Genomic DNA, 457,470 nt, shown 5'->3' on the forward strand with positions numbered 1-457,470 from the left:
CATGCGCGTCCGCCGGGTGCCGGCCGACGCGGTGGCGGCCAGCGCGCGCAGTGCCACGATGACGACGACCAGACCCTCCACACCGGCCGCGCCGAACTCCAGGACCCGTCCGAGCCGGGCGGCGACCATCCCGGCGACGGCGCCGGCCGGTGCCGCAAGGGCCACGGCGCCGACGCAGACGGCCGCACCGCCCCACAGAACGGTCCGTGCCGAGGGGCGGAGCCCGTTGCGGTAGCAGAAGTGCAGCCCGTCGGCAGTGACGACGAACCGGACCGCTCCCCAGGTCTCAGCGAGCATTCTTCTCCGCATGCCTGGCCGGTAGCTGGCCCGGCGCAAGCAGGCTCGCCACCGCCGCGACGACACACAGCACCGCCAGCGCGCAGTAGAGCATGCCTCCGGAAAGCTCCCTGGCAACCTGCCAGTTGAAGATCTGCACCACCCCGGCGAGGAACAGCAGAACGGCCAGCACCCCCGGAAACACCCCGGGGAACAGCAGGAAGAGCGTCGCCACCGCGCCGATGACCGTCGTCCCCACCGTCAACCCGTGGGCCAGCAGGGCCACTCCCTCGGCGTTGGACGTCTGGACCACGACCGGCTCACTCCAGGTCACCCAGCCCCATACCGCCGAGGCGAGCAGACCCAAGACGGCCGCCCACGCCGGCAGCAGCGCGAAGGCCATCGCGCCTGAACTGCGCTTGAAAGAAATCCCGTGGTGATTCCGCATAACTCCCTTACCGCCCCAGTGCGACGAGGACGCCTACCGACAGTGCGACGGCGACGGCCGCGCTCACAGCCTTGCCCGGCGCGGCAGAGGCCAACCACTTCTTCGCGTCGGGGAGATGAGCGATGACCGCGAACACCGGAACGCACCAGAAAGGAATGGCGCTGCCGAAGCGGTCCGAGTCTTCGGCGAACAGTACATAGGCCACGAGTGCGGCCATGACGGTCAGCCCCACCGACAGCCGGGCGGCGATCGCCGCACTGTCCTCTTCAGGTGCCCACAGGCGAGCGATCCGCCGGTCGGCGAAACGCGCCAGGAACTGGACCACGAGAAGGGCCACGGCGAAACCCAGGCAGATCACCACCAGCCCGGATGCCGTGGCCACCCCCTTGAATTCCGGGTCGACCGGGGGCCGCTGGGCATCGATCTGGGCGCGGACCAGGTCTCGACGCGACCATACCGTGACTGCGACGAGCAGCCAGTTGGCCAGCGCCAGCGTCAACAGGCCCCAATGCGGGCTTCGTTTACGGGGCCGTCCGGAGGCCGTCGGCGCAGGTTCGGGCGCGAGCGGGGCGGGCGCCCCGGCTCCGAGAACCGAAGTGGTCATCGTGGTATACCTCCCAATACTTCCAGCCCTGCCGCGAGGAGCAGGATCAGCGCGGCGAGAACCATCCAGCGCAGCGCTCGGCCGGCCGAATCCAGATACACCCGGAGCACCTCCCTGGCCGGCACCGGGCCGTCCCCGCTGTGCCGGCGCCACCAGGAGACACACGCGAGCAGCGGGCTGATCCCGCACACCGCGGACACTGTCAGCCCGATGAATTCGAGAATGAAGTACGTCGCGAGAATCTCCGAAGCGGCGTACATGCCGATGGAGTTGCTCGTCGCGCGGATGACCGTGCCGATGTACATCCCGAGTACGGGAACGGACGCCAGGGTGGCGATGCCTCCGGTGGCGACTCCGGCGAACAGGAGAAGCGCGGCCCCTGTGTTCTGGGCGAAGATCTGCCAGACCATTCCCCACGGCCGGTGAGTCTCCTGGCCCTGGCTTATGGGAAAGGTCGTATCGGCGGAGGCCAGCCAGCCGATCGTGACGAATCCGAGCATCGCAGCGGATGCGAGGATCCACGCACCGCGCGGCAATGAAGGCAGCAACGTGCGGGAAAGCCGAACGCTCGTTGTGCCGGTTTCCCGTCGTCGTACTGCCACGGGTGGAGCTCCTCCACTAAAGTCGGGCTGTGCCCGACGGGCCGACTCGATTGGCGCGAGTCGGCCCGTCGGTGTCCGCCGGGAAGACGGATCAGGCAACGGCCTTCTTCTTGCCGAAGAACTTGATCGCCCACGCGATGGAGCCGATCGCGGCGGTGCCCAGGCCGCCGCCGAGCAGCAGGCCCACGGCGGCCGCGGCCGACTGACCGGCGATGACCGCGTCCACGATCTTCGCGGCGATGGCGGCCGAGCCGATGCCCGCGGAGCTGAGGATGCCGGCGACGATGAAGGTGCTCAGGGCGCCCCCGGCCACACCCGCCACGCCGAGGCCGGAAGCGACCAGGCCGGTACGGGAAAGGCGTGCGGGCTTGCGGACTGCAATCTCCATGAGAGAGACCTTTCTCAATGTTTATGAGTTATTCATCGAGGGGACCAGGAGCCGGCATTCCGGCCCGCGTGCCCTTCACCCTGTAGACGTTTGGTCGGCGGTTCTCGTATGACACCGGGCGAAAGATATTTCGTCGCGCAGCCGACGCAACCCGCGGTCCCGGGCGCGCGAAACGGTGCCACGGTGCACCTCGAGGATTTCGGCGGCACGGTCGATGCTGTGCCCCTCGATGTCGACCAGCCGAACGGCGGCCGCCTGCCCCGGTGAGAGCAGCGACAGGAGCCGGGTGGCCTCCCAGTCGGCCTCGCGCAGTTCGATGGGGCTCTCGTCGGCCGGCGCGTCGGGCAACTCCGCGACCACCGTCTCGCGGGTCTGCCTGCGGTACTGGTCGTATACGGCCGTCGACACCGCGCGCAGCGCGTAGGCCCGCGGGTTGGGGTGTCGCATCAAGTCGGCGGAGCTCTTCAGGAGTTTCTCGCATGCCGCCTGCACCGCGTCCTCCGCCGTATGAACGGAGGTCATGTACAACGCGCGACGGTGAAGAGAGGGCAGGAGTTCACAGAGCAGGCCGCCGGCATGGTCGGACCCCTCACTCTCCGGGATTCCCCACATGCTCCCGGACAGGGTGATATCGGACATCAGAATCCTTGCTCGAATGCCGCATTGGTCAGATGCGGTAAACGGAATACTTGCGTGAAATGCGGAGTCTTTCGCGATCCGTAGCGTGCTTCGCCCGTCGCTGATGCCGGCCGCGATCTCTCTGCCAAATCCGGCATGACTCCACAAACCGCCGACCGGCGGTAATCTGATTTCGTGTTGCGGGCATACTTGCGGCGCACTCGACAAAGGGAGAGCCGGTCATCCCGCCTCAGGGCGATTCCCCTCACCCGAGGCATGGGCCTGGTCGTGCCGCGAAATGGACCGGCAGCACCTGCGAATGCCAAGGACCGCGCCTTGAGCACGATCTCGGCAGCACATCTCGCGCGGACGTTCATCACAGGGAACGTGACCGTGCTGCGCTCGACGGTCAACTACTCGGCGAAACTCCGAGTTGGGGGCCACCGGCGACCAGCACTGCCCCATCCACCGGGACGATGGGCCGCGCTGCTACCTCGCTCTTCCCGCCCGGGCGACAAGACGCCCCGGTCGGGCCTGCACCTCGGTGAGCCGACGCCGCAGCAAAGGAGAACTGACGACAGGAATTCGATTCATGCTTCCCCCTGAATTCAAGTACCACGGTGGGAAGTTTGAGCCGGTCAAGCTCGTCTACGCCCCCGCGAAAACCTTGATCGTTAGCAGGACGCTAACACACGCACCCACCTGAACCAATGGACGGTTGCAGCCGCCTGGAGGATTTGAGGAAGAACTGAGCAAGGCGCGTCCTTCGGCCTGTTGTCGGCCGCCGAGGCTGCTTTGGCATCCCATTTCGGGCGTGTCCGGCATGTGCACGATGGGCATGTCCTACCGGTGGAAGGCTCGGCCGAAGGCCGCCTCGCCCGGACAGGACCTGGGGGCTTCTGGGTCTCGCGGACGGCCGCGTCATCCCGGCCATCGCCGGGCTCGCTGAGGGGCTTGGCAGCCTCGACGTCGTCGAGGGCGACCCGGATGGGTCCGGTGGACGTGGTGGGAGCGCCGGTGGCGCTCCCGGAGTCCTGCGTCTTACGGTGGACGCGCTCCAGGCGCTCGGGCTCAAGCTTGGCGAGTTTGTTCTCGAAAACCCCAGGTCAGCGGCATGAGGTGGTCGTTCCCGTCCAGATCTGTGTCGACGGCCACAGAGAACGGGTTAGACCTGGGCTCATACTGAGGCATGACAAAGCCTTTTGTGCCGAAGCGTCATTTGCCTACGAGCCCCTTCAAGGCCCCGGTCACACCGGCTCCCAAGCACTTCGCCGTGGGCGACCAGGTCACACACGACACGTACGGCCTCGGCCGAGTCATCGGCATCGAGGACGGCATCGCGGCCCTCGTGGACTTCGGCTCGACGCAAATGCGGATCTTGAGCCCGTACGCCAAAATGACCAAGCTGTAGGACCGCTGTGCCCGGTCACGGCACACCCAGGCCCCTTGAGGGACCTGCAACGAAAGAGAGCCCTCCATCGAAATGACGTCGCTGTTCTCCGCCCTGGAAGGGCAACCCCGCCGCCCCGTGGCAGCATCGCCGCCTCCGGCGACCAACCCCTTCCAGGCCCCTGACCTCAGGGAAGACGAGATCTTGCCGCTCGAGGACGCACAGGAGCCCGCTCCGGGCATACGCGCGGCGCGACCCAAGGCAGCTTAGGTCCACGAATAGGCGGGTTGGGGCGACCCCTCACACGTTCGAACCTCGTATCCTCCGCCAGCTCAGAGAGCCGGACCGTATCGGTGGCCCGGCTCTCTGGCGTTCGCCCGGCGAGAGACCGTGTTCAACCCCGGCCGGGGTTCAGTTGTTGCAGCCGGGGCCCTCGCTCGGGTTGACGCAGGTGTTGATCCCGGTTCCGCCATGGTTGCGGTTCGTGCCTGATCCGCCGTCCAAGTGGTCGTCGTCGGCTTCCCCGAAGAGCTGGTCGTTGCCCGCGTTGCCGAAGAGCTCGTCGTTGCCCCGGCCACTGAGGAGGACGTCGTTGCCCCTCCCGCCGTAGAGAGCGTCATTGCCCAGGAAACCGGTGAGGTGATCGTTGCCCGAGCCGCCGGAAATCTCGTCGTTGCCGGTTTCACCGTCGAGCTGGTCGTTGCCCGATTCACCGTCGAGCTCGTCGTTGTCCGGGCCGCCGGAGAGCTGGTCGTCGCCCGGGCCACCGAAGAGCTGGTCGATGTCCTTGTCACCGCTGAGGGTGTCGTTGCCCGGGCCACCGCAGAGGAGGTCGTTCCCCCCAAGGCCAAAGACCGTGTCATTGCCTCCGAGCGCGAAGATCACGTCGTTGCCGAAGGTTCCGAAGATGAGGTCGTTCCTCTCGGTGCCGACCTTGGTGGGTCTGGCGTTCTCACACGTCGCGCTGGTCGACGGGTAAGAACTGGGCGAGGTGGTCGACGTGGTCGATCCCATGGCCTGCTTCGGTGTTTCTGGTACGGCGGCCGTTGTGGAAGTGGAAAAGACGAACAGTCCTCCGATGACGAGAGCGATGAGTGCAGGCAGCGATCGGGTACTGGCACGACGCCGGCCGGAGCGATCGGTTGGAGCCATCATCGGCCGGTCGTCGTCGAACAGGCGGGGCTTGAACATGGCTCGGCTGTCTCCTGGGCGAGGTGAGTATCCGTCCCTCACAGAAAGTCACACTCTCGCCCAGCCCGCTCCGGCGCCCAGCGGCGCCGGAGCCGCCCACGGGCCCTTTTCCCAGGTCACAGCGTCAGGCCGGGCGCCACAAGCACTCCTTCGGTGGCCACCCGCACGGCCCCTGCCCTCTCGGCCGCAGGCCCACCGTCGACAGCCGGGCCTGGCCATGGGCCGAGATGGTTTCGTGTATGGCGACCAAAAAGGTGACGGTGACGATCCCCGAGGATCTCCTGGACGAGATCCGCGCGGAGGCGTCTGAACGGGGCTTGTCGGCGTATGTCGCAGAAGCTCTGCGTTTCAAGCGTGACCGGGACCGGCTGCGGGAACTCGTCGACTGGCTTCAGGAGGAACATGGTCCTGTCACCGAAGACGAGCGTGCGGCTGCCTGGGAGAAACTGAGAGACCTCGATGCCGAGCACGAACGGCGCGGCGCCGCACAGCACGACGCCGGAGAGGGCGCGTGAAGAAGCGGGGCGGTGAGCACGGCCGGCGGCCGCTCCGTGTCTTCGTACTCGACTGCGAAGCCCTGTCCCTGACCGTGCGCGGGGACCGGAAGATGATCACCTTGCTCGACCTCGCGGCCCGAGGTGAGGCGGATGTGGTGACATCGCCGATGACGCTGGTCGAGGCGTACGACGGCAGAACCACCGAACAGCGGTGGGACTGGGTGCTCTCCCGGCTCACAGTCGCCGCCATCGGGAAGGACGAGGCCCGCCAGGCCCGCCGACTCCTCGCTGACTCCGAGTTGCACGGCCACAAGTACGCGATCGACGCGGTGCTCGCCGTCATCGCGCGACAGCAGAAGGGGCAGGTCACCGTCTTCGCTTCGGACGTGGACGACCTGGAGAGGTTGGTCCCGGACTCGATCGTCGTCAAGAAGGTATGACCCGTGGCGCGCGCAATCGAGGCTCGGCCGGCGATGTCGCCACTCGGCTCTCACGGATTCGCATCTCGGCTCCTCCGCCACTGCTGACCACCCGGACGCAGGCCCCGGCCGTACGGGCCGGGGTCTGCGTCGTTCCGTGGTCCCCCGTGGACCCCGTCTCGGTCACGGTGTGCCGCGAAGGCTCCGGTCAGGCGCCGACGTAGGTCGCGAGGTGCTCGCCGGTGAGGGTGGAGCGGGCGGCGACAAGATCGGCGGGGGTGCCCTCGAAGACGATCCGGCCGCCGTCGTGGCCGGCTCCGGGGCCGAGGTCGACGATCCAGTCGGCGTGCGCCATGACCGCCTGGTGGTGCTCGATGACGATCACCGACTTGCCGGAGTCGACGAGCCGGTCGAGCAGGCCGAGAAGGTGCTCGACGTCGGCGAGGTGGAGGCCGGTGGTCGGCTCGTCGAGGACGTAGACGCCGCCCTTCTCGGCCATGTGCGTGGCCAGCTTGAGCCGCTGCCGCTCGCCGCCGGACAGCGTGGTGAGCGGCTGACCGAGGGTGAGGTAGCCGAGCCCGACGTCGGCGAGCCGCTCGAGGATGCGGTGTGCGGCGGGGGTGCGCGCCTCACCGGCGCCGAAGAACTCCTCGGCCTCGGTCACCGACATCGCCAGCACCTCGCTGATGTCGCGGCCGCCGAGGTGGTACTCCAGCACCGAAGCCTGGAACCGCTTCCCCTCGCAGTCCTCGCAGGTGGTGGCGACACCGGCCAGCATCGCGAGGTCGGTGTAGATGACACCGGCGCCGTTGCAGGTGGGGCAGGCACCCTCCGAGTTGGCGCTGAACAGCGCGGGCTTCACGTCGTTGGCCTTGGCGAAGGCCTTGCGGATCGGGTCGAGCAGTCCGGTGTACGTCGCCGGATTGCTGCGCCTGGAGCCGCGGATCGGGCTCTGGTCCACGGCCACCACACCCTCGGCTCCCGCCTGCCGCGGCATCGCCCCGTGGACGAGCGAGCTCTTGCCCGAGCCCGCGACGCCCGTGACCACGCAGAGCACGCCCAGCGGGATGTCGACGTCGACGCCCTGAAGGTTGTTCGCCGTCGCGCCGCGGACCGGGAGCGCGCCGGTGGGCTTGCGCACCGACTCCTTCAGGGTGGCCCGGTCGTCGAGATGGCGGCCGGTGACGGTGTCACTCGCCCGCAGCCCCTCGATGGTGCCCTCGAAGCAGACGGTGCCGCCCTCCGTACCGGCGCCCGGGCCGAGGTCCACGACATGGTCGGCGATCGCGATCGCCTCCGGCTTGTGCTCCACGACGAGCACCGTGTTGCCCTTGTCCCGCAGCCGCAGCAGCAGGTCGTTCATCCGCTGGATGTCGTGCGGGTGCAGTCCGATGGTGGGCTCGTCGAAGACGTAGGTGACGTCGGTGAGCGAGGAGCCGAGGTGGCGGATCATCTTGACGCGCTGCGCCTCGCCGCCGGAGAGCGTGCCCGCCGGCCGGTCGAGCGAGAGATAGCCGAGGCCGATCTCCGTGAACGAGTCGAGGGTGCCCTGCAGTGCGGTGAGCAGCGGCGCCACCGAGGGCTCCTCGAGTCCTCGGACCCATTCGGCCAGGTCGCGGATCTCCATCGCGCACGCGTCGGCGATGCTGATCCCGTCGATCTTCGACGACCGGGCTCCCTCGCTGAGCCGGGTGCCGTCGCACTCGGGACAGGTGGTGAAGGTGACGGCACGCTCCACGAACGCCCGGATGTGCGGCTGCATCGCCTCCTTGTCCTTGGACAGGAACGACTTCTGGATCTTCGGGATCAGGCCCTCGTAGGTGAGGTTGACACCGTTGACCTTGACCTTGGTCGGCTCGCGGTAAAGGAAGTCGTGCATCTCCTTCTTGGTGAACTCGCGGATCGGCTTGTCCGGGTCGAGGAAGCCCGACTCGGCGTAGATCCCCACGGTCCAGACGTTGTCCGACTTCCAGCCGGGGATCGTGAAGGCCCCCTCGGAGATCGCCTTGGAGTCGTCGTAGAGCTGGGTGAGGTCGATGTCGGAGACCTTGCCCCGGCCCTCGCAGTGCGTGCACATGCCGCCGGTGCGGGTGAAGGTCGCCTTCTCTGCCTTGGTCCTGGCACCGCGCTCGACCGTGATCGCACCGCTCGCCCTGACCGTGGCCGTGTTGAAGGAGTACGCGCTGGGCGGGCCGATGTGCGGCTCCCCGAGCCGGCTGAACAGGATGCGCAGCATCGCGTTGGCGTCGGTGGCGGTGCCGACCGTGGAGCGCGGGTCGCCCCCCATCCGCTGCTGGTCGACGCTGATCGCCGTCGTCAGACCGTCGAGTACGTCGACCTCGGGCCGCGCCAGCGTCGGCATAAAGCCCTGCACGAAGGCGCTGTAGGTCTCGTTGATCAGCCGCTGGGACTCCGCGGCGATCGTGTCGAACACCAGCGAGCTCTTGCCCGAGCCGGAGACACCGGTGAACACCGTCAGCCGACGCTTCGGGATCTCGATGCTGACGTCCTTGAGATTGTTCTCGCGCGCGCCGTGCACGCGGATCAGATCGTGGCTGTCGGCAGCGTGCAGCGCGGGCGGCTGCGTCTCCGTGTTCTCGGGCTTGCTCATCGTGTCTCCATCTGTTGTGCGGGCTCGCTGCGGGCCGGGGTACTCCCGGGGCCGGTCGTCCGGCGCACCCGGTACACCCGGCCAAGTCCTCGGACCGACCGGCGACCGCCGCGCATCGGCTGACGGTCGGACAACGGCTCACGGTCGTCGTCCATGGGCCCCGAGCCGGGCGTCGGCTCAGGGCCGGACATGTCGTTCACCTCGCACCCGGTCTCGATGCGTCGCGGGGAGACGCGGAACCAGCGGTACGGCCTGGCCAGCGTACGCCGGGTCGAATCGGGCATGTGCGAAAAGCGGTCACCTCGCACGCGCGCGCGAGCGCATCGATCACGGGGGACCTCGGCTTCGTCCTCTCGCCCCTGGTCAGGGACGGGTCGCTACCGCCCAGGCACAGAGGTCGCGGCGCAGGGTCTGGCTTGCGTGAAGGGTGCTGTCCATGGGCGAAACGGTAGGCGCGTCCGAGCAGCGGGCGCTTCTCGATTCCTGATCGGTGTCTCCACCGGGTCCCCATGGCGGACGGCGGGTCAGATCAGGGGCGCGTAGGGTCACGCAGCCGATGACTGCGGAAGTTGTGAGAGCCCCGGAGGTTCAGGGGGCTGGGGCTGCTCCGGGAGCTGGGGCTGCTCGTCGTACTGCGGCTGCTCGTCGCGCTCCGGCTGCTGCGGTTGCTGCGGAGACTTCGGCTGCTCGTTGTCCTGCGGCTGCTGCGGGGACTTCGGCTCGTCCTGCTGCTTCGGCGGCTCCTGGGGCTGGTCTTCGTGCTGCTTCTTGTTCTCCTTGTTCTGCTCTTTCTGCTCCTTGTTCTCCTTGTTCTCCTTGTTCTGCTCCTTCTGCTCCTTCTGCTCCTTCTGCTCCTTCTGCTCCTTGGGCTCGTCCTGCTTCTTCTCCTCACCCGGGGACTGCTCGTCCTTGCCCTTCTCCTCCTTGTCCTTCTCCTTCTGCTCCTTGTCCTTCTGCTCCTTGTTCTCCTTGGGCTCGTCCTGCTTCTTCTCCTCACCCGGGGACTGCTCGTCCTTGCCCTTCTCCTCCTTGTCCTTCTCCTTCTGCTCCTTGTCCTTCTGCTCCTTGTTCTCCTTGGGCTCGTCCTGCTTCTTCTCCTCACCCGGAGACCGCTCGTCCTTGCCCTTCTCCTCCTTGTCCTTCTCCTTGCCCTTCTCCTCCTTGTCCTTCTGCTCCTTGTTCTCCTTGGGCTCGTCCTGCTTCTTCTCCTCGTCCGGAGACTGCTCGTCCGTGTCCTCCTTGGGCTGGTCCTTCTTCTCCTCGTCCGGAGACCGCTCGTCCTTACCCTTCTCCTCCTTCGGCTCCTTCGGCTCCTCGCTCGGCGACTGCTCGTCCTGCCATTCCTCCGGCACCTCGGCCGGGGGCGGCGGCAGCACCGGGAGCACCGCTCCCGGCCGCTGGCCCTTCGGGGTCGGGACTTCCCGGTCCCTGCCGGCCTTCGCGTCTCCGCTCGGGCGCTCGAGCCACGCCTTGCTCTCATGGTCGAAGAGCGTGACGGTCTTCATCGGCTTCGCCGCCGGCTTGACCACGACGAGCGTGGCGGGCCGGAACGACGCCCACTTCCGGCCGGTGTACGTGTGTGTGCCCTTGATCGCGGCGGGTGGAGTCAGCGGATTGCCGCAGGCGCAGCGGACTCGGGGCACGCCTCGGTTGTCGATCAGCACGGCCGTGCCGGCCTGGAGCATCGCCTGATAGCTCGTGGGGGCCTTGTCCTTGTAGCCGTGGTTGGTGACCCGGGTGTCCCAGCTCAGCCGCACGGGCGTCAACGACCGCAGGTAGGAGGGGACGTCGGACTGCCGGATGCCCAGGACCCCGGCGAACGCCCGTCCCTTTTCCCGGTCTTGTCCGAGGTACGTGATCTGCTTCTCGACGTCGCAGCTCGCGACGTTCTTCGTGCCTCCGTAGAGCCCCGGGTACGCGCCGTCGACCTCGCGGACGCCGCCGGCGTTCGTGTCTCCCCCCGTCACGCCGCGAGCCGTGGACGGGAGGTCGTCGCGTTCGATCTGTACGGCCGTCGACTGCGTGAACGGATCGGAGCCCGAGGCCGAGGTGGTCTCGAGGAAGATCTCCCCGCTGGGCTTGCGCCCGCCGCCCTGCAGGGTGAAGGCGAAGATCACCGCCATCACCAGGACCACGACGGCGCCCACGCTCACCAGGGCGTGACGCCCCCGCCACCAGGACGACCAGACACCATGGCCGCGCCCCGGCTCGTCCGGCTCGCCGGGTTCACCGACGAGAGCGGGCGGGCCGGGAGGCGCCGGTGGCGGCGGGGGCCCGGGTATCGCCGAAGGGGGCGGGGTGGCCGGGCGCTGCTGCTCGTCCGTGGGCCGACCGGACAGCGGACCGGACGGTGGGCCGGTCGGACGCTCGGACGAGGAGCCGCTGGGACGCTCGGGCGGAGGTCCGCTGGGACGCTCGGATGGGGGTGGTTGGGAACTCACGGCACTCTCCCCTGACGTAGAGGGCAAGGAGATGGATCTTGTTCTCATCTCCCTCGCGCACCGTCAGGTGTGTTCCGGATGATGCGGGTGGGGCTCACGGCTCCGGGTGATCCCACATCTCCATTAAGCGCCTGCCTCGGTATGGAGTCACGCCCCGGCATTTCGGGACTTGACAGACGAAACATCCTTCGCCCCTCCCGGCGTCATACACGGTCACGATCACGGCCCGAGGCGCCTCACACCGTGATGACGACCTTGCCCCGCGCCCTGCCCTGTTCCAGATGGCGGATGGCATCGGGGACCTCGCTCAGCGGATGCGTCCGGTCGATCACCGGGCGCACCTTCCCGGCCTCGATCAGCTCTCGCAGGGTCTCCAGGTCCTCCTGCCGCTCCACCGACATCAGTCCGAGCAGCCTGTGGCCGACGAAGAGTGACAGCGCCATCGCGCGCAGCGCGCGATCCGTCCCGCCGAGCCACCGCCCCCCGCCCTCGCTGCCGACGATGACCAGGGTCCCCCGCTCGGTGAGGGCTCGCCGCAGCCGGGACAGCCGTCGGTGGCCCGCGGTGTCGACGATCAGGTCGTAGCGCCGGCCCCTGTCGGCGAAGTCCTCCCGGGTGTAGTCGACGGCCTCGTCCGCGCCGATCGAGCGGACCAGTTCCGTCTTCGTGGTGCTGCACACTCCGGTGACGACCGCTCCGTACGCCTTCGCCAGCTGCACCGCGAACGTCCCCACGCCCCCCGCCGCGCCGATGACCAGGACCTTCTGTCCCGGCTTCACCCGTCCCGCGTCGCGAACGGCCTGGAGCGCCGTGACACCGGAGATGGGGACGGCCGCCGCCTCTTCGAATGTGAGGCCGGTGGGCTTCATGACGAACCGGTCCTCGGGCGCCCTCACATACTCGGCGAACGAGCCCTCGCAGAAACCGAAGACCTCGTCACCCGGGCGGAACCGGGTCACCTTCCCGCCGACCGCCTCGACCCGGCCCGCGACCTCCCTGCCCCTGACCGGCACCTTGGGCGTACGCAGCCCGTAGCCCATGAGGCGCAGCAGATAGGGCCGGCCCGTCATCAGATGCCAGGCCCCCGCGTCGACGGCGGCCGCGTGGACCCGTACGAGCACATCCCCCTCACCGGCCGCCGGCTTCTCCACATCCCTGAGCTCCAGCACGTCGCAGGAGCCGTACTCGTCCTGAACGATGGCCTTCATGTGCGTCTCCTGTCTCCTGTACTACTCGGGGTACTGGAACACCTCGTCGAGGGGCACGCCGAAAACCCGGGCGATCTGGAACGCCATCTCGAGCGAGGGCGAGTAGCGGCCCTTCTCGATGGCGATGACGGTCTGGCGGGTCACGCCGATCCGGTCCGCGAGGTCCGCCTGCGTCATCTCGCCGTGCGCGAACCGCAGGGCCCGGATCGAGTTGGTGACTCGGGTCGCTTTCACCACGGCTGGAAACCCCGCCGGTAGGCGGCGACCTTCGCCGCGGAGCCGAGGACCGCCGAGAGCACGAAGGCCAGATAGATCGTGTTGGCGATCCAGAAGTGGCCGACCTCGGCCATCGCCATACCGAGCGCCGCCACACTGCCGATGACCAGGAACGACTGGCCGATGTACTCGCCGAACCGGTGGATCTCCCGGTCGCGCTGGTCCTTGGTGCGGGCATCCCGTGGCGAGGTGGTCGCAGCCACGATGCTGAGCACGATCGACACCACGATCGACGCGCCGACCGTCCACAGCAGCGCGGACACATACGCCACCTCGGCGAGGGGCGTGTGCTCCGCCCGCCTGAGGACGAGGGCGAGATAGACGGCGTACGCCACGATCGCGACCACCCCCACGATCCAGGCGCGTTTCTCCTCGACAGCCATGGCCGCTTCCCCCTGCCTCACCGCTTGTTAAAGAAACTTGACACTAGGAAGGTAAGAGATCCCGGACATGAGGTCAAGAATTCTTTACACACTTGCCTCGCGCCCTCGCCCTCGCCCAGCCCTCGCCCAGCCCTCGCCCTGGCATCGCCCGGTCAGATCCGGACGTCCTCCACCGCCGCATGGACACGCTCGAGCCGGGCCGCGAGCGGCGGCCCTCCGGCAGGACCCTCCGACCGGTCGCCTTCCGACCCGTCGCCGTCCGACTCATCGCCGTCCGACACCAGGGACGCAGCGGCCGGCTTGCGGATCAGGAGCAGCGCCGCGTCATCGTGCAGCCTGCCGCCGACGTGCGCGAGGAGCTCGTCGTGCAGCGCCTCGAGCGTGCGGGCGGGATCGTCCGACAGATGCCGCGCCACCCCGTCCGCAAGCGGATAGAACGCACGGTGGTGGTCGCGGGCCTCCGTGACCCCGTCGGTGTAGAAGAGCAGCTGGTCACCGTCACCGAAGGGCACGACCTGGAGGTCCGAGGTCTCTCCCGTGAGGGAACGCAGTCCGAGCGGCGGGGCCGGACGGACCGGTTCGACCGCGGAGACCACGGACCGCCCGTCCACGGCGTGGACCACGAGCGGCGGGGCGTGCCCGCAGTTGACCACTTCCATCCGCCCGCACCCGGCGTAACCGGCGACCACGGCGGTGACGAAGTCGTCCCGGCCGAGATTGCGCGCGAGGCTCCGCTCGATCCTGCTCACCACGTCCCGCAGGTCGGGCTCGTCGTACGCGGCCTCCCGGAAGACGCCCACGACCAGGGCGGCGGTGCCCACGGCGGGCAGGCCCTTGCCGCGCACATCGCCCACGATCAGCCGGATGCCGTGCGGAGTCGGCAGCAGGGCGTAGAGGTCGCCGCCGATCCGGGCCTCCGCCGCGGCGGCGCTGTAGCGGACGGCCACCTGGAACGGGCCGACCGTCGCGGGCACCGGCTTGAGCAGGGCGTGCTGGGCCGCCTCGGCGACCGAGCGGACGGCCGCCAGGACCCGCTCGCGACGTACGCGCAGCGCTCCGGCCAGCCCGCCGGCCAGGATCACGGCGACCAGCGCGGTCATCTCGATCACCCTTCGGCCCGGTGACTCGCCACCCTGGACGCAGAGCGCGACGCCCAGGACCAGGGAGAGCAGACTGACCCGCAGCACGTTCCAGGGATCGCCGACGGCTGCCGCGAGCGCGGGCCCGACGGCGAGCAGCGGCACCCAGCTCGCCCCGGATCCACCGCTGAGGGCGGCCAGTGCGACACCGCAGACGATCGCCACCGGAACGGCGGCCGCGAGCAGCTCGGACGTGCGCCGACCGCCGCCCCGCCGGTACGCGGGGCGGCGCAGGGCGGTGCGACACGCCGCGGCACTGCGGCCCGCCACGCGGCGGACGCGGGCTCCGGTGCGGCGTACGGCCGGCCATGGCGTGAACCGCCGCTCGGGGCGACGGTGCTGCTGATCGTCTCGGTCTTGGCTCATGTAGGTGCGCGGCTCCCAGTCACTCAAGCGGATCGCTATGTCCGCTTTTCATGGCTTTATTACTGTTTCAACTAGGGAACACGCGCGCAGATGGTGCCCGCAAGCGCCAGAATTTCAAATGGTGAGCGAAAGGCCCCTGGTCACGCGGCTCGCGGCGGGGAGCAGCCGCGCCCTGACGTCCTCGATCACGGAGAGCCGGTCCGCACGGAGCGAGACCCCCAGCGACCCGAGAACGCCCCCGCTGTACACGGGCACCGCGACACAGACCGTGCCCAGGGCGTACTCCTCCCGGTCCATCGCCCCCGGGGCGCCGGGGGACGCGTCGAGCTGCCGGAGCAGCTCCACGCGGTGCGTGATGGTGCGGGGAGTGAGATCGGCGAGCACGTGCCGCGAGAGATAGTCGTTGCGGGACTCGGCGTCGAGCTCCCGCAGCACGCACTTGCCGAGGGCCGTGGCATGCCCGGCGTCCTCGAAGCCGACCCACAGGTCGACGCGCGGCGCCCGTGGTCCGTCGACGATCTCGGCGACCCGGATCTCGCCCTCCTCGTAGAACGTCAGATACGCGGCGGCCGAGATCTCGTCCCTGAGGGCGGCGAGCACGGGGCGGACCCGGGTGAGCAGCCCCTGTCCACGGCTGCCGGTGTGCAGGGTGCGCAACCTGTCGCCGATGACGAACACACCGTCGTCCAGCTTCCGCAGATACCCGTCGTGGACCAGGGTCCGCAGCAGGTGGTACGTGGTGGCCAGCGGCAGCTCGGCCTCGCGCGCCAGCTGCTTGGCCGGGGCGCCGGACTCGTGCGCCGCGGCGGCTTCCATCAGCCTGAAGGCGCGCTGCACCGAGGCGATCAGCGTGGGTCCGTCCTGAGCACCCATGCCACAAGCTTGCGCCCGACTGCGTTGCAGCAGCAATGTCTCGCGGCAGGAAGCCATCTCCGCCGCATTGCACGAAGACGCCGCGGAGACGCCGCGACGTCACCTTCGGTTCCCCTGTCCTCCCTCCACCTTCCGGCCGGACGCGTGACATCCCTCACGCCGTCACGCCGCACTAGGACGACCGGTAGTAGATGACGCCGAGCCGACATAAAGAGATTTGTCCGTCTTGACCCCCACCCTCCCGAGGTCACCTTCGACGGCATTCGACCTGCTCGGCACTTTCGCCCGCTTGTGGGGCACACAGGCGTTTCTGACGGAGCGACAGATTTTCCCGGGAGGCGCCCTCCACGGGTCAGCACGCCCGTACGCCCCTGGCAAGAGTCGTCGCACCCTACGAGGCGGGGTAGTACCGACGCTCGTTGCCCTGCGCTCGCGGCGCTTCTAAGAATGGCGACCGCAAAGGCGTCTCCGCAGCTCAGGCACAGATTTATGCCGGGGCCGACCGCTCACGGAGACGCTCCGCGCATACGAGTGAGGTCACACATGAGCAAGCACCGCAGGAAGACGCACTACCGGAAGATAACGATCACGGCCGTCGCACTGGCCGCAGTAGGTGTGCCCTCCGTCGCCATGGCGTGCATGGATCCGCAGCAGAGCCAGGACCCCCAGAGCCAGAGCCAGGCGCAGAACCAGCGCGACTGGCAGAACCGGTGGCAGGGCCACTGGAACGACGAACGTTCCGACAAGCGGTGGAACCGGGACGAATCCGGCAAGCGCTGGTGGGAGAAGAAGCAGAGCGAGCGGCCGAGCGCACCGTCCTCGCCGAAGCCCACCGCGCCCGCGAAGCCGGCCGAGCCCGGCAAGACCCCGAGCACGTCGAAGCCGGCCGCGCAGAAGCCCGCCGCCCCCAAGCCCGCGGCTTCCAAGCCCGCCGCCGCCAAGCCCGCCGCCCCGGCGGCGTCCGGCGACATCGCCCGCATCGTGGCCCTCGTCAACAGCGAGCGCAGCAAGGCCGGATGCTCGCCGGTGACGCTGAACGCGAAGCTGTCCAAGGCCGCCCAGGCGCACAGCCAGGACATGGCCTCTCACAACAACATGTCGCACACGGGCTCCGACGGTTCGGACCCGGGCACCCGGATCACCCGCGCCGGCTACAACTGGAGCACGTACGGCGAGAACGTCGCCTACGGCTACAGCTCCCCCGAGAGCGTCATGGCGGGCTGGATGTCCAGCCCCGGCCACAAGCGCAACATCCTCAACTGCGAGTTCAAGGAGATCGGCGTGGGCCTCGCCCAGCCCAACCACTTCTGGACGCAGGACTTCGGCACCGCGCGCTGACGCGCCACGGCCGGCCCTCACCCTGACGCGAGCGGCCCGGCCCGAGCGAAAGGCCCTTGGAAGCATCGCTTCCAGGGGCCTTCGCCATGCCCGCGTCACCGTCTTCGGCACCCACGGCATGTACGACTTGTGCGTCATGTCCGTCACGCTCCGGGCCCTAGCTCCGGAAGCTGGGCTCCGGAAGCAGGGCTCCGGAAGCAGGGCTCCGGCAGGACCGCCGTCGTTCTGGTCCCCTGAGGGCCGTCCCGCACCCGCTGCTCCAGGCCGGGCGTCAGTCCTCCGAGAGGGTCCCGTCGGACGAAGTCCGGGGAGACCCGAACGCCTCCAGAATGCCCTCCGCCGCGAGCGTGGCCGTCAGCTCGCCGTCACGCACCCGCTGCTCCAGGCCGGGCGCGAGGGAGCGTACGAGCGGGTGGGAGCGCAGTCGGCCGAGCAGCTCGTCCTGCACCATGCTCCAGGCCCATTCGACCTGCTGGTCCCGGCGCTTGGCGGCGAGCCTGCCGCCCGCGTCCAGGAGGGCGCGGTGCTGCTCCAGCCGGTCCCAGACGGTGTCGAGCCCGGTGGACTCGCGGGCGCTGCAGCTCAGCACCGGCGGGGTCCAGGCGGCGTCCGCCGGGTGCATCAGACGCAGCGCACCCGCGAGTTCGCGGGCAGCGGCACGGGCGTCGCGCTCATGCGGGCCGTCGGCCTTGTTGACCGCGATGACGTCGGCCAGTTCCAGGACTCCCTTCTTGATGCCCTGGAGCTGGTCGCCGGTGCGGGCGAGCGTGAGCAGCAGAAACGAGTCGACCATGCCCGCGACCGTGGTCTCGGACTGGCCGACGCCCACGGTCTCCACCAGCACCACGTCGTAGCCCGCCGCCTCCATCACCACCATGGATTCACGGGTCGCCTTGGCGACGCCGCCGAGCGTGCCCGCGCTGGGCGAAGGCCGGACGAAGGCCGCCGGGTCCACCGCGAGCCGTTCCATCCGGGTCTTGTCGCCGAGGATCGAGCCGCCGGTGCGGGTGGACGAGGGGTCGACGGCCAGCACCGCGACCCGGTGGCCGAGCCCCGTGAGCAGGGTGCCGAAGGCGTCGATGAAGGTCGACTTCCCGACTCCGGGCACCCCGCTGATGCCGATCCGCCGGGCGTGCCCGGTGTGCGGCAGCAGTTCGGTCAGCAGCCGCTGGGCCAGTGCCCGGTGGTCGGGACGGGTGGACTCGACGAGGGTGATCGCGCGCGCGATCCACGCCCGCTTCCCGTCGAGCACACCCTTCACATAGCTGTCGAGGTCGATGGGCATACGCCGGCCGCTACAGCTCGGTGTGGCCCAGCGCCGCGCCCAGCCGCTGCACCAGGTCGTAGGCGGCGTCCGGGATCACCGTGCCGGGCGGGAAGACCGCGGTCGCGCCCATCTCCAGGAGCGTGGGCACGTCCTGCGGCGGGATCACCCCGCCCACGACGATCATGATGTCGTCGCGGCCCTCCTCCGCGAGCTGCTCACGCAGCGCGGGGACGAGGGTCAGATGACCCGCCGCGAGCGAGGAGACGCCCACCACGTGCACATCCGCCTCGACCGCCTGCCGGGCCACCTCGGCGGGCGTCTGGAACAGCGGGCCGACGTCCACGTCGAAGCCCAGATCGGCGAAGGCGGTCGCGATCACCTTCTGGCCGCGGTCGTGCCCGTCCTGCCCCATCTTGGCGACGAGGATGCGCGGGCGGCGGCCCTCGGCCTCCTCGAAGCGGTCGACCAGGGCGCGTGTGCGGTCCACCGACGGAGACTCCCCTGCCTCGTTGCGGTACACGCCGGAGATCGTACGGATCTGGCTCGCGTGCCTTCCGTACACACTCTCCAGGGCGTCCGAGATCTCACCGACGGTGGCCTTCGCGCGGGCCGCGCGCACGGCCAGCTCCAGCAGATTGCGCTCCGGACCGGGTCCGGAGTCCCGCCCGGCGGCCTCCGTCAGGGCCCGCAGCGCGTCCTGGCAGACGGTCTCGTCGCGCTCCTCGCGCAGCCGCCGCAGCTTGGCGACCTGCTGGGCGCGCACCGAGGAGTTGTCGACCTTGAGGACCTCGATCGCCTCGTCGTTCTCGACCCGGTACTTGTTGACCCCGATCACCGGCTGGCGGCCGGAGTCGATCCGGGCCTGGGTACGGGCCGCGGCCTCCTCGACGCGCAGCTTCGGGATGCCCGCGTCGATGGCCTGGGCCATACCGCCGGCCGCCTCGACCTCCTGGATGTGCTGCCAGGCCTTGCGCGCCAGGTCGTACGTCAGCTTCTCGACGTACGCGCTGCCGCCCCACGGGTCGATGACCCGGCAGGTGCCCGACTCCTGCTGGAGCACCAGCTGGGTGTTGCGGGCGATACGGGCCGAGAAGTCGGTCGGCAGCGCCAGCGCCTCGTCGAGGGCGTTGGTGTGCAGCGACTGGGTGTGGCCCTGGGTGGCGGCCATGGCCTCCACACACGTCCGCGTGACGTTGTTGAAGACGTCCTGCGCGGTGAGCGACCAACCGGAGGTCTGCGAATGGGTGCGCAGCGACAGCGACTTGGCGTTCTTCGGGTCGAACTGCTTGACCAGCCTGGCCCACAGCAGCCGGGCCGCGCGCAGCTTGGCGATCTCCATGAAGAAGTTCATGCCGATCGCCCAGAAGAAGGAGAGCCGCGGCGCGAACGCGTCGACGTCCAGGCCCGCGTCCCGTCCCGCCCGCAGGTACTCCACACCGTCGGCGAGCGTGTACGCCAGCTCCAGGTCGGCCGTCGCACCGGCCTCCTGGATGTGGTAGCCGGAGATGGAGATGGAGTTGTAGCGCGGCATCTTCTGCGAGGTGTACGCGAAGATGTCCGAGATGATCCGCATCGACGGCCGGGGCGGATAGATATAGGTGTTGCGGACCATGAACTCCTTGAGGATGTCGTTCTGGATGGTCCCGGCCAGCTTCTCGGGCGGTACGCCCTGCTCCTCCGCCGCCACGATGTAGAGCGCGAGAACGGGCAGCACTGCGCCGTTCATCGTCATCGACACGGTCATCTTGTCCAGCGGGATGCCGTCGAAGAGCTGCCGCATGTCGTAGATGGAGTCGATGGCGACGCCCGCCATGCCGACGTCACCGGTCACCCGCGGGTGGTCGCTGTCGTAACCGCGGTGCGTGGGCAGGTCGAAGGCGACCGACAGGCCCTTCTGCCCGGCGGCGAGGTTGCGCCGGTAGAAGGCGTTGGACTCCTCGGCCGTGGAGAAACCGGCGTACTGGCGGATCGTCCACGGCTGGTTGACGTACATCGTCGGGTAGGGACCGCGCAGATACGGCGCCACACCCGGGTACGTGCCGAGGAAGTCCAGGCCCTCCACATCGCGGCCCGTGTACAGCGGTTTGACGCCGATACCCTCCGGGGTCTCCCAGAGCAGGTCGTCGGCGCTGCTGCCGGTCGACTCCTTCACGGCCGCGCGCCACTGCTCCTCGGTGGCTCCGGCAGGTGTGCCGGTTCCGAGGCCGACCTCCGAGAAGTCAGGAATCTGCATCACGCCGCAACTCCCATGCGGTCCAGGACGGAGGACAGGACGCTCACGGCGTCGCAGCCCGCGAAGATGTGGTCGTCGACCCCGGTGCGCTCACCGGGCCTGCCCGCGAGGAACACCCACTGGGCGCCTGCCGACTTGAGCGCCTTGGCGACCTCCTCGGCCTGCTCCTCGTACAGCGCGTCGCTGGAGCAGATGCAGGCGACGGTCGCACCGCTGCCGGCGAAGGCATCGGCCGCCGTGGCGGCGTCGACCGTCACGGGGTCGTGGACCGGCTCGACCCCGCCGGCCTGGAACAGGTTCGAGGCGAAGGTGACCCGGGCCGTGTGGGCCGATGCCGGGCCGAGTGCGGCGAGGAAGACCTTCGGCCGGGCGCCTGTGGCGGCCAGATGCGCGTCCGAACGGGCGCGCAGCGCCTCGTAGTCCTCGTCGCGGCGAACCCGCGGCAGACCGCCCCCGGACGAGGCCGCGACGGGCGCGGGCTCACGCTCGACGGGCTTCTCCGCCAGGTGCGGGAACTCGCTGACGCCGGTGATGGGTTCACGGCGGCGGGCGAGCCGCTTCCTGCGCTCCTGCCAGGTGGCCGCGAGGCGTTCGCCGACCAGGCCGGAGCGCAGCGCCGTCTCCTGGCCGCCGGCCCGCTCCAGCTCCTGGAAGAACGCCCAGGCGGCGTGAGCGAGTTCATCGGTGAGCCGCTCCACGTACCAGGAGCCGCCGGCCGGGTCGGCGACCCGGCCCAGGTGCGACTCCTCCAGCAGGATGGAGGAGGTGTTGCGTGCGATACGGCGTGCGAACGCGTCCGGCAGACCCAGTTCCTGGTCGAAGGGCAGCACGGTCACGGCGTCGGCCCCGCCGACACCCGCGCCGAGGGTCGCGATGGTGGTGCGCAGCATGTTCACCCACGGGTCGCGGCGGGTCATCATCACCGGAGAGGTGACGGCGTGCTGGCGCTGGGCCCCCGCGTCCCCGGCGGTGGTGACCCCGCACACCTCGGCCACCCTCGCCCACAGCCTGCGGGCCGCACGCAGCTTGGCGACGGTCAGGAACTGGTCGGCGGTCGCCGCGTAGCGGAACTCCAGCTGCCTGCAGGCCGCGTCCGCCGTCAGCCCCGCGTCCGTGAGCAGCCTCAGATAGGCGACACCGGTCGCCAGTGAGGCACCCAGCTCCTGGGCCGCGGAGGCACCGGCCTCGTGGTACGGCAGGGCGTCCACGGTCAGCGCCCGCAGTCCCGGGTGGTCCTGGTGGCAGCACTCCGCCAGCCGCACGGCTTCGGCGGTGTCACCGGGCCGGCCGGTGCGGGCCTCGAGCCCGAGCGGGTCCGCGCCGAGATTGCCGCGCGCGGCGTCGCGTGCGACGCCCTTCTCGTCGTAGAGGCGCAGCAACTCCGCGGCGGCGGCACCGGTTTCGGCACCGGCGTCGAGCACGACCGGGGCGAGGTCGAGGTAGACACCGTCCAGGGCCCGGGCCAGACCGCTGACGGGCAGCCCGGTGCCGCCGACGGGCAGCCACAGGGAGGTGACGCCGTTCTCCAGGTCGGCGAGGATCGCCTCGTTGGCCCGTGCGGGCTCGGGGCGCTCGTGCCGCTGGCGTACGTCCCAGCCGCCGGCCGGCCTGCTGCCCCGTACATACGGTGCGAATCCCGGGTATCCGGCGTCGGGTGCGGTGCTCTGCGCGGTGTCCCGTGCGGTGTAGAGGGGGTGGGCGACGAGCCCGTCCTCCAGCGCGGTCGCGAGTGCGTCCTCGGCCGCCGCGCCTGATACGTCCTTGCCCGATTTACGCAGCACGCCCTCCACGAGGAGCTGCCACTGCTCATGGGTGGCGTCCGGGAATTCGGCAGCGAGCGAAAGCCCGTCATCGGGAACAAGGGTCATGCCCGGATGCTAGGTCAGGCGTACGGATGAGCAGCAGAGGCGACGGATGTGACCTTCCCCTCTGTGACCTCCTTCTCTCTCAGCGGAGCCGACCGCACTGGCGGGAAAAGGCGTTGCTGCGGCGATTTCCTCCCCGTAGGTTCACTTTCGTGACTGCCGGGTCGGCCTTGAGCCATGAGCGAGTGAGGTACCCGGCCCTGACGTGAGGCCGGGGCGGGCAAGAGGCCCGCCGTGCTCCTTCTTCTCCCCCGATTCCTTCATCCGTGAGAAGAATGAGAGACACGTCCACATATGCGGAACGACTTCAACCAGCAGGTCATCGACGAGTTCAGGGCGAACGGCGGGGTGGTCGGCGGACCCTTCGAAGGCGGTCGGCTGCTCCTGCTGACCACCACCGGGGCCCGGACGGGCACCCGGCACACCACCCCTCTCGGCTATCTGCCCGACGGTGACGGCCGCGTCCTGGTCATCGCCTCGGCGGGCGGCGCTCCGCGCAACCCGGACTGGTACCGCAATCTGGTCGCCCATCCCCACGTGTCGGTCGAGGCCGGGGTGTTCCGGTACGAGGCGGAGGCCGTCGTCCTGTCGGGCGAGGAGCGGGACCGTGCCTTCGCCCGCGCGGTCGAGAGCGATCCCGGCTGGGCCGAGTACCAGGCCGGGACGGACCGCGTCATCCCGGTCGTCGCGCTCCAGGAGATCCCCGGGCCGCCGGACATTGCGGCGCCGTCGTTCGGTGCCGCCGTGAAGGCGGTGCACGACGGGTTCCGCAGGGAGCTGGCGCTGATACGCCAGGAGCTCACCAGGCCGGGGGCCGCGTCGCTCGGGGCCCAGCTCAGGGTGAACTGCCTGACGGCCTGCCAGGGGCTGCACAACCACCACACCGGCGAGGACGCCGGGCTGTTCCCCTTCCTCGCCGAGCGCCACCCGGACCTGGCGCCCGTGATGGAGCGCTTGGGCCAGGAGCATCTGAAGCTCGCCGAACTGCTCGAAGAGCTGCGCGCGGCCGTCACCGCCGATGACACCGGCCCGGAGCGGGTGCGCGTCGAGGTGGAGCGGCTCACGGCTGCGATCGAGGGCCACTTCCGTTACGAGGAGGAGCACCTGATCCCGGTGCTCGACGCGGCGGCGCCCTGAGCAAAGCCACCCGGCACCGGCGCCCTGAGCAACGCCACCGCCGGGAGCAACGCACGCCGGGAGCAACGCACGCCGGGAGGAGCGCCGGCCCTCCCACGGTCCTCGGCACGCAGGACGCGGCGCGGCACGTCGGCAGCGGGAAACGAGCCGGGCCCCGCGCCCCCACCTGGATCGGTGGGGGCGCGGGGCCCGGAGACGTACCGCCGAGGCCGGTCAGGCTATTCCTGGTCGGCCGTCCGACGACGCTTCCACCACATCAGTCCGCCGCCGAGAGCGGCAAGGGCCGCGGCGACCCCGGCGATCAGACCGATGGGGGTGTTGGAGCCGGTGCCGGCCAGGCCGCCTTGCGGGTCCTTCGGGCCCTGGCCGTCGTTGCCGCCGCTGGTGGCCGGAGGCGTGCCGGGGTCCGGGCCCGGGGTGGTCGGCTTGTCCGTCGGCTCACCCGGCTTCGTCGGCTTCGGATCCGGCTTGCCGCCGCCGCCGTCATCGCCACCGCCGGTGTCCGTGGCGGTGGTGTTGCCGCCCAGGAGCAGCAGCGACTTGTCGTCGTCCTTGGCGTTGTCGGTCAAGGTCTTGACCGACGTGCTGGTCTGGCGCGGAAGGTTGCGGTGCTCGGTCCTGAAGCGCACCTGGGTCATGTTCCGCTTGGGCTGCTTGGAGAAGTCGACACCGCCGACACCGTAGGCGTACTTGCCGCCGCCGGCGTCGTGCTCCCACTGCTCCTCGCCGGTCTTCAGGGACTTGATGTACTCCTTGTAGACCTTCTCCCGGGTCCAGTCCTTGTTCTCGCCGCGCAGCGGCACGGCGGAGACGTCGTTGCTGTTGATCAGCTTGCGGTAGTCGGTCGGCGCCTTCGCGTCCTGCTGCCGGACGAACTCGGCGGCGACGCGGGCGGTGTAGACGCGGCGCAGGTCGGCGTAGCGGGGTGAGGTGTTCACCTGCTTCTCGACCTCGGGAATGATCAGGGTGTTGACCTGCCGCTCGGCCCACTTCTTCTGCTGCGCGTCGAAGTCGCAGAGGTAGGTCTCGCCGGGCATGTTGTCGATCTTGAGGTACTCGGCCTTGACCTTCAGCGGCGCGTCCAGGATGTGGATGCCGCCGTTCTCCTCACGCACCACCGCGGTGTCCGGCTCGATCCAGTTGCGCACCTGGAACCAGCACGGAACGCCCTCGCTGTTGCGGGGCATGGACTTCCAGAACCGGTCGGCCTCGGGCCGCTTCGTCGGGTTCATCGCGCGGGCGTAATCGCGCTTCATCTCCAGGTCCGACTCCAGCAGGACCCGGCCGGCGTCCGTCTTCGCGAACCGTGCGTCCATGATCCTTTCGGGCTGGTCCGGGTTCAGGTTCACCCAGAACTTCTCCGGCGACAGAGCCATCCAGGTCAGGAACGCGTCCGAGATGAGCTGCGCCTTCTCCTGGCCGCCCCAGCCTGACTTCTCCTCCGGGTCTTCCTTCGCGGAGTAGGAGTAGTCCAGGCCCTTGCCCTTGACGGGCTTGCCGACGTAGCGCAGTTCCAGGGTCGAGAAGTCGATCCCGCCCGGCGTGCCCCTGCGCGGCTGGATGCCGTTCGGGTCGGCCGCGTTCCTGCGGTCGAGGAATTCCTTCATCGTCTTCGGGTTCGGGCGGGACTCGCGGACCATGTCGTTCGCGCCGCCGCCCACGACCGGGGCACTGCCCGGGGGCTGCATGCGCGTCGTCTTGGCGCGCACGCCGCCGCTGGGGGCCTTCTCGACCTTGTCGGAGCGGTAGTTGTACTCGGTGACCTTGCCCGGCGCGTTCTTCTTCAGCTCGTTCAGGTGGTCACGTGCCGCCTTCTCCTGCTTCTCGGCGAAGACGTACTTCAGGGACTTGTCCTTGTTGTGCTTCGGGTCGCGCGACCAGGCGATGTCGCCGTCGACCTGGGACTTGTCCGGGCGCCCGTTGGACTTGATCTCCAGCATCTGGCCGGTGGCCCGGTTGTAGGCGTCGATCTGCCGCCGGTGGGTCTTCTTGGTGATCGGATCGTAGAAGTCGAACTCCTTCTGACAGATCCAGTCGTCTCCCACGAGACCGTGGTCCTTGACGACCTTCTTCTCGAACGCCTTGCCGCGCGGATCGTTGCCGCCGTTCTTGATCAGACGGACGTCGCGCCAGTAGGACCAGTCGCCCCACGCGTTCGGGTTGCTCTCCTTCGCACGGATCCACTTCCAGTAGACCCGGTCGATCGGCTTCGACTTCGGCGGCTCCTTCGGAAGGTCCTTCAGCCGGTCGATGTCCTCCTGGGACGGCGGCCCGAGCCCGTCCCACTTCTTCGACGGGTTCTCGTACTCGTACGAGTCCCACCGCGACTTGTCCCGCGACGCATCGAACTCGGGAAGCTGGGTGATCGCTTCCAGGTCTTCGGCGAGATCGTAGTATTCGCGGCACGGAATGCCCGGCTTCGGCGGCTTCGGCGGCTTCGGCGCTGCCGAAGCCGCTGCCGGAAGGCCTCCTAAGGCCATCACGGAAGCGCAGGCCACCGCGACCGCAGTGCGCAGGGCAACCCAGCGCCGGTTACGTATCGGTGTCACGTAGTTCCCCGTGGGGGTCCCAGACGATGGGGGCTCGCGCGGCGCCAGGGGCCCCCGTGATGTGCGTGGCGCCGCAGAGCACCCTCACCCTAGGGGCCCGCCCGCGTCGGCGTCGCGCGGAATTGCGGCGTTCCGGGCCCCAACTCACCTCCCACGCACCATCGTTACGACTCCCTCACGACTCGGCACTAGGGTCGCCGCCATGGACATCGACGACGACGAGTACGAAGAACTGCGTCGGCTCGACCGGCTCAGGTCCGACAACCCGGTCCTGAACGCCTGGCTGACCGTCCAGCGCTCCGATTTCCCCACCTGGTCCGAACAGACGCCCGGCACCTGGGACTTCAGCCTCGACTCGCTCGTCCGCCTCGAGGACCTGATCCGAGACCGCTACGCCACTGCCGAGCAGGCGCATGAGGACGAAGCCGGCGACTTCCTCCAGACAGCCTCGTGGTACGTCGGGGAGGTCCACAACCGGCACTTCGGCACCGTCTGGCAGTACCACCCCGATTCCGCGGACGTCCCCGGTACGTGGCCGTTCGTCACCGTGCCCTTCGACCGGCTCTTCGAGTTCCCCGACGAGGACGGCATCGAGCCCGACAACCGTCCGCACTACAGGCCCGTGAACCGGCTGTGCGGCATCCTCACCCCCGGCAATGGACACCTCGCCACCGACCCTGGCATCTACGCCCCCACGGACACCTGAGCGGCCCCTCGTCTGGATCACCGCCGGGAAAGTCGCGGAAGATTCCTCCGGCGTGGTGTCGAGAAAGCGTCGACGGCTCCGACGTCCCCTGTGAGAGTTGCCCACAAGGGGCGGCACCACCCGAGGGAGCGCAATCATGAAGTATCTGGTGATGGTCCAGGGCACCCAGGCCGACTACGAGGCGATGCGGGGCAACGGCTCCGAGCACAGCCCGGTCTGGAGCGAGAAGGAGCTCCAGACGATGTTCTCCTTCATGCAGGCCGTCAACGACGACCTCGCGGAGAGCGGTGAGCTCGTGGACGCCCAGGGTCTGGTCGAGCCGGCACAGACCCGGTTCGTCCGGGCGGGCAAGGACGGCAGCCCGGTGATCTCGGACGGCCCGTACGGCGAGACGAAGGAACTGCTCGCCGGCTACTGGGTGCTGGACTGCGAGAGCCTGGAGCGGGTCACGGAGATCGCGGCGCGCGTCGCGCAGTGCCCGGCACCGGAGGGCGCGCCCGACTATCCGGTCGTCATCCGCCCCATCCAGGAAAGCGGCGGCGATCTGTGCCCGTGAACGGCCCGGGTGGTGTCGAGGACCTGCTGCGGCTGCATGCCCCGCAGGTCCTGGGCGCGCTCGTACGCCGCTACGGGCACTTCGGCGAGGCCGAGGACTCCGTACAGGAGGCACTGCTCGCCGCCGCACAGCAGTGGCCGTCGGCGGGAGTGCCGGACAATCCGCGCGGCTGGCTGATCAAGGTGGCGTCGCGGCGCCTGACCGACCAGCTGCGCAGCGACGAGGCCCGGCGCCGGCGCGAGGAGACCGCGGCGCAGCTCACCCCCCGGGACGCCGTCACGGCGCCGCCGCCCGGTGAGGGCCGCGCCCCGTCCGAGGACGACACGCTGACGCTGCTGTTCCTGTGCTGCCCCCCCGTGCTGACGCCGGCCGCGCAGATCGCGCTGACCCTGCGGGCCGTCGGCGGTCTGACGACGGCCGAGATCGCCCGTGCGCTGCTGCTGCCCGAGGCGACGGCGGCGCAGCGGATCAGCCGGGCCAAGGCGCGGATCAAGGACGTGCCGTTCCGGCAGCCGGGCCCCGCGGACCGCGACCAGCGGCTCTCGGCCGTACTCCAGGTGCTCTACCTGATCTTCAACGAGGGCCATACGGCCACCTCGGGAGCCGCGCTCCGGCGCGCGGACCTCGCGCACGAGGCCATCCGGCTGACCCGGGCGGTGCGCAGACTGCTGCCCCGGGAGGGAGCGGTCACCGGGCTGCTGGCACTCATGCTGCTCACCGAGGCACGGAGCGCCGCCCGTACCGGCGCGCACGGGGAGCTGGTCCCGCTCGACGAGCAGGACCGCACCCGGTGGGACCGTGACGCGATCGCCGAGGGGACAGCTCTGGTGGAGGAGGCGCTCACCGAAGTCCCGGCGGGCCCCTATCAGCTGCAGGCGGCCATCGCCGCACTCCACGACGAGGCACCGTGTGCGCAGGACACCGACTGGCCGCAGATCCTCGCCCTCTACGACGTGCTGGTGTCCCGCGCGCCCGGGCCCATGGCGGAACTGGGGCGGGCCGTGGCGGTCGCCATGGTCGAGGGCCCGGAGGCGGGGCTCGCCCGAGTGGCCGAGCTGGAGGACCGTCTGGCGGGCCATCACCGGCTGGACGCGGTGCGCGCCCATCTGCTGGAGAAGGCGGGTGACCGGGAGGGCGCCCGGGCGGCGTACCAGCGGGCCGCCCGGCAGACCCTCAGCATCCCCGAGACCCGCTATCTGCAGATGCGGGCGGCGCGACTGGGCGGGTAGGGCGCGCTCATCAGTGCTGTGGACCTGCGCGACTTCGTCGCGAAGGTGCCCTGCCGGCGGATCTCCGCGGCGGACAGGAAGTCCGGTCCGACATCTGGCCATGCGTCATGTCCGGCCAGTAACTTACCGACGGTAACTCCCCTGTCTCCTCCTGCCCCACGCCCGCACCAGGAGTCCTCTGTGAAGACAGCACTGCCCCCCGCTCTCGCCGCCCTCACCGCCGCGCTCGTGGTCGGCGCCGCCACCGCGCCCCCCGCCGCCGCGGCCCCGGAGGCCGCGAACCCGGCAACGGCGGCGACCCGGGTGCCGGTGCCCCAGTCGCACAAGGACGGGCTCCGTGAGGTCCTGTTCGTCGGCAACAACTGGGAGGGGACCGCGGACGTCCTCGAGTCCTCCGGAGCCCTGACGAAGATCGGGCGCGTCAATGTCGTCCCCGACAAGGACGAGCGGATGCTGGAGATCTACCTCAACCCCGTGAAGCTCGCGTACTTCCTCGGGATACGGCTGTCGGTGGGCGAGGGCCACGACCAGTTCGTGGACGACATGTACTCCACCCCGGACGGCTCGGCCGTCGTCGTGTCCCGTCCGAGCTTCGCCGACGTGGTCTCGATCGACGTCACGACCGGCAAGGTCAACTGGCGCTTCCCCGTGTCCGGCTTCCGCTCGGACCACATGGCGGTCTCCCCGGACGGACGGCGCGTCGCCGTGTCCGCCTCCACGTCGAACACGGTGCACGTCCTGGACATCGAGACCGGCCGCCAGACCGGCTCGTTCAAGACCGGCGACAAACCGCACGAGAACGTGTTCACGAAGGACGGCAAGCAGATCTGGAACTCGGCGATCGGCGAGGTCAACACCGCACTCGACGACCCGCTGTTCGACTGGACCAAGGGCGACCGCAAGATCACCGTCGTGGACGCGCAGACGTACCGGCCGGTGAAGGTCATCGACATGCGGCAGCGCCTCGACGCCTTCGGCCGCAAGGACCTCTCGGACGCGGTGCGGCCGGTGGCCTTCACTCCCGACGAGTCGAAGCTCTACTTCCAGGTGTCGTTCTTCAACGGCTTCCTCGAATACGACGTGGCCTCCGACCGGATCACCCGCCAGAAGGTCCTCCCCAAGAACCCGGCCACCAGCGAGGACCGCACCACCTGGGTCAACGACTCGCGCCACCACGGGATCTCGATGAGCCCGAAGGGCGACAAGCTCTGCGTCGCCGGGACGATGGACGACTACGCGACGGTCGTCGACCGCGAAACCCTCCAGGAGGGGCCGCTCGTGACGGCGTCGAAGCCGTACTGGGCCACGGTCAGCGGGGACGGGAAGTCCTGTGTGGTCTCGGAGAGCGGTGCGGACTCGGTCACGGCGATCGACTTCGCGACCGGCCGCAAGGTGGTGTCGGTGCCGGTGGGCGACCACCCCCAGCGGGTACGCCTCGGCCACGTCCCGTCCGGCTGGACGGGGCCCTCGTCCGGCGGGCGCTGAGGACGGCTCCCCGCGCATCCGCCCGCGGACCGGGCGCACCCGGCCGCCCGCCAGAGGTGCACGGCCCCCGTGCCGGAGGGATCATCGGGGCATGAGCCCCACGATTCACCTGGCACAGCAGCCTGAGGCCGACTCGCTCCTCTCGCGCAGCCCGCTGGCCCTGCTCATCGGCATGCTGCTGGACCAGCAGGTGCCGATGGAGTGGGCGTTCTCCGGTCCGTACACGATCGTCCAGCGCCTCGGGCGTGACGATCCGGACGCGCACGAGATCGCCGCCTACGACCCGGACGCCTTCGCCGCGCTGCTGTCCGAGAAGCCGGCGGTCCACCGCTATCCGGGTGCCATGGCCAAGCGGATCCAGCAGCTGTGCCGGTACCTCGTGGACGAGTACGACGGCGATCCGACCGCTCTGTGGCAAGACGCCGGCAACGGCCGGGAGCTGCTCGCGAGGCTGGAGGCGCTGCCCGGCTTCGGCAAGCAGAAGTCGCAGATCTTCCTGGCGCTGCTGGGCAAGCAGTCCGGAGTGCGGCCGAAAGGGTGGCGGGAGGCGGCGGGTCCGTACGGAGAAGAGGGGTCCTACCGCTCCGCCGCGGACATCACCGGCCCCGAAACGCTGGGCAAAGTCAGATCGTACAAACAAGAAGCGAAACGTGCGGCGAAGGCGGCCAAATGACGTACCAGTACGCCCTTAGACGTACAAGATGATGTCAACACTGCTAAATATCGCGTGAGTTGCGGCAGGGCTGTTCACAGAGCGCTCAGAGATCGCTAACTTCCCCTCAACCTCGTTCGTACCGGGAAGGACCTCTGTGAACGCATCCCATCGCAGAGCAGTGGCCACCGTGGCCGCAGCCGCACTCGCGACCCCGCTCATGCTGGCATCCGCCTCCCCCGCCTCCGCCGATCGGCACGACCCTGCCAAGGCGGCGGCGAAGGAAGCGGCCCAGCTCGCCAAGAAGCTGGTCCGCGAGTCGTCCGCGAAGGACGCCTACAAGCACCTGCAGAAGTTCCAGCAGATATCCGACAGCGCCGGCGGCAACCGTGCCGCGGGCACGCTGGGCCACGACGCCTCGGCGGCGTACGTCTACCAGCAGCTGAAGAAGGCCGGGTACGAGGTCGAGTACCAGACCTTCGACTTCATCTACACCCAGACCCAGGCGGAGAGACTCTCCGTGGTCTCGCCCGCGCCGCGCGACGTCAAGATCTCGGCGATGTCGTACACCAAGTCCACGCCGGTCGGCGGGGTGAAGGCGGAGCTCGTCGCCGCCCCCGTCGACGCCGACGGCACCAACGGCTGTGAGCCGTCGGACTTCGCGACCGGGACCTTCACCGGCAAGATCGCCCTGATCAAGCGCGGCGGCTGCACCTTCGCCGCCAAGCAGGAGAACGCCGCCGCCGCGGGCGCGATCGCCGCCGTGATCTACAACAACACGGAGGGCACGCTCTCCGGCACCCTGGGCGCCCCGGAGGCCGGCAAGATCCCGACGGGCGGCGTCACGCTCGCCGACGGCCAGAACCTCGCCGCGGACCTCGCCAAGGGCCCGGTGACACTCGACCTCGAGATACGCCAGCTCCAGCAGAAGCGTTCCACCAACAACGTCATCGCCGAGACCAAGCACGGCAACGCCGCCAACACGGTGATGCTGGGCTCCCACCTCGACGGCGTGACGGAGGGCCCGGGCATCAACGACAACGGCTCCGGCTCCGCCGGACTGCTCGAGGTCGCCCTGGAGCTCGCCAAGACCCACAAGCGGCCCGCCAACAAGGTGCGCTTCGCCTGGTGGTCCGCGGAGGAGTTCGGACTGCTCGGTTCCGAGCACTACGTCGCGAACCTCAGCGAGCTGGGCAAGAAGGAGATCAAGCTCTACCTGAACTTCGACATGATCGCCTCGCCGAACTACGGGCTGTTCGTCTACGACGGCGACGACTCCGACGGCGTCGGCGCCCCGGCGGGCCCGGCGGGCTCCGCGCAGCTGGAGCGCGACATCAACGCGTTCATGGACAAGCAGGGCATGCCGCGTGAGGGCACGGACTTCACCGGCCGCTCCGACTACGGACCGTTCGTCGAGGCGGGCATCGCGTCCGGCGGCACCTTCACCGGCGCCGAGGGGATCAAGACCGCGGCGCAGGCCGCGAAGTTCGGCGGCACGGCGGGCGTCGCGTACGACTCCTGCTACCACTCCAAGTGCGACGACCTCAAGAACATCGACATGAAGGCCTTCGACGCCAACATCGACGTCATCGCCAACGCGGTCGGCACCTACGCGATCGACCTGAGTTCGCTGCGCAAGCCGGTCACCACCGTCCCGACCCAGGGCGGCACGGGCAGCGGAGGCGGCCTCCACGACGGTCACGGAGTGACGCAGTAGCCCCTGCGCACCTCTCGCTCACGGGCCGCTCCGGGATCACCCGGTGCGGCCCGTTCCGCCGTCCGGCCCGTTCCGTAGCCGATAGTGACGACTCGGGCCCACTCCTGACAGGGCCTCTATCCACCCTTATTTCGGATTCGCCATTTTTTGACCGTCATGGCACCGGCGTCGCATGGCTGCGCTGATGCCCGCTTGCCCGGTAGGCTTTCCGTGTGATCTTCAAGCGCATCGGCAACGGGCGGCCGTATCCCGACCACGGCCGGGAAAGCACCCGGCAGTGGGCGGATGTCGCGCCGCGCCCGGTCCGCCTCGATCAGCTCGTTACCACCAAGGGCCAGCTGGACCTCGAGACGCTGCTCGCGGAGGACTCGACCTTCTACGGCGACCTCTTCGCGCACGTCGTGAAGTGGCGGGGCGATCTGTACCTCGAGGACGGGCTGCACCGCGCCGTACGCGCGGCGCTGCAACAGCGACAGGTGCTGCACGCCCGCGTGCTCGAGATGGACTGAGCCGGCCCGGGGGCGCAGGACGGGCCGGATACCCCGGCCAGCCCCCTCCCCGGGAGCCACCCGGGCGGCTTTCCGACCCGTACGGACGCAGTTTCCGACCCATACGGGCGCCGTCCGATGATCGTTTAGTAGCTCATGTCCCGGGACCGCACTACGCTGCGCTCATGAGCATGCTCACTCCCCCAGGCATGGGCGGAAAGTACCGCATCACAGGCAACGCCTACCCGCGTATGCGCCGCCCTCGTCGCCGCAGGTACGTGCTCGGCGGCATCGCCGCGGTCACCGTCGCCGGCCTCGGCGGCTGGGGGACGCTGCAGCTCATCGACGTGTTCACCGGCGACGGAAAGAAGCCCGCGGTCAGGGCCCAGACGGCCGCCTGCAAACCCCAGGCGTCCCCCGCGGCGGCCCCGCTGCTGCCGAAACCGGCCCAGGTCACGGTGAACGTCTACAACGCCACCCCGCGTTCCGGTCTCGCCAGGACCACGGCCGACGAGCTCAAGCGGCGCGGCTTCGCCATCGGCAAGGTGGGCAACGCCCCCGCCGTCTACGACAAGAAGGTCCCCGGCACCGGGATGGTGCTCGGCGCTTCGACGGCGCATGAAGGGGCACTCCGGGTGCTCGGCACCCAGCTGACGGGTGCCCAGCTCCGGGTCGACGCCCGCAAGACCGCGGACGTCGACCTGATCATCGGCACCGCCTTCAAGACGCTCGACGCCAAGGCGGTGTCGGACAAGGCGCTGGCGGCCCTGGCCGTCCCGCCGAAGCCCGCCGCGCGCTGCTGAGCAGGGGGCAGGGCACCGGGCGGGCACTCACCGACCGTGCCGTACCGCCCCACGGGGGCGCCGCCTGCGCGCCGCCCCCGGCCGGTACCTCTACTCCGCCGCTCCGTACATCCGGTCACCCGCGTCGCCGAGGCCCGGGACGATGTAGCCGTGCTCGTTGAGCCGCTCGTCCACCGACGCCGTGACGACGGTGACCGGCGTGCCGGCCAGCTCGCGCTCCATGAGCTCGACACCCTCCGGGGCCGCCAGCAGCACGACCGCGGTCACATCGTCCGCACCGCGCTTGATCAGCTCCCTGATCGCCGCGACCAGCGTGCCGCCGGTCGCCAGCATCGGGTCGAGCACATACACCTGGCGGCCGGAGAGGTCCTCCGGCATACGCGTCGCGTAGGTCGACGCCTCGAGGGTCTCCTCGTTGCGGATCATCCCGAGGAATCCCACCTCGGCGGTGGGCAGCAGCCGCACCATGCCGTCCAGCATGCCGAGCCCGGCCCGCAGGATCGGCACCACCAGCGGGCGCGGGCGCGAGAGCTTGACGCCCGTGGTCGGCGACACCGGGGTCACGATGTCGATCTGCTCGGTGCGCACGTCCCGGGTGGCCTCGTACGCGAGCAGGGTCACCAACTCGTCGGCGAGCCGCCGGAAGGTCGGGGAGTCGGTGCGCTGGTCGCGCAGGGTGGTGAGCTTGTGCGCCACCAGGGGGTGGTCGACGACGTGGATCCGCATGGCCCCCACAGTAGCCGGGACCGCACACGCCCTGGCATCAACGGGTGCCGTGGAGGGAAGGTGGGACGTACCCCCTTCCAGCGCTGAGGTGGTGTGGCCGATGCGGGACCGGGAACAGCAGGACGAACAACGGCAGGAGCAGTCCGAACCGGACAACGAGGTGGACCGCCGACGGCGGCGCGCCCAGTTCCTGCGCGAACTGAACGAGGCCAAGGCGCTGCGCGAGCGCGTGCAACCGCGCCGTGCCCGAGCGGCCCGAATGCGCCAGGCCATGCGGATGCGCAGCTTTCGCTGGTGAGTCCCGAGCACACCCTGGGCGGACTCTTTGACTGAACGCGTGCACGACGCAACGCCCGAAGACCTCTCGCGAAGGCGCTGTTTCTGTCACGATTCCGAAGGGCGGGGCCGTCAAGCGCACCGCCGGTCGTCACAACTCTGATCAGTGGGAGAGTCACGGTGTACTTCGCCGCACTGCTCGCGCGCACCGAAGACGGGTGGGAAGCGAGCGACACAGAGCTCGACGATGTGGAGACCTTGTCGGATCTGACCGACTTGGCTCACGAGGCTTCGGTGGACGAGGACACGGTGCTCGTCTTCATCGAGCAAGAGGACGCATGGTTCGGCCTCGTCCGTGTGGAGGGCGAGGACGACCCTCGCATCTTCGTCTCGGACGCGGCCGCGGCCGCCCGCTCCTCGTACGGGGAGATCCTCACCAGGGAACTGCTGGGCGGGGAACCGGACGACGATGCCGACGACCTGGACTCGCTCGACCTCGACGGCACGGAGGAGGGTGAGCCCGCCACCGAGGAGGACGAGGAGGAGACGTCGTCCACCGCGGAGACCGCGCCTGCCGGCCCGGCCGGCGACCGCGCGATCCTCGCCGACCTGGGCATGTCCGAGAAGGAGCTGCTGGCCCTTCAGAGCGACGCCCTGGGCGAGATCGCGGACTCGCTGGGCGCTGCCGAAGTGCTGGAGACCGTCCGCTAGTGACCGGGGACGTGCCTGATCCCGTCCTGCCGGACCCCCTGCCCGGTACGGAGCCCGTGCCCGATCCGGTGCGCGCACCGTGGGAGACGTACATGCGTCTCGCACTGGCGGAGGCGTCGCGTGCGGCGCAGGGCGGCGATGTGCCGGTCGGTGCCGTCGTCCTCGGTCCGGGCGGCGCCGTCCTCGCCACCGGTCACAACGAGCGCGAGCTGACCGGCGACCCGACGGCGCACGCGGAAGTGCTCGCGCTCCGCAGGGCCGCGGCCAAGCTCGGGGAGTGGCGCCTCACCGGCTGCACGCTCGTCGTGACGCTGGAGCCCTGCACGATGTGCGCGGGCGCGCTGGTGCTCTCCCGGGTGGACCGGGTGGTCTACGGCGCGCGGGACGAAAAGGCCGGCGCGGCGGGCTCCGTGTGGGATCTCGTACGGGACCGGCGGCTCAACCACCGGCCGGAGGTGATCCTCGGGGTCATGGAGGACGAGTGCTCCGAGCAGCTGTCGGCGTTCTTCCGGAACGGCCCGGGGAGCGCCCCCGGAGGCCGCTGATCGATATCGATTTCAGAGCACGGCCCACCTTGGGCTAAGCTCTCTCCCGGTAGCGTGTCCGAGCGGCCGAAGGAGCTCGCCTCGAAAGCGAGTGTGGCGCAAGTCACCGAGGGTTCAAATCCCTCCGCTACCGCTGACAGACGAAAGGCCCGGTCCACTGGACCGGGCCTTTCGCCGTTCTCACCCGGCCTTCGACGGGCCGTCAGGAAGCCCCGCGGGCGCCCGCGCAGGGGACGGCCGGACATGGCTGCCCACGAGGCGGGCCGGAGTGAGGGCCTGGCGTCGCGACGCCGCGGAGATCCGTCAGAAGCCCCCTAGAGCGCACCGCCGAGCCCGGGGCACCCTCCGGCGGAGCTGAGCACAGGCCCCCGCCGCGGCCGGCCGCCGTCCGTCCCCGGTCCTGCCGCACACGGCGCCCCGACTCCCCGCGGCGCCGAGCGCGCGCGGAAGGGCCCCGGCGCCATACGCCGGGGCCCTTCCTCACTTCAGTTGCCGTTCGCCCGCCTCTGGACTTCCGGGGAGGAGAGAGGAGAGGAGGCCGGAGGGAGCGGCCTCTCGGGGGGGACTGACCGCTCCCCCCGATGAGAACCGGTCCGCCCGGACCCGGGCCGCTCTCGGGGGGAAGCTCGCGGCGCGGGACCCCGCAATGGGGGACGGTTCCTCGCCCTTCGGATCCCGCCGGATCCTCGGGGTCTCCTCCCATGCTGCGCCCGTGGGCACCCCTGGCGGGCCGGACGAAGGGCCCTGATCTCCGGGACCTTCGTCCATAAGGGGCTCGGTTAGACTCACGCGACGTCACAGGGGACGCCGGGGAGGCAGGACCGATGGTGCAAACGAAGAAGATCGCGCTCTACATAGTCGTCGTCTTCGTGCTGTACACGATCATCAATTCCCCCCAGCGCGCCGCCGACCTCGTCCAGGTAGGATTCGAGGGGATTTCGAGCGCTGCTCAAGGTGTCGGCGACTTCATGACCGAGCTCGTCGACTAGGTCCTGTCCGGGCGATCCTTGAGGACCAGCCCGCGGCGTCAGATGCGGTGCATCGCAAGGCGGTGGGGGTACCCCCGGCCGGAGGCTGGGGGAGATCGTCCTCGTACTGGACGTACTCGGACGACTCCGACAACGCAGCGAAGGGCCGCAGCTGTCGTCGTGGGCCCGAGAAGATCGCCCGGACAGGACCTAGGCCCGGACGGGACCTGGGACCTTTCCCGGACTGGCATCACGAGCGCCATGAGCCGTCCGGGCCCCTCAGCAGCGGCGCCCCGAGCCGCTCGACCGGCCGGACCATCCGGCCGGCCACCGTCAGCTCGACGGTTCGACCCGAGGAGCACCCTTGATCCGCCATCTGGTCCTGTTCAAGCTCAACGAGGGCGTCAGCCGCGACGAGCCCCGCGTCGTCGCAGGTGTGCGGGCCTTCCGGGAGCTCGGCGGCGTCATTCCCGAGCTGGAGGTCTGGGAGTGCGCCTGGAACATCTCCGACCGGCCGATCGCCTATGACTTCGCGATCAACTCCGCGGTCGTGGACAAGGACGCCCTGAAGCGCTACGTCGAGCACCCGGCCCATCAGGCGGCAGCGGGCCAGTGGCGGGAGTTCGCCACGTGGGTGATCGCCGACTACGAGTTCTGACCGGCCTCCGGGACCCGGTCCCCGGCCCCCCACCGCCATGGTGGGGGGCTTCTCTGTGCTCCCACCCCAACTTGCCCCTCAACACGGAGTGATGAGGTGCTTGCACACAGTGGACATGTCTTGTGATGCTATGACCGCTTTTGACGGATGAGTTGACCGAGATCGATCCGCTGTTCGAACGATGAAGGGGTGGCGAGACCGTGTCGGCCAATACTGCGCCTCAAGTGCCGCCCCAGCACGAGAACAGCGAGAGCGAGAGCAACGGCAGCACAGGCAGCAGCACCAGCAGTGGCATCGGCGGCAACAGCGGCAACCCCGGCATCGGGGAGAACGGCCGGGGCGAACCCCGGGCCGCCAGACCACAGGGCCGGGGCGCGGACACCAGGGCGCTCACCCAGGTGCTGTTCGCCCAGCTGAAGGAGCTGGAACCGGGCACACCCGAGCACTCACGGGTGCGCGCGGCCCTGATCGAGGCGAATCTGCCACTGGTGCGGTACGCCGCCGCCCGCTTCCGCAGCCGCAACGAACCGATGGAGGACGTGGTCCAGGTCGGCACGATCGGCCTGATCAACGCGATCGACCGGTTCGACCCGGACCGCGGGGTGCAGTTCCCCACCTTCGCCATGCCGACGGTGGTCGGCGAGATCAAGCGGTACTTCCGGGACAACGTACGGACCGTCCATGTGCCGCGCCGGCTGCACGAACTGTGGGTGCAGGTCAACGGCGCCACCGAGGACCTCACCACGACGCACGGGCGCTCCCCCACGACCGCCGAGATCGCCGAGAGGCTGAAGATCTCCGAGGACGAGGTCCTCGCCTGCATCGAGGCGGGACGGTCGTACCACGCGACCTCGCTGGAGGCCGCGCAGGAGGGGGACGGACTGCCGGGGCTGCTGGACCGGCTCGGATACGAGGACCCGGCGCTGGCGGGCGTGGAGCACCGCGACCTCGTACGCCATCTGCTCGTACAACTGCCCGAGAGGGAGCAGCGGATCCTACTGCTGCGGTACTACAGCAATCTGACGCAGTCGCAGATCAGTGCGGAGCTCGGCGTTTCGCAGATGCATGTGTCCCGGCTGCTCGCCCGAAGCTTCGCCCGACTGAGATCCGCAAACAGGATCGAAGCGTAACCGAAACGGGTAGAACCCTTTCAGCCCACTTGCGGGGTGACAAAAGCCGCAGACCCCCTTTTTCCTGCACGGATTTGATGGCTCGTTGTCGACAAGTCACTACAGCGCGTTGCCGACATGTGACATTCTGCGGGAACCGCGTTTGCCGCGGCCCCGCCTCCGGTATTCAGGTGGAGGCTGCGTTCCACCGATGGTCGCGGCCCACGCGACCGTCCGCGACCTCCAGGGGGTGGCATGTCCGCAGAACAGGGCAGCTCGAAGGTGCTCACGCGCGAGGCGAGCGCTCCCTCGCCCGACGTGCTTCCGGTGCCGGCGCCGGCGTCCCCGGAAGCTCCCCCGGCCATCACGGCCCCGGAAGCTCTCGACACCCGCACACTCTCCCGCTCCCTCTTCCTGCGGCTGGCCACTCTGGACGAGGACAGCCCGGAGCGTACGTACGTACGCGACACCCTCATCGAGCTCAATCTGCCGCTGGTGCGGTACGCGGCGGCGCGCTTCCGCAGCCGCAACGAGCCCATGGAGGACATCGTCCAGGTCGGCACCATCGGGCTGATCAAGGCCATCGACAGATTCGACTGCGAACGGGGCGTGGAATTCCCCACGTTCGCGATGCCGACGGTGGTCGGCGAGATCAAGCGCTTCTTCCGGGACACGAGTTGGTCGGTCCGGGTTCCGCGCCGACTGCAGGAGCTGCGGCTCGCCCTGACGAAGGCGAGCGACGAGCTGTCCCAGAAGCTGGACCGCTCCCCGACCGTTCCCGAACTGGCCGCGGCGCTCGGAGTGTCGGAGGAGGACGTGGTCGACGGTCTCGCCGTCGGCAACGCGTACACGGCCTCCTCGCTGGACTCCCCCTCCCCCGAGGACGACGGCGGCGAAGGCTCCCTGGCGGACCGTCTGGGCTACGAGGACACCGCCCTGGAGGGCGTCGAGTACCGCGAGTCCCTGAAGCCCCTGCTCGCCAAACTCCCGCCCCGCGAGCGCCAGATCATCATGCTGCGCTTCTTCGCGAACATGACGCAGTCCCAGATCGGCGAGGAGGTCGGCATCTCGCAGATGCACGTCTCGCGGCTGCTGACACGCACCCTGGCGCAGCTCCGTGAGGGGCTCATCGGGGACTGAGGCAGGCCGGGTGGGAGCCGCCTCCCGGCTCCCACCGCCGTAGGTCTGCCTCCGAGCGGCAGCACGCCCTCACCACGCCTTCTGCTGCGGCCTAGTGCTGTGGCCGGATAGGTTTGCCGGGAAGCTCGCGGCGTCCTGTGCGGTGTATCGCCAGGCGGAGAATCGGCCTTGTACTGGATGTACTCGGGTGATTCGACAACGCAGCGAGACGCCGTGCAGGGCGCCGCGAGCCGGTGAACCTATCCGGTCACAGCACTAGGTCCTGTCCGGGCGATCTTTGAGGATCAGCCCGCGGCGTCAGATGCGGTGCATCGCAAGGCGGTGGGGGTACCCCCGGCCGGAGGCTGGGGGAGATCGCTCTCGTACTGGGCGTACTCGGGCGACTCCGACAACGTAGCGAGGTGCCGTAGCTGTCGTCGCAGGCCCGAGAAGATCGCCCGGACAGGACCTAGTGGACCGCGGGACGGCGCCCGGGTCGCCGGGAGGCGCGTACCGGCCGTTTCCGTGGGCACCGTTCACAATTGACGGACCGTCAGCGACACTGGCGCGATGCGACGGCGACAGGTCGGATACGGGCTCGCAGGGCTCGCGCTCTGCCTCGGCGGAGTGCTCGCCGCATGCGGGAACGGCGGCGAAGGCGACGGGTACGTGGCCGTCGGAGCCGCGGGGACCGGGCCCGAAACGGGGCCCGGGGGCGCGGTACCGCCGTCGGGGAAGGTCGCGCTGGTGCCGCTGGACGGGACGGCGTCCTCACCGGGTACGGGTACGGACAGAGGCAACGGCCCGGCCGCAACGGCACCCGGGAGCGGCGGCCCGGGTACGGATACGGCCACGGGCCCGGGAACGGAGCCGGCTCCGGGAGCAACGCCCCGACCTGGCACGAGCACCGGTACGCCCACCGGCGGCCGTCCGGGCGGACCGACGCGGCCCGGCCACTCCGGCACACCCTCACGCCCGCCGTCCCCGCCCGCCCCCGGCACCACGCCGCCCTCTCCGCCACCTCCCGGACCGGCGGTGCTGAGCGTCGGGGACCCGGTGCGCGGCGGCACGGACCAGCGCTGGTGCGAGACGGTGACGCTCGAGTTCCGGAACACCGGCGGCTCGCCCGTGCGCTCCGGGTCCGTGACCTTCGGGACGCACATCATCGGCGCGCTCGGGATCGACTGGGCGACGATCGAGTCCGCTCAGCCCCTGCCCGCGCCGATCGCCGCGAAGACGGTCAGGGCGCGGACGTACACCGTGTGCGTCGAATCGTGGCGGGTGCCGCTCGGGATGCACATCGAGACCCGGGACGTGCGCGCCGACCACTGAGCCGGGGACGCGGGTGACGCCGGACATGCCGATACGCGCACGCACACGTGTGCGCACGCTCCGGGCCCGCGCAAACGTCGGAAGCCGGTGATGCCCGGGCTCACCGGCGCCGTATGCGGGAAAGGATCAGCTCAGCGCGAGCCAGGCCACCGCGCCGAGGAGCGCGACGACCGCCAGGACGCCGACGATCAGACCGACCCGCGGTCCGGACGACGCGGGCTGCGCCGAGTGGCCGCGGCCCTGCGGAGCGCCGTCGTCGACGAAGGCGCGGAACATCTGGGTGCTGCCCGCCGGGTCGTAGTTGCCCTCGGGACCCTGGGGCGCTTGGGGGTTGTGTGCCATGGGGCAGGACCCTAGCGAACCCGGGTGACCCACCCAAGCCCCGGGCCTGCACCCTTGCGAGACACCCCCGGGATATCCGCACCACGGCCCCGTACCTCCACGCACGCTCCGGCTGGGGCTCCGCGCGTGTCGGGATGACCCCGCACAGACACATCCTTTGGTGTTCCTTTACCCCTTGAACCCCTTCATTCATTTGCCTGCAGCAACCAACAGCTTTTATGGTTGCCCTAAGCAACAAGATCTGGGGGTGGACCCATGGCCGAACGGAGCCAGTACGAAGAGCTGGCGCGGCAGATCAGCGCCATCGGCGCGGTCAAGCGCGGGCTCGCCCGCCATCTGCCCGCCGAATGCCCGGGCGGCTCGGCCACCGTACTGGCCCTCCTCGGCCGCTTCGGGGAGATGCGGATGAGCCGGCTCGCCGAGCTGCTCGCCGTCGACATGTCGGTCACCAGCCGGCATGTGTCCCATGTGGCGGACCGCGGCTGGATCGAACGCGCACCGGATCCGGACGACCGGCGCTCCCGCATCCTGCGGCTGACTCCCGCAGGCCGCGACATGCTCGACGAGCTCGGCCGCCGGACCGCCGACCTGTTCGCCCACTCCCTCAGGGACTGGTCCGACGAAGACGTCGGACGGCTGAACACCCTGCTGGCCCGGCTCCGCGAGTCCGTCGGGGACTGCCGGGGCACCCAGCCGGCCCGTGCCTGACCCGCACCCGACACCCGTACAACACACGCGAAAGACAAGGAAGCACATGGCTACGACCACACCCACCGGTGTGCGGGGCGGCCACGCCAGGACCCTGGACGACGGCGCGCCGATGACGCACCGGCAGATCATGGAGGCACTGTCCGGGCTGCTGCTCGGCATGTTCGTCGCGATCCTGTCGTCGACGATCGTCTCCAACGCCCTGCCCCAGATCATCACCGACCTCGACGGCGGCCAGTCCGCCTACACCTGGGTGGTCACCGCGGCACTGCTGTCGATGACCGCCACCACCCCGCTCTGGGGCAAGCTGGCCGACCTCTTCTCCAAGAAGCTGCTGGTCCAGATAGCCCTGGTGATCTATGTGGCGGGCTCGGTCGTGGCCGGCCTCTCCCAGAACACCGGCATGCTCATCGCCTGCCGTGTCGTCCAGGGCATCGGCGTGGGTGGTCTGACCGCCCTCGCGCAGGTCATCATCGCCGCGATGATCGCCCCGCGCGAGCGCGGGCGCTACAGCGGCTACCTCGGCGCGACCTTCGCCGTCGCAACGGTCGGCGGCCCGCTGCTGGGCGGCATCATCACCGACACCGAGTGGCTCGGCTGGCGCTGGTGCTTCTACGTCGGCGTGCCCTTCGCGCTGATCGCACTGGTCGTCCTCCAGAAGACCCTGAAGCTCCCGGTCGTGAAGCGCGAGGTCAAGGTCGACTGGGCGGGTGCCTTCTTCGTCAGCGCCGCCGTCTCGCTGCTGCTGATCTGGGTGACTTTCGCGGGAGACAAGTACGACTGGGTGTCGTGGCAGACATACGCCATGACCGGCGGTGCGCTGCTCCTCGGTGTGGTCTTCCTCGTCATCGAGGCCAAGGCGAGCGACCCGATCATCCCGCTGCGGCTCTTCCGCAACCGCACCATCGCGCTGGCCTCGCTGGCCTCGCTGTTCGTCGGTGTGGCGATGTTCGCGGGCACGGTCTTCTTCAGCCAGTACTTCCAGCTGGCGCGGGACGAGTCGCCGACGATGTCCGGCGTGCTGACGATCCCGATGATCGGCGGGCTCTTCCTCTCCTCCACCGTCAGCGGCATGATCATCACCAAGACCGGCCGCTGGAAGGCCTGGCTGGTCAGCGGTGGTGTGCTGTTGACCGGCGGCCTCGGACTCCTGGGCATGATCCAGTACGACACCGACTACTGGCGGATCGCCGTCTTCATGGCCGTCATGGGTCTCGGCCTCGGCATGATGATGCAGAACCTCGTGCTGGCCGCCCAGAACCAGGTGGCCCCGCAGGACCTCGGCGCGACCTCGTCCGTCGTCACCTTCTTCCGCTCGCTGGGCGGTGCCGTCGGCGTCTCGGCACTCGGCGCGGTACTCGCCAACCGGGTCACCCACTATGTGCAGGACGGGCTCGCCGAACTCGGCCCGCGTGCCGCGGCGCAGGGCCACGGCGGCGGGGGCATCCCCGATCTGGACACCCTCCCTGCGCCGATCCGCACCGTCATGGAGGACGCTTACGGGCACGGGGTGGCGGACGTCTTCCTGTGGTCGGCCCCCTTCGCGCTGCTCGCGTTCCTGGTGACGCTGTTCATCAAGGAGGTGGCGCTGAAGAGCTCCGCGGTGGCGCCCGACGCCGCGCCCGGCGAGAGCCCGCTCGACGAGCCGGCGGCGTCGGCACCGGCAGCCGTTGCTCCGGTCGCGATACCGGCGCAGGCAGGAGAGGCCGACGGCACCGGAACCGCGACCGGGATCACCGTGCACGGAACCGTACGGACTGGTGACGGCGCCCCGCTCACCGGCGCCGCCGTCACCCTGATCTCGCTGAACGGACGTCAGCTCGGCCGCTCGGTGAGCCACACCGACGGCTCGTACGCGCTTGACGCACCGGCCCCCGGCTCCTATGTGCTGATCGCGTCGGCGGACGGCTTCCAGCCGCAGGCCACCACCGTGGCCGTCGGCGACGGGCCGCTCACCAACGACATCGCCCTCAGCGGTACGAGCGGGCTGGCGGGCACCGTCGTCACCGCCGAGGACCGGGAGCCGGTCGAGGGCGCCACGGTGGTCGTCACCGATGTGCGCGGTGACGTCCTCGCCACCGGAACCTCGGCTGCCGACGGCGGCTTCACCTTCGCGGAGCTGGTCCCCGGCCCTGTGACGGTCGCCGTGAACGCGGCCGGATTCCGGCCGCTGGCCCACCCGGTCGACATCGGCGCCCAGGGCGTGACCCGTATCGAGGCGGCCCTCCGGTCCGGTGCCGTGGTCCAGGGCGTCGTCCGCGCCGGTGGCGAACCGGGCGCCGGCCGACCGCTGGTCGACGCGCGGGTGACCCTCGTCGACGACGCCGGGAACGTGGTCGGCACCGCGACGACCGGCGACGACGGGGCGTACGCCTTCGCCGACCTGGACGCGGGCGTCTACACGCTGATCGCGACGGGCTATCCGCCGGTGGCGGGCGCCCTCACGGTCACCGGCCGCGGGGTCGACGGCCACGACATCGCACTCGCCCACCCGGGCGAGTGAGCAGACCCCCGTGCGGCGCCTGAGCGGAGGCGCCGCACGGGGCCGGGGCGGCGGACAGGGACGGTCCGCCGCCCTGGGTGGTCTCAGGCAACCTCGCCGGTCTCCTCGTCGGCCTCGGCACCGGATTCTTCGTCGGCTTCGGCGTCGGCGTCCGCATCGGCCTCCGCGTGGCGGGCGACCATCGTCTCGATCCCGGCGATCATCAGATCGAGGGCGATCCCGAAGTCCCGTTCCAGCATTTCCTCTGCGGTGTCCGCGCCCCGGGCCGCAATGATCTTCTCCGCGTCCACGAGGACCTCGTCGAAGCCCGCCACCTCACGGGTCGCCCCCATGGCCTCGACGTAGTACTCCTCCAGGGTCATCCCCGCGTCCGCAGAGCGCTTCTTGAGGTGGCCCTCGACCGTGCCGAGGCCGTAGACGAACTGGAAGACAGCGCCCAGGGCCGCCGACTGCCACTTCAACGGCAGTCCCGTGCTGCGGACGATGCGCTGCGCGGTCCCCACGAACTGCAGGGAGTGCGGGCCGATGTTCAGATAGGTGCCGACGAGCGGGGACACCCAGGGATGGGTGACCAGCAGGGTGCGGTATCCACCCGCCAGTTCACGCAGCTGGTCGCGCCAGTCCGCGCCGCCACCGCCACCCGCATCCGCTGTATCCGCCGTACCTGCCGCATCCGCCGCATCCGCCGTATCCGCCGTATCCGGCAAGGTCAGCTCCCCGAACACCGCGTCGAGTGCGAGCTCCATCAGGTCGTCCTTGGTGTCGACGTACCAGTAGAGCGACATCGCCGTCACACCCAGCTCCCCGGCGAGCCGGCGCATGGAGAACTTGGCGAGACCTTCGGCGTCGAGCAGCCGCACGGTCACCTCGGTGATCCTGTCCCGGTCGAGGCCGGAGGGCTGGTCGGCCTTGCGGCCCCGGGGAGCCTTGCCCCCCAGCCATACGCTCATCCGCGCCGGGCCCTTCGAGCGGTCGGCTGCCGACACCATGGCGTTCCTCCAGCCTTCCGGCTCATACGGTCGATCGGTCCATCCGGTCCCGATGCTATGCCGCAGCTCCGGAGGCGTCCGCCGGGCGGCCGGGCCCGACCGGCGCGGTCGGCTCCGCACGCTCGGCCCTGCGCAGCAGCACCGCGGCCACCAGGCCACCCGCCAGCACGGCCACCGCACCCACCAGTTGGCTGGTCTGGAGACTGGTGGCGAAGGCATCGGCGATACGGGCCCGCTCCGCCGGTCCCCCGGCCGCGGCGAGTGCCGCGGGCAGCGAGGCCGCCGACACGGCGACGAGCGAGGCGAACCGCGAGTTCAGTACGGCACCGAGGACCGCGACGCCGAGGCCGTTGCCGAACTCGGCCAGGGTGCCGTTGACCCCCGCGCCCACACCGGCCTTCTCGGGCGGGATCGCACTCATGATCGCGACCGCCATCGCGGGCTGCGACAGCGCGACCCCGGCGCCCATCAGGACCAGACCGAGCAGCATTCCGCCGTAGCTGCCGTCCGTGCCGCCGCCCAGCACGGCGATGGCGGCGAGACCGCCCGACACCAGCGTCATCCCGGTCAGCACCGTCAGCGGGGTGCCCAGCTTCACCATGACCCGCGGGCCGAGTCCGGAGAGATTGAGCAGCACGACGGTGAGGGCGAACGGCGCCATGCGCAGACCCGCCTCCAGGGGCTCGTAGCCCAGCACGAACTGCAGGTGCTGGGTGAGCAGGAAGATCGAGCCGCCCATACCGAAGACGACGAGCAGCGCACCCGCCACCGCACCCGTGAACCGCTGGTCGCGGAAGAAGTGCATGTCCAGCATCGGATGCGGGATGCGCAGCTCCCAGAACGCGAACGCACCGAGCACGCCCAGCCCGAGCACCGCCGCGACCAGCACCCGGCCGGAAGTCCAGCCGTCCACCGGGCCGCTGATGATCGCGTACACGACCGCCGACATACCGACCGTGGAGAGCAGCGCGCCCAGCAGGTCGGGGCGGTCGGCCTGCGGATTCTTCGACTCGGGTACGAGCTTGACGACCGCGATCAGCCCGATCAGCGCGACCGGAAGGTTGATCAGGAAGACCATGCCCCACCAGTAGTGGTTGAGGATGACGCCGCCGATCAGCGGACCCGCGGCGAAGCCGAGCGCCCCGACGGTGCCCCAGAGCGCGATGGCCTTGACCCGCTCGTGCTCGTCGAAGATCTGGGTGACGACGGCGAGGGTCGTGGTCATCAGCAGAGCGCCGCCGATACCCATGCCCGCCCGCGCGGCGATCAGCTGGCCCGAGTCCTGCGCGAGCCCGGCCGCCAGCGAACCGAGTCCGAAGAGCGCGAGCCCGGCGATGAGCATCTTCTTGCGGCCGTAGCGGTCGGCCGAGCTGCCCGCGGTCAGCAGCAGTCCCGACTGGACCAGGGAGTAGGCGTTGATCATCCACTGGATGTCGGCGGTGGACGCGTCGAGTTCGGTGGTGAGGGAGGGGATCGCGACGCTGAGGACGGTGTTGTCCAGCAGCACGGTGAGCTGGGCGAGGCAGATGACGCCGAGGATCAGCCAGCGCTGCGGATGGCGCGGTCCGTTGGGAGCGATGGGTATGTCAGGTGCGGCGGAAGGGTTCCCGGGGTCGGCGGCCGTCGCCGTCATCACAGACTCCTATACGGTGTACGAGACTTGGACTCGTACACCGTATAGGAGCTACTCGTACGCTGTATAGCGCTATTTTTCGGCGGTCAGGTCGTAGAGCGTGGTGTCACCCACCGTGATCTGGGCGAAGTTCTCCTCGACCCAGGTGGAGATCTCGCTACTGCTGCCTCCGCCCCTGCCTCCGCCGGGCATACCGCCGCCGCCCGCGATGAAGTAGTGGATCTTCCCCGCCGCGACGTACTGCTTGAACTGCGCGAGGGTCGGAGACGGGTCGGTGCCGTTGAAGCCACCGATCGGCATGACCGCTTCCTCGGTCGCGAGCTGGTAACTGGCCGCGTTCTGGGCGCCGATGGTGGCGGCGACCCAGGTGTAGGAGGAGGCGTTCTCCTTCAGCCTGGCGGTGGTGGCGGCGTCCACGGTGGCGCCGTTGAGAAGACCGCCCATACCGCTGCGGCCTCCGCCGCGCTGCCCGCCGCCCTGGCTCTGGCCTTGGCCCTGGGCGCCCTGGCCCTGGCCCATTCCGGGCAACTGGCCCTGGTTCTGGCCCTGTCCACCCGTCGGGGGCTGCCCCATGCCGCCACCCGGCATCCCACCACCGGGGTTACCGCCACCGGGTACACCGGCGCCCTGACCTCCCTGGCCCTGACCCTGACCCGGACCACCCTGGCCGGGCATCTGCCCCTGCCCCTGACCTTGGCCTTGCCCCTGACCCTGACTCTGACCTTGGCCTTGGCCTTGGCCGCCGCCCATGCCCGGCGGCATCATCCCGCCACCACCAGGCCCACCGGGACCACCCATCTGACCGCCGGGCCCCCGGCCGCCGCCCGGACCGCGCTGCGCGGACGCCGGGCCCGCCGTCACGATCGAGCCCTGATGACCGGAGTCGACGGTGGAGAACGTGTACGCCAGCGGCCCCGCGAGCGCGGTCGCCAGGGCGAGCCCCGCCGCGACCAGCGTCAGCCGCCGGCCGGCGGTCCCGGCGAACAGCAGCCCGGCCGCCGCACCCAGCCCGCCGATCAGCACCAGCACGCCGAGCCAGGGCACGAAGTCGGGCGTCCGGCCGAGCAGGACGTACGCCCACACCGCCGTGACCACCGTCGTACCCGCCAGCGCCGCCCGCGCAGCGAACTGGTTCCGCTCCTCCCACAGCATCGTCGCGCCCATACCGACGAGTGCGGCGATGTACGGGGCGAGCGCGACCGTGTAGTACTCGTGGAAGATCCCCGCCATGAAGCTGAAGACCGCGACGGTCGTCAGCAGACAGCCGCCCCAGACCAGGAACGCGGACCGCACGGTGTCCGTACGGTGCACACGGCCGCGCCAGGTCAGCACGAGCCCGACGACCAGCAGGATCAGCGCGGCGGGCAGCAGCCAGGAGATCTGACCGCCGCTGCCGTCGCTGAACATCCGTCCGATGCCGCTCTCGCCCCACATCCCCGTACGGCCGCCCCCGCCCCCGCCGCCGGGCATCCCGGCACCGCCGACGGCCATACCGGCATCACCGGCGCCGGCGCCGCCCGGCATACCGCCACCGCGCATACCGCCGCCCACACTGCCGGTCTCGTTGCCGTTGATCCGGCCCAGGCCGTTGTAGCCGAAGGTGAGCTCCAGGAAGCTGTTGGACTGCGAGCCGCCGATGTACGGGCGCGAGGAGGTCGGCCACAGTTCGACGATCGCGACCCACCAGCCGCCCGACACGATCAACGCCCCGCCCGCGAGGGCGAGTTGCCCGAGCCGCCGCCGCAGAGTCGTGGGCGCGCACACCGCGTACACCAGCGCGAGCGCCGGGAGGATGAGGAAAGCCTGGAGGGTCTTGGTCAGAAACGCGAAGCCCAGCGCGGCACCCGCCCAGAGCAGCCACTTCGTCCGGGCGTCCTCGAGGGCGCGCAGCACGCAGTAGACCGCCACGGTCATCAGCAGTGCGAGCAGCGCGTCGGGGTTGTTGAAGCGGAACATCAGCGCTGCGACCGGGGTGAGGGCCAGCACGCCTCCCGCGATCAGTCCGGCCGCGGGGCTGAAACGCCTGCGCACGGCCGCGTACAGGACACCGACCGTCGCCACGCCCATCAGCACCTCGGGCATCAGGATCTGCCAGGACCCGAGCCCGAACAGCCGCACGGACAGGGCCATCGGCCACAGCGCGGCCGGGGGTTTGTCGACGGTGATGGAGTTCCCGGCGTCGGACGATCCGAAGAAGAACGCCTTCCAGCTCTCGCTGCCCGCCTGGGCCGCGGCGCTGTAGAAGGAGTTGGCGTAGCCCGAGGCACCGAGGTTGTAGAGGTAGAGCACGGCGGTGAGCAGCAGCAGCCCGATCAGTGCGGGCCGCACCCAGGCGGCGTCCTCGGGGCGGCCTCGCCGGAAGCGGGCTACCGCGCCCCCGATGGGTCCCCTGCCCGCCTCGGCCGTCGCGGGGGCAGGCCCGGGCAGAGCGTCGTTCCGGCCGAAGAGGGCGTTGCCCGGTGTCGTCGTCATCCGTGGGTCCTTGTCGTCATCGTGGGCTCGTCACCGGAGGGCACCGGGCGCAGGCGGGTGGTCTCGTCGTCGTACTCGCCGTACCGGCCCGTCCATGGGTCGCCGTGGTCGCGGTGCCCGCCGTACGGGCGCTTGGCCGACGCGGGTGCGGACGCCGGTCCGGATTGGACCGCGGGTGCGGACGCCGGTCCGGATTGGACCGCGGGTGCGGACGCCGGTCCGGATTGGACCGCGGGCGCGCTCTCACGGCGGTCCGGGAAGACCCAGGCCCGCAGCAGCACGAACCGGAGCACCGTCGCCGCGAGGTTGGCGACGACCAGGACCGCCAGTTCCGTACCGTGGGAAGCCGCGTCGGTGGCCGCGCCGAGCGCGGCGAGCGATCCGCTCGTGAGGGCGAGCCCGATGCCGAACACCACGAGCCCCTGGGCCTGGTGCCGCAGCGCCCGCTCACGTCCGCGTACGCCGAAGGTCAGCCGCCGGTTGGCCGCGGTGTTGGCGACGGCCGAAACCAGCAGCGCGGCGGCGTTCGCGGCCTGCGGCTCGAAGCCCGCCCGGAAGGCGGAATACAGCAGCAGGTAGAACAGCGTCGAGAGCGCACCCACCACACAGAAACCGACCAGCTGCCGGGCGAGCCCTCCCGGCACCCCGCTGAGGCTCCGGTCCCTCGGGTCGTCGCCGAAGGGCCGGGCGAGCCGGTCCAGCGGCAGTGCCCCGGACGCCAGCGCCCGACCCACCCGCCACACGCCCTTGAGGTCCTCGACCGCCGTGCTCACGATGTGCACCGTGGAGTCGGGATCGTCGACCCAGTCCACCGGTACCTCGTGGATCCGCAGTCCCGCCCGCTCGGCGAGCACCAGCAGTTCGGTGTCGAAGAACCAGCCGGTGTCCTCGACCATCGGCAGCAGTCGCTCGGCCACCTCGCGCCGTATCGCCTTGAATCCGCACTGGGCGTCCGAGAAGCGCGCCGCGAGCGAGCCCCGCAGGATCAGGTTGTAGGCCCGCGAGATGATCTCCCGTTTCGGCCCCCGCACCACCCGCGACGACCTCGCGAGCCGCGAGCCGATCGCCAGGTCCGAGTGACCGGAGATCAGCGGCGCGACCAGCGGCAGCAGCGCGTTGAGGTCGGTGGACAGATCGACGTCCATATACGCCAGCACGGGGGCGTCGGAGTCGCTCCAGACGGTCCGCAGGGCCCGCCCGCGCCCCTTCTGCTCGAGCCGGTACGCCCGCACTTCCGGAAGCGCGGCCTCGAGCGCCGCCGCCACTTCGGGCGTCCGGTCGGTGCTCGCGTTGTCGGCGACGGTGATCCGGAATCCGTACGGGAACGTCCGGGCCAGATGACCGTGGAGCCGCCGCACGCACGGCTCCAGGTCCTTCTCTTCGTTGTATACGGGGATCACCACGTCCAGAACGGGGATGTCTGCCGCCCCGACGGGCAGATGCTCCCGCGCCGGCAAGGTGCCCGGTGCACTATCGGTTCGCATGGCCCGACTCTCGCCAGGGCGGCTGTCACGGCTGTGTGGTGAGCCTGTGCCCTGCCTGTGAGTCGCGCGGCACGCCGGCCACGGCCGGTCCCTCCGACGCCGCCGGCACCAACGGCCCGGCCGCCAACGGCCGTTCCCGCAAGGAGTTGTTCGACGACCGCGGACCCGACGGCGGGGCCGACGGCTCGCCGGCCCCCAGCGGCAGCCGGACCGCGAACACCGTGTCCCCCGGCCGGCTCTCGACGGTGACCGAGCCACCGTGCGCGGCGACGACGGCCCGCACGATCGCCAGCCCCAGCCCGGTGGAGCCCGCCGCCCGCGAGCGGGACGCGTCTCCGCGTGCGAAGCGCTCGAAGACACGGGGCAGCAACTCGGGCGGAATGCCCGGCCCGTCGTCGTGGATCTCGACGGCGACCGTCCGGCCCCGGTCGAGCGGTCTCACGCGGGCGATGACCGTCGTCCCCGGCGGGGTGTGGGTGCGGGCGTTGGCCAGCAGATTGACCAGCACCTGGTGCAGCCGGGCGCCGTCGCCCCGTACCGTCACGGGTTCGTCGGGCAGCGCGAGGCGCCAGTTGTGCTCGCGGCCCGCGGCGCGGGCGTCGCTCACGGCGTCCACGACGAGCATCGTGAGATCGGTGTCCTCGTGCGACAGCGGGCGGCCCGCGTCGAGCCGCGCCAGCAGCAGCAGATCCTCCACCAGGCCGGTCATCCGCGTGGCCTCCGACTCGATCCGCCCCAGCGCGTGCCGGGTGTCGGGTCCCGTCTCCTCCCGGCTGCGGCGCGGGAGTTCGGCGTATCCGCGGATCGAGGCGAGCGGGGTACGCAGCTCATGGCTGGCGTCCGCGACGAACTGACGCACCCGGGTCTCGCTCTCCTGCCGCGCGTGCAGTGCGGAGTGGACATGGTCGAGCATCCGGTTGAGCGCCGCGCCGACCTGCCCGACCTCGGTACGCGGATCGGCCTCTGCCTCAGGCACCCGCTCGTGCAGCGCCACCTCCCCCTTGTGCAAGGGGAGTTCGGACACCCGGGTCGCGGTCGCGGCGACCCGGCGCAACGGCCTGAGCGCCACCCCGACCAGGGCGGCACCCGCCAGTGCGGCGGCGATCAGACCGGCGCCGGTCACACAGACCTCGACGAGGACGAGCGTGCCGACGGTGCTCTGCACTTCACCGAGCGGTACGCCGATCAGGAAGGTGCCCTTCTCGCCCGCCTTGTACTGGACGCGGTAGTCGCCGAGCCCCGGCAGCGCCACGGTGTGCGGTTCCTCGTCGCGCGGTACGTCCGCCAGCGCCCCGCGTTGCTGGGGCGACAGCGCACGTCCCGTGAGATCCGGTCTGCCGTCCGTGTCCTTCTGCAGCGAGACGACGCTCTCGGTGACGGATCCGTCGGCGGCCACCACCGCGCCGACCGTACCGATCGGAGCGGCTGCGCCGGTCACGAACTTCAGCGGGTCATCGGGCGGCGGCAGCATGCCCGGCGGAGGTAGGGCCGCCCGCCTCGCGATGTCGTGCAGCTGGTCGTCCTTCTGTCCGTACAGATGGCTGCGCAATGCGACCGTGGTGACCGTGCCGATCACCGCCGCGACGACCGCGATCAGTGACAGAGCGGAAACGACCAGGCGGGCCCTCAGCGACCACCTCCGGCCTCTGGCCCCGGCTCTGCCGCCGCCACCGCCACTGCCACGTGCATCGCCACTGCCATCGCCACCGCGCATCCGGCTACTCACCTGGCTTGATCAGATAGCCCGCGCCCCGCCGGGTGTGGATCATCGGCGAACGGCCCGCGTCGATCTTCCGCCGGAGATAGGAGATGTAGAGCTCCACCACATTGGCCTGACCGCCGAAGTCGTAGGACCACACCCGGTCGAGGATCTGCGCCTTGCTCAGCACGCGCCGCGGATTGCGCATCAGATAGCGCAGCAGCTCGAACTCGGTCGCGGTGAGGTGGATGCCCACCCCGCCCCTGTTCACCTCGTGGCTGTCCTCGTCGAGGGTGAGATCACCGACGACCAGCAGCGACTCGTTGCGTGCGGTCGCCGCCGCCCCCGAGCGCCGGATCAGTCCGCGCAGCCGCGCCACGACCTCCTCCAGGCTGAACGGCTTGGTGACGTAGTCGTCACCGCCCGCCGTCAGTCCCGCGATCCGGTCCTCCACGGCGTCCTTCGCGGTCAGGAACAGCACCGGCACATCGGGAAGCTCCCGTCGCAGCCTGCCGAGGACGGCCAGCCCGTCCATGTCGGGCAGCATCACGTCCAGGATGACGGCGTCGGGACGGAAGTCGCGTGCCGAGCGCACCGCGCCCGCACCGTCGCCGGCGCTGCGTACCTCCCACCCTTCGTAGCGCAGGGCCATGGAGAGCAGCTCGGTGAGCGAGGTCTCGTCGTCCACGACGAGCACCCGGACGGGGCCACCGTCCGGCCTGCGCAGTTCGGTACGTCCCAGAGGAGAGGTCGTCGTCATGGTCCCACCCTGGGCCCGCCCGGTGAGAGCCGCCTTTCCCCTTCCTGTGAATTCCCTGAGAATCCCCTGGCGCGGACGCGGTGCGCGAGTCGCGGTAAGGCCGTGCGGTCGTCGGCCGGTGATCAGTCGGCTGCGTGGACGCGCATGGCTATGGGGTAGTGGTCGGAGTAGCCGTCCTTGTCGATGGGTTTGCCCATCCCGCCGAACGGGACCGGTACGGGATAACGTCCGGTGCCGACCATGCCCGGTGGGTGCGTGACGATGTGCACGGAGGCCGCATCGGCGCGCAGCGGGGCGCCGGCGGTGAGCATGTTCTCGTTGACCAGGAACTGGTCGAGGACATTGGCCTGGTTCTCGAAGTAGAAGGTGCCGGCGGGCCGTACGGTGCCGTCGTTGCCGTTGGGGTCGGTGTGGTCGTCGGTTCCCAGGAGCGGCCACATGAGGTTCCACAGTGGGTGTGTGGTGGTGGCGTTGACGACCTTCTTGCGTTGCCGGGTGCTCAAGGCGTGCTGGATCAGCGACGTGTCGAAGGGTTCGTCGTTGAAGTCGCCCATGACCAGTACCGGGGTGTCGGGGCCGTGGACTTCGAGGGTGCGTTCGTGGAAATAGGCGAGCGTTTCACCGGCCACGGCGCGGTAGGCGGCGGATTCCATCCGGCCACCGCGGCGGGAGGGCCAGTGGTTGGCGAAGACGGTCCAAGTGCGGCCCTGGGCGGTCTGGAAATTGACCTGGAGGATCTCTCGGGTTCCGGTACGGCGCATGACCACGTGCTGGAAGCGCTGATCGGCCGGTGCGGTGAACAGGGCCGCGTCGAAGACGAACGCCACATCGACGCCCCGCTGATCGGAGGTGTCGGCGTGCGCCACCTCGTAGCTGCGCCCGGGCACGAGCGCGTTGACGGCCGCGGCCAGCTCCTGCATGACGAACTCGTTCTCGATCTCGCACACACCCAGCAGGTCCGGCCCCTTGCCCGTGTTCATCTGGGCGATCACCGACGCCAGCTGGGCGATCTTGCGGTCCCGCAGCTCCGGCGTCCACCCGCGCAGGTCGCTGCCCAGCACCCGGGTGAGCTTCTCACTGCGCCGTGGGGAGTGCTCCTCGTCGAAGAGGTTCTCCACGTTCCACCACGCGACATAGAGCGATCTCAACGCAGTCACCCCTCTGTTCGTCGTCCATGCCGGTGACAGCACCGGCCGTGTCCGTCGAGAACCGGTCCGGCTTGCGGTCCGACCGCAGTCGCTGCGGTCGATCTTCAAGGAGCGCGAGCCTGGAGTTCTCCAGCGGTGTCACACCCTCCCGCCACTGCCTCGATCGCGTCAGTCGTAGACGAGGAGGTGGTCACAGCTTCTGTGCCCTCTGGGGATGTGAACCGATTGTCGCTGTTCAGGACGTACCATCCGCCATTGATCCGTGCGGGATCAGGATCAATGTCTCGTCAGCCGTATCGGGCGGCTGCGGAACGGCGCCGGACTTCCCCCATGCGGGTCGGCATTTCTCGAATCGGGGACACCCGAGCCGCCCAGGATCACAGGACAGCCTCTTTCTTCCCGAGAGTCATACCGCCAACCGACACACCTCGCAATTCCTCCGAATGGACTAGTACGGCTGGCGATGGGGACTTCGGTAGGCGGATACTTCGTGGCTCCGCATGGAGCCTTCGCGTTTTGGGTCCCGAGTGGCAGGCAGTGCGGATCTCCCAGGGAATCCCTCCGGGAATCTCCCTGGGGATTCCCTGGTCGCGGACCCGCCCGGCGGCCGGAGTCAGAGGAAGAGCCGGGCGCCGTTCTCGTAGCAGACCGCTCGCAGCCAGTCGTCCCCGAGGCCGAGCCGCTCCAGCGCCTCCAGCTGGTGCAGATAGGGATACGGGATGTTGGGGAAGTCCGTGCCGAGCAGCACCCGCTCTCCGAGGTCCGCGAGCCGCGCCCGTTCGCCCACCGGGAACGGGCTGAACCTCTCGCTGAAGTCCGTGAACGCCATCGTCGTGTCGAGCCGCACCTCCCCGTAGCGCTCCGCCAGGTCCAGGAAGTCGGTGTACTCGGGCATCCCCATGTGCGCCACGATCAGCGGCAGCCTGGGATGCCGCGCGAGAAGGCGCCCGACCGGCTCGGGCCCCGTGTACTTCCCGGGCGCAGGACCCGAACCGCAGTGCACCACCACCGGGATCCCGGCCTCCGCGAGCAGGCCCCAGACCGGGTCGAGCAGCGGGTCGTTGGCGTCGTACGCGCCGACCTGGAGGTGGGACTTGAAGACACGCGCCCCGTTCTCGACCGCCCGCCGGACATAGCCCTCCACGCCCTCCTCGGGAAAGAAGGTCGCGGTGTGCAGGCAGTCGGGCGTGCGGGAGGCGAAGCCGGCGGCCCAGCCGTTGAGCCACTCCGCCATCCCCGCCTTGTGCGGATAGAGCATCGCGGTGAAGGCCCGGACCCCGAACTCCCGGAGCAGACCGACCCTGCGGTCCTCCTCCTCCCGGTAGGTGATGGGCCATTCCATCCCGGTCAGCGGACCCACCGCGTCGAAGTACGCCCACACCTTGTCGAGCACCCGCTCGGGCATGAAGTGGGTGTGGACGTCGACGAGTCCGGGCAGCCCGAGCCGCTGCCAGAACGCCCGCACCGCCGCGGCCTCGTCGACGCTCCCGCCGCCGGTGTCCCTACTCGCGCTCAAATCCGTAACTCCGCTCCACCCGGCCGACATGGACGCTGTACCGCTCGTACCACTCCGCACGGCCGCGCCGCTGGGCGCCCTGGTGCTCCACGCTCCTCCGCCACGCGGCGATGGAGTCCTCGTCCCGGAAGTATCCGACGGTGATCCCGAGACCTCCCGGCGTACGGGCGGACTCGTACCCGAGGAAGCCCGGCACCTGTGCGACGAGCTCCTGCATGCGCTGGGCGGTTTCGGCGTAACCGTCGGGGTCCGGTCTCAGATGGGAGGTGAACACGACCGTGTAGTAAGGCGGTTCGATCCCCGCCACAAGGTGATCGCTCATGTCGAACACCCTCCGACGTGCGTCGATGCGGTGTCCAGGCTCCCGGTCCAAAGGGATCGAAGTCTTTACCGTCGCCGGCCTCCGCACCATGCCTGCGCTCAGAAGAGGCCGTCCTGCACCCCGCGGGGCAGCTCGTCGACGGGCACGGTCACTCCGGCCCCGGCCTCCGCCGCCACAAGCTCCCACCCCGCCATCACCCGGGTGTCGACGACGACCGCCCGGCCGTCGGAGACGAGGAGATGCAGATCGGGCCCCGCCGCGGCGAGCATCCGGCCGGCGACGGTCCCGCCGGCCACCAGTTCCCGCACCACGCCCGACGCCGCCGGGATTCCGCTCAGCCCGAACGCCCCGACGTGGTCCACCACCTCGAACGCGACCCGCTCCAGCGCCTCCGGCCAGGCCTCCAGCGCCACGGCCCGTGCGTACAGCTCCGTGATCTCCACGGCACGGTCGCCCGGTGTCTCCGGCAGCATCGCGCGCACCGCCCGCTTCTGCGCGTACGGGATGCGGTCCGGTACACCCAGCGCGGCCCGCAGCAGTTCCTCGGTGCGCCGCGCCGCCATCAGCGGCCCGCGCCCCAGCCAGCCGAACGCCACCGCCCCCTGCTCCAGCAGCCGCGCCGCACCCCGCTCCTCCGCGGTGATCCCCACCTTCACCATCCCGGGTCCGAACCAGGCCAGGTACACGCGGTACGGCCGCGGATCGTCGGCGACGGTGTCGGCCGCAACGGAGTGGGCCCGTTCCAGCCGCGCGCATTCGGGGCAGCGGCCTCCCGTACTGCGCCCCGGCACGACGGCTCCGAGCGGGCATGCGTTCCCGCGTGCCCCGAGGCAGCCGCGCTCGCCGACGGCACGGAAGCCGATCCACTGCCCGGGCGAGAGCGTGCTGCGGCGGCGCTCCCCGCCACGCTCCCACCGCAGGGCCGGGCCGTCGCCCGGGGCCCACCCCATGCCCCGGCACTGCCAGCGGCCGCTGCTCATGGGCCGGCACCTCCACACGGTCGGGTCGATCACTCGGGCAACGCCCGGCGGAAGCGAGCGAGGCGGAACCCTCCCAGGCTCCCGCGGCGGACTCGGCCCGGTCCAATCCGACCACGATCCACCCGCTTCTCCGTCTCGGACTCCGTCTCCGGGCTCCGTCTCGGACTCCGTCTCCGGGCTCCGTCTCGGGCTCCGTCTCGCTGTCGAGGAGCGTGCTGCTCCATACAGGTGAAGCATCCGCGGCAAGCCCCTCCCACCCTCGTTGCCCCTTACGGATGAAGGGCTCGACGCGTCCACGGCAGAGACACGTTCCGGTGTGCTGATGTGGGTCCGTCTTCGCGCACTCCGCAGCCTTCCAGCCCGCTTCCGGCGGGCTGCTGCGCCCTGCGCGGAGCCGGAAGGAGACGGTCTTGTCCCAGCAGCAGGGCGAGCAGGCGGAGCACGGCGTCGGGGCGTTCACACTCGCCGGTCCACTGAGCTCCACGCCACCCGTAGAACTGCCCTATCCGGTCCCGGAGCCCGACGAGGAGTGGCCGCTTCCGGGCGGCTTCGCCCATGTCTTCTACGGCGAGGGCAACCAGGGCATCGTCCGGCCGGTGATCATGGCGGACGGCTTCAATCTCGGCCGCAGCGACCTGAAGTGGCTGTACGCCGGCCTCGACCGCGACTACCCCCTGCTGACCGAGCTGCGCCGCCGTGGCAGGGACGTCATCCTGCTGGGCTTCGACGAGCGCAGCGCCTCCATCCTGCACAACGCCGAGGCAGCGACCGCCGCCATCATGCGCACCATCGCCGAGCAACTGGGCAGTGCACCGATGACGGTGGGCGGCTTCAGCATGGGCGGCATGATCACCCGCTACGCGCTCGCCAAGATGGAGACGCAGCGGATGGATCACCACACCCGTATGTACTTCTCCTACGACAGCCCGCACCGCGGGGGCGTCGTACCCGTCGGGCTCCAGGCGTTCGCGCACTTCATCCCCGTCGCGAACGACTTCGCCCGGCAGATGAACAGCCCTGCAGCCCGGCAGATGCTCTGGCGGCACTACGACCCGGAGACCGGAGAGATCGGGATCGCACCCGAGCGCACCGAATTCCTGGAGCAGTTGAATCGGATGGGCAACTGGCCCCGGATCCCCCGCATCCTGGCCCTCGCCAACGGCCGCGGTGACGGCACGGGCCTGGCGATCCCGCCCGGCGAGACCGCCCTCAAGGTCGAGCGGATCTACCCCGGTACGACCTTCTACGCCCAGGCCCAGGGCAAGGACGTCACCGTCGCCGAACTCAAGCGCATGTTCCCCCCGGCCGAGAAGACGATCCAGACCACCGGCTTCCCGGAACTCGACGGCGCCCCGGGCGGCACGCTGCGCTCGTACGGAATCCTCGCCGACATGCTGAAGAAGCTCGGCGCGACGGTCGAACTGCGCCACGAGGAGATCTGCTTCGTCCCGTCCGTCAGCGCCGTCTCGATCCGCGACATCGACCAGCAGAAGGACCTGTACGCGAAAGTCGACGACCTTCCCCCGGACGAGAGCGACGTCGACGAGTTCGTCTGCTCCTCCACCACGACGGCGCACACCGCCATCACCGAGGAACTGGCCACCTGGCTGGTCGACCGGCTGCCCGACTGATCGACTCGCTGCCGTCACACACCCGCCGTCACACACCGCCGTCACGCACCGCCGTCACGGCAAAAGCGAGAGGCCCTGTGGATCACTCCACAGGGCCTTTCCGCTCAGGACTTCTTCCGGCTCTTGGCTTCGGCCCTGGCGATGGACTCTGCTTCGGACTCCGCCAGCGCGATGGCGAATCCACATGCCTCCGTGATGTGGCTTGCGGCCGACATGACCCGTGCGGTGCCCACAACGGGGGCGATCGCCACGAGCACGTCCTGCACTTGCTCGGCCGTCAGGTTCGCCTTCATCGCGGGATCGATGTGGGCCAGGTACGAGATCGCAGGTGCGTCCATGGCGACGAGGGCGGCGATGCGGGTCAGGATGAGCGTTTGCCCGTCGAGACCACACCGCTCGATGGAGTCGATGGTCATGGCGGCGAGTGTGTCGAGGACGGGAGCGTCAGACGCAGTTGCCATATCTGGACCGCCTTCCGGTGCTGGGGCGCCGACACGCGCATGACCGTGAACAGGGGAAACCCACGAGTCGGCGGTTTGCCCTCCTACGGTAAGAGCCTCATGAGCCTCGCGCATTCCGGGCTCTTCAGGGGTGCGCGCCACGATCGGCAAGGTGTCCTGGTGCTGTGACCGGATAGGTTCACCGGCTGACAACGATCAGCGCCGTCGCGCTGTACATCGCTGCTGCACGGCACGACACAGCCCCCTGCGGGATGATCCCGAGGGGGCTTCGGTCGGTGTGCACTCGGCAGGATCAGGCGCGTTCTCCTCGCTGCTCCCACCGCCGTACTCATCCACTCCGCCGATGTCGTCGACCGGAGAACTGCACCGGCCGGCCGTGACTACGGCCGTCTGCCACCACTGTGATGACCGTGCTTGTGGGACGTGCACTCGCCGCAGTGCTCGTTCTTCCTGATCCTGGTGGGGTCGGTCGCGGTGTGCGTGGCACTGTCGCCGCCCCCGGTGACTGTCACGGTGTCGATGGCCTCCCGCGTCTCACTGTCACACGGCACGTCGGCCGTGAGCGTGATCGGCGGGTAGCTGGCCCCAGCGGCCAGGGCGTCACTGCGCGTGCAGGTCAGCGTCGCCACGGTGCAGGTCCATCCGGTCCCCGACATGCTCGCACCGGTCAGTCCTGCGGGGAGGACGTCGTGGACGGTGACCGTGCTGCCGTCCGTGGAGGCGGGTCCGGTGTTGCCGACCGTGATGGTGTACGTGCCCTGCTGCCCCTCCTTGAAGTGCCCCTTGTGCGTCTTCTTGATGGTCAGGTTGGGTTTCGGGACTGGGGGGCACAGACCCGCCGGGTTGCTCGTCGCGGCCTGGTTGGCCGTCCAGGTGTTCGCCGTCCCGGCCGTACCGGTACCGGTGGTGAGGTCTTCGCAGTCGAACAGGACGCTGCTCTGCAGCACGTTGCCGGTGATCTGGTTGCCGCCGTTGCCGCCGTCGTCCCCGATGAAGATGCCGTCATGCCCGCTACCGGTCACGGAGTTGTCCGAGATGGTGGAATTGGTCAGCGAGTTCGAGTCCGCGGTGATCCCGTCGTGCGAAACGTTGCTGATGGTGTTTTCGCTGATCTGGACCTGATCGCTCACTGGGGGCGCGAAGGCCACCGAGCGCACGCCGTCATAGCTTCCCTGGATGTTGTTCCGCAGGATCTGGAGACCGTGGTTGTCGTCTCCGATCAGGATTGCGGGTCCGGCGTTGCCGACGGACTGGTTGTCGGCCACCACGCTGTCGGTCGAGCGGAAGATGTTCAGCAGCGTGTAGTCCTGGTGCGAGACGTTGTGATGGACGTTGACCCGCACGATGTTCTGGAACTTGTCGAGGGTGATCGCGCCGTTTTCGTGCTGGAAGAACGCGTTGTCGTGGATCACCGCGTTGTCCAGGCCCTGGTCGGAGTAGATGCCGTTACCGGCCGCGGGCTGGACCGGAAAGCCCGTGTTGTTCAGACGAATGCAGTTGTTCGCGACCTCGGACGGTGCCACGCCGTTCGCGTTGAAGTACATCCCCGCCGGATTGCCCTGAATCACGTTGTTCGTGACGACGTAGCCGGAGTGGCTGACGGACGTGTTGATGCCGTAGCCACCGAAGGTGGAACCCTGGTTGTTCTGGACCGTGAAGCCCTGGAACCGGATGCCGTCTTCCTGAAGGTTGACGATCCCCGCGCCGGTGGCATTCGTGGCCTCGATGATGGAATCGACCGCCGGGTCCGGCTCGGCGAACTGATCACAGTCCGGCGGGAGAGTGGTCTCGCCCTCCAGCGTGAGATTCGCCTTGTTGACGTTGACGATTTCGTTGTAGGTGCCAGGGCAGACGTGGATGGTGTCCCCGGCCGCCGCAGCGGTCACGGCGGCCCCGATTGTCGTGAAGGTGGCGCTAGGGCAGTTTGCCGTTGGTCCGCTGGCGGAAACCACGAGCGTCGACGCGGCATGGCTGGGTGCAGCCGGAAGTACTGCGGCCACCGCCGCGACGGCCGGCAAAAAGGCGTATACCCTTTTCATTTCCTCACCTTTTGGTCCTTACGGCAGACGGACAACGGCAGCAGTGGCGATGAAAGCGGTTCACCGCCCGCTCGGCGTGTGGTCACCTGGATTCGGATCCTGCCGCTCGAACTGCACTGTGTGATTGCAGGAGCCGTAAGACAAGCTGACCCGCTGACGCGATAAGAGGAACGACCAATGCGGCGTATTCCAACCTGCAGCCCGCCACTCTTGAAGTGGGAATTAAGGCGATTAAAAGGTAATGGAATTGCCTCGGCCGCAGCGGCTTCAGCGAATGCTCATGGGCTTACCGCACCCCTTCATGGCCGAGGCGATCAGCGGACCGGCGGGACGGGCTGATCCTGCTGATCCACGGACCGCGGTCGGCGTGAGCCCATTCGGTGAAGCGCGAGTCCGCCCTCTCCTGACGTGATCGTCGGCGGTCACGCCAGGGTCGGCGTGTGCCGCGTTTGCCGTCAGCGTTGCCGGCAGCCGGGCGGCGTGGCGATGACATGGCGCGGGCCGGTGCATGCCCCTACGAGCCGGGTGATCTCCACGTCCGGGCCGTTTCCCTCGATGCCAGGCAACCCCGACAAGGGGGCGCCGGTGCAGCAGCGCGAGGCGACCGCCTGACGGCGCGTGGCTGAACTTCTCTTCCTCGCCATGCTGTTGGGCGTTTGAGCTGTCCGCGTCACCGAGTGCGATACGGACTGCGCAGCCCCCGATCGCTCGCTCCTCCAAGAGCTCGTTGAGTCCCGGGTATGCCCAGTGCAAGAAGACGGCGGCCAGCCGTGGCCCTCGGCTGCGCAGAGGCACTGGCCGAGCTACACGCCAAGGGCCGAGCCCACGACGACGTGCAGCCCGTGCACTTCACCATCGGGCCGGACCGTCAAGGCAAAAGCCAGAAGCCCTGTGGATCTCTCCACAGGGCTTCTGGTCTGCTGTGCACTCGGCAGGATTCGAACCTGCAACCTTCTGATCCGTAGTCAGATGCTCTATCCGTTAAGCTACGAGTGCTTGGCTTTCCGGGCTTTTCTGCCTGGTCGGCGTTGCGGGAACAACATTACATGACCTGCGCCGCCAGACGAAATCCATTAGCCGCACCCCGCCTGACCTGCGAAAACGCCCGGACAGCCGCATCTGCGCCCACCCATGGAGCAGAGCGCGCGCAACCCTCGGGGACGGGAATGAGACGGGGGCCACAACCGGGACGGAACGGCGCACACCGGCGGTGCGCACCCGGGACGGAAACGACCGAAGCCCCGGCCGTCGGGCCAGGGCTTCGGTGTTGGTGCGGAGGCGGAGGGATTTGAACCCTCGATGGGCTTTAAGACCCAAACCGCATTAGCAGTGCGGCGCCATAGACCGGACTAGGCGACGCCTCCAGCTCCACCCGCGCGAGCGCGAATGGTGCGTGCAGATGATGACACAGCCGGGTGGGTTGTCACCAATCGCTCCCCACGGTACTAGGCGCGCGGGGCCCGGGGCAAAGAGCATTTCTGTCCGCGTGCCGGTGGACCGGCCGCCGGTCGTCGTCCCGATGACCTCCGGGATCACGGCGTCCGATGTCCCGGCCCGAAATGACCCGCGCGCGTGCGGGTGCCCACTCGGGTCAGCCCCGGTTGCGCAACGCACGGCCGCGCGGAGCGTTAGAGATGCCGGGGCGGTCGCCGCCCCTCGTCGATGACCATCCAGGAGCATCCATGCTGCGCCGCCTTGCCCTCACCGCCACGGCATCCGTGGCCATTCTCCTCGCCGTCGTTCCCGTCGCGTCCGCGTCGGACACGGCGGACGCTCTGCCGATCCCGCTGCTGCAGCCGCAGGACCCGGCCGACCGGCTCACCGTGACCACCTCGCGCACGGGCAACCCGAAGGCCGACGGCACGTACGAGCTGACCTGCGGCCCCGCCGGCGGCACCCACCCCGAGGCGAAGTCCGCCTGCGACCGGCTGGACCGGCTCGGCCAGGGCGGGAAGGACCCCTTCGCGCCGGTGGGCGAGGACACCGTGTGCACGAACCAGTACGGCGGCCCGGCCACCGCACACGTCACCGGCACCTGGCGCGGCCGCCCCGTGGACACCACCTTCGACCGCCGCAACGGCTGCGAGATCGGCAGGTGGCGGACCATGGAGCCGGTCCTGCCGACCGCCCGCTCGTAACACCCCGGTCAATCACGGGACGTCGACCGGGACAGCCCGGGACTCCGGCCGGCGTCCCCGCCCGAGAGGCCCGAGGTTCTCCCCATGGGCACAGAACCTCAGTGAGAGCTCCCCCTCATCCACCGCCCGTGCCCGCCCCCTGCCCTTAGACTCGCTTCCAGTGACAGGCCGCGGCCCGAGAGGCAGGATGGGGCCGGCCGTCCGCAAGATGCAGTTGGTCAGGGAGGAAGCGTCGTCGTGAGCAGCAGGCCATCCCGAGGCGCTGCTCGCCTCGCAGCCATACTCGACGCCCTTCCGGACGGGCTCGTACTCGTCAACTGCAACGGCACGGTGGTCAACGCCAACACCATCGCCCTGGAGATGTTCGAGACACCGGGTACGGCACTCGTGGGGCGAGGGCTGCTCGACCTGCTGCCGTCCTTCGACTCCAAGCTGATCCCCGGCTCGATGCGGCTGCCGGACTCCGCCGACGAGCGGGGCCGGACCAAGCCGGCCCGGATGATGGCGCGGCGCACGGACGGCAGCGACTTCCCGGTCGAGGTGACCAGCGCGAGCCTGGAGGACGGCCGCGAGGCGTACGCGTCGGCCGGCGGCGGCATGGGCAGCTACACCGGCGACGAACTGCTGATGCTGGTGGTCCGCGATCTCTCCGGCACCCTCGACACCGAGGCCGAACTCGCCCGCTCCCAGCGCCAGACCGAGATGATCCTGCGGGCCGCCGCCGAGGGCGTCGTCGGCACGGACACCGACGGCCGTGTGGTGCTGGTGAACCCGGCCGCCGCGCAGATCCTCGGCTACCGGGCCAGCGATCTCGGCGGCAATGAGCTCCACCCGCTGATCCTGCACTCGCGGCCGGACGGCGAGCCGTTCCCGTACGAGGAGTCGCCGCTCGCCGACACCCTCAAATCGGGCCGCAAGCACCGGGTGCGCGGGCAGGTGCTGTACGCCAAGAACGGCAAGAAGGTGCCCGTCGACCTGACGACCGCGCCCGTGCGGGACGGGGAGCAGCTGGTCGGCGCGGTGCTGACGTTCACCGACCGGCGGCCCTACGAGGAGCTGTCCGAGAAGCACGAAGCGGAGATCGCCGAGCGCGACGAGCGGTACACGGCCGAGACCACGGCACTGACCGAGAAGCACACGACCGAGCTGGCCGAGCTGGTCGAGAGGCACACGGCGGAGATCGCCGACAAGACGGAGCGGTACGCGGCCGAGGCCGAGGAGCGCGCCGAGCGCGAGGCCTCGGCGAACGCCCGGCTGAGCCAGCTGACCGCGGTGCTCGGCGAGTCGCTGCGCGGACCGCTGGAGGAGCTCCGCGGCGAGCTGGGCAAGCTGGCCGCCGACCCGGCCGGGCAGCTGTGGCCCGAGGCCAACCAGATCCTGCACCACCTGGCCGCCGGCTACGCCCGGATGACCACCCTCGTCGACAACGTGCTGGGCTTCCAGCGCCTGGACACGGGCGCCGAGCCGCTTCAGCGGGCGAAGGCACTGCTCGACGGGGTCGTCGCGGCCGGTGTCGAGGGCGCGGTGGAGCTGATCGGCCCCGGCAGGGCCCAGTTCGCCGTGCACGCCCCGCCGATCGAGGCCGAAGTGGACGCGGCCCGGCTGGCGACGGCACTGGCGCATCTCGTGGCGGATGTCGCCGGGGTCGACTCGACCGGCAGGACCCGCGTCGTGGCGGCGTCCGGCGGCGGATACGTCGACTCGACGATCGTGGTCGCGGCGGCACAGCGCGGCGATGTCGTACGGATCGAGGTGCGCGGCCCGTACCCCGGCGGCGACCCGGTGCACCAGCCGATCGTCCACGGGATCGTGACCGCCCACGGTGGTGTGCTGCAGACGCACGAGGTGCCGGGGACGGGCGGTAGCGCCTATGTGCTCGAGGTGCCGCTCGGCGAGGGCGCGGGGATCGTGGCCCCGCCCGCACCGGCCGGGGCCGCATCCGGCGACCCTGCCGATTCCGCCGGGTCGGAGGGATCCGCGCCCGCACAGCCCACGTCGGGCGGCGGCCGGCGGCGTGCCCGGGCCCGCCGTGCGAGCACGGACGCCTTCCTCGAGAGCCCGATGGACCCGGAACCGTCGCCGGAGCCCTCGCCGTCGCCGTCGCCGTCGCCGTCCGGTGAACCGTCGGGCCGCCGCAGGGCTGCCGCGGCCGAGCACGACAACGGTGGCGGTACGGGCGACCCCGTTACGGATGGTGCGCCTGCGGTCGCCGCCGGCACCGGCCGCCGGCGCGGGCGCCCCAGCCCCGCCGAAGCCGTCGTCGTCACCGGCGCGGAGGGCGCGGCCGCGAATGCCAGGCCGGCACTGGGTTCGACGGTGCCGCCCCAGGGCGTCGGTCCGGAGGCCGCCGGGCTGCCCCAGCCCACCGGCCGGCGGGCGCGCCGGGCCGCCCGGGCGGCGCTTCCCGCGCTGCCGCCCGTGCCCACGGCGCCCGACTCCGCCCAGGAGCCTTCCTCCGGCGACGGCCCGGACGAGTCGTCCACCGGCCTGCCCGCAGGCACTTCCGGCACGGTCGTCCCGCCCGCGGGCCTGCCCGCGGCTCCTTCGGGAGATCCGGTCCACGGGCAGCCGGGCGATCCGGCTGCCGCGGCCGGGCAACCCGCCGCTCCCGTCGAAGGGCCCGTGCCGGTGCCCGCGCACGGCATCGCGCCCGCCATCCCCGTCGCGCCGGAGAGCGACACGTACACCGGGGCGGCCGGCACCGGGCCTGCGGCACTGGAGCCCGCCGGTGCCATCGCTCAGTCGGGTGGACGGCGCGCGCGCCGGGCGCTGGGCCAGGCACAGGGCCGAGCCGTCGGCGCCGAGGGCGGGGAGGCGCGCAGCGCGTTCGCGTTGCCGCCCGCGGAGGCCGACCGGGTGCCGACGCAGGAGGCGGCCGCTTCCGACGCGGGCCGCCACGACGCCGTCGGTGCCACGCACGATGCCGATCACACCCCGGCGCAGCCGCATCCCCTGCCGGGCGGGCGCGGCGACGCACGTTCCGAGCACCCCGAGGTGCCGGCGCAAAACGAGACGGACACGTCCGGCTCCTTGCCCCTGCCGTCGGCTCAGCCGCTTCCTGCGGCACAGCCACTGCCGGCGGAGGCACAGCCGCTGCCCGCGGACGCCTCGCAGGGCAGGTCGTTCAGCGTCCGCACGCTCGGGCAGGGCGTGCCGTTCGCCCAGCAGGCGGCGCAGGCACAGCAGCCGGGCCAGAACCCGTCGCTGGGAGGCAACCGGTCGCTGGGAGCCAACCGGTCCCTGGGCGGCGGCCCGTCGCCGGGCGCACATCAGTCGCTCGCCGGGAACCAGTCACTCGCGGGGAACCAGTCGCTCGCCGGGAAGCAGTCCCTGGGCGCCAACCAGTCACTCACCCCGAACCCGTCGCTCGAAGCAGGCCAGCCGCTCGGCCAGGGCCAGCCCCCCGCCGCTGCGCGCCGCCGCAAGCTGGCCACCCGGCAGGACGACAATGAGACGACCGCCGCCCCGGGGCTTCCGGAGGCGGGCGCCCGACCGCACCCGCAGGCATCGGCCCTGCCCCAGCAGGCGCAGCCGAGCCTGCTCCCTCAGCAGACCCAGCAGGCCCAACAGCGGCTCGCCACTGCGACCGAGGGCAGGGCGTACGCCATCGGCGCCCCGGACGAGGGTGCCGAGGGGCCCGAGCTCCTCGACGGCCCCGGCGGAGCGGTCGAGGTCGCGAACCAGCCCGTACCGCTCCCGGTGGACGACGAGCTGCCCCCGGAGCCGCTGGACAATCCGCGCCGGCTGCTGGTCTGGCCCGCACCGGACGTCGCCACGCAGCAGGCGCTGAGCGAACGGGGCTACCGGCCGGTGATCGTGCACTCGCGCGAGGAGGTCGACGCACAGATCGCCGCGTTCCCCGCGGCCCTCTTCGTCGACCCGCTGACGGGCCCGATCACGCGTACCGCGCTGCAGTCCCTTCGGGAGGCCGCGGTGGCGGCCGAGGTGCCGGTGCTGCTGGCGGCCGGTCTGGGGCAGGCGACGCGCGAGGCGGCGTACGGAGCCGACCCCGCCGTCCTGCTCAAGGCCCTGGCTCCGCGCGACAGCGAGCAGCACCCGTCCCGGGTCCTGCTGATCGAGGACCACGACGACATCGCGGCGGCGCTGACGGGCACGCTCGAGCGGCGCGGGATGCAGGTGGCGCGCGCGGAAGGCGACACGGACGCCGTGACCCTGGCGCAGCAGATGCGGCCGAACCTGGTCGTGATGGATCTGATGCAGGTACGTCGCCGGCGCGCCGGGATCATCGACTGGCTGCGGGCGAACGGAAAGCTGAACCGCACCCCGCTCGTCGTCTACACCTCGGCGGGGCTCGACGAGGCCGAACTGCCCAAGCTCTCCTCGGGCGAGACGGTGCTGTTCCTCGCGGAGCGCTCCACGAGCACCGAGGTGCAGGGCCGGATCGTGGATCTGCTCGCGAAGATCGGTACGAACTGAACTCGGTACGAACTGAGCGCTTGACGCGTGAAGCTCCGGTCGGAGCGGCGCGATCGGGGTCGCCCGCTCCGACCGGAGCTTCACGCGGTGTGCGGTGCGCGGTGCAGCCGACCAAGGGCCCGGTGCCCCGCTCCGCGTTCGGCTCGGAGTGGGGCCTGCACGGCTGAGGGTGCGGGTCGCGTCAGCCGGCCTGCGACGGGGTCTGCTTGATGTCGTCGACTACGGCCCGCTTCATGATGGCGCTGGTGTGCCTCACGGTGCCGGCCTTGATCAGGGGCTCGTCGGGAAGCGCCCGCACCTGGACGGTGCGGTTGCCGAGGTAGACGTGGGTCTTCTTGTCGAAGATCCACTCGTCGCGCTGACCGCTCTTCTCGTCGAGCCGGGCCACCGCCACGCCGTGCCGGCCCGCCGCGTCGACCGCGTCCTGGACGACGACGACACCGGGGATCTTCGCGGCCGTCTTGAACAGTGCCGGGTAGAGGTCGGCGGGAGGGTAGCTCTGGATGAGCAGGTCACCGATGGTAGTGAACGCCTCCTGGTCGGGGGAGCTGCCCATGCCCTTGGTCTCCTTGTAGATCTTGGCCAGCAGCTTGTCGGGGTCGGTGGTGAGGTTGGCCAGGTAGTCGTACGACGGAGCGTTCAGGTACGCCTTCGGGGTGTTGCCCTTCTCGTCGGGGAGGCTGAGGGTCTCGCCCTCGGGGCTCTCGTTGACCGCGGGGTCGATCAGCCAGCCCTTGGTGCCGTCCTTGGACTCCCACATCTGGCGCTTGTGCATCTTGTAGCTGGCCAGGGAGGACTTGCCGTCGACTTCCTTCACGAAGGTGTCGGACGTCTGGGACTCGATGTAGATGTACTGGCCGGCCTTGACGTCCGGCCGGGACGCGCCCGCGGCCGCCAGCGAGATCTGGTCGAGCAGCTGCGGCACGCCGGCGGTGGACGTGGCACCGAGCTCTGTCGTCAGCGCGGGTCCGGTGGCGATGCCGGCGTCCCTGACTCCGGCTCCCTCACCGCCGGACATCGCCACCCCGGCGACCACCACACTCGCCAGCGCCGCCGCCATCGCGGGCAGCGCGATCATCGGACGGGGGAGACGGATACGGCGCTTCGCGGGAGCCGCCGTCGCCGAGCGCTCTTCCCGCTGCATGTCCTGGATCTGTGCCATCAGACGCTCCTTGTGGAACTGGTGACGGCCCGTCGGCAGGTCGCGCGCCGTCCGGGACAGGAGCTGTGCGCCCTCTTCCCACTCGGCCGGATGCTGCCGGGACGTGTTCGCGTTCATCGGTTTCCCTCCTGTGCGGGCCGGATCGCGTATGCGTGATCGCCTCTTATCTGTCGGACCGGGGGGCTGACTTCCCGTTTCCCGCGAACTTTCCTGTCCGCCGCTTCGATTGCGGAGCGGGACGATTCGCCGTAGGTGCGATCTGTCGCAGCGAAGGGGCGCGCCGACTCCGCCCCGGCCAGCACACGCAGCTTCTTGCGGGCACGGGAGAGCCGGGAGGCGACCGTTCCGACCGGAATCCCGAGCGCTTCGGCCGCGGCCTCGTAGTCAAGGCCCTCCCCCAGGCAGAGCGCGATGACTTCGCGTTCCGGTCTGCGCAGCGCTGCCAGCGCGGTGAGGGCCGTGGCGAGTCGCCGCCGGTCGTCGACCCGGTCGGCCACCTCGTCGGCGTGGTCGGGCACGGACAGCTCGGCCGCCGCGGCGGCGCCGGCGGCCGCCCGGTACCGCCGGTTGCTCCGATACTGGTTACGGGCCGTGTTGGTGGCGATGCCCAGCAGCCAGGGCCGCAGGGAACCCCCCTCGGGGTCGACCTTGGCGCGAAGGCGCCACGCCTCCATGAAGGTCGCGGCCATCACGTCCTCGGCCGTCGACCAGTCGGCCGTCAGCCGATAGGCATGGTTGTAGACCGCGTGGGCGTAGCTGTCGAAGAGTTCAGCGAACGCCCCCGACTCACCCGCGCGTACCCGGGTACGCATATGAGTGCTCACGTGAATGAGCTGTCCGGCACCTGGCACCTGCTTCCCGTGATCTGCGCCACACTCGCCCCTCCCGCAACATACCGGCCTGCCTTCCATACGGACCGAGCCCCCGGCCGGGCGGGCCAGGGGCTCGGTGCAGGCGGAGTGAGGTCAGTCGACTCGTGTGACGTCCAGCTCCCCTTCCGCGTACCGCTTGCGGATCACCTTCTTGTCGAACTTCCCGACGCTGGTCTTCGGCACCTCCGGCACGATCGCCCAGCGCTCGGGAAGCTGCCACTTCGCGATCTTCCCGGCGAGGAACTCCCTGAGGGCGGCGTAGTCGGCCGTCGCCCCCTCCTTGAGGACGACCGTGGCCAGCGGGCGCTCCCCCCACTTCTCGTCGGGGACGGCGACGACCGCCGCCTCCACGACCTCGGGGTGGGCCATCAGCGCGTTCTCCAGGTCGACGGAGGAGATCCACTCGCCACCGGACTTGATGACGTCCTTGGCCCGGTCGGTGAGCGTGAGGAAGCCCTCGGAGCTGATGACGCCGACGTCACCGGTCTTGAGCCAGCCGTCCTCGCTGAACTTGTCCTCGGGCCTGAGGTGCTCGCCCGTCGAACCGCCGTAGTACGCCCCCGCGATCCACGGCCCGCGCACCTCCAGTTCGCCTGCCGATGTGCCGTCCCAGGGCAGGAACTCGCCTCCCGGTCCGCGCAGCCGGGCCTCCACGCTCGCGGGGAACCTGCCCTGCGTGATCCGGTAGCCGAACTCCTCGTCCGTGCCGACGGCATGGGCCGGCGGGCGGGAGACCGTGCCCAGCGGCGAGGTCTCCGTCATGCCCCAGGCGTGACAGACGCGCATGCCGAGCTTGTCGAACGCTTCCATGAGGGACGGCGGGCAGGCGGCGCCGCCGATGGTGACCTGGCCGAGCGAGCTCACGTCACGCGGCTTGGCGGTGAGTTCGGCGAGCAGACCCTGCCAGATGGTGGGGACGGCGGCCGCATGCGTCGGACGCTCGGACTCGATCATCTCGGCGAGCGGAGCGGGCTGGAGGAACCGGTCCGGCATCAGCAGGTTCACACCGGACATCAGCACGGCGTGCGGCAGGCCCCAGGCGTTGACATGGAACTGCGGCACCACGACCAGGCTGGTGTCGCAGTCCGTGAGACCCATCGACTGGGTCATGTTGACCTGCATGGAGTGCAGATAGATCGAGCGGTGGGAGTAGACGACTCCCTTGGGGTCACCGGTGGTACCGGAGGTGTAACACATCGCCGCGGCGGACCTCTCGTCCAGCTCGGGCCAGTCGAAGGAGGTCGGCTTCCCGGCGATGAGCTCCTCGTACTCGTGGATCCGCGGCCGGGCGCCCTCCAGCACGGACCGGTCGCCGGGGCCCGAGACCACGACGTGCTCGACCGTCGGCAGGTGCGGGAGCAGCGGGGCGAGCAGCGGCAGCAGGGAGCCGTTGACGATCACGACCCGGTCGGCGGCGTGGTTGACGATGAACACCAGCTGTTCGACCGGCAGCCGCAGATTGAGGGTGTGCAGAACGGCGCCCATGCTGGGAATCGCGAAGTACGCCTCGACATGCTCGGCGTTGTTCCACATCAGTGTGGCGACGCGCTGGTCGCCGTCGACGCCGAGATCGTCGCGCAGGGCGTGTGCCAGCTGGGCGGTGCGCTCGCCGAGCTCACGGTAGCTGCGGCGATGCGGCTCGCCCTCCCCGGTCCATGTCGTGACCTGCGAGGTGCCGTGGATCGTTATCCCGTGCTTCAGGATGCGGGTCACGGTCAGTGGTACGTCCTGCATGGTGCTCAGCACGGCGTCCTCCCGGTGGGCGCACAGCTCTCGGCCGGGGGACGAGCCCCCGGATCCCCTGGCAGTAAGGGTGGGGAGATTCTGCGCACGTACCAAGCGGTATGTCACTACCCCCTGGTAGGAAAAGGAGGCGGAAGCCTCGGCGGCGTCAGCGCACCGGAGCCAGTTCCGGGTCCTCGCGGAGCTTGCCGAGCGCCCTCGACACCGCGCTCTTCACCGTGCCGACGGAGACCCCGAGCACCTCGGCGGTCTGCGCTTCGCTGAGATCCTCGTAGTACCGCAGGACGACCATCGCGCGCTGCCGGTCCGGGAGTCGCATGACGGCCCGCCACATCGCGTCGTGGAGCACCTGGTGTTCGGCGGGGTCCGCCTCGGGCACCCCGGCCGGCTCGGGCAGTTCGTCGCAGGCGAACTCGTCGACCTTCCGCTTGCGCCACTGCGACGTCCGCGTGTTGAGCAGGGCGCGGCGGACGTAGCCGTCGAGTGCCCGGTGGTCCTCTATTCGCTCCCAGGCGACGTACGTCTTGGTGAGAGCGGTCTGCAGAAGATCCTCGGCGTCACACGGGTTGGCCGTGAGCGAGCGGGCGGTGCGCAGCAGTACGGGCCCCCGCGCCCGTACGTACGACGAGAAGGACGGGAACGGATACGACGAGATCGTCGTTCGGGAGGGCGGCGGTGCCGCCGCCCTGGAGGCGGTCTCGCACACTGGCGTGGTCATGGCTCCACGCTAGGAGCGGGCCCGCCCTACGGGATCGGCCCCAGGTCCCGAAAGCGGGTCCGCCTCAGGTTGTAGGGATGCCATAAGCCCGACCTCCCCAAGGTGGAGGCCCGCAGACCCGTGAGTAGGGGTCCGCGCCGCGCCCGACTCGGTATGACAGCCGCCGCGTTGCCGCCCGCGTACGCGCTGAGCAGGGCGGTCTCTCAGCCGTCCGTCCCCAGGATGAGACCGGACGTCGGCACTCCGGTTCCCGCCGTGACCAGGACCGCCTCCGCACCGGGCACCTGGTTCACCGAGGTGCCGCGGATCTGCCGCACCGCCTCCGCGATGCCGTTCATCCCGTGCAGGTACGCCTCGCCCAGCTGGCCCCCGTGCGTGTTGAGCGGCAGGGCGTCGGCCGCGACGAAATCAGCGGCCTCACCGGGCTTGCAGAAGCCGAACTCCTCCAACTGCATCAGAACATAAGGAGTGAAATGGTCGTAAAGGATGCCCACATCGATGGAGCCGGGACCGAGCCCGGACGTCCGCCAGAGCTGGCGGGCCACCACACCCATCTCCGGCAGCCCGGTGAGATCGTCCCGGTAGTAGCTGGTCATCTGCTCCTGTGCCCGGCCCGCCCCCTGGGCCGCGGCGACGATCACCGCCGGCGGACGCGGCAGATCCCTGGCCCGCTCGAGCGAGGTCACCACGACCGCCTGACCGCCGTCCGTCTCCTGGCAGCAGTCCAGGAGCCGCAGCGGCTCGACGATCCAGCGGGACGCGGCATGATCCGCGAGTGTGATCGGTCTGCCGCGGAAGTACGCCGCCGGGTTGCGGGCGGCGTGGCGGCGGTCGGTCACCGCGACATGGCCGAACGCTTCCGGCGTGAGCCCGTACGCGTACAGATAGCGCTGTGCGGCCATCGCCACCCAGGAGGCGGGCGTGAGCAGCCCGAACGGGAGGTTCCAGCCCAGCGCCGCGCCCTCCGCCGAGGGCTCCCTCTGCTGCACACCGGAGCCGAACCGCCGGCCCGACCGCTCGTTGAACGCCCTGTAGCAGACGACCACTTCGGCGATTCCGGTGGCGACGGCGAGGGCTGCCTGCTGGACGGTGGCGCAGGCCGCGCCGCCGCCGTAGTGGACCCGGGAGAAGAACGACAGCTCGCCGATCCCTGCCGCCTGGGCCACGGTGATCTCGGGGCTGGTGTCCATGGTGAAGGTGACCATGCCGTCGACGTCGGCGGGGGAGAGCCCGGCGTCGTCGAGTGCGGCCCGTACCGCTTCGACGGCGAGCGTGAGCTCACTGCGGCCGGAGTCCTTGGAGAACTCCGTCGCTCCGATGCCGGCCACCGCGGCCCGTCCACCGAGCGCATCGGCCCTGCGCACACTCACGATCCGGCCTCCGTGGACATCGTCGTGGACTGCGTCATGGGGGCCGCATCGGGCAGCGCGGCGGATGTCGCCACCGCGGACGCATACGGCGGCACCGTGACCGTGACCGTGCCGGTGACGTGGTGCCCGATCCCGTTCTCCCCCACCACCCGCACCCGCGCCGTGCCCGATTCCGCATCGGCCTCGACGACCGTGCCGGTCAACGTCATGGTGTCGCCGGGGTAGTTGGGGGCGCCGAGCCGTATGGCCACCTTGCGGATCACGGCCGTGGGCCCGAAGTGGTCCGTGATGAACCGCCCGACGAGGCCGTTGGTCGTCAGGATGTTCATGAAGATGTCCGGGGAGCCCTTCTCCCTGGCGAGGTCCGTGTCATGGTGCACGTCCTGGTAGTCCCGGGAAGCGATGGCCCCCGCGACGATCAGGGTGCGGGTGAGGGGAATCGTCAGCGGGGGCAGTTCGTCACCCACGCGTGGCGGGCCGCTGTGTGCGCCGGTCATACGGCGTCCTCCTTCGCCAGCAACAGTCCCAGTTCGTCGAGCAGTTGCGCGCCGCAGCCCAGATACGCGCCGAGCTGGCGCCCCCACAGGAAATGCCGGTGGACCGGATGACCGACGTCGGCTCCGGGGCCGCCGTGGAGATGCTGACCCGTGTGGACGACCCGTACGCCCGCATCGGACGCCCACCAGCTCGCGGTCAGCGCCTGTGCGGCGTACGGAAGTTGTTGGTCGTGGCGCCAGGCGGCCTCGTAGGCGGTGACCCGGATCGCCTCGGTGTCCATGTACGCGTCGGCCGCGCGGAGCTGGACCGCCTGCCGGGTGGCGAGCGGGCGGCCGAACTGCTCCCGTACCGAGGTGTGTGCGACGGCCCGGGCGAGAGAGCCCGCGCAGACGCCGGCCTGCAGCCCGGCGAAGGCGGTGCGCGCGGCGGCGAGCACATCGTCATAGGCGCCGGCGCCGATGGGGGGCTCGCCGGTGCGGGCGCCGCCGAGCCGTTCGCCGGGTGTGCCGTCCAGCGTGAGCCTGCCCGCGGCCCAGGGAGCGGTCGTCTCCACCGCGTCGATCTCCGCGTCCGCCGTCCGTACCAGCCACAGAGCCCGCTCTGCGTCGGGGACCAGCACATGGGTGGCGTCCCTCAGCCATGGCACCCAGGCCACCGTGCCGGTCAGACGTCCGTCCCGTTTCCCGTCGCCGTCGCCGTCGCCGATAGCGTCCCCGACGGCGCGTACCGATCCAGCGGCCGGGAAGGCCCCCGTCACGACGGCACCCCCCGCCCGCAGCTCCGGCAGCAGACGGTCGCGCTGCTCGTGCGTGCCGTGACGGCTCACCGCGAGCAGCCCGTATACGCCACTCGCCGCGAGAGGCACCTGCGCCGTGGTGCGGCCCTGTTCCTCCAGCAGCAACACGAGACCGAGCAGCCCGGTCTCCTCCACGGCCGCGGTCAGCCCGGACGAGCACAGCGCCTTCCACAATTCTGCGTCCGTACCGGTCCCCGCCGCGGTCAGACGTTCGTGCGTGGACAGGTCGGCGAAGATCCTCGCAGCCAGCTCGCGGGCCGCCTCCTGCTCCTCGGTGGGGGTGAAGTCCATGTCAGCCCGCACCCCCCGGTGTTCCGGCCGGCCGGAACACCGGCAGCTCCTGTCCTTCGTCCACCCGCAGGAACTCCAGCCGTACGGGCAACCCGATACGGACCTCGTCGCAGGGAACCCCGACCACGTTGCTGACCATCCGGACCCCCTCGGCCAGTTCGACGAGAGCCACCGCGTAGGGAGGGTCGAAGGCGGGGAAGGGCGGATGGTGCATCACCACATACGAGTAGACGGTGCCCTCACCGCTCGCCTCGACGGTGTCCCACCGTGCCGAGCCGCAGCCGCCGCATCCCGGCAACCAGGGGAAACGGAGCGTGGCGCACTGCTCGCACCGCTGGATCAGCAGACGGTGTCCGGCGACGCCCTCCCAGAAGCCCGCGTTGTCGCGGTTGATCACCGGCGCGGGGCGGCGGGGCTTCTCCTTCGCCGCCGCGCGGGCTGCCGGTGCGTATTTGAGGACGCGGAACCGGTGCGTGCCCACGAACTCCCCGCCGGCCCGGATGTCCATCCGCGTGGTGATGAAGTGGCCCGTGCCCAGCTTCGTCGTCTTGCGCGGCGACACCGACTCGATGACCGAGTCGAAGGTGACCCGGTCACCGGGGCGAAGCGGCCGCAGATACTCCTGTTCGCAGTCGGTCGCGACGATCGAGGTGCATCCGGCGTCGTCGAGCAGCGCCGACAGCTCGTCGTACGCCCCCGAGCGCTCCGCGTACCCGGAGAGACCGCCCATCGTCCAGGCCTGGAGCATGGTGGGCGGGGCGATCGCATCGGGCCCGGTGTACGCCGGGTTCGTATCCCCCATCGCCTCGCACCAGTGCCTGATCATCGGCTCGTTGACCGGGTCCTTGCCGGTCCCGGGGGCGGCCGTGGCACGCCCTTCGTAACTCTTCAGCCGCGCGTACAGCTCGTCCGGGCTCACCGCTTCCCCCTCCGCATACCGAGCCGCATCGTGGCGACGATCTCCCGCTGCACCTCGCTCACCCCGCCCCCGAAGGTGTTGATCTGCGCGGCCCTGTTCATCCGCTCCAGCTCCCCGTCCCCGAAGCAGCCCGGTGAACCGGCCCTCACGAGCCCCGTCTCCCCCGCGATCTCCTGGCACATCCGGTACACCTCGACCGCCGATTCGGTCCCGGCGAACTTCACGCCGCTCGCATCGCCCGCGGCCAGCCGCCCGGCCCCCACGTCCGCCACCAGACGCCAGTTGAGCAGCCGCGTCGCCGCGAGCCTGGCGTGGACCTCGGCGATCCTGGACCGCACCCACGGTTCGTCCACCGGGCGCGCGCCCGTCAGCGGGTCGGGGCTGCGGGCATGGTCCAGGACCGCGGCGGCGAAGTCCTCGGCCTGCATACCGACGGCCGCGAGCGCGACGCGCTCGTGGTTGAGCTGGCTGGTGATCAGTTCCCAGCCGCGGTTCTCCGCGCCGACCAGATGCGTGGCGGGGACCCGTACCGCGTCGTAGTAGGTGGCCGTCGTCGTCTGACCGCCGACCGTCTCGATGGGTGTCCAGGAGAATCCGGGCGCGTCCGTCGGCACGAGGATGATCGAGATGCCCTGGTGCTTGGGCACCCCGGGATCCGTGCGGCACGCCAGCCAGATCCAGTCGGCGTGCTGGGCGTTCGAGGTAAAGATCTTCTGGCCGTCGATCAGCCAGCCGCCATCGGCGTCGCCGCCGCCGTCCCCGTCCCCGTACCGGACGGCCCTCGTGCGCAGGGCGGCGAGGTCCGTTCCCGCCTCGGGCTCGCTGTAGCCGATCGCGAAGACCGCGTCACCGCTCAGGATCCGCGGCAGGAAGTACGCCTTCTGCTCGTCGGTCCCGTACGCCATCAGCGTCGGGCCGACGGTGTTCAGCGTGACCATGGAGACCGGTGCGCCGGCCCGGTACGCCTCGTCGAAGAACACGAACTGCTCGTCCGCTCCGCGTCCCCGGCCCCCGTAGGCGACGGGCCAGCCGAGGCCGAGCAGTCCGTCGGCACCGATCCGCCGCAGCAGCCGGCGCTGTTCGGGCCCGTCGCCCGGGGCGGGCGGCCCGTCCGGCATCAGTTCACGGAAATAGGCGCGGAGTTCGGCGCGCAGCCGCTGCTGGCGCTCGGTCGGTGCGAGGTGCACGGCGTCGGCCTCCCGGGGCGGGGGAGCGGTGCGGGGAAGGGTTTCGGGTACGCGTCTCTGCGTTTCTGACTGTCCGTCAGATACATATGGCCTGTCAAGGTCATGAGCCGTGCCCCGTGCGGCCCGGAGCACGCGGCGGCGGCCTGCGCGCCGATGCCACCGCACCGTCACACAGGCCGCCTTCGCCCCTCCGCCGCACCCCTCAGCCCAACCCCCTCGGGCCACACCCCCTCAACCGAACCCCCCTCGGCCACACCCCTTCAACCGCGCACCTTCAACCGCGCCCCTCGCTCTGGCCCCCTCGCACCGGCTCCCTTCGCACCGGACCCCCTCGGGCCGTAACTACCAGAGCCTGCTGAAGAACACCGCGATGTTGTCGGTCGACTGGTCGATCGCCGTGAAGCCCGAGCCGTTCACACTCGCGGTGTGATTCTGGTTGGACGCACCGGCACCGGTCGCCACCTGCTGCGTGGTCGTCGAGTTGCCGTTGTTGTCGCCGCCGACACCACTGCCGACGACCCCGGCCACGGCCGCGTTCGATCCGTTGTTCGCCAGTGCGCCGTTGTCGGCGTGGGCGACACCCGTGAAGAGCGCGGCGGCGAGAGGGAGCGCGGCGGCGACCGCGACGGCACGGGCGGTACGGATGCTTGCCATGTCATTTCCTCCAGGACAGGAGTGCACCCTGAGTGCACCGGAAGTGAGTACCAAGTGAGTAACCACGGCCTCAACCAGGGCAGTTGGCCGACCGCCCCGGTGGTGTTCACGACGTCGCGAGTCCAGAGTTGCCCAGCGGATCTCCGGCGAACCACCCCGGAGCACCTGATTCCCCCTCAAGCGTGAGGACATGTCGATAAACCCCCTCCGCGCCCATCGCCGGTCCGGCCCGGACCCCTTGAAGGCCCATCCGGCCCTTCGGCCCGCCCGCGGAAGGGAAGAAGCGTTCCGGCACATTTTCGGCCAATCTCCGCCGCCGCATTTCCCTCTTCCTTTATTCGAACGTCAGTACGAACATGGAAGACATGGCCACCCTTGCCCGTCGCACCGCCACCCTGGCCCTCGCCCATGCGCTCTCCGCCGCCGAGCACGGGCTCCCCGTGATCCCCCTGGCCCCCACCAAGCTCCCCGCGCTGCCCTCGCCCCATCGCCGCGACCCGGAGCCGGCCCTGTGCCGCGGTGAGTGTGGGCGCCCGGGGCACGGAGTGCACGACGCCACGACCGACCCCACGGCCGTACGGGCTCTCTTCGCCGCGGCGCCCTGGGCCACCGGGTACGGCATCGCGTGCGGCAGGCCGCCGTACCACCTCATCGGGATCGATCTCGACACCAAGAGCGCCGCGACGGGCGACACCGACTCGGTCGCCGCACTCCGGCAGCTGGCGCTGCGGCATCTGTTCACGGTTCCCGAGACGGTCACCGTGCTCACCCCGAGCGGGGGCCGCCATCTGTGGCTGAGCGGACCGCCCGACGTCGTCGTACCGAACTCGGCCGGCCGGCTCGCACCCGGAATCGACGTCCGGGGCAGCGGCGGCTATCTCGTCGGCCCGGGGTCGGTCTCCGCACACGGCGCATACCGGCTCGTGCCCGGCACCGCGCAACTGCCGCCCGCGCCCTGCCCCCGCGCACTCCTCGACCTGATAGCGCCCACCCCGGACCCGGGTCACTCCGGGCATCCCCCCGCCCGGCACACCGAGGGCCCTTCGGCGGCGGACGACCGGGCACCCAGGGGCGAGGGGCTGGTCCGGTTCGTCCGCGCCGCCCAGGAGGGCCAGCGCAACACCCGGCTGTTCTGGGCGGCATGCCGCGCGTACGAGAACGGCATCGGCGACGAACTCGCGGACGCCCTCACCGACGCGGCGGTCGGCGCCGGGCTCGGCGAGCACGAGGCGCGCGCGACGATCGCCTCGGCGGCGCGGCTGTGCGCCGGCCGCCGCGAATGACGTGGAGGTGCCGGGACCGGGGAGACCGCACCGGTCGGGGTCGCGTGAGCACATGACCGTACGGCGAAGGGGCGCCCCCGGGTGTGGGGGCGCCCCTTGCCGTCTGCCTCGAGAGTCCTGCCGTCTCAAGAATCCTGCCGCCTCAAGGATCCTGCCGCCTCAAGGGTCCTGGGCGCGGGTGCGGCGCGCCCAGGACCGTGTGGCGTCAACGATGGTGTGGCATCGAAGGCGTGTCAGCGGTGGTTGCGGCCACGGTCGTGGTCGCGGTGCCCGCCGCGGCCCCAGGACTTGGAGTCGACGAGACGGCCGCGGTCGTTGCGCAGCGTGGCGGTGTCACGGTCGTCCCAGACCTGCCGGCGGCGGTCCTGGTAGACGTCGTGCCGGGTGTCGTGACCCCGGCCGGTGTGCACCCGGACGCTGGAGCGCCCGTCGAGCCGCAGGAAGTCGAAGCGGTAGGAGTTGCCGTCCCGGTCGGACAGGGTGTATCCACGCAGGTTCACCGCGTGCCGGCCGACGTTCTTCACCTCGACCCACTCGGCGTTCAGGCTGCGGTTGGACCGGTTGTCGCGGCCGGGGCTGTCGTACTGGACCTCGCCGATGACGACCTGGGAACGGCGGTCGTCGTGCCGGCCGAAGGACCGGCCGTGGTCGTCGGCCGAGGCGGGCAGCGCGGCAGCGGCGACGACCGCACCGGAGGCGAGGACGGTGGCGACGATGCGGCGCGCGATGCGAGAAGCAGACATGGAGTGCCCTCTCAAATACGTGCCCACAAAGCCCTGTTCGGGCTGTTGATGGGGGATCAGGTTTCCCGGCTGGTGCCGAGGACCCACACTCTGGCCCGGCCGGACCGACATCCGCCACAAAATCGGCCCTCATGACAAAAACCGGACATCTCTGTAACTCTCCCCTGCATCTGACATCGATCGCCGTCAAGCCCTTACCAAGGGTTCGCTGTGCGCTACATCAACCCGTTGAGCAATCAACAACAAGCGGTTACCAACCACCCCCAAGCCCCCCAAATGCGCCCCTTGCGCGCCACCCTGGAACGGGCCGGATTTCTGTAACAGCCACCTTTGCCACTGGGTCGTACACACCTCATGGATACCGCTCTGACGTGCGGTTTTGTTTCACCCGCGCGCACCAGCGCCCCGAGTCGGCCGGTGGGGTCCTGCGACACCGGTGGGACGCCGGACACCGAGCAGCGCGTCCCATCCGGTACCGCCGCCGTTCTCCACTCATCGGCAGGCAGGAACGGATGCTGAAGCCGCCTCGCCCGTACGAGGCGGGCGGGGGGGCCACCGATGAGTTCCGCCGCCGGCCCCGGTCTTCCCTTCGTCGCCCGCACCGCGGACGGCCGTCCCTACCGCTGACGGCCGCTCGCACCGCGGACGGCCGGTCGCACGACGGAGACCGCGTACTGCACACGGCCGCTCGTACCGCTGACGAGCGCCACACCACCACCAGGGAAGGACGACCGTCCATGACCACCACCCGCACCCTCCAGGTCCCGGGCGCACGCCTGCGCTACGAGGTCCGTGGCACAGGACCGCTGCTGCTCGTCATGGGAGCGCCGATGGCCGCCGCGGCGTTCGCACCGCTCGCCGAGGCCCTGGCGAGCGACCACACCGTCGTCACCCACGACCCCCGCGGCATCTCCGGCAGCGTCCTTGACGACCCCCGGCAGGACTCCACCCCCGAGCTGCGCGCGGACGACGTCGCCGCGCTGCTGGACGCCCTCGACGCCCGATCCGCCGACGTGTTCGGCAGCAGCGGCGGCGCGGTGACGGGCCTTGCCCTGGTCGCACGGCACCCGGAGCGGGTACGCACACTCGTCGCGCACGAACCGCCCGTACTGGGGCTGCTCCCCGATGCCGCCGAGCGGCACGCCGCGACCGAGGAGACGATCGCGACCTTCCACCGGGACGGGGTCGAGGCCGCCTGGAAGAAGTTCATGGCCGACGCCGGATTCGTCACCGGCGACGACGACGCCCCCGCCGGGCCGCCCGGGGAGCCCTCGGAGCAGGATCTCGCCGACTCGGCCCGCTTCTTCGCCCACGAGATGCGCGGAACCAGCCGCTACATGCCCGACATCGCCGCCCTGACCCGTGCCCCCGGCCGTGTCGTCATCGGTCTCGGTGCCACGTCCGCCGGCCTGGTCACCCATGCCACGTCCGTGGTGCTCGCCGAACGTCTCGGGCAGCCGACCGTCGAGTTCCCCGGCGATCACGGCGGCTTCATGGGGCAGCCCGAGGAGTTCGCGGCGGTGCTGCGCAAGGTGCTGTCGGGATCCCTTTGACCTGGGCTGCGTGACCTGGGCTGCTTCCTCATGGGGTCGCTGTGTCAGTGGTGCGGCCTAGATTTCGGCCATGGGGATGTATCTGGTCGGTGTCAGCGCCGAGGACTGGTTCGGTGACCACGAGGGCGGGTGGGCCGAGGTCGCCTCGGCGCTGAACGGCGAGCTGGAACAGCGGGGGCTGCCGCCGTACATGTCCTTTCCGGGGGAGCGCGAGCAGGGGCACGCCTTCGAAGAGAAACTGGCCCGGCCCATGGACGGGTTCAGCGCACTCCTGGACGAGCATCTGACGCCCGAGGAGCAGGAGGCGGTCACCGGCTGGTCGGTGCTGGTGCCGATGTCTCTCGACGAGCCGATCCGGCTGCCGATCGAGAACGACTACGACGACGAGACGGTGATATCAGGGGCCCCGCAGGTGCTGGCGTGCATGGAACGGCTGGCTGCGGCCGTCGGACTGCCGCCCGGGATACCGGAGACATCCCGCAACCTCGCGCTGACAATATGGATCATGGATGGTGCGGCGGAGCGACTGGCCGCCGCACGGCCCGGGCCGTGGAGCGAGGACCTGGACGCGGCCTTCCACATCGCGCTGTATCTGCGTGCCGCTCAGTACGCGCTCCGGCACGGCTGCCCGATGACGTACTCCTGACGGCTGACCGCCGAGCCGCCACGCGCCCAGGGGACCGGCGTCTGATCGAACCGCGCGCCCACATCAACGGGGCAACTCCCGCCTTGAGCCGGGCACCGTCGGCTCCGTCGTCCCCATCGGCCCCATCGACTGGATCGCCGCCGGAGAGCCGGCGACTCAGTGACTCTGCGGGACGTCCTTGACGAACACCATCCCGTCGCCGTCCGCCAGATGGGCCGGGTCGATCGGGGCGTAGCCGAACCAGGGGGATACGCGCGGCGCGGGCAGCCTGTCGCCGAGTGCGGTGGCCAGCCGCCGGGAGTCGATGACGCAGCGGTCCTCCGGGAGCGCGTACAGGAGTCCTTCGACGGTGTCCGGCGGCGGCACGTCGACTCCCTGGTGCCGGATCGTGCCGAGGGCCGTTGCCACGAAGGCGTACTCCTCGCCGAGCCGGGAGTTCACCAACGCACCGGCGCTCCACCACTCCAGTCGCATCCCGCCCATCCGCATCGAGCTCTTGTGCCGCTGGAGATGAGCGTTGTGGGCGTAGACGAATGCCGGGCCGCGAGCGGCGAGGGCGAGGAGGTTGTGGGCCATCATCCCGTCCCGCAGGCCCACCAGCCGGGTCAGGCGGGCCGGTGAGGTGTCGGCCATCCAGTGGTGGTAGCGCAGCAGACCGGTGGCGGTGCGCCCGTACAGGCGCGCCCGGTCCCAGTCGTCCCGCGAGGTCGTCGCGATCAGGTGCGGCGTCTGCTCGTCGAACAGTGCCACCAGATCGTCGGCGAGCAGCCGCAGCTCCCCGGCCTCGGCCGACTGCCCCACGGACTGGGCCGGGTCCATCATCGCGGCGGGATTGGTCCACCGGTCGTCGGTGCCGAGCAGGCGGTCGAGTGTTTCCGCGCCGCAGGGGAGCAGGTCCGCGTCCACCCGGGCCGAGAGGTAGCCGTGGAGCGCGGTGAGGGCCTGACGGGGGCTCGCGGCGCCGGCGATCTCCAGCGGGCCGTCGAAGCCGGCGAAGCGGAGCCGCTCGGACGCGGGCCGGCCTTCGTTGAAGGCGCGCATCCAGCGCACGAGTTCGCGGTTGGCCGCGGAGGTGCCCCAGCCGTGGCTGAATCCGTGCTCCATGACCTCGTCGATGGTGCCCGTACCCGAGGCGACGTAGTCGTCCACGACCAGGCCCATCATGCAGTCGCTCTCGATCGCGATCGTCCGGTAGCCCTCCTGCTCGACGAGCTGCCGGAAGAGCTCGTTGCGCAGGTCGAGCAGAGCGTCCTCGCCGTGGGTGGGCTCGCCGAGGGCGAGCAGCCGGGGCCGGGCCGGGAGCAGCCTCATGACGGCGGCAGCCTCGACGGCATGGAAGGTTTCCTTGATGTCGGTAGCCATGACTTCAACCGTATCGTTGAACCTTCGTTTGAAACTTTTCAGCGATATCGTCAGGCTCATGGGGCAAAACCTTCAAAGCGGCGAGCGGCTCAGGCCGGTTGATCTGGCCCGCGGGCACGGTCTGTCCACGCAGGCGATCAGGAACTACGAGGAGGCCGGCATCCTTCCGGCCGCCGGTCGCACACCCCACGGCTACCGCACCTATACCTCGCTGCACGTGGGAGCCCTGTGCGCGTTTCTCGCCCTGGTACCCGGCCACGGCCACCAGGCGGCGACGTCGATCATGCGGGCCGTGAACCAGGGCGCGGTCGATGAGGCCTTCCGCGTCATCGACGAGAGCCACGCCCAGCTCCTCGACGACCGGCGGACCCTCCAAGCCGTGGAGAGCGCGCTCCGTGACCTGGAGCCCGGAGCGGAGTCCGAACCGACCGCGACGCCCGGTCCCGGTGCGATGTCCGGGCCCGGCGGCACGTTCATCGGGCCGCTGGCAGGAAAGCTCGGAATCCGGCCGGCGACGCTGCGCAAATGGGAGCGCGCCGGGCTGGTGCGCCCCCGCCGCGACCCCCGGACCGGGTACCGCGTCTACGACGAGGCCGACATACGGGACGCCCGGCTGGCTCACCAGCTCAGGCGGGGCGGCTACCTGCTGGAGCAGATCGCCCCGCTGATCACCCAGGTGCGGGCCGCCGGCGGGCTGGAGCCGTTGGAGGCCGCACTGCGCGACTGGCACGGCCGGCTGTCCGCCCGCGGGCGGGCGATGCTGACCGGGGCCGCAGAGCTGGAGGCGTACCTCCGCGTCGCACGCGGATAGGGCATCGATCTCCGGCCGAGGGCCGAGGCGCCACGTCACGGCGAGACGACACGCGGCGTGCCGTGCGTACCCACACCCAGGTATTCGAACAGGCGTATCATTCTGGCCGTGGCCGAATACGACTTCCCCGACGATCTGCGCGCCGCCCAGCTGCGCCTGCACCAAGCCCGGGCCCAGTACCGGCGCCTGTGCGGCACCCTGCCGTGGTCGGTCGTACCCGCGGACGGCTGGACCGCCGTGGAAGGGCAGTACTCGGGCTACCGTCACGACTTTCCGGCCACCTCGGGCTACACCGAAGAAGAGCTGGCGGACGAGGCCCGTCTGCGCGCCCTCGTACTGGAGCTGTCGATCGAGGTGTCCACCCACCCGTACTGGTCGACTGTCGCGGCCGGCGACGTCGTGGGCGCCCGTACGGCCCTCAAGCACCACCCGGACGTGCTCCCGCCGTCCACCGAGCCCGCGTAGCCGGGGCGGCGGATCATGTCCGACTCGCCGGTGTCCCGCCTGGACAAGCTCCGGGCCCTGCGGGACTGGCTCGGCTACCAGCTCCGGCAGACCGAACGCACCATCCGGGAGCTGGAGCACCAGGAGGAGGAAGACCGGCGGCGGCGCGAGGTCGCCCGGATCGAGATGTCCTGGAAGCTCCAGCCCGCCCGGGCCGGCGGCGCCGAGCCGATGCTGCACCGCGGAAACTGCGGGATGTACAAGGTGCAGCTCGGCTATCTCGACCGGGCGCACGTCATGATCGCCCTGGAGGAGTTCCCCGCACTGGAGATGTGCCCGCAGTGCGCTCCCTGGGGCAGCCTCGGCGTCGAACGCCCCCCGCAGCGGCCGCAGTCGTAGCCAGCCCGTCGCACCCCGCCTGACGGGCCGTCCGGTCAACGCCCCATCAGTACAGCCGGGTTGGACTGCCGGGACAGTCGGGCCGGACGGTCGAGCCGGTACGGCCGGGCCGGAGAGCCGCCGGTAGGATCACACGCCCATGGACGCGAACACGGGGGAGATGATCGCCGTCCCGCCGGGGCGGGTCGCGCTGTCCGACCGGCGCACACAGCGCAGTTGGTCGGTCGAGCTCGCCCCTTACCGGCTCGCGGCATTCCCCGTCACCCAGGCGCAGTATGCGAACATCACCGGCCTCCGGCCGAGCGCTGCCCACGGGGACCGACTGCCCGTCGAAGGCGTCTCCTGGTGGGACGCGGTCCGGTTCTGCAACGCCTTCTCCGAGCAGGACGGACTCACACCCGTCTACCGCATCGGCCCGGGCGACGACGGCGATCACATCGAGTGGGACGTATCCGCCGACGGCTACCGGCTGCCGACCGAAGCCGAATGGGAGCATGCGTGCAGGGCGGGTACGGCCGGGCCGCGCTACGGACCGCTCGACGAGATCGCCTGGTACCGCGACAACTCACACGAGCGCATCCACGACGTCGGAGGCAAGCAGCCCAACCCCTGGGGCTTCCACGACATGCTCGGCAACGTCTGGGACTGGTGCTGGGACCTCTACGACGCCGAGGTGTACGGCAGTTACCGGGTGCTGCGCGGCGGCGGCTGGTTCGACGAGCACTGGAGCTGCCGGGCCTCGGCGCGGCGCCGCAGCCACCCCACCTTCCGGGTCGACGACGTGGGTTTCCGCATCGCGCGCTCCCGGGTGTCCTGAGCCACGGAGCGCCCCCCCTCATGACTCTGGGGACGGGCCCCGTCCCAAGGCATTGGGGCAAGGTCGCCGAATACCTTCACACCCGCCGTCGAACTGCCGCGTAGGGTGCGCAGAATGGCTCTCACCGGTCCCTTGTCGCCCCTGCGGCACAAGCCGTTCAGACTCTTCGCCTCAGCGCGAATAATCTCGATGAGCGGGACGGCGATGGCACCTGTCGCCCTGGCTTTCACCGTCCTCGGCTTCGACGGCAGACCGGGTTCACTGGCGATTGTTCTCGCAAGCAGCACGGTCCCCCAGCTGATCATGCTGCTCGTCGGAGGTGTGCTCGCGGACCGCGTCTCCAGGCGGCGCCTCATCGTGACCGGCAACGTCCTGCCGGCACTGACCCAGGGCGCCGTAGCCATCCTTGTGGCATCGGAGCAGGCCACCATCACGAGGGTCGCCGTTCTCGCCGCTCTCACCGGCGCCGCTTCCGCGATCATGCAGCCCGCCCTGAACAGCCTGCTGCCCCAGATCGTCGATCCCGCGGAACTACAGGAGGCGAACGCACTGCTTCGCCTTCCCACCAATCTCGTCCGTATCGCGGCGCCCGTGATCGGCGGAGGACTTGTCGCCCTTGCCGGAGCCGAGTTCACCCTGGCATGGGACGCGGCCAGCTTCGTCGCGGCCGCAATCCTCTGCAACCGCCTCAGAACACCGGAGACGGCGAAATCAACGACTTCCACATTTCGCGACTTCCGTGACGGCTGGAAGGAATTCACCGGCAGGCTCTGGCTGTGGCCCTATGTCCTTTCCGGCACTTTCGTCGTCGCCCTGTGGCTCGGTGGGTATCAGCTTCTGGGTCCCGTGGTGATGAACGAACGGCACCTCGGTGCCGGCGTATGGGGAACCGTGCAGGGGGCCTTCGCCGCCGGTCTGGTCATAGGCGGCGCCGTGTCACTGAGATGGAAGCCGACGAGAATCATGGTGGCGTGCGTGTGCGCCAACATCCCCCTGGCCCTTCCCCTGCTCGCGCTCTCCATGGGCTGGCCACCGATCGCGCTGGCCGGCTCCGCCGCCCTGGCCGGAGTAGGCGTCGACATCGCGATCGTCTGCTGGCACACCGTCCTCCAGGAGCAACTGCCCTCGGCCGTACTCGGACGCGTGAACTCCTACAGTTCCGTCGGCGAGCTCATGGCCGTGCCGCTGGGATACCTCGCCGTCGGGGCCGCCGCGGGTGCCCTGGGTTCCGGCTCCGTCCTCATGGGCGGCGCCGTCCTGATGACCGTGGCCAATGTGGTGGTGCTGGCCGCGCCGAGCGTGTGGGCCGTCCGCCGACGGCAAACTGAACGGCCGGTTCCCGTCGACGCATGACCCACGAGGGACTGACGTCGGCGGACCCCGGCTGTTTGCGCACATGGATCCGCGTGTGTGGTCCGCCGTGCCAGTGCCTGATGTCATACCGATCAGCCATGAGCCTGGCTACCGAACCGAGTTCATCGACCGGCCCGGGTTTCGCAGTCCCGGGCAGGTGCTCATTCGCATAGGTACAGGTACTCATGGGCTGTGCGTTGCCGGTGCGATGTAGTGTTCCTGGCCGGTGTGATCCGCAAGGGTGAACGGGGGCTGTGCATGGCGTGGGACGAGTGGGAGCAGATCAAAGCCGATGTGACCGGTCAGCGGCCGGTGGCGATGCGGCTCAACCACATTCCGGTCGAGCCGAACGTCGGGCCCAGCGCCATTACGAAGGGGCTGAAGTCCAGCAAGGCGGCGTGGGTCACGGCCGGCGAGGGAGTGGGCTCCCTGCGTAAGGGCGTCAGCACCGCGCTGGCCAAGCTTGAGGACGGCCAGGAAGGGCTCGGCGCGATCACGGGCTGCCTGAGCGCGGCGGCACAGAAGGATGTCTACGACTCCTGGAAGAAATACGCCGAAGGCGTCAGCGAGCGATGCGGCTCCCTCCAGAAGATCCTGGAGCAGGTGGGTCGCGACGTGCTGACGACCGACGAGGCGGTCCAGGGCGAGATGCACAAGCTGAACCTCAAGTACGCGGACACGGACGCCATCGGCGGCCAGGCGAAGGGCCGGTGACGGCGGGATGGACTACGCCACCCTCAAGGCCCTCAAACCCTCCGAGTTCGAGGATGCCGCCGACGGGTACCGCTCCATGGGCAGCATGGCCCAGGCGGCCAAGAGCCACATCGAGAACAGCGTCGCCGCGGGAATGCGCAAGACGCTGGAGGGCGAGGCTGCGGACGCGTCGCAGAAGCAACTCCATGCCCTGGCCATGAACTTCCACTACACCCAGACCGAATGCGGCGTGATCAGCACGGCCCTGAACGGGCTCGCCTACGATCTGGCGGCCGCCAAGCGTAAGCTGGACGCGGCGGTCGAGGACGCCCAGGCGGACGGCTGCACGGTGAACGCGAACGGCTCGGTCTCGTATCCGGCGGGTAAGAAGCCCGGCGACGACAAGGACACCGCCGGCGGCACGGTGGCCGGCAGTGCCGGAGGCACCCCGACCTCCGACGCGCTGGACCGCCAGGCGGCGAACATCCACCCGAACCCGCACTACGGCAAGGCGATCGAGTACGCGGACCGGATCGCCGACGCGTTGAAGGAAGCCACCGACGCGGACGCGAAGTGGGCGCCGAAGATACGGGCACTCAAGGCCGATGACGATCTGACCGTGTCCGCCCGGGACTGGAAGGACGTCGCGTCGGACACGGGAGGCGTGCGCACGGCGGCCGACGCCTACCTCGACACGATCAAGCCACCGCCGAAGAACGACTCGCCCCAGGACAACGCCAACTGGTGGAACGGCCTCTCCCAGGAGCAGCGCGACGCCTACGTCTCCATGCACCCCGCGAGCATCGGAGGGCTCGACGGTCTTCCCTCCGCCGTACGAGACGACGCGAACCGGATGGTGCTCGCCGAGGCCCGAGGTACCGCCCAGGTCGAATACGAGACGTGGCTCAAGAAGCATCCGGAGCCCACGCGGTACACGGACTACATCAACCCCATGACCGGCACCATCATGAAGGGGGTCAAGGTCGACAGCGTGGCGTGGACGGAATGGGAAGAAGCACGGAAGAGCGCCCACAAGTCCATCGACGGCATGGACGCGATCCAGAACCGCTTCGACCAGACCGGCAAGGAAGGACTACCCGAGGCGTATCTGCTGGGCTTCAGCACCGAGGGCGACGGCCGCGCCATCCTCGCCAACGGAAACCCGGACACCGCGGATCACCAGTCGGTCTACGTGCCGGGTACGACAGCGGAGCTCGGATCGATCCAAGGCGACATCAACCGCTCGGTCAATGTGTGGAGATCGGCCGACGGCAAGGCCGGTGGTGAGTCCGTCTCCACCATCACCTGGCTCGGATACGACGCGCCTGATTCCGTACCCAAGGACGCCCCGTTCGAGCACTACGCGTACGACGGCGCACCGGCGCTCAACCGGTTCTTGGACGGTCTGGAAACGTCACACACCGGCGATACGGCACCGCACCGTACCGTGATCGGCCATTCGTACGGGACGACCCTGGTCGGCGCGGCGGCCCAGACAGGGGACCTCAACGCCGATGACGTCATCTTCGCGGGCAGCCCCGGCGTCAAGGTGTCGGGGGCCGATGAGATGGATGTCCCCAAGGGCCATGTGTGGAACGAGGAAGCCAAGGGGGACGTGGTCCCGGATCTCGGCCGCTATGGACACGGCGGGGACAGCTTCAGAATTCCCAGCGATGAGAAATTCGGCGCCAACCAGATGACCACGGATACCGAAGGCCACAGCGGCTACTGGGATGAGGGGTCGACAAGTCTGCTGAATCAGGCCCTGGTGGTAGTGGGGAAGGGCGATGAAGCGGACTTGAAACCGCCACCCAACCCATTGACGAGTGAAGAAGTATTGCGTTCGAAGTAGGAGAGCTCAGACGTGATGACCAGAACGCGTGCCTCCGTGCTCGCCGTACCCCTTGTACTCACTATCCTGACCGGATGTGGCATGACTGACGACAAGAGCGATGGCGTCCCGTTCGCGGGCACGAGCACTTCGGGACACGCCGCCGACACGATGAAAAATGTCTCCAGCGGTATCTACGACCTGATCGGCGTGAAGGGAAAGGCGTCAGACAGCCTTCCGGGAGTGATGGACTGCTCAGGCAAGGACACAAAAACATACTTCCGTATCTTCCATCCGTGGAGCTTCACCCCCGCCTCGGCGAGCGAACTCGACGAAGCGATGGAGCGGCTCAAGACAGAACTGCCCAAGCACGGGTGGGAGATCGTCGGATACGGACCGAATAACAGCAAGAACAGAAGCATCACCCTGACCGCCGACAACGACGAGAAGAAGGTCAGCGTCAAAGTCATCAAAATGGCCAAGGACGACCCGCCGAGGCTGAGCCTGGACCTGGTGTCCGGTTGCTACAAGGTCCCGGACGGCAAAGAGGTCGAACGCTTCTGAGGATCGGACAGCCCCTAGTGCCGTGGCCGGATGGGTTTGCAACGAAGCGAGGTGCCGTGCAGGGCACCTCGAGCCGGTGAACCTATCCGGTCACAGCACTGGTCATGGGCGCGTGGCCCTGGCACTCATTTGAGTCAGGGGCGTGCCCGATCATCGGCCCCGGGCGGTTGGCCAAGGGCTGTCCCGTCATCCCCGGTGCCGAGGAGGCGGGCGTAGAGCTTGTCCAGTTGCTGGGCCTGTGTCTCCCACGTCCACGCGTCAAGCAGTCCTGGCTTGTCATAGGCGGTCCGGTAGCGCTCGGGGTCGGCCAGAACCGCGTTGACTGCACGCGCGAAGTCCTTGGTGTCCTCGGCGGTGAAGACCTCGCCTTGGCCAGTGGCGCGGACCATCTCGGACATGGCCTTCACGTCGCTGACCACCAGCGGCAGCCGCGCGTGCGAGTACTCGAAGAACTTGGTGATCAACGCGATCTCGTGGTTGGGCCAGTGGTGGATCGGGATGCAGCCCACGTCCGCTGCCGACAGGAAGCGGACTACTTGCCAGTGCGGCACGTAAGGCACGGCGTGCAGCCGGTCGGCCACCCCGAGCTCCTCTGCGCGTGTCATCAGGGACCGGATATATCCGGCTTCCGGGTCCGGCACCACGAAAGCCACATGAACGCCCTCCAGCATCGGGAGAGCCTCCACCATGTCCGCCAGGCCCCGCTGCGGAGCCGGGGCGCCGCTGTAGACGATCAGTGGCACATCGAGGCCGATGCCGCACATCCCGCGCAGATCCGGCACCTCCTCGGCCTCCTCGCGCACTCGAGCCACCTCGACCAGCCTGTCCGGGGCGTTGAGGACCACGGTCGGCCGTTCCCGCAGGCCGTGGCGCTCGCGCAGCAGGTCGCCGAGTTCCTCGGAGACGGTGACGACCGCGTCGGCATACGCGGCGTACTCGCGCTCGTGCGCCGTGTTTCCCGGCATCCAGTGTCCGTTGTCCTGCCAGGGGCGCACACCGGGAAGGAACTCGTGGGCGTCCCACACCAGCTTCACCGGGCGGCCCGCGGCACGAGCCCGCACGGCGGCACGAGCCCCGACGCCGAGCATCGGAAAGTCGTTGGCGTGGATCAGATCCGGCTCGAGCGCGTCGATCACCTTGCCGAACGTGAACTCGTACTCCCACAGGCGTGGTTCAAGCCGACGCCAGGCGCGCTTGCCCTTGAGCGTCTGCCAAGAGGCCGTGAAAGCGCGATCCACCAGCCCCCTGAGCCGGCGTCCGGCCTCCTGCGCCTCCCTCGTGTGACGGTGCCGCAGCAGGACCCAGCGCAGCAGGAACTTCGAGGCAGGGCCGGCCAAGGCCAGCCGGATCCGCTCGACCCCGCGGAAGAGTGGTGAACCGACTGCGGCGGGTACGACATGCAGCGCCGCCCGGCGGGCTGCAACATCCGCACGCCACGCCTTCGCCCACTGACGGCGGTAGGCGGCCAACGGACCGGGAGGATAGGCGAGCGGGCGGCGCAGAAAAGAGCGGTGCCGCTCTGCGTGACGCTTGGCCAGAGACGATTTCATGCGCAGCAGCCGCACCTCCGCGCCGCCGATCTTCCAGGTGCGCTCCTCACCGGTGCGGGAGACGCCGAGCAGCACCACGTCCCAGCCCGCAGCGGCAGCGGACTCTGCCGTCTTCTGCACCCGCGAATCACCGTCGACACCGTTGTGCACCAGCATGACGACACGCTTCTTGACGGTGCGAGACGTGGAAATGCTCGGCGTTTCCATGACAACCTTTCCGGACCAGCCAGGTGACGCGAGCCCGAGGAGCCCGCAATTCGTGATAATTTCGGTTGAATTTGCAACCAATGAAACTTCCGGTCGATCGGCTCACATCGTCACCATCGCCAACGGGAGCCGCATCGAGCACGGAAGTAACGGGGCGGGAGGCTTCACCCAGCGCCGGAAATCCCCAGAATCATGGCTAACGATCATCAGCTCCAGCAGGGCCATCTTCGCCGCGGGATTTCTTACGAGGGGAGAGCCGGGGACCGAATACAGAGTCGAGGCGAAACGGGAGAATGCGCCTCCGAACCTCACCCAACCTCGGCGATGTTGTCGAGTGTGTTTGTTCTGAGTGCCTGCAGAATCCACGAGCGGTCTCCAGAACTCCCTCCAGCAGGAACTCCCCTGGCTCCTCGCAAGCGCAAGAAGCGACGTCGGCTCCTTTTCCTGCGGCAGCGGCGAGAACCTGACCGATCTCACGCATCAGGTGGTCCTTGAGGAGTTGGTGGCGGCCTCCCGGAAGATCCCGTTCAACAAGGACCTCCAGCAGCCGGGCCCACTCCTCACGTTCGACCGGGGCAGGCCGAGACGGCTTGGGGCTCATCGGGTTTCCTCCTGGGTGGGCCGGACCGCAGGAAAGCGGCCACCTTCTATCTGTCCGCAGCCGGAATCCGAGTTCCCAGTTCCGGTCTCTCGGGGCCAAGAACCCTCCGCGGTCGGGCCCGCGCCGCACACCATCACCGAGCCCGCGCCTGCCGGGGGTGGGGAGTGCCACCACCGAACGCCCGCCTCCCTGGAGCGCGGCATCTGCAGGGCAGAGCAGCGCATCGCCGACGCTCGCAGCGCGGTCCACACGACCAAGAACGGCCACCCCGTGGCACGTCCGATCCCCTCGCAGGGCACCTCGGGCAGTCACCGGCAGGACCTGGGCTGTTCCCCACGGCCGCTCGGGCCTGGTCCTGGGCCGCTGTGACGAGTGCGAGGGCGTCCCCGGGGTTGTCCCGGTAGGTGGCCTGGAGGCTCATGCAGGCGAGTGCCATGAACTGGCGGTCCTCGATCGACTTGGCCAGGCCAGGGGATTCAGTGAAGTAGGCGCGTGCCTGGTTGTACTGGCGGGCGTCAAAGCAGGTCCACCCGGTGAGCCGGGCCAACTCGGCCGCGATGCCGGAGGACGGCTCAAGCCCACGTGATCTGTCACGTGCAGGAGCTCGCTGGGGCGCCGGTGGGGCAGACAGTGCCGGTGCGCCGGTTCTCCTGGCGTCCTGGGCGGCGGCATCGCCCAGGGCTGCATTATCTGTGTGCCAAACCCGGCAGCAGCACCAGGAAGGCCGGCGTGTGCTCGGCCTTTACTCTCACTTGGGGAGATGTCGTGTAGCCGTCTGCCCGCAGTCCCTCGACCCCGATTCCTTCAATGCCTGGTGGGTGGATGTACGGAGTGTGAATCGCTCCATTGAGACTCTCAAGATCTGGCCGTCGACTGTGCAATAAAGAACGAAGGAGCGGCCGTTTTTGCCTAGGAATGTCAGCCCTTGCGTTGGGATGGTAACGGGACTGGACGCAATAGATACAATTTCTGCGACTGGCTGTGCTCGAACGTCGAAGAATAAAAGCCCTAGTCGCAGGCCTGTGACGGGTTGACCTGCCGCGCCACGCTTGCCGGCCGCCTCCATGAAGTGCTCGCCGATAAGCCCGGCACAGATCAAGATTACGAAGATCGAAGCCAGCGCGGTGAGGTAAGCAGGAACTGGCAGCTGGTCGATCTTGCAGTCCCTCCCGTGCTTTCTCTTGAGGATCCGTTTCCAGATCCAAAGGACCCCAGAAATGCCGACGGTCAGCGCGACGGCAACGGTAATAATAAAGCCCCATGAACGCGTCAAGGTGTCCGAATATGACAGCTCGACATCCGTAGAGGTGATGCCGAATTCTGTATAGAACTCGTCATACATCGCTGCAAGGAGGCCAAAGAAACACAGTCCGGCGATTGCGCCGACGGCAGACCAGTGACGCAGGGCCACCCATGCGTCCAGGGAGCTGTCCGACGAATGGCGTCCCTGTTCAGGCCCACCACCCTGTGCGGAATCATGGCTGTCTGTCATGTTTGCGGTGCTACCCGCAGTCGGCCTCACCCTCGCGTATCGGTCTGCCCAGTCACCCGCGTGGCTGAGCAGCCAGGCTTTGGCTTGGCAGGCCTGATTCCGGCCCCGGACAAGGACGACGAGGTCGACTTCCGGTACGTCCCCATCGAGGACGGCGAGCTTACCGCCGAGCCGGTCTTCGGCGGTCTGGTCTCACTGCGCTCCGTGCCGTGGAGGGGGCGTGCTGGAAGAGGTAGGCGGTGGCGGCGTGGGTGTAGGCGATGCCGCGACCTGTGGTGTGGAGCTGTTCGCGGGTGGGGTGGGGCGGTGTCTTGGGCTGGAGGTAGCGGTCCAGGTTGTCGGTGGTGAGCCGGTAGCGGCCTGCGCGGTGGTGGATGGCGGCGGCGAGTCGGTAGGCGGGGTCGAGGTGGGCGAGGCCGGCGTCGGCGTGGCTGTTGTTGGCCAGGAGCTCTACCACCGGCTCTTCCACGAGCTCGGCACCGCAGGCGAGGAACCCATGGACCAAGCCCGCGGCCTGCTGGTCACCATCCTGACCGAGGGACACAGGGCCGGTGAGTTCGACGTCACCGACGCCGAACTGACCGCCGACTTCCTCACCCACGCCTACGCCGGCCCCTGCCATCACGCACCCGACACCGACGTCACCACCGCCGTCCAGACCCTCTTCCGCCGCGTCGTCGCCGCCCGCCCCTGAACAGCCAAGGCCACAACCTGGAGGAGCTGAGGCCTGGACGCTTGGTTGGGGAGAGGGCTCGGGCTCGTAAACGACGGTGGTGGCAGGGGCAGTTGGGGCGCGTTCGGGCTGGTCATGGGCCTGGATGTCCGGGCCGGTCAGAGCCGTTTTGACAGCCGTATGCGGCCGGCGAAGAGTGGAATTGACCTCGGGGGCGGGGTGCACCCGGATCGGAGGCCACCGATGCCCGCTACCGACCGTAGCCACGCCCTGGACCATGTGGTCGTGGTGATGTTCGAGAACCGGTCCTTCGACAACCTGCTCGGCCATCTGTACGAGCCGGGCGAGGTCGCCGCCTTCGAGGGTGTCCTCGGCAAAGAACTGTCGAACCCGATCCCGGACTGGGCCGAGGACCACTCGGGCCGGCAGATCGTGCCGTACGGGATTGCCGCGACGATGGACACGCCGAACCCGGATCCGGGCGAGGAGTACCAGCACGTCAACACCCAGCTCTTCGGCATGATCGACCCCGAAAGCAACCGGGGGGTGCTGGCCGAGCACATGGCTGCCCCGTTCAACGCGCCGCCGCCCGGGCGAGTGCCGACGATGGACGGGTTCGTCACCGACTACATCAGCGCCTTCGCGGCGGAAATGGGCCGCCAGCCAAAGCACCACGAATACGCGCAGATCATGACCGGTTACACCCCGGAGCAGCTCCCTGTGGTGTCCACGCTGGCACGGGGTTTCGGCACGTTCGACCACTGGTTCGCCGAGGTGCCCTCGCAGACGTTCACCAACCGCTCGTTCTTCCACGCCGCGAGTGCCTCGGGCTTCGTCGTCAACGCCCCGTATCCCACCTTCCCTCTACGGAACACCGCCGAGACGGTCTTCGAGCGACTGGAGGCCAGTGGTCTGACCTGGCGGGTCTACGTCGACGCGCCGAGCCCGCTTCCGTTCACCGGGCTGATCCACGGGCCGCGGCTGCGCGAACGGTTCGCCACACACTTCGTCTCCACGGACCGCTTCCTGGAAGATGCCGCCGCCGGCAGGCTGCCCACCTACGCGTTCATCGAGCCCAATCTGTGGCACGGCCACAACGACATGCACCCGCCGGAATCCGCCCTGCTCCAGGGGATCCCCTTCGACGCGCCGTCGTCCCTGCTGGGCGGCGAGGCATTGCTGGCCAAGATCTACAACGCCGTCCGCTCCTCGACCTCCTCCGACGGGTCGAACGCCTTCAACACCCTGCTGATGGTGGTCTTCGACGAGCACGGCGGCACCTACGACCACGTACCCCCGCCCGTCGCCGTCCCCCCGCACCCCAGCGCGCCGCCCGGGCAGATGGGCTTCACCTTCGACCGGCTCGGAGTCCGCCTGCCCGCCATCGCAATCTCCGCCTGGGTGCCCGCCCGGACCGTCGTCAACGGTGTCCACCACCACACATCGGTTATCCGCACACTCCGCGAACGCTGGAACCTCGGCCCGCCCCTCACGGCCCGGGACGCCGACGCCCCCGACCTCGCAGCCGTCCTGAGCCTCGACCGGCCACGCGACCCACAGGACTGGCCCGACGTCACCGCACAGCCGGTCCCCGAGTTCGACCAGACCTTGGTCCCGCCCGAGGCGCCGCTCACCCCACTGGCCACCGCCCTGTTCCACGGCTACCTCGCCCTCATCGAGGAGCTGGGCGCCGCCGTGCCCGCGATCGATGAAGAGACGCCGCTGAAGGGCCAACAGGCAATGGCCATCGTCCACGAGAGCGGACACAGCCTCTTCCCCGGCCTGCGCTCATCACCAGGCTGACGCGCCCCCGCTACCGAACGCTGACCTCAACGCCGGCGAGCGGGAAGACCGCCGTGGCCCAGGAGCAGCTCAGCGGTAACGGCTGCCCCATTGGCCTGACGCCTCCGGGGACCTGCCGTTCCGCCCCGGGGGCAATGCACGAGGATGGAGCTTTCGCCTTGTCGGGCGTCTGGCCCACATATGGCCCACAGCGGTGGCCGTGACCTGCGGTTTCTCATCCTCCATGTGCCGGAGCTTGATCGACGCCTGGTCCACACGCACTGGTCAACGACGTGACAGAGGCGAATCAAGGTGAGACAGGACCCACGAGAAAGGGGCGCCCCGGAATCGGAGCACCCCTTGTGACCAGCACCTACGCTGACCTGGCGGTGGGTGTGGGATTTGAACCCACGGTGACATCGCTGCCACGACGGTTTTCAAGACCGTTCCCTTAGGCCGCTCGGGCAACCCACCCAAGCCCCGCCTCACCTGCTGCGGAGCGGGCTACAGCCTACCGGCCGCTCGCTCTCCGTGGGCAAACACGTCCCACAGGGAGCCCATACGGTTCGGCAGGACGGGAGGGGTACTGCGTACGGTCACCGCACGCCGACTCGCCGTTGCCGCACCCCGCACGCGCGGTACGGCAGCCCGGGGTGTCAGCGGTCGGCGATGTCCTCGCGGAGGCCGTCGGAGAACTCCCACCACGACAGGGGCAGCCAGTCGCCGTTGACGAAGGCGTCGACCGTGGCGCCGCGGCCCCGGACCGTCACCGTCGTGCCGGGAGGGTAGGTGGTGCCGGACAAGCCGGGTACGGGGACGAGCAGGGTCCCGAGCCTCTGTGCTGCCATTTCTCGCCCCTCACTTTCCGTGTCGGCGGTACACACCAGGACTGTTGATATTCATCCCGAGATTACCGGGTTGTCCGTTGCTGGTAGCCGGAGAATCATGAGAGATGGGTCACGCACAGTGCGGGCGGGGGTGGCAATCACTGGCGCATCGCCGAGCGGAGGTGGCAGGCATGAAGGCCGTCGTCTACAAGGGACCGTTCACCGTCGCGGTCGAGGACGTCGAGAAACCGAAGATCCAGCACCCGAACGACGTGATCGTACGCGTCACATCGACCGCGATATGCGGCTCCGACCTGCACATGTACGAGGGCCGCACAGCCGCCGAGCCCGGCATCGTCTTCGGGCACGAGAACATGGGAATCATCGAGGAACTCGGCCAGGGCGTCACCGCTCTCAAGAAGGGCGACCGCGTGGTCATGCCCTTCAATGTCGCATGCGGGTTCTGCACCAATTGCGTCGAGGGATTCACGGGATTCTGTCAGACCGTCAACCCCGGCTTCGCGGGCGGCGCTTACGGCTATGTCGCCATGGGACCGTGGATGGGCGGCCAGGCGGAGTATCTGCGGGTGCCTTACGCCGACTTCAACTGCCTCAAGTTGCCTGCGGGGAACGAGCACGAGACGGACTTCATGCTGCTCGCCGACATCTTCCCCACCGGCTACCACGGGTGCGAACTCGCCCAGGTACGCCCCGGCGAGAGCGTCGCGGTGTACGGAGGCGGCCCGGTCGGGCTGATGGCCGCCTACTCCGCTCTGCTGCGCGGGGCGAAGAAGGTGTTCGTGGTGGACCGTGTACCCGAGCGGCTGCAGAAGGCCGAGGAGATCGGCGCGGTGCCGATCAACTTCGCCGAGGGCGACCCGGTCGAGCAGATCAAGGAGCAGACGGAGGGCGTCGGCACGGACAAGGGCGTGGACGCCGTCGGGTACCAGGCGATGGCCCACGGCAAGGACCGCGAGGAACCGGCGACCGTGCTCAACTCGCTCGTCGGGACGGTACGGCCCACCGGCGCGCTGGGCATACCCGGTCTGTACGTACCGTCCGACCCCGGTGGCCCCGACGAGCAGGCCAAGCACGGAATGCTCCTGGTCTCGATCGGCAAGCTCTTCGAGAAGGGCCTGCGGCTGGGCACGGGGCAGTGCAACGTCAAGCGCTACAACCGGCATCTGCGGGACATGATCATCGAGGGCAGGGCGAAGCCCAGCTTCGTCGTCTCCCATGAACTGCCCCTGGACCAGGCCCCGTCGGCGTACGACAAGTTCGACAAGCGGATCGAGGGTTACACCAAGGTCGTGCTGCACCCGAACACCTGACAGCGACGCGGGACGTACCTGGGACGAGCCCTGGTCGGGCAGCAGGACGGGCCGGGGTCACGGCGAAGGGGCTGCCGTACCGTTCGGCAGCCCTTTCTTCATGCCTGAGCCCCTTATGACTGAGCCCTTCTTCATGCCTGCTTTCCCGAAGGCGACCACCGCCGCACCAGGCGACGACGGTCGCCGGGGCGTCAGCCGTCGCCCTTGCGCTCGCCCAGCGTGAGGTTGACCGTGGACTGCTTGCCGTCGCGCTCGTAGGTGACGGTCACCTTGTCGCCCGGCTTGTGGTTCCAGATCTCGCTGATCAGTGTCGGACCGCTGTCGATCGGCTTGCCGTTGAACTTGGTGATCACATCGCCCGCCTTCAGGCCGGCCTCGGCGGCCGGGCCACCGGGAGAGATCGCGGGAGTGCCGCCGGTGCCCTCGGACGCGATCACGGCACCGCTCTTGTCGTTCATGTTCACCGTGGCGCCGATCAGCGGGTAGACCGGCTGACCGGTCTTGATCAGCTGCTCGGCCACGTTCTTGGCCTGGTTGATCGGAATGGCGAACCCGAGACCGATGGAGCCCGCCTGGGACTGGCCGAGGCCGTTGCCACCCGCGGACTGGATCGCGGAGTTGATGCCGATCACCGCACCGCTGGCGTCGAGCAGCGGGCCGCCGGAGTTGCCGGGGTTGATCGAGGCGTCGGTCTGCAGGGCGCTCATGTACGAGTTCTTGCCGCTGGAGCCGTCGCCCGAGGCGACCGGGCGGTTCTTCGCGCTGATGATGCCGGTGGTGACGGTGTTGGAGAGGCCGAACGGCGCACCGATCGCGATGGTGGAGTCACCGACGGCAACCCGTTCCGAGTTGCCGAGCGGCAGCGGGGTCAGCCCGGAAGGCGCGTTCTTGAGCTTCAGCACGGCGACGTCGTAGCCCTGGGCGCGGCCGATGACCTCGGCGTCGTACTTCCGTCCGTCCGAGAAGATCACCGAGAGCGCACCCCCGTCGGCCGCGGACGCCACCACGTGGTTGTTGGTGAGGATGTGGCCTTCCTTGTCGTATACGAAGCCGGTGCCCGTGCCGCCCTCGCCCTGGTTGCTCTTGGACTTCGCCTCGATGGTGACGACGCTCGGCAGCGCCTTGCGGGCGACGGCCGCGACCGTGCCCGGCTCCCGCTTGAAGTCGGCTGGTGCCTCACCGGCGGCGACGGTCGTCGAGGCCCCGCTGTCGCCCCGCTCGGCCGCCCAGTAGCCGATGCCGCCGCCCACTCCGCCCGCGACGAGCGCGGCTGCGATCACGGCGGCGACCAGGCCTCCGGCGCGGCCCCGCGGCCCGGCGGGGGCGCTTCCCGGTGCGGCGGCGCCCCAGGGCGCGGAGTGCGGCGGGGGCGGCGGCCAGCCGGCCCCGGCTCCATGGACCGCCGGAACCGCAGGGTCCCCGGGGGACGACGCATACGCCGCCGGGGCCGACGGCGGTACCGGTGGCACCCGCTCCGTCGGTGTGTCCGCGGTGCCCGGCCACTGCCCGGCCGCCCGGTCAGGAGCAGCCGCTGCGTCGGGAGCGGCCGACGGCACAGGAGGTACGGACGGGGCGGCCTGACCCGTGGTGCCCTCGTTGCGCTCGTTCTCGGTGCTCACAGCTCTCTCCTCAGATGTCGCTCGATACGCTGCGCCCAGCTTTTCCCACTGCCTGTCAGGCCACTGTAAACAGGACCTGTGCGTATCCGCTCATCCCTTATCCCGGACATTGCGGACAGGGGTGCGGCGTCGGCATTCCCGCGATGACACCATGACGCGGTGACACAACTCCCGATTCAGGTCGTCGCTCACCGAGGCGCATCGGAGGACGTTCCGGAGCACACCCTGGCCGCGTATGTGAAGGCCATAGAGGACGGGGCGGACGCCCTCGAATGCGATGTGCGGCTCACCGCCGACGGCCATCTCGTCTGTGTCCACGACCGGCGCGTCAACCGCACCTCCAACGGGCGCGGAGCCGTCTCCGCCCTGGAGCTCTCCGAGCTGGCCGCGCTCGACTTCGGCTCCTGGAAGGACCGCGAGGAGAGTCCCGACTGGGATGACCGCGAGTTCACCTCCGTACTGACGCTGGAACGCCTCCTGGAGCTGGTCGCCGACACCGGGCGGCCGGTCGAGCTGGCCATCGAGACCAAGCACCCCACCCGCTGGGCCGGTCAGGTGGAGGAACGCCTGCTCCAGCTGCTGAAGCGTTTCGGGCTGGACACTCCGACGGCGCGGGACGCGTCGCCCGTCCGCGTCATGAGCTTCTCGGCGCGTTCCCTGCACCGGATCGAGGCCGCCGCACCGCAGATCCCCACGGTGTATCTGATGCAGTTCCTCCCGTTGCGCTCACGCGAGGCGAGGCTGCCGGCCGGCTCGCGTATCGCAGGACCGGGCATCCGGCTGGTGCGCAACCACCCCTCCTACGTCGAGCGGCTGCACGCCGCGGGCCACCAGGTGCACGTCTGGACGGTAGATGAGCCGGAGGACGTCGACCTGTGCGTCGGTCTCGGCGTCGAGGCGATCATCACCAACCGCCCGAAGCAGGTTCTGGAGCAGTTGGGGCGGGGCCGCCTGTAGAACGCGCAGGGGCCGCCGTATACGCACCGTCCACACCCGCTACAGGGAGTGCACCGGCGCGTTCGGTACGTGTTCGAAAGTAAAGAGTGCGTCACCAGACGCGGATTGGCCGGTTTCCGGTCCAGTCCAATGGGGCATCCACACCCTGGCGTGGGGCAAAGGAGGTCTCGGGGGTGGCGTTGGTGGTGGCACAGGAGGTGCCCACGTCGTCGAGCATGGCCGTACCCCATGGCCCTGCGGGCGTGGGCGAGGCGCGGCACCGGATGCGTGAACAGCTACGACGCAGCGGGGTGCCGGAAGCGGTCGTCGACGATGCCGTTCTGATCCTTTCCGAATTGCTCAGCAATGCCTGTCGGCACGGCAGGCCGCTGGGGCAGTCGGACGTGGGGGACGGTGCCATCCGCGCGACTTGGCGCGTCGACAAAGCGGGCAGACTGACCGTCGAGGTGACGGACGGAGGTGGTCCGACCCGTCCGGTTCCGGCCACGCCTTCGGTCACCGCTCGCGGCGGCCGGGGGCTCAACATCATCAGTGCGCTCGCCCAGGACTGGGGTGTACGGGACGGCTCGGCCGGCGAAGTCACCGTGTGGGTGCTCGTCAACGCGGCGCTGCGGCACGACGATTTCGCTACGCGCGTCGCCGGTGCGGGGGGCCGCTCCGGGTTCGACCTCGTGGACGCGTACGACGAGGCGCTGCCCTTCGGCGACGCGTACGACAGCGCCTGACCGACACGTACGACGGTGCCGGAACGGTCTCGCGCGACGCACGGACATCGGGCACAGGCACGCGGACATCGCACACACGGACCGCGGTGACGCCGACCGACACGTCGCGAGCTGCGTACGGGCCGTAACGGCTAGGCTCGCGCCCGAGACACAGGCATCACACAGAACCGCAGTCCTCGGGAGAAAGCCACACCATGGCCAAGAAGCGCCCCCAGACAAAGGCCGGCAAGCCGCAGATCACCGACGGGGAGATCCCGGTGGTCGGGGCCCGCGAGCCCTGCCCCTGCGGTTCGGGCCGTCGCTACAAGGCCTGCCACGGCCGCGACGCCGCGCACGCGGTGACCGAACTGGTGCAGCGCCCCTTTGAGGGTCTTCCCAGCGAATGCGACTGGGTCGCCCTGCGTGAACTGGTCCCGGCCGCGACGGTCGAGCTGGCCCTGAAGGACGGACTGCCCGACGATGTGCCGTCCGTGACGCTGGCGACCGTCCTGCCGATGGCCTGGCCGGCGCTGCGCCGTGACTCCGGCGCCGTACTACTCGCTCTGCAGAACGACACCTCGTCCGGCGATCTGAGCCGCGACATGGCGCACACCCTGCGCCACGCGCTCACCGCGAAGCCCGGCACGCCGATCGCGGGCGAGCGGGTGCCCGCCGACGGTCCGCGGCTGCAGGACCTGCTCGACCCGGACGCGCCGTTCACACCCGTCGTCCACAGCGGCTTCGAGTTCTGGATCCCGGATGCCGCGGAGAACGCGAGCCCGGAGGTCGCCGCTTCGCTCGAGCGTGCCAACGCCGCCGCGATTCCCACGGTCAAGCTGTCCGGAGTGGACGCGGCCTACTGGTGCGAGACGCCCGAGAAGAACCACCTGCGCTGGGTCATGCCGCACCCGGAGGAGAAGTTGCTCGACGCGCTCGCCCGCCTGCAGGCCGCGGGCACGTCGAGCCTCGGCGAAGGCACCAGGCTGGTCGGCTCGTTCCGGGCGCACGGGCTGATGGTCCCGGTCTGGGACCTGCCGACCGGGATGGGCGCGGAGGAGTGCGAGAAGCCGGCCGCCGAGTTCACCGAGCGGCTCGCTGACGCCCTCGCCTCCGATGCCCCGCTGACGTCGGACGAGCGCCGGGCACGCGGTGGGCTCACCAACCGCCAGGTGACCCTCAGCTGACCGACCATGCGGTCTGTATGCGGACGGTGATATTCCTGCCGTACAACAGGTGATCCCGGTCACAACTGCCCGTACGGGCCTGTAATTCGGTGTCCGAATACCCGAGATCGAATTTGCGAACAGCAGATCTCTTGTTACCGTTCTGGAAGCCCGGTCGCTGGTGCATCCCCCGTCGCCAGCGACCGGGCGCTGCTATTTCCGGATTACGTCCCGCCGCATCGGCGGACGTCAACTCTCCTCGATAGAAGGTGAGTTGGTCGCGGAGCGCGGTGCGGCAACTCTTCTCCGGGATCTACCGGTCTGTGAACTCGTGAACTTCACGAACTCGATCAGCGCCGCATAGGCGTCTCCTCGCACAACGGCGTTCTCACCCGGTGTTTCGCGGTTCCGCCGGCGCATCGCCGCCCCCACGGCACACGACTCTTCAAGGATGTGCGCGCTCGTTCCCGAAGTCCGGCGCGGGCCGTCGGCGGGCTTCATCACGTTGCGGTCGTACGTTCGCTCCCCCGGCCCTCGACGCGACGGACACATCTGGCAGGGCCCCTCATTGCCGGACGGCTCGGGGTCTCACAGCGCGGCCTGCGCGCCGCGGTCGGGCCCGATTTCTTCCGCCGGCACGAACGGGAGTGGCACGGCCGTACGAATTCCAGCCAGAATCGGGGCCACCAGGCCCTCTTGCGATGCCTCGATCCGCACCCGTATCGCCGACCGGGGGTTTGCCTTTCCCGAGCATCCGGAACGGCCGACGGGCCGATCGGGTGTCCAGTCGGGCCGCACACGGGCACGGTCGTACGCTCCGGCAAACGAACGCGGGGCTCCGGCAAACGGCGAAGCCGCTTCGCCGGAACGACGACGCGGCTTCGCGGATGAATGCGCGCTCCGGCGGACGACGACGCGCTCCGGCGGACGACTGCGCGGCGTCGGGCGGGGTCCCGTCCGCCCCTGCCGCGCGTTCAGTAGGTGAGCCGCGTTCCCTCGTCGGCCTCCGGCGGGCTGAACCCGTCGGCGGTTGTGCTCACGCTCGCCTCGACCAGTGCGTCGACGACCGCTTCCACATCCGGCAGCCAGGGGCTCGACGATCCGGGCAGCGGTGCGCGCACCCAGCGGACCTGCCCCGTGCCCGCCTCCGACGGCGGCAGCACCAGATATCCGCCGTCACCGTGGAATCGGAGCGAGCTGGGCACCCTGTCCTTGGCGTGGAGCAGCTCGCCCAGCTGCTCCATCGAGTACGGCGCCACGAGCAGCGACCAGCGCGTCGGCGTCGCCACGACCGGGCCGAGCCGTATGCCCATCCGGTCGAGTGCGGCCAGGGCACGCGCCCCCGCCACCGCGGGCAGGCTCACGGCGCAGGGCGCCCGGCCGCCGGTGGCCAGGACGATCGGGGCCTTGGGACGGTTGGTCCACCACCAGCGCACCATGCGCTCGTCGGTGGTCGCGGCGAGGATTCCGGGCTCGAAGGGGTGCGCGCCGGGGACGACGCACTCGGGGTCGGGGCAGGCGCAGCCGCGTGCGGCGTGGTCACCGCGGCCCGTCGGCCCGAGGCCCACACCGGGGAGCACCGGCCAGTGCCATGCCGTGGCGCAGACCAGCGCCGCGTCGAGCAGGGCAGGCGTGCTCGTCTGCCGGTTGCGTCGGAACCGGAGCCAGCGTCGCCTTCCGGGGATCTCGCGCATGAGCGCTCGTTCCTTTCCGTTGAACGCCGAGGGCTACATCACACCATGTGTGCGTCTGTTCACCGTGCGTACCGCTGTGCGTCTCACTGTGCGACCAAGTCGGCGTGTCACCACCCTGCACCATGGACTTGCCACGGGCATGGGCGCCCTCCTGATCAGCTGCGGCAGGGAGCACCGCGGGGGCCGAACGACATGGGCTGTGTCCATTAAACGCGTGGCGAGGGGTGGCGCGTGCATGGCGCTTTACTGTCCCGTTGAACTGGTCCTGCCACTCGGGATGGAGCGCGGCGGCCTCGGCGGTTAAGACGCCCGGGCTCCCCGCCAGGTTCCAGGGCTGTCCCAACTGCCCCTGACCATCACCGTTTACGTACCCAACAAGCTCGGAATGACGCTCCCCCTGGGACGCCGGACTTCGGCCTCCGCCCCCGGGGGTTCACCCTCTTGAACGCCCTCAGTCGACCGCAAATAGCGGCGATAGGGAGCAATTTTGGGCCAAGTTATCGACCACTCGAACACCCCGTGGGACACCAGCAATTCCGCAAGGACAATGCTGGACATCCCCTGACGAGTACGTGTAGATGTGGAGCATTGATAGAGGCGCGCGCAGATGGGTGAGCACGGCCGCGTCGTCCGCGCCCGCAGCGTGACATGGGGGTTTGCGATGCTATTGGCCGAAACGCACCAGCCGGAAGGCCGGCAGCCATGAGCACCCCTCACCTGCCGAAAGTGGCTGGAATCGATTCAGCTGTTTCCGATACGGCGCACACTGCCGCAGCTCTCGCCACCGGCCCCGTCCCGGCCATCGGCCCCGGCGAACTGATCCAGGACCGGCTCGCCGGCTGGGTGTCCGACCTCACCACGCTCCACGAACTCACCGAGCGCCTCGCCAGAACCGCAACGCTCGACGAGGCACTGCAGGAACTCCTGCGCGCGGGCGCCGCCCTGGTCGGCGCCCGCCGCGGCATGGTCGTCCTCGAACCTCCCGAAGGCCGCGGCCCCGCCACCACCATCGGCCTCGGCCTCGCCCACGCCGACCTCGGCCACATCGAGACCGTCCCGCGCAGCGCGACCTCCTACGGCCGGATCCTCGACGGAGCTCCCACGACGGTCCCCGGGCCGGTCGCCCAGGCCGATCTCTTCCGCGACGAAGGGCTCGACCCCCGGCTGCGGGAGGTCGCCGCACGCCTCGGCTACGCCGCGAGCTACGCCGTGCCGCTCGCGACCAAGGAGGCGGGCAAGCTCGGCGTCGTCGTCTGGTTCTACGACGAGCCCGCGGAACCGGCGGAGCGGCAACGCCATCTCGTGGGCTTGTACGGGCGGTACGCGACCGAGCATCTGGCTCGCCTCCTCGAGCTGGACCGGGCACGTGAGCGGCTGGCCACCATCACCGAAGAGCTGCTGCCGGGCCGGCTGCCGCGGGTGCCCGGAGTCCGGCTGGCCGCCCGGCATCTCGCCGGACCGCGCGGCGGCGGCGAGTGGTACGACGCGCTACCACTGCCCGAAGGCGCCTTGGGGCTCGCGGTCGGTTCGGTCTCCGGATCGGGCCCGAGCGCACTGGCCGCGATGAGCAGGCTCCGCGCCGGCCTGCGGGCCTATGCGGTGCTGGAGGGAGAAGACCCCGTCGCCGTACTGTCCGATCTCGAGCTGCTGCTGCGGCTGACGGAACCGGCCCGTTCCGCGACCGCGCTCTTCGCCTACTGCGAGCCCGCACTGCGCAGGATCGTGCTGGCCGGAGCGGGACACACCCCGCCACTGATCACCGGGCCCCGGCGCACCGAGTTCGTGGAGACCTCGCTGTCGGCACCGCTCGGCATGCTGGCCTGCTGGGAGGCGCCGAGTGTGGAGTTCGCCACGGCGCCCGGAGAAACGGTGCTTCTGTACTCCGACGGACTGCTGCGGCGTACGGGCGACTCCATGGACCGGGCGTTCGCGCGTCTGCACGCGGCGGCGGCGAGTGTCCCGCGGGCGATGCGCGACGACCCTGCCGCGGTCGTCGACCATGTGCTGCGGACGGCACTGCCCGGGGGCCTCGCCTGCGCACGCGACGAGAACGGAGCCGGGGCCGCGCTGCGGGCCGGGGCCTGCGCGGATGCCGGAGACGGTCCCGCCGACGCCGACGACGTGGTGATGCTGGCCGCGCGGTTCGAGTGACGGCCTCCGGCGGTCTCAGACTCCGACGCCCCCTGAAGGGGACCCGTCCGCACGAACGTACGATGGATGAGGGTCCAGTGTCATAGCACCTAGGAGGCCGACCCGTGGCAGACGAGCTGACCCCGGAGACCCCGGACGAGTCGGGCGATGAGCCGATCAAGCAGCGGAAGAACGGGCTGTATCCCGGAGTCTCCGACGAGCTCGCGGACAATATGACGTCGGGCTGGGCCGACACCGAGCTGCACGGCCTGGAGCCGATCGCGCAGGCCGGGCACACCGCCCGCCGCCGTGCCGCGCTCTCCGCCCGCTTCCCGGGCGAGCGTCTCGTGGTCCCCGCGGGGAACCTGCGGTCCCGCTCCAACGACACGGAGTACGCCTTCCGCGCCTCCACCGAGTACGTGTACCTCACCGGCGACCAGGCCCACGACGGCGTCCTGGTCATGGAGCCGGTGACCGGTCCCGACGGCTCGAACGGTCACGAGGCGACCGTCTATCTGCTGCCGCGCTCCAACCGCGAGAACGGTGAGTTCTGGCTGGACGGCCAGGGCGAGCTGTGGGTCGGGCGACGCCACTCGCTCGCCGAGGCCGAGCAGCTGCTGGGCATCGCGGCGAAGGACGTCCGCGAACTGCCCGGGAAGCTCCGCGAGGCGACCGGACCGGTCCGCGCCGTGCGGGGCCACGACGCCTCCGTCGAGGCGGCGCTGACCGACAAGGTCACCGCCGAGCGCGACGAGGAGCTGCGGGTCTTCCTCTCCGAGGCCCGGCTGGTCAAGGACGCGTTCGAGATCGCCGAGCTGGAGAAGGCCTGCGCCTCCACCGCCCGTGGCTTCGAGGACGTGGTCCGGGTCCTGGACAAGGCCGAGGCCACGAGCGAGCGCTACATCGAGGGCACGTTCTTCCTGCGCGCCCGCGTCGAGGGCAACGACGTCGGCTACGGCAGCATCTGCGCCGCCGGACCGCACGCCACCACCCTGCACTGGGTGCGCAACGACGGCGCCGTGCGCTCCGGTGAGCTGCTCCTGCTCGACGCGGGCGTCGAGACCACCGAGCTCTACACCGCCGACGTCACGCGCACGCTCCCGGTCAACGGCCGCTTCAGCGCACTGCAGCGCACGCTCTACGACGCCGTGTACGAGGCCCAGGAAGCCGGAATCGCCGCGGTGCGGCCGGGGGCCGCCTTCCGCGACTTCCACGACGCGGCCCAGCGTGTCCTCGCCACCCGGCTGGTGGAGTGGGGCCTGCTCGGCGACCTGGACGTGGAGAAGGTGCTGGAGCTCGGACTGCAGCGCCGCTGGACCCTGCACGGCACCGGTCACATGCTCGGCATGGACGTGCACGACTGCGCCGCCGCGCGGACCGAGACGTATGTGCAGGGCACGCTCGAGCCGGGGATGTGCCTGACCGTGGAGCCGGGTCTGTACTTTCAGGCCGACGACCTCACCGTGCCCGCCGAGTACCGCGGCATCGGCATCCGGATCGAGGACGACATCCTCGTCACGGAGGACGGCAACCGGAACCTGTCGGCCGCGCTGCCGCGCCAGGCCGACGAGGTCGAGGCCTGGATGGCGCGGCTCAAGGGCTGACCCGGGCCGGGTCCCGTGAACTGATCGGGGAGCCCGGACCCGCACGACGCCGGCCGCTCGGCGGTATCCGGGAGGGCGTCCCGCTCAGGTGACTCTGAGCAGGGCGTCCTCCCGCCACTTCAGCACTTTGTCGAAGCTCACCACCGCGCCGCGCCCCGGCCGGTTCCCGAAGTGGACATGGTCGGCGAGCTGCTCGATCAGGCAGAGTCCACGACCGTGCTCCGCCGTCAGGGACGAGGTGGGGGCGAGGGGCGCGAACGGCACCGCGGCCCGGCCGTCGGGAAAGCCCGGCCCGGAATCCGCCACCTCGATCAGGCACTTCTCGCCGTCGAGATACGCCGTCACACGGTACGCAGCCGAAGACGCACCGGTCCGCGTGTCCCCACCGTGCTCCACGGCGTTGGCGCATGCCTCGCTCAGCGCGACCGAGAGGTCGTAGGAGATGTCGGGGTCGACTCCCGCGGTCTCCATCGTGCCGAGGAGGAGGCGACGGGCGAGCGGAACGCTCGCAGCCTCGCGCCGCAAATGGAGAGACCACCAGATGCTCATGCTCCAGCCTCCTGGCTGCGGCTCGACATACCGATACGTATTGCCGCGCGGCGCGGTTCGTAAGCGCCCCTTGACGCGAGACGTGGCATTGACCCTCGTTCGGCGGAGGCAGTGGCGATGTGCGCCGGTGTATGCCCCGGTGTACGCCGGGCAACAAGCGCGTAAAGCAACCACAAAGTGACCTTACGGACCTGCCGTCCGGCCGCGGCGGACTCAGTGCGATGATGACCGGGCCATGTCTGCCCAACCGTCGGTCGAGCCCTCGATCGCACACGCCGGAGCCGGTCTGCGGCTGCTGAGGGCCGCGGTGTTCGCCGCGGTCTGCGCCGTGCTGTCCGCGCTCGGGCACGTCCTGGCATCGTGCGCGACCGTCCCCTGGTGGACGATGGCGGCGGGTTTCGCCGGTGTCTTCGCCGCGACGGCGCCGCTCGCGGGACGGGAACGGTCGATGCCGGTCATCGCCACCGCCCTGGCGGGAGGGCAACTCGCCCTGCACACCCTCTTCGGCCTCGGTCAGCGGCAGCTCACGGTGGCGCCGACCGCCGACGACGTCCTCGTCAGGACCGCGGCCAAGCTGCTGTGCGGATCGGGCGCCGCCTCGCTGAGCCCGGCCGACGCCCATCGGATCGTGGTGCGCGCCGGCATCGACCCGGCGGCCGTCGGTTCCGCGGCCGGTGCCGGACACATGGGTCACCCGCACCCGGCGGTCGCCCCGGCGGAGACCGCCGGACTGCTGCCCGGTCTTCCGATGCTGCTCGGCCATCTGCTCGCCGCGCTCGCGGTCGGCTGGCTGCTGCGGCGCGGCGAGATCGCGCTGTTCCGGCTGGCGCGGCTGGCCCGGACCTCGGCGCACGGCGCCACGGAGCTCGCCGAGGCGGCGCTGGTACGTGCGTTGCGCGCCGCCCTCTTCCTCGTACGGGCCCTGCTCGCGGGGCTGCCCGGCGCGCCCGGAACCGCTCCGCGCGCCCTGCCCGTACCCCTCGGCTCACCCCCGTCCACGGCGGCCGGGGCACTCCAGCACACGGTGATCAGGCGCGGCCCTCCGGCCGTATTCACCCTCGCAGCCTGACGCGGCCACTCCGACGCGAGTGGTGCCGCGGCGTCCGTGCGCACCCGTGCACGGAACGATCACCTCTGAGCTTCTCGCTCGGTTTCCGCACAGTGGAGTGCCCTTCACCATGAACAACGTCTCTCGTCTCGCCGTCGCCGCCACCGTCGCCGCTTCCTCCGTGCTGCTGCTCTCCGCCCCCGCCTTCGCCCATGTCAGCGTGCAGCCGCAGGGCGAGGCCGCCAAGGGCGGCTACACCACGGTCAACTTCAAGGTCCCCAACGAGCGCGACAACGCGTCCACGGTGAAGCTCGAGGTCACCCTGCCCGCCGACCACCCGCTGTCCTCCGCGATGCCGCAGCCCGTCCCGGGCTGGAAGGCCGTGCCGACCAAGACCAAGCTCGCCAAGCCGCTCACGGTGCACGGCAAGCAGATCACCGAGGCCGTCACCAAGATCACTTGGACCGCGGACGGCGGGAAGATCGGTCCGGGGGAGTTCCAGCAGTTCCCCGTCTCCCTGGGCAAACTGCCGGAGGACACCGACAAGCTGGTCTTCAAGGCCCTCCAGACCTACGACAACAACGAGGTCGTGCGCTGGATCGAGGAGCCGAAGGAGGGCGCCGCGGAGCCGGAGCACCCCGCGCCCGTGCTCACCCTGTCGGCCGCGACGGGTGACCACCACGGCGGCGGCGCGGGCGGCAAGAACGCCGGGGACGCCAAGGCGGGGCACGACGGTTCGCACAAGGACGGCAAGGGCGACGCCGCGGCGGACTCGGCGAGCGGTGACACCGCCGCCCGTGTCCTGGCCGTCGTGGGCATCGTGCTCGGCGCCGCGGGTGTCGCGTTCGGTGTGCTGGCCGGCCGGCGTCGCGCCTCCTGAACCGAACGATCCACGACGAGGACTCTCTACCCCATGCGCAACCCCATGAGCCCCACGCACAGCATGAACAGCGTGAAGAAGACGAACAGCGTGAAGAAGCTGACGGCCGCCGCCCTGGCGGTGGCCGCCGCGCTGTCACTCTCCGCCTGCGGCCCCGACGACGAGGGCGCGGCGAACGGCGGCTTCGCCGATATCTCCGCCCAGCCGAAGACCAAGGCGGCGACGGTGCTCGACCGCCCCTTCGCGAAGCCCGATCTCGTCCTGACGGACACCCAGGGCAAGAAGTACGACTTCCGCGCGCGGACCAAGGGCAAGCCGACCCTGATCTACTTCGGCTACACGCACTGCCCGGACGTCTGTCCGCTGACGATGAGCAACATCGCCATCGCCAGGAAGAAGCTCCCCAAGGCCGATCAGGACAAGCTCCAGGTCGTCTTCGTCACCACCGACCCCGGGCGGGACACCTCGGCCGAACTCGCCAAGTGGCTGCCGTCGGCCGGCGACGCCTCCTTCGTCGGTCTCACCGGTGACTTCGCCACCATCCAGGCGGGCGCGCGCCAGCTCGGCATCGGCATCGACCCGGCGAAGAAGGAGAAGGACGGATCCGTCGTCTCCATGCACGGCGCACAGGTGATCGCCTTCTCCCCGAAGACCGACCAGGGCTATGTCCTGTACGGGGAGAGCACCAGCGCCGACGACTACGCCAAGGACCTCCCGAAGCTCGTCAAGGGTGAGACGCCGTGAGCCGCCGTACCGCCGCCGCCGCGGCCCTGGCCGTCACGACGGGCCTCGCCCTGGCGGGCTGCTCGGCCGGCTCCGGAGCGGAAGGTCCGGCTCTCGAGGTCAGCGGGGCGTTCATGCCGCAGCCCGTCGGTGACATGGCCTCCGGGTTCCTCACCGTCACCAACAGCGGTGGTGAGGGAGACAAACTCACCTCCGTCACCAGCGGGATAGCCACCGACGTGACGATCCACGAGACCAAGGACCAGAAGATGCGGCAGGTGACGTCCTTCGACGTCCCCGCGAACGGCGAGCTGAACCTCGAACGCGGGGGGAGCCACATGATGTTCATGGGTCTCAAGCGGCAGCCGAAGCCGGGCGACAGCGTCTCCGTGGCACTGCACTTCGAGAAGTCCGGCGAGGTCGAGGTCGAGCTTCCGGTGAGGGAGCGTACGTACAACCCGAAGCACCACTGACGCACCGAGGGAACACACCATGACGGCCACCGCCCCGCGCTTCGGGATCCAGGGCACCACCCTGGTCCGGCTGCTGCTCGTCACCGCCGCCCTGATCGGCACGCTGCTCGCCGGCGCCGCGCCCGCGAGCGCGCACGCCGCACTGACCGGGAGCAACCCGAAGGACGGGGCGGTGGTCACCACCGCCCCCAGGGACGTCACGCTCACCTTCTCCGAGCAAGTCGCCATGGGGAACGACTCGATCCGCGTCCTCGACCCCAAGAGCAAACGGATCGACACCGCGCAGGTGCGCAACCTCTCCGCCGGCGACGTCGTCAAGTACGGCGTCTCGCTCCAGTCCGGCCTGGTCAAGGGCACCTACACCGTGGCCTGGCAGGCGGTCTCCGCCGACAGCCATCCGGTCGCCGGCGCCTTCACGTTCTCCATCGGGGCGCCGTCGCAGACCGCGGTCGCCCTGCCGAAGCAGGAGGCGGGCGGCGGACTCGTCGGCACGCTGTACGGGATCGCGCGGTACGCGGCCTACGCCGGCTTCATCGTGCTGACGGGCGGCGCGGCGTTCGTTCTCGCGTGCTGGCCACGCGGCGCGGGCGAACGGCCGCTCCAGCGGCTGATCGTGCGCGGCTGGGTGACGCTCATCGCGGCGACCCTGGCGATGCTGCTGCTGCGCAACCCGTACACCGGCTCGGGGGAGTTGGCCGACGTCCTGGACCTGGGCGGGCTGAAGGCGGTCCTGGAGACCAAGACCGGGGCGGCGCTGGTGTCACGGCTGCTGCTGCTCGGGGCGGCGGCTCTGTTCATGGCCGTGCTGTTCGGGGCGTTCGCCAAGCACAGTGCCGAGCCGTCGCGGGAGAAGGCGGACGGAGCGGAGAAGGCGGAAGACGCGAAGGCCGAGAAGGCCGAGAAGAGCGAGAAGAACGACGAGGGGAACGCGGGAGACTCGCAGAGTACGGAGCAGGGCGACCTCACCCTGGGACTCGCTGTCGGCGGCACGGTCGTCGCGGCCGGGATCGCGGGCAGCTGGGCGCTCTCCGAGCATGCCTCGACCGGCCTCCAGCCGGGCATCGCGATGCCCGTGGACGTCCTCCACATGCTGGCCGTCGCAGGCTGGCTCGGCGGTCTGGTGGCGATGCTGGTGGCGCTGTACCGCACGCCATCGCTGGAGCGTGCCGCAGTGCTCCGCTTCTCGCGGATGGCGTTCGCGTCGGTCGTCGTCCTGACCCTGACCGGGATCTACCAGTCCTGGCGCCAGGTCGGCTCGTGGTCGGCACTGACGGGCACGGCGTACGGCCGGCTGCTGCTGGTCAAGGTGGGCTTGGTGGCGGTGCTGGTCGGGGTCGCCTGGTTCTCCCGGCGGTGGACCGCACGGCTCGCGGAGGACGAGCACGCGCAGTCGCTGACGGACACGGGCTCCGCGTCCGATGCGGACGAAGACAGCGACGGCGACGGCGACGGCGACGCGGCTCCGGACTCGGACACGGACGTGGACGTCGACCAGGAGCACGCAGTCGGCACGGAGCCGGCCGATCCCCTTCGGGCCGCCCAACTCGTCCGCCAGCAGACCGCGTTGGCGACGGCCCGGCGCAAGCGCATGCGCGACGCCGACCCGGCCCGCACGGGCCTGCGGCGTTCGGTCCTGGCCGAGGCGGGCATCGCCGTCGTGCTGCTCGCCGTCACGACCCTGCTGACATCGACCGAGCCGGGGCGTACGGAGGAGGACGCGGCGCGGGCGAACGGCGGCCAGGCGTCCGAGCCCGTCCCCGCCAAGCCCGTCGATTTCACCCTCCCCTTCGACACCGGCGGCACGAACGGCAAGGGCACGGTCCGGCTGAACATCACTCCGGGCCGCTCGGGCGCCAACGCGATGCAGGTCGGCGTGGACGGGCCGGGCAAACGCCCCCTGGACGCCCCCGAGGTGAAGGTCTCCTTCACGCTGAAGGCCGAGGCGATCGGGCCGCTGCCGGTCGCGTCCGAGCGCGTCGCGCCGGGCCGGTGGCGTACGGACGACTTCCAGATCCCGCTGCCCGGCGAGTGGCAGATCCAGATCACCGTGCGGACGTCGGACATCGACCAGACGACCGTCGAGAAGAACGTGAAGATCGGCTGACAAGAGTGATGAGCGACAGCACCCAGGACATCTCGCGGCGGCGGCTGCTCGGCACGGCGGGCGCCGCGGGTGTCACCGGCCTGGCACTCGGCGCCGCCGCCGGGGCCGCGACCCATGCGGCCGCTGCCGGTGAGGCACCGACCTCGCTGGCCACGGTCGGCTCCACCGGCGAACGGTTCCACGCCTCCGCCCCCGGCGACCCCCAGGCGGGCATCACCACACCCCTGCAGTCCCGCGGCCACGTCATCGCCTTCGACCTCGCCGCGGGCGCCGGCCGCAAGGAGGCCGCCGCGCTGATGCGGCGCTGGTCGGCGACGGCGTCCCTGCTGATGGCGGGCAAGCCGGCGGGCGACGGGGACACCGGCGTCGCCCTGGACGCGGGCCCCTCTTCGCTCACGATCACCTTCGGCTTCGGCCGTACCTTCTTCGACCGCACGGGTCTGACCGCGCAGCGCCCGGTCGAACTGGACCCGCTGCCGCCTTTCTCCTCCGACCGGCTGGACGCGCGGCGCTCCGACGGGGACCTCTGGGTGCAGATCGGCGCGAACGACGCGCTGGTGGCCTTCCACGCCCTGCGCGCGATCCAGAAGGATTCCGGTGCGGCGGCCAGGGTGCGCTGGCAGATGGACGGCTTCAACCGTTCGCCGGGTGCGACCGCGCAGCCCATGACCGCGCGCAATCTGATGGGCCAGGTCGACGGCACCCGCAATCCGAAGCCTTCGGAGCCGGACTTCGACCGGCGGATCTTCGTGCCGGCGGGAGGGAAGCCCGCGTGGATGGCCGGTGGCTCGTACGCGGTCGTCCGCAGGATCAGGATGCTCCTCGACGACTGGGAGCGGCTGTCCCTGAAGGACCAGGAGCGGGTGATCGGCCGCCGGAAGGCGGACGGCGCCCCGCTGACGGGCGGTGGCGAGAGAACCGAGCTCGCCCTCGACAAGACGGGCCCGGACGGGAAGCTGGTCATTCCCGACAACGCCCATGCCAGGATCTCCGCTCCGGAACAGAACGGCGGCGCGGCGATGCTGCGGCGTCCGTACTCCTTCCACGACGGCATGGCCGCCGACGGTACGCCGGACGCCGGACTGCTCTTCGTCTGCTGGCAGGCGGACCCGCTGAAGGGCTTCGTACCGGTGCAGCGCAAGCTCGACCGCGGCGACGCGCTGTCCCCGTTCATCCGTCATGAGGCGAGCGGGCTGTTCGCCGTGCCGGGCGGGCCCCGGGAGGGAGAGTATGTCGGGCAGCGGCTGCTCGAAGCCTGATCGCGGCCACGGCGCGCAGCGCACGGGGAAGCACGCGCGCACAAGTGCCGTGGCCGGGAAGGTTTGCCGGGAAGCTCGCGGCGTACGGTGCATGGGGCCTCTCCAGGCCCAGGGGGCCGAGGAGAAGGATCACAAGGCCGAGCGTCACTCTCGTACTGGACGTACGTGGGTGATGTGACAAACGCAGCGAGTCGCGGTGCTGGACGCCGCGAGCCGGTGAACCTTTCCCGTAACGGCACTAGGGTGACGAGTATGTCCGCCACGCGCTACACCTATCTCGGCCCCGAGGGCACCTTCACCGAGGCCGCCCTGCGTACGCTCCCGGAGGCCGCGACCCGGGAGCTCGTCCCGATGGTGTCCGTACCGGCCGCACTCGACGCCGTACGGAACGGCGAGGCCGCCGCCGCGCTCGTCCCGATCGAGAACTCGGTGGAAGGCGGTGTCACCGCGACCCTCGACGAGCTGGCCTCGGGCGAGCCGCTGATGATCTACCGCGAGGTGCTGCTGCCGATCGCCTTCGCACTGCTGGTGCGGCCGGGCACCGCGCTGTCGGACGTGAAGACGGTGACCGGCCATCCGGTCGCCCAGCCCCAGGTGAGGAAGTGGCTGGGGGCCCATCTGCCCGACGTCGTGTGGGAATCGGCGGCGTCGAACGCGGACGGCGCCCGGCTGGTGCAGGAGGGGCGCTTCGACGCGGCCTTCGCCGGTGAGTTCGCGGCGACGACCTACGGTCTCGAGCCGCTGGTCACCGAGATCCACGACGCCGAGAACGCGGAGACGCGCTTCGTGCTGGTCGGCCGCCCCGCGCGGCCCGCTGCGCCGACCGGCGCGGACAAGACGTCGGTGGTCATCTGGCAGCGCGACGACCATCCGGGTGCGCTGCTGGAACTGCTCCAGGAGTTCGCGGTCCGCGGGGTGAACCTGATGCTGCTGCAGTCGCGGCCCACGGGTGCGGGCATCGGGAACTACTGCTTCGCGATCGACGCCGAGGGCCACATCTCTGACCGCCGGGTCGGCGAGGCGCTGATGGGGCTGAAGCGGATCTGTCCGAAGGTACGGTTCCTGGGGTCGTATCCGCAGGCGGGAGTGTCCACGCCGGGGCACCCTGGCAGGACGCTCCGCCCGGGAACCTCGGACGCGGAGTTCGTCGACGCCGCCGACTGGCTCGCACGCTGCCAGGACGGCCGGGCGTAACCCTGAGTTTCCTTTGACCGCTTCTGTCGGCGCGATCTTCTGACTTTTGGTTACCCACAGAAGTTATCCACAGGCTCGCTTCCCGGTCTGGGGACAAGTCGACACGGCCGACCGACTCGGTCGACAAATCGGCTCAGTCGCCCCACATGCGTCCACAGCCCGCCTCGATGTCCCGTACGGTCAATTCCGTTGATCGACTCGATGGATCGGGAAATTCCCACTCGAATGAGTGCATGGAGCGGGTTTGAGAGACGGATCTTCCAACTTCTGGACCGGCACTCGGAATGATCTCCTCCACAATCCACAGATCGTCCGCACACCCTGTGGATAACCCTCCGGAGCCCCGCCCTCCTGTGGACAACCGAGCCGGGTTCCACCGTCCGCACCCTGTCGACGTCAAACGGGAAGCGCGAATTGCCCCGTTTCGGCGACGCGAGTCCCGCTCATTGACAGATGCCGTTCTGAATTCACCGCCACTTTCCCCAATTCCGGCAATTAGGGCAAACTGACACGCAAGCAATATCAACTGGGGACGCGGGAGTCGGCACCGGTAGCCTGGTGGGGTGATTGACCTTCGCCTGCTCCGTGAGGACCCCGACCGTGTTCGCGCCTCCCAGCGCGCCCGTGGAGAGGACGTCGGCATCGTCGACGCCCTGCTCTCCGCCGATGAGCGGCGCAGGTCGTCCGGCGTCCGCTTCGACGAACTCCGTTCCGAGCAGAAGTCGCTCGGCAAGCTCATCCCCAAGGCCTCTCCGGACGAGCGCGCCGAGCTGCTGCGGAAGGCCGAGCAGCTGAAGGCCGACGTCAAGGCAGCCGAGGCCGAGCAGAACGAAGCCGACGAGGAGACCCGCCGGCTGCTGCTGCGGCTGGGCAACCTGGTCCACCCGGACGTACCGGTGGGCGGCGAGGAGGACTTCGTCGTCCTGGAGACGCACGGCACCATCCGCGACTTCGGCGCCGAGGGCTTCGAGCCCAAGGACCACCTGGAGCTCGGCGAGGCGCTCGGCGCCATCGACGTCGAGCGCGGGGCGAAGGTCTCGGGCTCGCGCTTCTACTACCTCACCGGTGTCGGCGCGCTGCTGGAACTCGCACTCGTCAACGCCGCGATCGCGCAGGCCACCGAGGCCGGCTTCATCCCGATGCTGACCCCGGCGCTGGTCCGCCCGCGCGCCATGGAGGGCACCGGATTCCTCGGCCAGGCCGCGGAGAACGTGTACCACCTGGAGAAGGACGACTTCTATCTGGTCGGCACGTCCGAGGTCCCGCTCGCGGCGTACCACATGGACGAGATCATCGACGCCGGCAAGCTGCCCCTGCGGTACGCCGGCTTCTCGCCCTGCTTCCGCCGCGAGGCCGGTACGTACGGCAAGGACACGCGCGGCATCTTCCGCGTCCACCAGTTCGACAAGGTCGAGATGTTCTCGTACATCGACCCGGACGACGCCGAGAACGAGCACCGGCGGCTCCTGGAGTGGGAGAAGCAGTGGCTGACCGCCCTGGAGCTGCCGTTCCAGGTGATCGACGTGGCCTCCGGCGACCTGGGCTCGTCCGCCTCGCGCAAGTACGACTGCGAGGCGTGGATCCCCACCCAGGGCAAGTACCGCGAACTGACCTCCGCCTCGAACTGCGACGGCTTCCAGGCACGCCGGCTGTCGGTGCGCATGCGTGACGGCAAGCAGGTCAAGCCGCTTGCGACGCTGAACGGCACGCTGTGCGCCGTACCGCGCACGATCGTGGCGATCCTGGAGAACCACCAGCTGGCGGACGGTTCGGTGCGCGTGCCCGAGATCCTCCGCCCCTACCTCGGCGGCCGTGAGGTCCTGGAGCCGGTCACCAAGTGAGTCCCCTTCCGTACCGTCTGATCGCCACGGACCTCGACGGGACGCTGCTGCGGTCCGACGGCACGGTCTCCACCCGTACGCGTGACGCGCTCGCCGCCGCAACGGCGGCGGGCGCGGCGCATATCGTCGTCACCGGGCGGGCCGTCCCGTGGACCCGGCACATACTGGACGACCTGGGCTACCAGGGGCTCGCGGTCTGCGGCCAGGGAGCCCAGGTCTACCACGCGGGCGAGCACAGGCTGCTGACCTCGGTGACCATGGACCGGCAGCTGGCCGGGGTCGCGGTCGCCAAGCTGGAGGCGGAGGTCGGCCCCCTCGCACTCGCCGCGAGCCGTGACGGACTGGACGGCAGCCTGGTCGTCGGTCCCGGCTATGAGTTCCAGGGCTTTGAACTGCCGGTGGTGGCCTGCGACGATCCGGCCGAGCTCTGGTCGGCACCGCTCACCAAGGTCTATCTCCAGCATCCGGAGCTCGGCGACGACGAGCTCACGCGTATCGCCCGGGAGACGGTGGGCGGTCTGGTGGACGTGGTGCTGGCAGGAGCCGGCATCGTCGAGATGCTGCCCCTGGGCCTCAGCAAGGCCACCGGGCTGTCACTGGCCGCACGCCGGCTCGGGGTGAAGTCCGCCCAGACGATCGCCTTCGGGGACATGCCCAATGACATCCCGATGCTCGCCTGGTCCGCCCATGGCGTGGCGATGGCCAACGCCCATGACGAACTCAAGGCCGTGGCTCATGAGATCACCGCGTCGAACGACCAGGACGGCATCGCCGTGGTCGTCGAGCGGCTGCTGGGGGGCTGACGCCGACCACGAGCAGGTAGGTGCGTCGGTGCCGTCGGCGTCCTGGGGTGCGCCGGTGCGCTGCTGTCTCGTAGGCGTTGGTGCGTGTGCGTGTGCGTGTGCGTTGCGGAGGATGCGCGGATCGAACGCGCGCGGGGAAACCCCGACTTCGACTTGCTTCTGATCAAGCACAGCGCAAGCCGGTGCCTTACCACTCGGCCAATCCTCCGGGAGGCGGCCCGCGCATACGCGCGCTCGAAGCGGCCGCCCGGGCAGTCTCACGACGGCTCGACGGAGTCCGATGATTACTCCGAAGCCTGCCGCGCGCTGCCCTGTGGGGAGCTCGACGGACTCGTACTCTCGGTCATCGCCGCGCCCCTCCCCGGTCTCGGTACGAACGACGGTCTCGGTACGTCGTCGCTTATTCGCCTCGCACCTTTGTGCGATGCCTGCCTCAACCACTCTGCCGTGCAGGACAGTTCCGTGCCACTCAATTTCCGGCACGCGAACCGGCACGGAAACGGCACGGAACCGGCGCGCAAACGACGACGCCCCCGGAGGGAACCCCGGGGGCAGCCGTGCGTCTCGTCCTGCGTCACTCGTCTCCGGCCAGCTTCAGCGTGCGCAGCTTCTGCCCGGCGTACGCCGTCGCCAGCAGCGTCACACCCACCAGCAGCGACACCGCCGCCGGCATCCCGACGTCCGAGGCGATCATCCCTTCGGGACCGATGTTCTCGGCGAGGGCCAGCCCCCACTGCTGGACGCTGAGCGTCTTCGCGCCCGACACCAGGCTGCCGAAGAGCGTCTCCCACACCAGGGCGTAGACCAGTCCGAGCACCACCGCATGCCGGCTGATCGTGCCCAGCAGCAGGAACAGGGCGCTGTAGGCGATCGACGCGACCAGCGCGGCGACCGTGTAGGCCGTCGCGATCTGCTGGCCATTGCCGTTCAGGATGAGGCCCGCGAGCAGCGTGGGGATGGCGGAGAAGGCCATCGTGACGGCGATCGCCACGATCAGCTTGGTGACGATGATCGTCGGCCGCTTCACGGGCTTGGCGAGCAGATAGACGATCGAACCGTCGTCGATCTCCGGCCCGATCGCACCCGTGCCGGCGATCACGCCGATCAGCGGCACCATCGTCGCGATGGCGAAACCGCCCAGCACGTCGGAGGCGACCTGGTCGTCCACACCGTTGAAGGCCCGGACGGCGGCCGCGATCAGCAGCAGCAATGCGGGGAGTGCGAAGAGGATCATCGCCCGGCGGCGGCCGAGGAGGGCTCGGTAGGTGAGCCGGGCGACAGTGGGGTTGTACATGTCGATGGCTCCTTTCAGGCCGCTACGAGGTACGAGAAGACCGATTCGAGGGACTCGTCCGACGGCGACACGGTCAGCAGCCGGATCGAGTGCTCACGGGCGACCTTCGGCAGGAGTTCCGTGAAGCGTCCGAAGTCGACCGCCTGGATCCGCAACGCGCCTTCGTGCATGTCCACTTCGATGCCCGCCGTCGACGGGTCGGCGATCAGCGCTGCGGCGAGCGCCCGGTCGTCGCTGGAGCGGACCAGATAGCGGTGCGGCCGGTCCGTCATCAGGCGCCGGATCTTGCGGAAGTCGCCGCTCGCGGCATGCCGTCCGGCCACGATCACCTCGATGTGCGAGGCGAGTTGCTCGACCTCCTCCAGGATGTGCGAGGAGAACAGGACCGTACGGCCCTCGGCGCCCATCCTGCGCAGCAGATCCATCAGCTGCATCCGCTGACGCGGGTCCATGCCGTTGAACGGCTCGTCGAGGAGCAGCACGCTGGGCTGGTGGACCAGGGCGGAGGCCATCTTGACCCGCTGGCGCATGCCCTTGCTGTACGTCGCGATCTTGCGGTCCTGCGCGTACTCCATCTCGACCGTCGCCAGGGCCCGCTGGGCCTCCTTGGCGCCGAGTCCGTGCAACTCGGCGTTGGCGACGACGAATTCCCGGCCGGTGAGGAAGTCGTACATGGCTTCGCGCTCGGGCACGACCCCGATCTGCCGGTAGACCGACTCGTTGCGCCAGATCGGCTGCCCGTCGAGGGTGACGGTGCCCGTGGAGGGGGCGAGGAAACCACCCATCATGTTGATGAGTGTGGACTTGCCCGCGCCGTTGGGGCCGAGGAGCCCGGTCACGCCCGGACCGATCTCCATGGTCACGTCGTTGACGGCGACCACGTTGCCGAACCAGCGCGAGGTGTGGTCGATGGTGAGGGTTGTCACAGCCCGACCTTTCGGTAGCGGCGCATCAGTACGGCGTAGGAACCGAGGATCAGCGCGAGGACGACCAGCAGATAGACCACGCCGGCGCCGGTGCCGGGCCCGTGACCGCTGGGGAAGGCGGTGCTCGCGCCGAGGAAGGCGGTCTGCACTCCGTCGATGAGCGTGATGGGCGAGAAGAGCCCGAGCCACTGCACCGCGCCGGTGGATCCGGTCTCGCTGGCGATGATCTGGACCGTGGACACCGCCCCGTAGGAGAGGGTCAGGGTGGCGATGACGGCGGCGACGCCGAAGCCGCGGCGGGGGGTGAGCGCCGCCATGACCAGGCCCAGACCGCCGAACAGCAGCGACAGCAGGGCCACGGACACCAGTCCCTGGGCCAGGCCCTTGGTCTGGTCGGCGAAGTCCATCTTCGCGAGCAGCGATCCGATGTACAGGATCAGCAGCGGCACACCGGTGAGCACGAACAGCGCGGATGCCATGGCGCCGAACTTGGCGAGGACGTAGTCCACCCGCTCGATCGGGCGCGAGAAGTACAGCGGCACCGTCTTGAACCTCAGGTCCCGGGAGACCGACTGCGGGGCCTGCGCGGCCAGATAGAGGCCGATGACCGCCTGCATGGTGATCGCGTAGCGCGTGTAGTCCATCGGCAGGTCGGTCATCTTGGTGGCGACCGCCACGGCGACGATGATCGCCGCCGGTACGCACATCACGGCGAAGAGGATCATCGGCAGCACCTTGGACTTGGCGCTGCGGCCCAGTCCGTACGCGCCGCGCAGGGACTGCGAGTAGAGCGAGCGGCGGGCGTACGCACGGCCCAGCCGGGCGCCGTCGTAGCTGCGGTAGCCGATGTTGTGGATGCGGGTGGCGTTGCCGCGGTCGTCCACGGTGCGGGGTGTCGGGGTGCTCATCGCGCCGGGACCTCCATGGGCTGGGCCGCTGCCTGCGGACGGAAGACCTCCGCGATGTGGTGGCGGCGCTGTTCCATCCGTACGAGTCCGAGGCCGAGCGAGGCGACGGTGTCGCGGACGATGTCGTAGGTCTCCTCGCCGGTCGCTTCCAGCAGGAGGATGTGGCCCGCGCCCGGCAGGCCCTCCTCGACCCCGGCGTGCAGGGTGACCCCGGCGGCCGTCAGGGCCTTGCGGAGTGCCGCCGCCCCGTCGGGGTGGGTGTCGCTGTCGGTGACCTCGACCGCGAGGGTGGTCGTGATCTGGGTGAAGTCGCTGGTGGAGCTGGAGCGCAGCAGGGTGCCGCCGTCCACGACGACCACGTGGTCACAGGTGCGCTCGAGCTCGCCCAGCAGGTGGGAGGTGACGAGCACGGAGATGCCGAAGTCGGTGTAGACGCGGCGGATCAGGCCGAGCATCTCGTCACGGCCGACCGGGTCGAGACCGTTGGTCGGCTCGTCGAGCAGGACCAGCTGCGGGTCGTGGACCAGCGCCTGGGCGAGCTTGACCCGCTGCTTCATGCCCGTCGAGTAGCCGCCGATGGGACGGTACCGCTCCTCGTAGAGGCCGACGTGGCGCAGGGTGTCGGCGGTGCGCTCGCGGGCCGCGGTCGGCGGCAGCCCGGACATGCGCGCCATGTGGACGACGAACTCCGTCGCGGACACGTCCGGTGGCAGACAGTCGTGCTCGGGCATGTAGCCGACGCGTTCGCGGATGGCCGCACCGGAGGTGGCGACGTCCATGCCGAGCACTTCGGCGCGGCCCTCCGTGGCGGGGGACAGACCCAGAAGGATCTTGATCAGTGTGGACTTGCCGGCTCCGTTGGCACCCACCAGTCCGGTCACACCGGGCCCGATGTCCAGGGAGAGCCGGTCAAGCGCGGTCACCCGGGGGAACCGCTTGCTGAGGCTTTCGGTCACGATCACAGTCACGCTTCGAAGGTAGTGGCGCACCCCACAGAGGGCGTCAGCCCTGACGGCTGGATCGGCATCAGACTCGAGACGTACGCCCCCGTAGGGGAGCAACGCCGCAGGAGGAGAGGACCGGGGTGGTGGCGGGGGTTGCAGCCGGGGTCCCGGCCAGGGCTGCGGCCGGTGTGGCGAACGGAGTTGGGGCCGGAGTCGAGGCCGGAGTTGAGGCGGGAGTTTTCCACAGGCCCGTGCAACGTCCCTTGACGCAGCCGCCGGGCATTGTCACATTCATCACTGTCACATGACGAACACGTACCGCGAGCAGGGGCGGGCAGAGGCCGGGAGTCCGAGGGGAGATCCCGCTCGTCACGGCTCCCGGACCCGTGTGGGAGCGCGTGCCGGTCGGAGCCTGGACGGCGATCTGCCGCAGGTGCGGGGCCGGCTGACGAAGGGGTGGTGTGGGCATGGGGCTCGAGGGTGCTCGCGAACGACGGGTGCGGACGGGCGGCATCGAGCTGTGCGTCGCGGAGCTCGGTGACGCGGACCGGCCGACGGTGGTGCTGGTCCACGGCTATCCGGACAGCAAGGAGGTGTGGTCACAGGTCGCGACCCGGCTGGCGACGAGCTTCCATGTGGTGTTGTACGACGTCAGGGGGCACGGCCGCTCGACGGCACCGGTGCCGCTGCGCGGCGGGTTCACGCTGGAGAAGCTGACGGACGACTTCCTGGCGGTCGCGGACACGGTCAGCCCGGACCGCCCGGTACATCTGGTGGGGCACGACTGGGGATCCGTGCAGGCGTGGGAATTCGTCACGGTCGGCCGGACCAAGGGCCGCATCGCCTCGTTCACCTCGATGTCCGGGCCCTCGCTCGACCACTTCGGGCACTGGATCAAACAGCGGGTGGCGCGGCCGACCCCGCGCCGGATCGGCCAGCTCCTCGGCCAGGGAGCCAAGTCCTGGTACGTGTATCTGCTGCATACGCCCGCCCTGCCCGAGCTGGCCTGGCGCGGACCGCTCGGCAAGCGGTGGCCGGGGATCCTGCGGCGGGTGGAGAAGGTGCCCGGCGGCGACTATCCGACGGCTTCGCTGCCGTCCGACGCCGCGCACGGGGCATGGCTCTACCGTGACAACGTGCGCGCCCGGCTGCGCCGCCCCCGCACCGACGCCTACGCCCATGTGCCGGTCCAGCTGATCACTCCGACCGGGGACGCGTTCCTCTCCGAACGGCTCTACGACGACCTCGGCCGGTGGGCTCCCGGGCTGGTGCGCAGGACCCTGCCCGCCAAGCACTGGGTGCCCCGTACCCGACCCGACCAACTGGCCTCGTGGATCACCGATTTCGTCACGGCGAACGAGGCCGGCGGGGAGCCGGCGACCGGGTCGGGCGGTGCGGCGGGTCTGCGCCGGGCGGCCGGTACGCGGTCCGTTCCCGCGGCGTACGCCGAGCGGTTCGGCGGCCAGCTGGTGCTGGTGACGGGCGCGGCGAGCGGGATCGGACGGGCTACGGCACTGGCCTTCGCCGAGGCGGGGGCACGCGTCGTCGCCGTCGATGTGGACGCCGCGGGTGCTGCCAGGACAGCGGACAGGGCGAGGCTGACCGGCGCTCCCGCGGCCTGGGCCGAGCAGGCGGACGTCGGTGACGAGCAGGCGCTGGAGAAGCTCGCCGGAAAGGTCGCCGGTGAGTACGGCATCGTCGATGTGCTCGTCAACAACGCGGGGATCGGACTCTCGGGCTCGTTCTTCGACACCACGGGTGAGGACTGGCGCAGGGTCCTCGACGTCAATCTGTGGGGCGTCATCAACGGTTCACGGATATTCGGCCGGCAGATGACCGAGCGGGGCCAGGGCGGCCACATCGTCAACATCGCCTCGGCCGCCGCGTTTCAGCCTTCCCGTGTCCTCCCTGCGTACGCCACGTCGAAGGCCGCGGTGCTGATGCTCAGCGAATGTCTGCGAGCCGAGCTGGCGGGCCGGGACATCGGGGTCTCCGCGATCTGCCCCGGCATCGTGAACACGAACATCACGGCAACCGCGCGCTTCGCCGGGGTCGGTGAGGAGGAGCAGCGCCGCCGGCAGCGGCAGTCCGCGCGGTGGTACCGCCTGCGCAACTACCCACCGGAGAAGGTCGCCGACGCCGTGCTGCGCGCGGTGCTGAAGAACGAGGCGGTGGTGCCGGTGACGCCGGAGGCCCGGGGTGCCCGGCTGTTGTCCCGGGTGTACCCGGGAGCGCTGCGGGCGATAGCCCGCTGGGAACCACGGCTGTGAGCGCGATCGTGTCCGGGGATGCCACGGCCGCGTACCGGGTCGAATACCGCATCGAGGACCTGGCGCATCACAGCGGCGCCACCGTCCGTACGATCCGCGCCTATCAGGACCGCGGGCTGCTGCCCAAGCCGGAGCGGCGCGGGCGGTCCAATGTGTACGGCGACGCGCATCTGGCGCGGCTGCGGCAGATCGCCGATCTCCTGGACCGGGGCTACACCCTGGCCTCGATCAAGGAGTTGCTGGAGGCCTGGGACACCGGGCGGGGGCTCGGCGGGGTACTCGGGCTGGTCGCCGAGGTCCAGGGGCCGTGGACCAACGAGGTGGCGGACCGCGTCACCCGCGCCGAACTGTGCGAGACATTCAGGGGAATTCCGGATGATGCACTCATATCGGAGGCGCTGGAGCTCGGCGTTCTGGAGCGCATCTCCGGCCGGGACGACGAGTTTCTCGTTCCGAGTCCCCAAGAGCTGTCCGTCGCAGCCGAGTTGTACACGGCCGGGGTGCCCCTCGCCGCGATCTCCCGGCATCTGCGCGAACTTCGCGGGCATGTGGAACATATCGCTTCCCGCTTCCTGGAGTTCACGACCGAACACGTCTTCGCCCGCTATCTGGGCCACCGGCCACCGACCGACTCGGAGGCGGCCGAGGCGGCGTCCATGGTGAGGCGGCTGCGGCCGCTGGCCCAGCAGTCGGTCGAGGCCGAACTGGCCCGCGCCATGCGGATGTTCGCGACCCGGCAGCTGGAGCGGCACCTCAGAGCCGAGGATCTGCCGGAACGTGACAAGGAAACACGTTCCGTGACGCTCCCCGTCACGACAATCCGGGCCGTGGAACGCCTGGTTGGACCGCACAACACGGAAGCCTTTGTCACTGCGGCGACCGAACGGGAGCTTCATGCCCGGACATTGGACTCATTGGCCACAATTCAGCAGAAGAGCGGTGGAGTTGATCAAATGATGTGACGCTGGCGGGCGTTGTCCACAGGATCGCCAATTGCCCTTGTGGATAACGCACTTGGCTGTGGACCAAACATCTGGAAGGCAATCTTCCGGATGAAATCTCATGGCGCCGGCCGACGGCCGCGGGCACTCTGACGGGATGAGCGACAGCATGGACGAAAGACGCACCGTCAAAGTGTCGAAGTACCTCTCGAAGCACCTGCGGCACCAGCCCGAGCGGATCGGCATCACTCTCGATGCGAACGGCTGGGTCGCGATCGACGAGCTGATGCGCGCCGCGGCCGCGCACGGTTTCCCCTTCACCCGGTCCGAGCTGGACCATGTCGTCGCGGCCAACGACAAACGGCGCTACACGATCGACGGCGACCGGATCCGGGCCAACCAGGGGCACACCGTCGAGGTCGATCTGGACCTGCCGGCGGCCGAGCCGCCCCCGTACCTCTACCACGGCACCGTCGCCCGCCATCTGGACGCGATCCGCGCCGAGGGCCTGCGCCCCATGGCTCGCCACCATGTGCACCTCTCACCGGACCGCGAGACCGCGACCCGTGTCGGGGCACGCCGTGGCCGCCCGGTCGTCCTCTCCGTGGACGCGGGTGCGATGCACCGGGCCGGTCATGTGTTCCGGGTCAGCGCCAACGGCGTCTGGCTCGCGGACGCGGTCCCGCCCGAGTTCCTGCGCTTCCCGGCAACGTGAACCCTCTGTCGGCGGGTCCGTCCTGCCCATCGGCGGTCCGGCGCCGTCGACGACGACCACGCCGGACCTTGGCGGCGACGACCGCTCAGCGGAGCTGGGCGAGGGCCTCGGTGGCGATGCGTTCGAAGACGGTCGGATCGGCGGCGAAGTCCGAGTCCGGGATGGGCCAGTGGATCACGATCTCGGTGAAGCCGAGCTCCTGGTGGCGCCCCGCGAAGTCGACGAAGGCGTCCAGGGAGCCGAGGATCGTGCTGCGCTCGGGTGTGAACCCGGTCAGCAGGATCTTGTCCAGCTCGGCCATGTCGCGTCCGGCGTCCGCGCACGCCTTGCCGAGCTTCTCGACCTGACCGCGCAGCGCCGCCACCGACTGCTCCGGGGTGCCCTCCTCGTACAGCTTCGGGTCGCCCGTCGTCACCCACGCCTGCCCGTACCGGGCGGCCAGCTTCAGCCCGCGCGGCCCGGTCGCGGCGACCGCGAACGGCAGCCGGGGCCGCTGGACACAGCCGGGGATGTTGCGGGCCTCGTCCGCCGAATAGAACGTGCCCTGCTGCGAGACGGCGTCCTCGGTGAGCAGCCGGTCGAGCAGCCCCACGAACTCACCGAACCGGTCGGCCCGCTCACGTGGAGTCCACGCCTCCTGACCGAGCGCGGTGGCGTCGAAGCCGTTGCCGCCCGCGCCGATGCCGAGGGTGATCCGGCCGCCCGAGATGTCGTCGAGCGAGATCAGCTCCTTCGCCAGCGTCACCGGGTGCCGGAAGTTCGGCGAGGTGACGAGGGTCCCCAGGCGCAGCCGTTCGGTCGCCGTGGCGGCGGCGGTGAGTGTGGGCACGGCGCCGAACCACGGCCCGTCCCGGAAGGTCCGCCAGGAGAGGTGGTCGTACGTGTAGGCGGCCAGGAACCCCAGTTCCTCGGCTCGCTGCCACGCGGCACGGCCGCCCCCGTGCCAGCGGTCGGTGGGAAGGATCACGGTGCTCAGACGCAGACTCATGACGACGAGCGTACGTCGGCCGGGGAACTGCCCCCCGATGACTCCGGAGCGTACCCGAGCGGCTCTGACCAGTGATTTCGTACCGCGCACTTACCGGATACTCATATGTGCGCCCTCCCGCACGCCCGTGCGGCCAGATACGCGAGAATACGTTGGTGACCTCGGCTAACGATCCACTCCCGCTGCCCATGACCGTCCGGCTGATCGCCACGGACCTCGACGGCACCCTGCTGCGCGACGACAAGTCCGTCTCGGACCGCACCATCGCCGCGCTCGCCGCAGCCGAGGAGGCCGGCATAGAGGTCTTCTTCGTCACCGGCCGCCCGGCCCGCTGGATGGATGTCGTCAGCGACCACGTCCACGGCCATGGTCTGGCGATCTGCGCGAACGGGGCCGCCGTCGTCGATCTGCATTCCGGCGGCCGGCTGCTGGAGGCGCGCCCGCTGGAGCGGGAGACCGCGCTCGGGGTCGTCAGGACGCTCCGCGACGCGGCCCCGGGCACCGCCTTCGCCGTCGAACTGAGCACGGGCATCCACTACGAGCCGGACTATCCGCCCTTCCATGTCGACCCGGGTGCCACCGTCGGCACCGCCGAGAAGCTGCTCAGCGACGACGGCCCGGACCCCGCGGCACCGGTGCTCAAGCTGCTCGCCCAGCACCCGCGGCTGTCCCCCGACGGATTCCTGACCCTGGCGAGGACGGCCGCGGGAGACCTTGCCTCGTTCACCCGCTCCAGCCCCAGCGCGCTGCTGGAGATCAGCGGCAAAGGCGTCTCCAAGGCCTCCACGCTCGCGCTGTGCTGCGCCGAGCGCGGGATCTCGTCGGACGAGGTCGTGGCGTTCGGGGACATGCCCAACGATGTGGAGATGCTGACCTGGGCCGGCAGGTCGTACGCGATGGGCAACGCCCATCCGGACGTCATCGCCGCGGCGTCGGGGCGGACCGTCGCCAACAACGAGGACGGGGTCGCCGTGGTCATCGAGCAGATCCTCGCCGCGCACCGGGCCTGAGGGCGCACGACGGCACCGCGGGGACCTGCACGAGCCGGACGACGGCGCGCTCGCGCGGACGAGCCGGACTACACCCAGACGCCGCGGTCGGCCAGCCAGCCCACCGGGTCGACCCCGGACCCCAGATACGGCGTGACCCGTGTCTCGAAGTGCAGATGGGGCCCCGTGGAGTTCCCGGTGGTACCCGACTGGGCGATCCGCTCGCCGGTGCGCACCCACTCCCCCTGGTCGACGGTGACCGCGGCGAGATGCGCGTACTGCGTGTACCAGCCGTCGTCGTGCTGGATGACGATCTCGATGCCGAAGCCCCCTCCGCAGGACACGGAGACGACCTTGCCGTCTCCGACCGCCCGCACCGGCGTGCCGATGCCGACCGCGAAGTCCTGTCCGGTGTGCCGGTGTGCCCAGCGTTCCCCCGCCTTGTCGAAACCGGCCGACAACGTGTAGTTCTCCACCGGCGGCACCCAGTTGGGGCCGTCGCCGTCCAGCGGCGGCTGGTCGAGCCGGACCGCTCCGGCGCACTGCCCGGCGGCAGCAGAGCGGTTGGCCTGGCCCTGCAGCATCCACTGCGCCGTCTGCAGTTTGGTCTCGATGCCCCGCTTGATCGAGGCCAGCCGCGCGGCACGTGACTCGAGGTCGAGCAGTGCGGCACGCGCTCTCTCCTCGGCCCGGGCGCTGCGGAGTTCGGCTTTTCTGGCGTCGTCCAGCAGCCGGTTCACGGTCAGCTCCATCCGCCAGGCCAGCTGCCATCCGCGCATCATCTCGTCCGGGTCGTCGGCGAGCAGCAGCTTGGCCGTGACCGCCAGCGATCCCCCGCTGCGGTACTGGGCGCGGGCGACCATGCCGATCCTGTCGTGCAGCCACGCCAGTTCACGGCGCCGCAACATCAACTGCTCCTGGATCCGCTCGGTGCGGGCACGCTCGACATCGGCCGCGTGCCGGCCCCGCTCGTACGACGCGGACGCCTTCGACGCCTCCTCGTACAGCCGGGCCACCCGGGCGCTGACGGTCGGTCCGTCGCCGGCGGCGGCCGGGGGTACGGGCAGGACCAGCATCAGGCACGTCAGCGCCACAAGCAGCAGCCGGTACCCGTCGCGGTGTTGGTGGCCCATTCACGGATCGTCACACCGCCTTTTTCCGATGTGCGGCATTTCGCCGGTGTCGTACCACCAACCGGCCCAATCCCGGCGCGATACCGCGACCCGGCCCCCGTCAGGTCGTGTCCGGACGTTCTTTCCGGGCGCGCGAGCGCTCGCCCCCGCCGCCGTCGCCCTCGCCGTCGCGGACTTCGTCGCCGTCGCCCGCTTCCGGCCGCGGTTGCAGCGGCACTTCCCAGATCACCGTGGTGCCGCAGCCGTCCTGCGCGATCCCCGGTTCGCACCAGCTCGATCCGCCCAGCGATTCGGCCCTCCGCCGCAGTGTGCCCAGCCCGCCGCGGACGCCGTCGCCCGCACGTCCCACGCCGTCGTCCGCGACCGAGAGCCGCACCCCGCGGGCCTCCGCGGCGCCTGACGCCGCCGGCAGTCGTACGGTCGCGTCGACGACGACCTCGATACGGGTCGCCCGCGCGTGCCGGAAGGCAGAAGAGAGCGCCTCCCTCACTGCCGCGATCAGATTCCTGCCCGGCAGCTCGCCGACCACCGAGTCCACCGGCCCGAGGAATCGGTGCGACGGCGTGAACCCGAGGGGGACGGCCACCGTGTTGATCTCCCTCAGCACGCGCGTGCACAGGCCCGACGGCGCCTCCACCGGCCCCTGTTGCAACGCGAAGACCGCGGTACGGATCTCCTGGATGGTCAGGTCCAGTTCGTCGACCGCCTTGGCGAGGCACTCCTGCACGTCCGGAGCGAGTGACTTGCGCTGTGCGCTCTCCAGCATCATCCCGGTGGCGAACAGCCGCTGGATCACCAGGTCATGGAGGTCCCGGGCGATCCGGTCCCGGTCTTCGTAGACGAAGAGCCGTTCGCGGTCACGCTGCGCCTCGGCCATCATCAGGGCCAGCGCCGCCTGGGAGGCGAACTGCGCGGCGAGGGTGCGCTCGGTCCCGGTGAACCGGCGCGCTCCCCGCTCCCGCGACATGGCCAGCGCCCCGAGGACCCGGCCGCCCCTGCGCAGCGGCAGCAGCATGCTCGGGCCGTACCCGCCCCTCAGCCCGGTCGGCATGCGCGGATCGGTGTCGGCGTCGGCGGTGAACACCGCTTCTCCGGCAAGCAGCGACACCACGGCCGCACTGTCCGCCGGGATGACGTCGCCGGGAGCCCCGGCCGGCCGCGCGGAGGAGACGGCGACGACTTCCAGACCACCGTCCGCCGCCGGCAGCAGCACGATTCCGGCGGCCGCTGCGGCGAGCCTGCGCGCCTGCTCCGCCACCACGGCGAGTGCGTCGTCGACGTCGCCCCCGGCGAGCAGGGCGGTGGTCACCGCGACCGATCCGTCGATCCAGCGCTCACGCTGCCGGGCCGCCTCGTACCGCCGGGCGCCGATCGCTTCGGTCTCGGCGTCCGGGCGGCCCGTGGGGTCCTGGGGAGGGTCCGGATCCCGTGGTGCGGGCGCTGTCATGCCCCCGAGAGTAATAAGCCCTATATGGCCTGGAAAGTCGGATTGACGTGACGGTCGGCGAGCAGCTCGGCGGCGCGTTCCCGCTCCAGCATCCGGCGCAACGGTCCGTCCGCCGCGGCCAGCTCGGCGTACGGCCCCCGCTGGACGGTCCGGCCGTCCTCCAGGACCAGCACCTCGTCGACGGCGTCGAGGCCGCGGAGCCGGTGGGTGATCAGCACGGTGGTGCGCCCCTGGGTCGCGGCCAGCAGATCGGCGGTGAGTGCGTCCGCCGTGGCCAGGTCCAGGTGCTCGGCCGGCTCGTCGAGCAGCAGCACGGGGAAGTCGGCGAGCAGCGCCCGGGCGAGGGCGAGGCGCTGGCGCTGGCCGCCGGAGAGCCGGGCACCGTGTTCGCCCACCAGGGTGTCCAGACCGTCGGGCAGACCCTCTGCCCATTCCAGGAGCCGCGCCCCGGCAAGCGCCTCCCGCAGCTCGGCCTCGGAGGCACCGGTGCGGGCGAGTCTGAGGTTCTCCCGGATGGAGCTGTCGAAGACGTGGGCGTCCTGCGCGCACAGTCCGACGAAGCGGCGGACGGTGTCGCCGTCCAGCGCGGCCGCGTCCGTACCGCCGAGCCGGTAACCGCCCTCCCGCGGGTCGAGGAAGCGCAGCAGCACCTGGGCGAGCGTGGTCTTGCCCGCACCCGATGCGCCGACAACGGCGACCCGCTTGCCGGCTGTGAGCGTCAGATCGAGGCCGCCGAGGGCGTCGTGCTGCTGACCCGGGTGGCGGGCGGCGAGACCGCGGACCTCGAGCGGGAACGGGCAGGCGGGCGCCGGGGCCGGGTCCCGGGGCTCGTGTACGGGCACCGGGGCGTCGATCACCTCGAGGACCCGCTCGGCGCTCCTCCTGACGCGCTGCCGGTACTGCACCGCGAGCGGGAGTCCGGTGACCGCCTCGAACGCGGCCAGCGGGGTCAGCACGACGACGGCGAGTTCGACGCCTTCGATCCGGCCGGCGTGCACGGCCACGACGCCCGTGTACGCGGCGAGCGTGACGGTCAGACCGCAGGCGAGGGCGGAGAGGCCGCCGCCGAGCGCACCGGCGGACGCGGCCCGCGAAGCGATCCGGGTGAGGGCGGCGTCGGCCTCGCGCACCGCGGTGAGCCGCGCCCTGAGCGCACCGGCCACGGTCAGCTCGGCTGCGCCGCGCAGCAGATCGACGATCCGGGTCGCGAGCACACCGCGCGCGGGGGAGAGGCTGCGCTCGGCACGCCTCGCGCACGCCCCGCTGACCAGCGGCACGGCCACCCCGGCGACCAGGAGCCCGGCCGCGAGCACGGCGCCGGCTTCGGGCAGCAACCAGGCCGTGAAGCCGACGGAGGCGGCTCCGACGAGTACGGCCGCGCCCACCGGCAGCAGCCAGCGCAGCCAGTAGTCCTGCAGCGCGTCCACATCGGCGACGAGCCGGGACAGCACATCGCCGCGGCGGGTGCTGCGCAGCCCGGCCGGCGCGATGCGCTCCAGCCGCCGGTACACGGCGACCCGCACTTCGGCGAGCATCGACAGCACGGCGTCATGCGACACCAGCCGCTCGGCGTAGCGGAAGACCGCGCGACCGATACCGAACGCCCGCGTCGCCGTCACCGCCACCATCAGATAGAGGACCGGTGGCTGCTCGGATGCCCGTGAGATCAGCCAGCCGGACACGGCCATCAGTCCCACGGCGGACCCCAGCGCGAGGCTACCGAGCACCAGTGCCAGCACCAGCCGCCCGCGCAGCCCTCCGGCCATCGCCCGCACCCGCGCCAGGACGCCCGGCGTCCGCGGCTGTGCACCGGGGGAATCCGCGTCGGCCGACGCACGGGCCGTCGAATCAGCGGCGGCGGCCTCCGCCCCGTACCGCTCAGGCAGCGTGCCCCGGTCCGGTGCCTCCCCCCGCTCCGGATCGACCCGGCCGCTGTCGACGGTGGCATACGCGGCGGCGTGGTCCCCCTCGATCCGGGCAGCCGGCAGGCTCCGGGCCTGCGCAGCGGGAGCGCCGGGAACAGCGGGGGGAGCGGGGGAATCCGACGGCTCGGGGGCACGCAGCTCCACCACCCGGTCGGCGAGGGCCAGCAGGGCTGGCCGGTGGACGACCAGCAGCACCGTACGTCCGGCCGACAGCCGCCGCACCGCGTCCACGATGCCCGACTCCGTCTCCCCGTCCAGCGCGGCGGTCGGCTCGTCGAGCAGCAGCAGTGGCCGGTCGGCGAGAAAGGCCCGGGCCAGCGCGAGCCGCTGCCGCTGCCCGGCTGACAGGCCCGTACCGTCCTCGCCCAGTGGCGTCCCGGCACCGTGCGGCAGCCGGGCCACGAAGTCATGGGCTCCCGCGTCCCTCAGCGCCGCCTCGACTTCGGCGTCGTCGGCCCCGGGCCGTGCCAGCCGGACGTTCTCGGCGATGGTCCCGGCGAAGAGGTACGGCCGCTGGGGCACCCAGGCGATCCGTTCACGCCACGCCTCGAGGTCCACGCCAGCCAGATCCAGGTCCCCGTCCCGGCCCCCGGCGGCGCCGATCCGTACCGCTCCCTCGTCCGGGCGGACGAACCCCAGCACCACATCCAGCAGGGTCGACTTCCCGGCCCCGCTCGGCCCGACCAGGGCGACGGTCTCTCCGTCCCGTACGGCCAGTGAGGCACCTTCCAGCGCGGGCGCCGAACGCCCCTTGTGCCATACGGTCACCGAGTCCAGCTCCAACCGGATCCCGCGCGACCCCGGCACGGTCCCGGTACCTGCCGTGGGGACCGGCTCCTCCAGCACCTCGAAAATCTCCTCCGCGGCGGAGAGCCCCTCGGCCGCCGCGTGGTACTGCGCCCCGACCTGCCGTATCGGCAGATACGCCTCCGGCGCGAGGATGAGCACCACCAGGCCCGTGAAGAGGTCGAGCTCGCCATGGACGAGCCGCATACCGATGCCGACCGCCACCAGCGCCACCGAGAGCGTCGACAGCAGCTCCAGCGCGAACGACGACAGGAACGCGATCCGCAGCGTTCCCAGCGTCGCCCGCCGGTACTCCCCCGTGATCCTCCTGATCGACTCGGCCTGTGCCTTCGCCCGCCCGAACACCTTCAGCGTCGGCAGCCCCGCGACCACATCCAGGAAGTGCCCGGACAGCCGGGTCAGCAGCGTCCACTGACGCTTCATCCTGGCTTCGGTGGCCCAGCCGATCAGCACCATGAAAACCGGGATCAGCGGCAGCGTTCCGGCGATGATCGCCGCCGAGACCCAGTCCTCGGTGACGATCCGCGCCAGCACCGCCACGGGAACGACCACCGCGAGCCCCAGCTGCGGCAGATAGCGCGCGAAGTAGTCGTCGAGTGCGTCGACCCCGCGCATGGCGAGGGCCACCAGCGACCCGGTGCGCTGACGGCTCAGCCAGTGCGGCCCGAGTTCCGCCGCCCGTTCCAGGAGCCGCATCCGCAGTTCGCTCTTGACCGCCGCACTCGCCCGGTGCGCCGCCAGTTCGGTCAGCCAGGTCACCAGCGCCCGGCCGGCCGCGACCGCGGCCAGCAGGGCCAGCTGGGTCCCCAGTGCGGAGGCGTCCATGCCCTTCTGGAACGCCCCCACCACCACCTCGGCGATGAGCATCGCCTGGGCGACGACCAGCGCCGCTCCGGCCGCGCCGAGAACCACCACCGCCGCCATGAACAGGCGGGTGGCCCGGGCGTACCGCAGCAGACGCGGGTCGACGGGTTTCACGTGAAACATCCCCTCCTCATGGGCGGCGGCCGACGACGGACCGGCGAGCCGGCTGTCCGGGTGCCAGGCTCAGTGCGGACCGGCGATGTGCTGGGTGCCGATCCGCTTCCGGAAGACCCAGTACGTCCAGCCCTGGTAGAGCATCACCACGGGTGTGGCGATCACCGCACACCAGGTCATGATCTTCAGCGTGTAGGGGCTCGACGAGGCGTTGGTCACCGTCAGGCTCCATGCCTCGTTGAGCGACGACGGCATGACGTTCGGAAACAGCGTCAGGAACAGCATCGCGACCGCGGCCGCGATGGTGACGCCCGACAGGGCGAACGACCATCCCTCGCGTCCCATCCGGATCGCTCCGATGGCTCCGATCAGCGCGACCGCTGCGACGGCCATCGCGACCAGGCTGGTGCCGTCACCCTTGTCCGCCTGGGTCCAGCCCAGGAAGCCCACGGCCAGGACCGCCGCGACCGGCCCGAGCACCAGTGCCAGCCGGCGGGCACGCTCCCGGATGTCCCCCACGGTCTTCAGCGCGGCGAACACCGTGCCGTGGAAGGTGAACAGGGACAGCGTGACCAGGCCGCCGAGCAGTGCGTACGGATTGAGCAGATCGCCGAACGTGCCGACGTACTCCATCTCCGCGTCGATCTTCACGCCCCGCACGATGTTGCCGAAGGCCACACCCCAGAGCACGGCCGGTACCAGCGAGGTCCAGAAGATGGCGTGCTCCCAGTTGCGCTGCCAGCGCTCCTCGGGTCGCTTCACCCGGTACTCGAACGCGACGCCCCGCACGATCAGGCAGACCAGGATCATCAGCAGGGGCAGATAGAAGCCCGAGAAGAGGGTGGCGTACCAGTCGGGGAAGGCGGCGAAGGTCGCACCGCCGGCCGAGAGCAGCCACACCTCGTTTCCGTCCCAGACGGGGCCGATCGTGTTGATGAGAACACGCTTCTCCGCCCTGTCACGGGCGAGCAGCTTCGTCAGGACGCCGATCCCGAAGTCGAAGCCCTCGAGAAAGAAGTAGCCGGTCCACAGGACGGCGATGACGACGAACCAGATGTCGTGGAGTTCCATGCCTCAGCTCCAGTCCTCGGACTCAGTACGAGAAGGCCATCGGCCGGTCGGCGTCACGGTCGTCGCCGCCGATCTTGGTGGGCGGGTTGAGGTCGGCTTCGGTGAGTTCGGGCGGCCCCGCCTTGACGTACTTCACCAGCAGCCTGACCTCGATCACGGCGAGCACCGCGTACAGCGCCGTGAAGACGGTCATCGAGGTGAGCACCTCTGCCTGGGAGACACCGGGGGAGACCGCGTCGCGGGTGCGCAGCACGCCGTACACGACCCAGGGCTGACGCCCCATCTCCGTGAAGATCCAGCCCCAGGAGTTGGCGATCAGCGGGAAGCCGAGGGTCCAGACCGCCGCGAGCCAGTAGAGCCCGCTGAGCTTCGCGCCGAGCGGCTTCCTGAACAGCACGACATGCGGCACCTCGTCCTCACCGACCCTCAGCGCGCGCGGCAGCAGGAACTTCTTGCGGGTCAGCCAGAGCCCGGCCATACCGAGGGCGAAGGACGCCATGCCGAAGCCGATCATCCAGCGGAAGCCCCAGTAGGTGACGGGGATGTTGGGCCGGTAGTCACCGGGCCCGTACTTCTCCTGCTCGGCCTTGTTGGTGTCGTTGATCCCCGGTACGTACGAGGTGAAGTCGTCGTTGGCCAGGAAGGACAGCAGACCGGGGATCTCTATCGCGACCTTGTTGTGGCCCTTGTCCACATCGCCGTACGCGAACACGGAGAAGGGTGCGGGCCGCTCGCCGTCCCACAGCGCCTCGGCCGCGGCCATCTTCATCGGCTGCTGCTTAAACATGACCTTGCCGAGGAAGTCGCCGCTGAGCGCAGTGAGCATCCCCGCGATGACGACCGTGACCAGACCGAGCCGCAGGGAGGTCTTCATCACCGGGACGTGCTTCTTCCGCCTCAGATGGAAGGCCGCGATGCCGACCATGAACGCGCCCCCGGTCAGGAAGGCCGCGGAGAGGGTGTGGAAGGCCTGGGTGAGGGCGGTGTTCTGGGTCAGGACCAGCCAGAAGTCGGTGAGTTCCGCCCGGCCGGTCTCCTTGTTGATCCGGTAGCCGACCGGGTGCTGCATCCAGGAGTTGGCGGCCAGGATGAAGTACGCCGACAGGACCGTGCCGATGGAGACCATCCAGATGCAGGCGAGATGGATCCTCTTCGGGAGCTTGTCCCAGCCGAAGATCCACAGGCCGATGAAGGTCGACTCGAAGAAGAAGGCGATCAGTGCCTCGAAGGCGAGGGGAGCGCCGAAGACATCGCCGACGAAGCGGGAGTAGTCGGACCAGTTCATACCGAACTGGAACTCCTGCACGATGCCGGTGACCACACCCATCGCGATGTTGATCAGGAAGAGCTTGCCCCAGAACTTGGTCGCCTTGAGGTACTTCTCCTTCTCCGTGCGCACCCAGGCCGTCTGCAGCCCCGCCGTCAGGGCGGCGAGCGAGATCGTCAGGGGCACGAAGAGGAAGTGGTAGACGGTGGTGATGCCGAACTGCCAGCGCGCCAGAGTCTCCGGCGCCAGGGCCAGGTCCACGTCGTCCTCCTTACGTCGGCGTGGTCACAATCGGCGTGGTCACGTCATCGCGGTCACGGATCGCCGTTGTCACGAGTCACCGTGGTCACGTTGCCGATGCAGCCACGCCAGCCCACCCCTCGGATCCCGCCCATTCCGGGATATTCAAGGCGCGCTTGTGAACGCGTTCACATTCACAAGCAATTATGCCGTATCCGAAATCCGCACTGACGAGCGGGTCCCCCTCCCTGTGGGTGAGCGGTCGACCAGGGCGGATCCGGCCCGCGAACAGCGGACCGCCCCCGTGAGCTGCTGCTCACGGCGGGGGTCCCCCCGGCCGGAGGCTGGGGGAGGTCGCCAACGGCCGACGGCATCCGGATCCCGCCCGGGCGGTCCTCACCGGTGCGGAAAGGGCCCTACATCTCCTTGCGGAACGCCTCCGCCGTGTGCAGGAACACATCGTTCGCCTCGCACTCGCCGATGGTGACGCGCACACCCTCACCCGCGAACGGCCGCACCACGACACCCGCCCGCTCGCACGCGGCGGCGAAGTCGGCCGCACGCTCGCCGAGCCGCATCCAGACGAAGTTCGCCTGGGTCGGCGGCACCGTCCAGCCCTGCTTCAGCAGGCCCTCGTACACCCGGCCCCGCTCGGCGACCAGTGCGCCGACCCGCCCGAGCAGTTCGTCCTCGGCCTGCAGCGAGGCGACCGCCGCGTCCTGGGCGAGCTGGCTCACACCGAAGGGCACCGCCGTCTTGCGCAGGGCGGCAGCCACCGGCTCATGGGCGATCGCGAAGCCGACCCGCAGGCCGGCCAGCCCGTAAGCCTTGGAGAAGGTGCGGAGCACAGCGACGTTCGGACGGTTCCGGTAGATCTCGATTCCGTCGGGGACCTCGGCGTCCCTGATGAACTCGCGGTAGGCCTCGTCCAGCACCACCAGCACATCGGAGGGCACGCGGTCGAGGAAGCGCTCCAGCTCGGCACGGTGCACCACCGTGCCGGTGGGGTTGTTGGGGTTGCAGACGAAAATCAACCGGGTCCGGTCGGTCACCGCGTCCGCCATCGCGTCCAGATCGTGCACATCACCCGACGTCAGCGGGACCTGGACCGGGGTGGCACCACTGATCCGCGTGATGATCGGGTACGCCTCGAAGGACCGCCAGGCGTACATGACCTCGTCACCCGGACCCGCGGTCGCCTGGATCAGCTGCTGGGCGACGCCGACCGAACCGGTGCCGGTAGCCAGGTGGGACAGCGGCACACCGAAGCGGTCGGCGAGCTCGTTCATCAGCCCGGTGCAGGCCATGTCCGGGTACCGGTTGAAGGCCGCCGCCGCGGCGAGGGCCGACTCCATCACGCCGGGCAGCGGCGGATACGGATTCTCGTTGGAGGAGAGCTTGAAGGCGGCGGGCCCTTCACCGCCGGCCGCGGCGGGCTTTCCCGGCTTGTAGGTGGGGATGCCGTCCAGCTCGGCGCGAAGCTTGGGGCTTGTCTCGCTCACCGCAGGTCCTCCTCGACCCTCGTACGCACTCGTCAATACTGCTCACCAATACTGCTCACCATATGAGGATTCCCGGCCGCTGCGAATGGGCGGACCCGGAATCCCATGAGGCAGGGGGGAGCGCTTCTTCTCATATGCGCGCCGGTGGCTCACTCCGTGGCGCGCATCACCCGTAGTAGTGAGTTGAGACCTCTTCGAAACATCGGGCCATCAACAGGCCCATGCCCGTCGACGACCATAAGACCACCGGACATCCCCCCAACTTCCTTTGTTTCAAAGGCAATTATGGTGCCGATGCCATGCAGAAACGTGTCTGTCAACGGCTGCATATGCGACCGGACCAACCGCACGTCATCCCCCTACTATCGGCTCGCCATGACAGCAGCAGGGAAGCACCAGGTGAGCCGGACAGAGACATCGCGCCGGGGCCGGCGGCAAGGTCGGGCGGGCATCCGGGACGTGGCCGCCGCAGCCGGTGTCTCCATCACGACTGTCTCCGACGCCCTCAACGGCAAGGGCAGGCTCCCGGACGCCACACGCCGCCATGTCCGCGAGGTCGCCGACCGGCTGGGCTACCGGCCGTCGGCCGCGGCCCGCACGCTCCGTACCGGCAAGTCGGGCCTCATCGGTCTGACGGTGACGACCTACGGGGATGAACCTTTCACCTTCACCGAGTTCGCCTACTTCGCCGAGATGGCGAGAGCCGCGACCTCCGCGGCGCTCGCCCGCGGCTACGCCCTCGTCATCCTTCCGGCCACCTCTCGCCATGACGTCTGGTCCAACGTCGCCCTCGACGGCACCGTCGTCATCGACCCGTCGGACCACGACCCGGTGGTCACCGAGCTGGTCCGCCAGGGCCTGCCCGTGGTCTCCGACGGCCGGCCGGCCGGCACACTCCCCGTCACCGCCTGGGTCGACAACGACCACGAAGCCGCCGTGCTCGATCTGCTGGACCATCTCGCCGCCGCCGGCGCCCGCCGCATCGGCCTGCTCACCGGCACGAGCACCGACACCTACACCCGTCTGTCGACCACGGCGTACCTCGACTGGTGCGAACGCGTCGGCCAGGACCCCGTCTACGAGGCCTACCCGGCGCACGACCCCTGTGCGGGAGCCATCGCCGCCGACCGGCTGCTCGCCCGGCCTGACCGCCCCGACGCGGTCTACGGGCTCTTCGACCCCAACGGCACCGATCTGCTGGCAGCCGCCAGGCGCTACGGGCTGCGCGTCCCCGACGACCTGCTGCTGGTGTGCTGCAGCGAGTCCATGGTGTACGCCAGCACCGAGCCGCCCATCACCACCCTCTCGCTCAAGCCCCGGCGGATCGGCACCGCCGTCGTCCAGCTGCTCATCGACGCCATCGAGGGCATCGACGACGGGGGCCCGGTCGAGCAGGTGATACCGACGGAGCTGATCGTCCGCACCTCTTCCCAACGGCGCTCCCCCCGGACCACGGTGAGCCCTCCTCGGTCGCCCTCGCCGGACTAGTGATGTGTCCGGGGCCGGGGCCCGGGCCTTCCGGTCCGACCGCCCGCGGATGACGTCATCTCCGGACCGGACCAGCACAATTGGGGCTAAACAGTCAGAGAACCCGGGGTATACCCGGATTCAGCACCCCTGGTGCATCACACAACACGGGCCGCATTCCTATGATGGGCGCACGACACCGCGGGCCCCCCCGACCAGGACGGTCCGGCGGTGTACGGCGGCGCGACGGTGGTGGAGGGGTCGATGACTCAGGGGGCCGGTCAGGGACCCGTGGTGCGGACGGCGACGTTGCGTGACTTCCGGGTGCCTCCGTACGCGCAGGTCCCGGTGCAGTCCCAGGCCCCGCTTCCCGAACAGGTGCCGGCGGACGCCGCCGGCGACCCCGCGCCTCACCCGCTCCCGCTCCCGCTCCCGCTCCCGCTCCCGCAGGGCACCGACTCCGCGGCTCCCGGCGACGCTCACCCCGGCGCATCCCATGACGTCCAGGGCGGCGTACCCGGCGAAGCCCAGGGCCACCCCGGCAATGCCCATCCCGACGACGAGCCGCCGGAGGGCTACACGCCCACCGAACGGGACCTGCCCGTGATCAGCCGCCGCGGTGACACCGTCCAGGTGGTCGTCACGCCCGTCGAGGAGCCGAATCCGGCCGCCGACGGTCCGGGCCCCCTCTACGTCGTCGGCGATGTGCACGGCTACCTCGACGAGCTCGTCGCCGCGCTCGCCGAGGCCGGGCTGATCGACGCCGACGGCAACTGGTCCGCCGGCAACACCAGACTCTGGTTCCTCGGCGACTTCACCGACCGCGGCCCCGACGGGATCGGTGTCATCGACCTCGTCATGCGGCTCTCCGCGGAGGCCGCGGCGGCAGGCGGCTACTGCAAGGCCCTGATGGGCAATCACGAGCTGCTGCTCATCGGTGCCAAGCGCTTCGGGGACACCCCGGTCAGCTCCGGCGCCGGAACCGCCACGTTCCAGGCCGCCTGGCTCCTCAACGGGGGCCAGAAGAACGACATGGACCGGCTCCAGGACGTCCACCTCCAGTGGATGTCCCGGCTGGACGCCGTGGCCGAGGAGGACGGGCACCTGCTGCTGCACTCCGACACGACCGCCTACCTCGAGTACGGCACCACGATCGAGGACGTCAACGAGACCGTCCAGGAGATCCTCAACCGCAACGACGCGGACGAGTGCTGGGACCTCTTCCGCAAGTTCACCAAGCGCTTCTCCTTCCGTGACGACGACGGCCCGGATGCCGTACGGGAACTGCTCGCCGCCTACGGCGGCACGCGCGTCGTCCACGGCCACAGCCCCATCCCCTATCTGCTCGGGCAGGTCGGCACCGAGGACGCGGCGGACGGCGAGGACACCTCGGGCCCGCGCGTCGAAGGTCCCCACGTGTATGCGGACGGACTGGCCATCGCGATGGACGGCGGAGTGACCATGGCCGGAAAGCTGCTGGTCGTCGAGCTTCCGCTGGCCGACTGAGGGCCCACTGAGGCAATCCCGCGCAGGCGATTTCCGGAAACCCTCTGTCACCCCCTGCCTTGACCGCTCTACCATCGGCATATCCGTAGCAGGCTCTCCTCCGTTTCCGCCCAACCGCCCACCCATGCGGGCAATCCGGCCCTACGGAGCATCGGGGGATGCACATGAACAGCGCTCCGCACCTGCTGACCGAGGACCGCGCCGAATACGAGCGCGTCCTCGACGACGCGCTGCGCAACGCCCACAACCGTCCGGACCTTGCCGCTCTCGGAGAGCGGCTCAACGCCGAACAGCTCCGCACCATGGCGCTCAACGCCACCGCCGTCATAGCCGGCGCTGCCGCCGCGGAGTACGAGTACTTCGTCAAGGTCCGCGAGGAACTGCGCTCGCCCGCCCTGTCGTCCGACGGCGGTCCGGTGCCGGGCCCGGCCGTGGCGGACGCGTACGAGCCGGGGACCGGGGCAGGCATCGGCGCGGTGCTCACCGTTCTGGCACCGGTGCTCGCGGCCACCGCGGCAGTCATCCTGCTCTTCGTGGGCTACGTCCTGAAGGCGCTCGACCCTGAACCCTCGTTCGCGCAGACCCTGCTGACGGCCGGCTGGTTCTTCGGGGCGCTCACGGCCGCGAGTCTCCTGGCGGCCGCCATCGGACTGCTGATCACCGCTCTGCGCAACAGTGCGACCCAGGTGCCCGCCGAGGAGACGAGCGCGGAGCTTCCCGACGAGGTGGCGGAGGTGGCGCGGGCCCGTGAGGCCTGGCGGCACGCCCTCCTGGAGCGGGGGTTCGTCCCGTTCCTGCGGACGGCCCTGGCCGATCCGCGTTCCGACCCGGCCGCGTCTCCGCCCCCGCGCACGGTCAACCGGATCCCCAAGGTGGGCTACAGCGGCCCGGACTTCTCGAGTCCGAGCGAGGGCTCATCGTCGTCATCCCGCCCGACGTTCACCAGCCCCGACTTCACCAGCCCCGATTTCGGGCCCCCGGAGCACCTGCCCGAGTAGCCGGGGCAACTCCGCGTCCCGGGCCCGGGTTTCCCCCGGCGACCCATGTCGACGGGCTGTTCGCCGCCGCATGACCGTCAGGTGGCGCGGCAGCACGGCACTTCTGACAGCGGACGACCGGCGGCTCTCCGAGCAGCGCGCCGCCGGTCGTCCGTCCCGGTCAGTCCGCCATCGGCAGATAGACCCGGTTACCCGAGGCCGCGAACTCCTTGGACTTCTGCAGCATGCCCTCGGCGATCGCCTCGTCCGACTCCGCCGGCTCGTCACCGCCGAACTGCTCGGTGATGCTCCTGCTGATCTTCATCGAGCAGAACTTCGGCCCGCACATCGAGCAGAAGTGCGCGGTCTTCGCCGGTTCCGCCGGAAGCGTCTCGTCGTGGAACTCCCGCGCCGTGTCCGGGTCCAGGGCCAGATTGAACTGGTCCTCCCAGCGGAACTCGAAGCGCGCGTCCGAGAGGGCGTCGTCCCACTCCTGCGCACCCGGGTGCCCCTTGGCGAGATCCGCGGCATGGGCCGCGATCTTGTACGTGATGACGCCGGTCTTGACGTCGTCCCGGTTCGGCAGGCCCAGGTGCTCCTTGGGCGTGACGTAGCAGAGCATCGCGGTGCCCCACCAGGCGATCATCGCCGCGCCGATGCCCGAGGTGATGTGGTCGTAGGCGGGCGCCACATCGGTCGTCAGGGGCCCCAGCGTGTAGAACGGCGCCTCCTCGCAGATCTCCTGCTGGAGGTCGATGTTCTCCTTGATCTTGTGCATCGGGACATGTCCCGGGCCCTCGATCATCGTCTGGACCTGGTGCCGCTTGGCGATGCTGTTCAGTTCGCCGAGCGTCTTCAGCTCGGCGAACTGCGCCTCGTCGTTGGCGTCCGCGATCGAGCCGGGCCGCAGCCCGTCGCCGAGGGAGTACGTCACGTCGTAGGCCGCGAGGATCTCGCAGAGCTCCTCGAAGTTCTCGTACAGGAACGACTCCTTGTGGTGCGCGAGGCACCAGGCCGCCATGATCGATCCGCCGCGCGAGACGATGCCGGTCTTGCGGCGTGCGGTCAGCGGCACGTACCGCAGCAGCACACCGGCGTGGACCGTCATGTAGTCGACGCCCTGCTCGGCCTGTTCGATGACGGTGTCCTTGTAGATCTCCCAGGTGAGTTCCTCGGCCTTGCCGTCGACCTTCTCCAGCGCCTGGTAGAGCGGCACGGTGCCGATCGGCACGGGGGAGTTGCGCAGCACCCACTCACGGGTGGTGTGGATGTTGCGGCCGGTGGAGAGGTCCATGACGGTGTCCGCACCCCACCGGGTCGCCCACGTCATCTTCTCCACCTCCTCCTCGATGGAGGAGGTCACGGCGGAGTTGCCGATGTTGGCGTTGACCTTCACCAGGAACCGCTTGCCGATGATCATCGGCTCGATCTCAGGGTGGTTGACGTTCGCCGGCAGAACGGCACGCCCCGCGGCGATCTCGTCACGCACGACCTCCGGGGAGACGTTCTCCCGGATCGCCACGAACTCCATCTCCGGCGTGATCTCGCCGCGGCGGGCGTAGGCGAGCTGGGTCACCGCCTGTCCGCCGCGGCCACGGCGGGGCTGCCGGGGCCGGCCGGGGAAGACCGCGTCGAGGTTGCGCAGCCCGCCTCGCGGCGCGGTGTGCTTGATCCCGTCGTCCTCGGGGCGGACGGGGCGGCCCGCGTACTCCTCGGTGTCTCCGCGCCCGATGATCCAGTTCTCGCGCAACGGCACCAGTCCACGGCGGACATCGGTCTCGGTCTGCGGGTCGGTGTACGGTCCGGACGTGTCGTACAGGGTCACGTCCTTGCCATTGGTGAGGTGCACCTGCCGGACCGGCACCCGGATGTCGGGGCGTGAACCCTCGACGTACGCCTTGTGCCAGCCGATGGACTTCCCGCTCCCCTCGCCCTCGTTCGGGCCGGAGGCAGGCATGCGTGTGTCCTGAACGGTCATCGTGACCTACTCCCTACGCCGGCATTACCCGGTAACAGGTTCGGCGGTCGGCGCAGCTGTCCCGTACGGAGTACGAAGGTCAGCGCCCTCTCAGCCCGGTGCTCCGAGCTCCCGCGTGTGCAAAGGTGTCACCACGCTAGCGCCCCGTCGGGCGTGCTGAACAGTGGGCCCCCTTCGTTGTTGGGATGATCAGCCGGTGACCTCCTCGCAGCAACCTCCCGTACCCGACGACCAGACGGCCGGCGACGGCGGGCGGGACCACGGTGCCGCCGAGCACGGCCACGGTCATGCGCACAGTCATGGGCACGGTCCCGCGGCGCCCGTCTCCCGTCATCTGCGGAGGGTCATCGCCGCGGTGGTGATCCCCTTCGCCGCCGCCGTCGTGGCCGGTCTCGTCGTGCTGTGGCCGGGGGGTTCGCCGGGGCACGAACGCACCGGTGTCGGTTTCGACCGGCAGACCGAGGAGGGGAGGGTGGTGAAGGTCGTCCAGGTCGACTGCAAGGACGTGAACGCGTCGCAGGTGCCGACCGGTGACACCTCGCCCCCCGAGCGCCGTGAGGCGGGCAACTCGCAGCGGGGCACGTGCGGGAAGGCCACCGTCGAGGTCACGACCGGCAAGGACAAAGGCCGTACGTTCGCCGAGATCGTGCAGCCCGATGCCCCGCGTCAACTGCGCACGGGACAGGGGGTGGTGGTGGCGTACGCGCCCGACGCCCCGCGGGATCTGCAGTACTCGGTGTCCGATGTGAACCGTGAGGTCCCCATGGCGGTGCTCGCCGGGATCTTCGCCCTGGCCGTCGTCCTGGTCGGGCGGATGCGTGGGGTGATGGCGCTGATCGCGCTGGCCGTGAGCTTCGCGCTGCTGACCCTGTTCATCCTGCCCGCGATTCTGCAGGGCTCGAATCCGCTGGTCGTGGCGGTCGTCGGGGCGAGCGCCATCATGCTGGTCGCGCTCTATCTGTGTCATGGCGTGTCCGCCCGTACCTCGGTCGCCGTGCTCGGCACCCTGATCTCCTTGCTGCTGATCGGGTTGCTGGGCTCGCTGTTCATCGGATGGGCGTCGCTGAGCGGGAACACGGACGACAACACCGGTCTGATCCACGGTCTCTACCCGGAGATCGACCTGTCCGGTCTGCTGCTCGCGGGCGTGATCATCGGTTCGCTGGGTGTACTCGACGATGTGACGGTGACGCAGACCTCCGCGGTGTGGGAGCTGCACCAGGCGGATCCCACGATGGGTCCGCGCCGGCTGTACCAGTCGGCGATCAGGATCGGCCGGGACCACATCGCGTCGGTCGTCAACACGCTCGTACTCGCCTATGCGGGCGCGTCGTTGCCGCTCCTGCTGCTCTTCTCGGTCGCGCAGTCCGGTGTGGGGACCGTGGCCAACAGTGAACTGGTGGCCGAGGAGATCGTACGGACGCTGGTGGGATCGATCGGCCTGGTCGCTGCGGTGCCGCTCACCACCGCGCTGGCGGCTCTGGTGGTCTCCGCCGACCGCCCGGGTGTCACGGTCGGCGCAGGTGTCACGATCGGCGTCGCCACGGTCGGCGCGGGCAGCACGGGCAGCGCGGCACCGGCACGCAGGGGAAAGGGCCGTCGGCGCCGGACATGACGGGGCGCGCCCTATCGGCGGTCCTCAACAGGCGTTCCTCAGGCGGTGGTTCCCCGCCTTCGGTCCTTCCCCGCGGTACTCAGCCGGCGTTCTCCTCCGCGAGGATGCGTCCGAGCGTCGCCTCCAGATGCTCGTCGAAGTCGCCGAGCGTGCACTCCTGTCCGAGCGGGACCAGCTTGTCCGTACGGTCGAGGAAGGCGATCAGGGGCGCGGCACTCACCCGGAACAGGGCCCGTTCGCCGCCGACCTGGAGCCGGATGGAGACGTCGGACACCCCGTCCGGGTCGGTCGGCGCGATGCGGACATCACCGTCGCCACTGGGTCCGTTGATGCCGTCCAGAAGCAGTTCACGAGCGAAGGCCCAGGTCACAGGCGCGTCGCCGGGCAGGTGGAAGGTCATCCGGACTGCATACGGATCGCCCGTCTCATATCGGAGCTCCACCGGGATCCGGAAGGAGAGCTCCTCGGAGACCAGGAAGCTCATCAGGACCTCGGCCCGAACCGACTCTCGCATCAGTACCCCGCAGTAGAAGAAAACGGCCAAGGAATGCTCTGACTCGGCCCTCTTGCCCGCCATCGTGCTGCACACACCGGGAGATCACAAGGAGTGATTTTTCAGATACTGATAGAGACCAGGCGTGCGTTGATCGGCCTTTCGATCCGGCGCACGACCTCGCGCCCTGTCGGCGGCGTCGTTTCTCCCGGTGAAACCTGGGAAGGGCGCCGCAGAGACGCGCCGGACGCCGGTCGGCTCCACGAAGGCAAGGGCCGTCCAAGACGTGCCCAGCGCATATTCCTATTCCTTCCCCGCTTATATGTGCGTCCGGTCGCATCGCGCGTGATCGCGGCGCGGGGCGTTCGGGGACGCCACGGACGTCAGTGACCGTGGTGGCCCGGCGAAGAGACGTCAGGGGAAGGTCAGGGGACTGCTGCCGAGTAGGCCACGATCTCGGTCCCGGATACGGGGCAGACGGCGAAGCAGTCGTGCGCGCCCGTTGCGCCGGGCCGGCGGACCGGTGCCTCCCCGTTCCCGTCGCGACGATTCTGCAGCGCACCCCCGGCCGCGAGCCGTACAGCCGCCTCGCCGAGGAAGAACACCCCCTCCTCACGCCGGAGATATCCCTCGTGCGTGAGGGTCCGCAGCAAGTGGTACGCGGTGGGCAGGGGCAGGCCGGCTTCACGTGCCAGTTTTTTGGCTGGGGCGCCGGCCGCATGGGAGCCCACGGCCTCGAGCAGCCGCAAGGCGCGCTGCACCGAGCCGATCAGCGTGGGGGGCGCCGGGGCCACGGTCACCGGGCCAGCGGACACCGCGGACCTATCCGGATCCGCGGACGGCGCCGGTTCGGGGGCCGGTGCGGCACGCACCGGAGGAGGGAGGGCAGAGGCAGAAGCCGTCGGTGTCGCTGGAGCCAAAGGTCACCCCCGAGCGTGGTGACGGGCGGCATGCCCGCCCGCGGGGGCCGCCCCCGCGCGCCCGCCGCGCTCCCTCGGGGTGGGTCCGGACCGCCTGGATTCACCCACCGAAACAGCCGAGGAAGTCCCGCAAACCGCTGCTCACTGCGATCGTGGGCCCACGATTCCCAGGGACCGGCAGACGCCTGCCACTCTAATGGCAGCCCCCGTTCGGCCGTATGGTTTCACGTTCACCGTTCCCTCGGGCGGGCTAATGTGCGGACGCGCTACCACTCGCTGCGCGATGACGACGAGGAGCTCATGAACTTCCGTACGACGTAAACGAGCCCACCGACGAGCGCCGCGAACACCAGCACCTTGAAGAGCAGTCCGATGACGAATCCGATCACGCTCGCGATCACCCCGCCGAATACCAGGAGGGCGATCAAAGGGATCGCAACCCACTTCACCCACCAGGGCATCCCCGCCAATATCTCCCGCACCGCCATCGTCCTTACCTCGTTTCCCTGAGTCGTCCCGGCACGTTGCCCGACTGCCTTCGATGCTAGGGGTGCCAGGAGGGCCGGCGGGGCCTCCGCAGCCCTTGAACTCCCCTGAAGCGACCCCTAGGGGCCTTTTTGGGCAGGGTCAGCTTTCAGGGGGAGAGAACACGACGAGGACCCGCAGGTCCTCGGTGATCTGGTGGAACTTGTGGGGCACACCGGCCGGGACGTAGACCACGCTTCCCCGCCCGACCTGTGTCGTCTCCGTCCCGACCGTGATCGAGGCACGGCCGCTGACCACGAAGTAGATCTCGTCCTGACCGTGCGGCTGCTGGGGGTCCAGTTCGCCGGCGTTCAGCGCGTAGAGCCCGGCCGACATGTTCCTTTCGCGCAGGAACTGCAGATACGCCCCGTCGTTGGCGGTGCGCTCCGCCTCCAGTTCGTCCAGTCGGAATGACTTCATCGCCTGTCTGCCCCTGCACTTGTCCCGATCTCGTCTGCCACGATCAGACACATGAAGAATTTCGTAGTCAAGACGCTCGCCAACGCCGGGGCTCTCGCCGTGGCGATCTGGATCATCCACGACATAACACTCACCGGAGACAGCACCGGCGCAAAGGCCCTGACACTGGTCCTCGTCGCGCTGCTCTTCGGACTGGTGAACTTCCTGGTCAAGCCGGTCGCCAAACTGCTCACACTCCCGCTCTTCATCCTCACCCTCGGGCTGTTCACGCTGGTGATCAACGCCCTTATGCTGCTGCTGACCTCATGGCTCGCCGGCAAGCTGGACCTCGGCTTCCATGTCGACGGTTTCTGGACAGCGGTGCTGGGCGGCCTCGTCATCTCGATCGTGTCGTGGGCACTGAACGTCGTGCTGCCCGACGACAAGGACTGAGCACCCCATGTCCCGCTCCCCCGCCGCCTTCTCCGTCTGCTTCGTCTGTACGGGCAACATCTGCCGCTCGCCCATGGCCGAGTCCGTGTTCCGCGCTCACGTCGAGGAAGCCGGACTCGGCGGCCTCGTCGCGGTGGACAGCGCCGGCACCGGTGGCTGGCACGAGGGCGACGGCGCCGACCACCGGACCGCCGCGGTCCTGACGGCGAACGGCTACGCGTCCGGGCATGTGGCCCGGCAGTTCCGGGCCTCCTGGTTCGCCCGGCTGGATCTGGTGATCGCCCTCGACGAGGGGCATCTGCGCGAGCTGCGACGGCTCGCCCCCACACGGGCCGACGCCGCCAAGGTGCGGCTGCTGCGCTCCTACGATCCGGCCGCCCTGGGCGGTCTCGATGTACCCGACCCCTATTACGGCGGTATGGACGGGTTCGAGGAGTGCCTGGAGATGGTGGAGGCGGCGAGCGAAGGGCTGCTCGACGCCGTACGGAGCGCTGTTGAGGAGCGGGCGGCATGAACGACGGGCCGACGACGCACACCGGACCGGGTCCGGAAGACCACCGGCCGGTTCCCGGCTGGAACGAACCGGCGGTCCCGGTGGCCCTGGGCGAAGGCACCAGGGCGGTGCGAGCGGGCCTCCCCGAGGCGAAGAAGCACGAACCGGCGCTGCCCGGCCCCGTCTTCGCCGCCCACTACCACCTGCCCGGCGAGCCGACGGGACCGTACGCCTACGGGCGCGACGACAACCCGACCTGGACGCTGCTTGAGCGTGCCATCGGTGAACTCGAGGCACCGGAAGCCGGCGGACCCGACACCGCAGGCAGCACCGCGAGCGGTGTCGCGACCGATGCCGCGCAGGGTGTCGAGACCGTCGTCTTCGCGTCCGGAATGGCGGCGATCTCCGCGGTGCTGCTGTCCCATGTCCGGGCGGGCGACGCGGTGGTGCTCCCCGCCGACGGCTACCAGGCGCTGGCCCTGGTACGCGAGCAGCTCGAGGCCTACGGTGTCGAGGTCCGTACGGCCCCGACGGGCGGCGACGCACAACTGGCCGTGCTCGACGGTGCGAAGCTGCTGTGGATCGAAACCCCGTCCAACCCCGGACTCGATGTCTGCGACGTACGACGGCTGGTGGCCGCGGCACACTCCGGCGGGACCCTGGTTGCCGTCGACAACACCCTGGCGACCCCGCTCGGCCAGCGCCCGCTGGCGCTCGGCGCCGACTTCGCCGTGGCCAGCGGCACCAAGGGCCTCACGGGCCACGGCGATCTGCTGCTCGGCTATGTGGTCTGCCGCGACGCCGGGGCAGCGGCGCGGGTGAGGCGCTGGCGCAAGATCGTCGGCGCGATCCCGGGTCCGATGGAGGCCTGGCTCGCGCATCGCTCGCTGTCCACACTGCAGCTGCGGATGGACCGCCAGTGCGCGAACGCGCTCGCCGTCGCCCGGGCCCTGGAAGTGCGCGCCGAGGTGAGCGGGCTGCGCTACCCCGGGCTGCCCGACGACCCCTCGCACCCCGTCGCGGCGACCCAGATGCAGCAATTCGGCTCGGTCGTCTCCTTCACTCTCCCCGACCGGGCCCACGCCGAGCGCTTCCTGGCCCGGCTGCGTCTCGTCGACGACGCGACAAGCTTCGGAAGCGTCCGCTCCAGTGCCGAACGCCGGGGGAGATGGGGCGGTGACGCCGTACCCGAAGGCTTCATCCGCTTCTCGGCGGGTGCGGAGGACACGGCGGATCTGGTGGCGGACGTACGGCACGCGCTGGACGCGGCGGCGCGCTGAGAGACGAAGGCCCCCCACCAAGACCGGGGCGCATGGTGCGGAGACTGCGGAGGGTACGCGTGGGCTCTCGAAAGGGGACGGTCCGAGCCTCCCCCCTCATGGCTCGGACCGTCCCGTTCCGCCGCGGATAACCGCCCGAACAAGGCTAGTTGACTCTGCGTCAGTGTCCAATCACACCAACGACAGCGACCTATCGACTTATTTATAGTTGGACGATGGACTTGGCCTTGCTGCGCACATTCGTGACGGTGCACCGGGCCGGCTCGTTCACCCGCGCCGCCGCGTTGCTCGGACTCTCCCAGCCCGCGGTGACCAGCCAGATCCGTACCCTGGAGCGCCAGCTGGGACGGCCGCTCTTCCTGCGGAGGGCTCGTGGCGTCACCCCCACGACCGTCGGCGACGAGCTCGCGCACCGGGCCGCCCCGCATCTGGACGCCCTCGTCGAGATCGCCGAGGCCGGGCTCGACGACGAGTCGGAAATCCGCACCCTCCACCTGGCAGGACCGCCCGAGTTCACCTCGCTGAGAGTGCTTCCGGCGCTCACCGCGCTGACCGCGCAGGGCCTCGCGCTGCGGACATCCTTCGCGGGAAGCGCCGAGGAGGCCCTCGAAGGGCTCGCGGCCGGACATCACGATCTGGCCATCGCGACGGCCCGTCCTCGCGGGGGACTGCTCACCGCGACTCCGCTCTGCGACGAGGAGCACGTCCTCGTCGCCGCGCCCCGCTGGGCGGCACGGCTGGGCCCCGAGCTGCTGCGGGACAAGGACTCCCTGGTGCTCGAGCAGCTGCCGGTGGTCGAGGTGCATGAATCCCTGCCCTTCGTCTCCCGGTACTGGTCCGCCGTCTTCGACAGCCGTCCGGCCGCGGCGGCGACCGTCATCGCACCGGATCTCCGGGCGGTCAGGGAGTCCGCGGCGTCCGGAGCCGGACTCGCCGTACTGCCGCGCTATCTGTGCGAGCGCGATCTGGAGAGCGGTCGGATCGTGGCGCTGCTCGAGCCCGATGTGCCACCGCTGCGTACGTACTTCCTCGTCGTCCGCGCGGGCACCCTCGCGCTGCCGCACATCGCCCGTGCCCACGACACACTGATGCGGGCCGCGGCCGGCTGGTGACGGTGGCAGGACGGCCGGCGGTCATGCCGGTCGCCATGGCGTGGCGGTCACAGTGGCGTTCACGGTCACGGTGCTGTGAACGCGGGGTGACACCGAGCGATGGCAGGGTGGATGAGAGTTTCAGAATGGGTGCGGTGGGCCACTCTCTTGCCATGACCGAACGGCCAGTGGTCAAGCGCACCGCACGCGCCATCCTGCTCGACGGCGACGCTCTCGTCCTGATCAAGCGCACCAAGCCGGGCCTGAATCCGTACTGGGTCACTCCGGGCGGCGGGGTCGAGCCCTCCGACGCCACCGTGGTCGACGCACTGCACCGGGAAGTGGACGAGGAACTCGGTGCCAAGATCGTCGATGTGGTGCCCTGCTTCGTCGACACCGTCGAGCACATCGTGGACGGAGGGGTCGCGGGCGTGAAGGTCCAGCACTTCTTCGTCTGCAGGCTGGTGTCGATGGACGAGTCACGGCGCCATGGTCCCGAGGTGGACGATCCCTGCGGCGAGTACGAGATCGTCCGCGTGCCCTTCAGCCGCGTCGGCATCGCCGCCGTCCATCTCGTGCCGCTGTCCCTGCGGCACTACCTGGACGGCAACATCGAGGGCGTGCGCGCGATGCACGCTCCGGATCTCGGCTGACCCGGCCCGATGTGCGGTTCCGGACGTGCGGACCGAACGGGACGATCCGCACGGGACAGGCGAACGGACGGCTCCGCACCCGTGCGTCACGCCGCCCCGGCCGGACGCGGTGCGGGGCTACTCGGCCGCCGCGACAAGATCTTCGAGGGAGTCATGACGGATCCGCTCGAAGGGAATCCCGACTCCCCGGAGAGCGTGCACACCACTGCGGATCATGCCGATCGGTCCGGAGAGATAGGCGTCGTACTCGTTCCACGGGCCGTACTCGCGCACCGCGTCCGGCAGCTGGGTCCTGCCGTCGACGACCGCACGCACATGGAGCCAGGGATGGCTCTGCTGGAGCCGCAGCATCGTGTCGATGTCATAGAGGTCGTGATCGCTGCGCGCCCCGTAGAACACCTCCACGGGACGGTGCTCGCCGTGCTCCGCGACGTCCTCGACCAGCGCCTTGATCGGGGCTATTCCGGTGCCGCCGCCCAGACACAGCAGCCCGCTGTCGGTGGAGTGGTCCACGGTCATGGACCCCGCGGGCGCACCGAGACGCAGCACATCGCCGGGGCGGGCGTGGTGGACGAGCGCGTTCGAGACCCAGCCGGCGGGGACGGCCTTGACGTGGAAGGACAGCAGCCCGTCGGCCCGCGGGGCACCGGCGAACGAGTAGTGCCGCCACACCCGCGGCCACCACGGCGTCTCCAGACTTGTGTACTGGCCGGCCAGGAAGGGATACGGCTGGTCCGGGCGGACGGTGACGACCGCGATGTCGGAGGTCCTGAGGTCGTGCGAGACGACCTCGGCATGCCACCAGGCCGGCGCGTGCCGCTCGTTCTCCGCTGCTGCGTCGATCATGACCTGAGAGATCGTCGTGTACGTACGGACCCAGGCGGCTTCGACCTCGGCGTTCCAGCCGAGCGTGGCATAGCGGCTCAGCGCGCCGATGAGGGCTTCTCCGACGGCGGGATAGTGCGCGGGCTGGGTGCCGTACTTGCGGTGCCCGCGACCGAGGTGCCTGAGGTAGTCGACGAGCACCGCGGTGTTGTCCATGTGCTCCGCCGCCGTGAGAAGGGCCTTGAGCAAACGATCCCTCTGGGTGTCCATCGCGGCGGGGAAGAGCGCACGCAGTTCGGGATGCCGCACGAAGAGCAGCGCATAGAAGTAGGAAGTGACCTTGTCCGCGACGGGGGCTATCTCCGCCAGGGTCTGCCGCACCAGGATGGCGTCCGGCGACGCATGGGCATCCTGTGTGCCGCCGGGGAGGGTCGCGCCGGCCTCCGGAACGGCCGCTGGGCGGGATATGCCCTCGGGGCCGAGCGGCGGGGGCAGGGGGGTGTGGAAGCCCCGGGCCTGGGGCACCCGGTCGCCGGGCACCGTCTGCTCGCCGTGAGCCGGAGGGCCGTACGGTGGCATCGCCGCGGCTCGTTCGGCTCCGGTCCCGACGGGCCGTATCGCCGCCACGGGACGAGCCGGCTGGGCTGGGCCCTCGCCGCCCTCTCCTGCGGCATCGCCGTCCGTATGCGGTTCCGGGTGGCCGGCGGCTCGCTTACGACGGGTGAACCAGTCACCCCCGCCGCTCTCACCGTTCTCGCCTGAAGTGCCGTTGTCCGCCGACGTGGTGGCCGGAGCGTCCATTGTGTGCCTCGCCTCGAGCATCTTTCGGTCGGTCTACGCACTTCCGCTGACCCGGAACGTGCCTCAATTCCCCCGCTCTGTCTCAAGAGCACTGCCGGCCCACACTAACCTTTGCCGTAGAGGGAATCGGGACGAGGGGGACGGAATTGTGACACTGCCCGCAACACCTTCGCCGCAGCATGCCAGGCAGCTACGCCCACGGGGACAAACAACGGAAAGTCCGCGTATCCACGCCCGTTCTCCCGTTAGGCTGCCTTGCCCCCCATGTCCATAGCGCGGCTCGCCCAAGCCCGGGTCCGCTCTCCCCCCGAACCGCCAGCAGTTTCACACCAGTTCCGCACGCCTCCGACAGATCATTCCCTCTGTGCGCGTATGGCGAGCCGGGACAGATGATGGTCTGCATTCACCGTCACCGCAACGGTGCACGGTGACCACACGGGGTGCACCGGATACGGAATCGTCTTCCGCCACGCGAACACCGCGCATCGCCCCGGACCCCGTACCAAGCGGATTCCCGGCCTTCCTCTCCAGGTCACCTGCGGAATGAGACGCTTGGCGCTCGACTACGCCGAGGCTCGTACACGCGGATACTCCCGCCGTCAGACGCGAGAAATCCTGCTTCGGCGGCAACGTGTTTCACGTGAAACCACTCAAGCGCCCCGCACGACGGACCGTCCTCGTCGTCCATGTCTGCGCGTCGGCGGGCTGGCTCGGGCTCGCCCTGGGCCTTCTCGGGCTGAGCGCCGCGGCAGTCTCCTCCGGATCCGCCGATGTGGCCGAGGCCTCCTACCGCTCCATGGCCGTCTTCGCCGACTGGCTGATGATCCCGGTCGCCCTGCTGACCCTCGGCAGCGGTGTGGTGCTGTCGCTGGGCACGCCCTGGGGCCTTGCCCGGTATCGCTGGGTCTGGACCAAGTTCTGGCTGACGCTGATCACCACGGCGCTGACCGCATTCCTGTTGCGGCCCGGGGTGAACACGGCCGCGGCCGAGGCTGCGGCCGGGGAACCGGTGACCGACCCTTCCGGTCTGCTGGCGGCCCCGATCGTGTCCCTGTCCGCGTACCTCTTCATGACGGCGATCTCGGTCCTCAAGCCCTGGGGCATGACACAACGCGGTCGTCGTCTTCGGGTCTTGGCCAGTTCCGGTAAAGCGCTGGACGAGCGATCACCCCGTCCGACAGCCTGACCCTATGTCAACACCGCTCGGCGAACTCCCCATCCGGCGTCTGACCAAGGCAGACCTGACCTCCTGCGCCGATCTCTCGGAGGATCGCGGCTGGCCTCGCGAGGAACACAAATGGGGGCTGTTGCTGGCCGCGGGGACCGGGTACGGCATCGACGACCCTTCCGGAAAGGGACTCGTCACCGCCTGCGTCGTGACGCGTTACGGGCCGGGGCCAGGGCAGCGGGGCGGACTCGACGCCGTCGGCATGGTGCTCGTGGCCGAACGGTTCGCCCGCCAGGGTGTGGGGCGGCGCCTGATGAGGCACATCATGGCGGAGGCCGGTGACACACCGCTCACCCTGCACGCCACGCCGTACGGCCGTCCGCTGTACGAAGGCCTGGGCTATGGGACCGTCGGCAGCGCCGAAATGGTCCGGGGCCCCTTCCATCTCACCGGACCGGCGCCACGGGCCCTGACCCGGCCGGCGACCGCGGAGGACCTTCCCGGAATCCTGCGTCTGGATGCCGAGGTCTTCGGCCTGGATCGCACGCATGTGATCACCAGGCTTCCCGCTTTCGCCGACCAGCTGAGGGTCGCGGAGTCCGACGGTGTCCTCACGGGCTATGCGGCGGCCTGGCCCAATATGGAGACCCATGTGGTGGGCCCGCTCATCGCTCGTGACACCGACACCGCGAAAGCTCTGGTCGCCTCGTTGGCGGCGGGCAGTGACCGGCCGCTGCGTACGGACATCGACGTACACCATGGGGAACTGCTCGACTGGCTGAAGGCGTGCGGGCTGTCGACGGTGGCCTTCAACACCGTGATGCTCCGGGGTGCCGGGGAGCTCCCCGGTGACAGGAGCCGTCGCTTCGCGCCGCTGACGGTCGCCGCGGGCTGAGCCTCTGCCGGGGGCGGGCTCGCTCAGTGACGGACCATGGAGGCCGCCCGCGACTTCCCCGGTGCCCCGGCCGCGATCCTGCTGCCCCGGCGGCCGGCACCTCGCTCCAGAGCGGCGGACAGGACGGCGAGTCCCAGCGCCGACGCGGCGAGTACGGCACCGACCCAGTTCGGAGCGGTGAGGCCCAGCCCTGCCGCGATCACCAGTCCGCCCAGCCAGGCTGAGAGCGCGTTGCCGAGGTTGAAGGCGCCGATGTTGACGGCCGATGCCAGCGTCGGGGCACTGGACGCCTGGTCCAGGACCCGCTTCTGCAGCGGCGGCACGGTGGCGAAACCCAGACCGCCGATGAGGACGATGGTCACCGCTGCCGCGATCTTGTTGTGGGCGGTCAGCGTGAACAGCGCCAGCACCAGCGCGAGTGCTCCGAGCGACACGTACAGCAAAGGCATCAGCGCCCGGTCCGCGAACTTCCCTCCGACCAGATTGCCGCCCACCATGCCGAGGCCGAAGAGCACGAGCAGCCATGTCACCGAGGAGCCTGCGAAACCCGCGACCTCGGTCATCATCGGCGTGATGTAGGTGAGGGCGGCGAAGACACCGCCGAAGCCCAGCACGGTCATCGCCATGGCCAGCAGGACCTGCACATTGCGGAAAGCACCGAGCTCATGCCGCAGATGCACCCCTTCGGGCCGGGGCTGTTCCGGCACCAGCCTCGCCACGCCCGCGAGGCCCAGCACACCCAGTGCCGCGACGACGAGGAACGTCGTACGCCAGCCGATGCTCTGGCCGATGAAGGTCCCCAGGGGGACACCCACGACATTCGCGACGGTCAGACCGGTGAACATCGTGGCGATGGCGCCGGCCTTCTTCTCCGGGGCGACCAGATCTGCGGCGACCACCGAGCCGATACCGAAGAAGGCGCCGTGCGCGAGCGACGCCACGAAACGGCCCGCGAGCATCACACCGAAGACCGGAGCCACGGCGGAGATCACGTTCCCGGCGATGAACAGCCCCATGAGCACCATCAGCATGCGCTTACGGGAGACCTTCGTCCCCAGGACCGTCATCAGGGGAGCGCCGATGACGACGCCGAGGGCGTAGCCCGTGACGAGATAGCCGGCGGTCGGAATGGACACCTGGAAGTCGTCCGCGACCTCGGGCAGCAGTCCCATGATCACGAACTCGGTGGTGCCGATACCGAATGCCCCGATGGCCAGGGCGAGGAGCGCGAGCGGCATGGGTGTCACACCTTCCGGGAAGATTGCATCTGCGCCTTACGAGCGTCCACAATAATTGCAGACGCCGATTACTTGCAAGCGCGGGCTATTGCAAGGATCGTCTATCCTGGCGATACGCCCGGAGGCGCGGTGCCGGCGGACCCGCCCCGCCCCATGGCGCTCCCGGGCCACCGGACAACCCACGGAGAGACCGATGACGACCACGGACCCCGCACTCACCGCCCTCGCCCAGGGCTGGTGCGCCCTCTCCCTGCTGCACGGCCGGATCGAAGCCCACCTCGAGCGGGTCCTGCAGGCCGCGCACGACCTGAGCGTGCGCGAGTACTCCCTGCTCGACGTCCTCAGCCGCCAGCACAACGGGCCGGGTGGGCATCTCCAGATGAAGCAGGTCGCCGACGCCGTCGTCCTCAGCCAGAGCGCCACCACCCGCCTGGTCAGCCGGCTGGAGGACCGCGGACTGCTCAGCCGCTATCTCTGCGTCACGGATCGTCGCGGCATCTACACCGATGTCACGGAGGCGGGCCTGGCCCTGCTCGCCGAGGCACGGCCGACGAACGACACCGCGTTGCGCGCGGCGCTCGACGAGGCAGCCAAGAACCCGGAACTCGCGCCTCTGGTCAGAACGCTCGAAGAGCTGCACCTTCCGGCAACCCCATAGGGCTTCGCGCGTCCGGACATCGGGTCTCCCGCAGGGACGCCCCTAAGCTGGGGATCATGAGCGATCTTCAGATAAGGCCCGCGTCCGCCGGCGACATCCCTGCCATCGTGGCCATGCTCGCGGACGACCCTCTGGGTGCCGGGCGCGAGTCCCTGGACGATCTCACTCCGTACCTCTCCGCCTTCGAGCGGCTGGCGGACGACCCCAACCAGCATCTCGTCGTGGCCGAACGGCAGGGCCACGTCGTCGGCACCCTCCAGCTCACCCTGATGCCCGGCCTGTCCCGGCAGGGCGCGACCCGCTCGATCATCGAGGGCGTACGCATCCACGCCGACGAGCGCGGCAGCGGCCTCGGCACCCAGCTCATCGGATGGGCCGTCGACGAATCCCGCAGGCAGAACTGCCAGTTGGTGCAGCTGACGAGCGACACCAGCCGCGTCGACGCCCACCGCTTCTACGAACGCCTCGGCTTCGAGGCCTCCCACGTGGGCTTCAAGCTGATGCTCTGAGCACGGTCTCACGCCCTCGGTGCCGGTCATGGGCACCGGTCTCGGGTATGGGTCGCGAGTGTCGGAACAGCGGCATGGCGCGCGCACCGTGGTGCCGCACCCTGAGGTGCACGGACCTTATGTCTGCGCCATGTCCACGAAGCGTGAGTAGTGGCCCTGGAAGGCGACCGTGATGGTCGCCGTCGGACCGTTTCGGTGCTTGGCCACGATCAGGTCCGCCTCGCCGGCACGGGGCGACTCCTTCTCGTAGGCGTCCTCACGGTGCAGCAGGATGACCATGTCCGCGTCCTGCTCGATGGAGCCGGATTCACGCAGGTCGGAGACCATCGGCTTCTTGTCCGTGCGCTGCTCGGGGCCACGGTTCAGCTGGGAGAGCGCGATCACCGGGACCTCGAGTTCCTTGGCCAGCAGCTTGAGGTTACGGGACATGTCCGAGACCTCCTGCTGACGGCTCTCCGCCCGCTTGGAACCGCCGGACTGCATCAGCTGGAGGTAGTCGATGACGACGAGCTTCAGATCGTTGCGCTGCTTGAGGCGGCGGCACTTGGCGCGGATCTCCATCATCGACAGGTTCGGGGAGTCGTCGATGTAGAGCGGCGCCTGGGAGACGTCGGGCATCCGGCGCGCCAGGCGGGTCCAGTCCTCGTCGGTCATCGTGCCGGAGCGCATGTGGTGCAGCGCCACCCGCGCCTCGGCGGACAGCAGGCGCATCGCGATCTCGTTGCGGCCCATCTCGAGGGAGAAGATGACGCTGGGCAGATTGTTCTTGATCGACGCGGCGCGGGCGAAGTCCAGCGCCAGCGTGGACTTGCCCATCGCGGGACGGGCGGCGATGACGATCATCTGGCCGGGGTGCAGACCGTTGGTGAGGGAGTCGAAGTCGGTGAAGCCCGTCGGGACGCCCGTCATCTCGCCACTGCGTGAGCCGATCGCCTCGATCTCGTCGAGCGCGCCCTCCATGATGTCGGCGAGCGGCAGATAGTCCTCGCTGGTGCGCTGCTCGGTGACGGCGTAGATCTCCGCCTGCGCCGAGTTCACGATCTCGTCGACGTCCCCGTCGGCGGCGTATCCCATCTGGGTGATGCGCGTGCCCGCCTCCACGAGCCTGCGCAGCACCGCCCGCTCATGGACGATCTCCGCGTAGTACGACGCGTTGGCCGCGGTCGGCACCGACTGGACGAGGGTGTGCAGATACGAGGCTCCGCCGACCCGGGTGATCTCACCGCGCTTGGTCAGCTCCGCCGCGACCGTGATGGGGTCGGCCGGCTCGCCCTTGGCATACAGATCGAGGATCGCCTGGAAGACGGTCTCGTGTGCGGGCCGGTAGAAGTCATGGCCCTTGATGATCTCGACGACGTCCGCGATGGCGTCCTTGGAGAGCAGCATGCCGCCGAGGACGGACTGCTCGGCGTCGAGGTCCTGCGGCGGCACCCGCTCGAACCCGCCAGGAGCTCCGTCGTCCCAGGGCCCGCTCTCGTGGCCGCGCTCGTGCTGCTCCTCGCGGCCCCGGCCACGGCCCTCGCCACGGCGCGGGCGGGAGACGGGCAGACGGGCCCCCGGACCGACGTCGGCCCAGGGCTCGTCCAGGGGCTCGGGAATGGTCACCGGCCGCCTCCTCCTGTCCGCTCAACGGACCTCACCGTGCCCTCTTTCTTACGGCACGCCACTGACAAAACGAACCGCCCGACTCCGCCTCCGGCGCGTCGGGCGCCGGTCCACGTTAGGGCTGCGGGCACCGTCAGCCAATCTGGTTATCCACAGGCCATGTGGACGAGGGACCAGATGCTGTGGAGAACCGGGCGCAACCTGTGCACGGACCGGGGGACAGCACTGTGGACAACAAGACGGCCTCTCCAGAGAAGCACCTCTGACCTGCATGTTTTCCATCCACCGGCTGTGGGGGAGAAAAACTTTCCCAGCCAGACCAAGATCAGAACAAACGGCGCACAGCAGAAGGCGCGTCTCACCCCTTGGTAATGACCAGAAGCGCTTTGCATCTCTTACCTGTGGAAGATTAGATTGAGCGCATGACTCAGGCTCCCGTGGCGCCGTCGACCGGCCGCCGGCAACACGACCGCGAGATCGTCGCGCTCGCCGTACCGGCGTTCGGCGCCCTCGTCGCCGAGCCGCTCTTCCTGATGGTCGACAGCGCCGTCGTGGGCCATCTCGGCACCCCCCAGCTCGCCGGCCTGGGGGTCGCCTCCGCGCTGCTGATGACCGCGGTGAGCCTGTTCGTCTTTCTCGCCTACGCCACCACTGCCGCGGTCGCGCGACGCGTCGGAGCGGGCGAGCCGAGCGCCGCCATCCGTCAGGGCATGGACGGGATCTGGCTCGCGCTGGTGCTGGGCGCCGCCGTCATCGCCGTCGTCCTGCCCACCGCTCCCTGGTTGGTCGAGCTCTTCGGTGCCTCCGACACCGCTGCCCCGTACGCCACGACGTATCTGCGCATATCCAGCCTCGGCATACCCGCGATGCTCGTCGTCCTGGCCGCCACAGGGGTGCTGCGCGGCCTCCAGGACACCCGCACCCCGCTCTATGTCGCCATCGCGGGCTTCGCCGCCAATGCGGGTCTCAACGCCGCGCTCGTCTACGGTGCCGGGCTCGGCATCGCCGGGTCCGCCTGGGGCACCGTGCTCGCCCAGTGCGGTATGGCCACCGCTTATCTCCTGGTCGTCGTTCGGGGAGCCCGGCGTCACGGCGCCACGCTGCGGCCCGATGCCGCGGGGATACGAGCCAGCGCCCGGGCGGGAGTCCCCCTGCTGGTCCGCACACTCTCCCTGCGCGCCGTCCTGATGATCGCGACTGCCGTGGCGGCCCGTCTCGGCGACACCGAGATTGCCGCACACCAGATCATCCTCTCCCTCTGGACCCTCACGGCCTTCGCCCTGGACGCGATCGCCATCGCCGGCCAGGCGATCATCGGCCGTTATCTGGGCGCCGAGGACACCGAAGGCGCACACCAGATGTGCCGCCGCATGGTGCGGTGGGGGATCGTCTCAGGCGTGGTGCTGGGCGCCTCGATCGTGGTGGCCCGTCCCCTCTTCATCCCGTTGTTCTCCGGCGACCAGGCCGTCCATGACACCCTGCTGCCGGCACTGCTGGTGGTGGCGCTCTGCCAGCCGGTGGCCGGAGTGGTGTTCGTCCTGGACGGCGTACTGATGGGCGCCGGCGACGGTCGTTATCTGGCAGCGGCGATGCTGGTGCCCCTGGCGGTCTTCGCTCCCGCCGCTCTGCTCGTTCCCGCCCTCGGCGGCGGACTGACCGCGCTCTGGTGGGCCATGACGCTGATGATGACCGTCCGCATGCTGACCCTGTGGCTCCGGGCCCGCTCCGGCAGGTGGATGGTGACGGGAGCGACCCGCTGAGGAGCATCGGCATCAGCCATGCGCTCCTGACTCCCCGCACCCTTTGAACCTTCGACTCACGTTTCACGTGAAACGGCCTCGGCACAGCCGGCACGGGAAACAACGCACAGGAAAGCCAGAGGGAAAAGCGAGAAGGCCGCACCCCAACGGATGCGGCCCTCTCAGGCTCTACGAGCAGTCGCTCAGGCGGCGACAACCTCGACGCCGAGCTTCGCGGCGACCTCAGGGTGCAGACGCACGGACACCTGGTGCGAGCCCAGGGTCTTGATCGGCGAACCGAGCTCAACACGACGCTTGTCGACATCCGGGCCACCGGCGGACTTGATCGCCGAAGCGATGTCAGCCGGGGTGACGGAGCCGAACAGGCGGCCGGCGTCGCCGGAGCGAACGGCCAGGCGCACCTTGACGCCCTCGAGCTTGGCCTTGATCTCGTTGGCCTGCTCGATGGTCGCGATCTCGTGGATCTTGCGAGCGCGGCGGATCTGCGCGACGTCCTTCTCGCCACCCTTGGTCCAGCGGATCGCGAAACCACGCGGGACCAGGTAGTTGCGAGCGTAACCGTCCTTGACGTCGACGACGTCGCCGGCAGCGCCGAGGCCAGAGACCTCGTGGGTGAGGATGATCTTCATGTCGTGGTCACCCTTCCCTTAGCGCGCGGTGGACGTGTAGGGCAGCAGCGCCATCTCACGGCTGTTCTTGACGGCCGTGGCGACGTCACGCTGGTGCTGCGTGCAGTTGCCGGTCACGCGACGGGCACGGATCTTGCCACGGTCGGAAATGAACTTCCGCAGCATGTTCGTGTCCTTGTAGTCCACGTACGCGGTCTTGTCCTTGCAGAATGCGCAGACCTTCTTCTTCGGCTTGCGCACAGGCGGCTTCGCCATGGTGTATCTCCTGTGTGATCAAGAAGTGGGGGTACGAGCTGCCCCGGGGTCGTCCGAAAGGACCGGCCCCTAGAAGGGAGGCTCGTCCGAGTAGCCGCCGCCGGAGCCGCCGCCCCAGCTGCCACCGCTGCCGCCGCCCTGCTGCTGGCCGCCGGCCGGCGCGCTGGTGGCCCAGGGGTCGTCGGCGGGAGCACCGCCGCCCTGCTGCTGGCCACCGGGGCCGCCGCCCCAGTTACCGCCACCCTGCTGGCCGCCGCCGCCGTAGCCGCCCTGGCCACCACGGCCGGTGGTCTTGGTGACCTTGGCCGTGGCGTTCTTGAGGCTGGGGCCGACTTCCTCGACGTCCAGCTCGTAGACCGTGCGCTTGACGCCCTCGCGGTCCTCGTACGACCGCTGCTTCAGCCGGCCCTGCACGACGACGCGCATGCCTCGCTGGAGCGACTCGGCGACGTTCTCCGCCGCCTGACGCCAGACGGAGCAGGTGAGGAACAGGCTCTCGCCGTCCTTCCACTCGTTGGTCTGGCGGTCGAAGGTGCGGGGAGTGGACGCGACGCGGAACTTCGCGACCGCCGCACCGGACGGGGTGAAGCGCAGCTCGGGGTCGTCGACGAGATTGCCGACGACCGTGATGACGGTCTCGCCTGCCATGGGTGAACCTCTCGGCGGGATTGCTTCTGGCTGCTTGCTGCTACTCGATCCCGATAACCTCTGAGCGGATGCTCAGTGGGTTTCGGGACGGAGGACCTTGGTCCGGAGGACCGACTCGTTCAGGTTCATCTGGCGGTCGAGCTCCTTGACGACCGCAGGCTCGGCCTGCAGGTCGATGACCGAGTAGATGCCCTCGGGCTTCTTCTTGATCTCGTAAGCGAGACGACGACGGCCCCAGGTGTCGACCTTCTCCACCTTTCCGCTGCCCTCACGGACGACGGAGAGGAAGTTCTCGATCAGCGGGGAGACAGCACGCTCCTCGAGATCGGGGTCGAGGATGACCATCACCTCGTAGTGACGCATGTGGAACCCACCTCCTTTGGACTCAGCGGCCACGGTCGTTCCGTGGCAGGAGGGTCGTGATGCGTGAGCATCGATGTCTACGAGTAAATCAGGAGCCACTGACAATCGGTCTCGAGAACCGAGAATCCGAGTACTGGCCTGGGCAGACATCGGTGCGACGGTACACAGTACCCGCACACCCGCTTCCGGTTGAAATCCGGTGGCCCACGGCTGCACCCTGTACGCATCGGGTGTGGGCGGCGTCACAGTGCGCCGCCCTCCGCCAACGCGGGACCGCCAGGAGGTGCTTCATGGCACAGACAATGCGATCGAACCCCACAGGCTCCCTCTTCGCCACGGACGGCAAGCCCCATCCGCTCCAGGACACCCTGATGGTGGCCACCCTGGTTCTGGGTCTCGTGTCGTTCGTGACGGCCCAGTTCGACTTCCTGCATCTGCTCGCCTCGTGGACCGGTCTGCTCGGGATCCTGACCGGTGGCTACGGTCAGTTCATCTCCGTCACGACCCGCGAGCGCTTCGTCACCATCATCGGACTGGGCGCAGCGGGCGTCGGCTTCTTCCTCGGCATGGCACGCGGCGGTCTCTTCGGCGGTCTGATCGGCTACTAGTGCCGCGTCAGCCAAGGTTCGCCCCGTCGCGACGCCCGGCACGGCACCTCGCGGCGTTGCCGAATCAACCGCGTAAGCCCACTACGAGGTCGATCCGGCGCCTTGCGATGCTTCCCCTCGGCCCCCGAGGGCCTGGGGAGACCCCATGCACCGGACGCCACTCCTTGACGGGCAAACCTTGACTGACGCGGCACTGGGTCTGTACTGGGTCCCATCCGTCCCACGTCAGCTCCACTTTCTCCGCCCCCGCGACCACGCGGGGCGCTGTCTTGGCCCAGTAGGCTTCCGGCGAGAGCCGGAGCCCCTGTACCGATGGGGACACACCTGCCGAGGAGCGCCCCGCATGAGCCTGACCTTGAGGACCATCAGCCGAGAGCAGCATCTGGCGTACATCCAGAGCCTGCCGTCGGCGAGTCACTGCCAGGTCCCTGCGTGGGCGGACGTCAAGACGGAGTGGCGCTCCGAGAACCTCGGCTGGTTCGACAGGAACGGTGACCTCGTCGGTGCGGGTCTCGTCCTCTACCGCCAGCTGCCCAAGATCAAGCGGTACCTCGCGTACCTGCCCGAGGGCCCGGTGATCAACTGGTACGCCCCCAATCTGGAGGACTGGCTCCAGCCGATGCTCGCCCACCTCAAGAACCAGGGCGCCTTCTCGGTGAAGATGGGCCCGCCGGTGGTCATCCGGCGCTGGGACGCCCCCGCCATCAAGGCCGGCATCCAGGACCCCGACGTGAAGCGGCTGCGTGACGTCCAGGCGACCCACATCGAGCCGCGCGCCTTCGAGGTGGCGGACCGGCTGCGCAAGATGGGCTGGCAGCAGGGCGAGGACGGCGGTGCCGGCTTCGGTGACGTCCAGCCCCGCTACGTCTACCAGGTGCCGCTGGCCAACCGGTCGCTCGACGACGTCCTCAAGGGCTTCAACCAGCTGTGGCGGCGCAACATCAAGAAGGCCGAGAAGGCCGGCGTCGAGGTCGTCCAGGGAAGCTACGACGACCTCGCCGAGTGGCAGCGGCTCTACGAGATCACGGCGGTGCGCGACCGTTTCCGGCCCCGCCCGCTCTCGTACTTCCAGCGCATGTGGACGGTGCTCAACAACGAGGACCCGAACCGCATGCGCCTGTACTTCGCACGGCACAACGGTGTGAACCTGTCCGCCGCGACGATGCTCGTCGTCGGAGGCCACGTCTGGTACTCCTACGGCGCATCCGACAACATCGGCCGCGAGGTCAGGCCCTCGAACGCGATGCAGTGGCGCATGCTGCGCGACGCCTACGCCATGGGCGCCACGGTCTACGACCTGCGCGGCATCAGTGACTCCCTGGACGAGACGGACCATCTCTTCGGTCTGATCCAGTTCAAGGTCGGCACCGGCGGCGAGGCCGTCGAGTACGTGGGCGAGTGGGACTTCCCGCTCAACAAGCTGCTGCACAAGGCGCTCGACATCTATATGTCGCGCCGCTGATCATTCCGTAGGCTCGCTCGTACATCCGAGATATCGCTCGCACGTCCGACATCTCGCACGTCCGACATACCGACACACACCTGACCCCCGAGAAAGGTCCCGGTCCCGGCCATGGCGCTCTCCCTCTATGTCGACACCGCGCGCTGGCGGGCGCACCAGAAGTCGGTGATCGACCAGTTCCCCGGCATCGTCCCGGTCTGCAAGGGCAACGGCTACGGCTTCGGTCACGAGCGGCTCGCCGAGGAGACGACCCGCTTCGGGTCGGACATGCTGGCCGTGGGCACGACCTACGAGGCCGCTCGGATCAAGGACTGGTTCAGCGGTGACCTGCTCGTCCTCACGCCCTTCCGGCGTGGGGAGGAGCCCGTGCCCCTGCCGGACCGGGTCGTCCGCTCGGTCTCCTCGGTCGACGGGGTGCACGCGCTGGTCGGTGCGCGGGTCGTCATCGAGTGCATGAGCTCCATGAAGCGCCACGGCGTCTCCGAACAGGACCTGGCCCAGCTGCACTCGGGCATAGAGGACGTCCGCCTCGAGGGGTTCGCGCTGCATCTGCCGCTGGACCGCACGGACGGCTCGGACGCGGTCGAGGAGGTCATCGGCTGGATGGACCGGCTGCGGGCCGCCAGACTGCCGCTGCACACGATGTTCGTGAGCCATCTGCGTGCCGAGGAACTGGCGCGGCTTCAGCAGCAGTTCCCGCAGACCCGCTTCCGTGCGCGGATCGGCACCCGGCTGTGGCTCGGCGACCACGAGGCGACCCAGTACCGCGGCTCCGTCCTCGACGTCACCCCTGTCACCAAGGGCGACCGCTTCGGCTACCGCCAGCAGAAGGCCGCGTCCGACGGCTGGCTGGTCGTCGTCGCCGGCGGTACGTCCCACGGGGTCGGTCTGGAGGCGCCGAAGGCCCTGCACGGCGTCATGCCGCGTGCCAAGGGCGTCGCCCGGGCGGGTCTGGCCACCGTGAACCGCAATCTGTCGCCCTTCGTCTGGGCGGGCAAGCAGCGCTGGTTCGCGGAGCCTCCGCACATGCAGGTCTCCATCCTCTTCATCCCCGCGGACGCGCAGGAGCCCAAGGTCGGGGACGAGCTGGTGGCCCATCTGCGCCACACGACCACCCAGTTCGACCGGCTCGTGGACCAGTACTAGTCCCGGGACACCCGGGCCGAAGAGGTCCACGCTCCCTTCCGTGGGGCCTCGGTGCGGTTCCGGGGCCTCAGGGAACCGCGGGCGCGGCTCTGGGGCCCGGCTCACCCGGCCCCGGGGAGCCGGACCGGTCAGACGGCCGTGGGCCCACCGGTGCCCCATTCCACCCGCGGTCCCTCCACCGCATGGGCCGTGTGGCGCCCGGGATGCGCCGCACGGCCGAGCGCGAACGCGTCCGGCGCCCCGTCCAGCACACCGCCCGCAGGGTCGTCGGACCCGTCCCGGCGTACGACATCGCGCTCCGGCATGAGGATGTCCCGTACGACCACGGCGCACAGATACAGCGTCCCCAGCAGATGCACGGCGATCGCCACCTGGTAGCCCTCCGTCGGCAGCCCCTGGTGCTTGTCACCGCCGTTCGTGTACGCGATGTACATCCAGATACCGAGGAAGTACGCGACCTCGCAAGCCTGCCAGATCAGGAAGTCCCTCCAGCGGGGCCTGGCGAGCACGGCGAGGGGGATCAGCCACAGCACGTACTGCGGTGAATAGACCTTGTTGGTGAGGACGAACGCGGCCACGACCAGGAAAGCGAGCTGGGCGAAGCGCGGTCTGCGCGGTGCGGTCAGAGCCAGCCCCACGATGCCCGCGCACGCCAGGACCATCAGCAGCGTGGCGTAGGTGTTGACGAGCTCCACGTCCAGCCGCTCACCGGTGCGCTCCGTGATGATCAGCCAGAACGAACCGAAGTCGACCTGCCGCTCCTGGCTGAAGGTGTAGAACTTCTTCCACCCCTCGGGCGCGAGGAGCATCACGGGCACGTTCACCACCAGCCAGGCGCCGGCGGCGCCCAGCAGGGCCACTCCGTACTGCCGGTACTTGCCCGCCCTCCAGCACAGCACCAGCAGAGGGCCGAGCAGCAGCACCGGATAGAGCTTGGCGGCGGTGGCCAGCCCGATGAGGATGCCGAAGGCCAGCGACCGCCCCCGGGACCACATCAGCATCGCCGAGGCCGTGAGCGCGACGGCCAGCAGATCCCAGTTGATGGTGGCGGTGAGGGCGGCGGCGGGCGCGAGGGCGACCATCAGACCGTCCCAGGGACGGCGGCGCTGGGTACGGGCGACGCAGACCGCGACGACCGTGGCACAGATCAGCAGCATGCCCGCGTTCACCGACCAGTACATCTGCTCGCGGTACTGGAGGGATCCGTCGAAGGGCAGCGTGAGCCAGGCCGCGACCTGCATGAAGAGGCCGGTGAGGACCGGGTACTCGAGGTACTCCATGTCACCGCTCAGCCGGTCGAAGTACGGAATGAGCCCGTCCGCGAAGCCCCGGCCGACGAAGAGATGGGGGATGTCGGAGTAGCAGGCGTGGGTGTACTGCGAGGTGGCGCCCCGGAACCACGCCCACTCGTAGCAGGGGATCTTCTGCACCATGCCCAGGGCGAACATCCCGATCGCGACCAGCGCGACGACCCGTACCGGTGTGAACCAGCTGCTGCCGACCCGTGCAGCACGGCCCAGCGGACCGCCGATCAGCTCACTGCCCGCGGCGGCGACTTCGTCCTGCTGGGTGGGAGGCACCACCGGCCGGTCCTGGTGCACGGTCGTCTTCTGTGGGGTCGGCATAGGCCACATCCTGCCGTACGTCGCTGTCGATACGTCCGTGCCTGTGGACAACGGCGAGGGCCGCCGCGCCGGAGTGTGACAGCGCGGCGGCCCTCGGGGCGGGACGCGGGGAGCGGTGGGGCGGCATCAGCCGCCCGGGGCTCCGAAGATGCCTCCGTTGTTGCCGCCTCCCACGTTGTTACCGCCGTTGCCGCCGCCGCCCGCGGGCGATGAAGGACTGCTGCTCACGCCTCCGTCCGAGGCACCGCCGTTCGCTGCGCCACCGTCGTCGGTACCGACGGTGTCACCTCCGCCGTCCTGGCCTCCGGCGGGGTCGCACCTCCAGTCGAACCGGCCGCAGGACTGACTGGCCGACGGCGACGTGGACTTCGACGGCTCCGGATCCTCGGACGGGCTCTCCGACGGCTCCTCGGACGGTGACGTGGACGGGCTCGCGGAAGGCGAGGACAGACCACCGCCGAGGACGGACTCGGCGTCCAGGGGCTCGGGGTCCGGGAACCGCTCCACCTTCTTGCCCTTCAACGCAGCCGTCATGTACTCCCTGAAGATGTCCGACGGGAACGACGCACCGTGGATCTTCTGCTGACCACCGGTCCCGAACATCTCGAGGAACTTGCGGTTCTTGTTCTCCGCGTTGTCGTCGAGCCGGTACATGTCGACGGCGGTCACCAGCTGCGGCGTGTAGCCCACGAACCAGGCGGACTTGTTTCCGTCGGTGGTACCGGTCTTGCCGGCGACCTCTCGTCCCTCGACCTGGGCGTTGGTGCCGGTGCCCTTCTTGACGACGTCCGCGAGCACATCGGTCACATTGCTCGCGACGGCGGACGTGAACGCGGTCTTGGCCTTGTCCTCGTGCCGGTAGACGGTCCTGCCGCCCTTCTTGACCTCGGTCACCGAGTACGGGTCACGCTGCTTGCCGTTGGCGGCGAACGTGGAGTAGGCGCCCGCCATGCGGATCGCGCTGGGGCTGGAGATACCGAGCGAGAAGGACGGGACGTTGGCCTTGACCAGGCTGCTTTCCCGCAGGCCGGCGGTGACCGCGGCATCACGCACGGTCTCGATGCCGATGTCCATGCCCAGCTGGGCGAACGGCGAGTTGGCCGAGTGGATCATGGCTTCGCGCAGCGTGATGTCCTTGTAGGACTCCCCGCCGTCATTGGTCTGCAGCCATTCCTCGTTCTTCTCGTTGCGCCAGACGACGCCGTCATACTTCCTGATCTTGAGCTTGTTGGCCCCGTTGTACTTGCTCGTGTCGGGATCGACGCGGGTGCGGGTCGCGTCGGTCTGGTCGGGTCCGAGCTTGGGATCGCGGATACCGTCCCTCATGGCCGCGGCGAGGACGAAGGGCTTGAACGTCGATCCGACCTGCGCACCGGTTTCGTCGGCGTTGTTGGTGAAGTGCTTGGTCGCGTCCTGGCCACCGTAGATGGCGACGATCGCGCCGGTGTTCGGGTCCACCGAGGCACCGCCGAACTGGACGTGGGTGTCCTTGTCCGGGCGCTTCTTGGGATCGATGTTCTTGTTGTAGACGGCCTTGACCGCGTTCTCGAGCGCCTTGATCCGGTTCTTGTCGAAGGTCGTGCGGATCTCGTAGCCGCCCTTGGACAGGTCGTCGGCCGTGATGCCCTCGTCGTTGCTGTTGACGAAGTTGGCCTTGGCCAGATCGACGAGATAGCCGACCTGACCGCTCAGCTGGGCGTTCTTCTGCGGCTTCTCAACCTTGGGGAAGGTCTTGAAGGTGGCGCGCTTCGCGGCGTCGAGATGGCCGTCCTTGACCATCTCGTCGAGGATCCACGTCCAGCGCTTGGTGGCGCGCTCGGTGTTCGCCTGCGGGGTGGCCGCGGCGTCGATCGACGTGGCGCCGGACGGGTCGTAGTACGTGGCGCCCTTCAGAAGCGAGGCGAGGAAGGCGCACTGGCTGGCGTTGAGCTTCTTGGCGTCCACGCCGAAATAGGTGCGCGCGGCGGCCTGAAGTCCGTAGGCACCCCGTCCGTAGTACGAGGTGTTCAGGTAGCCGGCCATGATCTCTTCCTTGGTGAGATCGGCGCCCGCCCGCATCGAGATGAACAGCTCCTTGACCTTGCGGGTCAGGGTCTGCTCCTGGTTCAGCATGGCGTTCTTCACGTACTGCTGGGTGATCGTGGACCCACCCTGGGTCTGCTCGCCCTTCGCCATGTTGACGACGGCGCGGGCGATACCCATCGGATCGATGCCCGAGTCCGTCTCGAAGGTCTTGTTCTCCGCCGAGATCACCGCGTAGCGCATGTCCGCCGGGATCTCCTCGAACTCGAGGACCTGACGGTTGATCTCGCCACCCGTGGCGGCCATCTGGCTGCCGTCGGCGTAGTAGTAGACGTTGTTCTGGGCTGTCGATGCCTTGTTCGGGTCGGGTACGACCACCATCGCGTACGCGATGGTCCCCGCCGCCATCAGACTGCCGACGAAGGCCAGGGACAGCCCCGTCACGAGCTTCCATGACGGCACCCAGCGCCGCCAGCCGTACTTGTTGTGGCGGGGATAGTCGATCAGCCGCGGCTTGCCGGGATCGCCGCCCCGGCCGCGGCCGGGATCACCCTGACCGCCACCACCACCGCCACGGCGACCGCCGCCGTGGCCTCCGTAACCCGCTCCGCCGCCCTCGGCGGCCCTGCGGCGCCCGCCACGCTGTGCGGCGCGCCGGGCCTCGGCACGCCCGCCGTACGCCCCTTCCCGCCCGTGGGCGTCGGAAGGGGATCCGGTACTGGCATCCCCGTAAGGGGCTGCGCGACGGCCGGAAGGCTGCTGGGCTGCGCGCCTGGCCGCGGCACGTCCGCCACCCTGCGGCTGTGGCGGTTTGCGACGGTGCTCGCTCATCGAACGACTACTCCTCGGGCAGGCATACATGCCTGGAAGCGGTAGTTGAGATCCGGTCCCCCCGCATTGGATACGGACGAACCCGCTCCGGGGCTCATCCGCAATGCATCCAGGAGGAGGACGTTCAACGGTGCCCCTCGGTTCCCGGTGGTCTGCATGTCGCACAGACTACGCATGCACAGAACACACTTAATCGGGAAATTCACCCCTAAACCGGCAGCGCCATTGCTGCGAATTGACTATGTGACGCCGGTCACGAGTACCCCACTTGTCGCAGCAGCGACTACGGCCCTATCGTCTGGATGTATCGAGTCGATACATCAGCACGGCATAGAAGTCCGGGAAGGCGGAGGAGGCGGTCGGTGAGCAGACGTTCCGGCATCCTCGAGTTCGCCGTACTCGGCCTGCTCCGTGAAGCTCCGATGCACGGGTACGAGCTGCGCAAGCGGCTCAACACATCACTGGGGATCTTCCGGGCCTTCAGCTACGGAACCCTTTACCCCTGTCTCAAGACTCTGGTCGCCAACGGCTGGTTGATCGAGGAGCCGGGCAGTGCCCCTGAGGACGCGCTGGCCGCGTCGCTGGCGGGGCGCCGAGCCAAGATCGTGTACCGCCTGACGGCCGAGGGCAAGGAGCACTTCGAGGAGCTCCTCTCCCACACCGGCCCCGACGCCTGGGAGGACGAGCACTTCGCGGCCCGTTTCGCCTTTTTCGGGCAGACGGAACGTGACGTCCGGATGCGGGTGCTGGAGGGCAGGCGCAGCCGGCTGGAGGAGCGGCTGGAGAAGATGCGCGCCTCCCTCGTCCGTACGCGCGAGCGCCTCGACGACTACACGCTTGAGCTCCAGCGCCACGGAATGGAGTCCGTGGAGCGCGAGGTGCGCTGGCTGAACGAGCTCATCGAGAGCGAGCGGGCGGGACGGGACCAGCGCCGGTCCCCTTCCGGTGACGACGCTCGGCAGGACACCACATCTGGAGAGACGGGCGGCCTGCCCCGGCACCGGGGCGCAGCGCCCCCCGAGGGGAGCCCTTCCGGGTCCTCCGACCAGCCGGATCCGTCCGATGACACCACCAAGTGAAACCCCGCAGACACGCAGGGTTTCGTACGAGAACAAACAGGGAGCAACCGGAATGGGTTCGGTTCGCGTAGCCATCGTCGGCGTGGGCAACTGCGCCGCTTCGCTCGTGCAGGGCGTCGAGTACTACAAGGATGCCGATCCGGCCGCCAAGGTGCCGGGTCTCATGCATGTCCAGTTCGGCGACTACCACGTCCGCGACGTCGAGTTCGTGGCAGCCTTCGACGTCGACGCGAAGAAGGTCGGCCTCGACCTCGCGGACGCCATCGGTGCCAGTGAGAACAACACCATCAAGATCTGCGACGTGCCGACCACGGGTGTGCAGGTCCAGCGCGGCCACACGTTCGACGGTCTGGGCAAGTACTACCGCGAGACCATCGAGGAGTCCGCCGAGGCCCCCGTCGACGTCGTCCAGGTCCTCAAGGACCAGCAGGTCGACGTGCTCGTCTGCTACCTGCCGGTGGGCTCCGAGGACGCCGCGAAGTACTACGCGCAGTGCGCCATCGACGCCAAGGTCGCCTTCGTGAACGCGCTCCCGGTCTTCATCGCCGGCACCAAGGAGTGGGCGGACAAGTTCACCGAGGCCGGCGTCCCGATCGTCGGTGACGACATCAAGTCGCAGGTCGGCGCCACCATCACGCACCGCGTCATGGCGAAGCTGTTCGAGGACCGGGGTGTCATCCTCGACCGCACCATGCAGCTGAACGTCGGCGGCAACATGGACTTCAAGAACATGCTCGAGCGCGAGCGCCTGGAGTCCAAGAAGATCTCCAAGACCCAGGCCGTCACCTCCCAGATCCCCGACCGGGAGCTCGGTGAGAAGAACGTCCACATCGGCCCGTCGGACTACGTGGCCTGGCTCGACGACCGCAAGTGGGCCTATGTGCGCCTCGAGGGCCGCGCGTTCGGCGACGTCCCGCTGAACCTTGAGTACAAGCTCGAGGTCTGGGACTCCCCGAACTCGGCCGGTGTCATCATCGACGCCGTGCGTGCGGCGAAGATCGCCAAGGACCGCGGCATCGGCGGCCCGATCCTGTCCGCGTCCTCGTACTTCATGAAGTCCCCGCCGGTCCAGTACTTCGACGACGAGGCCCGCGAGAACGTCGAGAAGTTCATCAAGGGTGAGGTCGAGCGCTAAGCGCCCGACGAACACCGTCCCTCGTGGACATCTGAGGGTCCCCGTGGCATCTGCCCGGGGACCCTCTTCCTGTGTGACGCTTGCGCACATGCCTGTCGTACGTGATCTGCGCGTACTCCTGCGCCTGTCCGACTTCCGCCGCCTGCTGACGGTACGGCTTCTCTCGCAGTCGGCCGACGGGGTCTATCAGGTCGCGCTCGCCGCCTATGTCGTGTTCTCTCCCGAGAGGCAGACCTCACCGGCCGCGATCGCTTCGGCGATGGCCGTGCTGCTGCTGCCGTACTCGCTCGTCGGCCCCTTCGCCGGAGTTCTTCTGGACCGCTGGCAGCGCCGCCAGGTCTTCCTCTACGGCAATGTGCTGCGGGCCGGACTCGCTGCCGTCACCGCACTGCTGATCGTCGCGGCACTCCCCGACTGGCTCTTCTACGCCTCGGCTCTCTGTGTGACAGCCATCAACCGCTTCATCCTGGCGGGACTGTCCGCTTCACTCCCCCGTGTGGTCGACGAGGACCGGCTCGTGATGGCCAACTCCGTATCGCCGACCGCGGGGACGCTCGCCGCGACAGCCGGCGGCGGACTCGCCTTCGCCGTACGGGTGGTGGCCGCCGACTCCGACGCCGCGGTCGTCCTCCTGGGCGCCATCCTGTATCTCTGCGCCGGCCTCGCCGCGCTGCGGATGGCCCGTGAGCTCCTCGGCCCGGATCCCGAACAGGTCACATCGCGCCCGTCCACGGCCCTGAAGTCGACGGCTCGCGGCCTTGTCGGCGGACTCCGCCATCTCGCCCGGCGCCCGGCCGCCGCACGGGCACTCGCGTCGATGAGCCTGCTGCGTTTCTGCTACGGCGCACTGACCGTGATGGTCCTGACGCTGTGCCGGCACGCCTGGTCAACCACCGAGAAGGAGGGCTTGACCCTGCTCGGGCTGGCCGTAGGAGTCTCAGGAGCCGGATTCCTCACCGCGGCCGTCGTCACGCCCTGGGCGGTGGACCGCCTCGGGCCGTTCGGCTGGATGGCGGTGTGCGCGGGAGCTGCGGCGATCCTCGAGCCGGCGCTAGGTCTGGCGTTCGCTCCCGCACCGATGCTCGTCGCCGCGTTCATTCTGGGAGTGGTCACCCAGGGATCGAAGATCGCCACGGACACGGTCGTTCAGACGACCGTCGATGACGCTTTCCGCGGGCGCGTCTTCTCCCTCTACGACATGCTCTTCAACGTCGCCTTCGTCGGTGCTGTCGGCGTGGCGGCGCTGATACTGCCTCCGGACGGCAGATCCGTCCCTCTCGTCATTCTGGTGGCCGTGCTCTACGGCACCGTCGCGCTGGCCATGACCCACTGGCGCAGGGGCTGATGTTTCACGTGAAACATCAGCCCCTCACTGCCTACGGCCACGCGGCACCACGATGTTTCACGTGAAACATGACCACGACCGATGAGCGCTCCGCCCTGGATCAGTCCTGCGCGGCCCACCACTCCTTGAGCGCCGCGACGGCCGCTTCATGCTCCAGAGGCCCGTGCTCCAGCCGCAGCTCCAGCAGCGCCTTGTAGGCCTTGCCCACCACGGGGCCGGGACCCACGCCGAGGATCTCCATGATCTGGTTGCCATCGAGGTCCGGACGGATGGAGTCCAGCTCCTCCTGCCCCTTCAGCTGGGCGATGCGCTCCTCAAGCCCGTCGTAGGCGCGGGAGAGGGCATTCGCCTTCCGCTTGTTCCGCGTGGTGCAGTCCGAGCGGGTCAGCTTGTGCAGCCGCTCCAGCAAGGGGCCGGCGTCACGCACATAGCGCCGCACCGCGGAGTCGGTCCACTCGCCGTCGCCGTAGCCGTGGAACCTCAGATGAAGCTCCACAAGCCGGGCGATGTCCTTGACCATGTCATTGGAGTACTTGAGCGCCGTCAGCCGCTTCTTGGTCATCTTGGCGCCCACCACCTCGTGGTGGTGGAAGGAGACCCGGCCGTCGGACTCGAATCGCCGCGTCCTGGGCTTGCCGATGTCGTGGATCAGCGCGGCGATGCGCAGAACGACGTCCGGTCCTTCGTCTTCCAGGTCGATGGCCTGGTCCAGCACGGTCAGTGAGTGCTCGTACACATCCTTGTGACGGTGGTGCTCGTCGCTCTCCAGCCGCAGTGCGGGCAGCTCGGGAAAGAAGTGCCCGGCAAGGCCGGTGTCGACGAGAAGCCCCAGGCCCTTCCTCGGGTGCGACGCAAGGATGAGCTTGTTGAACTCGTCACGGATGCGTTCCGCGGAGACGATCTCGATCCGATCCGCCATGTCCTTCATGGCACTGACGACCTCGGGGGCCACCTCGAAGTCCAGCTGAGCGGCGAACCGCGCGGCCCGCAGCATACGCAGCGGATCGTCGGAGAACGACTCCTCGGGGGTCCCGGGAGTGCGCAGCACCCGGGCAGCGAGATCCGCGAGGCCACCGTACGGGTCGACGAACTCCTTCTGCGGGAGTGCGACCGCCATCGCATTCACGGTGAAGTCCCGACGGACGAGGTCCTCCTCGATGGATTCGCCGTACGACACCTCGGGCTTGCGCGAGGTCCGGTCGTACGCCTCGGAACGATAGGTCGTGACCTCGATCTGAAAGCGCTGGACCGCGTCCCCGACACGGGCGTCCTTCTGGCATCCGACGGTGCCGAACGCGATCCCCACATCCCATACCGAATCCGCCCACGGCCGGACGATCTTCAGCACATCCTCGGGGCGGGCGTCCGTCGTGAAGTCGAGATCGTTGCCGAGCCGCCCCAGCAGTGCGTCCCGGACCGATCCGCCGACCAGGGCGAGAGTGAAGCCAGCCTGCTGGAAACGGCGGGCAAGCTCGTCGGCGACAGGGGACACCCGCAGCAGTTCGCTGACCGCGCGGTGCTGCACAAGACTCAGTGCAGTGGGGTTGTCTTCGTTGGCGTTCGGCACAACAGAAGAGGGTACGTGCCCGCACAGATCAGGGCTTCCCGGTTTCCCGAGCCATCGCCGCCCGGCCGATCATGTGGCGCAGTCCGCGGCACTTCGTCACAGCGCACCTCGTTACCATGCCTGGACACAGCTAGAGCTGTGGACCCCCAAGGCAACAGACGACAAGGGACGGACGGGCACGTGGCCGAGGCGGCAGAATTCCAGGGGATGGGTACCTCTCCTGCCCGCCGGTGGCTGCGGCGTACAGCCGCCCTCCTCGCGGGAGCACCGCTTCTGGCCGCACTCATGTACGTACCTGCGGCCCCGTCCGCAGCTGCCGATACGAGTGCCGTCCACTCCGCCTCCAGTGCCGCTGACTCCTCCACCGTCGATGTGTCCTTGGACACCTTGTCTCCGAGCGCCCCTGTGAAGGACGACACGCTCACCATCACAGGCACGGTGACCAACAAGGGCAAGGAAACAGTCACCGGGGCCGAAGTCGATCTGCTGGTGGGCCCGCGCCTCGCCGCACGCTCCGAGATCGACGACGCGGCCAAGGGCGACGACTACACACCGGGGAGGGACGGGGAAAAGCTGGGTGCTCCCTACACCGTCCCGCTCCGTCCGCTGGGCCCGGGGCTGAGTACGAACTTCTCCCTGACCGTCCCGGTGGGCAAGCTCGGGCTCGACGAGGACGAGCCCGGGGTGTACCAGCTCGGGGTGACGCTCTCCGGACGGACCTCCAGCAAGCCGTACGACCAGGTGATGGGCGTGGAGCGGACCTTCCTGCCCTGGCAGCCGGAGGGTGTGGAGAAGAAGACCCAGGTCGCCTTTCTCTGGCCGCTCATTTCCTCGACGCGTCTGTCCGCCGAGACCGGCTCCGACGAACGGCAGACCCCGCTCTTCGAAAACGACACCCTGGCCGCGGAGCTCGCCCCCGGCGGCCGGCTCGACCAGCTCGTCTCCCTGGGCAGCGAGCTTCCCGTGACCTGGGTCATCGACCCCGACCTGCTGGCGACGGTCGATGCGATGACCCGGGACTACAACGTCAGAAACGGGTCCGGCGACCCCATCCCGGGCCGCAACCAGGCCGCGGCCAAGAGGTGGCTGAGTTCGGTCGAGAAGGCGGTACAGGGTCGGAAGGTCGTCGCGCTTCCGTTCGGTGACCCCGATCTGGCCTCCCTCGCCCACCGGGGGAAGGACGTCTCCGGGTCCCTCAGCCAGCTCCAGCCCGCCACGGCAGTCGCCGAGACCACCGTCGAGACGATCCTGCACATGAAGCCCTCGACCGACTTCGCATGGCCCGTGGAGGGAGCGATCGACCCGTCGATCGTGGACGTGGCGACCTCGGCCGGCGCAGACAAGATCATCTCCCGTAGCGACAGCTTCCGGGAGACGGTGTCCTACACACCGTCCTCCGCCCGGCCGATCGGAGGCGGTACGACCGCGGTCGTCGCGGACGACCGGCTCTCCACGGCCTTCCAGGGCGACATGTACAACAGCAACGACTCGACCCTCGCGGTCCAGGAGTTTCTGGCGCAGACGCTCTCCCTGACCCTGCAGACCCCGCACAAGCAGCGCACCATCGTGGTGGCGCCCCAGCGGATGCCCACGGCTTCGCAGGCCCAGACGATGGCCGCCGCCCTGCAGGCCCTCTCGGGTCAGCGCTGGACGCAGCCCGTCGACCTCATCACCGCGGCCGCCGCCAAGCCGGACCCCGACGCGACCACCAAGGTGCCGCCGGCGTCGCGCTACCCGGGCAAGCTCCGCACGCAGGAACTGCCCGTCCAGACCTTCCAGGACATCCGGACCACACAGGAGACCCTGAACAACTTCAAGGTCATCCTCACCGCCCCGGACCGGGTGGTCACTCCCTTCGGCAACGCACTCGACCGGGAGATGTCCACGTCCTGGCGGGGCAGGGCGGCCTCGGCAGCCGACTACCGGCGTGGAGTGCAGGCCTTCCTGGAGGACCTCACCACGCAGGTCCGGCTGTTCCAGAAGTCGGCCGTGACCCTCTCGGGCCGCAGCGCCACGATCCCGGTCACGGTGCAGAACAAGCTGGTCCAGGAGGTCGACCACCTGGTTCTGCGACTGAAATCCTCGAACCCCACCCGGCTCAAGCTCAACGACCGCAGCGATGTCGCCGAGCAGCGGATCAAGATCGACGGCGGGCACAGCCAGTCGGTGAAATTCGCCGCCGCGGCCAATGCCAACGGGCCGGTCGAGGTGACGGCTCAGCTGTACACCGAGGACGGAATGCCGTACGGGGACCCGATGACCTTCACGGTCAAGGTCTCCGAGGTCACCCCGACCGTGATGCTTGTCATCGCGGGCGGCGTACTGTTGCTCGTCCTCGCGGGCATCAGGATGTACACCCAGCGCAAGCGCGCTGCGGCCCGCGAAGTGTCCACCGAAGCTGATGCGGGCGACAGCGCCGAGCAGCAGCCGAGTGACCCGGCGCCGGACACCCGTCCGGAAAGCGGGAACCCGTCGGACACGGGTGAGAAGGTGGACCATTGAGCGATGTCGTGGCCGGTCGGCCGGGGACGATGAGGTGGGGTAACCGATGAACGCGCCGTACGACGGTGACCGCACGGAGGGCACGGGCAGCACCCCCGCGCCACCCGTCGGCTCCGAGTACCCCTCGCCCGGCCCCGGGAGAGGGGAGCAGCCCGCGGCGGGCCACGTGCCCCAGCCGTCGCCCGAGCCCACCCCGGACCCGTACGTGCAGGACGCCTATGCGCACGATCCCTACCGGTCCCGGGACCTCTCCGCCCAGGACCCCGTGTCGGAGGCGCTCTACGACCGCGCCGCGCACCCGCCTCCGCCTCCCGGCTATTACCAGCAGCCCCAGCCCCTCTACCAGCAGCCTCCCGCCCAGCAGTACGCACCCGACCCGCAGATCTGGGCGCAGACCCCGGCCCCGGAGCCGGACGGTCCGTCGCGCCGGCTGCCTTACGGGGACGACAACCGCACCGTCCAGTTCACGGGCGTCGACGACCTGGTGACCCGGGCGGGCGAGGACGGGACGGAACCGGACGCCTTCGCCCATCTCTACCGCGACCAGCAGGGCTCCGTCCCTGCCCAGGACGAGACGGAGCAGCAGCCCACCCCGGCTCCCGCGCCCGGACGAACAGGGGGCCGGGCTGCCGGACTGCTCAAGTCCAGTGCCGTGATGGCAGCGGGCACCCTGGTGTCGCGTCTCACCGGCTTCGTCCGCAGCCTTGTGATCACCGGCGCCCTCGGTGCCGCCCTGCTCGGTGACGCCTTCACCGTCGCCTACACACTGCCGACGATGATCTACATCCTCACGGTCGGCGGTGGTCTCAACTCCGTCTTCGTGCCACAGCTCGTCCGCGCCATGAAGAACGACGACGACGGCGGCGAGGCCTACGCCAACCGGCTGCTGACCCTGGTCATGGTGACCCTCGGCGCGATCGTCGTCCTCGCCGTGTTCGGAGCGCCTCTGCTGATCGCGGCCATGTCGCCCACGATCGCGGGCGACCCGCCGGCGAACAGCGTCGCGGTCACCTTCGCCCGCTACTGCCTGCCCACGATCTTCTTCATGGGCGTGCACGTGGTGATGGGCCAGATCCTCAACGCCCGCGGCAAGTTCGGCGCGATGATGTGGACGCCGGTCCTCAACAACATCGTGATGATCTCGACCTTCGGCCTGTTCATCTGGGTCTACGGCACCTCTGCCGAATCCCAGATGAGCGTGCAGACCATCCCGCCGGAGGGCGTACGGCTGCTGGGCATCGGGACGCTGCTCGGTCTGGTCGTCCAGGCCCTGGCGATGATCCCCTACCTCCGCGAGACGGGCTTCCGCTTCCGCCCCCGCTTCGACTGGAAGGGCAAGGGCCTCGGCAAGACGGTGAAGCTCGCCAAGTGGACCGTTCTGTTCGTCCTGGCGAACCAGGCCGGCGTGCTCGTGGTGACCCAGCTCTCCACCGCCGCCGGTGCGGCGTCCGGCAAGGACGGCGCCGGCTTCCTCGCCTACTCCAACGCACAGCTCATCTGGGGCATGCCGCAGGCCATCATCACCGTGTCGGTCATGGCGGCCCTGCTGCCCCGGATCTCCCGGGCCGCGCACGACCAGGACACCGGTGCCGTGCGCGACGACATCTCGCAGGGGCTGCGGAACTCCGCCGTCGCGATCGTCCCGGTCGCCTTCGCGTTCCTGGCGCTGGGCGTTCCGATGTGCACGCTGCTGTACGCGTCCGCCGGTGCGGAGGCCGCCCGGTCCATGGGCTTCATCCTCATGGCCTTCGGTCTGGGGCTGATCCCCTTCTCGGTCCAGTACGTGGTGCTGCGGGGCTTCTACGCCTACGAGGACACCCGAACGCCGTTCTACAACACGGTCATCGTGGCGGCGGTGAACGCGGCGGCGTCGGCGGTCTGCTACCTCGTCCTCCCGCCCCAGTGGGCCGTGGTGGGCATGGCGGCCTCCTACGGGCTCGCCTACGCGGTCGGCGTGGGTGTCGCCTGGCGCCGGCTGAGCAGCAGACTGGGCGGGAATCTGGACGGCTCGCATGTGGTCCGCACCTACGCCCGGCTCAGCCTGGCGTCCCTCCCCGGCGCCTTCGCCGGGGGTGCGGCAGGCTTCATGCTGCTCAGGGCACTGGGAGACGGCGCCCTGGGGTCGCTGGTCGCGCTGATCGTCGGTGGAGTGGTCCTGCTCGGAATCTTCTCCGTCGCGGCGAGGAAGATGCGGATCGAGGAGCTCAACGCCATGGTCGGTATGGTGCGCGGACGACTCGGCCGCTAGAACGGTCCACTTCGCGCACAACCATCGTCCACCACCGTGTGTCGTGCATAGCACCGGACTGTGGGCACAATTGGCATGGCTGTTGGATATGGCGCAACGGATGGGGAGGCAGGGAACGACGGTGGCGGAACGTAGCACGGCTGCCGTCGACGTGGCCGACAACAGCGGTGACGACCCGCTGGCCGCCAAGGCGGACAAGGCCACGACCGACGGGGTGGCGCAAGCCGATGACATGGCGGACAAGAGCGCCGAGGACAGGGGCAGCGAGCGCGAGAGCGGCGAGCAGCCCACCATGACGACGCCCGACTTGCACAGCGGACACAGACTCGCCAAACGCTACCGGCTCGAGGAATGCGTCACCCGTCTGGACGGATTCAGCAGCTGGCGTGCGGTCGACGAGAAACTGCGCCGTGCCGTCGGCGTCCATCTCCTGCCCGCCGACCATCCCCGCGCCCGTTCCGTACTGGCCGCTGCGCGTTCATCGGCTCTCCTGGGCGACCCGCGTTTCGTGCAGGTCCTGGACGCCGTGGAGGAGGACGACGTTGTCTACGTCGTCCATGAGTGGCTGCCCGACGCCACCGAACTCTCTGCGCTGCTGACGACCGCGCCGATGGACGCCCACGACGCCTATCAGCTGGTCAGCCAGCTCTCCCAGGCCATGGCGGCCGCGCACCGTGAGGGCCTTGCCCATCTGCGGCTGACCCCCAACTCGGTCCTGCGCAGCTCCACCGGCCAGTACCGCATCCGCGGGCTGGCCGTGAACGCGGCGCTGCGCGGTATCAGTACGGACCGGCCGCAGCGCACCGACACCGAGGCCATCGGTGCCCTGCTCTACGCGGCCCTGACCCAGCGGTGGCCCTACGAGACCGACGCCTACGGTCTCTCCGGACTCCCCAAGGGCGTTGGGCTCATCGCCCCGGACCAGGTCCGCGCCGGTGTCCACCGCGGGCTCTCGGAACTGGCCATGCGGGCGCTGATCAACGACGGTGCGACGGCGTCCCGGCAGGAGCAGCCCTGCACCACCCCGGACGAGCTCGCCAAGGCCGTCGCGGAGATGCCCCGTATCCGGCCTCCGGAGCCCGCCTTCACGCCGCCTCCGGAGTACCAGCGCACCACGTACCAGCAGGGCACCTACGGCCGTCCGGGAGCCCGCCCGGGGGCCGCGGCCACGCAGCCGGTTCCGGCACCTCCCGCACCGCTGGAGAGCCGTACCGGCAAGGTACTGAAGTGGACCGTGGCCGCCCTGCTCATCGCCGCCCTCGGTCTCGGCAGCTGGCAGATCGCCGACAAGTTGCTCGACCGCAACAAGGCGGAACCCGAGAACCCGGGCAGCAGTCAGACCACCGACGAGAGCCAGGACGACAAGCCGAAGTCGCCGGTGCCGCTGGCCATCAAGGACGCGGAGGAGTACGCCCCGGACGGCTCGCCGCAGAATGCCGCCGACGTCGACAAGTCCTTCGACAACGATCCCTCCTCGTACTGGCGCACCAAGTACTACCTCGACGGTCCCGATCTGGAGCCGTCGATCAAGAAGGGCGTCGGGATCGTCTACGACCTCGGCGACGCCAAGGACGTCTCCGCCGCCTCGATAGCGCTCCGCTACGGAGGGCCGCACACCAAGGTCTCGCTCTACGCCGTGGACTCCAAGTCGCCGTCCGGCTCCGTCGAGTCGATGCAGCAGATCGCCACGGTCCAGACCAACGACAAGACGGCCCAGCTGACGATGAAGAAGCCCGCACACAGCCGCTATGTGCTGCTGTGGATCACGGCCATGCCCTACTCCGGTCAGGACGGCCCGAGTGGAGCGGGCTACAAGCAAGCCATCACGGACGTGAAGTTCACCGGCTGACACGCTGACAGGTACCGAGACATGGGGAGGGGGCTCACCGTTGGACAGCGCCGCGCTCGGCGATGCAACCGACATGGAACTCCTTGAGCTCCATGTCGCCGGCAACCCGGATGCCTTCGGCGAGCTCGTCCGCCGCCATCGCGACCGGCTCTGGGCCGTTGCCCTGCGCACGCTGGGGGACCGGGAGGAGGCCGCGGACGCGGTGCAGGACGCCCTTGTCTCGGCTTTCCGGGCGGCCCATACGTTCCGCGGTCAGTCTGCTGTGACGACCTGGCTTCACCGCATCACCGTCAATGCCTGTCTCGACCGGGCCCGGAAAGCGGCCTCCCGCAAAACGTCGCCGGTCGATGACACCGAGCGTCTGGAGCAGCTCCTCGAGCCCCATGAGTCTGCCGAGGCACCCGCGGAACGCCAGGACCTCCACCGTGAGCTCCTGGCCGCACTGGCCAGACTTCCGGCCGATCAGCGGGCCGCCCTGGTACTCGTCGATATGCAGGGCTACCCGGTGGCGGAGGCCGCACAGATGCTGGACGTGCCCACGGGCACGGTGAAGAGCCGCTGTGCGCGCGGCCGGGCGCGGCTGCTCCCCATGCTCACTCATCTACGCAGCGACACCGGGGATAGCGGCGATTCCCACGGCGGAAGGAACCGGACGCCGGGGACATCCGTCCCACCGGCGATGGGACCGAAGGATGCAGGGCCAAGTGATCCTGCCGGGGTGAAGGGCGGAGGTGGGCGCGCGTGACCTCCACGACCGGCACGGCTGAGCACCCGGAAGTCTCGGAGATCGCCGATCTCACCGAGGGCCTCCTGTCGCCGTCCCGCCAGGCCGCGGTCAAGGACCACCTGGAGGGCTGTTCGCTGTGCTCCGAGGTCCGGGAGTCCCTGGAGGAGATCCGCGGCCTTCTCGGCACGCTCCCGGAATCTCAGCGCATGCCGGACGACATCGCCGAACGCATCGATGCCGCGCTCGCCGCCGAGGCACTGCTCAGCGCGACCACGCCACAGGAGGGGGCGCAGGACGAGCCGGAGCATGTTTCACGTGAAACATCGGCGGTCCCCCCACACCACGGCGCAACCGGTCCTGCCGATCGCCCGGTCGGACGGGCGCGTGCGGCCACAGGCCCCGGCCGGGATCGTCCCGGCCGCCGTCGTCGCCGGATCGCCGTCCTGGGCGCTGCACTGGGCATCACCGCCGCCGGGATAAGCGTTCTCCTCCTCCGCTCCGTCGGGATGCAGAGCGACAACGCCGAGAAGACCCAGAGCCAGGTCAGCGCCGGCGATTCCACCGGTGACGCGCTTTCCGAGAGCACTCTCGCGACGCGGGTGCACCGACTGCTGGCCACGACTGTCTCGACGCAGGAAGCCTCGCCGGGCGGAACCAAGCCGGCTCCCCGTATGCAGCCGATGCGCACCCCTGAGAGCGAGGCTGTGCCCGCCTGTATCCAGAGGGGCACCGGCCGCAGCGAGCCGGCCATCGCGATGGAGCAGGGCACCTACGCCGGAACCAAGGCCATCCTCGTGGTTCTGCCGCACCCCGGCGATGAGACCCAGGTGCAGGCGTATGTGGTCGACGCGTCATGCGTCGAGACTGCACCGTCAGGCAAGGGGAAGCTCCTCCTCACGCATGCCTACCCTCGCCCCTGAGAGACCGGATGTCTCCGGAAACGGTCGACGTGGCGCTCGGAGCTCGCGGGAATGCCTGCCCCTTAGGATCCGTTGGGTGGGGTGAGAGTCCGTGAAGGCGCCCCTTAGGCAGCAGGCAGTCCCCAGAGACGAGGAAGTAACCCGTGAGCGACGTCCGTAACGTGATCATCATCGGCTCCGGGCCGGCCGGCTACACCGCGGCGCTGTACACGGCCCGCGCGTCGCTGAAGCCGCTGGTGTTCGAAGGCGCCGTCACCGCTGGTGGTGCGCTGATGAACACCACCGAGGTGGAGAACTTCCCCGGTTTCCGCGACGGCATCATGGGACCGGACCTGATGGACAACATGCGGGCGCAGGCCGAGCGCTTCGGCGCCGAACTCATCCCGGACGACGTTATCGCCGTGGATCTCACGGGTGACATCAAGACCGTCACGGACACCGCGGGGACGGTGCACCACGCCAAGGCCGTCATCGTCACGACGGGCTCCCAGCACCGCAAGCTCGGTCTGCCGAACGAGGACGCTCTGTCCGGTCGTGGCGTGTCCTGGTGTGCGACCTGCGACGGCTTCTTCTTCAAGGACCAGGACATCGCCGTCGTCGGTGGCGGTGACACGGCCATGGAGGAAGCCACCTTCCTGTCCCGCTTCGCCAAGTCCGTGACGATCGTCCACCGTCGTGACAGCCTCCGGGCCTCCAAGGCGATGCAGGAGCGCGCGTTCGCCGACCCGAAGATCAAGTTCGCCTGGAACAGCGAGGTGGCCGAGATCCACGGCGACCAGAAGCTCTCCGGTCTGACCCTGCGCAACACCCAGACCTGCGAGACCTCCGAGCTCCCCGTGACCGGCCTGTTCATCGCCGTCGGCCACGACCCGCGCACCGAGCTCTTCAAGGGGCTGCTGGAGCTGGACGAGGAGGGCTATCTGAAGGTCGACGCGCCGTCCACCCGCACCAACCTCGCCGGTGTCTTCGGCGCCGGTGACGTGGTGGACCACACCTACCGCCAGGCGATCACCGCCGCCGGCACGGGCTGCTCGGCCGCTCTGGACGCGGAGCGCTTCCTCGCCGCTCTGGCGGACGAGGACAAGGCCGCTGCCGCGGTTACCGCCTGACCGCGTGGAGACGGCCTGACCTCATGGTGAGGCCCGCCCCCACCGTCCAGACGACTTCCTGTCCCACACCCCACACCCCCGCAAAGTAAGGAGGCCACCGTGGCCCTGAAGACTGTGACCGACGCCAACTTCGACGAGGAAGTCCTCAAGAGCGACAAGCCTGTGCTCGTGGACTTCTGGGCCGAGTGGTGCGGTCCGTGCCGCCAGATCGCCCCGTCGCTGGAGGCCATCGCGGCCGAGCACGGCGACAAGATCGAGATCGTCAAGCTCAACATCGACCAGAACCCGGCCACGGCAGCCAAGTACGGCGTCATGTCCATTCCGACCCTCAACGTCTACCAGAGCGGTGAGGTCGTTCAGACCATCGTCGGTGCCAAGCCGAAGTCCCTGCTTCTCCGCGAGCTGGACTCCTTCATCAACGATGAGGTCTCCCAGGCCTGACACAAGGCGTCTGTTTCACGTGAAACACGTATGGGCCGGCCCCTGAGGGCCGGCCCATACGCCTTTGTCAGCCATGTTCAGAAACCGCTCGAGGCCTTACAGCGGCCTCAGCGCCGGTTCCTTCTGAACGGCCCCCAGAAGCCGGTCCAGCGCCAGCTCCACGTCTTCCTTCCACGAGAGCGTGGTACGCAGCTCCAGCCTCAACCGCGGATGTGCGGGATGCGGACGGACGGTCTTGAAGCCCACCGCCAAGAGATGATCGGCGGGGAGCATACAAGCCGGCTCAGACCAGCGGGCATCCCCGAACGCCTCGATCGCCTTGAAGCCCCGGCGCAGGAGATCCTTGGCAACGGTCTGCACCATCACCCGCCCAAGCCCCTGCCCCTGGTACCCCGGCATGATCCAGGCGGTCATCAGCTGCACGGCGTCCGGTGAGACAGGGCTCGTGGGAAACGCCGTGGACCGCGGGACATAGGCGGGCGGCGCATAGAGCACAAACCCGACCGGCACCTCGTCCACATAGACGACGCGACCGCAGGACCCCCATTCCAGCAGAACGGCGGAGATCCAGGCTTCCTTTTCCAGCTCGGGTGTCCCGGCCTTTACTGCCGCTTCTCCGCTGACCGGATCAAGCTCCCAGAAGACACACGCTCGGCAGCGCTTGGGGAGGTCTGAAAGGTTGTCCAGGGTGAGCGGTACGAGCCGACGCCCCATGAAGGCTGCTCCTCACTTGCTTCGACTGCCGCACCAAGGGCAGCGGACAACGCACTCCGTTCCCGTAGCAGGCTGCCGATGAACCCACCGACCGCACCAATGCCCAGGCCGGCTGTCAGTAGCTGGCTACGGCTCACCGATCGCATCGCTTACCTTCCTCTGAGATGGGTCAAGGTGGATGCGCCATACCAGAACGCATCGTATCCACCCAGCGAGGACACGCCTACCGTGAGACGGCAAAGGGCGGACCGTGTTCCGCCGACTGCCGGACACGATCCGCCCTGGTGGCCCCGCGAGGCCCAGGTCTTGGAGGGCTTAGGGAGTGTCGTCCTCCCCGGACTCCTCATCAAGACGTTTGTCCATGACTCGTCCCTCACCCGGGGCAAGAGTGCCGAGAATACGATCAAGATCCTCTATCGAGGCGAACTCAACGACGATCTTGCCCTTCTTCTGACCGAGGTCCACCTTGACCCGGGTCTCGAAGCGATCCGACAAGCGCGAGGCCAGATCGGTCAGTGCCGGGGTGACGCGGGTACCTGCCCGAGGCCCCTTGGGCTTCGGAGCGCTGGAGCGCGAACCCATCAGGGTCACGATCTCCTCGACCGCGCGCACCGACAGCCCTTCCGCCACAATGCGGTGCGCCAGCCGGTCCTGCTCTTCGGAGTCCTCCACGGACAGCAGAGCCCGGGCATGGCCGGCGGACAGCACACCCGCGGCCACACGGCGCTGTACCGGAGGCGAAAGACGCAGCAGACGCAGCGTGTTGGAAACCTGCGGACGCGAGCGGCCGATCCGGTCGGCCAGTTGATCGTGGGTGCAGTTGAAGTCCTTGATCAACTGCTCGTAGGCGTGTGCCTCCTCCAGCGGGTTCAGCTGAGCCCGGTGGAGGTTTTCCAGAAGGGCGTCCAAGAGGAGCTTCTCGTCCTCCGTGGCCCTGACGATCGCGGGAATGCGCTCCCACCCCGCCTCTCGGCAGGCCCGCCAGCGGCGCTCACCCATGATGAGCTCATAGCGTTCCGGACCCAGCTGCCGGACGACCACAGGCTGAAGAAGGCCGACTTCCCTGACGGACGTGACCAGCTCGGCCAGAGCGTCCTCGTCGAAAACCTCACGCGGCTGATGCGGGTTGGGCGTGATGGCATCCAGCGGCACCTCGGCGAAGTACGCCACGGCGGACGGGACGGCCTCGGGGAAGCGGTCCGGCTCGGGCTCGGCGGTGCGCTGCTCGGGAGCCAAGGGCCCCGGGGGCAGGCCGGCCACCTTGGCGGCGGGCACTCCACGCTCTGCCGTGAGCAGGGGCGCTGCCCCCGGAGTACCCGAACCCGTCCCCTCGGAGAGTCCCGTCTTCTCCTGTGGAGCAGTCGGGATCAGCGCGTTGAGCCCACGCCCGAGCCCTCTACGTCGCTCGCTCACTGGATCCCCTCCGACAAACTTTGCTGCTGGCTGTTCTGGCTGACCACATGAGCGGCCTGGGCGTCATAGTGAATCCCGACCCCTCGCAGGGCGATCTCACGTGCCGCCTCAAGATACGACAGCGAACCACTGGAACCCGGGTCGTAGGTGAGGACCGTCTGCCCGTAGCTGGGCGCCTCCGAAATCCGCACGGACCGCGGAATGCTCGTCCGGAGCACCTCATCACCGAAGTGGCTGCGGACCTCTTCCGCCACCTGCGAGGCCAGTCGTGTCCGGCCGTCGTACATGGTGAGCAGAATCGTCGAGACATGCAATGCCGGGTTGAGATGACCTCGCACCAGGTCGACATTGCGCAGGAGCTGGCCGAGCCCCTCCAGGGCGTAGTACTCACACTGGATGGGGATGAGCACTTCCGCACCGGCGACGAGCGCATTGACGGTCAGCAGACCGAGCGACGGCGGGCAGTCGATCAGGATGTAGTCCAGGGGCTGCTCATAGGCCTGGATCGCACGCTGAAGTCGGCTCTCCCGGGCCACCAGCGACACCAGTTCAATCTCCGCACCGGCGAGATCGATGGTGGCGGGGGCGCAGAAGAGTCCTTCAATGTCCGGGACGGGCTGGACCACATCGGAGAGCGGCTTGCTCTCCACCAGCACGTCATAGATCGAGGGGACTTCGGCATGGTGATCGATGCCCAGGGCTGTGGAGGCATTGCCCTGGGGATCCAGATCAATCACCAGAACACGACCACCGTGCAGGGCAAGGGACGCGGCAAGGTTGACCGTCGTGGTCGTCTTGCCTACGCCACCCTTCTGGTTGGCGACCACCATGACGCGTGTCTGTGCAGGTCGGGGAAGACCCTCACCGGCACGGCCCAGAGCCTCCACCGCCAGTTGGGCAGCACGACCAATAGGGGTGTCGTCCATCGGCGGCGGTGTTTCACGTGAAACATCCTCCCCCGCCGACTCGGTACGGGGACCAGGGACCGGATCGGTCATCGGTCCCGCGATGTTGGCGTCGGACCGCAAGGATTCACTCTCCTCGACTTCAGGCTCGGGATGAGCAGAGCCTGCCATGCTTTCGGGGTCGTGAACCAGCGCGCTGGGTGGTTCTGTGGAGAATTCCACCTCTGTGGACAAGCCCGTAGCCCTCACGAGGGGCTTGCGGTCGCGCGGTGTAGCTGCGCGACCGCGGCTGATGATTCCCTGCAGCAGTGAGCGACGTTTCACGTGAAACACGATGCACGCGCCACAGGGTCACATCGTTACGACACTCCGAAATGCGTACGTAAGGGGATCCGAGCCGAAGTGATCGGACGGATCGACTGGGAACAAGCCTCAACGACGGCGGCGGGTACGTCCCGTCCTGGCCGCCTTGGCTCGCTTGGCGGCGAACCGCACACCACCGGGACTCTCGCCGACCTCGACGCGCACCACGGTGGAGAGCGGATCAACGACCCCTTCCCCGACGTGCACGATGGAGGTCTCCACCACACCCAGCTTGCTCAGGGCCGCCCGGGCACTATCGAGCTCTTCCTGCGCGGTGTCTCCCTTGAGAGCGAGCATCTCTCCGTAGGGACGGAGCAGAGGGACACCCCAGCTTGCAAGCCGGTCCAGAGGAGCTACCGCCCGAGCCGTGACCACATGAACCTGCGGCAGCGTCCCGAGCATTTCCTCCGCTCGGCCTCGCACCACCGTCACATGGTCCAGCCCCAGCAGTTCGACGACCTCCTGGAGGAAGTTGGTGCGCCGGAGCAACGGCTCGAGGAGCGTGATCTTGAGATCGGGACGGACCAGTGCCAGGGGAATACCGGGAAGGCCGGCCCCGGAGCCCACATCGCAGACGGTGACCCCTTCCGGTACGACCTCGGACAGCACCGCGCAGTTCAGCAGGTGCCGCTCCCACAGCCGTGGCACTTCACGCGGACCGATCAGACCGCGCTTGACCCCCGCATCCGCGAGCAGCTCCGCGTACCGGACGGCCTCGGGAAAGAACTCACCGAACACCGTCCTTGCCTCTTGGGGCGCCTGGGGAAGCTCTGATGCCTCCGTCACCGGAACCGTCCTTCCATGCCGCGCAACGGCGCTGTGGTGCTGACTACAGGCTGACAAAACTCGGCCCCGCCTGCGAACAGACGGGGCCGACAGAACAGGGTGGTCAGGCAGGGAGCACGACGACGAAGCGCTGAGGCTCTTCGCCCTCGGACTCACTGCGCAGACCGGCGGCGGCAACCGCGTCGTGCACGACCTTGCGCTCGAACGGAGTCATCGGCTTCAGCTTCACCGGCTCACCGGTGCTCTTGACCTCGTCCGCCGCCTTGGCACCGAGCTCGGCGAGCTCCGCACGCTTCTTGGCCCGGAAGCCGGCGATGTCCAGCATCAGCCTGCTGCGGTCGCCGGTCTCCCGGTGGACCGCAAGACGCGTCAGCTCCTGGAGCGCCTCCAGCACCTCGCCATCCCGGCCCACGAGCTTCTGCAGATCCCTGCCGCCCATGTCACTGATGATCGAGACCGCGGCCCGGTCCGCCTCGACGTCCATGTCGATGTCACCGTCGAGATCGGCGATGTCGAGCAGGCCCTCGAGGTAGTCGGCGGCGATCTCCCCCTCCTGCTCCAGGCGGGTCAGGGTGTCGCCACCCTCGGCGGCGGCGGAGGTGGTGCCTTCCGTCACGGATGGACTCCTTCTTACTTCTTGGACGACGGGTGCTTGGGCCGCTGCTGGCCCTTGCGCTGTCCGGACTTGGTCGGGCGGGCGGAGGCAGAAGCGGGCTTCGGAGCGGCGTCCTGCGGCTCGTCGCTCTTCTCGAGCGACGGCTTCGCCGTCGAGGCCTGCGGAGTGGCACCGCCGGAATGGCGCTGGGCCTTGGTCTGGCGCTTGGGCTGCTGACGCCGTGCGGCAGCGCCGCTCTCGGTCTCCTCGGCGACGGTGTCGCCCTTGAGCACGGTGCCGTCCGCCTGAGCGACGAAACCGGCCTTGGCCAGGCCCGTGATGAACCGGCGCTCGTTCTCATTCCGGTCCGGGCCCTTGGCCACGACGGCCTGGACGACATTGCGCTTGCGGCGGCCGCGCACCTCACCGTGGACCGTGACGCCCTTCAGCAGCCGCTGCAGGTAGTTGTCCTGGGCCTTGGAGCCCGGGGTCGGGTTCTGGTTGATCACGTACATCTGCTGACCCATGGTCCACACGTTGGTGGTCAGCCAGTAGACGAGAACACCAACCGGGAAGTTGATACCCATGACGGCGAAGATCAGCGGGAAGATGTACATCAGCATCTTCTGCTGCTGCATGTACGGCGTCTTGACCGTGAGGTCGACGTTCTTCTGCATCAGCTGGCGCTGGGTGTAGAACTGCGACGCCGACATCAGCACGATCATGATCGCGGTGACGATGCGCACATCGGTCAGCGAGGCGTGGAGCGCCGCGACCTTCTCCTCGGAGTCCGTGAACTTCGCGGCGATCGGAGCGCCGAAGATCTCGGCCTGCCGGGCGCTGTCCACCAGCGTCTGGTTGAGAACGCCGATCGTCTTGCCCGAGGCGATGTTGCTCAGCACGTGGTACAGAGCGAAGAAGAACGGCGACTGCGCCAGGATGGGCAGGCACGAGGAGAGCGGGTTGGTACCCGTCTCCTTGTACAGCTTCATCATCTCTTCGGACTGACGCTGTCGGTCGTTCTTGTAGCGCTCCTGGATCGCCTTCATCTTCGGCTGGAGCGCCTGCATGTTCCGCATCGACTTGATCTGCTTCACGAAGAGCGGGATCAGACAGATACGGATCAGCACCACCAGGGACACGATGGACAGCCCCCAGGCCCAACCCGTGTCGGGGCCGAAGACCGCCCCGTACAGCGAGTGGAACTGGACGATGATCCAGGAAACGGGTGTGGTGATAAAGCTGAAGAGACTGGCAATCGTGTCCACTAATCAGGCTCCTTGAGCATTGGGCGAGGTCTCTGCGGCCGGGCTGGTCTCAGGGGGTTGCCCGCCCTTGCCACCGCGCAGATAGTCACGCAGCAGCTCGTGCCAACGAGGTCGTTTTCTGGGAGGGACATGGTCCACGCCGCCCGGCGACCACGGGTTGCACCGCAGGATGCGCCAGGCGGTGAGGGCTGTGCCCTTCACCGCGCCATGCCGGTCTATAGCTGTGTATCCGTAGTGAGAACACGACGGGTAATACCGGCAGACGGGCCCGAGCAACGGGCTGATCGTCCACTGGTAAAGCTTGATCAGGGCCAGCAGCGGGTACTTCATCGCGCACCCCCTCCCAGCAACCGCCGAAGAGCGGCGTCCAGGTCTTGGGCCAGCTGTGCATGATCGGCGTCGCCCGCTCCGGGCAGCGCCCGTACGACCACCAGGCTACCGGGGGGCAGCTCGGCCAGTCGTTCGCGTATCAGGTGGCGCAGTCTCCGCTTCACCTGGCTGCGAATGACCGCACCACCTACTGCCTTGCTCACGACGAAACCCGCACGCGTCGGGGGAGCGCTCTCCCCAGGCGCGTGCGGGTCCGTAGCACCGCTGCGTAGATGGACGACGAGAAGCGGGCGGCCTGCCCGGCGTCCCCGCCGTACCGCGGTCGCGAAGTCCTCGCGCCGCCTCAGCCGATTCTCGGTAGGCAGCACGTCATGACCTGTACGCGGTCAGGCGGACAGACGGGCGCGACCCTTGCTGCGGCGGGACGCGAGAATCGCGCGGCCGGCACGGGTGCGCATACGCAGCCGGAAGCCGTGGGTCTTCGCGCGACGACGGTTGTTCGGCTGGAAGGTGCGCTTGCTCACTCGGGGGCTCCAGTAATGAATCGGATGGTGGCGGGGCATCGCCTGGCTGTCACCGTGCGCCCACGAGTAGCTCGCAATACGCCCGAGTGCACCGCTTCACAATCACCGATCGTGATCTATTGATCGTGATCTTTGCCCATCGGAGGCAGGCGGCAGCAGCCATCGACAACTCGACCTGGTTACGGTACGCGCGGCTACGCCATTCGGTCAAACCAGGGTCATCGCGCGGCGCGCTGTACACAGGCTGTGGACAACAACTTGAACGCACGGGTCGCCCTGACTACCGTGGCTGAACTCGAATTCCTTTCGTTCCCGCCTGCCGGGCCTGACCGACCCGTCCCGAGAACCACACATTCGTGGGACCTGTGAGAGAGCGTGCCTTGTGGCTGATGTACCTGCCGATCTTGCCGCAGTGTGGCCACGAGTGCTGGAACAACTCCTAGGAGACGGCCAGCAGACCATCGAGCCCAAGGACAAGCAGTGGGTCGAACGCTGCCAGCCGCTGGCGCTGGTAGCCGACACCGCCCTGCTCGCCGTCCCCAACGAATGGGGCAAGCGAGTCCTTGAGGGCCGGCTGGCCCCGCTGATCAGCGACACCCTCAGCCGCGAGTGCGGTCGCCCGATCCGTATCGCGATCACCGTCGACGACTCCGCCGCCGGGCCGGCCTCACCGCCGGCCCCTCCCGTACAGCAGCACCGGTATCCGGCGGCGCAGCGCGACGAGCTCAGCCCGGGCGACACCTACGAGAGCTACGGGCACCGCCCCGGGCCCTCCGGCGACGGTCTGCCGACGGCCCGCCCCGCGTACCCCGAGTACCAGCAGCGCACCGAGCCCGGCGCCTGGCCGCGCACGCAGGAGGACCTGTCCTGGCAGCAGCCGCGGCTCGGCGGTTTCCAGGAGCGCGATGCGCCGGCGGAGCAGTGGCGGGAGCCGTACGCCACGGCCCGCCCCCAGCAGCCGCATCACGACTACCGCTCGCCGGTGTCCGACCGCGGGCACTACGACCAGCCGCGCGGTGAGCGCCACGAGTTGCCCGAGCCGCCGGCCCCGCGTCATGGCGGGCCGGGCGGGCCGCAGGCCGGGGGAGTGCCCGGCGGGGGCGGTGCACCGGGTCCTCTCGGCGCCCAGCCCGCACCGGCTCCGGGCCCGGGTGAGCCGCATGCCCGGCTGAACCCCAAGTACCTCTTCGACACCTTCGTCATCGGGGCGTCCAACCGTTTCGCGCACGCGGCCGCCGTCGCGGTGGCCGAGGCGCCCGCGAAGGCGTACAACCCCCTGTTCGTCTACGGGGAGTCGGGACTCGGCAAGACCCATCTGCTCCATGCCATCGGGCACTACGCGCGGAGTCTGTATCCGGGGACCCGGGTGCGCTACGTGAGCTCGGAGGAGTTCACCAACGAGTTCATCAACTCCATCCGCGACGGCAAGGGCGACGCCTTCCGCAAGCGCTACCGCGACGTGGACATCCTGCTGGTCGACGACATCCAGTTCCTCGCGAGCAAGGAGTCGACGCAGGAGGAGTTCTTCCACACCTTCAACACGCTCCACAACGCCAACAAGCAGATCGTGCTGTCCTCGGACCGGCCGCCCAAGCAGCTGGTGACCCTGGAGGACCGGCTGCGGAACCGCTTCGAGTGGGGTCTGACCACCGATGTGCAGCCCCCCGAGCTGGAGACCCGGATCGCGATCCTCCGCAAGAAGGCGGTCCAGGAGCAGCTCAACGCCCCGCCGGAGGTACTGGAGTTCATCGCCTCGCGCATCTCACGCAACATCCGTGAGCTGGAAGGTGCGCTGATCCGGGTCACGGCCTTCGCCAGTCTCAACCGGCAGCCCGTCGACCTCGGCCTGACCGAGATCGTCCTCAAGGACCTGATCCCCGGGGGCGAGGACTCGGCCCCGGAGATCACCGCGAGCGCGATCATGGCGGCGACCGCCGACTACTTCGGGCTCACAGTGGAGGATCTCTGCGGTTCCTCGCGCAGCCGGGTACTGGTCACGGCACGCCAGATCGCGATGTACCTGTGCCGTGAGCTCACGGATCTGTCGCTGCCGAAGATCGGCGCACAGTTCGGCGGGCGGGACCACACGACGGTGATGCATGCCGACCGTAAGATCCGCGCGCTGATGGCCGAGCGGCGCTCGATCTACAACCAGGTCACCGAGCTCACCAACCGCATCAAGAACGGCTGACGGCACCAGGAACGCAGGAACACAAGAACACGGCCGACGCACGGCTTCGGGCCCTGGACGGGACCCGAAGCGGCATGCCTCCGACGCTGTGCGGGGCCGGCTGTGCACACGGCTCCGATGGGCGCCCCGGGACGGAATCCGGGGCGCCCATCGGCGTTCCGGGCCATGTCGGCGACACCCGGCCGACACCGATGCGCCATCGCGCTGTTCGAATACCCACCGGCGACGGACCGTTCTCCACAGAGATCCGGACAAGATCCCGTCCACAGCCTGGGGACTGCCGACTTGTCCAGATTGCATCCACAGGGATGGTTGCCGACACTTCATCACACCAGGTCAACTGGTTGTGGATTTGTGGTCGAGCGCGTTCCACAGCCTGTGGACGGATGAAGCGTCCACAGGGCACGATCTTGGTTGTCCCCATGCGGCCCACAGGCTGAGCCATGTTGCCCACAGCTTTTGCACACCCCTGTCCACTGTTCGGCAACGAAACGCCCGCGCTCACCGGACCGAGTGAAAGGCGTCACATCAGGGTGCCTGGTTGGGCTGTGGGGAACCTGGGTAAAGCTGGGGACAGCGCTGGGGAGAAGTCCCGGTCGCCTGTGCATCGGGTGTGCAGAACTTTCGCGCGTCCACAGATCGCCCCGGTTGTCCACCGGCGGCGCCCACAGGGCCCGTGGACAAAAAATCGGCCCTGACCTGCGTGGACGACGTTATCCACGGTTTCCACAGGCCCTACTACTACTCCCACTTAGAGTTACCGGGGAATTCGCTTCGAAGAGGGCCCTGTGCACAACTCGGCGCCGGACCTCTGGCCCCCGCTTGTCTCGACTTGACCCCGAGCCGCACCGAGTGTCGGTGCCGTGCGTCAGACTGGTCTCCGGCATCGGCCCGGCTTCCTGCCGGAGACCATGCCGACGACGAAGGCCGGCAGGGCGAGCGAGCAACAGCAGGAGGCGGTTCCGGTGAAGATCCGGGTGGAGCGCGATGTACTCGCGGAGGCGGTGGCGTGGGTGGCACGGAGCCTCCCGGCCCGTCCGCCGGCGCCCGTTCTCGCGGGCCTTCTTCTGAAGGCGGAGGACGGCGCCCTCAGCTTCTCGAGCTTCGACTACGAGGTCTCGGCGAGGGTCTCGGTCGAGGCCGAGGTCGAGGAGGACGGGACGGTCCTCGTCTCCGGCCGCCTCCTCGCCGACATCTGCCGGGCCCTCCCCAACCGCCCGGTGGAGATTTCCACAGACGGTGTACGGGCGACCGTCGTGTGCGGCTCGTCCCGCTTCACCCTCCACACCCTGCCGGTGGAGGAGTACCCGGCCCTGCCGCAGATGCCGACCGCCACCGGCACGGTCCCGGGCGAGGTCTTCGCCTCGGCCGCCGCTCAGGTCGCCATCGCCGCCGGCCGTGACGACACCCTCCCGGTGCTGACGGGCGTGCGGATCGAGATCGAGGGCGACACCGTCACCCTGGCCTCCACCGACCGCTACCGCTTCGCGGTCCGGGAGTTCCTGTGGAAGCCGGAGTCCCCCGACGCCTCCGCCGTCGCCCTGGTGCCCGCGAAGACGCTGCTGGACACCGCCAAGGCGCTGACCAGCGGTGACACGGTCACACTGGCGCTCTCCGGCTCCGGTGCCGGTGAAGGACTGATCGGCTTCGAGGGCGCCGGGCGCCGCACGACCACCCGGCTGCTCGAAGGCGACCTGCCGAAGTACCGGACGCTCTTCCCCACCGAGTTCAACTCCGTCGCGGTGATCGAGACCGCGCCGTTCGTGGAGGCCGTCAAGCGCGTCGCGCTGGTCGCCGAGCGGAACACCCCGGTACGGCTCAGCTTCGAGCAGGGCGTGCTCATCCTGGAGGCCGGCTCCAGCGACGACGCACAGGCTGTGGAGAGGGTCGACGCACAGCTGGAGGGCGATGACATCTCGATCGCCTTCAACCCGACCTTCCTGCTGGACGGTCTGAGCGCCATCGACTCCCCCGTGGCTCAGCTCTCCTTCACCACCTCCACCAAGCCCGCGCTGCTGGGCGGCAAGCCCGCCGTGGACGCGGAGGCGGACGAGTCGTACAAGTACCTGATCATGCCGGTGCGGCTGAGCGGCTGACCCGCTCGTTCGCCGCCGGGCACGCGCTGCCGGGCCCTCTCGTCCGAGCGACCGACCCCACAGGTGTGCACCCGCGTCCGGGCGTAGGCTCGGACGCGGGTACAGAACTGCACACGACCTGAAGGAATCACTGATGGAGCTCGGTCTCGTCGGCCTCGGCAAGATGGGCGGCAACATGCGCGAGCGGATACGCCGCGCAGGCCACACCGTGATCGGTTACGACCGCAATCCGGACCTCGCCGATGTCCACAGCCTCGAAGAGCTTGTGGACAAGCTCAAAGGCCCCAGGGTCGTGTGGGTCATGGTTCCCGCAGGTCACGCCACCCAGGCCACGGTCGACGAGCTGGCCGGGCTCCTGTCCCCCGGCGACGTCGTCGTGGACGGCGGCAACTCCCGCTGGACGGACGACGAGCGGCACGCGGTCGAGCTCGGCATCAAGGGCATAGGTTTCGTCGACTGCGGGGTCTCGGGCGGTGTCTGGGGCCTGGAGAACGGCTATGCGCTGATGTACGGCGGCAGCGAGGAGCATGTCGCCCGGGTGCAGCCGATCTTCGACGCGCTGAAGCCCGAGGGCGACTTCGGCTCGGTTCACGCGGGCAAGGTGGGCGCCGGCCACTTCGCGAAGATGGTCCACAACGGCATCGAGTACGCGATGATGCAGGCCTACGCCGAGGGCTGGGAGCTGCTGGAGAAGGTCGACTCGGTCACCGACGTCCGTGAGGTCTTCCGCTCCTGGCAGGAGGGCACGGTCATCCGCTCCTGGCTGCTCGACCTCGCGGTCAACGCCCTGGACGAGGACGAGCACCTGGACAAGCTGCGCGGTTATGCACAGGACTCCGGCGAGGGCCGGTGGACGGTGGAGGCCGCCATCGACCACGCGGTGCCGCTGCCCGCGATCACGGCGTCGCTGTTCGCGCGGTTCGCGTCCCGCCAGGAGGACTCGCCGCAGATGAAGATGATCGCCGCGCTGCGGAACCAGTTCGGCGGGCACGCGGTCGAGTCCAGGAAGTAATCCACAGGCGAAGCAGTCCACAGGCCGTTCGCGCCGGACTGTCGCCGAGCACGGAGCAGGTGAGCCGGGGGAGGTCGGCGTTCCATATGCACGTCACGCATCTGTCGCTGGCCGACTTCCGCTCGTACGCCCGGGTCGAGGTCCCGCTCGACCCGGGCGTCACGGCATTCGTCGGGGCGAACGGCCAGGGCAAGACCAATCTGGTCGAGGCCGTCGGCTATCTCGCCACCCTCGGCAGCCACCGGGTCTCCTCCGACGCACCGCTCGTGCGGATGGGGGCCGACCGCGCGATCATCCGCGCCGCCGTCACCCAGGGCGAGCGGTCGCAGCTGGTCGAGCTGGAGCTCAATCCCGGCAGGGCGAACCGTGCGCGCATCAACCGATCGTCCCAGGTCAGGCCACGTGATGTGCTCGGGATCGTACGGACGGTGCTCTTCGCGCCGGAAGACCTGGCTCTGGTGAAGGGCGACCCCGGGGAGCGGCGGCGCTTCCTGGACGAGCTGATCACGGCACGCGCCCCGCGGATGGCCGGAGTGCGCTCCGACTACGAGCGGGTGCTCAAGCAGCGCAACACCCTGCTGAAGTCCGCGGCGATGGCGCGCCGGCACGGCGGGCGGCCGGGCTCCGGGGGCCGGTCAGGGGGCGCGGATCTGTCCACACTCGATGTGTGGGACCAGCATCTGGCCCGGGCCGGTGCCGAGCTGCTGGCACAGCGGCTGGAACTGATCGCGACGCTCCAGCCCCTCGCCGACAAGGCCTACGAGCAGCTCGCCCCGGGAGGCGGACCGATCGCCCTGGAGTACCGGGGCTCGGCGGGCACCGGTGCACACGGCCGCGAGGAGCTGTACGCGCAGCTGATCGCCGCGCTCGCCGAGGTGCGCAAGCAGGAGATCGAGCGGGGCGTCACGCTCGTCGGGCCGCACCGTGACGAGCTGCTGCTCAAGCTGGGCGAGCTGCCGGCGAAGGGGTACGCGAGCCATGGGGAGTCCTGGTCGTACGCGCTGGCGCTGCGGCTGGCCTCGTACGACCTGCTGCGGGCCGAGGGGAACGAGCCGGTGCTGGTCCTCGACGACGTCTTCGCGGAGCTGGACGCGCGGCGGCGCGAGCGGCTGGCCGAGCTGGTCGCACCGGGAGAGCAGGTCCTGGTGACGGCGGCGGTGGAGGAGGACGTTCCCGCGGTGCTCGCGGGGGCGCGCTACGCGGTCGCGGACGGGACGGTCGAGCGCGTATGAGCGGCGGCGAGACCCCCGCGGGACCGCGGGACCCGAAGGTGCCCGAGCCGTCCGGTGTGGATCTGGCCCGGGTGGCGCTGCGGGCGGCCAAGGAGCAGGCCCGGGCGCGCGGCGCAGCCGCACAGGAGAAGCGGCAGGCAAGACGAGGCGGCGGGCTGCGGTCCGGAGCGCGGTCGGACGGCCGGGATCCGCTGCCGCTGGGTGCGGCCATCAGCCGGCTGATCACCGAGCGGGGCTGGGAGACGCCCGCCGCGGTGGGCGGGGTGATGGGGCGCTGGCCCCAGATCGTCGGTGAGGACCTCGCCAAGCACTGCGTCCCCCTGCGCTACGACGACGATCCGGACGAGCGGGTGCTGACCGTGCAGTGCGACTCGACCGCGTGGGCCACACAGTTGCGGCTGCTGGCGCCGCGGCTGGTGGCCCGGCTGAACGAGGACCTGGGGCATGGGACGGTTCGGATGATCAAGGTCCTTGGACCGGGTGGGCCCTCGCGCCGGTACGGTCCGCTGCGCGCTCCGGGCAGTACGGGGCCGGGTGACACCTACGGCTGATGCCGGGGGCCGGTCCTCCGGGACGGCTTTCGCGGCACTGGCTTCCGGCCGTTAGGGCAGGTCCCGGGTGTGCCCCGCAGCGGCCGTCCGCCCCTGCTCAGCCCCGGTTGGACGGCCCAGAACGACGGGTTCCGCGCGCTCTTGGACACAGCCGAAACCCGCGTGGCTCGTGAGGCGTCCCTCACCGTAGCCGGAGGTTGACAGGCCGAAGCGCTCAATGCCCGTGTGAGCCTCTTGAAGCCCCTTCCCGGATATGGGGAGTCGGTCGGCGCCTGTTGAGGGCGGCACATGCGGACTCAGGCACCCGCAAACCCCCATTCGTGTCAGCGGTACCGGTAGACTGGTGGGTAATCCCGCCGTGTAGGCGGGACACGTCGATTAATGCCGAACGACGCAGCCGCTCCCGCTAGCCGGAGAACGGCTCGTGCTGTGCCAGAAAGGGCGCTTCGTGGCCGATTCCGGCAACCCCAACGAGAACATTCCGTCCACAGCTGCCGACGGGAGCGGCGGGGCATCCTCGTCGTACGACGCCAGCGCGATCACCGTCCTCGAGGGTTTGGACGCGGTCCGCAAGCGGCCCGGCATGTACATCGGCTCGACCGGTGAGCGTGGACTCCATCACCTTGTCTACGAGGTCGTCGACAACTCCGTCGACGAGGCCCTGGCCGGCCACGCGGACACGATCGACGTCACCATCCTCGCCGACGGTGGCGTACGCGTCGTCGACAACGGCCGTGGCATCCCCGTGGACATCCACCCCGTGGAGAAGAAGCCGGCCGTCGAGGTCGTGCTCACCGTGCTGCACGCCGGCGGCAAGTTCGGCGGCGGCGGCTACGCCGTCTCCGGCGGTCTGCACGGCGTCGGTGTCAGCGTCGTCAACGCCCTGTCGACCAAGGTCTCGGTCGACATCAAGCGTGACGGCTTCCGCTGGACCCAGGACTACAAGCAGGGTGTGCCCACCGCTCCGCTCGCCAAGCACGAGGCGGTCGGGGTCTCCGGCACCACGGTCACCTTCTGGGCCGACGCGGACATCTTCGAGACGACCGAGTACTCCTTCGAGACGCTCTCGCGCCGCTTCCAGGAGATGGCCTTCCTCAACAAGGGCCTGACCCTGACGCTGACGGACGAGCGCGAGTCCGCGAAGGCGACCGTCGGCGCCGACGACCCGGACGCGGAGGCGGCCGCCGAGCCCCAGGCGCGTACGGTCGAGTACCACTACGAGGGCGGCATCGTCGACTTCGTGAAGTATCTGAACTCGCGCAAGGGCGAGCTCATCCACCCCACGGTCATCGACATCAACGCCGAGGACAAGGAGCGGATGCTCTCGATCGAGGTCGCGATGCAGTGGAACTCGCAGTACAGCGAGGGTGTCTACTCGTTCGCGAACACGATCCACACCCACGAGGGCGGTACCCACGAGGAGGGCTTCCGTGCCGCGCTGACGGGTCTGGTCAACCGCTACGCGCGCGACAAGAAACTGCTGCGCGAGAAGGACGACAACCTCACCGGTGAGGACATCCGCGAGGGTCTGACCGCGATCATCTCGGTCAAGCTGGGTGAGCCCCAGTTCGAGGGCCAGACCAAGACCAAGCTGGGCAACACCGAGGCGAAGACCTTCGTGCAGAAGGTCGTCAACGAGCACCTCACCGACTGGTTCGACCGCAACCCCAACGAGGCCGCGGACATCGTCCGCAAGGGCATCCAGGCCGCCACGGCCCGCGTCGCCGCCCGCAAGGCCCGCGACCTCACCCGCCGCAAGGGTCTGCTGGAGAGCGCCTCGCTGCCCGGCAAGCTGTCCGACTGCCAGTCGAACGACCCGACCAAGTGCGAGATCTTCATCGTCGAGGGTGACTCCGCCGGCGGCTCGGCCAAGTCCGGCCGAAACCCGATGTACCAGGCCATCCTGCCGATCCGCGGCAAGATCCTGAACGTCGAGAAGGCCCGTATCGACAAGATCCTCCAGAACACCGAGGTCCAGGCGCTGATCTCCGCCTTCGGCACCGGTGTCCACGAGGACTTCGACATCGAGAAGCTCCGCTATCACAAGATCATCTTGATGGCGGACGCCGATGTCGACGGCCAGCACATCAACACCCTGCTGCTGACCTTCCTCTTCCGCTTCTTGCGGCCGCTGGTCGAGGCGGGCCATGTGTTCCTGTCCCGCCCGCCGCTCTACAAGATCAAGTGGGGCCGGGACGACTTCGAGTACGCGTACTCGGACCGTGAGCGCGACGCCCTCGTCGAGCTGGGCAAGCAGCAGGGCAAGCGGATCAAGGAAGACTCGATCCAGCGCTTCAAGGGTCTCGGTGAGATGAACGCCGAGGAGCTGCGCGTCACCACGATGGACGTCGAGCACCGCGTCCTCGGCCAGGTCACCCTGGACGACGCGGCGCAGGCGGACGACCTGTTCTCGGTGCTGATGGGCGAGGACGTCGAGGCACGGCGTTCCTTCATCCAGCGCAACGCCAAGGACGTCCGCTTCCTCGACATCTGAGTCGGTCTCAGCTGACCGCTCGAAAGGACTGAAGACCAGCAATGGCCGACGAGAAGACCCCTGCCACCACCGGTACCGAAGAGGAAGACACTCAGCTGCGGATCGAGCCCGTCGGGCTCGAGACGGAGATGCAGCGCTCCTACCTCGACTACGCGATGTCCGTCATCGTCTCGCGTGCGCTGCCGGACGTACGGGACGGCCTCAAGCCCGTCCACCGCCGTGTGCTGTACGCGATGTACGACGGCGGCTACCGGCCCGAGAAGGGCTTCTACAAGTGCGCCCGTGTCGTCGGCGACGTCATGGGTACGTACCACCCGCACGGCGATTCCTCCATCTACGACGCGCTCGTCCGTCTCGCGCAGCCGTGGTCGATGCGTATGCCGCTCGTCGACTCCAACGGCAACTTCGGTTCCCCGGGCAACGACCCGGCCGCCGCCATGCGGTACACCGAGTGCAAGATGATGCCGCTGTCCATGGAGATGCTCCGGGACATCGACGAGGAGACCGTCGACTTCCAGGACAACTACGACGGCCGTAACCAGGAGCCGACGGTCCTGCCCGCGCGCTTCCCGAACCTGCTGGTCAACGGCAGTGCCGGTATCGCGGTCGGTATGGCCACCAACATCCCGCCGCACAACCTGCGCGAGGTCGCGGCCGGTGCCCAGTGGGCGCTCGAGCACCCGGACGCCAGCCACGAGGAGCTCCTGGACGCGCTGATCGAGCGCATCAAGGGCCCGGACTTCCCGACCGGCGCGCTGGTCGTGGGCCGCAAGGGCATCGAGGAGGCGTACCGCACCGGACGCGGCTCCATCACGATGCGGGCGGTCGTCGAGGTCGAGGAGATCCAGAACCGCCAGTGCCTGGTGGTCACGGAGCTTCCGTACCAGACCAACCCGGACAACCTTGCGCAGAAGATCGCCGACCTGGTCAAGGACGGCAAGATCGGTGGCATCGCCGACGTTCGCGACGAGACCTCGTCCCGTACCGGCCAGCGCCTGGTCATCGTGCTCAAGCGCGACGCCGTCGCCAAGGTCGTGCTGAACAACCTCTACAAGCACACCGATCTGCAGACGAACTTCGGCGCGAACATGCTGGCGCTGGTCGACGGCGTGCCGCGCACGCTCTCGCTCGACGCCTTCATCCGCCACTGGGTGCACCACCAGATCGAGGTCATCGTCCGCAGGACGAAGTTCCGGCTGCGCAAGGCGGAGGAGCGGGCGCACATCCTGCGCGGTCTGCTCAAGGCGCTCGACGCGATCGACGAGGTCATCGCGCTGATCCGGCGCAGCCAGACCGTCGAGATCGCGCGTGAGGGCCTGATGGGCCTGCTGGAGATCGACGAGATCCAGGCCAACGCGATCCTGGAGATGCAGCTGCGCCGGCTGGCGGCCCTGGAGCGGCAGAAGATCGTGCAGGAGCACGACGAGCTGCAGGCGAAGATCAACGAGTACAACGCGATCCTCGCCTCTCCCGAGAAGCAGCGCCGCATCGTCAGCGAGGAGCTGGCGGTCATCGTCGAGAAGTTCGGCGACGACCGGCGCTCCAAGCTGATCCCCTTCGACGGTGACATGTCCATCGAGGACCTGATCGCCGAAGAGGACATCGTCGTCACGATCACGCGTGGCGGCTATGTGAAGCGTACGAAGACGGACGACTACCGCTCGCAGAAGCGCGGCGGCAAGGGTGTGCGCGGTACGAAGCTCAAGGAAGACGACATCGTCGACCACTTCTTCGTCTCCACCACGCACCACTGGCTGCTGTTCTTCACCAACAAGGGCCGGGTCTACCGGGCGAAGGCATACGAGCTGCCCGACGCGGGCCGGGACGCACGCGGCCAGCACGTCGCCAACCTGCTGGCGTTCCAGCCGGACGAGCAGATCGCCGAGATCCTGGCGATCCGTGACTACGACGCCGCGCCGTACCTGGTCCTCGCGACCAAGGCCGGCCTGGTGAAGAAGACCCCGCTGAAGGACTACGACTCCCCGCGCTCCGGCGGTGTGATCGCGATCAACCTCCGGGAGACGGAGAGCGGCAGCGACGACGAGCTGATCGGTGCCGAGCTGGTGTCCGCCGAGGACGATCTGCTGCTGATCAGCAAGAAGGCGCAGTCGATCCGGTTCACCGCCACGGACGAAGCGCTGAGGCCCATGGGGCGGGCGACGTCCGGTGTGAAGGGAATGAGCTTCCGCGAAGGCGATGAGCTGTTGTCGATGAACGTGGTGCGGCCCGGTACCTTCGTGTTCACCGCCACCGACGGCGGGTACGCGAAGCGGACCGCCGTCGACGAGTACCGCGTCCAGGGCCGCGGTGGCCTCGGTATCAAGGCCGCCAAGATCGTGGAGGACCGCGGTTCGCTCGTGGGCGCGCTGGTGGTCGAGGAGACCGATGAGATCCTTGCCATCACGTTGTCCGGCGGTGTGATTCGTACGCGGGTCAACGAAGTCAGGGAGACCGGCCGTGACACCATGGGCGTCCAGCTGATCAACTTGGGCAAGCGGGACGCCGTGGTCGGTATCGCGCGCAACGCCGAGGCCGGCCGTGAGGCCGAAGAGGTCGACGGGGGCGAGGATGCCGGCGACGCCGGGGGCGGTGTCGTGGCTGAGCCCGCCGGACTCTCCGAGTCCGCAGTTTCTGCCGAGAGCGGCGAGGGCAGCGAGCCCTCGGCCGGTGAGCACGAGGAGTAGAGCGTGAGTGGAGCCGAGGGCGCCGGTTCGGCCGCTGCCGGACCTGCCGCTGGACCGAAGGGCGCCCCCGGCTCCGCGACCGGCCCCCGTGAGAGGGGTGCCGCCACGGATGGTCGGGGGGTTACGGTGACGGACGCCGGGGAGCCGAAGCCCCCGCACGAGACCTACGGCGGGGAGCAGCCGGTGCAGCAGGAAACGCAGCCATACCACCCGCCCCAGGCGTACCCCTCGCCCCAGGGCGGTCCGGGTACCCAGGGCGGCCAGCAGCGTGGTGAGCAGCCCGACCGTCAGGCGGGAACCGTCGGCGGGCAGATCGGCGTCGCCGGCGCGGTGCGCCGTCCCCGTACCGGAGCGACCACGCAGCCGAGGACGCGCAAGGCCCGGCTGCGGGTGGCCAAGGCCGACCCGTGGTCGGTGATGAAGGTGAGCTTCCTGCTCTCCATCGCACTCGGTATCTGCACGATCATCGCTTCCGCGGTGCTGTGGATGGTCATGGACGCCATGGGCGTCTTCACGACGGTCGGCGGCACGATCAGCGAGGCGACGGGGTCCACCGAGAGCAACGGCTTTGATCTGCAGTCGTTCCTGTCGCTGCCGCGCGTCCTGCTCTTCACCTCGGTGATCGCCGTCATCGATGTGGTGCTGGCCACGGCTCTGGCGACGCTCGGCGCCTTCATCTACAACATCTCCGCCGGGTTCGTGGGCGGAATCGAGCTGACGCTCGCGGAGGACGAGTAGCCGAGGTCGCAGGGGGTAGGGAACCGATTTTGGGACTACCCCCCACGTGCGCTAACCTTCAGGAGTCAGCGCGCAGCGCGGCGGGGCTATAGCTCAGTTGGTTAGAGCGCATCCCTGATAAGGATGAGGCCACAGGTTCAAATCCTGTTAGCCCCACAGTTCGAAGACCCCCAACCGATGTGGTTGGGGGTCTTCGCCGTCTCCGGGGAGCAGAGGGCCGGGGCATCCGCCGGAATCGCTCCGTGCGGCGCGATCGCTCGTTCCAGGAGCGGGAGTTGGCCGTGCGGTGATGGGGGGCCGGGGCGGACTCAGGTCACCGAACGGTATCGATCGGTGTGTATAGTCGGGCGCCAGAGGTCCTCATACGTCAAGGAAAGACGAGGTCGCGCGGTGAAGAAGCTTCTCCTGGTCGCACTGGCCGCCATCGGCGGGCTCCTCGTGTACCGCCAGATCCAGGCGGATCGCGCCGAGCAGGATCTGTGGACGGAGGCGACCGACTCCGTGCCCGCAGGTTCGGGTGTGTGAGACGCAGACACGTACAAGAGACGGAGCCCCGGCCGCTGAGCGGCCGGGGCTCCTCTCTGTCCGCCGACCGGCTCCACGGCGTCCCGTTCGGTGCGCCCGCCGGGTGGCTGCTCCCTGTCGCGGCATCGTGACGCAGAGGTCTTGAGTTCACCTGAGCAAATGGCTAGCTTGCAGATGCAAAGCTGATGTCTGTGTGAGGGGGTCGACAGGTGACGGCACGGTTCCGGTGCCGCGGAAGCACAGCGCTGGTCATCGGCGGGGCACTCTTCGCCATGGGGAGCGACAGGGGCGGCCGAAGCCTCCGCAGGGACGGCGTCGTCGGACACCGGGGCCGCCCGGCACACGGCGGATGTGCACGCTACGACGTGGAGTTCGCCCAACGAGCCCACTGCGAAGCGCCAACGGGCCCACTGTGAAGCAGACTTCGGGGACGTGGTCGTACGGCGCCGCGGAGGTGTTCACACCGGTGCGTGCGCCTGTCGGCGGCGGCACCGGCGCGGTTCACACCGCGGACCGTCTGCAACGGGCGTACGGCCGCACTGGAGATGGGCACGGTGCGGGTCTCCCGGACCAATCGCCGTGAACACCACCGCAGCGTCATCCCCGTCCACGAACAAGGGCGACTTCTGCACGGAGAGGGGTGGGGACAAGGCAGACGATTCGGCCACCCGCGCAGACAGCGGTGGGACGGGCGGGGCAGGATGGACACCGCGGCGGTGGCAGGCGGCGCGGCCACCCTGATCGCGGGGATCGACTTCGTACGCGTCCGCGTCCGCGTCCGGGCGTCGCGGCAGAAGGCTTCCATGGACACGACGAGGGGGAGCGTGTGATGAGGCAGCGCAGCAGAAGCCGGGTGGTACTCGCCGCCGTGGCGGTGATGTGCGCGGCGGTGGCGCTGCCGGGCGGTACGGCACTGGCGGCAGGCACGCCCGGCGCGTACGTCTTCGACAGCGCGGCCAGGCAGATCCGGGGCGCCGCGGTCAACAGCAACGCCCAGCCGCTCGCGGCGGGATCGGTCTACCGGGACAGCATCAAGAAGGACGGCAAGCTCTACTACCGTCTGGACCTCGATGCGAAGACGAATGCTTACGTCTCCGTGGTGGCCGTGCCGAAGCAGGGCGGCAAGTTCGAGTACGGCGACGGCATCGAGGTGAGCCTGAAGAGCGGCTCGGACGCCCAGTGCAGTTCGCGGGCCGCGCATTTCGAGACGGCCGGCTACTCCCGCCCCATCGCCGCGTACGCCAGCCGGACGATCAAGCCGGACAGCTCTGTCTGCAAGGAGCGTGGCGCCTACTACGTGCTCGTCGAGCGGACCACGAAGTCGACGTCCACACCGGACGACTGGGACCTCGAGATCCGCTACGACGCCGAACCCGCGCTGAAGGCTTCAGGACCGACGGCGGCACCCGACGCCTGGGCCTCCGCCTCCCCCGCACCGCCCGGCGGCGGCCCGCGGAAGCGTGCGGGCGGCACCGGCTTCAACGACGCCATGAGCCTGGGGCAGGGCGAGTGGCGGGACGACATCAAGCCGGGACAGACGCTCTTCTACCGGGTGCCGGTCGACTGGGGCCAGCAGCTCTTCGTCGCCGCCGACCTGGGCACGAGTGCGGCGAGCACCGCGTACGTCGGCAACGCCCTGGCGATGACGCTGAGCAATCCCGCCCGCGGCACCGTCGGCCAGGACACGTTGTCGTACTCGGGCAAGCCCGCTTCGATGGGGCTGGACGCACTGCCACCGGTGGCCTACGAGAACCGCTTCGCGAGCAACGACAGCGTGAACTCCGTGCGCTTCGCCGGCTGGTACTACCTGTCGGCCACGCTCAGTCCCGAACTCGCGAAGGAGTATGGCGACAAGGCCGTGCCGCTGACGCTGCGGGTGAACGTGACCGGGAAGGCGAAGGCGGGGCCGGGCTATGACGGTCCGGCGGGCATCTTCGCCGTCACGGACGACGACCGGGACGCCGCGGCCGACGGGCTGACCGGTCCCGGCGCGGAGAAGAGCGACACGATGAAACTGGTCGCGGCGGCCGGGATCGCGACCGGGACGGTTCTGCTGCTCGGCCTCGGGGCCTGGACGCTGCTGACACGGCGGCGCGCCGCGGGCGGGCGCCCGCAGGACCAGGGAGGCTACGGAGGGCCGCCCACGGCCTGGTAGCCGGCCACGGGATAACCCGGTCGCGACCTGGTCGGGACCCGGACCGGGCGGCCGTCCGCCGGAGCCGGCCGATCACACCTGGGTGAGCGCCCAGATGCCGACCGCGAAGCAGGCCAACGCCACCAGCAGTACCGGGATCGCCACCTTCGGGGTCGGTCCCGGGCGGGTGCGGGGGGCGGGACGCTCCCCGGCGGAGGGTGTCCCCGGCGCGCCGTGAACCGGGGCCGCGGGGGCGGGAGCCTGCGGGCCCTGGGCGGTGTAGGGACGCGTGGGGCCGGTCTCGTAGGACACCGGTGCCGTCCCCGCCTGGGAGAAGTCCGGCGCGGGGTTGTACGGCGGGGACGCGTGGTGCACGGGCATCCGGCCAGGCTGCGTGGGCGGCGTGGGCTGCTGCGGCGGCGGGGCGAGATGGAAGGAGCCGGTCTCGGAGGGCGACGGCGGTGGTGCGGTCCACCCGTGTCCGGCGTGCTGCGGCTGCTCTCCGTGTTGCTGACCGGTCGGGTCCGCGCTGTACGGGGTAGGTGCCGCGGACGCCCCGGAGCCGGTCTGCTCCAGCTGGTCCGACGGGGGCGGGGCGGGTGCCTGCTGCCCGGTGTCGGGACCGGGGGAGCGGGCGGGCGTGACAGGTGCGCCGGGTTCGGCAGGCGGGGTGGGCGCGGACCGCTCGGGTCCCGCCGGGCCGAAGCCGGCCGGCAGCGGCCCGAGTTGGTCGAAGACCTCCACGGGCTCGTCGTCGAGGCCCGGCTCGGGAAGCATTTCGACGGCGGAGCTCAGTGCCTTGCGTGCGCCCGTGGCCGTACGGAACCGTATCTGCGGATCCGGCTGGATCAGCCCGGCGAGGACCTGCCAGAGAGGTTCGGGGATGCCCTGGGGGGCACCCGGGGTGCCGTGTGCGGCGAAGTGCTCGACCAGGGCCCGCGCGTCGGGCTTATGACCCTGCAGCAGATAGAGGGCGACGAGACCGACCGCGAACAGGTCGGCGGGGAAGTCCGGCTCCGCGCCGAGCATCTGCTCGGGGGCGAAATAGCCGGGTGTGCCCACGATGTAGTTCGTCTCGGTCAGCCGTGGCTCGCCCTTGCGCATGGAGATCCCGAAATCGGACAGGCGCAGATGCGGCCGTCCGGTCCCGGTGGCCTCCAGCAGGATGTTCGCCGGCTTGATGTCGCGGTGCACGACCCCCTCCGCGTGCACCGCGGCAAGCCCGGAAAGCAGCTGGTCGAGCAGGGTGCACACAAAGCGTGGCGGCAGCGGGCCGTAGTCGCCGATGAGATGCGCCAGCGAGCCACCGCTCACCAGGTCCATGGTGAACAGGACCTTGTCGTCGTCCGCGGCCCAGCTGGCCGGGGCGAGGACATGCGGGTGGTCGATGCGCAGGGCCTGCTCGCGGACGAAGCGCAGCAGTGTGTGCGCGTCGCTCTGCTGGAGGACCTTGGCGGCCACATAACGCCGCCGCCGCTGGTCCCAGGCGCGCCATACCGCCCCTACCCCACCGCGACCGATCGGGTCGATCAGCTCGTACCGACCAGCGAAGACCTCACCCATTGCGCTGCGCCCGCTCCCAGTTCCCTGTTCTGGTGTCGTGCCCTGTAGCGGGTCCGGGCATCACTGCCCGCCCCCGTCCTGCCCCTGCTCGCGCCCGGTGTGCCGCCGAGCCCCCCGTGACGGCGCACCGCCCGTGCCTTCGCCGGGGCGACCGTGCCCAGGCCCGAGCCGGGCGACCGGCTCGTTGCCCGGGCCGGTCAGCTCGGGGCGGGTCCGCTCCGGCCGGTCAGCTTTGGTGCGACTCGTAGTGCGCGACCGCGTCGGCCGTGCGCCCGGCGCCGTACACCTTGAGGAACTCTGCCAGTTCGGGGTGCGTAGGGGCGAGCGTGTCCGCCGCGTCGATGATGTCTCCCGCCGCGGCCACGGACCGCAGCAGCGACTGGATTTCACGCACCACCCGGCGCACGGTCGGCGCACCGGAGCTGGTCGTGGTCTGACCGGTGGCGGTCAGGACGGAGCCGCCCTGCGACTTCTTGATCTCGTCCATCCGGTCCGTGGCCTCGGCGGCGCTGATGCTGCCGTCGGCGACCTGCCCGGCCAGTTCCTGCAGGGCTTGGACGCGCTGAACCACAGCGGGGTTGCCGATCTTGGCCCGCTGGCCGCTCATCAGCTGGGAGAGCATCGGTGCCGACAGCCCCAGCACCGCCGCGAGCCGCGCCTGGTTAAGCCCCAGATCGTCGATCAGCCGACGGAAGAGCGCTCCCAGTGGCTCTCCGTACCAGCTGCGCTGGAGCTCCCTGGCTCTCGCGGTCGTGTCCTGCTGTGCTGCGTCCATGTGCGTCTCCCCATCGCTTCCCCATGCGTCGGCTTCGCTGCCGCGAACCCGACGAGCATCCTACGGAGAGCGACCGGATACCGGGAGTCCCAATCCTTTTGCAGGATCAGGGGGGTGACCCGGTACTCTGGTGTCCGTTCCGGGGCCTTAGCTCAGTTGGTAGAGCGCTGTCTTTGCATGGCAGATGTCAGGGGTTCGACTCCCCTAGGCTCCACATGGAGATTGCCCTCCGAACTGCGTCAATGCAGTTCGGAGGGCATTTTTCATGCCCATCGGCGCGTAGCGGCGCCCGCAGGCCTTCATCGGCACCGGCTGCGTCCCGGGGCGCAGGCCGGATCGCGGATCGCGTGCAAACACCGGGCTGCCCCTGCCCGCAGCGGGCTTCCGGTGTCCCCGCAGCAGACGTGGACGTCCCGGAGGAGAGCGCCCCACGCCCCCCCGGCGCCACCTTCGGGCCAGCGGGCCGCCTCCACGCCGGGTTGCGGACGTCGTCCAGGGGCGCTAACAGGACGCTCGCCCCTGTGCGGACAAGGGTTTCGCAGGTCGCGCGAGGCTGCCGGGGCCGTTTCTCCCCGGCGGTACGGGCACGGGAGCGTAGGCCGGACGGGTGGTGTTCATCTGAAGATCGACCGACTCGTGGCTCAGGTCCCGGATTTCTCGAGATGCGTACACATCATGAGGAAGGTATGTAAAACGCCCTACCTCGAAAGCGAGGGGTCATGGCCGCCGTCAAGGTCACGAGTTTGTGGACCGCCTTCATCTCCCTGCTTGCCGTACTGTTCGCCTCTCTTGGACTGACCAACTCCGCATCGGCCGCCCGGAAGCGGCCCGCTCGCACCGAGGAGCCCCTCGCGCAGCTGTGGCTGCCGCGGACGGCGGCGACCGGACACGAGCCGCGGGAGGACGCCACCGGGCAACACGGGCCCGGGCAGGGCGCCATCGGTCGATCCGCGCCCCGGCAGCGGACGACGGGGTACGTACCGTGGCAGGCCTCGGCGGGACACGGGCAGGCGCAGGGCGTGGTCCGGCAGCGGAGAACGCGGGACCGGTCGCTGCCTCCGACGATCAAGCAGCGCATCGGGGCCGAGGCCCACGGCACCTCACCGTCGGTACGCCATCTCCCCGCCGACCTGCCGGACCTGCTGACCCCGCTGACATCCGCGCCGACGTCCCCGTCGGCGACCGGCGAAGCGACCGGGGCGGCGCTCGCCGCGACGACAGCATGAGGCGCCGGGAAGGTCTCAGCCTCCCCGGCGCCCGGTACTCCGGCTGTCCCGGTGGTCACCACTCCCCGGACCGTCCTCGGACGATCCTCGGCAGCGACCCGCGAACGACCCCCGGCAACCGCCTCCGCCCACGAAGCATCTGCGGTCAGCGACGGTCCTCGCGGTCCGCATCGGCCTCCGCCTCCTTGGCCTGAATCTCCGGGTCCAGCGCGGTTTGGCCGTTCCGGCCGCCCGACGTGAAGGCAGCACCGGTGTCCGCAGAGACCTCGGTGGGAGCCGGCGGCTCGACCAGCCAGTCCGGGTTGGCCTGCTTGTCCCACCACCTCCAGGCGACGAAGATCCCCAGAGCCACCACACCCAAGAGGCCCACGCCCTTGGCGACACGGCCCGCCTTCGCCCGCCGCTCGTGCCTCCTGACCAGCTTCTGGACTTCCTTCGCCGAGACCTGACCGCGCAGCGCGGCCAGGGCAGCTGTGGATCGGGCCGCGGCCTCCTGCCCCATGGGCTGGGCGACCGCAACGGCGTGTTCGAACCGCGGCTTCGTGTAGTCCGCCGCCTGACGCGCGGCATTCCGGGTCATGACGGCGGCCCGGCGTGCGGCGTCGTCGGCCTTCGGCGGCACATGGGGCGCGACATGGGCGCGGTACTGGACACGAGCCTGCCGACGAGCCTGCTCGGCGGCACGGGAGACTCTGGGGGCGAGATAGACGCGCGCCTCGTGCGCGTACTGCGTGGCCTGCTCCTTGGCGGTGTCGGCATACGGCGCCATCACTTCCGCGGCGTGCCGCACGCTCTCCTTGGCCGTACCGGTCGCGGCGCGCACGCTGTCCATGCGGGTCACGGGATCCTCCTCCTCGGTGGCGTTCGCGGCTCTGAGGGTCGTCCCCTGGGAGGGGCACAGTTCGCCTTTCCACCCTTTTCGAAATCATGCCCGCTGGGGGCGGGGTCGGCATGTGGGACGGGCATCCGGGTCATGGTTTCCGTGCCGACGCCACTTCCGTGCGAGGATCGGTAAACGTCAGAGAAGACTCAAGGAAGGCACATCGTGGCCGAGCAGCTTTACGCCACCCTGAAGACCAACCACGGCGACATCAACGTGCGGCTCCTGCCGAACCACGCGCCGAAGACGGTCAAGAACTTCACGGAGCTCGCCACCGGCGAGCGGGAGTGGACGCACCCGGCGACCGGTAAGAAGTCCACGGACAAGCTGTACGACGGCACGGTCTTCCACCGGGTGATCAGCGGCTTCATGATCCAGGGCGGCGACCCGCTGGGCAACGGCACGGGCGGCCCGGGCTACGAGTTCGCCGACGAGTTCCACCCCGACCTGGCCTTCGACAAGCCGTACCTGCTGGCCATGGCCAACGCCGGCCCGGGCACCAACGGCTCGCAGTTCTTCATCACCGTGTCGCCGACCGCCTGGCTGACCCGCAAGCACACCATCTTCGGCGAGGTCGCCGACGAGGCGAGCAAGAAGGTCGTGGACGCGATCGTGTCCACCCAGACCAACCCGCGCACCGACCGTCCGGTCAGCGACGTCGTGATCGAGTCCGTCGTGATCGAGACCCGCTGAGCCCCCGGGCTCACCGGTTAAGGCCCGGGGCCCGCACGGGACACGGGAACCTTTCCGCCCCGCTCGTCCGTAAGACGAGCGGGGCGATGCATTGCGCAGACCCCAGAAGACGAGGGGACCTCATGGATCAGGCGCCAGGAAGCCCGGACCAGCCCCAGGCGGCCCACGGACTGCCGAGCTGCTACCGCCACCCGGGCCAGGAGACGGGTATCAGGTGCACCCGCTGCGATCGCCCGATCTGCACGGACTGCATGGTCAGCGCCTCGGTCGGCTTCCAGTGCCCGGAGTGCGTACGCAGCGGTTCGGGTACGGGGCACTCGGCGACGGCGAGCAGGCCCCGCACGATCGCGGGCAGTGCCGTGACCGCCGGTGACCCCCGGCTCGTCACCAAGATCCTGCTGGGCATCAATCTCGCGCTCTTCCTCGCCGTGATCGCCGACGAGGCCCTGGTCCTGCGGCTCGATCTCGTCGGTCTGGCGTTCAGCCCGCAGCTCGGGCACGTGGTCGGGGTCGCCGACGGCGACTGGTACCGCCTGGTGACCTCGATGTTCCTGCACCAGGAGATCTGGCACATCGCCTTCAACATGCTGGGTCTGTGGTGGCTCGGCGGGCCCCTGGAGGCAGCTCTCGGCCGGGCGCGCTATCTCGCGCTCTATCTGCTCTCCGGGCTCGCGGGCAGCGCCTTCACGTATCTGCTGACCGCGCCGAACCAGGGTTCGCTCGGTGCGTCCGGAGCCATCTTCGGTCTGCTCGGCGCCACGATCGTGCTGATGCGCCGGATGAAATACGACCTGCGTCCGGTGATCGCCCTGCTGGCGCTGAACCTGCTGTTCACCTTCACCTGGAGCGGGATCTCCTGGCAGGCCCACATCGGCGGTCTGATCGCGGGCACGGTCATCGCCCTCGGCATGGTCCACGCCCCGGCCCGGAAACGGTCCCTGGTGCAGTTCGGGACCTGTGCCCTGGTGCTGGTCGCGATCGTTGTCACCGTCGTCCTGAGGTCCCTGTCGCTCACCTGAGGGCAAGCTTTCCCCAAAGTTGTCCACAGCGTGTGGCGGATCTTGCGCGGCCTGTGGGGAACAGCTGTGCCCCCTGCCTCTGAGCTGGGATTTCCCAAGAGGGTCAGGGGGCACGCGAGGGGCGGCCGGAAGTCGCCGGAGTGGTCGCCGCAGTCACACCGGCGTCAACGTCCGCTGAGTTATCCACAGATCGTCAGACCTTTTCCCACTGCTGTGGACAACGCTGTGGATAACCTTGGGGCAGAGCTTGACAGCCGCCGGCTGGGGCTACTTCCACTGAGTGGACACGGCGAAGCCACCGGCGATGAAGCCGAAGCCGACCACGATGTTCCAGTTGCCGAAGGACTCGATGGGCAGCCGGCCGCTGGTGACGTAGAAGACGACGATCCAGGCCAGCCCGATCAGAAACAGCGCGAGCATCACCGGCGCCACCCAGCTGCGGTTCGTCAGCTTGATGTTCGTCGCCTGCTTCGCCGGCGGCGGTGTGAAGTCGGCTTTCTTGCGGATACGTGACTTCGGCACGAGGGACTCTCCTGTCGATGCGCTGCGTGACCGCGCAGGGGAAATGTGGCTGGCGCCGGGGTGGGAAGCGAGGGGGATCACGGCCTCCCCCGGGCGTCCGTTAGCGTAGTGCTTCCGCGGCCACCGTAGGAGTAAGGGTACGTTGAGCAATTCCGCCGACTCCCCCCAAGGGCCGGTCCGCCGTTTCTCACCGCGGCCGGTCCGGCTGCTGACGGCTGCCGTCTTCGCACTCGCCGGTCTGATCTTCGTCACCAGCTTCAACACCGCCAAGGGCACCAACCTCCGCACCGACGACTCGCTGCTGAAGCTCTCCGACCTGATCCAGCAGCGCAGCGAGAAGAACGCCGAGCTGGACGAGTCCACCGCGGCGGTCCGCAGCGAGGTCGACTCGCTCGCCCGTCGCGACGACGGATCCACCAAGGCCCAGGACGAACGGCTCCAGGCGCTGGAGGAGAACGCGGGGACCAAGAAGCTCAGCGGTCGGGCCGTCGCCGTCACCCTCAATGATGCTCCCCCGAACGCCCAGGCAGCCCCTGGCTACCCGGCACCCCAGGCCAACGATCTGGTCATCCACCAGCAGGATCTGCAGGCGGTGGTGAACGCGCTCTGGCAGGGCGGCGCCGAGGGCATCCAGGTCATGGACCAGCGGCTGATCTCCACCAGCGCCGTGCGCTGCGTCGGCAACACCCTGATCCTGCAGGGAAGGGTCTATTCGCCCCCTTACAAGATCACCGCCGTCGGCGACCCGGGCAAGCTCAAGCGCGCGCTGACCGCGTCACCCGCGATCCAGAACTACCAGCTGTACGTGCAGGCGTACGGCCTCGGCTGGAAAGTCGACGAGCGCGATGCGGTGACTCTTCCCGGTTACTCGGGCACAGTGGATCTGCACTACGCGAAGCCTGTGAGCTAGGGGGCTTCTGACGGATCTCCGCGGCGTCGCCGCTCCTTCCTCCACGGAGATCCATCAGAAACCCCTAGTGCTGTGACCGGATAGGTTCACCGGCTTCCCAGTTCCCGGGGAGGGGCGCCGGTGCCGGTGCGACTGCTGCGACTGCTGCGACTGATCGTCAGGACCCTCAGCGAGATCTGCATCACCGGTGGCACCGTGATCGTGCTCTTCGTGGCGTACGTGCTGTTCTGGACCGGAGTGAAGGCCGCGGACGCGACGGACGGCGAGATCGCCCGGCTCCAGGAGGAATGGAGCCGCAGCCCCGTCCCCGCTCCCGCCCCCTCCGTGCCCGGCGCGCCGGCCTCCCCGTCCGCGCCCGCTCCCCCGCGTGCCTACGAGGCGGGCAAGCCGTTCGCCGTCATGTACATCCCCCGTTTCGGCGCGGACTGGGACTGGCCGGTGCTCGAGGGCACCTCCGCCGCCACCCTCAAGAAGGGCCTCGGTCACTACGCCGGGACTGCCCGTCCGGGTGAGACCGGCAATGCCGCGGTGGCCGGGCACCGGCGTACCTACGGGGACCCGTTCAAGGACGTGCCCCTCCTGCGCCCGGGGGATGCGGTGATCCTCAACGACGGCACGACCTGGTTCACGTACCGCGTCAAGCGGACGCCGCTGCGCACCGTCCCGGGTGATGTCGGCGTCATCGACCCGGTGCCGGGCCGGGCCGGGTTCGACGGGCCGGGCCGCTATCTGACGCTCACCACCTGCGATCCCGAGTGGGGCAGCAGCCATCGGCTGATCGTCTGGGCGTACCTCGACGCCACCCTGCCTGTGACGGAAGGAAAGCCGGAAGCTTTCCACAGCTGACCCACGGGCCCCTTGCGCCCTTTAGTCTGGTCCCGTACGGAGAAAGAAAGGGGCGGCATGTACGGCTGGATCTGGCGGCATCTGCCGGGCAACGCATGGGTGCGGGCGATCATCTCGCTCGTGCTGGTCCTCGCGGTCGTCTATGTGCTGTTCCAGTACCTGTTCCCCTGGGCGGAGCCGTTGCTTCCGTTCAACGATGTGACGGTGGACGGTCAGTGAGCGCGCGCATTCTCGTCGTCGACAACTACGACAGCTTCGTCTTCAACCTCGTCCAGTACCTCTACCAGCTGGGCGCGGAGTGCGAAGTCGTGCGCAACGACGAGGTGTCCACCTCGCACGCGCAGGACGGCTTCGACGGAGTGCTCCTGTCCCCCGGACCCGGCGCTCCCGAACAGGCCGGGGTCTGCATCGAGATGGTCCGCCACTGCGCCGACACCGGCGTCCCCGTCTTCGGCGTCTGCCTCGGTATGCAGTCGATGGCGGTGGCCTACGGGGGAGTCGTCGACCGCGCACCGGAGCTGCTGCACGGCAAGACCTCGCCCGTACTGCACCAGGGCAAGGGCGTGTTCGCCGGACTGCCCTCGCCGTTCACGGCGACGCGTTACCACTCGCTGGCGGCCGAGCCCGCGGACCTGCCGGACGAACTGGAGGTCACCGCGCGCACCGAGGACGGCATCATCATGGGACTGCGCCACCGTGAACTTGCGGTGGAAGGAGTGCAGTTCCACCCGGAGTCGGTCCTCACCGAGCACGGCCATCTGATGCTCGCCAACTGGCTGGAGCAGTGCGGTGACACCGGGGCGGTCGGCCGCTCGGCAGGGCTCGCGCCGGTGGTGGGCAAGGCTCTGGCGTGAACGGCGAGGGGGGTGCGCCGTGGCTCCGGACCGGGAGTGTTCCCGGGCATTCCCCGGAGCCGCAGGGCTGGTCGGGATACGACCCGTACGACCCCTACGCCCTGAACGAGCCCGAGGAGCACCAGCAGGACTGGTACGGCGGGCAGCAACCCTCCGAGCAGGCGCCGACGCAGCTGATCGGGGATCCGGTGCCGGATCACGCGTCCCCGTCGCCGACGGCTGAGAGGTCCGGCAGACACGGCAGGCACGGTGCCCACCGCGCCGGTTCCGAGACGGCCGAGCAGCCCACCGGCGGCCGCGCCGAGCGCCGCCGCGCCGCGAAGGGCCGCGGACGGCGCAGAGGGGCCTCGGCGCCGCCGACACAGACGCCGGCACGGAGCGAGGAGGGCGCCCCGCTCACCCGGGTCGAGGCGCGCCGTCGTGCCCGGGCCCAGAAGGACAGCCCCGCGGTCATCGCCAGCCGCGTCTTCGGCGAACTCTTCATCAGCATCGGCGTGCTGATGCTGCTCTTCGTCACGTACCAGCTGTGGTGGACGAACATCCTCGCCGGGCAGCAGGCCAACGCCGCCACCGACAAGATCCAGAACGACTGGGCCAAGGGCCGGGCTCCTGGCGCCTTCGAGCCGGGGCAGGGCTTCGCCATCATGCACATCCCCAAGCTCGATGTCGTCGTCCCGATCGCCGAGGGCACGGACAAGCACTCGGTGCTGGACCGGGGCATGGTCGGGCACTACGCCGACGGGCAGCTCAAGACCGCCATGCCGGCCGAAAAACAGGGCAATTTCGCGGTCGCCGGCCATCGCAACACCCATGGCGAGCCGTTCCGCTACGTCAACCGCCTCTCGCCCGGTGACCCGATCGTCGTCGAGACGCAGGACGCCTACTACACCTACAAGATGACGAGCATCCTCCCGCAGACGTCGCCCTCGAACACGAGCGTCATCGACCCTGTGCCTGCCGGATCCGGATTCACCGGACCCGGTAGATACATCACGCTGACGACATGCACGCCCGAATTCACGAGTACGTTCCGGATGATCGTGTGGGGCAAGATGGTCGACGAACGCCCGCGAAGCAAGGGCAAGCCTGACGCGCTCGTCGGCTGAGGTGTGACCGGACCGGACTTCCAGGACGACAGAAAACAGGGGCAGGTGCAGTGGCACGTGCGCGCAGCCGGATCGCCGGCGTCATCAGTGTCTTCGGCGAACTGCTGATCACCGCGGGGGTGCTCCTGGCGCTCTTCGTCGTCTACTCGCTGTGGTGGACGAACGTCCTCGCCGACCGCGCCGCCACCAAGGACGGCGACAAGGTGCGCAACCGCTGGGCCGCCGAGAGACCCACCAGCCAAGGGCCCGGCGCGCTGGACACCAAGGACGGCATCGGCTTCCTGCACGTCCCCGCCATGGCCAACGGCGAGGTGCTCGTGAAGAAGGGCACCGACGCGGAGATCCTCAACGACGGTGTCGCGGGCTACTACACCGACCCCGTCAAGTCGGCGCTTCCGATGGACAAGCTGGGCAACTTCACGCTCGCCGCCCACCGCGACGGACACGGCGCCAAGTTCCACAACATCCACAAGGTCAAGGTCGGCGACTCGATCGTCTTCGAGACCAGGGACACCTGGTACATCTACAAGGTCTACAAGGACCTCAGGGAGACGTCGAAGTACAACGTCGACGTGCTGCAGCCGGTCCCGAAGGAGTCGGGCAGGACCAAGCCGGGCCGCTACATCACTCTGACGACGTGCACGCCCGTCTACACCTCCGACTACCGCTACGTCGTCTGGGGGGAGCTGGAGCGCACGGAGAAGGTCGACAGCGCCCGTACGAGGCCCAAGGAACTGCGTTAGAACGCCAGTGAGCCCCGGGCACCCCCTCCGAGGGGATGTCCGGGGCTCACTGCTTCCTACGTCAGCCGGGGCGACCGGGCGGGACCGGCCGGAAGCCGGGTCCAGGCCTTTCGCCGGATGCCTCAGAAGCCGCCGCCACCGCCGTTGTTGTTCCCGCCCTGCTGGTTCCCGCCGCCGCCGATGGTCTGCAGCGTGATCGTCGTGGACGCCGGGTCGCCCTGGGTACCAGGCTGCGGATCCATCCCGATGACGATCGCGTTGTCGTCGGTCGAGCTTCCCTGTGTGAACTGGATGTTCGTGTAGCCGAACTGCGCCAAAATCTGCTTGGCCTCACCCACACGCTTGGTCCTCACCTCGGGGACCTGCGTCTGCTGCTGTTGCCGGCCCTTGGAGACCTGCAGGGTGATCGTCGTGCCCTTGGCCTGCTTGGAGTTGGCGGCAGGGTCCTGGGCCACGACCTCGCCCGCGGGCTTGTCCGAGTCGACATCGGTGCGCGCCACGGTGTAGCCGAGCGTCTCCAGCTGGCTCTTCGCCGCGTCGAACTGCGAGCCCACCACGTTCGGTACGGGCTCCGTGGACTTCTTGGCGATCTCCAGGGTGACCGCGGCACCCTTCTCGGCCTTGCTGCCACCCTCGGGCTGCTGCCGGACGACCGTGCCCGGCGTCTCGTCGGACTCGACGAACTTCGTGTTGACCTTGAAGGCGTCCTTCTCGAGCCGCGTGGTGGCGCTGTCCTCCTGCGTACCGGTGACGTCCGGAACCTCCACGAGCGGCGCCCCCGCGGACACGACGACCTTGACCGTCTCGCCCTCGTTCATCTTGGCACCGTTGCCGGCGGCAGGCGTCTGGCTGCAGACGTTGCCCTTCGGCTCCGCGCAGCGGTCGGTGCCGGTCTTGACGACCTTGACGCCCGCGTTGGTCCCGAGTCGTACGGCTTCGTTGAACTCCTGGCCGACGAGGCTGGGGACGCTGACCTTGCCGTCCTTGGCGTTCTGGCTGAAGATCGACTTGCCGATGAGGATCGCGCCGATCAGCACCAGGATGCCCGCCACAACGAGCAGGATCGTCGAGGTGTTCGACTTCTTCTGGCGGCGGCGGTCCGGACGGTCGTCGTAGCCGTATCCGCCGTCGTCCGGGTTCATGGGCGGCAGCATCGACGTCTGGCCGGCCGGGTCGGCCGCGCGCAGCGCCGTCGTCGGCTGGTCCTCGGGGCGCTGGCCGTATCCGACCGAGCCCATCGCCGCGGTGGCGGCGACCGGCTGGCCGTCGAGGCAGGCCTCGATGTCGGCGCGCATCTCGTCGGCCGACTGGTAGCGGTAGTCCGGGTCCTTGACCAGTGCCTTCAGGACGATCGCGTCCATCTCGGGCGTGATCTCGGGGTCGAAGGCGCTGGGCGGCTGCGGCTCCTCCCGGACGTGCTGGTAGGCCACAGCGACCGGGGAGTCGCCCACGAACGGCGGGCGGACGGTCAGCAGCTCGTACAGCAGACAGCCGGTGGAGTACAGGTCGGACCGGGCGTCGACCTGCTCGCCCTTGGCCTGCTCCGGCGAGAGGTACTGGGCGGTGCCGATGACGGCGGCGGTCTGGGTCATGGTCATGCCCGCGTCGCCCATGGCACGTGCGATGCCGAAGTCCATCACCTTGACCTGGCCGGTGCGCGTCAGCATGACGTTCGCCGGCTTGATGTCACGGTGGACGATGCCGTTGCGGTGCGAGTACTCGAGGGCCTGGAGGATCCCGATGGTCATCTCCAGCGTGCGCTCGGGCAGCAGCTTGCGGCCGGAGTGCAGCAGCTCTCTGAGCGTGGAACCGTCGACGTACTCCATCACGATGTACGGGATGGAGACGCTGTCGACGTAGTCCTCGCCGGTGTCGTACACCGCGACGATGGCGGGATGGTTCAGCGAGGCGGCCGACTGGGCCTCACGGCGGAACCGGGCCTGGAAGGACGGGTCACGGGCGAGGTCGGCCCGCAGCGTCTTCACGGCGACGGTGCGGCCGAGCCGGGTGTCGTGCGCGAGGTAGACCTCGGCCATGCCACCGCGGCCGAGCACCGAGCCCAGCTCGTACCGGCCGCCGAGGCGACGCGGCTCTTCCATAACAGTCCAGCCCTCTCCGTCAGTCCCGACCGCACCCGTGTGTGTGGTCCGGCGGTGTGCTGTTCGCGCATACGGTACCGGCCACGCCGGATCGAATCCGCTCAAGGCGGGGACCCGATACGCGACCGGTATCGCATTGTGCGGTGATGATGCGGGATGACGGGGTGATCAGTGACATGCGTCACTGCTTCCCGCCGAGCACCGCCTCCATCACCTTCTTGGCGATGGGGGCGGCGAGCCCGCCGCCGCTGATGTCGTCACGCGACGTGCCCGAGCTGTCCTCGACCACGACGGCCACGGCGACCGGCGAACCCTGGTCGGTCTTCGCGTACGAGATGAACCAGGCGTACGGACGCTTGCTGTTGTTCTCGCCGTGCTGGGCGGTGCCGGTCTTGCCGCCGACGGTGACACCGTCGATCTTGGCGTTGGTGCCGGTGCCCTTCTCGACGACGTTCTCCATCATCTTCTGGAGGAGCTGTGAGTTCCCCTCCGAGAGAGGGCGGCTCATCTCCTCGGGCTCGGTCTGCTCGAGGACGTCCAGGTTGGGAGCCTCAAGCTTGTCGATCATGTACGGCTTCATCAGCTTGCCGTCGTTGGCGATCGCCGCGGTGACCATGGCCATCTGGAGCGGGGTCGTGGCCGTGTTGAACTGGCCGATCGAGGAGAGCGCGTTGCCGCCCCGGTCCATGTTCTTGTCGTAGACGGACGCGGAGGCGCGGACCGGCATGAAGACCTCGTTGTTGAAGCCGAACTTCTGTGCGGTCTCCAGCATCTTGTCGCGCGTGACCTTGTCACCGAGGTTGGCGAAGACCGAGTTGCAGGAGATCTCCAGAGCCCTCTTCAGGCTCGCCTTCTCACAGCCGCCGTGCTGGTTGACCATCGGCGTGGTGGACAGCGGGATCTTGTACGGCTCGGGCGTGTCCGTCGGGGCCTCGATGTCCGTGACGACACCGTGCTCGAGGGCAGCGGCCGCCGTGAGGACCTTGAAGGTGGAGCCGGGCGGGTAGGTCTCGCGCAGCGCGCGGTTCAGCGTCGGCTTGTCCTTGTCCTTCCCCAGCGCCCCCCATGCCTTCGAGTCCGCGCCGTGGTAGCCGGCGAAGGAGGAGGGGTCGTAGGAAGGGGTGGACGCGAGCGCGAGGATCTTCCCGGTGCGCGGGTCGATGGCCGCGACGGCGCCCTTCTTGTCGCCCAGCCCCTCGAAGGCCGCCTTCTGCGCCTTCCCGTTCAGGGTGGTGACGACGTTGCCGCCCTTCTTCTTGTCGCCCGTGAACATCGCCATGGTGCGGTCGAAGAAGAGCCGGTTGTCGTTGCCGCTGAGGATCTTGTCCTCGATATATTCGATCTGGTTGGCGCCGAACGCCTGCGAGGCGTAGCCGGTGACCGGAGCCCACATCGGGCCGTCGACGTACGTGCGCTTGTACTTGTAGAACTTGTCGTCGGTGAGCACGGAGCCGGTGATGGGCTTGCCGTCGACGATGATGTTGCCGCGCTCGGCGGCGTACCGCTCGATCGTCACCCGGCGGTTGGACTTGTGGTTGCTCAGCTCGTCGGCACGAACGTACTGGAGCCAGTTGTCCTGTATCAGCAGCGCGAGGACCAGAAGGCCGCAGAAGAGCGCGATTCGGCGCAGGGGCTTGTTCACGGTCGGACCACCTGCGTCATCTCGGCGTCGGAGTTCGGGGCAGGAGCTGGTGCGGGGCGCCGCGCCGTGTCGCTGATACGGATCAGGATTCCGATCAGCGCCCAGTTCGCGATCACGGATGATCCGCCCGCCGCGAGGAACGGCATCGTCATACCGGTCAGCGGGATGAGGCCCATCACGCCGCCGGCGACCACGAAGACCTGGAGGGCGAAGGCGCCGGTGAGACCGATCGCGAACAGCTTGCCGAAGGGGTCGCGGGCGGCGAGGGCGGTGCGCACGCCGCGCTCGATGATCAGGCCGTAGAGCAGCAGGAAAGCCATCACGCCAGTGAGCCCGAGCTCCTCGCCGACGGTGGCGAAGATGAAGTCGGAGTTGGCCGCGAACATGATGAGATCGGAGTCGCCCTGGCCGAGTCCGGTACCGAGGACACCGCCGGAGCCGAAGGACATCAGGACCTGGGTCATCTGGTCGCAGGCGTAGGCCATGTTGGTGCCCTCGGGTGCGGTCTCCAGGCACCCGAACGGGTCGAGCCAGGCGGCCACTCGGGACTGGACGTGGGTGGCGAACTGGGAGACGACCACAGCGCCGCCCGCCGACATCAGCAGGCCCATGACGATCCAGCTGGTCCGCTCCGTGGCCACGTAAAGCATGATCACGAACATGCCGAAGAACAGCAGCGAGGTGCCGAGGTCGTTCTCGAAGACCAGGACGAGCAGGCTCATCGCCCAGATCGTGAGGATGGGCCCGAGGTCGCGGCCGCGCGGCAGGTAGAGCCCCATGAACCGGCGGCTGGCCAGCGCCAGCGCGTCGCGCTTCACCATGAGGTAGCCGGAGAAGAAGACCGCGATCACGATCTTCGCGAACTCACCCGGCTGGATGGAGAAACCACCGACGCGGATCCAGATCTTGGCGCCGAACACGTCCGCGCCGAGACCCGGGACGAGCGGCAGGAGCAGCAGGACGAGCGACGCCGCCATCGAGATGTAGGTGAAGCGCTGGAGGACACGGTGGTCCTTCAGCAGCAGCAGTACGCCGACGAAGAGCGCGACGCCCAGCGCCGAGTACATCAGCTGGTTGGTGGCCTGCGGAGCGAAGCTCTTCAGCGCGTTCAGCCGCGGTGACTGGTCGAGCCGCCAGATCAGCACCAGGCCGAGACCGTTGAGCAGTGTCGCCAGCGGCAGCAGCAGGGGGTCGGCGTACTTGGCGAATCTGCGCACCACGAGGTGCGCGACGCCGGCGAGCAGCCCGAGGCCCAGGCCGTACGCGAGCATGCCCGCGGGGAGCTCGCCGCTGAGCGCGAGGCCCACGTTGGCGTACGCGAACACCGGGATCGCGACGGCGAAGCCGAGTAGCACGAGCTCGGTGTTGCGGCGGCTCGGCAGTTCGATCGCGCCGATGGTGGTCGTGTTGGTGACAACGCTCATGGTGGAGAAAGGCCCCCTACGGGTCTACCGCTGTACCGCTCACTGCTTTCCGCAGTTCGTGGCGAGCTTCTGCTCCTCCTCCGAGAGGGTGGGGCCCGGAGAGGGAGAGGCTGCGGTCGGCTTGTTCTGGGCGGACTGGTTGGAGGGCTTGGTGCCGGTCGTGCCACCGGCCTGCCCCTCGCCCGGAGGCGTACTGGGCGCCCGGTCCGCGGCGGTACGGCGCTGCTCGTCCTTCTTGCAGGCGGAGGCCTGGACGGCGAGCTCTTCGACCTTGTTGCGCGCGGAGACGAGGTTGTTCTCGGCGATGGTCTCCTTGACCTGCTTCTGCTGGTAAGGCGGCAGGTACTTGAGTTCGATCTCGGGGTGGTCCTTCTCGACCTCCGAGAGCGACACCCAGCCGAGGTCCTGGCTGATGCCCTGGTAGAGCGCGATGTGCTCGTCCTTGGTACCGACGTAGTACTGGGTCTGGGTCCAGCGCCAGGCGCCGTACAGACCGCCGCCGGCCACGGCCAGCGCGAGGGCCCCGAAGAGGGATCTCTTCAGCCACTTGCGGCCGGAACGAGGCTTGGTGAAGTCGTCGTCGGTGTAGCCGAAGCCGTCCTCCGGCATCCCGCCGTAGCTCACGTCGCCACCGGTTCCGGGCGGGCCGAAGCCGCCCGCGGGCGGCTGGGCGGGCCGGCCGAGGCCGGACGCGCGTCCCGCCGGGGTCTGCATGGCGCCGTTGTCGCCCAGCTGCACCTGGTTCTCGGCGACCGCGCCCACGATGACGGGCGTTTCGCTGAGCTGTCCCGCGAGGGTGTCGCCGCCGTCGACGTCGAGGACGTCCGCGATGATCACGGTGATGTTGTCGGGGCCGCCACCGCGCAGGGCGAGCTGGATCAGCTCCTGCACGGTCTCCTGCGGGCCCTGGTAGCTGGCGAGGGTGTCCTCCATCGTCTGGTGGGAGACGACGCCCGACAGCCCGTCGGAGCAGATGAGGTAGCGGTCGCCGGCCCGGACCTCGCGGATGGAGAGATCGGGCTCCACATGGTCACCGCTGCCCAGCGCGCGCATCAGGAGGGAGCGCTGCGGGTGGGTGGTGGCTTCTTCCTCGGTGATCCGGCCCTCGTCCACGAGGCGCTGCACCCAGGTGTGGTCCTGGGTGATCTGGGTCAGCACCCCGTCACGGAGCAGATAGGCGCGGGAGTCGCCGACATGGACGAGCCCGAGCCGCTGACCGGTCCACAGCAGCGCGGTCAGGGTGGTCCCCATGCCCTCGAGCTGGGGATCCTCCTCGACCATGGCGCGCAGCTGGTCGTTGGCCCGCTGTACGGCCGTGCCGAGCGAGGTGAGGATGTCGGAACCCGGGACGTCGTCGTCGAGCTGCACGAGCGTCGAGATGACCTCGGACGAGGCGACCTCGCCGGCGGCCTGGCCACCCATGCCGTCGGCGATCGCGAGAAGGCGCGGACCGGCGTAGCCGGAGTCCTCGTTGCCCTCCCGGATCATGCCCTTGTGAGATCCGGCGGCGAAGCGCAGTGACAGACTCATGCGCACCTGCCCTGTCGACGCTGCCTCGGGGTACAGCCGCTCTCGAGCCACACTGCCCACCCTCCGGTCGGGAGCCGCCGGGCCCGGCCCGCTGCCGGGACCGCTGCGGGACTCCCGGTGGGGACCGCAGCGGCTCGCTCGCTCCGCTCGCTCATTGTCGTACTACTTCCGCAGCTCGATGACGGTCTTGCCGATGCGGATCGGCGCGCCCAGCGGAATCGGTGTCGGGGTGGTGAGCCGGGCCCGGTCGAGGTAAGTGCCGTTGGTGGACCCGAGGTCCTCGACGATCCACTCGCCGTCACGGTCGGGGTAGATCCTGGCATGCCTGCTGGACGCGTAGTCGTCGTCCAGCACGATGGTCGAGTCGTGGGCGCGGCCCAGCGTGATCGTCTGTCCCTGCAGCGCGACCGTGGTGCCGGTCAGGCTGCCTTCGGAGACGACCAGCTTGGTCGGCGCTCCCCGGCGCTGGCGGGGAGCCTGCTGGCGCTGCGGAGGCGCCGCGGGCTGCTGCCGGGCGGCCCCCTGCTGCTGCGCACGCGCGTCGGCGCCCCGGCGCGATCCGCGCTGGGTGACACGCGTACCGAACAGGTCGCTGCGGATGACCTGGACGGCCACGATGACGAACAGCCACAGAACGGCCAGGAAACCCAGCCGCATGACCGTCAGGGTCAGCTCTGACATTGCCCCCGCTTCACCCTTCGGCTTGCCGGTAAACGATGGTTGTGCTGCCCACGACGATCCGCGAGCCGTCGCGGAGCGTAGCGCGGGTGGTGTGCTGCCCGTCTACCACGATGCCGTTGGTGGACCCGAGATCCTGGATCGTCGAGGGCGTTCCGGTCCGGATCTCGCAGTGACGGCGCGAAACGCCGGGGTCGTCGATCCGTACGTCCGCGTCGGTACTGCGGCCCAACACCAAGGTCGGACGGGAGATCTGGTGGCGGGAGCCGTTGATCTCGATCCAGCGGCGCACCTGGGCACCCGCCGCCGGACCGACCGCGGGCCGGCCGGCCGCGGACGCGGGGCCCGGCCGGTTCGTCCCGGGTGGCGGTGCCGAAGGCATGGGAGGAGCCGCAGCAGGAGGGTAACCGTAACCGCCGCCCTGCGGGGCGCCTGTGGAAAAGCCCTGGGGGCCGGCGGGCGCGTTCGCGGGCGCCTGTGACGCACTCGACGCGAGCGTGCGGCTGCGTACCCGGTACAGACCGGTGTCGAGGTCGTCCGCCTTCTCCAGATTGACCTTGATCGGTCCCATGAAGGTGTACCGCTGCTGCTTGGCGTAGTCCCGGACCAGGCTCGAGAGCTCGTCGCCGAGCTGGCCCGAGTAGGGGCTGAGGCGCTCGAAGTCCGGCGTGCTCAGCTCCACGATGAAGTCGTTCGGGACGACGGTCCGCTCGCGGTTCCAGATCGTGGCGTTGTTGTCGCACTCCCGCTGGAGGGCGCCCGCGATCTCGACGGGCTGGACCTCGGACTTGAAGACCTTGGCGAAGGTGCCGTTGACCAGACCTTCGAGTCGCTGTTCGAAACGCTTCAGGACTCCCATGGGGCACCTCCTCCGTCGTTGTCGTCCTGGTACTGCTTACTGATCGTATCCACGCGTCGGGAAATCGGCTGGTTCCCCTTGTCTGCCCCGTCGATGAGTGTCACCTCTCACACGGATCGCCACACGGATCGTAGAGGCGGCCTCCTCACAGTGTCCCGCACCCGGCGAGCTTCCCGGGCGTGAGGGGGGAAGCGACCGGCGGTTGCCCCACCCTGTTCGCTGTTCCTGCCGCCCTGTCCACTTCCTGCTCCACCGCCGGGAGCCGAAACAAACGCATGTGAATCGCCCCTTCGCAGCGTGCTAATGTTCTGCATGTCGCAAGGCGCTCGCACCAAACGGGGCAGGGGCAGGGCGACCACCCAATGCGCGGGTGGCGGAATAGGCAGACGCGCTGGATTCAGGTTCCAGTGCCCGAAAGGGCGTGGGGGTTCAACTCCCCCCTCGCGCACCACGAGAACGATGAAACGGGTTCTCACCAGAGACGAAAGTCTTGGTGAGGGCCCGTTTTTTCGTTTCTCGGTGTTGTTGCTCGGCTCCCGTTGCCCGGACGTAAGGCCCGGGTCCCGGGATGCGAATAAGGGTGTTTCCGAGTGAAGGGGGTCACATCGTGTGATTCGTCACGATATGAACTCCCGCCCTTTGTTGATCTTCGGCGGGGCGAGGCGCAGTGATCACACCGGCATGTTTCCGAACGTGGGGATACGGACGCGAAGAGTAAGCGGCGTGCGTGGTGTATCCAGGGGCGCCGGTCAGGCGGTGGGGACGAGTCGGCCAGGTGGCGGGGGAGGTTCCGGACACTCGCCGGATGGTTGTTCCGGCAAAGATCGGTGACCGTGACGCGTATGAGGCAAGAGGTACGAGAGACGGCTCGGCTCGGGCAGGTGCCCGTGCCGGGAACGAGCTGTCTCCCCACTCGCCGGACGTCTGGCACGGGAAGGCCGATCGGCCTCTACGTGGCCCGTGGTCTCGCGGTCGTCGGCATGTTCGCGGCGCATACCTGATCGAGGAGGGCTTTTCCATGACGGCTCGTCTGACGCTGTGGGCAACCGCCGGGAACCACACCAGGGACACCGTGTTCGGCGACGGCTGCCCCGGTGAGCACGATCTGCGCGACAGCGGCCTCGCCGTCGTGACGCCGGCCCCGGACACCGTTGTCCTTCATGGACCGTCGGGCCGCTGTGCACGGACCGCTGCCGCCCTCGGCCGGGAAACGAGGCCCGAGCCCGCCCTGCGCGACCTCGACTACGGTACATGGTACGGCCGTACGGTCGGCGATGTCGCCGCGACCGACCCCCACGGCCTCAGCGCATGGCTCAGGGACCCGGACGCCGCGCCCCACGGAGGAGAGTCCGTGAGGCAGCTCTGCCAGCGGACACTGCACTGGTTGCGCGGCATGACGGCCGACGATGTCGGGACCCTGGTCATCGCCGAGCCCACCGTGATCCGGGCCCTGCTCGTCAACGCGATGTCCGTACCGGCAACCGCGTTCTGGCACCTCGGTGTGCCCATGGCGTCCGCCGTCTCCCTCACCTCCCACGACGGCGGCTGGGACATCGCGCCCAGGCGCGTCACCGTCATCAGGAGCCGACAGCCCGAGGGCGGTTCCTGCACCGTGTGAGGTCGCGAGACCGCCTGCCGCCGCACAGCAGTGGCCGTCGGCGGGAGTGCCGGACCGGACCATCCGCGCGGGGCTCGCCCGCAGGTCAGGGCGCTGCCGCTGCCCACACGCCGGGGTGCCGTGCCGTGTGCCGGGTTCCGTGACAGGACGAGTCCCGGGTTCCGCAACAGGACAGGAGACGTCCGGTCGGGCGTAATTGAAGGGGAGACGTTTGATCCCGGAAGCACTGCGCCGGGGGCGGCACCACCTCGCGCGGCCGGGATTCGGCGAAAGCGACCGAAGCGCGTGCCGACTGCGGGTGAGCTACGGATGTTCTCGAGGCGACGCGATCACATCAGCACCGATGAGCTTGCGGTTTCCAGGCGGCGTGGCCCGGGCGGAGTGCCCCTGACGGGGCCCCGGGCTCCGACCGTATGGGCGGGAGCCGGCCCCTGGGTCTCCGGGGAAGGGCCGTGACCTCCGACGGCGGTGTCCGTGCCGCGTCCGCGGAGACAGCCTCCGGCGGGGGTACCTCGGGTACGGGCGGGGCAGCAGCGAGTACCGAGTCGCTCCTGGCCGAGGTGCTGGCCGGAGTCATGCGTACCGATGAGGTGCCGGTCGACGGCGACTTCTTCACCGACCTGGGTGCCGATTCACTGGTGATGGCGCAGTTCTGCGCGCGCGTGCGCAAGCGGGACGACCTGCCGACGGTGTCGATGAGGGACGTCTACGAGCATGCGACGATCCAGGGTCTGGCGGCCGCGTTCCCGGGCACCGAACCCTCTCCGGCCCCGGCCCAGGCACCGCCGGGAGCCGACTCGCACGGGCCGGCCCAGGCCACCGGAGAGCCGTCGGCCGCGTCGGATGAGCATCGGCCGCCGACCATGCCGCAACCGCGGACCGAGCCGCACGTGCGGACCATGCCGTATGTGCTGTGCGGGGCGGCGCAGCTCCTCTTCTACCTCGTCTTCTCCTGCCTGGGGGCTCTCGTCGCCATCGAGGGCTATGAGTGGGTCACGGCCGGCTCGGGGACGGCGGATCTCTATGTGCGGGCCGTGCTGTTCAGCGTCGTGGTCTTCTTCGGGCTGTGCGCCCTTCCCCTCGTCGCCAAGTGGGCACTCATCGGCCGCTTCACCCGCACCAGGATCCGGGTCTGGAGTCTCGGCTATCTGCGCTTCTGGTGCGTGAAGACCCTCATCCGCACCAGCCCGGCAAGGCTGCTGGCCGGGTCGCCGCTGTATGTGCTCTTCCTCAGAGCCCTCGGCGCGCACATCGGGAAGGGCGTCACCGTGCTTTCCCGTACCGTTCCGGTCTGCACCGATCTGCTCTCTGTCGGTGACGGCACGGTCATCCGCAAGGACGTCTTCCTGTCCTGCTACCGGGCACACGACGGCTGGATCGAGGCGGGCCCGGTCACCTTGGGCACGGACGTGATGGTCGGTGAGCAGACGGTGGTCGACATCGAGACGTCGATGGGTGACGGCTCCCGGCTCGGTCATGCCTCGTCCCTGCAATCAGGGCAGGCCGTTCCGGTGGGCGAGACCTGGCACGGCTCTCCGGCCCGGGCGGCGGCGACCGACTACGGCGCTGTACCGCCCGCCGAATGCGGCACCCTGCGCAAGGCCCTCTACAGCCTGGGCCAGTTGGCGGCGATGCTGCTGGTGTATCTGCCCCTGACAGTGGCCGGTGTGAGTCTGGTGCTCACGGTGGCGCCGCAGCTGAGCGGGGTGCTGAGTCCCGAGACGCCGGCGGTCACGAGTCCCGCGTTCTTCGTCGACGCTCTGCTTGCCTCCCTGGTGGCCTTCTTCGGCGCCCTGCTGGTGGGTCTGCTGCTGGTGAGCGCCCTCCCGCGGCTGCTCAGCCTGGCGATCAAACCCGGCCGGGTCTATCCGTTGTACGGCTTCCACTACGGCGTTCAGCGAGCGATCCTGCGGCTGACCAACATCAGGTTCTTCACCACGCTCTTCGGGGACAGCTCCGCGATCGTGCACTATCTGCGATACGTGGGGTACGACCTGAGCCGTGTCGAGCAGACGGGGTCGAACTTCGGCACGATGGTCAAGCACGACAGCCCGTATCTGAGCCGGGTCGGCAGCGGAACGATGGTGGCCGACGGTCTGTCGATCATCAATGCCGACTTCTCCAGCACCTCCTTCCGCCTCGCGCCGACGTCGATAGGGCCGAGCAACTTCCTCGGCAACAACGTCGCGTATCCCTCAGGCGGGCGCACGGGTGACAACTGCCTGCTCGCGACCAAGGTGATGGTTCCCGTCGACGGGCCGGTGCGAGAAGGCGTGGGGCTGCTCGGCTCGCCCTGCTTCGAGATCCCGCGCACCGTGCTGCGCGACACCCGGTTCGACCACCTGGCCACCGGCGACGAGCTGCGGCGTCGTCTGGCAGCGAAGAACCGGCACAACGCGTTCACCGCGAGCCTTCATCTGCTGGCCCGGTGGTTGCACTTCTTCGTGCTCGCCCTCATCGCCATGGCCGCCGTCGACTTCTACCACGTCCACGGTGTGCCGGTGCTGGCGCTGGCGAGCCTGGTCACCATGGTGTTCACCATCGCCTTCTTCACCGCGATCGAGCGGGCCGTCACCGGCTTCCGGGCCTTGAAGCCGCTGTACTGCTCTATCTACGACCCCGCCTTCTGGTCGCATGAACGCTTCTGGAAGCTGACCTCGCACCGCTATATGCAGGCGTTCAACGGCACACCCTTCAAGGCCGTGGTGTGGCGGCTGCTGGGCGCCAAGGTCGGCCGGCGGGTCTTCGACGACGGCTGCAGCCTGATCGAGCGGACCCTCGTGTCCATCGGAGACGACTGCACCCTCAATGCCGCGAGCGTTATCCAGTCGCACTCCCAGGAAGACGGCGCCTTCAAGTCGGATCACGCCACGATCGGCCGGGGAGTGACCCTCGGCGTGGGGGCGTTCGTCCACTACGGCACGGTCGTGGGCGACCGGGCTCAACTCGCTGCCGACACCTTCCTGATGAAGGGCGAGGAGGTGCCTCCTCAGGCGCGATGGGGCGGGAACCCGGCTGCGGAACTGGCATCGCCATAAGCGAGGAGCGTCGGCGGCGCACCATGGCCGTCGTGTCTCGTGAGGACATCGCCAAGGCTGGTGGCGGCAGCCCTGCGCTGACTGCGCTTGACTGAACTGACTGCGCAGACACGGAGGACGATCACGGCCCCGAGCGGCGGCGTGCGACCAACGTCGCACGCAGGGTGCGACGAAAGGGGGCCGCGGGAAGCCGGGGCCAACGACTAAGGTTCGGCCGTGCACGCGTCAATAAACACCTGGACTGGGATACGCCCGCGGATCGCGGAGGGCTGGCGCTGGTTGGCGCCGCCGGAGCTGTGGACCAGGACCAGGACGGCGGGTGAGGCGGTCCTCGCGCTCGTCATGGGACTGCTCGTGGCCGGCGTGGGGGAAGCCATGGCGGCGCCGGCCCTGGAGGTGACCGCCGGAGGGGCCGGAGCGGCCGTGCTGTCGCTGCTGCGGCGCAGACTGCCGGTGAGCGCGCTCGTGGTGACGGCGGGGCTGACACCTGTCATCGACGGGTTCGTCCCTCTCATGATGGTCGTCGGCTGGTCGGCGGGACGCCGGATCAGGGGGGCGGGGCGGGCACTTGCCGCGTTCACCGGCGCCTATCTGGTCTGCCTCTCGGCCACCTTCGTAGACAACTGGACGCTCAGCCACGCCCTCACCCTGGTGCTGCTGGCGAGTGTTTTCTTCCTGGGGACGGCGCTGGTGCCGGGCCTGGCAAGCCGGTACTGGACCCAGCGCCGGACCCTGCTGCGCACGCTCCAGGACCGCAACCTCCAACTGCTGCGCGAACGCGAGATGGTGGCGGGCCAGGCCCGGCTGCGGGAGCGCCAGCGGATCGCCCAGGACATGCACGACAGCCTCGGGCATCAGCTGGCTCTGATCGCCGTCCACACCGGTGCCCTGGAAGTCGACCGTGATCTGACCGGCCGGCAGCGGGAGGCCGTCGGTGTGCTGCGGGAGGCGTCCGTCGCCGCCATGCACGAACTCCGCGAGGTCGTGGGCATTCTCCGTGACGGAGTGGAAGGACCCGCCCCGGCGGCGGACGAGACGGGCAGGGCCGCGCGCGGGACGGTCGGCATCGCGGGTCTGGTGGAGTCGGCGAGAGCGGCCGGCCCCGGCTATGCGGTGGAGCTGCGGAAGGTGGGAGAGGCCAGGCCGCTCGCGGCGGCGGCGGACCATGCGGCGTACCGCATCGTCCAGGAGGCCCTGACCAACGCCTTCAAGCACGCGCCCGGTGCGCCGATCACCGTGGAGCTGCGCTACGAACCCGATTCGTTCGTGGCGGAGATCGTCAACGGCCGGCCCACGGAGGCCGCGACGGACGCCGCGGGCGAGGTCGTCAGCGGCGGCCAGGGGCTGACCGGGCTCGACGAACGTGCCCGGCTGGTGGGCGGCATGGTGCATGCCGGGATGCTCGAGAGCGGAGGCTTCCGCGTCGCGGGGGTGCTGCCGTACGGCGTCGTCGATGCCGCGCCCATCGCCGATGCGACGGACGCGTTTCGGGAGCAACAGCTGCTGGTCCCCCTCAAGAACGGTGTTCCGATCAGCGACTGGACCGTTTCGGAGCGGGAGCTGGCGATGGGAGGCGCGCCCAGGAGCAGAGGCGGCGGGGTGGCTCTCGGATGCGGGATCGCCGCCGGAGCCGCCCTGTTGCTGGTCCTGGTGAGCCTCGTCGGACTGTTCTTCCTGTTGGGGTCCCTGGACCAGGGAATGATCGGTCCCGGGGAGTACGACGCCGTCGAGGTCGGTATGTCCGAGGAAGACGTACGCAACCAGCTGCCGGACGGCGACACGATCGCCACGATCGGACTCCAGGGAACCGGGCCGAAGAGGCCGCCCGGCTCGTCGTGTCTTGTGCTCATGTCCTCCGAGACGGGGAACGGCGTGGAGACCGAACCGGTTTTCCGGTTCTGCTTCAAGGACGGCAAGCTGGTGGAGAAGAGGTCGTACGAGACCAGGCGGTAGCGAGGCGAGGGGAGCGCAGTGACCCGGTCCCAGCACGCAGTGACCCGGTCCGGGGAGTCGCCGGTCAGGGTGGTGATCGTCGACGACGAGCCGCTGATTCGTGCCGGGATCAGGCTTATCCTCACCTCCGATCCGGACGTCGAAGTGGTCGCGGAGGGGGCGAACGGCCGGGAGGCCGTGGAACTGGCCCGGTCACACGACGCGGATGTGGTTCTGCTCGACATCCAGATGCCGGGTATGGACGGCCTGACCGCGCTGTCCGAGCTGCGCAGAGTCGCACCGCGGGCCCGGGTCATCGTGCTGACGACCTTCGGAGAGCGTGAGAACGTGCTGCGGGCGCTGGAGCGCGGAGGCGCCGGGTTTCTGCTGAAGGACACCGCCCCCGCGGAGTTGATCCGGGCGGTGCGTGCGGCCGCCGCGGGCGATGCCTATCTCTCGCCCGGTGCGGCGCGGCATGTGGTGGACCAGCTGGCCTCGAGGCGGGCGGTGGGGCGCAGCGAAGAGGCCCGGGCGAGGGTGGCGACGCTGGGCGCCCGGGAGCGTGACGTGCTCGTACTGCTCGGGGAGGGTCTCTCCAACGCCGAGGCGGGGCGGAGGCTGCATATGAGCGAGGCCACCGTGAAGACCTATGTGAGCCGGATCCTGGCCAAGCTGGACTGCGAGAACCGCGTCCAGGCGGCACTTCTGGCACGGGACGCGGGGCTGTAGCGGACTGCTGTTCCCCGGGGCCGGCGTCCTGGTCGGCGCGACCGGGGTACGGCTCGAGTGGATGTTTCACGTGGAACGGTGGCCAGGCCGGGCGACGGTGCTGGTCGGCTGCTGTGCCGCCGCCCGGTCCGATCCTGTGCGCCGGTTACGCGGCGAGACGCCCGGCCAGGTCCTTCGCCTTCTGTGAGGCCTCGTCGAGCGCCTTTGTGCGGGAGGCCTCGGCGAGCGGCACGAACTCGGCCATCGCGGGCCTGTGCGGTGCCAGCGTCATCTCGGGGACGATGAAGTCGACCGTGGCACCGAGCATCCCGGTGAGGACCTTCTCCATGTAGTTCCGGACGAACTCGAAGTCCTCGCGCGGCGTTCCGGGCCCGTACGAGCCGCCGCGGCTCGCGACGACGGTGACCGGGGTGCCCGCCACCGGGCCGTCCGGGGTGCCCGCGTTGTGGCCCACGATGATCGCGTGGTCCAGCCAGGCCTTGAGGGTGGACGGAATCGTGAAGTTGTACATCGGAGCCCCGATCAGCACGGCGTCCGCCTCCGCGAGTTCGGCGGCGAGTTCCGCGCGCAGCGCGTGTCCCGCGCCCGCGGAGGCCGAAGCGGCATCCAGATGGGGCAGCGGGTGCGCGGCCAGATCGCGGTAGACGACCTTGCCCTCCGGGTGCGCCTCGAGCCAGGACTTCACAAAGGCGGCGGTGACGTCCCGCGATGCGGATCCCTGGGGGAGCAGGGAGGAATCGATGTGCAGCAGTGTGGCCACGGTGGCTCTCCAAGATCAATGAGGTGGTATGAGGCCCGCTCTGAGATCCCGCTCGGGGACCCGGGCGGAAGTTCCGTATGGAACTATGAATAGCACACTCCCTTACTTTTTCTCACCCCCTCACATCGAAGCAGTACGCTTGGGGCCATGGCGAAGGGCATGGCGGATCACAACAGGCATGCATGCGCGCAGGTCGACGAGTCGATCACGCGGGTATTCGGGCTGCTCGGCAAACGCTGGACCGGCCCGATCTTGTACGTGCTGATGCAGCAGCCCGTGCACTTCGCCGATCTGCGCCGGGCGATCCCCGGGATCAGCGAGCGCATGCTGTCGGACCGGCTGACCGAGCTGGGTGCGGCCGGGCTGACCCTGCGCGAGGTCGACGAGGGGCCGCCGCTGAGGGTCTGCTACCGGCTCACGGAGGCCGGTGCGGCACTGGAGCCCGCGCTGAAGGAACTGGGGCGGTGGGCGGACGCCCATCTGCCCGGCGGTGTCCGCGGGGACGGACCCTGCCGGCCGTGAACCAGGCTGGTGCCGCCTGTGGATGCCGGACCTTTTTGCCGGCATGGGCGCGGTGGTCCCCGGGGTGCCCCATGAGGTTGTCCACAGGGGAAGACGGCTGTCCGGCGTAGGGGTACCTTCTTGGACAGTTGATGTTGCACGACGTCGGGGGAGGCGGTCCCGCCATGGGTGAGATCGAAGCGGTGGTGCCGGTGCAGCGGCAGGTTCCGGGGGGCGGGCGTATTCCCGAGGTGACCGGCTTCGCCCGGCTCGGGAGCGGCGGGGAGAAGTCCCCCAAGGAGGCGGGAAAGGCCCTGCGGGTCAAGGTTCCGCGCTCCTCCCACGACACCCTGCTCATAGGCGCCGGACGGCCGGACGCGGTGCGGGCCGTCGAGGAGTCCAGCCGCGGCAGGGTGCCCGAGCTCGCCCCGATCCGGGTGGGGCGGATGGCAGCGACGCCTTTCGCGTTCCTGCGCGGCGCGGCCGGTCTGATGGCACACGATCTGGCAGCCACCCCGGTGACGGGTATCGCGGCCCAGATCTGCGGCGACGCCCATGCGGCGAACTTCGGGCTGTACGGCGACGCCCGCGGCCGCCTGGTCATCGATCTGAACGACTTCGACGAGACCGTCACAGGCCCCTGGGAGTGGGACCTCAAGCGGCTAGCCGCCTCCATCGTCCTCGCCGGCCGGGAGACGGGTGCCGACGAAGACACCTGCCGCAAGGCCGCGTTCGACGCGGCGGGGGCGTATCGCAGGACCATGCGGCTCATGGCCAAGCTCCCGGTCCTGGACGCCTGGAACGCGATCGCGGACGAAGAACTCGTCTCCCACACCGACGCCCGCGATCTGGTGGGCACCCTGGAACGTGTCTCGGAGAAGGCCCGGAGCAACACGAGCGCGCGGTTCGCCGCCAAGGCGACGACGGACGGGCCGGACGGCGGCCGCCACTTCGTCGACGCGCCTCCCGTGCTGCGCCGGGTGCCGGACAAGGAGGCGAGTGCCGTCGCGGCCTCGCTGGGGGAGTATCTGGAGACCCTCTCCGAGGACCGGCTGCCGCTCCTCGCCCGGTACACCATCCACGACGTGGCCTTCCGGGTCGTGGGCACCGGCAGCGTGGGGACCAGGTCCTATGTGGTGCTGCTGATCGACCATCGCGGCGAGCCGCTCGTGCTCCAGGTCAAGGAGGCGCGTCCCTCCGCGCTGCTGCCGTATCTTCCGGCCGCGGGCTTCGCGCTGCCCGAGCCGGTCCACGAGGGACGCCGCGTCGTGCAGGGCCAGAAGCGGATGCAGGTGGTCAGCGACATCCTGCTGGGCTGGACGACGGTGGAGGGCAGGCCCTTCCAGGTGCGCCAGTTCAGGAACCGCAAGGGCAGCGTGGACCCTGCCGCTCTGTTGGCCGACCAGGTGGACGACTACGCCCGGATGACAGGAGCGCTGCTCGCCCGCGCTCATGCCCACAGCGCCGATCCCCGGCTGGTGGCCGGTTACTGCGGGAAGAACGAGGAGCTGGACGAGGCGGTGGCCGGATTCGCCGTGCTGTACGCCGACCGCACGGAGGCGGACCACGCCGACTTGGTGGCCGCGGTGCGCAGCGGGCGAATAGCCGCTGAGCTGGGCGTGTGACGGCTTTCTTGCGGGCTGTACGGGGCCGGTGGGCACTCTGCCATACGCTGGGCGGGTGACCGAGGACCCTCCCGGGGTGCCGACGACCCGGGCCGACGACGAGCAGGACGACCATCGCGTGGACGAGCAGAGCAACGTGGACGACCACGTCACGCAAGGTGCGCAGACCGCGTTCGATGACGCCCCGGCAGCCCGGGCGGTCCACGACGGCTCCGGCGCTGACGCGGATCAGGACCAGGGGCAGGATCAGGTTTTGGGCAAGGGTCAGGACCAGGACCAGGACCAGGACCAGCCGGACGCTGCCGGCGGCCGGTCGGACCCGGGCGCCGAGCGGCCCGAGGCCCGGCTGGGGCGGGCGGTCCGCGTTGCCGAGCAGGCACTGATCGAGTTCGAGATCGCGGTGGAGACCTTCCGGGTCGAGGTGGAGAACTTCTCCCGGCTGCACCACCAGAAACTCGGACCGATGTACGCCCGGCTCGACGAGCTCGACGCCCAGATCGCGGAGGCCCGCGCCGCCCGGACCGGTGACCCGGAGGATCTGCGCAAGGCGCAGGAAGCCCGGGCCATCGTGATGCCGATGCCCGGCGTCGACGAGCTCTTCCACGACTGGATCGACTCGGAGGGGCTGTCCCCGGAGGCCGCGGCGATGCTCACCGACCAGTCCGTGCAGCCGCCGAAGCGGGTGCGGCCCACCGACGAGGCGAAGAAGCTCTACCGGGAGCTCGTCCGCAAGGCTCACCCGGATCTGGCGCAGGAGGAGAAGGAGCGGCTGCGCCGGGAGGAGTTCATCACCCGGGTGAACGCGGCCTATGCGCGCGGGGACGAAGCCGTGCTGCGTGAGCTGCTGCAGGAGTGGGACGCCGGACCGGTACCGGAGGCACCCGCGCTCAACGAGAGCGAGGAGCTCTACGCCCGCCTCGAGTGGCTGTCGCAGCGCAAGGAACTGCTGACGCTGATCGCCAAGGAGTTGGAGGACAGCGCGATCGGCGCGATGCTGAGGATGGCGCCGGACGATCCGGACCGGCTGCTCGACGAGATCGCCGAGCAGCTGCTCGCACAGGTCGCCCAGCGTGAGGCGGAGCTGGCCGAGCTGGTGCAGTAGGTTTCCCGGAGACGTTCCTCCCGCCCCGCCCGGCAACCGTCCTCCCGGTACGAGAGAAGGCTCATCCCCATGAATTTCGCCCCGCTGCCCTCGATCGACGCGGCGTCCGTACCGGTCGGCGGTCTCGTGCTCGACGTCCGGGAGGGCGACGAGTGGACGGCCGGACACGTCGAGGGCGCGCTGCACATCCCGATGAGCGATTTCGTGGCCCGCTTCGGAGAGGTCACCGAGGCCGTCGCCGAGGGCCGCCGCGCCCATGTGATGTGCCGGGTGGGCGGACGTTCCGCCCAAGTCACGCAGTATCTGGTCCAGCAGGGCATCGACGCCGTGAACATCGACGGCGGAATGCTCGCCTGGGAGGCCGCCGGCCGCCCGATGATCACCGAGGACGGCACCCCGGCGTTTGTGCTGTAGCCGGTCTGCTGCGGTGCCACGGTGCCCGTGCCCGCTCCTGTGTCTATCCCTGTGCACCGGGCCTGAGCAGTTCTGAGGCACCGTCCGCGCGGGATCGTCGGCATGTACGGCAGGACCGCCGGGTTGGAGCGGCGGGCACGGGCCGGCCCGGGGTGTCAGCCGAGCGGGTGGGCGGCCAGCAGTTCACCCAGTGCCTCTTCATGGGCCGCTGCCGGGCCGAGGGAGAGCTCGAGCTGCTTGGCCCAGGCGTGGTAGCGGTGGAGTGGGTAATCGGTGTCGGCACCGAAGCCGCCGTGCAGATGCTGCGCCGTCTGGACGACGCGGCGCACCCCCTCCGAGGCCCAGATCTTCGCCACCGCGATATCACCGGAAGGGGGCAGCGCCCCGTCTGCGCCGGTGCCGATGCGCCAGGCGGCCTGCCAGAGCGTCGCCTCCATCGCCCTCAGATCGATGTAGCGGTCGGCTGCCTGCACGGCCACGGCCTGGAAGGTCGCGACGGGGAACCCGAACTGTTCGCGCTTTGCGGTGTACTCGCTGGTCATCGACAGCACCCGCTCGCCGAGACCGAGCGCCAGCGCACATGTCCCCGTGGCGAGCAGACCACGCAGCCACTCCCAGGCTCCCCCGGCGACGATGAGCGCATCACCGCCGACCGGCACGGAGTCGAGCCTTGCCTCGGCGAAGAGCTCCCCGCTCGTGGAGTACTGCTCGGCGAGCGTCAGACCGTCCTCGCCGCGGGGCACCAGCGCCAGGACTGCTCCCCCGTCGTCGGTGTGCGCGGGAATCGCGATCAGATCGGCGCAGTGGGCCCAGGGGATTCCGGTCTGCACCCCGTCCAGCACCCAGGCCCCGCCTTCGTCGCGTGCCCGGACGCCGAGCTCGGCAGGATCATGGCCGGTGCGGCCGTTGGCCCCGACCGTCAGCACCAGCTCGCCGCGGCCGACGCGCGGCAGCAGGTCAGCGCTCAGCGCCGGGCGGCCGAAGCGCTGCACCGCCATGGCGACCGCGCAGGTCTCCAGCAGCGGCACTCGCGCCAGCACCTTCGCCGACTCGCGCAGCACCAGACAGAGCGCGAGGGGATCGAGGCCCGCCCCGTCGTACTCCGGGGCAAGCACCAGGCTCAGCAGATCGGCATCTGCCAGCCTGGCCCACAGAGGCCGGTCGAACTCCTCTGCCACGGCGCCCACGGTGAGTGCCGGACTCGGCACTCCGTCGGGAGCCACGCCCGAGAAGACCGCCTTCGCAGCCTCGACGGCCGCCTGTTGCTCCTCGCTGAAGGTGAAGTCCACCGTCCCGCCCTCCCGCGCCCGGCCCGTCGCCATCCGCCGGGCCCATCGGATCTGACGGACCGTCAAGATAGAACAGGTTCGTGTGGAAGGGAATGGTGAGGGCGACGCGGGAAGCCGGCGGCGGCCTCAGCGGTCGAAGTCCAGCTCCACCTCGGAGGTCATGGGATGCGACTGGCAGGCCAGCACATAGCCCGCATCCGTCTCGTCCCCCTCCAGTGCGAAGTTCCGCTCCATACGGACCTCACCGGACACCAGGAACGCCCGGCAGGTCCCGCACACCCCTCCCTTGCAGGCGTACGGCGCGTCGGAGCGGGCCCGCAGGACCGTCTCCAGCAGCGACTCCCCTTCCTGGACGGGCCACTTTCCCGAACGGCCGTCCAGCGTCGCGGTCAGTGTGCTGTGGGCGGGCGCCGCGATGGGAGCGGCGGCTGGCGCCTCGTCCACATGGAAGATCTCCTCGTGGACACGGCCCTTCTCCACACCCAGCGCCCGCAGTGCCCGCTCGGCGCCCTGGACCAGCCCGAACGGGCCGCAGAGGAACCAGCCGTCCACCTCGGCCACCCCGAGCAGCGCGGGCAGCAGAGCGGTCAGACGCTCCTCGTCGAGCCGCCCGGACGGGAGGCCCGCCTGCTGCTCTTCCCGGGAGAGCACGGTGACCAGCTGAAAGCGACCGGGATAGCGGTCCTTGAGGTCGGCCACTTCTTCCAGGAACATCGTCGAAGCCGCGGTCCGGTCGCTGCGGATCAGACAGAACCGGGCCTCCGGCTCCCGCGCCAGCAGCGTCGCCGCCATCGACAGCACGGGCGTGATCCCGCTGCCCCCGACGATCGCGGCGAAGTGCCCGGGCCGCGGTGCCAGGACGAACCGGCCCATCGGCTGCATGACCTCCACCGTGTCCCCCACGGCGAGCTCCTTGAGGGCGTAGGTGGAGAACTCGCCGCCGTCGACGAGGCGGATACCCACCCGTAGCACCGGCGCCTCGCCTGCGGGGACGGCCGGTGCGCAGATCGAGTACGTACGCCGGATCTCCTCGCCGTGCGCCCCCGTACGGCGGACGGCGATGTGCTGGCCGGGCGTATGGCGGAAGGCGTCGTGGAGCTCGGCGGGGACCGCGAGTGTGACGGCCACCGAGTCGTCCGTGAGCTGCTCGACCTCGGTGACCCGGAGCGGATGGAACATCTACAACTCCTTGAAGTGGTCGAACGGTTCGCGGCAGGCCACACAGCGGCGGAGCGCCTTGCAGGCGGTGGAGGAGAACCTGCTGAGCAGTTCGGTGTCGGTGGACCCGCAGTGCGGGCAGCGCACGGAGAGGGTGAGCGCCACCGGACCGTCGGGGCCGCCCGGGCGCGGCGGGGCTATCCCGAACTCCGCCAGCTTGCGCCGCCCCTCGGCGCTGATGTCGTCCGTCGACCAGGCAGGCGAAAGCACCTTGACGACGGACACCTCGGCGATCCCGTGGTCGTGGAGCACTCGCTCTATGTCCGAGGACATCGCCTCGATGGCCGGGCAGCCGGTGTAGGTGGGTGTCAGCTCCACCTCGACCCTGCCCGGGCCGAGGACATGGACCCCACGGACCACACCCAGCTCTTCCAGGGTGAGCACGGGCAGCTCCGGGTCGGGGACGGAACCGGCGAGCCTGCGCAGCTCGGCCTCCGGCACGGTGTCGGTCGTCACCATGACGCCCCCGGATGGCTGCGGTGCAGATGCTGCATCTCGGCCAGCATCCGCCCGAAGGACTCGGTGTGCAGACCCTGCCGTCCGGCGCCCGCCGACCATGCGCCGGTGTCGGCGGAGTCCGGCACGGTCAGGGTGGCGCGCTGGAGCACGCTCGTGACCGACTCCAGCCAGCCCGCCCGAAGCGCCTCCCCGTCCACGTCCAGGCCCTCGACCGGCTGGAACATCTCGCCGGTGAACCGCCACAGCGCATCGCACGCACGCTGCATCCGCTCATGGCTCTCCGCGGTGCCGTCGCCCAGACGGAGGGTCCACTGCTCGGCGTGGTCCTGGTGGTACGTGACCTCCTTGACCGCCTTCGCCGCGAGCCCTGTGAAATCACCCTCGCCGGCGGCCAGCTGGGTGAACAGCAGCCGCTGGAAGGTGGAGAAGTACAGCTGGCGGGCGATGGTGTGGGCGAAGTCGCCGTTCGGCTGCTCGACCAGCTGGAGATTGCGGAAGGCCCGCTCCTCGCGCAGATACGCCAGCTCGTCCTCGTCACCGACGAGGGACAGCAGCGTGCGTGCCTGTCCCAGCAGGTCGAGTGCGATGTTGGCCAGCGCGACCTCTTCCTCGAGGACCGGGGCGTGACCCGCCCATTCGCCGAGCCGGTGGGAGAGCACCAAGGCGTCGTCCCCCAGCGCGAGTGCGGCCGTCACAGGTGCTTCACCCCTTCCGGGATCTCGTAGAAGGTCGGGTGCCGGTAGGGCTTGTCGGCAGCGGGCTCGAAGAACGGGTCCTTCTCGTCCGGGGAAGAGGCGGTGATCGCCGTGGACGGTACGACCCAGATGGACACGCCCTCATTGCGCCGGGTGTAGAGATCGCGGGCATTGCGTAGCGCCATCTCCGCGTCCGGGGCATGGAGGCTGCCGGCATGGGTGTGCGAGAGCCCGCGCCGCGAGCGTACGAACACCTCCCACAGCGGCCAGTCGGTCGAGCTGCTCATGCCTTCGCCTCCACATGCTCTCCATCACGCTTGACGCCCGCCGCGGACGCGGAGCCGTCCCGGGCACTCGCCGTCTTCGCGGCGTACGCCGCGGCTGCCTCGCGGACCCAGGCGCCTTCCTCATGGGCACGGCGGCGCTGGGTGATCCGCTGCTCGTTGCAGGGGCCGTTGCCCTTCAGGACCTGCCAGAACTCGTCCCAGTCGATGGTGCCGAAGTCGTGGTGCCCGCGCTCCTCGTTCCACCGCAGATGAGGGTCCGGCAGGGTCAGTCCCAGGGCCTCTGCCTGCGGGACGCAGATGTCGACGAAACGCTGCCGGAGCTCGTCGTTGGAATGGCGCTTGATCTTCCACTCCATGGACTGCGCCGAGTGTGCCGACTCGTCGTCCGGGGGGCCGAACATCATCAGCGAGGGCCACCACCAGCGGTTCACGGCGTCCTGGGCCATCTCGTGCTGGGCGGGTGTGCCCTGCGAGAGCGCGAGCAGCAGCTCGTATCCCTGGCGCTGGTGGAAGGACTCCTCCTTGCAGACGCGGACCATCGCGCGTGCGTAGGGACCGTAGGAGCAGCGGCAGAGCGGCACCTGGTTCGTGATCGCGGCGCCGTCCACCAGCCAGCCGATCGCGCCGACGTCGGCCCAGGTCAGCGTGGGATAGTTGAAGATCGAAGAGTACTTCTGGCGGCCGGAGTGGAGCTTGTCGAGCAGCTCGTCGCGGCTCGCTCCCAGCGTCTCCGTCGCGCTGTACAGGTACAGGCCGTGGCCCGCTTCGTCCTGCACCTTGGCCATCAGGATCGCCTTGCGCCGCAGCGAAGGCGCCCGGGTGATCCAGTTCGCCTCGGGCTGCATGCCGATGATCTCCGAGTGCGCGTGCTGAGCCATCTGGCGGATCAGCGAGGCGCGGTACTCGTCCGGCATCCAGTCACGTGGCTCGATGCGCTCGTCGGCGGCCACGGCAGCGTCGAACCGCGCCTGGTGCGTCGTAGCCGCAGTCGTCTCTGCAGTCACTGCCGTCATCGGGCCCCCTACCGACCGATCGTTCGGTTGAATGACTTCAATGGTGAGTCTGAGGCCCGTAAGGTGTCAACCCTGTGGATGACCGCGGTGGACCGAAGAGACCATGGGAGTCGGGGCGGGATGGACTCGTACGGCAGCGAGGGCGCGAAGCGGGAGGATGCGCCGTCGGGTGACGGCGGCGCCCAAGAGGGCATAGTCGCCCTTTCGCTCCCTTACCAGGTGGTTGCGGCGGTCGCCCTCGCGGTCGTCGGTGCGCTCGCCTGCGTCCATCTGGCCATGGTGTTCCTTCATGTCGCGCCCTCGAACACCGTCACGAAGCAGCACGGCGAGACCGTCGACGGATGGATCTATCCGGAGTTCGAGCAGAACTGGAAGCTCTTCGCCCCCAATCCGCTGCAGCAGAACATCGGCGTCCAGGTGCGTGCCGAGGTCGTGGCACGCGACGGCTCCCGCAGGACCAGTGACTGGATCGACCTTGCCGCCGAGGACAGCGAGGCCATCCGCGGCAATCTCCTCCCGAGCCACGCCTATCAGAACGAGCTCCGGCGCGGCTGGGACTTCTACCTCAACTCCCACACCGACGACAACCGGCCCAACGGTCTGCGGGGCCAGCTCTCCGAGCGCTACATCCGCCGCATCGTGATGCTGCGCCTCGAGCGGCGCGACCTCGGTGGCCGGGTCGACCGCATCCAGGTCCGATCCGTCACCAGCTCGGTCGAGGCCCCGGCGTGGAGCAAGGAGAAGACGGACACCCGGTCGTACTACCGGACACTCCCCTGGTGGAACGTCTCCGCGGAGGACCTGCCCCTGGGCGCGCGCAACGACGGCAAGGGCAGTGCGGACGGTACGGAGGCGGCCAGGTGACCCAGGCACTCGACGCGGAGACCCCCGACCGCGACGGCCACGAGCCCCACGACGGCCACGACGGCCACGAGGGGGCCGGCGACAGCCATGAGCCCCGCGGAAGCCGGGAGCACCGCGGAGCCCATGAGGGCCCCGGGCGCATCCCGCCGGACCGCCGGCTGGCCGCTGCCATCCAGCGGGTCACGTCGACCGCCCTCGGTCCGTACCAGACGGCGATCGTCCGCATCGGCTTCTCGGTGACCTGGCTGGTGTTCCTGCTCTTCGAGTTCCCGCACCGGCGCGAGCTGTACGGGCCGGAAAGCCCCTGGGGCTGGGACATGGCCCAGCAGCTGATCACCGACAACCACGCCTTCACCGTGCTGATGTGGTCCGGCAGCGCGTTCTGGTTCGAGGCGGTCTACGCGATCGCCGTGCTGTCCAGCGTGCTGATGGCGCTCGGCTGGCGGACCCGCGCCACGTCCGTGGTCTTCATGGTCGGAGTGCTGACGCTGCAGAACCGGTCCATCTTCATGGGGGACGGCGGCGACAACGTCATCCACATCATGGCGATCTACCTCGTCCTCACCCGGTGTGCCCAGGTGTGGTCCCTGGACGCCAGGCGTACCCGGAACGGATCGGCGAAGGACACGGGGGGACGCGCACGGGACTGGGCGGGCCCGGTGCTGTGGTCGGTGCTCGGCGCCGCCCTGGTCGTGGCGACCTTCCTGGACGCGGGCGGCGGGGAGTGGTGGATGTACACCCTCCTGTGGCTGCTGTGGGTCTCCCAGGGCATGTGGTGGGCGGTGAACCGCCGGGCGCCGGGCAGTGAGCTGCGCACCCTCCTGGACATCCTCGCCAACCTCGCCCACAACGCCACCCTTGCCGTGATCATGGCCGAGGTCTGCCTGATCTACGCCACCGCAGGCTGGTACAAGATCCAGGGCTCACGCTGGCAGGACGGCAGCGCCTTGTACTACCCGCTCAAGCTCGACTACTTCACTCCCTGGCCCGCCCTCTCCGAGATCCTGGCGGGCAGCGGGGTGATCGTGATGCTGCTGACGTACGGCACGGTCATCGTCCAGGTGGCCTTCCCCTTCACGCTCTTCAATCGCAAGGTCAAGAACGTGCTGCTCGTGGCGATGATGCTGGAGCACGCGGGCATCGCCGTGCTGCTGGGTCTGCCCTTCTTCTCCTTCGCGATGATCGCCGCGGACGCGGTGTTCCTGCCCACGGTGTTCCTGCTCTGGCTCGGCGGCCGGGCGGCACGGGGGCGGGACCGGTTGGTGCGCCGCCGTGGACGGCGGGTGCCCGGGCAGCGCGGTGCCCCCGATGCCGAAGGCGCACGTACCCTCGTCGGGTGAGCAGCGAGACCCACGAACCGGTTCAGTACGACGACGGCTACGGCACCGAGATCGGCGTCGGCCCCCATCCGCGCCCCTGGCCGGAGGGTGCGCCGTACGACCCGGAGCTGCTCGCCCACGGCGACCGGCGCAATGTCGTCGACCGGTACCGGTACTGGACACGGGAGGCGATCGTCGCCGACCTGGACACCCGCCGGCACGACTTCCATGTGGCCGTGGAGAACTGGGGTCACGACTTCAACATCGGCTCCGTGGTGCGTACCGCCAACGCCTTTCTGGCGAAGGAGATCCACATCGTGGGCCGACGGCGCTGGAACCGCCGTGGTGCGATGGTCACCGACCGCTACCAGCATGTGCGCCACCACCCCGACACGGAGTCGCTGACGGCGTGGGCGGCAGCCGAGGACCTGCCGATCATCGGGATCGACAATCTGCCGGGCGCGGTACCGCTGGAGCGAACCGAGCTGCCCCGCCGGTGCGTGCTGCTCTTCGGCCAGGAAGGCCCCGGGTTGACGGAAGAGGCGCGCAGGCATTCCGCCATGGTCTGCTCCATCGCCCAGTTCGGCTCGACCCGGTCGATCAACGCGGGAGCGGCTGCGGCGATCGCGATGCATGCCTGGGTCCAGCGGCATGCGGAGATCTCCGGTTAGCCACCCCGTCGCCTTGGGAGCCGGACGGCGTCTCCGTCCTGCCAGGTCCGCACGGTCCGCCCGAACCGCGTGCCGCGTCTGACGAGACACGCGGTACGGGCAGATCCGTCGGCATCAGGCCTGGCGGCGTACCTCGACCACTCGGAAGCGGTTGGCGACGAAGGCCCCGTCGCACAGTGCCGCGTTCGCCGCGGGGTTGCCCCCGGAGCCGTGGAAGTCGGAGAAGGCCGCCGTCTGGTTCACATAGACACCGCCGGTGAGGTTCAGCGAGAGCTGCGCGGACTCCTCCAGGCAGACATCCTCGACCGCACGCTCGGTGTCGGCGGAGGTGGTGTACGCGCCGACCGTCATCGCACCCTTCTCGCGGATCGTGCGACGCAGCAGCTCCACCGCGTCCGCGGTCGTGTCGACCGCGACCGCGAACGCCACCGGCCCGAAGCACTCCGACATGTAGGAGGCCTCGTCGTCCGGCTTGGCGCCGTCCAGCTTCACGATGACCGGAGTACGCACCACGGCGTCCGGGAACTCGGGGTTGGTGACCTCGCGCGAGGCCAGGGCCACCTCGCCCAGGCCGGCCGCCGCCTCCAGACGGGCCTTCACATCGGGGTTGACCAGGGCGCCCAGCAGCGCGTTCGCCCGGGCGTCGTCCCCGAGGAGACCGGCCACGGCGGCGCCGAGGTCGGCCACCACCTCGTCGTACGTCTTGGGGCCCGCGTCCGTGCCGATGCCGTCACGTGGGATCAGCAGGTTCTGCGGCGTGGTGCACATCTGGCCGCTGTACAGCGACAGGGAGAAGGCCAGGTTGGACAGCATCCCCTTGTAGTCGTCGGTGGAGTCGACGACGACGGTATTGACACCGGCCTTCTCGGTGTAGACCTGGGCCTGGCGTGCGTGGGCCTCGAGCCAGTCACCGAACTCGGTGGAGCCCGTGTAATCGATGATCTTGATCTCGGGGCGTACGGCCAGGGTCTTCGCGAGGCCCTCGCCGGGGCGCTCCGCGGCCAGCGCCACCAGATTCGGGTCGAAGCCCGCCTCGCCGAGCACCTCGCGCGCGACACGCACCGTGAGGGCGAGCGGGAGAACGGCGCGCGGGTGGGGCTTGATCAGGACCGGGTTACCGGTGGCCAGGGACGCGAACAGGCCCGGATAGCCGTTCCACGTCGGGAAGGTGTTGCAGCCGATCAGCAGGGCGATGCCGCGCGGGGCCGCCGTGAAGGCCTTCCGCAGCTCCAGGGGGTCGCGCTTGCCCTGGGGCTTGGACCAGTCCGCCGAGGCAGGGGTGCGCATCTGCTCTTCGTACGCATAGGCCACCGCCTCGAGGCCGCGGTCCTGGGCGTGCGGGCCGCCCGCCTGGAACGCCATCATGAACGCCTGGCCGCTGGTGTGCATGACCGCGTGGGCGAACTCGTGGGTGCGGGCACTGATCCGGGAAAGGATCTCCAGGCAGACCAGGGCACGTGTCTCCGGCCCGGCCTCGCGCCAGGCGGCCATCCCGGCACGCATCGCCGGAAGCAGCACGTCGATGTCGGGATGCGGATACTCGATACCCAGCTGCGGCCCGTACGGCGACACTTCGCCGCCCGTCCAGTCGTCGGTGCCGGGCTGGTCCAGCTCGAAGCGGGTGCCCAGCAAGGCCTGGTAGGCCGCGAGGCCATCGGCCGCGCCGTTCTCGCCGTACGCCTTGGGGTGCTCCGGGTGGGGCGACCAGTACGCCCGGGAGCGGATCGCCTCGAGCGCTTGGTCGAGCGTCGGCCGGTGGGTCTCGGTCAACTGCATGAAGGACCAACTCCTCGTCGAGCTGGGCAGGGATACGCGGACAGAGTTAGAGTAACCGAACGATCGGTCGGGACAAGGGGGGTCCGCAGAACCTGTGGACAACTCGTAGGGGAGGATCACAGCCATGACCGCCATCGAGGCACAGGCCGCTGCCCCCACCGGTGCCGCGGCCGTCGAGCCCGGCCGCACCGTCGCCGTCGTCGGCACCGGGACCATGGGCCAGGGAATCGCCCAGGTCGCACTGGTCGCCGGCCATCGCGTCCGGCTTCACGACGCCGTTCCCGGGCGGGCGCAGGAGGCGGCCGACGCGATCGGCGGGCGTCTGGACCGGCTGGTTGAGAAGGGGCGTCTGGACGGCGCCGCACGGGACGCGGCCCGTGAGCGGCTGCATCCCGCGGCGGACCTCGGCGAGCTCGCCGACGCTGCACTCGTCGTCGAGGCGGTCCTCGAACGGCTCGACGTCAAACAGGAGCTCTTCACGGCCCTGGAGAAGATCGTCGCCGAGGACTGCCTCCTCGCCACCAACACCTCCTCCCTCTCCGTCACGGCGATCGCGGCCGCTCTGCGGCTGCCCGGCCGCTTCGTCGGACTGCACTTCTTCAATCCGGCTCCGCTGCTTCCCCTCGTCGAGGTCGTCAGCGGCTTCGCCACCGACGAGGCCGCGGCCGGGCGCGCCTACGCGACCGCGAAGGCCTGGGGCAAGACCCCGGTGCGCTGTACCGACACCCCCGGCTTCATCGTCAACCGCGTGGCGCGCCCCTTCTACGCGGAAGCGCTGCGCGTCTACGAGGAGCGCGGCGCGGATCCCGCGACGATCGACGCCGTCCTGCGGGAGTCGGGCGGCTTCCGGATGGGGCCCTTCGAACTCACCGACCTCATCGGCCAGGACGTGAACGAGGCGGTCACCCGCTCGGTCTGGGAGTCCTTCTTCCAGGACCCGAAGTTCACACCGTCGCTCGCACAGCGGCGCCTGGTCGAGTCGGGACGGCTGGGCCGCAAGTCGGGCCAGGGCTGGTTCTCGTACGCGGAAGGCGCCCCGGCGCCCGAGCCGCACACGGCGCCCCCCGCCGAAGCGCCCGCGGCGATCACCGTCCGCGGTGACCTCGGGCCCGCCAACGCGCTGGTGGGGCTGTTCGAGGAGGCCGGGATCACGGTCCGGCGCAAGCGGGGCGCCGGGTACATAGCACTGCCGAGCGGAGCGCGGCTGTGCCTGGCGGACGGCGAGACGTCCGCCGAGTTCTCCGAGCAGGAGATCATCTACTTCGATCTCGCGCTCGACTACGCCAAGGCGACCCGAATCGCCCTCTCCGGCGCGCCGACGACCCCGGAGGAGAGCCTTCGGGAAGCGGTCGGCCTCTTCCAGGCGGCCGGCAAGAAGGTGTCCGTGATCGGCGACGTGCCGGGAATGATCGTCGCCCGTACGGTCGCGATGCTCGCCGACGTCGCCGCGGACGCGGTCGCCCGGGGTGTCGCATCGGCCGACGACGTCGACACCGCGATGCGACTGGGCGTGAACTACCCGGCCGGCCCCCTGGAGTGGGGCGCCGATGTGGGCTTCCAGCGGATCTGCGATCTTCTGGGCGAACTGCACACGCGCTACCCCACCGGCCGCTACGCACCGGCTCTCGGGACGGTCCACCGGGGATACGAGGAGAACGAGCAGAACAGGGACAGCCGATGACCACCGCCAGACGGGACACCTACACCCCGGAGACCCTGCTGTCGGTCGCTGTCGGCGTCTTCAACGAGCGCGGCTACGACGGCACGTCCATGGAGCACCTCTCCAAGGCCGCCGGTATCTCGAAGTCGTCGATATACCACCACGTCGCGGGTAAGGAGGAGCTGCTGCGCCGCGCGGTGAGCCGTGCGCTCGAAGGGCTCTTCGGGATCCTCGACGAGCCGAGGGCGTCGCGTGGCCGCGCCATCGAGCGGGTCGAGTACGTGACCCGTCGCACCGTGGAGGTGCTGATGGCCGAGCTCCCCTATGTGACTCTGCTGCTGAGGGTGCGCGGAAACACCAGGACCGAGCGCTGGGCCATGGAGCGGCGACGGGAGTTCGACCACAGGGTGGCCGAGCTGCTCAAGGCCGCGGCGGCCGAGGGCGACCTGCGGGCCGACATGGACATGCGGCTGGCGACCAGGCTGCTCTTCGGCATGGTCAACTCCCTCGTGGAGTGGTACAGGCCGCAGGCCGGCACCGGCTACGACCGCGAACAGGTCGCCGAGGCCGTAGTGCGGCTCGCCTTCGACGGGCTGCGTACCGGCAGCTGATCCGGCTCGTCCGCGAGACGGCGCTACGGTCGCCGCCCGGACGGCCTACGGCCTGTGCGGCTCGCGGATGCGGCCGGACCGGTCCACCCGCGACCCCGGCGCGCCGCGGATCCCGCTCTCTGCGCACCCCGGCTATCTGCGGGACGGATCCGGGTCCAGGTCGGTCTCCTCGAAGACCAGCAGGGTGCGGGTGGAGAGCACTTCGGGGATCGACTGAAGCTTGGTGAGGACCAGTTCCCGCAGGGTGCGGTTGTCGGGCGTGTGGACCAGCAGGAGCACGTCGAAGTCACCGCTGACCAGCGCTATGTGCGCGGCGCCGGGCAACTCCTGGAGCTGCTCGCGCACCGTCCGCCAGGAGTTCTGCACGATCTTGAGCGTGATGTAGGCGGACGCGCCGTGCCCGGCGCGCTCATGGTTCACCCGGGCGCTGAAGCCGCGGATCACGCCGTCCTCGATGAGTCGGTTGATACGCGCGTACGCATTGGCCCGCGAGACATGCACCCGCTCGGCCACGGAGCGCACCGAAGCCCGGCCGTCCGTCTGGAGGATGCGGAGGATGTCCCGGTCGATCGGGTCCAGCGGCCGGGGCGGTGGGCCCTGAGCGGCCCCGGGCACCGCCTCGTACACCGCGCGGTCCTCGTCGTCGGCCATTTGTTCAGCTGTCATGTCCCCCCACCTCTCTGCCGTGGACGACCTGCTCCTATCCCAGGCTGTGGAGAACCGTTTGTCCACAGGCTGAAGGTGCCTGTAGCCAAAATGCGCCCACGACCGAACAATCGGTAGGTGAGGCGCCTCACACACTCCGCGCCCTTTCACGGGTCCTTATGCCCGCTCCCACGAGGAGGTGCTCGCGTTGAAGGAGAGCAGCATGACGGTCCAGGAGCGGCCGGGTGCCGCCTACCGGCCCACCCCGGCTCCGGAGTGGCAGCCGCGTACCGACCCCACGCCGCTGCTCCCGGACGCCGAGCCGTACCGGGTGCTCGGTACGGACGCGTCGGCCGGGACCGATCCGCAGCTGCTGCTGCGGCTGTACGCCGAGCTCGTGCGCGGCCGCAGGTACAACGCGCAGGCCACCGCGCTCACCAAGCAGGGCCGGCTCGCCGTCTATCCGTCGACCACCGGACAGGAGGCGTGCGAGATCGCCGCGGCCCTCGTCCTGGAAGAGCAGGACTGGCTGTTCCCCAGCTACCGCGACACCCTGGCCGCCGTCGCCCGGGGCCTCGACCCCGTCCAGGCCCTGACGCTCCTGCGCGGTGACTGGCACACCGGATACGACCCGCGCGAGCACCGCATAGCGCCGCTGTCCACCCCGCTCGCGACCCAGCTGCCGCACGCCGTCGGCCTCGCCCACGCGGCGCGCCTCAAGGGCGACGACGTCGTCGCACTCGCCATGGTCGGCGACGGAGGCACCAGCGAGGGCGACTTCCACGAGGCACTCAACTTCGCCGCCGTGTGGCAGGCACCGGTCGTCTTCCTCGTGCAGAACAACGGCTTCGCGATCTCCGTCCCGCTCGCCAAGCAGACCGCCGCGCCCTCCCTGGCGCACAAGGCGGTCGGCTACGGCATGCCCGGCCGGCTCGTCGACGGGAACGACGCGGCGGCCGTGCACGAGGTGCTGTCGGAGGCGGTCGCGCGTGCCCGGCGCGGCGGCGGCCCCACCCTCGTCGAGGCGATCACCTACCGCATCGACGCACACACCAACGCCGACGACGCGACCCGGTACCGGGGCGACGGCGAGGTCGAGGCCTGGCGCGAGCACGATCCGATACTCCTGCTGGAGCGCGACCTCACCGCCCGGGGGCTGCTGGACGAGGACATCGTCAAGGCGGCCCGTGATGCGGCGGAGACGATGGCCGCACGACTGAGGGAGCGGATGAACGCCGATCCGGTGCTGGAACCGATGGATCTGTTCGCGCATGTCTTCGCCGAGCAGACCAGTCAGCTGCGGGAGCAGGCTGCGCAGTTGCGCGCGGAGTTGGAAGCCGAGGGCGGAGACGCGGCGCAGGGTATGCACGGTGCGGAGGGCGCGCGATGAGCACGGCAACGGCCAGGCCGACCAAGCCGGCCACCATGGCGCAGGCACTTCAGCGTGCGATGCGCGACGCGATGGCCGAGGATCCCTCGGTCCACGTCATGGGTGAGGACGTCGGCACCCTCGGCGGCGTCTTCCGCGTCACGGACGGGCTCGCCAAGGAGTTCGGCGAGGACCGCTGCACGGACACCCCGCTCGCCGAAGCAGGCATCCTCGGGACCGCCGTCGGCATGGCCATGTACGGGCTGCGGCCCGTCGTGGAGATGCAGTTCGACGCCTTCGCGTATCCGGCGTTCGAGCAGCTGATCAGCCATGTCGCACGGATGCGCAACCGCACCCGGGGCGCGATGCCGATGCCGATCACCGTACGTGTTCCGTACGGCGGCGGGATCGGCGGAGTCGAGCACCACAGCGACTCCTCCGAGGCGTACTACATGGCGACTCCGGGGCTCCATGTCGTCACGCCCGCGACGGTCGAGGACGCCTACGGGCTGCTGCGGGCAGCCATCGCCTCGGACGACCCCGTGATCGTCCTGGAGCCCAAGCGGCTCTACTGGTCGAAGGCCGACTGGTCGCCCGAGGCGCCGGCCGCCGTCGAGCCGATCGGGCGGGCGGTGGTGCGGCGTCCGGGACGCAGTGCCACGCTGATCACCTACGGGCCCTCGCTGCCGGTCTGCATGGAAGCGGCTGAAGCCGCCGAGGCCGAGGGCTGGGACCTGGAAGTCGTCGATCTGCGCTCCCTCGTGCCCTTCGACGACGAGACGGTGTGCGCATCGGTGCGGCGTACCGGGCGCGCGGTCGTCGTACACGAGTCCAGCGGCTTCGGAGGTCCCGGCGGGGAGATAGCCGCCCGTGTCACCGAGCGCTGCTTCCACCATCTCGAGGCGCCGGTGCTGAGGGTGGCCGGTTTCGACATTCCGTACCCGCCGCCGATGCTCGAGCGGCACCATCTGCCGGGTGTGGACCGCATCCTGGATGCGGTGGCCCGGCTGCAGTGGGAGGCGGAGAGCTGATGGCCCAAGTGCTCGAATTCAAGCTGCCCGATCTCGGCGAGGGGCTGACCGAGGCGGAGATCGTGCGGTGGCTCGTGGCGGTGGGCGACGTCGTCGCCATCGACCAGCCGGTCGTCGAGGTCGAGACGGCCAAGGCGATGGTGGAGGTGCCGTGCCCTTACGCGGGCGTGGTCACCGCACGCTTCGGCGAGGAGGGCACGGAACTGCCCGTCGGGGCACCCCTCATCACCGTCGCGGTGGGCGCGGAGCAGCAGGCTCCTGGCGTATCCGGCGCACCGGAGGCCCAGGGTGAATCCGGTACCGCCCGTGCCGCAGGGGACGAGACCTCCGGAAATGTCCTCGTGGGATACGGCACGGGCGCCCCGGCGGCCCGTCGCCGCCGGATCCGGCCTACGGGTCTCACGGCCGGTACGGAGGTACCGCGCCGCCGTGACCAGCCCGGCGGAGAACCCTCCGTGACCCGTCACGGCGCGGTCAACCCGCCGCCGGCCGCAGGCCGGACTCACGGGGCTCCGTCCGGTGGCGGGCACACGCTTCCGGAGCCCGTGTGGGACAGCGCGGTGGAGAGCCCGGCCCCCGACGAGATCCTCGGGGAGGGACATCCCGCTCCCGGCGACTCGGCCATACCCGTCGCCGCTGAGCGGCGCGGTGCCGTCCAGGACGTGGCCCATCACGAAGGACCTCTCGCGGTGATCTCGCCGCTGGTGCGCAGGCTGGCCCGGGAGAACGGGGTCGATCTGCGCCGGCTGCACGGCTCCGGGCCCGACGGGCTGATCCTGCGGGCCGACGTGGAGCACGCCGTCCGCGTCCTCACGGCACCCGCCGCCCCGGCCCCGGCCGTGGCTGCGCCCGTGGCCCAGGCGGCCCCGGTCGCGGCGCCCCCGGCCACCGCAGCCGCTCCCGCGGGTCCCGAGCGGATCCCGCTGCGCGGAGTGCGCGGTGCCGTCGCCGAGAAGCTGTCCCGCAGCCGCCGGGAGATACCGGACGCGACCTGCTGGGTCGACGCGGACGCGACCGAGCTCATGGCCGCACGTAAGGCGATGAACGCCGCGGGCGGACCGAAGATCTCGCTCCTCGCCCTGTTCGCCCGGATCTGCACGGCCGCGCTCGCCCGCTACCCGGAGCTGAACGCGACGGTGGATCTGGACGCGCGGGAGATCGTGCGACTGCCCCAGGTGCACCTCGGTTTCGCCGCTCAGACGGAGCGCGGGCTGGTCGTCCCCGTCGTACGGGACGCCCAGGACCGCACGGCCGAGTCGCTTACCGAGGAGTTCGGCCGCCTGACGGAGACCGCCAGGCGGGGCGCGCTCACGCCGGCGGATCTCACCGGCGGCACCTTCACCCTGAACAACTACGGGGTGTTCGGTGTCGACGGCTCCACGCCGATCATCAACCACCCGGAAGCGGCGATGCTCGGAGTCGGCCGGATCGTGCCGAAGCCCTGGGTGCACGACGGCGAGCTCGCGGTGCGCCAGGTCGTGCAACTCTCGCTCACCTTCGACCACCGGGTGTGCGACGGCGGCACGGCAGGCGGGTTCCTCCGGTACGTGGCGGACTGCGTCGAGCATCCTGCGGTGCTGCTGCGCACTCTGTGAGGCCCCTCGGGCGGGCCGGCACGGCGAGGTCACTTGCCGGGCCGGCCGTGTGAGGTCCCTCGGGCAGGCCCCCAGGCGAGGTCACCCGCCGGGCGCGCTGTGAGGTCCCCGGCGGGGCCCGGCCGCCTCGCTGTGTGTGATCGCGGCCCATACTGCTGGGGTGACTGCGGATGATGCCGGGACTGCGGGTACGGGTTACGACGCGATCGTGCTGGCCGGAGGCGCCGCCGAACGGCTCGGCGGGGCGGACAAGCCAGGGGTGAGCGTCGGTGGCCTGGCGCTGCTCGACCGTGTGCTCTCGGCATGCCGTGGCGCCCGCCGGACCGTCGTCGTCGGCGCCCGCCGGGCCACGGTCCGTCCCGTGCTGTGGACCCGGGAGGCCCCGCCGGGGGGCGGTCCGCTCGCGGCGCTCGACGCCGGGGTGCGCGGGACCACGGCCGCGACCGTGCTCGTGCTCTCGGCCGATCTGCCGTTCGTCGCCGACGCGACGGTGCGCCGGCTGCTCGAGGCCCTGGACCGGAGCGGGCGGGAAGCAACTCTGCTGACCGACGGCGACGGACGGGACCAGCCGCTGGTCGCGGCCTACCGGACCGAGCCGCTGCGTCGGGAGCTGGCGCTCATCGCGGTCGAGTACGGCCGTCTCGCGGGGCTGCCGCTGCGGCTGCTCACCCATGATCTGGAGCTCGAGAGGGTCGCCGCGGGCGCTCTCGACGCCTTCGACTGCGACACCTGGGAGGACATCGCAGCGGCCCGGGCGCACATCAGAGAGCATGGGAACGTGCTGGATGAATGGATCTCCGCAGTCAAAGCCGAACTCGACCTCGACCTCGACGTCGACACCGGCCTCCTCCTCGACCTCGCGCGGGACGCCGCGCACGGTGTCGCCCGGCCTGCGGCGCCGCTCACCACGTTCCTGGTCGGCTATGCGGCGGCCAAGGCGGGGGGTGACGGCCCCCAAGCCGTGGCCGAGGCAGCCCGGAAGGCGGCAGCCCTCGCCGAGCGGTGGGCCGCCGAGGCCGCCGACGGGACCGCCGAAGGCGGCGGGAAAGGCGAGGCCGGCGCCTGATGACCACGCGGAACCATGCACTCGACGCTCCTGACCACGCCGGACAGGGCGGTGCCGTCGTATCCGGTACCGGTTCCGGTTCCGGCGACAGCCACTGCGTGCTCGGCCGGGCCACGAATCCCGACGCCGTTGACGTCTTCGCCGTCGCCGATGCCATGTACGGTCCCCGGGACAAGGGCATCGCAGGAAACGAGCCGTCCGACGACCGGCCCCGCGCGTCGGAGCGTGAGGGCGCCGGTGCCGGCACGGTCCCGCCCGATTTCCGGGCTCCGGATTCCCGGGCTCCCGATTCCCGGGCTCCGGATTCCCTCGCCCGGGCCGCGTCCGGCGCGCCCCTCGCGGCCGATGACCCCGGCCCAGCCGAAGCTTCCGGAGCCGACGCCTCTGGCTCAGCCGAAGTCCCCGTTACCGCCGAAGAGCCCAGCCCAGCCGACGCCCCCCGCCCAGCCGAAGGTTCCGGCGTCGGTGTCGGCGCTGGCGTCGGCGAGGACGAGGACGACGGCGTCGAGGACGCGCTCGCGCTGGTGAGAGGGCACGGATCAGGGCCGGGATCCCGGCAGCGGGCGGTGCCCTGGCACAAGGCCCGATCCGTCGCCGCCCGCGCGGGCAACGCCTTCCGCCCTCGCACCCAGGGCGCCGGCCTCGACGAAGCCCTGGGGCGGGCGCTCTCCGAACCGCTCACGGCGCTCACCGATCTGCCGCCCTTCGACACCTCCGCCATGGACGGCTGGGCGGTCTCCGGGCCGGGCCCCTGGAGGATCGAGGGCGCTGACACGGACACCGGCTCCGACGTGGACAAGGCCCCCCGTGCGGAAGCCGGCACCAGCGAGGAAGCCGGCACCAGCGAGGAAGCCGGCCCCGGCGCGCACGCCGGGACTGGCGCGGATGCACGATCCGGCGCGCAAGGCGGCACCGGCACCGGCACCGGCCTCCTCGCCGGGCACAGCAGGCCGGAAGCACTCGGCGACGGCAGCGCGGTGCCGATCGCCACGGGTGCCCAGCTCCCGGACGGCGCCACTGCGGTGATCCGCAGCGAGCACGCCCGCACCGACGGCAGCGGGTATCTGCACGCCCAGCGCCGGGCGACCCATGGCCAGGACATCCGACCGCGGGGCCAGGAATGCCGCTCAGGGGACCAACTGCTGCCCGCAGGAGCGACGGTGACCCCCGCGGTGCTGGGGCTTGCCGCGGCGGCCGGCTACGACCGGCTGCCGACCGTCCGCCCGCCCCGGGTCCAGGTCCTCGTGCTCGGGGATGAGCTGCTGTCCGAGGGACTGCCCCACGACGGACTGATCCGTGACGCCCTCGGGCCGATGATCGTGCCCTGGCTGCGAGCGCTCGGGGCCGAAGGCCTTGGAACGGTCCGGATCCGTGACGACGCCGACGAACTGCACCATGCCGTGACGTCCTGTGATGCGGACCTTCTGATCACCACGGGCGGCACGGCCGCGGGACCCGTGGACCATGTCCACCCGGTGCTGCGGCGGGCGGGAGCGGAACTGCTCGTCGACGGTGTCGCGGTGCGTCCCGGGCATCCGATGCTGTTGGCCAGGCTCGCGTCCGGCAGATATCTCGTGGGGCTGCCGGGGAACCCCCTGGCCGCGGTGTCCGGGCTGGTCACCCTGGCCGAACCGCTGCTGCGCGCCATGTCGGGGCGGGAGGCAACCCCGGTGCGTCCGACCGCGTCACTCGGGGAGAAGGTGCATGGCCATCCGTATGACACCCGGCTGGTGCCGGTTGTGCGCCGTGGCAACCGGCTCGTACCGCTGCACTACAACGGTCCGGCCATGCTGCGGGGTATCGCCGCCGCGCATGGACTCGCCGTCGTACCCCCGGGCGGGGCGCGGGCGGGCGATGAGCTGGAGGTCCTCGAGCTTCCCTGGTCGCCGACAATCGAGGGGCGTTTCACGTGAAACTTCCCGGCCATGACGCCATGGCCCGGCAGGCGGACGAACAGCTGGTCACCACGCGTGTGAGGATGCCGCGCCGGGTGGTCGAGCACCCGATGCGGCAGGTGGGCAAACGTCTGCTGCTCGCCCTCCTGGTGCTGGCGCTGACGGTGCTCGTCGTCTGGCTCGACCGGGGCGGTTACCACGACAACGCCGACGGGCGCGTCACCTTCCTCGACTCCGTCTACTACGCGACAGTCACCCTCTCCACCACCGGCTACGGCGACATCGTTCCGCACAGCGACAGCGCCCGGCTGGTCAATGTGCTGGTGGTGACGCCACTGCGCGTGCTCTTTCTGATCATCCTGGTCGGCACCACTCTCGAAGTCCTCACCGAGCGGACCCGGGAGGAGTGGCGGCTGAACCGCTGGAGGGCCACCTTGCGTGACCACACCGTTGTCATCGGCTTTGGGACGAAGGGACGTTCCGCGATTCAGACCCTGTGTGCGACCGGGCTGAAGAAGGAGCAGGTCGTCGTCGTGGACCCGAGCACCAAGGTCATCGAGGCAGCCAATCTGGACGGGTTCGCCGGAGTCGCGGGTGACGCCACCCGCAGCGATGTACTCCAGCGCGCGGAGGTGCAGAAGGCGCGCCAGATCATCATCTCCACCCAGCGGGACGACACGGCGGTGCTGGTGGCGCTGACCGCACGCCAGCTCAATCGGGGCGCGAAGATCGTCGCCACGGTGCGCGAGGAGGAGAACGCGCCGCTGCTGCGCCAGTCCGGGGCCGATGTGGTCATCACGAGCGCCAGTGCGGCGGGCCGTCTGCTGGGGCTCTCGGTCATGAGCCCCAGCGCGGGCAGGGTGATGGAGGATCTGATCCAGCAGGGCAGCGGGCTCGATATCGTCGAGAGGCCGGTGACCAAGAGCGAGGCGGGTAAGAACGTCCGGGAGACGGACGATCTGGTCATCAGCGTGCTGCGCGGGCACCGGCTGCTCGGTTACGACGATCCGCAGGCCAGCCCCCTGCAGTTGACGGACCGTCTGATCGTCATCGCACGGGCGGCGCACGAGTATCCGCTGGGCGCCGTGGAGTAGGGGCCGGGGTACGCCGGAGTAGCCTCGCGTTCATGCATGCGATCACGATTCCCGAGCCAGGTGGTCCTGAGGCACTGGTCTGGGCAGAGGTGCCCGACCCCGAGCCAGGCGAGGGCGAGGTCCTCGTCGAGGTTGCCGCGAGCGCCGTCAACCGCGCCGATCTGCTGCAGCGGCAGGGCTTCTACGACCCCCCGCCCGGCGCGTCCGCGTATCCCGGGCTCGAGTGCTCCGGGCGGATCGCCGCGCTGGGCCCGGGAGTCTCCGGATGGATCGTCGGTGACGAGGTGTGCGCCCTGCTGTCGGGCGGCGGCTATGCGGAGAAGGTGGTGGTGCCGGTCGGGCAGTTGCTGCCGGTACCGGAAGGCGTGGACCTGGTCACGGCGGCGGCGCTGCCCGAGGCGGCGTGCACGGTGTGGTCCAAAGAGCTTGTGAGGACTCCCCCAGGGGGAGCGCTCGCCGCGTAGGCAACCGTTGCGCTCCCCCTCCTGAGAAACAGGAACGGGAGAGCGCCACATGGGCAAGCAGAGTCTCAACAACTACGTAGCAAGGGAAGCGGCCGACGACCGGCCCCGCGCGGTTCTGTACGCGCGTCAGAGCAAGCTCAACGAAGACGGCAGCGACGCAAGCCCCCTCATGCAGTGGGAGGCAGGGGAAGCGCTCTGTGCCGCACGCGGGTACCGCGTAGTCAAGCGATTCCGGGACGTGGGTAAGTCCGGTTGGGACCCCAGCGTTCAGCGCGACGGCTTTGACGAAATGATGGATTGGGTCCGTACCGGCAAGTGTGACGTGGTGGTCATCTTCACGCTTAGCCGTCTTACGCGCATGGGCGCTCAAGAGGCTTTCGCCATTGAGAAGGTCATGAAGGACAACGCCGTGTCCCTGGTGAGTGTCCGCGAACCGTACCTTGACACCAGTGACCCCATCGGCGCGGGAATCTTCGCCATCATCGCTGGACTCGCCAAGCAGGAGAGCGACACCAAGTCGGCGTTCATCGTCAACACGAAGGAACTTGCCCGAAAGTCCGGCGGCCACGTTTCGGGTACGGCCCCATGGTGGGGCGAGAACGTCAAGAAGATCGGCGAGAACGGCGTCAAGTACGTCTCAGTCAGCCCGACCGACGAAGGCCGTTCTACCGTCCTCATCATGCGACGCATGGCGGAGAAAGAAGGTCTCACGCCGGGGCAGATTGCCGAGAAGCTGACAGCTAACCCCGACACTCCCCCGCCCGGCTGGCGAACGGAAGCGGGGAAGAACCGCGTAGACGCTCGTAGAAAGCGCGGGAAGTACAAGCAGCACCCCGAGCCCCGGTGGACTCCGGCAGCCGTCTTGCGGACGCTTCGGGACCCTCGGATTGCGGGTATGGCTGCCGACCGAGTTACGTCGGACCGATGGGCAATCCGACGCGACGACAACGGCGACCCCATGCACGTGCACGAGCAGATCATTACGCCCGCTGAGTGGTACGTCTTGCAATCCGCCATCGGCACCGAAGGAAGGAAGCGGCGGCCATACCACGGTGGCACCTACCTGCTCACTGGCTGGCCCATCATGTTCTCGTACTGCGGAGCCACGACTAGCACCACCATCACGGACGGCGTTCCCCGGTACCGCAGCAACCGAGAAATCAGCGGTGCTAAGCGCATGGGCGTGACCCGCGTGAGCGTTCGCGTGGACCACACCGACGAATACGTTGCCCGGAGAGTGTGGGCGCGTCTCATGGCCATTGACCCAACCAACGAAGACGACATGACCCTTATAACGGCCGTCGCTCAGCGCTTCGCTCGGCAGCAGGACACAGCCGGTGTCACGCTGGAATGCCACGAACTTGAGGCGCAGCTCAAGCACACGGAACGGAGCCTCTTGGAGATTTACGCCGACAAGAAGGCGGGTCTTTACAAGGGAGCCGTGGGCCGTGCGGCGTTCACGGAAGCAGTTCAGTCCATGCAGCGAACCGAAGAGGTCTGCCGGGCACGGCTCAAGGAACTCCGCGCGCTGCAAGTCCAGTCGGTGAAGGTGCCGTTGGATGACTGGCGAAGGGGCACAGTGGACGAAGACCCGCTTGGACCGGGATCCCTCTGGGCTGCGTGGGGAATGATCAAGCGGCGGGAGTTCCTGAGCCTCTGGCTTGACCACATCGAGATTGGGCCTCGCACGTCCGGCAAGCTCAAGGACATAGCCGACCGCGTAACGCTGCACTGGGCGAAGCCTGAGCCCGACGAAGACGACGAAGAACAGGACCAGGAAGAGACAGCGGAGTTGGTCACTGCGTAGCGCTGGGGTGCCCCGGCGTGCGGCTAACACGCCGGGGCTCTCACAGTGTGGCAGGAGCGGCCACCACAACCCCTGAGAGCCCCTAAGGCGGCCCCGGTTGGCATCGCGCCTTCCGGGGCTTTCTCGTGCCCGCTGACAGGCGCACAGGGTGCCCCAAGGTGTTCCCCGCGCTCAGTCCGAGATCCGCCGATAGCAGCTCCTCACGCGGCGGGCGGCGCTGAGTCTCCGGGAGCCCCCGCGAGTACCCGAGACGGCCCCTGGGCGCTTGGGAGTACGGGGCTCTTCTGCGAGTCCAGACCTGACATGTGCATGACTCTAGGCATCCGGTCGTGCGCGAAGCGTGAACGCCTACCCCCTTCCGGCGGGGGTGGTGCGGTGAAACGGTGATTCTTACCTTGATTCTGATATCCCTGAAGAAAGTCACAAGGAAAACAGAAACATGCTCCAAACCACCGTTTCACCGCACTGTGACCGGCGTCACGCAATCCCCTTCCGCAAAACTGCTTTCTGGCGCACTTCTGGGTAACCCTCGCGCTCTAGTAGGGGCAGAGAGAGCGGGGGATACCGCGCACCCCTCAGTGGCCCGGCGGACCGAGTTCCCCCGCTCCCTCTTGCAAGCCTGCCTAGCCCAACGGTAGAGGCATGCGGCCTAAGATCCGTGGTGATCCCGGTTCGAATCCGGGGGCAGGTACCGACCACCGAGTCACGTGACGCGGTGCCTACTAGGGGGAGGGGTGGTTCCCGTGCGTGTCCGGTGCCTTGACTGTCGAGAGTGGGCCACCCTAAAGGGGCGGTGCCCCGAGCATCACAGGGCGTATGAGGCTGGCCGTACGGTGCAGTCGCACCGCAAGCGGCGTGAGGCGATCGCCCGGGGGCGCAATGCTGCGGCCATTCTGCGCAAGGCTGTACGCAAGGCTGTGAGTGGAACGTGTGCGCATTGCGGCGGCACCTTCCTGCCTAGTCAGGTGGACATTGACCACGTTAAGCCTCTCGCCCTTGGCGGTGAGGACGTGGCGAGCAATGTGCAGGTGCTCTGTAAGCGGTGCCATCGCATCAAGACCGCAATGGACTTCGGTAAGCGTCCGTTCTGATTCCGATGGGAGGGCAGGGCGCTTCGGAAGTTCGCGACGCATGCTCTCTGGCGATCCCGGCCCAAGCTCGAAAAACGCGCGCTAGGTGTGACGTCATTTTTGGATGGTCGACCCTTGCGACTACTGGGGAAACCCTGATTCGGACCCGCGAGAAAGGCACCCTTTGAGGGGTCGGTAAGGCCCGTAAAGGGGGTGTCAGTGTGTCCCGAAGCAAGAGCCCCGATCAGCGCACCGGGCACGCCAATGCGGCTGCTGAGAGCGTCGCCCCTGTTGTGCATGAGGGTCGAGCCCCCCGCGTGCCGACCGGGCTCAAGCGCGTAGGCCGTGAGGTCTGGCGCGCTGTCTGGTCGGCCGGTAGCGGTGCCTACTCCCCGGAGACTGACCGGAACATCATCTTGCGGTACTGCGAACTGCACGACCGGCGAGCGGCGTTGCTCGCTGCCGTCGCCAACGATGGGCTCATGACCGTGGGTTCTACCGGTCAGCCTGCCGTTCATCCTGCCCTGCGCTACGTGGAGTCCACGGAAAAGGAACTTCGGGCGATTGAGACCGTCATCGGTTTCACTCCGGAATCGCGCATGCGCCTTGGGATCGTCGCCGCCGAGGCGCGACGCGTGGCGGCGGGGCCTGAAGATTTCTGACCACCGAGTCACGTGACTCGGTGCCACGATGGGGGGTGCGTGTGACCAGTCTTGATCCCGTCATCGCGCGCCACATTCCGACAGATGCGCCGTTCCTCTCCGAGGGGTATCGGGTTGCCAACTGGATTGAGCGGTTCTGCCGTCTTACTGGGTCATTCGCTGGCCAGCCCTTTCGGCTCTTGGGCTGGCAGCGCGAACTACTCGTTGACGCGTACGAACTTCAGCAAGACGCATTCGGCCGGTGGATCCGCAAGCACCGCATGTGCGTGGTCTGCATTGCCCGCAAAAATGGCAAAAGCACCCTTGCGGCGGCCATCATGCTTTACCACCTGATAGCCGATCGCGCTGACGCTCAGCGACAGATCATCGCTGCGGCCAATGACCGCAATCAGGCCCGAATGGTTTTCGATGCTGCAAAGCAGATGGTGACCGCTTCTCCGAAGCTCTCTGCCGTCTGCGACGTTCAGCGCGACGTGATCAAGTTCAAGGACTCCACCTATCGCGTGGTGTCGGCGGACGCCGGACGGCAACAGGGTCTCAATCCCTCAGCCGTGAGTCTCGATGAGTACGCGTTCAGTAAGACGGCTGACCTTTTCGATGCCCTCACGCTGGGAAGCGCTGCACGTCGCCAGCCGATTACGTGGGTCGTCTCGACGGCTGGCCCCGACCCTGACGGTCCGTTTGCCAAGCTCTGTGAGCAAGGTGAGCGGGTCAACTCCGGTGAGGCCACGGACCCCACGCTGTTTTACCGGAGTTGGGGTCCGCGCATTGGGGAGCAAGTCGATTACCTGGACCCTGATGTGTGGCGGGCTTGCAATCCCAGCTATGAGATTTTGAACGCTGCGGATTTCGAGGCTGCCGCCCAGCGGAGCACGGAAGCTAGCTTCAGGATTTACCGCTTGTCTCAGTTCGTTCGTGGTGCGTCGACGTGGCTCCCTCACGGCCTGTGGGACTCCCTTGTGGTAGACGACACCCTGAGCCCCGGTGACGCCGTGGTGTTGGGCTTTGACGGCTCCTGGAAGGGCGACAGTACGGCCCTAGTCGCTGCCCGCGTGCATGACCTTCGGGTGTTCGTCTTGGGTCACTGGGAGGCCCCGCCGGATGATGCACATTGGCGCGTCCCAATGGCGGACGTGCGGGAAGCCCTTCGCTCCGCGCTGGCAACGTACAGCGTGCGCAATCTGGTGGCCGACCCGTACCGGTGGGAAGAGACGCTAGAGAACCTTGAGGCCGAGGGATGGCCCGTTGAGGCATTCCCGACGAACTCTCTGAAGAGGATGGTTCCGGCGACTCAGGCCGTCTACGACGTGTGCCGTGATGGCCGTCTGTCGCATGACGGGGATCCCGCCCTTGCCCGGCACATCGGCAACGCGGTGCTTCGAGAGGACAAGTACGGCGCGCGCATCACGAAGGAGCATGCGTCATCCCGCCGAAAGATTGACCTAGCGGTTGCCATGATCCTTGCCGTTCACGGTGCAGTGATGTTCCGGGACGAGAACCCCCACCTGATTGAGACAGCGATTGTCGCCACGTGGGAAGACATGGACGGCCGCGTCATCAACGTCGGCTCCCCGGAGTTCGATCAGTACCTAGCAGACGACTAGGTCACCGAGTCATGTGACTCGGTGGTTCATTTCCATGAGGGGGGCTCACATGGGCTTTTGGCGTGCGCTCTTTCGGGGGCCATCCCGGGAAGTCGAGAAGCGGGCGCAGTGGGATCCGGTGTCGGATCTCTTTCCGATACCCGGGGCCATGTCAGCGGCCGGTCAGAAGGTGGATGCGAACAGCGCCCTTACGGTGTCCGCCGTATTTGCGTGTGTCCGTCTTCTGAGCGAGACGATATGCACGCTTCCGGTGGCCACCTATTCCCGAAGGGGAGGGGTGCGCAAGGAGATCAAGTCCCCGACGTGGCTGGACTATCCAACCGCTGAACCCGGTGGGCTCGGTCGCATCGACCTTCTGTCTCAAGTGGTGCTCTCTCTGCTGCTGGACGGCAACGCCTATCTAGCTGTTCTGTGGGACGGGCCGAACATCGTTGGCCTTGAGGTGCTGGACCCGAACCGCATCGACACACATACGGTCGTGGTGGACGGCAAACGCCGCAAGGTCTTCTATGTGGCCGACTATGACGACGACGGCAACGAGGTCGCTCTAGGTTGGTACACGACCAGGGACATTCTGCATATCCCCGGGATGATGCTGCCGGGCGAGTTCACCGGGGTTTCACCCATCGCATTCGCACGGGAATCCATCGGTCTGGCCATGGCGGCACAGACCTACGGGGCGAAGTTCTTCGCCAACGGTGCTATGCCCGGAGCGCTCATCGAAGTGCCGGGGGCCATGTCCGAAGAGGGTCTAGCCCGTGCTCGTGAAGCGTGGCGGCTTGCCAACTCGGGGGCCGAGAACGCGCATAGGGTCGCGCTGCTGACCGAGGGTGCCAAGTTCTCCAAGGTCGCGCTCTCGCCGGACGAAGCACAGTTCTTGCAGACGCGGCAGTTCCAGGTTCCGGAGATTTCCCGGATCTTCGGTGTGCCGCCCCACCTGATCGCGGATGCGACGAATTCAACTAGCTGGGGTTCGGGGCTCGCTGAGCAGAATCAGGCGTTCGCCATGTTCTCTCTGCGTCCGTGGCTTGAGCGCATTGAGTCCGGGTTTACCCGGCTGCTCTATGCGGAGACGGCAAACCGGCAGCTCTTCGTGAAGTTCAACTTGGACGGAATCCAGCGCGGGGCACCGAAAGAGCGCATGGACATGTACTCGGTCGGCTTGCAGCAAGGCATTTACAGCATCGATGAAGTGCGCGCATGGGAAGACCTGGAGCCCCTGCCGGATGGCTTGGGGGCGGCACATCGCGTGCCCATGAATCTTGCCGACGTTGCCGACGAGCCGGTTGAACCTGCGGCCATCGAGCCTCCGACCACAGACACAATCAAGGAGAGGGAACCGACCGTTGACGACCGAACGCCGGAACCTAGCCCGACCGGCTGAGGTTCGCTCCGAGGGTGACACCGTCACCATGCACGGATACGCGTACCGATTCAACGAACTGAGTCACGACCTAGGCGGGTTCCGGGAGCGGATCATTCCCGGTGCCGGTGCTGAATCGCTCCGCACGAATGACGTGCTTGCCACCTTCAATCACAACGTGAACCAGGTTCTTGGGCGGTCGAGTTCCGGCACGCTGCGAACCGGTGAGGACGGTGACGGCGGCTGGTATGAGATCGACCTACCGAACACATCCGTTGGCCGCGACCTTGCCGAACTTCTCAAGCGCGGCGACGTGCGCGGGAGTTCGATGACCTTTCGGGTCCTGGAAGGTGGCCAGCGCGTCCATGACGAATTGGACGCCGAGACCGGATTGCCCATTCGCGAGATCACGCGCATGGATGTGGCCGAACTAGGCCCGGTCCTCACTCCGGCGTACCCGACCACAGACGCCGGACTCATGCGCTCTATCGCGCTGACTCTCGGCATCACCGACCAGACCACCGAGTCACGTGACTCGGTGCCAGACCATCCAGCGCGTGATCTCGTCCGCGCACTTCTACACAAGGGGGGTGTCCAGTAGTGGACGCACAGACTCTGAGCGCGAACTTTGAGGCGCGCGAAAAGGCGGCTTCCGAACTCCGCACGCTCACCGAGGAGTTCGCCGGTAAGGACATGGATGCTGCGGCGCGCGAGAAGGAGACGCGCCTACTCGACGCCATTGCCGACTATGACGGCCGCGTAAAGCGTGGCATCGAGGCTCTGAACGCCGAGACGTCCGTCAATGCGCTCATGGCCGGACTCAAGGGCACGGGCAGCAAGCGTGCGACTCAGGACAAGCTGACTGAGGCTGCAACTCAGCTTCGGTCGCTGGGACTTCACCAGTCGGCCACGTTCGCCCCTGAGGCGCGCGCCGTGGATACGGTCACGGGAAAGAATGTCATCCCGCGCACGCTGTTCGGTCAGCTTCTGGCTGAGGCGGTAGAGCGTTCCACCGTCATGCGCAATGGCGCTTCTCTCCTGACCACGTCCGGGGGTGAGTCCATCGACTTCACCGTTGTCACCGGCCGTGCCTCTGCGGGCATTGTGGCGGAGAACGCCAACATTCCCGAGTCCACGCCGACCACGGTTGTTCGGTCCATGGGTGCCTTCAAGTACGCGTACGGCTCCGTGGTCAGCACTGAGTTCGTGCAGGATCAGGCGCTGGACCTGATTGGCTTCCTGGTCGGTGACGCTGGCCCGGCGCTGGGTCACGGCATGGGTACTCACTTTCTGGTCGGGACCGGTACGGGCCAGCCCAGGGGCATTGTGAATAGCGCTTCGGCTGCTGCGGCTACGTACGCGGCAACCGCGAAGGACACCACAGTTTCCGACGCGTTCATTGACCTGTTCTATGAACTGCCGTCTTCCTACCGCACGAATGCAACGTTCATCGTGGCCGACAAGACGGCCGCGCTCATGCGCAAGCTCAAGGACGCGAACGGCCAGTACATGTGGCAGAGCGCGCTGACGGTCGGCGCACCGGACACCTTCAACGGTCGCCCGGTCGCAACGGATGTGGCCATGCCGGAAGACAAGGTTCTTTTCGGTGACCTGAGTAAGTACAAGGTTCGCCTTGCCGGGCCGCTCCGTGTTGAGCGTTCGGTGGACGCCAAGTTCCAGTCCGACCAGATCGTCTACCGGTTCATTCAGAGGGCGGACGGTCTTCTCACCGACCAGCTCAGCGCGAAGGTCCTGACGGTCACCCCCAAGCCGTAAGGCATGGCGGGAAGTTGAGGGGTGACCACCCAGTCACGTGACTCGGTGGTCACCCCTTCCTTGAGGGGGTGAACGTGTCCTACGCAACGGTGGAAGAAGTCCGCGCGCTGGACGGCATAGAAGACGCTTCACTTTTCCCGGACGGCACGCTTTCCGACGCGATTGCCTACGCAGTCGAGATCGTTGAGAGCTACTGCGGCCGGAAATGGGAAGGGACCGATGCGCCTCCGGAAACGATCCGATGGTGCGTGCGGACTCTCGCCCGTCAGTACTGCCTAGACCTTGTGTCCCGTGTGCCGGACCGGGCGCTACAGCTTCAATCCGAATTCGGATCGGTCCAACTGGCGCAGGCTGGCGGCACATGGCGGCCGACTTCCCTGCCCGAGGTGAACGCGCATTTGAACCGGTATCGCGTCAGGCTGCCGTTCATCTTCATGTAAGGGGGCAACTATGGCGTTTGTATTCGATGCAAAGGTTGCGCTTTTCGACTGCCTCAAGGCAGCCGTCCCGGCAGGAGTGCAAACCACCTTCGCCGAGACTGGCAAGCAAGACCGGCGGCAACAGGTATGGCTAGGAGCTACCGGAGACGAAGAGCTAGCGGCCGTGGCCATGAGGCAGGGGCCGCGCAAGCCTACGAGCGTCACAAGCTACGTGGACGTTCACGCGCTGGTCATCTCGCCCGGGGATCCGATAGGCGCTGAGAGGACCGTTTATGGCCTCCGTGACGCCATTGCCGACGCCTGCCGGGCACTGGCTCCGGCCACTGTGCCGGGGCTACTCGACGTGCGGCCGGAATCCTCCGAATCGGAGACGGCCGAATCAACTGACGGCGCGTACGCCGCACTGACTGTCCGCGTGAGGATTCGCGGGCGCATCACTTAGGGGGAGGCATGGCGCTAGACGCTGCCATCGGTATTGGCAAGGAGTCCGCATACGGCACGGCCGCAACGTCCATGCTGGGCTATGAGGGCAAGTCCGACTCGTGGAAGACCACACGGGAGTTCATCGAAAGTGTGGGCTTCCGTGCGGGCATGCAGACGGCCCGCGCCGACCGGCGAAACGTCATCAATATGGGCGGGGAAGGGGAATTGGAAGTCGACGTACTCGACGCCGGTGCGGCTGCCCTTCTCTCCGCAGCATTCGACGCCTACAACGGCGGCACCGCCAACGCTTCAAGCGGACTGACCACGCATGTATTTGAGAGCGCGGCGAACACGGCTTCCCCGTCGTTTACGGCTCAGATGACCAGGCCGACCACCGACGGCAAGTCGGTCGCGTACAAGCACGTCGGGTGCGTGGTCACAGAGTGGGAACTGACTGCCGAGGTAGAGAACGCTGTCAGCCTCAAGGCGACGTTCGACTTTCAGGACGTCTCGCATTCGGACAAGCCGACTGACGCGCTGCCGATCACGTACCCCGAAGAGGCGTACGTCTACGACTGGACCCGCACAGCCATCGCTCTGACCATCGGCGGCAAAGCCGTCACGATGGACGCGAACAAACTGGAGCTGTCCGCCGACCGGGGCATGAAGGTTGACCGGCGCTTCCTGCGGGGCAACGCCCTCAAGAAGACCCCCGTACGAGCGGCCATGCCGACGTACGAGGGCACGCTAGAGGGAGAGTTCACCGCCGATGCGCTCAAGCTGTATGAGGCGTTCATAGGCGGCACCGTGGCCTCACTGGTCGTTGACTTTGCTGGCATCACTCCCGGCACGTCCATGCGCATCGAGTGCCCGGCAGTCCAGTTCACGGGCGACAGCCCCGAAGCGGCCGTTGACGACGTCACCACCGTTGAGCTTCCGTTCCGCGTGCTGGACCCGGGTGACGGCCGTGCTGCGCTCAAGCTGACCTATGTAGACCCCACTCCGGGATTCACTCCGCCCGCTCCGCAGTGACCACCGAGTCACATGACTCAGTGACAGGGGGCGCGCGTGGCCGGTTCCCGGTTCTCGGTTCAGGTTGAGGGTCTGAACCAACTGAAGAAGACCCTTCGGCAACTCAAAGACAAAGACCTCTCGAAGCGGGTCCGGGAGGTCAACAAGGAAGCGGCGGAGATCGTCAAGCCCGATGCTCAACGCGGAGTTCCGCAGCACATGCGGACACCGAAGGACAACAAGAAATACCGGCCCGGGAAACTCGCCCGATCGGTAAAGGTCGTCGCGTCGGCCAACTCCGCTGCTATCAAGGCGGGTACCGCATCCCGCGCGCCCTATGCCGGGGCGATCCACTTCGGCTATCCGAAGCGGGGCATTCGCCCCAACCGCTTTCTCTACCGGGCCATGGCCCGCAATAGCGAGAAGGTTTCTGAGACGTACGAGCGTGAGATCACCGCCGTACTCCGCAACAAATTGGAGAGCTGATTATGGGCAAGAAGAACGCTTCCGAGATTCTTTCTCTGGATATCGACAGCCTTTCGATCGATGAGATCGAGATCATCGAAGACATCATTGACGGCCCCCTCGATCAGCTTGCCAAGCCCGGTGCGCGAAAGGCAAAGCTACTCCGTGCCATGGCCGTTGTGATCAAGCGGCGAGAGGATCCGTCGTTCTCGGCTGAGGACGCGGGCAAGCTCCGCATCGAGTTCAAGAAGAAGCCCGTGGACCCTTCCACGCTCAGCGGGTGATCGCGTGCGCGCGTCTGGTCGGCCACTTCCGGGGGCTCACGTGGTCGGACGTACGCGCACTTCCGCTGAGGGACTTCAACACGCTGGTCGATCAGATGACGGCCGACGTTGAGGAGCAACAGAAGGCGGAGCGCCGCGCATCACGCGGACGTTCCGGGGGGCAGGTGCAGGGGGAGCACCGGACGCCCGTCATGACCTGATTCTCACTCTGCGTATAGCAAAACCCTATGCCGGCACCCCCGCGGGATATACGCACAGTTACAACGGGGGTTCTGATGGCTAAGCCGATCACGATTACCTTGCTGGGTGATCTAGACGATCTCAGCCGCTCGCTCAGCGACGGGGCAACGGACGTAACGAACTTCGCGGACCAGGTCGAGGACGCTCTACGGGCGGCTACCGAAGAGGCTGGACGTCTCGGGGACGAAGTTGCCCACGGTGCCGACGACGCAAGCGACGGGATCAGCGGCCTTGCCGACAAGTTCGGCGGGCTCGCTGCTGCTGCTGGCGTTGCCGTGGGCGCGTCGCTGTTCGCAGGGATCAATGAGGCCATGGACCGCGAGAAGGGAAATGGCCTTCTCGCTGCGCAGCTCGGTGCCAACCCGGATGAAGCGAAGCGGTTGGGTGAGGCAGCCGGGGCGGTCTATTCGGCCGGTTACGGCGAATCCATCGCAGATGCCAATGAGGCGTTGAAGTCTCTTTGGCAACAGGGCCTTGTGCCTGCCGGTGCCACGGCAGGGGAAATGGCCAACATTTCCAAGAAGGCCATGGACGTTGCCAGCGTCCTTGGCGATGAAGTCGGACCGACCGCGAACAGCGTCGGGCAGATGCTCAAAACGGGAATGGCAAAGAACGCCGACGAGGCGTTTGACATTCTTGTTCGCGGCGCTCAGGTCGGCGGCAACAAAGCCGAAGACCTCTTGGACACCTTCAATGAGTATTCGGTCCAGTTCAAGAAAGTCGGTCTTGACGGCAAAACCGCGATGGGCCTGATCTCTCAAGGACTGCAAGGCGGAGCCCGTGACGCCGACCTGGTGGCCGACGCCATCAAGGAATTCAGCATCCGCGCTATCGACGGCAGTGCGACAACGGCGGCAGGCTTCAAGGCGATCGGCCTTGACGCAAAGGATATGGCCGCCAAGATTGCCGCCGGTGGCCCCTCAGCCGAGAAGGCGCTAGGGCTCACCCTTGACAAGCTCCGGGCCATCAAGGACCCAGCGGAGCGAAGCGCGGCAGCCGTCAGCCTCTTCGGAACCCAGGCAGAAGACATGGGTTCGGCCTTGTACAAGCTCGATGTGAGCACGGCCGTTAGCGGTCTGGGCAAGGTCGATGGTGCAGCGAAAGCCGCTGGCGACACGATGCATGACAACGCGTCACAGAAGATCACGGCCTTTTGGCGGGGGCTTCAGACGCTTGCGGTCGACGTGATCGGCGGGACGGTTCTCCCGGCCATCGAGGGGCTAGCGGGCAAGTTCGCCACGCTGGGTCAGTGGATGGAGACGAACAAGACCCCCATCCTTACCGTGGCGGGAATCCTCACGGCCGTCATGCTGCCCGCCCTCATTCAATGGGGCGTTCAGTCCGTGGTCTCCGGGGCTCAGGCGGTAGGGGCGTGGGTCACATCGGCAGCAACGGCCACCACGTCCGCACTGACCCAGGTAACGGCCTCATGGTCGGTGGTGGGCGGCTGGCTCAAGGCAGGCGTTCAAGCAGTCATATCCGGTGCCATCGTCGTAGGCCAGTGGGTTGCGGGCGCTGCTGCCGCCATCCTCAACGGCGGAATCATGGTCGCTCAGTGGCTTCTCATGGGCACCCAATCCATGATCCAGGCAGCCCGCATGGCTGCCGCGTGGCTCATCGCCATGGGTCCCATTCCGCTGATCATTGCGGCCGTCGTGGGTCTGGCCGTACTCATCTGGCAGAACTGGGACACCATCAAGCAATACACGCTGCTCGCCTTTAACTGGGTGTGGGACAAGATCAAGGGCATTTTCGAGTTCATCAAGAATCTGTTCCTGAACTTCACCGGACCCGGACTGCTGATCAAGCACTGGGACACCATTTGGACGGCAACGAAGAACACGTTCAACGCTGTGAAGAACTTCGCGTCAGATGCACTCAATGCCGTGGTCGGATTCGTCCGGTCACTTCCCGGGCGCGTCCTTGCAGCAGGCGCAGCACTGCTGAACGCCGGAAAGTCCATCGGCGGATACGTGATCGACGGAATCAAGAACGGCTTGTCCAAACTGGGTGGCTTCGCAGCGTCCTTGGGATCCGCCGTGACGTCGGCCGCCAAGGGGGCAATCAATAGCGTCATCGACCTGTTGAACTGGGCCATCCCCAACAAGCTGGGATGGGGGGCGCTTTCCATCGATATCCCCGACAACCCCATTCCGAAGATCCGGGCCATGGGTGGTCCGGCGTCGGGCCTTACTCGCGTGGGTGAGCGCGGCCCGGAGTGGGTGAACCTGCCGGGAGGCTCCCATGTGATCCCGAACCACGCGGGACCAGCGACGGCAGGCGTGACAGTCAATGTGACCAGCACCGCCGACCCGTTCGCAATCGGGCGTGAAGTCGCTTGGGCGCTTCGGGTTGCGCGCTAGCACCGAGTCACGTGACTCGGTGCCACATCTCAAGAGGGGGAATTCATGGCGGAGTTGGGTGACTGGACATGCGAGTACAACGGCCTGGTCGTCGGGTCGTCCGATTCCGCCGTGTCCCTCGTGGCCGTTGACGGTCTTCTCTCGCTGCCGGACATGCGCACGGCGGATCTCGCCCTAGTGCAGCGCCACGGGCTCTATCCCGGGGATGACTACATGGGGGGCCGAGCAGTCACGCTGACGCTTGAGGTCTACGGCAGCACCGGGGAGGCGTTCACGGAGGCGCTGAACGCCGTGTACGCGGCCTTCGGGCCAGCCGAGAGGGAAATCCCCCTACGGTTCCGATTCCCCGGCGTAGCGGGCGGACGGACGGCTTACGTCAATGTCCGCCCGCGCAAGCGAAGCGCACCGCTTGACCTGCACTTCGCGTACTCCGTGTGCAACGTGGTGGTCGAACTCTTCGCCACCGATCCGTACATCTACGCGGACGCGCCGGTTTCGCTCGCGCTCTCCGCTCCCTGGCAGGGGTCTGATCCCAAACTTCGGTTCTCTCAGGTGGGGTCCGTGCCAGCGCTGCCGGTCATCAAGCTGACCAATGCGAAGGATTGCGTGATCAGGGACGAGATATCCGGCCAGTGGTTCGGTATGACCAATCTTGCTGGCGGGCTCACCATCAATTCCGAGACTCAGGCGCTCACGGCTACGGCCAGCGGAACCGGTTTCAACGACCGTATTACGGCGGGCTCCACGTGGCCCGAATTCGCATTCGGTGATCACCGCCTTTCCATGACGACGCTTGCCGTGAACAGTCCGACAACGGCTGAGATCACGTGGCGAGACCGGTGGGTGTGATGACGTCGGCCAGATACTCAGTCGTACAGACCAACGTGAAGACCGGAAACGTCGTGGCCCGCCTGCCGGTCACGGGCATCGAATACGTGGACACACTCAACGGGGCAGGCACGGCAAGCGTGGGCATACCGCTGCATGCGCCGGAAGCCGACCCGTCCACTCTCCTCCCCGGTGCCAGCGGGCTTGCCATCCTGCGGGACGACACCCCCGTGTGGGGAGGCATTCTGTGGGGCGCGACGGCTGACCTGAGCGCGGGAACGCTGGCACTGTCAGCATCCGGCTATCACTCGTACTACGCCCACCGGTACCTAGACAGCAGCAAGGGCTACAGCCGAAAGAACGCAGACCAGTCGACCCTACTCAAGGACTGGATTTCCTACGCCAACACCAACGGGGGAATCGGAACCGACACATCGGCGATTGCGACGCGAGGACGTACCGCCACGCGTGAATGGTCGTTCTCCGAATTCAAGAAGGTCTCGGAAGCCATCGAGGAACTTGCCGATGATCTCGACGGATTCAATTTCCGGTACGAACCTTATTGGGTGACCACCGGTACCCGCATCGGGAATCGCTTCAGGGTCGTGAAGCGGGGAGCGGAAACCTACCCCCAGCTTGAGCACCGCGTGAGCTGCAACGTGACCGGCGTGACCTACGACGGCACCCAGCTCGCTACGCAGGCATACGCATTCGGTGCGGATCTCGGCACTTGGATGAAGCCCTTTGCCACGTCCAGCAATCCGGCGCTGACAACGCCACGCATGGTCACGGTGGCGACCTATTCAGACCTGAAAGCCTCCGGGCAACTCATCCCCAAGGCCGCCGCGCTCGCAACGGTGGGCAGTCAGCCGATTGCCGTGCCAACCCTCACGCTCTATCCCCAACAGTTCAGCCCCGTGCAATTCCAGCCCGGTGCCGTCGGTACCGCTATCGCTGATTCCGGATACGTCGCGCTCATGGAGCAATACGTCATTACGGAACGGCGGGTCGGTGTGGATGGCAACGGGACTGAAACCGTATCGCTGGCTCTCGCAAGCAAGGAGGTATTCGACAATGGCAATTCAGGCTAACGCCCTACCGCCTTCGCTGGTGGCCGAGATCAATGAACTCAAGCGCCGGATCAACGCGCTTGAACGCAAGCCGAGACCCGGAAGCGTGAATGAGCGGCTGCCCGTCGGCATGATTCAGAGCCCGTCACTTGAGGGCACACAGGGTGCCGAGTTCACTCACGGCCTAGGAATCATCAACACGACTGGGCTGAATCAGCCGGTCATCATCGCTGCGCTTCCCTTCCACATTCCGTGGGACAGGGGTGCGGCAATGGACGTGTCCGTGACCGTATGGCTTGAGGACGGAGTCACGGGAGGTAAGACCAAGGAAGTCACGCTGAACAAGGCTTTGGATCAGGGGGGATGGACGCGAACGCTGACGTTCTCCTGGATCCACCCTCAGCCGATCGGCTTTGACGATGACCTGGTGTACAAGCACGTCAAGATTGCGTACCGGGTTAATAAGCGTGTCACCGCATCGGACGGCGAATCCCTGACAGTCGGTGTCGGCCTACCCTCCATCGTGGTCGGGATCCCACTGGGGACGTACAAGGAAGAGTCGACCGACGGAAACCCGCGCATCGATGGTGCCCTAACCCCCGTACAGGACTGAGCCCATGGATCTGTCACGCCTGTACGGGTCAGTTGAAATCGTTGCGCCCCTGCTCGTCTTTCTCGCTATGTCTCTCCGCAGATTCCGTACGGGAATGGAAGCGTCATGGAAAGAGGAGGCGGAAGCCTATCGGGCGAAAGCGGAAAGGCAGTCGGAAGAGCTTGCCGAACTACGGGCCGAAGTCCGCGCACTGCGAAGCGAGAACGCTGAACTCCGCGCACAGATAGCCGAACTGCTGCGGCGCTAGCCCGCACATTCACACCCAACAGGCCACCGAGTCACGTGACTCGGTGGCCTTGCCTGCACCTAGGGGGACCCATTGGCGACATTGCCGAGCAGTATTCCAACCGTCGTCGTGCACGGTACCTACCTCGGTCCGGACGGTCGGGCGCTGGCCGGAACGGTGACGTTCAATGCGCCCGCACTGCTGACGTTCCCGGACAGTGACATATTCGTAGCGGGTCCTGTCGTGGCTGTGCTGGACGAGAACGGCCGGTTCTCGGTTCGCCTACCGGCGACGGACGCGCCCAACATGCAGCCGTCCGGCTGGTCTTACACCATCAAGGAGAACCTTTCCGGGGTCATCGGCGGGCGCACCTACAGCGCACTGCTGCCCAAGGCGACGGCAGACGTCGACCTAGCCGACATTGCGCCAGCCGATCCGACCACCCCCAATTTCGTGCCGGTTGCCGGATCGCAGATCTTCACGGGCTCCGCTCCGCCCACGTCGACGCTGGGCCGTGACGGGGATTTCTATACGCAGTACGACACCCGAACTCTGTTGGGGGTCACGTCCACCACGGTCACGATGTGGACCCGCGCGGCGGGCTCATGGGTCAGAGTGGGTGACGCGGTGCGCGGATCCGCCTGGTATGTGAGCACGAGTTCTACGCCGAGTGCTGACACAAAGCCCGGTGACTTCCTTCTCAGGGCGGACACGGGCGACGTGTGGCAGCGCGGCGCGTCCAGTTGGGGAAACCCTGTTGCGAACCTCAAGGGCCCCAAAGGTGACAAGGGCGATATCGGCGCTCAGGGGCCGAAGGGCGACGCGGGAGCGGCCAGCACCGTTCCCGGTCCGAAGGGCGACAAGGGCGACCCTGGTGCGGCAGGCGCGACCGGTGCCACGGGCAGCCAAGGCCCGAAGGGTGATAAGGGCGACCCCGGTGCGGGATCCGTGAACAGCGTGAACGGCGACCTAGGCCCGGCAATCGTTCTAGACGCTGCCGACGTTGGGGCAATCCCCGTGACCGCCAGAGGGGTTGCCGGTGGCGTGGCCACACTCGACGCCTCCGGGTTTGTGCCGTCGTCTCAACTCTCAATCCCGTCCGGCGTGGTGACCACAGTCAACGGCAAGAGTGGGCCGACCGTGACTCTCGCGGCTGCCGACGTGTCCGCGCTGGCAGCCTCAACACGTGGAGCGGTCAACGGCGTTGCTTCGCTGGACGCGTCGGGAGACGTGCCCATTGCGCAGATTCCCAACGTCGCCCGGAATACGTGGACGCCTCAAGCGCTGGGCTTTGCCGCGTGGTCGGTCGATCCTGCGGCAGTTGCCAACCCTGCGGCCAAGGCTGCCGTGATCAAACGGCTCTACATGACCGGTATCAACATCACTGAAACCACCCAGGTGAATGCAGTTGTTGTGTTCGCCCGTGGTTGGGCGGGTTCAACAGCCGTACCCGCCGCCCGATTTCTGGCAGGCATCTACAGCGAAGCAGGAACGCGCGTAGCCGCCTCCGCAACCATTTCCAGCGTTCCCGCCCCTGGTGCCGACAGTGCCCCCGGAGCGAAGAACAACCACATTGGCGCGGTGCCGCTGAAATTGTCGGCAACCGTCACGCTCCAACCTGGAAGGTACTGGGCGGCATTCCTGATGACCGCAGGGTCAGCGACGGATTTCTACTACATGCACGTACAGAACGAATCACCTTCGGCCCCCGCGAACTTCCATTTGGGAAGCGTCTTTCATCGCGCATGGGCGGCAGAGGGCGACAACTACACGGCACTGCCGACCACGGTCAACCAACTGACTGGGGAAGTCGGCATCGATCCGGCAGTCATGGCGTTCGCCATGGTCTAGCACCGAGTCACGTGACTCGGTGGTCACTGCCCCGTCCGGAAACCTCCGGGCGGGGCCTCTTCATAGGGGGAAACAGAATGGCCCGATTCAGTGGCGCTACCTGGCGACCGATTCCGCGCAATTTCACGGATGGTGGACAGGATGCCGTTTACGGCGTCGTCATTCACATCATGGACGGCAGTCTTGGCGGCACCGACTCTTGGTTCCGCAACCCGCAGGCTGAGGCGTCCAGTCACTTCGGGACTGGCAGAAGCGGTCAGCTCTACCAGTGGGTTGACACTGCCGACCGGGCATGGGCTCAGGCGGGCGGAAACCGTACCTGGCTCTCCGTTGAGAATGAGGGGCGCGGCGGGGACTCGCTGACGTCCGCTCAGATCGACCGGTGTGCCGAAGTGCTGGCGTGGGCTCACAAGACCTACGGCGTGCCGCTTCAGCTCACCACAAGCACCACGGGACGTGGTCTCGGCTATCACGGCATGGGCGGCGCTGCATGGGGCGGCCACACGTCGTGCCCCGGCAGCAAGGTCATTGCCCAGCTTCCCGAGATTCTGAAGCGCGCCAAGGCGCTTGCGGGTGAGAAGCCCACGCCGACCGGCTACCAGCCCTACCCCGGTACGGCCTGGTTCAAGAAGAACCCCCGGAGTCCTGTCGTCACGGCCATGGGCAAGCGCCTGGTAGCCGTCGGCTGCTCCGCCTACAAGTCCGGTCCGGGTCCCCAGTGGACTGACGCTGACCGGGCTTCCTACGCGAAGTGGCAGCGCAAGAACGGATACAGCGGTACCGACGCTGACGGCTGGCCCGGCAAGACCACATGGGATGCCCTCAAGGTTCCCCGCGTCTCGTAACCCTCCGTGAATTCCGCGGGCGTCGCTATGTCCGATTCTGGCCGTAAAGCCAGGAGCCGGCGGCGCCTGAAATCTATACAGACAGTAACGAAAGAGGAGTTCAAATGACCTTCGTCAAGGCTCATGCAACCCGCTTCTACGCCGCCCTGGTGGCCGTGCTCGCCCTGGTGGCTCACTACGTGCCGTCGCTGCCGTCCGCGCTCATCCTGGGTGTTGCTGCGGCCGTGCTCGGTACCGGTGAGGCAGTACAGCGCATCGAGGACGGCAAGACCCTGGACGCGCTGGCAACTGCCGGAATCGTCGCCCGGCACCGCGAGCAGTAAAGCGGGGCAACCGTCGCGCTCTCGGGATTAGGGAGTTCACCACCTAGTCCCGAGAGGCAACCCCAAATGGGATATCCGAACATCGCGCTTATCGGCCGTGCCCGATCCGGCAAGGACACCATCGCGGCACGACTGATAAGCCGATACGCGTACACCCGCATCGCATTCGCTGACCCGCTCAAGGAAATGGCCTTGAGTATCGACCCAATTGTTGCCTATGAGCCGTCCGGCTACGGCCCCTTGCCGACACGGCTGAGCGCCGTTGTGCAGCGCTACGGATGGGAGAAGGCGAAAGGCCGCTTCCCTGAAGTCCGGCGCACGCTACAGCGCACCGGGCAGGGGGTGCGAGACCAGGAGTCCGGTCACTGGCTCAGTCTCGCGCTGGACAAAGTGGCCGTAGCCGACACGTGGAATCTTCCGGTCGTCGTCACTGACTGCCGGTACCCGAATGAGGCAGAGGCGCTGAAGGCGCGTGGGTTTCGACTGGTCCGGATCCTGCGCCCCGACGTCGTCAACGCAGCGCCAGATCATGTGAGCGAGTCTGCGCTAGACGACTTCCCTGTCGACGTGGTCATTGCCAACGTGGGCACCGTGGAAGACCTCAACTCCCTTACAGACAAGCTAGTTTGATGCCATGACACTCGAATATTTCTGCCCCTCATCTGCATCTGTGCAGGTGGGGGGCTTTCGTGTGTTCGGACCACCGAGTCACGTGACTCGGTGCCTTGTGTGCGCACGCGCGCGTGTGCCATTGTTGGCCCCGCGAGACACCGGGGCGGGATCGAGGGGGGGACAGTGAGCGGCTACACCATCAAGTACAACCGCACCACGAACCACATTGATGGGCTCACCATCCGGACCACTGGCGGCGGTAAGGACATGGGAGACCATGTGTCCTACTACGCCGAGAACGCTTGCGGGTCACTGACCCGGTACCGCTTCGCGCAGGGCGCTACGTACGCCACGCTGGCCGAAGTGCTCGAAGCCGCACGCAAGAGTGTGCGCAAGCTCTGCAAGACCTGTGAGAAGGCTGCTGAGGCACAGATTGCCGCCGAAGCTGAGATGAAGAACGAGGGGGCCAAGATGGCTGCACGGCGACTCAAGCTGAGTGAGGTTCGGGGCGACGTCAGGGTTGGCGCAACGGCCGCAGGGAATTCGACCATTCACGCTCTCAAGGAAGTGGACGAGCGCGGGCGGAACATTCCGTACTGCCCGACCCGGACGAAGGACCCCATCCGTTCCTGGGGACCCGCACACGAGCAGAAGGCGGACCTTCAACTCTGCGTCAAGTGCAGCCCGTTGGTTCCCACCGGCCCGGTTGAGGTCACGGAAGCAAATATCGAGATCCCGGGACTTGGGCGCACCGTGCCCGCTACGGTGATCACGCCGGTTAACGACGAGAAGACGGAGAAAGCCACCATGGCCGCGAAGACGATGGACAAGGCCGCTCAGGAAAAGGCCGCTGAGGGGATCCGGGCCGACATTGAGCGCCTGCCGTCTCTCATCGCTGAGGGCAAGGATGATTCCGCGAAGGAGCTGACCGAGGAAATCGGCAAGGCCATCCCGAAGATCACCGGAACCGGTGCGGCTGCCATTAAGGCCAAGCTCCGCGCTGAGCTGACGAAGGCAGATAAGGAAGCCAAGAAGGCAAAGGCCGACAAGGAGAAGGCCGACAAGCCTGCCAGCAAGGAAGTTGCGGTCAGCAAGGAGACTAGCCTTGAAACGGCCCTTGCCGACAAGGACATTCAGGGGCTGGTCGCGAAGGGCCAGGAGCAAGTCAAGACCCTTGCGATTTCCAAGTTCAAGGGTGGCCACGAGGTTGCGGAAACCATCCTGGATATCCGCACCCGCATTCTGAACAAGAACGGTCACCCTGACCTGAATGCCGACAGCGATGCGGCGAAGAAGAGTGCAAACCAGGTCTTCGACGGTCTCCTTGAGGGACTGCCGGAAGAGGGCGAAGACGAAGCGGCCGACGCGATCCGCGCCGAAGTCGACAGCATCAAGAAGAGCTACAAGAACTCCATCCGGGATGCCCGCGCGCGATACCTGAAGTCGCTGGACAACTCGCCGGAAGAAGCCAAGAAGTACGCCTACGCCCTTGAGGCGCACCCGGACAAGAAGCCGTCCGAAGCGGTGGCGGAGTTCCACGGGTACGAACTCCGCACCCGTGCCGAGATCGCCAAGGCGGACCGAGAGCGCAAGGCCCTGGAGCGCAAGAAGGTCGAGGACGCTGTCAAGGCTGGCGAACTCTCCGAAGAAGAGGCAGCCGAAGCGCTGAGCGTGGACGGAGTCGAGAAGACCCCGAAGGAACTGCGCGCCGCGTACGTCAAGCGCGTGGCGAACTCCTGGAAGAAGCAAGTGAAGGAGATCCGGGGCATTGAGGACGCCGACGAGCAGGAAGAGGCGTTGGACGAGCTGACGGCTCTCCTTTCCGCGCTGCGCAAGGAACTCAAGGCGTAACGCCTAGAGCAAGAGAAGCCCCCGACCCTCCATCAGCAAGGGTCGGGGGCTTTCTCGTTCAGACCACCGAGTCACGTGACTCGGTGCCCTGAGCGCCCACCTGAGCGCCTCCTAGCCCCGTCTGGCCCCCTCGGTCGGGCGGGGCCTCTCCGTGCCCACAGACGGCCACACAGGGCCTCTCGGGCGGCATGGCAACCCTTGCGCTCCCCCGTAGGTGACAGGACACCTACCCGAGGGGGATGCGCGTGGGACGCGTACGCACAATTCAGCGCGGCGGAAGCCGCTTCTACATTCATCCGGAGCGCCCGGAGATCAAGGTGCCCGGTGTCACGTCAGTCGTGGGAATGCTGCCTAAGCCATTCCTGATGTACTGGGCCGCGAAGATGACGGCCGAACTCGCCGTTGACAGCCTGCCTTTCGTGGCACAGATGGCCGAGCGTGACCGGCAAGGCGCAGTCGACTACCTCAAGGGCGCTGCCCGCAGGTACACAAAGCTGCGCGCCGACGTGGGCTCTCACGCACATGACCTCTTTGAGCGCATGATCCGGGGTGAGTACGTCGGCAGCGTGCATCCGGACCTTGAGCCGTACCGCATCCAGTTCGCTGCGTTCCTTGAGGCCGTGAACCCCCGTCTTGAGCGGGCGGAAGACGTCGCATGGAGCGATGAGCACGAGTACGCCGGATCGTTCGATGCTGTTCTCACGGTGTGGCTGAACGACGACGGCAAGCCGACGCCGGACCGGTCGGGTACTCCGCATCTGCTCATGGCCGACTGGAAGACCAGCAAGGGCACGTACCCGGATGTGGCGCTTCAGATGAGCGCTTACGCGAACGCCGACCGGATCATTTCCCCGGACGGTCAGAGTGAGCCAATGCCGGAGTTTGACGGTGCGGCCGTACTCCACATCACGCCGGAACTCTGGGAGTTCAAGCCCGTACGCATTGACGCAGAGATCTTCTCGTTCTTCCTTGCACTGCGACGGGTTTTCACGTGGGACCGGGATGCCTCCAAGACGGTTCTTGGGCGCGCTATCGCCAAGAGCGCCGGTGGTCTCGTGACCGGCACTCAGCGCCGCGCCAAGTAGGCGGGAAACTTCCGCGCTCTAGGTCAATCAGAAGGGGCGGACGAGAGGCAGACCCCACCGAGTCACGTGACTCGGTGACAGGCGGTCCCTCCCGTTCGCCCCTCTTCCATCCCCGCATTCATGAGGAGCGAACGCATGTCGCTACTGACCATTTTCGAAACCGACCCCAACGCCAAGCCTGAGCCTAAGAAGACGTTCAGTGATGACACGGTGGGTCGATTCCATTCCGGCCGCCAGGTGGATGACGTTCCCGAGGCGCTTTCGGAGTGGCGTATTTCCACGGGGGATCCCGTGGTTGCGCAGGCCGTTGCTCAGCTTTTCGGCGGAGAGCCCATAGAGACGGATTCGCGCGGTGAGAACTTCATCGATGTCTTCACCGACCGGGATTCCATTCCGATCGTTCTCGACGGCCCGAAGTCCATCTATGCGGATCTGAAGCTGTGGAACCGGAACAAGTTGGTTCATCACTGCGACGGCACCCGCTTTCTGAGTCCGGACGAAAAGAAGGGCAAGTCGTGCAACTGCCCGGAGCTTTTCGCTGAGCGCAAGCAGGCGGCGAAGGACTTCATAGGCCCTGCCCCTTCCATCACGATCACGTTCCGACTGGCGGATGATCCGGAACTCGGTGTGTTCAAGTTCCAGAGCGGCAGTTGGGTCATGGCGAGCGTGCTGCACGAGTATGAGAACGCCCTAGCGGCCATCGATGGTCCGGCGCTGGCTGAACTCGCACTTGAGCTTGTCGAATTCACCATTAAGAAAGGCAAGAACAAGGGGCTGAATGTCAGCTACTACAAGCCCACCCTGAGCGTGCTCAAGTCCTGGAACGATGCAATTGCCGACTGAGCCCAAGCCGCTTGAAGAGCTTTTCTGGTCGAAGGTTGATAAGTCGGGGGACTGCTGGGTGTGGGGGGCTTCCCGCTTCCCAACCGGGTACGGACAGTTCCGAAACAGGCGACTTCCCACAGCGTTTGCACACCGAGTCGCATTGATTCTTGGCGGGGTTGCAGTGCCTAGCGATGCGGTGGTGTGCCACGTATGTGACTACCCGCCATGCGTTCGGCCAGACCATCTCTTTGTCGGCTCCCAAAGCGATAACGCAATCGACATGATGAAGAAGGGAAGGGGGCGGGGGCAGTTTCGGTCTCCAGGCGCTTATTGCCAGCGGGGGCATTCCAACTGGTATGTGATGCCGAACGGGAATCGAAGCTGCCGTGAATGCAGGCGGCTCCGATATCAAGAGCGGAAGCGAAGCGCGAATGCTTAACGATATCCGGGCTTGGTTGCGAGATTCAGCAGACGAAGTCATCCGTTCGCCCCTGTGGGAGTTCCCCCCGGAGGCGCGCAGGGCGGTCATACATGAGAGACGACGACGCTTCGGCGTGAACGACGACGAGGGGAATCACATTGGCTAAGAGAGGCGTGGTCACCGACTATGCGGGGGAAGAGCTATACCCCGGTGACCTCATCAACTACAGCGCCCGGCAGGGGAATCGGGTCCGCGCATCCGACGCGATCATTGAGCGCGTCACGGCCGTTCTGGTGGATGGCAGGCTGCGGCCCATGCTCAAGGTGCAGCCGACCGGCACAGAGAGTGGGTTTGCGAAGCGCCGGACCATGCGCGCCGAATGGATCAGCGCTGAACACGCGCGGCTCATCGTGCCGGACGTGAGGCGCGGCAACTAGGCACACATCAAGGGCCGGACAGTTCCCAACTCAGGGGATTGTCCGGCCCTTTGGCATGCGAACACCGCGTCACGTGACTCGGTGAATGGGGGGAAGAGGAGTGGCCAATCCGAACAAGGTCAAGGGGACTCAATGGGAATCCGACGTACGTGACTATCTGAACTGCGCGCTATGTCTGGTGGACGAGTACGGCAAATTCCTTGACCCGTTCAATGCGTACAACGTCCGGCGTCCAGCGCAAGAGGGCTCCGCCGACGTGGGCGACGTACACGCGGTTCCGTTCGTCTTGGAGTGCAAGAACGTGAAGCGGCCGAGCGTCCCCACGTTCATTCGGCAAGCGGAGATTGAGGCACTGCACGCGGGCTTCCCGTACGGGGTCGCCGTGGTCAAGATGCCACGTCTCAACGTCCGGCGCGGGAAGGTCTACGTGGGCATTCGGACATGGACCCGCGTGCGCCTGGCGCTCGGTATGAGCACGCGGGAGTTTGCGGAACGCTACGCCTTCACGCCATCGCTGCGGGGGCTTGAAACGGGGCGCTGGTACATGGCCACGGAGCTGGAAGCCTTCGCCGGACTTCTGGCCGAGGTGCGCGCCAGGCGTGACGTTCAGTGAGATTTCACCCCGGCGCCGGCACCGGTCTAACGGGCAAAAACGGACATGGCGGGCTCCGCGGAACTCACAAGGAGTAATGCAGCGATCCGGGCAACCTTCGCGCTCAAGAGGCGAGTGAACGAAGGAGGGGCAACGAAATGCAGTTCACTCAGATACTCGCCCGGTTCGCGGACGTAACCGAACAGAGCGATGGCGGATACCTCGCTCTCTGCCCGGCACATCAGGACTCTCGACCGTCTTTGCGCATCTGGCGGGGGGATGACGGCAAGGTCCGCATCACGTGCCGGGCAGGGTGTCCAACTGAGAAGGTCATCGACGCCGTGGGGCTGGCGTGGGGTGACCTCTTCAATGCGACCGGTCCCGGTGCCACCGTGCCGCATGAGCGTCCCTCGCTGATTGGTCCGGGGCCAACTGCCGCACTGGCCGCCTACGTCGACCGCACCGTTGATTGGCTGCACGACAGTACTTCTCAAGTGGGAGCCGAAGCGCTCGCGTACGCGGCTGGCCGTTTCGGAGTGGACGACGAAACAGCCCATGAGCTTTACCTAGGTGCTGACGAAGGTTTCAGCTTCCCCCATTTCCCGTACCGGTCAAGGGCGTTCACGCGCTTTCCCCGACTGACTGTTCCCCTTCTCGACTTCAACGGCGTAGCCCGTGGCTTGCAGGGGCGGGACCTCAGCGGCCAGTGCCCGGGACGCTGGGTGTCCCTACGCAACCCGAAGGGGGAGCGGTGGGCTTCCTACGGCGTTCTGCGGGGGCAGGGTGGCTACGGGGTCACCATCGTCTCTGAGGGGCCGGGAGACGGCCTCACGGTCGTGGCCGTCGGGTATGACGCGGTAATCATCCGGGGTGCCGCACTTGCCGGAAGTCCCGATCTACTGGCGGAACTTGCCGACGGACTCAAGGGCACTCAGGTGATCGCTGCCGGGGACAACGATGACGCCGGACGACGCTTCAACCGGGCCTTGGCTGAGGGACTGAAGCCGCACGGCATAGACGTCTACGGCCTTGATATTCCCAACGTGGGCGACGATCTCACCGAATGGCGGGGCCGTGACGCCCACGCCTTCCCTCTCGCGCTTCACCGCGCGGTCAAGTCCGCACGCCCCGTGCTGAGTTCACAGGAAGACGAAGCCCAAGCCGTATCCGCTGAGCTGACCGACCGCACTGGTACAGACGTTGTGACGCGCGACGACGGTACCGAGGCGGCACGCATCCTCGCTGGGCTCATCAACCGGTACGGCGAGAGTGACGCCATGAACGCCCATGCTCTTGTGGCGTGGTCGGACGGCTGCATTCGCTATGCCCCGGGCTTGGGCTACTACGTGTGGAACGGCCAGACGTGGCAGCGCTCCGAAGTCCGCGTACGGCAAGAGATTCACCGCATGGGGGCTGCTCTCGTTCTCGCTGGCGAGACTCAGAAGGCGCGTGGCTTCACCATGACCACGCGAATTGACGCCCTGATGACGGAGCTTCGCAGCGTGCCCACCGTGCACGTGGACGCTTCGGAATTCGATAACCGGCCCGAACTCTTGAGCTTCAAGAACGGGACGGTGGATCTTCGGACCGGTGAACTCCGTCCGCACGACAAGCGCGACATGCTCACGTACCGGCTTGATCTCAACTACAACTCCGAAGCGCCATGCGACCGTTGGGAACAGTTCCTCGCAGAGATCTTTCCCGGCGACCCGGAATTGCCTGCGTACTTCCAACGTCTCGTTGGCTACGGAATCACCGGAAGCAACGCCGAACAGTGTTTCTGTGTCGCGTGGGGAAAGGGTGCCAACGGCAAGTCAGTTGCGACAGACACCCTTACGGCCGTCTTCCGCTCGATCAGCCGCACTACGCCCTTCGCCACCTTTGAAGAGAAGCCGTCCGGAGGCATTCCAAATGACTTGGCGGCGCTGAGGGGTTCGCGTCTGGTCATGGCCTCTGAGGGAGAGTCCGGCAAGCCCATGTCGGAAAGCGTACTCAAGCGCGTAACCGGCAAAGACGAAGTGGCCGCAAGGTTCCTGCGGCAAGAGTTCTTCACTTTCAAGCCGACGTTCCTTCTGATCCTCGCTACCAACCACCGACCCAAATTCAAGGGTCAGGACGAGGGGCTTTGGCGGCGCGTGAAGCTCTTGCCCTTCACTCGCTGGTTCGCTCCGCACGAGCGGGATTACAGCCTTGACGCCAAGCTCATGAAGGAAGCCGAAGGTATCGCCGCATGGGCGGTGCGCGGTGCAGTCGAGTGGCACCGGGGCGGGCTCCAAGACCCCGACGCCATCACGAAAGCCAGCAACGAATACCGGCGGACCAGTGACGCGCTCGCCGGGTTCCTTCCTGGCGTGCTTGAGCAGTGCGACGACTCCCACATCATGAACGGCAACGACGCCTTCAATCACTATTTGGATTGGTGCGAAGCGGAGAACCTGCCGCAGAAGGAGCGATGGACCCGGCGCACGTTCTACGCCGCTCTTGAGGAACGAGGCGTTACCCGCATCATTAAGCGCGCCGGTGTCGCCCTTGCTGGCATCCGGTCAGCGGATTCAGCCCCTGACGGCACCGGAATATTCGCCAAGTAACAAAGCCCGCATAGGCCACCGAGTCACGTGACTCGGTGGCCTCTCTGCGTCTAAGGGGGGAAAGTGCTGACCTACCGGCACGCCGTTGCCGATGACGTGGCGAACGTCCACGTACCGGCCACACTGCAAGAGCTTGACGCATTCCTGGAATGGGCGCGTCTGGCCAGCGCGCGCGGACCTGTTGCGCTGGACACCGAAACCAGTGGGCTTGATGTGTTCGCGGACGGCTACCGTCTTCGTACCGTCCAGTTCGGAGACGCGCACGACGCGTGGGTAATCCACTGGGAAAAGGGTGGCCATTTCCGCCGCGCTGCCATGGAAGCGCTGACGAAGGTTCGGCGCTTTCTGATTCACAATGCTGCCTTTGACTGGCTGGTCCTGGACCAGTGCGCGGGCATCCGGCTGGAAGACCTTGCGCCCCGCACGCGCGATACGCGCGTAATGGCTGCGCTTGTGGATCCGCGCCAACCCCAGGAAGGCGGCATTGGGACCGGCCTCAAGCCCCTTTCGGCGTACTACGTAGACCGGACTGCCCCGGATACGCAAGGGGACCTCACGGCCGTCTTCAGGGGGCTTGGACTCACCAAGGCAAACGGCTTTGCCCGAATCCCTTTGGAGCACCCCACATACAACCTGTACGCCGGACTGGACGTGATTCTCACGGCCCGGCTGGAACCGTGCCTTGCCGGTGAACTTGAACGGTTGGGGGTGCGTGCTCGGTTGGTCGAGTACGAGCACGAGATATCCCGGATCTGTGCGCACATGCAGCGCAAGGGAATGGTTCTTGACCGTGCGTTCACGCTTGAGCTGGATTCGGCCCTTTCCCATGACGCGAACGAGAACGCCGAAGTGGCAGCCCGGTACGGCGTCGAGTCGGTCAACTCCACAAGGCAGATTGCGGAAGCGCTCAGCGGCATGGGGGAGGTGCTTACAGAGCGAACAGCAAGCGGGGCCGTCAAGGTCGACAAGGCCATATTGCTTGCACTGGCCGACATGGACTTGCAGTGGAAGCGGCTAGGTGTCCGTACCCCTAACCCGCTGGCCGAGGCTGTGTTGCGGAGCAAGCGCGCGGGCAAGTGGCGTTCCGCGTATGCGGAGACGTTTCTAGAGACCGTGGACGCCTCCGGCAGGGTGCATCCCTTCGTGAATTCATTGGCCGCACGCACGGGCCGCATGAGTGTCACCCGTCCCGCGCTTCAGACGCTTCCGTCATCGGATCAGATGATCCGGCGTTGCCTTCTCGCTGACGAAGGTCACGTCATGGTGAGCACTGACTTTCAGGCCGTGGAAATGCGGGTATTGGCAGCGCTCGCCGACGTACGCCGGATGAAAGAAGGCTTCCAGGCTGGTGGCACGGAATTCGATATCCACATGTTCACAGCCCAGCTCATCAAGGGCGAGTCCGCCACCGACAAGGACCGGAAACTCTACAAGGGCGCGGGATTCGGCAAGGTCTACGGCGGTGGCATTTCCACGCTGGCCAGGCAGACCGGAGCAACCGAAGAGGAGATCAAGAGAGCCGTCACGGCCTATGACCGCATCTTCCCGGAGATCCGCCGCGCGTCGGCTCGCTGGCAGCGTGAGGCGCGAGCAACCGGCATGGTTACCGTGTCGGCCACCGGTAGGCGCATGCCATTGGATCGCGACAGGGCATATGCCGTCGTGAACTACCAATGCCAAAGCGCCGCACGGGACTTGCTTGGGCAAGCTCTCTTGAATGCCGAGAGCGTCGGTCTTCTCGACGCAATGCGTTTGCCGATCCATGACGAAATCCTCGCGTCGGTACCCGCCCGCGAAGCGGCCGACTATGCGCGGGAGTTCGAGAAGGCAATGACCTTTGACCTGTTCGGAGTTCCCATTGTGGCTACGGCCGAAGTTGGCGGACGGTCATGGGGCTCGCTGTACGGCGCTGACTACTAGGCACCGCGTCACGTGACTCGGTGCTCCGTTATCAGTCCGTTACCCGACTCATCCCAGCGGACGAGATCAGGCGCGCCCCTGTCCTCCCTCCGAACGGTGCGTCAAAACGCCTCCGCATCGAAAAACAACCTCCCAAAAGACAAGCGGTCTTACCCTCCACTAACTCCATTGGAGCTGTCCGCTTTCCCGCATTGAGTAGCCGTCACGCCACGACGACGGCAATGCGCAAGCCCCGTCCGAAGCGTTCCGGACGGGGCTTTGCCATGCCCCCGCATGTCCTGACGCACGACCCCATTTCAGGGTCATCGGTCTTGCGCTTGCTCTGCCCCGTTCCGGGCAACCCTTGCGCTCCCAAGCGGAGTGCAAACACGCCACGGAACACGCGGAGCACTCCCAATGATCGACCTTTCCGAAGCTCAGATTGCCGCTGCCAAGGACAATGAGCTTGAAGCCATCACGGCAATCGTCAACGCCACCGAAGAACGCGTCACGCAACTCGCGTGGAAGTACGCAACGGGCGGCGGACGCACTGATCACACCCTTGCAGAAGACCTAGCCCAAGTCGGCCGCATAGCCATCTGGGAAGGGCTCAGGCGGTTCAACGGCCACACTGTTGCTGAGTTCTTCTCGTTCATTGACCGGACCCTCAAGGGGGCCATGAGCGACAGCCGCAAGGAGGAGACCCGCCAAGGGGTTTCCCGCTCCGTGGCAGCGGCATTTGAGCGCGCACTCTCCATGGCCGACGGTGACCCGCACCAAGCCGAATGGCTGGCCACCACCCAGGAAGCCATGGGCGACCGACGACTCAGCGCAGATACCGCCTACGCGGCACGTTTGAGCTACCAGGGCGTTCACTACCTTGACGCTCCCATTGGCGAGACGGATACCGGGGAGAGCATCACCCTTGCCGACCGCCTTGCCGTTGAGGCCGAAGTGCCTGCCGATCTGCTTGAGCCGAATGACTTCGCGCGAGAGCGCAGCAAGCAGACCGGCATCAAAGTACGCAGGACCCTTTCCCGCTTGGGTGAGCAGCAGCGAACCGTACTCATGGCGCTTACCGGCATCGTGCCCGTTGACTACTACGGCGCGGAACGGGACGACGAACTCTCGCGCGACTACGGAATACCGCTTCATCAAGTCCGGGTCGTCCGCAGCAAGGCCAAAGACCGCTTCGCGGAAGCCTGGACGGCAGCGGCGTGAAGTTCTCAACCGTCGACGGCGGAACCGTTGAAGTGATTCGCGTTGGCCTGGAATTCGATTTCCACATGCGTAATGCCGCTGGCCGCACCGTCGCCACTGTGCGCATGAACTCCGATCATGCCTATTGGCTCATGCAGGAACTTGAAGACCTCAACCCCTGAAGGAGAAACCCCAATGCTTAAGGTGACCCAGGAGACCAAGGCCACCCTTGCCGCCTGCAATGGCGGTCGCGTGCTGACGTGGCACAACGACAAGGAACGGGGCCTGTTGAGCGTCGCCGTGCCGGGGGATCGCGCCAAGCTGACCCCCACTGAAATGCGCAACCTTGCCGCATGGCTGATAGATGCCGCCAAGGCCATTGAGGCACCGGACCGCACGCCGCTCCGTACCGCCACACTCCGCACCGAGGATCGCGTGTCGCGCTGGTGACCACCGAGTCACGTGACGCGGTGACTGTTTGATCAGAGTTGAGCCCCCGTCAGAAATGGCGGGGGCATTTTTGTGTTTACGGACTTTCGCGCGCGGACTGCGGACGCACGAAAGGGGCAAATGGTTGTACGGAAGGACCTGTGAATATGCCCAGAATTCACAGGTTTAGGCGAGTGCGCACAGAGGTGACTTATGTCATCCTTGGCGATCGCTGTACGCATAGGTGACGGGGTGTCAAGAACTGAGTAAGAGATCGCTACCGAAAATCGGACAAGTGTTCTACAGTTACTCAATGACTACGCACAGTGCTGGTGACGTGCTGGTGTCAGTGTGGGTGCCTACGCTGGGGGACAACCGGCTGACGTGGCATCCGTGCCCTGATCTGCCGTCGCCACTGGGGGAGGAACGCATCACGATGTGCAACGACGTGACCGCCATTTTGCGTGCGCAAGGCACGCTTACAGCGCGAGTGCTGAGGAGCCAATTCCACGGCTTCCGGCTGCTCCTGCGCACTGCTGGCGGTCGCGCCCTGGTCGGCTCTAGCGAGTGGTACGCCAGTCCCGAGACGGGGGCCTACCTGCCCTACCCGGGCGGCGTGTGGTCGGCCTGTGACTACGGCATCCACCACCACCAGGAGACGACCCACGCTTGATCGCACTACGCACCACCGCCCGGGATCCGGGCAGCACCACCAAGGGGGAACCACCGATGACCTGTCGTCCAACTCAACGCGCTCTCAACGCCGTTACAGCCGTCTCGCTGGGCGCTCTCTGGTTACTGCTGCTGGCGGTCGTCGGCGCCGGACGCAGCGTGCCTGCTACCCCTGGTGGGCTGAGTGATCAGCCTGATCGGTCACCGGCCGTCCGTACTGGTCGGCGCGCTAGAACGGATCCTCCTCGGGGTCTCTGGCTAGCTACTGCGCGTAGGGCGAAGGTGGGCGCGATGTCCGAGTTGCCTGGCTTGGAAATCGCCAGCTCCGCCTGAAATTTCACTCACGGTGACGGAAGCCCCGCTATTCCACTGGGGATGGAATAGCGGGGCCATGGGTCGAAACGGAGTAGGGCGTCAGCCGCAAGCCTTGGCGAACGCCACCAGTCCGGCGAAGCTCTGAGGGGTCAGGTTCAGGTGAGGACCGTTCGGGTCCTTGGAGTCACGGACCAGAACTTCGCCCGTGGCCCGCGCGTGATCCGGTGCCCACTCGACGCACTGGCCCTCGCCTCCGCTGTAGGTGCTTGCGACCCATCGCAGGTGCTCGGGGCCGAGAGTCTTGCTCATTTCGCGTGGTCCTCCATGATCTTACGGATCAGGGCTAGCGACTTCTCTTCGGAGAGTGCTGCCATGCGTAGCCGGTCGAACATGCCAACTGCCGCACTCACCACGCTCGGTGTCTCGTCCACCTGTCCGCCGTGGGTTGGCGTCTCGGTGTAGACCGCGTGGGGCGTACCGTCCGACGAGAGCAGCGTAAAGGGCAAGTTGGACGGAGCGGCACCCGCGTCGTAGGGAAGCACCTGAAGGATCACATGGGGCGACTGCATAAGCACGATGAGGTGTTCAAGCTGCGCCACCATCACGGAGCGGCCCCCTACCCGGGTACGCAACACGGCCTCGTGCACGATGACCCAAAGTAGCGGCGGATCCTCGCGCTCTAGGACAGCCTGACGGCGCATACGCAACTCGACACGCGTCTTGATCTGCTCTTCGGTCTCACGTGGGAAGGCTGCCCGCATGACTGCCGCCGCGTACTCAGGCGTTTGCAGCAGGCCCATGAGGAACGTGCACGAGTAGTCCGTAACGCCGCTGGCGGCTTCCTCCAGCGTGATGTACGGGACGAACCAGTCTGGGTGCCCCTGTTGGCTCAGCCGGTTTCGCAACCGCCTGTAGAACCCGGGTGTTCGGCCTACCCGGTCCATGGCCATGGCGAACGCTTCCGAGGCCAGCACGGCACCGCTTTCGCACTTGCTGACTTGGGACTGTGTGAAGTGCAGCTCATCCGCAAAGGCCACTTGCGAGAGGCCAAGTGCTTCTCTAAGTGCGGCTACCTCTCCTCCGAAGTAGGCAGCAGCGTTTGCGGGCTCATGCCCTTGATCGGCTCCTTCGCTCATGCGTTCAACTCCCTTTTATTCCGCTGCCGTTGGAATGGCGTCAGACCTGTTGAGCGTACGCGCCCATGGTGATGCTGAGTGTGCGGAACGTAAGTACCCGCCCCACACGGGACCGACGGCAGTACGCGGAGTGGTCATGGCAGCGAGAAGGACGACGCAGACGGCAGACAACCGGATCAAGGAGGGGGAGAGCGCGCGTGACGAGCTGCTGGCCGCACTCGCGGCGGCAGGGGTCACGCTTCCGTCCGTACGGCTGGACCCGTGCGCCTATGCCGACCCCGGTTCGCACGTGCTGATCGAGCTCGGTCGTTGCAACGTCGACACGGCCCGCGCCCTCACGGCCGCACTGCTCGCAGGAACACCGGAGGCAGCGCGGTGACCGCCGACGCCCCCGAGCGCCCCACCACAGCCGCCGACCAGGACCAGGGGGCGACGACGGTTGAAGCGCTGGCCCAACGTGTGACCGAGCTGACGACGGCAATCGAAGAGCACTTCAAGAAGCTGGGGAAGCAGTAATGCGCGAGCGGTACGGGTTTCGGAAATTCAGCGTTGAGGAGGATCACGAGCCTGACGGAGAACTCCGCACTGCCGCAATGGAATGCGTGGTGTGCGGAGAATCCGGGCCGACTGTGGACGTGGCGAAGGAACGAATTCCAGAGGCTGACGTGAAGGCGGCAAAGGCAGCCTTGGAGGCGGCTGCCGACTGGGTCTCGGGGCACAGAAACGCCAACTGGGACCACCTGACATACCGGCTCAAGGTCACCGTGCCATACCGCGTGGTTCCGGGGGAGTGGCAGCGATGAGCGCGCCTTTAGACGGCTATTGGTGTGAGGTGGTGGCCTACTACCCAGATGGCGGCATGGAATGGTTCCTAGGCGGCTACCGAGCAACTAGCCCAAGGCTTGCCGTGCGATGGCTGAGAGGTCAAGCGCTACGGCTCGCGAACGCCCTAGACCCAATTCCGGGAGTGGGGCCGTGGCCGCCTGATGCGCTACAAGAGGCAGACTCGAAGGCTCCAAACCCGGGCCACATCCTTCGGAAGTGGGCAGGCGATCAGCGTGCCCAGGATTGGCAAATGGCGGAACTCGTAGACGGTCGTCCTTTCTCTGTCATGTCGGGTGGTCCGGACAGATTGATGGGCCGGTTTGATCTCGATCTCTACTACGCGCTTGAGGCTCGCCCCATGGTGCGCAGTTTCCTAACCGACTGGCGATTGCAGGAAGTCGCTCACGCGGCAGCCTGATCGTCTATCAGACTCCCATCCCTGCCAAAGACCGAAGAGGCTCCCCCCTCCTATTCGAAGTCTCGGCAGGGATGGGCACCAACCCGGAGGGTCACATGCACCAGGTGATTGCAAGCCCGCAGGGCACGAAGTTCGTCATTGTGCGCCCCGGTGCGCGTAAGGGAATGCAGATCCCGCACGCCATGCACACTGAGTTAGCCGGTGCCGTGGACGACCACCAGGAGGTGCCCGGGTGGCTTGCAAACGCTGCCCGCCAAGCCTGGGAAATCGACCTAGCGGGAAAGCCCGCCCGAGGCAATGTCCTGGTGCGTCACCTCACGCCCTTGAACTACGCCCGCGCTACGTGGGAAATCAACAAGGGATGCAACTTCAACTGTGAACACTGCTACCTGGCAGAGCGGAAGTTCGAGGGGCTGCCGCGTGACGGGAAAGACCGGCTCCTCTTCATGCTCCGGGACGCTGGCGTGTTATGGCTGCAATTTACGGGTGGAGAGCCAACCATTGACCGTGACTTCGCGCACTCGTACCGGCAGGCGTACGCGCTCGGAATGCTGATCGAGATTCTTACCAACGGATCTCGACTGCACCGACCCGAAACCATCGAACTCTTTTCCTCAATGCCGCCGCACAAGGTCAAGGTGTCGCTGTACGGCGCGAGCGCGGAAAGCTTCGATTCGCTGACCCGCAAGCCAGGCTCTTTCAAGCTGCTCATGAAGGGACTGAAAGCAGCCAAAGAAGCTGATGTGTCGATCGAACTCACGTTGATCGTCACCAAGCACAACGCGCATGAAGTAGAGGCCATGCGGGAGATTGCCGGTATGTACGCGACAGGGTTCACCGAGTACGCGAACATCTCGCCCACCTACGACGGAAACTCTGACCCGCTTTCCGCACAGGCCATGGCGTATCTGGACAAGACCCAGATCTTTAAGGGATGCCCGGCGGGACACACGTTCTTCCACGTGGACCCCCACGGATTCGCCACCATGTGCAAGATCGGCCGAGAGAACCCCATCAGCCTTATGGCTGAGGGACTTGACGGCCTTCTGCGTCTGCCCGCTATCGCAGACGCCCAAATGCTTCGCTCCGGTGGCTGCACCGGCTGTCAGCTCTCGGCAACCTGCCGTGTCTGTCGGCCGCTAGCAAAGGCATATCAGGCAGCGAAGGCACCACTGATCACCTACTGCCAACACGGAAATGGAGACGAATCAGCATGAGCGCTGTAGCCGTAGAGATCGAGCCCCGACCCACGAACCTGTTCCTGGTCCCGACTGGCCTGCCGACGGCCCCGGAACCGGCCGGACTGGTCATCGTGGACGACGTCGAGTCGCTGACCGACGGAACCACGCCGGGTTGCGGCGACGACAACCCGTACCAGTAACACACACGCGTAAGTCTCCGTGCGGGCTTCGCGGCGTTCACTCGCTGCGGGGTCCGCACGGCCCGTTCCATGAGAGTCTGAGGACCGTGGCAACTGAACGAATGTCATTCGATGATCTACCCCCCGCCGTACTGGCAGGCGTCGAATCTCGCGCCGGGGAAATCCTCAAGACCGAAACGGTAAGCCGGGGATTCAACAGCGAAATCGCTGCGCGGGTGTTCACCGCGAACGGTGCGTTCTTTGTTAAAGGGCTTCGGTCGGACCATAGACGCGTGTGGACGCAGCGCCGAGAAGCTGAAGTCAACCCGTACCTTCGAGGGATCGCGCCTGCCCTTCGCTGGCAGATGGAAGACGCCGGGTGGGTGCTCTTGGGCTTTGAAGCCCTCAACGGCCACCACGCCGACTACTCCCCAGGATCGCCAGACCTGCCAAAGGTGGCCGATCTGCTGTGCCGTCTGGGGGGAGTCGACTGCCCTGATGTCGAGTTGCGGCAGATGGAACAGCGCCTTGGGGCCTACGCCGCTAAGCCGTCTGATCTCGCCTACTTCGCGGGCAACTCGCTGGTTCACACGGACCTGAACAACGAGAACGTCATGGTGGACGGCCCTGCCTACCTCGTTGACTGGGCATGGGCATCACGCGGCGCGGCATGGCTGGACGCTGCCTACTGGGTGGTCTGGCTCATGGCAGCAGGCAGCCACGAACCCCGGTCGGCAGAATCCTGGGCTGGACGAATTCCGGCGTGGAGCACAGCAGCCCCGGAAGCCGTCATGGCCTTCGCGCTGGCGACCGTGAATGTGTGGGAAGAAATCGCGGGTGACGACCCGGACCCGTGGACGGCCGGAATCCGGGATGCCTCCCGCCGCTGGGCGGAGTACCGGAAGACCGCCTGAGCCCGCCCCTGTACTGGCCCCGCCTGTGTGCTGCCCCCGTGGTGCATAGGCGGGGCCTTCGTCGTGGGTAGCTTGGCGTCATGAAGGCAATCACGATCACCGAACCGGGCGGCCCCGAAGTCCTCACGTGGACGGATGTCCCGGATCCCGTTCCGGGGCCGGGGGAAATCCTCATCGACGTGGCGGCAAGCGCCGTAAACCGGGCAGACCTACTCCAGCGGCAGGGCTTCTACGATCCTCCCCCCGGCGCGTCTCCCTATCTGGGCTTGGAGTGCTCCGGGCACGTGGCGGCACTTGGGGAGGGCGTACAGGGGTGGGAAGTCGGTCAGCCGGTGTGCGCGCTGCTGAGCGGTGGAGGGTACGCCGAAAAGGTGGCTGTGCCCGCTGGCCTGGTGCTTCCTGTCCCAGACGGTGTCTCCGTGGTGGACGCTGCGTCGTTGCCCGAAGTTACCGCGACCGTATGGTCTAACCTCTTCATGGGTGGGGGTACCGCCACAAGCTCCAACGTGTTCATGCTGGCTCATCTGCGGCCGGGCGAGACGGTGTTGGTGCACGGTGGGGCGAGCGGAATCGGCACGATGGCGATCCAGCTCGGCAAGGCGGTGGGCGCGAAGGTGGCGGTGACCGCGGGCGGTCCGGAGAAGCTGCGCCGCTGTGCGGAACTCGGCGCGGACCTCCTGATCGACTACCGCGAGCAGGACTTCGTGGAGGAGGTCAGGGCGGGGACCGGGGGCGTCGGTGCGGACGTCATCCTCGACATCATCGGAGCGAAGTACCTGGACCGGAATGTGCGCGCGCTGGCCGTGAACGGACGGCTTGCGGTGATCGGGCTGCAGGGCGGTGTGAAGGGGGAGTTGAACCTCGGGGCGCTGCTGGGCAAGCGGGCCGCGGTGATGGCGACGTCGCTGCGGGGGCGTCCGCTGCACGAGAAGACGGCGATCGTGGCGGCGGTCCGGGAGCACGTCTGGCCGCTGCTGGCGGCCGGGACCGTACGCCCCGTGGTGGACCGCCTCCTGCCGATGACCGAGGCTCCCGAGGCGCACCGCACGCTGGACTCGGGTGCCCATGTGGGCAAGGTGCTGCTGGTCGCGCCCTCGGCCGCCCGGGACTGAACCGAACGCCACGACGGCTGGGTCCGCCCCCATGGGGAACGGGGCCCAGCCGTCGGCGCGTTCACGAGCCGTGAGGCCCTTAGGTCCTGTCCGGGCGGTCAGAGATACGGGCCGGAGCGGATCGCGCCGTGCGACACGTCGTCGTCGTCGGTGGGAGCGCCGGGCGGAAGCGCACGACGCATCTGCTCCAACTGGGCGCGCGCAGCCATCTGCTGGGCGAACAGTGCCGTCTGGATGCCGTGGAACAGCCCCTCCAGCCAGCCGACCAACTGGGCCTGTGCGATGCGCAGTTCGGCCTCCGAGGGAATCGCCTCGTCGGTGAACGGCAGGGAGAGGCGCTCGAGTTCCTCGACCAGCTCGGGAGCCAGTCCGTCCTCCAGCTCCTTGACCGAACCCCGGTGGATCTCCTTGAGCCTGACCCGGCTCGCCTCGTCCAGAGGAGCCGCCCGTACTTCTTCCAGCAGCTGCTTGATCATGCTGCCGATGCGCATGACCTTCGCCGGCTGTTCGACCATGTCCGTCACGGGGACCTCGCGAGACTCGTCGTCAGCGTGACCGCCGCCGAGCGACATCCCGTCCTGTCCCACGACGAGGACATGGGGCGTCTCCGGCGACCGTTCATTCCTCGGCATCTCCATGCAGCCATTCTCTCGCACGAGCACCTCTCCAGACGGTGTGCCCCCGTAGGAGCGTGATCCACCCTGGACGGGGGCACGGTCTCCTACGGGGGCACACGGCTTCATACGACGGTGAGCTCCGGCTCAGGTCGCCTCAGCTCAGGTTGCCTCCCGCCTGGCCAGGGCACCACGCGAGCGCGTGACCAGGGCCGCCAGGACCGCGGCGCCGACGGGCACCGCGACGAGCAGTGCGGCGAGAGTGCCCCACGGTACGACGATCGGCACGTCCGGGACGGCCTGGCCACCGCCCCATCCCTTGTCCAGGGCCGATTGGTACAACTCCATCTGCGTGCGCTCATCAGCGAGCAGCAGGCCGATCGAGGGCAGCACACCCGCCGCGGATCCGAGGATCACGCCCATGACCGCGACCACTCCGCACTGGAACCCGCTGAGGGTACGCCGCACCCGGGGCGGGGCGCCGACGGCGGCCAGCGTCTTCAGGTCCGCCTCGGCGTCCGCCTGGGCCAGTCCGGTGGCGATGCCGGCCGCACCGATGGTGATCAGCCCGGCGAAGACGGTCAGCGTCAGAAGGACGATGCCGGAATCCCCGGTGTAGCCGCTCTCGATGTAGAGGTCGGACTGCGTGCCCAGCTTGTCGAGGTCGCCCTCGAGCTTCTGGCGCTGCTCGGAGCTCGGGGCCCGGTCGATCGTGTAGTAGGCGCCGTAGGGGACCGAGGTGAGACCCGCGGCCTTCGCTGCGGACGGCGGGATGATCATGGAGATGCCGTAGGACTTGACCTTTCCGCTGACCTGGTAGGCGGACAGCGACTTCACCTTGCCAGGGGCTTCCTTGCCCTGGGCGGTGGCTTCGTCGGCCGCCTTGGTGTCGGTGATCAGACGGATGCCGACCGTGCCGTTCTTGTCGATGTTGCGCTTGTCGAACGAGACCGTCTTGCCCTCTGCCAGGGCCTTCGCCGCCGCCTGATCGTCGATGGCGAGGACCTTCAGCAGCTTTTCGTCGGCGACCAGCACCTCAAAGGAGTAGTCCTGACAGCGCCAGTCCTTGGCGAGTTCGCGGCGCTGGGCCACGGTGAACTTCTTTTCCGCTTCGACATTCGGACCGCCGGCCCACAGCGGGCACTCGTTCGCCTTCGGTACGGCGATCTCGAAGCGTCCACAGCCGGGGCTGTCGGCTTGCTTCGTGCACGGCTTCTTCCCGACGGTGATCCGGTCCACGTAGGCCTGCACGTCGATCGGCAGGTACTTCTGCACCGCGGATCGCGCCTGGGCGACATCGCGGCCACCGGGGCCGTCCACCAGCACGGACACTCCGTTGGTCGGAAGCATGGCCACATATGCGGCCTCTTTCTGGGCGTCCTGACTCGCCTGGTACGTGGCCACGGCGACGCTGCCCGCGACGGCGGCCAGTACCGCGGCCACCGCGGGAGCCGTGCGGCCCCGGTTGCGTACGGCGTCGCGCAGCGCGAGCCGCGGGGACAGGGGCAGCCAGCGGCCGACCCGGCCGAAGAGACCGACCAGCGCGGGGGTCATGGCCACCGCCCCCAGCTCCGCGATGGCGCTGCCGCCGCCGACGATGATCGCTTCGCTGGAGTAGAGCGAGCCGTACAGGGCGATCGCGGCGCCGAGCAGCACGGCGGCCAGGCCGACCGCCGGAAGTACGCGGCTGCTGCGGCGGACGCCCCGGCGCCCGGTGAGAGAGGCGAGAACGCTCTGCCGGGACGCGGTGATCGCCGGGACGATCGCCGAGAGCAGACCGGTGAGCACGGCGAGCAGCGCGATGCCGAGCAGTTCCAGCGGCCGGATGTCGAAGCTGCCGAAGCGCTGGCCTATGTAGCCCTCAAGCGTCGGGCGCAGAGCGTAGGTGAGGACCAGGCCCAGCAGCGTGCCGACGACGGCGGCAGCGAGGCCGATCACCAGACCGCCCGAGAGGACGATGGCCCGGATGTGCCGGCGGTCACCGCCGTTGGCGCCGACGAGCCCCAGCTGGCGGCGCGAGCGCCGGGCGCCGACGGCGAAAGCCGGTCCGGCGAGCAGACAGATCTCCAGCATGGCGAGGCCCACGACGGTGGCGGCCGCGGCGAGAGCCTTCTTGTCCGGGCCGGAGCTGCTCCCGAAGTCGCCGCGTTTCTGGAACAGGGGGACGTCCGACGCGGCGGGCGGATCGAGCTGTACGGCACGGGAGAAGACCGCTGCGCCCTTGGCGTTGGCTTCCTTGACCATGTTCCACGTGAAACCGCTCGGAACGCGGAGCAGATAGGCCACGTCCTTGGGAGCACCGGGCTGGTTGCTCGCCAGCAGAGCCTTGTCGAGCGGGTCGAGCAGGGCCCCGGGCAGCGCGTTGACCTGGTCGCTGTTGAGCTCTGCGGGGGCCTCGTACGAGCCGACGATCGTGTACTCGCGGTCGAGTCCGCGCGCCGACACCTTCGAGCCGACGCTCAGCCCGCTGGCCTCCAGGAAATGGGTGGTGGCGGCGACTTCGCCGGTGCTCTGCGGGTAGCGACCGCTGATCAGCGTCATGAGGCCGGCGGCCAGTGGATCGGTCGCCTTCAGCTCGCGGATCTCGGTGTGCAGCAGGCCGTGCGTAGTGCGCAGCTTGGCGGAACCGGTCGAGTCCTCCAGGAGCTTCGCACCGGCGGGGACGGCCTTCTTGAGTCCGATGTCACCCGCGGGCTCGGCCTTGCCGATGCCGTCTTCCTTGACAGGGGAAATGCTCTCGGCGTCGGGACTCTGGTAGAGGGCCTCACCGCCCATGCCGGCGCTGAAGATCCGGGCGTCCGCCGCGCCGATCTTCCGCTCGATTGTCTGCTCGGTGGAGAGCTCTGCGCTGCGGATGGTGAGATCGACGGCGCTCACACCGATGATGGGCAGCGCGATCATGGCGAGGACGAGGAAGCTGCGTCCCTTGGACCGGATGGCGTCGCGACGGGCGATGCGTATCGCTGCCCGCCAGGAGTGGTACCAGTTCACCGCTGGCCCGCCTGCCCGCTCAGCAGGGTGTCGGCGTTGCTGCGGACGGTCTGGTCGACGACAGCCCCGTCACGCAGGAAGACGACCCGGTCCGCCCATGCCGCGAAACGCGGCTCATGGGTGACGAGGACGCCGGCCGCGCCCGCGTCGCACCGGGTGCGCAGCAGCGAGAGGACGGACTCGCCGGTCTCGGAGTCCAGGGCACCGGTGGGCTCGTCGGCGAGGACGAGGCGGCGGTCGCCGACCAGGGCGCGGGCGACCGCCACACGCTGCTGCTGACCGCCGGACATCTCGTCGGGGAAGCGGTCGGCCAGATGGGCCAGGTCCATCTCCTCGAGCGCGGTGAGGGCCTCGGCACGGGCCCTGCGGGCGGGAGTGCCGTCGAGCTCACGGGGGAGGGCGACGTTCTCGGCGGCGGTGAGGGCCGGTATGAGGTTGTAGTCCTGGAAGACATAGCCGATGCTGCGGCGGCGCAGGGCGGCCAGGGTCTTGCGGTCGACGGCGGTGATGTCCGTGTTCTCGACGATCACCTGTCCGGAGGTGGGGGTGTCCAGACCGCCCGCGATGGTGAGCAGGGTGGACTTGCCGGAGCCGGACGGGCCCATGACGGCGACGAGTTCGCCCGGGTAGACCTCGAGGTCGATCCCGCGTAGGGCGTGCACTTCGGTGGCACCGCTGCCGTGGACGCGGGTCAGCCGACGCAGCTGGAGCACTGGCTGCTGTGACTGGTGTTGCTGGTGTTGCTGGTGTGATTTGTTGGACATGATGGGGGTCCCCCCTTGGGCGTACGCGCGGGTACGCGGACGGATGTGCGGAGCGGAACGAGCGGACGAGCGGGACGCGGGGCGGGCAGGACCTCGAGCCGGAGCTCAGCCCCGCCGCCAGGTGCGGTGTGCGGATGCCGGAGCGGGGGCGGGCGGGGGTACGGGCTCCGGCGGCAGGGGCGCCAGTGCGGAAAGCCGGATCAGCCTGGCCTCGCAGTGATCGAGCCAGCGTGCCTCGGCCTCGGTCTGGAAGATGAGCTGTTCCAGCACGAGCAGCCAGGCGACCTCGGCCCGGTCGGTGGGTTCGGTCTCCAGCGCCTTGGCCTTGAGACGGGTGTAGTCCTGCATCGCCTTCACGGTGTGCAGGCGCTGGGACTGGATGACGTCACGGATGTCGACCGTGGGTGTGCCGACCGCCATGGCGAGCTTGATGGACAGCTCGTCCCTGGCCGGGCTGGTGCGGTCGACGGGGCGTGCGTACCAGGACCGCAGCTCGGAACGCCCGGAGTCCGTGATGGCGTAGAGCGCGTGCCCTGCATCGTCCTCCCCGTCCTGGACGACCATGCCGTCACGCTCCAGCCGGCTCAGGGTCGTATAGACCTGGCCGACGTTGAGCGGCCAGGTGGCTCCCGTGTGGGACTCGAACTCCGTGCGGAGCTGAGAGCCGTAACAGGGGCCTCGTTCGAGTAGGGCGAGAAGGCCGTGGCGGATCGACATACTCAGTATGTATACCGAGTATGCCCGCGTGGACAACCGACCTGAGGGGGATCCCGGGGGTAGGTCGTACGGAGGACGGTGGTCCCTGTGGCGGGGCACCGGGTCCGCTCCGGACGGGCCTCAGTGGCGGCGAAGCCGTAGGCCTATGTAGCCGAGACCCAGCCCCATCAGTGCGAATCCGGTTCCCAGCGTCAGCGACGGAATGCGTCGCTCCGGCGTCTCGGCGTCCGCCTGTGGTGCCGCCTTGCCGACGACGGCCGGAACAGGTGTGACGGGCGTCACTGGAGCGGCGGGTGGGACGGGAGCGGCCGGTGGGATGGGAGCGAAGGAGGGGGCGGGGTGTTGTGAAGGCGGTGATATCGGCGGCGACACGGGGGCGAAGGGTGCGGGAGGGTTCGCCTTCTCCGGGGCAGGGAGCTCGGGCTCATCAGCCTGTGCCGGTTCGTCCGGTCGCACCGGCGATATGGACGCCGTCCCGGGGGGCGGGGTCCCGCGGCCGGGGTGCCGGCGTCCTTCGGCGGCTTCGCGGCCCGCCAGCGAGGGAGAAGGATCCGGCGGGCGCGCCACCCGGGCCGGATGCTCCTCGCGCGGATCCCGGACGCCGCTCTGCGGGCCTTCCTGGCGGGGCTCCTTGTCGTCCTGCACGTACTGTCCGTGCTGCGGCGGCTGCTGGTGCCGCCCGAAATGCTGCGGCGACTGCGGTGAGTGCGGCGACTGCGGTGACTGCACGGGATGCGCGTGCCGCTCGTACTGCTGGTCCCTGCGGGGCTGTTGCGGCCGGCCGTCGTACCGCTGCCCGGCGTCCCGGCCGCCCTGTCCGCCCGGGCGGTCGGCGATCTGCCGCCCACTGGCGTACGCCGCGTCGGCGACGGGCGTGGCCAGCACCATGGCGGCGAGGGCCGCCATGGCGGGTGCGCAGTGCGTGCGGAGCTTCGGAGTCACTGAGTGACCCCCTCCCATGCCGTATCGCCGAGCAAGCGAAGACCGAGAAGCCGAGAGACGGAGAAGCCGAGAGACAAGAGACGCAGAGAGACAAGAGACGCAGAGAGGCCGAGAGCCCAAGAAGCCGAGCAGTGAGCACCGGGACACCCCAGCGCGGGAGACCCGGAACTCGACAAGCCGGAACTCGACAAACCGGAACTCGACAAACCGGAACTCGACAAACCGGGATATCGGTATCGGACTAAGCGTCACATGCACCAAGAAGTCGGGCATCTCGGGTGGTCCGCTCGTGTCCCCTCCGAGCGGGCGCGCAGGGGAGGCCGAACGGGTGAACCGCCCCGGCTGCCGCGCCCCCCGGAAACCCCGACGTCCGCCGGGACTACTCGGACCCAGGGTCCCCCGTCGCGACCTTCAGCTCGAACGTCTGGTTGCGCGGGACGACGGCCGTGCCCTCGGTCGGGAACTGCTCGATGACCTGGTCCTCCGCGTACTGCGGGTCGTCCACCCGGGTCTCCTTGAGCTGCCAGCCCGCCGCCTGGAGGCACTGCTTCACGGAGATCAGGTCCTTGTAGATGAAGCTGGGCGCCGAGACCTTCTTCGGGTCGTAGCTGTCCTCCGACGCGTCCGTGCACTTGGACGTTTCCATCGTGCGGTTGCGCTCCGGAGGCTTGTGCCCGGCCACCTCCGTGCCGGACGTCCCGCCGCCCCCGCCGTCCGTCTTACCGAGCGACTGGAAGACGTAGATCCCCCCGCCGATCACCAGCAGCGCGGCTGCCACCGAGGAGACGATCACCATGGTGCTGCGTCCGCGGCCGCCGCCCGCCGAACCGCCCGCCTGCTGGGGCGTGATGGTGTACGGAGGCGGCGTTTGCGGCTGGTACGGCGGTACGGGGTGGGTCTGCTGCGGGTAGCCGTAGGCCTGTGGGGGCGGCGTCGGCGACGTCGCCGGATGCGCGTACGGCCCGGGAACAGGCCCCGGCACCGGCTGCTGCGGCCCCGGAGGAACCGGCTGATACGGCTGGTGCACGCTCGGCGGAGCCGGAGTCGCCTGGTCCACCGGAGGGAACACCGCCGAACCGACGCCCGCCCCGCTGCTGACCGAACCGCCCTGGACGATCACCGGTGCGCCCGTCTGCCCCGCGGAGGCCACCCGCAGGCACTCGTCCCGCATCGCGGCGGCGCTGGGGAAGCGCTCGTTCGGGTTCTTCTTCAGGGCCCGCGCGACCAGCGCGTCCATCGCCGGGGTCAGCGAGCGGTTGATGGCGGAGGGGGCGACCGGCTCCTCCTGGACATGGGCGTAGGCGATCGCGAGGGGCGAGTCCGCGTCGAACGGCAGCCGGCCCGTCAGCAACTGGAAGAGCATGATGCCGACCGAGTACAGATCGCTGCGCGCGTCGACGCCGCGTCCCAGGGCCTGCTCCGGCGACAGATACTGCGGAGTGCCGACGACCATGCCGGTCTGTGTCATCGACGTCACACCCGACTGCATGGCACGCGCGATGCCGAAGTCCATGACCTTGACCACACCACGCTTGGTCATCATCACGTTGCCGGGCTTGATGTCGCGGTGGACCAGGCCGATCTCGTGGCTGGTCTCCAGAGCCGCCAGCACATCGGAGGTGACCTTGAGGGCCCTGTCCGCGGGCATCGCCCCGTGCTGCCGGACGTCCGCCTGCAGGACCGAGCCCAGCGGCTGTCCCTCGACGTACTCCATGACGATGTAGGGCATCACACCGCCGTCGCCCCTGCCCGGGTCGGCGAACGCCACCGCGTCCTCGCCGGTGTCGAAGACCGACACGATGTTGGTGTGGGACAGCTTGGCGACGGCCTGGGCCTCCCGGCGGAAGCGCTCACGGAAGGACGCCTCGCGCCCGAGCTCGGTGTGGAGCGTCTTGATGGCGACCTGGCGGTCCAGCGCGCTGTCGTACGCCAGATAGACGGACGCCATGCCGCCCTCGCCGAGCAGATCGCGAAGCTGGTACCTTCCGCCCGCCACCGAACCGCCCGCGTAGCGGCCCTGCGCCCCGTCGTGGCTCATTCTGTGCTTCCCCCTACGCGCCCTGGCGGCGGTGATCCCGTATTACGGGCCAAGTCTGCCCGAGGGCACCGACACGTCAAGCCGGGTGCCCGTTCCGTGACCGTACGCACAAGAAGCGTCCCGCAAGCGTTACAGGAAACCCATGTGATTTGCATCGGTACAACGGCAATGGGTTTGATGACCGGTCCATCTCGAACCGGGCCGGTGCCCAGAGCCTGTAGCGTGACGTGGCAGAGCACTCGAGGAACGACCATCGCGCTGCGCCGAGGTGCGCGACGCGGCACAGAGACGACGGCGAGGACTGATGGCACCCGAACCCGGAGCAAGCGGCGGAGGAGTCTCGGATGCTGTGGACTCCTGGGGCGCGGGCGGACTCGTCGGCGACGGACGCTACCGGTTGACGCACCGTCTCGGCCGCGGCGGCATGGCCGAGGTGTTCGCGGCGGAGGATGTACGTCTGGGCCGCACGGTCGCCGTCAAGCTGCTCCGGGCCGATCTGGCCGAGGACCCCGTCTCCAAGGCCCGCTTCACGCGCGAGGCCCAGTCGGTCGCGGGGCTCAACCACCATGCCATCGTCGCCGTGTACGACTCCGGCGAGGACGTCGTGGGCGGCCAGTCCGTGCCGTACATCGTCATGGAGCTGGTCCAGGGCCGCACCATCCGGGACCTCCTCGTCCAGGCCGAGGCGCCGCCGCCCGAGCAGGCCCTGATCATCGTCTCCGGGGTGCTCGAGGCGCTCGCGTACTCGCACCAGCACGGAATCGTGCACCGCGACATCAAGCCCGCCAACGTCATCATCACCAACGGCGGCGCGGTGAAGGTGATGGACTTCGGCATCGCCCGTGCCCTGCACGGCGCTTCGACGACGATGACCCAGACCGGCATGGTCATGGGTACGCCGCAGTACCTCTCCCCCGAGCAGGCCCTCGGCAAGGCCGTCGACCACCGCTCCGACCTGTACGCCACCGGCTGTCTGCTGTACGAACTGCTGGCCCTGCGGCCGCCGTTCACCGGCGAGACCCCGCTGTCCGTGGTCTACCAGCACGTCCAGGACATGCCCGTGCCGCCGTCCGAGGTGTCGGACGTGGCTCCGCCGGAGCTCGACGGGCTGGCCATGCGGGCGCTCGCCAAGGACCCCGACGACCGCTTCCAGAGCGCCGAGGAGATGCGCGGTCTGATCCAGTACGCCCTGCAGATGCTGCAGCAGACGGGCAGCCACACCGGTACCTGGGACACCGGACCGGTCGAGATGCACGAAGGCGGCTACACCCCGGCGAGGGGGATGGCCGCGACGACGGTGATGGGCCACGCGAACTCCGCCGACACCCCGCAGGGTTCCATCCTGCCGCCGCGCAACCCGGACGACGGCGGCTACTCCGGTACGTACAACGGCGGTTACGGCGGCGGAGCCGCCAACAACCGCCGCGGCGGCCGTGGCAAGGTGCTGCTGTTCGTCGCGCTCGCTCTGGTCGCCATCACGGCAGGCGTGGTCTTCGCGCTCGACAAGGCGAAGGACACCACCAACGACCAGAAGCAGCAGACCCCGGTCACCAAGGTTCCCGAGAAGCCCAAGGAGTCGGATCCCAAGCCGTCCGAGTCCCAGAAGGAAGAGGGCACGACGGAGGAGACCGACCCCAACACCGGTGACGACCAAGGGGAATGGACGCCCAAGGATCCTCCGAAGCAGCACAAGCCGTCCACTCCGCAGTCCCCGAGCAACGGCGGACCGTCCGGTTCGCCGTCGAATCCGGACAGTGGCACGACCGACGGCACGAGCGAGGGCCAGGACGGCGGCGCGAACACGGGCCAGGACGGCGGCGCGAACACGGGCGCGAACACCGGTACGTCCACGGGGACGAACACCGGTACGTCCACGGGGACGGACGCGGGTGCGAACACCGGTACGTCCACGGGGACGGACGCGGGGACGGACGCGGGGACGGACGCCGGGACGGGCGCGGGCACCCCGGGCTGACAACCCGGGTCCCTGACCCCCGGATCCCCGGATACCTGACCCCGGATCCCCGTGACCCGCCCGGCCGCGTGAGCCCCCGCTCACCCGGCGAAGGCCTCGCACACCGTCTCGTACTCCCGGGTCCACCACACCGCCAGGGCCGACACCGCAGGAAACTGCGGGTCGGCCCTGCGGTCGTGCAGTTGGTAGCGCCAGCGCAGTATCCAGAAGTCGTTGAGCCGCTCCCACCACACCCGGTGTACGGCGGCGGCCAGTTCGGCGCTGTCCGCGCCCGCCGCCCGCCGGTAGGCGCGTGCATAGGCCCGTACCTTCGCCAGCTCCAACTCCCCCGCGGGGCGGACGAAGAAGATCGCGGCGGCCCGCACGGCTTCCTCGGCCCGGGGCTGCACTCCCAGCCGGTCCCAGTCGACGATCGCCGCGGGCTCCGCGCCCCGGTAGAGCAGGTTCAGCGGATGGAAGTCGCCGTGCACCCAGCCGCTCGCGGCGCCCGGTGGCGGCCGGCGGTGCGCATGGCGCTCCAGGAGGGCCCTGCGCTCCAGAAGCCGGTGCTCGGCGAGCACGTCGAAGGTGTCCCGGGGGCGGTGACGGCGGGCCAGGCCCAGCAGTTCGTCGATGAGCGCGAAGGTCTCGTCGGGGTCCGCGCTGTCGTGTTCCCGGACGTGCCGGCCGGTCTCCATGACCTGCTCGAGCCCGGTGTGCACCCGGCCCAGCAGCGCACCCAGCCGCCGTGACTCGGCCGAGGTCAGCTGGGCACCCACCCGGTGCCGGCCGTCCACCCAGGGGTGCAGGGCGTAGCAGCGTCCGCCGATCACGGCGACGGTGTCGCCCGCGGCGTCCTGGACCGGAGGGGCGACGGGGACGCCGAGCGACTGCAGCCGCTGAGTGGCGCGGTGCTGGCGCACGATCGTGTCCCGGTCGGCGGTGGGTGCGTCCACGTGGTGCTTGAGGAAGTACGCGCCCCGGGTGGTGGCGAGGCGATAGCCGCGGTTGAGGAGGCCCTGGGTGACGGGCTCGCAGGAGACGGGCTCGCCGGGGGCGTCGTACCGCCGCAGCAGTTCACCCAGCGGAGGTGGAGCAGTAGCAAATGAGCGCGGCACCCGCCAAATGATAGGTCACGCAGCGTGTCGTGCGTGTCGCCCTTCGGAACGGCCCTCTTCGGAGCAATTGCCTTCGAAACAGTCCTCTTCGGAACGATCTGCTTCGGAACGGAACTTTTCGGAGCGATGCTTTTCGGGACGGCCCTCCTGGCGCCGGTGGTCCCCCTCGCGGTGGTCCCCCTCGCGGTGGTCCGCGTCGCGATCGTGCTCTTCGTGAGGTTCGCGTGGGTGCTCTTCGCGGCGGTCCAGGGTGTGCACGCTGACGAACCTCGGGCGGATGCGCAGGTACACCGGTTCGAAGGGCTCCCCGTCCACCTGCCGGGGGCAGTCGTCGAAGCGCCGCAGCTCCGCCGGAGTCGGCCGGACGAGCTCCGCGGTGCCGGTGAGCTGCACCGACCAGGCGGCAGCCGTCCCCGCGTTGAGGTTGTCGGCCCCGTACGCCACGACGCTGCCGCAGCAGGCCCGGTGGCAGCCGAACCCGGCGTGCACGCACAGCAGCACCGAACCGCCCGAGACCACATGGCGGGCGGGCACGGCGACCGGCATCGCCTGCGCGCTCGCCGCCAGCCGGCCGTGGCGGACCCTGCCGAGCAGTTCCAGGGCACGCAGATCCTCGGCGGAAGGCTCCTCGGGGGCCATGCGTCCACTCTTCGCCGCGGGCCGCCTCCCGGACAGGGGAACCCGCCCCGACGCGCCGGGACCTACGGCGCCGGAGTGCGGGGCCAAGGTCCCGCCGCGGCCCTCCCGCGCATCCCGTCGGAGCTCTCCGCGCGCCTACTCGGCGCCGTTTCCCCGTGCCGTTTCCCGTGCCCGTTTCTCAGTGCCGCTTTCTCAGTGCCGCTCCGCCTGCATCCGGGCCACATAGGCGGCCGCCTGAGAGCGGCGCTCCATGCCCAGTTTGGCCAGCAGCCCGGAGACGTAGTTCTTGATCGTCTTCTCCGCGAGGTGCAGGCGCTCGCCGATGGCCCGGTTGGTCAGCCCCTCGCCGATCAGGTCCAGGATCCTGCGCTCCTGGTCGGTCAGACCGGCGAGCTTGTCGTCGATGTGCGGACTGCTGCCGTCCCGGAGCCGCTCCAGTACCCGCGCGGTCGCGACCGGGTCGAGCAGGGACTTGCCCGCGGCCACGTTCCGCACCGCGGCCAGCAGCTCGCTGCCGCGGATCGCCTTGAGGACGTACCCGGAGGCCCCGGCCATGATCGCGTCGAAAAGTGCCTCGTCATCGGCGTACGAGGTGAGCATCAGGCATTTGATGCCGTCGTTCCTGGACCGGACCTCGCGGCAGACCTCGACCCCGCTGCCATCGGGGAGGCGGACGTCGAGAACGGCCACATCGGGGCGCACGGCGGGAATCCTGACCAGGGCGTCTGCCGCTGTTCCGGCCTCGCCGACGATCTCGATGTCGTCCTCCATCGAGAGCAACTCGTGCACACCCCGGCGGACGATCTCATGGTCGTCCAGCAGGAAAACCGTGATTTTTCGGGCTTCTGGCACGAAGTAAGTCTCACATATTCACTCTTCCCGTGCCCGGGGTGGCCGGGATAACGTGCCCGTGTTCCGGCGGCCGCCATGGCCGTGACCAGTGCTCTGACCAGCTGCTGTTCCCGCATTTCACGATTTACTTGGAAATCCAAGCAAAATCGCAGGTCAAATGGGGTTTCGCAGTAATGCGGCCCACTGGGTAACGTGCCTGTGACAGGGCGCACGCCGGGGCACCTGTCACGCCTGTTTCCGACGGATACCCAACGGTGCACCCACCCCGTGCCCGGGTACGGGTACAGGCGAGCCGCACTGGTATCCCGGCGGACCCCGGGGGCCGGACCGACGGAGGAGCACGCACGTGACCGTGGAGAGCACTGCCGCGAGCAAACCGCGCCGCAGCAGTAAGCGCGTCAGCACCGGCGCCGCCAAGAAGAGCGTCGCCAAGAAGAGCGCCGCGCAGCCGCAGCAGGCCGAGCCCGAGCTCGTACAGCTGCTGACGCCCGAGGGCGAGCGGGTCGAGCATCCGGAGTACGACGTCGACCTGAGCCCCGAGGAGCTCCGCGGCCTCTACCGCGACATGGTCCTGACGCGCCGCTTCGACGCCGAGGCGACCGCCCTGCAGCGCCAGGGCGAGCTGGGCCTGTGGGCCTCGCTGCTCGGCCAGGAGGCCGCGCAGATCGGCTCGGGACGCGCCCTGCGCGACGACGACTACGTCTTCCCGACCTACCGTGAGCACGGCGTCGCCTGGTGCCGCGGTGTCGACCCGACGAATCTGCTCGGCATGTTCCGTGGCGTGAACCATGGTGGCTGGGACCCGAACAGCAACAATTTCCATCTGTACACGATCGTCATCGGCTCGCAGACGCTGCACGCGACCGGGTACGCGATGGGAGTCGCCAAGGACGGCGCGGACTCCGCGGTCATCGCCTACTTCGGCGACGGCGCCTCCAGCCAGGGCGACGTGGCCGAGTCCTTCACCTTCTCGGCGGTCTACAACGCCCCGGTCGTGTTCTTCTGCCAGAACAACCAGTGGGCGATCTCCGAGCCCACCGAGCGCCAGACCCGTGTCCCGCTCTACCAGCGCGCCCGCGGCTTCGGCTTCCCCGGCGTCCGTGTCGACGGCAACGACGTGCTCGCCTGTCTCGCCGTGACCCGCTCCGCGCTGGAGCGTGCCCGCCGCGGCGAGGGCCCGACCCTGGTCGAGGCCTTCACGTACCGGATGGGTGCCCACACCACCTCCGACGACCCGACCCGCTACCGCCACGACGACGAGCGGGTGGCCTGGGAGGCCAAGGACCCGATCCTGCGGCTGCGCAAGTACCTGGAGTCCGAGGGACACGCGGACGAGGCCTTCTTCACCGCCCTCGACGAGGAGAGCGACGTGCTCGCCAAGCGCGTCCGCGAGGCGGTGCGAGCCATGCCCGACCCGGACGACATGTCGATGTTCGACCATGTCTACGCAGACGGCCATGCGCTCGTCGACGAGGAGCGCGCCGAGTTCGCCGCCTACCAGGCCTCGTTCGCGGACGCTTCCGAGGAGGGCAAGTAAGCCATGACCGCAGAGAAGATGTCCCTCGCGAAGGCGCTCAACGAGTCGCTGCGCAAGGCGCTCGAGACCGACCCCAAGGTCCTCATCATGGGTGAGGACGTCGGCAAGCTCGGCGGAGTCTTCCGGATCACGGACGGACTCCAGAAGGACTTCGGCGAGGAGCGGGTCATCGACACCCCGCTCGCCGAGTCCGGCATCGTCGGCACCGCGATCGGTCTGGCCCTGCGCGGCTACCGCCCGGTCGTCGAGATCCAGTTCGACGGCTTCGTCTTCCCGGCGTACGACCAGATCGTCACCCAGCTCGCCAAGATGCACGCCCGTGCGCTCGGCAAGGTCAAGATGCCGGTCGTCGTCCGTATCCCCTACGGCGGTGGCATCGGCGCGGTCGAGCACCACTCCGAGTCGCCCGAGGCGCTGTTCGCGCACGTGGCCGGCCTCAAGGTGGTCTCCCCGTCCAACGCGTCCGACGGCTACTGGATGCTCCAGCAGGCCATCCAGAGCGACGACCCGGTGATCTTCTTCGAGCCGAAGCGCCGCTACTGGGACAAGGCCGACGTCGACACCGAGGCCATCCCGGGCCCGCTGCACGCGGCCCGCGTCGCCCGCACCGGCACGGACCTCACCCTGGCCGCCTACGGCCCGATGGTGAAGGTTTGCCTCGAGGCCGCCGCCGCGGCCGAGGAGGAGGGCAAGTCCCTCGAGGTCGTCGACCTGCGCTCGATGTCCCCGATCGACTTCGACACCGTCCAGCGCTCGGTCGAGAAGACCCGCAGGCTCGTCGTCGTCCACGAGGCGCCGGTCTTCTACGGCTCCGGAGCGGAGATCGCCGCGCGTATCACCGAGCGGTGCTTCTACCACCTGGAGGCGCCGGTGCTGCGTGTCGGAGGCTTCCACGCCCCGTATCCGCCGGCCCGGCTGGAGGAGGAGTACCTGCCGGGACTGGACCGGGTGCTCGACGCCGTCGACCGCTCGCTGGCGTACTGAGGAGAGGGTCGTGACGACGATGACGGAGACTTCCGCACGCTTCCGTGAGTTCAAGATGCCCGATGTGGGCGAGGGACTCACCGAGGCCGAGATCCTCAAGTGGTACGTCCAGCCCGGCGACACCGTCACCGACGGCCAGGTCGTGTGCGAGGTCGAGACGGCGAAGGCGGCGGTCGAGCTGCCGATCCCGTACGACGGAGTGGTGCACGAACTGCGCTTCGGCGAGGGCACCACGGTGGACGTGGGCACCGCGATCATCACCGTGGACGTGGCGCCGGGCTCGGTCGAGGAGCCGCCCCCGGCGGCGACCGAGCCGACCCTCGCCGCCGCCGAGCCGGAGGCCCAGGCGAAGGACAAGCCGAGCGGGCGCCAGCCGGTGCTGGTCGGCTACGGCGTCGCCGAGTCCTCGACCAAGCGGCGCCCGCGCAAGGGCACCCCCGCACCCGAGCAGGCCGAGTCCGTACGGGCGGCCGTGCAGGCCGAGCTCAACGGACACGGCTCCGCGGTTCCCGCCGCGGCCCGTCCGCTGGCCAAGCCGCCGGTCCGCAAGCTCGCCAAGGACCTCGGGGTCGACCTCGCGACCGTCGTGCCCACGGGGCCGGACGGGATCATCACCCGCGAGGACGTCCACGCGGCAGCGGCTCCCGCCGCCGCTCCGGTCCAGGTGCCGGCCCCGGCTCAGGCCGTGGAGCCCGAGGCGGTGGCTCCCGCCGCGGTCCCCGTCGCCGTGGGCGCCAGGGAGACCCGTATCCCCGTCAAGGGGGTGCGGAAGGCCACCGCGCAGGCGATGGTCGGCAGTGCGTTCACCGCCCCGCACGTCACCGAGTTCGTGACCGTCGACGTCACGCGCACGATGCGGCTGGTCGAGGAGCTCAAGGCCGACAAGGACATGGCGGGCCTGCGGGTCAATCCGCTGCTGCTCGTCGCCAAGGCGCTGCTGGTCGCGATCAAGCGCAATCCGGAGGTCAACGCGTCCTGGGACGAGGCGAACCAGGAGATCGTGCTCAAGCACTACGTCAACCTGGGCATCGCCGCGGCGACCCCGCGCGGTCTGATCGTGCCGAACATCAAGGACGCGCACGACAAGACCCTGCCGCAGCTGGCCGAGGCGCTCGGCGAGCTGGTCGCCACGGCCCGCGAGGGCAAGACCACCCCTGCCGCGATGCAGGGCGGCACGGTGACGATCACCAACGTCGGTGTCTTCGGCGTCGACACCGGCACGCCGATCCTCAACCCGGGCGAGTCCGCGATCCTCGCGGTCGGAGCCATCAAGCTCCAGCCGTGGGTCCACAAGGGCAAGGTCAAGCCGCGCCATGTCACCACGCTGGCGCTGTCGTTCGACCACCGGCTGGTGGACGGCGAGCTCGGTTCGAAGGTCCTCGCGGACACGGCGGCGGTCCTGGAACAGCCGAAGCGGCTGATCACCTGGGCCTGATCAACTGGTCCCGATCCGGGTGTCGCAGGGGCCCCGCGCACAGTGGCAGCACTGGTGCGCGGGGCCCCTGCCCGCTGTTCGGGGGCATCGGCATCTGGTGGCCCGACCGCACGAACGGCGACCGGCCGCAGTGAACGGCGACGGGCCCGTCCGGATGTCGGACGGGCCCGTCGGTCGTTCGCAATCGGTGCCGGAGTCAGGGTCTTTCGCCTGGATCAGGCAGGATCAGGCCGGATCAGCGTCCGCCCGGTGCCCCGGCGTTGCCCGCGTCGGCGTCGGCGTCGGCGGCAGTGCCGGCGTCAGCGCCGGTGTCAGTCGCGCTGGGCGCTGACCGGCAGCGAGCGCAGCTGCATCGAGCTCGCCGTCGTGGAGCCGAAGCCGAAGTCCAGCAGCTTGGCGGCGTCGTTGAAGCGGTCGGTGCCGTTGAGCACGACACCGACGTACGTCTTGCCGTTGCGGGTGGCGGCGAAGACGAGGCAGGGGCCCGCGGCCGTGCCGGTACCGGTCTTGATGCCGACGGCGCCGCTGTAGGAGCCGAGCAGCTTGTTGGTGTTGTACCAGGTGTACGTGCGGGTGGCGCCGGTGCTCGCGGGCGCGGTGGTCTTGTACGACGGCGCCTTGACGACCGCGCGGAAGTTGACGTTGCCCATCGCGTGGCGGGCGAGCTTCGCCAGGTCGCTCGGGGTCGAGTAGTTGTTGCCCGCGGACGAGATGCCGTCGAACGAGTCGAACTTCGTGTTCGTCAGGCCGAGCTGGGCGGCCTTCGTGTTCATCTTCCCGATGAAGGACTTGGTCCGGGCAGCCGTCGTCGTCCCCGTACCGAAGGTGTCGGCGAGCGCGTAGGCGGCGTCGCAGCCCGACGGCAGCATCAGCGCGTACATGAGCTGACGGACCGTCAACTTGTCGCCGGTGCGCAGGTCGGCGTTGCTCGCGCCCTGGCGGACGACGTAGTCCCGGTAGGCCTGCTTGACCGTGACCTTCCTGTCCAGGTTCACGCCCGGCGTGGTGAGCACCGTGATGGCCGTCGCGATCTTCGTGGTGCTGGCCATCTGGCGCCGGATGTTGCCCGCCTTGGTGTAGACGGCCTTGCCGGTCGCCTGGTCGAGCACGAACCCGCCCGAGGCGCTGATGGGCGGGACCGGCCGGGTTGCCGCCTGGGCGTCGGTCGCGAGGGGCGAGGCCGTCAGGAGCAGGCCGCTTGCGAGGACCGCGGTGGCGGCTCTGCGCACGCCGGTGAGGCTGGTTATCAAGGGAACGCTCCGAATTGGCGTATACGACGACTGTCGACATCCCAGACCCGCGAACGTGCCCAGGGGATGTACGGATGTAGCGCAGATCTCACCGCGATGTCCACCCGGCCCGGCGTGGGCTCCCCGACGGTACCGCCTGGGGGGTTGCTGATGGATCTCCGTGGAGGAAGGAGCGGCGAGAGTGAGTGCTGGGCGTCGCGACGCCGCGGAGATCCGTCAGAAGCCCCCTAAGCCCCCTTCCGTCGCCGTCCTGCATGCTGGACAGGCCCTGATGATGCACCTCTGTTGTATCTATGCTGTGCGCATGCCTGCCTCCGCTCCCGCCGCAGACCGTGTCTACGCCCACATCAAGCAGGCCGTGCTGGAACGCCGTTACGAGGGCGGCACGCTTCTCACCGAGGGCGAACTCGCCGAGGCGGTCGGGGTCTCCCGGACCCCGGTGCGCGAGGCCCTGCTCAAGCTGGAGATGGAAGGGCTGCTGAAGCTCTACCCCAAGAAGGGCGCGCTCGTGCTGGCCGTCTCCGCTCAGGAGATCGCGGATGTGGTCGAGACCCGGCTGCTGGTGGAGGAGTTCGCCGTCCGCAAGGCCGTGCCCGCGCCCGCCCCGCTCGTCGAGCGGCTGCAGGAGTTGGTGGACCAGCAGCGGCGGCAGGCCGGTGACGGGGATCTCGCCGCGGTCGCCGCCACCGACCGCTGCTTCCACGCCGAGATCGTGCGGCACGCGGGGAACCAGATCCTGGCCCGCCTCTACGACCAGCTGCGTGACCGGCAGCTGCGGATGGGTGTCGCCCTGATGCACGCCCAGCCCGACCGGATCGCCAAGAACATGACCGAACACGCCGAGATGCTCGAGGCCATCAGAGCCGGTGACACCGAGCAGGCGGCCGCGTGTGTGCGCCGTCATCTGACGTGGGTCAAGGTGCTCGTGCGGGGTGAGGACCGATGAGCAACCCGGGGTCAGGAGGCCCCGGCGCAAGCGGGCCATCCGGCTCGTCCGGTTCTTCCGGCTCCTCCGGTCCTTCCGCGTCCGGTCTGCCGGGTGATCCGCCCGGTGGCCGTCTGGCTGTCGCGGTCTGGGGCATCGGCGTCGCCGTCTATTTCGTCGCCGTCATCTTCCGCACGTCGCTCGGTGTCGCCGGACTCGACGCCGCGGACCGCTTCCACGTCAACGCCTCCGCCCTGTCCACTTTCTCCATATTTCAGCTGCTCGTGTACGCGGGTATGCAGATACCCGTCGGCCTGATGGTCGACCGGCTCGGCACGAAGAAGGTCCTCACCCTCGGCGTGGTCCTGTTCACGGCCGGACAGCTCGGCTTCGCGCTCTCCCCTTCCTACGGAATGGCGCTCGCCTCGCGGGCGCTGCTCGGCTGCGGCGACGCGATGACCTTCATCAGCGTCCTGAGGCTCGGCTCCCGGTGGTTCCCCGCGCGGCGCGGGCCGTTCATCGCCCAGATCGCCGCGCTGTTCGGGATGGCGGGCAATCTCGTCTCGACGATCCTCGTCTCACGGCTGCTGCACGGGCTCGGCTGGACCGCGACCTTCGCCGGGAGCGCGCTCGCCGGAGTGGTCGTCCTCGTCCTGCTGGCACTGTTCCTCAAGGACCACCCCGAAGGGTACGAACCCGCTCCGGCGGCGCACGCCGGTGCCGCGTTCGTCCGCCGGCAGATCGCGGAGGCTTGGCGTGAGCCCGGCACCCGGCTCGGTATGTGGGTGCACTTCACCACCCAGTTCCCCGCGATGGTGTTCCTGCTGCTGTGGGGCATGCCGTTCCTGGTCGAGGCGCAGGGCCGGTCGCGGGAGGCCGCGGGCGAGCTGCTGACCCTGATCGTGATCACCAACATGGCCGTGGGCCTGGTGTACGGGCAGGTCGTCGCCCGGCATCACGCGGCCAGGGGGCCCCTCGCGCTCGGCACGGTCGGTGCCACGGCGGCGGTGTGGGCGGCGACGCTCGCGTACCCCGGTGAACAGGCGCCGATGTGGCTGCTGATCACGCTGTGCATGGTGCTCGGCGCCTGCGGACCCGCTTCGATGATCGGCTTCGACTTCGCCCGTCCGGCGAATCCGCCGCAGCGCCAGGGCACCGCGTCCGGCATCGTCAACATGGGAGGTTTCACGGCCTCGATGACGACCCTGTTCGCGGTGGGTGTGCTGCTGGACGCGACCGGCGACGACTACCGGATCGCCTTCGCCTCCGTCTTCGTCCTCCAGGCACTGGGCGTGGTCCAGATGCTGCGGCTGCGGGCCGGCGCGGCGCGCAGGGAGCGGGAACGGCTGGTGGCCAGCAGGGTGGAGGCCGTCCACGTACCCGTGTGACGGCCGTTCGCGTCCGGGCGATGGTCTGCACGTCCATCTGATGGGCGTGCACGGGCGGCCGGGCGGGCCCCTGCGGACGGCCCGCCCCGCCGCGCTACGGCGTGACGGAGAAGTGGTCCAGGATCGCCGCCGCCAGATCCGGGTCGCCCTCGACCTTGACCCGGTCGGCCACGGCCGCGGGCTTCACCCGGCCCGCCGCGAGCCGTACATAGGTCTCCCAGTCCAGCGTGAAGGTCACGGTGGGGCCCAGCGAAGGAGCGCCGTCGATCGTGCCCTGCCCCTGTGCGTCGACCCGTACGGTCCGCAGGAACTCCACGGGGCCGCTGACGTCGAACACGACCGCGGTGCTCGGTGGGGCGCCCGCGTCCCTGGCGACGACCGTCGGAAGCACGGCCAGGAAGTTGTCACGGACGAGATGGGCGCCGGGGGAGTCCAGGTTGCCCGGCTTGCCGAGAGTCGCACGGAGATCCTGCTCGTGGAGCCAGACGTCCGCCGCCCGCATCCGGTAGGCCAGTTCCAGGGTCTGCTCGGCGCCGAGCGGGGCTCGCACCATGGTGTCGGGCGCGCGGTTCTCGTTCCGCATCTGACGGTTGCGCCGGATGATCGTGTACTCGAGCTCGGCGGTCATCTCGGGCGCGGTGTGGTGGCGCCGGACGTCGACCTGCATCTCCATGTAGCGTGCGAACTCGCTGCGCACATGGTAGAGATCGCCGGGCAGGCTGTGGATCGGTCGGGGGTCGCCCAGCATCTCGCACTCCATGCCGATCACATGCGACACGATGTCGCGCACCGACCATCCGGGGCACGGCGTCGCACGGTTCCACTCGCCCTCCACGAGTGGCTGCACCAGTTCGGATATGGCTTCGATCGAGTGGGTCCAGGCGTCGGCATAGGTCTGGAGACTGGGATGGACGGTCACGGAACCCCTCGACGGTTGTGCGTGGGCTGGGTGCTGGGCGGCGGCCGGGGGTCCTGGGGGAGGCCCCCGGAACAGAACAGTACGCTGCCACAAGGCACCCCGGCAGTGCTTTCGGAGGACGATCGTAGGCCCGTGTTGACGACTCGAATGCCAGGACGGTGGTAGTGTGCGCGCCTCGCTGATCCAGATCGCAGTAGACCCGGACGAACCCGTCGAATCCCGAAGGCGGCGGGCCGCTTCGCTCGTACGCGAGCAGTCCGGAGCGGATCTCGTCGTACTGCCCGAACTGTGGCCGGTCGGGGCCTTCGCCTACGACCTCTTCGCGGCGGAGGCGGAACCGCTCGACGGCCCCACGTACGAGGTAATGGCCAAAGCCGCTGCCGATGCGGGCGTCTGGCTGCACGCGGGCTCCATCGTGGAGCGCGGGACACCCGTCAGCGGCGCGCAAGCGGGTCCGGACGCAGGGCCCAACGCGGGGCCCGACGCGGGCCAAGGCCCCCTCTACAACACCTCGCTGGTCTTCTCCCCCGCCGGTGAACTCACCCGCGTCTACCGGAAGATCCACCGCTTCGGCTTCGACCAGGGCGAGGCGGTGATGATGTCCGCGGGCACCGAGCTCGTGACCGTCCCCCTCCCCGGGGTGCCCGAAGTCCCCGGTGTGCCCGGGTATCCCGGGGCCACGCTCGGCCTCGCCACCTGCTACGACCTGCGGTTCCCGGAACTCTTCAGGGGCCTTGTCGACGCGGGCGCCGACGTCCTCGTGATCCCGGCCGGCTGGCCTGAACGCCGCCGCGCCCACTGGACCCTCCTCGCGCAGGCCCGCGCCGTGGAGAACCAGTCCTACGTCCTCGCCGTCGGCTGCGCGGGCACCCATGCGGGAGTTCGGCAGGCCGGCCACAGCATCGTCGTGGACCCCTGGGGCGAGGTCCTCGCGGAGGCGGGCTGGGACGAGCAGGTCCTCACGGTGGAACTGGACCCGGCGAAGGTGGCCGCGACTCGGGAGCAGTTCCCGGCCCTCAAGGACCGTGTCCTGGGCCTGCCGACGCCACGATGACGGTGCAGCGACGAGGACTCCACGATGAGGACGACGCCACGATGACGACGCCACGATGACGACGCCACGATGACGGTGCCGTGATGATGGTGCCGTGATGACGGTGCCGCGATGACGGGCCCGCGCGGGCTGGACCGGTCCGTACCCGCCGGCCCGGTCAGTACCGGGTGGCGAAGTTCTGTACCCACCACGGCCCGTTGGCGCTGAGGTTCACCCCGACGCCGAAGTCCTTGAATCCGCAGTCCAGGATGTTGTCACGGTGGCTGGGGCTGTTCATCCAGTCGATCATCGCCTTCGCCGGGTCGTTCGGCCCGCGGTGGATGTTCTCGCCCCACTTGCCGGCCGGATAGCCCGCGTCGCGCAGCCGGCCGTCGGCGTGCTTGCCCTCCGGGCTCGCGTGCTCGTAGTAGTCGCGGGCGGCCATGTCGTCGGCGTGTGCCTGGGCCGCGGCCTGCACCTGGGTGTCCACCCGCAGGGGGGCGCAACCGGCCTTCGCCCGCTCGACGTTCACCAACTCGGTGATCTTTTCGGCGAGTCGAGCCGCCTGGCCCGTCGCCTTGCCGGTCACCTCGTGCTTCGACAGGTCGGGGGAGGGCTGGGAGTTGCGGTTCTTGTTGCGGGAGGTACTGGGGGACTGCGTGCCGTGCGGAGTACCGGGAGAGGTCCGGGAGTCGGTGGACGTCCCGGGGGCCTTCGGGGGCGTCGACGACGGGACGGGCGAGGGCGACACCGGGGGTATGAAGCCCGAGAGCTGGCCGCCCCGGGCCACGCCCACGCCCGGGTCCACCGGCTTCTCCTGCACCGCCGCCGCCGAGGCCCGCTCGTCCCCGTCGTCGCCGCCCGAACCACTCAGTGCGAAGACCCCGCCCGCGACCACGGCCGCCGCGGCCACACCGACGACCATGCGTGCCGGCACGTCCACCCGGAACCCCGGCCCCGGGCGGCGGCTGTGCCGCCCCTTCCCCGCGGCACGCCGACGCCCCCCGTGCCTCCGGACCGGCTGGGTCTCCGCGGTCTCGGGAAACCAGGTCGGCTTCTTCATGTGCTGCATCGGGGCCCGCTCTCGTCGGAAGGCCGGTCCGTCCGGCACAGAGGAGAGGGGCGGGGCCACCCGGGGATAACGGTTTTTGCCGTACGGCCTGAAATCGTCGCGGCCTGCGGTCATGTCCCCCTGGAGAGGCAGCGCCGTAGGCAGTGATCCGGCGTTCGCGGGCGGATGGCAGGCTTGAAGGATGAACGATGCCGCCCCGGCGCCCACCCCCGCGCCCGCGCCCCGCCGTGCCCGTGTCCGTGCCCCCGAACTGATCGGCAAGGGCGGTTGGCTCAACACCGGCGGGAAGGACCTCACCCTCGCCGACCTGCGCGGTAAGTGCGTTATTGTCGATTTCTGGACATTTTGCTGCATCAACTGTCTGCACGTCCTGGACGAGCTCCGGGAGCTCGAGGAGAAGCACCGGGACACCGTGGTCATCATCGGTGTGCACTCGCCGAAGTTCGTCCACGAGGCCGAGCATCAGGCCGTCGTCGACGCCGTCGAGCGCTACGAGGTGCACCACCCCGTCCTCGACGACCCCGAGCTCGTGACCTGGAAGCAGTACGCCGTGCGGGCCTGGCCGACCCTGGTGGTGATCGACCCCGAGGGGTACGTCGTCGCCCAGCACGCCGGTGAGGGGCATGCTCACGCCATCGAGCGGCTGGTGGAGCAGCTGGAGGCCGAGCACGAGGCGAAGGGCACCCTGAGGCGCGGCGACGGGCCTTACGTCCCGCCGGAGCCGGTCGCGACGGATCTCCGCTTCCCCGGCAAGGCCGTCGTGCTGCCCTCCGGGAACTTCCTGGTCTCCGACTCGACCCGGCACCAGCTGGTCGAGCTGGAGCCCGACGGCGAGACCGTCGTACGCAGGATCGGCGACGGGGACTTCCGGGAGCCGCAGGGGCTCGCGCTCCTGCCGTCCGGCGAGGTGATCGTCGCCGACACCGTGAACCACGCGCTGTGCACCTACGACCCGGGGACCGGCGTGATCCGCCGGGTCGCCGGAACCGGGCACCAGTGGTGGCAGGGTTCGCCGACCTCGGGCCCCGCGCTCGAGGTGGATCTGTCGTCGCCGTGGGACGTGGCCTGGTGGCAGGGCAGGGTGTGGATCGCGATGGCCGGTGTCCACCAGCTGTGGACGTACGACCCGGAGACCGGGACGGTCGAGGCGGCCGCGGGCACGACCAACGAGGGACTCGTCGACGGGCCCGCCGCCGAGGCGTGGTTCGCGCAGCCGTCGGGGCTCGCCGCCACCGACGACCGGCTGTGGATCGCCGATTCGGAGACCTCGGCGCTGCGCTGGATCGGCCGTGACGGGGTCGTGCACACCGCCGTCGGCACCGGTCTGTTCGACTTCGGACACCGCGACGGCGCCGCGGAGCAGGCCCTCCTCCAGCATCCGCTCGGGGTGACCGCACTGCCGGACGGCTCGGTGGCCGTGTCGGACACGTACAACCACGCCCTGCGCCGCTACGACCCGGCGACCGGTGAGGTGACCACGCTCGCCACCGATCTGCGTGAGCCGTCCGCCGCCGCGCTGGTGGGCGAGGACATCGTGGTCGTCGAGTCGGCCCGGCACCGGCTGACCCGGCTGCGGCTGCCCGAAGAGGCCGTACGGGTCGAGGCCGTCGCCCATCGCACCCGGCGTGCCGCCACCGATGTGGCCCCGGGCACTCTGCGGCTGGACGTGGTGTTCCAGGCCCCGGCCGGCCAGAAGCTGGACACCCGCTACGGTCCGTCGACCCGGCTGCTGGTCTCCTCGACACCGCCGGAGCTGCTGACCGCGGGCGAGGGCGCGGGGACGGACCTCTTCCGCGAGCTGGAGCTGAACCCCGGGATGACCGAGGGAGTGCTCCATGTGTCGGCCATGGCCGCCTCGTGCGACGATCCCGACGGGGGCACCTCCCAGGCCGAAGGCTCTGGGGGAGAGTACCCGGCCTGCCATGTGCACCAGCAGGACTGGGGTGTTCCGGTGCGGGTCACGCCGGACGGCGCCGCCCGGCTGCCGCTGGTCCTCGCGGGTATGGACGAGTAGCTCTCGACCGTCCCCGGGCCGGGCGTGCCCCGGGCCGATCCGGCGGCCGGGCTCAGCGCACCAGACCCTGGTGCGCCGACGGCAGGCCCGACGCACCGTCGAGGCAACCGGCCACCCACAGCGCAGGGTTGTGGGTGGCTCTGCGGCCACCCCAGCCCTGCGCCTGCAGCCGGGTGCACCCGCCGTTGAGCAGGTCCCTCGTGCGGTTGCCCGACACGTCGCCGTGGCGGGTGCGGTTGCCCACGATGTATCCGCCTTCGTACGCGACGTCGTCGCCCCACGGCGGACGGTCGTTGTACTGCCACACCAGCAGCGTGGCGAGCGACACCAGCAGCGCCGCACCCGCCGTGAGTGCGGTGATCACCTTGCCGCGCGCGGAAACCCGGTGGCGCACCGGGTCCGTCTGCCCCATCAGAACCATGGTCACCACGGTGGCAAGGGCGGTGTTTCCCGGATGTTAGCGGCGACGGCACGGCCGCACCGCGGCGCGCAGGGAAGACAAGAAGTCCGGAGCGTGCGACGGAAGTCCGGACGGTGCACCGGTAGTCCGGAGCGTGCGCCGGACCGGCCGCGACGTCGTGCCGCGGCCGGTGCCGGAGCGTGCGTTACAGGGGCTCCCCCGGCCGACGCGTCTCCTCCACGTACGTGGGTGCGGCCGGCGAGACGATCGCCCGCCGCCGCCGCGCGATGCTGGTGAAGACGGCGACCCCGATGAGGCCGACCGCCATCATGATCAGACCGACCAGGTCGAGATTCACGCTCTCCGTCTGCCAGTCGGTCGCGAAGGTGAGGATCGCGCCCGCCCCGATGAGCAGGATGCAGCCTCCCAGGCCCATGATTTCCGCCTCCTGAAAGCAGCGTGGGTGGGACGTGGCTCGGGTACCCCGGCCCGCCCCATCTACGCAGGAAGCGGTCGATTGACGTCGGCGTACCGCGAGCCGCGGGGGCCGCGGTACGCAGCGGGCCTTCAGCTCCCGAGGAAGGCGGTCAGCGCGTTCGCCAGCAGATACGGGTCGTCGGCGGCGCACAGCTCACGAGCGCTGTGCATCGACAGGATGGCGACGCCGATGTCGACGGTGCGGATCCCGTGGCGCGCCGCGGTGATCGGCCCGATCGTCGTGCCGCAGGGCATCGAGTTGTTGGAGACGAACGTCTGCCACGGCACCCCTGCACGCTCGCACGCCGCCGCGAACACGGCCCGGCCGCTGCCGTCGGTCGCGTACCGCTGGTTGACGTTGACCTTGAGGATGGGGCCGCCGCCGGCGCGGGGGTGGTGCGTCGGGTCGTGGCGCTCCGCGTAGTTGGGGTGCACGGCGTGTCCGGTGTCGGACGACAGGCAGACCGTCCCAGCGAAGGCGCGGGCCCGGTCCTCGTAGGTGCCGCCGCGTGCGAACACCGAGCGCTCCAGCACCGATCCGAGCAGCGGACCGTCCGCGCCGGTGTCCGCCTGGGAGCCGTTCTCCTCGTGGTCGAAGGCGGCGAGCACCGGGATGTACGGCAGTTCGTCCCGCGCGGACACCGCGGCCAGCGCCGCCGTACCCGCGTGCACCGAGAGCAGGTTGTCCATCCGGGGCCCGGCGAGGAGCTCGCGGTCGCGGCCGAGATAGGCCGGTGCCTCCAGCACGTGCGTCATCAGGTCCCAGCCGGTGACGTCCCCGGCGGAGAGCCCGGCCTCCTCCTCCAGGAAGGCGATGAGGTCGCCCTCGTTCACGGAGTCGCCCAGGCCCCAGATGGGCTGCATGTGCTTCTGCTTGTCGAGCTGCAGCCCCTTCTCGTAGATCGAGCGGTCCATGTGGATGGCCAGCTGGGGCACGCGCAGCAGCGGGCGGTCGACGTCGACCAGCCGGGTGCTGCCGTCGCGCAGCGTGAGCCGGCCGGCGAGGCCGAGGTCGCGGTCCAGCCAGGAGTTGAGCAGCGGTCCGCCGTAGATCTCGACGGCGACCTGCTTCCAGCCGTGCGCGCCCATGTCGGGCTGCGGCTTGACCCGCAGGTTGGGGGAGTCGGTGTGGGCGCCGACGATCCGGAACGGCGTGTGCGGAGCCGCGCCCTCGGGCACGTACCAGGCGACGATCGCGCCGCCGCGCAGCACGTACTTGCCGCCGTGCGTGCCGTCCCAGGCGTCGGTCTCCTCGACCTGCCGGAAGCCGGATTTCTCCAGCCGTGCGGCGGCGTTCGCGACGGCGTGGTACGGCGTCGGGGACGCCGCGAGGAAGGACATCAGGTCGTCGGTGTGGCCGCGGTCGAAGCCGATGGGCGCGCTGCTGGTCATGGAGCCAGCCTAAGTGGGCTGCCTACAGCCGGTCGATCTCGGTCAGATCGATGTCGATGTCGTACGGCACGGACAGCTTGAGCCGGTCGCGGTGGATGCCCGTCGGGACGTAGGTCTTGGTGAGTGTGTCCAGCTCGTACACATAGACGACCGACTGGTCGCCTTCATCGGCCATCTCGACCCGCCAGTAGTGCGGGATGCCGGCGCCCGCGTACTTGTGCGGCTTGGTGTCCCGGTCCCGGTCCTCGGAGTCGGGGGAGACGACCTCGACCGCCAGGACGACGTCCGCGACATCGAACCGGGTCTGACGCAGGCTCTTCACCGCTTCCGACTTGAGCACGACGAGATCGGGCTCGGGGGCGTTGCGCTTGCCCAGCACCACGGCCATCTCCCGCCGCACGGCGAGGTGCGCGGGGACGTTCTGCCGCAGCCCCTGTTCCAGCAGGTACATGGCCACCGTGTGGAAATTGCGCTGCGGATTCACGAAGACCAGGCTCCCGTCGATCAGCTCGGTGTGCGGCGGGAGGTCGTCGAGCGCGAAGAAGTCGTCCACGGTGTAGCCGTCCGGGGGCGGCACCGGCCACTTGGAGCCCTTCGGGTGCCGGTGCTGCGACTCGGGCAGGGCTTCGGCGGTCATGGTTCCTCCCATGGACGGGATTCTGGGCCGTGCTGCCAGCCTACCCAGCGGATACAGCGGTGCCGCCACCCGAACGAGTCGAGTGGCGGCACCGGATTGACGGGCAGAGGCTTCCTAGAACGCGGCCTCGTCCAGCTCCATCAGCTCGTTGTCGACGCCCTCGGCGATCTCGCGCGCGGTCGTGACGCCCGGCAGGACGTTGGCGGCGAAGAACTTCGCGGCCGCGATCTTGCCCTGGTAGAAGGCCTTGTCCTTGGCGGACGCGGTCTCCAGCTTCTCGGCGGCGACGGCCGCACCGCGCAGCAGCAGGTAGCCGACGACCACGTCGCCGCAGGCCAGCAGCAGGCGGGTGGTGTTGAGGCCGACCTTGTAGATGTTCTTGACGTCCTCGCCGGTGGCGGTGAGGTCGGTCAGCATCCGGCCGACGATCGCCTCCAGGTCGACGGCGGCCTTGGCGAGCGCGTCACGGGCGCCGGCCAGCTCGTCGCCGCCGGTGCCGACCGCGAGGAACTTCTTGATCTCCTCGGCCAGCTGGTTCAGGGACGCGCCCTGGTCGCGGACGATCTTCCGGAAGAAGAAGTCCTGGCCCTGGATCGCCGTGGTGCCCTCGTAGAGGGTGTCGATCTTGGCGTCCCGGATGTACTGCTCGATCGGGTACTCCTGCAGGTAGCCGGAGCCGCCGAAGATCTGCAGCGACTGGGCCAGCTGTTCGTACGCCTTCTCGGAGCCGTAGCCCTTCACGATCGGCAGCAGCAGGTCGTTCAGGCCGTGCAGGGACGTGGCGTCCTCGCCCGCGGCCTCCTGGATCGCGATCTCGTCCTGCACCGAGGCGGTGTAGAGGACGAGGGAGCGCATGCCCTCCGCGTACGCCTTCTGCGTCATCAGCGAGCGGCGCACGTCGGGGTGGTGGGTGATGGTGACCTTGGGCGCGGTCTTGTCCATGAACTGGGACAGGTCGGAGCCCTGGACGCGCTCCTTGGCGTACTCCAGCGCGTTCAGGTAGCCCGTCGACAGGGTGGAGATCGCCTTCGTGCCGACCATCATGCGGGCGAACTCGATGATCATGAACATCTGGCGGATGCCGTCGTGCTTGTCGCCGATCAGCCAGCCCTTGGCGGGGTGCTGGTCGCCGAACGTCATCTCGCAGGTGTTGGAGGCCTTGAGGCCCATCTTGTGCTCGACGTTCGTGGCGTAGACGCCGTTGCGCTCGCCCAGCTCGCCGGTCTCCCAGTCGAAGTGGAACTTCGGCACGAGGAAGAGGGACAGGCCCTTGGTGCCGGCGCCGTGGCCCTCGGGGCGGGCGAGGACGTAGTGGAGGATGTTCTCCTCCATGTCGTGCTCACCGGAGGTGATGAAGCGCTTCACGCCCTCGATGTGCCAGGAGCCGTCCTCCTGCTGGACCGCCTTGGTGCGGCCGGCGCCGACGTCCGAGCCGGCGTCCGGCTCGGTGAGGACCATGGTGGAGCCCCACTGCTTCTCGACGGCGATCTGGGCGACCTTCTTCTGCGCCTCGTTGCCCTCCTCGAAGAGGATGCCGGCGAAGGCCGGACCCGAGGAGTACATCCATATCGCGGGGTTCGAGCCCAGCAGCAGCTCGGCGTAGGACCAGACGAGGGAGCGCGGGGCGGTGGTGCCGCCGATCTCCTCGGGCAGGCCGAGCCGCCAGTACTCGGAGTCCATGAAGGCCTTGTAGCTCTTCTTGAAGCTCGCGGGGACCGGAGCGGTGTTGGTCTCGGGGTCGAAGACCGGCGGGTTGCGGTCGGCGTCGGTGAAGGACTCGGCGAGGTCGTTCTCCGCGAGGCGGGCGATCTCGTCGAGGATGCTCTTGGCGGTCTCGACGTCCATCTCCGCGAACGGGCCGGTGCCGTACAGCTTGTCGCGACCGAGCACCTCGAAGAGGTTGAACTCGATGTCGCGGAGATTCGACTTGTAGTGCCCCATGGCGACGGCTCCGTAAGGGATCGGGAGGGGGTCCTCGTACGTCAGTACACACATCTACGAGTTGGTGGTCCCGATGATGCTACCCGTCGGTAATAAGAAGCAACCCCTACCGGACATCTGTGATGCGTCCCGCACGCCGGGTCGTGGGGCGGGACTCGCGGGTGCCCTCGCGGCGTTCGCCCGGAAAGGTTCGGTGTGCGCCGGTCTCGTGGACCTGGGGGGCGCCCGTATGCGAGCAATGCGCAGTTTGTTCTATTGTCGCAGCTCTTTCGCCTTTCAGGGCCGTCTCAGAGCCCTCTCGGGCCGTCTCGGGACCGTTCGATGGTCCGGCCGTCGAGGGCTGGCTCCCGTCCCCCGCCGCTGTCGCCTGGGTCCGTGGCCAAGGTCCCCGAGACCGGCGGGAGTTCAGGTCCCGGGACCTCTGCGACGCCGCCAGGACAGGACCTACGCGTCGTCCCCGGCCCGCTGCGGGACGCCTCGCTTCCGGTCACGTCGCGGTGGGACGCGACCCTCCGGGAACCGGCCCAGGGGGAAGCGCCCTTCGAGACGCGCCCCCTGGTCGCTCTGCGCCACCGCCAGCGTCCCGCCGTGGCGTGCGGCGATCTCGCGCGCGATGGGCAGGCCCAGACCGGCGCCGCCGGAGGTGCGGGCCCTCGCCTCGTCGAGGCGGGTGAAGCGTTCGAAGACCCGTTCCCGGTCGGCCGGCGGGATGCCGGGGCCGTCGTCCACGACCTCCACGACGACGGTGCCCGCGTAGACATCGGCCCGGTTGCGCACCACGACGGTGCGCGAGGCGTGCCGGCAGGCGTTGCCGATCAGATTGCGCAGCAGCCGCTCGAGCTGTGAGGCGTCGCCGGTGACCGGTGCGGGGCCGTCCGTCTCACAGCTCAGCTCGAGATTCCGCGCCACCGGAAGGTGCTGGTGCTCGCGTACGAGGTCCTCCGCGATGGCGGACAGGTCGACCGTCTCGGGCTCGCGGGGCCGGTGCCGGGTCCCGTCCATCCGGGCCAGCAGCAGCAGATCGTCCGCCAGCGCCTGGAGGCGTACGACGTCGGCCGCCGCGTTCTCGACCACCGAGGGCCATTCCACCGAACCGGGGTGGCGCAGCGCCGACTCCAGCTGCGCGCGCAGCCCGGCCAGCGGGCTGCGGAGCTCGTGGGCGGCGTCGGCGACGAACTGCTGCTGCCGCGCGGACGCCTGTTCCAGGCGGTCCAGCGTCCCGTTGGTGGTCCGGGCCAGGAGGGCGATCACATCGGTGCCGGCGGGCACGGGCACCCGTCGGTCGAGGGACTGGCTGGTGATGTCCTCCATCTCCCGCCGGATGGCCTCGACCGGACGCAGCGACCGGCGTGCGGTGAAGTGCACCAGAACCCCGGTGAGCAGCCCCGCGATCGGTACCCCCGTGGTCAGGGTGATCCAGTAGACGATGTCGATCCGGCCCCACTGGTCCTGGACCTCCCGCAGCAGGTACACGACCACCAGGAGCACACCGGCGGTGGCCGCGGCCGCGGCCATCACCTGGCGTCCGCGCCCCGCCCCCTGCCCCATCGCGGTCCGGGCGGCCATGCCGGTGATCAGTCCGGCCGTGGGTGCGATGATCACCAGCGCCCAGCGGAGCCCGGTGTCCGCCGTCGCGTACGGGAGGTCGGTGTTGTAGTCCGCGAGCCACTGGACGTCGGTGAAGAACAGCAGTCCGGAGGCCCCGCCCGCGGCCAGCGCCGCGCGTACCCGCGGGGCGGTGGGCTGCCCGTAGCCGGCCGCCCAGCACATGACCGTGACGAACAGCGCCCCCAGCAGGAATCCCGGCCAGACCAGCAGAGCCACCTGGGGGCCCACGCGGTCGGTCTGGAAGAGCTCCGGGCCGAACGGCGCCAGCGCCCCCACGCGACCGTCCGCGTACTTCAGCCAGCCGACGCCGGCCATGACGACGAGCGCCGCGGCCCCGCCCGCGCCCCATGCCGCCCGCGCCGGCGGCGGTGGTGCCAGCAGCCCGTCCACGAAAGGCCCGCGCTCACCCATGAGCGGCCCCCCGCCCGCCCGGCGACATCCCCGATATCCGGTAGCCACCACCCCGGACGGTCTCGATGGTGTCCCGGCCGAAGGGGGCGTCGATCTTGCGGCGCAGGGCACTGACGTAGACCTGCACGATGTTGGGATCGCCGGTGAAGTCCGCGGACCACACCTCGTCCAGCAGGTCCTGCTTGGGCACCACCTCGTCCCTGCGCTGCATCAGGCTCAGCAGCACCCCGAACTCCTTCGGTGTGAGCGTGATCGCCGACTCCCCGCGCCCGCAGGCACGCCGTGCCGGGTCCAGCCACAGGTCCCCGCACTCGAGGACCGTACGGGCACGGGGCCCGCCGCGTCGCAGCAGCGCACGCAGCCGCGCCTCCAGGACGACGTACGAGAAGGGCTTGGCCAGATAGTCGTCGGCGCCCGTGTCCAGGCCCTCGGCCTCGTCGTACTCGCCGTTCTTCGCGGTCAGCATCAGCACCGGGACGTCGATGCCCTCGGCCCGCAGCCGGGAGCACACCTGGTATCCGTTGAGGCCCGGCAGCATGATGTCCAGCAGGATCGCGTTGTAGGGGTGCTCACGGGCCAGGTGCAGGCCGGTGATGCCGTCGTGGGCCACGTCCACGGCGTAGCCCACCGCCGAAAGGCCGCGTCGCAGGGAGGCGGCGAGCCGTTCTTCGTCCTCTATCACCAGCAGTCGCACGCACCGAGTATGACCGGGCCTTCGCGGGCGGCCTGAAGAAATCCTCAGCCTCCTTCAGGCGGCCTTCAGCGGTGGTGGCCCAGGGTGCGCCCGTATGCAGCTCATCACTCCGCCCGCCGAGACCGTCGACGTCGCCGATGCCGCCGACATCGCCGGCATCGACGGCGCTCCGCGGCAGCCCGGTGCGGCCCAGCGTGTGCTGGACGCCTTCCGAGGGCTCGGTGTGCGCGACCGGCTGGACCCCGGCTCCCGCAACCTCGCCCTGCTCGTCTCCGGCGGACTGTTCGTCCTGTACACGATCTACGCGCTGCGCGTGCACGCGATGTTCGGCACGACCGCCTACGACCTGGGCATCTTCGGACAGGCCGTGCGCTCCTACGCCGATCTCCGCGAGCCGGCGTCGGAGCTGCGCACGGCCACCGCCGGTGTGGACTTCACGGGCGACGCCTACCCGCTGCTCGGCGACCACTTCCATCCCGTCCTGGCGGTGCTCGCCCCGCTGTACCGGCTCGTCCCGCACGTCGAGATCCTGCTGGTGGCACAGGCGGCCCTCGTCGCGGGGTCGTCCTACGTGATCACCCGGGCCGCCGGGCGCCATCTGCGGAACCGGAAGTCGGCCGTGTCCATCGGTCTCGCCTACGGGCTGTCCTGGGGGTTGCAGGACCTCATCGGGTTCGACTTCCACGAGGTCGCCTTCGGTGTGCCGCTGCTCGCCCTGGCCTGCGGCGCCTATCTCGACCGCAGATGGACGGCCGCCGCCTGGTGGGCCGCCGGGCTGCTGCTGGTCAAGGAGGACCTGGGGATCACGGTCGCCGTCTTCGGACTGCTGCTGGTGCGCCATCGGCGCCGCCTCGGTCTGGCGCTCTTCGCGGGCGCCCTGGCGGCCACCGCGCTGATCGTGGGCGTACTGGTCCCGGCGATGTCTCCGGACGGCCGCTACGGCTATCTGAGCCAGCAGTCGGCGTACGGCCCGCTCGACGGCTGGTCCTACAAGTCGTACACATTGCTGCTGCTGCTCGCCGTCACGGCCGGTCTGGTGGTCCGCAGCCCGCTGGCCCTGCTGCTGCTCCCCACCCTCGCCTGGCGCCTCACCTCGCCCAACCCGGCCTACTGGGGCGTGGGGTTCCACTACTCGGCCGTGCTGATGCCGATCGCCTTCGCCGCGCTGATCGACGTGCTGCGCAGGGGAGTGCGGCTGCCGCGCTCCCTCCCGTTGATGATCGCCCTGGTGCTGCTGCCCACCCACGCCCAGCCCTTCAACCAGGTGGTCATCCCCGGCTTCTGGGAGGACGGCCCCCGTCAGATCGCGTCACGGGAGGCGCTCACCCTCATCCCGGACGACGCCCGTGTCGCGGCGAGCAACAGCCTGGCGCCGCACCTCACGGACCGCACCCCGGTCCAGCTGGTGGCGGACGGTGTGCTCGAGCGGCACCGCGACCTCGAATGGATCGTCGCCGACACCCAGGACTTCTGGCCCCCGGGGGTGGTCGTCGAGGTGCTGCGGCAGGCGGAGGAGACCGGGTGGCGACAGGTGTACGAGAGGGACGGGATCGTCGTCTGGGAACGCGGTGAGCCGGAGTGAGGGGGCCGCGGTGCCGGAGAAGCCCTGCGGTGGGTCCGGCGGTGTGCGCCGGTGCGCCGGGGCCGTCAGGCGAAGCTCAGCACCTCGGCCACCGCGATGACTTCGAGCAGGAGCTGGAGCGTGAAGCCGTAGCGGCGCAGCAGGTCGGCGTTCCGTACACGGGCGGGGATTGCCATGGTCACCACCCATGCCGCGGCCGCCGCGAAGAGCGTCCACAGGACGGTGCCGCCCGTCAGCGACGAGCAGTTCTCGCCGTACGTCAAGCACCTCCCGCCCCGCTCGGTGGACAGGGCCACGACTCCCGCGATGAGCAGGGCGGGCACCAGCAGCACGGCCGATACGACGGACCAGAAACGGACGCTGCCGACACCGACCCTGGCCGGGGCGGGGGCCGGGGCGTCGGGCTGCTGCGGCTGGGATACGGGCGGGGTCGTGTTCATGGGGTCGAGCCAACACCGGACCCCGGTGCGTTCGGACCGGTGCTCGTACTCAGATCGCCCGTGCCGGCTACTCAGGCCCGTCCGGCCGTCCCGTCGGCCCGGACCTGCGGTCATCAGGGCGGGGAGCGGTGAATCCGGCCGGAAGCGGCGGCCCGGCCCGGTCGTGGCGGCGGCTCGGTAGGCTTGCGCCCATGTACGGCTACGAGCAGACCCCCGGTGCCCAGCACCACTACGGCGCCCCGCCGCAGCAGCCCATGCACGGCGCCGGCATGCCGGGTGCCGGCTACGGCGGGCAGGCTCCCGGGTACGGTCAGCAGCCGCTGTATCCCGAGCCGTCGCCGCCGTCGCTCGCCGACGCCGTGCGGGCGTTCACGACGGGATCGCTGTCCGCGGAGGACTTCCAGCAGATCTTCGCGACGTCGAAGGTGTACTGCCCGCGGGGCGACAACCCCGGCTTTCTGGCCCTGCACAACACGCAGCAGCCGGTGATCCCGATGTTCACCTCGCTCAAGGAGCTGCGGCGGTACGCGGGCAAGGAGTCCAAGTACTTCGTGATCACGGGGGCGGAGGTGATCGATCTGCTGCCCACCGGATACGGCTTCGTCCTGGACATGGAGGGTGACCACCGGATGGTCTTCGACGCCAAGGCCGTGGAGCAGATGGTCGACTTCGCGATGCGCCGTATGTACGGCTGAACGTACGACGCGGGACAAACCGGACGCAGACAGCGGAACGCGACAGCGGTACACAGCGGTACGCGGACGGCGGAGCGGACGGACGCGCGGCGAACGCCCGGGAATTACTCCCGGGCGTTCCGCGTTCCTGGTGGCGAGAAGTTAAGAATTCAACTAAACTCGTCGCACAAGGAGGTCGCGCCATGCCTGCAGTGACTGTTGAGAACCCGCTGACCCTGCCGCGCGTCGCCGCGCCCGCGGACGCCGTGCAGCGTCCCGTGCGCGCCGTGACCACGGCGCCCAGCGGCTTCGAGGGAGAGGGCTTCCCGGTACGGCGTGCGTTCGCCGGGATCAACTACCGGCACCTCGACCCGTTCATCATGATGGACCAGATGGGCGAGGTGGAGTACCGGCCCGGGGAGCCGAAGGGAACCCCCTGGCACCCGCACCGGGGCTTCGAGACCGTCACGTACATCATCGACGGGATCTTCGACCACCAGGACTCCAACGGCGGCGGCGGCACGATCACCAACGGCGACACCCAGTGGATGACGGCGGGCTCGGGCCTCCTGCACATCGAGGCACCGCCGGAGCACCTCGTGGTGTCGGGCGGTCTGTTCCACGGTCTGCAGCTGTGGGTGAACCTGCCGGCCAAGGACAAGATGATGGACCCCCGCTACCAGGACATCCGCGGCGGGAGCGTCCAGCTGCTGACATCGCCCGACGGCGGCGCGCTGCTGCGCGTCATCGCCGGTGAGCTGGACGGCCACCAGGGCCCCGGCATCACGCACACCCCGATCACGATGGTCCACGCGACGCTGGCACCGGGCGCGGAGGTCACCCTGCCCTGGCGTGAGGACTTCAACGGTCTGGCGTACGTGCTGGCGGGCAAGGGATCGGTCGGTGCCGAGCGGCGTCCGATCCACCTGGGCCAGACCGCCGTCTTCGGCGAGGGCTCCGCTCTGACGGTCCGCGCCGACGAGAAGCAGGACGCGCACACCCCGGACCTGGAGGTCGTCCTCCTCGGCGGGCAGCCGATACGTGAGCCCATGGCCCACTACGGCCCGTTCGTCATGAACACCCGCGAAGAGCTGCAGCAGGCCTTCGACGACTTCCAGAAGGGACGGCTCGGCACCATACCGGCCGTGCACGGGATGTAACGGACACGGCGGATGTGACGAGGTGTCGGCGACGAGCCGGGCGGCCCGCCCGGCTCGTCGCCGCTGGGGTCTCCCCCGGCCAGGGGGCCGAGGTGAACGCGCCGTCGCCCGGCGACACGAAAGCGGCAGGCGGGTGACGTCCTCACCGGGGTGCTCCACCTGTGATCGGGTGGGCCAATGCAGCAGCCGACCCCGCCCCTGCACCGTCTTCTCCCCGAGCCCGTGAAGCGCCTTGCCGCCTGGTGCGTGGTCGTGCTCCTGGTGGCCGGGGTCGTCGCCGTCGGCATCAAGCTGATCACCGCCTTCAAGACGGCCGTCGTCCCCGTACTCCTCGCCCTGCTGGGCACCGCCCTGCTCGGTCCGCTCTACCGGCGGCTGGTCGGCATGAAGGTCCGGCGCGCGCTCGCCGCGGGACTCACCTGTGCCGCCGTCCTCGTCGTGGTCGGCGGGGCGATCTACATCGTGGTGAGCGCGCTCATCGAGTCCGGGGACCAGATCGTGGCCTCGCTGCGGCAGGCCGCCCGGGACCTCGCCAGGCACTTCGGCGCCGCGGGTACGTCCCTGGACGATCTGGCGAGCAACTCCAAGGACCTGATGACCAAGTTCGGCGGGACCGCGGCCACCGGCGTGATCTCCGGGCTGAGCGTCGTCGGCGAGATGATCGCGATCGCCGTGCTCGCCCTGCTGCTGATCTTCTTCTTCCTCCGTGACTCCGACCGCGCGGTCGCCACCCTGCGCTCCTTCGCACCGCGTGGCAACGGCGACACCGTGGAGGCGATGGGCCGCAGGGCCTTCGAGGCGGTCGAGGGCTTCATGCGCGGAACGACGCTCATCGCGCTGATCGACGCCATCTGCATCACCATCGGTCTGCTGATCCTGCGGGTGCCCGGGGCCGTCGGGCTCGGCGCGCTCGTCTTCGTCTTCGCGTACATCCCCTATCTGGGGGCGTTCATCTCCGGCACGGTCGCCGTTCTCGTGGCGCTCGCGGACCGGGGTTTCGTGATCGCGCTGTGGGCGCTCGGCGTGGTCCTCGCCGTCCAGGTCCTGGAGGGCCACATCCTCCAGCCGGTGATCCAGAGCCGCACGGTCCAGATGCACCCGGCGGTGGTGATGCTGGCGATCACGGCGGGCGCGGGTCTCGCCGGGATCCTCGGGATGCTGCTGGCCGTGCCGCTGACCGCCGCCGCGTTCGGGGTGTTCGGCGAGCTGCGGGGCCGCTACGCGCCCGTCGGCGAGCCCACCGAGGGTCCGGGCACGGCCACTCCGGGCGGCCCGTCCGGCGGACCCGGCTCATAGAGCTCGAACCAGATCGACTTGCCCTCGCCCCGCGGCTCCACGCCCCAGATGTCCGCGAGGATCTCCATCAGCACCAGGCCCCGTCCGGAGGAGGCCAGTTCACCGGGCCACCGCTTGTGCGGCAGCTCGTCGCTGGCGTCGGAGACCTCCACCCGCAGCCGCCGGCCTCCGCGCTCCCCCGTCGCCTCCGCCACCAGGAGCGCATCGCAGTCGGTGTGTACGAGCACATTGGTGACCAGCTCGGAGACCATCAGCACCGCCGAGTCGACCTGGTCCTCGTCCGTCCAGTCGTGCAGCAGGTCGCGCAGCTGCCGGCGTGCGCCCCCGATCCGCTCGGGATCGGTCTGGGCGACGGTGAGGACCGCGCGGCGGTAGCCCCGGCGCAGCGGCTTGCCGTGCCGGGACAGCAGCAGCACCGCGATGTCGTCCTCGCGGCGGTCGGCCAGCGGGCCCCTGGTGTAGTGCGACTCGGGCCCGTGCACGGCCTGCACCAGCGCGTCGGCGAGCTTCTCCAGGGCGTGACCGCCGCTGAGGGGCTCCTCCAGTACGGAGCGGATCCGCTCCCAGCCCGAGTCGAGGTCGTGCCCGCCGGTCGCCAGGAGACCGTTCGTACAGACCATGATCGTCTCGCCCGGCTCCAGGGTGATACGGGTGGTCGGATAGTCCGAGTCGGGGTCGATGCCGAGCGGCAGCCCGCCCTGCGTGGGCTTCAGGATGACCGTGCCGTCGGCCATGCGTATCGCCGGGTCGGGATGTCCGGCGCGGGCGATCTCGAGGGTGCCGGTCGACGGATCGCACTCGATGTAGAGGCAGGTCGCGAACCGCGGCCCGCTGTACGCCCCGGCGTGGCCGACCAGGTCGCCGTCGTCGTACGCCTCGCTCTCGCCGTAGTCGTGCAGTCCCGCGAGGAAGCGCGAGGCACGGGCGAGGACGGCGTCGGGACGGTGTCCCTCGCAGGCGTAGGCGCGCAGCGCGATCCGCAGCTGCCCCATCAGTACCGCCGCCCGGACGTCATGGCCCTGCACATCGCCGATGACCAGGGCGATCTTGCCGCCGTCACCGGCCGCGGCGTGCGAACCGCCGCCGGGCAGCGGGATCAGGTCGTACCAGTCGCCGCCGACCTGGGGTCCGCCGCCGGTCGGCACATACCGCGCCGCCACCGCCATCCCCGGGATCCCGGAGACCAGTTCGGGCGACAGCGCGCGCGGCTGCCGCGCGGGATCCTCCTCGCTCTCCGTGACACCGGCCCGGGACAGCGCCTGTGCCAGCATCCGGGCGACCGTGGTGAGCACCGACCGCGCGTCCGATGTGAAGGCCACCGGGTCCGAGAAGGACGCCAGCCAGACCCCGACGGTGCGCCCCGCCACCACGAGCGGCAGGAACGCCCAGGACGTGCGGCCGAAGCGCTCGACGAGCGGCCAGACGAGCGGGTAGCGGCGCCGGTAGTCCGCGGGGGTCGGGATGTAGACGGCCCGGCCGCTGCGGATGACCTCGGCGGCGGGGAAGGCGCTGTCCAGCGGTATCTCGGTGAAGATCGCCTGGGTGGACGGGTCGTAGCCGTGGTGGCCGACGACGGTCAGCCGGTCGCCCTCGGCGCCGAAGACGACCAGCCCGTCCGGCGAGAAGCCGGGCATGGACAGGGAGGCTGCGACCCGCAGGACCTCCCTCGTGGACCGGGCCTCCGCGAGCGCGCGGCCCGCGTCGAGCAGGAACGCCTCGCGTGAGCGGCGCCAGCCGCCGGCGGCCGGGCCACGTGCCGCGCCGGTGTCCGCGGGGGATCCGGCGACCTCCTGGATCGTGCCCGTGAGCAGGTAGTCCCCGCTTTCGAGGACGGGCTTGCAGCGGCTGCGTACGGTCCGCAGCACGCCGCCCTCCTCGTTCACGATGCGCATCTGGATCTCGGCGAGGGTGTCCTCGGCGACGGCGACCGTCACGATGCCGTAGGTCTCCTCCCAGTCCATCGGGTGGAAGCGTGCGCGCACCGTGGCCACGGAGACGGTGCCGGCACCGGCGGGCAGACCGAGCAGCCGGGCGGCCTCGGCATCGAGGGTGACGGTCCCGGATGCGTTGTCCCAGCGCCATACGCCCGTCGCGACCGCGGCCAGGACGTCCTCTGAGCGCATTTTCCTACTGTATTCGCGTTATGGGTGGAGTGGCCTGCGAGCCGGACGGGCGGGACACCGGGGGTGGCGGCGCGGGCCGAGAACCGTGCGATCACGGTCCCGTCCGGTCCCGCGCGTAATCCGGAAAAGCGACCGCGGGCCGGACGGTAACCTGGGTGGGTCTGCCCACATCCCCATTGCGACGAAGACTGGATGAACGACGATGCATCGGTACAGGTCCCACACCTGCGGCGAGCTCCGCGCCTCTGACGTCGGCACCGACGTCCGGCTGAGCGGCTGGCTGCACAATCGCCGAGACCTGGGCGGCATCCTCTTCATCGATCTCCGCGACCACTACGGCATCACGCAGCTCGTCGCCCGTCCCGGCACCGCCGCCAACGAGGCCCTGAGCCACCTCACCAAGGAGTCCGTCGTCCGCGTCGACGGCAAGGTCTCCGCCCGTGGCGCCGAGAACGTCAACCCGGACCTGCCGACCGGCGAGGTCGAGATCGAGGTCACCGGCGTCGAGGTGCTCGGCTCCTCCGCCCAGGTGCCCTTCACGATCAACACGGACGACGGCGTCAACGAGGAGCGGCGTCTGGAGTACCGCTTCCTCGACCTGCGCCGCGAGCGGATGCACCGCAACATCATGCTGCGCACCGCCGTCATCTCCGCCATCCGGCACAAGATGACCGCCCTCGGCTTCAACGAGATGGCCACCCCGATCCTCACCGCGACCTCCCCCGAGGGCGCCCGTGACTTCCTGGTGCCCTCCCGGCTGAACCCGGGCAAGTTCTACGCGCTGCCGCAGGCCCCGCAGCAGTTCAAGCAGCTGCTGATGATCGCGGGCTTCGACCGCTACTTCCAGATCGCGCCCTGCTTCCGTGACGAGGACGCCCGCGCCGACCGCTCGCCCGGCGAGTTCTACCAGCTCGACGTCGAGATGAGCTTCGTCGAGCAGGAGGACGTCTTCCAGCCGATCGAGCAGCTGATGACCGAGCTCTTCGAGGAGTTCGGCGGCGGCCGCCACGTCACCTCGCCGTTCCCGCGGATCCCGTTCCGCGAGGCGATGCTGAAGTACGGCAACGACAAGCCCGATCTGCGTGCCCAGCTCGAGCTCGTCGACATCACGGACGTCTTCGAGGGCTCCGAGTTCAAGGCCTTCGCGGGCAAGCACGTCCGCGCGCTGCCGGTGCCGGCCGTGCAGGACCAGCCGCGGAAGTTCTTCGACCAGCTCGGTGAGTACGCCGTCGAGCAGGGTGCCAAGGGCCTGGCCTGGGTGCGCGTCGGCGACGAGGGCGCGCTGTCCGGCCCGATCGCCAAGTTCCTCACCGAGGAGAACGTCAAGGTCCTCACCGAGCGCCTCGGCCTGCAGCCGGGTCACGCGGTGTTCTTCGGCGCGGGCAAGTTCGACGAGGTCTCCAAGATCATGGGCGCGGTGCGGGTCGAGGCCGCGCGCCGCTCGGGCCACTTCGAGGAGAACGTCTTCCGCTTCTGCTGGATCGTCGACTTCCCGATGTTCGAGAAGGACCCGGACACCAACAAGATCGACTTCTCGCACAACCCGTTCTCCATGCCGCAGGGCGGTCTCGAGGCCCTGGAGACCAAGGACCCGCTGGACATCCTCGGCTGGCAGTACGACATCGTCTGCAACGGCGTCGAGCTGTCCTCCGGCGCGATCCGGAACCACGAGCCCGACATCATGTTCAAGGCCTTCGAGATCGCGGGCTACGACCGGGAGACCGTGGAGCGGGAGTTCTCCGGAATGCTCCGCGCCTTCCAGTACGGCGCCCCGCCGCACGGCGGTATCGCGCCCGGCGTCGACCGCATCGTGATGCTGCTGGCCGACGAGCCGAACATCCGCGAGACGATCGCCTTCCCGCTCAACCAGAACGCGCAGGACCTGCTGATGGGCGCGCCCGCCGAGGTCGAGGAGGCGCGTCTGCGCGAGCTGAACATCGCGCTGCGCAAGGCGCCGGCGAAGTCCGCGGAGTAACGGAGCAGAAGTCCGCCACGTAGTCGCAGGCGCCGCCGCACCCGCGCGGCGCGGGCGGTCCGTTCAACGGCCGTCGGGGCCCGGAACCGGGATGGTTCCGGGCCCCGACGCGTTCCCGTGCCTCGCACGTCCTGTTCCCGCGCCCCCGCAAGTCCTGCGACGCCTTCTCGCGTAATTCCCGTACCTTCCGTGTCGTTCGCGCGCCGTCAGCCGACGCCGGCTCGTTGAACGGGAAGAGGGCCAGGGAGGGCAGGGCCGGTGACCACCGCCGGTGACGGACCACCGAGAGGACACCGCGTCGTGCTCAGCACCGTACGGACACCGGCTGTGCCGGCCAGGGCAGCGGCTCTGGCCCGGGCGGTCGTCCCCCTGCTGGCTGCCGGACTGCTGGTCGGAGGATGTACGCAGGCCACGTCGCCGCCGCCCGCACCGGCCGCCGGCCCGCCCGGGCCCGGGAGCGGACCCGACGGCCGGGTGAACGCCGTCCCCCTGCCCGCTGAGATCCCCGGGCTCGGCCGCCAGACCCGCGCCCTCGTCCCGGACAGGTCCACCCAGGCCGTCGTGGTCACCGGGGAGTACCGGGACTCCGCCTACTCCACGGTCGTGCTGTACGAGTGGAAGGCGGCCAAGGGCTGGCAGCCGGTCTCGGAGCCCTGGCCTGCGCACAACGGCCTCTACGGCTGGACCGACCAGCACTGGGCCGGCGACAAACGCTCACCGATCGGGGTCTTCACGCTGACCGACTCGGGCGGCCGGCTGCAGGATCCGGGTACGAGGCTGCCGTACCACCAAAGCCCGCTGTTCAACGCGCCCGGCACCGGCGTCCTGGGGGAGCCGCTCGAGGGCTCCTTCGACTACGTGGTCGCGATCAACTACAACCGCCGGGAGGGCAGTACGCCGCTCTACGACGGCGTGGTCCGGCCCATGGGCTGGGAGCGCGGGGGCGGCGTTTGGCTCCACGTGGACCACCGGGGCCCCACTCAGGCCTGTGTGTCGGTGTCCCGGGAGCGGATGCGGGAGCTGCTGCGCTGGCTGGACCCGGACAAGGACCCGGTGGTGGTGATGGGGGACGCCCAGGCACTGGCGCGCTGACCGGTCCGGCGCGCCGGCCGGTCCGGCCCCCGTCGGCCGGCCCGCGGCGACTGGGCCGCGGCGACCTGCTCGCGTCGGCCGGCCCGCGGCTACCGGGCCTCGATCTGCGGGTCCGGAATACGCAAGGTCCGGTACGCACCGGGCCCGGGAACCGTCACGGTTCCCGGACCTCGGTCGTGCCGGTCCCGGGGACGGCTACTGCGCGGGCTTCCCGGGCTTGTCGGGCTTGTCGTCGAGTCGCGGGAACAGCACCGCGCCCTTCGTCACCGTCGAGCCCGCCGGCAGCCTGCCCCAGTCCGCCGCGTCCTGGATCCGCTGTTCGGCCAGCGCGCCCAGCGACGCCTCGGCGCCCAGCGAGTCCCACAGCTTCTGCGAGGTCTCCGGCATCACCGCGTTGAGCAGCACCGCCACCGCGCGCAGCGACTCGGCCGCCGTGTAGAGGATGGTCGCGAGGCGGGCCTTGCCCTCCTTGGATTCGTCCTTGGCGACCTTCCACGGCTCCTGCTCCGTGATGTAGCCGTTGACCTGCTTCACGAAGTCGAAGACCGCGAGGATCCCGCCCTGGAAGTCCAGCTCCTCGCCGATCTTCCGGTCCGCCTCGGCCACGGCCTTCGCCAGGCCTTCCTGGACCGCCTTCTCGGCCTGGCCGTACGCCGTCGCCTCCGGCAGCGAGCCGCCGAAGTACTTGCCGACCATCGCGGCGACACGGGACGCCAGGTTGCCGTAGTCGTTGGCCAGCTCGCTGGTGTAGCGGGCGGTGAAGTCCTCCCACGAGAACGAGCCGTCCTGGCCGAACGCGATCGCGCGCAGGAAGTACCAGCGGTAGGCGTCCACACCGAAGTGTGAGGTCAGATCCTGCGGCTTGATACCGGTCAGGTTCGACTTCGACATCTTCTCGCCGCCGACCATCAGCCAGCCGTTGGCCGCGATCCTCCCCGGCACCGGGAGGCCCTGCGCCATCAGCATCGCGGGCCAGATGATCGCGTGGAAGCGGAGGATGTCCTTGCCGACGAGGTGGACGTTCGCCGGAAAGGTGTCCGCGAACTTCGCCGGGTTCTCGTTGTAGCCGACTGCCGTCGCGTAGTTCAGCAGGGCGTCGATCCACACGTAGATGACGTGCTTCTCGTCCCACGGCACCTTGATGCCCCAGTCGAACGTCGACCGGGAGATCGACAGGTCCTGCAGGCCCTGCTTCACGAAGTTCACGACCTCGTTGCGGGCCGACTCGGGCTGGATGAAGCCCGGGTTCGCCGCGTAGAACTCCAGCAGCTTCGGGCCGTACTCGCCGAGCTTGAAGAAGTAGTTCTCCTCCTTGAGGATCTCCACCGGCTTCTTGTGCACGGGGCACAGCTTCTGACCCGCGAAAGGTCCGTCGCCGTCGAGCAACTCGCCGGGGAGCTTGTACTCCTCACAGCCCACGCAGTACGGGCCCTCGTACCCGCCCTTGTAGATCTCGCCCTTGTCGTACAGGTCCTGCACGAACTCCTGGACGCGGTCGGTGTGCCGCTTCTCCGTGGTCCGGATGAAGTCGTCGTTCGCGATCTCCAGGTGTTCCCAGAGGGGCTTCCACGCCTCCTCCACGAGCTTGTCGCACCATTCCTGCGGGGTGACGCCGTTCGCCTCCGCGGTGCGCATGATCTTCTGACCGTGCTCGTCCGTGCCGGTGAGGTACCACACCTTCTCGCCGCGCTGGCGGTGCCAGCGCGTGAGCACGTCGCCTGCGACGGTCGTATAGGCGTGGCCCAGGTGAGGAGCGTCGTTGACGTAGTAGATGGGGGTCGAGACGTAGAACGCCTTCGCTCCCTGCTTCTCGGATCCAGTGGCCGCCATGGCCGAAATCCTATCGGCCCTCCAAAGATCGACTCACATCCGTGAACGGCCTCCGGCACCCCCACGCGCCTGTGACTGAGCGCTTCACCTGGCGGATGAGCGCTTGAGTTGGCGGCCCGCAAAGGTCCAGGGCGGACAGTTCAGCCGCGCACCGGATGGGTGCCGTGTCGATGTGGTGCACGAGCAGTCAGGCCGACCGCCCGACCCATGGTCGGGGCGTACGCGCGCGCCGACCCTGCTGAATATAACGAACTGTCATAATCAGTCCCGTTCTGTCCGAGGGAAGCCCAGTCGGGAGGATCGCTGTGACTGTCCGAGAAGCCGTGGTGGGGGTGGGGGAGGGTCTTCCGTCGTCGGCGCCGCCCGGTCGCCGAGTGCGCTACTCGTGGTGGGGTGGGCTGCTGCGGACGTTGGTGGCCGGCCTGGTGCTGGTGGCCGGCCTGGCCCTGCCCATGGTGGCCTCGCAGCCTGCCCATGCCGTGCCGGGCGGCACCTACGCCTACGTCGCAAACGTCGACGGCACGGTGTCGGTGGTCGACACGGCGACGAACACGGTGGTGGCCACGATCACCGTCGGCGACAATCCGGTCTCGGTGGCGGTGACGCCGGACGGCGCCTTCGTCTACGTCACCAACATCGGCGACGACACGGTGTCGGTGATCGACACGACCAACAACACGGTGGTGGACACGGTCACCGTCGGCAACAATCCAGTCGGGGTGGCGATCGGAGTGGTGCAGCAGCCGGCGACGCTGCGTCTGACCAAGCTCACCACCGGCGGCACATTCGTCCAGGGCGGGCAGGCCACCTAAACCCTCACCGTCACCAACACCGGCGACGAGCCCACCGACGGCTCCACGGTCACCGTCACCGACACCCTCCCGCCCGGCCTGACCCCGATCAGCTTCTCCGGCACCGGCTGGACCTGCACTCTCACCCCCCTGACCTGCACCCGCAGCGGCATCCTGGACCCCCGGCGCCGGCTACCCGCCCCTCACCCTCACGTCCACATCGCCCCCAACGCGCCCAAGCAGGTCACCAACACCGCCACCGCCACCGGCGGCGGCACCGCCATCAGCACCGCCACCGCGACCACCACCATCAACAACAAGCAGAAGCCCAGGCCCCCGCACCACGACCGCCCCGGTCACGGCAAGCCCGGCAAGCCTGGCCACGACCGACCCGGCCACGGCCACCGCTAACCGCACACCCACGGCGCCGTGTGCCCTCCCCGGGCCGCCGGAGACGTCCGGGAAACATACGGTCGGGTAGAAACACGCGAGAGCGGAATCACGAGTGGTGGATCACGAGCGTGGCATCACGCGAGCGTGGGGAGCGGGCCCGGGACACAGCGGGCCGGGCGAGGGGAAGCAGCGGAGGGGCACATGAGGGTACTGGTCGCCGAGGACGAGGAGGCGCTGGCCGAGCTGGTCGCCGTGGGACTGCGGAGGGCCGGTTTCGCCGTCGACACCGTCCACAGCGGCGACGCGGCCCTCGAGCATCTGGGACTGCACGACTACGACGTCGTGGTCCTCGACCGTGATCTTCCGGGAGTGCACGGGGACGACGTCGCACGGGAGCTGGTCGCCGCCGCGTCCCGCACCCGGATCCTGATGCTGACCGCGGCCGCCGCCATGGAGGACCGGGTGGCGGGACTCGACCTGGGGGCCGACGACTATCTGGCCAAGCCGTTCGAGTTCCCGGAACTGGTGTCGCGGGTGCGGGCCCTGAGGCGGCGCAGCGCCCGGCCGCCCGTGCCGCCGCTGCTGGAGCGGCACGGGCTACGGCTCGACACCGTGCGCAGGACCGCGCAGCGGGACGGCCGGGAACTGGCGCTGTCCCCGAAGGAGTTCTCGGTGCTGCAGATCCTGCTGGAGGCGGACGGGGCGACCGTCTCGGCGGAAGAGCTCCTGGAGCGCGCGTGGGACGCCCACGCCGATCCGTTCACCGCAGCGGTACGGGTGTGCATGAGCAAGCTGCGCGGGAAGCTCGGGGAGCCGGCGCTGATCCGCACCACCCAGGGCGTGGGGTACGCGCTGTGACGCCCCTCCTCGGCCCCGGGTCCACCATCCGCACCCGGATCGCGATGGTCTACGGGGGCGCCTTCCTGGTCCTCGGCGCGTGCCTGCTCGGGATCGTGAACCTGCTGTCCCTCGCCGGTGCGGACGACGACGGGACGGTGATCGCGGACGCGGCCGCCGACCTGGCCGCCGACGGAACGTGGCCCGCACCGGTGCTGTCCGGGATGACGGTCGGCGAGCTCTCGTCCGCGGTGCGGGACGAGATGACGGAGCAGATGCTGATCTGGTCGTCGCTGGCGCTGCTGGCCATGGCCGTGTGCGCAGTGGTGGTGGGGTGGTGGACCGCAGGGCGTGTGCTGCGCCCGGTGCACGAGATGACCGCCAGGGCGCAGCTGCTGTCCGAGCGGACGTCCCCCGGCGAGGGCTGGGGGCGGCTCGCGGTGCAGGGGCCGGACGACGAGCTCAAGGAACTCGGCGACACGATCGACGGGCTGCTGGCCCGGCTCGAGGCCGCGTTCGACAGCCAGCGGAGGTTCATCGCGAACGCCTCGCACGAGCTGCGGACCCCGCTGGCGACGCAGCGGACGGCCATCCAGGTGGGTCTTGACGAGTGCGCGTCGGCGCAGGAGATCGCCCGGACCAAGCAGGTGCTGCTCGACAGCAACCGGCGCAGCGAGCGGCTGATCGAAGGGCTGCTGGTGCTGGCCCGCAGCGAGCGGGGGCTCACACAGGGCGAGAGCGAGTACGTCGACCTCGCGGAGGTCGCCAGGGAGGAGTGCGAGCGGCACGGCGTGGCCGTCGCCGAGGAACTCCGCGGAGGGCGCGGGGCCGTCGTACGGGGCAACCGGCTGCTGCTCGCCCAGCTGGTGCGGAACCTGGTCGCCAACGCGGTGGCGTACAACGTGCCGGACGGGACGGTGGACGTACGGGTCGGGGGCGGCGTCCTCGAGGTCGCCAACACCGGCCCGAAGGTGGAGGCTTCGGACATCCCGGGCCTCTTCGAGCCGTTCCGGAGGGGAGCGGGGCGGGACCGGATGGGGCCGGGCGCCGGCCTCGGGCTCTCCATCGTGCGCTCGATCGCCGAGGCGCACGACGGGACGGTCGGCGCGGAACCGGGGCCGCGGGGCGGGCTCACGGTGAGGGTGAGCCTGCCCTGCGGCCCCTGAGGTCCTTCGTTTGGATCTTGCCGGGCTCGCGACGGTCGTCCCGGCGGGGTCGGTGCGTCAGCCGCGCCGGCTGTCCAGCCAGCCCGGGAAGCTCCCGAGCAGACCGCGGTAGAGCTCCTCGTCGGTGAGTTCGCGCGGGTCGGGGCCGGCGTGGAAGAACGCGGCGTTGTCCACCGTGTCGTCCGCGTCGAGCTTGCGGAGGAAGTCGAAGCCCTTGGCCTCGTGGTCGCCGAACGCCACGAACTGCCAGAAGTACGGCTTGCCGGCCGCGTCCGCGAGGGCCTGCTTGGCGGGCTGCCGGGCGTCCGGCGGGCCGTCGGTCTGGAAGACGACGAGCGCCGGGACGTCCGCGCCCGACTTCTCGTGGTGCGCCATGACCTCCTCGACGGCGCGGTGGTAGCTGGTGCGGCCCATGTGGCCGAGACCCGCGTGAAGCTCGTCCACCCGGCCCTCGTACGAGGAGAGCGACAGCTCCCCGGTGCCGTCGATGTCGGTCGAGAAGAACACGACGTGCACGGACGCGGTCTCGTCGAGGTGCGCGGCCAGCGCGAGTACCTGCTCGCCGAGTTGCTGTGCGCTGCCGTCCTTGTAGTACGGGCGCATCGACCCCGACCGGTCAAGCACGAGGTACACCTTGGCCCGTGCCCCGGCCGCCCCGCTGTCCTTGAGCACCGTGCCGGCGGCCTTGTAGGCCCCGACCAGTCCGGCGGCACGGGCCTTGACGCGTGCGAGCGAGAACGCGGGCTTGCCCGGGGCGGAGGCGGTGTCGGCCTCGGGCACCTCGGCGACGGCGGCTGCGGGCGCCGGCTCCGGGGCGGCCTCGGGCTCACTGTCCGCAGCGGCCTCGGGCGCCTCGTCGGCCGCGGTGTCGGGTGCCTCGGCGGTGGCCGCCTGGGCCTCGGCAGCCGTGACCTCCGCGGCTTCGGCCCCGGCCCCGGCCTCGGCAGCCGAAGAGGCGGATGCGTCGGCCGCGGACGGCTTGGCGCCCTCGGTGCGGCTCCCGGCCGTGGCCTGAGCGGGGATCACGGCACCGGTGGTGGCCTCGGCGGCCGGGGCGGCGGTCTCCGCGGCGGCGGGCTCGGGGCTGGGTGTGTCGGCTTCGGGCAGGTCCGTCGGGGCGCCGGCGGTCTCCGCCACGTCCGTGGAATCGTCGGCGGCCTCCACCGTTTCAGCTGTTTCCGCCGTTTCCGCCGGTTCGACCGTTTCGGCCGCTGCCGGTTCGGAGACCGCGTCCGCGTTCTTCTCGTCTTCCGCCTCCGCCTCCGCCTCCGCCTCCGCGGCGGTGTCCGGGACGTCCGCAGCGTCCGCGGCCTCGACGGCCTCCGCGGTCCCGTCGGAGGTCCCGTCGGCGGTCTGCGTGGCTTCGGCCTCGACGGCCGTTGCCTCGTCGTCCGCGGCCGGCACGTCGGCATCCGCGACGTCAGCAGCCGCGACGGTCTCGGTCTCGGCGGTCTCGGTCTCGGCGGTCTCGGCCGGTGCCGCCGCCTGGTCGGCGCCGGAAGCACCGTCCGCCTGCGCGGGCGCGTCCGCGCCCGCGTCCGGAGTCGTCCGTGCCGAGGGGATCGTCGGGCGCGGGGGAGGGTTGTCGAAGGCCGCTGCCACCAGGTCGACCGCGCGCACCTCGGAGGTGACGGGCCCGGTAGGGGCCTCGGCCTGGGGCGGCACGCCGGTCGGGGTGGTCGTCGGGGCGGCCGAGGACGACGGCTCCGTACGCTCGCGTCCAAACACCTTGCGCAGCAAGCTCCGAATGCCCATGGGCGAGGCCTTTCGCGTGAATTGGGTGCGATCCATGTCCGGTCCAGGCGCGGCAGCCCGCATCCCTGGCCACGGTGGACACGTAAGGTTAGCCGCCGCCCGAACCGCAGGGCGGCAACCCCCTCCGGTGTCAAGACCACCTCGGCCCGTCCACGTTCATCCCGCGTTTACCCCGCAGCCGCCCGCGTGAGCGTGTGTACCCCTAGCGTCACGGCCGGACGTATTCCGACACGATGTCGGCGCGGGGTGCGCCGAAGGGGATGGGAGAAGAAGTGCGCAAACTGCTGCCGCTGCTGGGCTCGAATCACGCGGGTGGCCGGTCCGCCCTCACCTGCCGCTACCGCTGCGGTGACGCCTGCTTCCAGGAAGTGCCCAACACCAGTGACAACGAGTACGCCGGCGACATCATCGCGGGGGCGCTCTCCCGTCGTTCCATGATGCGCACCGCCGCCGTCGTGACCGTCGCCGCGGCAGCGGGCGGCGCCGTGGTCGCCCAGAGCGCCCCGGCCGCCCACGCGGCGACCGCCGAGAGCCTCGGTCAGGGCCAGGGCCGCGGTGGCGCCGCGTCCGGAGCGCGCGGTCTGCGTTTCACCCCCGTCGAGCCCAACACGGCCGACCAGGTGACCGTCCCGTCCGGTTACACCCAGAACGTCGTCATTCGCTGGGGTGAGCCGATTCTGCGCGGTGCGCCCGCGTTCGACGCCGACCGCCAGACCGCCAAGGCACAGGCCGGCCAGTTCGGCTACAACAACGACTTCCTGAGCCTGCTGCCGCTGGAGCACGGCCGCCAGCTCCTCGTGGCCAACCACGAGTACACGGACGAAGTCCTGATGTTCAAGGGCTACGACGCGGCCAACCCGACCCGCGAGCAGGTCGAGATCGCCTGGGCGGCCCACGGTCTGTCCGTGGTCGTGGTCCAGGAGGAGCGCAGGAGCGGCAAGCTCACGCCCGTCACCCGGCACCAGCTGAACCGCCGTCTGACGGCCACCTCCGAGTTCAGGCTGACCGGCCCCGCCGCCGGCAGCGATCTGCTCAAGACCTCCGCCGACCCGACGGGCACCAAGGTCCTCGGCACGCTCAACAACTGCGCGGGCGGCACCACTCCGTGGGGCACCACGCTCCACGGCGAGGAGAACTTCAACCAGTACTTCGCCAACGGCTCCAGGCCGACCGACAAGCGTTACGGGATCGGCAGCGCCGCCACCGAGCGCAAGTGGGAGCGGTTCGACAAGCGCTTCGACGTCGCCCAGGAGCCCAACGAGCCGCACCGCTTCGGCTGGGTCGTGGAACTCGACCCGTACGACCCGGACTCGACGCCCCGCAAGCGCACGGCCCTTGGCCGCTTCAAGCACGAGGCCGCCCAGCCGCGTCTGACCTCCGACGGCCGTCCGGTCGTCTACATGGGCGACGACGAGCGCTTCGACTACTTCTACAAGTTCGTCTCGTCGAAGCGGATGAAGAAGGGCACCTCGCGGGCGGCCCACGAGCACAACCTCACGCTGCTCGACGAGGGCACCCTGTACGTCGCCAAGCTCACCGGCGACAGCCCGGCCTCGCAGATCGACGGCACCGGCAAGCTCCCCGACGACGGTGAGTTCGACGGCTCCGGCGTGTGGATCCCGCTGGCCACCGGCGATGTCTCGCACGTCGATGGCATGACGGCCGAAGAGGTCTACGTCTTCACACGGCTGGCCGCCGACAAGGTCGGCGCCACCAAGATGGACCGTCCCGAGGACGTTGAGCCGAGCCCCCGCACGGGCCGGGTCTACATCGCGCTCACCAACAACACCGATCGCGGCAAGCCGGGCAAGGCGGGCGCGGACGAGGCGAACCCGCGCAACCTCAACAAGCACGGTCAGATCCTGGAGCTCGCCGAGCACTGGGACGACCCGGCGGGCGACGGTTTCGCCTGGCGCCTGTTCCTGGTCGCCGGTGACCCCGACGACCCGGCCACCTACTTCGCGGGCTACCCGAAGGACCAGGTCAGCCCGATCTCGTGCCCCGACAACGTGGCCTTCGACCCGCACGGCAACCTGTGGATCTCCACCGACGGCAACCAGCTCGGCTCGCACGACGGCCTGTTCGGCGTGGCCACCCGGGGCGAGCGCCGCGGTGAGCTGAAGCAGTTCCTCACCGTGCCGAAGGGCGCCGAGACCTGTGGTCCGATCGTCCAGGACCGCCGTGTCATCGTCGCCGTTCAGCACCCGGGCGAGGTCGACGGCGCGAGCGTCGAGAAGCCCGCGTCGGTGTGGCCGGACGGACCGGGCAAGATCGTGCGCCCGGCGGTCGTCGCCGTGTACCGCAAGGACGGGTGCGACATCGGCGTCTGATCCGCCGACCGGTGGTTCCGCCCGACCGGCGAAGACCACTGTGAACCCCCACGGGCCCCAGGCGCCCCCGCCGGGCCCGTGGGGGAGCTGTCGGCCCCTCAAGCGCGGACCTGGTCTCCGCCTTCTACGCGAAGGTCTCCTGGGTGTCCTCGCCGTCGGTCCACCAGACGCCGAGCTTCTGGCGGACCAGCTGCCGGCCGTCCTCCCCCCGGCCAAACTCCCATTCGTAGGGGCCGCCCATGGCGTAGGGGGAGGACGTGCTCCCGGGTGCGGTGACGGCGACGAACCACATGTAGCCGATGCCGGTCGCCCGGTCGCCCTCCACGTCGAAGTGCATGTTGAGGATGCGGTGCTGCATGCTCGCGAAGGGCGATTCCGCCTCCTCCACCTTCGCCCGGATCGCCTCCCTCCCGTGGATCTCCCCCCACGGCCCGAAGTCCAGCACCGCGTCCTCGGCCCAGCACGCGATCCAGGTCTGCCACTCCTTGCGGTCCAGCGCTCTCCATCCGCGGATCATGAGGGCGCGCAGGGCTTCCCCGTCCTCCAGGGCACGCAGTCTGCGGGCCAGGCCGTCGTGGTCGGTGGCGGTGTGCGGCATGTCGGTCCCTTCCCGGAGGGCATCTTCCTGGAGGGTGCTTCCCTGGAGGCTTTCGTCCCGGACGGCGGGCCGGACGGTCACTGGGCGCTCATCGAGGGCCGGACGACGATTTCGTTGACGTCGACCTCCGGAGGCTGGGAAACGGCGTAGGCGATGGCATCCGCGATGGCGGAGGCGGGCAGTGCCACGGCGCGGTAGGCCTTCATGGCCTCCCGGGCGGAGGCGTCGGAGATGCTCTCGGCGAGCTCGGACTCGGTCACTCCGGGAGAGACCAGGGTGACCCGGACGTTCCCGTCGGACTCCTGCCGCAGCCCCTCGGAGATCGCGCGGACGGCGAACTTGGTGGCGCAGTAGACGGCCGCGGTGGGGACGACCTCGTACGCGCCGACGGAGGCGACGTTCACGAAGTGCCCGCCGCCCTGGGCGCGCATCACGGGCAGGGCGGCGGCGATACCGTGCAGGACCCCGCGCACGTTCACGTCGATCATCCGGTCCCACTCGTCGACCTTCAGCGCTTCCAGCGGTGACAGCGGCATCACTCCGGCGTTGTTGACCACGACGTCCACACGCCCATAGCGCTCGCGGGCGGCGGCCACGAAGGCTCGTACGTCGGCGGCGTCCGTGACGTCCAGCCGCTGGAACGCCGCGGTGCCGCCCGCGGCGATGATCTCCCCGGTCAGCGCGTCGAGCCGGTCGGTGCGTCGCGCTCCGAGGAGCAGGCGGTGGCCGTCGGCGGCGAGCCGACGGGCGGTCGCCTCCCCGATCCCGCTGCTCGCTCCGGTGATCGCCACGACCTTGGCGGTGTCTATCATGCCGGCTGTCCTTCTCGGTAGAGCACCAGGTGCTCGTGGTAGAGCACGCCGTCCCGGATGTCGCCCGTCGCGGTGAACCCCGTATCGTCGACGTAGTCGATGTGGCTGCCGGTCACCGTGTAGCGGCCGGTGTACGCGCTGCGGCGGTTACCGCGGGCCTCGTCGTACCGGCCGTCCGGCCGCAGCTCCTGGCGGATGTGACCGTCGGCGGTCACCCACATGCCGACCACGTCGGCACGGCCCTCCTCCGTGTTTCCTGTCATGACGGACTCCCCTGGTCCACGGGTGCGGATCTCTCTGTCCGTCCGAGTCTGGACAGCTCAGGGACCGGTAACCAGGACGTGCTTCCCCTGGGTGCGGCACACCCAGGCAGCGGCGCTCCGCCGCTGAGGGAGTCGCCCGGCCGCGGCCCGCGGCCCGCGAGCGGCCCCGGCGCTTCACGTGCCCCGTGCCCGGGCCCGGAAGGTCAGCGCAGGCCCGCCGCCTTGCGGAAACGTACGAACTGCTCCGCCGGGTCTCCCGTGTACGACCACGGCACCCGCGCCGCCCGGGCGCCCAGCATCCCGAAAAGCTCCCGGGCCGGCTCCGTCTCACCGGCGTAACAGGCCGCGTGCGTCAGATAGTTGAGCTCGGACACCTCCTCGGGAAGCACCGGCCCGTCCGCCCGGCCCGCGATCCAGCGGCCCGCCGTGCGCCGCACCTCGGTGACCGCCAGCTCGTGCTTCCAGTGCTGGCCGAAGTCCAGGGCCGGGCCGCCGGAACGGCCCCGGCCGAGGGTGGCGTCGGCGACGTGCCGGAACTCCTCGACCCGCGCGATCTGCACCAGCACCGGCAGCGGGGACCCGGGCGGTGCCGCGCCCGCCGCGTCGCGTGCGATGTCGTACATGGCGCCGTGCGTGCCGTGCCAGCGCGCCGACCAGTAGCGCATCAACTGCACATGGCCCTCGATGTTCTCCGGGTCACGGCGGCGCAGTTCGTCCCACCAGCCGTGCAGTTGGCGGCGCCCGACACCGTTCTCGTACAGCCGCGCCACCGTCAGCAGGGACACCCAGGGCATCGGGTCCGCGGGTGCCGACTCCGCGGCGGCGAGACACGCCATCACCGCCACGTCGACCGGGGCACGGTCGAGCGCGGCGCCCCGGCCGGCCGCGATGGCCCGGTCGAAGACCCGCACCACCTCCGTCGCGGCGCGCAGCACGGCCGCGTCGGGGTGGTCCGGCTCGGCCGCACGCCAGGATTCGACCGCCGAGGACGCGGCAGCCGCGTGCGACAGGATGCGTATCCGGTGCGTGCGGCGGCGCCAGTCGGTACCGGTGGCGTGCAGAAGGTCCCGCACGCCCTGCCAGCGGCCGATCACGATGTCGTGGCGGGCCTCGGTCAGTGCGCGGTCTCCGTGGTCGGGGTCGAGGTCGGGCTCGAAGCGGCGCCGTGCAGCGGCCATGAGGGTGCCTGCTTTCTGGGGGTCCACCCGGGTCCGCGATGACACCGGATGCCGGGGACTGCCCACTGCGGTGGGGACGGGGCGTCAGAAGTCCGTGGCCAGCGCGTCGTGGCCGGCGCGGGGCCGGGCCGGCACGGAGCCGGCACAGGGCTCTTCCGCCTCCATGGCCCGGACGGCGTCGAGCTTCGCCGGCCGGTAGTAGGCACTTCCCTTGCGCCAGTACCAGAGCATCGGCACCAGCCCGGCCGCCAGCCCACCCAGGCCGATCGCGACCGCCGCGGGCCGCAGCTCGCCGAGCGCGGCGAAGAAGGTCCAGAACATGAACAGGGAGCCGAGCAGCGGCCAGAGCCCGCCGAGCACGAAGTTCCGTACGGACTGCAGCAGCAACTCGCGGTATGCGACGACCGCGGCCAGGCCGGCGAGCCCGTAGTACACCGCGATCTGCAGCGAGATCGCGCTGACCGCGTCCGCCAGGATCTCGGAGATGGTGCCCAGCGCCGTCGCCGCGGCGAACATGACGAGGGCGACGGCGCCGACCACGGCGATCGCCACCCAGGGCGTGTTCCAGCGGCGGTGGACCGTGCCGAGCCGGCCGGGCATCGTGCGGTCGCGGCCCATCGCGAACAGCGAGCGGGTGACCTGGATGAGCGTCGTCTCCAGGGTGGCGACGGTCGACAGCATCACCGCGACGATCAGGAGCTTCCCGCCGACACCGGGCCAGATCTCGTCGCCGAGCACCCCGAGGACGTTTCCGCTGCCCGCCTGGATCTGCTCGCTGGTGAGGATGATGTTCACGGCGATCGTGAAAGCCTCGAAGAGGAGGAAGACGACGCCGACGCCGATCAGTGCGGCGACCCCGGCGGTCCGCCGGCTGTCGCGGGTCTCCTCGCTCAGATTGCTGGTGACGTCCCAGCCCCAGTAGTAGAACGCGGCGATCAGCGCGCCCGATGCGAACCCGGCCGCGCCGTCGAAGTGCCCGAAGCCGAGCCACGACCAGTCGAAGGCGTGCGCGGCGCCGTGGTGGAGCAGGGCGCCGAGGAGGAAGAGGACGAGCAGAACGAGCTCGACGCCGGACATCAGCAGTTGGGCGCGTACGGTCAGCCGGGCGCCGCCGAGGACGACGAACAGCATGATCAGGAACCAGCCGGCGCCGACGGCCGCGGCGAGGGCGGTGTTGCCGGCGAGGTCGGGGTCGACGAGTGCGAGGGTCATCGCGCCGGCCGGGAGCGAACCGGCCACCATGAAGATCGTCGTCGAGGCGACCAGCGCCCAGCCCGACAGGAAGCCCAGGAAGGGATGGAGGGTGCGGCCCACCCAGGAGTAGCTGGCACCGGCGTTGACGTCGATCCGGCCGAGCCGGCTGAACGCCAGGACGATGCCGAGCATGGGTATCGCGCAGTACAGCAGCGCGGCGGGACTCGCCAGGCCGACGGCTCCGGCCAGTACGGCGGTGGTCGCGGCGATCGAGTACGCGGGGGCGCTGCCCGCGATCGCCATCACGACGGTGTCGAACGTACCGAGGACATTGGGCTGGAGCCCTCTGCCGGAATTGCTGCTCATCGAATGTCCTTGGGTGGCAGGGCATCTGGCGATGTTTCGGTTGTCGTCGGCCGTGCTGAATGGCCCACTCCGCAACGGGGGACGGAAGCGCATGGTAGTGGTCCGCCGTACCCTCGGTGGTATGGCGGATGACGGAAGGACCCCAGGGGCCGGAGTGCCTGGAGAGGCCGGGGGGACCGTACGGATCGACAGCTGGATCTGGTCCGTGCGGCTGACCAAGACACGCTCACAGGCGGCGACGGCCTGCCGCGCCGGCCATGTCCGGGTGAACGGCGAGCGCGTGAAGCCCGCGCACGCACTGAAGGCGGGCGACGAGGTGCGGGTCTTCCACGCGGGCCGGGAGCGGATCGTGGTCGTCTCCCGCATCATCCGCAAGCGCGTCGGCGCGCCCGAGGCGGTCCAGTGCTACGTGGACAACACTCCGCCGCCTCCGCCCCGCGAGTTCACGGCGCCGACGGGGGTGCGGGACCGGGGCGCGGGTCGTCCGACGAAGCGCGAACGACGTGACCTGGACCGGCTGCACGGCCGCGGTGCTCAGGGGCCTGCTTAGGGCTTGCCGGGCGAGCTGCACCTGCCGATCGGTGGCGCCTGACCGTCTATGATCGCGGGCTCTTCGCGCACGTACTGACGCTGTTCGGCGCAGGCCCGGCGGCCGGGAGCCTCGGAGTGGGGTGATCCCACCACCGCAGAGCCCACGGACGGTCGCTGACCCGGGCGTCGCGACGCCGCGGAGATCTGTCAGAAGCCCCCTGGGGATCGTGGGAGGGGATCAGCGGCGGGGGGACGCGATCGCGCGGGCCGCCGTGACCTCGTGCCGCAGGGGTGCGAGGACGCTCTTCTCGTCGCCCGTCAGTCGCGCCCGTACCTCCACGAGTTCCTCGCTGGAGCGGATCCCCTCCGCGAGCGCCCGCAGCTGGCCCACCACGGACGCGACCTCCGCACCCGCCGGCGCAGTGGCGCCGTGGTCGACGCGGACCCGCGCCGCGGTCGTCGCGTCCGCGACCCGTTCGACCGCGACGACGAGCGGCCACCACGCGGCGGCCCGCGTACCCGTCGGCGGTGGCTCGGTGAGCGCCCGCTGGAACTCGGAGCGCACTCCCGACAGATCCCGGTAGAGCCTGCGCCGCGACCGCACCCGCTCCCCCTGGTCGGCGTCCGTGCCGAAGGCCAGTTCCACGTAGCGCGCCGCATGGTCGACGGAGTCCGCGAGCCGGTCGCCGATACGGGTGTGCCAGCTCTCCGGCCAGAGCAGATACCCCGCGACGAGGGCGATCGCGCAGCCGATCAGACTGTCCACCAGGCGGGGCAGCAGCAGGGCGGTGCCCTCGCGGTTGAGGAGATCGGACAGCAGCAGGATGGCGGGGGTGATCGCCGCCGTCTGGAAGGCGTACCCCTTCGCCGAGAACGCCGGGATCAGCGCGGCGAGCACCATCATCACCGGCACGTCCCACCATCCGCGCGGTACCTCCGCGAGGACCGCCGTCGCGACCACCAGGCCCGCCGCCGTGCCCAGTGCGCGCAGCACCGCACGCGAGAAGACCGAGCCGAAGTCCGGTTTCAGGACGAAGGTGACGGTGAGCGCCACCCAGTACGAGCGGTCCAGCTCGACCAGGGAGACCAGGGCCTGCGCGATGCCGATGCAGAGCGCGAGCCGCAGCCCGTAGCGCCAGGACGCCCCCGAGAGCAGCACGTTGCGGGCGGTGCGCCGGGCCCGGACGCCCAGGGCGGCGGGGTGGCCGAGGCGGTCGTCCACCTGGTACGGATGCGGGTCGCTCTCGTGGATGACGACGGCCGCGTGCCGGACGGCATCGTCCACGGCCCGTTCGGAGAGGGTGCGTGGAGGCGGCAGGCCGAGGGCGGGGTCACCGGTGCGTCCCTGTTCGACGGCGTCGGCGAGGGTACGTACGGCGTCGGGGACCGCGGCGGGCAGCGGATGGCCGGGGGACCGTGCGGCCGGTGCGGCCTCGACGACCGGGATCAGCGCATTGAGCTGGGCCAGCAGCCGTACCAGCGGCGGATTGTGGCCGTGGCCGCGGGTCCGACGGGCGAGTACGAGATCGTACGAGGTGTTCAGCGCGGCGGTCACCGCATGGCGCCGGGCGTCGTAGGCGTCGCTGTCGGCGGGATCGCCCGAGGCCGCGAGCTGGTCGGCGATGGCGCGATAGGCGCCGGCCACCGCGGAGCGCTCCGGGACGCCGCCGCGCAGCGGCCAGCCGAGCAGGGCGAGGGCGAGGACGAACAGACCGCCGACGCTGAGCAGTACGGGCGCCGTCCACCAGGGGCTGGGCAGCGGGATCCCGGCGCCGATCACGGCGTCGAGCAGGAGCAGCAGTCCGGACACGGAGGCGACCGCGCCGATCGACGAGATCATCCCGGAGACCAGCGCGACCAGGGTCAGCACGCCGACCGCGACCCAGCCGTGGCCGTACACCAGGGTGCCGACGGTGACCCCGACGGCCCCGAGTGCCTGGGGCACCGCGATGTTGAGGATGCGCATCCGGTAGGCGTCGGCCGTGTCGCCGATGACCCCGGAGAGCGCGCCCATCGACACGAGCGCCCCGTACTCGGGCTTTCCGGTGGCGAAGCCGACGGCGAGCGGGGCGGACATCGCGATGGAGGCGCGCACGACGGCGGCCCAGGGGATCGGCGCGGGCTGCGGCCGCAGGTTCCTGACGAGCCAGTCCGGCGGGGACAGTCGCGCGTGGGGCGCCGCCATCGTCAACCGCCGTGCAGTTCCAGGCCGACGAGCACGGCCCGGTGGTCGCTGCCGGTGAGGTTCACGACCCGGGCGTCCGTCACCCGGAAGTCGTCGCTGACCAGTACGTGGTCGATCTGTGTGCCGAGCGGGCGGGGCGCCGAGGAGGGCCAGGTCGGGGTGGCGTACGCCCCGGCGAGGCGGGCGCCGTCATGGAGGCGGCCCGCTTCCAGGACGTGGCGGAAGGCGGCATGGTGCTGGGTCGCGTTGAAGTCGCCCGCGAGAATGGTGGGTGCCCCTGCCGTGGTGGCCGCGTAGTCCCGTACTCCGCCCAGCCCGGCACGCCAGGAGGCGGTACCGCCGGGGATGGGCGGCAGGGGATGCGCGAGCTGCAGCCCGACCGTGCGGCCGCCGATCCGTGTCTCGGCGCCCGGCATGGCCAGTCGGCCGGGGATGCCCGCCGTGATCCGGGTGAAGGGGTATGCGGAGAGGATCGCCGACCCGCGCGCGAGCTCTCCCTCGACGACCTGGCGATACGGGAGGTCCGCGGCCGGGATCCCGCCGCGCAGCGCCGCGCTGCAGGCGGGGTCGCATTCCTGCACGAAGACCAGGTCCGGCCGTTCCCGCCGCACGGTGGCGACGAGGGCCGCAGTGGCGTTCCCGAACTCGACGTTCGCGGTGAGCACCCGGAGGCGGGCGACGACGGGACCCCGCGCCCCGGTCGCGTCGGAGCCGTACGGACGCGCGTACCACCCGGTCACCGCCAGCACGGCCAGCGCGCAGACGGCGAGCACCCTCCTGCGGGCGAAGGCGGCGAGCAGCAGCCCGAGCCCGGCGGGGACGAGCAGCCACGGCAGGAACGCGAGGAGCTGCGTCACCGGCGTGATGGCGTCCGCGTCGGCTGCGCGGCAGCCGACGACGACCGCGACCGCGGCGGTCAGCAGCCCGGCGGACCAGGCGGCGGCTCCCCGCGGGGGCGGGACGGAGGCCGGGCCCGTGGCGGCGCAGGGACCCGGTGCGGCGGCGGGCACAGGGGCGGTCGCGGGTGGCGGCACGGACTTCGGCCCGCCGTCACCGGGGTGCCGCACGTCTCCCGCAGGCGGTCGCTCGCGTGCCTGCGGGTCGGTGCCGGCCGGGGAGTCCGGCTCGCCGTGCTCGGCGCTCCGGTCACCGGTGCCGTGCTGCAAAGGGTCCATGACGGTGGAACGGACGAAGCGGGTGAAGGGTTCTGCCGGGTCGTGCGGCGAGCCGGCGGACCTCACCGGTCACGGCACCGGCGTCAGTGCCGCAGCGCGCGCTCGACCACGGCCTGCGGCGTGCCCGACAGCTCGCGGTTGCTGGTCGCCTGGGCCGACTTGGTGCCGCCCGCCGGGACGTCGTCGATGCTGACGACGACGGCGTCGAGCAGATTGCCGTCCGCATCCTTGTAGTTGACCTGGATCGTGTAGTCCGCCGTCTTGCTCGCGCTGTTGGTCGCGGTGATCTCGGAGACGGCGCGGTCGTTCTTGTTCTCGGTGGGACCGGCCTTCACATCCGCCTTGGCGTCGATGCCGCCTTGGATGTCCGCCAGCTGGGCGGTGGCGGAGGCGATGAGGTCGCTCGCCTTGGACGCCGCGGACTTGGGTGTCTCCTCGGTGTCCGAGCAGCCGGTGAGCGCCGCCGCGATCAGTGCGGCGGCGATGAGTGCGTTGCGGGGGCCACGAGTGCCTCGGGGCGTTCTCATACGGCCCAGGGTGCGCCGGGGCAGCGCAATCGGCCACTCGGTGCGTCCGTCCGGGAAGGCGGTGGGCGGGCCCTCACTCGGACGGCTGTGCCGGCAACGTCGCCGGTGCTCCTGCCTTCGCCGTCAGTCCTCGTTCCGGACGGGTGCGAGCTTGCGCAGCGCGTCGATCAGGAGCTCGACGCCGAACGCGAACTCCGCGTCGTGGTCGGTGACCGCGAGGATCGGCGCGACCTTCGCGACCGCGGGGAAGCCGGAGTCCGCGAAGTAGGCCGCCCTGGTGCTTTCCACCTCCGCACGGTCGCGGTCCTGGGACGGCGGTGACGTATGGATCTCCCGCAGCAGCGAGCCGACCTGGAAGGAGACGAACAGCCGCAGTGCGTGCACGGCGGTGGCCTCGTCGAAGCCGTGGTCGAGCATCATGGCGAGCATGGTGTCCACCGGTGCCAGCGCGGTGGGCGTGGACAGCTGGCGCATCAGGACCAGTTCACCGGCGCGCGGATGACGCATGGCCGCCTGGCGGAAGGCGTAGGCGAGGGTGCGGATGCCCTCCTCCCAGCCACCGGGCATCCGGTGCGGCATGTGCATGCGGTCGGTGATGTACTGGGTGACTCCGTCGAGGATGTCCGCCTTGCTCTGCACGTGGTTGTAGAGCGACATCGCCTGCACACCGAGTCCGGCCGCGATGCGTCGCATGGACAGTGCGTCCACGCCCTCCTCGTCGATGATCACCAGTGCCGCCCCGACGATCCGCTCCCGGGTCAACGGTTCGCGGGGTGGGGGAAGTTCACGTCCTGAACCCTGGGCCATGGTGGTGGCTCCTCTTTCGGGTGGCTACGCGCGGTAACGCTTGACGGCTTACAGCGTAAGTGCTTCTCTCCTGTCTCGTACTTACGGTGTAAGTGGCGCGCCTGCGCGGAGGCACCGCGATATGCGCGCGTCCACGTCAGCACGGCAACCATCGTCTCTCAGCCCGGCCCCTCGCCGGGTCTCCCCCCGGCCGCAGGAGACCCACATGTCCGTGCGCACCACCGCCATCCCGCAGCGGAGCTCGGCTCAGACCGTGCATCATCTGGACTGCGCACCGATGCGTCCCTTCGGTGGCATCCCCCTCGTCTCGCACTGCCTCCTGATCCCGACCGCCAGCGGTCTCGTCCTCGTGGACACCGGTCTGGGCGCGGCCGACGTGTCCGACCCGCGGCGGCTCGGAGGGCTGTTCCGCCATACGATGCGGCCCGAGCTCGATCTCTCGCGTACGGCCGTCCACCAGGTGAGGGCGCTCGGCTACGACCCCTACGACGTGCGGGACATCGTCCTGACCCATCTCGACATGGACAACGCGGGTGGCCTGGCGGACTTTCCGCACGCCCGGGTGCACGTCATGGCCGACGAGTACCGGTCGGCGATGCGCCGCGACACCCGGCTCGAGGCGAGCCGCTATCTCCCCGCCCAGTGGGCGCACGGTGTCGACTGGCTCGTCCACGACTCCGCCGACTACGCCTGGTTCGGCTTCCCCGCGTCCCGGGTGCTGCGCGCCCCCGACATCCTGCTGATCCCCCTGCCCGGTCACACCCGCGGCCACAGCGCGGTCGCCGTACAGCAGGCGGGCCGCTGGCTGCTGCACGCCGGCGACGCCTACGTCTTCCACGGCGAGACCGACCTCAGGCGTCCACGCTGCCCCCGCCCGCTCGCCCTGCACCAGCGGATGGCCGCCGACGACCACCGGCTGAGGCTGGATCAGCTGGAGCGGCTGATCCAGCTGCGCCGGGCCCATCCGCGGCTGATCCGCATCTTCTCGTCGCGCGACGCACACGAGTTCGACCTGCTGTCGAGCGGAGTCTGAGGCCCTGGGACCCTCCTGCCGGTCATGGCACGGGCCGTGCGACGGGCCTGAGCGACCGTCATGAGCGGCCGAGGTGCCGCTCGATCGCCTGCCGTGCCGCTTCGAGAACGGCGGCGCGGCCGGCAGGCGGGCCCGCGCGATGCGGCGCGGCCTCGCCCGGCGCGGGCGCCGCGTCGGGCGCCCGGTCGGCCGCGTCCTCGATCAGCGCAGCGGGCCCGTCGTCGCCGAGCCGCCGCAGCAGCCCGGCGAGGTTGCGCAGGGTGGTCCACAGATGGGTCCAGTTGCCGGTACGCGCGAAGTAGTCGATGACCTCGCGATAGCCGGCCAGCGCCTCGTCGACACGGCCCGCGCGGGCCCGCAGCGACAGCAGTCCCACGGTCGCGACACCGACGAGGAACGTGGCGCCCGCCGCACGGGCCAGTTCGATCGCACGCAGATAGTGCCGCTCGGCCTGCTCGCAGCGGTCGTCGAGGCTCTCGATCTCCCCGGCGACATAGGCGGCCCACGAGCGCATCGAAGGCGACACCGCTTCGGCCAGGGCCCGGTCGTTCAGGCCTCGTGCCGCTTCCGTATCCCCCGCGTAGGCCGTCGCGAGGGCGGCGATCCCGAAGGACTCGCGGCGTGGGCCGGCCAGCGCCGCCGCGGCGATGGCGTGCTCGACCACGTCGTCGTACGCGCCCCGCGCCAGGTCGGCCACCGCGAGCACCATCAGACAGCGCCAGAGTGTCTCGGGCTCCGCGCCGTCGCCCGCCTGCTCAAGACCGCTGCGCGCGAGCCGGTCGGCCGTACGGTGGTCCCCGCCGTGGTAGGCGGCCTCCGCCGCCGTACCCAGCACGGCCGCGGCACGCGGGTGTCCGGCGACGGCCGGATCGTCGGCCAGCTCACGCGCCCAGTCCCGCAGCTCGACGAGGTCGCGGTAGGCGATCGCGTCGAACAGCCCGGCCACCATCGACGCCGCGCCGTCCAGCGAACCCCGGCTCCGGGCCAGCCGCCATGCGGCCCGCAGGTTCGGCAGCTCCAGGCGCAGCACCGCGTCGGCCTCCGGCTCCCGCTCGGAGCTCATGGCGGTGTCGATCCACGCGATCAGCTCGACGGCCCAGCGCTGCATACGGCCGGCCGCGTCCGCCTCCTCGCCGTCCGCCGCGAGCCGGTCAAGACCGAAGGCGCGCAGCGTGTCCAGCATGCGGTAGCGGGTGCCGCCGTCGAACGACGCCTCGATCATGGACGCGTCGACGAGCCGGGCCAGTGTGCTCCCGGGATCGCCCCGAAGGCCCAGCTCGTCCGCGAGCCGCTCGGCGGTGCCGAGGCCGACACCGTCGGCGAACACCGACAGCTGCCGGAACAGCCGCTGCTCGTCCTCCGACAGGAGCCGGTACGACCACTCGACGGTGGCGCGCAGGGTCCGGTGCCGGGCGTCCGTGCCCGTCGTGCCGCCCCCGAGCAGATCGAGCGAGCGGTCGAGACGGGCTCGCAGATCGCCGAGCGAGAACGTGGACAGCCTTCCCGCCGCGAGCTCGATGGCCAGGGGCATCCCGTCGAGCCTGGTCACGATCTCGGCCACGGCACCCAGCTCCGCCCGCGTCGGCGGGGGACCGCGCCTGACCCGGCCCGCCCGGTCGAGGAAGAGCGCCACGGACGGGGACCGCGAGGGGTCCTGACCGGGCTGCGGCAGCGGCAGCGGGCTCAGCCGCGAGACGTGCTCGGCCGGCAGCCCGAGCGGCTCACGGCTGGTGGCCAGCAGATGGAGTCCCGGGCACGAGGCGAGGAGCACGTCCGCGGTGTCGCGGACGCCGTCGAGCAGATGCTCACAGTTGTCGATCACCAGCAGTCCTGGCCGGTCGGCCAGCACGGCCGCGCAGGCGGTGAGGACGTCCCCCCGGTCGACCTTGAGATTGAGGGCCGCCGCCAGTGCGTGCGGGATGGCGGTGGCCGCGGTGACCGGTGCGAGCGGCAGCACCGTCGCCGTACCGCTCTGGCGCGCGACCTCCTCGGCCACCCTGGTCTTGCCGACACCACCCGGACCGACGATCGTGACCAGCCGTCCGCCCGCCAGCAGCCGGTGCACGGCGGCGATCTGCGCGTCCCGGCCGACCAGCCGCGTGACCGGCGGGGCGGACGCCTCGGACGGTCCGGCCGCGGCACCGCCCGAACCGCCGATGATCTCGCGTTCCAGCGCGTCCAGCGCGGGTGAGGGGTCGAGACCGGTCTCGTCGACGAGACGGTGCCGGTAGTCCCGGCCGATGCGCAACGCCTCCGGCGCCTGCCCGGCCGCAGCCAGGGCCCGCATGTGCAGCAGGACCGCGGGTTCCCGCAGCCGGTCGGCGGCCGACGACGCGGCCGCGAGGCCCAGGACCCCTTCGGCGCGTCCCGCGGCCACGGCGGCGCCGATCAGCGCGTCGGTGACCTCGTGGCGCAGCTGCGCGTACTCCTCGACGGCGGCGGCGACGGGCACGACGTCCATGAGATCCGCCAGCACCGGTCCCCGCCACAGCCCGTGTGCCTCCCGCAGCAGCGCGAGCGCCGCCGCCGGGTCCCGCCGCGCCGTCGTACGCGCCGTCGCGAGCAGCGCCCGCGCCTCGGCCACGTCGAGTTCCTCGCGCCCCAGTGCGAGCCGGTAGCCGTCGTGAGCCGTCTCGAGCCGGACGGCAGCGGGCCCGAGGTGCCCCCGCAGCCGGGACACATGGTTGTGCAGCGCCTGACGTCCCGATTCCGGCACCTGCGACGGCCACAGGGCGTCCAGCAGCCGGTCGGCCGTCACGATCCGGCCCTCGGCGAGCGCCAGCAGTGCGAGCACCGCGCGCCGCTTCGGCCCCGGTACGTCCACGGGGGTCCCGCCGACCAGCAGCCGCAGCGGCCCGAGCACCTCCACCCGGACCGGCGGCGGTCGCCCTGCTGCCATGGCACTCCTCGTGTCGAGCATGTCCGGTGACATGGACGAACGCGGCCCTGTTAGCACGACGATAGCCCGTGCGAGGGCGGTGAAAGGCGGCACGACGAGCGTGGCATCCATGACCGGCGAGCACGAGCCGGCCGAGCGAAAAGGAGAAGGAGATGGACCACGCGAAGGTTTCGGAGTTCCTCGGGCGGTTCGTGGCGGACGCCGGGGCGGCCGGTGCCGCGGGCTCGGTGGTGATCGGTCACCGGCTGGGCCTCTACCGTGCGCTGGCACAGGGCCCCGCGACGCCCGAGCGGTTCGCAGAGCGCACCGGCTGCCACCCGCGCTATCTCACCGAGTGGCTGCGCGGCCAGGCCGCGGGCGGGTACGTGTCCTACGAGCCGGCCACGGGCGAGTTCTCGCTGACCGAGGAGCAGGCGTTCTGCCTGGCCGACCCGGACGGCCCCAATCTGCCGGCCGCGTTCCTCGTCGTGCTGGGATACCTGCGAGCCGAACCGCGGATCACCGAGGCGTTCCGCACCGGGGAGGGGGTCCCCTGGCACGAGCACCACGAGGACGTCTTCACCGGCTGCGACGCGTTCTACCGTCCCGGCTATGTGGCCGAACTGGTGCCCAGCTGGATCCCGGCGCTCGAGGGGGTCGACGCGAGGCTGATCGCGGGGGCGCGGGTGGCGGACATCGGCTGCGGGCTCGGCACCTCGTCCCTGCTGGTCGCCGAGGCCTATCCGCGCACCACGGTCACCGGCGTCGACTACCACGCGGAGTCGGTCGAGCTGGCGCGCAAGAAGGTCGCGGAGGCCGGGTTCGCCGACCGGGTCTCCTTCGAGGTGGGGACCGCGCAGGACTTCTCCGCCGCGGACCTGGACCTGGTGATGATGTTCGACTGCCTGCACGACATGGGGGACCCGCTCGGCGCCGCCCGGCGGATCAGGAAGGCGCTGGCCCCGGACGGCACCTGGCTGCTGGTGGAGCCCAACGCCTCCGACGACCTCGAGGAGAACCTCAACCCGGTCGGCCGGCTGTACTACAGCGGCTCCACGTTCCTCTGCGTGCCCAACAGCCTCTCCCAGCAGGGCGGCTACGCCCTCGGAGCACAGGCCGGGGAGGGCGCCGTCCGCCAGATCGCCGCCGACGCCGGTTTCACCCGGTTCCGTCGGGCCGCGCAGACGCCGTTCAACCTGGTCTACGAGATCCGGCCGTAGGGCGGGCGTGGCGGCGTGCGCGGCAGACGCGCGCGGGGCGTCGAGTGGCCCCGCCGGGTCCGTACGGGGTACGGACCCGGCGGGGCCGTGGCCTTCCCGGTGGGTGCTGTCGTCCGGGCGGTGGCCGGTCAGGCGGTCAGACGGTCTTGGCGGTGCGCTGCTGCGACTTGTCGTGGGCCAGTGCCCAGATGACGAAGATCGAGATCGCCATGGAGCAGATCGCCCAGATCGGCTGGTAGGGCAGGAACAGGAACTGCGCGATGATGTTCAGCGACGCCAGAGCGATACCGGTGACCTTGGCCCACTCGGCGTTCTTGAGGATCCCCCAGCCCGTGACGGCGAGGATGACTCCGAGGATCAGGTGGATCCAGCCCCAGCCCGTGAGGTTGAAGGCGTAGATGTAGCCGCCGACGCGGGTGTAGACCGTGTCCTCGGCGATCGCGGCGATTCCCTCGATGATGTCGATGATGCCGACCACCGTCAGCAGGACACCGGCGAAGAGTGTGCCGCCGCCCGCCCAGGCGTCCTTGGTGCTCGGCCCGGGGTCGCGCGGGGCCGTCTGGTTCTGGGGTGCTGTGTTCTGGCTCATGGCGCCAGCATGCGGTGAATGGGGTAAATCGGATATTCCGATTGAGCCATTCGGGGGATGTGTCGTTCCACTTGCCACGTCCGCCGTCCGGGTGTCCGCTGGTGGGTGAACCGGCGGACGCCGGGACGGGCAACGGACAGGGACGGAGCGGGGGACGGAGCGGGGGACGGAGCGGAAGGAGCACTGCCATGGCCGCACATGCAGCGGTGCCGGCGCGGCACCACGGCACTCTCGGATGGGCGCTGCCTCTCACCATCGGGGTCGTCTACGGCTTCTATACGTCCTTCATGGCGCGCGAGGCGGGTGAGTCCGTCGGTGGGCAGCTGGTGATCGGCTTCGTCTCCGGTGCGGTGCTCGCCGCACTGTGCTTCGTACTCGGCCGCTACCAGAGCGCACTGCCGCGTGAGCTGCGCGCGGGGGCGTACGCGGCGCTCATGGGCATCGCCGTCGGCTATCTCTACAGCCTGAGCGGGCGCAGCATCCTCACCGTGATCGCGCTGGCCCTGGCTCTCGCGGTCGCCACGCTCATCGTCACGTTCTACTTCTTCTACACGCACGAGGACTGATCGCGTACCTCCCGTCACGACCGCCGCCGCGCGGCGCCGGACCGGATCCGGCCCCGCGCGGCGGACGTGCGAGAACCCTGGCCCCGGCGGGTTTCCCGTGGTGAAGTGACGGGATTCGGTCAGCAGCGGTGAGTTTTTGCCACGGCGCCGGTCTGAACCCCCGGAAAGGCGTTGTGTGCGGTCCGCCGCAGCCAGGAACCGAAGGGACCGAAGGAACGACGATGAGTACAGATCTGGCCATCGAGACATCAGGCCTGGTGAAGACTTTCGGGGAGAACCGGGCCGTCGACGGCGTCGACCTCCGGGTGCCCGCGGGCACCGTCTACGGCCTCCTCGGGCCGAACGGCGCAGGCAAGACCACCACCGTGAAGGTGCTGGCCACCCTCCTCAGACCGGACGGGGGCCAGGCGCGCGTCTTCGGCAGGGACGTGGTCGCGGACGCGGACGCGGTACGCGGCCGGGTCAGCCTCACGGGGCAGTACGCGTCGGTGGACGAGGACCTGACCGGCACCGAGAACCTCCTGCTGCTCGCCAGGCTGCTCGGCCACGGCAGAGCAGCCGCCCGCGAGCGGGCCGCGCAGCTGCTGGACGCCTTCGGGCTGTCGGATGCCGCGAACCGCCAGGTGAAGCACTACTCGGGGGGCATGCGGCGCCGTATCGACATCGCCGCGTCCATCCTCAACACCCCGGACCTGCTCTTCCTCGACGAGCCGACGACCGGCCTCGACCCGCGCAGCCGCAATCAGGTGTGGGACATCGTCAGGGCGGTCGTCTCCCAGGGCACCACGGTGCTGCTCACCACGCAGTATCTGGACGAGGCCGACCAGCTGGCGTCCCGGATCGCCGTCATCGACCACGGCCGGGTGATCGCCGAGGGCACCAAGGGCGAGCTGAAGGCTTCCGTCGGCGCCGGCGCCGTCCATCTGCGGCTGCGCGACGCCGACCGCCGTGCGGAGGCCGAGCGCATCCTCGCCGTCGCGCTGAACGCGTCCGTGCAGCTCGAGCCCGACCCGCTGGCCCTCACGGCCCGCGTCGACGGCCACGGCACCGAGCTGGGCGCGGCCGAGCAGGCCGCGCGTGCCCTGTCCGAACTGGCCAGGGCCGGCATCACCGTCGACACCTTCGCACTGGGCCAGCCCAGTCTGGACGAGGTCTTCCTCGCCCTCACCGACACGAAGACCGCCACCGCGGCGGAGCCCAAGGGGGCCATCGCATGAGCACCGTCGCCACCAAGGACGCCGTCGACCTCACCCTCGTCGCGCCGAAGACCGAGGACCTGGCCGCCCTCCTCGTCGCCGGTTCCCGTCCACCGCGGCCGGGCGCCCTGTCCGCGTCGCTCACCTTCGGCTGGCGGGCCATGCTCAAGATCAAGCATGTGCCCGAGCAGCTCTTCGACGTCACGGCCTTCCCGATCATGATGGTGCTGATGTACACGTACCTCTTCGGAGGGGCGCTGGCCGGCTCGGCCGACGCGTACATCCAGTTCCTGCTCCCCGGCATCCTGGTGATGAGCGTCGTGATGATCACGATGTACACGGGGGTCGCGGTCAACACCGATATCGAGAAGGGCGTCTTCGACCGCTTCCGCACCCTGCCGATCTGGCGACCCGCGCCGATGGTCGGCTACCTGCTGGGCGATGTCGTCCGCTACTTCATGGCCTCGGTGGTGATGCTCACCGTGGGCATGGCCATCGGCTACCGGCCGGACGGCGGAGTGAGCGGCATCCTGCTCGGCGTCGCGCTGCTGATGCTCTTCTCGTTCTCCTTCTCCTGGATCTGGACGATGTTCGGGCTCATGCTGCGTACCGAGAAGTCGGTCATGGGCGTCAGCATGATGGTGATCTTCCCGCTGACCTTCCTGAGCAATGTCTTCGTCGACCCGAGGACCATGCCGGGATGGCTGCAGGCGTTCGTGAACAACAGCCCGGTCACCCATCTCGCGACCGCCGTACGCGAACTGATGGCGGGTCACTGGCCGGCGGCGGACATCGGCTGGACGCTGGGCTGGTCGGTGGTGTTCGTGAGCGTCTTCGGTGCGATCACGATGCGTCTGTACAACCGCAAGTGAGTGATCCGGGCCCGGAGAGGGACCGGCGGTGAGCGTCGTGGGACCGGCGACCCGTCAGTCGAAGCGGAGATCGGCGAGCTGCCGCTCGAACTCGGTCATCCCGTCGGTCCCCGCGTCACCGTCGGTCCCGTCGGTCCCCGCGTCACCGTCGGTCCCGTCGGTCCCGGCGTCACCGGCCGGACGGGCGGCCGCCCGCGCGGCCATCAGAGCGGCCAGCTCCCCTCCGGCCCGCCGGATCCTGGCGGGAAGGCCCTCGGTGTACTCGTCGCCGCCCGAACCCCAGTCCTCCGACGCCGCGTAGACGGCGGTCGGTGCGATGAGCGCCCTCAGATAGGCGAAGAGCGGCCGCAGGGCGTGGTCGAGTACCAGCGAGTGGCGTCCGGTACCGCCGGTCGCCCCGATCAGCACGGGTGTGCCGGTCAGAGCGGTCGGGTCGATCAGATCGAAGAACGACTTGAACAGCCCGCTGTAGGAGGCCGTGAAGACCGGCGTCACGGCGATCAGGCCGTCCGCCGCCGTCACCGCGTCGATCGCCGCCGCCAGCGGGGGCGGCGGAAAGCCGGTGACCAGGTTGTTGGCGATGGGGACGGCCAGGTCGCGCAGCTCGACGACCTCGACCTCCACCTTGCGGTCCTGCTCGGCCAGCTCACGCTGCACGGCCTCGGCCAGCCGGTCCGCGAGGAGCCGCGTCGACGAGGGGCTGCTCAGTCCGGCGGAAACGGCGACGAGCTTCAGCTGCTCCATGGTCAGACCTCCTTGCCGGCGGTGGCAGCGGCGGCGGCGTCAGTGGTGCCGGTGGAGTCGTCGGTGCGGCGGGCGGCGACGGCCGGATGGACGGGCGCCTCAGGCACCCCGGCGGCCCGCAGGTTGGCGAACTCCTTGCGTAGGACCGGCACGACCTCCTCGCCCAGGATGTCGAGCTGCTCCAGCACGGTGTTGAGCGGCAGACCGGCGTGGTCCATGAGGAACAGCTGGCGCTGGTAGTCGCCCACGGCCTCGCGGAATGTCAGGGTCCGCTCGATGACCTGCTGCGGGGAGCCGACGGTCAGCGGGGTCTGCTCGGTGAAGTCCTCCAGGGACGGGCCGTGCCCGTAGACGGGCGCGTTGTCGAAGTACGGGCGGAACTCCCTGACCGCCTCCTGCGAGTTCTTCCGCATGAACACCTGTCCGCCGAGCCCGACGACGGCCTCCTCGGGCGTGCCGTGCCCGTAGTGCGCGAACCGCTTCCGGTAGAGCGCGACCATGCGCTGGGTGTGCTCCATGGGCCAGAAGATGTTGTTGTGGAAGAAGCCGTCGCCGTAGTACGCGGCCTGCTCGGCGATCTCCGGTGAGCGGATGGAGCCGTGCCAGACGAACGGCGGAACGCCGTCCAGCGGGCGCGGGGTGGAGGTGAAGCCCTGCAGCGGGGTGCGGAACCTGCCCTCCCAGTCCACGACGTCCTCCCTCCACAGCTTGTGGAGGAGCGCGTAGTTCTCGACGGCGAGCGGGATGCCCTGGCGGATGTCCTGTCCGAACCAGGGGTAGACCGGTCCGGTGTTGCCGCGCCCCATCATCAGATCGACGCGTCCGTCGGCCAGGTGCTGGAGCATGGCGTAGTCCTCGGCGATCTTCACCGGGTCATTGGTGGTGATCAGCGTCGTGGACGTGGACAGGATGAGGTTCTCGGTGCGCGCCGCGATATGCCCGAGCATGGTCGTCGGCGAGGAGGGCACGAAGGGCGGGTTGTGGTGCTCGCCGGTCGCGAAGACGTCCAGACCGACCTCCTCGGCCTTGAGCGCGATGGCCACCATCGCCTTGATCCGCTCGTTCTCGCTCGGGGTGCGGCCGTTGGTGGGATCGGTGGTCACATCACCGACGGTGAAGATCCCGAACTGCATCGCGCTCGCCTCCAGGGGTTCCAGTTGGTTTAACTTTAAACCGACAGCTGGAACGGAGGCGGCCCAGGATCTATTCCGCCGTACGCTGGAGCGGCCCACCCGCCACCGGAGGAGAGCCCCGCATGAGCGACATCGAGCGCTGGAAGGAGCGCGGCGTCGCCCTGCGCGTCTTCGTCTACGTCTTCGCGACCCACCTCTTCGCCGGCTTCGTGTGGCTCCTCTTCTATGTCGGGGAGCACGCCAAGAAGTGAGCGCGGGCGCGAGTGCGCCTCACAGCTCGCCGGTGTCCAGCTCCAGATCGAAGGGCGCGGGCAGACGCAGCGCGGTCCCGAAGGGGTGTGGCCCCTCGACCCGGGTGTAGCCGAGGTGACCCGGCTCCGAGAAGAGGGTCACGCTGCGCTCGACGCGGTCGACCAGGAGGTAGAGCGGGGCGCCGTACTCGGCGTAGCGGCGGCGCTTGACGACGCGGTCGGTCTCGCCGTTCGACTCGGAGGTGACCTCGACGATCAGCAGGGTCTGATCGGGTACGAGCGCGCCGCCGCCCTTGGCGTCGTCGACATGGACAACGGCGATGTCGGGGATGTACCAGTTGGGAGATCCCGGCAGATCCAGGTTGCCCGAGCCGGTGACGCAGCCCATCTCCCTGGCGCGGGGCTTGATCTGGTCGCGGATGACCTCTGCCGCGACTTCGTGGTCCCACCCCGGTGACACTTGCTCGATGATCCCTTCGACGATCTGGGCACGGTCGCCCCGGATGTTCTGGATGGCGTACTTCAGGGCGCGCTCGGGATCGATGCCCTCGGTGTAATCAGCAGGCGCGGTGGTCATGCGCCTCGCTCCCTCCGGTCGCGGGGTGACGTCACCTGTTCACGTTCCCACACGGCGGCATTCGCGCAGCCCCGCGCACACCGATTGCGAACCCGCTCGGGTGCGGCGGGGAACACCCGTACGATCCCCCGGCCCCGGAACAGTAGAGTTCCCGTCCGTGAGCTCCGACCCCCGCCCGCACCGGCCCCCCGTCACCGTCGCCGGGATCGGCGCCGACGGCTGGGACGGGCTTCCCGAGGCGACCCGCGCCGCCCTCCGCGACGCCGACGTACTGATCGGCGGGGAGCGCCAGCTCGCCCTGATCCCCGACGAGTGCGGAGGCGAACGCGTGCCCTGGCCGTCGCCGCTGCGCCCCGCCGTACCCGGCCTGCTCGCCGCGCACGCCGGCCGCCGGATCGCGGTCCTCGCCAGCGGCGACCCGATGTTCTACGGGATCGGCCGTGCGCTCGCCGATGAGCTCGGCGCGCACGCCCTGCACGTCCTGCCGCACCCTTCGTCCGTCTCGTACGCCTGCGCCCGGCTCGGCTGGCCTCTGGAGGACACCGAGACCGTGACCCTGGTCGGCAGGCCCCTCGCCTCGCTCGCCGCCGCGCTGCACGACGGACGGCGGCTGCTGGTGCTCAGCGCGGGGGCCGCGACACCCGCCGAGATCGCCGCCCTGCTGCGGGAGCGCGGCTACGGGCCCAGCCGGATGCGCGTCCTGGAACAGCTCGGGTCCGCGCGCGAGTCCCACACCGACGGCACCGCCGACGACTGGAAGCACCCGCCGGGCGACCCGCTCAACCTCGTCGCCGTCGAGTGCGTACGTGCGCCGGAGGCCCTGCGGCTGTCGGCCGTGCCCGGACTGCCGGACGGCGCCTACGAGAACGACGGCCAGCTCACCAAGCGCCATGTGCGCGCCGCGACCCTGGCCGTGCTGGCCCCCGCGCCCGGTGAGCTGCTCTGGGACATCGGCGGCGGCTCCGGTTCGATCGCCGTCGAATGGATGCGGACGCACCGCACCTGCCGGGCGATCACGGTCGAGCGGGACGCCGTACGGGCCGAGCGCATCGGCCGCAACGCCGCGTCCCTCGGTGTGCCCGGTCTGCGGGTCGTCACCGCCGCCGCGCCGTCAGGACTGGCCGGGCTCCCCGCGCCGGACGCGGTGTTCATCGGCGGCGGGCTCACCACGCCCGGCCTCCTGGACGCCTGCTGGGACGCCCTCCCCGCCGGCGGACGGCTCGTCGCCAACACCGTGACGCTGGAGTCCGAGGCGCTGCTGACCGAGTGGTACCGGCGCCACGGGGGCGAGCTGGTGCGGCTCGCCGTCGCCCACGCCGTCCCCGTCGGCACCTTCACCGGCTGGCGCCAGGCGATGCCGGTCACCCAGTGGTCCGTCACCAAACCAGGACAACCAGGAGCTGAACCCTCATGACCGTCCACTTCATCGGCGCGGGCCCCGGCGCCGCCGATCTGATCACGGTGCGCGGGGCACGGATGCTCGCGTCGTGCCAGGTCTGCCTGTACGCCGGCTCGCTCGTCCCGCGCGAACTGCTCGCCGAATGCCCGCCCGGTGCGCGTCTCGTCGACACGGCCCGGCTCGACCTGGACCAGATCGTCGCCGAGATCGTCCGCGCCCACGAGGAGGGCCACGACGTGGCCCGGCTGCACTCGGGGGACCCGTCGGTCTTCAGCGCGGTCGCGGAACAGATGCGGCGGCTGGACGCGGCGGGCATTCCGTACGACGTCGTCCCCGGTGTGCCGGCGTTCGCGGCGGCGGCCGCCGCGCTGAAGCGTGAGCTGACCGTCCCGACGGTCGGCCAGACGGTCATCCTGACCCGCATCGCCCAGCAGGCCACGCCCATGCCGCCCGGCGAGGACCTGGCCACCCTCGGCCGCAGCGGCGCGTTGCTCGTGCTTCACCTGGCGGCCCGTTACGTCGACCGCGTGGTGGCGGAGCTGCTGCCGCACTACGGGGCCGACTGCCCCGCGGCGGTCGTCGCGATGGCGAGCAGGCCCGACGAGGTGGTGCTGCGGGGGACGCTGGAGGACATCGCGGAGCAGACGAAGGAGGCGGAGATCACCAAGACGGCGGTGATCATCGTGGGCCGTACGCTGGCCGCGTCGCAGTTCCGCGACAGCCATCTGTACGACCCGGCGCGGGAGCGGCACGTCTGCTGAGCCGCCGGCCGCGGCGGGGGCGCGGACGGTGCGCCGGTCCCCCGGCGCGATGAGCCGCACCGCGGTGCGCCCCGGTCACGCCCCCGTGCCCGTACCGCCCCGTGCCTCCACCCAGGTCAGCGCCTCCTCCACCGTCGACGCCGCCGGCACCCCTTCCGGTACCGGTGGGCGCCGGACCACCACCACGGGGATGCCCGCCTCACGCGCCGCGGTCAGCTTCGGGGCCGTCGCCGCCGCACCGCTGTCCTTGGTCACCAGGACGTCGATGCGGTGGCGGCGCAGGAGTTCGCGTTCGCCGTCGAGAGCGAAGGGGCCCCGGTCGAGGACGACTTCCATGCGGGTGGGGTGCGGGAGCTCCGGTGGGTCGACGGAGCGGACCAGGAACCACAGGTCGTCGAGGTGCGCGAAGGCCGCGAGCCCCATCCGGCCCGTGGTGAGGAAGACCCGTTCGCCCAGCCCGGGCAGCGCCTCGGCCGCCTCCGCCAGGGAGCCTGCGTCACGCCAGTCGTCCCCCTCGGCGGGGACCCAGCCGGGGCGGCGCAGCGCGAGCAGGGGAACATGGGCCTGGTCCGCGGCCCGCGCCGCGGAGAAACTGATCGTCCCGGCGAAAGGATGGGTGGCGTCGATGAGCACGTCCACCTGGTGCTCGCGCAGCCAGGCGGTGAGGCCTTCCGCCCCGCCGAAGCCGCCGATCCGTACCTCGCCCCTGGGCAGCCTCGGCGTCGCGACCCGGCCGGCGAGCGACGTCGTCACCCGCTCCCCGCGCCCGTGCAGCGACTCGGCGAGGGCGCGCGCCTCCGTCGTACCGCCGAGGATCAGGACGTGCACGGGGGGCCTCCATGAGTGAACCGGCGCCCGTGGGCGGACGCAGCGCCCAACTCAAGCACACCGGTCTGCGGCCCGGCTGGACCACCGGTGCCTGCGCGACCGCGGCGACGACCGCCGCGTACACCGCGCTGCTCACCGGCGACTTCCCGGACCCGGTGACGATTTCGCTGCCGAAGGGCCAGACCCCTGCCTTCGCCCTCGCCGCGGAGGAGCTGGCGGACGGGCACGCCATGGCGGGCGTCGTGAAGGACGCCGGCGACGACCCGGACGTCACCCATGGCGCGCTGGTCCGTGCGACGGTGCGGCTCCTGCCGCCCGGCTCCGGTGTGGTCTTCCGCGCCGGGCCCGGCGTCGGCACCGTCACCCGCCCCGGACTGCCGCTCGACGTCGGGGAACCCGCCATCAACCCCGTGCCGCGCCAGATGATGCGCGACCACATCGCGCTCGTCGCCGGGCGCCACGGCGGTACGGGCGACGCGGAGATCACCGTCTCCGTCGACCACGGCGAGGAGATCGCCCGCTCCACCTGGAACCCGCGGCTGGGGATCCTGGGCGGTCTGTCCATCCTGGGCACGACCGGGATCGTCGTCCCGTACTCCTGCTCGGCGTGGATCGACTCGATCCGCCGGGGCGTGGACGTCGCACGGGCGGCGGGCCGTACGCACCTCGCGGGCTGTACGGGCTCGACGTCCGAGAAGACCGTCGTCTCGCTCTACGACCTGCCCGAGGACGCCCTGCTCGACATGGGCGACTTCGCGGGCGCCGTGCTCAAGTACGTCCGCCGGCACCCGGTCGAGCGGCTCACCGTCTGCGGCGGCTTCGCCAAGCTGTCGAAGCTGGCCGCAGGACATCTGGATCTGCACTCGGCCCGCTCGCAGGTCGACAAGGGCTTCCTGGCGGAGCTGGCACGTGCGGGTGGTGCGGACGAGGACCTCGCGGCCCGGGTGGCGTCCGCCAACACCGGCCTCGCCGCACTCCAGTTGTGCGCGGCGCGTGGTGTACCGCTGGGCGACCTGGTGGCCGCGACCGCCCGCGACCAGGCCCTCGGGGTCCTCCGCGGTGCCCCGGTCACGGTCGACGTGGTGTGCATCGACCGCGCGGGGACGGTGGTGGGGCGCTCCTCACCCAAGGGCCCGCGGGACGACTGACCGGCTCGGCGGCAGAGCGCCTTGTCGCCGCGGTCGCCTCGTCCGCGCTCCCTCGCTCGCGGCGCCGGCCGTCCCGCTCGTCCGATCAGCCCTGCGACTCGCTGATGTTGACCATCCAGGGGATGCCGAAACGGTCCGTGCACATACCGAACACATCGCCCCACATCTGCTTCTCCAGGGGCACGGACACCGAGCCGCCCGTCGACAGCTTCTCCCAGTAGCCCCGCAGTTCGGCGTCGTCTTCGCCGCTGAGGCTGACCGAGAAGTTGCTGCCCGGCGTGTGCGGCATTCCGGGCGGGGCGTCGGCGCCCATCAGGGTGAAGCCGCTCGGGGTCTCCAGCATGCCGTGCATGATCTTGTCGGCCTCCGGTGCGCCGGCCTGGCCGCCGGACTCGCCGAAGGTGTGCAGGGCCAGCGTGCCGCCGAAGACCTCCTTGTAGAACTCCATCGCCTGCCGGGCGTCGCCGCCGAAGCTGATGTACGGGTTGAGGCGCGAGACCATGAGAACCAACCTCCACAAGCGGAGTACCAGTCGGATGTCCGCAGACTAACCGCGGCGGTGCGTTGTGGGGGCGTTCCGGGTTGGCGCGCGGGGTGTCCGTCCTCAATCGGCGGACGGCCTTGGGGTGTGCGGTACCGGGTTGGTAACCGGTGTGTCCGTCCTCAATCTCCCCCAGACTCCGTCCGGGGGGACCCCCCAGACGGGCTTGGGGTGCGGGGCTTGCCCGGGGCGTTGTCGGTGAGGTTGGGGGCCTCTGCGGGGCTCGTATGCGACGACGGAATGATTTACGTCGCGCAACCCCGAACCAAGAAGGCACCGCTGTCGTAGCGCGACACCATGGGGGTCCCCCCGGACGAAGTCTGGGGGAGCTTTGGTGTCTCTGCACACGACCCCTCCGAGTCCCCCTGTCCCGGGCACGGCAGGGCGCCGGGGCGGAGCCGTGCCGATCGGCTCGGGCCGCACTCAACGCCCCCGAGGGCGACCGGCCCCCGTCTGCGAGTGAGGGGCCGTGGAGGGGTCGTGTCCGGGACACTAGAGCGTGATTTGTGTTGCGCCCCGACGCAGGCGGTGACTACGCGGCATGGGTAGGGGGCGCGACGTAAATCATGCCGTCCAGGACGCGAGCCCCGGAACGGCACCAACCCCACCGACGCAGCCCCGGACACGCCCACACCCCTGAGCCCGTCCGGCGTTTGAGGACGGACACCCCGGGCGCCCAACCCGGAAAGCGGCCACACCCCAGCCCGTCCGGCGATTGAGGACGGACACACCGGCCCCGCCCACCGCAGAGGGCACAGCGCACCCCGCGCCTCACCCCTCCGGGTACGTGCGCGGCGTCCAGGCGATCCGCTCGCCCGAGCCCCGTACCACCGTCCGCGTCTGCGACGACCCCACCAGCAGCAGCGTCCTCATGTCGACCACCGCCGGGTCCAGTTCGGCGAGCCGGACGATCGTCACGCTCTCCTCCGGGCCGCCGACGTCGCGCGCGACGACGACCGGGGTGTCGGGAGCGCGGTGTTCCAGCAGCAGTTCGCGGGCCTTGGCCACCTGCCAGACGCGGCTGCGGGAGCCGGGGTTGTAGAGGGCGAGGACGAGGTCCGCGGCCGCGGCGGCCGACAGGCGTTCCGCGATGACCTCCCAGGGCTTCAGCCGGTCGGAGAGGGAGATGGTCGCGTAGTCGTGGCCGAGCGGCGCGCCCGCGCGGGCCGCCGCCGCGTTCGCCGCGGTCACACCGGGCAGTACCCGCACGGGCACACCGGCGTACGCCTCCTGGGAAGCGACCTCCAGCACGGCCGTGGCCATCGCGAAGACGCCGGGATCGCCGCCCGACACCACCGCCACCCGGCGCCCGCGCCGCGCGAGGTCCAGAGCGAACTCGGCGCGCTCGGACTCCACCTTGTTGTCGGAGCCGTGCCGGCGCTGCCCGGGGCGTACCGGTACCCGCTCCAGATAGGTCGTGTAGCCCACCAGGTCGTCGGCGGACGCGAGCGCTCCCCTGGTCTCCGGGGTCAGCCACAGCGGTCCGGCGGGGCCGGTGCCCACGACCACGACCTCGCCCTGCGGCCGTGTCTGCGGCCGCACCTCGTCGATACGGCTCGGCAGCACCGCGACCGAGAAGTACGGCACCGATTCCGGGTCCACGTCGGCCAGTCGCTCCGTGCGCTCGCCCTCCATCGTGGCGCGCTCGACGTAGCGTGCGTCGTCGAGCCGTCCCGCCCGCCGCAGCGCGCGGCGCACCGCCGGGAACGTACGCCCCAGCTTCATCACCACCGCCGAGTCGGTCCCGGCGAGACGGGCCGTCAGCTCCTCCTCGGGCAGGGTGCCCGGGATGATCGTCAGGACTTCCTCCGCCTCGCACAACGGCTCCCCGAGCCGTGCCGCCGCCGCGCTCACCGAGGTGACGCCGGGGATGACCTCGGTCGGGTAGCGGTGCGCCAGTCGCTTGTGCATGTGCTGGTACGAGCCGTAGAAGAGCGGGTCGCCCTCCGCGAGGACGGCGACGGTGCGGCCGGCGTCCAGATGTTCCGCGAGCCGCTCCGCGGCCTCTTCGTAGAAGTCGTCGAGCGCGCCCCGGTAGCCGCCGGGGTGGTCGGTGGTCTCGGTGGTGACCGGGTACATCAGGCGCTCTTCGATGTGGTCGGAGCGCAGGTGCTTCGCCACGATCGAGCGGGCGATGGAACGCCCGTGCCGGGCGCAGTGGTACGCCACGACGTCCGCCTCCGCGATGACCTCGACGGCCCGGAGGGTCATCAGGGACGGATCGCCCGGCCCGAGTCCGACTCCGTACAGACGGCCGGTCCGCTGGGTGCTCACTCTGCCTCACTCGCCATCGCGTTGATCGCGGCCGCGGCCATGGCGCTGCCGCCGCGCCGCCCGCGTACCACCAGGTGTTCCAGGCCCGAGGGGTGCGCGGCGAGCGCGTCCTTGGACTCGGCGGCGCCTATGAAGCCGACCGGGACGCCGATGACGGCGGCCGGGCGGGGTGCGCCCTCTTCGATCATCTCGAGGAGCCGGAAGAGCGCGGTCGGCGCGTTGCCGACGGCGACGACAGCCCCGTCGAGACGGTCGCGCCACAGCTCGAGCGCCGCGGCGCTGCGGGTCGTGCCGAGTTCGGCGGCGAGGGCGGGCACCTTCGGTTCGGAGAGCGTGCAGATCACGTCGTTGCCGGCGGGCAGCCGCTTGCGGGTGACACCGCTGGCCACCATCTGCGCGTCGCACAGGATCGGCGCACCGGCGCGCAGGGCCTCACGGGCGCGGGCCACCACCCCGGGCGTGTACGCGAGATCGCGGACCAGGTCGACCATGCCGCAGGCGTGGATCATCCGCACCGCGACCTGGCTGACGTCGGCGGGAAGCGCGGCGAGGTCGGCCTCGGCGCGGATGGTGGCAAAGGACTGGCGGTAGATCTCCGCCCCGTCCTTCTCGTAGTCGAACACGGTCTTCTCGCTCATCTCGTTGTACGGGTACGGGTTGTGGCGACGGTGCGGGCGAGCTCGGCCGGGGACGGTACGGGGACGCCGGCGCCGCCCACGCTCACCCGGTATGTGCCGTCCGTGGTGGCCACGACGTCCACGTAGTCCCCCTGGGGCCGGCCGCAGCGCCGCTCGCAGCCGGACCAGTACACGGGAAGCCCGCGGCCGGGTGCGGGTCTGGCGGCGGAGCGTGCGTCGGCGCGTACGTCGGCGAGCGACTTGGCGCAGCCGGGCCGCCCGGTGCAGGCGCCGACCCCGTACCAGGGGGAGTCGGCGCGGGTGACGAACCCCGCGGCGGCCAGCCGCGCCAGCAGGGCCGCGGCTGCCTCGCGGTCGTCGAAGCCGGGTACGACGATCCCGCGCCAGGGGGTCAGCCGCACCTCGTCCACGGGCAGCGGCAGCAGCGTCCGCAGCTGTGCGGTGGTGAGCCGCCCGAGGGGCGCGGCGACCGACACCGCCGTGCCGCGGGGCCCTTCGGCCAGTCCGGGCTCCGGCCGGACGTGCCCGGTGGGACTCGTGAGTGTGGTGGGGCTATCGGTGCCGACGGGGCCGGGAGCCGGACGCGCTGCCGTGTGCGGCGGGCCGGCCGGCGTGTCCGCCCGCACCCCTGCCCGTGCCAGATGTCTGCCCACGGGCACGTCCTGCCCAGACGGCAGTTCCCGTACGCGCCACGCCCCGGTCCCCGCGGCGTGGGCCGCCTCGAGGAAGGCTCCGGCGGCTGCGAGGGCCGCGCGCGGGGCGTCCTCGGAGGACACACGGAAGGCGCTCCGGCCGATGCGGACGACCGCCGTCCCGCCGGGCTCTGCGAGCAACGTCACATCCGCGCCGAGCTTCGCCACGTCCCCGCGCCCGTCGTCCAGGGCGAACAGGAAGCGGCCGGACAGATCCGCCGCCCAGTCCGCCGCGCACAGCAGCGCGTCCAGCTCCCGGGCCCACAACTGCACGTCCGTGTGCCCCAGTCCGTCCAGCCCGGCCAGCGGTGAGGCCACCACGTTCCGCACCCGCTCATGGGTGTCGGAGGGCAACAGGCCGGCCCGGTGCAGCAGCGCGGCGAGCGGGCCCCCGCAGGCGTCCCCGAGGCCGCGCAGCTCCACATTGCCCCGGGAGGTGATGCTGAGCGATCCGTCCCCCAACTCCTCGGCCGCAGTGGCCAGCGCGGAGAGTTGACGCTCCGTCAAAAGACCGCCGGGGAGCCGGAGTCGGGCCAGCCGCCCGTCCTCCGCGCCATGCAGCCGCAGCGCTCCCGGACAGGCGTCGCCCCGGTCCCGTATGCGAGATTCGCCCGGGTCTGCGGGGCTTGTGGGTGTGGGCGGCATGGCGGCGAGCATACCCACGTCCTTCCAGGTGGCCGCCCTGCAGTCGGGGAACAACCTCTACTATGCAGACGGCATGGGGTCCCAGGACCCCGGGGAGGAAGCCCGGTGGAAATCCGGCGCGGTCCCGCCACTGTGAGCCAGGCCCGAAAAGGCCCGGCGAGTCAGGAACTCCCGCCGACCACGACCACCCGGGGCGCGGAAACCCCGAGGAAGGCCTGCGCACGCGATGACGCACGCGACGATCCTGCTGCTGTCGACCTCCGACACCGACCTGCTCAGCGCCCGCGCCGCCGCGGGTCCGGTCGAGTACCGCTACGCGAACCCCTCCCGGCTTCCCGTCCAGGACGTCCCCGGTCTGCTGGAGGGCACCGACCTCGTCGTCGTACGCCTCCTCGGCGGCCTGCGCGCCTGGCAGGAGGGCCTGGACGTGCTCCTCGCCGCGGACCAGACCCGCCCGGTCGTGGTCCTGACCGGCGAACAGGCCCCCGACGCCCAGCTGATGGAGGCCTCCACCGTCCCCATCGGCATCGCTGCCGAGGCCCACGCCTACCTCGCACACGGCGGCCCGGAGAACCTCGAGCAGCTCGCGCGCTTCCTGTCGGACACGGTCCTGCTCACCGGCCACGGTTTCGAGCCCCCGGCCGCGGCACCCACCTGGGGCCCGCTCGACCGCACCCCGCGGGGTACGGACGGCCCGGCGATCGCCGTGCTCTACTACCGCGCCCACCACATGAGCGGCAACACCGCCTTCGTCGGCGCGCTCTGCGACGCCATCGAGGACGCGGGCGGCCGGGCCCTGCCCCTCTATGTGGCCTCGCTGCGCGCCCCCGAGCCCGAGCTCCTCGACCGACTGCGCGGCGCGGACGCCATCGTCACCACCGTCCTCGCCGCCGGCGGCACCAAGCCGGCCGAGGCCCAGGCGGGCGGGGACGAGGAAGCGTGGGATGCCGGCGCGCTCGCCTCGCTCGACGTGCCCGTGCTGCAGGCGCTCTGCCTGACCGGTTCGCGCAGCACCTGGGAGGAGAACGACGAGGGCCTCTCCCCGCTGGACGCCGCCAGCCAGGTCGCCGTCCCCGAGTTCGACGGACGCCTCATCACCGTCCCGTTCTCCTTCAAGGAGATCGACGAGGACGGCCTCCCCGCCTATGTCGCCGATCCCGAGCGGGCCGCCCGCGTCGCCGGCATCGCCGTCCGCCACGCCCGGCTGCGCCACATCCCCAACGCCGACAAGCGCCTCGCGCTCGTGCTGTCCGCGTACCCGACCAAGCACTCCCGCATCGGCAACGCGGTGGGTCTCGACACCCCGGCCTCCGCCGTCGCCCTGCTGCGCCGACTCGCCGCCGAGGGCTACGACTTCGGCACCGAGGAGATCCCGGGCACGGTCTCCGGCGACGGCGACGAGCTGATCCGGGCGCTCATCGAGGCCGGTGGCCACGACCAGGACTGGCTCACCGAGGAACAGCTCGCCCGCAATCCGGTCCGTATCCCCGCCGCCGACTACAAGCGCTGGTACGCGACCCTGCCCGCCGAACTGCGCGAGCAGGTCGAACGGCACTGGGGCCCGGCACCCGGTGAGATGTTCCTGGACCGCTCCCGCAATCCCGAGGGCGACATCGTGCTCGCCGCCCTGCGCCGCGGGAACCTGCTGATCGTCATCCAGCCGCCGCGCGGCTTCGGCGAGAACCCCATCGCGATCTACCACGACCCCGATCTGCCGCCGTCGCACCACTATCTGGCCGCCTACCGCTGGATCGCGGCCCGGCAGGACGACGGTGGCTTCGGCGCCGACGCGATGATCCACCTCGGCAAGCACGGCAATCTGGAGTGGCTGCCCGGCAAGAACGCGGGCCTGTCCGCGGCCTGCGCCCCCGACGCCGCGCTCGGCGACCTGCCGCTGGTCTACCCGTTCCTGGTCAACGACCCGGGCGAGGGCACCCAGGCCAAGCGCCGGGTCCACGCCACCCTCATCGACCACCTCGTCCCGCCGATGGCCCGCGCCGACTCCTACGGCGACATCGCGCGCCTGGAGCAGCTGCTCGACGAGTACGCGCAGATCTCCTCGATGGACCCGGCGAAGCTCCCGGCCATCCGCGCCCAGATCTGGACCCTGATCCAGGCCGCCAGGCTCGACCACGACCTCGGTATGGACGAGCGGCCCGAGGACGACGGCTTCGACGACTTCCTGCTCCACGTCGACGGCTGGCTGTGCGAGGTCAAGGACGCCCAGATCCGCGACGGTCTGCATGTGCTGGGCGGTGCGCCCACCGGAGCCGAGCGGGTCAACCTGGTCCTGTCGATCCTGCGCGCCCGTCAGATCTGGGGCGGTACGACCGCGCTGCCCGGACTGCGCGAGGCACTCGGCCTGGACGAGTCCGCCGCGACGCGCACCACTGCCGACGAGGCCGAGGCCCGGGCCCGCGCCCTGGTCGAGGCCATGGAGGAGGCCGGCTGGGACCCGGCCGCGGTGGACTCCGTCGCCGGGGGACACGGCCAGGCGGTCGCCGACATCCTGCGCTTCGCCGCGCGCGAGGTCGTGCCGCGGCTCGCCGCCACGACCGATGAGCTCGACCACGCCGTCCACGCGCTGAACGGCGGCTTCGTTCCGGCGGGCCCGTCCGGCTCGCCGCTGCGCGGCCTGGTCAACGTGCTGCCGACGGGCCGCAACTTCTACTCCGTCGACCCCAAGGCCGTCCCCTCGCGCCTCGCCTGGGAGACCGGCCAGGCCCTCGCCGATTCGCTGCTCACGCGCTACCGCGCGGACAACGGCGAGTGGCCCACCTCCGTCGGTCTCTCCCTGTGGGGGACGAGCGCGATGCGCACCGCGGGCGACGACGTCGCCGAGGCCCTGGCGCTGCTCGGCATCCGCCCCGTCTGGGACGACGCCTCGCGCCGGGTCACCGGTCTCGAGCCCGTACCCGCCGACGAGCTGGGCCGCCCGCGTATCGATGTGACCCTGCGCATCTCCGGCTTCTTCCGGGACGCCTTCCCGCACGTCATCGGACTGCTCGACGACGCGGTGCGGCTCGCGGCGTCGCTGGACGAGCCCGCCGACGTCAACCACGTACGGGCACACGCCCAGGCGGACCTGGCCGAGCACGGGGACGAGCGCCGCGCCACCACGCGGATCTTCGGCTCCCGGCCCGGCACCTACGGCGCCGGCCTGCTCCAGCTCATCGACTCCCGCGACTGGCGCACCGACGCCGACCTCGCCGAGGTCTACACGGTGTGGGGCGGCTACGCCTACGGCCGCGGTCTCGAAGGCCGCCCGGCACGCGAGGAGATGGAGACGGCCTACAAGCGGATCGCGGTCGCGGCCAAGAACACCGACACCCGCGAGCACGACATCGCCGACTCCGACGACTACTTCCAGTACCACGGCGGCATGGTCGCCACCGTCCGCGCGTTGCGCGGCACGGCCCCCGAGGCGTACATCGGCGACTCGACCCGTCCCGAGACGGTCCGCACCCGCACGCTCGTCGAGGAGACCTCCCGGGTCTTCCGCGCCCGCGTGGTCAACCCCAAGTGGATCGAGGCGATGCGCCGCCACGGCTACAAGGGTGCCTTCGAGCTCGCCGCGACCGTGGACTACCTGTTCGGGTACGACGCCACGACCGGGGTCGTCGCCGACTGGATGTACGACAAGCTCACCGAGACCTACGTCCTGGACCCGGAGAACCGCGAGTTCCTCCAGCAGGCCAACCCCTGGGCGCTGCACGGCATCGCCGAGCGGCTGTTGGAGGCGGAGTCCCGGGGGATGTGGGAGAAGCCGGATCCCGCGGTCGTCGAGGCGCTGCGGCAGGTGTTCCTGGAGACCGAGAGCGACCTCGAGGGCGACGACGACGGCGAAGACGGCGGCAAGTAAGGACGGCAGCCCGCACACGGGTGCGTACGGGCCGGGCCGGGATGGGCCCGTCCCTTACGCACCCGTGTGCGGAACTCACAGCTCCTTGCCGAGGTACACGTCCGCGTGCCCCCCCGGCATGCCCTCGATGCGGTGGATCTCCGCATAGCCGAGCCGCTCGTAGAACGGCGGCGCCTGAAAGGTGTACGAGGACAGGTACATCCGGGTGCAGCCCCGCGCACGGGCCTCCTCCTCGGCGGCGTGCAGCAGCTTGCTGCCCCAGCCGCCGTGCCGGTGGCCGGCGTCGACCCAGAGCATGTCGACGAAGCCGCACTCGCCCCAGGTCCAGCCGGTCAGACCGCCGATCAGCTCACCGTCGTCCCCCGTGGCGCGCACCGAGAACTCACTGGTGTCCGCGCCGCTCGCGCGTGCGTTGAAGTCGGTGAGCTCCTCGTCGAGGCGCTCGCAGAGTGCGTCGTCCTCTCCACCCACATACACGTTCATCCACCGAAGGTACTGCCGTGGTGACCCGTCGACGTAAGGAATTCGTCACCGGCCGAAACCTCCGCCGCGGCCCCCGGCCGGGCTTCAATGGGAGCCATGAAGATGTCTGTGCTGAAGAAGCCGGTGGTCAGGGTCGTTCTGGCGGCGGTCGCCGTGGTTCTGGCCTTCGGGGCGTACTGGCTCGAGCCGTGGAAGCTGTTCGTCGACCAGACCGTGCGGGAGGCGCTTCCGCAGACCGTGCCCTCGGCCCCGAAGGGCTCGTCGCCCGCCGACCCGGCATCGCCGGCCGGTATCAAAGAGCTCGCCACGGGCACCTTCATCAGCCATGAGCACGCCACCGAGGGCAAGGTCAGGATCGTCGAGCTCCCCGACGGCAGCCGGGTGCTCCGGCTCGAGGGCCTCGACACCAGCAACGGGCCCGACCTGCGCGTCTGGCTGACCGACGCACCGGTCAAGGAGGGCGTGGCCGGCTGGCGCGTCTTCGATGACGGCGCCCATGTCAGCCTCGGCAAGCTCAAGGGCAACAAGGGCGACCAGAACTACACGCTGCCCGCCGACGTCGATCTGTCGAAGTACTCGAGCGTCAGCATCTGGTGCGACCGTTTCGACGTCTCCTTCGGTGCCGCGAAGCTGTCGCGCTGAGGCTCCGCTCACCGCAGGGGCGCCTCCGGCCTGCGCCCCTGCGGCTCCCGCAGGCCGCGTAGCCTGGGAGGACGATGAACACGTTCACCACGTCATGGGGCGACCTCGGGCTCACCCGCTTCCCCGAGGACCCCCGTGACCAGCTCCGCGCCTGGGACGCCTCCGACGAGTACCTGCTGCGTCACCTCGCGGACCTCACGGCCCCCGGCGAGCACCCGGCGTCCGGCGGCGACGCCGCCCATGCCGCCCACGAGCCTCACGGGAAGGTGGCCCTCGCCGGCACCGTCGTCGCCCTGGGCGACCGCTGGGGCGCCCTGACCACCGCGCTCGCCGCGCACCGGCCGGTGCAGATCACCGACTCGTATCTGACCCAGCAGGCGACCCGCGCCAATCTCGCCCGCAACCGCACCGCCGCCGAGGCCGCCGCCGTACGGCTGCTGTCGACGCAGGACGCGCCCCCGGACCGGATCGACGTGCTGCTCGTGCGCGTGCCCAAGAGCCTCGCCCTGCTCGAGGACCAGCTGCAGCGCCTCGCGCCGCGTCTGCACGCGGACACCCTCGTCGTCGGCGCGGGCATGGTCACCGAGATCCACACCTCCACGCTGAAACTGTTCGAGCGGCTCGTCGGCCCGACCAGGACCTCGCTCGCGGTGAGGAAAGCACGGCTGATCTTCTGCACCCCCGACCCGGCGCTGCTGGCCGCCGGCCCCGGCGAGGCCTGGCCGCGGGGCTATGCGCTGCCCGCGGACATCGGCGTGATGTCCGGCCGCCCCGTGACCAACCACGCGGGCATCTTCTGCGCCGAGCGTCTCGACATCGGCACCCGTTTCTTCCTGCAGCACCTCCCCGGCCGCCGCGGCCCGGTCCGGGTCGTCGACCTGGGCTGCGGCAACGGCGTCGTCGGTACGGCGACGGCGGTGGCCAACCCCGAGGCCGAGGTGGTCTTCACGGACGAGTCGTTCCAGGCCGTGGCCTCCGCCGAAGCCACCTTCCGGGCCAACACCGGCCCGGACGCCAAGGCCGAGTTCCTCGTGGGTGACGGGCTCTCGGACATGGAGCGCGCGTCGGTGGACCTCGTCCTGAACAATCCGCCGTTCCACACCCACCGCGCCCTGACCGACAGCACCTCCCGGCGCATGTTCACCGGCGCCAGGGCGGCACTGCGCCCCGGCGGTGAACTGTGGGTGGTCGGCAACCGCCATCTCGGCTACCACGTCAGTCTGCGCCGCATCTTCGGCAACTGCGAGACCGTCGCGGGCAATCCCAAGTTCGTGGTCCTGCGCGCGGTGAAGCGGCGCTGACCCGACCCGGGACGGTCCCGGCGCCGCCCCGGCTCACCCGATAGGTAGACCGTGAGCCCCTGTGCCTCGCGCGCCCCGCGCTTTTGCTCCGTGCAATGCGGCAGTACGGGATATTGGGTACATGACGGAGCACAAGGGCCGTTGGGAACGGCAGAAGCTGATTCCGGCAAGCCGGAGGGAACCGGGCGAGCGGCCCGAGGAGCCCATCTACGCGTCATTGCTGGCCCAGTGGTCAGCCCAGGGCAGGACCGTCCCCGGCGTCCCCGACCGTGAATGGACCGCTGTCGTCTCGCGGTCCTGCTGGCCGCGCTGGTAGTGCGGGCCATTCGGGTGAATACGGGAAACCAAAACCCGAATGCCGAGTTGAACCGACGCGCGGACAAGCTTGTGAGCCCGTAAAGCGGAGCTCCTGACGGGGGCTTCTGTGAGGGTCGGTGAGCAAGCCAGGAGAGAATCCGGCGTCATTGAGCAAAGCGGAAGTGAATGGGGGAACCTCCCGGGCAGGGCTTTGGCGGGGCAGACGTGTGGAATTGAAGGGTCCGGGGTTTCCTCGTCGGTATCCGCTCGTTGGTAGTGCGTCGATGGCATTGCCACGGCATCCACACGATCCAAGGACAAGGAATCCCCATGAAGTACAGAAAGACCGCGGCGTTCTTCGCAGGCACCGTGCTGGCGATGGGAATGGCCACCCCGGCCCTCGCGGACTCCGGCGCCCTGGGCGCGGCGACCGGCTCTCCGGGTGTGCTGTCCGGAAACGTCGTCCAGCTGCCCCTGCACGTGCCGCTGAACGTGTGCGGCAACTCCGTGGGCCTCGTCGGCCTGCTGAACCCGGCCATGGGCAACGCCTGCGTGAACGGCTGACGAAAGTGCTCGTCAAGCGACCCTGAAGGGTCGTGATCCGCCGGTCCCGGGACATGCCCGCCGGGCATGTCCCGGGACCGGCCCTCGAACCAAGAGCGGGAAAGACAACGAGATGCGACAGGTCATCAGCAAGGGAATCCTGACGGCCGCGGCGGCCACCAGCGTTCTGTCTCTGAGCAGTGCGTACGCCAACGCCTCCCAGGCCGACGGGGAGGCCTCGGGTTCCGCCGGGGTGCTGTCGGGCAACACGGTCCAGGCACCCGTGGACGTTCCGGTCAATGTGTGCGGCAACTCGGTGGACGCCGTGGGGGCGCTCAACCCGGCGTTCGGCAATGCCTGCGCCAACGCCTCGGCGCAGGGCGTGTCCGGGTCCGAGGCCTCGGGCGACACCGTGGGCTCCCCTGGCGTGCTGTCCGGCAACAACGTCAAGGCACCGGTGCACGCCCCCCTCAACGTCTGCGGCAACACCGTCGACGTCATCGGTCTGCTGAACCCGGCGTCCGCCGACGCCTGCGCGAACGGCGGGACGCAGGTCACCGAGGTGCCCCCGGTCGAGACCACCACACCCACGACGCCGCTGACGCCGGTGAGCGAGGTGCTTCCGGAGATCGGGGCCCCCATCGACTCCCCTGTCATGAGCGAGGTCGCGGCGGCCGTCCACTCCCCGCAGCTCGCCGAGACCGGCTTCGGCGCCGGCTCGCTCGCCACGGGTGCCGCGGCGGCCGCCCTGCTGCTGGGCGGCGGTGTGCTGTACCGGCGCGGCACGGCCGGCGCCCGCCGCTGAGCCCGGCCCCTGCCGAACCGTCCGCGCCGAACGGGTTTTCCGGCCGGGAGAGTCGCCCTTCGACTCTCCCGGCCGGTGTGCTGAGGGGCGGCACACCCCGCTCGGCACGGGCGGTTCGGTACGGGCGGCCTGTCCGCCCGACGACTCGCCGGACAGCAACGCTCACCCGTCGCCGCCCTGCTCGTCCCCACCGGGCCGTACGCCCGCCAGATCGCGATAGACGTCCGCCACGGCGTCCGCCGTGGTCCGTGCGTCGTGGCTGGACAGGACGTGCAGATGCCCCTGCCGTCCCAGGGTGGCCCGCAGTGGCGCGTTGAGCAGCAGATCCGTGACGGCCGTGGCCAGTGCGTACGGGTCCTGAGGCGGCGTCAGACAGAACAGCGCGTGTCCCGGCGGCAGGCTCTCGCGGGTACCGCCGACATCGGTGACGACCACAGCCCGGCCGCAGGCCATCGCCTCCAGAGGCGTCAGCGCCATCCCCTCCCAACGGGACGGCATGACGACCAGATCGGCGGCGCGGTACCAGGGCGCCGGGTCCCGCACGGCGCCCGCGAAACGCACGGACGCGGGCGCCGACATCCGCAGCCACTCGGCTTCGGGGCCTTCGCCGACCAGGACCAGACAGGCGTTGGGGAGCCGGCGCAGGATCTGCTGCCAGGCCGTGAGCAGCATGTCCTGGCCCTTCTGCCGGCACAGCCGGCCCACGCACACCACCAGCGGCGCCGACTCGGGCAGATCGGCGACGAGTGGCGGCAGGAGCCGTGGCCGCTCGTCGGGGGCGGGCCGGAAGTGCTCCGTGTCCACACCGTTGGGGATGACGGTCCAGCGGGCATGGACACCGGCCCGCTCACCGCTGCGCTGCTCCGCCTCGCTGACGCACACCACGCGGTCCGTCCAGCGGGCCCCGTACCGTTCCCAGCGCCGGGCCAGCCGGGCGGTGACACCGCCGACCTCCTCGAACGACCAGGCGTGCGGCTGGAACACCGTCGGGACACGACCCCGTACGGCGAGCCGTGCCGCCAGTCCCGCCTTCGCGCTGTGGGCGTGCACGATACGCGGGCGCAGCAGCGCCACCAGCCGGGCGAGCCGGCCGACCTCGGGCAGCAGCAGCGGGCCTGAGCCGCTGCCCGCCCGCCAGCGGTGGACGTCGGCACCCAGCCGGCGTGCGTCCCGGGCGAGGACGCCTCCGTCAGGACAGGCCACGGCCACCCGCAGACCGGTGCGGATCTGATCGGTCACCAGGTCCGCGACGACCCTGGCCGCCCCTCCGTCGACGGGCTGCACGACATGGAGCACGGCCGGACGGTGAGCCGGCGGAAGGGGTTGCGTCAGCACGCGCGGATCTCCGCTCCGATCGTTTGCGGATGAGCGGTCCGGGACGGCTGCCGCCGAACGGCCTGAATTCGGCCCGGAAGGCAGGATCCGGGAACCACGGAGAACGCGGAGAACACGGGGGACGCGGAGAACACCGTGCGATCGGTTCGCCGTATTCGTGTCCGAATCGGTGCCGGGCACCGCATGGGATTCTAACGTCTTTCTGCCGTTGAATCGTGCACGCCGTCGTGCGGCGATTAATCCATTTGGTTCCCATCCGTATCCGGCGGCAGTTGGCGTCGTTGAGCGAATTGCCCTCATCGGTTACCGAAAGGAAAAAATGATGAAGCGAATCGCCACCTCGGTCCTGCTCGCCGGCACCGGAGCCGCCCTCGTCATGGGTGGTGCCGGTATCGCCTCCGCCGACAGCGGTGCGACCGGTGTCGCCGAGGGTTCCCCCGGTGTGCTGTCGGGCAACGCCGTGCAGGCCCCGGTGCACGTCCCCGTCGGTGTCTGCGGCAACACCGTCGATGTCATCGGTGTGCTGAACCCGACGTCCGGCGTCGTCTGCCAGAACGCCTGACGCTGTCTCAGCGGCCCCGGCGGCGCACCGCTGCCGGGCGCTGACATTCGTATCGACAGACCGGTTTTCACCCTCATGGCCGCACAACCTGGCGGCCGCCGCTTCCGTTGAAGCATTTGGCCGGGCAGTCACGCTCGGCCACTGAAACACATGACCAAGGAGTGCTTCTCCATGTCGCGTACCGCGAAGGCCTTTGTCCTTTCCACCGTTGCTGCCGCCGCTGTTGCGGGTTCCGCCGGTATCGCCACCGCCGACAGCGGTGCGCAGGGTGCCGCCGCCGGTTCGCCCGGCGTTCTCTCGGGCAACGTGGCCCAGGTCCCGGTCCACGTCCCGGTCGGCGCCTGTGGCAACACCGTGAGCGTCATCGGCCTGCTGAACCCGGCGATGGGCAACGCCTGCGTGAACGGCTGATCGCCTTTCACGGAGTTTCTCTGGGGCCGCTCTTCCCGTCATGCAGTCACGGCGGGAAGGGCGGCCGTTTCGTTCCCCCGGATCGTCACGCCGGAACTGCGCACGGTCGCACGGGAGACGCCCGCGGCAGAACGGTGCGGGTGTGATCCGCCGGGGATGGGGCCGGAAACGAGAATTCCCCGGTTCCGGAGTTTCCCCCGCGCCGGGGGATCGTTACACAGCACGGAGCAGCACGACAGGCATACGGGCGGCCACGAGCATCCGCAATATGCCTGAACCGCACGACACTTGCGCCGCGACACGCGTGGCCGAAGGAGAGATTCACTGATGAAGTCCATGAAGGTTGCTGCGATCGTCGCCGGTTCCCTGGTGGCCGCGGGGGCCGCCGCGCCGGCCTTCGCGGTCGAGTACCCCCCGCCGACCACCCTCGGCGGCGGCATCAACACCGTCACGACCCAGTCCAAGTCGGCTGCGGAGCCGCTGACGGGCGAGGCGCTGGACTCGGAGAAGAAGGGCTCGCTGCTCAACGAGGTCAAGGGCACGACGACCGAGCTGAACCAGGCCAAGCAGGCCGCGCCGAGCAAGCTCATCGGCGGGCTTCCCGTCAGCTCCTGAGCCGTCCCGGCCCGGTAGCACCGGGACCGGACGGAGCCCGGCGGCAGCCGGCCCGGCGCGCCGAGCGCTCGTGATCCGGTCCCGGCCTGCCGCCCGTCGATTGCGTCGCCCCCTTCGCGGAGCTCGTCGCCCGCCTGAGCGAACCTCCTGGCCGCCGCCGTGTCACCACCGTGTCGCCGCCGTCCGCACGGACGGTGGGACTCCTTCGGAGTAATCGGCGCGGGAGGCTCCCCCGCGCAGGTGGCGGACTGCCCGAAGAATCCCTATAAGTCGCTAAGGTCCGATCGTGACCTCAACCTTCGGCGCCGTAAGCGCCCTCTGCCCCGCCCAGTTGGGCACGCTCGTCGTCATCGCCTGGAAGGGCGAGCACCCCGATGACGTGCGCGACATGCCGTTTCTGCTGGCGTACTCCCTCGGAGACGGCGAGGGCGGTCCCGAGGCGGTGACGGCCGCCGCCCGGCAGCTCCTCGACGAGGTGGGTCTGCCGGTCGGCAGCGAGTACGTCGATGTGGTGCAGGACGCGGCGCCGCCGATCACGCTGGCCGTCGAGGCCGGTCAGGCGGTGCTGACGATGCCTCATCTCCACGCCCGGTGTGCCGTCCCGCCGGAGTGGCTGGTCGCGGTGCGCGAGCGGGAGCATGTGTACTTCCTCTTCGCCACCCAGCCCTGGCCCCAGGCTGCTCCCGGGGTGCCGGTCACCGAGGGGGAGCTGCGGAACTTCGTGGGGGACGAGGCGGTGCTGTCGACGGCGGCGCACTGTCTGCTGCCGGTGCGTCAGCTCCACGGCTGAGGGCCGGCGGGCCGAGCCACGAAGGCCGGTCCTGCCCGCGCACGTCAAAGGGCCCGGCGGCGGGGTATGACCGCCTGCCGGGCCGGGATTACGCCGTACGGATCACAGAGGTCGGGTTTCGCTCGCCGAGCAGATGGCCGCACCGTGTGCGACCGCCCGGGTGGTCCCGGCGAGCCTGAGTGGTATTCCGCCTGAGGGGGCGGCCGGAGCCGCCGGGTGGCGAAGCGTCAGCTTCATGATCGAACTCCTCGATACAAGGGGCAGGGACACTCGCGACGCTAGTCGGAATCTGACGATCCGTCGCGTCGAGCGAGCCCGCGATTACTGCGTGCGCGCATCGGCCCAGGTGGGCGGAGCCTGCGGAAACGCTCCCCGTGCCCGCCGGTCCGCGGACGAGAGAGCAGGGACTTCAGACATGGACACACACGTACGCACGCACGCCCGTATCCCGCGGCCCGCGCATGCGCCGGACGACGCTCCGTCAGATTCCGCCGGTGGTGGCCCCGGCCTCGCCTGGCTGCTGATCGTGACGGGTGCGGCGGGACTGCTGGCTTCGTGGGTCATCACGATCGACAAGTTCAGGCTGCTCGAGGACCCGGGCTTCACCCCGGGCTGCAGCCTCAACCCCGTGGTGTCCTGCGGCAGCGTCATGCAGAGCGACCAGGCGGCGGCCTTCGGCTTCCCCAACCCGATGCTGGGTCTCGCGACCTACGCCGTCGTGGTCGGCGTCGGCGCGGGGCTTCTGGCCGGCGCCCGCTACCGCCGCTGGTTCTGGCTGGGCCTCAACGCCGGTGCCCTGTTCGGTGTGGCGTTCTGCAGCTGGCTCCAGTTCCAGTCGCTGTACCGCATCGGAGCGCTGTGCCTGTGGTGCTCGCTGGCCTGGGTCGCCACCATCGTGCTGTTCTGCGCCGTGACCCGGCACACCGTCGGTCACCGGATGCTCCCGGCGCCGGCGGGTGTGCGGACCGTCCTGCGCGAGTTCGGCTGGATGCCCCCGGTGCTGTGGACGGGGGTCATCGGGATGCTGGTCCTGACCCGCTGGTGGACGTTCTGGACGGGCTGACCCCGAGTCAGTCCACGGGAAGGCCTGCGACGGTACCGCGAGCGCGGCACCGCCGAGGTGGCGGGCGATGCTGGGGTCCGTGGCGATCCGGGCCGGGTCGCGCGGAGTTGGAGGGAGTCCGGGGGCGGGTGCCCGGGGGAGGGGCGGCCGCCGGCTCCCTCGCCGACCCGGTCCTGCTTCTTCGCCCCGGCGGTGTCCAGTGCTGTGGCGGGCCGTGCGCGGTCGGTGACCGCGGGCGGGTGTGAGCGGGCCGGGGCGGGCAGCGGTCCTGCCGCGGTCCCCAGGGCGTTGACATAGGTGGCAGGTGCACGCACACTCGTGACGCGTTCGGGGATGAACGCCGGTTCACCTGCGAACGAGCCGAAGGCGACGGCCGGGCACGAGCGCCCGGGGCAGCCGGGGCCGGAGGAGGACGGGCCGCCGTAGGGGCTGTCCCAGGGGTTCCGTACGGTCGGTTCGCGACAGAAGCCGCGCCCGCGCACCGCGGACGTGGCCACGAAGGAGCTGACATGACCGATCGCCTGCGCGACGTGTACATCGTCGATGCCGTCCGCACGCCCATCGGCAAGTACGGCGGTGCACTCTCCGGCGTCCGCCCCGACGACCTGGCCGCCGGGGTCCTCGGCGCCCTCGTCTCCCGTACGCCCGAGCTCGACCCGGCCCGTATCGACGACGTCTACTTCGGCGACGCCAACGGCGCCGGCGAGGACAACCGCGATGTGGCGCGGATGGCCGTGCTGCTCGCGGGCCTGCCGGTCTCCGTCCCCGGCACGACCGTGAACCGGCTCTGCGGCTCCGGGATGGAGGCCGTCATCCAGGCGGCCCGCGCCATCGCCGTCGGTGACGCCTCGATCGCCGTCGCGGGCGGAGTCGAGTCGATGAGCCGCGCGCCCTGGGTGGTGCAGAAGCCGGAGCGCGGCTTCCCCACGGGGCACCAGCAGATGTACTCGACGACCCTGGGCTGGCGGATGACCAATCCCCGGATGCCCGAGGAGTGGACCGTCGGCCTCGGCGAGGGCGCCGAGCTGCTCGCCGAGCGCCACGGCATCGGACGCGAGGAGCAGGACGCCTTCGCCCTCGCCAGCCACCGCAACGCGGCCCGGGCCTGGTCGCAGGGCCTGTACGACGGCGAGGTCGTACCCGTCGACGGTGTGGAGCTCACCCGCGACGAGTGCATCCGCGACAGCACGTCCACGGAGGCGCTGGCCAAGCTGAAGCCCGTCTTCCGCAAGGACGGGACGGTGACCGCGGGCAACTCGTCACCGCTCAACGACGGAGCCGCCGCACTGCTGCTGGTCGACGAGGACGGGCTGCGCGCCACGGGCCGGGAGCCGCTCGCCCGGATCGGCGCGTCCGCCGTCACCGGCATCGAGCCGCAGTACTTCGGGGCGGGCCCGGTCGAAGCCGTCCGCCGTGCACTGAAGAAGGCCGGCCGGGAGTTCGGCGATCTGCGGACGGTCGAGCTCAACGAGGCCTTCGCCGCACAGGCGCTGGCCTGTCTGCGGCAGTGGCAGGGCCTGGACCCGGAGATCGTCAACCCGCGCGGCGGTGCCATCGCCATCGGCCATCCGCTGGGTGCCTCCGGTGCCCGGCTCACGGGCGCGGTCGCCCACCAGCTCGCCGCCGCGGGATCCGGCACCGGCCTCGCCACCCTGTGCATCGGTGTCGGACAGGGGCTGGCGCTCGTCCTGGAACGGTGACGCGGGCCGTACGAGAACGGCAGCGGGCCGTGCGAAGCGGCGCGGAAGACCTCAGGGCTCCCGCGGGGTCAGATGGCCGGTGAACCAGTCCTCGGCGAGTGAGGCGACCTCGTCCAATGTGCCCGGCTCCTCGAAGAGGTGTGTCGCGCCGGGGACGATCTCCAGACGTGACTCGCAGCGCAGGGCGGCCTGCGCCTGCCGGTTGAGCTCGATGACCGTGGTGTCCCGGCCGCCGACGATCAGCAGCGTCGGCGCCCGGACCCCCGGCAGCCGGGAACCGGCGAGGTCGGGGCGGCCGCCGCGGGACACCACCGCGCCGACGTCCGTGCCCGCGGTCGCCGCTGCCCACAGGGCCGCCGCGGCCCCGGTGGACGCCCCGAAGTAGCCGATCGGCACCGGAGTGCGGGTGCGCAGCCAGTGGGTGGCGCCCTCCAGCCTGCGCGCGAGGATCTCGATGTCGAAGACGTTTCCGCGGTCGGCCGCCTCGGGTTCGCTGAGCAGATCGAAGAGCAGGGTGCCGAGGCCGGCCCGGTTCAGCGTGGTCGCCACGGAGCGGTTGCGGGGGCTGTGGCGGCTGCTGCCCGAGCCGTGCGCGAACATCACGGCCGCCGCGGCACCGTCCGGCAGTGTCAGCTCGCCGGCCAGCATGACACCGCCCGCGTCGACCTCTACCTCTTCCGACTTCACCGTGTCCGGCGGCGTGGTCTGTGCCGCCTGCTCCAGCAGCGCGACCACCTCCTCGTCGGGCGTCTGGGAGAAGTCCTGGTACCACTCGCCGACGGCGGAGAAGGCGCGTGGCGTCGACAGGCACACCACCTCGTCGGCCTCCGTGCGCAGCCAGGCCACCGCGTCCGGCGGCGCCACCGGTGCGGCCAGCACCACCCGGGCCGCGCCCTGGGCCCGTACGACCTCGCAGGCCGCCGCGGCCGTGGCCCCGGTGGCGACGCCGTCGTCCACGACGATCACGGTCCGCCCCGCGATGTCGATGCGTTTGCGGTCGGCTCTGAACCGCCGTGCCTGACGGGCGAGTTCGGCCTCCTCCGCGTGCTCGACCGACTCGACGTCCTTACGGGACACATGGCCGCGGCGCACGATGTCGTCACTGATCACGCGGACCCCGCCCTCGCCGATCGCTCCGAACCCGAGCTCACGGTGGTACGGCACGCCCAGCTTCCGGACGACGATCACATCCAGCGGCGCCCCCAGCGCCCGCGCGACCTGGAAGGCCACGGGTACCCCGCCGCGTGGGAGCCCGAGCACGACGGGATCCGCTCCCCGAAGGTGTTTCAGCGCGTCGGCGAGGCGTTGTCCGGCGTCGGCGCGATCGGTGAACAGCACGATGGCTCACCCCCAGACAGGGGCTCTCCTTCGAACCAACCCCATGGCGGGCCGCGCCGCAACTCGGGAAGCGGCCCGGGCCGGTCTCCTCAGTCCGGGGCGTCCCGGGCGTCCCGGGCGTCCGGGGCGATGCAGAGCACGTCGATCCGCTGGACCGCGTTGTTGCCGAAGCCGCCCCGGTTCCAGGCCTGGCCGAGCGGCTGGGTGCGGCCCTCGGCGTCGGTGGCGCGGGCGCTGAGGACATGGCTGCCGGGGGTCGCCGTCCAGGTGGTGCGCCAGTGGCGCCAGGCCCGGGGGTGGTCTGCGTCCGGCGCGGCGAGCTCGGCGTCGTGCCAGGTCAGGGTGGAGTCGGTGCTGACTTCGACCCGGGTGACGGGCGCGTGACCGGACCAGGCGCGGCCTTCCAGCTCCACCGGTCCGGGGCGCACCGCGCGGACCCGGGACATGAAGTCCGGGAAACCGGGAGGGATCATCAGGGCGCGAGGGGCGATGCGGGTCACCGGCTCGCCCGGGTCGTCGGGGGACTGCTTGTAGCGGTAGGCGACCATCTGCTGGAAGCCGGTGAACGCGGTGGCGGTGAGGTGGATGTCCCGTAGCCATTTCACGTGCGCCATGCCGTACCAGCCGGGGACGACGAGGCGTACCGGGTACCCGTGCTGGGGTGGCAGGGGAGCGCCGTTCATGGCGTACGCGACCAGCACCTCGGGGTCGCGACCCATGGCCGTCGCCAGCGGCAGACTGCGCTGGTAGTCCTGTTCGACGCCGCGCTCGACGCCATGGTCGGCTCCGGTGAACACGGCCTCGACGGCAGCCGGATCCACCCCCGCATCGGCGAGCAGCAGACGTAGCGGCACCCCGGTCCACTCCGCCGTGCCGACCGCCTCGACCAGCCAGGGCTGGCTGACCGGGCGCGGGTCGAGCCGGGCCCGGCCGTTGCCAGCGCACTCCATGGTGACGCGGTGGGTCACCGGCTCGTACGCCCGGAGAGCGGCCGTGTCCAGGGTCAGCGGGGTGCGTACCAGGCCGCTTACGGTGAGCTGCCAGCCGTCGCCGTCGGCGGCGGGGATGTCGTAGTGGACCAGTACGTAGTGCAGCCCGGGCGGTGTGAGGTCGTGGCGCAGCGCCTCCAGCGGCAGCCCGTGGTTGCGGGCAGCCAGGGCCAGTTCCTCCGCGCTGATGCCCTCGCCGGGTGCGGCAAGCCGCCCGGATGCGCTGATCGACCCCAGGCCGGTGTCGTCCATGCCTTCATGGTGCGCCCGGAGGCCCGTCCGCGCCGCCGCTCAGCGGTGCTCGGGGTTCGGGTAGTCGAACCGGCAGCCCGCGTCCCACTCCGAGCGCTGGTTGCCGTGCGCGGGGATTCCGCCCGCCTGCTTGAGCAGGGCGGCGAGGTGCATCAGGTTCCAGGTCATGAAGGTGGTGTTGCGGTTGGTGAAGTCGTTCTCGGGCCCACCTGAGCCGGGGTCGAGATACGAGGGCCCGGGTCCCGCCTCCCCGATCCAGCCCGCGTCCGCCTGCGGCGGAATGGTGTAGCCGAGATGCTGGAGGCTGTAGAGGACGTTCATCGCGCAGTGCTTGACCCCGTCCTCGTTTCCTGTGATCAGACAGCCGCCGACTCGTCCGTAGTACGCGTACTGTCCGCGGTCGTTGACCAGCGAGGAGCACGCGTAGAGCCGCTCGATGACCTGCTTCATGACGGAGCTGTTGTCCCCGAGCCAGATCGGTCCGGCGAGCACCAGGATGTCCGCGGCCATCACCCGCTCGTACAGGGCCGGCCACTCGTCGGTGGCCCAGCCGTGCTCGGTCATGTCCGGCCACACGCCGGTGGCGATGTCGTGGTCGACGGCCCGCACGAGCTCGGTGGCGACTCCGTTCGACTCCATCACGGCCCGGCTCTTGTCGACCAGGCCTTCGGTGTTGCTGATGCCGGGGGAACGCTTGAGAGTGCAGTTGACGTACATCGCACGGAGGCCGTCGTACGAGGGCATGGGCATGGGCATGGACACCTCACGATGAGCTGGGGATTCCCGACGCTACCGGCGCCCCTGCCGGTGCTCGCCGAAGCTCTCCGAAGCCCGCTGCCGCCACCCGCCGAACGGAGCATCGTGCCCGCACGGCCCGCTCTCTACGGGCCGATGCGGATCAGCGCCAGCGTGATGTTGTCGGGCCCGCCGGCTGCGATCGCCGCCTTCCAGAGCTCGAACGCGGCCCTGCCGTCGTCGTGGACCCTCAGCAACTCGCCCAGGTCGTCGTCCGGCACCGGGTCGGTCAGCCCGTCCGTGCAGATCAGATAGCGATCACCGGCGGACACCGGGAACGCCGACACATGGGCGGTCACGGGGCTGTAGGCGAATGAGCCGCCCAGTGTCTGGGTCACGGCCGACGTGGTGCGCCGGCCCGGAGCGGGTGGTGGGCTGTCGTCCACGCTCACCTGGTGGAGGTCGTCGTCGGCCACCTCGTACACCTTGCTGTCGCCGACGTTGAACGTCAGCAGCGAGTCCGCCAGGACGACCGCTCCCGCGACGGTGGTTCCCATCGCGACCAGATCCGGGTCCCCGTCGGCGGCGGCGTACAGCGAGTCATTGCACACGTCCAGGGCGTCACGGACGTCTTCCTCGCCCGCGAGGGACGGGCCGAGCGCGGCCAGATGACGTACGACCAGCGCGCTCGCCACCTCCCCTGCGGGCTGACCGCCGAGTCCGTCGGCGACGGCGACGACCAGCGGTGTGCCGAGGGGGAACAGCAGGGTCTGGGGGTTCTCCGTGACCGTCGCGCACAGCGTCCACGGTCCGGCGACCAGGCTGTCCTCGTTGTGCTCCCGGATCAGACCGACGTCACTCAGGGCGGTCACCGCTATGTACGGCACCGGTATCCCCGCCTCTCCCTGAAAGGGCTGGCGCGTCCTCGTCACCATTGTCACGCGCGGGGCGGCGATCACGCGCCCCGTCGACCGTCACGCGTCCCGTAGGCCGACGATTCGCGGCGGCGTTGCCCGGCCGCGCTCGCTCTCGTTCAAAGAGTGAACGGACAACTTCCCCAGCAGCACGGGGAGTTGGCTCTTTCCGCATTGTGGTGTGAAGTCTTGACGGCACCGGTCCAGACCAGTTGACTCACGCCCGGTGAACCAAAGCCGGCGCCGTCGTCTCCGGAGGAAGCCTCATGTACCAGGCAAGATCCCGGCTCGGAAGAACTGCCCTGCTCGTGTCCACATGTCTGCTCACCGCGCTGCTCCCCCTCGGCTCCGCCACCACGGCCGCGGCGGACGACCCGCCCCCCGTCCCCGTCGACCGCTTCGAGGGTGAGATCCCCTTCGCCGGTCCGCCCGCCGAGGGCATCTTCGGCTGGGGCAGTGACGCCGACGACCCTCCGCGGCTCAGCCTCGAAGAGCGCCCCGACGCCCCCGAGGGAGGCAAGGTACTCAAGGGCTCGTACGGGATCAGCGGCTGGGGCGGCTTCACCCATGACTTCGCCTTCGACAAGCCCCCGCACGACTGGACGCGCCACAAAGGCGTCCGCTTCTGGTGGTACGGCCAGAACACCGCGCCCCTGCCGCCCGGTTCGGGCAAGCGCATCCACTTCGAGCTCAAGGACGGCGGGGCCAACGGCGAGGCGTCGGAGCTCTGGACGACCTCCTTCACCGACGACTGGCAGGGCTGGCACCTCGTCGAACTGCCCTTCTCGCAGTTCCAGTACCGCACCGACTACCAGCCCGTCGGCGGCATCGACCAGATACTCGGCCTGAACGAGATCTGGGGGTACGCCCTCACCCTCCCGGTGGGCGCGCCGGGCGAATTCGCCCTCGACGGCGTGGAGTTGTACGGCAAGGCGGACCCGGCGCTCACCGCGAAGGTCCTCACCGACGCCGCCGTCCACCCGGTGCGGGAGGGCGGCTCGGCCGCCGTGCGGATCACCGTGGCGACCACGGGATCCGTTCCCGTGAGCGAGCCGGTGACCGTCGCCTACGCCACCGAAGGCGGCACCGCGACCGCCGGCACGGACTACCGGCCGGTGACCGGCACGGTCACCTTCCCCGCGGGCACCCCGTCCGGCACGTCCCGCACCGTCGTCGTACCCACCCTGAAGGACGGTACGGCCGAGTACGCCGAGACGGTGCCGCTGAAGCTGACCGTGACCGGGGCGAAGGCCCCCGCCGAGGACCCGCAGGTCGTGATCGACGCCCACGGCCTGCCGTATCTCGACGCCAGGCTTCCGGTGCGGCAGCGGGTCGCCGATCTGCTGTCGCGGATGACCCTGGCCGAGAAGGCCGGCCAGATGACTCAGGCGGAGCGGGGCGCCCTCAAGGCGCAGAGCGACATCGCGGCGTACGGCCTCGGCTCGCTGCTCTCCGGCGGCGGCTCGGTGCCGAACCCCAACTCCCCCGAGGCCTGGGCCAAGATGGTCGACGCCTACCAGCTGCGCGCCCAGGCCACCCGCTTCCAGATCCCGCTGGTCTACGGCGTCGACGCCGTCCACGGCCACAACAACGTCGTCGGATCCACGATCATGCCCCACAACATCGGCATCGGCGCGGGCCGTGACCCCGCCCTCGCCGAGCGGACCGGTGCCGTCACCGCCGCGGAAGTGCGTGCCACCGGCGTCCCCTGGGACTTCGCTCCCTGTCTGTGTGTGACGCGCGACGAGCGCTGGGGCCGTTCGTACGAGGCGTTCGGCGAGGACCCCGCGCTGGTCACCGCCATGGAGACGGTCATCCGCGGAATGCAGGGCGCGGCGAACGGCAGGGACCTGGACCGGCCGGACAAGGTGCTCGCCACCGCCAAGCACTACGCCGGTGACGGCGGCACCGCGTTCGGCTCCTCCACGACCGGCTCGTACACGATCGACCAGGGCGTCACCAAGGTGACCCGTGAGGAGCTGGAGGCCGTCCACATCGCTCCGTTCGCCGATGCGGTGCGGCGCGGTGTCGGCACGGTCATGCCCTCGTACTCGTCCGTCGATCTCGTCGGCGACGACGCGGGACCGGTGAAGATGCACGCCAACGCGGAGCTGATCAACGGTGTGCTGAAGGACCGCATGGGCTTCAAGGGCTTCGTCATCAGCGACTGGCAGGCGATCGACCAGATCCCCGGCGACTACGCGAGCGATGTCCGCACCTCGGTCAACGCGGGGCTCGACATGATCATGGTGCCGACGGCGTACCAGGACTTCCGGCGCACCCTGGTCGACGAGGTCGAGGCGGGGCGGGTGCCGCGGTCCCGGGTGGACGACGCCGTCGCGCGCATCCTGGAGCAGAAGTTCCGGCTCGGTCTCTTCGAGAAACCGTACGCCGACACCTCGGGCCTGGCGAAGGTCGGTTCGGCCGGGCACCGTGCGGTGGCCAGACAGGCGGCGGCCAAGTCCCAGGTGCTGCTGAAGAACGAGGGCGCGGTGCTGCCCCTGAAGCCCTCGCAGAAGGTGTACGTGGCCGGGTCCAACGCCGACGACCTGGGCAACCAGGCGGGCGGCTGGACGATCAGCTGGCAGGGCTCGTCGGGAAGGATCACCGAGGGAACGACGATCCTGGAGGCGATGAGGAAGTCGGCGGCTCCCGGTTCCGTCACCTGGTCCAAGGACGCCTCAGCGCCCCTCGGGGGCCATGACGTGGGTGTCGTCGTGGTCGGCGAGACCCCGTACGCCGAGGGCGTCGGCGATGTGGGCAACGGTCACGACCTCGAACTCCCGGCCGCCGACAAGGCCGCGGTCGACCGGGTGTGCGGCGCAATGAAGTGCGCGGTCCTCGTCGTCTCGGGCCGCCCGCAGCTGATCGGCGACCGCCTCGCGGACATCGACGCGCTCGTGGCCTCCTGGCTGCCGGGCACGGAGGGCGACGGGGTGGCGGACGTGTTGTACGGCAGGCGCCCGTTCACCGGGCAACTCCCCGTCACCTGGCCGAAGTCGCAGGCGCAGCTGCCGATCAACGTCGGTGACGCGGTGTACGACCCGCAGTACCCGTACGGCTGGGGGCTGACGACGCTCAGCCCCGTCCCGGCGGGGGGTGAGCGCAGCCTCAGGGCTCTTGCGGCGGCCGCGGAGGCGGTCGAGAAGGCGGGCGGCGCCAGGTCCGAGGCGGGACGGGCCCTCGCGGGCCAGGCTCGTGCGATCGTGCAGCAGCGCATCGGCCAGTCCCTCACCCCGGCGGTGGCGGGACCCTTCGCCGACGCCGATCATCTGCTGCTGACCGGGGATCTGACGGGCGCGGTGGCCGCACTGGTCAAGGCCTACCGGGCGGCCTCGGGCTGAGCCCGGTGGCTGCCCGCCACGGCTGCCGCGCATGGCACAGGGACGCAGGTTCGGGCCCGTTCGGGGCCTGCGTCCCGGCCCGGAACCGGGGCCTTGGGTCCTGTCCGGGCCTGGGGGTTTCTGATGGATCTCCGTGGAGGAATGGGCGTCGCGACGCCGCGAAGATCCGTCAGAAGCTCCCTGGTCTCGGCCCGGGCTCGCGTCATGACGCGGGCGTCACCCCGGGCTGCCGCGCAGCGCGAGCACGATCGCGGCTCCGATGCCGCCCGCGACCAGGGCGAAGCCCACGGATCCCCATCCGCCGTTGCGCCAGGGGAAGAACCGGTCGACCGCGAGGCTGCCGGGGCCCACGGCGGCCACCGTGAGCGCGGACACGGCGAGGACCATGGGGTAGGCGAAGCCGTTGGGGGCCCACAGGTCCAGCTTCTCGGCGACGGCCATGGCGTTGATCATCACCCCGACGATCGCCGCGGCGGCGAGCGGGGTGAGCAGTCCGATCGCGAGCCCGATGCCGCCGAGGAACTCGGAGGCTCCCGCCAGCCCGGCGTACACGACACCGGGCCGGTAACCGAGGTCGCCGAAGCCCTTCCCCGTCGCATCCAGTCCCGGGCCGCCGAGCGCGCCGAACAGTTTCTGGGCGCCGTGCCCGGCCAGGATCACACCCGTGGCGAGTCGCAGCAGCAGCAGCCCGAAGTCGGCGGCACCGACCGTCAGCGGCGCCGGTGCACCGCCGTGGGCGGGGGCGTGCCGGGCGCCCTCGGTGGACGTGTTCATCGTGGAATCACCTCCCTGCGCCGATGCGCGGCCGGGCCGCGGTTACGGGGTGCCGGTCGCCGGCGCGGTCGGGTGGAACGGTTGTCGAGGTGCCCGCGCCGCTGCGCGCGGGATATCGGCGGCTCTGCCCGATGGCCGCCGGATGGCCACCCGGATCCCCGGCGCAGGGGGTGCCGCGATGGCCTCGGGGCGGGACGGGGCCCGCTGTGCACAGGGGACGGCGCTGCCGCGCGGACTCTTCCGCGCGGGTCTTCCGTCTCGTGGAGGGGTCGTGGATGAGACACCCCTCACCGTCGATACTGCGCCTCGCCGACGGGGACAGTCCAGGGAGCGATCCTGGAAGAGCAGTGCGGCAACGGCTGAGTTCATGACGTGCACATGAATACACCGCGCGCAGGACGCCGGGACGTCACCTCCCGCTTCCACCCTCACCGGGTAGTCGTCATGTCCCCGACATCGAGGAGTGCAATGTGAGCAGGCCCCGTACCGCCAGGCCGACCACCGTCGTCCTGGGTACGCTCCTTGCGGCGCTCACCGCAGCCGTACCCGCCGAGGCCCGTACCCCCGGATCCGCCTCGCCGCCCGCCGTCACACCGCGCGCGGAGGCGCCGACCCTGTACGACGACGAGGCGGGCGGCAACGCCAACGCCGACGACCCGGCGATCTGGCGCAACACCGCCGACCCGGACCGCAGCCTGGTGATCGCGACGGCCAAGGAGGGCGGACTGCGCGTCTACGACCTCGACGCACGACCGGTCCAGTCCATCGCGGCGCCCCCCGCCAAGCGCCCGGACGACGCCCCCGGCCGGTTCAACAACGTGGACCTGGTCCAGGGCCTGCGGCTGCGGGACGGCCGGGCCGATCTCGCCGTGACCACCGACCGGGGGCACGACGGGCTGCGGTTCTACCGCATCGACCGCAATCGTCCCGGCGGCCCGCTGACCGATGTCACCGACCCCGCGGCTCCGCCCGTCTTCTCCGAGGACCAGGACGAGATCAACAAGCAGAAGACCGCGTACGGCCTGGCCACCTGGACCGACAAGGCGAGCGGCCGTTCCTACGCCGTGGTCAGCCGGCGCAACCGAACCGCCGTCGCTCTGCTGGAACTTCGCCCCACGGCCGGCGGCACCGTCACCTACCGCACGGTCCGCACGCTGGACCTGCCGTCCTCGTTCCGGCTCCCGAACGGAACCTCCTGGACGCCCTGCGCCGAGCCGGACGAACTCCCCCAGGTCGAGGGCATGGTCGTCGACCCGGCCAACGGCATGCTCTACGCGGGCCAGGAGGACGTCGGCGTCTGGCGGATCCGGGCCGACCTCACCGGCACGCCGAAACTCCTGGACAAGGTCCGTGAGTTCGGCGTCCCGGGCGTGTACGACGAGGAGACCGAGGAGTGCACCCCGGGCGCCGACCCGGGCTACGGCGGCTCCCATCTCACCTCCGACGTCGAGGGGCTGACACTGCTGACCGAACCCGACGGCGACGGGTATGTGCTGGCCTCCAGCCAGGGCGACAACACCTTCGCCCTGTACGACAGGGAGTTGGAGGACGCCAACGAGTACGAGGGCGGCTTCCGTGTCACCGCCGCGTCGGCGGCCCTGGACGGCTCGGAGGAATGCGACGGCGCGGCGGTCCTCAACGCGCCGCTCGGCAAGAGGTACCCGCACGGACTGCTCGTCGTCCAGGACGGCCATGACACTCCGGCCGACGGCGACCGCGAGGCCACCGGCTTCAAGTTCGTGGACCTCGGCGACGTGATGAAGCGTATCGACGACTAGATGATCGGTCGGGCGAGGTCGGGCGAGGTCGGGCGACTCTCGGCTCAGGGGCCGACGTATTCGTAGACGCCACCGTGAGGGTGTCGCAGTACCGCTCGCTAGGGGTTCTGCCGGCTCCCGATCGTTGACGCCGAGCGGCCCGCACTCCCGGTGGGGAGTGCGGGCCGCCCGGCGTGGCTGGAAAGGGGCTCAGATGGTGTCGAGCGTGCCCTTCCAGCCCAGCCAGTAGGCGGCCACACTCTGGTGCTTGGTCACGGGCTTGCCGAAGCTCCCGTACAGAGGGGTCGCGCGCCAGTCCATCGAGACGAACGCGCCGGATCCCGCCAGGCCCGTGGGCTTCGCCTTGGTGCCGTGGAGGCGGATCGCCGCGTTGACGTTGGTCGATGTGCCGCCGCTGCCCAGGAACTTGAGGATGCGCGCCGGCGTGGCCCGGAACTTCACCCACACCTGCTCGCTGGTGACGGGGATGTCGTAGATGCGCTCCGTCGTCGTGTACGCGACGCGGATGTCGAGCGGGCCCTTCCCGGTCCTGCTGACGGCCGCCTCCTGGACGAACCGCACGTCCTTGTTGTAGTTGATCACCGAGCGCGGATGGCCGGGCAGGGAGGCACCCTTCAGCGAACCGTGCATCGCCAGGTAGACCTTGCGGTCCTGGAGGTAGCCGACGAAACGGGCCTGCTTGGCCGGCGCCAGCGCCCGGAACGCCTTCAGGGTCGTCTTGGCCTCGGGGGTCTTCTGGTGCCGGAGGTAGTCGAGGTAGCCGGCCACCGTCAGCTTGCGCTGGATGTCAGGGGCCGATGACGGCGGCTTCGACGTCTGCCGGGGAGACTGCTCGACCGCCGAGGCCGAGGGTGCGAGGACCGCGACCGCGACCCCGCCCGCGATTGCCGCCGAACCGATACGCCGCACGAGGGAACCGTTGTGCACTGTCTCTCCTCTTCCAGAATTCAGCAGGTGTGCGTAACGAACTTAGGCAGAGCCCGTCGTTGCGGGTATCGACCCTTCAGGCATGGACCCTTGGGACAATGGCCACGAGGGCGATACCGGGCCGCCGGGAGCATCGTGCGCCATCGCTCCTGAGCAGACCGGGAACGGACCTGCCGGAATTGGTAGAGCGCTCATATGGTGTTCACCATTCCGGTTCCGCGCGGTCCGGTGTGACTGGCGTCTCAGGGCTCAACTGCTGTCGCACCAGCCCTAGTTACTGCGCCTCCAAGCGTTCCGGGCGCGTGTAGTGTCACGCTGTGGCGGAACGCCGTCGCAGCCCGTGCCACGGGCCTGTGGCTGCGCCACCCGCTGGGTGTGACGACCACGTAGACGGGCTGTGGGCCGAAACCCAGGTACGACCGAACAAAGCACGTAGAGGGGAAGCCCGGCCAAGCAGTGCGGCTATGCATAACACGGGGAAGGTAGAGCTGCTTTGCCTACGTACCAGACGAAGAACGAAAAACCATCGATGCACCGGCGCTTCGCGCGCCCATCAGAACCGTCGACTCCAGGAGACCCCACCGGAATTCCTGAACTCACCCCTCGGGAACGCCAGGTTCTCGTCCTTGTGGGCCAAGCGGCCCAGAATCGTGAAATCGGTAAGAGGCTCGGCATAGCCGAGCGGACCGTCAAAGCCCATCTGGCCAATCTGATGGCAAAGATCGAGGTGACTACGCGCATAGAAGCTGCAATCTTCGCCTATGTGCACTACCGGGACATCTGCACATCGGAGGAGTGCTTCACCGTCGCCTAGAACCCATGCACCACTGCGGCCTGCCCCTCGTGGGCAGGCCGCAGCACCGGCGCCTGCCCGGCGCAGGCGGGGGATGCCTGCGCCGGGGGCGTGGCCGGTCCGAATTCCCGTCCTGTTCTTCGTCGCGGCCAATGACCGCACGAGATAAGGCATTTGACTGTGGTACGTGTCCTCGTGGCCTATTCGGCCGACGTCGTGTATAGGGCGGTTGCTCGCGTTCTGTGATGCGCGAGGCCTGGGATGTGCGCGTCCTGTGATGTGGGGGCATCGCTCGAAGTCTGTTGCTTGCCGCGTCAGCCGTTCGGACGGATCGTGCGGGCGCCCTCCCGCCGGGCCATTGCCCGAAGATGCAATACCGCGAAGATCGCTTCTGTAGAAGACTCTTTCCTGCCGGTCGGCCGAGCCGGCCCTGCCGCCGCCCTTCGTGTGGCTGTTCCCCCGCGAACGGCGGCGGCTCCGGTCCTGGGACGAGGGACTCTTCCGCGTGGACGCTCGCCCGAACCGGGCGATCCGGTCCGCACCGTCCCGGAGTTCACGGACCCGCGGTTCGTCCGGCGGGTCATGAAGTCGACAGGGCAGCCGGGCCCGCGCCCCCGAGTGGCCCGGGACGGGACGTCATCCCGCCCCCTTGCCCGGGTGTCTCCCCTGCCCTGATGCCTTGATGCCCTGGTCACAGCACTCAGACTTGAAAGGTCACGTATGCGCACCGTCAGCAAGGCCCCCCACACGCTCCTGGTCGCGGCGCTCGCCTCCGCGGCCGTACTCGCCGGCTCTCCGGCCCAAGCGGCGGAGAAGTACTACTCGGCCTCCGACAAGACCCATACCCGCACCACCGCCGTCGTCGCGGACAAGGGGAAGAACACCCTCCGTCATCTGGGCGGCGACTACACCGCGGCGAAGCGCGGCACCTACTACCTCCGCATCGTCGTCCAGAAGCCGGGCAAGGCCCGCGAGGTGCTGACGGTGTGGCGGAAGGCCGCGTACGTCGGTGAGATCTCCCATGTCCACCGCGCCGAGTGGACCTTCAAGACGCCGAAGAAGTTCCCCGACAAGACCAAGGTGTTCGCGGAGATCAAGGGTCACGGGTACACCCCGGCGATCGTTCTCTAAGCCTCAGGGCTGTCCGCCCGGACAGGGCTTGACCCGGTCGGGGCGGACGGGCGCCCGCCCCGCCCCCTCCGGGGCGGGCGCTGCCGGGTGCGCGCGGGACGAGGGGAGGTGCCGCCGCCCGGGTCCGGTCAGAAGTGGACACTGACGCGTCAGTGGCGCCCCTGAACGGTCAATACCGAAAACTGGCCTCCCGGGAACACCTCCCATGTCACCCTTACCGGTAATTGCACGAACACGGGGGGTGAGTGTGGTGGTCATCGAGACCTGGGAGCAGGCGCTGGTCGCCGGTGTCGTGGTGCTGGTGCTGGTCGCCGTGGTGGTGCTGGCCCTGCGCCGACGGATCAAGAAGGTCTCGGCCCGGATCGACGGGGTGAGCGTCGAGACGGCCGACGATCCCGCCCCGAGTGGTGAGGAGGAGGTCCACACCAGACGGACCAAGATCCTCCGGTCGCTCGTCGACGTCATCGAGAAGGCCCGCGTCACGCTGGTGGACACCAAGGTGAAGAAGAGCGTCATCAGGGTGCGGGGCAGGGACGAGCAGCAGCCGCCGTCAGGGCCGGGCCGGCCATGACCGCCCCAGGACAGAGGAGGCCGGACACCGGAAGCCCAGAGCGTGCATGTAGACCGCGTCCAGCAACTGGAGGAAGCCGCACGTACCGTCGGCGGAGGCGAGGCGCATCGAGCGCTGTTCTTCGAAGGCCGGGAGGGGATCGGGAAGACGGCCCTCCTGAACGAGATATCCCGTCGGCACAGCGAGACCATCCTCCTCTCCGTTGATCTCGGCGCCATGTTCGCCGAATCCGAGGTACTGAGCGCGATCGCCCGGCAGGCTTCTCGACAGGGGGTCCCGATGGATTCGTTCCGAGCTCTGCGGGGGCGGTACGGGGAGACCCCTCCGGTGGTGTTCAACCACGCGGAGATCAAGAGGGCCAGCGTCGACTTCGCCTTCCATGTGAACAGCGACCGCCGTATGCAGACCGACGCGCTCACGGACGAACTCGTGGCCGCGCTGGGTGAGTCGTCGCAGAGCAGCCCGATGGTCATGCTGCTGGACGGCTTCGAGAACTGCCAGGCTCCCATGCGCGAGTGGATCAGCCGCGATCTGCTCCCGGAGATCCTCGCCGGTCACCGGGCGAGCGTGTTCCTGGCCGGCCGGAGCGTGCCGAGCCTCGGGCATCCGCATGCCGGGCTCACACGGACTCTGGCGCTGCCGCCGTTCGATCCCTCGATCGTCGAGGAGTGGATCGAACTGAGCGGTATCGACGACCTCAAGGGGATGGGTCACGTCATCTGGGGCGGAACCGCGGGTCTGCCCTCCATGATCGAGGAATTCCTATCGAACTACAACATCGCCGAATGGCCGTCCTGATGCGGCCCGACATCGTTTCGCGCAGCATCTGGGCCTCCTTCGACACCCTTTCGCCGGGCGAACGGTCACTGGTCGAGTTCCTCGGCGTCTACCGCCGGTTCGACTGGCGCATCATCGACTACACCGCCCAGGCCCTTCGGATCGACATCGCCGGCGACCGGGTGGCCGCGCTGCCCATGGTGGAGAGATGCACGGGGATCCAGGGGGAGGACTTCCGGCTGCGGCCACTGCTGCGCCAAGGCCTTCTGGAGCGGCTGCGCGGTGAAGACGGCGGGTCCGTTCACATCCGCGCGCACCGGCTCGCTGCCGGGTACTACCACCAGGATCTCGATCCGCTGAACACCGGCAGACTGGGCTGGTACGTGGAAGAGATCCACCATCTCGCCTGTGCTCACAAGGGACGTGCGTTCTCGCGGCTGGCCGCCTTCTCGCACACCGCGCTGATGACCGGCCATCCGGAAGCGGCCAGCCGCGCCGCGGCCGAGGCGCTGGAACGTGCGCCTGGAGCCGAGGACACACCGGAAGCCGAGGGCGCGCAGGGTGAGCACCCTTCCGCCGAACTGGCCTGCCTGGCCGAGGTGGTCCAGTCCGTCGCGTCGATCCTCGCCTCCCCCGCGCGCGTCGACGAGCGGACCATCATGCGTCTCGACGGCATTCTGACGGGCGCCAGACCGAGCGCCGACCTTGCGGCATCGCGCCTCGCGCAGCTGGCGCGCGATCTGGTCACGTACTACAGCGAGCGGTTGTTCCCGGCACCCCGGATGAGTTCCGTCCTGGCGCCGACGGCGGCAGTGGCGGGCCCGGCCCGGCGGGGTCTGCCGGAGGTGTCCGCGGGACTGGCCATGGCGGAAGCGGTCGCCCACTTCCCGCACACCGTGATGAAACGCGTCCACGCCGTCGAACTGCGGGGGATGTCGAAGGTGCGGCACTCGGTGAAGACCACGCTCTACACCCAGACCGCGAGTGCGCAGGCCACGGAGGCACTGGTCGACATCTTCCCCTGGGAAGCCGGCGACACCCTGGACGCCCTCGACGTCAGGGACGCCAACGGATGGACCATCGACTCGCTCAAGTCGATCCAGGCACAGTCCCGCATCGCCAGTGCGGTGTCCTCCTGGCTCACCGACTCGGCCGGTGAGGAGTCGGGCGGTGAGGAGATGAGCGTGACACTGCGGCGCGAGATCTCCCAGTCGCTGGTGTCCGCGATGCAGAACCGGGAGCACGCGGCCATCGAGCAGCTGCTGCTGGCGGCCGCCGAACAGTCCGAGGGAAGCCTGCGGACACGCATCAGATCGGCCATCCGCTACTTACCCCTGGTGGCCGTGCTGGACGCGAACTCGCGTACGTCGCAACGGCTCCAGTACCACTACCCGGGGCCGTGTACCGTCCGGCGCGACGGCTGGGCCGGCATCGCGGCGACGCTGGAGCTGGTGCTGCCGACGGAGGTGAAGAACCACCACCTCGAGATCCCCACGCCCGAGGGACTGGAACTGGCGGGGCTGGGTTTCCACAGCGAGCTCCCCGCCAGGGTGGTGCCGCGGCCCCATCGCGGGCACTGGCCGAGACACGGTACGCCGGACATGCCCGAGGAGTTCACGATCGCCTTCGCCCGCGAGGACGACAGCGAAGGCAACAGGACGGGCGTCGCGGCCAACCGTGTGGTGCGGGCGGAGCTGCATCTGCAGTACGTCGTGCAGCGTGAGGACGTGGTGCGGGTGCGCCGCGTCAACCTCGTCTGTGTGCTCGCCTGTATGGCGGCGATCTTCCTGCCGTATGTGCTCGACGGCGCCGTCTGGTCCAACATGTTCTCCTGGGTGGCGTCCGCCTTCGTCGTGGTGGATGCTTATTTCAGGAATCCCCGGACCGATCCGGGTGTCGATCGGCAAGAGCTCCGTGCCCATGCGAGCCGCCCCATCAAGCTGGTGCTCGCCGCCAATGTGATCTCCGCCGTCGCCGCCGCCTCCATGGCCAATGTGAGGGGCAGCGAGGTCATCGCCTTCACCGTCACCCTCGTCGGTCTGGGTATCTGCATCCTGTCGTCCCTGCTGCTCTACAACGTGGCGCTGCAAAGACGCCGCCATCTGCGCAGGGCCGAGCTGGGTATGGCCGCCGCGGCCGACTGACCGTGGGACGGGGTCGGACAGCACCCCCGAGGCGACGGTCTGCGCGAAGGAGTAGCGATGACCCACACCACCGAGGCTCCCCGTCACATCAGCGGGCTCAGGAACACACGCTACGGCGAGATCCTGCTCGTCTCACCGGACGAGTCCGGCGGGCTCAAGGCGGCCGTCTACAACACGCTGGGCCTGAACGACTGTCCGCAGCAGTGGTGGGACGGGCTCGACCCCCGTGCGCTGGCGGAGCAGTTCGGGGTGCCCCTGGTGCTGCTGAACGGCCCCCGCTACTGGGTGATCGACGAGCTCACCGCGTTCGCGACGGGCGCAGTCACGACCTTCGACGGTGTCGGGGTCCGGCTGGTCGCCGAAGTGCGGATCCCGCCGGAGACGCATCCCACCGGTGCCAGGTCGTACTACATCGACACCACCGTCGACCGGGACACGGAGTACCTTCTGTCCGCGGGGAAGCCGGTCTACACGCTGACCGACCCCGACGGCCGCACCTATGTCCTGCAGACGTACTCCCATACCCTGGACGACAGTCAGACCCTGGACTCGCTGGCCGGACTCGGCGACCGGCTGCGGCTTCCGCAGGGCTGGCGGTACGGGGCCCACACCCCCGAGGAGGACCTCCTCGTGCGCACGGTCGACGGCAAGGCCCACGTCGTGCAGGACAACCTCGAGAACACCTATATGCTCCTGGCCCGTTGAAGCCGGGCCGGGGTTCTTCAATCCGTCAGGGCGCCGTGAACAGTCCGGGGAAGCGGGGCGCGAGCCAGGGTCTGCGCCCCCAGGCGAGGACGCCTCCCCGCGCCATGGCGCCCCAAGGGCCCCGGCGGCCGAGCGCCATCAGCAGGAAGGCGACCGGTTCGGTGAGGATCGTGCAGTCGGAGTGCTGCGGTGGCTGTGCGGAGACGGTCATGGCACCGTCGGTGAACGTGACTCCGAAGGAGTCCCCGCCCCGCAGCCGGATGGTGAACCGGGCCGACAGCCCGGCGGATTCGCTGGTGTCGACGACGCGCGGCATGGCCGTGATCAGAAAAGGCAGGGTCAGCCCGACCCGTGTGCGGTCGATCATGTGGGGGCGGCCCAGCGCGCGGGCGATGTCGTAGCCGTGGCCGAGCATGTGCGTCAGCAGGTACGCACCCAGCTCGGCGGGACTCATCGGACCCAGCGGGGTGACCAGCCTCCGGTCCGCGGGGTGCCCGTCCACGGCCGCCAGGAAGGCATCGGCCTGGTCCACGATCATCCGGGCCAGCGGTTCGGCGCCGCGCTCGGCGAACGCGGCCAGTGCGCGCTCGTTGGCCGAGGCCAGGCTCTGGGCGGTGCCGTCGCCGTGACTGCGCTCATGTCCCGCCGCCACATCGGCCATCAACTCGTTGGCCTGCGCGAGATGAGCAGCGGCCTCCCCGAGGGTCCACTCCGATCCGGGTACCGGGCCGCTGGTGTCGGCGACTGCCCGCAGCAGCGCCGCGATGTCCTCGGCGGTGCCTCGTATCGCCTCGTCGAGGCCGCTGGGCAGCGCCCCTCGTGTCTGCTGCCCGGCCGCTGGTTCCACGCCGTTTCCCTTCCGGTCGACCGCACCCGTCGCGGGTCCGCCCCGCCGGAGGATCCGTCCCGGGGCAACGGCCGTACCCAACCAGGCGACGGAGCCGGCGACAAGGGGCCGTGCGGCATGGACAGCGGACACCTGCCGTCGACACCGGACGCGCACGCGGACACCGGACAGGGGAGGCGTGCACCACGGCGCGGGTACCGGCCTGCCCCGCTCTTGGGGGCAGCCCGAGCCGGGCCCTGGCGTCCGATCGCCCGGAAAGGACCTGGCGCCGCGGCTCAGCCCTGGCCGGATGCCGCGTCCAGATGGGGCAGGTGGTGGCCCATCCGCTCCCGTTTGGTGCGCAGATAGGCGATGTTCTCCTCGCGCGGCGCTGTCAGCAGCGGTACCTGTTCGGCGATCTTGATGCCGTGCTTCAGCAGGGCATCGCGCTTTCTCGGGTTGTTCGACAACAGCCGCACGGACCGCACCCCGAGGTCGTGCAGCATGTCCGCCGCCACCTGGTAGTCGCGGGCGTCGGCCGGGAGTCCGAGTGCGAGATTCGCCTCGACGGTGTCCAGGCCCTCGGCCTGCAGCTGCATCGCCTGGAGCTTCGCCAACAGGCCGATGCCGCGCCCCTCGTGACCCTGGAGGTAGAGGAGGACGCCGCGTCCTTCGCGCACGATGGCGCGCAGTGCCGCGGTCAGCTGGTCTCCGCACTCGCAATGCTTGGAGCCGAAGGCGTCTCCGGTCAGGCACTCCGAATGCACACGCGTCAGTGCACCGTCACCCTTGATGTCGCCGTAAACCAAAGCGATTTGTTCGTCACCGCGAATGCGATCCAGGTAGCCGACGGCGAGAAAATCACCGTGTTCTGTGGACAGCCGGACATTTGCCCTGCGTTCGACGCAGGATGCACGAACGGTGTCCACGTTTGAGCCATCGGTATCTATCATGGCCAGATCATATCGGGTAACCTCTGGTGATGGGCCGGGAATCGGCGAGAAGTTGTCAACTGACCGTCTGGTTCAAAGGTGTTCGGCCAATGGATGCGGCATGCTCGCAGGGCGTGTCGCCGTCTGCATGTGGAGAACACCCGCCGATGCGTGCCGTATTCGGGCAGATCGGCGCCCAAATCACCTGGAACGAAGAACGAAAGGGTCGGGAAAGATGAGTGGCCCGCACGTGCGACTCCCTGCATTGGGTCTGTTGCCGCTGGAGACGACAACGGACGACGTAAGGGCCGGACGGGCCTCTGTCGCCGTCCTTCCCATCGGCAGCTTCGAGCAGCACGGACCGTATCTCCCGCTGATGACGGACACGGTCGTGGCCTGCGCCATCGCCCGGGAGATCGCCGCAGCCCACCCCGTCCTCTGCCTCCCGCCCGTGACGATCTCCTGCTCGCACGAGCACGCGGCCTGGCCCGGCACCGTCAGTGTTTCCGCCGCCACTCTGTATGCCGTCGTACGGGACATCGCCGAATCGCTGCGCCGCTCCGGCATCAACGACCTGGTGTTGATCAACGGACACGGCGGAAACTATGTGCTGCGCAACGTGGTTCAGGAGTCCGCGGGCACCGGCACACGCATGGCGCTTTTCCCCGGATCGGCCGACTGGAGTGCGGCGAGGGAGCGTGCGGGAGTGCAGACCTCGTCCCACAGCGATATGCATGCGGGCGAAGTCGAGACATCGATCCTGTTGCACGATCACCCGGAACTGGTGCGCCCCGGATATGAGACGTCCGACTTTCTCGCCGACGATCGCGAGCATCTGCTCACTCTTGGTATGAGGGCCTACACGGAATCCGGTGTCGTGGGGCGGCCGTCAATGGCCTCCGCGGAAAAGGGAAAACAATTGCTCGCCGGCCTTGTTGATTCCTTCGCCGATTACTTTTCACTTCTGGCTCCTGTCGAGTCCCTGGCCCGTACGTCCACGGACCCGGGTCCTGAGGAGTCCCTGGCGCCTGAGCCGTCCCGCGCACCGCGGCCTTCGGGACCCGCGGGTCCCGGACGGTCCACCGACGGCCGGCGGGTGACGCGATGACCGGCCCCGCCGCGGACGGCCGCGCCGCCGTGCTCGACACGACCGAAGCCTGGGAGCGTCTGCTCCGCGTCCGCACCGAGGCGGACGCCGCCGCCGCGGGCCTTCTCACCGGTGACGACGGACGGTGGCACTGGCGCAGTGCCTCGCCCGAGGCGGACGTGCTCGCCGACCGCTATGTGTCGCTGTCTCTGGCCGGCCCCCGCTTCACCTTCGCCCAACTCGGCCAGAGTCTGGACGGATTCATCGCCAGCCGCACCGGCGACGCGGACTACGTCACCGGCGAGGAGGACCGGTGTCATCTGCACCGGCTGCGGGCGCTCGCCGACGCGGTGCTCGTCGGCGCAGGAACCGCCGTCGCCGACGACCCCCAGCTGACGGTCCGCGCCTGCGCCGGGAACAACCCGGTGCGCATCGTCCTCGACCCGCACGGCCGCGTACCGCTGCGGCGCCGGGTGTTCACCGACGGCGCCGCCCCGACCCTGTGGGTGGTGGGCGCGGACAGCGACCCCGGACGCGAAGCCGGCCCGCACGGCGCCGGTGCCGGCGTGGACGTGCTCGTCCTGCCCGACAGCGCCGCCTTCGCCCCGCGCCGGCTGACGCACGAGCTCGCACGCCGCGGACTGGGCCGCGTACTCGTCGAAGGCGGCGGCGTCACCGTCTCCCGCTTCCTGCACGCGGGCGTGCTCGGCCGGCTCTACGTGACCGTGGCACCGGTCCTGCTCGGCGACGGCATCCCGGGACTCGCCTTCCCCGGGCCCGACGTGATGCGCGACGCCCTGAGGCCCCCGACGCGACGCGCCTTCCTCGGCGAGGACACCCTCTTCGAACTCGACCTGCGGGCGGCGCAGTCCGGCCACCCACGGGAGGACCAGGACGGCGATCCCGGGCAGGCTGGCGACGAAGGCCAGTAGCCCGTACACCACGGCCACGCTCAGGCCCTGCGAGGTGCTGAGCCCGGCGGCTCCGAAGGCCCAGGCGGTGACACCCTCCCTGGGCCCCCAGCCGCCGATGTTCAGCGGCAGCGCCATGGCCAGCAGCGCCAGCACCATCAGCGGCAGCAGCACGGCCGCGGGGGCGGTCGCCCCCGCGGCCCTGGCGGCGAGCAGGAACATGCCGAGATGCCCCGCCAGCACCGCGACCGACGACAGCAGCACCCCCGGCCAGCTGCCGCGGGCGAACAGACCGGCGCGCGCCTCGGCCAGCGTGGCACGCAGAGTGCGCTGCCAGCGTGGGGCGTTCGGCTTCCGCCGCAGCACGCATACGGCTACGGCCACCGAGACACACAGCACCGCCAGCACGGCGACCGCACCCGGTGCCGAGACGAGGTGGTGGACGGCCCGGCCGGTATCGCCGGAGGCGACCGATGGCCGGGCGACCAGCAGCAGTACCCCGACCGCGATCAGGACCGCCTGGCCCGCGATCCGCTCGAGGACGACCACCCGCACACCACGCCCGACATCACCGGCGCTACGCCCGTGCCGTACCGCACGGTGCACATCGCCGAGGACGCCGCCGGGCAGCGCCGCGTTCAGGAACAGAGCGCGGTAGTAGTCGGCGACCGCCCGCCCCAGGGGCAGGCGGATGCCGAGACCCCGGGCGACCAGGCACCAGCGCCATGCGCTGAGCACCGTGGTGAGCAGCCCGAGGCCGAGGGCGGCCAGCACGACGGGGAGATCGATCCCGCGCAGCCCGGCGGCGAAGGCACCGGTGCCCTGCCACCACAGCATCCCCACGAGGATGCCCGCTCCGGCGAGCATCCCGATTCGCGCCCTGACCGCCCGCAGGATCATGAGATCCCGCCCGTGGACCCGGGAAGGGCCAGTACGTCGCTGTGGTGCACCACCACCCGCAACTCGCCTGCCGCGCAGGCCTCCAGACGGCTGTGCAGATAAGCGTCGGCACGCGTCGCGAGGTCCGGGCGCTGCTCACAGGCGGCGCCGACCCAGCCACGCAGCCATTCGGCGGTCAGCCGCCCGGCCGTGGACCCGGTTCCGGCCGCCGTCGTCTCCGCGTCCGTCGCCGCCGTTGCCGGTGCTGTCGCCGCCGCTGCCGCGGACCAGCCGTACTCGTCGCCGAGCCGCCATGCACTGGGCTCCACCCGTACGGTCATGCCGTAGCGCGCGAAGGCGACCGACGCCGCGGCGACGGCGTCCGGGCCGAGCAGCCGGCGCCCCTGGTCGACACGTCGCTGATGCGCGTTGAACGCCTCGGTGATCTCGGCGTCCAGCGGATCGGCCGGGTCGACGTCGACCCGGCCCACCACGGACAGCGCCAGCAGTGCGGGGCAGCGCGCCCCGGCGCACGCCGCCGCGAGGCCGTCGAGCTCGTCGCGGGTGAGCAGGTCCAGCAGCGCGGACGCCGTCACCAGCGACGTACCGGACAGGGCGTCGGGGCTCAGCCGGGCGATGTCGCCGCGTTCCGTCGTGACCGTGACGGGGCTGCCGTCGGCGGCCGTACGAGGCAGCTGCGCGGCGGCGATCTCCAGCAGATCCGGGTCGTGGTCGTGCAGGATCCAGTGCTGGGGGCCACTGAGCCGGGGAGCGAGCCAGCGCCCCATCGAGCCGGTGCCACAGCCGAGATCGCGGATCACCAGTGCCGCCGGCGCGGAGTCCGCCACGGGCGCCGAGCCCGCCCGGCCCGCCGTCTGCGTCATGTACTGGCGGAGCGGATCGAGGAGTTCGGGCGCGCGGGCCGCGGCGTCCGCACCCTCGCGCAGCGCCAGCCACTCAGGGGCGTAGCGGGGTCGGTCCGTGGTGGTGGTCATGCGGCCTCCCGGGATTCGTGGCGGAGTCGGTCCAGTGCCGCGGCCAGATCGCCCGCGGTGGACTCCCAGCCGGCCAGCGCGGCGCGCCGCCGGTGTGCGGCTGCCCTGGAGCGCTGACGCTCGCCGGGGTCGCCGATCCAGCGGCGCAGGGCCGCGATGAGTGCCTCGGGGGCGTCCGGCGGTACGAGCACGCCGGGCACCTCGCCGCCGGGCGCCCGCCCGACCGCTTCCGGCAGCCCCCCGACGGCCGTGGCCAGTACGGGGACGCCACGCGCGAGCGCCTCGGTCACGACCATGCCGTAGGTCTCGGCCTGTGAGGCGAGCACCAGCAGATCGGCGGCGTCGTAGTCGGCGTCGAGCGCGGCACCGCTGCGAGGACCCGCCAGTCGTACACGGTCGTCGAGGCCGAGCTGCCCGATCAGTTCCCGCAACCGGGAGACATAGCCGGGGTCCTGGCCCAGACCACCGACGCAGACACAGCGCCAGGGCAGATCGGCGACGGCCGCGAGGGCCCGCACCAGCCGGTCCTGTCCCTTGCGCGGGGTCACCGATGCGACGCACAGCAGCAGGGGAGCGGTGTCCTTGCCGGACGCCGTGCCCCGCGCCAGGGGGGCGCGGTCGGCTCCGGGGGCGGCGACACGGACCCTGTCAGGGGCGAGACCGTGATGCTCCACCAGCCGGCCGGCTGCCCAGTCGCTGGTCGCGACCACTGCCGGGACGGCCCGCAGCGTTCTGCGTTCCGCTGCGTCCAGTGCGGCCGCGTCGGCAGGGGCGAGGCCCGTCTCGTCGCCCAGCGGCAGATGCACCAGTACCGCGAGGCGCAGCCGTCCGGCCTCGGGGACGATCACCTCGGGGACGCCGCAGGCCACGAGACCGTCGATCAGCACCGGACTGCCGTCCTCGAACCCGCGGAGGAGCCGGGCCAGTTCCGCACGCGCCTCCGCCCCGGGCCGCGGCCATGCGCCGGCGACGGTGTGCTCCTCGACCCGCCAGCCGATACGGGGCAGGTCCTGGCAGATGCGGCGGTCGTAGGCGTTGCCGCCGCTGGGCGCGGCGAGGTCGTCGACGCCCGCGGGCATCACGATCCGTACGGAACCCGTGCCGCCGTTCCCGCTGCTCTCGCCGGCCGGTCCGGTCACAGCGCCCGCTCGTAGCTCGCCCACGCGATGTGCGACTCGTGCAGGGTGACGGAGATGCCGGTCAGGCCGCGGGCACCCTCGCCCAGGGCTCCGGCGTGGACCCGGTCGGCCAGCCGGTCGGCGATCACCTTGGCGAGGAACTCCGTCGAGGTGTTGACTCCGGAGAATTCCGGTTCGTCGTCCAGATTGCGGTAGTTGAACTGGCCCACCACACTGCCCAGCTCGACGGTGGCGAGGCCGATGTCCACGACGATGTTGTCGTCGTCCAGCTCGGGCCTGCGGAAGGTGGCATCGACGAGGAAGGTCGCTCCGTGCAGACGCTGCGCGGGTCCGAAGACCTCGCCGCGGAAACTGTGGGCGATCATGAGGTGTTCGCGGACGGTAACGCTGAACAACGGCTGTGACCTCCGGTCCTTGCTTCTGGCCACTCGGGCCCGTGTCCTTCAGTACGGCCGGAGCGTACGCCGTGTTCAAAGACCCAGGTCATTCACCGTTTGCACACCAACCTGCCCCACCGCTCAGACGGAGACCTCCCCGGTGGGCCCCTCGTAGCGGACCCGGTGGCACATCCCGGGCAGATCTCCGGCGGCGATCCGGGGCATCACGGACGGCAGTTCGGCGAAGGCGCACTCGCCGGTGATCAGTGCGTCGAAGGCGGGATCGGCGAGCAGATCCAGCGAGAGCTCCAGCCGGTCGGCGTACGTCCGGCTGGAGCGCCGCGCCGGGGACACCTGCCCCACCTGGCTGCCGCGCAGCACCAGGCGGCCGGAGTGGAAGGCCTCTCCCAGCGGCAGGCTGACCCTCCGGTCGCCGTACCAGCTCAGCTCCAGCACCGTGCCCTCCGGGGCGAGGAGCTCCAGCGAGCGGCTGAGCCCGGCCTCCGTGGCGCTGGCGTGCACGGCGAGGTCGCAGCCGCCCAGTGCGTCCCCGGGGAGCGCGAAGTCGACGCCGAGCGCTTCGGCGACCGCGGCCCGCGCGGGATCGGCATCGACCAGTTGCACCCGCACCCCGGGGTACCGGGCGAGCAGACGGGCGACGGAGCAGCCGATCATCCCGGCGCCGACGACGGCGATCCGGTCGCCGACCAGAGGAGCGGCGTCCCACAGGGCGTTGACGGCGGTCTCGACCGTCCCGGCCAGGATCGCCCGTGCGGCGGGCACGGTGTCCGGCACCGGGGTCACGGCGCTCTCCGGCACGACGTAGCGGGTCTGATGCGGATAGAGGCAGAAGACCGTGCGGCCGACGAGGTGCCGCGGGCCCTCCTCGACCAGGCCGGCGTTCAGATAGCCGTACTTGACCGGCCCGGGGAACTCCCCCTCCTGGTAGGGGGCCCGCATCGCGGCGTATTGATTCCGCGGTACACCCCCGCGGAACACCAGGCTCTCCGTGCCCCGGCTGACCCCCGAGAACAGCGTGCGCACCACGACATCGCCGTCGGACGGATCCGGCAGGACGACGTCCCGTATCTCGCCGCTGCCAGGGGAGCGGAGCCAGAAACCACGTGCGGCGCGCTCCATCGACGACCTCCAGCTGAACGCTCGGGTATCGGTTTACGTTCTGACAATCATGAGGCCGCGCACACGGTACGCGGCATTCATCGACTCTGTCACACGGCCGAAGGGTGGTTGCGCAGTGGCCCTGAGCGGCGCTTTCGACGCGAGACTGGTGCGCCCCGAGACGACGGCGGGGGCGGGCGCGCAGGCACTCCTGCTCGTCCTCCTCGGCACGGGGACCGGGCTCGGGCCCGCGGGATGGCTGGCGGGCGCGGTGTTCACGGTCGCCACCTGGACGGTGCTCACGCGCGCGCTGCACAGGTCGTGGCCCGGGCGCAGATCCTTCGGACCGGCCAACGGCGTCACCCTGGCGCGGACGGTGCTCGTCGGCGGCGTGACCGCGCTCGTCGCGGACTCCTTCGTGAGCGGATCGCCCCTCGACGGCTCCTTCGTCAGCCGGGCACCGCTCGCGGTCCTGGTCGCCCTGACCGCGGTGGCCCTGGTCCTCGACGCGGTCGACGGCCAGGTCGCCCGCCGCACCGGGTCGGAATCCCCGCTGGGGGCCCGCTTCGACATGGAGGTCGACGCGTTCCTCATCCTGGTGCTGAGCGTCTACGTCGCGATGTCGCTGGGACCGTGGGTGCTGCTGATCGGCACGATGCGCTACGCCTTCGTGGCGGCCGCCCGCGTACTGCCCTGGCTGAACGGGCCGCTCCCGCCGAGCATGGCCCGTAAGACGGTGGCCGCCCTGCAGGGCATCGTCCTCCTCGTCGCCGGCGCGGGCGTCCTGCCGCGCACGGTCGCCGCCGTGGCGGTTCTGGCCGCGCTGGCCGCGCTCGTCTGGTCGTTCGCCCGGGACATCCGGTGGCTGTGGCGGGTCAGGATCCGCGAGAGCGTGGCGGCGGTCGGGGAAACGGTACGCACGAGGGTCTGACGGACGCCGCGGCGACCGGGACGAAGGGCGCCGCCTCCACCAGGGGCACTCGCTGGTGCCCGACAGCGCCGTCAAGGCCAACGCTGCGGGGTTGCAGCGTTCTTCGGAGGCGGCATCGCAGGCATCACCGGCCCCGTCGGCCTCTGCGCCGAGATCGACACCACCCTCGATTCCCTCACCGACTGCGAAGGCACCGACTGCGAAGGCAGCCCGGGCCCCGTACCCGGCCGCATCGGCCGGCACCCACCGGTCCGCCCCGGCCAGCACGCCACTCGGCGCAGTCGCGGCCGACCGTCGCACCGGAGTGTGTCCGGGTGGGAACGTCCCCCGGCGCGGCGCCTCATGTGCGCCGGGCGCGCCGGGGGATCGTCACGGTGGCGTGCGAGTGTCAGACCGTCCGACCGTCCTTACCGGGCGGACTTACCGGGCGGAGCCCCCTTGGGGCCGTAGGCGGTCAGGAAGCGGTCGCGGAAGGTGTCCATCTGCCAGACCGGGGCCTTCGGGCCGGGCCTGAGGCCGTCCTGCCAGCCCCACCCGGAGATCCGGTCCAGCACGGCAGGGTCGTGGGCGACGATCGCGATCGGGACGTCCCGGCCGAGGTTGCCGCGGGTGACGGTCGATACGGGCTGGTGGTCGCCGAGGAAGACGAGCACGGTGTTCTCGTTGCCGTACTTCTCCACGTAGGAGATGAGGCTGTCGAGGGAGTACTGAATGGCGCGCCGGTACTCGTTGCGCACCTGGTCGGGGTCCTTCCAGACCTCCGTGGGGCTCTTGCCCTCGCTCTTGATGGCGTTGTAGACGGAGCCGTCACCGAGCTGGTCCCAGCCGAGCATCCGGGGTATGGGCGCCCAGGGGTTGTGGCTGGAGGCCAGGATGATCTCCGCCATCATCGGCCCGCGGTCCGGCTTTCCGTGCTCGAGGCGCTCGAACGCCGACAGGCTGTACTGGTCGGGCACGGGCGTCCAGCTGAACTTCGGCCCCTGGTAGCCGAGCCGCCGTGAGTCGTAGACGTGGTCGAGTCCGTAGAACTTGCCCTCGGGCCAGGAGCGGATGACGCCCGGCATGATGCCGACGGTGCGCCAGGCTCCCGTGCGCCGGAAGGCACCGGTCAGGGTCAGCCGGTCGCTCGAGGTGAGGCTGCGGTAGCGCTGCTGGTTCTTGATCCAGAGGCCCGAGTTGAAGGTGGAGTGGGCCAGCCAGCTGCCGCCGCCGTAGGTCGGCGAGGTGAGGAAGGCGCTGCGGGAGGAGAACCCGGCAGCGCGCAGCCGCTTGGTCCCCTCCGCGAGTACGGCGTCGACCTGCGGGGCCATCGCCGGGTCCTGCACCGCGCTGCGACCGTAGCTCTCGATGAAGGTGAAGATGACGTCCTTGCCGCGCAGTGCGGTCAGCAACTGGTCGGGCGGGGTGTCCCGGAAGGCGTCGACCGAAGCCTCCCTCGCGAAGTCACCCTTGTCCCCCAGGCCCGCACGAATCTGGACCACCCGCTCCTGGGCCAGGTCGGCCGTGGTGTCGGCGGCGATCGGCAGTCCGGCCGGCACCGTGGGCCCGAGCAGCGCGAGAACCGTCCACAGGGTGCCGAACGCGAAAGTGCCCTGGGTGGATACGGCGCTGTGCCGGACCACGAGCCGGCTCACCCGGACGACCGCCAGTGAGGTGAACGCGAGCAGGCCGATCACGAGCAGCACCAGCACGATCTCGAGGGCGATCGTGCCGGCCTTCCCGGCGGTGTCCTCGAGGAACGACTCGGCGTCGTCGAACAGTATCCAGTCGAGCACGGGGTCGAAGGGCCGGTTGAGCACCGAGTAAAAGCCCATGTCGAGGCACTTCAGGACGGTCAGCAGCCCCAGAGCGGCCCCGGCTGCCGCGGCCGTCACGCGCCGTGCCCGTTGCCGCAGGCTCTGCAGGACGAGGAGGAGGGCGACGCCGAAGACCCCCTCCACGGGGATGCGAAGGAAGGCGCCCGGCGTGAGTTCGTCGAGATCGTTCGGCATCAGCAGGGCCAGGAACACCAGCAGTACGGCCAGGGTGTCGGTCACCCGCCTGACCGTCCGCGCCGCGCCGGGACGACGGCCGCGCCATCCGGCTTCGTCGACGCCGGTGCCGTCCTCGGCTGCTCCTTCGCGTTCGCCTTCACCGGGGCCTTCACCGGAACCCTCAACGGAACCTTCACCGGAACCGTCATGGGCGCCGCCCTCCGCCGAGGTCGCGACGGCCGGCTCGCCCGAGGCCTGCCTCGGCAATCGGACCGTGCCCGGCGGCTCCTCCGTGTCGGTCCGGTCCTTGTGCGGCTGTTGGCGAGAGCGCGTCCAGAGCGACACCCGGGGATCCTTCCGTGCATGGCCGATGAGGCACGACGGACCGGACCCGTGAGAGTCGGGGCCGCCGATATCTGTACGGTTCACCGGGACCGTCAGTTCACCTCACGGGGGAGATCGTCCCGTGACCCACGTGCGCCGGACCACGGGGTCCTTCCGGTCGACGGGTCCTTCCGCCCCGATCGCGGACCGGTGCCCCATGATGGTCAGCCAAGCCGTGGACCGGCAGCACCCGCCCCGCGCGGTGGTGCGCCTAGGGGGTTTCTGATGGATCTCCGTGGAGGAAGGAGCGGCGTCCGGTGCGTGCTCTCGGAGTGCCGGCTGGAAGCCCTCGTACTGGGACGTACTTGGGCTTTCGGCCGGTGCGGCGAGAGTGAGTGCCGGGCGTCGCGACGCCGCGGAGATCCATCAGAAGCCCCCTAGGGCTGTCGGCGGGACCCGCTCCCGCCGTGCGAACCGCGCCCGCTCCGGCGTGCGTGCTCACCCCCCGACCCCAGGAGCCACCTGTGTCTCGCATCATCCCTTCGCGCGCCGCGCACCGTCTGGCCGTCGTCACCGGCACGGCCCTCGCGGCGTCCCTCGTCCTCGCCGTACCGGCGTCGGCGCATGTGGAGGTCGAGGCGGAGGGCGCCGCCGCTCTCGCCGAGAACGTCACCCTGGAATTCACCGCCGAGTCGGAGTCCGACAGCGCGGGCATCACCAAGCTGGAGGTGATCCTCCCCGAGGGCATCGCCCCGGGCGACATCGCCTACGAGAAGGGTCCGGCGGGCTGGAAGTTCGCGCCCACGAGCCGCGGCTACTCCGTTTCCGGCCCGGCGATCGCCACCGGCGACGACGTCGAGTACTCGGTGACCGTACGGCAGTTGCCCGACGCCAGGACGCTGGCGTTCAAGACCCTCCAGACCTACGGAGACGGGCGCGTCGACCGCTGGATCGAGCTCGAGCAGTCCAGCGGCCACGATCACGGGCACGGCAACCCGGCGCCGCTGCTCACCCTGAAGCCCAAGGCGCCCGGGGCCAAGCCGGTGCCGGCTGGCCCGAGCGCCGGGCCGGGCAGCGCCTCGCCGGCCGCGCCGACTCCGGCGACCACGTCCGCGGCTCAGGACCGGGCGCCGGCGAAGGGTGCCGCCGGGCAGAAGGCGGCGGAGCACAAGGACGGCGGTTCGTCCCCTGCCGTTCCGCTCGCCATCGGCGCGGTCGTGCTGGTGGCTCTCGCCGGTGGCGCCTGGTGGTGGAGGCGCCGGAGCACCGCCGGCTGAGCCCCATGAGTCCGGTGAGCCCCATGAGTCCTGCGGACTCCATGAGTCCGGTGAACGTGAGCCTCATGAGTCCGATGAGTCCTACGAGCCCCACGGGGCCTGTATCGGCGGCTGGTTCACGCGGAAGCCGTCGCCCCCAGCCGGAGATTCCATCGCCCCTGCCTGCCGGTGAGCCCGATCGCCGACAGCGGCGGCACATCGATCCGCCAGAACGCGGTCAGCGGCGCGGCGAGGGCGTGCACGGTCGCGGCCCGGACCACGGAGGGTTCGACGACGGCGAGTACCCGGCCGGTGTCCTGCGGCAGGGCGTCCAGCCAGGCGCCCACCCGCAGGCACAGCTGCCGTACCGACTCGCCGCCGTGCGGGGCCGCCTCGGGGTCGGCGGTCCACGCCGCGACCGCCTCGGGCGCGGCGGCGGCCACGTCGGTGAGCGAACGGCCCTGCCAGCGCCCGTAGTCCAGGTCACGCAGCTGTTCCTCGATCACGGCGTCGAGGCCCAGCGCCCCGGCGGTCTGTCCGCACCGTACGGAGGGCGCCCTGAGTACCACCGGGGCGGCGGGCAGCGCGGGAGCCGCCGCGCGTGCCTCGCGCACGCCACGCTCGTCGAGCGGTCCGTCACCGAAGCGCGCCTCGCGCACCGCGGGACCTGAAGCCGCGCACAGCAGGGTGAGCCTGGTCGGCATTGGCCGGATTCCTCCCCGTGTCGCACCGGCCCGGTGCCGGGGACCTCCTCGGATCCTACGACCCACCACACTCCGTCATGTGATGAAGATCGCTGGTCACAGGCCCTATTGGCGTGGGGATCGGGGACCGCTACCCTCTCTCCGAAAGGATGACGGCGCTCACGGAAGACCGGTGAGAACCCGGCACGGTCGCGCCACTGTGTGCCAGGCGGAAAAGCCCCTCGTGGGCGGGTCCGCCGGGTGAGTCAGACCCGTAGCCGTCACATGTGCACCACCGAAAGCGGGACGCGTGTTCCCGAGGAGGTACCGGTATGGCCCAGCCCGCCATCACACCCGCCGCAATCCCCGTTTCCCAGCCCGTCGTGGCGAAGCTCCCGATCAGCGCCATCGCGCCGTGGGCAGCTTTCTTCGGTCTGCTGATGCTCGTTCTGCTGTACTTCGTCGGTGCCGAGCAGGGCGCTTTCTCCGTGTTCTCCGGCGAGTCCGTCCACGAGTGGGTCCACGACGGCCGGCATCTGCTCGGCTTCCCGTGCCACTGAGACGGGCGGACAGCTGCTCATGAACTCCGCAACTGTAAGAGCCCTGCTGGTCAGAGGCATGCTCGCGGGCGTGCTCGCCGGGCTGCTCGCGTTCGGCCTCGCCTATCTGATCGGCGAACCGCAGGTCGATGCCGCGATCGCACTCGAGGAGTCGGCCTCCCACGCCCACGGTGGCGGCGGTGAGCCGGCCGAGGAACTGGTCAGCCGGGCCGTGCAGTCGACCGCCGGCCTGGGCACGGCCGTCCTGGTCTACGGCACGGCGCTCGGCGGTATCGCCGCGCTGGCGTTCTGCTTCGCGCTCGGGCGCATCGGCGCGTTCGGCGCACGCGCCACGGCAGCGTTCGTCGCGGCCGGCGGCTTCGTCGCCGTCGCGTTCGTACCGTTCCTGAAGTACCCGGCCAACCCGCCCGCTGTCGGCGACCCGGACACCCTGAACCAGCGCACCGCGATGTTCTTCCTGATGATCGCCCTCAGCCTGCTGCTGCTGATCGGGGCGGTGCTGGTCGGCAGGAAACTCGCACCGCGCTGGGGCAACTGGAACGCCACGGTGGCCGCGGGCGCCGCCTTCGTCGTCGTGGTGGGGCTGGCCCTGGCCTTCCTGCCGGCCGGCGACGCGATCCCGGAGCACTTCCCGGCCGACGTCCTGTGGCAGTTCCGCCTCGCCTCCCTCGGCGTCCAGGCACTGCTGTGGGCCGCGCTCGGCCTGATCCTGGGTCAGCTGGCCCAGCGGGTCCTCGAGCCCAGGGCCGCGAAGGCGGCGCTGGGGGAGCCGGCGGCGTCCGGCGCGTCGGTGCCCGCGGGCTGACGCCCGGACCGGCACCCAGGGACCGGAACACAGCGAAGGACCCCGCCGGGGGCGCGCCCGGCGGGGTCCTTCGCTGTGTTCCGGCCGCTCACCGCATCGGACCGCCTCGATCAGACACCGCAGTGGACCGGGAGTCGTTCCCGGGCCGTTCGAAGGGGGGTGATGCGTGTGGTGAGATGCGTGGTGAGGAAGGCCCACATCGCCGGTGCCATCCGCTGAGCCAGGTCCTCGGCCGTGCTCACGTCCGCGGACAGGCTGACGTTGGCGAGATGCCCGTGGGGGAGAGCCCGTGCCAGCTCCTCGGCCAGCGCCGGGTGCTGACGGCGCCGGTCGTTCCCGGGAATGACCAGGGTCGGCACCGAGATGGCGGCGAGGTCCGCGACGCTGTCGAAGGCCCGGTCGCGGCCGATCGCACAAGCAGCGGCGATGCTGGCCGGGTCCGAACGGGGGATCGCGTCACGGACCAGACTCCTGACCACCGGTGCGAGGTCGGGCAGGATCGGCTTCCACGCGGAGTCGATCCCCTCGTCGAGGACCCGGGCGGCGAAGCTCTCCATCATGGCCGTCTCCGCCTCCTTGGCGGCGTGGTCCTCGATGTCCTCCGCGCTGATGACGACCGACGCCCCGATCCGTTCCGGGTGCTCCGCCGCCGTACGCAACGTGATGGTGGCACCCATGCCCGTGCCGCCCAGGGCCACTCTCCGCAGCCCGAGGTGGCCGACGAGTGAGGCGACGTCGTCGGCGTACTGCGCCCAGGTGTGCCGGGCGGGGTCCGCGCACACCGAGCGTCCGTAGCCGCGGATGTCCGGCAGGACGACGGTGTAGCTGTCGGCAAGTCGGCGGGCCAGCGGGATCAGACTGTGGTGGTCCGGCCCGCCGCCGTGCAGGAGGATCACGGCCGGTCCCGTCCCGAGCCGCGCGGCATACAGGGTGCAACCGTCGCCGCCGTGGTAGCTGAACGTGTCCATGTCCTGTCCTCCAGTCCCGCGTCCTGCCGTCAGGCGGTCGGACGGGCCGTTGAGGCGGTACGCAGGATGGCGGTGCGCAGCGTGGCGATGTGCAGTGTGGCGTTGTGCGTGCCGGCGTCCCTGCGGCGAGGTGCCGCCGGTCCGCCGAAGGGACTCGCCCCGGACAGCACGGTCCCCCACGCGTCCTGCGTCATATGCTCAAGAGTCGAGGAAGCTTCCTGCTGCAACCATCCGGCAGGTGTCCGGAACCGTCCCCGCCGACCGGCCGGAGCGGTCCCGCCGCCCGGCCGGTCCGGGTACGAACCGGCGTGGTCCGCACCGGCGTGGTACGAATCGGACAGTGGTCCGACGGCGAGTGGAGCACGCGTGATCCGGGTACTGGTGGTCGACGACGAAGCCCTGATCCGTACGGGCTTCCAGCACATCCTCGACGCGGCGGACGACATCGAGGTCGTCGCGGCGGTGGCCGGCGGCGATGCGCTCCGTACCGCCCGGGAGACGCGTCCCGACGTCGTCCTGCTCGACATCCGGATGCCGGACGTGGACGGCCTCACCGTGCTGGCCGCGCTGCGGGAACTGCCGGAGCCACCGGTGGTGGCCATGCTCACGACATTCGACATGGACGAGTACGTGGCCACGGCGCTGCGCTCGGGCGCCGCCGGCTTCCTGCTCAAGGACACCGACCCCGAGGCACTGCCGTACCTGGTGCGCACCCTGGCCGACGGCGGCATCGTGCTGTCCTCCAAGGTCACCCGGACGGTCGTGGACGGCTACCTCGAGGCGGGCTCCCAGGAGGACGCCGCTCGCAGCCTCGGCCGGCTGACGGAGCGGGAACGCGCCGTGCTCGTCCTCGTCGCCGAAGGACTGTCCAACGGCGACATCGCCGCCCGCATGCATCTGAGCACCGGCACGGTCAAGGACCATGTGAGCGCGATCCTCACCAAACTGGAGGTGGGCAGCCGCGTCCAGGCCGCCCTGCTCGCCGAGCGGGCGGGCCTGCTCAGACCGCCGCCGCGGACGGAGGAGGAGCCATGATCCCCCGCGGAATGATGATGGGCGGGGTGATCGACCGAGCGGTCGCCGAGCACGGAAAGCTGCCCCGCCGTGTGCCGGTCCCGCTGATCGACGCCGCCCTCGTCGCGTTCTCCCTGTTCGACGCCTGGATCCAGGTCGGCACCGGTGATCCGCTGCTGCTGTCCTTCGCCCTGGTCGCGGCCGTCGCGCTGCTGCTGCGCCACCGGCTGCCGCTGCTCACGTTCGTGATCACGCTGCCCGCCGTGCTGGTCTCCGACGCGATCTTCGCGGGACTCGTCGCGCTGTACACGCTCGCCACGCTCACCCGCCGCCGCGGTCTGCTGATCGGGTGCGCGCTGGTGTTCACGGTCTGCGACATGATGCGGTGGCCCTCGGCCGAGATCGACCTGACGGACACCGCCACGTTCGTGACCCTCGGCTACACGGCCGCGACCGCCGCCGCCCCCGTCTTCCTCGGCCAGCTCGTGCATACCCGGCGGGACCTGTCGCTGCGGCTCGCGGAGATCTCCGAGGCGCGCGACCACGAGCGGCTGCTGACCGCCCAGAGCATGCTGTCGAAGGAACGCGCACAGCTCGCGCGGGAGATGCACGACGTGGTCGCCCACCAGGTGAGCCTGATCGCGGTGCGGGCCGGAGCGCTCCAGGTCGGCACTCGGGACGCCGAGGCCAAGGAGGCCGCGGCCACCATCAGGCGGCTGAGTGTGCAGACGCTGGACGAGCTGCGGCACATGGTCGGCGTGCTGCGCGCTTCCGGTGGCCGTCCCACCGAGCTCACCCCGCAACCGTCCGTGGCCGACCTCCGGCGGCTGGTCGACGGCAGCGGCATCGAGGTGGAACTGAACGCCCGACTGCCCGACGGTCTGCCCCCGACCGTCCAGCGCGCCATCTACCGCACCGTCCAGGAGGCGCTGACCAATGTGCGCAAGCACGCTCCCGGTGCGACCGCGGCGGTGGACATCCGCCACGAGGACGGAGCCGTACGGGTCACCGTCACCAACACCGCCCCGACCCGGCCGGCCCTGCCGCTGCCCAGTGCGCACTACGGCCTGGTCGGTCTGCGGCAGCGGGCGGCCCTGCTGGGCGGCACGGTCAGCTCGGGACCGACGGCGGACGGGGGTTACGAGCTGCGTCTGGAGCTTCCCGCCGAGAGCGTCGCCTGACCGTCGGCGGGCTCGTCCGGACCTCCGGACCTCCGGGCCCCCAGACCTCCGGGCCCCCGGACCTCCGGCGGACCTCAGCCTCAGCCGAGACGGTGGATCGGCGGGCACTCCCAGGTCGCGTCGACGACCTCGGCACGCGGCCGGTACAGACGCAGGATCACGAACCAGTTGCCCTGCTCCGGGGTCGGCAGCCAGTTGGCCACCCGGTCACGCCCCGGCGAAAGGGACTGGAGGTGGAGTGTCAGACCCCCGTCGGGATCCCGGACCAGTCCGGCGGTGCGGTCGCCGAGCGAATAGCGGCCCGCGTCGTTGGCGATCAGGTTCATGTCCTCGCCGTAGGCGGTCAGCGACCAGAACGCGTCCACCGGCGGCAGATTGTCCGGTGCGAAGCGCAGCTCGTAGCGGCCGGTGGAGAGCGGATCCCCGTTCGCGTCGTCGTAGTTCATCAAGTAGACGGCCTCGGCAGGGTCGTTGGCCGCGATTCCGGCCAGCGACTGGTCGGCCGCACGTTTGATGAAGTCGTCGCCGAAACGCCCCATGTCAGCCGGCGGGTAGCGCCAGCCGTTCACATGGCGGGCCCACTCGCCGCTGAGCATCTGCTGCCGCAGCAGCGGAACCCCGGTCGCTGCGGCCCGGATCAGGCTCTGCCTGACCGTCTCGGGCTGGGCCTCGACATCGAGGCCGGGGCCGATGCCGATCCCGGCGAACTGCTTGAGCAGGACGCCGTGGTGCCGCGGTGGCGGGTTCTCGGCGAGCATGGCGTTCAGCGTCTTCCAGGGGCCGAGCGGATCGCCCTCCTGGGAGATCGGTTCGAGGACGTCACGCCGCGCCGGCCCCGTCTCGGCTCCGGGTGTGGCGGAGAGCCGGGCGAGCGGGGTCAGCCGGTACTGCTGCTGCAGTGCGCGGACGTTCGCCACGTCGTCGGGGCCGTCGACGAGGGTCCGGCCGAGGATCAGGATCCACGGGCTCGGGGCGGTGGCGGTACGGCGCATGCCGCGCGGCAGCTTCCCCTTCCAGTCGGGACCCACGATCGCGAACCGGCCCGCGGTCGACCCGGTGGTGCGCTGCCCCACGTAGTCGAAGTTGTCGGACGTGATCCCGATGAGCTCGAAGGTGAAGTAGCGCTCACCCATGTCGGGGTGCGACAGGACGACCGGCCCGTCGCGCAGGTCGACCCACGCTGTCGAGTACAGGGTGTCGTTGTTGGGGCAGCCTCCGTCCCGGTACCGGGCGTCCATCAGCCGCTGCGCGTGCCAGAACTCGTTCACGGCGGCGTACGGCACCGTCGAGGCGTCGCGTTCCCGGGTCACCCACTCATGGCGGAGCCGGGCGTTGTAGATGTACGGGAAGCCGTAGACGAAGGCCTGTTCGCCGAGCGTGTAGGCGTACTCGCGGCGCCAGTCGCCGACCCGCCCCGTCAGGACGGGCTTCACCGCCTCCCAGAGCAGCGGCACGGTCCGGGGCATCATGCGTGCGCGGTCGACGGCGGCTCCCGGATGGCGTACGGCCTGAGCCGCGGCTCTGCCGGTGGCTCCGGCCGCGTGGCCCATGGCCGATGCCACGTCCGCGAGCTCGTCGCGGAAACGCTGCAACGCAGCGATGCGCGGGGTGACGGATGTCATGGCGGCACGTCCTCTCCCACTCACGGGCACGCACGGCGTTGCGCGCACCGGATGGGCGGACCTCGCCGCACCGGATGTCACCGGCCGCGAATCGTCGGGCTTGCCTGCGGGTGCTCCCCGGTACCGTGAGCTCGCGGCCGGGCTTCGGCACGCGGCCCCGGACGTCGGCCTCGGGCCCTGTCGTCCTCGGCATCCGGGAAGCACAGCCTCCTTTCGAGTACAGCACCGGAGGCAGACGGCAGCAACCGCCCTCCGCTGCCCCCACGGCGACCGCCCAGGTGATGACGGTCGCCGTGACGGGGGGGGGGGGGGGGGGGGGGGGCAGCGACCGTGCCGCTTACCGACCGTTCAATCTCGGGCTCACAGAGTGAAGTTGCGCTGCCGTGCGTGCCAAGCCTTGAATGTGCACCGTCATTTTGAAGATCGAACGGGGAGACTTCGTGTTCGCACGCAAGGCAATAACCGCTCTGGCTCTGTCAGTCGCCGTGGCCGGATCCGGCGTGATCGCCCTCGCAGGACCGGCCCAGGCCGCCTCGGGCTGCTACATCACCGCCAAGTCGGCCAACATCCGCTCCAAGGCGTCCGCCTCGTCCACGGCCGTGGGCGTCGCGTACAAGGGCCAGACCTGCACCGAGCTGGACTACGCCTTCCCCAAGGGCAAGTACTACTGGGTGAAGGTGAAGATGAAGAAGACGGGCAAGGTCGGCTGGATCCGCGACGACCTCGTCCACACCGCGGAAGAGGACATCCACACCTGCATCCCGGAGGACCCGAACTGCTGACGGGTGTGAGGGCCGGCCGGTCCGGCGGACCGGCCCGCGGCCCGGGCGTCTGATCGCGCCCTCGACGGGCTCGTGCCGGCGCCGCGCCGCGCCGCGCAACTGCCGGCGACTGACCGCGACTGCCCGCGATCTGCGGCCCAGGCGAACGGCCTGGGTCGCAGTCGTCCCCGAACGCCCCGGCGCACGCGCCCCGTTGCGGGCCTGCCTCTTCCCGCCTTCCTCCCGCCCTGCGCGCGCTCCCACCGGCGGACACGACGAAGCGCCGGCGCGACCGGCGACGGGAGTGGCGATCAGGGGTGCTCCGGGGTGAGCCTGGGGGCAGGAGGAGGCAGACATGGCAGTGGCACGAGTCGGACTCGTCGTGCACGAGGGCCGTCCCCAGGCCGTCGCCGCGGCCCGGGTGGTCCGCGACTGGTGCGAGGGCCGCGGCGTCCGCTGCACGGACATCGACGTGTGGCACGACGGCGAACCACGCCACCGGCCCCGGGAGGAACTCGACGCGGCCGGAGACCCCGACCTCATCGTCACCCTGGGCGGGGACGGCACCTTCCTGCGCGGCGCCCGGCTGGCCGCGGAGAACGACGCGCTCGTACTCGGCGTCGACCTCGGACGCGTGGGCTTCCTGACCGAGGTACCCGCCGGAGACGTCTGCCTGGCGCTGGACGCCGTCCACGAGGGACGCGTCACCGCGGAATGCAGGATGCTGCTCGCGATGCGTGCCTCGTGCCCCCTGGAACTGCCCGAGGACATGGGGAGCCTGCTGCGCTACGGCCGCGGCCCGCTCCCGCCCCCGCCCTGTGCCCGCCCGGAGTGCGCGGTGGGCGGCGGCTGGGGCGTCGCCCTGGAGGCGACGGCCCTCAACGACGTCGTCCTGGAGAAGCTGGCACGGGACCACCAGGTGTCGGTGGGCGTCTATGTCGCCGGGAGGCTGCTGGCCTCGTACTCCGCCGACGCGCTCATGGTCGCCACCCCCACCGGCTCGACGGCGTACAGCTTCGCCGCCGGGGGACCGGTCATCTCGCCACGCGCCGAAGCGCTGGTCTTCACTCCGGTCGCTCCCCATATGACATTCAACCGCTCCGTTGTCGCCGCACCGGACGAACCCATCGCACTGCGCCTCCTCGAACGCTCGGGTCTCGCGGTGGTCAGCATCGACGGCCAGGTCAGCGGCGTCCTCCGCCCCGGTGAGTGGATCGGTGTCTATGCGGCACCGCGCCCTCTCAGGGCCGTACGGCTCGGCCCCACCGACTTCTACGGGCGCCTGCGCGAGCGTATGCGGCTGACCGACGCCCCGGCCGCGACCGCCGACGGCGAGACCGCCCCGCTGTGGCCGCTGACCAGCCCGGCACCGCCCGACCTGGCGCATCTGAGCCTGCCGCCGGTACAGACGGACGCGTATCCGCTGCGCTGACGCGTTGGTCCACGAGTTCCGCTGAATGCGGGCCGCGCCGTGGCCGGTCGGTACTCCCGGGAGACTCCCGGGAGGGCGGATCGAACGCCGTCGGCGCGGTACCGGGTGTCGCCAACTCAGCGACGACGGGACGCCGATGGCTGGAGGTCGTCCCGCATCAGCTCTTGAAGTTGCTCCAAGGCCCTGAAGAACGGGTCGATGATCTCCCGGTATTGGGGCGACCCTATGCCGTCCGGATGGTCTGCCAGGACGTCCCGCGCGGCACGCAGCTGGTCGTACACCGGCACAGCGGCCTGGTAGATGTGGTCGGGTGCGGCGATGGCCAGCTCACGCAGCACCGATTTGGCATCGGAGTTGAGCGGGTCCGCGAGGAACGCATGATGCACTGCCCGTTCACGGACCGGCCCCGCTTCCTCGCGGAAGGCCACGACGGTCATCCGGCTGTGTGCCTGCGCCAGTGAGCTCAAGAACCGCGTATAGACGACCCGCTTGGCGTCTGCCCACCGCTGGTCCCGCTCTCGGCGAGCACGTAAGACGTCGGCGAGCAGCGTCGCCCCCACCCCGAAGACGGCTCCGACAGCCGCGACCGCAAGAGTCCCCCACTCCATGCACGCAGCGTACGGACGTCATAACAGACGGTCCAGATGGCCGGTTCAGCCGAAGAAGGCTCCCGTTGCCCCCTACGCGGTCGAGCGGCGGGTGCCCGCCGAGGCCATGCCGAGCCAGGTGTGCGGGTTGCCCTCCCAGCACCAGCCGAGTTTCGGTGCCTTCCGGCTGATCCAGAGGGCCGGGACCCGGCGGTCGCCGCTCCGCGAACCGCCCAGGGAGAAGCACTTGTTCTTGACCAGGACCTGCGGGAAGTGGGTGATGAGGGCGATCCCTTCCTCGATGGTGAGCAGGGTGCGGCCTCTGCCGGCGAGGGTGTTCATGGCGTCGTTGGGCACGGCGCCACAGAACTCCTCCCCGCGTTCGACGTCGAACAGCAGATAGACGTCCTGGGTGGGGAGTTCGGTCCCCTTGGTGGCGACGAAGCGTTCGAGGGCGCCGGGCTCGAAGGAACGGTCGACGAAACCGGGCAGGCTCCCGCCGTGCAGGGTGGTGTGCGCCATCATCTCCTCGATCGGGACCATGTTCCGGGTGACGACCAGCAGGAACGGCACGCGTCCGGACTCGGCTGCGGCCCGACTGTCCCCGGCGGCGTCGGCTGCTACGGCGCGGTCGCGCAGCGGGGCGAGCAGGGCGTCGAACCGCTCCGGGGCGAGGCCGGACATCGCGGGGTAGCCGAGGTCGGCCAGTTCGCGGACCTGGCGGTCGAATTCGGCTCCAGCGTCGAAGGCCGTACGGGGCAAGGGATCTCCGTTCGTCGTGTGCGGTTCCGGTTCCGGCCGGCAGGGCGTTGCGCGAGCGGCGGGCGCCGCTCGCCACGGGGTGGCGCGGTGGTGCGGCTGCCGAGATCGCCCGGGGTTGGGTCGATGTCGGGGGTTGGGGGCGGAGGGAGGCGAAGCGAGGCTCGGGCATGGGTACGGTTCTCCTCCCATGCAGAAACTTATGACGGACATAAATTTAGCCCAGCCCACTCAAGGGTGTCAACATAAAAATGCTACGAGTGTAAGATTTTTTAGCCAAACTACGGAACCGCCTCGCCCGCAGCCCTGCCGGCCCGCAGTGAAGAGGCCGGAGACCCTGGCATGGCGGCTGGCTCGCAGGGGCGGGATGTAGGTCGCCCGGCCCCCCGCGATCGAACCGCTGACCACGGCAGGGTCTTACGATCAGCCCGTGACTGATACTCCGGAGCATTGGACCGTGCGTCATTTCTCGCTGGCCAACCCCGTTGGCCCTGGCTGCGACAGCGTTCCGGCTCTCTTGCGACGGTTGGCCGATTCCATTGAGGCGTTGGGCCCTGTTGAGATCCAGGACGTGGTGATCGAGTCAGAGACGACCGAGCATGGCCCCTGGCGGTCGGGGACCGTCTACTTCCACCTGCCGGAAGACGAATGAAGGTCTGATCCCGGCCCTCACGAGCGGAGCCAGATCACCAGTGCCGCGGCGATGGCGCTGCCGGGGGTAGACGTATAGGCGCTTGCCATCGTGGCGCGATGCGACCCCTGACCAGACAAACCGGTCAGGGGTAAGCGTGTCCCGGCCACCGCAACGATGGTGACGCGTCGCGGATTTGGGCGAAAGCTGGGCCCATGCGCGCATCGCTACCGTTACACGCCTTGCGAACTACCCGTCGCGCAGCCGCTTTTGGCCTCCCGTCCGCCCATGACGGGTACCCGGATGCGTGGTTCCACGGTTTCGGGTGAGAGCTGGGCGGGCTAAGAATGGGCCGCGTCGTCAACCGCATCGACCCACCAGTTACCGGAGACGATCTCACGACGCAACGCCGCCCGAAACAGTGCGGCGACGACACCACTGGACACACGCGGCGCTGCCAGAACGAGGAGCAGGGAGCGTGACCATTCATCCACTGCGGGGCGGCGCGAGGCCCCGCGTGAGTACCAGTCTGCTTGCTTCCCTAGGGGCGTTCGTGCTCGCCGTGGGTTCGCCCGCAACCGCAGCCCATGCCGAGGACAACCTGACCGTCGGCCTTTGGCGGGGCAGCTACGCCATGGTCCCCGACGCCGGTGGCGGAACCTTCCGTTTGGAAAAGGAGGGGCAGTGCCTCGACGTGGACTCCAGCGGATACACCACCGCCGACTCGTCCTGTGACACCGGAACCCGATGGAATCTCCAGCCCAACAAGGACGGTGACAAGTATCTGATCCGCCACGTCGGTGACAACAAGTGTACGACCGTGAACGGACTCGCCGTCACCGACTGCGACAGCGACTCGGCAGATGCCTTCTCCATACACGACGATGTGCCACCACAGCTGAGGCTGAGCCGGCAGGCTGCGATCGATCTGGGCGAGAACAAGATCTCCATCTGCAACCAAGGAGGTTTCGTGGCCAGAGCGGTGATCGAGTATCGCGTCCAGACAGATCCCCACAGCGCGGACGAGACCACCGGTCGCAGAGTCATCGAATCGTTTCCCGCCGGGCAGTGCCGGACCGAGACGTTGCCGGCAGGAAAGATCTACGGAAACGTCGAACTGCGCAGGTTCACCAATTGGTACATGGGCCAGTACGCGTTTTGGGACGGTGACCAGGGTTCCTACGCCGGTAGTTCGAACGACCAACTGACGGCGAACTGGACCTTCGGAGGCGATCACATTGACGCGTCGTACAACTTGACGGGAACGACGTGCTTCTCGGATTCATACGTTGATCCGGGCAGCAGCAACCAGGCGTCTTCCCAGAGGAAGGACGGGCAGACCAGTTGTGACGGCGTCAACCCTGCCCGCATCGCGACCGACAATCTGTCCGCGATCCTCGACACCGTGTTGCCGATGATCGTCCGCTTGGTGTTCTCCTGAGCACGGCGTTCCATGGACTCCCGGGCCGTGATCGAGGTCATTTCCCCACGTGGTCACTGCCCTCGGGCTCCTCTGCACCGACTCGTGACGGCTCGCCGGCTGCCGGCGAGCCGTTCCGGTCCCTCCGCCGGACTGTGCGTTCGGGCACGGCTCGTCTCCACCTTCCCAGTCTGTGAATCGTCGGGACGCTACCAGCCGCCTCCGACAGCGCTGGGGATGCCGGACTTCCGCGCGGATTCGCTACGTCGCCGTGTCAATTGGTGAGCCAAGGCCGACCCGAAGTACTCGACGGATTCATCGCCGAGACCGAACCGGGGCTGGAGCCCCCGTAACGCTGTCACCACACCCTTTCAACCTCAGCTTCGGGGGCGTTGTGCCTTCTGTAGCCGCTCGACCTGCCGGTTGATCAGATCGGCAGGGAAGGACGCATTGCCGCCGACGTTCAGCTTACGGAACGTCACGATGGCGTTCCCGGCCCGCACGACGGTGAACTGCTCATAGCGGTCCTTGGGGTACTCAGGGATCCCGGGGCTGGCCTCCCGGAATCGCACGGCTTCATCCCCGGCTCCCGGGGCCAGTTCCATCGTCACCGTGGCCTTGAACTTCCCTACCCAGTCTGTGCCCTCATACGAGCGGCAGGAGCCAAGTGCCTGCTTGAGCTGGGCGAAGACCTGCTGGGCCTTCCCGTCCTCGTAGGCGGCAAGCGTCGTGCCGCCTCCCCAGATGTCGCCCTTCCAGTTGAGGACCTGCAAGACGACGGTGGATGCGCGCTCCCCGCTAAGGATGTCGATCATGGTCTGGCAAGCGGGGTCGGACACCGGCGGGAAGGAGGGCATTTTGTTCTTCGGTAGGGGGTCCTGCACCGGATTCCCAGCCTCATGTGCCCCTGCAACCTCACCGTCTTTGAAAGTGACCGCCCGCAGCTGCTCCCTCGTCAGAGGTGCTACGGCGGCCTTGTCCGTCGCGGTCGCCCGCGGTACCACCGAGGCTGGTCGCGCATCTGGTTGTGCGGAACACCCGGAGGTCATCAGCACACCGGCAATCACAGTGACGAGCGCCGGCGTAGGCCGCAGCGCGCGGATGTGCATGGATGTCCCCCCAAGGACTCTGCGGATGAGGACGCCGACGGTAGCCGTGCTGGATCATCCATGGCGAGGGAATTCCTTGAGTGAGAAGATCCGGCCCGGTGAGCTCGGGGCGACTGCCTGCCCCTTGCGGATCGAAGACGCGTCCTTGCCGTGAAGCGACTTGGGTGTGGGCTCAGCCGTGGGTGGGTGCCGCTTCGAGCTGCTGCGATGGTGCGTGGGCGTTCGCTGCCCCCGGATGCCCAGGACGGGCGGGGGAGAGGATGCGACGCTGGAGTGAGGGGCCCGCGAGTGGAGGTCCGAGTGCGTCTCATCCGGTCCGGGGCCCTCTCCTTCGGCCTGGCGACCATGTCCCGGTGCGGCTCAATGAATACGACGCGGAATCGTGCGGTCAGTCTGTGAGCCCGCCGGCCGGGGCACCACTCACCGAGCGTCGCCAGGCGGTCTTACCGCGTGGATCCGGCCCGCCGGGACCAGGACCGCGCGACCACCCCGGAAGGCAGGTGCGTCCCATGCGCACGTCGACCCGTATCGCCGGTGCCCTCACCGGCCTGACCCTCACCCTCGGTGGTGCGGTCCTCGCCGCTCCCGCGGCCCGGGCGGACATCCCCGCCTGCGTACGGATGGCCGAACTCGCCGGTGCCACCGCTTCCGACTCCGTCACAGCGGCGTGCAGCCGTGGCGTGGTCGGAGACCTGCAGAGTTGTGTGACCGGGCTGACCGGGGCCGGAGTGGCGGGTGGCGCCGCGACCGGTGCCTGCCGGGCGGCGGCCCACGAACCGCGTTAGAGGACCGCGCGGGGCAGCCGCCCGCCGGCACCGGTCGGAGGCAGGTACGGCCCGTCTCCTCCTCAACCTCCGGCCTGCCCGGACACAACGCGGCCCGGTGACCAGTCTCGACGCCAAGGACATCGACGTCGCCCGCTCCTACCGACCCACTCCTACCGACGCGCACGTGGCGTACCGATGCGGCCGGTCGAGGTCGGTGACGTCATGCCTCTCCGGGGCCGGGCAGTCACCGCCCGGGCGCGGCACCCAGCCTCGCCTCGCGGGCCTCATGCGGAGCGCCCATGCTGAGTAAGAGGGCGCCGTCGTCTTGAGACTTGTCCTTCCCGAAGGCCGAACGAAGGCGCCTGAGAGGAGGAGGAAGTCATGCGCATACGCAGAATCCTGGGCCTCGCCCTGGCCGCGGCAACCTTCGCCGGCGTGAGCGCCGTCGGCGCTGTCAGCGCCGGGGCCGCCTCGTCTCCGAACATCTCCAGAGACGAATGCACGGCCGCCGGCGGACAGATCGTGTCACGCCCCTACGCCGGCTACGCCTGCGTGCTGCCCGACGGGACCACGTCGTCGATCACTTGACCGGTCGGCGCACGGCTAAGGGCCGTCCCGCAATACCCGCCAGCCGCGCGACGACAGCTATGCCACTCCCCCAGCTACCGCTGGGCGGTACCTCCCCCAACCTCCGGCCGGGGGTACCCCCACTGCCTTGAGATGCTTCCCCTCGGCCCCGGAGGGCCGGGGGAGGTCCCAAGCATGACGCCGCGCGCTGATCCACTGGGTCCCACGGGACAGCCCTCAGCTGTACTGATTCGGATTTCCCAGCTGTATTGATCACCAGCGTCGTTGACACTCGGCAGGTCTTGAACGGGCGCAGAAGAACGAGCAGTCCCGCCGGACTTCGAGCCTGGATGTGCCGACAGTGATGGAGTCTTTCTTCTGGCGCGGGCGATGATCGCGCCGCTGTCGGCATTGAGGTGGTCCTTTGCCGGTGCCCTGACTCATCCCCACCGTGGAAGAGGTCCAGCAGGTCATCCCGCTCCAACCCGTCTGAGCCAAGGCCGACCCCGCCGGCATCGCCAACCGGCACGCGGCCCACGACCCTCTCCGGGGAGCTACGAGACGGCGCCGTAACAGCACGACCAAGGAGCCGACCGGCACATGCACCCGCCGGTCGGCTCAGTCGTGCTCCTCGACGACCCCGGGGATGACTCCGTCGTTCGGCCCATCAAGGGCACCGGCTGCAACGCCGAAAAGGACCAAGCAGGAGTCGCCCCACCCACGCGTTCCGGTACGCCTCCGCGCCCCAGGCCGCCCCGATGACGGCGGTCCCATACCCCGGCCGACAGGCCCGGAGGAGGTCCCGCATGCGCGTCTGCCTGCCCCTGACCGCCGTCACCACCGCCGCGCTCCTCCTCGTCACGGTCACCGGCGCGACTCCCGCCGCAGCAGACCGGCACCACCCCGACGGCACACCACTGGTCAAGGTGTCCCACGGCGACGCGTACGCGAATTGCACCATCGGAGCGAGGTCCCCCGACAGCATCGTCTACCCGGCCACCGAGGTCGAGCCGTACCTGTCCGTCGATCCGCGCGACCCCAAGCGCGTGGTCACCGTGTTCCAGCAGGGTCGCTGGAACGACGGCGGCGCCCGAGGCCTGGCGGCCGGCTGGACCACGGACGGCCACACCTTCCACCGGAGCACGCTGCCGTTCAGCCTGTGCGCCCCCGGCGGCGCGGACTACGAACGGGCCTCCGACCCCTGGGTGAGCACCGGTCCGGACGGCACGGTCTACGCGAGCGGGGAGGGCGTCGACTTCACGAAGAGCACGCGCACCGCCCTCCTGGCAGTCACGTCCCGCGACGGCGGCCGCACTTGGCAGAACCTCACCACCACGCATGTCGACGAGCAGCCGTTTTTCAACGACAAGCCCTCACTCACCGCCGACCCGGTCCGCAAGGGCACCGCCTACCAGGTCTGGAACCGCCTCGACAACGACCCACCCGGCCCCAGCTCCCTCGACGGTCCCGGCTACATCTCCCTCACCCGCGACGGCGGTCGCACCTGGAGCGAGGCCCGGCCGTTCGTCGACACCAGCACCGTCCCCAACACCCAGACCATCGGCCATCTGATCGTCGTCGACGGGCGCACCGGCACCCTGTACGACTTCTTCGACCGGATCACCTACTCCGACGACCTGAGCACCGTCGTCGAAGCCCACTACCAGGTGGTCACCTCCACCGACGCCGGAGAGACCTGGAGCGCCCCGGTCACCGTGGCCCGGGACACCTCCGTACCGGAGGTCGACCCGAACGACCCCACCAAACTGCTGCGCGCCGCGGCCACCCTGCCGAGCCCGGCCGTTGACCCCAAGTCAGGCACGCTGTACATGGCCTACGAGGGCTCGGACTTCTCCGGTGGAAAGTTCGACTCCGTCCAGCTTGTGCGGTCCACCGACGGCGGACGCACCTGGGGGGCCCCGGAGCTGATCAGCCCCGAGGGCGTTCCGGCCTTCTCACCGTCGATCGCGGTCGCCGAGTGGGGCACGGTCGCGCTCACTTACTACGACCTGCGCTTCCTCAAGCCCGGCAACACCACCACTCTGCCCACCGCCTACCAACTGGCCACGCTGCAGCACGGAAACCCGAAGCTCCGGACCGAACGACGGATCTCGCGGGTCTTCGACTGGCTGCAGGCGCCGTTCTCCGGGGGCTACTTTCTCGGCGACTACCAAGGCCTGGTGGCAGACGGCAAGGGAGTACGGGCGGTGCTCACCAAGACCCACTCCGGCGCACCACAGAACCGTACGGACGTGTACACGAGCAGGTTCCGCACCCGCTGACCGACGCGGACGCCGTCGGCCGGCCTGAGGTCGTACGGCTCCCACTCGTCGACAGCTGCACTCTGGCCTGCCGTCCGCCAGGAACTCGTACGTCGTCCGGACACACAGCGCCCTCGGCGATTCCGAGCCGCGCCGCGATCTCCGCCGGAGAAGGTGCCGCCTACGGCGGCGCAAACCTCGGCAGCTCGCTGCGCTCGCGCGGGAGCGCCCCGCGGTGCGTGGCTGCGGGGCGCCTTGTGGGGTTTAGTCGATCTTCTCCCCGTCGTACGTACCGCCCTTGCAGAGGTTGTCCGTCAGATCGGGCGTTCCGCCGCCCTGCTTGCACTCAGAAGGGGTGACGTAGGACGGGGCACCTTGTGCGGTGGCGGCGGTGGCGGTGGCTGCGCCTGTGAGGCCGAGTCCGGTGAGGGCTGCCGTGGCTATGACGGCGGCGAGGATTCGTCGAATGCGCATTTGGTTCCCCTTTCACGGATTGCCTCGGTGGGGCACTAGTCAGCTTGATCTTCACCCATATGGGTGGCACTGGCACGTCATGATCCGCCATTCGGGTGAAAGTGCTGACGGGTGCGGGGTCGATGACGCGACCCGTCGGACAGGCCCTGGACGCCCCGCGCCGCAGGGGGCGGGCGGTGTTGCACAGGTGCGTGGATTGCGCGTGTGAAGGGGAACGGCCGAGTGGGGCTTCCTGTGGTCGGCGGTCTGCAGAGCCCCGCAGCCCGGCCGACCCGTCCGCCGTCGCCCAACCTTGATCAACCGCGCATCTGAGTCCACCTCGCACCCCGCCTGCGGGGCGGATCCTCCGGCGGGGCACTGCTTGGTGAGGATGGCGAGCTGACCACCCTCGGCGCCACGCAGGCGTTCCCGCGCACACTCGTCACCCGCAAGTGAGCGGGTGACGAGAATCGAACTCGCGCTCTGAGCTTGGGAATCACCGGGCCGTCACGGAGAGGGTTGACGCTGACCAGCGCAAACGGCCTCTGGTGATTAATCGCGAGGCGTCGCGCTTGACTGCTCTTGACCGCTGGGATCCGCTCTTTCTGGCACGGATGTGGCACGGGCTTCCATCCGCTCTGACGGGTCGCGTCACCGACGCCGCACCCGACAACACTGTCACCCGAATGGCCCAACATGACGTGCCACCCATATGGGTGAAGATCAAGCTGGCTAGTGCCCCAACCGAGGCAATCTGTGAAAGGCGAACCAAATGCGCATTCGACGAATCCTCGCCGCAGTCTTCGCCACGGCAGCCCTCGCCGGACTCGGCCTCACAGGCGCCGCCACCGCCGCCGCCGCCGGCAGCGTCACCCCGGCCAGCGTCACCCCGGCCAGCGTCACCCCGGGTGAGTGCACGGACGGCGGCGGAACGATCGATCGGTCGACGCCCGTGCTCCCGACCTGCAGAGGCGGTATGTACGACGGGCAGACGGTCGACTAAACCCCACTAGAGCCCGTTGTGAAAGTGGATCGGCGCCCCGCAGCCACGCGTTGCGGGGCGCTCCCTCGCGAGCGTTCCCCCCTCGGCTGACGGCTCAACGTACCTGGGAGGCGTGACGATCGCACACGGGCCCGATGAGGTCGGCGGGAGCGGCTTTGGGCTGGAGCTGCCATGGGGCGAGAGATCGGGGCCCGTACGCTGGTCGTGAATCGGGCAGTCTCTGGACCCGCCCGCAATAGCCCGATGTGGGCCCCGATCTTCGAGGCTCGCCCCATGGTGGCTGCCTAAAACCGTGGAGCCGACCGGGCCCAGCCACCGCGGGCTACCGTCCACCGCTCGGGTGTGCTCGCTACAGCCGCGCGGCCGGCGTAGCCGGGCCCGGAGCGGGGCGGAGACAAGAGCGTCGGGCCCGGCGGCGAGCCGGGGCCGCGCGCGGCGAGCGGAGCGAGCCGCCTTGATCGAGTAGAGAAGCTCTTACCGCGCTGCGGCTCAGAGGGCGATCGGCTTGTATGTGAAGGCCCGGTCGACGATGGTCGCCGCGTTCGGCTCCGGGTCGGTGTCCCAGTAGATGTAGTCGCTGATGTGAGGGCACACCAGTCCACGCCTCAGGGCGTTCAGGGTCTCGGAGTGTTCAGCCTCGTCGGCTGTGCCGGCGTCCAGAAGACGCTGCACGAGCGGGATCGCTTCGTCGCGGCTCATCCTGTGCTGGGGCTCGGTCATCACTGCGCCGTGAGCAGCTGGCGCCCGTCGTGGCTGCGGACATGGGGGCTGCCCTCGTCGTCCAGGGCATCGAGCAGGCGCACCGCGTAGACCTCGGACATCCGCTCGGCGACTTCTTCCGGCGTGAGCCAGGCGACTGCCGTGGACTCGTCGGAGGTGCGCTCGGTGCCCCCGGAGGGCTTGCACCGGAAGCGCGAGGTCGCGGCCGGTCTCGACAGGCTCGTCCGGCAGCGCCGTGATGCAGCGGATTCCCCAGCATCTGGCACGGATGTGGCACGGGACGCTTGATCCGGTCTAGACAACAAAGAAGCCCCGGGCCGCTGGCCTGGGGCTCTTTCATGGAGCGGGTGACGAGAATCGAACTCGCGCTCTGAGCTTGGGAAGCTCATGTTCTACCATTAAACTACACCCGCGTAGCGCGCCGACTGATCGGCATCGCATCGTCGCACACTGTACCCCATCGAAGCCCCCGGTGTATCGAGCGGTGGGGCTTTCATCCCGTCACGCGGCAGTGTGCCGTATCTGTCCCCGGCGTATGTGGCGCATTCCGAGCGTGGAGTCGGCCTGTTCGGGACCGGCTTCCTTCGTCGTGGATCCGTCGCCACGTGCCTCGTACCGCCGTACACCCGACGCCGTGCCCGGGGTGTCCAGGGGCGCCCGCCGGGGGTGCGGTGTGGCGGCGGAGTGGAGGACTCGGGCGTACCGTTGAGGGGCGGAGTGCCGCGTGGAGTGGTGTCCTGTTGATCCCCTAATGTGGCTGTCTCGTCCGCGTGTTGGGGATTGTGGAAGGGACTTGATGGACCCGATTGACTCGACGGGCTCGATGGAGCGCACCGTCGTCCGCTGTGCCGAAGGGCATGTCTTCGCCACCTCGTCGTTCCCGATGCAGCAGCTCGGTGCCGAGCGCATCGGGCCCGGGCGGCTCATCCGCTGTCCCCGGTGTGCCCGGTTGCGTCACGCGGTGCCCGTGGGGGCCGTGGAGCCGGTGAGGCGGTAGCGGGGCGAGCGCGCGGGTCCGGGCCGATTGGGGCGGGCTCGCGCGCTCTGCGTATCCTCGGGGCGTGCTTCTCTCAGACAAAGACATCCGGGACGAGATCCACGCCGGGCGGGTGCGCATCGACCCGTACGACGATGCGATGGTGCAGCCCTCGAGCATCGACGTGCGGCTCGACCGCTATTTCCGGGTGTTCGAGAACCACCGGTATCCGCACATCGACCCCGCGGTCGAGCAGGCGGACCTGACGCGGCTGGTCGAACCCGAGGGCGAGGAGGCGTTCATCCTCCACCCCGGTGAGTTCGTGCTGGCGTCGACCTACGAGGTCATCACGCTTCCCGACGACCTGGCGTCCCGGCTGGAGGGCAAGAGCTCCCTCGGACGGCTCGGACTGGTCACGCACTCGACCGCCGGCTTCATCGACCCGGGCTTCTCCGGGCACGTCACGCTGGAGCTGTCGAATCTGGCCACGCTGCCGATCAAGCTCTGGCCGGGCATGAAGATCGGGCAGCTGTGCATGTTCCGGCTCAGCTCGCCGGCGGAGCACCCCTACGGATCCGACAAGTACGGGTCCCGCTATCAGGGCCAGCGGGGACCCACGGCCTCGAGGTCGTTCATGAACTTCCATCGGACGCAGGTGTGACGGGTATGACGGAGGCACGGGAGAACCTGACGTACGAGAAGTTCGGCGGCGCGATCCGGGAGCTCGCGCAGACCATCGCCGACGACGGGTACGAGCCCGACATCGTGCTGTCCATCGCGCGCGGCGGGGTGTTCGTCGCGGGCGGCCTCGCGTACGCCCTGGACTGCAAGAACATCCACCTGGTGAACGTCGAGTTCTACACGGGTGTGGGCACGACGCTCGAGATGCCCGTGATGCTCGCGCCGATGCCGAACGCGATCGACTTCTCCGACAAGAAGGTCCTCATCGCCGACGACGTAGCCGACACCGGGAAGACGCTGAAGCTCGTCCACGACTTCTGTGTCGACCACGTCGCCGAGGTCCGCAGCGCCGTGATCTACGAGAAGTCGCATTCGCTGGTGAAGTGCGAGTACGTCTGGAAGCGCACCGACGACTGGATCAACTTCCCCTGGAGTGTCGAACCGCCCGTGGTGAAGCGCGAGGGTCAGGTCCTGGACGCCTGAGAGGTCCTGAGCACCCGGGAGACCCCGGACCCCGGCCCGCCCGGCGTCATGCGAAAGGCCCCCGCCATGAGGCGGGGGCCTTTCGCAGTACGGGCGGCGGGCGTCGTGCCCGGCGTCAGATCGTGCCCAGCTTGATGATCGACAGCAGGGCGATCAGCTGGATCGCCGAGGCCCCGAGGGCCTTCGGCCACGGCAGGTCGTGCGACTTGCTCACCATGGACGTGAAGAGCGCGCCCGCCGCGAGCCAGGTCGCCCAGCCCACCACCTGCACCAGCGAGTTGTCGCCCCCCAGGAACATGGCGATGACGAGCCGTGGGGCGTCCGTGAGGGACATGATCAGCATGGAGAGGCCGACGGTCGGCTGCCATGAGCCGTCGCCGCCGAGCTGGCGGGCCAGGGTGTGGGTGACGGCGCCCAGGATCAGACTGCCGATGACGAAGGCCACGCCCGTGATGAGCGCCGAGCCGAGCGCGGAGGCGAACGGTGCCTTGATCGCCTCCGTGCGCGTCTTGTCGAAGCCGAAGATCGCGAGCAGGCCGTAGAGGAAGGTGACGACGAGCGCCGGACCCCACACCGCGTAGTCCCGCATCTGCAGGAACGTCGACCCCGGGCGCAGCACGATGCCGCTCAGCAGCTCTTTCCAGTGCAGGCGCGGCCCCGCGGGGGCGGCGGCGCCGGCGCGGTAGGTGGAGCCGCCGCCGTAGGGGTCTTCGCCGACGCTGAAGGCGCGGGTGTGGCCGGGGTTGTCGGCGTACGGGTCACTCGCGCCGTATCCGCCCGGCCCCTGCTGCCGCTGGTGGGGCGGTTCGCCGAAGTACTCCGGCTCCCCGTGCGGGGCATGCTGCGGGTGCCCGCCGCCGTTGGGCGGCCACTGCTGCTGCGGGGGGTACGAGGGCGCCGCCTGGCCTCCCCCGTACTGGCCCTGCGAAGGCCCGTACGGCGGCGGGGGCGCCTGCTGCGGTTGCTGTTGCGGAGGGCGGTTGTTGCCCCGGCCGCGTCCGATCCTGAATCCAGCCACGTATTCGAACGTACCTGTTCCCGCTGGGCGCGGTGTCCCCGGGCGGGAACAAGTGGCCCTTTGCATCGGACCTGTGACATCCCCTAAGGGAGCCCTGAGGGGTGCGCCGGAGGGGAAACGGGGGCTTGCCTCCGGTGGCGTCCCGGGGGTCCGGCAGGCCGTCAGGTGCCTTCCGGTGCGAGGAAGACCGCCGTGCTGAAGGTGGTCACGGCCCGGGAGCCGTCTCCGGACGCCGGGTAGAACGCGATCACGTCGGCCCGCTCGCCCCGGTGTGTGCGGGTCACGACGTCCGGCTTTCTGTCGCCGTCGAAGTCCGCGTAGCTCAGCAGGTCCGTGACCGGGGAGGTCTCGCCGGCCGGGAGCGGGGGCGCCGGCGGGATGCGTACGGCCTTGAAGGTGTACGGGCCGCCCGGAGTGCCGGGGCCCTTCGGGCCGCCCAGGAGCAGCCGGCCCTCGGTGCCCGTGCCCGCCGCCAGGGGGCGGGTGGAGTAGACGAGGTCGTCGTAGCCGTCGCGGTTGGTGTCGGTCCTCGGCGAGGGCGCGGCGAGTACGGGACCCGCGCCCGGCACGGGGGCGGTCGCGGCGCGCGGTACGCCCGTACGGGTGAAGGGCCCGCGCAGGAAGCTGACCTGGCCGCCGCTGGCCGTGACGGCGAGGTCCTGGGCGCCGTCGCCGTCGAAGTCGCCGCAGACGGGGTGGTCGGGCCACTCGTTCCCGTACCGCGCCTGCCCGGGGATGGTGAGGACGACCGCCCTGCCCGTGAGGCCCGCGGGGGTGCCGAAGAGCAGCTGGAGGGGGACGGGCGGGCGTCCGATGCCGTTGTACGGCGGGTCCGTCGCCACGATCAGGTCGCTGAAGCCGTCCTTGTCGAGGTCGCAGGCGGCGGTGGCGTCGAAGGCGGAGGGCAGGACGCCCGCGACCTTGGCACCGTTCGCGCGGGGTGTGAGGAGCTGGCGCAGGGCGGGGCCCGGCGCACCCGTCGGGGTGCCGTAGACGACCCCGATGCCGGCGTCGTCGTCATGGCTGTTGCCCGCGGCCTTGACCAGGTCGTTGAGGACGAGATCGCGGTGGCCGTCCCCGTTGAAGTCCTCCGGGACGCGGCTTCCGTCGCCGTGCGGCACGGGGATCGCGGGCGTGCCCGCCTTGCCCGCGAGGACGGAGCTGCGGGTGGCGGGAGCGGTGGTGCCGGCCGACGGTGACGCGGTGGGGTCGGGGATCAGCCCGCAGCCCACCAGCAGCAGGGCGCCCGTGAGCACACCCGCACCGACCACAGCGGTGTTGCGTTTGCGACGCACGTCAGCTCTGCCTTCCCCTCCGCCCCCGTGTAACCAGCCGCCTCATCATGCTCGTGCCGGGCGCATCGGCCAATGGGGGAGCGGTGGGTGATGCCTCACGCACTGCATGTGCCTTTATAAGGGATTTCGGGCTTGTTTACTTGGATGTGTTGGTGAATGCCGGGTTCTTGTTACGTATTCGATGGCTGGCCCATATATGGGGCTCGTAGCTTCGGCGTAGTCAGCTCCAACCCCCACGCAGGAGTTCACCCATGCGCGTCACCCGACGTTCCCTCCGCACGACCGTCACCGCCACCGCCGTCGCCGCGGCCCTGGTCCTCCCGGCCGGGGCGGCCCTGGCCGCCGGCCCGGGCAGCGCGGCAGGATCCGCCGGAGCATCCGCCGAGGCGGGCACGGGCCATGGCATGAGCCCCGGCCAGCGCTCGGGCTCCGGTGGTGCGGGCACGACCGGAGAGGGCAGGGCGGCGAGGCTCGCCGACGGGTCGGTCGCCCGCATCTACAAGCTCGGCCCGAACCACTACAAGGCAGATGTCCTGGCCGGCGGCACCAGGCTGGACACCCTGGAGAGCACCGGCGCTCCGGTGCTCGGCCGCAGCGGCGACCTGAGGGTCATCCTGCTCCCCGACGGCAATGTGGTGTCGTGGATCGAGACCGCGAAGAAGCCGGCTGCCGGTTCCGACGCCTCCGCGGGTGTCGTGCTGCCGGACGGGCGCGTCGCGAAGCTCGTCAAGGGCGGGCCCGGTGAGTCCCGCGTCGAGGTCACCTCGTCGCACGGGCGCCACCTCGGCACGCTGACGGGCCTGAAGCCGACCGCCCGCTTCGGCGGGTGGACGTACAAGCTCGTCTCCGACCACAGGCAGCCCGTGTTCGTCGTCGTGGACGGCAAGCGCGGCGGCAGCGGCTGGGTCTACGACTTCAACGGCAGGCTGGTCGAGGCGTACAAGACCCGCTGAGGGCGAGGCATGCCGGGCCCGTTGAGGACCGAGGCGGCACCCGGCCCGGGCGCCGCGGGCGCAGACGCCCCGGTCCGATCCGACAGCCGCACACACAGAAGCGGCCGGTCCTGCCCCCGAGGCAGGTCCGGCCGCTTCCTGGTCCCGCTGTCCGCACGGTCACGGCGCCTCCCGTGATCATGCGTCCCGCGTTCTCGTGCGCTACGGAACGTACGACGTGTGTGGCTACTTCACCGGTTCCGGCTCGGGGGCATCAGTCTGCTCCGCCGCGCCCTCACCCGGGTCCACCGGAGTCCTGACCGAGTCGAGGAGCAGCTGAGCCACGTCCACGACCTTCAGGTTCTCCTTCGCCGTGCCCTCGTTCTTCTTGCCGTTGACCGAGTCGGTCAGCATGACGAGGCAGAACGGGCAGGCGGTGGACACGATGTCCGGGTTCAGCGACAGCGCCTCGTCCACCCGCTCGGTGTTGATGCGCTTGCCGATCCGCTCTTCCATCCACATGCGCGCACCACCGGCGCCGCAGCAGAAGCCGCGCTCCTTGTGACGGTGCATCTCCTCGTTGCGCAGACCGGGCACCTTGGCGATGATCTCGCGCGGCGGGGTGTAGACCTTGTTGTGACGGCCCAGGTAGCAGGGGTCGTGGTAGGTGATCAGACCCTCGACCGGCGTCACCGGGATCAGCTTGCCCTCGTCGATGAGGTGCTGGAGCAGCTGGGTGTGGTGGATGACCTCGTACTCGCCGCCGAGCTGCGGGTACTCGTTGGCGATGGTGTTGAAGCAGTGCGGGCAGGTCGCGACGATCTTCTTCGCCGACTTCGGCTTCTTCGTCGACTCGTCCTCGTCGTCCTCGCCGAACGCCATGTTCAGCATGGCGACGTTCTCCGCGCCGAGCTGCTGGAACAGGAACTCGTTGCCGAGGCGGCGCGGCGAGTCACCGGTGCACTTCTCCTCGCCGCCCATGATCGCGAACTTGACGCCCGCGATGTGCAGCAGCTCCGCGAAGGCCTTGGTGGTCTTCTTGGCGCGGTCCTCCAGGGCGCCGGCGCAGCCGACCCAGTACAGGTAGTCGACCTCGGTGAGGTCCTCGACGTCCTTGCCGACGACCGGGACCTCGAAGTCGACCTCCTTGGTCCACTCGAGGCGCTGCTTCTTGGCCAGGCCCCAGGGGTTGCCCTTCTTCTCCAGGTTCTTGAGCATCGTGCCCGCCTCGGACGGGAAGGCGCTCTCGATCATGACCTGGTAGCGGCGCATGTCGACGATGTGGTCGATGTGCTCGATGTCGACCGGGCACTGCTCCACGCACGCACCGCAGGTGGTGCAGGACCACAGCACGTCCGGGTCGATGACGCCGCCCTCTTCGGCGGTGCCGATCAGCGGGCGCTCGGCCTCGGCGAGAGCGGCGGCGGGGACGTCCTTCAGCTGCTCCGCGGAGGCCTTCTCCTCGCCCTCGGCGTTCTTGCCGCCGCCGGCGAGCAGATAGGGCGCCTTGGCGTGCGCGTGGTCGCGCAGCGACATGATGAGGAGCTTCGGGGAGAGCGGCTTCCCGGTGTTCCAGGCGGGGCACTGCGACTGGCAGCGGCCGCACTCGGTGCACGTGGAGAAGTCGAGGATGCCCTTCCAGGAGAACTGCTCCACCTGGCTGACACCGAAGACGTCGTCCTCGCCCGGGTCCTCGAAGTCGATCGGCTTGCCGCCGGACGTCATCGGCTGGAGCGCGCCGAGCGCGGTCTCGCCGGTGGCGTTGCGCTTGAACCAGATGTTCGGGAAGCCCAGGAAGCGGTGCCAGGCCACACCCATGTTGGTGTTCAGGCCGACCGTGATCGCCCAGGTCATGGTCACGCCGAGCTTGATCATGGCGGCCAGGTAGACCAGGTTCTGCAGCGCGCCGATGCTCAGCCCCTTGAAGGCGAGCACCAGCGGGTACGACGCGAAGTAGGCCGCTTCGTAGTGGTCGACACCGTGCAGTGCGCCTTCGAGGCCACGCAGCACCATGATGGCAAGGCCGATGGTGAGGATGACGTACTCGACGAAGTACGCCTGGCCCATCTTGGAACCCGCGAAGCGCGACTTGCGCCCCGCCCGCGAGGGCAGGTTCAGCAGCCGGATCCCGATGAGCACCAGGATGCCGACGGTCGTCGCGAGCGCGATGAACTCGGTGTACACCTCGTACGGCAGGAAGCCGCCGAGCACCGGCAGGGTCCAGTCGGCCTTGAACAGCTGACCGTACGCGGTGATGATCGTCAGCCCGAGCGTGAGGAAGCCGACGGCGACGAACCAGTGGGCGAAGCCCACGATTCCCCAGCGGTTCATCCGGGTGTGGCCGAGAAACTCCTTGGCCAGCGTCAGGCTGCGTGCCTTGGGATCGTCGGTGCGGCTGCCCGCAGGCACGGGCTGGCCGAGCCTCACGAACCGGTAGATCTGCGCGACGGCTCGGGCGATGAGCGCAACGCCGACCACGGTCAGCACCAGCGACACGATGATCGCGGCGAGTTGCATGTTGGGGCTCCCTCGGGCCTGCGAGGTGGGAAGATCCAGCACTTACTAAGCGGTAACTTATTCAGTCCGTGCTGAGACTACCCACATATTCCGCCGCACTGTAGTTGCGCCTGCGGTGATCTGCGTCGCTCAGGTCACCCTGAGTGCAGGTCGGCCGGGGTGCGGACGGCCCGCACCGGGGTCACCGTGAGCGCCCGCGGCGTCTGGCGCGGGTTCTGCCACGCATTCCCCGGGGGGTGTGCAGCAGGACGGCCAGATCCATTCCGATCCAATGGTGCTCCACATAGTGCTGGTCGAGCAGTACGGGTTCGTCCCAGGGCATGACGGAGTGGCGGGCGAGCTGTGCGGGGCCGGTCAGGCCCGGCTTGACGGTCTGCCGCCAGGGGGCTGCCGCGCGGGGGTGGTCCGGTGTCAGTGCGGCCGGGCCCACCAAAGACATCTCGCCGCGTACGACGTGGGGCAGCCGGGACAGCAGGTCCAACCGGAAGCGCCGGGTGTGCAGGGAGCGGACGGCGATCGGGCGGCCGTGGAGCCCGACCTTCGTCTCGTGGGCGAACGCCCCTCCGGGGCGCCGCAGCAGGGCCGCCGAGCAGACGGCCGCGAACAGCAGGGGTGCGGTGAGGAGCAGTAGCGCGGTGCCGAGGGTCAGATCGAGGAGGCGCTTGGGCTGCATCGCTTCACCTGCCCGTTCCGTTGTGCCGGGAGCTCTGTGGGGTTCCGCCGGGCCTCTGTTTGCTTCCGTTGGTACCCAAGTGGCAAATACGGGCTTCTGACGGTGTCTGCCCGCACCTGCTGATGTCTGCGGTATCCGCTGATTTTTGGTGTCGTCTGTGCAGTCTGGCGATGTCTGGTGGTGTCTGTCGCCGTTTCGTGTGCTTCAGCGAGAACCTTGGCACGCTGGGGCTGGGGCCGGGTGCAGGCCGCGCCGGGACGACCGTGGAGCTCTCGGCGGGCGCGCACCATAGTTGAGCCGCGTCGACTCAGGTCTGTTGACTCCCTGAGGCGACTGATGCATCCTTGAGCGAGTTCCACTCAAGTCCACTGGAGGAATCGAAATGGCACGTGCGGTCGGCATCGACCTGGGCACGACTAACTCCGTCGTCAGCGTTCTGGAGGGCGGCGAGCCCACCGTCATCACCAACGCAGAGGGCGCCAGGACCACGCCGTCCGTCGTCGCCTTCGCCAAGAACGGTGAGGTGCTGGTCGGCGAGGTCGCGAAGCGTCAGGCGGTCACGAACGTCGACCGGACCATCCGGTCCGTGAAGCGTCACATGGGTACGGACTGGAAGATCGAGCTCGACGGGAAGAACTTCAACCCGCAGCAGATCTCCGCGTTCATCCTGCAGAAGCTCAAGCGTGACGCCGAGGCCTACCTGGGCGAGAAGGTCACCGACGCGGTGATCACCGTCCCGGCGTACTTCAACGACTCCGAGCGCCAGGCCACCAAGGAGGCCGGTGAGATCGCGGGCCTCAACGTCCTGCGCATCGTCAACGAGCCGACGGCCGCCGCCCTGGCGTACGGCCTCGACAAGGACGACCAGACCATCCTCGTCTTCGACCTCGGTGGCGGTACGTTCGACGTCTCGCTGCTGGAGATCGGCGACGGTGTCGTCGAGGTGAAGGCCACCAACGGTGACAACCACCTCGGTGGTGACGACTGGGACCAGCGCGTCGTCGACTACCTGGTGAAGCAGTTCGCCAACGGCCACGGCGTCGACCTGTCCAAGGACAAGATGGCGCTCCAGCGTCTGCGCGAGGCCGCCGAGAAGGCGAAGATCGAGCTCTCGTCCTCGACCGAGACGACGATCAACCTGCCCTACATCACGGCGTCCGCCGAGGGCCCGCTGCACCTGGACGAGAAGCTCACGCGCGCCCAGTTCCAGCAGCTCACGGCCGACCTGCTCGAGCGCTGCAAGACCCCGTTCCACAACGTCATCAAGGACGCGGGCATCGCGCTCTCCGGCATCGACCACGTCGTCCTCGTGGGTGGCTCGACCCGTATGCCCGCCGTCGCCGAGCTCGTGAAGGAGCTGACCGGCGGCAAGGAGGCCAACAAGGGTGTCAACCCGGACGAGGTCGTCGCCATCGGCGCCACGCTCCAGGCCGGTGTCCTCAAGGGTGAGGTCAAGGACGTCCTGCTCCTCGACGTGACCCCGCTGTCCCTCGGTATCGAGACCAAGGGCGGCATCATGACCAAGCTGATCGAGCGCAACACCACGATCCCGACCAAGCGGTCCGAGATCTTCACCACGGCCGAGGACAACCAGCCGTCCGTGCAGATCCAGGTCTACCAGGGCGAGCGCGAGATCGCGGCGTACAACAAGAAGCTCGGCATGTTCGAGCTGACCGGCCTTCCGCCGGCCCCGCGCAGCGTCCCGCAGATCGAGGTCTCGTTCGACATCGACGCCAACGGCATCATGCACGTGACCGCGAAGGACCTGGGCACGGGCAAGGAGCAGAAGATGACCGTCACCGGCGGCTCCTCGCTGCCGAAGGACGAGGTCGACCGGATGCGCCAGGAGGCCGAGCAGTACGCGGAGGAGGACCACCGCCGCCGCGAGGCCGCCGAGGCCCGCAACCAGGCCGAGCAGCTCGTCTACCAGACCGAGAAGTTCCTCAAGGACAACGAGGACAAGGTCCCCGGTGAGATCAAGACCGAGGTCGAGACGGCGGTGACCGAGCTCAAGGAGAAGCTGAAGGGCGAGGACACCGCGGAGATCCGCACCGCCACCGAGAAGGTCGCGGCCGTCTCCCAGAAGCTCGGCCAGGCCATGTACGCCGACGCCCAGGCCGCGCAGGCCTCCGGCGGTGCCGGTGACGCCGGTGCCGGGCAGGCGAAGGCCGACGACGACGTCGTCGACGCCGAGATCGTCGACGACGAGAAGGACCAGAAGGGCGGCGCTGCCTGATGACGGAGGAGACCCCGGGCTTCGAGGAGAAGTCCGACGTCCCCTCCGGCGCC

409 protein-coding genes, 10 tRNA genes, 9 pseudogenes and 1 riboswitch (2 of these 429 running past the window's edge) are annotated in these 457,470 nt (G+C 69.5%); of the genes and pseudogenes, 242 read left to right on the plus strand and 186 right to left on the minus strand.

What is annotated here, in order from left to right:
* The 6 genes from ACTWOL_RS18090 to ACTWOL_RS18115 all read right to left on the minus strand — a co-directional run.
* On the minus strand, positions 1-297 hold the 5' portion of the coding sequence (locus ACTWOL_RS18090; RefSeq protein WP_474297763.1) for a hypothetical protein. It extends 1,230 nt beyond the left edge of the window; only the first 297 of its 1,527 coding nucleotides appear in the window; it begins with the start codon at positions 295-297; the stop codon falls past the left edge of the window.
* Positions 287-724, minus strand: coding sequence for a hypothetical protein (locus ACTWOL_RS18095; protein ID WP_474297764.1), 438 nt, complete (start codon positions 722-724; stop codon positions 287-289). Before ACTWOL_RS18095 ends, ACTWOL_RS18090 begins: the two co-directional genes overlap by 11 nt.
* A gap of 7 nt (positions 725-731) precedes the next feature.
* Positions 732-1,328, minus strand: coding sequence for a hypothetical protein (locus tag ACTWOL_RS18100; protein WP_474297765.1), 597 nt, complete (start codon positions 1,326-1,328; stop codon positions 732-734).
* On the minus strand, positions 1,325-1,828 hold the full coding sequence (locus tag ACTWOL_RS18105; RefSeq protein ID WP_474297766.1) for a stage II sporulation protein M: 504 nt from the start codon (positions 1,826-1,828) through the stop codon (positions 1,325-1,327). Before ACTWOL_RS18105 ends, ACTWOL_RS18100 begins: the two co-directional genes overlap by 4 nt.
* 193 nt (positions 1,829-2,021) lie before the next feature.
* A complete protein-coding gene (locus ACTWOL_RS18110) occupies positions 2,022-2,318 on the minus strand; it encodes a hypothetical protein (RefSeq protein WP_474297767.1) in 297 nt (98 codons plus the stop codon).
* A 75-nt stretch (positions 2,319-2,393) separates the two neighbouring features.
* Positions 2,394-2,957, minus strand: a complete 564-nt coding sequence (locus tag ACTWOL_RS18115) for an RNA polymerase sigma factor (protein WP_474297768.1) — start codon at positions 2,955-2,957, stop codon at positions 2,394-2,396.
* A gap of 1,183 nt (positions 2,958-4,140) precedes the next feature.
* On the opposite strand from ACTWOL_RS18115, the gene ACTWOL_RS18120 reads away from it, so the two are divergent.
* Positions 4,141-4,347, plus strand: coding sequence for a hypothetical protein (locus tag ACTWOL_RS18120; RefSeq protein WP_474297769.1), 207 nt, complete (start codon positions 4,141-4,143; stop codon positions 4,345-4,347).
* A 390-nt stretch (positions 4,348-4,737) separates the two neighbouring features.
* Here ACTWOL_RS18120 and ACTWOL_RS18125 read toward each other — a convergent pair whose 3' ends face one another.
* On the minus strand, positions 4,738-5,340 hold the full coding sequence (locus tag ACTWOL_RS18125) for a calcium-binding protein (RefSeq protein WP_474297770.1): 603 nt from the start codon (positions 5,338-5,340) through the stop codon (positions 4,738-4,740).
* A 437-nt stretch (positions 5,341-5,777) separates the two neighbouring features.
* Here ACTWOL_RS18125 and ACTWOL_RS18130 point away from each other — a divergent pair, with 437 nt between their 5' ends.
* Both ACTWOL_RS18130 and ACTWOL_RS18135 read left to right on the plus strand, forming a co-directional pair.
* The gene (locus ACTWOL_RS18130) at positions 5,778-6,032 is read left to right on the plus strand and encodes a hypothetical protein (protein ID WP_474297771.1); all 255 of its coding nucleotides are present in this window, start codon (positions 5,778-5,780) and stop codon (positions 6,030-6,032) included.
* On the plus strand, positions 6,029-6,454 hold the full coding sequence (locus ACTWOL_RS18135) for a hypothetical protein (RefSeq protein WP_474297772.1): 426 nt from the start codon (positions 6,029-6,031) through the stop codon (positions 6,452-6,454). The genes ACTWOL_RS18130 and ACTWOL_RS18135 overlap by 4 nt, the downstream gene beginning before the upstream one ends.
* 187 nt (positions 6,455-6,641) lie before the next feature.
* Here the strand turns inward: ACTWOL_RS18135 and ACTWOL_RS18140 are convergent, their stop codons facing one another.
* From ACTWOL_RS18140 to ACTWOL_RS18175, 8 genes are all read right to left on the minus strand, one after another.
* Positions 6,642-9,044: an ATP-binding cassette domain-containing protein gene (locus ACTWOL_RS18140; protein WP_474297773.1), complete on the minus strand. Its 2,403-nt coding sequence runs from the start codon at positions 9,042-9,044 to the stop codon at positions 6,642-6,644.
* Complete coding sequence (locus ACTWOL_RS18145; protein WP_474297774.1) at positions 9,041-9,328, minus strand: hypothetical protein; 288 nt, start codon at positions 9,326-9,328, stop codon at positions 9,041-9,043. Before ACTWOL_RS18145 ends, ACTWOL_RS18140 begins: the two co-directional genes overlap by 4 nt.
* A 261-nt stretch (positions 9,329-9,589) precedes the next feature.
* The gene (locus ACTWOL_RS18150) at positions 9,590-11,485 is read right to left on the minus strand and encodes a DUF6777 domain-containing protein (protein WP_474297775.1); all 1,896 of its coding nucleotides are present in this window, start codon (positions 11,483-11,485) and stop codon (positions 9,590-9,592) included.
* Positions 11,486-11,721: 236 nt separating this feature from the next.
* Positions 11,722-12,693 carry an NAD(P)-dependent alcohol dehydrogenase gene (locus tag ACTWOL_RS18155; protein WP_474297776.1) on the minus strand — a complete coding sequence of 324 codons (972 nt, stop codon included), beginning with the start codon at positions 12,691-12,693 and terminating at the stop codon, positions 11,722-11,724.
* Between the two features lie 21 nt (positions 12,694-12,714).
* Positions 12,715-12,930, minus strand: a complete 216-nt coding sequence (locus ACTWOL_RS18160; RefSeq protein ID WP_474297777.1) for a helix-turn-helix transcriptional regulator — start codon at positions 12,928-12,930, stop codon at positions 12,715-12,717.
* Positions 12,924-13,352 (minus strand): hypothetical protein, encoded by a 429-nt coding sequence (locus ACTWOL_RS18165; RefSeq protein ID WP_474297778.1) that lies wholly within the window; start codon positions 13,350-13,352, stop codon positions 12,924-12,926. The genes ACTWOL_RS18160 and ACTWOL_RS18165 overlap by 7 nt, the downstream gene beginning before the upstream one ends.
* 152 nt (positions 13,353-13,504) lie before the next feature.
* Complete coding sequence (locus tag ACTWOL_RS18170) at positions 13,505-14,857, minus strand: PP2C family protein-serine/threonine phosphatase (RefSeq protein WP_474297779.1); 1,353 nt, start codon at positions 14,855-14,857, stop codon at positions 13,505-13,507.
* A 114-nt stretch (positions 14,858-14,971) separates the two neighbouring features.
* On the minus strand, positions 14,972-15,730 hold the full coding sequence (locus ACTWOL_RS18175; protein ID WP_474297780.1) for an IclR family transcriptional regulator: 759 nt from the start codon (positions 15,728-15,730) through the stop codon (positions 14,972-14,974).
* Positions 15,731-16,273: 543 nt separating this feature from the next.
* Between ACTWOL_RS18175 and ACTWOL_RS18180 the strand changes: the two genes are divergently transcribed.
* Positions 16,274-17,068 carry a CAP domain-containing protein gene (locus ACTWOL_RS18180; protein WP_474297781.1) on the plus strand — a complete coding sequence of 265 codons (795 nt, stop codon included), beginning with the start codon at positions 16,274-16,276 and terminating at the stop codon, positions 17,066-17,068.
* Positions 17,069-17,339: 271 nt separating this feature from the next.
* On the opposite strand, the gene meaB is transcribed toward ACTWOL_RS18180, so the two are convergent.
* The 3 genes from meaB to ACTWOL_RS18195 are packed head-to-tail and all read right to left on the minus strand — an operon-like array spanning position 17,340 to position 22,436.
* Positions 17,340-18,353 carry a methylmalonyl Co-A mutase-associated GTPase MeaB gene (gene meaB, locus ACTWOL_RS18185; protein WP_474297782.1) on the minus strand — a complete coding sequence of 338 codons (1,014 nt, stop codon included), beginning with the start codon at positions 18,351-18,353 and terminating at the stop codon, positions 17,340-17,342.
* Positions 18,354-18,363: 10 nt separating this feature from the next.
* Positions 18,364-20,568 carry a methylmalonyl-CoA mutase gene (scpA, locus tag ACTWOL_RS18190; protein ID WP_474301188.1) on the minus strand — a complete coding sequence of 735 codons (2,205 nt, stop codon included), beginning with the start codon at positions 20,566-20,568 and terminating at the stop codon, positions 18,364-18,366.
* The gene (locus ACTWOL_RS18195) at positions 20,568-22,436 is read right to left on the minus strand and encodes a methylmalonyl-CoA mutase family protein (RefSeq protein WP_474297783.1); all 1,869 of its coding nucleotides are present in this window, start codon (positions 22,434-22,436) and stop codon (positions 20,568-20,570) included. Before ACTWOL_RS18195 ends, scpA begins: the two co-directional genes overlap by 1 nt.
* A 291-nt stretch (positions 22,437-22,727) precedes the next feature.
* On the opposite strand from ACTWOL_RS18195, the gene ACTWOL_RS18200 reads away from it, so the two are divergent.
* Positions 22,728-23,570, plus strand: coding sequence for a nitroreductase/quinone reductase family protein (locus ACTWOL_RS18200; RefSeq protein ID WP_474297784.1), 843 nt, complete (start codon positions 22,728-22,730; stop codon positions 23,568-23,570).
* A gap of 218 nt (positions 23,571-23,788) precedes the next feature.
* Here the strand turns inward: ACTWOL_RS18200 and ACTWOL_RS18205 are convergent, their stop codons facing one another.
* Entirely contained in the window at positions 23,789-26,050 is a 2,262-nt protein-coding gene (locus ACTWOL_RS18205; RefSeq protein WP_474297785.1) for an LPXTG cell wall anchor domain-containing protein, read from the minus strand.
* A gap of 271 nt (positions 26,051-26,321) precedes the next feature.
* Between ACTWOL_RS18205 and ACTWOL_RS18210 the strand changes: the two genes are divergently transcribed.
* The 8 genes from ACTWOL_RS18210 (at position 26,322) to ACTWOL_RS18245 (ending at position 33,755) form a co-directional block, all read left to right on the plus strand.
* Positions 26,322-26,825 carry a hypothetical protein gene (locus ACTWOL_RS18210; protein ID WP_474297786.1) on the plus strand — a complete coding sequence of 168 codons (504 nt, stop codon included), beginning with the start codon at positions 26,322-26,324 and terminating at the stop codon, positions 26,823-26,825.
* A 136-nt stretch (positions 26,826-26,961) separates the two neighbouring features.
* Complete coding sequence (locus ACTWOL_RS18215; protein ID WP_474297787.1) at positions 26,962-27,381, plus strand: YciI family protein; 420 nt, start codon at positions 26,962-26,964, stop codon at positions 27,379-27,381.
* A complete protein-coding gene (locus tag ACTWOL_RS18220) occupies positions 27,378-28,610 on the plus strand; it encodes an RNA polymerase sigma factor (RefSeq protein ID WP_474301189.1) in 1,233 nt (410 codons plus the stop codon). The genes ACTWOL_RS18215 and ACTWOL_RS18220 overlap by 4 nt, the downstream gene beginning before the upstream one ends.
* A 180-nt stretch (positions 28,611-28,790) precedes the next feature.
* Positions 28,791-30,095: a YncE family protein gene (locus tag ACTWOL_RS18225; protein WP_474297788.1), complete on the plus strand. Its 1,305-nt coding sequence runs from the start codon at positions 28,791-28,793 to the stop codon at positions 30,093-30,095.
* Between the two features lie 91 nt (positions 30,096-30,186).
* Positions 30,187-30,768: an HhH-GPD-type base excision DNA repair protein gene (locus tag ACTWOL_RS18230; protein WP_474297789.1), complete on the plus strand. Its 582-nt coding sequence runs from the start codon at positions 30,187-30,189 to the stop codon at positions 30,766-30,768.
* Positions 30,769-30,904: 136 nt separating this feature from the next.
* Positions 30,905-32,464 (plus strand): M28 family metallopeptidase, encoded by a 1,560-nt coding sequence (locus ACTWOL_RS18235; RefSeq protein ID WP_474297790.1) that lies wholly within the window; start codon positions 30,905-30,907, stop codon positions 32,462-32,464.
* Positions 32,465-32,676: 212 nt separating this feature from the next.
* A complete protein-coding gene (locus ACTWOL_RS18240; protein ID WP_009067182.1) occupies positions 32,677-32,973 on the plus strand; it encodes a type II toxin-antitoxin system VapB family antitoxin in 297 nt (98 codons plus the stop codon).
* Between the two features lie 164 nt (positions 32,974-33,137).
* Positions 33,138-33,755 (plus strand): LytR C-terminal domain-containing protein, encoded by a 618-nt coding sequence (locus ACTWOL_RS18245; RefSeq protein WP_474297791.1) that lies wholly within the window; start codon positions 33,138-33,140, stop codon positions 33,753-33,755.
* A gap of 90 nt (positions 33,756-33,845) precedes the next feature.
* On the opposite strand, the gene upp is transcribed toward ACTWOL_RS18245, so the two are convergent.
* Positions 33,846-34,481 (minus strand): uracil phosphoribosyltransferase, encoded by a 636-nt coding sequence (upp, locus tag ACTWOL_RS18250; protein WP_474297792.1) that lies wholly within the window; start codon positions 34,479-34,481, stop codon positions 33,846-33,848.
* Between upp and ACTWOL_RS18255 the strand changes: the two genes are divergently transcribed.
* The 9 genes from ACTWOL_RS18255 to ACTWOL_RS18295 all read left to right on the plus strand — a co-directional run bounded on the left by ACTWOL_RS18255 (position 34,480) and on the right by ACTWOL_RS18295 (position 41,199).
* Positions 34,480-34,779: a hypothetical protein gene (locus ACTWOL_RS18255; RefSeq protein WP_474297793.1), complete on the plus strand. Its 300-nt coding sequence runs from the start codon at positions 34,480-34,482 to the stop codon at positions 34,777-34,779. The two genes, upp and ACTWOL_RS18255, sit on opposite strands and share 2 nt — an antisense overlap.
* A gap of 158 nt (positions 34,780-34,937) precedes the next feature.
* Positions 34,938-35,468 (plus strand): tRNA adenosine deaminase-associated protein, encoded by a 531-nt coding sequence (locus ACTWOL_RS18260; RefSeq protein WP_474297794.1) that lies wholly within the window; start codon positions 34,938-34,940, stop codon positions 35,466-35,468.
* A 92-nt stretch (positions 35,469-35,560) separates the two neighbouring features.
* Positions 35,561-36,013, plus strand: coding sequence for a tRNA adenosine(34) deaminase TadA (tadA, locus tag ACTWOL_RS18265; protein ID WP_474301190.1), 453 nt, complete (start codon positions 35,561-35,563; stop codon positions 36,011-36,013).
* A gap of 48 nt (positions 36,014-36,061) precedes the next feature.
* Positions 36,062-36,146, plus strand: a tRNA-Ser gene (locus tag ACTWOL_RS18270).
* 691 nt (positions 36,147-36,837) lie between these two features.
* A complete protein-coding gene (locus ACTWOL_RS18275) occupies positions 36,838-37,002 on the plus strand; it encodes a hypothetical protein (RefSeq protein WP_474297795.1) in 165 nt (54 codons plus the stop codon).
* A gap of 343 nt (positions 37,003-37,345) precedes the next feature.
* On the plus strand, positions 37,346-37,639 hold the full coding sequence (locus ACTWOL_RS18280) for a Dabb family protein (protein ID WP_474297796.1): 294 nt from the start codon (positions 37,346-37,348) through the stop codon (positions 37,637-37,639).
* Between the two features lie 200 nt (positions 37,640-37,839).
* Positions 37,840-38,769 (plus strand): RNA polymerase sigma factor SigF, encoded by a 930-nt coding sequence (locus ACTWOL_RS18285; RefSeq protein ID WP_474297797.1) that lies wholly within the window; start codon positions 37,840-37,842, stop codon positions 38,767-38,769.
* A gap of 234 nt (positions 38,770-39,003) precedes the next feature.
* Positions 39,004-39,888, plus strand: a complete 885-nt coding sequence (locus tag ACTWOL_RS18290; RefSeq protein ID WP_474297798.1) for an RNA polymerase sigma factor SigF — start codon at positions 39,004-39,006, stop codon at positions 39,886-39,888.
* A 549-nt stretch (positions 39,889-40,437) separates the two neighbouring features.
* Positions 40,438-41,199 carry a hypothetical protein gene (locus ACTWOL_RS18295; RefSeq protein ID WP_474297799.1) on the plus strand — a complete coding sequence of 254 codons (762 nt, stop codon included), beginning with the start codon at positions 40,438-40,440 and terminating at the stop codon, positions 41,197-41,199.
* A 126-nt stretch (positions 41,200-41,325) separates the two neighbouring features.
* Here the strand turns inward: ACTWOL_RS18295 and ACTWOL_RS18300 are convergent, their stop codons facing one another.
* A complete protein-coding gene (locus ACTWOL_RS18300; RefSeq protein ID WP_474297800.1) occupies positions 41,326-41,541 on the minus strand; it encodes a hypothetical protein in 216 nt (71 codons plus the stop codon).
* A gap of 255 nt (positions 41,542-41,796) precedes the next feature.
* On the opposite strand from ACTWOL_RS18300, the gene ACTWOL_RS18305 reads away from it, so the two are divergent.
* Together ACTWOL_RS18305 and ACTWOL_RS18310 are read left to right on the plus strand one after the other, a co-directional pair.
* On the plus strand, positions 41,797-42,249 hold the full coding sequence (locus tag ACTWOL_RS18305; protein ID WP_474297801.1) for a MarR family winged helix-turn-helix transcriptional regulator: 453 nt from the start codon (positions 41,797-41,799) through the stop codon (positions 42,247-42,249).
* A gap of 46 nt (positions 42,250-42,295) precedes the next feature.
* Positions 42,296-44,752: an MFS transporter gene (locus ACTWOL_RS18310; protein ID WP_474297802.1), complete on the plus strand. Its 2,457-nt coding sequence runs from the start codon at positions 42,296-42,298 to the stop codon at positions 44,750-44,752.
* A gap of 83 nt (positions 44,753-44,835) precedes the next feature.
* Here ACTWOL_RS18310 and ACTWOL_RS18315 read toward each other — a convergent pair whose 3' ends face one another.
* From ACTWOL_RS18315 to ACTWOL_RS18360, 10 genes and pseudogenes are all read right to left on the minus strand, one after another.
* Positions 44,836-45,741, minus strand: a complete 906-nt coding sequence (locus tag ACTWOL_RS18315) for a TetR/AcrR family transcriptional regulator (RefSeq protein ID WP_474297803.1) — start codon at positions 45,739-45,741, stop codon at positions 44,836-44,838.
* A gap of 55 nt (positions 45,742-45,796) precedes the next feature.
* Positions 45,797-47,374 carry an MFS transporter gene (locus ACTWOL_RS18320; protein ID WP_474297804.1) on the minus strand — a complete coding sequence of 526 codons (1,578 nt, stop codon included), beginning with the start codon at positions 47,372-47,374 and terminating at the stop codon, positions 45,797-45,799.
* Positions 47,375-47,446: 72 nt separating this feature from the next.
* Entirely contained in the window at positions 47,447-49,846 is a 2,400-nt protein-coding gene (locus tag ACTWOL_RS18325; RefSeq protein ID WP_474297805.1) for a glycosyltransferase family 39 protein, read from the minus strand.
* A 269-nt stretch (positions 49,847-50,115) separates the two neighbouring features.
* Positions 50,116-51,330, minus strand: a pseudogene (locus ACTWOL_RS18330) (bifunctional glycosyltransferase family 2/GtrA family protein); the annotation flags it as partial.
* Between the two features lie 184 nt (positions 51,331-51,514).
* Positions 51,515-53,044: pseudogene (locus tag ACTWOL_RS18335) on the minus strand (sensor histidine kinase); the annotation flags it as partial.
* A 4-nt stretch (positions 53,045-53,048) separates the two neighbouring features.
* Positions 53,049-53,789 (minus strand): response regulator transcription factor, encoded by a 741-nt coding sequence (locus tag ACTWOL_RS18340; protein WP_474297806.1) that lies wholly within the window; start codon positions 53,787-53,789, stop codon positions 53,049-53,051.
* A gap of 122 nt (positions 53,790-53,911) precedes the next feature.
* Positions 53,912-54,946, minus strand: coding sequence for an endonuclease/exonuclease/phosphatase family protein (locus ACTWOL_RS18345; RefSeq protein WP_474297807.1), 1,035 nt, complete (start codon positions 54,944-54,946; stop codon positions 53,912-53,914).
* 604 nt (positions 54,947-55,550) lie between these two features.
* Complete coding sequence (locus tag ACTWOL_RS18350; RefSeq protein ID WP_474297808.1) at positions 55,551-56,453, minus strand: amidohydrolase family protein; 903 nt, start codon at positions 56,451-56,453, stop codon at positions 55,551-55,553.
* On the minus strand, positions 56,440-56,775 hold the full coding sequence (locus tag ACTWOL_RS18355) for an antibiotic biosynthesis monooxygenase family protein (protein ID WP_474297809.1): 336 nt from the start codon (positions 56,773-56,775) through the stop codon (positions 56,440-56,442). Before ACTWOL_RS18355 ends, ACTWOL_RS18350 begins: the two co-directional genes overlap by 14 nt.
* Positions 56,776-56,873: 98 nt before the next feature.
* Complete coding sequence (locus tag ACTWOL_RS18360; RefSeq protein ID WP_474297810.1) at positions 56,874-57,755, minus strand: DUF2797 domain-containing protein; 882 nt, start codon at positions 57,753-57,755, stop codon at positions 56,874-56,876.
* A gap of 410 nt (positions 57,756-58,165) precedes the next feature.
* Here ACTWOL_RS18360 and ACTWOL_RS18365 point away from each other — a divergent pair, with 410 nt between their 5' ends.
* A complete protein-coding gene (locus ACTWOL_RS18365; RefSeq protein ID WP_474297811.1) occupies positions 58,166-59,386 on the plus strand; it encodes an esterase/lipase family protein in 1,221 nt (406 codons plus the stop codon).
* 104 nt (positions 59,387-59,490) lie between these two features.
* Here the strand turns inward: ACTWOL_RS18365 and ACTWOL_RS18370 are convergent, their stop codons facing one another.
* The 4 genes from ACTWOL_RS18370 to ACTWOL_RS18385 form a co-directional block, all read right to left on the minus strand.
* Positions 59,491-59,847 carry a carboxymuconolactone decarboxylase family protein gene (locus ACTWOL_RS18370; RefSeq protein WP_474297812.1) on the minus strand — a complete coding sequence of 119 codons (357 nt, stop codon included), beginning with the start codon at positions 59,845-59,847 and terminating at the stop codon, positions 59,491-59,493.
* A 380-nt stretch (positions 59,848-60,227) separates the two neighbouring features.
* Positions 60,228-61,733: a hypothetical protein gene (locus ACTWOL_RS18375; protein WP_474297813.1), complete on the minus strand. Its 1,506-nt coding sequence runs from the start codon at positions 61,731-61,733 to the stop codon at positions 60,228-60,230.
* 1,076 nt (positions 61,734-62,809) lie between these two features.
* Positions 62,810-62,882: transfer RNA gene (locus ACTWOL_RS18380), tRNA-Arg, on the minus strand.
* A gap of 277 nt (positions 62,883-63,159) precedes the next feature.
* A tRNA-Ser gene (locus tag ACTWOL_RS18385) sits at positions 63,160-63,250 on the minus strand.
* A gap of 318 nt (positions 63,251-63,568) precedes the next feature.
* On the opposite strand from ACTWOL_RS18385, the gene ACTWOL_RS18390 reads away from it, so the two are divergent.
* Together ACTWOL_RS18390 and ACTWOL_RS18395 are read left to right on the plus strand one after the other, a co-directional pair.
* Complete coding sequence (locus ACTWOL_RS18390) at positions 63,569-64,024, plus strand: SSI family serine proteinase inhibitor (protein ID WP_474297814.1); 456 nt, start codon at positions 63,569-63,571, stop codon at positions 64,022-64,024.
* A gap of 237 nt (positions 64,025-64,261) precedes the next feature.
* The gene (locus tag ACTWOL_RS18395; protein ID WP_474297815.1) at positions 64,262-68,461 is read left to right on the plus strand and encodes a hybrid sensor histidine kinase/response regulator; all 4,200 of its coding nucleotides are present in this window, start codon (positions 64,262-64,264) and stop codon (positions 68,459-68,461) included.
* A 181-nt stretch (positions 68,462-68,642) separates the two neighbouring features.
* Here ACTWOL_RS18395 and ACTWOL_RS18400 read toward each other — a convergent pair whose 3' ends face one another.
* The 10 genes and pseudogenes from ACTWOL_RS18400 to ACTWOL_RS18445 all read right to left on the minus strand — a co-directional run bounded on the left by ACTWOL_RS18400 (position 68,643) and on the right by ACTWOL_RS18445 (position 78,671).
* Positions 68,643-69,740 carry a CU044_5270 family protein gene (locus tag ACTWOL_RS18400; RefSeq protein WP_474297816.1) on the minus strand — a complete coding sequence of 366 codons (1,098 nt, stop codon included), beginning with the start codon at positions 69,738-69,740 and terminating at the stop codon, positions 68,643-68,645.
* Complete coding sequence (locus ACTWOL_RS18405) at positions 69,737-70,447, minus strand: RNA polymerase sigma factor (RefSeq protein ID WP_474297817.1); 711 nt, start codon at positions 70,445-70,447, stop codon at positions 69,737-69,739. The genes ACTWOL_RS18400 and ACTWOL_RS18405 overlap by 4 nt, the downstream gene beginning before the upstream one ends.
* Positions 70,448-70,588: 141 nt before the next feature.
* Complete coding sequence (locus tag ACTWOL_RS18410) at positions 70,589-72,229, minus strand: long-chain fatty acid--CoA ligase (protein WP_474301191.1); 1,641 nt, start codon at positions 72,227-72,229, stop codon at positions 70,589-70,591.
* A 157-nt stretch (positions 72,230-72,386) separates the two neighbouring features.
* On the minus strand, positions 72,387-72,956 hold the full coding sequence (locus ACTWOL_RS18415; protein WP_474297818.1) for a SigE family RNA polymerase sigma factor: 570 nt from the start codon (positions 72,954-72,956) through the stop codon (positions 72,387-72,389).
* Positions 72,957-73,159: 203 nt separating this feature from the next.
* Complete coding sequence (locus ACTWOL_RS18420; RefSeq protein WP_474297819.1) at positions 73,160-74,326, minus strand: lipid-transfer protein; 1,167 nt, start codon at positions 74,324-74,326, stop codon at positions 73,160-73,162.
* A gap of 98 nt (positions 74,327-74,424) precedes the next feature.
* Positions 74,425-74,823 (minus strand): annotated as a pseudogene (locus tag ACTWOL_RS18425) (MaoC family dehydratase); the annotation flags it as partial.
* Entirely contained in the window at positions 74,820-75,911 is a 1,092-nt protein-coding gene (locus ACTWOL_RS18430; protein ID WP_474297820.1) for an acyl-CoA dehydrogenase family protein, read from the minus strand. The gene ACTWOL_RS18430 and the pseudogene ACTWOL_RS18425, both read right to left, overlap by 4 nt.
* 1 nt (position 75,912) lies before the next feature.
* Positions 75,913-76,830, minus strand: coding sequence for a bifunctional MaoC family dehydratase N-terminal/OB-fold nucleic acid binding domain-containing protein (locus ACTWOL_RS18435; RefSeq protein WP_474297821.1), 918 nt, complete (start codon positions 76,828-76,830; stop codon positions 75,913-75,915).
* Positions 76,827-78,017: an acyl-CoA dehydrogenase family protein gene (locus ACTWOL_RS18440; RefSeq protein WP_474297822.1), complete on the minus strand. Its 1,191-nt coding sequence runs from the start codon at positions 78,015-78,017 to the stop codon at positions 76,827-76,829. The genes ACTWOL_RS18435 and ACTWOL_RS18440 overlap by 4 nt, the downstream gene beginning before the upstream one ends.
* A gap of 342 nt (positions 78,018-78,359) precedes the next feature.
* Complete coding sequence (locus tag ACTWOL_RS18445; RefSeq protein ID WP_474297823.1) at positions 78,360-78,671, minus strand: hypothetical protein; 312 nt, start codon at positions 78,669-78,671, stop codon at positions 78,360-78,362.
* Between the two features lie 365 nt (positions 78,672-79,036).
* On the opposite strand from ACTWOL_RS18445, the gene ACTWOL_RS18450 reads away from it, so the two are divergent.
* Complete coding sequence (locus ACTWOL_RS18450; RefSeq protein WP_474297824.1) at positions 79,037-79,954, plus strand: bifunctional DNA primase/polymerase; 918 nt, start codon at positions 79,037-79,039, stop codon at positions 79,952-79,954.
* A gap of 233 nt (positions 79,955-80,187) precedes the next feature.
* On the opposite strand, the gene ACTWOL_RS18455 is transcribed toward ACTWOL_RS18450, so the two are convergent.
* Positions 80,188-80,697, minus strand: coding sequence for a lamin tail domain-containing protein (locus tag ACTWOL_RS18455; protein WP_474297825.1), 510 nt, complete (start codon positions 80,695-80,697; stop codon positions 80,188-80,190).
* 737 nt (positions 80,698-81,434) lie between these two features.
* Between ACTWOL_RS18455 and ACTWOL_RS18460 the strand changes: the two genes are divergently transcribed.
* Positions 81,435-82,250, plus strand: coding sequence for an alpha/beta fold hydrolase (locus tag ACTWOL_RS18460; protein WP_474297827.1), 816 nt, complete (start codon positions 81,435-81,437; stop codon positions 82,248-82,250).
* Between the two features lie 70 nt (positions 82,251-82,320).
* Positions 82,321-82,896: a hypothetical protein gene (locus ACTWOL_RS18465; RefSeq protein ID WP_474297828.1), complete on the plus strand. Its 576-nt coding sequence runs from the start codon at positions 82,321-82,323 to the stop codon at positions 82,894-82,896.
* A gap of 156 nt (positions 82,897-83,052) precedes the next feature.
* Here the strand turns inward: ACTWOL_RS18465 and ACTWOL_RS18470 are convergent, their stop codons facing one another.
* The gene (locus tag ACTWOL_RS18470; RefSeq protein WP_474297829.1) at positions 83,053-84,258 is read right to left on the minus strand and encodes an erythromycin esterase family protein; all 1,206 of its coding nucleotides are present in this window, start codon (positions 84,256-84,258) and stop codon (positions 83,053-83,055) included.
* 58 nt (positions 84,259-84,316) lie between these two features.
* On the opposite strand from ACTWOL_RS18470, the gene ACTWOL_RS18475 reads away from it, so the two are divergent.
* The 8 genes from ACTWOL_RS18475 (at position 84,317) to ACTWOL_RS18510 (ending at position 91,170) form a co-directional block, all read left to right on the plus strand.
* Positions 84,317-85,069, plus strand: coding sequence for a TioE family transcriptional regulator (locus ACTWOL_RS18475; protein ID WP_474297830.1), 753 nt, complete (start codon positions 84,317-84,319; stop codon positions 85,067-85,069).
* A 108-nt stretch (positions 85,070-85,177) separates the two neighbouring features.
* The gene (locus ACTWOL_RS18480) at positions 85,178-85,534 is read left to right on the plus strand and encodes a hypothetical protein (protein ID WP_474297831.1); all 357 of its coding nucleotides are present in this window, start codon (positions 85,178-85,180) and stop codon (positions 85,532-85,534) included.
* Positions 85,535-85,549: 15 nt separating this feature from the next.
* Positions 85,550-85,912: a DUF6233 domain-containing protein gene (locus ACTWOL_RS18485; RefSeq protein WP_474297832.1), complete on the plus strand. Its 363-nt coding sequence runs from the start codon at positions 85,550-85,552 to the stop codon at positions 85,910-85,912.
* Between the two features lie 139 nt (positions 85,913-86,051).
* The gene (locus ACTWOL_RS18490; RefSeq protein ID WP_474297833.1) at positions 86,052-86,729 is read left to right on the plus strand and encodes a formylglycine-generating enzyme family protein; all 678 of its coding nucleotides are present in this window, start codon (positions 86,052-86,054) and stop codon (positions 86,727-86,729) included.
* A gap of 114 nt (positions 86,730-86,843) precedes the next feature.
* On the plus strand, positions 86,844-88,082 hold the full coding sequence (locus tag ACTWOL_RS18495) for an MFS transporter (protein ID WP_474297834.1): 1,239 nt from the start codon (positions 86,844-86,846) through the stop codon (positions 88,080-88,082).
* 258 nt (positions 88,083-88,340) lie between these two features.
* Entirely contained in the window at positions 88,341-88,796 is a 456-nt protein-coding gene (locus tag ACTWOL_RS18500) for a hypothetical protein (protein WP_474297835.1), read from the plus strand.
* A 7-nt stretch (positions 88,797-88,803) separates the two neighbouring features.
* The gene (locus ACTWOL_RS18505; protein ID WP_474297836.1) at positions 88,804-90,627 is read left to right on the plus strand and encodes an alpha/beta hydrolase; all 1,824 of its coding nucleotides are present in this window, start codon (positions 88,804-88,806) and stop codon (positions 90,625-90,627) included.
* An 81-nt stretch (positions 90,628-90,708) separates the two neighbouring features.
* Positions 90,709-91,170 (plus strand): hypothetical protein, encoded by a 462-nt coding sequence (locus ACTWOL_RS18510; RefSeq protein WP_474297837.1) that lies wholly within the window; start codon positions 90,709-90,711, stop codon positions 91,168-91,170.
* 134 nt (positions 91,171-91,304) lie between these two features.
* On the opposite strand, the gene ACTWOL_RS18515 is transcribed toward ACTWOL_RS18510, so the two are convergent.
* The 3 genes from ACTWOL_RS18515 to ACTWOL_RS18525 form a co-directional block, all read right to left on the minus strand.
* Complete coding sequence (locus tag ACTWOL_RS18515; protein WP_474297838.1) at positions 91,305-92,927, minus strand: glycosyltransferase family 4 protein; 1,623 nt, start codon at positions 92,925-92,927, stop codon at positions 91,305-91,307.
* A gap of 1,349 nt (positions 92,928-94,276) precedes the next feature.
* Complete coding sequence (locus ACTWOL_RS18520) at positions 94,277-95,020, minus strand: hypothetical protein (protein WP_474297839.1); 744 nt, start codon at positions 95,018-95,020, stop codon at positions 94,277-94,279.
* Positions 95,021-95,180: 160 nt separating this feature from the next.
* Positions 95,181-95,477: a hypothetical protein gene (locus ACTWOL_RS18525; protein WP_474297840.1), complete on the minus strand. Its 297-nt coding sequence runs from the start codon at positions 95,475-95,477 to the stop codon at positions 95,181-95,183.
* Between ACTWOL_RS18525 and ACTWOL_RS18530 the strand changes: the two genes are divergently transcribed.
* The gene (locus ACTWOL_RS18530) at positions 95,448-95,714 is read left to right on the plus strand and encodes a hypothetical protein (RefSeq protein ID WP_474297841.1); all 267 of its coding nucleotides are present in this window, start codon (positions 95,448-95,450) and stop codon (positions 95,712-95,714) included. The two genes, ACTWOL_RS18525 and ACTWOL_RS18530, sit on opposite strands and share 30 nt — an antisense overlap.
* Before the next feature lie 222 nt (positions 95,715-95,936).
* The gene (locus ACTWOL_RS18535) at positions 95,937-97,496 is read left to right on the plus strand and encodes an alkaline phosphatase family protein (RefSeq protein ID WP_474297842.1); all 1,560 of its coding nucleotides are present in this window, start codon (positions 95,937-95,939) and stop codon (positions 97,494-97,496) included.
* A 363-nt stretch (positions 97,497-97,859) separates the two neighbouring features.
* On the opposite strand, the gene ACTWOL_RS18540 is transcribed toward ACTWOL_RS18535, so the two are convergent.
* Positions 97,860-97,949 (minus strand) — tRNA-Ser (locus tag ACTWOL_RS18540).
* Positions 97,950-98,131: 182 nt separating this feature from the next.
* The gene (locus tag ACTWOL_RS18545; RefSeq protein ID WP_030931808.1) at positions 98,132-98,323 is read right to left on the minus strand and encodes a hypothetical protein; all 192 of its coding nucleotides are present in this window, start codon (positions 98,321-98,323) and stop codon (positions 98,132-98,134) included.
* A gap of 170 nt (positions 98,324-98,493) precedes the next feature.
* On the opposite strand from ACTWOL_RS18545, the gene ACTWOL_RS18550 reads away from it, so the two are divergent.
* Positions 98,494-99,633: a glutathione-independent formaldehyde dehydrogenase gene (locus tag ACTWOL_RS18550; RefSeq protein ID WP_474297843.1), complete on the plus strand. Its 1,140-nt coding sequence runs from the start codon at positions 98,494-98,496 to the stop codon at positions 99,631-99,633.
* A gap of 191 nt (positions 99,634-99,824) precedes the next feature.
* Here ACTWOL_RS18550 and ACTWOL_RS18555 read toward each other — a convergent pair whose 3' ends face one another.
* Positions 99,825-101,252, minus strand: a complete 1,428-nt coding sequence (locus tag ACTWOL_RS18555) for a S1C family serine protease (RefSeq protein ID WP_474297844.1) — start codon at positions 101,250-101,252, stop codon at positions 99,825-99,827.
* A gap of 159 nt (positions 101,253-101,411) precedes the next feature.
* On the opposite strand from ACTWOL_RS18555, the gene ACTWOL_RS18560 reads away from it, so the two are divergent.
* The 3 genes from ACTWOL_RS18560 (at position 101,412) to ACTWOL_RS18570 (ending at position 104,097) form a co-directional block, all read left to right on the plus strand.
* Entirely contained in the window at positions 101,412-102,209 is a 798-nt protein-coding gene (locus ACTWOL_RS18560) for a glycerophosphodiester phosphodiesterase (RefSeq protein WP_474297845.1), read from the plus strand.
* A 173-nt stretch (positions 102,210-102,382) separates the two neighbouring features.
* Positions 102,383-102,934 carry an ATP-binding protein gene (locus tag ACTWOL_RS18565; RefSeq protein ID WP_474297847.1) on the plus strand — a complete coding sequence of 184 codons (552 nt, stop codon included), beginning with the start codon at positions 102,383-102,385 and terminating at the stop codon, positions 102,932-102,934.
* Positions 102,935-103,128: 194 nt separating this feature from the next.
* Positions 103,129-104,097 (plus strand): DUF5926 family protein, encoded by a 969-nt coding sequence (locus ACTWOL_RS18570; protein WP_474297849.1) that lies wholly within the window; start codon positions 103,129-103,131, stop codon positions 104,095-104,097.
* Between the two features lie 953 nt (positions 104,098-105,050).
* On the opposite strand, the gene ACTWOL_RS18575 is transcribed toward ACTWOL_RS18570, so the two are convergent.
* Positions 105,051-105,770 (minus strand): bifunctional DNA primase/polymerase, encoded by a 720-nt coding sequence (locus ACTWOL_RS18575; protein ID WP_474297851.1) that lies wholly within the window; start codon positions 105,768-105,770, stop codon positions 105,051-105,053.
* 726 nt (positions 105,771-106,496) lie between these two features.
* On the opposite strand from ACTWOL_RS18575, the gene ACTWOL_RS18580 reads away from it, so the two are divergent.
* Entirely contained in the window at positions 106,497-107,921 is a 1,425-nt protein-coding gene (locus ACTWOL_RS18580) for a PP2C family protein-serine/threonine phosphatase (RefSeq protein ID WP_474297853.1), read from the plus strand.
* A gap of 212 nt (positions 107,922-108,133) precedes the next feature.
* The gene (locus tag ACTWOL_RS18585) at positions 108,134-109,504 is read left to right on the plus strand and encodes an aminopeptidase P family protein (RefSeq protein WP_474301192.1); all 1,371 of its coding nucleotides are present in this window, start codon (positions 108,134-108,136) and stop codon (positions 109,502-109,504) included.
* A gap of 84 nt (positions 109,505-109,588) precedes the next feature.
* Here the strand turns inward: ACTWOL_RS18585 and ACTWOL_RS18590 are convergent, their stop codons facing one another.
* Positions 109,589-110,053: an ATP-binding protein gene (locus tag ACTWOL_RS18590; RefSeq protein ID WP_474297855.1), complete on the minus strand. Its 465-nt coding sequence runs from the start codon at positions 110,051-110,053 to the stop codon at positions 109,589-109,591.
* Between the two features lie 235 nt (positions 110,054-110,288).
* On the opposite strand from ACTWOL_RS18590, the gene ACTWOL_RS18595 reads away from it, so the two are divergent.
* The 9 genes from ACTWOL_RS18595 to ACTWOL_RS18635 all read left to right on the plus strand — a co-directional run bounded on the left by ACTWOL_RS18595 (position 110,289) and on the right by ACTWOL_RS18635 (position 120,378).
* Positions 110,289-111,122, plus strand: a complete 834-nt coding sequence (locus ACTWOL_RS18595; protein ID WP_474297856.1) for a hypothetical protein — start codon at positions 110,289-110,291, stop codon at positions 111,120-111,122.
* 109 nt (positions 111,123-111,231) lie between these two features.
* The gene (locus tag ACTWOL_RS18600) at positions 111,232-111,981 is read left to right on the plus strand and encodes a YcnI family copper-binding membrane protein (RefSeq protein WP_474297859.1); all 750 of its coding nucleotides are present in this window, start codon (positions 111,232-111,234) and stop codon (positions 111,979-111,981) included.
* Between the two features lie 33 nt (positions 111,982-112,014).
* Positions 112,015-112,725: an SCO family protein gene (locus tag ACTWOL_RS18605; protein WP_474297860.1), complete on the plus strand. Its 711-nt coding sequence runs from the start codon at positions 112,015-112,017 to the stop codon at positions 112,723-112,725.
* Positions 112,722-113,177 carry a copper chaperone PCu(A)C gene (locus ACTWOL_RS18610; RefSeq protein WP_474297861.1) on the plus strand — a complete coding sequence of 152 codons (456 nt, stop codon included), beginning with the start codon at positions 112,722-112,724 and terminating at the stop codon, positions 113,175-113,177. Before ACTWOL_RS18605 ends, ACTWOL_RS18610 begins: the two co-directional genes overlap by 4 nt.
* 19 nt (positions 113,178-113,196) lie before the next feature.
* Positions 113,197-115,281, plus strand: coding sequence for a copper resistance CopC/CopD family protein (locus tag ACTWOL_RS18615; RefSeq protein WP_474297862.1), 2,085 nt, complete (start codon positions 113,197-113,199; stop codon positions 115,279-115,281).
* 8 nt (positions 115,282-115,289) lie between these two features.
* Positions 115,290-116,540 carry an iron uptake transporter deferrochelatase/peroxidase subunit gene (efeB, locus tag ACTWOL_RS18620; RefSeq protein ID WP_474297863.1) on the plus strand — a complete coding sequence of 417 codons (1,251 nt, stop codon included), beginning with the start codon at positions 115,290-115,292 and terminating at the stop codon, positions 116,538-116,540.
* 252 nt (positions 116,541-116,792) lie between these two features.
* Positions 116,793-117,734 (plus strand): prephenate dehydratase, encoded by a 942-nt coding sequence (gene pheA, locus ACTWOL_RS18625; protein WP_474297864.1) that lies wholly within the window; start codon positions 116,793-116,795, stop codon positions 117,732-117,734.
* A 563-nt stretch (positions 117,735-118,297) separates the two neighbouring features.
* Entirely contained in the window at positions 118,298-119,575 is a 1,278-nt protein-coding gene (serS, locus tag ACTWOL_RS18630; RefSeq protein WP_474297865.1) for a serine--tRNA ligase, read from the plus strand.
* Entirely contained in the window at positions 119,572-120,378 is an 807-nt protein-coding gene (locus tag ACTWOL_RS18635; protein WP_474297866.1) for an HAD family hydrolase, read from the plus strand. The genes serS and ACTWOL_RS18635 overlap by 4 nt, the downstream gene beginning before the upstream one ends.
* A gap of 106 nt (positions 120,379-120,484) precedes the next feature.
* On the opposite strand, the gene ACTWOL_RS18640 is transcribed toward ACTWOL_RS18635, so the two are convergent.
* The 5 genes from ACTWOL_RS18640 to ACTWOL_RS18660 form a co-directional block, all read right to left on the minus strand.
* Positions 120,485-120,586, minus strand: a tRNA-OTHER gene (locus tag ACTWOL_RS18640).
* Between the two features lie 366 nt (positions 120,587-120,952).
* The gene (locus tag ACTWOL_RS18645; RefSeq protein WP_474297867.1) at positions 120,953-121,672 is read right to left on the minus strand and encodes an ABC transporter permease subunit; all 720 of its coding nucleotides are present in this window, start codon (positions 121,670-121,672) and stop codon (positions 120,953-120,955) included.
* Positions 121,673-121,686: 14 nt separating this feature from the next.
* Positions 121,687-122,598 (minus strand): ABC transporter ATP-binding protein, encoded by a 912-nt coding sequence (locus tag ACTWOL_RS18650; protein WP_474297868.1) that lies wholly within the window; start codon positions 122,596-122,598, stop codon positions 121,687-121,689.
* Positions 122,595-123,506 carry a hypothetical protein gene (locus ACTWOL_RS18655; protein ID WP_474297869.1) on the minus strand — a complete coding sequence of 304 codons (912 nt, stop codon included), beginning with the start codon at positions 123,504-123,506 and terminating at the stop codon, positions 122,595-122,597. The genes ACTWOL_RS18650 and ACTWOL_RS18655 overlap by 4 nt, the downstream gene beginning before the upstream one ends.
* Entirely contained in the window at positions 123,503-124,474 is a 972-nt protein-coding gene (locus ACTWOL_RS18660; RefSeq protein WP_474297870.1) for an ABC transporter ATP-binding protein, read from the minus strand. Before ACTWOL_RS18660 ends, ACTWOL_RS18655 begins: the two co-directional genes overlap by 4 nt.
* Before the next feature lie 443 nt (positions 124,475-124,917).
* Between ACTWOL_RS18660 and ACTWOL_RS18665 the strand changes: the two genes are divergently transcribed.
* The 3 genes from ACTWOL_RS18665 to ACTWOL_RS18675 all read left to right on the plus strand — a co-directional run bounded on the left by ACTWOL_RS18665 (position 124,918) and on the right by ACTWOL_RS18675 (position 128,376).
* The gene (locus ACTWOL_RS18665) at positions 124,918-126,720 is read left to right on the plus strand and encodes an SDR family oxidoreductase (protein WP_474297871.1); all 1,803 of its coding nucleotides are present in this window, start codon (positions 124,918-124,920) and stop codon (positions 126,718-126,720) included.
* The gene (locus ACTWOL_RS18670; protein ID WP_474297872.1) at positions 126,717-127,682 is read left to right on the plus strand and encodes a MerR family transcriptional regulator; all 966 of its coding nucleotides are present in this window, start codon (positions 126,717-126,719) and stop codon (positions 127,680-127,682) included. Before ACTWOL_RS18665 ends, ACTWOL_RS18670 begins: the two co-directional genes overlap by 4 nt.
* A 136-nt stretch (positions 127,683-127,818) precedes the next feature.
* Positions 127,819-128,376 (plus strand): RNA 2'-phosphotransferase, encoded by a 558-nt coding sequence (locus ACTWOL_RS18675; RefSeq protein ID WP_474297873.1) that lies wholly within the window; start codon positions 127,819-127,821, stop codon positions 128,374-128,376.
* Positions 128,377-128,461: 85 nt separating this feature from the next.
* On the opposite strand, the gene ACTWOL_RS18680 is transcribed toward ACTWOL_RS18675, so the two are convergent.
* Positions 128,462-129,364, minus strand: a complete 903-nt coding sequence (locus ACTWOL_RS18680) for an LLM class flavin-dependent oxidoreductase (protein WP_474297874.1) — start codon at positions 129,362-129,364, stop codon at positions 128,462-128,464.
* 155 nt (positions 129,365-129,519) lie between these two features.
* Between ACTWOL_RS18680 and ACTWOL_RS18685 the strand changes: the two genes are divergently transcribed.
* A complete protein-coding gene (locus ACTWOL_RS18685) occupies positions 129,520-130,374 on the plus strand; it encodes an HAD hydrolase family protein (protein ID WP_474297875.1) in 855 nt (284 codons plus the stop codon).
* A gap of 68 nt (positions 130,375-130,442) precedes the next feature.
* Here ACTWOL_RS18685 and ACTWOL_RS18690 read toward each other — a convergent pair whose 3' ends face one another.
* The 7 genes and pseudogenes from ACTWOL_RS18690 to hisC form a co-directional block, all read right to left on the minus strand.
* Positions 130,443-131,486 carry a M23 family metallopeptidase gene (locus ACTWOL_RS18690; RefSeq protein WP_474297876.1) on the minus strand — a complete coding sequence of 348 codons (1,044 nt, stop codon included), beginning with the start codon at positions 131,484-131,486 and terminating at the stop codon, positions 130,443-130,445.
* A 100-nt stretch (positions 131,487-131,586) separates the two neighbouring features.
* Positions 131,587-132,933, minus strand: a complete 1,347-nt coding sequence (locus ACTWOL_RS18695) for a GAF domain-containing sensor histidine kinase (protein WP_474297877.1) — start codon at positions 132,931-132,933, stop codon at positions 131,587-131,589.
* Between the two features lie 20 nt (positions 132,934-132,953).
* Positions 132,954-134,699 carry a thiol reductant ABC exporter subunit CydC gene (gene cydC / locus ACTWOL_RS18700; RefSeq protein WP_474301193.1) on the minus strand — a complete coding sequence of 582 codons (1,746 nt, stop codon included), beginning with the start codon at positions 134,697-134,699 and terminating at the stop codon, positions 132,954-132,956.
* A gap of 231 nt (positions 134,700-134,930) precedes the next feature.
* Positions 134,931-136,652 (minus strand): annotated as a pseudogene (cydD, locus tag ACTWOL_RS18705) (thiol reductant ABC exporter subunit CydD); the annotation flags it as partial.
* Between the two features lie 60 nt (positions 136,653-136,712).
* The gene (gene cydB / locus ACTWOL_RS18710; protein WP_474297878.1) at positions 136,713-137,714 is read right to left on the minus strand and encodes a cytochrome d ubiquinol oxidase subunit II; all 1,002 of its coding nucleotides are present in this window, start codon (positions 137,712-137,714) and stop codon (positions 136,713-136,715) included.
* A 22-nt stretch (positions 137,715-137,736) separates the two neighbouring features.
* Positions 137,737-139,242 carry a cytochrome ubiquinol oxidase subunit I gene (locus tag ACTWOL_RS18715; protein ID WP_474297879.1) on the minus strand — a complete coding sequence of 502 codons (1,506 nt, stop codon included), beginning with the start codon at positions 139,240-139,242 and terminating at the stop codon, positions 137,737-137,739.
* A gap of 395 nt (positions 139,243-139,637) precedes the next feature.
* Positions 139,638-140,723: a histidinol-phosphate transaminase gene (gene hisC / locus ACTWOL_RS18720; protein WP_474297880.1), complete on the minus strand. Its 1,086-nt coding sequence runs from the start codon at positions 140,721-140,723 to the stop codon at positions 139,638-139,640.
* Between the two features lie 459 nt (positions 140,724-141,182).
* On the opposite strand from hisC, the gene ACTWOL_RS18725 reads away from it, so the two are divergent.
* The 3 genes from ACTWOL_RS18725 to ACTWOL_RS18735 all read left to right on the plus strand — a co-directional run bounded on the left by ACTWOL_RS18725 (position 141,183) and on the right by ACTWOL_RS18735 (position 144,694).
* Entirely contained in the window at positions 141,183-142,211 is a 1,029-nt protein-coding gene (locus tag ACTWOL_RS18725; RefSeq protein WP_474297881.1) for a LacI family DNA-binding transcriptional regulator, read from the plus strand.
* A gap of 243 nt (positions 142,212-142,454) precedes the next feature.
* A complete protein-coding gene (locus ACTWOL_RS18730) occupies positions 142,455-143,696 on the plus strand; it encodes a metallophosphoesterase (RefSeq protein WP_474297882.1) in 1,242 nt (413 codons plus the stop codon).
* Between the two features lie 158 nt (positions 143,697-143,854).
* A complete protein-coding gene (locus tag ACTWOL_RS18735; RefSeq protein ID WP_474297883.1) occupies positions 143,855-144,694 on the plus strand; it encodes a hypothetical protein in 840 nt (279 codons plus the stop codon).
* Between the two features lie 160 nt (positions 144,695-144,854).
* Here ACTWOL_RS18735 and thiC read toward each other — a convergent pair whose 3' ends face one another.
* Positions 144,855-146,630 (minus strand): phosphomethylpyrimidine synthase ThiC, encoded by a 1,776-nt coding sequence (gene thiC / locus ACTWOL_RS18740; protein WP_474301194.1) that lies wholly within the window; start codon positions 146,628-146,630, stop codon positions 144,855-144,857.
* 217 nt (positions 146,631-146,847) lie between these two features.
* Between thiC and ACTWOL_RS18745 the strand changes: the two genes are divergently transcribed.
* Positions 146,848-148,266 (plus strand): YibE/F family protein, encoded by a 1,419-nt coding sequence (locus ACTWOL_RS18745; RefSeq protein ID WP_474297884.1) that lies wholly within the window; start codon positions 146,848-146,850, stop codon positions 148,264-148,266.
* Between the two features lie 79 nt (positions 148,267-148,345).
* On the opposite strand, the gene ACTWOL_RS18750 is transcribed toward ACTWOL_RS18745, so the two are convergent.
* From ACTWOL_RS18750 to ACTWOL_RS18765, 4 genes are all read right to left on the minus strand, one after another.
* A complete protein-coding gene (locus tag ACTWOL_RS18750; RefSeq protein WP_474297885.1) occupies positions 148,346-148,780 on the minus strand; it encodes an SsgA family sporulation/cell division regulator in 435 nt (144 codons plus the stop codon).
* A 404-nt stretch (positions 148,781-149,184) separates the two neighbouring features.
* Positions 149,185-149,559, minus strand: coding sequence for a helix-turn-helix domain-containing protein (locus ACTWOL_RS18755; protein ID WP_474297886.1), 375 nt, complete (start codon positions 149,557-149,559; stop codon positions 149,185-149,187).
* A gap of 386 nt (positions 149,560-149,945) precedes the next feature.
* Positions 149,946-150,161: a DUF5326 family protein gene (locus ACTWOL_RS18760; protein ID WP_474297887.1), complete on the minus strand. Its 216-nt coding sequence runs from the start codon at positions 150,159-150,161 to the stop codon at positions 149,946-149,948.
* A gap of 145 nt (positions 150,162-150,306) precedes the next feature.
* A complete protein-coding gene (locus tag ACTWOL_RS18765) occupies positions 150,307-150,624 on the minus strand; it encodes a cupin domain-containing protein (protein WP_474297888.1) in 318 nt (105 codons plus the stop codon).
* Positions 150,625-150,675: 51 nt separating this feature from the next.
* On the opposite strand from ACTWOL_RS18765, the gene ACTWOL_RS18770 reads away from it, so the two are divergent.
* From ACTWOL_RS18770 to ACTWOL_RS18790, 5 genes are all read left to right on the plus strand, one after another.
* Positions 150,676-151,056 (plus strand): phage holin family protein, encoded by a 381-nt coding sequence (locus tag ACTWOL_RS18770; RefSeq protein ID WP_474297889.1) that lies wholly within the window; start codon positions 150,676-150,678, stop codon positions 151,054-151,056.
* Between the two features lie 7 nt (positions 151,057-151,063).
* Complete coding sequence (locus tag ACTWOL_RS18775; RefSeq protein ID WP_474297890.1) at positions 151,064-151,570, plus strand: low molecular weight protein-tyrosine-phosphatase; 507 nt, start codon at positions 151,064-151,066, stop codon at positions 151,568-151,570.
* A complete protein-coding gene (locus ACTWOL_RS18780) occupies positions 151,567-152,829 on the plus strand; it encodes a cystathionine gamma-lyase (protein ID WP_474297891.1) in 1,263 nt (420 codons plus the stop codon). Before ACTWOL_RS18775 ends, ACTWOL_RS18780 begins: the two co-directional genes overlap by 4 nt.
* 215 nt (positions 152,830-153,044) lie before the next feature.
* Positions 153,045-153,941, plus strand: a complete 897-nt coding sequence (locus tag ACTWOL_RS18785) for a LysR family transcriptional regulator (RefSeq protein ID WP_474297892.1) — start codon at positions 153,045-153,047, stop codon at positions 153,939-153,941.
* Positions 153,942-154,093: 152 nt separating this feature from the next.
* Positions 154,094-154,573, plus strand: a complete 480-nt coding sequence (locus ACTWOL_RS18790; protein WP_474297893.1) for an NUDIX domain-containing protein — start codon at positions 154,094-154,096, stop codon at positions 154,571-154,573.
* 117 nt (positions 154,574-154,690) lie between these two features.
* Here ACTWOL_RS18790 and ACTWOL_RS18795 read toward each other — a convergent pair whose 3' ends face one another.
* On the minus strand, positions 154,691-156,199 hold the full coding sequence (locus ACTWOL_RS18795; RefSeq protein ID WP_474297894.1) for a globin domain-containing protein: 1,509 nt from the start codon (positions 156,197-156,199) through the stop codon (positions 154,691-154,693).
* 640 nt (positions 156,200-156,839) lie between these two features.
* Between ACTWOL_RS18795 and ACTWOL_RS18800 the strand changes: the two genes are divergently transcribed.
* Together ACTWOL_RS18800 and ACTWOL_RS18805 are read left to right on the plus strand one after the other, a co-directional pair.
* Positions 156,840-157,385 carry a hypothetical protein gene (locus tag ACTWOL_RS18800; protein ID WP_474297895.1) on the plus strand — a complete coding sequence of 182 codons (546 nt, stop codon included), beginning with the start codon at positions 156,840-156,842 and terminating at the stop codon, positions 157,383-157,385.
* Between the two features lie 4 nt (positions 157,386-157,389).
* The gene (locus tag ACTWOL_RS18805) at positions 157,390-158,262 is read left to right on the plus strand and encodes a GNAT family N-acetyltransferase (RefSeq protein WP_474297896.1); all 873 of its coding nucleotides are present in this window, start codon (positions 157,390-157,392) and stop codon (positions 158,260-158,262) included.
* 23 nt (positions 158,263-158,285) lie between these two features.
* Here ACTWOL_RS18805 and ACTWOL_RS18810 read toward each other — a convergent pair whose 3' ends face one another.
* Complete coding sequence (locus ACTWOL_RS18810; protein ID WP_474297897.1) at positions 158,286-159,500, minus strand: MFS transporter; 1,215 nt, start codon at positions 159,498-159,500, stop codon at positions 158,286-158,288.
* 193 nt (positions 159,501-159,693) lie between these two features.
* Here ACTWOL_RS18810 and ACTWOL_RS18815 point away from each other — a divergent pair, with 193 nt between their 5' ends.
* Both ACTWOL_RS18815 and ACTWOL_RS18820 read left to right on the plus strand, forming a co-directional pair.
* On the plus strand, positions 159,694-160,158 hold the full coding sequence (locus ACTWOL_RS18815; protein WP_474297898.1) for a MarR family winged helix-turn-helix transcriptional regulator: 465 nt from the start codon (positions 159,694-159,696) through the stop codon (positions 160,156-160,158).
* A 56-nt stretch (positions 160,159-160,214) separates the two neighbouring features.
* Positions 160,215-160,667 carry an N-acetyltransferase family protein gene (locus ACTWOL_RS18820; RefSeq protein WP_474297899.1) on the plus strand — a complete coding sequence of 151 codons (453 nt, stop codon included), beginning with the start codon at positions 160,215-160,217 and terminating at the stop codon, positions 160,665-160,667.
* 117 nt (positions 160,668-160,784) lie between these two features.
* Here ACTWOL_RS18820 and dnaB read toward each other — a convergent pair whose 3' ends face one another.
* On the minus strand, positions 160,785-162,272 hold the full coding sequence (gene dnaB, locus ACTWOL_RS18825; RefSeq protein WP_474297900.1) for a replicative DNA helicase: 1,488 nt from the start codon (positions 162,270-162,272) through the stop codon (positions 160,785-160,787).
* 422 nt (positions 162,273-162,694) lie between these two features.
* Here dnaB and ACTWOL_RS18830 point away from each other — a divergent pair, with 422 nt between their 5' ends.
* Positions 162,695-164,032, plus strand: coding sequence for an MATE family efflux transporter (locus ACTWOL_RS18830; RefSeq protein ID WP_474297901.1), 1,338 nt, complete (start codon positions 162,695-162,697; stop codon positions 164,030-164,032).
* Positions 164,033-164,214: 182 nt separating this feature from the next.
* On the opposite strand, the gene rplI is transcribed toward ACTWOL_RS18830, so the two are convergent.
* The 4 genes from rplI to rpsF form a co-directional block, all read right to left on the minus strand.
* Positions 164,215-164,661 (minus strand): 50S ribosomal protein L9, encoded by a 447-nt coding sequence (gene rplI, locus ACTWOL_RS18835; RefSeq protein WP_474297902.1) that lies wholly within the window; start codon positions 164,659-164,661, stop codon positions 164,215-164,217.
* A gap of 18 nt (positions 164,662-164,679) precedes the next feature.
* Complete coding sequence (rpsR, locus tag ACTWOL_RS18840) at positions 164,680-164,916, minus strand: 30S ribosomal protein S18 (protein ID WP_005315025.1); 237 nt, start codon at positions 164,914-164,916, stop codon at positions 164,680-164,682.
* 69 nt (positions 164,917-164,985) lie between these two features.
* Complete coding sequence (locus tag ACTWOL_RS18845; RefSeq protein ID WP_474297903.1) at positions 164,986-165,564, minus strand: single-stranded DNA-binding protein; 579 nt, start codon at positions 165,562-165,564, stop codon at positions 164,986-164,988.
* A gap of 72 nt (positions 165,565-165,636) precedes the next feature.
* Complete coding sequence (gene rpsF / locus ACTWOL_RS18850; RefSeq protein ID WP_100108075.1) at positions 165,637-165,927, minus strand: 30S ribosomal protein S6; 291 nt, start codon at positions 165,925-165,927, stop codon at positions 165,637-165,639.
* A 290-nt stretch (positions 165,928-166,217) separates the two neighbouring features.
* On the opposite strand from rpsF, the gene ACTWOL_RS18855 reads away from it, so the two are divergent.
* From ACTWOL_RS18855 to ACTWOL_RS18865, 3 genes are all read left to right on the plus strand, one after another.
* A complete protein-coding gene (locus tag ACTWOL_RS18855) occupies positions 166,218-166,535 on the plus strand; it encodes a hypothetical protein (RefSeq protein WP_474297904.1) in 318 nt (105 codons plus the stop codon).
* 343 nt (positions 166,536-166,878) lie between these two features.
* The gene (locus ACTWOL_RS18860; RefSeq protein WP_474297905.1) at positions 166,879-167,997 is read left to right on the plus strand and encodes a lipid II:glycine glycyltransferase FemX; all 1,119 of its coding nucleotides are present in this window, start codon (positions 166,879-166,881) and stop codon (positions 167,995-167,997) included.
* Between the two features lie 111 nt (positions 167,998-168,108).
* Entirely contained in the window at positions 168,109-169,143 is a 1,035-nt protein-coding gene (locus ACTWOL_RS18865; RefSeq protein ID WP_474297906.1) for an alanine racemase, read from the plus strand.
* 128 nt (positions 169,144-169,271) lie between these two features.
* Here ACTWOL_RS18865 and ACTWOL_RS18870 read toward each other — a convergent pair whose 3' ends face one another.
* Together ACTWOL_RS18870 and ACTWOL_RS18875 are read right to left on the minus strand one after the other, a co-directional pair.
* A complete protein-coding gene (locus ACTWOL_RS18870) occupies positions 169,272-170,768 on the minus strand; it encodes a glycosyltransferase family 87 protein (protein ID WP_474297907.1) in 1,497 nt (498 codons plus the stop codon).
* A 126-nt stretch (positions 170,769-170,894) separates the two neighbouring features.
* Entirely contained in the window at positions 170,895-173,621 is a 2,727-nt protein-coding gene (locus ACTWOL_RS18875; RefSeq protein WP_474297908.1) for a transglycosylase domain-containing protein, read from the minus strand.
* A 380-nt stretch (positions 173,622-174,001) separates the two neighbouring features.
* On the opposite strand from ACTWOL_RS18875, the gene ACTWOL_RS18880 reads away from it, so the two are divergent.
* The 3 genes from ACTWOL_RS18880 (at position 174,002) to ACTWOL_RS18890 (ending at position 177,180) form a co-directional block, all read left to right on the plus strand.
* On the plus strand, positions 174,002-174,700 hold the full coding sequence (locus ACTWOL_RS18880; RefSeq protein ID WP_474301195.1) for a PadR family transcriptional regulator: 699 nt from the start codon (positions 174,002-174,004) through the stop codon (positions 174,698-174,700).
* A 52-nt stretch (positions 174,701-174,752) separates the two neighbouring features.
* Positions 174,753-175,835, plus strand: coding sequence for an inositol-3-phosphate synthase (locus ACTWOL_RS18885; RefSeq protein ID WP_474297909.1), 1,083 nt, complete (start codon positions 174,753-174,755; stop codon positions 175,833-175,835).
* An 88-nt stretch (positions 175,836-175,923) separates the two neighbouring features.
* Positions 175,924-177,180, plus strand: coding sequence for an MFS transporter (locus tag ACTWOL_RS18890; protein ID WP_474297910.1), 1,257 nt, complete (start codon positions 175,924-175,926; stop codon positions 177,178-177,180).
* 100 nt (positions 177,181-177,280) lie between these two features.
* Here ACTWOL_RS18890 and ACTWOL_RS18895 read toward each other — a convergent pair whose 3' ends face one another.
* On the minus strand, positions 177,281-178,747 hold the full coding sequence (locus ACTWOL_RS18895; RefSeq protein WP_474297911.1) for a CCA tRNA nucleotidyltransferase: 1,467 nt from the start codon (positions 178,745-178,747) through the stop codon (positions 177,281-177,283).
* Positions 178,748-178,954: 207 nt separating this feature from the next.
* Between ACTWOL_RS18895 and ACTWOL_RS18900 the strand changes: the two genes are divergently transcribed.
* The 7 genes from ACTWOL_RS18900 to trxA all read left to right on the plus strand — a co-directional run bounded on the left by ACTWOL_RS18900 (position 178,955) and on the right by trxA (position 188,543).
* Positions 178,955-181,249: a DUF6049 family protein gene (locus tag ACTWOL_RS18900; protein WP_474297913.1), complete on the plus strand. Its 2,295-nt coding sequence runs from the start codon at positions 178,955-178,957 to the stop codon at positions 181,247-181,249.
* A 46-nt stretch (positions 181,250-181,295) separates the two neighbouring features.
* A complete protein-coding gene (murJ, locus tag ACTWOL_RS18905; RefSeq protein ID WP_474297914.1) occupies positions 181,296-183,497 on the plus strand; it encodes a murein biosynthesis integral membrane protein MurJ in 2,202 nt (733 codons plus the stop codon).
* 121 nt (positions 183,498-183,618) lie between these two features.
* On the plus strand, positions 183,619-185,346 hold the full coding sequence (locus ACTWOL_RS18910) for a protein kinase family protein (protein WP_474297915.1): 1,728 nt from the start codon (positions 183,619-183,621) through the stop codon (positions 185,344-185,346).
* Between the two features lie 73 nt (positions 185,347-185,419).
* A complete protein-coding gene (gene sigM / locus ACTWOL_RS18915) occupies positions 185,420-186,091 on the plus strand; it encodes an RNA polymerase sigma factor SigM (protein WP_474297916.1) in 672 nt (223 codons plus the stop codon).
* Complete coding sequence (locus ACTWOL_RS18920) at positions 186,088-186,993, plus strand: hypothetical protein (RefSeq protein WP_474297917.1); 906 nt, start codon at positions 186,088-186,090, stop codon at positions 186,991-186,993. Before sigM ends, ACTWOL_RS18920 begins: the two co-directional genes overlap by 4 nt.
* A 143-nt stretch (positions 186,994-187,136) precedes the next feature.
* Positions 187,137-188,102 carry a thioredoxin-disulfide reductase gene (trxB, locus tag ACTWOL_RS18925; protein WP_474297918.1) on the plus strand — a complete coding sequence of 322 codons (966 nt, stop codon included), beginning with the start codon at positions 187,137-187,139 and terminating at the stop codon, positions 188,100-188,102.
* 99 nt (positions 188,103-188,201) lie between these two features.
* Positions 188,202-188,543 carry a thioredoxin gene (gene trxA / locus ACTWOL_RS18930; protein WP_474297919.1) on the plus strand — a complete coding sequence of 114 codons (342 nt, stop codon included), beginning with the start codon at positions 188,202-188,204 and terminating at the stop codon, positions 188,541-188,543.
* A gap of 96 nt (positions 188,544-188,639) precedes the next feature.
* On the opposite strand, the gene ACTWOL_RS18935 is transcribed toward trxA, so the two are convergent.
* The 9 genes from ACTWOL_RS18935 to rpmH form a co-directional block, all read right to left on the minus strand.
* A complete protein-coding gene (locus ACTWOL_RS18935; RefSeq protein WP_474297920.1) occupies positions 188,640-189,257 on the minus strand; it encodes a GNAT family N-acetyltransferase in 618 nt (205 codons plus the stop codon).
* A 315-nt stretch (positions 189,258-189,572) separates the two neighbouring features.
* A complete protein-coding gene (locus tag ACTWOL_RS18940) occupies positions 189,573-190,670 on the minus strand; it encodes a ParB/RepB/Spo0J family partition protein (RefSeq protein ID WP_474297921.1) in 1,098 nt (365 codons plus the stop codon).
* Positions 190,667-191,809, minus strand: a complete 1,143-nt coding sequence (locus ACTWOL_RS18945; RefSeq protein WP_474297922.1) for a ParA family protein — start codon at positions 191,807-191,809, stop codon at positions 190,667-190,669. Before ACTWOL_RS18945 ends, ACTWOL_RS18940 begins: the two co-directional genes overlap by 4 nt.
* A 198-nt stretch (positions 191,810-192,007) precedes the next feature.
* Positions 192,008-192,724: a 16S rRNA (guanine(527)-N(7))-methyltransferase RsmG gene (gene rsmG / locus ACTWOL_RS18950; RefSeq protein WP_474297923.1), complete on the minus strand. Its 717-nt coding sequence runs from the start codon at positions 192,722-192,724 to the stop codon at positions 192,008-192,010.
* A gap of 103 nt (positions 192,725-192,827) precedes the next feature.
* Positions 192,828-193,340, minus strand: a complete 513-nt coding sequence (locus ACTWOL_RS18955) for a Jag family protein (protein WP_474297924.1) — start codon at positions 193,338-193,340, stop codon at positions 192,828-192,830.
* 14 nt (positions 193,341-193,354) lie between these two features.
* Positions 193,355-194,587: a membrane protein insertase YidC gene (gene yidC / locus ACTWOL_RS18960; protein ID WP_474297925.1), complete on the minus strand. Its 1,233-nt coding sequence runs from the start codon at positions 194,585-194,587 to the stop codon at positions 193,355-193,357.
* Between the two features lie 3 nt (positions 194,588-194,590).
* On the minus strand, positions 194,591-194,917 hold the full coding sequence (yidD, locus tag ACTWOL_RS18965) for a membrane protein insertion efficiency factor YidD (protein WP_266380318.1): 327 nt from the start codon (positions 194,915-194,917) through the stop codon (positions 194,591-194,593).
* Entirely contained in the window at positions 194,914-195,285 is a 372-nt protein-coding gene (gene rnpA / locus ACTWOL_RS18970; protein WP_474297926.1) for a ribonuclease P protein component, read from the minus strand. The genes yidD and rnpA overlap by 4 nt, the downstream gene beginning before the upstream one ends.
* 18 nt (positions 195,286-195,303) lie before the next feature.
* Positions 195,304-195,441, minus strand: coding sequence for a 50S ribosomal protein L34 (gene rpmH, locus ACTWOL_RS18975; RefSeq protein ID WP_003956500.1), 138 nt, complete (start codon positions 195,439-195,441; stop codon positions 195,304-195,306).
* A gap of 424 nt (positions 195,442-195,865) precedes the next feature.
* On the opposite strand from rpmH, the gene dnaA reads away from it, so the two are divergent.
* The 12 genes and pseudogenes from dnaA (at position 195,866) to ACTWOL_RS19035 (ending at position 211,119) form a co-directional block, all read left to right on the plus strand.
* Positions 195,866-197,632 carry a chromosomal replication initiator protein DnaA gene (gene dnaA, locus ACTWOL_RS18980; protein ID WP_474297927.1) on the plus strand — a complete coding sequence of 589 codons (1,767 nt, stop codon included), beginning with the start codon at positions 195,866-195,868 and terminating at the stop codon, positions 197,630-197,632.
* Between the two features lie 965 nt (positions 197,633-198,597).
* On the plus strand, positions 198,598-199,728 hold the full coding sequence (dnaN, locus tag ACTWOL_RS18985) for a DNA polymerase III subunit beta (protein WP_474301196.1): 1,131 nt from the start codon (positions 198,598-198,600) through the stop codon (positions 199,726-199,728).
* 133 nt (positions 199,729-199,861) lie between these two features.
* Positions 199,862-200,740: a phosphogluconate dehydrogenase (NAD(+)-dependent, decarboxylating) gene (gnd, locus tag ACTWOL_RS18990; RefSeq protein WP_474297928.1), complete on the plus strand. Its 879-nt coding sequence runs from the start codon at positions 199,862-199,864 to the stop codon at positions 200,738-200,740.
* A gap of 86 nt (positions 200,741-200,826) precedes the next feature.
* Complete coding sequence (recF, locus tag ACTWOL_RS18995) at positions 200,827-201,972, plus strand: DNA replication/repair protein RecF (protein ID WP_474297929.1); 1,146 nt, start codon at positions 200,827-200,829, stop codon at positions 201,970-201,972.
* Positions 201,969-202,523, plus strand: coding sequence for a DciA family protein (locus ACTWOL_RS19000; RefSeq protein ID WP_474297930.1), 555 nt, complete (start codon positions 201,969-201,971; stop codon positions 202,521-202,523). Before recF ends, ACTWOL_RS19000 begins: the two co-directional genes overlap by 4 nt.
* A 478-nt stretch (positions 202,524-203,001) precedes the next feature.
* The gene (gene gyrB, locus ACTWOL_RS19005; RefSeq protein ID WP_474301197.1) at positions 203,002-205,017 is read left to right on the plus strand and encodes a DNA topoisomerase (ATP-hydrolyzing) subunit B; all 2,016 of its coding nucleotides are present in this window, start codon (positions 203,002-203,004) and stop codon (positions 205,015-205,017) included.
* 41 nt (positions 205,018-205,058) lie between these two features.
* Positions 205,059-207,566, plus strand: a pseudogene (gene gyrA / locus ACTWOL_RS19010) (DNA gyrase subunit A); the annotation flags it as partial.
* A gap of 261 nt (positions 207,567-207,827) precedes the next feature.
* A complete protein-coding gene (locus ACTWOL_RS19015; protein ID WP_474297931.1) occupies positions 207,828-208,439 on the plus strand; it encodes a DUF3566 domain-containing protein in 612 nt (203 codons plus the stop codon).
* A gap of 82 nt (positions 208,440-208,521) precedes the next feature.
* A tRNA-Ile gene (locus ACTWOL_RS19020) sits at positions 208,522-208,595 on the plus strand.
* A 234-nt stretch (positions 208,596-208,829) separates the two neighbouring features.
* Entirely contained in the window at positions 208,830-208,964 is a 135-nt protein-coding gene (locus ACTWOL_RS19025; protein WP_003958712.1) for a DLW-39 family protein, read from the plus strand.
* 470 nt (positions 208,965-209,434) lie between these two features.
* Positions 209,435-209,794 (plus strand): hypothetical protein, encoded by a 360-nt coding sequence (locus ACTWOL_RS19030; protein ID WP_474297932.1) that lies wholly within the window; start codon positions 209,435-209,437, stop codon positions 209,792-209,794.
* Positions 209,794-211,119, plus strand: coding sequence for a hypothetical protein (locus ACTWOL_RS19035; RefSeq protein ID WP_474297933.1), 1,326 nt, complete (start codon positions 209,794-209,796; stop codon positions 211,117-211,119). The genes ACTWOL_RS19030 and ACTWOL_RS19035 overlap by 1 nt, the downstream gene beginning before the upstream one ends.
* 72 nt (positions 211,120-211,191) lie before the next feature.
* Here the strand turns inward: ACTWOL_RS19035 and ACTWOL_RS19040 are convergent, their stop codons facing one another.
* Positions 211,192-212,661: a serine/threonine-protein kinase gene (locus ACTWOL_RS19040; RefSeq protein ID WP_474297934.1), complete on the minus strand. Its 1,470-nt coding sequence runs from the start codon at positions 212,659-212,661 to the stop codon at positions 211,192-211,194.
* 226 nt (positions 212,662-212,887) lie between these two features.
* Positions 212,888-213,436, minus strand: coding sequence for a helix-turn-helix domain-containing protein (locus tag ACTWOL_RS19045; RefSeq protein ID WP_474297935.1), 549 nt, complete (start codon positions 213,434-213,436; stop codon positions 212,888-212,890).
* Between the two features lie 141 nt (positions 213,437-213,577).
* Between ACTWOL_RS19045 and ACTWOL_RS19050 the strand changes: the two genes are divergently transcribed.
* Positions 213,578-213,650, plus strand: a tRNA-Ala gene (locus ACTWOL_RS19050).
* A gap of 505 nt (positions 213,651-214,155) precedes the next feature.
* The gene (locus tag ACTWOL_RS19055) at positions 214,156-214,662 is read left to right on the plus strand and encodes a DUF6344 domain-containing protein (RefSeq protein WP_474297936.1); all 507 of its coding nucleotides are present in this window, start codon (positions 214,156-214,158) and stop codon (positions 214,660-214,662) included.
* A 145-nt stretch (positions 214,663-214,807) separates the two neighbouring features.
* Here ACTWOL_RS19055 and ACTWOL_RS19060 read toward each other — a convergent pair whose 3' ends face one another.
* Positions 214,808-215,494 (minus strand): DUF5324 family protein, encoded by a 687-nt coding sequence (locus ACTWOL_RS19060; RefSeq protein WP_474301198.1) that lies wholly within the window; start codon positions 215,492-215,494, stop codon positions 214,808-214,810.
* A gap of 213 nt (positions 215,495-215,707) precedes the next feature.
* Here ACTWOL_RS19060 and ACTWOL_RS19065 point away from each other — a divergent pair, with 213 nt between their 5' ends.
* Together ACTWOL_RS19065 and ACTWOL_RS19070 are read left to right on the plus strand one after the other, a co-directional pair.
* Positions 215,708-216,235 carry a peptidylprolyl isomerase gene (locus tag ACTWOL_RS19065; RefSeq protein WP_474297937.1) on the plus strand — a complete coding sequence of 176 codons (528 nt, stop codon included), beginning with the start codon at positions 215,708-215,710 and terminating at the stop codon, positions 216,233-216,235.
* A 122-nt stretch (positions 216,236-216,357) separates the two neighbouring features.
* The gene (locus ACTWOL_RS19070) at positions 216,358-217,254 is read left to right on the plus strand and encodes a rhomboid family intramembrane serine protease (protein WP_474297938.1); all 897 of its coding nucleotides are present in this window, start codon (positions 216,358-216,360) and stop codon (positions 217,252-217,254) included.
* A gap of 267 nt (positions 217,255-217,521) precedes the next feature.
* Here the strand turns inward: ACTWOL_RS19070 and crgA are convergent, their stop codons facing one another.
* On the minus strand, positions 217,522-217,776 hold the full coding sequence (crgA, locus tag ACTWOL_RS19075) for a cell division protein CrgA (protein WP_474297939.1): 255 nt from the start codon (positions 217,774-217,776) through the stop codon (positions 217,522-217,524).
* 142 nt (positions 217,777-217,918) lie between these two features.
* On the opposite strand from crgA, the gene ACTWOL_RS19080 reads away from it, so the two are divergent.
* The 6 genes from ACTWOL_RS19080 to ACTWOL_RS19105 all read left to right on the plus strand — a co-directional run bounded on the left by ACTWOL_RS19080 (position 217,919) and on the right by ACTWOL_RS19105 (position 222,235).
* Positions 217,919-218,686: a DUF881 domain-containing protein gene (locus ACTWOL_RS19080; protein ID WP_474297940.1), complete on the plus strand. Its 768-nt coding sequence runs from the start codon at positions 217,919-217,921 to the stop codon at positions 218,684-218,686.
* 120 nt (positions 218,687-218,806) lie between these two features.
* Positions 218,807-219,532 (plus strand): class E sortase, encoded by a 726-nt coding sequence (locus tag ACTWOL_RS19085; protein WP_474297941.1) that lies wholly within the window; start codon positions 218,807-218,809, stop codon positions 219,530-219,532.
* Positions 219,533-219,589: 57 nt separating this feature from the next.
* Positions 219,590-219,751, plus strand: coding sequence for a hypothetical protein (locus tag ACTWOL_RS19090; RefSeq protein WP_474297942.1), 162 nt, complete (start codon positions 219,590-219,592; stop codon positions 219,749-219,751).
* On the plus strand, positions 219,748-220,386 hold the full coding sequence (locus ACTWOL_RS19095) for an aminodeoxychorismate/anthranilate synthase component II (protein WP_474297943.1): 639 nt from the start codon (positions 219,748-219,750) through the stop codon (positions 220,384-220,386). Before ACTWOL_RS19090 ends, ACTWOL_RS19095 begins: the two co-directional genes overlap by 4 nt.
* Complete coding sequence (locus ACTWOL_RS19100; protein WP_474297944.1) at positions 220,383-221,492, plus strand: class E sortase; 1,110 nt, start codon at positions 220,383-220,385, stop codon at positions 221,490-221,492. Before ACTWOL_RS19095 ends, ACTWOL_RS19100 begins: the two co-directional genes overlap by 4 nt.
* A 50-nt stretch (positions 221,493-221,542) precedes the next feature.
* Positions 221,543-222,235, plus strand: coding sequence for a class E sortase (locus ACTWOL_RS19105; RefSeq protein WP_474297946.1), 693 nt, complete (start codon positions 221,543-221,545; stop codon positions 222,233-222,235).
* Between the two features lie 122 nt (positions 222,236-222,357).
* On the opposite strand, the gene pknB is transcribed toward ACTWOL_RS19105, so the two are convergent.
* The 6 genes from pknB to ACTWOL_RS19135 form a co-directional block, all read right to left on the minus strand.
* Positions 222,358-224,334, minus strand: a complete 1,977-nt coding sequence (gene pknB / locus ACTWOL_RS19110; protein ID WP_474297947.1) for a Stk1 family PASTA domain-containing Ser/Thr kinase — start codon at positions 224,332-224,334, stop codon at positions 222,358-222,360.
* A gap of 181 nt (positions 224,335-224,515) precedes the next feature.
* A complete protein-coding gene (locus ACTWOL_RS19115) occupies positions 224,516-225,976 on the minus strand; it encodes a peptidoglycan D,D-transpeptidase FtsI family protein (protein WP_474297948.1) in 1,461 nt (486 codons plus the stop codon).
* Positions 225,973-227,400, minus strand: a complete 1,428-nt coding sequence (locus ACTWOL_RS19120) for an FtsW/RodA/SpoVE family cell cycle protein (protein ID WP_474297949.1) — start codon at positions 227,398-227,400, stop codon at positions 225,973-225,975. The genes ACTWOL_RS19115 and ACTWOL_RS19120 overlap by 4 nt, the downstream gene beginning before the upstream one ends.
* 39 nt (positions 227,401-227,439) lie before the next feature.
* Positions 227,440-228,930, minus strand: coding sequence for a Stp1/IreP family PP2C-type Ser/Thr phosphatase (locus ACTWOL_RS19125; protein ID WP_474297950.1), 1,491 nt, complete (start codon positions 228,928-228,930; stop codon positions 227,440-227,442).
* Between the two features lie 162 nt (positions 228,931-229,092).
* On the minus strand, positions 229,093-229,611 hold the full coding sequence (locus ACTWOL_RS19130) for an FHA domain-containing protein FhaB/FipA (protein ID WP_474297951.1): 519 nt from the start codon (positions 229,609-229,611) through the stop codon (positions 229,093-229,095).
* A 10-nt stretch (positions 229,612-229,621) separates the two neighbouring features.
* Complete coding sequence (locus ACTWOL_RS19135) at positions 229,622-230,467, minus strand: FhaA domain-containing protein (protein WP_474297952.1); 846 nt, start codon at positions 230,465-230,467, stop codon at positions 229,622-229,624.
* Positions 230,468-230,831: 364 nt separating this feature from the next.
* Here ACTWOL_RS19135 and ACTWOL_RS19140 point away from each other — a divergent pair.
* The 5 genes from ACTWOL_RS19140 (at position 230,832) to ACTWOL_RS19160 (ending at position 237,784) form a co-directional block, all read left to right on the plus strand.
* Positions 230,832-230,918, plus strand: a tRNA-Leu gene (locus tag ACTWOL_RS19140).
* Between the two features lie 567 nt (positions 230,919-231,485).
* A complete protein-coding gene (locus ACTWOL_RS19145; RefSeq protein WP_474297954.1) occupies positions 231,486-232,085 on the plus strand; it encodes a histidine phosphatase family protein in 600 nt (199 codons plus the stop codon).
* Positions 232,086-232,537: 452 nt separating this feature from the next.
* Positions 232,538-235,123: a Pls/PosA family non-ribosomal peptide synthetase gene (locus tag ACTWOL_RS19150; protein ID WP_474297955.1), complete on the plus strand. Its 2,586-nt coding sequence runs from the start codon at positions 232,538-232,540 to the stop codon at positions 235,121-235,123.
* A 216-nt stretch (positions 235,124-235,339) separates the two neighbouring features.
* The gene (locus tag ACTWOL_RS19155; RefSeq protein ID WP_474297956.1) at positions 235,340-237,076 is read left to right on the plus strand and encodes a sensor histidine kinase; all 1,737 of its coding nucleotides are present in this window, start codon (positions 235,340-235,342) and stop codon (positions 237,074-237,076) included.
* Positions 237,077-237,094: 18 nt separating this feature from the next.
* Positions 237,095-237,784, plus strand: a complete 690-nt coding sequence (locus ACTWOL_RS19160; RefSeq protein WP_474297957.1) for a response regulator — start codon at positions 237,095-237,097, stop codon at positions 237,782-237,784.
* A gap of 145 nt (positions 237,785-237,929) precedes the next feature.
* Here ACTWOL_RS19160 and ACTWOL_RS19165 read toward each other — a convergent pair whose 3' ends face one another.
* Positions 237,930-238,544: an FMN-dependent NADH-azoreductase gene (locus tag ACTWOL_RS19165; protein ID WP_474297959.1), complete on the minus strand. Its 615-nt coding sequence runs from the start codon at positions 238,542-238,544 to the stop codon at positions 237,930-237,932.
* A 147-nt stretch (positions 238,545-238,691) separates the two neighbouring features.
* Between ACTWOL_RS19165 and ACTWOL_RS19170 the strand changes: the two genes are divergently transcribed.
* The 4 genes from ACTWOL_RS19170 (at position 238,692) to ACTWOL_RS19185 (ending at position 242,186) form a co-directional block, all read left to right on the plus strand.
* A complete protein-coding gene (locus ACTWOL_RS19170) occupies positions 238,692-239,066 on the plus strand; it encodes a winged helix-turn-helix transcriptional regulator (RefSeq protein ID WP_474297960.1) in 375 nt (124 codons plus the stop codon).
* A gap of 164 nt (positions 239,067-239,230) precedes the next feature.
* Positions 239,231-240,670 carry a DUF2252 domain-containing protein gene (locus ACTWOL_RS19175; protein ID WP_474297961.1) on the plus strand — a complete coding sequence of 480 codons (1,440 nt, stop codon included), beginning with the start codon at positions 239,231-239,233 and terminating at the stop codon, positions 240,668-240,670.
* 55 nt (positions 240,671-240,725) lie between these two features.
* Positions 240,726-241,772: a hypothetical protein gene (locus ACTWOL_RS19180; protein WP_474297962.1), complete on the plus strand. Its 1,047-nt coding sequence runs from the start codon at positions 240,726-240,728 to the stop codon at positions 241,770-241,772.
* Between the two features lie 69 nt (positions 241,773-241,841).
* Complete coding sequence (locus ACTWOL_RS19185) at positions 241,842-242,186, plus strand: rhodanese-like domain-containing protein (protein WP_474297963.1); 345 nt, start codon at positions 241,842-241,844, stop codon at positions 242,184-242,186.
* Between the two features lie 155 nt (positions 242,187-242,341).
* On the opposite strand, the gene ACTWOL_RS19190 is transcribed toward ACTWOL_RS19185, so the two are convergent.
* From ACTWOL_RS19190 to paaA, 6 genes are read right to left on the minus strand one after another with little or no spacing between them, the layout of a single operon-like run.
* Positions 242,342-243,541: an acyl-CoA dehydrogenase family protein gene (locus ACTWOL_RS19190; RefSeq protein ID WP_474297964.1), complete on the minus strand. Its 1,200-nt coding sequence runs from the start codon at positions 243,539-243,541 to the stop codon at positions 242,342-242,344.
* 60 nt (positions 243,542-243,601) lie between these two features.
* Complete coding sequence (locus tag ACTWOL_RS19195) at positions 243,602-244,654, minus strand: 2Fe-2S iron-sulfur cluster-binding protein (RefSeq protein WP_474297965.1); 1,053 nt, start codon at positions 244,652-244,654, stop codon at positions 243,602-243,604.
* A complete protein-coding gene (gene paaD / locus ACTWOL_RS19200; protein WP_474297966.1) occupies positions 244,655-245,152 on the minus strand; it encodes a 1,2-phenylacetyl-CoA epoxidase subunit PaaD in 498 nt (165 codons plus the stop codon).
* On the minus strand, positions 245,146-245,847 hold the full coding sequence (gene paaC, locus ACTWOL_RS19205) for a 1,2-phenylacetyl-CoA epoxidase subunit PaaC (protein WP_474297967.1): 702 nt from the start codon (positions 245,845-245,847) through the stop codon (positions 245,146-245,148). Before paaC ends, paaD begins: the two co-directional genes overlap by 7 nt.
* Complete coding sequence (paaB, locus tag ACTWOL_RS19210) at positions 245,844-246,134, minus strand: 1,2-phenylacetyl-CoA epoxidase subunit PaaB (protein ID WP_360439132.1); 291 nt, start codon at positions 246,132-246,134, stop codon at positions 245,844-245,846. The genes paaC and paaB overlap by 4 nt, the downstream gene beginning before the upstream one ends.
* Positions 246,131-247,147: a 1,2-phenylacetyl-CoA epoxidase subunit PaaA gene (gene paaA / locus ACTWOL_RS19215; protein ID WP_474297968.1), complete on the minus strand. Its 1,017-nt coding sequence runs from the start codon at positions 247,145-247,147 to the stop codon at positions 246,131-246,133. The genes paaB and paaA overlap by 4 nt, the downstream gene beginning before the upstream one ends.
* Before the next feature lie 120 nt (positions 247,148-247,267).
* Here paaA and ACTWOL_RS19220 point away from each other — a divergent pair, with 120 nt between their 5' ends.
* From ACTWOL_RS19220 to ACTWOL_RS19230, 3 genes are read left to right on the plus strand one after another with little or no spacing between them, the layout of a single operon-like run.
* Positions 247,268-248,011: a DUF5819 family protein gene (locus ACTWOL_RS19220; protein WP_474297969.1), complete on the plus strand. Its 744-nt coding sequence runs from the start codon at positions 247,268-247,270 to the stop codon at positions 248,009-248,011.
* Positions 248,008-249,351: an HTTM domain-containing protein gene (locus tag ACTWOL_RS19225; protein WP_474297970.1), complete on the plus strand. Its 1,344-nt coding sequence runs from the start codon at positions 248,008-248,010 to the stop codon at positions 249,349-249,351. The genes ACTWOL_RS19220 and ACTWOL_RS19225 overlap by 4 nt, the downstream gene beginning before the upstream one ends.
* Positions 249,348-250,001, plus strand: a complete 654-nt coding sequence (locus tag ACTWOL_RS19230; RefSeq protein ID WP_474297971.1) for a TrmH family RNA methyltransferase — start codon at positions 249,348-249,350, stop codon at positions 249,999-250,001. Before ACTWOL_RS19225 ends, ACTWOL_RS19230 begins: the two co-directional genes overlap by 4 nt.
* Positions 250,002-250,115: 114 nt before the next feature.
* Here ACTWOL_RS19230 and paaN read toward each other — a convergent pair whose 3' ends face one another.
* Positions 250,116-251,777: a phenylacetic acid degradation protein PaaN gene (gene paaN / locus ACTWOL_RS19235; protein ID WP_474297972.1), complete on the minus strand. Its 1,662-nt coding sequence runs from the start codon at positions 251,775-251,777 to the stop codon at positions 250,116-250,118.
* Positions 251,778-251,901: 124 nt separating this feature from the next.
* Here paaN and ACTWOL_RS19240 point away from each other — a divergent pair, with 124 nt between their 5' ends.
* Positions 251,902-253,458: a 3-hydroxyacyl-CoA dehydrogenase gene (locus ACTWOL_RS19240; protein ID WP_474297973.1), complete on the plus strand. Its 1,557-nt coding sequence runs from the start codon at positions 251,902-251,904 to the stop codon at positions 253,456-253,458.
* Positions 253,455-254,048, plus strand: a complete 594-nt coding sequence (locus tag ACTWOL_RS19245) for a TetR/AcrR family transcriptional regulator (RefSeq protein WP_474297974.1) — start codon at positions 253,455-253,457, stop codon at positions 254,046-254,048. The genes ACTWOL_RS19240 and ACTWOL_RS19245 overlap by 4 nt, the downstream gene beginning before the upstream one ends.
* A gap of 132 nt (positions 254,049-254,180) precedes the next feature.
* On the opposite strand, the gene ACTWOL_RS19250 is transcribed toward ACTWOL_RS19245, so the two are convergent.
* Entirely contained in the window at positions 254,181-254,714 is a 534-nt protein-coding gene (locus ACTWOL_RS19250) for an Lrp/AsnC family transcriptional regulator (RefSeq protein ID WP_474297975.1), read from the minus strand.
* A gap of 202 nt (positions 254,715-254,916) precedes the next feature.
* Between ACTWOL_RS19250 and pdhA (ACTWOL_RS19255) the strand changes: the two genes are divergently transcribed.
* From pdhA (ACTWOL_RS19255) to ACTWOL_RS19455, 41 genes and pseudogenes are all read left to right on the plus strand, one after another.
* Positions 254,917-256,083, plus strand: a complete 1,167-nt coding sequence (gene pdhA, locus ACTWOL_RS19255; RefSeq protein ID WP_474297976.1) for a pyruvate dehydrogenase (acetyl-transferring) E1 component subunit alpha — start codon at positions 254,917-254,919, stop codon at positions 256,081-256,083.
* The gene (locus ACTWOL_RS19260) at positions 256,080-257,093 is read left to right on the plus strand and encodes an alpha-ketoacid dehydrogenase subunit beta (RefSeq protein ID WP_474297977.1); all 1,014 of its coding nucleotides are present in this window, start codon (positions 256,080-256,082) and stop codon (positions 257,091-257,093) included. The genes pdhA (ACTWOL_RS19255) and ACTWOL_RS19260 overlap by 4 nt, the downstream gene beginning before the upstream one ends.
* On the plus strand, positions 257,093-258,688 hold the full coding sequence (locus ACTWOL_RS19265) for a dihydrolipoamide acetyltransferase family protein (RefSeq protein ID WP_474297978.1): 1,596 nt from the start codon (positions 257,093-257,095) through the stop codon (positions 258,686-258,688). The genes ACTWOL_RS19260 and ACTWOL_RS19265 overlap by 1 nt, the downstream gene beginning before the upstream one ends.
* Positions 258,689-258,848: 160 nt before the next feature.
* Positions 258,849-259,754 (plus strand): DUF6457 domain-containing protein, encoded by a 906-nt coding sequence (locus ACTWOL_RS19270; RefSeq protein WP_474297979.1) that lies wholly within the window; start codon positions 258,849-258,851, stop codon positions 259,752-259,754.
* Positions 259,754-261,667 (plus strand): molybdopterin molybdotransferase MoeA, encoded by a 1,914-nt coding sequence (locus ACTWOL_RS19275; RefSeq protein WP_474297981.1) that lies wholly within the window; start codon positions 259,754-259,756, stop codon positions 261,665-261,667. Before ACTWOL_RS19270 ends, ACTWOL_RS19275 begins: the two co-directional genes overlap by 1 nt.
* The gene (locus ACTWOL_RS19280; protein ID WP_474297982.1) at positions 261,664-262,743 is read left to right on the plus strand and encodes a potassium channel family protein; all 1,080 of its coding nucleotides are present in this window, start codon (positions 261,664-261,666) and stop codon (positions 262,741-262,743) included. Before ACTWOL_RS19275 ends, ACTWOL_RS19280 begins: the two co-directional genes overlap by 4 nt.
* Positions 262,744-262,775: 32 nt before the next feature.
* Positions 262,776-263,198 (plus strand): annotated as a pseudogene (locus ACTWOL_RS19285) (alcohol dehydrogenase catalytic domain-containing protein); the annotation flags it as partial.
* 58 nt (positions 263,199-263,256) lie between these two features.
* Positions 263,257-265,014 carry a recombinase family protein gene (locus ACTWOL_RS19290; RefSeq protein WP_474297983.1) on the plus strand — a complete coding sequence of 586 codons (1,758 nt, stop codon included), beginning with the start codon at positions 263,257-263,259 and terminating at the stop codon, positions 265,012-265,014.
* A gap of 617 nt (positions 265,015-265,631) precedes the next feature.
* Positions 265,632-265,705: transfer RNA gene (locus ACTWOL_RS19295), tRNA-OTHER, on the plus strand.
* Between the two features lie 226 nt (positions 265,706-265,931).
* Positions 265,932-266,105, plus strand: coding sequence for an HNH endonuclease (locus ACTWOL_RS19300; protein WP_474301199.1), 174 nt, complete (start codon positions 265,932-265,934; stop codon positions 266,103-266,105).
* A 296-nt stretch (positions 266,106-266,401) separates the two neighbouring features.
* Positions 266,402-266,746: a phage terminase small subunit P27 family gene (locus ACTWOL_RS19305; protein WP_474297984.1), complete on the plus strand. Its 345-nt coding sequence runs from the start codon at positions 266,402-266,404 to the stop codon at positions 266,744-266,746.
* 41 nt (positions 266,747-266,787) lie between these two features.
* On the plus strand, positions 266,788-268,350 hold the full coding sequence (locus tag ACTWOL_RS19310) for a terminase large subunit domain-containing protein (RefSeq protein ID WP_474297985.1): 1,563 nt from the start codon (positions 266,788-266,790) through the stop codon (positions 268,348-268,350).
* Positions 268,351-268,498: 148 nt separating this feature from the next.
* A complete protein-coding gene (locus ACTWOL_RS19315; RefSeq protein ID WP_474301200.1) occupies positions 268,499-269,734 on the plus strand; it encodes a phage portal protein in 1,236 nt (411 codons plus the stop codon).
* Positions 269,697-270,314 (plus strand): HK97 family phage prohead protease, encoded by a 618-nt coding sequence (locus tag ACTWOL_RS19320; protein WP_474297986.1) that lies wholly within the window; start codon positions 269,697-269,699, stop codon positions 270,312-270,314. The genes ACTWOL_RS19315 and ACTWOL_RS19320 overlap by 38 nt, the downstream gene beginning before the upstream one ends.
* Entirely contained in the window at positions 270,314-271,489 is a 1,176-nt protein-coding gene (locus ACTWOL_RS19325) for a phage major capsid protein (RefSeq protein WP_474297987.1), read from the plus strand. The genes ACTWOL_RS19320 and ACTWOL_RS19325 overlap by 1 nt, the downstream gene beginning before the upstream one ends.
* 74 nt (positions 271,490-271,563) lie before the next feature.
* On the plus strand, positions 271,564-271,929 hold the full coding sequence (locus ACTWOL_RS19330; RefSeq protein WP_474297988.1) for a hypothetical protein: 366 nt from the start codon (positions 271,564-271,566) through the stop codon (positions 271,927-271,929).
* A gap of 10 nt (positions 271,930-271,939) precedes the next feature.
* Positions 271,940-272,371 (plus strand): hypothetical protein, encoded by a 432-nt coding sequence (locus tag ACTWOL_RS19335; RefSeq protein WP_474297989.1) that lies wholly within the window; start codon positions 271,940-271,942, stop codon positions 272,369-272,371.
* 8 nt (positions 272,372-272,379) lie between these two features.
* Positions 272,380-273,384, plus strand: a complete 1,005-nt coding sequence (locus ACTWOL_RS19340; RefSeq protein WP_474297990.1) for a phage tail tube protein — start codon at positions 272,380-272,382, stop codon at positions 273,382-273,384.
* Between the two features lie 36 nt (positions 273,385-273,420).
* Positions 273,421-273,849: an HK97-gp10 family putative phage morphogenesis protein gene (locus ACTWOL_RS19345; RefSeq protein WP_474297991.1), complete on the plus strand. Its 429-nt coding sequence runs from the start codon at positions 273,421-273,423 to the stop codon at positions 273,847-273,849.
* A gap of 2 nt (positions 273,850-273,851) precedes the next feature.
* Entirely contained in the window at positions 273,852-274,112 is a 261-nt protein-coding gene (locus tag ACTWOL_RS19350) for a hypothetical protein (protein WP_474297992.1), read from the plus strand.
* A gap of 275 nt (positions 274,113-274,387) precedes the next feature.
* Positions 274,388-276,715, plus strand: coding sequence for a phage tail tape measure protein (locus ACTWOL_RS19355; RefSeq protein WP_474297993.1), 2,328 nt, complete (start codon positions 274,388-274,390; stop codon positions 276,713-276,715).
* Positions 276,716-276,760: 45 nt separating this feature from the next.
* Complete coding sequence (locus tag ACTWOL_RS19360; RefSeq protein ID WP_474297994.1) at positions 276,761-277,564, plus strand: phage tail family protein; 804 nt, start codon at positions 276,761-276,763, stop codon at positions 277,562-277,564.
* 35 nt (positions 277,565-277,599) lie between these two features.
* Complete coding sequence (locus ACTWOL_RS19365) at positions 277,600-278,634, plus strand: hypothetical protein (RefSeq protein ID WP_474297995.1); 1,035 nt, start codon at positions 277,600-277,602, stop codon at positions 278,632-278,634.
* A complete protein-coding gene (locus tag ACTWOL_RS19370; protein WP_474297997.1) occupies positions 278,618-279,226 on the plus strand; it encodes a hypothetical protein in 609 nt (202 codons plus the stop codon). Before ACTWOL_RS19365 ends, ACTWOL_RS19370 begins: the two co-directional genes overlap by 17 nt.
* A 4-nt stretch (positions 279,227-279,230) precedes the next feature.
* A complete protein-coding gene (locus ACTWOL_RS19375) occupies positions 279,231-279,473 on the plus strand; it encodes a hypothetical protein (RefSeq protein WP_474297998.1) in 243 nt (80 codons plus the stop codon).
* 108 nt (positions 279,474-279,581) lie between these two features.
* Positions 279,582-281,303, plus strand: coding sequence for a collagen-like triple helix repeat-containing protein (locus ACTWOL_RS19380; RefSeq protein ID WP_474297999.1), 1,722 nt, complete (start codon positions 279,582-279,584; stop codon positions 281,301-281,303).
* A gap of 77 nt (positions 281,304-281,380) precedes the next feature.
* Entirely contained in the window at positions 281,381-282,148 is a 768-nt protein-coding gene (locus tag ACTWOL_RS19385; protein ID WP_474298000.1) for a peptidoglycan-binding protein, read from the plus strand.
* Between the two features lie 104 nt (positions 282,149-282,252).
* Complete coding sequence (locus ACTWOL_RS19390; protein WP_474298001.1) at positions 282,253-282,471, plus strand: hypothetical protein; 219 nt, start codon at positions 282,253-282,255, stop codon at positions 282,469-282,471.
* 66 nt (positions 282,472-282,537) lie between these two features.
* On the plus strand, positions 282,538-283,101 hold the full coding sequence (locus ACTWOL_RS19395; protein ID WP_474298002.1) for a deoxynucleotide monophosphate kinase family protein: 564 nt from the start codon (positions 282,538-282,540) through the stop codon (positions 283,099-283,101).
* Between the two features lie 165 nt (positions 283,102-283,266).
* Positions 283,267-284,934 carry a hypothetical protein gene (locus tag ACTWOL_RS19400; protein WP_474298003.1) on the plus strand — a complete coding sequence of 556 codons (1,668 nt, stop codon included), beginning with the start codon at positions 283,267-283,269 and terminating at the stop codon, positions 284,932-284,934.
* A 245-nt stretch (positions 284,935-285,179) separates the two neighbouring features.
* Positions 285,180-286,019 carry a hypothetical protein gene (locus ACTWOL_RS19405; RefSeq protein WP_474298004.1) on the plus strand — a complete coding sequence of 280 codons (840 nt, stop codon included), beginning with the start codon at positions 285,180-285,182 and terminating at the stop codon, positions 286,017-286,019.
* Positions 286,020-286,154: 135 nt separating this feature from the next.
* Complete coding sequence (locus tag ACTWOL_RS19410; protein ID WP_474298005.1) at positions 286,155-286,862, plus strand: recombination directionality factor; 708 nt, start codon at positions 286,155-286,157, stop codon at positions 286,860-286,862.
* The gene (locus tag ACTWOL_RS19415) at positions 286,846-287,283 is read left to right on the plus strand and encodes an HNH endonuclease (protein WP_474298006.1); all 438 of its coding nucleotides are present in this window, start codon (positions 286,846-286,848) and stop codon (positions 287,281-287,283) included. Before ACTWOL_RS19410 ends, ACTWOL_RS19415 begins: the two co-directional genes overlap by 17 nt.
* Positions 287,284-287,438: 155 nt before the next feature.
* Positions 287,439-287,702 (plus strand): hypothetical protein, encoded by a 264-nt coding sequence (locus tag ACTWOL_RS19420; RefSeq protein ID WP_474298007.1) that lies wholly within the window; start codon positions 287,439-287,441, stop codon positions 287,700-287,702.
* Between the two features lie 100 nt (positions 287,703-287,802).
* A complete protein-coding gene (locus tag ACTWOL_RS19425) occupies positions 287,803-288,315 on the plus strand; it encodes a hypothetical protein (protein ID WP_474298008.1) in 513 nt (170 codons plus the stop codon).
* Positions 288,316-288,452: 137 nt separating this feature from the next.
* The gene (locus tag ACTWOL_RS19430) at positions 288,453-290,882 is read left to right on the plus strand and encodes a phage/plasmid primase, P4 family (RefSeq protein WP_474298009.1); all 2,430 of its coding nucleotides are present in this window, start codon (positions 288,453-288,455) and stop codon (positions 290,880-290,882) included.
* Positions 290,883-290,945: 63 nt separating this feature from the next.
* Positions 290,946-292,802, plus strand: a complete 1,857-nt coding sequence (locus ACTWOL_RS19435) for a DNA polymerase (protein WP_474298010.1) — start codon at positions 290,946-290,948, stop codon at positions 292,800-292,802.
* Positions 292,803-293,198: 396 nt separating this feature from the next.
* Positions 293,199-294,002 carry a sigma factor gene (locus ACTWOL_RS19440; protein WP_474298011.1) on the plus strand — a complete coding sequence of 268 codons (804 nt, stop codon included), beginning with the start codon at positions 293,199-293,201 and terminating at the stop codon, positions 294,000-294,002.
* On the plus strand, positions 293,999-294,163 hold the full coding sequence (locus ACTWOL_RS19445; RefSeq protein WP_474298012.1) for a hypothetical protein: 165 nt from the start codon (positions 293,999-294,001) through the stop codon (positions 294,161-294,163). The genes ACTWOL_RS19440 and ACTWOL_RS19445 overlap by 4 nt, the downstream gene beginning before the upstream one ends.
* Before the next feature lie 22 nt (positions 294,164-294,185).
* Positions 294,186-294,431 carry a hypothetical protein gene (locus ACTWOL_RS19450; protein WP_474298013.1) on the plus strand — a complete coding sequence of 82 codons (246 nt, stop codon included), beginning with the start codon at positions 294,186-294,188 and terminating at the stop codon, positions 294,429-294,431.
* 469 nt (positions 294,432-294,900) lie between these two features.
* Positions 294,901-295,083 (plus strand): hypothetical protein, encoded by a 183-nt coding sequence (locus tag ACTWOL_RS19455; RefSeq protein WP_474298014.1) that lies wholly within the window; start codon positions 294,901-294,903, stop codon positions 295,081-295,083.
* A 413-nt stretch (positions 295,084-295,496) separates the two neighbouring features.
* On the opposite strand, the gene ACTWOL_RS19460 is transcribed toward ACTWOL_RS19455, so the two are convergent.
* Both ACTWOL_RS19460 and ACTWOL_RS19465 read right to left on the minus strand, forming a co-directional pair.
* The gene (locus tag ACTWOL_RS19460) at positions 295,497-295,706 is read right to left on the minus strand and encodes a DUF397 domain-containing protein (protein WP_474298015.1); all 210 of its coding nucleotides are present in this window, start codon (positions 295,704-295,706) and stop codon (positions 295,497-295,499) included.
* Positions 295,703-296,533 (minus strand): Scr1 family TA system antitoxin-like transcriptional regulator, encoded by an 831-nt coding sequence (locus tag ACTWOL_RS19465; RefSeq protein WP_474298016.1) that lies wholly within the window; start codon positions 296,531-296,533, stop codon positions 295,703-295,705. The genes ACTWOL_RS19460 and ACTWOL_RS19465 overlap by 4 nt, the downstream gene beginning before the upstream one ends.
* Before the next feature lie 136 nt (positions 296,534-296,669).
* On the opposite strand from ACTWOL_RS19465, the gene ACTWOL_RS19470 reads away from it, so the two are divergent.
* The 8 genes from ACTWOL_RS19470 (at position 296,670) to ACTWOL_RS19505 (ending at position 301,162) form a co-directional block, all read left to right on the plus strand.
* Positions 296,670-296,912 carry a hypothetical protein gene (locus ACTWOL_RS19470; protein WP_474298017.1) on the plus strand — a complete coding sequence of 81 codons (243 nt, stop codon included), beginning with the start codon at positions 296,670-296,672 and terminating at the stop codon, positions 296,910-296,912.
* Complete coding sequence (locus tag ACTWOL_RS19475) at positions 296,909-297,049, plus strand: hypothetical protein (RefSeq protein WP_474298018.1); 141 nt, start codon at positions 296,909-296,911, stop codon at positions 297,047-297,049. The genes ACTWOL_RS19470 and ACTWOL_RS19475 overlap by 4 nt, the downstream gene beginning before the upstream one ends.
* Positions 297,049-297,336: a DUF7848 domain-containing protein gene (locus ACTWOL_RS19480; protein ID WP_474298019.1), complete on the plus strand. Its 288-nt coding sequence runs from the start codon at positions 297,049-297,051 to the stop codon at positions 297,334-297,336. Before ACTWOL_RS19475 ends, ACTWOL_RS19480 begins: the two co-directional genes overlap by 1 nt.
* Positions 297,337-297,608: 272 nt before the next feature.
* Positions 297,609-297,776 carry a hypothetical protein gene (locus tag ACTWOL_RS19485; protein ID WP_474298020.1) on the plus strand — a complete coding sequence of 56 codons (168 nt, stop codon included), beginning with the start codon at positions 297,609-297,611 and terminating at the stop codon, positions 297,774-297,776.
* A gap of 71 nt (positions 297,777-297,847) precedes the next feature.
* Positions 297,848-298,993 (plus strand): radical SAM protein, encoded by a 1,146-nt coding sequence (locus ACTWOL_RS19490; protein WP_474298021.1) that lies wholly within the window; start codon positions 297,848-297,850, stop codon positions 298,991-298,993.
* Positions 298,990-299,157 carry a hypothetical protein gene (locus tag ACTWOL_RS19495; RefSeq protein WP_474298022.1) on the plus strand — a complete coding sequence of 56 codons (168 nt, stop codon included), beginning with the start codon at positions 298,990-298,992 and terminating at the stop codon, positions 299,155-299,157. Before ACTWOL_RS19490 ends, ACTWOL_RS19495 begins: the two co-directional genes overlap by 4 nt.
* A gap of 86 nt (positions 299,158-299,243) precedes the next feature.
* A complete protein-coding gene (locus ACTWOL_RS19500) occupies positions 299,244-300,050 on the plus strand; it encodes a hypothetical protein (RefSeq protein ID WP_474298023.1) in 807 nt (268 codons plus the stop codon).
* An 80-nt stretch (positions 300,051-300,130) separates the two neighbouring features.
* The gene (locus tag ACTWOL_RS19505) at positions 300,131-301,162 is read left to right on the plus strand and encodes an NAD(P)H-quinone oxidoreductase (RefSeq protein WP_474298024.1); all 1,032 of its coding nucleotides are present in this window, start codon (positions 300,131-300,133) and stop codon (positions 301,160-301,162) included.
* Between the two features lie 98 nt (positions 301,163-301,260).
* On the opposite strand, the gene ACTWOL_RS19510 is transcribed toward ACTWOL_RS19505, so the two are convergent.
* From ACTWOL_RS19510 to ACTWOL_RS19535, 6 genes are all read right to left on the minus strand, one after another.
* Positions 301,261-301,794 carry a bacterial proteasome activator family protein gene (locus ACTWOL_RS19510; protein WP_474301201.1) on the minus strand — a complete coding sequence of 178 codons (534 nt, stop codon included), beginning with the start codon at positions 301,792-301,794 and terminating at the stop codon, positions 301,261-301,263.
* Positions 301,795-301,938: 144 nt separating this feature from the next.
* Complete coding sequence (locus tag ACTWOL_RS19515) at positions 301,939-304,767, minus strand: ABC transporter permease (protein WP_474298025.1); 2,829 nt, start codon at positions 304,765-304,767, stop codon at positions 301,939-301,941.
* A complete protein-coding gene (locus tag ACTWOL_RS19520; RefSeq protein ID WP_474298026.1) occupies positions 304,764-305,531 on the minus strand; it encodes an ABC transporter ATP-binding protein in 768 nt (255 codons plus the stop codon). Before ACTWOL_RS19520 ends, ACTWOL_RS19515 begins: the two co-directional genes overlap by 4 nt.
* Before the next feature lie 105 nt (positions 305,532-305,636).
* Positions 305,637-306,248, minus strand: a complete 612-nt coding sequence (locus ACTWOL_RS19525; RefSeq protein WP_474298027.1) for a PadR family transcriptional regulator — start codon at positions 306,246-306,248, stop codon at positions 305,637-305,639.
* A gap of 120 nt (positions 306,249-306,368) precedes the next feature.
* Entirely contained in the window at positions 306,369-307,190 is an 822-nt protein-coding gene (locus ACTWOL_RS19530) for a hypothetical protein (RefSeq protein ID WP_474298028.1), read from the minus strand.
* A gap of 379 nt (positions 307,191-307,569) precedes the next feature.
* Positions 307,570-309,228, minus strand: coding sequence for a protein kinase domain-containing protein (locus ACTWOL_RS19535; protein ID WP_474298029.1), 1,659 nt, complete (start codon positions 309,226-309,228; stop codon positions 307,570-307,572).
* Between the two features lie 349 nt (positions 309,229-309,577).
* Here ACTWOL_RS19535 and ACTWOL_RS19540 point away from each other — a divergent pair, with 349 nt between their 5' ends.
* Positions 309,578-311,203: a protein kinase domain-containing protein gene (locus tag ACTWOL_RS19540; RefSeq protein WP_474298030.1), complete on the plus strand. Its 1,626-nt coding sequence runs from the start codon at positions 309,578-309,580 to the stop codon at positions 311,201-311,203.
* A gap of 80 nt (positions 311,204-311,283) precedes the next feature.
* Here the strand turns inward: ACTWOL_RS19540 and ACTWOL_RS19545 are convergent, their stop codons facing one another.
* The 3 genes from ACTWOL_RS19545 to ACTWOL_RS19555 all read right to left on the minus strand — a co-directional run bounded on the left by ACTWOL_RS19545 (position 311,284) and on the right by ACTWOL_RS19555 (position 313,791).
* Positions 311,284-312,300, minus strand: coding sequence for a phosphotransferase (locus ACTWOL_RS19545; protein WP_474298031.1), 1,017 nt, complete (start codon positions 312,298-312,300; stop codon positions 311,284-311,286).
* Between the two features lie 15 nt (positions 312,301-312,315).
* Positions 312,316-312,939 carry a pyridoxamine 5'-phosphate oxidase family protein gene (locus tag ACTWOL_RS19550; RefSeq protein WP_474298032.1) on the minus strand — a complete coding sequence of 208 codons (624 nt, stop codon included), beginning with the start codon at positions 312,937-312,939 and terminating at the stop codon, positions 312,316-312,318.
* 192 nt (positions 312,940-313,131) lie between these two features.
* Positions 313,132-313,791 carry a response regulator gene (locus tag ACTWOL_RS19555; protein WP_474298033.1) on the minus strand — a complete coding sequence of 220 codons (660 nt, stop codon included), beginning with the start codon at positions 313,789-313,791 and terminating at the stop codon, positions 313,132-313,134.
* A gap of 478 nt (positions 313,792-314,269) precedes the next feature.
* Here ACTWOL_RS19555 and pdhA (ACTWOL_RS19560) point away from each other — a divergent pair, with 478 nt between their 5' ends.
* Genes pdhA (ACTWOL_RS19560) through ACTWOL_RS19570 form a run of 3 tightly spaced genes read left to right on the plus strand, consistent with a single transcriptional unit; the run spans position 314,270 to position 317,747 of the window.
* Positions 314,270-315,328: a pyruvate dehydrogenase (acetyl-transferring) E1 component subunit alpha gene (gene pdhA, locus ACTWOL_RS19560; RefSeq protein ID WP_474301202.1), complete on the plus strand. Its 1,059-nt coding sequence runs from the start codon at positions 314,270-314,272 to the stop codon at positions 315,326-315,328.
* Positions 315,329-315,331: 3 nt separating this feature from the next.
* On the plus strand, positions 315,332-316,312 hold the full coding sequence (locus tag ACTWOL_RS19565) for an alpha-ketoacid dehydrogenase subunit beta (protein WP_474298034.1): 981 nt from the start codon (positions 315,332-315,334) through the stop codon (positions 316,310-316,312).
* Positions 316,313-316,331: 19 nt separating this feature from the next.
* Positions 316,332-317,747, plus strand: a complete 1,416-nt coding sequence (locus tag ACTWOL_RS19570) for a dihydrolipoamide acetyltransferase family protein (RefSeq protein WP_474301203.1) — start codon at positions 316,332-316,334, stop codon at positions 317,745-317,747.
* Positions 317,748-318,058: 311 nt separating this feature from the next.
* Here the strand turns inward: ACTWOL_RS19570 and ACTWOL_RS19575 are convergent, their stop codons facing one another.
* Positions 318,059-318,976: a D-alanyl-D-alanine carboxypeptidase family protein gene (locus tag ACTWOL_RS19575; protein ID WP_474298035.1), complete on the minus strand. Its 918-nt coding sequence runs from the start codon at positions 318,974-318,976 to the stop codon at positions 318,059-318,061.
* A gap of 325 nt (positions 318,977-319,301) precedes the next feature.
* On the opposite strand from ACTWOL_RS19575, the gene ACTWOL_RS19580 reads away from it, so the two are divergent.
* Positions 319,302-319,943 carry a GntR family transcriptional regulator gene (locus ACTWOL_RS19580; protein WP_474298036.1) on the plus strand — a complete coding sequence of 214 codons (642 nt, stop codon included), beginning with the start codon at positions 319,302-319,304 and terminating at the stop codon, positions 319,941-319,943.
* Positions 319,940-321,310 (plus strand): MFS transporter, encoded by a 1,371-nt coding sequence (locus ACTWOL_RS19585; RefSeq protein WP_474298037.1) that lies wholly within the window; start codon positions 319,940-319,942, stop codon positions 321,308-321,310. Before ACTWOL_RS19580 ends, ACTWOL_RS19585 begins: the two co-directional genes overlap by 4 nt.
* A 94-nt stretch (positions 321,311-321,404) precedes the next feature.
* Here ACTWOL_RS19585 and ACTWOL_RS19590 read toward each other — a convergent pair whose 3' ends face one another.
* On the minus strand, positions 321,405-322,229 hold the full coding sequence (locus ACTWOL_RS19590; RefSeq protein WP_474298038.1) for a maleylpyruvate isomerase family mycothiol-dependent enzyme: 825 nt from the start codon (positions 322,227-322,229) through the stop codon (positions 321,405-321,407).
* A 166-nt stretch (positions 322,230-322,395) separates the two neighbouring features.
* Between ACTWOL_RS19590 and ACTWOL_RS19595 the strand changes: the two genes are divergently transcribed.
* Complete coding sequence (locus tag ACTWOL_RS19595; RefSeq protein WP_474298039.1) at positions 322,396-323,283, plus strand: carbon-nitrogen family hydrolase; 888 nt, start codon at positions 322,396-322,398, stop codon at positions 323,281-323,283.
* A 157-nt stretch (positions 323,284-323,440) separates the two neighbouring features.
* On the opposite strand, the gene ACTWOL_RS19600 is transcribed toward ACTWOL_RS19595, so the two are convergent.
* On the minus strand, positions 323,441-324,325 hold the full coding sequence (locus ACTWOL_RS19600) for a CAP domain-containing protein (RefSeq protein WP_474298040.1): 885 nt from the start codon (positions 324,323-324,325) through the stop codon (positions 323,441-323,443).
* A gap of 190 nt (positions 324,326-324,515) precedes the next feature.
* On the opposite strand from ACTWOL_RS19600, the gene ACTWOL_RS19605 reads away from it, so the two are divergent.
* Complete coding sequence (locus ACTWOL_RS19605; protein WP_474298041.1) at positions 324,516-326,348, plus strand: NHL domain-containing thioredoxin family protein; 1,833 nt, start codon at positions 324,516-324,518, stop codon at positions 326,346-326,348.
* Between the two features lie 52 nt (positions 326,349-326,400).
* Here the strand turns inward: ACTWOL_RS19605 and ACTWOL_RS19610 are convergent, their stop codons facing one another.
* The 7 genes from ACTWOL_RS19610 to ACTWOL_RS19640 all read right to left on the minus strand — a co-directional run bounded on the left by ACTWOL_RS19610 (position 326,401) and on the right by ACTWOL_RS19640 (position 333,908).
* Positions 326,401-326,760 carry a hypothetical protein gene (locus tag ACTWOL_RS19610; RefSeq protein WP_474298042.1) on the minus strand — a complete coding sequence of 120 codons (360 nt, stop codon included), beginning with the start codon at positions 326,758-326,760 and terminating at the stop codon, positions 326,401-326,403.
* Between the two features lie 193 nt (positions 326,761-326,953).
* Entirely contained in the window at positions 326,954-327,184 is a 231-nt protein-coding gene (locus ACTWOL_RS19615; RefSeq protein WP_474298043.1) for a DUF6458 family protein, read from the minus strand.
* 131 nt (positions 327,185-327,315) lie between these two features.
* Complete coding sequence (locus tag ACTWOL_RS19620; protein ID WP_474298044.1) at positions 327,316-328,617, minus strand: M18 family aminopeptidase; 1,302 nt, start codon at positions 328,615-328,617, stop codon at positions 327,316-327,318.
* 22 nt (positions 328,618-328,639) lie between these two features.
* A complete protein-coding gene (locus ACTWOL_RS19625; RefSeq protein WP_474298045.1) occupies positions 328,640-329,266 on the minus strand; it encodes a Uma2 family endonuclease in 627 nt (208 codons plus the stop codon).
* 102 nt (positions 329,267-329,368) lie between these two features.
* Entirely contained in the window at positions 329,369-331,195 is a 1,827-nt protein-coding gene (locus tag ACTWOL_RS19630; protein ID WP_474301204.1) for an acyl-CoA dehydrogenase, read from the minus strand.
* Positions 331,196-331,639: 444 nt separating this feature from the next.
* Complete coding sequence (locus tag ACTWOL_RS19635; RefSeq protein ID WP_474298046.1) at positions 331,640-333,214, minus strand: sensor histidine kinase; 1,575 nt, start codon at positions 333,212-333,214, stop codon at positions 331,640-331,642.
* Positions 333,207-333,908, minus strand: coding sequence for a response regulator transcription factor (locus tag ACTWOL_RS19640; protein ID WP_474298047.1), 702 nt, complete (start codon positions 333,906-333,908; stop codon positions 333,207-333,209). Before ACTWOL_RS19640 ends, ACTWOL_RS19635 begins: the two co-directional genes overlap by 8 nt.
* Before the next feature lie 94 nt (positions 333,909-334,002).
* Here ACTWOL_RS19640 and ACTWOL_RS19645 point away from each other — a divergent pair, with 94 nt between their 5' ends.
* Positions 334,003-335,490 carry a DUF2079 domain-containing protein gene (locus ACTWOL_RS19645; RefSeq protein ID WP_474298048.1) on the plus strand — a complete coding sequence of 496 codons (1,488 nt, stop codon included), beginning with the start codon at positions 334,003-334,005 and terminating at the stop codon, positions 335,488-335,490.
* 65 nt (positions 335,491-335,555) lie between these two features.
* Here the strand turns inward: ACTWOL_RS19645 and ACTWOL_RS19650 are convergent, their stop codons facing one another.
* A complete protein-coding gene (locus ACTWOL_RS19650) occupies positions 335,556-335,930 on the minus strand; it encodes a hypothetical protein (protein ID WP_474298049.1) in 375 nt (124 codons plus the stop codon).
* 191 nt (positions 335,931-336,121) lie between these two features.
* Between ACTWOL_RS19650 and ACTWOL_RS19655 the strand changes: the two genes are divergently transcribed.
* The 3 genes from ACTWOL_RS19655 to ACTWOL_RS19665 all read left to right on the plus strand — a co-directional run bounded on the left by ACTWOL_RS19655 (position 336,122) and on the right by ACTWOL_RS19665 (position 339,060).
* Complete coding sequence (locus tag ACTWOL_RS19655) at positions 336,122-336,625, plus strand: SseB family protein (RefSeq protein WP_474298050.1); 504 nt, start codon at positions 336,122-336,124, stop codon at positions 336,623-336,625.
* Positions 336,626-336,807: 182 nt separating this feature from the next.
* On the plus strand, positions 336,808-337,764 hold the full coding sequence (locus ACTWOL_RS19660) for a pirin family protein (protein ID WP_474298051.1): 957 nt from the start codon (positions 336,808-336,810) through the stop codon (positions 337,762-337,764).
* 177 nt (positions 337,765-337,941) lie between these two features.
* Positions 337,942-339,060 (plus strand): AI-2E family transporter, encoded by a 1,119-nt coding sequence (locus ACTWOL_RS19665; RefSeq protein ID WP_474298052.1) that lies wholly within the window; start codon positions 337,942-337,944, stop codon positions 339,058-339,060.
* Here ACTWOL_RS19665 and ACTWOL_RS19670 read toward each other — a convergent pair.
* On the minus strand, positions 338,982-341,183 hold the full coding sequence (locus ACTWOL_RS19670; RefSeq protein ID WP_474298053.1) for an ATP-binding SpoIIE family protein phosphatase: 2,202 nt from the start codon (positions 341,181-341,183) through the stop codon (positions 338,982-338,984). The two genes, ACTWOL_RS19665 and ACTWOL_RS19670, sit on opposite strands and share 79 nt — an antisense overlap.
* A gap of 202 nt (positions 341,184-341,385) precedes the next feature.
* Between ACTWOL_RS19670 and aspS the strand changes: the two genes are divergently transcribed.
* Entirely contained in the window at positions 341,386-343,158 is a 1,773-nt protein-coding gene (aspS, locus tag ACTWOL_RS19675) for an aspartate--tRNA ligase (RefSeq protein ID WP_474298055.1), read from the plus strand.
* 300 nt (positions 343,159-343,458) lie between these two features.
* Positions 343,459-344,250 carry a L,D-transpeptidase family protein gene (locus tag ACTWOL_RS19680; RefSeq protein WP_474298057.1) on the plus strand — a complete coding sequence of 264 codons (792 nt, stop codon included), beginning with the start codon at positions 343,459-343,461 and terminating at the stop codon, positions 344,248-344,250.
* A gap of 195 nt (positions 344,251-344,445) precedes the next feature.
* On the opposite strand, the gene metG is transcribed toward ACTWOL_RS19680, so the two are convergent.
* A complete protein-coding gene (gene metG / locus ACTWOL_RS19685; protein WP_474298058.1) occupies positions 344,446-346,080 on the minus strand; it encodes a methionine--tRNA ligase in 1,635 nt (544 codons plus the stop codon).
* 305 nt (positions 346,081-346,385) lie between these two features.
* Between metG and ACTWOL_RS19690 the strand changes: the two genes are divergently transcribed.
* The 4 genes and pseudogenes from ACTWOL_RS19690 to ACTWOL_RS19705 all read left to right on the plus strand — a co-directional run bounded on the left by ACTWOL_RS19690 (position 346,386) and on the right by ACTWOL_RS19705 (position 349,267).
* Positions 346,386-346,892, plus strand: coding sequence for a YncE family protein (locus tag ACTWOL_RS19690; RefSeq protein WP_474298061.1), 507 nt, complete (start codon positions 346,386-346,388; stop codon positions 346,890-346,892).
* Positions 346,893-346,904: 12 nt separating this feature from the next.
* Positions 346,905-347,282, plus strand: a pseudogene (locus ACTWOL_RS19695) (hypothetical protein); the annotation flags it as partial.
* 183 nt (positions 347,283-347,465) lie between these two features.
* On the plus strand, positions 347,466-348,122 hold the full coding sequence (locus ACTWOL_RS19700) for a response regulator transcription factor (RefSeq protein WP_474298063.1): 657 nt from the start codon (positions 347,466-347,468) through the stop codon (positions 348,120-348,122).
* Entirely contained in the window at positions 348,119-349,267 is a 1,149-nt protein-coding gene (locus ACTWOL_RS19705; protein ID WP_474298065.1) for a sensor histidine kinase, read from the plus strand. The genes ACTWOL_RS19700 and ACTWOL_RS19705 overlap by 4 nt, the downstream gene beginning before the upstream one ends.
* Positions 349,268-349,324: 57 nt before the next feature.
* Here the strand turns inward: ACTWOL_RS19705 and ACTWOL_RS19710 are convergent, their stop codons facing one another.
* Complete coding sequence (locus ACTWOL_RS19710) at positions 349,325-351,022, minus strand: VWA domain-containing protein (protein WP_474298067.1); 1,698 nt, start codon at positions 351,020-351,022, stop codon at positions 349,325-349,327.
* Positions 351,023-351,282: 260 nt separating this feature from the next.
* Here ACTWOL_RS19710 and ACTWOL_RS19715 point away from each other — a divergent pair, with 260 nt between their 5' ends.
* Positions 351,283-353,352 carry a PhoX family protein gene (locus ACTWOL_RS19715; RefSeq protein WP_474298068.1) on the plus strand — a complete coding sequence of 690 codons (2,070 nt, stop codon included), beginning with the start codon at positions 351,283-351,285 and terminating at the stop codon, positions 353,350-353,352.
* Positions 353,353-353,476: 124 nt separating this feature from the next.
* On the opposite strand, the gene ACTWOL_RS19720 is transcribed toward ACTWOL_RS19715, so the two are convergent.
* From ACTWOL_RS19720 to ACTWOL_RS19740, 5 genes are all read right to left on the minus strand, one after another.
* Complete coding sequence (locus tag ACTWOL_RS19720; RefSeq protein ID WP_474298069.1) at positions 353,477-353,950, minus strand: nuclear transport factor 2 family protein; 474 nt, start codon at positions 353,948-353,950, stop codon at positions 353,477-353,479.
* A gap of 77 nt (positions 353,951-354,027) precedes the next feature.
* Positions 354,028-354,762 (minus strand): SDR family oxidoreductase, encoded by a 735-nt coding sequence (locus ACTWOL_RS19725; RefSeq protein WP_474298070.1) that lies wholly within the window; start codon positions 354,760-354,762, stop codon positions 354,028-354,030.
* Positions 354,759-355,025, minus strand: coding sequence for an Atu4866 domain-containing protein (locus tag ACTWOL_RS19730; RefSeq protein WP_474298071.1), 267 nt, complete (start codon positions 355,023-355,025; stop codon positions 354,759-354,761). The genes ACTWOL_RS19725 and ACTWOL_RS19730 overlap by 4 nt, the downstream gene beginning before the upstream one ends.
* A gap of 203 nt (positions 355,026-355,228) precedes the next feature.
* Positions 355,229-356,203, minus strand: coding sequence for a hypothetical protein (locus tag ACTWOL_RS19735; RefSeq protein WP_474298072.1), 975 nt, complete (start codon positions 356,201-356,203; stop codon positions 355,229-355,231).
* Between the two features lie 84 nt (positions 356,204-356,287).
* Positions 356,288-357,763: an APC family permease gene (locus ACTWOL_RS19740; RefSeq protein WP_474298073.1), complete on the minus strand. Its 1,476-nt coding sequence runs from the start codon at positions 357,761-357,763 to the stop codon at positions 356,288-356,290.
* Positions 357,764-357,884: 121 nt separating this feature from the next.
* Here ACTWOL_RS19740 and ACTWOL_RS19745 point away from each other — a divergent pair, with 121 nt between their 5' ends.
* Positions 357,885-358,313, plus strand: a complete 429-nt coding sequence (locus ACTWOL_RS19745; protein WP_474298074.1) for an RNA-binding S4 domain-containing protein — start codon at positions 357,885-357,887, stop codon at positions 358,311-358,313.
* A gap of 219 nt (positions 358,314-358,532) precedes the next feature.
* Here ACTWOL_RS19745 and ACTWOL_RS19750 read toward each other — a convergent pair whose 3' ends face one another.
* From ACTWOL_RS19750 to ACTWOL_RS19765, 4 genes are all read right to left on the minus strand, one after another.
* Positions 358,533-360,479, minus strand: coding sequence for an FUSC family protein (locus tag ACTWOL_RS19750; RefSeq protein WP_474298075.1), 1,947 nt, complete (start codon positions 360,477-360,479; stop codon positions 358,533-358,535).
* Positions 360,480-360,481: 2 nt separating this feature from the next.
* The gene (locus ACTWOL_RS19755) at positions 360,482-361,654 is read right to left on the minus strand and encodes an endonuclease/exonuclease/phosphatase family protein (protein ID WP_474298076.1); all 1,173 of its coding nucleotides are present in this window, start codon (positions 361,652-361,654) and stop codon (positions 360,482-360,484) included.
* Positions 361,655-361,737: 83 nt separating this feature from the next.
* Positions 361,738-362,181, minus strand: a complete 444-nt coding sequence (locus ACTWOL_RS19760; RefSeq protein ID WP_474298077.1) for a hypothetical protein — start codon at positions 362,179-362,181, stop codon at positions 361,738-361,740.
* Between the two features lie 123 nt (positions 362,182-362,304).
* Positions 362,305-362,988 (minus strand): TetR/AcrR family transcriptional regulator C-terminal domain-containing protein, encoded by a 684-nt coding sequence (locus tag ACTWOL_RS19765; protein ID WP_474298078.1) that lies wholly within the window; start codon positions 362,986-362,988, stop codon positions 362,305-362,307.
* A 205-nt stretch (positions 362,989-363,193) separates the two neighbouring features.
* On the opposite strand from ACTWOL_RS19765, the gene ACTWOL_RS19770 reads away from it, so the two are divergent.
* Complete coding sequence (locus tag ACTWOL_RS19770; protein WP_474298079.1) at positions 363,194-364,021, plus strand: MBL fold metallo-hydrolase; 828 nt, start codon at positions 363,194-363,196, stop codon at positions 364,019-364,021.
* Between the two features lie 58 nt (positions 364,022-364,079).
* On the opposite strand, the gene ACTWOL_RS19775 is transcribed toward ACTWOL_RS19770, so the two are convergent.
* The gene (locus ACTWOL_RS19775) at positions 364,080-366,920 is read right to left on the minus strand and encodes an AfsR/SARP family transcriptional regulator (RefSeq protein ID WP_474298080.1); all 2,841 of its coding nucleotides are present in this window, start codon (positions 366,918-366,920) and stop codon (positions 364,080-364,082) included.
* 152 nt (positions 366,921-367,072) lie between these two features.
* Here ACTWOL_RS19775 and ACTWOL_RS19780 point away from each other — a divergent pair, with 152 nt between their 5' ends.
* Positions 367,073-368,119, plus strand: coding sequence for a class I SAM-dependent methyltransferase (locus ACTWOL_RS19780; protein WP_474298081.1), 1,047 nt, complete (start codon positions 367,073-367,075; stop codon positions 368,117-368,119).
* A 136-nt stretch (positions 368,120-368,255) separates the two neighbouring features.
* On the opposite strand, the gene ACTWOL_RS19785 is transcribed toward ACTWOL_RS19780, so the two are convergent.
* Positions 368,256-368,708 (minus strand): DUF7144 family membrane protein, encoded by a 453-nt coding sequence (locus ACTWOL_RS19785; protein WP_474298082.1) that lies wholly within the window; start codon positions 368,706-368,708, stop codon positions 368,256-368,258.
* Positions 368,709-368,896: 188 nt separating this feature from the next.
* Here ACTWOL_RS19785 and ACTWOL_RS19790 point away from each other — a divergent pair, with 188 nt between their 5' ends.
* From ACTWOL_RS19790 to ACTWOL_RS19800, 3 genes are all read left to right on the plus strand, one after another.
* Positions 368,897-369,274, plus strand: a complete 378-nt coding sequence (locus tag ACTWOL_RS19790) for a hypothetical protein (protein ID WP_474298083.1) — start codon at positions 368,897-368,899, stop codon at positions 369,272-369,274.
* Between the two features lie 221 nt (positions 369,275-369,495).
* Complete coding sequence (locus tag ACTWOL_RS19795) at positions 369,496-370,491, plus strand: ATP-binding cassette domain-containing protein (protein ID WP_474298084.1); 996 nt, start codon at positions 369,496-369,498, stop codon at positions 370,489-370,491.
* Positions 370,488-371,342, plus strand: a complete 855-nt coding sequence (locus tag ACTWOL_RS19800) for an ABC transporter permease (RefSeq protein ID WP_474298085.1) — start codon at positions 370,488-370,490, stop codon at positions 371,340-371,342. The genes ACTWOL_RS19795 and ACTWOL_RS19800 overlap by 4 nt, the downstream gene beginning before the upstream one ends.
* Positions 371,343-371,396: 54 nt before the next feature.
* Here ACTWOL_RS19800 and ACTWOL_RS19805 read toward each other — a convergent pair whose 3' ends face one another.
* The gene (locus tag ACTWOL_RS19805; RefSeq protein ID WP_474298086.1) at positions 371,397-372,086 is read right to left on the minus strand and encodes an FMN reductase; all 690 of its coding nucleotides are present in this window, start codon (positions 372,084-372,086) and stop codon (positions 371,397-371,399) included.
* 2 nt (positions 372,087-372,088) lie between these two features.
* Positions 372,089-373,219, minus strand: a complete 1,131-nt coding sequence (locus tag ACTWOL_RS19810; RefSeq protein WP_474298087.1) for an LLM class flavin-dependent oxidoreductase — start codon at positions 373,217-373,219, stop codon at positions 372,089-372,091.
* 122 nt (positions 373,220-373,341) lie between these two features.
* Between ACTWOL_RS19810 and ACTWOL_RS19815 the strand changes: the two genes are divergently transcribed.
* Positions 373,342-373,470: a DUF6126 family protein gene (locus ACTWOL_RS19815; RefSeq protein WP_474298088.1), complete on the plus strand. Its 129-nt coding sequence runs from the start codon at positions 373,342-373,344 to the stop codon at positions 373,468-373,470.
* Positions 373,471-373,489: 19 nt separating this feature from the next.
* On the opposite strand, the gene ACTWOL_RS19820 is transcribed toward ACTWOL_RS19815, so the two are convergent.
* The gene (locus tag ACTWOL_RS19820) at positions 373,490-374,047 is read right to left on the minus strand and encodes a Uma2 family endonuclease (protein WP_474298089.1); all 558 of its coding nucleotides are present in this window, start codon (positions 374,045-374,047) and stop codon (positions 373,490-373,492) included.
* 157 nt (positions 374,048-374,204) lie between these two features.
* On the opposite strand from ACTWOL_RS19820, the gene cbiE reads away from it, so the two are divergent.
* Positions 374,205-375,461 (plus strand): precorrin-6y C5,15-methyltransferase (decarboxylating) subunit CbiE, encoded by a 1,257-nt coding sequence (cbiE, locus tag ACTWOL_RS19825; RefSeq protein ID WP_474298090.1) that lies wholly within the window; start codon positions 374,205-374,207, stop codon positions 375,459-375,461.
* Positions 375,458-376,207, plus strand: a complete 750-nt coding sequence (gene cobM / locus ACTWOL_RS19830; RefSeq protein ID WP_474298091.1) for a precorrin-4 C(11)-methyltransferase — start codon at positions 375,458-375,460, stop codon at positions 376,205-376,207. Before cbiE ends, cobM begins: the two co-directional genes overlap by 4 nt.
* A gap of 75 nt (positions 376,208-376,282) precedes the next feature.
* Here cobM and ACTWOL_RS19835 read toward each other — a convergent pair whose 3' ends face one another.
* Positions 376,283-377,035, minus strand: a complete 753-nt coding sequence (locus tag ACTWOL_RS19835; RefSeq protein ID WP_474298092.1) for a cobalt-precorrin-6A reductase — start codon at positions 377,033-377,035, stop codon at positions 376,283-376,285.
* 11 nt (positions 377,036-377,046) lie between these two features.
* Here ACTWOL_RS19835 and ACTWOL_RS19840 point away from each other — a divergent pair, with 11 nt between their 5' ends.
* Positions 377,047-378,183 carry a cobalt-precorrin-5B (C(1))-methyltransferase gene (locus ACTWOL_RS19840; RefSeq protein WP_474298093.1) on the plus strand — a complete coding sequence of 379 codons (1,137 nt, stop codon included), beginning with the start codon at positions 377,047-377,049 and terminating at the stop codon, positions 378,181-378,183.
* Positions 378,184-378,268: 85 nt separating this feature from the next.
* On the opposite strand, the gene ACTWOL_RS19845 is transcribed toward ACTWOL_RS19840, so the two are convergent.
* The 4 genes from ACTWOL_RS19845 to ACTWOL_RS19860 form a co-directional block, all read right to left on the minus strand.
* A complete protein-coding gene (locus ACTWOL_RS19845; protein WP_474298094.1) occupies positions 378,269-378,685 on the minus strand; it encodes a VOC family protein in 417 nt (138 codons plus the stop codon).
* A gap of 810 nt (positions 378,686-379,495) precedes the next feature.
* Positions 379,496-380,998: a precorrin-2 C(20)-methyltransferase gene (locus ACTWOL_RS19850; protein ID WP_474298095.1), complete on the minus strand. Its 1,503-nt coding sequence runs from the start codon at positions 380,996-380,998 to the stop codon at positions 379,496-379,498.
* Positions 380,995-381,636 carry a precorrin-8X methylmutase gene (locus tag ACTWOL_RS19855; RefSeq protein ID WP_474298096.1) on the minus strand — a complete coding sequence of 214 codons (642 nt, stop codon included), beginning with the start codon at positions 381,634-381,636 and terminating at the stop codon, positions 380,995-380,997. The genes ACTWOL_RS19850 and ACTWOL_RS19855 overlap by 4 nt, the downstream gene beginning before the upstream one ends.
* Positions 381,633-382,973, minus strand: a complete 1,341-nt coding sequence (locus ACTWOL_RS19860; protein WP_474298097.1) for a precorrin-3B synthase — start codon at positions 382,971-382,973, stop codon at positions 381,633-381,635. The genes ACTWOL_RS19855 and ACTWOL_RS19860 overlap by 4 nt, the downstream gene beginning before the upstream one ends.
* Positions 382,974-383,029: 56 nt before the next feature.
* Positions 383,030-383,162, plus strand: a riboswitch (cobalamin riboswitch).
* Between the two features lie 37 nt (positions 383,163-383,199).
* Between ACTWOL_RS19860 and cobN the strand changes: the two genes are divergently transcribed.
* Positions 383,200-386,835 (plus strand): cobaltochelatase subunit CobN, encoded by a 3,636-nt coding sequence (gene cobN / locus ACTWOL_RS19865; RefSeq protein WP_474298098.1) that lies wholly within the window; start codon positions 383,200-383,202, stop codon positions 386,833-386,835.
* Positions 386,836-386,910: 75 nt separating this feature from the next.
* Here cobN and ACTWOL_RS19870 read toward each other — a convergent pair whose 3' ends face one another.
* A complete protein-coding gene (locus ACTWOL_RS19870) occupies positions 386,911-387,318 on the minus strand; it encodes a GNAT family N-acetyltransferase (RefSeq protein ID WP_474298099.1) in 408 nt (135 codons plus the stop codon).
* Between the two features lie 96 nt (positions 387,319-387,414).
* On the opposite strand from ACTWOL_RS19870, the gene ACTWOL_RS19875 reads away from it, so the two are divergent.
* From ACTWOL_RS19875 to ACTWOL_RS19895, 5 genes are all read left to right on the plus strand, one after another.
* Positions 387,415-387,960 (plus strand): DM13 domain-containing protein, encoded by a 546-nt coding sequence (locus tag ACTWOL_RS19875; protein ID WP_474298100.1) that lies wholly within the window; start codon positions 387,415-387,417, stop codon positions 387,958-387,960.
* Between the two features lie 74 nt (positions 387,961-388,034).
* Positions 388,035-389,261 (plus strand): methyltransferase, encoded by a 1,227-nt coding sequence (locus ACTWOL_RS19880; RefSeq protein WP_474298101.1) that lies wholly within the window; start codon positions 388,035-388,037, stop codon positions 389,259-389,261.
* 121 nt (positions 389,262-389,382) lie between these two features.
* Entirely contained in the window at positions 389,383-389,577 is a 195-nt protein-coding gene (locus ACTWOL_RS19885; protein ID WP_474298102.1) for a hypothetical protein, read from the plus strand.
* Positions 389,578-389,888: 311 nt separating this feature from the next.
* Positions 389,889-390,122 (plus strand): chaplin, encoded by a 234-nt coding sequence (locus ACTWOL_RS19890; RefSeq protein WP_474298103.1) that lies wholly within the window; start codon positions 389,889-389,891, stop codon positions 390,120-390,122.
* 112 nt (positions 390,123-390,234) lie between these two features.
* Positions 390,235-390,906, plus strand: a complete 672-nt coding sequence (locus ACTWOL_RS19895) for a chaplin (protein ID WP_474298104.1) — start codon at positions 390,235-390,237, stop codon at positions 390,904-390,906.
* Between the two features lie 162 nt (positions 390,907-391,068).
* On the opposite strand, the gene ACTWOL_RS19900 is transcribed toward ACTWOL_RS19895, so the two are convergent.
* On the minus strand, positions 391,069-392,202 hold the full coding sequence (locus ACTWOL_RS19900; protein WP_474298105.1) for a glycosyltransferase family 4 protein: 1,134 nt from the start codon (positions 392,200-392,202) through the stop codon (positions 391,069-391,071).
* Positions 392,203-392,563: 361 nt separating this feature from the next.
* Between ACTWOL_RS19900 and ACTWOL_RS19905 the strand changes: the two genes are divergently transcribed.
* The 6 genes from ACTWOL_RS19905 (at position 392,564) to ACTWOL_RS19930 (ending at position 397,382) form a co-directional block, all read left to right on the plus strand.
* Entirely contained in the window at positions 392,564-392,803 is a 240-nt protein-coding gene (locus ACTWOL_RS19905; protein ID WP_474298106.1) for a chaplin, read from the plus strand.
* A 171-nt stretch (positions 392,804-392,974) separates the two neighbouring features.
* The gene (locus tag ACTWOL_RS19910) at positions 392,975-393,214 is read left to right on the plus strand and encodes a chaplin (RefSeq protein WP_474298107.1); all 240 of its coding nucleotides are present in this window, start codon (positions 392,975-392,977) and stop codon (positions 393,212-393,214) included.
* A 327-nt stretch (positions 393,215-393,541) separates the two neighbouring features.
* Positions 393,542-393,829, plus strand: a complete 288-nt coding sequence (locus tag ACTWOL_RS19915; protein ID WP_474298108.1) for a hypothetical protein — start codon at positions 393,542-393,544, stop codon at positions 393,827-393,829.
* A gap of 286 nt (positions 393,830-394,115) precedes the next feature.
* The gene (locus ACTWOL_RS19920) at positions 394,116-394,619 is read left to right on the plus strand and encodes a DUF5949 family protein (protein ID WP_474298110.1); all 504 of its coding nucleotides are present in this window, start codon (positions 394,116-394,118) and stop codon (positions 394,617-394,619) included.
* Positions 394,620-395,034: 415 nt separating this feature from the next.
* Positions 395,035-395,682, plus strand: a complete 648-nt coding sequence (locus ACTWOL_RS19925; protein WP_474298111.1) for a vitamin K epoxide reductase family protein — start codon at positions 395,035-395,037, stop codon at positions 395,680-395,682.
* Between the two features lie 509 nt (positions 395,683-396,191).
* Positions 396,192-397,382, plus strand: coding sequence for a thiolase family protein (locus tag ACTWOL_RS19930; protein ID WP_474298112.1), 1,191 nt, complete (start codon positions 396,192-396,194; stop codon positions 397,380-397,382).
* Between the two features lie 51 nt (positions 397,383-397,433).
* Here the strand turns inward: ACTWOL_RS19930 and ACTWOL_RS19935 are convergent, their stop codons facing one another.
* The 5 genes and pseudogenes from ACTWOL_RS19935 to ACTWOL_RS19955 form a co-directional block, all read right to left on the minus strand.
* Positions 397,434-398,030, minus strand: coding sequence for a dienelactone hydrolase family protein (locus ACTWOL_RS19935; RefSeq protein WP_474301205.1), 597 nt, complete (start codon positions 398,028-398,030; stop codon positions 397,434-397,436).
* Between the two features lie 180 nt (positions 398,031-398,210).
* A pseudogene (locus ACTWOL_RS19940) lies at positions 398,211-398,720 on the minus strand (phosphoribosyltransferase); the annotation flags it as partial.
* 89 nt (positions 398,721-398,809) lie between these two features.
* Complete coding sequence (locus tag ACTWOL_RS19945; RefSeq protein WP_474298113.1) at positions 398,810-399,961, minus strand: sulfite oxidase; 1,152 nt, start codon at positions 399,959-399,961, stop codon at positions 398,810-398,812.
* A gap of 39 nt (positions 399,962-400,000) precedes the next feature.
* Positions 400,001-400,711, minus strand: coding sequence for a flavodoxin family protein (locus ACTWOL_RS19950; RefSeq protein ID WP_474298114.1), 711 nt, complete (start codon positions 400,709-400,711; stop codon positions 400,001-400,003).
* A 131-nt stretch (positions 400,712-400,842) separates the two neighbouring features.
* Positions 400,843-401,583, minus strand: coding sequence for a PP2C family protein-serine/threonine phosphatase (locus tag ACTWOL_RS19955; protein ID WP_474298115.1), 741 nt, complete (start codon positions 401,581-401,583; stop codon positions 400,843-400,845).
* Positions 401,584-401,876: 293 nt separating this feature from the next.
* Between ACTWOL_RS19955 and ACTWOL_RS19960 the strand changes: the two genes are divergently transcribed.
* The gene (locus ACTWOL_RS19960; RefSeq protein ID WP_474298116.1) at positions 401,877-404,954 is read left to right on the plus strand and encodes a glycoside hydrolase family 3 N-terminal domain-containing protein; all 3,078 of its coding nucleotides are present in this window, start codon (positions 401,877-401,879) and stop codon (positions 404,952-404,954) included.
* 216 nt (positions 404,955-405,170) lie between these two features.
* Here the strand turns inward: ACTWOL_RS19960 and ACTWOL_RS19965 are convergent, their stop codons facing one another.
* Positions 405,171-405,728, minus strand: a complete 558-nt coding sequence (locus ACTWOL_RS19965; protein ID WP_474298117.1) for a DoxX family protein — start codon at positions 405,726-405,728, stop codon at positions 405,171-405,173.
* A 470-nt stretch (positions 405,729-406,198) separates the two neighbouring features.
* On the opposite strand from ACTWOL_RS19965, the gene ACTWOL_RS19970 reads away from it, so the two are divergent.
* Positions 406,199-407,506 (plus strand): phytase, encoded by a 1,308-nt coding sequence (locus ACTWOL_RS19970; protein WP_474298118.1) that lies wholly within the window; start codon positions 406,199-406,201, stop codon positions 407,504-407,506.
* 189 nt (positions 407,507-407,695) lie between these two features.
* Here ACTWOL_RS19970 and ACTWOL_RS19975 read toward each other — a convergent pair whose 3' ends face one another.
* Entirely contained in the window at positions 407,696-408,433 is a 738-nt protein-coding gene (locus ACTWOL_RS19975; protein WP_474298119.1) for a hypothetical protein, read from the minus strand.
* 493 nt (positions 408,434-408,926) lie between these two features.
* Here ACTWOL_RS19975 and ACTWOL_RS19980 point away from each other — a divergent pair, with 493 nt between their 5' ends.
* From ACTWOL_RS19980 to ACTWOL_RS20005, 6 genes are all read left to right on the plus strand, one after another.
* A complete protein-coding gene (locus ACTWOL_RS19980) occupies positions 408,927-409,247 on the plus strand; it encodes a response regulator transcription factor (RefSeq protein ID WP_474298120.1) in 321 nt (106 codons plus the stop codon).
* Positions 409,248-409,946: 699 nt separating this feature from the next.
* Entirely contained in the window at positions 409,947-410,357 is a 411-nt protein-coding gene (locus ACTWOL_RS19985; RefSeq protein WP_474298121.1) for a hypothetical protein, read from the plus strand.
* Positions 410,358-410,598: 241 nt separating this feature from the next.
* Positions 410,599-410,928: a hypothetical protein gene (locus ACTWOL_RS19990; RefSeq protein ID WP_474298122.1), complete on the plus strand. Its 330-nt coding sequence runs from the start codon at positions 410,599-410,601 to the stop codon at positions 410,926-410,928.
* 42 nt (positions 410,929-410,970) lie between these two features.
* A complete protein-coding gene (locus ACTWOL_RS19995; protein WP_474298123.1) occupies positions 410,971-411,726 on the plus strand; it encodes a P-loop NTPase family protein in 756 nt (251 codons plus the stop codon).
* Positions 411,714-413,849, plus strand: a complete 2,136-nt coding sequence (locus tag ACTWOL_RS20000; protein ID WP_474298124.1) for a hypothetical protein — start codon at positions 411,714-411,716, stop codon at positions 413,847-413,849. Before ACTWOL_RS19995 ends, ACTWOL_RS20000 begins: the two co-directional genes overlap by 13 nt.
* A 57-nt stretch (positions 413,850-413,906) precedes the next feature.
* Positions 413,907-414,554: a hypothetical protein gene (locus ACTWOL_RS20005; protein ID WP_474298125.1), complete on the plus strand. Its 648-nt coding sequence runs from the start codon at positions 413,907-413,909 to the stop codon at positions 414,552-414,554.
* A gap of 25 nt (positions 414,555-414,579) precedes the next feature.
* Here ACTWOL_RS20005 and ACTWOL_RS20010 read toward each other — a convergent pair whose 3' ends face one another.
* Both ACTWOL_RS20010 and ribA read right to left on the minus strand, forming a co-directional pair.
* Complete coding sequence (locus ACTWOL_RS20010) at positions 414,580-415,401, minus strand: maleylpyruvate isomerase family mycothiol-dependent enzyme (protein WP_474298126.1); 822 nt, start codon at positions 415,399-415,401, stop codon at positions 414,580-414,582.
* A gap of 275 nt (positions 415,402-415,676) precedes the next feature.
* Positions 415,677-416,309 (minus strand): GTP cyclohydrolase II, encoded by a 633-nt coding sequence (gene ribA, locus ACTWOL_RS20015; RefSeq protein WP_474298127.1) that lies wholly within the window; start codon positions 416,307-416,309, stop codon positions 415,677-415,679.
* A gap of 253 nt (positions 416,310-416,562) precedes the next feature.
* Between ribA and ACTWOL_RS20020 the strand changes: the two genes are divergently transcribed.
* Both ACTWOL_RS20020 and ACTWOL_RS20025 read left to right on the plus strand, forming a co-directional pair.
* Positions 416,563-417,420, plus strand: coding sequence for a creatininase family protein (locus tag ACTWOL_RS20020; RefSeq protein WP_474298128.1), 858 nt, complete (start codon positions 416,563-416,565; stop codon positions 417,418-417,420).
* The gene (locus ACTWOL_RS20025) at positions 417,417-418,331 is read left to right on the plus strand and encodes a RibD family protein (protein WP_474298129.1); all 915 of its coding nucleotides are present in this window, start codon (positions 417,417-417,419) and stop codon (positions 418,329-418,331) included. Before ACTWOL_RS20020 ends, ACTWOL_RS20025 begins: the two co-directional genes overlap by 4 nt.
* Before the next feature lie 30 nt (positions 418,332-418,361).
* On the opposite strand, the pseudogene ACTWOL_RS20030 reads toward ACTWOL_RS20025, so the two are convergent.
* From ACTWOL_RS20030 to ACTWOL_RS20050, 5 genes and pseudogenes are all read right to left on the minus strand, one after another.
* Positions 418,362-419,210: pseudogene (locus tag ACTWOL_RS20030) on the minus strand (lysylphosphatidylglycerol synthase domain-containing protein); the annotation flags it as partial.
* Positions 419,207-420,184, minus strand: coding sequence for a class I SAM-dependent methyltransferase (locus tag ACTWOL_RS20035; protein ID WP_474298130.1), 978 nt, complete (start codon positions 420,182-420,184; stop codon positions 419,207-419,209). The gene ACTWOL_RS20035 and the pseudogene ACTWOL_RS20030, both read right to left, overlap by 4 nt.
* Positions 420,181-421,263, minus strand: a complete 1,083-nt coding sequence (locus ACTWOL_RS20040; RefSeq protein WP_474301206.1) for a glycosyltransferase family 4 protein — start codon at positions 421,261-421,263, stop codon at positions 420,181-420,183. The genes ACTWOL_RS20035 and ACTWOL_RS20040 overlap by 4 nt, the downstream gene beginning before the upstream one ends.
* Positions 421,264-421,319: 56 nt before the next feature.
* The gene (locus ACTWOL_RS20045) at positions 421,320-421,718 is read right to left on the minus strand and encodes a 6-pyruvoyl trahydropterin synthase family protein (protein ID WP_474301207.1); all 399 of its coding nucleotides are present in this window, start codon (positions 421,716-421,718) and stop codon (positions 421,320-421,322) included.
* A gap of 123 nt (positions 421,719-421,841) precedes the next feature.
* Complete coding sequence (locus tag ACTWOL_RS20050; protein WP_474298131.1) at positions 421,842-422,840, minus strand: zinc-dependent alcohol dehydrogenase; 999 nt, start codon at positions 422,838-422,840, stop codon at positions 421,842-421,844.
* A 115-nt stretch (positions 422,841-422,955) separates the two neighbouring features.
* Here ACTWOL_RS20050 and ACTWOL_RS20055 point away from each other — a divergent pair, with 115 nt between their 5' ends.
* A complete protein-coding gene (locus tag ACTWOL_RS20055; protein ID WP_474298132.1) occupies positions 422,956-423,750 on the plus strand; it encodes a CDP-alcohol phosphatidyltransferase family protein in 795 nt (264 codons plus the stop codon).
* Between the two features lie 407 nt (positions 423,751-424,157).
* On the opposite strand, the gene ACTWOL_RS20060 is transcribed toward ACTWOL_RS20055, so the two are convergent.
* Entirely contained in the window at positions 424,158-426,068 is a 1,911-nt protein-coding gene (locus ACTWOL_RS20060; RefSeq protein ID WP_474298133.1) for an alkaline phosphatase family protein, read from the minus strand.
* A gap of 503 nt (positions 426,069-426,571) precedes the next feature.
* On the opposite strand from ACTWOL_RS20060, the gene ACTWOL_RS20065 reads away from it, so the two are divergent.
* Positions 426,572-427,324 (plus strand): DUF1775 domain-containing protein, encoded by a 753-nt coding sequence (locus tag ACTWOL_RS20065; protein WP_474298134.1) that lies wholly within the window; start codon positions 426,572-426,574, stop codon positions 427,322-427,324.
* 116 nt (positions 427,325-427,440) lie between these two features.
* On the opposite strand, the gene ACTWOL_RS20070 is transcribed toward ACTWOL_RS20065, so the two are convergent.
* Complete coding sequence (locus ACTWOL_RS20070) at positions 427,441-428,007, minus strand: histidine phosphatase family protein (RefSeq protein WP_474298135.1); 567 nt, start codon at positions 428,005-428,007, stop codon at positions 427,441-427,443.
* A gap of 311 nt (positions 428,008-428,318) precedes the next feature.
* Between ACTWOL_RS20070 and ACTWOL_RS20075 the strand changes: the two genes are divergently transcribed.
* Together ACTWOL_RS20075 and ACTWOL_RS20080 are read left to right on the plus strand one after the other, a co-directional pair.
* Positions 428,319-428,546: a CbtB domain-containing protein gene (locus ACTWOL_RS20075; protein WP_474298136.1), complete on the plus strand. Its 228-nt coding sequence runs from the start codon at positions 428,319-428,321 to the stop codon at positions 428,544-428,546.
* 19 nt (positions 428,547-428,565) lie between these two features.
* On the plus strand, positions 428,566-429,351 hold the full coding sequence (locus tag ACTWOL_RS20080) for a CbtA family protein (RefSeq protein WP_474298137.1): 786 nt from the start codon (positions 428,566-428,568) through the stop codon (positions 429,349-429,351).
* A 110-nt stretch (positions 429,352-429,461) separates the two neighbouring features.
* Here ACTWOL_RS20080 and ACTWOL_RS20085 read toward each other — a convergent pair whose 3' ends face one another.
* Positions 429,462-430,319 (minus strand): alpha/beta fold hydrolase, encoded by an 858-nt coding sequence (locus ACTWOL_RS20085; protein WP_474298138.1) that lies wholly within the window; start codon positions 430,317-430,319, stop codon positions 429,462-429,464.
* Positions 430,320-430,348: 29 nt separating this feature from the next.
* Positions 430,349-430,513, minus strand: a complete 165-nt coding sequence (locus ACTWOL_RS20090) for a hypothetical protein (protein ID WP_474298139.1) — start codon at positions 430,511-430,513, stop codon at positions 430,349-430,351.
* A gap of 172 nt (positions 430,514-430,685) precedes the next feature.
* On the opposite strand from ACTWOL_RS20090, the gene ACTWOL_RS20095 reads away from it, so the two are divergent.
* A complete protein-coding gene (locus tag ACTWOL_RS20095) occupies positions 430,686-431,354 on the plus strand; it encodes a response regulator (protein WP_474298140.1) in 669 nt (222 codons plus the stop codon).
* Entirely contained in the window at positions 431,351-432,514 is a 1,164-nt protein-coding gene (locus tag ACTWOL_RS20100; RefSeq protein ID WP_474298141.1) for a sensor histidine kinase, read from the plus strand. Before ACTWOL_RS20095 ends, ACTWOL_RS20100 begins: the two co-directional genes overlap by 4 nt.
* Positions 432,515-432,594: 80 nt before the next feature.
* Here the strand turns inward: ACTWOL_RS20100 and ACTWOL_RS20105 are convergent, their stop codons facing one another.
* On the minus strand, positions 432,595-434,136 hold the full coding sequence (locus ACTWOL_RS20105) for a DUF1254 domain-containing protein (protein WP_474298142.1): 1,542 nt from the start codon (positions 434,134-434,136) through the stop codon (positions 432,595-432,597).
* A 440-nt stretch (positions 434,137-434,576) separates the two neighbouring features.
* Here ACTWOL_RS20105 and ACTWOL_RS20110 point away from each other — a divergent pair, with 440 nt between their 5' ends.
* Together ACTWOL_RS20110 and ACTWOL_RS20115 are read left to right on the plus strand one after the other, a co-directional pair.
* A complete protein-coding gene (locus ACTWOL_RS20110; protein WP_474298143.1) occupies positions 434,577-434,918 on the plus strand; it encodes an SH3 domain-containing protein in 342 nt (113 codons plus the stop codon).
* A gap of 334 nt (positions 434,919-435,252) precedes the next feature.
* A complete protein-coding gene (locus tag ACTWOL_RS20115; protein WP_474298144.1) occupies positions 435,253-436,329 on the plus strand; it encodes an NAD(+)/NADH kinase in 1,077 nt (358 codons plus the stop codon).
* Between the two features lie 116 nt (positions 436,330-436,445).
* On the opposite strand, the gene ACTWOL_RS20120 is transcribed toward ACTWOL_RS20115, so the two are convergent.
* Positions 436,446-436,937: a thioredoxin domain-containing protein gene (locus tag ACTWOL_RS20120; protein ID WP_474298145.1), complete on the minus strand. Its 492-nt coding sequence runs from the start codon at positions 436,935-436,937 to the stop codon at positions 436,446-436,448.
* 72 nt (positions 436,938-437,009) lie between these two features.
* Positions 437,010-437,678, minus strand: coding sequence for a DUF5701 family protein (locus tag ACTWOL_RS20125; protein WP_474298146.1), 669 nt, complete (start codon positions 437,676-437,678; stop codon positions 437,010-437,012).
* Positions 437,679-438,105: 427 nt separating this feature from the next.
* Here ACTWOL_RS20125 and ACTWOL_RS20130 point away from each other — a divergent pair, with 427 nt between their 5' ends.
* Both ACTWOL_RS20130 and ACTWOL_RS20135 read left to right on the plus strand, forming a co-directional pair.
* The gene (locus ACTWOL_RS20130) at positions 438,106-438,327 is read left to right on the plus strand and encodes a hypothetical protein (protein WP_474298147.1); all 222 of its coding nucleotides are present in this window, start codon (positions 438,106-438,108) and stop codon (positions 438,325-438,327) included.
* Between the two features lie 457 nt (positions 438,328-438,784).
* Complete coding sequence (locus tag ACTWOL_RS20135; RefSeq protein WP_474298148.1) at positions 438,785-439,747, plus strand: RICIN domain-containing protein; 963 nt, start codon at positions 438,785-438,787, stop codon at positions 439,745-439,747.
* A 356-nt stretch (positions 439,748-440,103) separates the two neighbouring features.
* Here ACTWOL_RS20135 and ACTWOL_RS20140 read toward each other — a convergent pair whose 3' ends face one another.
* The gene (locus ACTWOL_RS20140) at positions 440,104-440,835 is read right to left on the minus strand and encodes a hypothetical protein (protein ID WP_474298149.1); all 732 of its coding nucleotides are present in this window, start codon (positions 440,833-440,835) and stop codon (positions 440,104-440,106) included.
* Between the two features lie 509 nt (positions 440,836-441,344).
* Here ACTWOL_RS20140 and ACTWOL_RS20145 point away from each other — a divergent pair.
* The 3 genes from ACTWOL_RS20145 (at position 441,345) to ACTWOL_RS20155 (ending at position 444,451) form a co-directional block, all read left to right on the plus strand.
* Positions 441,345-441,620: a hypothetical protein gene (locus tag ACTWOL_RS20145; RefSeq protein WP_474298150.1), complete on the plus strand. Its 276-nt coding sequence runs from the start codon at positions 441,345-441,347 to the stop codon at positions 441,618-441,620.
* Positions 441,621-441,983: 363 nt separating this feature from the next.
* On the plus strand, positions 441,984-442,190 hold the full coding sequence (locus ACTWOL_RS20150) for a hypothetical protein (protein ID WP_474298151.1): 207 nt from the start codon (positions 441,984-441,986) through the stop codon (positions 442,188-442,190).
* A gap of 785 nt (positions 442,191-442,975) precedes the next feature.
* Positions 442,976-444,451 carry a sialidase family protein gene (locus tag ACTWOL_RS20155; RefSeq protein ID WP_474298152.1) on the plus strand — a complete coding sequence of 492 codons (1,476 nt, stop codon included), beginning with the start codon at positions 442,976-442,978 and terminating at the stop codon, positions 444,449-444,451.
* A 243-nt stretch (positions 444,452-444,694) separates the two neighbouring features.
* On the opposite strand, the gene ACTWOL_RS20160 is transcribed toward ACTWOL_RS20155, so the two are convergent.
* Positions 444,695-444,904 carry a hypothetical protein gene (locus ACTWOL_RS20160; RefSeq protein WP_474298153.1) on the minus strand — a complete coding sequence of 70 codons (210 nt, stop codon included), beginning with the start codon at positions 444,902-444,904 and terminating at the stop codon, positions 444,695-444,697.
* Positions 444,905-445,655: 751 nt separating this feature from the next.
* Here ACTWOL_RS20160 and ACTWOL_RS20165 point away from each other — a divergent pair.
* Positions 445,656-445,886 carry a hypothetical protein gene (locus ACTWOL_RS20165; RefSeq protein WP_474298154.1) on the plus strand — a complete coding sequence of 77 codons (231 nt, stop codon included), beginning with the start codon at positions 445,656-445,658 and terminating at the stop codon, positions 445,884-445,886.
* Between the two features lie 489 nt (positions 445,887-446,375).
* Here ACTWOL_RS20165 and ACTWOL_RS20170 read toward each other — a convergent pair whose 3' ends face one another.
* The gene (locus ACTWOL_RS20170; RefSeq protein ID WP_474298155.1) at positions 446,376-446,606 is read right to left on the minus strand and encodes an e9imm peptide; all 231 of its coding nucleotides are present in this window, start codon (positions 446,604-446,606) and stop codon (positions 446,376-446,378) included.
* Positions 446,607-446,945: 339 nt separating this feature from the next.
* Positions 446,946-447,019: transfer RNA gene (locus ACTWOL_RS20175), tRNA-Gly, on the minus strand.
* A gap of 383 nt (positions 447,020-447,402) precedes the next feature.
* Between ACTWOL_RS20175 and ACTWOL_RS20180 the strand changes: the two genes are divergently transcribed.
* The 3 genes from ACTWOL_RS20180 to ACTWOL_RS20190 all read left to right on the plus strand — a co-directional run bounded on the left by ACTWOL_RS20180 (position 447,403) and on the right by ACTWOL_RS20190 (position 448,746).
* Complete coding sequence (locus tag ACTWOL_RS20180) at positions 447,403-447,603, plus strand: hypothetical protein (protein ID WP_474298156.1); 201 nt, start codon at positions 447,403-447,405, stop codon at positions 447,601-447,603.
* Between the two features lie 64 nt (positions 447,604-447,667).
* On the plus strand, positions 447,668-448,243 hold the full coding sequence (dcd, locus tag ACTWOL_RS20185; RefSeq protein ID WP_474298157.1) for a dCTP deaminase: 576 nt from the start codon (positions 447,668-447,670) through the stop codon (positions 448,241-448,243).
* Positions 448,244-448,248: 5 nt separating this feature from the next.
* Positions 448,249-448,746, plus strand: a complete 498-nt coding sequence (locus ACTWOL_RS20190; protein ID WP_474298158.1) for a phosphoribosyltransferase — start codon at positions 448,249-448,251, stop codon at positions 448,744-448,746.
* 115 nt (positions 448,747-448,861) lie between these two features.
* Here ACTWOL_RS20190 and ACTWOL_RS20195 read toward each other — a convergent pair whose 3' ends face one another.
* The gene (locus ACTWOL_RS20195) at positions 448,862-449,764 is read right to left on the minus strand and encodes a Yip1 family protein (protein WP_474298159.1); all 903 of its coding nucleotides are present in this window, start codon (positions 449,762-449,764) and stop codon (positions 448,862-448,864) included.
* A gap of 161 nt (positions 449,765-449,925) precedes the next feature.
* The gene (locus tag ACTWOL_RS20200; protein WP_474298160.1) at positions 449,926-451,059 is read right to left on the minus strand and encodes an FG-GAP repeat domain-containing protein; all 1,134 of its coding nucleotides are present in this window, start codon (positions 451,057-451,059) and stop codon (positions 449,926-449,928) included.
* A 251-nt stretch (positions 451,060-451,310) separates the two neighbouring features.
* On the opposite strand from ACTWOL_RS20200, the gene ACTWOL_RS20205 reads away from it, so the two are divergent.
* Positions 451,311-452,012 (plus strand): hypothetical protein, encoded by a 702-nt coding sequence (locus ACTWOL_RS20205; protein ID WP_474298161.1) that lies wholly within the window; start codon positions 451,311-451,313, stop codon positions 452,010-452,012.
* A gap of 225 nt (positions 452,013-452,237) precedes the next feature.
* Here ACTWOL_RS20205 and ACTWOL_RS20210 read toward each other — a convergent pair whose 3' ends face one another.
* On the minus strand, positions 452,238-454,508 hold the full coding sequence (locus ACTWOL_RS20210) for a heterodisulfide reductase-related iron-sulfur binding cluster (RefSeq protein ID WP_474298162.1): 2,271 nt from the start codon (positions 454,506-454,508) through the stop codon (positions 452,238-452,240).
* A gap of 181 nt (positions 454,509-454,689) precedes the next feature.
* Positions 454,690-455,181, minus strand: coding sequence for a sugar transferase (locus ACTWOL_RS20215; RefSeq protein ID WP_474298163.1), 492 nt, complete (start codon positions 455,179-455,181; stop codon positions 454,690-454,692).
* A 382-nt stretch (positions 455,182-455,563) separates the two neighbouring features.
* On the opposite strand from ACTWOL_RS20215, the gene dnaK reads away from it, so the two are divergent.
* Both dnaK and grpE read left to right on the plus strand, forming a co-directional pair.
* Positions 455,564-457,417, plus strand: coding sequence for a molecular chaperone DnaK (gene dnaK, locus ACTWOL_RS20220; RefSeq protein ID WP_474298164.1), 1,854 nt, complete (start codon positions 455,564-455,566; stop codon positions 457,415-457,417).
* On the plus strand, positions 457,417-457,470 hold the 5' end (the start) of the coding sequence (grpE, locus tag ACTWOL_RS20225; RefSeq protein ID WP_474298165.1) for a nucleotide exchange factor GrpE. The gene runs 624 nt beyond the window's last position; only the first 54 of its 678 coding nucleotides appear in the window; the start codon lies at positions 457,417-457,419; the stop codon falls past the right edge of the window. The genes dnaK and grpE overlap by 1 nt, the downstream gene beginning before the upstream one ends.

Source organism: Micromonospora sp. IBHARD003 (assembly GCF_056106285.1).

Bases quoted from the DNA above. Each gene is read 5' to 3' on its own strand.
- ACTWOL_RS18095 (WP_474297764.1), bottom strand. From the start codon at position 724: ATGCGGAATCACCACGGGATTTCTTTCAAGCGCAGTTCAGGCGCGATG.
- ACTWOL_RS18100 (WP_474297765.1), bottom strand. From the start codon at position 1,328: ATGACCACTTCGGTTCTCGGAGCCGGGGCGCCCGCCCCGCTCGCGCCC.
- ACTWOL_RS18105 (WP_474297766.1), bottom strand. From the start codon at position 1,828: ATGCTCGGATTCGTCACGATCGGCTGGCTGGCCTCCGCCGATACGACC.
- ACTWOL_RS18110 (WP_474297767.1), bottom strand. From the start codon at position 2,318: ATGGAGATTGCAGTCCGCAAGCCCGCACGCCTTTCCCGTACCGGCCTG.
- ACTWOL_RS18115 (WP_474297768.1), bottom strand. From the start codon at position 2,957: ATGTCCGATATCACCCTGTCCGGGAGCATGTGGGGAATCCCGGAGAGT.
- ACTWOL_RS18125 (WP_474297770.1), bottom strand. From the start codon at position 5,340: ATGGGATCGACCACGTCGACCACCTCGCCCAGTTCTTACCCGTCGACC.
- ACTWOL_RS18140 (WP_474297773.1), bottom strand. From the start codon at position 9,044: ATGAGCAAGCCCGAGAACACGGAGACGCAGCCGCCCGCGCTGCACGCT.
- ACTWOL_RS18145 (WP_474297774.1), bottom strand. From the start codon at position 9,328: ATGCCCGATTCGACCCGGCGTACGCTGGCCAGGCCGTACCGCTGGTTC.
- ACTWOL_RS18155 (WP_474297776.1), bottom strand. From the start codon at position 12,693: ATGAAGGCCATCGTTCAGGACGAGTACGGCTCCTGCGACGTGCTGGAG.
- ACTWOL_RS18165 (WP_474297778.1), bottom strand. From the start codon at position 13,352: ATGGCTGTCGAGGAGAAACGCGCCTGGATCGTGGGGGTGGTCGCGATC.
- ACTWOL_RS18170 (WP_474297779.1), bottom strand. From the start codon at position 14,857: ATGAGCCAAGACCGAGACGATCAGCAGCACCGTCGCCCCGAGCGGCGG.
- ACTWOL_RS18175 (WP_474297780.1), bottom strand. From the start codon at position 15,730: ATGGGTGCTCAGGACGGACCCACGCTGATCGCCTCGGTGCAGCGCGCC.
- ACTWOL_RS18180 (WP_474297781.1), top strand. From the start codon at position 16,274: ATGAGCAAGCACCGCAGGAAGACGCACTACCGGAAGATAACGATCACG.
- meaB (WP_474297782.1), bottom strand. From the start codon at position 18,353: ATGCCCATCGACCTCGACAGCTATGTGAAGGGTGTGCTCGACGGGAAG.
- scpA (WP_474301188.1), bottom strand. From the start codon at position 20,568: ATGCAGATTCCTGACTTCTCGGAGGTCGGCCTCGGAACCGGCACACCT.
- ACTWOL_RS18195 (WP_474297783.1), bottom strand. From the start codon at position 22,436: ATGACCCTTGTTCCCGATGACGGGCTTTCGCTCGCTGCCGAATTCCCG.
- ACTWOL_RS18200 (WP_474297784.1), top strand. From the start codon at position 22,728: ATGCGGAACGACTTCAACCAGCAGGTCATCGACGAGTTCAGGGCGAAC.
- ACTWOL_RS18205 (WP_474297785.1), bottom strand. From the start codon at position 26,050: ATGGCCTTAGGAGGCCTTCCGGCAGCGGCTTCGGCAGCGCCGAAGCCG.
- ACTWOL_RS18210 (WP_474297786.1), top strand. From the start codon at position 26,322: ATGGACATCGACGACGACGAGTACGAAGAACTGCGTCGGCTCGACCGG.
- ACTWOL_RS18215 (WP_474297787.1), top strand. From the start codon at position 26,962: ATGAAGTATCTGGTGATGGTCCAGGGCACCCAGGCCGACTACGAGGCG.
- ACTWOL_RS18230 (WP_474297789.1), top strand. From the start codon at position 30,187: ATGAGCCCCACGATTCACCTGGCACAGCAGCCTGAGGCCGACTCGCTC.
- ACTWOL_RS18245 (WP_474297791.1), top strand. From the start codon at position 33,138: ATGAGCATGCTCACTCCCCCAGGCATGGGCGGAAAGTACCGCATCACA.
- ACTWOL_RS18255 (WP_474297793.1), top strand. From the start codon at position 34,480: ATGGCCCCCACAGTAGCCGGGACCGCACACGCCCTGGCATCAACGGGT.
- upp (WP_474297792.1), bottom strand. From the start codon at position 34,481: ATGCGGATCCACGTCGTCGACCACCCCCTGGTGGCGCACAAGCTCACC.
- tadA (WP_474301190.1), top strand. From the start codon at position 35,561: ATGCGTCTCGCACTGGCGGAGGCGTCGCGTGCGGCGCAGGGCGGCGAT.
- ACTWOL_RS18275 (WP_474297795.1), top strand. From the start codon at position 36,838: ATGGTGCAAACGAAGAAGATCGCGCTCTACATAGTCGTCGTCTTCGTG.
- ACTWOL_RS18290 (WP_474297798.1), top strand. From the start codon at position 39,004: ATGTCCGCAGAACAGGGCAGCTCGAAGGTGCTCACGCGCGAGGCGAGC.
- ACTWOL_RS18295 (WP_474297799.1), top strand. From the start codon at position 40,438: ATGCGACGGCGACAGGTCGGATACGGGCTCGCAGGGCTCGCGCTCTGC.
- ACTWOL_RS18300 (WP_474297800.1), bottom strand. From the start codon at position 41,541: ATGGCACACAACCCCCAAGCGCCCCAGGGTCCCGAGGGCAACTACGAC.
- ACTWOL_RS18305 (WP_474297801.1), top strand. From the start codon at position 41,797: ATGGCCGAACGGAGCCAGTACGAAGAGCTGGCGCGGCAGATCAGCGCC.
- ACTWOL_RS18310 (WP_474297802.1), top strand. From the start codon at position 42,296: ATGGCTACGACCACACCCACCGGTGTGCGGGGCGGCCACGCCAGGACC.
- ACTWOL_RS18315 (WP_474297803.1), bottom strand. From the start codon at position 45,741: ATGGTGTCGGCAGCCGACCGCTCGAAGGGCCCGGCGCGGATGAGCGTA.
- ACTWOL_RS18320 (WP_474297804.1), bottom strand. From the start codon at position 47,374: ATGACGGCGACGGCCGCCGACCCCGGGAACCCTTCCGCCGCACCTGAC.
- ACTWOL_RS18325 (WP_474297805.1), bottom strand. From the start codon at position 49,846: ATGACGACGACACCGGGCAACGCCCTCTTCGGCCGGAACGACGCTCTG.
- ACTWOL_RS18340 (WP_474297806.1), bottom strand. From the start codon at position 53,789: ATGACGACGACCTCTCCTCTGGGACGTACCGAACTGCGCAGGCCGGAC.
- ACTWOL_RS18355 (WP_474297809.1), bottom strand. From the start codon at position 56,775: ATGAGCGATCACCTTGTGGCGGGGATCGAACCGCCTTACTACACGGTC.
- ACTWOL_RS18360 (WP_474297810.1), bottom strand. From the start codon at position 57,755: ATGAGCAGCGGCCGCTGGCAGTGCCGGGGCATGGGGTGGGCCCCGGGC.
- ACTWOL_RS18370 (WP_474297812.1), bottom strand. From the start codon at position 59,847: ATGGCAACTGCGTCTGACGCTCCCGTCCTCGACACACTCGCCGCCATG.
- ACTWOL_RS18390 (WP_474297814.1), top strand. From the start codon at position 63,569: ATGCTGCGCCGCCTTGCCCTCACCGCCACGGCATCCGTGGCCATTCTC.
- ACTWOL_RS18400 (WP_474297816.1), bottom strand. From the start codon at position 69,740: ATGAACGCGAACACGTCCCGGCAGCATCCGGCCGAGTGGGAAGAGGGC.
- ACTWOL_RS18410 (WP_474301191.1), bottom strand. From the start codon at position 72,229: ATGCAGGACGTACCACTGACCGTGACCCGCATCCTGAAGCACGGGATA.
- ACTWOL_RS18415 (WP_474297818.1), bottom strand. From the start codon at position 72,956: ATGACCACGCCAGTGTGCGAGACCGCCTCCAGGGCGGCGGCACCGCCG.
- ACTWOL_RS18430 (WP_474297820.1), bottom strand. From the start codon at position 75,911: ATGGACTTCACCCCCACCGAGGAGCAGGAGGCGGCCCGCGAGCTGGCT.
- ACTWOL_RS18445 (WP_474297823.1), bottom strand. From the start codon at position 78,671: ATGGCAAGCATCCGTACCGCCCGTGCCGTCGCGGTCGCCGCCGCGCTC.
- ACTWOL_RS18450 (WP_474297824.1), top strand. From the start codon at position 79,037: ATGGCCACCCTTGCCCGTCGCACCGCCACCCTGGCCCTCGCCCATGCG.
- ACTWOL_RS18455 (WP_474297825.1), bottom strand. From the start codon at position 80,697: ATGTCTGCTTCTCGCATCGCGCGCCGCATCGTCGCCACCGTCCTCGCC.
- ACTWOL_RS18460 (WP_474297827.1), top strand. From the start codon at position 81,435: ATGACCACCACCCGCACCCTCCAGGTCCCGGGCGCACGCCTGCGCTAC.
- ACTWOL_RS18465 (WP_474297828.1), top strand. From the start codon at position 82,321: ATGGGGATGTATCTGGTCGGTGTCAGCGCCGAGGACTGGTTCGGTGAC.
- ACTWOL_RS18470 (WP_474297829.1), bottom strand. From the start codon at position 84,258: ATGGCTACCGACATCAAGGAAACCTTCCATGCCGTCGAGGCTGCCGCC.
- ACTWOL_RS18475 (WP_474297830.1), top strand. From the start codon at position 84,317: ATGGGGCAAAACCTTCAAAGCGGCGAGCGGCTCAGGCCGGTTGATCTG.
- ACTWOL_RS18485 (WP_474297832.1), top strand. From the start codon at position 85,550: ATGTCCGACTCGCCGGTGTCCCGCCTGGACAAGCTCCGGGCCCTGCGG.
- ACTWOL_RS18490 (WP_474297833.1), top strand. From the start codon at position 86,052: ATGGACGCGAACACGGGGGAGATGATCGCCGTCCCGCCGGGGCGGGTC.
- ACTWOL_RS18495 (WP_474297834.1), top strand. From the start codon at position 86,844: ATGGCTCTCACCGGTCCCTTGTCGCCCCTGCGGCACAAGCCGTTCAGA.
- ACTWOL_RS18500 (WP_474297835.1), top strand. From the start codon at position 88,341: ATGGCGTGGGACGAGTGGGAGCAGATCAAAGCCGATGTGACCGGTCAG.
- ACTWOL_RS18505 (WP_474297836.1), top strand. From the start codon at position 88,804: ATGGACTACGCCACCCTCAAGGCCCTCAAACCCTCCGAGTTCGAGGAT.
- ACTWOL_RS18510 (WP_474297837.1), top strand. From the start codon at position 90,709: ATGACTGACGACAAGAGCGATGGCGTCCCGTTCGCGGGCACGAGCACT.
- ACTWOL_RS18515 (WP_474297838.1), bottom strand. From the start codon at position 92,927: ATGGAAACGCCGAGCATTTCCACGTCTCGCACCGTCAAGAAGCGTGTC.
- ACTWOL_RS18520 (WP_474297839.1), bottom strand. From the start codon at position 95,020: ATGACAGACAGCCATGATTCCGCACAGGGTGGTGGGCCTGAACAGGGA.
- ACTWOL_RS18535 (WP_474297842.1), top strand. From the start codon at position 95,937: ATGCCCGCTACCGACCGTAGCCACGCCCTGGACCATGTGGTCGTGGTG.
- ACTWOL_RS18545 (WP_030931808.1), bottom strand. From the start codon at position 98,323: ATGGCAGCACAGAGGCTCGGGACCCTGCTCGTCCCCGTACCCGGCTTG.
- ACTWOL_RS18550 (WP_474297843.1), top strand. From the start codon at position 98,494: ATGAAGGCCGTCGTCTACAAGGGACCGTTCACCGTCGCGGTCGAGGAC.
- ACTWOL_RS18570 (WP_474297849.1), top strand. From the start codon at position 103,129: ATGGCCAAGAAGCGCCCCCAGACAAAGGCCGGCAAGCCGCAGATCACC.
- ACTWOL_RS18575 (WP_474297851.1), bottom strand. From the start codon at position 105,770: ATGCGCGAGATCCCCGGAAGGCGACGCTGGCTCCGGTTCCGACGCAAC.
- ACTWOL_RS18585 (WP_474301192.1), top strand. From the start codon at position 108,134: ATGACGTCGGGCTGGGCCGACACCGAGCTGCACGGCCTGGAGCCGATC.
- ACTWOL_RS18590 (WP_474297855.1), bottom strand. From the start codon at position 110,053: ATGAGCATCTGGTGGTCTCTCCATTTGCGGCGCGAGGCTGCGAGCGTT.
- ACTWOL_RS18595 (WP_474297856.1), top strand. From the start codon at position 110,289: ATGTCTGCCCAACCGTCGGTCGAGCCCTCGATCGCACACGCCGGAGCC.
- ACTWOL_RS18600 (WP_474297859.1), top strand. From the start codon at position 111,232: ATGAACAACGTCTCTCGTCTCGCCGTCGCCGCCACCGTCGCCGCTTCC.
- ACTWOL_RS18605 (WP_474297860.1), top strand. From the start codon at position 112,015: ATGCGCAACCCCATGAGCCCCACGCACAGCATGAACAGCGTGAAGAAG.
- ACTWOL_RS18615 (WP_474297862.1), top strand. From the start codon at position 113,197: ATGACGGCCACCGCCCCGCGCTTCGGGATCCAGGGCACCACCCTGGTC.
- efeB (WP_474297863.1), top strand. From the start codon at position 115,290: ATGAGCGACAGCACCCAGGACATCTCGCGGCGGCGGCTGCTCGGCACG.
- pheA (WP_474297864.1), top strand. From the start codon at position 116,793: ATGTCCGCCACGCGCTACACCTATCTCGGCCCCGAGGGCACCTTCACC.
- ACTWOL_RS18645 (WP_474297867.1), bottom strand. From the start codon at position 121,672: ATGTACAACCCCACTGTCGCCCGGCTCACCTACCGAGCCCTCCTCGGC.
- ACTWOL_RS18655 (WP_474297869.1), bottom strand. From the start codon at position 123,506: ATGAGCACCCCGACACCCCGCACCGTGGACGACCGCGGCAACGCCACC.
- ACTWOL_RS18665 (WP_474297871.1), top strand. From the start codon at position 124,918: ATGGGGCTCGAGGGTGCTCGCGAACGACGGGTGCGGACGGGCGGCATC.
- ACTWOL_RS18675 (WP_474297873.1), top strand. From the start codon at position 127,819: ATGAGCGACAGCATGGACGAAAGACGCACCGTCAAAGTGTCGAAGTAC.
- ACTWOL_RS18680 (WP_474297874.1), bottom strand. From the start codon at position 129,364: ATGAGTCTGCGTCTGAGCACCGTGATCCTTCCCACCGACCGCTGGCAC.
- ACTWOL_RS18690 (WP_474297876.1), bottom strand. From the start codon at position 131,486: ATGGGCCACCAACACCGCGACGGGTACCGGCTGCTGCTTGTGGCGCTG.
- ACTWOL_RS18695 (WP_474297877.1), bottom strand. From the start codon at position 132,933: ATGACAGCGCCCGCACCACGGGATCCGGACCCTCCCCAGGACCCCACG.
- cydC (WP_474301193.1), bottom strand. From the start codon at position 134,699: ATGGCCGGAGGGCTGCGCGGGCGGCTGGTGCTGGCACTGGTGCTCGGT.
- cydB (WP_474297878.1), bottom strand. From the start codon at position 137,714: ATGGAACTCCACGACATCTGGTTCGTCGTCATCGCCGTCCTGTGGACC.
- ACTWOL_RS18730 (WP_474297882.1), top strand. From the start codon at position 142,455: ATGACTCAGGGGGCCGGTCAGGGACCCGTGGTGCGGACGGCGACGTTG.
- ACTWOL_RS18735 (WP_474297883.1), top strand. From the start codon at position 143,855: ATGCACATGAACAGCGCTCCGCACCTGCTGACCGAGGACCGCGCCGAA.
- thiC (WP_474301194.1), bottom strand. From the start codon at position 146,630: ATGCCTGCCTCCGGCCCGAACGAGGGCGAGGGGAGCGGGAAGTCCATC.
- ACTWOL_RS18750 (WP_474297885.1), bottom strand. From the start codon at position 148,780: ATGCGAGAGTCGGTTCGGGCCGAGGTCCTGATGAGCTTCCTGGTCTCC.
- ACTWOL_RS18765 (WP_474297888.1), bottom strand. From the start codon at position 150,624: ATGAAGTCATTCCGACTGGACGAACTGGAGGCGGAGCGCACCGCCAAC.
- ACTWOL_RS18770 (WP_474297889.1), top strand. From the start codon at position 150,676: ATGAAGAATTTCGTAGTCAAGACGCTCGCCAACGCCGGGGCTCTCGCC.
- ACTWOL_RS18775 (WP_474297890.1), top strand. From the start codon at position 151,064: ATGTCCCGCTCCCCCGCCGCCTTCTCCGTCTGCTTCGTCTGTACGGGC.
- ACTWOL_RS18780 (WP_474297891.1), top strand. From the start codon at position 151,567: ATGAACGACGGGCCGACGACGCACACCGGACCGGGTCCGGAAGACCAC.
- ACTWOL_RS18785 (WP_474297892.1), top strand. From the start codon at position 153,045: ATGGACTTGGCCTTGCTGCGCACATTCGTGACGGTGCACCGGGCCGGC.
- ACTWOL_RS18790 (WP_474297893.1), top strand. From the start codon at position 154,094: ATGACCGAACGGCCAGTGGTCAAGCGCACCGCACGCGCCATCCTGCTC.
- ACTWOL_RS18795 (WP_474297894.1), bottom strand. From the start codon at position 156,199: ATGGACGCTCCGGCCACCACGTCGGCGGACAACGGCACTTCAGGCGAG.
- ACTWOL_RS18805 (WP_474297896.1), top strand. From the start codon at position 157,390: ATGTCAACACCGCTCGGCGAACTCCCCATCCGGCGTCTGACCAAGGCA.
- ACTWOL_RS18810 (WP_474297897.1), bottom strand. From the start codon at position 159,500: ATGCCGCTCGCGCTCCTCGCCCTGGCCATCGGGGCATTCGGTATCGGC.
- ACTWOL_RS18815 (WP_474297898.1), top strand. From the start codon at position 159,694: ATGACGACCACGGACCCCGCACTCACCGCCCTCGCCCAGGGCTGGTGC.
- ACTWOL_RS18820 (WP_474297899.1), top strand. From the start codon at position 160,215: ATGAGCGATCTTCAGATAAGGCCCGCGTCCGCCGGCGACATCCCTGCC.
- ACTWOL_RS18830 (WP_474297901.1), top strand. From the start codon at position 162,695: ATGACTCAGGCTCCCGTGGCGCCGTCGACCGGCCGCCGGCAACACGAC.
- rplI (WP_474297902.1), bottom strand. From the start codon at position 164,661: ATGAAGATCATCCTCACCCACGAGGTCTCTGGCCTCGGCGCTGCCGGC.
- rpsR (WP_005315025.1), bottom strand. From the start codon at position 164,916: ATGGCGAAGCCGCCTGTGCGCAAGCCGAAGAAGAAGGTCTGCGCATTC.
- ACTWOL_RS18845 (WP_474297903.1), bottom strand. From the start codon at position 165,564: ATGGCAGGCGAGACCGTCATCACGGTCGTCGGCAATCTCGTCGACGAC.
- rpsF (WP_100108075.1), bottom strand. From the start codon at position 165,927: ATGCGTCACTACGAGGTGATGGTCATCCTCGACCCCGATCTCGAGGAG.
- ACTWOL_RS18855 (WP_474297904.1), top strand. From the start codon at position 166,218: ATGGCACAGACAATGCGATCGAACCCCACAGGCTCCCTCTTCGCCACG.
- ACTWOL_RS18860 (WP_474297905.1), top strand. From the start codon at position 166,879: ATGAGCCTGACCTTGAGGACCATCAGCCGAGAGCAGCATCTGGCGTAC.
- ACTWOL_RS18865 (WP_474297906.1), top strand. From the start codon at position 168,109: ATGGCGCTCTCCCTCTATGTCGACACCGCGCGCTGGCGGGCGCACCAG.
- ACTWOL_RS18870 (WP_474297907.1), bottom strand. From the start codon at position 170,768: ATGCCGACCCCACAGAAGACGACCGTGCACCAGGACCGGCCGGTGGTG.
- ACTWOL_RS18875 (WP_474297908.1), bottom strand. From the start codon at position 173,621: ATGAGCGAGCACCGTCGCAAACCGCCACAGCCGCAGGGTGGCGGACGT.
- ACTWOL_RS18885 (WP_474297909.1), top strand. From the start codon at position 174,753: ATGGGTTCGGTTCGCGTAGCCATCGTCGGCGTGGGCAACTGCGCCGCT.
- ACTWOL_RS18890 (WP_474297910.1), top strand. From the start codon at position 175,924: ATGCCTGTCGTACGTGATCTGCGCGTACTCCTGCGCCTGTCCGACTTC.
- ACTWOL_RS18900 (WP_474297913.1), top strand. From the start codon at position 178,955: ATGGGTACCTCTCCTGCCCGCCGGTGGCTGCGGCGTACAGCCGCCCTC.
- murJ (WP_474297914.1), top strand. From the start codon at position 181,296: ATGAACGCGCCGTACGACGGTGACCGCACGGAGGGCACGGGCAGCACC.
- sigM (WP_474297916.1), top strand. From the start codon at position 185,420: ATGGAACTCCTTGAGCTCCATGTCGCCGGCAACCCGGATGCCTTCGGC.
- ACTWOL_RS18935 (WP_474297920.1), bottom strand. From the start codon at position 189,257: ATGGGGCGTCGGCTCGTACCGCTCACCCTGGACAACCTTTCAGACCTC.
- yidD (WP_266380318.1), bottom strand. From the start codon at position 194,917: ATGAAGTACCCGCTGCTGGCCCTGATCAAGCTTTACCAGTGGACGATC.
- gnd (WP_474297928.1), top strand. From the start codon at position 199,862: ATGGAGCTCGGTCTCGTCGGCCTCGGCAAGATGGGCGGCAACATGCGC.
- recF (WP_474297929.1), top strand. From the start codon at position 200,827: ATGCACGTCACGCATCTGTCGCTGGCCGACTTCCGCTCGTACGCCCGG.
- ACTWOL_RS19000 (WP_474297930.1), top strand. From the start codon at position 201,969: ATGAGCGGCGGCGAGACCCCCGCGGGACCGCGGGACCCGAAGGTGCCC.
- ACTWOL_RS19035 (WP_474297933.1), top strand. From the start codon at position 209,794: ATGAGGCAGCGCAGCAGAAGCCGGGTGGTACTCGCCGCCGTGGCGGTG.
- ACTWOL_RS19040 (WP_474297934.1), bottom strand. From the start codon at position 212,661: ATGGGTGAGGTCTTCGCTGGTCGGTACGAGCTGATCGACCCGATCGGT.
- ACTWOL_RS19045 (WP_474297935.1), bottom strand. From the start codon at position 213,436: ATGGACGCAGCACAGCAGGACACGACCGCGAGAGCCAGGGAGCTCCAG.
- ACTWOL_RS19055 (WP_474297936.1), top strand. From the start codon at position 214,156: ATGGCCGCCGTCAAGGTCACGAGTTTGTGGACCGCCTTCATCTCCCTG.
- ACTWOL_RS19060 (WP_474301198.1), bottom strand. From the start codon at position 215,494: ATGGACAGCGTGCGCGCCGCGACCGGTACGGCCAAGGAGAGCGTGCGG.
- ACTWOL_RS19070 (WP_474297938.1), top strand. From the start codon at position 216,358: ATGGATCAGGCGCCAGGAAGCCCGGACCAGCCCCAGGCGGCCCACGGA.
- ACTWOL_RS19090 (WP_474297942.1), top strand. From the start codon at position 219,590: ATGTACGGCTGGATCTGGCGGCATCTGCCGGGCAACGCATGGGTGCGG.
- pknB (WP_474297947.1), bottom strand. From the start codon at position 224,334: ATGGAAGAGCCGCGTCGCCTCGGCGGCCGGTACGAGCTGGGCTCGGTG.
- ACTWOL_RS19120 (WP_474297949.1), bottom strand. From the start codon at position 227,400: ATGAGCGTTGTCACCAACACGACCACCATCGGCGCGATCGAACTGCCG.
- ACTWOL_RS19125 (WP_474297950.1), bottom strand. From the start codon at position 228,930: ATGAGTCTGTCACTGCGCTTCGCCGCCGGATCTCACAAGGGCATGATC.
- ACTWOL_RS19130 (WP_474297951.1), bottom strand. From the start codon at position 229,611: ATGTCAGAGCTGACCCTGACGGTCATGCGGCTGGGTTTCCTGGCCGTT.
- ACTWOL_RS19135 (WP_474297952.1), bottom strand. From the start codon at position 230,467: ATGGGAGTCCTGAAGCGTTTCGAACAGCGACTCGAAGGTCTGGTCAAC.
- ACTWOL_RS19145 (WP_474297954.1), top strand. From the start codon at position 231,486: ATGACGGCTCGTCTGACGCTGTGGGCAACCGCCGGGAACCACACCAGG.
- ACTWOL_RS19170 (WP_474297960.1), top strand. From the start codon at position 238,692: ATGGCGAAGGGCATGGCGGATCACAACAGGCATGCATGCGCGCAGGTC.
- ACTWOL_RS19175 (WP_474297961.1), top strand. From the start codon at position 239,231: ATGGGTGAGATCGAAGCGGTGGTGCCGGTGCAGCGGCAGGTTCCGGGG.
- ACTWOL_RS19185 (WP_474297963.1), top strand. From the start codon at position 241,842: ATGAATTTCGCCCCGCTGCCCTCGATCGACGCGGCGTCCGTACCGGTC.
- ACTWOL_RS19195 (WP_474297965.1), bottom strand. From the start codon at position 244,654: ATGTTCCATCCGCTCCGGGTCACCGAGGTCGAGCAGCTCACGGACGAC.
- paaD (WP_474297966.1), bottom strand. From the start codon at position 245,152: ATGGTGACGACCGACACCGTGCCGGAGGCCGAGCTGCGCAGGCTCGCC.
- paaB (WP_360439132.1), bottom strand. From the start codon at position 246,134: ATGAGCAGCTCGACCGACTGGCCGCTGTGGGAGGTGTTCGTACGCTCG.
- paaA (WP_474297968.1), bottom strand. From the start codon at position 247,147: ATGACGGCAGTGACTGCAGAGACGACTGCGGCTACGACGCACCAGGCG.
- ACTWOL_RS19220 (WP_474297969.1), top strand. From the start codon at position 247,268: ATGGACTCGTACGGCAGCGAGGGCGCGAAGCGGGAGGATGCGCCGTCG.
- paaN (WP_474297972.1), bottom strand. From the start codon at position 251,777: ATGCAGTTGACCGAGACCCACCGGCCGACGCTCGACCAAGCGCTCGAG.
- ACTWOL_RS19240 (WP_474297973.1), top strand. From the start codon at position 251,902: ATGACCGCCATCGAGGCACAGGCCGCTGCCCCCACCGGTGCCGCGGCC.
- ACTWOL_RS19245 (WP_474297974.1), top strand. From the start codon at position 253,455: ATGACCACCGCCAGACGGGACACCTACACCCCGGAGACCCTGCTGTCG.
- ACTWOL_RS19250 (WP_474297975.1), bottom strand. From the start codon at position 254,714: ATGACAGCTGAACAAATGGCCGACGACGAGGACCGCGCGGTGTACGAG.
- pdhA (WP_474297976.1), top strand. From the start codon at position 254,917: ATGACGGTCCAGGAGCGGCCGGGTGCCGCCTACCGGCCCACCCCGGCT.
- ACTWOL_RS19260 (WP_474297977.1), top strand. From the start codon at position 256,080: ATGAGCACGGCAACGGCCAGGCCGACCAAGCCGGCCACCATGGCGCAG.
- ACTWOL_RS19265 (WP_474297978.1), top strand. From the start codon at position 257,093: ATGGCCCAAGTGCTCGAATTCAAGCTGCCCGATCTCGGCGAGGGGCTG.
- ACTWOL_RS19275 (WP_474297981.1), top strand. From the start codon at position 259,754: ATGACCACGCGGAACCATGCACTCGACGCTCCTGACCACGCCGGACAG.
- ACTWOL_RS19290 (WP_474297983.1), top strand. From the start codon at position 263,257: ATGGGCAAGCAGAGTCTCAACAACTACGTAGCAAGGGAAGCGGCCGAC.
- ACTWOL_RS19315 (WP_474301200.1), top strand. From the start codon at position 268,499: ATGTCAGCGGCCGGTCAGAAGGTGGATGCGAACAGCGCCCTTACGGTG.
- ACTWOL_RS19335 (WP_474297989.1), top strand. From the start codon at position 271,940: ATGGCGTTTGTATTCGATGCAAAGGTTGCGCTTTTCGACTGCCTCAAG.
- ACTWOL_RS19340 (WP_474297990.1), top strand. From the start codon at position 272,380: ATGGCGCTAGACGCTGCCATCGGTATTGGCAAGGAGTCCGCATACGGC.
- ACTWOL_RS19350 (WP_474297992.1), top strand. From the start codon at position 273,852: ATGGGCAAGAAGAACGCTTCCGAGATTCTTTCTCTGGATATCGACAGC.
- ACTWOL_RS19355 (WP_474297993.1), top strand. From the start codon at position 274,388: ATGGCTAAGCCGATCACGATTACCTTGCTGGGTGATCTAGACGATCTC.
- ACTWOL_RS19360 (WP_474297994.1), top strand. From the start codon at position 276,761: ATGGCGGAGTTGGGTGACTGGACATGCGAGTACAACGGCCTGGTCGTC.
- ACTWOL_RS19370 (WP_474297997.1), top strand. From the start codon at position 278,618: ATGGCAATTCAGGCTAACGCCCTACCGCCTTCGCTGGTGGCCGAGATC.
- ACTWOL_RS19375 (WP_474297998.1), top strand. From the start codon at position 279,231: ATGGATCTGTCACGCCTGTACGGGTCAGTTGAAATCGTTGCGCCCCTG.
- ACTWOL_RS19385 (WP_474298000.1), top strand. From the start codon at position 281,381: ATGGCCCGATTCAGTGGCGCTACCTGGCGACCGATTCCGCGCAATTTC.
- ACTWOL_RS19390 (WP_474298001.1), top strand. From the start codon at position 282,253: ATGACCTTCGTCAAGGCTCATGCAACCCGCTTCTACGCCGCCCTGGTG.
- ACTWOL_RS19395 (WP_474298002.1), top strand. From the start codon at position 282,538: ATGGGATATCCGAACATCGCGCTTATCGGCCGTGCCCGATCCGGCAAG.
- ACTWOL_RS19410 (WP_474298005.1), top strand. From the start codon at position 286,155: ATGTCGCTACTGACCATTTTCGAAACCGACCCCAACGCCAAGCCTGAG.
- ACTWOL_RS19415 (WP_474298006.1), top strand. From the start codon at position 286,846: ATGCAATTGCCGACTGAGCCCAAGCCGCTTGAAGAGCTTTTCTGGTCG.
- ACTWOL_RS19430 (WP_474298009.1), top strand. From the start codon at position 288,453: ATGCAGTTCACTCAGATACTCGCCCGGTTCGCGGACGTAACCGAACAG.
- ACTWOL_RS19440 (WP_474298011.1), top strand. From the start codon at position 293,199: ATGATCGACCTTTCCGAAGCTCAGATTGCCGCTGCCAAGGACAATGAG.
- ACTWOL_RS19460 (WP_474298015.1), bottom strand. From the start codon at position 295,706: ATGAGCAAGACTCTCGGCCCCGAGCACCTGCGATGGGTCGCAAGCACC.
- ACTWOL_RS19465 (WP_474298016.1), bottom strand. From the start codon at position 296,533: ATGAGCGAAGGAGCCGATCAAGGGCATGAGCCCGCAAACGCTGCTGCC.
- ACTWOL_RS19470 (WP_474298017.1), top strand. From the start codon at position 296,670: ATGGCAGCGAGAAGGACGACGCAGACGGCAGACAACCGGATCAAGGAG.
- ACTWOL_RS19480 (WP_474298019.1), top strand. From the start codon at position 297,049: ATGCGCGAGCGGTACGGGTTTCGGAAATTCAGCGTTGAGGAGGATCAC.
- ACTWOL_RS19485 (WP_474298020.1), top strand. From the start codon at position 297,609: ATGGCGGAACTCGTAGACGGTCGTCCTTTCTCTGTCATGTCGGGTGGT.
- ACTWOL_RS19490 (WP_474298021.1), top strand. From the start codon at position 297,848: ATGGGCACCAACCCGGAGGGTCACATGCACCAGGTGATTGCAAGCCCG.
- ACTWOL_RS19495 (WP_474298022.1), top strand. From the start codon at position 298,990: ATGAGCGCTGTAGCCGTAGAGATCGAGCCCCGACCCACGAACCTGTTC.
- ACTWOL_RS19505 (WP_474298024.1), top strand. From the start codon at position 300,131: ATGAAGGCAATCACGATCACCGAACCGGGCGGCCCCGAAGTCCTCACG.
- ACTWOL_RS19510 (WP_474301201.1), bottom strand. From the start codon at position 301,794: ATGCCGAGGAATGAACGGTCGCCGGAGACGCCCCATGTCCTCGTCGTG.
- ACTWOL_RS19520 (WP_474298026.1), bottom strand. From the start codon at position 305,531: ATGTCCAACAAATCACACCAGCAACACCAGCAACACCAGTCACAGCAG.
- ACTWOL_RS19525 (WP_474298027.1), bottom strand. From the start codon at position 306,248: ATGTCGATCCGCCACGGCCTTCTCGCCCTACTCGAACGAGGCCCCTGT.
- ACTWOL_RS19535 (WP_474298029.1), bottom strand. From the start codon at position 309,228: ATGAGCCACGACGGGGCGCAGGGCCGCTACGCGGGCGGTTCGGTGGCG.
- ACTWOL_RS19550 (WP_474298032.1), bottom strand. From the start codon at position 312,939: ATGGCCCCCGAGGAGCCTTCCGCCGAGGATCTGCGTGCCCTGGAACTG.
- ACTWOL_RS19565 (WP_474298034.1), top strand. From the start codon at position 315,332: ATGACCGCAGAGAAGATGTCCCTCGCGAAGGCGCTCAACGAGTCGCTG.
- ACTWOL_RS19570 (WP_474301203.1), top strand. From the start codon at position 316,332: ATGACGGAGACTTCCGCACGCTTCCGTGAGTTCAAGATGCCCGATGTG.
- ACTWOL_RS19580 (WP_474298036.1), top strand. From the start codon at position 319,302: ATGCCTGCCTCCGCTCCCGCCGCAGACCGTGTCTACGCCCACATCAAG.
- ACTWOL_RS19585 (WP_474298037.1), top strand. From the start codon at position 319,940: ATGAGCAACCCGGGGTCAGGAGGCCCCGGCGCAAGCGGGCCATCCGGC.
- ACTWOL_RS19600 (WP_474298040.1), bottom strand. From the start codon at position 324,325: ATGAAGAAGCCGACCTGGTTTCCCGAGACCGCGGAGACCCAGCCGGTC.
- ACTWOL_RS19605 (WP_474298041.1), top strand. From the start codon at position 324,516: ATGAACGATGCCGCCCCGGCGCCCACCCCCGCGCCCGCGCCCCGCCGT.
- ACTWOL_RS19610 (WP_474298042.1), bottom strand. From the start codon at position 326,760: ATGGGGCAGACGGACCCGGTGCGCCACCGGGTTTCCGCGCGCGGCAAG.
- ACTWOL_RS19615 (WP_474298043.1), bottom strand. From the start codon at position 327,184: ATGGGCCTGGGAGGCTGCATCCTGCTCATCGGGGCGGGCGCGATCCTC.
- ACTWOL_RS19620 (WP_474298044.1), bottom strand. From the start codon at position 328,617: ATGACCAGCAGCGCGCCCATCGGCTTCGACCGCGGCCACACCGACGAC.
- ACTWOL_RS19625 (WP_474298045.1), bottom strand. From the start codon at position 329,266: ATGGGAGGAACCATGACCGCCGAAGCCCTGCCCGAGTCGCAGCACCGG.
- ACTWOL_RS19630 (WP_474301204.1), bottom strand. From the start codon at position 331,195: ATGGGGCACTACAAGTCGAATCTCCGCGACATCGAGTTCAACCTCTTC.
- ACTWOL_RS19635 (WP_474298046.1), bottom strand. From the start codon at position 333,214: ATGGGTGAGCGCGGGCCTTTCGTGGACGGGCTGCTGGCACCACCGCCG.
- ACTWOL_RS19645 (WP_474298048.1), top strand. From the start codon at position 334,003: ATGCAGCTCATCACTCCGCCCGCCGAGACCGTCGACGTCGCCGATGCC.
- ACTWOL_RS19650 (WP_474298049.1), bottom strand. From the start codon at position 335,930: ATGAACACGACCCCGCCCGTATCCCAGCCGCAGCAGCCCGACGCCCCG.
- ACTWOL_RS19655 (WP_474298050.1), top strand. From the start codon at position 336,122: ATGTACGGCTACGAGCAGACCCCCGGTGCCCAGCACCACTACGGCGCC.
- ACTWOL_RS19660 (WP_474298051.1), top strand. From the start codon at position 336,808: ATGCCTGCAGTGACTGTTGAGAACCCGCTGACCCTGCCGCGCGTCGCC.
- ACTWOL_RS19665 (WP_474298052.1), top strand. From the start codon at position 337,942: ATGCAGCAGCCGACCCCGCCCCTGCACCGTCTTCTCCCCGAGCCCGTG.
- ACTWOL_RS19670 (WP_474298053.1), bottom strand. From the start codon at position 341,183: ATGCGCTCAGAGGACGTCCTGGCCGCGGTCGCGACGGGCGTATGGCGC.
- aspS (WP_474298055.1), top strand. From the start codon at position 341,386: ATGCATCGGTACAGGTCCCACACCTGCGGCGAGCTCCGCGCCTCTGAC.
- metG (WP_474298058.1), bottom strand. From the start codon at position 346,080: ATGGCGGCCACTGGATCCGAGAAGCAGGGAGCGAAGGCGTTCTACGTC.
- ACTWOL_RS19700 (WP_474298063.1), top strand. From the start codon at position 347,466: ATGAGGGTACTGGTCGCCGAGGACGAGGAGGCGCTGGCCGAGCTGGTC.
- ACTWOL_RS19710 (WP_474298067.1), bottom strand. From the start codon at position 351,022: ATGGGCATTCGGAGCTTGCTGCGCAAGGTGTTTGGACGCGAGCGTACG.
- ACTWOL_RS19715 (WP_474298068.1), top strand. From the start codon at position 351,283: ATGGGAGAAGAAGTGCGCAAACTGCTGCCGCTGCTGGGCTCGAATCAC.
- ACTWOL_RS19720 (WP_474298069.1), bottom strand. From the start codon at position 353,950: ATGCCGCACACCGCCACCGACCACGACGGCCTGGCCCGCAGACTGCGT.
- ACTWOL_RS19725 (WP_474298070.1), bottom strand. From the start codon at position 354,762: ATGATAGACACCGCCAAGGTCGTGGCGATCACCGGAGCGAGCAGCGGG.
- ACTWOL_RS19730 (WP_474298071.1), bottom strand. From the start codon at position 355,025: ATGACAGGAAACACGGAGGAGGGCCGTGCCGACGTGGTCGGCATGTGG.
- ACTWOL_RS19735 (WP_474298072.1), bottom strand. From the start codon at position 356,203: ATGGCCGCTGCACGGCGCCGCTTCGAGCCCGACCTCGACCCCGACCAC.
- ACTWOL_RS19740 (WP_474298073.1), bottom strand. From the start codon at position 357,763: ATGAGCAGCAATTCCGGCAGAGGGCTCCAGCCCAATGTCCTCGGTACG.
- ACTWOL_RS19745 (WP_474298074.1), top strand. From the start codon at position 357,885: ATGGCGGATGACGGAAGGACCCCAGGGGCCGGAGTGCCTGGAGAGGCC.
- ACTWOL_RS19750 (WP_474298075.1), bottom strand. From the start codon at position 360,479: ATGGCGGCGCCCCACGCGCGACTGTCCCCGCCGGACTGGCTCGTCAGG.
- ACTWOL_RS19755 (WP_474298076.1), bottom strand. From the start codon at position 361,654: ATGGACCCTTTGCAGCACGGCACCGGTGACCGGAGCGCCGAGCACGGC.
- ACTWOL_RS19760 (WP_474298077.1), bottom strand. From the start codon at position 362,181: ATGAGAACGCCCCGAGGCACTCGTGGCCCCCGCAACGCACTCATCGCC.
- ACTWOL_RS19765 (WP_474298078.1), bottom strand. From the start codon at position 362,988: ATGGCCCAGGGTTCAGGACGTGAACTTCCCCCACCCCGCGAACCGTTG.
- ACTWOL_RS19770 (WP_474298079.1), top strand. From the start codon at position 363,194: ATGTCCGTGCGCACCACCGCCATCCCGCAGCGGAGCTCGGCTCAGACC.
- ACTWOL_RS19775 (WP_474298080.1), bottom strand. From the start codon at position 366,920: ATGGCAGCAGGGCGACCGCCGCCGGTCCGGGTGGAGGTGCTCGGGCCG.
- ACTWOL_RS19780 (WP_474298081.1), top strand. From the start codon at position 367,073: ATGGACCACGCGAAGGTTTCGGAGTTCCTCGGGCGGTTCGTGGCGGAC.
- ACTWOL_RS19785 (WP_474298082.1), bottom strand. From the start codon at position 368,708: ATGAGCCAGAACACAGCACCCCAGAACCAGACGGCCCCGCGCGACCCC.
- ACTWOL_RS19790 (WP_474298083.1), top strand. From the start codon at position 368,897: ATGGCCGCACATGCAGCGGTGCCGGCGCGGCACCACGGCACTCTCGGA.
- ACTWOL_RS19795 (WP_474298084.1), top strand. From the start codon at position 369,496: ATGAGTACAGATCTGGCCATCGAGACATCAGGCCTGGTGAAGACTTTC.
- ACTWOL_RS19800 (WP_474298085.1), top strand. From the start codon at position 370,488: ATGAGCACCGTCGCCACCAAGGACGCCGTCGACCTCACCCTCGTCGCG.
- ACTWOL_RS19805 (WP_474298086.1), bottom strand. From the start codon at position 372,086: ATGGAGCAGCTGAAGCTCGTCGCCGTTTCCGCCGGACTGAGCAGCCCC.
- ACTWOL_RS19810 (WP_474298087.1), bottom strand. From the start codon at position 373,219: ATGCAGTTCGGGATCTTCACCGTCGGTGATGTGACCACCGATCCCACC.
- ACTWOL_RS19815 (WP_474298088.1), top strand. From the start codon at position 373,342: ATGAGCGACATCGAGCGCTGGAAGGAGCGCGGCGTCGCCCTGCGCGTC.
- ACTWOL_RS19820 (WP_474298089.1), bottom strand. From the start codon at position 374,047: ATGACCACCGCGCCTGCTGATTACACCGAGGGCATCGATCCCGAGCGC.
- cobM (WP_474298091.1), top strand. From the start codon at position 375,458: ATGACCGTCCACTTCATCGGCGCGGGCCCCGGCGCCGCCGATCTGATC.
- ACTWOL_RS19840 (WP_474298093.1), top strand. From the start codon at position 377,047: ATGAGTGAACCGGCGCCCGTGGGCGGACGCAGCGCCCAACTCAAGCAC.
- ACTWOL_RS19845 (WP_474298094.1), bottom strand. From the start codon at position 378,685: ATGGTCTCGCGCCTCAACCCGTACATCAGCTTCGGCGGCGACGCCCGG.
- ACTWOL_RS19855 (WP_474298096.1), bottom strand. From the start codon at position 381,636: ATGAGCGAGAAGACCGTGTTCGACTACGAGAAGGACGGGGCGGAGATC.
- ACTWOL_RS19860 (WP_474298097.1), bottom strand. From the start codon at position 382,973: ATGCCGCCCACACCCACAAGCCCCGCAGACCCGGGCGAATCTCGCATA.
- cobN (WP_474298098.1), top strand. From the start codon at position 383,200: ATGACGCACGCGACGATCCTGCTGCTGTCGACCTCCGACACCGACCTG.
- ACTWOL_RS19870 (WP_474298099.1), bottom strand. From the start codon at position 387,318: ATGAACGTGTATGTGGGTGGAGAGGACGACGCACTCTGCGAGCGCCTC.
- ACTWOL_RS19875 (WP_474298100.1), top strand. From the start codon at position 387,415: ATGAAGATGTCTGTGCTGAAGAAGCCGGTGGTCAGGGTCGTTCTGGCG.
- ACTWOL_RS19880 (WP_474298101.1), top strand. From the start codon at position 388,035: ATGAACACGTTCACCACGTCATGGGGCGACCTCGGGCTCACCCGCTTC.
- ACTWOL_RS19885 (WP_474298102.1), top strand. From the start codon at position 389,383: ATGACGGAGCACAAGGGCCGTTGGGAACGGCAGAAGCTGATTCCGGCA.
- ACTWOL_RS19890 (WP_474298103.1), top strand. From the start codon at position 389,889: ATGAAGTACAGAAAGACCGCGGCGTTCTTCGCAGGCACCGTGCTGGCG.
- ACTWOL_RS19895 (WP_474298104.1), top strand. From the start codon at position 390,235: ATGCGACAGGTCATCAGCAAGGGAATCCTGACGGCCGCGGCGGCCACC.
- ACTWOL_RS19905 (WP_474298106.1), top strand. From the start codon at position 392,564: ATGAAGCGAATCGCCACCTCGGTCCTGCTCGCCGGCACCGGAGCCGCC.
- ACTWOL_RS19910 (WP_474298107.1), top strand. From the start codon at position 392,975: ATGTCGCGTACCGCGAAGGCCTTTGTCCTTTCCACCGTTGCTGCCGCC.
- ACTWOL_RS19915 (WP_474298108.1), top strand. From the start codon at position 393,542: ATGAAGTCCATGAAGGTTGCTGCGATCGTCGCCGGTTCCCTGGTGGCC.
- ACTWOL_RS19925 (WP_474298111.1), top strand. From the start codon at position 395,035: ATGGACACACACGTACGCACGCACGCCCGTATCCCGCGGCCCGCGCAT.
- ACTWOL_RS19930 (WP_474298112.1), top strand. From the start codon at position 396,192: ATGACCGATCGCCTGCGCGACGTGTACATCGTCGATGCCGTCCGCACG.
- ACTWOL_RS19935 (WP_474301205.1), bottom strand. From the start codon at position 398,030: ATGCTGGCCGGCGAGCTGACACTGCCGGACGGTGCCGCGGCGGCCGTG.
- ACTWOL_RS19945 (WP_474298113.1), bottom strand. From the start codon at position 399,961: ATGGACGACACCGGCCTGGGGTCGATCAGCGCATCCGGGCGGCTTGCC.
- ACTWOL_RS19950 (WP_474298114.1), bottom strand. From the start codon at position 400,711: ATGCCCATGCCCTCGTACGACGGCCTCCGTGCGATGTACGTCAACTGC.
- ACTWOL_RS19960 (WP_474298116.1), top strand. From the start codon at position 401,877: ATGTACCAGGCAAGATCCCGGCTCGGAAGAACTGCCCTGCTCGTGTCC.
- ACTWOL_RS19965 (WP_474298117.1), bottom strand. From the start codon at position 405,728: ATGAACACGTCCACCGAGGGCGCCCGGCACGCCCCCGCCCACGGCGGT.
- ACTWOL_RS19985 (WP_474298121.1), top strand. From the start codon at position 409,947: ATGCGCACCGTCAGCAAGGCCCCCCACACGCTCCTGGTCGCGGCGCTC.
- ACTWOL_RS20000 (WP_474298124.1), top strand. From the start codon at position 411,714: ATGGCCGTCCTGATGCGGCCCGACATCGTTTCGCGCAGCATCTGGGCC.
- ACTWOL_RS20005 (WP_474298125.1), top strand. From the start codon at position 413,907: ATGACCCACACCACCGAGGCTCCCCGTCACATCAGCGGGCTCAGGAAC.
- ACTWOL_RS20025 (WP_474298129.1), top strand. From the start codon at position 417,417: ATGACCGGCCCCGCCGCGGACGGCCGCGCCGCCGTGCTCGACACGACC.
- ACTWOL_RS20035 (WP_474298130.1), bottom strand. From the start codon at position 420,184: ATGACCACCACCACGGACCGACCCCGCTACGCCCCTGAGTGGCTGGCG.
- ACTWOL_RS20040 (WP_474301206.1), bottom strand. From the start codon at position 421,263: ATGCCCGCGGGCGTCGACGACCTCGCCGCGCCCAGCGGCGGCAACGCC.
- ACTWOL_RS20050 (WP_474298131.1), bottom strand. From the start codon at position 422,840: ATGGAGCGCGCCGCACGTGGTTTCTGGCTCCGCTCCCCTGGCAGCGGC.
- ACTWOL_RS20070 (WP_474298135.1), bottom strand. From the start codon at position 428,007: ATGCCGACCAGGCTCACCCTGCTGTGCGCGGCTTCAGGTCCCGCGGTG.
- ACTWOL_RS20075 (WP_474298136.1), top strand. From the start codon at position 428,319: ATGGCCCAGCCCGCCATCACACCCGCCGCAATCCCCGTTTCCCAGCCC.
- ACTWOL_RS20080 (WP_474298137.1), top strand. From the start codon at position 428,566: ATGAACTCCGCAACTGTAAGAGCCCTGCTGGTCAGAGGCATGCTCGCG.
- ACTWOL_RS20085 (WP_474298138.1), bottom strand. From the start codon at position 430,319: ATGGACACGTTCAGCTACCACGGCGGCGACGGTTGCACCCTGTATGCC.
- ACTWOL_RS20090 (WP_474298139.1), bottom strand. From the start codon at position 430,513: ATGACGCAGGACGCGTGGGGGACCGTGCTGTCCGGGGCGAGTCCCTTC.
- ACTWOL_RS20100 (WP_474298141.1), top strand. From the start codon at position 431,351: ATGATCCCCCGCGGAATGATGATGGGCGGGGTGATCGACCGAGCGGTC.
- ACTWOL_RS20105 (WP_474298142.1), bottom strand. From the start codon at position 434,136: ATGACATCCGTCACCCCGCGCATCGCTGCGTTGCAGCGTTTCCGCGAC.
- ACTWOL_RS20115 (WP_474298144.1), top strand. From the start codon at position 435,253: ATGGCAGTGGCACGAGTCGGACTCGTCGTGCACGAGGGCCGTCCCCAG.
- ACTWOL_RS20120 (WP_474298145.1), bottom strand. From the start codon at position 436,937: ATGGAGTGGGGGACTCTTGCGGTCGCGGCTGTCGGAGCCGTCTTCGGG.
- ACTWOL_RS20140 (WP_474298149.1), bottom strand. From the start codon at position 440,835: ATGCACATCCGCGCGCTGCGGCCTACGCCGGCGCTCGTCACTGTGATT.
- ACTWOL_RS20145 (WP_474298150.1), top strand. From the start codon at position 441,345: ATGCGCACGTCGACCCGTATCGCCGGTGCCCTCACCGGCCTGACCCTC.
- ACTWOL_RS20150 (WP_474298151.1), top strand. From the start codon at position 441,984: ATGCGCATACGCAGAATCCTGGGCCTCGCCCTGGCCGCGGCAACCTTC.
- ACTWOL_RS20155 (WP_474298152.1), top strand. From the start codon at position 442,976: ATGCGCGTCTGCCTGCCCCTGACCGCCGTCACCACCGCCGCGCTCCTC.
- ACTWOL_RS20160 (WP_474298153.1), bottom strand. From the start codon at position 444,904: ATGCGCATTCGACGAATCCTCGCCGCCGTCATAGCCACGGCAGCCCTC.
- ACTWOL_RS20165 (WP_474298154.1), top strand. From the start codon at position 445,656: ATGCGCATTCGACGAATCCTCGCCGCAGTCTTCGCCACGGCAGCCCTC.
- ACTWOL_RS20170 (WP_474298155.1), bottom strand. From the start codon at position 446,606: ATGACCGAGCCCCAGCACAGGATGAGCCGCGACGAAGCGATCCCGCTC.
- ACTWOL_RS20180 (WP_474298156.1), top strand. From the start codon at position 447,403: ATGGACCCGATTGACTCGACGGGCTCGATGGAGCGCACCGTCGTCCGC.
- ACTWOL_RS20190 (WP_474298158.1), top strand. From the start codon at position 448,249: ATGACGGAGGCACGGGAGAACCTGACGTACGAGAAGTTCGGCGGCGCG.
- ACTWOL_RS20205 (WP_474298161.1), top strand. From the start codon at position 451,311: ATGCGCGTCACCCGACGTTCCCTCCGCACGACCGTCACCGCCACCGCC.
- ACTWOL_RS20210 (WP_474298162.1), bottom strand. From the start codon at position 454,508: ATGCAACTCGCCGCGATCATCGTGTCGCTGGTGCTGACCGTGGTCGGC.
- ACTWOL_RS20215 (WP_474298163.1), bottom strand. From the start codon at position 455,181: ATGCAGCCCAAGCGCCTCCTCGATCTGACCCTCGGCACCGCGCTACTG.
- dnaK (WP_474298164.1), top strand. From the start codon at position 455,564: ATGGCACGTGCGGTCGGCATCGACCTGGGCACGACTAACTCCGTCGTC.